The 453,050-nt window shown below is 71.0% G+C and carries 408 protein-coding genes, 5 tRNA genes, 3 rRNA genes, 13 pseudogenes and 2 riboswitches (2 of these 431 cut by a window edge); of the genes and pseudogenes, 236 read left to right on the forward strand and 193 right to left on the reverse strand.

Features of this window, described 5'->3' with window-relative positions; translation table 11 throughout:
- Positions 1-1,987, reverse strand: the 5' portion of a protein-coding gene (gene murJ, locus OHB04_RS21020; RefSeq protein ID WP_326808023.1) for a murein biosynthesis integral membrane protein MurJ. 383 nt of this gene lie to the left of the window's left edge; only the first 1,987 of its 2,370 coding nucleotides appear in the window; its start codon is at positions 1,985-1,987; its stop codon lies beyond the left edge, outside the window.
- A 38-nt stretch (positions 1,988-2,025) separates the two neighbouring features.
- Positions 2,026-4,710 carry a DUF6049 family protein gene (locus OHB04_RS21025; RefSeq protein WP_326808024.1) on the reverse strand — a complete coding sequence of 895 codons (2,685 nt, stop codon included), beginning with the start codon at positions 4,708-4,710 and terminating at the stop codon, positions 2,026-2,028.
- A 194-nt stretch (positions 4,711-4,904) separates the two neighbouring features.
- Between OHB04_RS21025 and OHB04_RS21030 the strand changes: the two genes are divergently transcribed.
- The gene (locus tag OHB04_RS21030; protein ID WP_405804570.1) at positions 4,905-6,401 is read left to right on the forward strand and encodes a CCA tRNA nucleotidyltransferase; all 1,497 of its coding nucleotides are present in this window, start codon (positions 4,905-4,907) and stop codon (positions 6,399-6,401) included.
- Here the strand turns inward: OHB04_RS21030 and OHB04_RS21035 are convergent.
- The 3 genes from OHB04_RS21035 to OHB04_RS21045 form a co-directional block, all read right to left on the reverse strand.
- The gene (locus OHB04_RS21035) at positions 6,370-7,719 is read right to left on the reverse strand and encodes an MFS transporter (protein WP_326689254.1); all 1,350 of its coding nucleotides are present in this window, start codon (positions 7,717-7,719) and stop codon (positions 6,370-6,372) included. The genes OHB04_RS21030 and OHB04_RS21035 overlap by 32 nt on opposite strands.
- Before the next feature lie 86 nt (positions 7,720-7,805).
- Positions 7,806-9,332, reverse strand: coding sequence for a glycosyltransferase family 87 protein (locus OHB04_RS21040; RefSeq protein ID WP_326808025.1), 1,527 nt, complete (start codon positions 9,330-9,332; stop codon positions 7,806-7,808).
- 199 nt (positions 9,333-9,531) lie between these two features.
- On the reverse strand, positions 9,532-12,192 hold the full coding sequence (locus OHB04_RS21045; RefSeq protein ID WP_326808026.1) for a transglycosylase domain-containing protein: 2,661 nt from the start codon (positions 12,190-12,192) through the stop codon (positions 9,532-9,534).
- Positions 12,193-12,578: 386 nt separating this feature from the next.
- Between OHB04_RS21045 and OHB04_RS21050 the strand changes: the two genes are divergently transcribed.
- On the forward strand, positions 12,579-13,223 hold the full coding sequence (locus OHB04_RS21050; RefSeq protein ID WP_326689257.1) for a PadR family transcriptional regulator: 645 nt from the start codon (positions 12,579-12,581) through the stop codon (positions 13,221-13,223).
- Positions 13,224-13,272: 49 nt separating this feature from the next.
- A complete protein-coding gene (locus OHB04_RS21055) occupies positions 13,273-14,370 on the forward strand; it encodes an inositol-3-phosphate synthase (RefSeq protein ID WP_326808027.1) in 1,098 nt (365 codons plus the stop codon).
- 112 nt (positions 14,371-14,482) lie between these two features.
- On the opposite strand, the gene OHB04_RS21060 is transcribed toward OHB04_RS21055, so the two are convergent.
- The 3 genes from OHB04_RS21060 to OHB04_RS21070 form a co-directional block, all read right to left on the reverse strand.
- Entirely contained in the window at positions 14,483-15,514 is a 1,032-nt protein-coding gene (locus OHB04_RS21060; protein ID WP_326689259.1) for an alanine racemase, read from the reverse strand.
- Between the two features lie 57 nt (positions 15,515-15,571).
- Positions 15,572-16,702, reverse strand: a complete 1,131-nt coding sequence (locus OHB04_RS21065) for a lipid II:glycine glycyltransferase FemX (protein WP_326689260.1) — start codon at positions 16,700-16,702, stop codon at positions 15,572-15,574.
- A 113-nt stretch (positions 16,703-16,815) separates the two neighbouring features.
- Positions 16,816-17,115 carry a hypothetical protein gene (locus tag OHB04_RS21070; RefSeq protein WP_326689261.1) on the reverse strand — a complete coding sequence of 100 codons (300 nt, stop codon included), beginning with the start codon at positions 17,113-17,115 and terminating at the stop codon, positions 16,816-16,818.
- A 232-nt stretch (positions 17,116-17,347) separates the two neighbouring features.
- Between OHB04_RS21070 and rpsF the strand changes: the two genes are divergently transcribed.
- From rpsF to rplI, 4 genes are all read left to right on the forward strand, one after another.
- Entirely contained in the window at positions 17,348-17,638 is a 291-nt protein-coding gene (rpsF, locus tag OHB04_RS21075; RefSeq protein ID WP_326689262.1) for a 30S ribosomal protein S6, read from the forward strand.
- A gap of 82 nt (positions 17,639-17,720) precedes the next feature.
- Complete coding sequence (locus OHB04_RS21080) at positions 17,721-18,314, forward strand: single-stranded DNA-binding protein (RefSeq protein ID WP_326689263.1); 594 nt, start codon at positions 17,721-17,723, stop codon at positions 18,312-18,314.
- Positions 18,315-18,401: 87 nt separating this feature from the next.
- The gene (gene rpsR / locus OHB04_RS21085; protein ID WP_003978893.1) at positions 18,402-18,638 is read left to right on the forward strand and encodes a 30S ribosomal protein S18; all 237 of its coding nucleotides are present in this window, start codon (positions 18,402-18,404) and stop codon (positions 18,636-18,638) included.
- 18 nt (positions 18,639-18,656) lie between these two features.
- Positions 18,657-19,103 carry a 50S ribosomal protein L9 gene (gene rplI, locus OHB04_RS21090; RefSeq protein WP_326689264.1) on the forward strand — a complete coding sequence of 149 codons (447 nt, stop codon included), beginning with the start codon at positions 18,657-18,659 and terminating at the stop codon, positions 19,101-19,103.
- Positions 19,104-19,268: 165 nt separating this feature from the next.
- Here the strand turns inward: rplI and OHB04_RS21095 are convergent, their stop codons facing one another.
- Positions 19,269-20,612, reverse strand: a complete 1,344-nt coding sequence (locus OHB04_RS21095; RefSeq protein ID WP_326808028.1) for an MATE family efflux transporter — start codon at positions 20,610-20,612, stop codon at positions 19,269-19,271.
- A 440-nt stretch (positions 20,613-21,052) separates the two neighbouring features.
- Here OHB04_RS21095 and dnaB point away from each other — a divergent pair, with 440 nt between their 5' ends.
- Positions 21,053-22,588, forward strand: coding sequence for a replicative DNA helicase (gene dnaB / locus OHB04_RS21100; protein WP_326689266.1), 1,536 nt, complete (start codon positions 21,053-21,055; stop codon positions 22,586-22,588).
- A gap of 308 nt (positions 22,589-22,896) precedes the next feature.
- Here the strand turns inward: dnaB and OHB04_RS21105 are convergent, their stop codons facing one another.
- Entirely contained in the window at positions 22,897-23,205 is a 309-nt protein-coding gene (locus OHB04_RS21105) for a hypothetical protein (protein WP_326689267.1), read from the reverse strand.
- Between the two features lie 690 nt (positions 23,206-23,895).
- Positions 23,896-24,141, reverse strand: coding sequence for a hypothetical protein (locus tag OHB04_RS21110; RefSeq protein WP_326689268.1), 246 nt, complete (start codon positions 24,139-24,141; stop codon positions 23,896-23,898).
- A gap of 495 nt (positions 24,142-24,636) precedes the next feature.
- Between OHB04_RS21110 and OHB04_RS21115 the strand changes: the two genes are divergently transcribed.
- Both OHB04_RS21115 and OHB04_RS21120 read left to right on the forward strand, forming a co-directional pair.
- On the forward strand, positions 24,637-25,077 hold the full coding sequence (locus OHB04_RS21115) for a VOC family protein (protein WP_326689269.1): 441 nt from the start codon (positions 24,637-24,639) through the stop codon (positions 25,075-25,077).
- Positions 25,078-25,176: 99 nt separating this feature from the next.
- A complete protein-coding gene (locus tag OHB04_RS21120; RefSeq protein WP_326689270.1) occupies positions 25,177-25,623 on the forward strand; it encodes a nitroreductase family deazaflavin-dependent oxidoreductase in 447 nt (148 codons plus the stop codon).
- A gap of 69 nt (positions 25,624-25,692) precedes the next feature.
- Here OHB04_RS21120 and OHB04_RS21125 read toward each other — a convergent pair whose 3' ends face one another.
- A complete protein-coding gene (locus OHB04_RS21125; protein ID WP_326689271.1) occupies positions 25,693-26,262 on the reverse strand; it encodes a PH domain-containing protein in 570 nt (189 codons plus the stop codon).
- 196 nt (positions 26,263-26,458) lie between these two features.
- Positions 26,459-27,529, reverse strand: a complete 1,071-nt coding sequence (locus OHB04_RS21130) for an alkene reductase (RefSeq protein ID WP_326808029.1) — start codon at positions 27,527-27,529, stop codon at positions 26,459-26,461.
- Between the two features lie 139 nt (positions 27,530-27,668).
- Between OHB04_RS21130 and OHB04_RS21135 the strand changes: the two genes are divergently transcribed.
- The gene (locus OHB04_RS21135; RefSeq protein WP_326689273.1) at positions 27,669-28,103 is read left to right on the forward strand and encodes a MerR family transcriptional regulator; all 435 of its coding nucleotides are present in this window, start codon (positions 27,669-27,671) and stop codon (positions 28,101-28,103) included.
- A gap of 9 nt (positions 28,104-28,112) precedes the next feature.
- Entirely contained in the window at positions 28,113-29,345 is a 1,233-nt protein-coding gene (locus OHB04_RS21140; protein ID WP_326808030.1) for an NADAR family protein, read from the forward strand.
- A gap of 9 nt (positions 29,346-29,354) precedes the next feature.
- Here OHB04_RS21140 and OHB04_RS21145 read toward each other — a convergent pair whose 3' ends face one another.
- Entirely contained in the window at positions 29,355-29,954 is a 600-nt protein-coding gene (locus OHB04_RS21145) for a CGNR zinc finger domain-containing protein (protein ID WP_326689275.1), read from the reverse strand.
- Between the two features lie 65 nt (positions 29,955-30,019).
- On the opposite strand from OHB04_RS21145, the gene OHB04_RS21150 reads away from it, so the two are divergent.
- Positions 30,020-30,832, forward strand: a complete 813-nt coding sequence (locus OHB04_RS21150) for an alpha/beta fold hydrolase (protein ID WP_326689276.1) — start codon at positions 30,020-30,022, stop codon at positions 30,830-30,832.
- Between the two features lie 98 nt (positions 30,833-30,930).
- On the opposite strand, the gene OHB04_RS21155 is transcribed toward OHB04_RS21150, so the two are convergent.
- From OHB04_RS21155 to OHB04_RS21165, 3 genes are all read right to left on the reverse strand, one after another.
- Complete coding sequence (locus OHB04_RS21155; RefSeq protein ID WP_326692828.1) at positions 30,931-31,326, reverse strand: GNAT family N-acetyltransferase; 396 nt, start codon at positions 31,324-31,326, stop codon at positions 30,931-30,933.
- 187 nt (positions 31,327-31,513) lie between these two features.
- Entirely contained in the window at positions 31,514-31,999 is a 486-nt protein-coding gene (locus OHB04_RS21160) for a MarR family winged helix-turn-helix transcriptional regulator (protein ID WP_326689277.1), read from the reverse strand.
- Positions 32,000-32,138: 139 nt separating this feature from the next.
- The gene (locus OHB04_RS21165) at positions 32,139-32,813 is read right to left on the reverse strand and encodes a DUF2269 domain-containing protein (protein ID WP_326689278.1); all 675 of its coding nucleotides are present in this window, start codon (positions 32,811-32,813) and stop codon (positions 32,139-32,141) included.
- A gap of 101 nt (positions 32,814-32,914) precedes the next feature.
- Here OHB04_RS21165 and OHB04_RS21170 point away from each other — a divergent pair, with 101 nt between their 5' ends.
- From OHB04_RS21170 to OHB04_RS21180, 3 genes are all read left to right on the forward strand, one after another.
- On the forward strand, positions 32,915-33,625 hold the full coding sequence (locus OHB04_RS21170) for an HAD family hydrolase (RefSeq protein WP_326689279.1): 711 nt from the start codon (positions 32,915-32,917) through the stop codon (positions 33,623-33,625).
- Positions 33,626-33,834: 209 nt separating this feature from the next.
- On the forward strand, positions 33,835-35,190 hold the full coding sequence (locus tag OHB04_RS21175) for a globin domain-containing protein (protein WP_326689280.1): 1,356 nt from the start codon (positions 33,835-33,837) through the stop codon (positions 35,188-35,190).
- 30 nt (positions 35,191-35,220) lie between these two features.
- Positions 35,221-36,393 carry a pyridoxamine 5'-phosphate oxidase family protein gene (locus OHB04_RS21180; RefSeq protein WP_326808031.1) on the forward strand — a complete coding sequence of 391 codons (1,173 nt, stop codon included), beginning with the start codon at positions 35,221-35,223 and terminating at the stop codon, positions 36,391-36,393.
- Between the two features lie 70 nt (positions 36,394-36,463).
- Here OHB04_RS21180 and OHB04_RS21185 read toward each other — a convergent pair whose 3' ends face one another.
- Positions 36,464-36,964, reverse strand: coding sequence for an NUDIX hydrolase (locus OHB04_RS21185; protein ID WP_326689282.1), 501 nt, complete (start codon positions 36,962-36,964; stop codon positions 36,464-36,466).
- Between the two features lie 49 nt (positions 36,965-37,013).
- Positions 37,014-37,910 carry a LysR family transcriptional regulator gene (locus tag OHB04_RS21190; RefSeq protein ID WP_326689283.1) on the reverse strand — a complete coding sequence of 299 codons (897 nt, stop codon included), beginning with the start codon at positions 37,908-37,910 and terminating at the stop codon, positions 37,014-37,016.
- A gap of 290 nt (positions 37,911-38,200) precedes the next feature.
- Between OHB04_RS21190 and OHB04_RS41880 the strand changes: the two genes are divergently transcribed.
- Entirely contained in the window at positions 38,201-39,208 is a 1,008-nt protein-coding gene (locus OHB04_RS41880; protein WP_442814904.1) for a BRO-N domain-containing protein, read from the forward strand.
- A 91-nt stretch (positions 39,209-39,299) separates the two neighbouring features.
- Here OHB04_RS41880 and thiC read toward each other — a convergent pair whose 3' ends face one another.
- Entirely contained in the window at positions 39,300-41,117 is a 1,818-nt protein-coding gene (thiC, locus tag OHB04_RS21205; protein ID WP_326808032.1) for a phosphomethylpyrimidine synthase ThiC, read from the reverse strand.
- 198 nt (positions 41,118-41,315) lie between these two features.
- On the opposite strand from thiC, the gene OHB04_RS21210 reads away from it, so the two are divergent.
- Entirely contained in the window at positions 41,316-42,932 is a 1,617-nt protein-coding gene (locus OHB04_RS21210) for a YibE/F family protein (RefSeq protein WP_326808033.1), read from the forward strand.
- On the opposite strand, the gene OHB04_RS21215 is transcribed toward OHB04_RS21210, so the two are convergent.
- Both OHB04_RS21215 and OHB04_RS21220 read right to left on the reverse strand, forming a co-directional pair.
- A complete protein-coding gene (locus tag OHB04_RS21215) occupies positions 42,895-43,116 on the reverse strand; it encodes a DUF5326 family protein (protein WP_326689286.1) in 222 nt (73 codons plus the stop codon). The genes OHB04_RS21210 and OHB04_RS21215 overlap by 38 nt on opposite strands.
- Positions 43,117-43,322: 206 nt before the next feature.
- Entirely contained in the window at positions 43,323-43,640 is a 318-nt protein-coding gene (locus OHB04_RS21220) for a cupin domain-containing protein (RefSeq protein ID WP_326689287.1), read from the reverse strand.
- 129 nt (positions 43,641-43,769) lie between these two features.
- Between OHB04_RS21220 and OHB04_RS21225 the strand changes: the two genes are divergently transcribed.
- The 4 genes from OHB04_RS21225 to OHB04_RS21240 all read left to right on the forward strand — a co-directional run bounded on the left by OHB04_RS21225 (position 43,770) and on the right by OHB04_RS21240 (position 46,932).
- Positions 43,770-44,144 carry a phage holin family protein gene (locus OHB04_RS21225; RefSeq protein WP_326689288.1) on the forward strand — a complete coding sequence of 125 codons (375 nt, stop codon included), beginning with the start codon at positions 43,770-43,772 and terminating at the stop codon, positions 44,142-44,144.
- Positions 44,145-44,154: 10 nt separating this feature from the next.
- On the forward strand, positions 44,155-44,667 hold the full coding sequence (locus tag OHB04_RS21230; RefSeq protein WP_326689289.1) for a low molecular weight protein-tyrosine-phosphatase: 513 nt from the start codon (positions 44,155-44,157) through the stop codon (positions 44,665-44,667).
- Positions 44,667-45,602 carry a fructosamine kinase family protein gene (locus tag OHB04_RS21235; protein ID WP_326808034.1) on the forward strand — a complete coding sequence of 312 codons (936 nt, stop codon included), beginning with the start codon at positions 44,667-44,669 and terminating at the stop codon, positions 45,600-45,602. The genes OHB04_RS21230 and OHB04_RS21235 overlap by 1 nt, the downstream gene beginning before the upstream one ends.
- A gap of 163 nt (positions 45,603-45,765) precedes the next feature.
- On the forward strand, positions 45,766-46,932 hold the full coding sequence (locus tag OHB04_RS21240) for a cystathionine gamma-lyase (RefSeq protein WP_326689291.1): 1,167 nt from the start codon (positions 45,766-45,768) through the stop codon (positions 46,930-46,932).
- 70 nt (positions 46,933-47,002) lie between these two features.
- Here OHB04_RS21240 and OHB04_RS21245 read toward each other — a convergent pair whose 3' ends face one another.
- From OHB04_RS21245 to OHB04_RS21255, 3 genes are all read right to left on the reverse strand, one after another.
- On the reverse strand, positions 47,003-47,980 hold the full coding sequence (locus tag OHB04_RS21245; RefSeq protein WP_326808035.1) for a hypothetical protein: 978 nt from the start codon (positions 47,978-47,980) through the stop codon (positions 47,003-47,005).
- A gap of 234 nt (positions 47,981-48,214) precedes the next feature.
- Positions 48,215-49,627, reverse strand: a complete 1,413-nt coding sequence (locus OHB04_RS21250) for a metallophosphoesterase (protein ID WP_326809483.1) — start codon at positions 49,625-49,627, stop codon at positions 48,215-48,217.
- Between the two features lie 363 nt (positions 49,628-49,990).
- Positions 49,991-51,142, reverse strand: coding sequence for a LacI family DNA-binding transcriptional regulator (locus tag OHB04_RS21255; RefSeq protein ID WP_326689293.1), 1,152 nt, complete (start codon positions 51,140-51,142; stop codon positions 49,991-49,993).
- 348 nt (positions 51,143-51,490) lie between these two features.
- Between OHB04_RS21255 and hisC the strand changes: the two genes are divergently transcribed.
- From hisC to cydD, 4 genes are all read left to right on the forward strand, one after another.
- Positions 51,491-52,624 carry a histidinol-phosphate transaminase gene (hisC, locus tag OHB04_RS21260; protein ID WP_326808036.1) on the forward strand — a complete coding sequence of 378 codons (1,134 nt, stop codon included), beginning with the start codon at positions 51,491-51,493 and terminating at the stop codon, positions 52,622-52,624.
- 138 nt (positions 52,625-52,762) lie between these two features.
- Positions 52,763-54,289 carry a cytochrome ubiquinol oxidase subunit I gene (locus OHB04_RS21265; RefSeq protein ID WP_326689294.1) on the forward strand — a complete coding sequence of 509 codons (1,527 nt, stop codon included), beginning with the start codon at positions 52,763-52,765 and terminating at the stop codon, positions 54,287-54,289.
- A gap of 17 nt (positions 54,290-54,306) precedes the next feature.
- Positions 54,307-55,314 carry a cytochrome d ubiquinol oxidase subunit II gene (cydB, locus tag OHB04_RS21270; protein WP_326689295.1) on the forward strand — a complete coding sequence of 336 codons (1,008 nt, stop codon included), beginning with the start codon at positions 54,307-54,309 and terminating at the stop codon, positions 55,312-55,314.
- A gap of 19 nt (positions 55,315-55,333) precedes the next feature.
- Positions 55,334-58,966, forward strand: coding sequence for a thiol reductant ABC exporter subunit CydD (cydD, locus tag OHB04_RS21275; protein ID WP_326808037.1), 3,633 nt, complete (start codon positions 55,334-55,336; stop codon positions 58,964-58,966).
- Positions 58,967-59,165: 199 nt separating this feature from the next.
- Here cydD and OHB04_RS21280 read toward each other — a convergent pair whose 3' ends face one another.
- On the reverse strand, positions 59,166-59,981 hold the full coding sequence (locus OHB04_RS21280; protein WP_326808038.1) for a Cof-type HAD-IIB family hydrolase: 816 nt from the start codon (positions 59,979-59,981) through the stop codon (positions 59,166-59,168).
- Between the two features lie 494 nt (positions 59,982-60,475).
- On the opposite strand from OHB04_RS21280, the gene htpX reads away from it, so the two are divergent.
- Together htpX and pspAB are read left to right on the forward strand one after the other, a co-directional pair.
- Complete coding sequence (gene htpX / locus OHB04_RS21285; protein ID WP_326689298.1) at positions 60,476-61,384, forward strand: zinc metalloprotease HtpX; 909 nt, start codon at positions 60,476-60,478, stop codon at positions 61,382-61,384.
- 120 nt (positions 61,385-61,504) lie between these two features.
- Positions 61,505-62,182, forward strand: coding sequence for a PspA-associated protein PspAB (pspAB, locus tag OHB04_RS21290; protein WP_326808039.1), 678 nt, complete (start codon positions 61,505-61,507; stop codon positions 62,180-62,182).
- Positions 62,183-62,251: 69 nt separating this feature from the next.
- Here pspAB and OHB04_RS21295 read toward each other — a convergent pair whose 3' ends face one another.
- Positions 62,252-63,277: an endonuclease/exonuclease/phosphatase family protein gene (locus tag OHB04_RS21295; RefSeq protein WP_326808040.1), complete on the reverse strand. Its 1,026-nt coding sequence runs from the start codon at positions 63,275-63,277 to the stop codon at positions 62,252-62,254.
- Positions 63,278-63,631: 354 nt separating this feature from the next.
- On the opposite strand from OHB04_RS21295, the gene OHB04_RS21300 reads away from it, so the two are divergent.
- Complete coding sequence (locus OHB04_RS21300) at positions 63,632-64,231, forward strand: hypothetical protein (protein WP_326808041.1); 600 nt, start codon at positions 63,632-63,634, stop codon at positions 64,229-64,231.
- Positions 64,232-64,544: 313 nt separating this feature from the next.
- Positions 64,545-65,420, forward strand: a complete 876-nt coding sequence (locus OHB04_RS21305) for an amidohydrolase family protein (RefSeq protein ID WP_326808042.1) — start codon at positions 64,545-64,547, stop codon at positions 65,418-65,420.
- Between the two features lie 63 nt (positions 65,421-65,483).
- Here OHB04_RS21305 and OHB04_RS21310 read toward each other — a convergent pair whose 3' ends face one another.
- From OHB04_RS21310 to OHB04_RS21320, 3 genes are all read right to left on the reverse strand, one after another.
- Entirely contained in the window at positions 65,484-66,833 is a 1,350-nt protein-coding gene (locus OHB04_RS21310; RefSeq protein ID WP_326808043.1) for a threonine synthase, read from the reverse strand.
- A gap of 11 nt (positions 66,834-66,844) precedes the next feature.
- Positions 66,845-67,423, reverse strand: coding sequence for an RNA 2'-phosphotransferase (locus OHB04_RS21315; RefSeq protein WP_326808044.1), 579 nt, complete (start codon positions 67,421-67,423; stop codon positions 66,845-66,847).
- Between the two features lie 232 nt (positions 67,424-67,655).
- A complete protein-coding gene (locus OHB04_RS21320) occupies positions 67,656-68,153 on the reverse strand; it encodes a hypothetical protein (RefSeq protein ID WP_326689306.1) in 498 nt (165 codons plus the stop codon).
- A 318-nt stretch (positions 68,154-68,471) separates the two neighbouring features.
- Between OHB04_RS21320 and OHB04_RS21325 the strand changes: the two genes are divergently transcribed.
- Positions 68,472-69,365: an LLM class flavin-dependent oxidoreductase gene (locus tag OHB04_RS21325; protein ID WP_326689307.1), complete on the forward strand. Its 894-nt coding sequence runs from the start codon at positions 68,472-68,474 to the stop codon at positions 69,363-69,365.
- Between the two features lie 192 nt (positions 69,366-69,557).
- Here the strand turns inward: OHB04_RS21325 and OHB04_RS21330 are convergent, their stop codons facing one another.
- From OHB04_RS21330 to OHB04_RS21350, 5 genes are all read right to left on the reverse strand, one after another.
- Positions 69,558-70,685: a hypothetical protein gene (locus OHB04_RS21330; protein WP_326808045.1), complete on the reverse strand. Its 1,128-nt coding sequence runs from the start codon at positions 70,683-70,685 to the stop codon at positions 69,558-69,560.
- A gap of 307 nt (positions 70,686-70,992) precedes the next feature.
- Positions 70,993-72,021: a MerR family transcriptional regulator gene (locus OHB04_RS21335; RefSeq protein WP_326689309.1), complete on the reverse strand. Its 1,029-nt coding sequence runs from the start codon at positions 72,019-72,021 to the stop codon at positions 70,993-70,995.
- Between the two features lie 17 nt (positions 72,022-72,038).
- Entirely contained in the window at positions 72,039-72,581 is a 543-nt protein-coding gene (locus OHB04_RS21340) for a hypothetical protein (RefSeq protein WP_326808046.1), read from the reverse strand.
- Positions 72,582-72,683: 102 nt separating this feature from the next.
- Positions 72,684-74,492, reverse strand: coding sequence for an SDR family oxidoreductase (locus OHB04_RS21345; protein ID WP_326808047.1), 1,809 nt, complete (start codon positions 74,490-74,492; stop codon positions 72,684-72,686).
- Positions 74,489-75,370 carry a M24 family metallopeptidase gene (locus OHB04_RS21350; protein WP_326809484.1) on the reverse strand — a complete coding sequence of 294 codons (882 nt, stop codon included), beginning with the start codon at positions 75,368-75,370 and terminating at the stop codon, positions 74,489-74,491. The genes OHB04_RS21345 and OHB04_RS21350 overlap by 4 nt, the downstream gene beginning before the upstream one ends.
- Positions 75,371-75,604: 234 nt before the next feature.
- Here OHB04_RS21350 and OHB04_RS21355 point away from each other — a divergent pair, with 234 nt between their 5' ends.
- The 4 genes from OHB04_RS21355 (at position 75,605) to OHB04_RS21370 (ending at position 79,227) form a co-directional block, all read left to right on the forward strand.
- Positions 75,605-76,567, forward strand: a complete 963-nt coding sequence (locus tag OHB04_RS21355) for an ABC transporter ATP-binding protein (RefSeq protein WP_326689312.1) — start codon at positions 75,605-75,607, stop codon at positions 76,565-76,567.
- Positions 76,557-77,471, forward strand: coding sequence for an ABC transporter permease (locus OHB04_RS21360; RefSeq protein WP_326689313.1), 915 nt, complete (start codon positions 76,557-76,559; stop codon positions 77,469-77,471). The genes OHB04_RS21355 and OHB04_RS21360 overlap by 11 nt, the downstream gene beginning before the upstream one ends.
- 94 nt (positions 77,472-77,565) lie before the next feature.
- Positions 77,566-78,483: an ABC transporter ATP-binding protein gene (locus OHB04_RS21365; RefSeq protein ID WP_326808048.1), complete on the forward strand. Its 918-nt coding sequence runs from the start codon at positions 77,566-77,568 to the stop codon at positions 78,481-78,483.
- A gap of 21 nt (positions 78,484-78,504) precedes the next feature.
- Positions 78,505-79,227, forward strand: coding sequence for an ABC transporter permease subunit (locus OHB04_RS21370; protein ID WP_326689315.1), 723 nt, complete (start codon positions 78,505-78,507; stop codon positions 79,225-79,227).
- A 203-nt stretch (positions 79,228-79,430) separates the two neighbouring features.
- Here OHB04_RS21370 and OHB04_RS21375 read toward each other — a convergent pair whose 3' ends face one another.
- The 4 genes from OHB04_RS21375 to OHB04_RS21390 all read right to left on the reverse strand — a co-directional run bounded on the left by OHB04_RS21375 (position 79,431) and on the right by OHB04_RS21390 (position 85,747).
- Positions 79,431-80,768, reverse strand: coding sequence for a CynX/NimT family MFS transporter (locus OHB04_RS21375; RefSeq protein ID WP_326808049.1), 1,338 nt, complete (start codon positions 80,766-80,768; stop codon positions 79,431-79,433).
- A gap of 121 nt (positions 80,769-80,889) precedes the next feature.
- The gene (locus OHB04_RS21380; RefSeq protein WP_326809485.1) at positions 80,890-81,600 is read right to left on the reverse strand and encodes a FadR/GntR family transcriptional regulator; all 711 of its coding nucleotides are present in this window, start codon (positions 81,598-81,600) and stop codon (positions 80,890-80,892) included.
- A 979-nt stretch (positions 81,601-82,579) separates the two neighbouring features.
- Positions 82,580-83,365, reverse strand: a complete 786-nt coding sequence (locus tag OHB04_RS21385; protein WP_326689317.1) for a hypothetical protein — start codon at positions 83,363-83,365, stop codon at positions 82,580-82,582.
- A gap of 393 nt (positions 83,366-83,758) precedes the next feature.
- Entirely contained in the window at positions 83,759-85,747 is a 1,989-nt protein-coding gene (locus tag OHB04_RS21390; protein WP_326808050.1) for a TIGR03086 family metal-binding protein, read from the reverse strand.
- 109 nt (positions 85,748-85,856) lie between these two features.
- On the opposite strand from OHB04_RS21390, the gene OHB04_RS21395 reads away from it, so the two are divergent.
- On the forward strand, positions 85,857-86,858 hold the full coding sequence (locus tag OHB04_RS21395) for a helix-turn-helix transcriptional regulator (protein WP_326808051.1): 1,002 nt from the start codon (positions 85,857-85,859) through the stop codon (positions 86,856-86,858).
- 212 nt (positions 86,859-87,070) lie between these two features.
- Here the strand turns inward: OHB04_RS21395 and OHB04_RS21400 are convergent, their stop codons facing one another.
- From OHB04_RS21400 to OHB04_RS21440, 9 genes are all read right to left on the reverse strand, one after another.
- Entirely contained in the window at positions 87,071-87,895 is an 825-nt protein-coding gene (locus OHB04_RS21400; protein ID WP_326689320.1) for an HAD family hydrolase, read from the reverse strand.
- Positions 87,892-89,169, reverse strand: coding sequence for a serine--tRNA ligase (gene serS / locus OHB04_RS21405; RefSeq protein WP_326689321.1), 1,278 nt, complete (start codon positions 89,167-89,169; stop codon positions 87,892-87,894). The genes OHB04_RS21400 and serS overlap by 4 nt, the downstream gene beginning before the upstream one ends.
- 610 nt (positions 89,170-89,779) lie before the next feature.
- Positions 89,780-90,709 (reverse strand): prephenate dehydratase, encoded by a 930-nt coding sequence (gene pheA, locus OHB04_RS21410; protein WP_326689322.1) that lies wholly within the window; start codon positions 90,707-90,709, stop codon positions 89,780-89,782.
- Positions 90,710-90,752: 43 nt separating this feature from the next.
- A complete protein-coding gene (efeB, locus tag OHB04_RS21415; protein WP_326689323.1) occupies positions 90,753-92,159 on the reverse strand; it encodes an iron uptake transporter deferrochelatase/peroxidase subunit in 1,407 nt (468 codons plus the stop codon).
- 31 nt (positions 92,160-92,190) lie between these two features.
- Positions 92,191-94,434 (reverse strand): copper resistance protein CopC, encoded by a 2,244-nt coding sequence (locus OHB04_RS21420; RefSeq protein WP_442814908.1) that lies wholly within the window; start codon positions 94,432-94,434, stop codon positions 92,191-92,193.
- The gene (locus OHB04_RS21425; RefSeq protein WP_326689325.1) at positions 94,431-94,952 is read right to left on the reverse strand and encodes a copper chaperone PCu(A)C; all 522 of its coding nucleotides are present in this window, start codon (positions 94,950-94,952) and stop codon (positions 94,431-94,433) included. Before OHB04_RS21425 ends, OHB04_RS21420 begins: the two co-directional genes overlap by 4 nt.
- Positions 94,949-95,617, reverse strand: a complete 669-nt coding sequence (locus OHB04_RS21430; protein WP_326689326.1) for an SCO family protein — start codon at positions 95,615-95,617, stop codon at positions 94,949-94,951. The genes OHB04_RS21425 and OHB04_RS21430 overlap by 4 nt, the downstream gene beginning before the upstream one ends.
- Positions 95,618-95,775: 158 nt before the next feature.
- Positions 95,776-96,507: a YcnI family copper-binding membrane protein gene (locus OHB04_RS21435; RefSeq protein WP_326689327.1), complete on the reverse strand. Its 732-nt coding sequence runs from the start codon at positions 96,505-96,507 to the stop codon at positions 95,776-95,778.
- Between the two features lie 227 nt (positions 96,508-96,734).
- Positions 96,735-97,658 (reverse strand): hypothetical protein, encoded by a 924-nt coding sequence (locus OHB04_RS21440; protein WP_326808052.1) that lies wholly within the window; start codon positions 97,656-97,658, stop codon positions 96,735-96,737.
- A 325-nt stretch (positions 97,659-97,983) separates the two neighbouring features.
- Here OHB04_RS21440 and OHB04_RS21445 point away from each other — a divergent pair, with 325 nt between their 5' ends.
- Positions 97,984-98,427, forward strand: a complete 444-nt coding sequence (locus OHB04_RS21445) for an ATP-binding protein (protein ID WP_326689329.1) — start codon at positions 97,984-97,986, stop codon at positions 98,425-98,427.
- A gap of 43 nt (positions 98,428-98,470) precedes the next feature.
- On the opposite strand, the gene OHB04_RS21450 is transcribed toward OHB04_RS21445, so the two are convergent.
- From OHB04_RS21450 to OHB04_RS21460, 3 genes are all read right to left on the reverse strand, one after another.
- On the reverse strand, positions 98,471-99,769 hold the full coding sequence (locus OHB04_RS21450; protein WP_326808053.1) for a PP2C family protein-serine/threonine phosphatase: 1,299 nt from the start codon (positions 99,767-99,769) through the stop codon (positions 98,471-98,473).
- Between the two features lie 100 nt (positions 99,770-99,869).
- Positions 99,870-101,309: an aminopeptidase P family protein gene (locus OHB04_RS21455; protein ID WP_326689331.1), complete on the reverse strand. Its 1,440-nt coding sequence runs from the start codon at positions 101,307-101,309 to the stop codon at positions 99,870-99,872.
- Positions 101,310-101,519: 210 nt separating this feature from the next.
- A complete protein-coding gene (locus tag OHB04_RS21460) occupies positions 101,520-103,085 on the reverse strand; it encodes a PP2C family protein-serine/threonine phosphatase (protein ID WP_442814909.1) in 1,566 nt (521 codons plus the stop codon).
- A gap of 641 nt (positions 103,086-103,726) precedes the next feature.
- Between OHB04_RS21460 and OHB04_RS21465 the strand changes: the two genes are divergently transcribed.
- Together OHB04_RS21465 and OHB04_RS21470 are read left to right on the forward strand one after the other, a co-directional pair.
- Positions 103,727-104,479 (forward strand): bifunctional DNA primase/polymerase, encoded by a 753-nt coding sequence (locus OHB04_RS21465; RefSeq protein WP_326689333.1) that lies wholly within the window; start codon positions 103,727-103,729, stop codon positions 104,477-104,479.
- 280 nt (positions 104,480-104,759) lie between these two features.
- Complete coding sequence (locus OHB04_RS21470; protein ID WP_326689334.1) at positions 104,760-105,485, forward strand: hypothetical protein; 726 nt, start codon at positions 104,760-104,762, stop codon at positions 105,483-105,485.
- Positions 105,486-105,764: 279 nt separating this feature from the next.
- Here the strand turns inward: OHB04_RS21470 and OHB04_RS21475 are convergent, their stop codons facing one another.
- The 3 genes from OHB04_RS21475 to OHB04_RS21485 all read right to left on the reverse strand — a co-directional run bounded on the left by OHB04_RS21475 (position 105,765) and on the right by OHB04_RS21485 (position 108,745).
- On the reverse strand, positions 105,765-106,757 hold the full coding sequence (locus OHB04_RS21475; RefSeq protein WP_326689335.1) for a DUF5926 family protein: 993 nt from the start codon (positions 106,755-106,757) through the stop codon (positions 105,765-105,767).
- Positions 106,758-107,012: 255 nt separating this feature from the next.
- A complete protein-coding gene (locus tag OHB04_RS21480) occupies positions 107,013-107,729 on the reverse strand; it encodes an ATP-binding protein (protein ID WP_405804456.1) in 717 nt (238 codons plus the stop codon).
- Positions 107,730-107,824: 95 nt separating this feature from the next.
- Entirely contained in the window at positions 107,825-108,745 is a 921-nt protein-coding gene (locus tag OHB04_RS21485) for a glycerophosphodiester phosphodiesterase (protein ID WP_326689337.1), read from the reverse strand.
- 696 nt (positions 108,746-109,441) lie between these two features.
- Here OHB04_RS21485 and OHB04_RS21490 point away from each other — a divergent pair.
- The 4 genes and pseudogenes from OHB04_RS21490 to OHB04_RS21505 all read left to right on the forward strand — a co-directional run.
- Positions 109,442-110,956, forward strand: coding sequence for a S1C family serine protease (locus OHB04_RS21490; protein ID WP_442815102.1), 1,515 nt, complete (start codon positions 109,442-109,444; stop codon positions 110,954-110,956).
- Positions 110,957-111,000: 44 nt separating this feature from the next.
- Positions 111,001-111,087, forward strand: a tRNA-Ser gene (locus OHB04_RS21495).
- 326 nt (positions 111,088-111,413) lie between these two features.
- A complete protein-coding gene (locus OHB04_RS21500) occupies positions 111,414-112,472 on the forward strand; it encodes a hypothetical protein (protein WP_326689339.1) in 1,059 nt (352 codons plus the stop codon).
- Between the two features lie 38 nt (positions 112,473-112,510).
- Positions 112,511-112,781 (forward strand): annotated as a pseudogene (locus OHB04_RS21505) (IS701 family transposase); the annotation flags it as partial.
- Positions 112,782-113,303: 522 nt separating this feature from the next.
- On the opposite strand, the gene OHB04_RS21510 reads toward OHB04_RS21505, so the two are convergent.
- The gene (locus OHB04_RS21510; RefSeq protein WP_326689340.1) at positions 113,304-113,852 is read right to left on the reverse strand and encodes a TetR/AcrR family transcriptional regulator; all 549 of its coding nucleotides are present in this window, start codon (positions 113,850-113,852) and stop codon (positions 113,304-113,306) included.
- A 77-nt stretch (positions 113,853-113,929) separates the two neighbouring features.
- On the opposite strand from OHB04_RS21510, the gene OHB04_RS21515 reads away from it, so the two are divergent.
- From OHB04_RS21515 to OHB04_RS21525, 3 genes are all read left to right on the forward strand, one after another.
- Positions 113,930-114,625: an alpha/beta fold hydrolase gene (locus OHB04_RS21515; protein ID WP_326809487.1), complete on the forward strand. Its 696-nt coding sequence runs from the start codon at positions 113,930-113,932 to the stop codon at positions 114,623-114,625.
- A 269-nt stretch (positions 114,626-114,894) separates the two neighbouring features.
- Entirely contained in the window at positions 114,895-115,272 is a 378-nt protein-coding gene (locus tag OHB04_RS21520) for a hypothetical protein (protein WP_326689341.1), read from the forward strand.
- Between the two features lie 445 nt (positions 115,273-115,717).
- On the forward strand, positions 115,718-118,078 hold the full coding sequence (locus tag OHB04_RS21525) for an excinuclease ABC subunit UvrA (RefSeq protein ID WP_442814910.1): 2,361 nt from the start codon (positions 115,718-115,720) through the stop codon (positions 118,076-118,078).
- Positions 118,079-118,217: 139 nt separating this feature from the next.
- Here OHB04_RS21525 and OHB04_RS21530 read toward each other — a convergent pair whose 3' ends face one another.
- A complete protein-coding gene (locus tag OHB04_RS21530; RefSeq protein ID WP_326689343.1) occupies positions 118,218-119,456 on the reverse strand; it encodes an FUSC family protein in 1,239 nt (412 codons plus the stop codon).
- 207 nt (positions 119,457-119,663) lie between these two features.
- Between OHB04_RS21530 and OHB04_RS21535 the strand changes: the two genes are divergently transcribed.
- Complete coding sequence (locus tag OHB04_RS21535) at positions 119,664-120,257, forward strand: TIGR03086 family metal-binding protein (RefSeq protein WP_326808056.1); 594 nt, start codon at positions 119,664-119,666, stop codon at positions 120,255-120,257.
- A gap of 222 nt (positions 120,258-120,479) precedes the next feature.
- On the opposite strand, the gene OHB04_RS21540 is transcribed toward OHB04_RS21535, so the two are convergent.
- The gene (locus OHB04_RS21540; RefSeq protein ID WP_326689345.1) at positions 120,480-121,433 is read right to left on the reverse strand and encodes a bifunctional DNA primase/polymerase; all 954 of its coding nucleotides are present in this window, start codon (positions 121,431-121,433) and stop codon (positions 120,480-120,482) included.
- A gap of 368 nt (positions 121,434-121,801) precedes the next feature.
- Between OHB04_RS21540 and OHB04_RS21545 the strand changes: the two genes are divergently transcribed.
- From OHB04_RS21545 to OHB04_RS21585, 9 genes and pseudogenes are all read left to right on the forward strand, one after another.
- Positions 121,802-122,083, forward strand: coding sequence for a hypothetical protein (locus OHB04_RS21545; protein ID WP_326689346.1), 282 nt, complete (start codon positions 121,802-121,804; stop codon positions 122,081-122,083).
- Positions 122,084-122,378: 295 nt separating this feature from the next.
- Positions 122,379-123,536, forward strand: a complete 1,158-nt coding sequence (locus tag OHB04_RS21550; RefSeq protein WP_326689347.1) for an acyl-CoA dehydrogenase family protein — start codon at positions 122,379-122,381, stop codon at positions 123,534-123,536.
- The gene (locus tag OHB04_RS21555; RefSeq protein WP_326689348.1) at positions 123,533-124,459 is read left to right on the forward strand and encodes a Zn-ribbon domain-containing OB-fold protein; all 927 of its coding nucleotides are present in this window, start codon (positions 123,533-123,535) and stop codon (positions 124,457-124,459) included. Before OHB04_RS21550 ends, OHB04_RS21555 begins: the two co-directional genes overlap by 4 nt.
- Complete coding sequence (locus OHB04_RS21560; protein WP_326808057.1) at positions 124,459-125,721, forward strand: acyl-CoA dehydrogenase family protein; 1,263 nt, start codon at positions 124,459-124,461, stop codon at positions 125,719-125,721. The genes OHB04_RS21555 and OHB04_RS21560 overlap by 1 nt, the downstream gene beginning before the upstream one ends.
- Positions 125,718-126,182 (forward strand): annotated as a pseudogene (locus OHB04_RS21565) (MaoC family dehydratase); the annotation flags it as partial. The gene OHB04_RS21560 and the pseudogene OHB04_RS21565, both read left to right, overlap by 4 nt.
- Positions 126,183-126,316: 134 nt before the next feature.
- Positions 126,317-127,480: a lipid-transfer protein gene (locus OHB04_RS21570; RefSeq protein ID WP_326689351.1), complete on the forward strand. Its 1,164-nt coding sequence runs from the start codon at positions 126,317-126,319 to the stop codon at positions 127,478-127,480.
- Between the two features lie 133 nt (positions 127,481-127,613).
- A complete protein-coding gene (locus OHB04_RS21575) occupies positions 127,614-128,810 on the forward strand; it encodes a DUF1906 domain-containing protein (RefSeq protein WP_326689352.1) in 1,197 nt (398 codons plus the stop codon).
- A gap of 146 nt (positions 128,811-128,956) precedes the next feature.
- A pseudogene (locus tag OHB04_RS21580) lies at positions 128,957-129,526 on the forward strand (SigE family RNA polymerase sigma factor); the annotation flags it as partial.
- A gap of 344 nt (positions 129,527-129,870) precedes the next feature.
- Positions 129,871-131,526 (forward strand): long-chain fatty acid--CoA ligase, encoded by a 1,656-nt coding sequence (locus OHB04_RS21585; protein WP_326689353.1) that lies wholly within the window; start codon positions 129,871-129,873, stop codon positions 131,524-131,526.
- 212 nt (positions 131,527-131,738) lie between these two features.
- Here the strand turns inward: OHB04_RS21585 and OHB04_RS21590 are convergent, their stop codons facing one another.
- Complete coding sequence (locus OHB04_RS21590) at positions 131,739-136,709, reverse strand: hybrid sensor histidine kinase/response regulator (RefSeq protein ID WP_326808059.1); 4,971 nt, start codon at positions 136,707-136,709, stop codon at positions 131,739-131,741.
- 345 nt (positions 136,710-137,054) lie between these two features.
- Complete coding sequence (locus OHB04_RS21595) at positions 137,055-137,546, reverse strand: SSI family serine proteinase inhibitor (protein ID WP_326808060.1); 492 nt, start codon at positions 137,544-137,546, stop codon at positions 137,055-137,057.
- A 417-nt stretch (positions 137,547-137,963) separates the two neighbouring features.
- Here OHB04_RS21595 and OHB04_RS21600 point away from each other — a divergent pair.
- Positions 137,964-138,053: transfer RNA gene (locus OHB04_RS21600), tRNA-Ser, on the forward strand.
- A gap of 223 nt (positions 138,054-138,276) precedes the next feature.
- Positions 138,277-138,349 (forward strand) — tRNA-Arg (locus OHB04_RS21605).
- A gap of 92 nt (positions 138,350-138,441) precedes the next feature.
- Here OHB04_RS21605 and OHB04_RS21610 read toward each other — a convergent pair.
- Complete coding sequence (locus tag OHB04_RS21610; protein ID WP_326808061.1) at positions 138,442-138,957, reverse strand: hypothetical protein; 516 nt, start codon at positions 138,955-138,957, stop codon at positions 138,442-138,444.
- A gap of 174 nt (positions 138,958-139,131) precedes the next feature.
- On the opposite strand from OHB04_RS21610, the pseudogene OHB04_RS21615 reads away from it, so the two are divergent.
- Positions 139,132-139,878: pseudogene (locus tag OHB04_RS21615) on the forward strand (response regulator transcription factor); the annotation flags it as partial.
- 356 nt (positions 139,879-140,234) lie between these two features.
- The gene (locus OHB04_RS21620) at positions 140,235-141,056 is read left to right on the forward strand and encodes a TetR/AcrR family transcriptional regulator (protein WP_326689357.1); all 822 of its coding nucleotides are present in this window, start codon (positions 140,235-140,237) and stop codon (positions 141,054-141,056) included.
- An 85-nt stretch (positions 141,057-141,141) separates the two neighbouring features.
- On the opposite strand, the gene OHB04_RS21625 is transcribed toward OHB04_RS21620, so the two are convergent.
- The 3 genes from OHB04_RS21625 to OHB04_RS21635 all read right to left on the reverse strand — a co-directional run bounded on the left by OHB04_RS21625 (position 141,142) and on the right by OHB04_RS21635 (position 145,334).
- Positions 141,142-142,029 (reverse strand): YceI family protein, encoded by an 888-nt coding sequence (locus tag OHB04_RS21625; RefSeq protein WP_326689358.1) that lies wholly within the window; start codon positions 142,027-142,029, stop codon positions 141,142-141,144.
- Positions 142,030-142,186: 157 nt separating this feature from the next.
- Positions 142,187-144,844: an MFS transporter gene (locus OHB04_RS21630; protein ID WP_405804434.1), complete on the reverse strand. Its 2,658-nt coding sequence runs from the start codon at positions 144,842-144,844 to the stop codon at positions 142,187-142,189.
- A gap of 16 nt (positions 144,845-144,860) precedes the next feature.
- Complete coding sequence (locus OHB04_RS21635; protein WP_326689360.1) at positions 144,861-145,334, reverse strand: MarR family winged helix-turn-helix transcriptional regulator; 474 nt, start codon at positions 145,332-145,334, stop codon at positions 144,861-144,863.
- 196 nt (positions 145,335-145,530) lie between these two features.
- Here OHB04_RS21635 and OHB04_RS21640 point away from each other — a divergent pair, with 196 nt between their 5' ends.
- Positions 145,531-145,749 carry a hypothetical protein gene (locus OHB04_RS21640; protein WP_326689361.1) on the forward strand — a complete coding sequence of 73 codons (219 nt, stop codon included), beginning with the start codon at positions 145,531-145,533 and terminating at the stop codon, positions 145,747-145,749.
- Positions 145,750-146,118: 369 nt separating this feature from the next.
- Here the strand turns inward: OHB04_RS21640 and OHB04_RS21645 are convergent, their stop codons facing one another.
- Complete coding sequence (locus OHB04_RS21645) at positions 146,119-148,263, reverse strand: AfsR/SARP family transcriptional regulator (RefSeq protein ID WP_326808062.1); 2,145 nt, start codon at positions 148,261-148,263, stop codon at positions 146,119-146,121.
- Positions 148,264-148,605: 342 nt separating this feature from the next.
- Between OHB04_RS21645 and OHB04_RS21650 the strand changes: the two genes are divergently transcribed.
- The gene (locus OHB04_RS21650; RefSeq protein ID WP_326689363.1) at positions 148,606-149,484 is read left to right on the forward strand and encodes an alpha/beta fold hydrolase; all 879 of its coding nucleotides are present in this window, start codon (positions 148,606-148,608) and stop codon (positions 149,482-149,484) included.
- An 85-nt stretch (positions 149,485-149,569) separates the two neighbouring features.
- On the opposite strand, the gene OHB04_RS21655 is transcribed toward OHB04_RS21650, so the two are convergent.
- The 6 genes from OHB04_RS21655 to OHB04_RS21680 all read right to left on the reverse strand — a co-directional run bounded on the left by OHB04_RS21655 (position 149,570) and on the right by OHB04_RS21680 (position 155,221).
- On the reverse strand, positions 149,570-150,478 hold the full coding sequence (locus tag OHB04_RS21655; protein WP_326808063.1) for a hypothetical protein: 909 nt from the start codon (positions 150,476-150,478) through the stop codon (positions 149,570-149,572).
- Positions 150,479-150,594: 116 nt separating this feature from the next.
- The gene (locus OHB04_RS21660; RefSeq protein ID WP_326689365.1) at positions 150,595-151,524 is read right to left on the reverse strand and encodes an RNA polymerase sigma factor SigF; all 930 of its coding nucleotides are present in this window, start codon (positions 151,522-151,524) and stop codon (positions 150,595-150,597) included.
- A 198-nt stretch (positions 151,525-151,722) separates the two neighbouring features.
- Complete coding sequence (locus OHB04_RS21665; protein WP_326689366.1) at positions 151,723-152,568, reverse strand: RNA polymerase sigma factor SigF; 846 nt, start codon at positions 152,566-152,568, stop codon at positions 151,723-151,725.
- A 184-nt stretch (positions 152,569-152,752) separates the two neighbouring features.
- Positions 152,753-152,887: a hypothetical protein gene (locus OHB04_RS21670; protein WP_326693142.1), complete on the reverse strand. Its 135-nt coding sequence runs from the start codon at positions 152,885-152,887 to the stop codon at positions 152,753-152,755.
- Positions 152,888-153,234: 347 nt separating this feature from the next.
- Positions 153,235-154,182, reverse strand: coding sequence for an NADP-dependent oxidoreductase (locus OHB04_RS21675; protein ID WP_326689367.1), 948 nt, complete (start codon positions 154,180-154,182; stop codon positions 153,235-153,237).
- Positions 154,183-154,381: 199 nt separating this feature from the next.
- The gene (locus tag OHB04_RS21680; protein WP_326689368.1) at positions 154,382-155,221 is read right to left on the reverse strand and encodes a helix-turn-helix transcriptional regulator; all 840 of its coding nucleotides are present in this window, start codon (positions 155,219-155,221) and stop codon (positions 154,382-154,384) included.
- A gap of 101 nt (positions 155,222-155,322) precedes the next feature.
- Between OHB04_RS21680 and OHB04_RS21685 the strand changes: the two genes are divergently transcribed.
- The 7 genes and pseudogenes from OHB04_RS21685 (at position 155,323) to OHB04_RS21715 (ending at position 161,894) form a co-directional block, all read left to right on the forward strand.
- On the forward strand, positions 155,323-156,018 hold the full coding sequence (locus tag OHB04_RS21685) for an SDR family oxidoreductase (protein ID WP_326808064.1): 696 nt from the start codon (positions 155,323-155,325) through the stop codon (positions 156,016-156,018).
- Positions 156,019-156,234: 216 nt separating this feature from the next.
- A complete protein-coding gene (locus OHB04_RS41885) occupies positions 156,235-156,477 on the forward strand; it encodes a hypothetical protein (protein WP_442814913.1) in 243 nt (80 codons plus the stop codon).
- 247 nt (positions 156,478-156,724) lie between these two features.
- Positions 156,725-157,030, forward strand: a pseudogene (locus OHB04_RS21695) (alcohol dehydrogenase); the annotation flags it as partial.
- A 295-nt stretch (positions 157,031-157,325) separates the two neighbouring features.
- A pseudogene (locus tag OHB04_RS21700) lies at positions 157,326-158,086 on the forward strand (SDR family NAD(P)-dependent oxidoreductase).
- Positions 158,087-159,108: 1,022 nt separating this feature from the next.
- A complete protein-coding gene (locus tag OHB04_RS21705) occupies positions 159,109-159,612 on the forward strand; it encodes a hypothetical protein (RefSeq protein ID WP_326689371.1) in 504 nt (167 codons plus the stop codon).
- Positions 159,613-159,618: 6 nt separating this feature from the next.
- Complete coding sequence (locus tag OHB04_RS21710) at positions 159,619-161,319, forward strand: alpha/beta hydrolase (protein ID WP_326808065.1); 1,701 nt, start codon at positions 159,619-159,621, stop codon at positions 161,317-161,319.
- Between the two features lie 65 nt (positions 161,320-161,384).
- Positions 161,385-161,894 carry a hypothetical protein gene (locus OHB04_RS21715; RefSeq protein ID WP_326808066.1) on the forward strand — a complete coding sequence of 170 codons (510 nt, stop codon included), beginning with the start codon at positions 161,385-161,387 and terminating at the stop codon, positions 161,892-161,894.
- A 214-nt stretch (positions 161,895-162,108) separates the two neighbouring features.
- On the opposite strand, the gene OHB04_RS21720 is transcribed toward OHB04_RS21715, so the two are convergent.
- From OHB04_RS21720 to OHB04_RS21735, 4 genes are all read right to left on the reverse strand, one after another.
- Positions 162,109-162,195 (reverse strand) — tRNA-Ser (locus tag OHB04_RS21720).
- Between the two features lie 10 nt (positions 162,196-162,205).
- On the reverse strand, positions 162,206-162,709 hold the full coding sequence (gene tadA / locus OHB04_RS21725) for a tRNA adenosine(34) deaminase TadA (protein WP_326809489.1): 504 nt from the start codon (positions 162,707-162,709) through the stop codon (positions 162,206-162,208).
- A 245-nt stretch (positions 162,710-162,954) separates the two neighbouring features.
- On the reverse strand, positions 162,955-163,500 hold the full coding sequence (locus tag OHB04_RS21730; protein ID WP_326689374.1) for a tRNA adenosine deaminase-associated protein: 546 nt from the start codon (positions 163,498-163,500) through the stop codon (positions 162,955-162,957).
- Positions 163,501-163,721: 221 nt separating this feature from the next.
- Entirely contained in the window at positions 163,722-163,940 is a 219-nt protein-coding gene (locus tag OHB04_RS21735) for a hypothetical protein (protein ID WP_326689375.1), read from the reverse strand.
- Between the two features lie 102 nt (positions 163,941-164,042).
- Between OHB04_RS21735 and upp the strand changes: the two genes are divergently transcribed.
- Entirely contained in the window at positions 164,043-164,678 is a 636-nt protein-coding gene (upp, locus tag OHB04_RS21740) for a uracil phosphoribosyltransferase (RefSeq protein ID WP_326808067.1), read from the forward strand.
- Positions 164,679-165,057: 379 nt separating this feature from the next.
- Here upp and OHB04_RS21745 read toward each other — a convergent pair whose 3' ends face one another.
- From OHB04_RS21745 to OHB04_RS21755, 3 genes are all read right to left on the reverse strand, one after another.
- Positions 165,058-165,861: a LytR C-terminal domain-containing protein gene (locus tag OHB04_RS21745; protein ID WP_326808068.1), complete on the reverse strand. Its 804-nt coding sequence runs from the start codon at positions 165,859-165,861 to the stop codon at positions 165,058-165,060.
- Positions 165,862-165,951: 90 nt separating this feature from the next.
- Complete coding sequence (locus OHB04_RS21750) at positions 165,952-166,248, reverse strand: type II toxin-antitoxin system VapB family antitoxin (RefSeq protein WP_003999914.1); 297 nt, start codon at positions 166,246-166,248, stop codon at positions 165,952-165,954.
- Positions 166,249-166,612: 364 nt separating this feature from the next.
- Entirely contained in the window at positions 166,613-168,202 is a 1,590-nt protein-coding gene (locus OHB04_RS21755) for a M28 family metallopeptidase (RefSeq protein ID WP_326808069.1), read from the reverse strand.
- Between the two features lie 338 nt (positions 168,203-168,540).
- Between OHB04_RS21755 and OHB04_RS21760 the strand changes: the two genes are divergently transcribed.
- On the forward strand, positions 168,541-169,413 hold the full coding sequence (locus OHB04_RS21760; RefSeq protein ID WP_326689379.1) for a DedA family protein: 873 nt from the start codon (positions 168,541-168,543) through the stop codon (positions 169,411-169,413).
- A 268-nt stretch (positions 169,414-169,681) separates the two neighbouring features.
- On the opposite strand, the gene OHB04_RS21765 is transcribed toward OHB04_RS21760, so the two are convergent.
- From OHB04_RS21765 to OHB04_RS21795, 7 genes are all read right to left on the reverse strand, one after another.
- Positions 169,682-170,368: a DUF4232 domain-containing protein gene (locus tag OHB04_RS21765; protein ID WP_326808070.1), complete on the reverse strand. Its 687-nt coding sequence runs from the start codon at positions 170,366-170,368 to the stop codon at positions 169,682-169,684.
- A gap of 238 nt (positions 170,369-170,606) precedes the next feature.
- Positions 170,607-171,779 carry a cation:proton antiporter gene (locus tag OHB04_RS21770; protein WP_326809490.1) on the reverse strand — a complete coding sequence of 391 codons (1,173 nt, stop codon included), beginning with the start codon at positions 171,777-171,779 and terminating at the stop codon, positions 170,607-170,609.
- Positions 171,780-172,110: 331 nt separating this feature from the next.
- Positions 172,111-173,607 (reverse strand): tripartite tricarboxylate transporter permease, encoded by a 1,497-nt coding sequence (locus tag OHB04_RS21775; RefSeq protein ID WP_326808071.1) that lies wholly within the window; start codon positions 173,605-173,607, stop codon positions 172,111-172,113.
- A 3-nt stretch (positions 173,608-173,610) separates the two neighbouring features.
- The gene (locus OHB04_RS21780) at positions 173,611-174,249 is read right to left on the reverse strand and encodes a tripartite tricarboxylate transporter TctB family protein (RefSeq protein ID WP_326808072.1); all 639 of its coding nucleotides are present in this window, start codon (positions 174,247-174,249) and stop codon (positions 173,611-173,613) included.
- Positions 174,246-175,229, reverse strand: coding sequence for a Bug family tripartite tricarboxylate transporter substrate binding protein (locus tag OHB04_RS21785; protein WP_326808073.1), 984 nt, complete (start codon positions 175,227-175,229; stop codon positions 174,246-174,248). Before OHB04_RS21785 ends, OHB04_RS21780 begins: the two co-directional genes overlap by 4 nt.
- 129 nt (positions 175,230-175,358) lie before the next feature.
- Positions 175,359-175,529 (reverse strand): hypothetical protein, encoded by a 171-nt coding sequence (locus OHB04_RS21790; protein ID WP_326809491.1) that lies wholly within the window; start codon positions 175,527-175,529, stop codon positions 175,359-175,361.
- Positions 175,530-175,577: 48 nt separating this feature from the next.
- Positions 175,578-175,964, reverse strand: a complete 387-nt coding sequence (locus OHB04_RS21795; protein ID WP_326808074.1) for an STAS domain-containing protein — start codon at positions 175,962-175,964, stop codon at positions 175,578-175,580.
- 389 nt (positions 175,965-176,353) lie between these two features.
- On the opposite strand from OHB04_RS21795, the gene OHB04_RS21800 reads away from it, so the two are divergent.
- The 3 genes from OHB04_RS21800 to OHB04_RS21810 all read left to right on the forward strand — a co-directional run bounded on the left by OHB04_RS21800 (position 176,354) and on the right by OHB04_RS21810 (position 179,190).
- Entirely contained in the window at positions 176,354-176,857 is a 504-nt protein-coding gene (locus tag OHB04_RS21800) for a cupin domain-containing protein (RefSeq protein WP_326689385.1), read from the forward strand.
- Entirely contained in the window at positions 176,854-177,612 is a 759-nt protein-coding gene (locus OHB04_RS21805; protein ID WP_326808075.1) for an SDR family NAD(P)-dependent oxidoreductase, read from the forward strand. Before OHB04_RS21800 ends, OHB04_RS21805 begins: the two co-directional genes overlap by 4 nt.
- Positions 177,613-178,851: 1,239 nt before the next feature.
- A complete protein-coding gene (locus OHB04_RS21810) occupies positions 178,852-179,190 on the forward strand; it encodes a helix-turn-helix domain-containing protein (protein WP_326689387.1) in 339 nt (112 codons plus the stop codon).
- Positions 179,191-179,504: 314 nt separating this feature from the next.
- Here OHB04_RS21810 and OHB04_RS21815 read toward each other — a convergent pair whose 3' ends face one another.
- The 4 genes and pseudogenes from OHB04_RS21815 to tgmA all read right to left on the reverse strand — a co-directional run bounded on the left by OHB04_RS21815 (position 179,505) and on the right by tgmA (position 183,354).
- Positions 179,505-180,299 (reverse strand): hypothetical protein, encoded by a 795-nt coding sequence (locus OHB04_RS21815; RefSeq protein WP_326808076.1) that lies wholly within the window; start codon positions 180,297-180,299, stop codon positions 179,505-179,507.
- 34 nt (positions 180,300-180,333) lie between these two features.
- Positions 180,334-182,667, reverse strand: coding sequence for an excinuclease ABC subunit UvrA (locus tag OHB04_RS21820; protein ID WP_326808077.1), 2,334 nt, complete (start codon positions 182,665-182,667; stop codon positions 180,334-180,336).
- Between the two features lie 206 nt (positions 182,668-182,873).
- Positions 182,874-183,092: pseudogene (locus tag OHB04_RS21825) on the reverse strand (methyltransferase domain-containing protein); the annotation flags it as partial.
- Between the two features lie 16 nt (positions 183,093-183,108).
- On the reverse strand, positions 183,109-183,354 hold the full coding sequence (gene tgmA, locus OHB04_RS21830; RefSeq protein WP_326692836.1) for a putative ATP-grasp-modified RiPP: 246 nt from the start codon (positions 183,352-183,354) through the stop codon (positions 183,109-183,111).
- 47 nt (positions 183,355-183,401) lie between these two features.
- Between tgmA and OHB04_RS21835 the strand changes: the two genes are divergently transcribed.
- Positions 183,402-184,856 (forward strand): cryptochrome/photolyase family protein, encoded by a 1,455-nt coding sequence (locus OHB04_RS21835; protein WP_326808078.1) that lies wholly within the window; start codon positions 183,402-183,404, stop codon positions 184,854-184,856.
- Here OHB04_RS21835 and OHB04_RS21840 read toward each other — a convergent pair.
- Complete coding sequence (locus tag OHB04_RS21840) at positions 184,801-185,886, reverse strand: winged helix-turn-helix domain-containing protein (RefSeq protein WP_326689391.1); 1,086 nt, start codon at positions 185,884-185,886, stop codon at positions 184,801-184,803. The genes OHB04_RS21835 and OHB04_RS21840 overlap by 56 nt on opposite strands.
- A gap of 303 nt (positions 185,887-186,189) precedes the next feature.
- Between OHB04_RS21840 and OHB04_RS21845 the strand changes: the two genes are divergently transcribed.
- Complete coding sequence (locus OHB04_RS21845) at positions 186,190-186,786, forward strand: hypothetical protein (protein WP_326808079.1); 597 nt, start codon at positions 186,190-186,192, stop codon at positions 186,784-186,786.
- Positions 186,787-186,852: 66 nt separating this feature from the next.
- On the opposite strand, the gene OHB04_RS21850 is transcribed toward OHB04_RS21845, so the two are convergent.
- Positions 186,853-188,391 carry a hypothetical protein gene (locus OHB04_RS21850; RefSeq protein WP_442814914.1) on the reverse strand — a complete coding sequence of 513 codons (1,539 nt, stop codon included), beginning with the start codon at positions 188,389-188,391 and terminating at the stop codon, positions 186,853-186,855.
- A 113-nt stretch (positions 188,392-188,504) separates the two neighbouring features.
- Between OHB04_RS21850 and OHB04_RS21855 the strand changes: the two genes are divergently transcribed.
- A complete protein-coding gene (locus OHB04_RS21855; RefSeq protein WP_326808080.1) occupies positions 188,505-189,917 on the forward strand; it encodes a molybdopterin-dependent oxidoreductase in 1,413 nt (470 codons plus the stop codon).
- Positions 189,914-190,465: a hypothetical protein gene (locus OHB04_RS21860; protein WP_326808081.1), complete on the forward strand. Its 552-nt coding sequence runs from the start codon at positions 189,914-189,916 to the stop codon at positions 190,463-190,465. Before OHB04_RS21855 ends, OHB04_RS21860 begins: the two co-directional genes overlap by 4 nt.
- Here OHB04_RS21860 and OHB04_RS21865 read toward each other — a convergent pair.
- The 3 genes and pseudogenes from OHB04_RS21865 to OHB04_RS21875 form a co-directional block, all read right to left on the reverse strand.
- A pseudogene (locus tag OHB04_RS21865) lies at positions 190,420-191,103 on the reverse strand (methyltransferase domain-containing protein); the annotation flags it as partial. The gene OHB04_RS21860 and the pseudogene OHB04_RS21865 sit on opposite strands and share 46 nt — an antisense overlap.
- On the reverse strand, positions 191,100-191,759 hold the full coding sequence (locus tag OHB04_RS21870) for a TIGR04282 family arsenosugar biosynthesis glycosyltransferase (RefSeq protein ID WP_326692838.1): 660 nt from the start codon (positions 191,757-191,759) through the stop codon (positions 191,100-191,102). The gene OHB04_RS21870 and the pseudogene OHB04_RS21865, both read right to left, overlap by 4 nt.
- Before the next feature lie 77 nt (positions 191,760-191,836).
- Positions 191,837-192,622 (reverse strand): glycosyltransferase family 2 protein, encoded by a 786-nt coding sequence (locus tag OHB04_RS21875; protein ID WP_326809493.1) that lies wholly within the window; start codon positions 192,620-192,622, stop codon positions 191,837-191,839.
- Between the two features lie 125 nt (positions 192,623-192,747).
- Here OHB04_RS21875 and OHB04_RS21880 point away from each other — a divergent pair, with 125 nt between their 5' ends.
- Both OHB04_RS21880 and OHB04_RS21885 read left to right on the forward strand, forming a co-directional pair.
- A complete protein-coding gene (locus OHB04_RS21880) occupies positions 192,748-193,515 on the forward strand; it encodes a response regulator transcription factor (RefSeq protein WP_326808082.1) in 768 nt (255 codons plus the stop codon).
- A 5-nt stretch (positions 193,516-193,520) separates the two neighbouring features.
- Positions 193,521-194,711: a sensor histidine kinase gene (locus OHB04_RS21885; RefSeq protein ID WP_326808083.1), complete on the forward strand. Its 1,191-nt coding sequence runs from the start codon at positions 193,521-193,523 to the stop codon at positions 194,709-194,711.
- A 68-nt stretch (positions 194,712-194,779) separates the two neighbouring features.
- Here OHB04_RS21885 and OHB04_RS21890 read toward each other — a convergent pair whose 3' ends face one another.
- The 3 genes from OHB04_RS21890 to OHB04_RS21900 form a co-directional block, all read right to left on the reverse strand.
- Entirely contained in the window at positions 194,780-195,895 is a 1,116-nt protein-coding gene (locus OHB04_RS21890; protein WP_326808084.1) for an NAD-dependent epimerase/dehydratase family protein, read from the reverse strand.
- 248 nt (positions 195,896-196,143) lie between these two features.
- Positions 196,144-196,728 carry a TIGR03086 family metal-binding protein gene (locus tag OHB04_RS21895; protein WP_326689399.1) on the reverse strand — a complete coding sequence of 195 codons (585 nt, stop codon included), beginning with the start codon at positions 196,726-196,728 and terminating at the stop codon, positions 196,144-196,146.
- 361 nt (positions 196,729-197,089) lie between these two features.
- Positions 197,090-197,689: a TetR/AcrR family transcriptional regulator gene (locus OHB04_RS21900; protein WP_326689400.1), complete on the reverse strand. Its 600-nt coding sequence runs from the start codon at positions 197,687-197,689 to the stop codon at positions 197,090-197,092.
- A 189-nt stretch (positions 197,690-197,878) separates the two neighbouring features.
- Between OHB04_RS21900 and OHB04_RS21905 the strand changes: the two genes are divergently transcribed.
- Entirely contained in the window at positions 197,879-198,937 is a 1,059-nt protein-coding gene (locus tag OHB04_RS21905) for an aldo/keto reductase (protein ID WP_326689401.1), read from the forward strand.
- Positions 198,938-199,095: 158 nt separating this feature from the next.
- On the opposite strand, the gene OHB04_RS21910 is transcribed toward OHB04_RS21905, so the two are convergent.
- Together OHB04_RS21910 and OHB04_RS21915 are read right to left on the reverse strand one after the other, a co-directional pair.
- Positions 199,096-199,899 carry an alpha/beta fold hydrolase gene (locus tag OHB04_RS21910; protein WP_326808085.1) on the reverse strand — a complete coding sequence of 268 codons (804 nt, stop codon included), beginning with the start codon at positions 199,897-199,899 and terminating at the stop codon, positions 199,096-199,098.
- An 87-nt stretch (positions 199,900-199,986) separates the two neighbouring features.
- Positions 199,987-200,838 carry an SDR family oxidoreductase gene (locus tag OHB04_RS21915; RefSeq protein ID WP_326808086.1) on the reverse strand — a complete coding sequence of 284 codons (852 nt, stop codon included), beginning with the start codon at positions 200,836-200,838 and terminating at the stop codon, positions 199,987-199,989.
- Positions 200,839-201,448: 610 nt separating this feature from the next.
- Here OHB04_RS21915 and OHB04_RS21920 point away from each other — a divergent pair.
- Positions 201,449-202,300: an LLM class flavin-dependent oxidoreductase gene (locus OHB04_RS21920; RefSeq protein ID WP_326689404.1), complete on the forward strand. Its 852-nt coding sequence runs from the start codon at positions 201,449-201,451 to the stop codon at positions 202,298-202,300.
- A gap of 158 nt (positions 202,301-202,458) precedes the next feature.
- Positions 202,459-203,301, forward strand: coding sequence for a DUF1963 domain-containing protein (locus OHB04_RS21925; protein WP_326808087.1), 843 nt, complete (start codon positions 202,459-202,461; stop codon positions 203,299-203,301).
- A 163-nt stretch (positions 203,302-203,464) separates the two neighbouring features.
- Here the strand turns inward: OHB04_RS21925 and OHB04_RS21930 are convergent, their stop codons facing one another.
- On the reverse strand, positions 203,465-204,349 hold the full coding sequence (locus OHB04_RS21930; RefSeq protein ID WP_326808088.1) for an alpha/beta fold hydrolase: 885 nt from the start codon (positions 204,347-204,349) through the stop codon (positions 203,465-203,467).
- A gap of 402 nt (positions 204,350-204,751) precedes the next feature.
- On the opposite strand from OHB04_RS21930, the gene OHB04_RS21935 reads away from it, so the two are divergent.
- The 3 genes from OHB04_RS21935 (at position 204,752) to OHB04_RS21945 (ending at position 207,351) form a co-directional block, all read left to right on the forward strand.
- A complete protein-coding gene (locus tag OHB04_RS21935; RefSeq protein ID WP_326689407.1) occupies positions 204,752-204,877 on the forward strand; it encodes a hypothetical protein in 126 nt (41 codons plus the stop codon).
- A complete protein-coding gene (locus tag OHB04_RS21940) occupies positions 204,874-206,265 on the forward strand; it encodes a DMT family transporter (protein WP_326808089.1) in 1,392 nt (463 codons plus the stop codon). Before OHB04_RS21935 ends, OHB04_RS21940 begins: the two co-directional genes overlap by 4 nt.
- A 303-nt stretch (positions 206,266-206,568) precedes the next feature.
- Entirely contained in the window at positions 206,569-207,351 is a 783-nt protein-coding gene (locus tag OHB04_RS21945) for an isocitrate lyase/PEP mutase family protein (RefSeq protein WP_326689409.1), read from the forward strand.
- A 59-nt stretch (positions 207,352-207,410) separates the two neighbouring features.
- Here the strand turns inward: OHB04_RS21945 and OHB04_RS21950 are convergent, their stop codons facing one another.
- Positions 207,411-208,766, reverse strand: coding sequence for an ROK family transcriptional regulator (locus OHB04_RS21950; protein WP_326808090.1), 1,356 nt, complete (start codon positions 208,764-208,766; stop codon positions 207,411-207,413).
- 108 nt (positions 208,767-208,874) lie between these two features.
- On the opposite strand from OHB04_RS21950, the gene OHB04_RS21955 reads away from it, so the two are divergent.
- Positions 208,875-210,269, forward strand: coding sequence for an MFS transporter (locus tag OHB04_RS21955; protein WP_326808091.1), 1,395 nt, complete (start codon positions 208,875-208,877; stop codon positions 210,267-210,269).
- 84 nt (positions 210,270-210,353) lie between these two features.
- Here the strand turns inward: OHB04_RS21955 and OHB04_RS21960 are convergent, their stop codons facing one another.
- Complete coding sequence (locus OHB04_RS21960; RefSeq protein ID WP_326689412.1) at positions 210,354-210,956, reverse strand: RNA polymerase sigma factor; 603 nt, start codon at positions 210,954-210,956, stop codon at positions 210,354-210,356.
- A gap of 59 nt (positions 210,957-211,015) precedes the next feature.
- Here OHB04_RS21960 and OHB04_RS21965 point away from each other — a divergent pair, with 59 nt between their 5' ends.
- Together OHB04_RS21965 and OHB04_RS21970 are read left to right on the forward strand one after the other, a co-directional pair.
- Positions 211,016-213,217, forward strand: coding sequence for a serine/threonine-protein kinase (locus tag OHB04_RS21965; RefSeq protein ID WP_326808092.1), 2,202 nt, complete (start codon positions 211,016-211,018; stop codon positions 213,215-213,217).
- Positions 213,218-213,412: 195 nt separating this feature from the next.
- On the forward strand, positions 213,413-214,225 hold the full coding sequence (locus tag OHB04_RS21970) for a DUF4232 domain-containing protein (RefSeq protein ID WP_326689414.1): 813 nt from the start codon (positions 213,413-213,415) through the stop codon (positions 214,223-214,225).
- A gap of 93 nt (positions 214,226-214,318) precedes the next feature.
- On the opposite strand, the gene OHB04_RS21975 is transcribed toward OHB04_RS21970, so the two are convergent.
- Positions 214,319-215,548 (reverse strand): cytochrome P450, encoded by a 1,230-nt coding sequence (locus tag OHB04_RS21975; protein WP_326808093.1) that lies wholly within the window; start codon positions 215,546-215,548, stop codon positions 214,319-214,321.
- 98 nt (positions 215,549-215,646) lie between these two features.
- Here OHB04_RS21975 and OHB04_RS21980 point away from each other — a divergent pair, with 98 nt between their 5' ends.
- Positions 215,647-216,258, forward strand: a complete 612-nt coding sequence (locus OHB04_RS21980; RefSeq protein WP_326808094.1) for an NUDIX domain-containing protein — start codon at positions 215,647-215,649, stop codon at positions 216,256-216,258.
- Entirely contained in the window at positions 216,255-218,051 is a 1,797-nt protein-coding gene (locus OHB04_RS21985) for a prenyltransferase/squalene oxidase repeat-containing protein (RefSeq protein ID WP_326808095.1), read from the forward strand. Before OHB04_RS21980 ends, OHB04_RS21985 begins: the two co-directional genes overlap by 4 nt.
- Here the strand turns inward: OHB04_RS21985 and OHB04_RS21990 are convergent.
- Positions 217,936-219,327, reverse strand: coding sequence for a cytochrome P450 (locus tag OHB04_RS21990; RefSeq protein WP_326808096.1), 1,392 nt, complete (start codon positions 219,325-219,327; stop codon positions 217,936-217,938). The genes OHB04_RS21985 and OHB04_RS21990 overlap by 116 nt on opposite strands.
- A 193-nt stretch (positions 219,328-219,520) precedes the next feature.
- On the opposite strand from OHB04_RS21990, the gene OHB04_RS21995 reads away from it, so the two are divergent.
- The 7 genes from OHB04_RS21995 to OHB04_RS22025 all read left to right on the forward strand — a co-directional run bounded on the left by OHB04_RS21995 (position 219,521) and on the right by OHB04_RS22025 (position 229,177).
- Positions 219,521-221,158 carry a cytochrome P450 gene (locus tag OHB04_RS21995; protein WP_326808097.1) on the forward strand — a complete coding sequence of 546 codons (1,638 nt, stop codon included), beginning with the start codon at positions 219,521-219,523 and terminating at the stop codon, positions 221,156-221,158.
- Positions 221,159-221,200: 42 nt separating this feature from the next.
- Positions 221,201-221,521, forward strand: coding sequence for an acyl carrier protein (locus OHB04_RS22000; protein ID WP_326689420.1), 321 nt, complete (start codon positions 221,201-221,203; stop codon positions 221,519-221,521).
- The gene (locus OHB04_RS22005; RefSeq protein WP_326808098.1) at positions 221,518-222,834 is read left to right on the forward strand and encodes a beta-ketoacyl-[acyl-carrier-protein] synthase family protein; all 1,317 of its coding nucleotides are present in this window, start codon (positions 221,518-221,520) and stop codon (positions 222,832-222,834) included. The genes OHB04_RS22000 and OHB04_RS22005 overlap by 4 nt, the downstream gene beginning before the upstream one ends.
- A gap of 98 nt (positions 222,835-222,932) precedes the next feature.
- Positions 222,933-224,513: a wax ester/triacylglycerol synthase domain-containing protein gene (locus OHB04_RS22010; protein ID WP_326808099.1), complete on the forward strand. Its 1,581-nt coding sequence runs from the start codon at positions 222,933-222,935 to the stop codon at positions 224,511-224,513.
- 178 nt (positions 224,514-224,691) lie between these two features.
- Complete coding sequence (locus tag OHB04_RS22015; RefSeq protein WP_326808100.1) at positions 224,692-225,846, forward strand: PP2C family protein-serine/threonine phosphatase; 1,155 nt, start codon at positions 224,692-224,694, stop codon at positions 225,844-225,846.
- A 244-nt stretch (positions 225,847-226,090) separates the two neighbouring features.
- Positions 226,091-226,260, forward strand: a riboswitch (cyclic di-AMP (ydaO/yuaA leader).
- 381 nt (positions 226,261-226,641) lie between these two features.
- Complete coding sequence (locus OHB04_RS22020; protein WP_326692841.1) at positions 226,642-227,781, forward strand: M23 family metallopeptidase; 1,140 nt, start codon at positions 226,642-226,644, stop codon at positions 227,779-227,781.
- 442 nt (positions 227,782-228,223) lie between these two features.
- Entirely contained in the window at positions 228,224-229,177 is a 954-nt protein-coding gene (locus tag OHB04_RS22025) for an aldo/keto reductase (protein ID WP_326689423.1), read from the forward strand.
- 287 nt (positions 229,178-229,464) lie between these two features.
- Here the strand turns inward: OHB04_RS22025 and OHB04_RS22030 are convergent, their stop codons facing one another.
- Positions 229,465-229,917, reverse strand: coding sequence for a PPOX class F420-dependent oxidoreductase (locus OHB04_RS22030; RefSeq protein WP_326689424.1), 453 nt, complete (start codon positions 229,915-229,917; stop codon positions 229,465-229,467).
- A gap of 112 nt (positions 229,918-230,029) precedes the next feature.
- Entirely contained in the window at positions 230,030-231,226 is a 1,197-nt protein-coding gene (locus OHB04_RS22035) for a restriction endonuclease (RefSeq protein ID WP_326689425.1), read from the reverse strand.
- 258 nt (positions 231,227-231,484) lie between these two features.
- Here OHB04_RS22035 and OHB04_RS22040 point away from each other — a divergent pair, with 258 nt between their 5' ends.
- The gene (locus OHB04_RS22040) at positions 231,485-232,678 is read left to right on the forward strand and encodes a DNA cytosine methyltransferase (protein WP_326808101.1); all 1,194 of its coding nucleotides are present in this window, start codon (positions 231,485-231,487) and stop codon (positions 232,676-232,678) included.
- On the opposite strand, the gene OHB04_RS22045 is transcribed toward OHB04_RS22040, so the two are convergent.
- From OHB04_RS22045 to OHB04_RS22070, 6 genes are all read right to left on the reverse strand, one after another.
- A complete protein-coding gene (locus tag OHB04_RS22045) occupies positions 232,610-232,999 on the reverse strand; it encodes a very short patch repair endonuclease (RefSeq protein WP_442814915.1) in 390 nt (129 codons plus the stop codon). The two genes, OHB04_RS22040 and OHB04_RS22045, sit on opposite strands and share 69 nt — an antisense overlap.
- A gap of 89 nt (positions 233,000-233,088) precedes the next feature.
- On the reverse strand, positions 233,089-234,165 hold the full coding sequence (locus OHB04_RS22050) for a NaeI family type II restriction endonuclease (RefSeq protein ID WP_326808102.1): 1,077 nt from the start codon (positions 234,163-234,165) through the stop codon (positions 233,089-233,091).
- A 948-nt stretch (positions 234,166-235,113) separates the two neighbouring features.
- Positions 235,114-236,505: a PrsW family intramembrane metalloprotease gene (locus tag OHB04_RS22055; RefSeq protein WP_326808103.1), complete on the reverse strand. Its 1,392-nt coding sequence runs from the start codon at positions 236,503-236,505 to the stop codon at positions 235,114-235,116.
- 521 nt (positions 236,506-237,026) lie between these two features.
- Positions 237,027-237,806 (reverse strand): tRNA (guanosine(46)-N7)-methyltransferase TrmB, encoded by a 780-nt coding sequence (trmB, locus tag OHB04_RS22060; RefSeq protein ID WP_327393686.1) that lies wholly within the window; start codon positions 237,804-237,806, stop codon positions 237,027-237,029.
- Positions 237,807-238,208: 402 nt separating this feature from the next.
- On the reverse strand, positions 238,209-239,423 hold the full coding sequence (lhgO, locus tag OHB04_RS22065) for an L-2-hydroxyglutarate oxidase (RefSeq protein ID WP_442814916.1): 1,215 nt from the start codon (positions 239,421-239,423) through the stop codon (positions 238,209-238,211).
- Positions 239,424-239,909: 486 nt separating this feature from the next.
- A complete protein-coding gene (locus OHB04_RS22070; RefSeq protein ID WP_326689431.1) occupies positions 239,910-241,415 on the reverse strand; it encodes an MFS transporter in 1,506 nt (501 codons plus the stop codon).
- Positions 241,416-242,455: 1,040 nt separating this feature from the next.
- On the opposite strand from OHB04_RS22070, the gene OHB04_RS22075 reads away from it, so the two are divergent.
- Positions 242,456-245,038, forward strand: coding sequence for an asparagine synthase-related protein (locus OHB04_RS22075; RefSeq protein WP_326808106.1), 2,583 nt, complete (start codon positions 242,456-242,458; stop codon positions 245,036-245,038).
- A gap of 181 nt (positions 245,039-245,219) precedes the next feature.
- Positions 245,220-249,071 carry an AfsR/SARP family transcriptional regulator gene (locus OHB04_RS22080; protein ID WP_326808107.1) on the forward strand — a complete coding sequence of 1,284 codons (3,852 nt, stop codon included), beginning with the start codon at positions 245,220-245,222 and terminating at the stop codon, positions 249,069-249,071.
- 195 nt (positions 249,072-249,266) lie between these two features.
- Here the strand turns inward: OHB04_RS22080 and OHB04_RS22085 are convergent, their stop codons facing one another.
- Positions 249,267-251,306: a sigma-70 family RNA polymerase sigma factor gene (locus tag OHB04_RS22085; protein WP_326808108.1), complete on the reverse strand. Its 2,040-nt coding sequence runs from the start codon at positions 251,304-251,306 to the stop codon at positions 249,267-249,269.
- A 162-nt stretch (positions 251,307-251,468) separates the two neighbouring features.
- Positions 251,469-252,347: a TetR/AcrR family transcriptional regulator gene (locus OHB04_RS22090; RefSeq protein ID WP_442814917.1), complete on the reverse strand. Its 879-nt coding sequence runs from the start codon at positions 252,345-252,347 to the stop codon at positions 251,469-251,471.
- Positions 252,348-252,700: 353 nt separating this feature from the next.
- Between OHB04_RS22090 and OHB04_RS22095 the strand changes: the two genes are divergently transcribed.
- Complete coding sequence (locus tag OHB04_RS22095) at positions 252,701-254,218, forward strand: NAD(P)/FAD-dependent oxidoreductase (RefSeq protein ID WP_326689437.1); 1,518 nt, start codon at positions 252,701-252,703, stop codon at positions 254,216-254,218.
- A 210-nt stretch (positions 254,219-254,428) separates the two neighbouring features.
- The gene (locus tag OHB04_RS22100; RefSeq protein ID WP_326808109.1) at positions 254,429-256,354 is read left to right on the forward strand and encodes an ATP-binding SpoIIE family protein phosphatase; all 1,926 of its coding nucleotides are present in this window, start codon (positions 254,429-254,431) and stop codon (positions 256,352-256,354) included.
- A 72-nt stretch (positions 256,355-256,426) separates the two neighbouring features.
- Here the strand turns inward: OHB04_RS22100 and OHB04_RS22105 are convergent, their stop codons facing one another.
- Complete coding sequence (locus OHB04_RS22105) at positions 256,427-257,755, reverse strand: MFS transporter (RefSeq protein WP_326809494.1); 1,329 nt, start codon at positions 257,753-257,755, stop codon at positions 256,427-256,429.
- 120 nt (positions 257,756-257,875) lie between these two features.
- Here OHB04_RS22105 and OHB04_RS22110 point away from each other — a divergent pair, with 120 nt between their 5' ends.
- The 4 genes from OHB04_RS22110 (at position 257,876) to rrf (ending at position 264,178) form a co-directional block, all read left to right on the forward strand.
- Entirely contained in the window at positions 257,876-258,412 is a 537-nt protein-coding gene (locus tag OHB04_RS22110) for a MarR family winged helix-turn-helix transcriptional regulator (RefSeq protein ID WP_326689439.1), read from the forward strand.
- A gap of 595 nt (positions 258,413-259,007) precedes the next feature.
- Positions 259,008-260,536 (forward strand): 16S ribosomal RNA (locus tag OHB04_RS22115).
- 302 nt (positions 260,537-260,838) lie between these two features.
- Positions 260,839-263,962: ribosomal RNA gene (locus tag OHB04_RS22120) — 23S ribosomal RNA — on the forward strand.
- 99 nt (positions 263,963-264,061) lie between these two features.
- Positions 264,062-264,178, forward strand: a 5S ribosomal RNA gene (gene rrf, locus OHB04_RS22125).
- Together the 16S, 23S and 5S rRNA genes form the textbook arrangement of a ribosomal RNA operon.
- An 815-nt stretch (positions 264,179-264,993) precedes the next feature.
- Here rrf and OHB04_RS22130 read toward each other — a convergent pair.
- The 7 genes from OHB04_RS22130 to OHB04_RS22160 all read right to left on the reverse strand — a co-directional run bounded on the left by OHB04_RS22130 (position 264,994) and on the right by OHB04_RS22160 (position 273,992).
- The gene (locus tag OHB04_RS22130) at positions 264,994-266,481 is read right to left on the reverse strand and encodes a hypothetical protein (protein WP_442815103.1); all 1,488 of its coding nucleotides are present in this window, start codon (positions 266,479-266,481) and stop codon (positions 264,994-264,996) included.
- A gap of 246 nt (positions 266,482-266,727) precedes the next feature.
- Complete coding sequence (locus OHB04_RS22135; protein ID WP_326689441.1) at positions 266,728-268,179, reverse strand: ATP-binding protein; 1,452 nt, start codon at positions 268,177-268,179, stop codon at positions 266,728-266,730.
- 57 nt (positions 268,180-268,236) lie between these two features.
- Positions 268,237-269,802, reverse strand: coding sequence for an SCO6880 family protein (locus OHB04_RS22140; protein ID WP_326689442.1), 1,566 nt, complete (start codon positions 269,800-269,802; stop codon positions 268,237-268,239).
- On the reverse strand, positions 269,799-271,151 hold the full coding sequence (locus tag OHB04_RS22145) for a hypothetical protein (protein ID WP_326808111.1): 1,353 nt from the start codon (positions 271,149-271,151) through the stop codon (positions 269,799-269,801). Before OHB04_RS22145 ends, OHB04_RS22140 begins: the two co-directional genes overlap by 4 nt.
- Positions 271,141-272,022, reverse strand: coding sequence for a hypothetical protein (locus OHB04_RS22150; protein ID WP_326808112.1), 882 nt, complete (start codon positions 272,020-272,022; stop codon positions 271,141-271,143). The genes OHB04_RS22145 and OHB04_RS22150 overlap by 11 nt, the downstream gene beginning before the upstream one ends.
- A 247-nt stretch (positions 272,023-272,269) precedes the next feature.
- On the reverse strand, positions 272,270-273,343 hold the full coding sequence (locus OHB04_RS22155; protein ID WP_326808113.1) for a hypothetical protein: 1,074 nt from the start codon (positions 273,341-273,343) through the stop codon (positions 272,270-272,272).
- A gap of 199 nt (positions 273,344-273,542) precedes the next feature.
- Positions 273,543-273,992: a nuclear transport factor 2 family protein gene (locus tag OHB04_RS22160; RefSeq protein WP_326808114.1), complete on the reverse strand. Its 450-nt coding sequence runs from the start codon at positions 273,990-273,992 to the stop codon at positions 273,543-273,545.
- A 115-nt stretch (positions 273,993-274,107) separates the two neighbouring features.
- On the opposite strand from OHB04_RS22160, the gene OHB04_RS22165 reads away from it, so the two are divergent.
- Entirely contained in the window at positions 274,108-274,407 is a 300-nt protein-coding gene (locus OHB04_RS22165) for a YiaA/YiaB family inner membrane protein (RefSeq protein ID WP_326689447.1), read from the forward strand.
- Between the two features lie 36 nt (positions 274,408-274,443).
- Here OHB04_RS22165 and OHB04_RS22170 read toward each other — a convergent pair whose 3' ends face one another.
- From OHB04_RS22170 to OHB04_RS22195, 6 genes are all read right to left on the reverse strand, one after another.
- Positions 274,444-274,683: a hypothetical protein gene (locus OHB04_RS22170; RefSeq protein ID WP_326689448.1), complete on the reverse strand. Its 240-nt coding sequence runs from the start codon at positions 274,681-274,683 to the stop codon at positions 274,444-274,446.
- Positions 274,684-274,836: 153 nt separating this feature from the next.
- Complete coding sequence (locus OHB04_RS22175; RefSeq protein ID WP_326808115.1) at positions 274,837-275,649, reverse strand: maleylpyruvate isomerase family mycothiol-dependent enzyme; 813 nt, start codon at positions 275,647-275,649, stop codon at positions 274,837-274,839.
- Between the two features lie 128 nt (positions 275,650-275,777).
- Positions 275,778-276,425 (reverse strand): O-methyltransferase, encoded by a 648-nt coding sequence (locus tag OHB04_RS22180; RefSeq protein WP_326689450.1) that lies wholly within the window; start codon positions 276,423-276,425, stop codon positions 275,778-275,780.
- A 160-nt stretch (positions 276,426-276,585) separates the two neighbouring features.
- Complete coding sequence (locus OHB04_RS22185) at positions 276,586-276,894, reverse strand: hypothetical protein (RefSeq protein WP_326689451.1); 309 nt, start codon at positions 276,892-276,894, stop codon at positions 276,586-276,588.
- A gap of 134 nt (positions 276,895-277,028) precedes the next feature.
- Entirely contained in the window at positions 277,029-278,327 is a 1,299-nt protein-coding gene (locus OHB04_RS22190) for a hypothetical protein (protein WP_326689452.1), read from the reverse strand.
- Complete coding sequence (locus OHB04_RS22195) at positions 278,324-279,352, reverse strand: hypothetical protein (RefSeq protein ID WP_326808116.1); 1,029 nt, start codon at positions 279,350-279,352, stop codon at positions 278,324-278,326. The genes OHB04_RS22190 and OHB04_RS22195 overlap by 4 nt, the downstream gene beginning before the upstream one ends.
- A 114-nt stretch (positions 279,353-279,466) precedes the next feature.
- On the opposite strand from OHB04_RS22195, the gene OHB04_RS22200 reads away from it, so the two are divergent.
- Entirely contained in the window at positions 279,467-280,453 is a 987-nt protein-coding gene (locus OHB04_RS22200; RefSeq protein WP_326808117.1) for a C40 family peptidase, read from the forward strand.
- Positions 280,454-280,708: 255 nt separating this feature from the next.
- Positions 280,709-281,410 (forward strand): phosphatase PAP2 family protein, encoded by a 702-nt coding sequence (locus OHB04_RS22205; protein WP_326808118.1) that lies wholly within the window; start codon positions 280,709-280,711, stop codon positions 281,408-281,410.
- 128 nt (positions 281,411-281,538) lie between these two features.
- Here the strand turns inward: OHB04_RS22205 and OHB04_RS22210 are convergent, their stop codons facing one another.
- Positions 281,539-281,724 (reverse strand): hypothetical protein, encoded by a 186-nt coding sequence (locus OHB04_RS22210; RefSeq protein WP_326689456.1) that lies wholly within the window; start codon positions 281,722-281,724, stop codon positions 281,539-281,541.
- A 120-nt stretch (positions 281,725-281,844) separates the two neighbouring features.
- On the opposite strand from OHB04_RS22210, the gene OHB04_RS22215 reads away from it, so the two are divergent.
- Together OHB04_RS22215 and OHB04_RS22220 are read left to right on the forward strand one after the other, a co-directional pair.
- Positions 281,845-282,735, forward strand: a complete 891-nt coding sequence (locus OHB04_RS22215) for a hypothetical protein (protein WP_326689457.1) — start codon at positions 281,845-281,847, stop codon at positions 282,733-282,735.
- Between the two features lie 240 nt (positions 282,736-282,975).
- A complete protein-coding gene (locus OHB04_RS22220) occupies positions 282,976-283,179 on the forward strand; it encodes a hypothetical protein (protein WP_326689458.1) in 204 nt (67 codons plus the stop codon).
- Between the two features lie 39 nt (positions 283,180-283,218).
- Here OHB04_RS22220 and OHB04_RS22225 read toward each other — a convergent pair whose 3' ends face one another.
- Positions 283,219-283,581, reverse strand: a complete 363-nt coding sequence (locus tag OHB04_RS22225; protein WP_326689459.1) for a metal-sensitive transcriptional regulator — start codon at positions 283,579-283,581, stop codon at positions 283,219-283,221.
- A 194-nt stretch (positions 283,582-283,775) separates the two neighbouring features.
- Between OHB04_RS22225 and OHB04_RS22230 the strand changes: the two genes are divergently transcribed.
- The gene (locus OHB04_RS22230; RefSeq protein WP_326689460.1) at positions 283,776-284,396 is read left to right on the forward strand and encodes a DUF47 domain-containing protein; all 621 of its coding nucleotides are present in this window, start codon (positions 283,776-283,778) and stop codon (positions 284,394-284,396) included.
- Positions 284,397-284,402: 6 nt separating this feature from the next.
- Complete coding sequence (locus OHB04_RS22235) at positions 284,403-285,398, forward strand: inorganic phosphate transporter (protein ID WP_326689461.1); 996 nt, start codon at positions 284,403-284,405, stop codon at positions 285,396-285,398.
- Positions 285,399-285,577: 179 nt separating this feature from the next.
- Here the strand turns inward: OHB04_RS22235 and pstB are convergent, their stop codons facing one another.
- From pstB to pstS, 4 genes are all read right to left on the reverse strand, one after another.
- Positions 285,578-286,354 carry a phosphate ABC transporter ATP-binding protein PstB gene (gene pstB, locus OHB04_RS22240; protein WP_326689462.1) on the reverse strand — a complete coding sequence of 259 codons (777 nt, stop codon included), beginning with the start codon at positions 286,352-286,354 and terminating at the stop codon, positions 285,578-285,580.
- A 13-nt stretch (positions 286,355-286,367) separates the two neighbouring features.
- The gene (gene pstA, locus OHB04_RS22245) at positions 286,368-287,447 is read right to left on the reverse strand and encodes a phosphate ABC transporter permease PstA (RefSeq protein WP_326689463.1); all 1,080 of its coding nucleotides are present in this window, start codon (positions 287,445-287,447) and stop codon (positions 286,368-286,370) included.
- The gene (pstC, locus tag OHB04_RS22250; RefSeq protein WP_326689464.1) at positions 287,447-288,400 is read right to left on the reverse strand and encodes a phosphate ABC transporter permease subunit PstC; all 954 of its coding nucleotides are present in this window, start codon (positions 288,398-288,400) and stop codon (positions 287,447-287,449) included. Before pstC ends, pstA begins: the two co-directional genes overlap by 1 nt.
- Before the next feature lie 232 nt (positions 288,401-288,632).
- Positions 288,633-289,757 carry a phosphate ABC transporter substrate-binding protein PstS gene (gene pstS, locus OHB04_RS22255; protein WP_326689465.1) on the reverse strand — a complete coding sequence of 375 codons (1,125 nt, stop codon included), beginning with the start codon at positions 289,755-289,757 and terminating at the stop codon, positions 288,633-288,635.
- Positions 289,758-290,344: 587 nt separating this feature from the next.
- On the opposite strand from pstS, the gene OHB04_RS22260 reads away from it, so the two are divergent.
- Positions 290,345-291,415, forward strand: coding sequence for a C40 family peptidase (locus tag OHB04_RS22260; RefSeq protein WP_405807418.1), 1,071 nt, complete (start codon positions 290,345-290,347; stop codon positions 291,413-291,415).
- Between the two features lie 477 nt (positions 291,416-291,892).
- Positions 291,893-293,299, forward strand: a complete 1,407-nt coding sequence (locus OHB04_RS22265; RefSeq protein ID WP_442815104.1) for a PP2C family protein-serine/threonine phosphatase — start codon at positions 291,893-291,895, stop codon at positions 293,297-293,299.
- A gap of 111 nt (positions 293,300-293,410) precedes the next feature.
- Here the strand turns inward: OHB04_RS22265 and OHB04_RS22270 are convergent, their stop codons facing one another.
- The 3 genes from OHB04_RS22270 to OHB04_RS22280 all read right to left on the reverse strand — a co-directional run bounded on the left by OHB04_RS22270 (position 293,411) and on the right by OHB04_RS22280 (position 295,133).
- Positions 293,411-293,752 (reverse strand): DUF2516 family protein, encoded by a 342-nt coding sequence (locus tag OHB04_RS22270; RefSeq protein ID WP_326689468.1) that lies wholly within the window; start codon positions 293,750-293,752, stop codon positions 293,411-293,413.
- Positions 293,753-293,910: 158 nt separating this feature from the next.
- Complete coding sequence (locus OHB04_RS22275; protein ID WP_326808121.1) at positions 293,911-294,603, reverse strand: hypothetical protein; 693 nt, start codon at positions 294,601-294,603, stop codon at positions 293,911-293,913.
- Between the two features lie 116 nt (positions 294,604-294,719).
- Positions 294,720-295,133: a helix-turn-helix domain-containing protein gene (locus tag OHB04_RS22280; RefSeq protein WP_326689470.1), complete on the reverse strand. Its 414-nt coding sequence runs from the start codon at positions 295,131-295,133 to the stop codon at positions 294,720-294,722.
- Between the two features lie 313 nt (positions 295,134-295,446).
- Here OHB04_RS22280 and OHB04_RS22285 point away from each other — a divergent pair, with 313 nt between their 5' ends.
- From OHB04_RS22285 to OHB04_RS22300, 4 genes and pseudogenes are all read left to right on the forward strand, one after another.
- Positions 295,447-296,142, forward strand: coding sequence for a rhodanese-like domain-containing protein (locus tag OHB04_RS22285; RefSeq protein ID WP_326808122.1), 696 nt, complete (start codon positions 295,447-295,449; stop codon positions 296,140-296,142).
- Positions 296,143-296,181: 39 nt separating this feature from the next.
- A pseudogene (locus tag OHB04_RS22290) lies at positions 296,182-296,745 on the forward strand (rhodanese-like domain-containing protein); the annotation flags it as partial.
- Between the two features lie 68 nt (positions 296,746-296,813).
- Positions 296,814-298,310 (forward strand): hypothetical protein, encoded by a 1,497-nt coding sequence (locus OHB04_RS22295; RefSeq protein ID WP_326689472.1) that lies wholly within the window; start codon positions 296,814-296,816, stop codon positions 298,308-298,310.
- A 33-nt stretch (positions 298,311-298,343) separates the two neighbouring features.
- Positions 298,344-298,790: a DUF6228 family protein gene (locus tag OHB04_RS22300; protein ID WP_326689473.1), complete on the forward strand. Its 447-nt coding sequence runs from the start codon at positions 298,344-298,346 to the stop codon at positions 298,788-298,790.
- 546 nt (positions 298,791-299,336) lie between these two features.
- Here OHB04_RS22300 and OHB04_RS22305 read toward each other — a convergent pair.
- Complete coding sequence (locus tag OHB04_RS22305; RefSeq protein WP_326689474.1) at positions 299,337-299,939, reverse strand: TetR/AcrR family transcriptional regulator; 603 nt, start codon at positions 299,937-299,939, stop codon at positions 299,337-299,339.
- 89 nt (positions 299,940-300,028) lie between these two features.
- Here OHB04_RS22305 and OHB04_RS22310 point away from each other — a divergent pair, with 89 nt between their 5' ends.
- Positions 300,029-300,946 (forward strand): class I SAM-dependent methyltransferase, encoded by a 918-nt coding sequence (locus tag OHB04_RS22310; RefSeq protein WP_442814918.1) that lies wholly within the window; start codon positions 300,029-300,031, stop codon positions 300,944-300,946.
- Positions 300,947-301,056: 110 nt separating this feature from the next.
- Here OHB04_RS22310 and OHB04_RS22315 read toward each other — a convergent pair whose 3' ends face one another.
- Positions 301,057-301,785: a TetR/AcrR family transcriptional regulator gene (locus OHB04_RS22315; protein WP_326689476.1), complete on the reverse strand. Its 729-nt coding sequence runs from the start codon at positions 301,783-301,785 to the stop codon at positions 301,057-301,059.
- 190 nt (positions 301,786-301,975) lie between these two features.
- Here OHB04_RS22315 and abc-f point away from each other — a divergent pair, with 190 nt between their 5' ends.
- The 4 genes from abc-f (at position 301,976) to phsA (ending at position 307,884) form a co-directional block, all read left to right on the forward strand.
- Positions 301,976-303,649 carry a ribosomal protection-like ABC-F family protein gene (abc-f, locus tag OHB04_RS22320; protein WP_326808124.1) on the forward strand — a complete coding sequence of 558 codons (1,674 nt, stop codon included), beginning with the start codon at positions 301,976-301,978 and terminating at the stop codon, positions 303,647-303,649.
- Positions 303,646-304,767 (forward strand): Vgb family protein, encoded by a 1,122-nt coding sequence (locus OHB04_RS22325; protein WP_326808125.1) that lies wholly within the window; start codon positions 303,646-303,648, stop codon positions 304,765-304,767. The genes abc-f and OHB04_RS22325 overlap by 4 nt, the downstream gene beginning before the upstream one ends.
- A gap of 77 nt (positions 304,768-304,844) precedes the next feature.
- A complete protein-coding gene (locus OHB04_RS22330) occupies positions 304,845-305,603 on the forward strand; it encodes a class I SAM-dependent methyltransferase (protein ID WP_326808126.1) in 759 nt (252 codons plus the stop codon).
- Between the two features lie 385 nt (positions 305,604-305,988).
- A complete protein-coding gene (gene phsA / locus OHB04_RS22335; protein WP_326809495.1) occupies positions 305,989-307,884 on the forward strand; it encodes an O-aminophenol oxidase PhsA in 1,896 nt (631 codons plus the stop codon).
- Positions 307,885-307,933: 49 nt separating this feature from the next.
- Here the strand turns inward: phsA and OHB04_RS22340 are convergent, their stop codons facing one another.
- From OHB04_RS22340 to OHB04_RS22355, 4 genes are all read right to left on the reverse strand, one after another.
- The gene (locus OHB04_RS22340) at positions 307,934-308,353 is read right to left on the reverse strand and encodes an ankyrin repeat domain-containing protein (RefSeq protein ID WP_326689480.1); all 420 of its coding nucleotides are present in this window, start codon (positions 308,351-308,353) and stop codon (positions 307,934-307,936) included.
- 169 nt (positions 308,354-308,522) lie between these two features.
- A complete protein-coding gene (locus tag OHB04_RS22345) occupies positions 308,523-309,206 on the reverse strand; it encodes an HAD family hydrolase (protein WP_326689481.1) in 684 nt (227 codons plus the stop codon).
- Positions 309,207-309,253: 47 nt separating this feature from the next.
- On the reverse strand, positions 309,254-310,333 hold the full coding sequence (locus tag OHB04_RS22350) for a phosphotransferase (protein WP_326808127.1): 1,080 nt from the start codon (positions 310,331-310,333) through the stop codon (positions 309,254-309,256).
- Between the two features lie 151 nt (positions 310,334-310,484).
- Positions 310,485-311,357 carry a GntR family transcriptional regulator gene (locus OHB04_RS22355; RefSeq protein ID WP_326689483.1) on the reverse strand — a complete coding sequence of 291 codons (873 nt, stop codon included), beginning with the start codon at positions 311,355-311,357 and terminating at the stop codon, positions 310,485-310,487.
- 257 nt (positions 311,358-311,614) lie between these two features.
- Between OHB04_RS22355 and OHB04_RS22360 the strand changes: the two genes are divergently transcribed.
- A complete protein-coding gene (locus OHB04_RS22360) occupies positions 311,615-311,797 on the forward strand; it encodes a hypothetical protein (protein ID WP_326689484.1) in 183 nt (60 codons plus the stop codon).
- Between the two features lie 208 nt (positions 311,798-312,005).
- Here the strand turns inward: OHB04_RS22360 and OHB04_RS22365 are convergent, their stop codons facing one another.
- From OHB04_RS22365 to OHB04_RS22375, 3 genes are all read right to left on the reverse strand, one after another.
- Positions 312,006-313,268 carry a GNAT family N-acetyltransferase gene (locus tag OHB04_RS22365; RefSeq protein ID WP_326808128.1) on the reverse strand — a complete coding sequence of 421 codons (1,263 nt, stop codon included), beginning with the start codon at positions 313,266-313,268 and terminating at the stop codon, positions 312,006-312,008.
- Between the two features lie 123 nt (positions 313,269-313,391).
- Positions 313,392-314,345, reverse strand: a complete 954-nt coding sequence (locus OHB04_RS22370; protein WP_326689486.1) for an asparaginase — start codon at positions 314,343-314,345, stop codon at positions 313,392-313,394.
- 95 nt (positions 314,346-314,440) lie between these two features.
- Complete coding sequence (locus OHB04_RS22375; RefSeq protein ID WP_326808129.1) at positions 314,441-315,004, reverse strand: RsiG family protein; 564 nt, start codon at positions 315,002-315,004, stop codon at positions 314,441-314,443.
- 150 nt (positions 315,005-315,154) lie between these two features.
- Here OHB04_RS22375 and dtd point away from each other — a divergent pair, with 150 nt between their 5' ends.
- Complete coding sequence (gene dtd / locus OHB04_RS22380; protein ID WP_326689488.1) at positions 315,155-315,580, forward strand: D-aminoacyl-tRNA deacylase; 426 nt, start codon at positions 315,155-315,157, stop codon at positions 315,578-315,580.
- 171 nt (positions 315,581-315,751) lie between these two features.
- Here dtd and ygfZ read toward each other — a convergent pair whose 3' ends face one another.
- From ygfZ to OHB04_RS22435, 11 genes are all read right to left on the reverse strand, one after another.
- On the reverse strand, positions 315,752-316,759 hold the full coding sequence (gene ygfZ / locus OHB04_RS22385) for a CAF17-like 4Fe-4S cluster assembly/insertion protein YgfZ (protein ID WP_326689489.1): 1,008 nt from the start codon (positions 316,757-316,759) through the stop codon (positions 315,752-315,754).
- Between the two features lie 9 nt (positions 316,760-316,768).
- Positions 316,769-317,206 carry a Fur family transcriptional regulator gene (locus OHB04_RS22390; protein ID WP_326689490.1) on the reverse strand — a complete coding sequence of 146 codons (438 nt, stop codon included), beginning with the start codon at positions 317,204-317,206 and terminating at the stop codon, positions 316,769-316,771.
- A gap of 168 nt (positions 317,207-317,374) precedes the next feature.
- Positions 317,375-318,235, reverse strand: coding sequence for an LAETG motif-containing sortase-dependent surface protein (locus OHB04_RS22395; RefSeq protein ID WP_326808130.1), 861 nt, complete (start codon positions 318,233-318,235; stop codon positions 317,375-317,377).
- Positions 318,236-318,662: 427 nt separating this feature from the next.
- Positions 318,663-319,226: an FABP family protein gene (locus OHB04_RS22400; protein ID WP_326689492.1), complete on the reverse strand. Its 564-nt coding sequence runs from the start codon at positions 319,224-319,226 to the stop codon at positions 318,663-318,665.
- Between the two features lie 199 nt (positions 319,227-319,425).
- Positions 319,426-319,794 (reverse strand): DsrE family protein, encoded by a 369-nt coding sequence (locus OHB04_RS22405; protein ID WP_326689493.1) that lies wholly within the window; start codon positions 319,792-319,794, stop codon positions 319,426-319,428.
- Between the two features lie 164 nt (positions 319,795-319,958).
- Positions 319,959-320,246, reverse strand: a complete 288-nt coding sequence (locus tag OHB04_RS22410; protein WP_326689494.1) for a DUF1416 domain-containing protein — start codon at positions 320,244-320,246, stop codon at positions 319,959-319,961.
- Positions 320,247-320,284: 38 nt separating this feature from the next.
- The gene (locus tag OHB04_RS22415) at positions 320,285-321,121 is read right to left on the reverse strand and encodes a sulfurtransferase (RefSeq protein ID WP_326689495.1); all 837 of its coding nucleotides are present in this window, start codon (positions 321,119-321,121) and stop codon (positions 320,285-320,287) included.
- A 515-nt stretch (positions 321,122-321,636) separates the two neighbouring features.
- A complete protein-coding gene (locus OHB04_RS22420) occupies positions 321,637-322,353 on the reverse strand; it encodes an LmeA family phospholipid-binding protein (RefSeq protein ID WP_326689496.1) in 717 nt (238 codons plus the stop codon).
- Between the two features lie 147 nt (positions 322,354-322,500).
- Positions 322,501-323,931, reverse strand: coding sequence for a hypothetical protein (locus OHB04_RS22425; RefSeq protein WP_326808131.1), 1,431 nt, complete (start codon positions 323,929-323,931; stop codon positions 322,501-322,503).
- Positions 323,928-324,194: a MoaD/ThiS family protein gene (locus tag OHB04_RS22430; protein WP_326689498.1), complete on the reverse strand. Its 267-nt coding sequence runs from the start codon at positions 324,192-324,194 to the stop codon at positions 323,928-323,930. Before OHB04_RS22430 ends, OHB04_RS22425 begins: the two co-directional genes overlap by 4 nt.
- Positions 324,195-324,208: 14 nt before the next feature.
- Entirely contained in the window at positions 324,209-325,354 is a 1,146-nt protein-coding gene (locus OHB04_RS22435) for an alpha/beta hydrolase family protein (RefSeq protein ID WP_326689499.1), read from the reverse strand.
- A gap of 282 nt (positions 325,355-325,636) precedes the next feature.
- Between OHB04_RS22435 and OHB04_RS22440 the strand changes: the two genes are divergently transcribed.
- The 9 genes from OHB04_RS22440 to OHB04_RS22480 all read left to right on the forward strand — a co-directional run bounded on the left by OHB04_RS22440 (position 325,637) and on the right by OHB04_RS22480 (position 336,952).
- On the forward strand, positions 325,637-326,431 hold the full coding sequence (locus tag OHB04_RS22440) for a winged helix-turn-helix transcriptional regulator (RefSeq protein WP_326689500.1): 795 nt from the start codon (positions 325,637-325,639) through the stop codon (positions 326,429-326,431).
- A gap of 361 nt (positions 326,432-326,792) precedes the next feature.
- Positions 326,793-327,848, forward strand: coding sequence for a LacI family DNA-binding transcriptional regulator (locus OHB04_RS22445; RefSeq protein ID WP_326689501.1), 1,056 nt, complete (start codon positions 326,793-326,795; stop codon positions 327,846-327,848).
- 144 nt (positions 327,849-327,992) lie between these two features.
- Entirely contained in the window at positions 327,993-329,213 is a 1,221-nt protein-coding gene (locus tag OHB04_RS22450) for a S1C family serine protease (protein WP_326808132.1), read from the forward strand.
- A gap of 157 nt (positions 329,214-329,370) precedes the next feature.
- Positions 329,371-330,108: a response regulator transcription factor gene (locus OHB04_RS22455; RefSeq protein ID WP_326689503.1), complete on the forward strand. Its 738-nt coding sequence runs from the start codon at positions 329,371-329,373 to the stop codon at positions 330,106-330,108.
- A 74-nt stretch (positions 330,109-330,182) separates the two neighbouring features.
- On the forward strand, positions 330,183-331,616 hold the full coding sequence (locus tag OHB04_RS22460) for a HAMP domain-containing sensor histidine kinase (RefSeq protein ID WP_326809496.1): 1,434 nt from the start codon (positions 330,183-330,185) through the stop codon (positions 331,614-331,616).
- A 103-nt stretch (positions 331,617-331,719) separates the two neighbouring features.
- Positions 331,720-332,619 (forward strand): mycothiol synthase, encoded by a 900-nt coding sequence (mshD, locus tag OHB04_RS22465; RefSeq protein WP_326689505.1) that lies wholly within the window; start codon positions 331,720-331,722, stop codon positions 332,617-332,619.
- A 401-nt stretch (positions 332,620-333,020) separates the two neighbouring features.
- Positions 333,021-335,285, forward strand: coding sequence for an RNA degradosome polyphosphate kinase (locus OHB04_RS22470; protein ID WP_326689506.1), 2,265 nt, complete (start codon positions 333,021-333,023; stop codon positions 335,283-335,285).
- Between the two features lie 45 nt (positions 335,286-335,330).
- Positions 335,331-336,542: a CHAD domain-containing protein gene (locus OHB04_RS22475; RefSeq protein ID WP_442814920.1), complete on the forward strand. Its 1,212-nt coding sequence runs from the start codon at positions 335,331-335,333 to the stop codon at positions 336,540-336,542.
- On the forward strand, positions 336,539-336,952 hold the full coding sequence (locus OHB04_RS22480; protein WP_326689507.1) for an NUDIX hydrolase: 414 nt from the start codon (positions 336,539-336,541) through the stop codon (positions 336,950-336,952). The genes OHB04_RS22475 and OHB04_RS22480 overlap by 4 nt, the downstream gene beginning before the upstream one ends.
- Before the next feature lie 36 nt (positions 336,953-336,988).
- Here the strand turns inward: OHB04_RS22480 and OHB04_RS22485 are convergent, their stop codons facing one another.
- Positions 336,989-337,204: a hypothetical protein gene (locus tag OHB04_RS22485; protein WP_326808133.1), complete on the reverse strand. Its 216-nt coding sequence runs from the start codon at positions 337,202-337,204 to the stop codon at positions 336,989-336,991.
- Between the two features lie 43 nt (positions 337,205-337,247).
- Between OHB04_RS22485 and OHB04_RS22490 the strand changes: the two genes are divergently transcribed.
- Positions 337,248-337,460 carry a DUF397 domain-containing protein gene (locus OHB04_RS22490; protein WP_326689508.1) on the forward strand — a complete coding sequence of 71 codons (213 nt, stop codon included), beginning with the start codon at positions 337,248-337,250 and terminating at the stop codon, positions 337,458-337,460.
- A gap of 97 nt (positions 337,461-337,557) precedes the next feature.
- On the opposite strand, the gene OHB04_RS22495 is transcribed toward OHB04_RS22490, so the two are convergent.
- Positions 337,558-338,715: an epoxide hydrolase family protein gene (locus tag OHB04_RS22495; RefSeq protein ID WP_326689509.1), complete on the reverse strand. Its 1,158-nt coding sequence runs from the start codon at positions 338,713-338,715 to the stop codon at positions 337,558-337,560.
- 50 nt (positions 338,716-338,765) lie between these two features.
- Positions 338,766-339,524 (reverse strand): SDR family NAD(P)-dependent oxidoreductase, encoded by a 759-nt coding sequence (locus OHB04_RS22500; protein ID WP_326689510.1) that lies wholly within the window; start codon positions 339,522-339,524, stop codon positions 338,766-338,768.
- A 120-nt stretch (positions 339,525-339,644) separates the two neighbouring features.
- Between OHB04_RS22500 and OHB04_RS22505 the strand changes: the two genes are divergently transcribed.
- Positions 339,645-340,208 carry a TetR/AcrR family transcriptional regulator gene (locus tag OHB04_RS22505; RefSeq protein ID WP_326689511.1) on the forward strand — a complete coding sequence of 188 codons (564 nt, stop codon included), beginning with the start codon at positions 339,645-339,647 and terminating at the stop codon, positions 340,206-340,208.
- 359 nt (positions 340,209-340,567) lie between these two features.
- Here the strand turns inward: OHB04_RS22505 and OHB04_RS22510 are convergent, their stop codons facing one another.
- Positions 340,568-341,389 carry a class I SAM-dependent methyltransferase gene (locus OHB04_RS22510; protein WP_326689512.1) on the reverse strand — a complete coding sequence of 274 codons (822 nt, stop codon included), beginning with the start codon at positions 341,387-341,389 and terminating at the stop codon, positions 340,568-340,570.
- A gap of 151 nt (positions 341,390-341,540) precedes the next feature.
- On the opposite strand from OHB04_RS22510, the gene mshA reads away from it, so the two are divergent.
- Together mshA and OHB04_RS22520 are read left to right on the forward strand one after the other, a co-directional pair.
- The gene (mshA, locus tag OHB04_RS22515; RefSeq protein WP_405804313.1) at positions 341,541-342,932 is read left to right on the forward strand and encodes a D-inositol-3-phosphate glycosyltransferase; all 1,392 of its coding nucleotides are present in this window, start codon (positions 341,541-341,543) and stop codon (positions 342,930-342,932) included.
- Positions 342,925-343,443 carry a YbjN domain-containing protein gene (locus tag OHB04_RS22520; RefSeq protein ID WP_326808134.1) on the forward strand — a complete coding sequence of 173 codons (519 nt, stop codon included), beginning with the start codon at positions 342,925-342,927 and terminating at the stop codon, positions 343,441-343,443. Before mshA ends, OHB04_RS22520 begins: the two co-directional genes overlap by 8 nt.
- 169 nt (positions 343,444-343,612) lie before the next feature.
- Here OHB04_RS22520 and OHB04_RS22525 read toward each other — a convergent pair whose 3' ends face one another.
- Positions 343,613-344,452: an alpha/beta fold hydrolase gene (locus OHB04_RS22525; RefSeq protein ID WP_326808135.1), complete on the reverse strand. Its 840-nt coding sequence runs from the start codon at positions 344,450-344,452 to the stop codon at positions 343,613-343,615.
- Here OHB04_RS22525 and OHB04_RS22530 point away from each other — a divergent pair.
- A pseudogene (locus tag OHB04_RS22530) lies at positions 344,450-345,200 on the forward strand (hypothetical protein); the annotation flags it as partial. The gene OHB04_RS22525 and the pseudogene OHB04_RS22530 overlap by 3 nt on opposite strands.
- On the opposite strand, the gene OHB04_RS22535 reads toward OHB04_RS22530, so the two are convergent.
- Entirely contained in the window at positions 345,160-346,641 is a 1,482-nt protein-coding gene (locus tag OHB04_RS22535; RefSeq protein WP_326808136.1) for an MDR family MFS transporter, read from the reverse strand. The pseudogene OHB04_RS22530 and the gene OHB04_RS22535 sit on opposite strands and share 41 nt — an antisense overlap.
- A 412-nt stretch (positions 346,642-347,053) precedes the next feature.
- Between OHB04_RS22535 and OHB04_RS22540 the strand changes: the two genes are divergently transcribed.
- Complete coding sequence (locus tag OHB04_RS22540) at positions 347,054-347,911, forward strand: 3-hydroxybutyrate dehydrogenase (protein WP_326808137.1); 858 nt, start codon at positions 347,054-347,056, stop codon at positions 347,909-347,911.
- Positions 347,912-347,922: 11 nt separating this feature from the next.
- Entirely contained in the window at positions 347,923-350,034 is a 2,112-nt protein-coding gene (locus OHB04_RS22545) for a helix-turn-helix domain-containing protein (protein ID WP_326808138.1), read from the forward strand.
- Here the strand turns inward: OHB04_RS22545 and OHB04_RS22550 are convergent.
- The gene (locus OHB04_RS22550) at positions 349,996-351,651 is read right to left on the reverse strand and encodes an MFS transporter (protein ID WP_326808139.1); all 1,656 of its coding nucleotides are present in this window, start codon (positions 351,649-351,651) and stop codon (positions 349,996-349,998) included. The genes OHB04_RS22545 and OHB04_RS22550 overlap by 39 nt on opposite strands.
- A gap of 103 nt (positions 351,652-351,754) precedes the next feature.
- Here OHB04_RS22550 and OHB04_RS22555 point away from each other — a divergent pair, with 103 nt between their 5' ends.
- The 4 genes from OHB04_RS22555 (at position 351,755) to OHB04_RS22570 (ending at position 355,381) form a co-directional block, all read left to right on the forward strand.
- Entirely contained in the window at positions 351,755-352,513 is a 759-nt protein-coding gene (locus tag OHB04_RS22555) for a phosphoglyceromutase (protein ID WP_326689519.1), read from the forward strand.
- Between the two features lie 255 nt (positions 352,514-352,768).
- Positions 352,769-353,059: a hypothetical protein gene (locus OHB04_RS22560; RefSeq protein ID WP_326689520.1), complete on the forward strand. Its 291-nt coding sequence runs from the start codon at positions 352,769-352,771 to the stop codon at positions 353,057-353,059.
- 175 nt (positions 353,060-353,234) lie between these two features.
- A complete protein-coding gene (locus OHB04_RS22565) occupies positions 353,235-354,542 on the forward strand; it encodes a sensor histidine kinase (protein WP_326689521.1) in 1,308 nt (435 codons plus the stop codon).
- Positions 354,539-355,381 carry a response regulator transcription factor gene (locus OHB04_RS22570; RefSeq protein WP_326808140.1) on the forward strand — a complete coding sequence of 281 codons (843 nt, stop codon included), beginning with the start codon at positions 354,539-354,541 and terminating at the stop codon, positions 355,379-355,381. The genes OHB04_RS22565 and OHB04_RS22570 overlap by 4 nt, the downstream gene beginning before the upstream one ends.
- Before the next feature lie 604 nt (positions 355,382-355,985).
- Here the strand turns inward: OHB04_RS22570 and phoU are convergent.
- Positions 355,986-356,690 (reverse strand): phosphate signaling complex protein PhoU, encoded by a 705-nt coding sequence (gene phoU / locus OHB04_RS22575; protein ID WP_326689523.1) that lies wholly within the window; start codon positions 356,688-356,690, stop codon positions 355,986-355,988.
- 194 nt (positions 356,691-356,884) lie between these two features.
- Here phoU and OHB04_RS22580 point away from each other — a divergent pair, with 194 nt between their 5' ends.
- Together OHB04_RS22580 and OHB04_RS22585 are read left to right on the forward strand one after the other, a co-directional pair.
- Complete coding sequence (locus OHB04_RS22580) at positions 356,885-358,186, forward strand: sensor histidine kinase (RefSeq protein ID WP_326689524.1); 1,302 nt, start codon at positions 356,885-356,887, stop codon at positions 358,184-358,186.
- Positions 358,183-358,863 (forward strand): response regulator transcription factor, encoded by a 681-nt coding sequence (locus OHB04_RS22585; RefSeq protein ID WP_326689525.1) that lies wholly within the window; start codon positions 358,183-358,185, stop codon positions 358,861-358,863. The genes OHB04_RS22580 and OHB04_RS22585 overlap by 4 nt, the downstream gene beginning before the upstream one ends.
- 124 nt (positions 358,864-358,987) lie before the next feature.
- Here the strand turns inward: OHB04_RS22585 and OHB04_RS22590 are convergent, their stop codons facing one another.
- Positions 358,988-359,713: a DUF461 domain-containing protein gene (locus OHB04_RS22590; protein ID WP_326689526.1), complete on the reverse strand. Its 726-nt coding sequence runs from the start codon at positions 359,711-359,713 to the stop codon at positions 358,988-358,990.
- A 714-nt stretch (positions 359,714-360,427) separates the two neighbouring features.
- Between OHB04_RS22590 and OHB04_RS22595 the strand changes: the two genes are divergently transcribed.
- The 7 genes from OHB04_RS22595 to OHB04_RS22625 all read left to right on the forward strand — a co-directional run bounded on the left by OHB04_RS22595 (position 360,428) and on the right by OHB04_RS22625 (position 367,535).
- Complete coding sequence (locus OHB04_RS22595) at positions 360,428-360,910, forward strand: CarD family transcriptional regulator (RefSeq protein WP_016472332.1); 483 nt, start codon at positions 360,428-360,430, stop codon at positions 360,908-360,910.
- A gap of 286 nt (positions 360,911-361,196) precedes the next feature.
- Entirely contained in the window at positions 361,197-361,991 is a 795-nt protein-coding gene (gene ispD, locus OHB04_RS22600) for a 2-C-methyl-D-erythritol 4-phosphate cytidylyltransferase (RefSeq protein ID WP_326808141.1), read from the forward strand.
- Positions 361,981-362,484 carry a 2-C-methyl-D-erythritol 2,4-cyclodiphosphate synthase gene (ispF, locus tag OHB04_RS22605; protein ID WP_326689528.1) on the forward strand — a complete coding sequence of 168 codons (504 nt, stop codon included), beginning with the start codon at positions 361,981-361,983 and terminating at the stop codon, positions 362,482-362,484. Before ispD ends, ispF begins: the two co-directional genes overlap by 11 nt.
- A 194-nt stretch (positions 362,485-362,678) precedes the next feature.
- Positions 362,679-363,080 carry a PPOX class F420-dependent oxidoreductase gene (locus OHB04_RS22610; protein WP_326689529.1) on the forward strand — a complete coding sequence of 134 codons (402 nt, stop codon included), beginning with the start codon at positions 362,679-362,681 and terminating at the stop codon, positions 363,078-363,080.
- Between the two features lie 87 nt (positions 363,081-363,167).
- Complete coding sequence (gene cysS, locus OHB04_RS22615; protein ID WP_326808142.1) at positions 363,168-364,571, forward strand: cysteine--tRNA ligase; 1,404 nt, start codon at positions 363,168-363,170, stop codon at positions 364,569-364,571.
- A 129-nt stretch (positions 364,572-364,700) separates the two neighbouring features.
- Complete coding sequence (gene rlmB / locus OHB04_RS22620) at positions 364,701-365,615, forward strand: 23S rRNA (guanosine(2251)-2'-O)-methyltransferase RlmB (RefSeq protein ID WP_326689531.1); 915 nt, start codon at positions 364,701-364,703, stop codon at positions 365,613-365,615.
- A 66-nt stretch (positions 365,616-365,681) separates the two neighbouring features.
- Positions 365,682-367,535 (forward strand): DoxX family protein, encoded by a 1,854-nt coding sequence (locus tag OHB04_RS22625; protein ID WP_442814923.1) that lies wholly within the window; start codon positions 365,682-365,684, stop codon positions 367,533-367,535.
- A 160-nt stretch (positions 367,536-367,695) separates the two neighbouring features.
- Here the strand turns inward: OHB04_RS22625 and OHB04_RS22630 are convergent, their stop codons facing one another.
- From OHB04_RS22630 to OHB04_RS22640, 3 genes are all read right to left on the reverse strand, one after another.
- Complete coding sequence (locus tag OHB04_RS22630; protein WP_326808144.1) at positions 367,696-368,409, reverse strand: nucleotidyltransferase family protein; 714 nt, start codon at positions 368,407-368,409, stop codon at positions 367,696-367,698.
- 293 nt (positions 368,410-368,702) lie between these two features.
- Entirely contained in the window at positions 368,703-369,131 is a 429-nt protein-coding gene (locus OHB04_RS22635) for a hypothetical protein (RefSeq protein WP_326689534.1), read from the reverse strand.
- Positions 369,132-369,435: 304 nt separating this feature from the next.
- Positions 369,436-370,569 (reverse strand): ABC transporter ATP-binding protein, encoded by a 1,134-nt coding sequence (locus OHB04_RS22640; RefSeq protein ID WP_326689535.1) that lies wholly within the window; start codon positions 370,567-370,569, stop codon positions 369,436-369,438.
- 168 nt (positions 370,570-370,737) lie between these two features.
- Here OHB04_RS22640 and OHB04_RS22645 point away from each other — a divergent pair.
- Positions 370,738-370,811: transfer RNA gene (locus OHB04_RS22645), tRNA-Thr, on the forward strand.
- Between the two features lie 118 nt (positions 370,812-370,929).
- Here the strand turns inward: OHB04_RS22645 and OHB04_RS22650 are convergent.
- The gene (locus tag OHB04_RS22650) at positions 370,930-372,489 is read right to left on the reverse strand and encodes a site-specific integrase (RefSeq protein ID WP_326808145.1); all 1,560 of its coding nucleotides are present in this window, start codon (positions 372,487-372,489) and stop codon (positions 370,930-370,932) included.
- Positions 372,489-373,433: a hypothetical protein gene (locus tag OHB04_RS22655; protein WP_326808146.1), complete on the reverse strand. Its 945-nt coding sequence runs from the start codon at positions 373,431-373,433 to the stop codon at positions 372,489-372,491. The genes OHB04_RS22650 and OHB04_RS22655 overlap by 1 nt, the downstream gene beginning before the upstream one ends.
- Before the next feature lie 114 nt (positions 373,434-373,547).
- Between OHB04_RS22655 and OHB04_RS41890 the strand changes: the two genes are divergently transcribed.
- From OHB04_RS41890 to OHB04_RS22925, 55 genes are all read left to right on the forward strand, one after another.
- The gene (locus tag OHB04_RS41890; RefSeq protein WP_442814924.1) at positions 373,548-373,805 is read left to right on the forward strand and encodes a helix-turn-helix domain-containing protein; all 258 of its coding nucleotides are present in this window, start codon (positions 373,548-373,550) and stop codon (positions 373,803-373,805) included.
- On the forward strand, positions 373,802-374,125 hold the full coding sequence (locus OHB04_RS22660; RefSeq protein ID WP_326808147.1) for a DNA-binding protein: 324 nt from the start codon (positions 373,802-373,804) through the stop codon (positions 374,123-374,125). Before OHB04_RS41890 ends, OHB04_RS22660 begins: the two co-directional genes overlap by 4 nt.
- 19 nt (positions 374,126-374,144) lie before the next feature.
- Entirely contained in the window at positions 374,145-374,552 is a 408-nt protein-coding gene (locus OHB04_RS22665) for a hypothetical protein (protein WP_326808148.1), read from the forward strand.
- Positions 374,549-375,031: a DUF6907 domain-containing protein gene (locus OHB04_RS22670; protein WP_326808149.1), complete on the forward strand. Its 483-nt coding sequence runs from the start codon at positions 374,549-374,551 to the stop codon at positions 375,029-375,031. Before OHB04_RS22665 ends, OHB04_RS22670 begins: the two co-directional genes overlap by 4 nt.
- Entirely contained in the window at positions 375,028-375,342 is a 315-nt protein-coding gene (locus tag OHB04_RS22675) for a hypothetical protein (protein WP_326808150.1), read from the forward strand. The genes OHB04_RS22670 and OHB04_RS22675 overlap by 4 nt, the downstream gene beginning before the upstream one ends.
- Positions 375,339-375,581 carry a hypothetical protein gene (locus OHB04_RS22680; RefSeq protein ID WP_326808151.1) on the forward strand — a complete coding sequence of 81 codons (243 nt, stop codon included), beginning with the start codon at positions 375,339-375,341 and terminating at the stop codon, positions 375,579-375,581. Before OHB04_RS22675 ends, OHB04_RS22680 begins: the two co-directional genes overlap by 4 nt.
- Positions 375,582-375,659: 78 nt before the next feature.
- Positions 375,660-376,529, forward strand: a complete 870-nt coding sequence (locus OHB04_RS22685) for a bifunctional DNA primase/polymerase (RefSeq protein WP_326808152.1) — start codon at positions 375,660-375,662, stop codon at positions 376,527-376,529.
- On the forward strand, positions 376,526-377,737 hold the full coding sequence (locus tag OHB04_RS22690; RefSeq protein WP_326808153.1) for an AAA family ATPase: 1,212 nt from the start codon (positions 376,526-376,528) through the stop codon (positions 377,735-377,737). The genes OHB04_RS22685 and OHB04_RS22690 overlap by 4 nt, the downstream gene beginning before the upstream one ends.
- A 243-nt stretch (positions 377,738-377,980) precedes the next feature.
- On the forward strand, positions 377,981-378,424 hold the full coding sequence (locus OHB04_RS22695; protein WP_326808154.1) for a hypothetical protein: 444 nt from the start codon (positions 377,981-377,983) through the stop codon (positions 378,422-378,424).
- The gene (locus OHB04_RS22700; protein ID WP_326808155.1) at positions 378,421-378,606 is read left to right on the forward strand and encodes a hypothetical protein; all 186 of its coding nucleotides are present in this window, start codon (positions 378,421-378,423) and stop codon (positions 378,604-378,606) included. The genes OHB04_RS22695 and OHB04_RS22700 overlap by 4 nt, the downstream gene beginning before the upstream one ends.
- Entirely contained in the window at positions 378,603-379,244 is a 642-nt protein-coding gene (locus OHB04_RS22705; RefSeq protein WP_326808156.1) for a hypothetical protein, read from the forward strand. The genes OHB04_RS22700 and OHB04_RS22705 overlap by 4 nt, the downstream gene beginning before the upstream one ends.
- Before the next feature lie 41 nt (positions 379,245-379,285).
- A complete protein-coding gene (locus OHB04_RS22710; protein ID WP_326808157.1) occupies positions 379,286-379,519 on the forward strand; it encodes a hypothetical protein in 234 nt (77 codons plus the stop codon).
- Positions 379,520-379,617: 98 nt separating this feature from the next.
- A complete protein-coding gene (locus tag OHB04_RS22715) occupies positions 379,618-379,866 on the forward strand; it encodes a hypothetical protein (RefSeq protein ID WP_326808158.1) in 249 nt (82 codons plus the stop codon).
- Positions 379,866-380,891 (forward strand): hypothetical protein, encoded by a 1,026-nt coding sequence (locus OHB04_RS22720; protein ID WP_326808159.1) that lies wholly within the window; start codon positions 379,866-379,868, stop codon positions 380,889-380,891. Before OHB04_RS22715 ends, OHB04_RS22720 begins: the two co-directional genes overlap by 1 nt.
- Positions 380,891-381,211 carry a hypothetical protein gene (locus OHB04_RS22725; protein WP_326808160.1) on the forward strand — a complete coding sequence of 107 codons (321 nt, stop codon included), beginning with the start codon at positions 380,891-380,893 and terminating at the stop codon, positions 381,209-381,211. Before OHB04_RS22720 ends, OHB04_RS22725 begins: the two co-directional genes overlap by 1 nt.
- Positions 381,212-381,312: 101 nt before the next feature.
- Positions 381,313-381,471 carry a hypothetical protein gene (locus OHB04_RS22730; protein WP_326808161.1) on the forward strand — a complete coding sequence of 53 codons (159 nt, stop codon included), beginning with the start codon at positions 381,313-381,315 and terminating at the stop codon, positions 381,469-381,471.
- Between the two features lie 46 nt (positions 381,472-381,517).
- Entirely contained in the window at positions 381,518-381,685 is a 168-nt protein-coding gene (locus OHB04_RS22735) for a hypothetical protein (protein WP_326808162.1), read from the forward strand.
- The gene (locus OHB04_RS22740; protein WP_326808163.1) at positions 381,685-381,993 is read left to right on the forward strand and encodes a hypothetical protein; all 309 of its coding nucleotides are present in this window, start codon (positions 381,685-381,687) and stop codon (positions 381,991-381,993) included. The genes OHB04_RS22735 and OHB04_RS22740 overlap by 1 nt, the downstream gene beginning before the upstream one ends.
- Before the next feature lie 90 nt (positions 381,994-382,083).
- Positions 382,084-384,219, forward strand: a complete 2,136-nt coding sequence (locus tag OHB04_RS22745) for an ATP-binding protein (protein ID WP_326808164.1) — start codon at positions 382,084-382,086, stop codon at positions 384,217-384,219.
- A 203-nt stretch (positions 384,220-384,422) separates the two neighbouring features.
- On the forward strand, positions 384,423-384,626 hold the full coding sequence (locus OHB04_RS22750) for a hypothetical protein (RefSeq protein ID WP_326808165.1): 204 nt from the start codon (positions 384,423-384,425) through the stop codon (positions 384,624-384,626).
- Between the two features lie 58 nt (positions 384,627-384,684).
- A complete protein-coding gene (locus OHB04_RS22755) occupies positions 384,685-384,876 on the forward strand; it encodes a hypothetical protein (RefSeq protein WP_326808166.1) in 192 nt (63 codons plus the stop codon).
- A gap of 268 nt (positions 384,877-385,144) precedes the next feature.
- Positions 385,145-385,420, forward strand: a complete 276-nt coding sequence (locus tag OHB04_RS22760; RefSeq protein ID WP_326808167.1) for an HNH endonuclease — start codon at positions 385,145-385,147, stop codon at positions 385,418-385,420.
- Positions 385,421-385,426: 6 nt separating this feature from the next.
- Complete coding sequence (locus OHB04_RS22765; RefSeq protein ID WP_326808168.1) at positions 385,427-385,864, forward strand: hypothetical protein; 438 nt, start codon at positions 385,427-385,429, stop codon at positions 385,862-385,864.
- 229 nt (positions 385,865-386,093) lie between these two features.
- Positions 386,094-386,360 carry a hypothetical protein gene (locus OHB04_RS22770; RefSeq protein WP_326808169.1) on the forward strand — a complete coding sequence of 89 codons (267 nt, stop codon included), beginning with the start codon at positions 386,094-386,096 and terminating at the stop codon, positions 386,358-386,360.
- Positions 386,353-387,822, forward strand: coding sequence for a terminase (locus tag OHB04_RS22775; RefSeq protein ID WP_326808170.1), 1,470 nt, complete (start codon positions 386,353-386,355; stop codon positions 387,820-387,822). The genes OHB04_RS22770 and OHB04_RS22775 overlap by 8 nt, the downstream gene beginning before the upstream one ends.
- 11 nt (positions 387,823-387,833) lie before the next feature.
- A complete protein-coding gene (locus tag OHB04_RS22780) occupies positions 387,834-388,973 on the forward strand; it encodes a phage portal protein (RefSeq protein ID WP_326808171.1) in 1,140 nt (379 codons plus the stop codon).
- A 2-nt stretch (positions 388,974-388,975) separates the two neighbouring features.
- Complete coding sequence (locus tag OHB04_RS22785; RefSeq protein ID WP_326808172.1) at positions 388,976-389,722, forward strand: HK97 family phage prohead protease; 747 nt, start codon at positions 388,976-388,978, stop codon at positions 389,720-389,722.
- Between the two features lie 84 nt (positions 389,723-389,806).
- Complete coding sequence (locus OHB04_RS22790) at positions 389,807-391,033, forward strand: phage major capsid protein (protein WP_326808173.1); 1,227 nt, start codon at positions 389,807-389,809, stop codon at positions 391,031-391,033.
- 57 nt (positions 391,034-391,090) lie between these two features.
- Positions 391,091-391,309, forward strand: a complete 219-nt coding sequence (locus tag OHB04_RS22795) for a hypothetical protein (protein WP_326808174.1) — start codon at positions 391,091-391,093, stop codon at positions 391,307-391,309.
- Between the two features lie 12 nt (positions 391,310-391,321).
- Positions 391,322-391,867 (forward strand): head-tail connector protein, encoded by a 546-nt coding sequence (locus tag OHB04_RS22800; RefSeq protein ID WP_326808175.1) that lies wholly within the window; start codon positions 391,322-391,324, stop codon positions 391,865-391,867.
- Positions 391,867-392,334, forward strand: a complete 468-nt coding sequence (locus tag OHB04_RS22805) for a hypothetical protein (RefSeq protein ID WP_326808176.1) — start codon at positions 391,867-391,869, stop codon at positions 392,332-392,334. Before OHB04_RS22800 ends, OHB04_RS22805 begins: the two co-directional genes overlap by 1 nt.
- 32 nt (positions 392,335-392,366) lie before the next feature.
- Positions 392,367-392,591 (forward strand): hypothetical protein, encoded by a 225-nt coding sequence (locus tag OHB04_RS22810; protein WP_326808177.1) that lies wholly within the window; start codon positions 392,367-392,369, stop codon positions 392,589-392,591.
- A gap of 1 nt (position 392,592) precedes the next feature.
- Positions 392,593-393,579 (forward strand): phage tail tube protein, encoded by a 987-nt coding sequence (locus OHB04_RS22815; protein WP_326808178.1) that lies wholly within the window; start codon positions 392,593-392,595, stop codon positions 393,577-393,579.
- Positions 393,580-393,588: 9 nt separating this feature from the next.
- Positions 393,589-394,095 carry a hypothetical protein gene (locus tag OHB04_RS22820; protein ID WP_326808179.1) on the forward strand — a complete coding sequence of 169 codons (507 nt, stop codon included), beginning with the start codon at positions 393,589-393,591 and terminating at the stop codon, positions 394,093-394,095.
- Positions 394,096-394,107: 12 nt separating this feature from the next.
- On the forward strand, positions 394,108-394,587 hold the full coding sequence (locus tag OHB04_RS22825) for a hypothetical protein (RefSeq protein WP_326808180.1): 480 nt from the start codon (positions 394,108-394,110) through the stop codon (positions 394,585-394,587).
- Between the two features lie 11 nt (positions 394,588-394,598).
- A complete protein-coding gene (locus OHB04_RS22830; RefSeq protein ID WP_326808181.1) occupies positions 394,599-394,724 on the forward strand; it encodes a hypothetical protein in 126 nt (41 codons plus the stop codon).
- A 38-nt stretch (positions 394,725-394,762) separates the two neighbouring features.
- Positions 394,763-397,354 (forward strand): hypothetical protein, encoded by a 2,592-nt coding sequence (locus OHB04_RS22835; protein WP_326808182.1) that lies wholly within the window; start codon positions 394,763-394,765, stop codon positions 397,352-397,354.
- On the forward strand, positions 397,351-399,240 hold the full coding sequence (locus OHB04_RS22840) for a hypothetical protein (RefSeq protein WP_326808183.1): 1,890 nt from the start codon (positions 397,351-397,353) through the stop codon (positions 399,238-399,240). Before OHB04_RS22835 ends, OHB04_RS22840 begins: the two co-directional genes overlap by 4 nt.
- Positions 399,241-399,252: 12 nt before the next feature.
- Entirely contained in the window at positions 399,253-399,714 is a 462-nt protein-coding gene (locus OHB04_RS22845; RefSeq protein WP_326808184.1) for a hypothetical protein, read from the forward strand.
- On the forward strand, positions 399,711-400,229 hold the full coding sequence (locus tag OHB04_RS22850; RefSeq protein ID WP_326808185.1) for a hypothetical protein: 519 nt from the start codon (positions 399,711-399,713) through the stop codon (positions 400,227-400,229). Before OHB04_RS22845 ends, OHB04_RS22850 begins: the two co-directional genes overlap by 4 nt.
- 20 nt (positions 400,230-400,249) lie before the next feature.
- On the forward strand, positions 400,250-400,726 hold the full coding sequence (locus OHB04_RS22855; protein ID WP_326808186.1) for a hypothetical protein: 477 nt from the start codon (positions 400,250-400,252) through the stop codon (positions 400,724-400,726).
- 73 nt (positions 400,727-400,799) lie between these two features.
- The gene (locus tag OHB04_RS22860) at positions 400,800-401,585 is read left to right on the forward strand and encodes a LysM peptidoglycan-binding domain-containing protein (protein ID WP_326808187.1); all 786 of its coding nucleotides are present in this window, start codon (positions 400,800-400,802) and stop codon (positions 401,583-401,585) included.
- Positions 401,586-401,593: 8 nt separating this feature from the next.
- A complete protein-coding gene (locus OHB04_RS22865) occupies positions 401,594-401,839 on the forward strand; it encodes a holin (protein WP_326808188.1) in 246 nt (81 codons plus the stop codon).
- Positions 401,840-401,848: 9 nt separating this feature from the next.
- Positions 401,849-402,118: a hypothetical protein gene (locus OHB04_RS22870; protein WP_326808189.1), complete on the forward strand. Its 270-nt coding sequence runs from the start codon at positions 401,849-401,851 to the stop codon at positions 402,116-402,118.
- Positions 402,115-402,807 carry a collagen-like protein gene (locus tag OHB04_RS22875; RefSeq protein ID WP_326808190.1) on the forward strand — a complete coding sequence of 231 codons (693 nt, stop codon included), beginning with the start codon at positions 402,115-402,117 and terminating at the stop codon, positions 402,805-402,807. The genes OHB04_RS22870 and OHB04_RS22875 overlap by 4 nt, the downstream gene beginning before the upstream one ends.
- Positions 402,808-402,894: 87 nt before the next feature.
- The gene (locus OHB04_RS22880) at positions 402,895-403,965 is read left to right on the forward strand and encodes a hypothetical protein (RefSeq protein WP_326808191.1); all 1,071 of its coding nucleotides are present in this window, start codon (positions 402,895-402,897) and stop codon (positions 403,963-403,965) included.
- Positions 403,966-404,138: 173 nt separating this feature from the next.
- The gene (locus OHB04_RS22885) at positions 404,139-405,326 is read left to right on the forward strand and encodes a helix-turn-helix domain-containing protein (RefSeq protein ID WP_326808192.1); all 1,188 of its coding nucleotides are present in this window, start codon (positions 404,139-404,141) and stop codon (positions 405,324-405,326) included.
- A 148-nt stretch (positions 405,327-405,474) separates the two neighbouring features.
- Positions 405,475-405,732: a hypothetical protein gene (locus OHB04_RS22890; RefSeq protein ID WP_326808193.1), complete on the forward strand. Its 258-nt coding sequence runs from the start codon at positions 405,475-405,477 to the stop codon at positions 405,730-405,732.
- Positions 405,729-405,887 carry a hypothetical protein gene (locus OHB04_RS22895; protein WP_326809615.1) on the forward strand — a complete coding sequence of 53 codons (159 nt, stop codon included), beginning with the start codon at positions 405,729-405,731 and terminating at the stop codon, positions 405,885-405,887. The genes OHB04_RS22890 and OHB04_RS22895 overlap by 4 nt, the downstream gene beginning before the upstream one ends.
- The gene (locus OHB04_RS22900; protein ID WP_326808194.1) at positions 405,877-406,062 is read left to right on the forward strand and encodes a hypothetical protein; all 186 of its coding nucleotides are present in this window, start codon (positions 405,877-405,879) and stop codon (positions 406,060-406,062) included. The genes OHB04_RS22895 and OHB04_RS22900 overlap by 11 nt, the downstream gene beginning before the upstream one ends.
- The gene (locus OHB04_RS22905) at positions 406,059-406,406 is read left to right on the forward strand and encodes a hypothetical protein (protein ID WP_326808195.1); all 348 of its coding nucleotides are present in this window, start codon (positions 406,059-406,061) and stop codon (positions 406,404-406,406) included. Before OHB04_RS22900 ends, OHB04_RS22905 begins: the two co-directional genes overlap by 4 nt.
- 32 nt (positions 406,407-406,438) lie before the next feature.
- Positions 406,439-406,756, forward strand: a complete 318-nt coding sequence (locus OHB04_RS22910) for a hypothetical protein (RefSeq protein ID WP_326808196.1) — start codon at positions 406,439-406,441, stop codon at positions 406,754-406,756.
- Complete coding sequence (locus OHB04_RS22915) at positions 406,749-406,934, forward strand: hypothetical protein (RefSeq protein WP_326808197.1); 186 nt, start codon at positions 406,749-406,751, stop codon at positions 406,932-406,934. The genes OHB04_RS22910 and OHB04_RS22915 overlap by 8 nt, the downstream gene beginning before the upstream one ends.
- A 91-nt stretch (positions 406,935-407,025) precedes the next feature.
- A complete protein-coding gene (locus OHB04_RS22920; RefSeq protein WP_326808198.1) occupies positions 407,026-407,175 on the forward strand; it encodes a hypothetical protein in 150 nt (49 codons plus the stop codon).
- A 95-nt stretch (positions 407,176-407,270) separates the two neighbouring features.
- A complete protein-coding gene (locus tag OHB04_RS22925; RefSeq protein WP_326808199.1) occupies positions 407,271-407,780 on the forward strand; it encodes a glycine-rich domain-containing protein in 510 nt (169 codons plus the stop codon).
- A gap of 710 nt (positions 407,781-408,490) precedes the next feature.
- Here OHB04_RS22925 and OHB04_RS22930 read toward each other — a convergent pair.
- From OHB04_RS22930 to OHB04_RS22945, 5 genes and pseudogenes are all read right to left on the reverse strand, one after another.
- Entirely contained in the window at positions 408,491-408,844 is a 354-nt protein-coding gene (locus tag OHB04_RS22930) for a hypothetical protein (protein ID WP_326689536.1), read from the reverse strand.
- Positions 408,845-409,015: 171 nt separating this feature from the next.
- The gene (locus tag OHB04_RS41895) at positions 409,016-409,159 is read right to left on the reverse strand and encodes a hypothetical protein (RefSeq protein ID WP_405804282.1); all 144 of its coding nucleotides are present in this window, start codon (positions 409,157-409,159) and stop codon (positions 409,016-409,018) included.
- A 14-nt stretch (positions 409,160-409,173) separates the two neighbouring features.
- Positions 409,174-409,317, reverse strand: coding sequence for a hypothetical protein (locus tag OHB04_RS41900; RefSeq protein ID WP_405804280.1), 144 nt, complete (start codon positions 409,315-409,317; stop codon positions 409,174-409,176).
- On the reverse strand, positions 409,314-409,526 hold the full coding sequence (locus OHB04_RS22940; protein WP_326689537.1) for an excisionase family DNA-binding protein: 213 nt from the start codon (positions 409,524-409,526) through the stop codon (positions 409,314-409,316). Before OHB04_RS22940 ends, OHB04_RS41900 begins: the two co-directional genes overlap by 4 nt.
- A pseudogene (locus tag OHB04_RS22945) lies at positions 409,523-409,840 on the reverse strand (replication initiator); the annotation flags it as partial. The gene OHB04_RS22940 and the pseudogene OHB04_RS22945, both read right to left, overlap by 4 nt.
- Before the next feature lie 122 nt (positions 409,841-409,962).
- Between OHB04_RS22945 and OHB04_RS22950 the strand changes: the two are divergent.
- A complete protein-coding gene (locus OHB04_RS22950; protein WP_326689538.1) occupies positions 409,963-410,535 on the forward strand; it encodes a GNAT family N-acetyltransferase in 573 nt (190 codons plus the stop codon).
- 17 nt (positions 410,536-410,552) lie between these two features.
- Here the strand turns inward: OHB04_RS22950 and OHB04_RS22955 are convergent, their stop codons facing one another.
- From OHB04_RS22955 to OHB04_RS22970, 4 genes are all read right to left on the reverse strand, one after another.
- Positions 410,553-410,690, reverse strand: coding sequence for a hypothetical protein (locus tag OHB04_RS22955; protein ID WP_326689539.1), 138 nt, complete (start codon positions 410,688-410,690; stop codon positions 410,553-410,555).
- A gap of 286 nt (positions 410,691-410,976) precedes the next feature.
- The gene (locus OHB04_RS22960) at positions 410,977-411,534 is read right to left on the reverse strand and encodes a hypothetical protein (RefSeq protein WP_326689540.1); all 558 of its coding nucleotides are present in this window, start codon (positions 411,532-411,534) and stop codon (positions 410,977-410,979) included.
- 471 nt (positions 411,535-412,005) lie between these two features.
- Complete coding sequence (locus OHB04_RS22965; RefSeq protein ID WP_326689541.1) at positions 412,006-412,206, reverse strand: integrase; 201 nt, start codon at positions 412,204-412,206, stop codon at positions 412,006-412,008.
- Between the two features lie 489 nt (positions 412,207-412,695).
- Positions 412,696-413,739: an AraC family transcriptional regulator gene (locus OHB04_RS22970; protein WP_326808200.1), complete on the reverse strand. Its 1,044-nt coding sequence runs from the start codon at positions 413,737-413,739 to the stop codon at positions 412,696-412,698.
- Positions 413,740-413,806: 67 nt separating this feature from the next.
- Here OHB04_RS22970 and OHB04_RS22975 point away from each other — a divergent pair, with 67 nt between their 5' ends.
- On the forward strand, positions 413,807-415,048 hold the full coding sequence (locus OHB04_RS22975) for an MFS transporter (RefSeq protein WP_326808201.1): 1,242 nt from the start codon (positions 413,807-413,809) through the stop codon (positions 415,046-415,048).
- Positions 415,049-415,757: 709 nt separating this feature from the next.
- Here the strand turns inward: OHB04_RS22975 and OHB04_RS22980 are convergent.
- Positions 415,758-415,949: a hypothetical protein gene (locus OHB04_RS22980; RefSeq protein ID WP_326808202.1), complete on the reverse strand. Its 192-nt coding sequence runs from the start codon at positions 415,947-415,949 to the stop codon at positions 415,758-415,760.
- Between the two features lie 1,329 nt (positions 415,950-417,278).
- Between OHB04_RS22980 and OHB04_RS22985 the strand changes: the two genes are divergently transcribed.
- A complete protein-coding gene (locus OHB04_RS22985) occupies positions 417,279-417,812 on the forward strand; it encodes a hypothetical protein (protein ID WP_326808203.1) in 534 nt (177 codons plus the stop codon).
- Between the two features lie 266 nt (positions 417,813-418,078).
- Here OHB04_RS22985 and OHB04_RS22990 read toward each other — a convergent pair.
- A pseudogene (locus tag OHB04_RS22990) lies at positions 418,079-419,071 on the reverse strand (TerD family protein); the annotation flags it as partial.
- A 664-nt stretch (positions 419,072-419,735) separates the two neighbouring features.
- Between OHB04_RS22990 and OHB04_RS22995 the strand changes: the two are divergent.
- Complete coding sequence (locus OHB04_RS22995; protein WP_326808204.1) at positions 419,736-420,062, forward strand: hypothetical protein; 327 nt, start codon at positions 419,736-419,738, stop codon at positions 420,060-420,062.
- A gap of 516 nt (positions 420,063-420,578) precedes the next feature.
- Here the strand turns inward: OHB04_RS22995 and mltG are convergent.
- Together mltG and OHB04_RS23005 are read right to left on the reverse strand one after the other, a co-directional pair.
- A complete protein-coding gene (mltG, locus tag OHB04_RS23000) occupies positions 420,579-421,373 on the reverse strand; it encodes an endolytic transglycosylase MltG (RefSeq protein ID WP_326689546.1) in 795 nt (264 codons plus the stop codon).
- Between the two features lie 28 nt (positions 421,374-421,401).
- Positions 421,402-422,496: a zinc-binding dehydrogenase gene (locus tag OHB04_RS23005; RefSeq protein ID WP_326808205.1), complete on the reverse strand. Its 1,095-nt coding sequence runs from the start codon at positions 422,494-422,496 to the stop codon at positions 421,402-421,404.
- 241 nt (positions 422,497-422,737) lie between these two features.
- On the opposite strand from OHB04_RS23005, the gene OHB04_RS23010 reads away from it, so the two are divergent.
- Together OHB04_RS23010 and OHB04_RS23015 are read left to right on the forward strand one after the other, a co-directional pair.
- Positions 422,738-423,409: a pentapeptide repeat-containing protein gene (locus OHB04_RS23010; protein WP_326689548.1), complete on the forward strand. Its 672-nt coding sequence runs from the start codon at positions 422,738-422,740 to the stop codon at positions 423,407-423,409.
- A gap of 120 nt (positions 423,410-423,529) precedes the next feature.
- A pseudogene (locus OHB04_RS23015) lies at positions 423,530-424,825 on the forward strand (glycoside hydrolase family 27 protein); the annotation flags it as partial.
- A 190-nt stretch (positions 424,826-425,015) separates the two neighbouring features.
- Here OHB04_RS23015 and OHB04_RS23020 read toward each other — a convergent pair.
- The 3 genes from OHB04_RS23020 to OHB04_RS23030 all read right to left on the reverse strand — a co-directional run bounded on the left by OHB04_RS23020 (position 425,016) and on the right by OHB04_RS23030 (position 426,735).
- Positions 425,016-425,294 (reverse strand): DUF2630 family protein, encoded by a 279-nt coding sequence (locus OHB04_RS23020; protein WP_326689550.1) that lies wholly within the window; start codon positions 425,292-425,294, stop codon positions 425,016-425,018.
- Positions 425,295-425,535: 241 nt separating this feature from the next.
- On the reverse strand, positions 425,536-426,048 hold the full coding sequence (locus tag OHB04_RS23025) for a hypothetical protein (RefSeq protein ID WP_326689551.1): 513 nt from the start codon (positions 426,046-426,048) through the stop codon (positions 425,536-425,538).
- A gap of 111 nt (positions 426,049-426,159) precedes the next feature.
- Complete coding sequence (locus OHB04_RS23030) at positions 426,160-426,735, reverse strand: TerD family protein (RefSeq protein WP_326689552.1); 576 nt, start codon at positions 426,733-426,735, stop codon at positions 426,160-426,162.
- Between the two features lie 214 nt (positions 426,736-426,949).
- On the opposite strand from OHB04_RS23030, the gene arfB reads away from it, so the two are divergent.
- A complete protein-coding gene (gene arfB, locus OHB04_RS23035; protein ID WP_326689553.1) occupies positions 426,950-427,390 on the forward strand; it encodes an alternative ribosome rescue aminoacyl-tRNA hydrolase ArfB in 441 nt (146 codons plus the stop codon).
- 159 nt (positions 427,391-427,549) lie between these two features.
- Here arfB and OHB04_RS23040 read toward each other — a convergent pair whose 3' ends face one another.
- Positions 427,550-428,089, reverse strand: a complete 540-nt coding sequence (locus OHB04_RS23040) for a flavin reductase family protein (RefSeq protein ID WP_326692847.1) — start codon at positions 428,087-428,089, stop codon at positions 427,550-427,552.
- A 397-nt stretch (positions 428,090-428,486) separates the two neighbouring features.
- Here OHB04_RS23040 and cdgB point away from each other — a divergent pair, with 397 nt between their 5' ends.
- Both cdgB and OHB04_RS23050 read left to right on the forward strand, forming a co-directional pair.
- Positions 428,487-430,235 (forward strand): diguanylate cyclase CdgB, encoded by a 1,749-nt coding sequence (cdgB, locus tag OHB04_RS23045; RefSeq protein ID WP_326689554.1) that lies wholly within the window; start codon positions 428,487-428,489, stop codon positions 430,233-430,235.
- A gap of 93 nt (positions 430,236-430,328) precedes the next feature.
- Complete coding sequence (locus OHB04_RS23050) at positions 430,329-431,363, forward strand: hypothetical protein (protein ID WP_326689555.1); 1,035 nt, start codon at positions 430,329-430,331, stop codon at positions 431,361-431,363.
- A gap of 121 nt (positions 431,364-431,484) precedes the next feature.
- Here OHB04_RS23050 and OHB04_RS23055 read toward each other — a convergent pair whose 3' ends face one another.
- The 3 genes from OHB04_RS23055 to OHB04_RS23065 all read right to left on the reverse strand — a co-directional run bounded on the left by OHB04_RS23055 (position 431,485) and on the right by OHB04_RS23065 (position 434,613).
- Positions 431,485-432,417 carry a 1-phosphofructokinase family hexose kinase gene (locus OHB04_RS23055; protein ID WP_326689556.1) on the reverse strand — a complete coding sequence of 311 codons (933 nt, stop codon included), beginning with the start codon at positions 432,415-432,417 and terminating at the stop codon, positions 431,485-431,487.
- 118 nt (positions 432,418-432,535) lie between these two features.
- On the reverse strand, positions 432,536-433,696 hold the full coding sequence (gene nagA, locus OHB04_RS23060; RefSeq protein WP_326689557.1) for an N-acetylglucosamine-6-phosphate deacetylase: 1,161 nt from the start codon (positions 433,694-433,696) through the stop codon (positions 432,536-432,538).
- Complete coding sequence (locus OHB04_RS23065; protein ID WP_326692848.1) at positions 433,693-434,613, reverse strand: ROK family protein; 921 nt, start codon at positions 434,611-434,613, stop codon at positions 433,693-433,695. The genes nagA and OHB04_RS23065 overlap by 4 nt, the downstream gene beginning before the upstream one ends.
- Before the next feature lie 423 nt (positions 434,614-435,036).
- On the opposite strand from OHB04_RS23065, the gene OHB04_RS23070 reads away from it, so the two are divergent.
- The 3 genes from OHB04_RS23070 (at position 435,037) to otsB (ending at position 437,551) form a co-directional block, all read left to right on the forward strand.
- Positions 435,037-436,299: an extracellular solute-binding protein gene (locus tag OHB04_RS23070; RefSeq protein WP_326808206.1), complete on the forward strand. Its 1,263-nt coding sequence runs from the start codon at positions 435,037-435,039 to the stop codon at positions 436,297-436,299.
- Between the two features lie 92 nt (positions 436,300-436,391).
- Positions 436,392-436,679 (forward strand): DUF3263 domain-containing protein, encoded by a 288-nt coding sequence (locus tag OHB04_RS23075; RefSeq protein ID WP_326689559.1) that lies wholly within the window; start codon positions 436,392-436,394, stop codon positions 436,677-436,679.
- A gap of 32 nt (positions 436,680-436,711) precedes the next feature.
- Positions 436,712-437,551, forward strand: coding sequence for a trehalose-phosphatase (gene otsB / locus OHB04_RS23080; RefSeq protein ID WP_326808207.1), 840 nt, complete (start codon positions 436,712-436,714; stop codon positions 437,549-437,551).
- A 55-nt stretch (positions 437,552-437,606) separates the two neighbouring features.
- On the opposite strand, the gene OHB04_RS23085 is transcribed toward otsB, so the two are convergent.
- On the reverse strand, positions 437,607-439,067 hold the full coding sequence (locus OHB04_RS23085; RefSeq protein WP_326689561.1) for an alpha,alpha-trehalose-phosphate synthase (UDP-forming): 1,461 nt from the start codon (positions 439,065-439,067) through the stop codon (positions 437,607-437,609).
- 109 nt (positions 439,068-439,176) lie between these two features.
- Positions 439,177-440,133 (reverse strand): glucosyl-3-phosphoglycerate synthase, encoded by a 957-nt coding sequence (locus tag OHB04_RS23090; protein WP_326808208.1) that lies wholly within the window; start codon positions 440,131-440,133, stop codon positions 439,177-439,179.
- A 154-nt stretch (positions 440,134-440,287) separates the two neighbouring features.
- Positions 440,288-440,440, forward strand: a riboswitch (SAM riboswitch).
- A 17-nt stretch (positions 440,441-440,457) separates the two neighbouring features.
- Here OHB04_RS23090 and thrC point away from each other — a divergent pair.
- From thrC to OHB04_RS23150, 12 genes are all read left to right on the forward strand, one after another.
- Complete coding sequence (thrC, locus tag OHB04_RS23095) at positions 440,458-441,801, forward strand: threonine synthase (RefSeq protein ID WP_326689563.1); 1,344 nt, start codon at positions 440,458-440,460, stop codon at positions 441,799-441,801.
- A gap of 248 nt (positions 441,802-442,049) precedes the next feature.
- The gene (locus OHB04_RS23100) at positions 442,050-442,325 is read left to right on the forward strand and encodes a MoaD/ThiS family protein (protein ID WP_326689564.1); all 276 of its coding nucleotides are present in this window, start codon (positions 442,050-442,052) and stop codon (positions 442,323-442,325) included.
- A gap of 418 nt (positions 442,326-442,743) precedes the next feature.
- Positions 442,744-442,947, forward strand: a complete 204-nt coding sequence (locus OHB04_RS23105) for a cold-shock protein (protein WP_016472377.1) — start codon at positions 442,744-442,746, stop codon at positions 442,945-442,947.
- Positions 442,948-443,218: 271 nt separating this feature from the next.
- On the forward strand, positions 443,219-443,608 hold the full coding sequence (locus OHB04_RS23110; protein ID WP_326808209.1) for a hypothetical protein: 390 nt from the start codon (positions 443,219-443,221) through the stop codon (positions 443,606-443,608).
- A 382-nt stretch (positions 443,609-443,990) separates the two neighbouring features.
- Positions 443,991-445,619, forward strand: a complete 1,629-nt coding sequence (groL, locus tag OHB04_RS23115; protein WP_326689566.1) for a chaperonin GroEL — start codon at positions 443,991-443,993, stop codon at positions 445,617-445,619.
- Positions 445,620-446,103: 484 nt separating this feature from the next.
- Entirely contained in the window at positions 446,104-446,682 is a 579-nt protein-coding gene (locus OHB04_RS23120) for a transglycosylase SLT domain-containing protein (protein ID WP_326689567.1), read from the forward strand.
- 369 nt (positions 446,683-447,051) lie between these two features.
- Positions 447,052-447,468 carry a hypothetical protein gene (locus tag OHB04_RS23125; protein ID WP_326689568.1) on the forward strand — a complete coding sequence of 139 codons (417 nt, stop codon included), beginning with the start codon at positions 447,052-447,054 and terminating at the stop codon, positions 447,466-447,468.
- Between the two features lie 281 nt (positions 447,469-447,749).
- Positions 447,750-448,385, forward strand: coding sequence for a sensor domain-containing protein (locus OHB04_RS23130; RefSeq protein WP_326689569.1), 636 nt, complete (start codon positions 447,750-447,752; stop codon positions 448,383-448,385).
- A 281-nt stretch (positions 448,386-448,666) separates the two neighbouring features.
- Positions 448,667-449,467, forward strand: a complete 801-nt coding sequence (locus tag OHB04_RS23135) for a VOC family protein (protein WP_326689571.1) — start codon at positions 448,667-448,669, stop codon at positions 449,465-449,467.
- 218 nt (positions 449,468-449,685) lie between these two features.
- Complete coding sequence (locus OHB04_RS23140) at positions 449,686-450,342, forward strand: class I SAM-dependent methyltransferase (RefSeq protein ID WP_326689572.1); 657 nt, start codon at positions 449,686-449,688, stop codon at positions 450,340-450,342.
- Between the two features lie 67 nt (positions 450,343-450,409).
- On the forward strand, positions 450,410-451,009 hold the full coding sequence (locus OHB04_RS23145) for a TetR/AcrR family transcriptional regulator (protein WP_326689573.1): 600 nt from the start codon (positions 450,410-450,412) through the stop codon (positions 451,007-451,009).
- A gap of 245 nt (positions 451,010-451,254) precedes the next feature.
- On the forward strand, positions 451,255-452,526 hold the full coding sequence (locus OHB04_RS23150) for an MFS transporter (RefSeq protein WP_326808210.1): 1,272 nt from the start codon (positions 451,255-451,257) through the stop codon (positions 452,524-452,526).
- Here the strand turns inward: OHB04_RS23150 and OHB04_RS23155 are convergent.
- Positions 452,448-453,050: the 3' portion of a Uma2 family endonuclease gene (locus OHB04_RS23155; RefSeq protein ID WP_326689575.1), read on the reverse strand. 6 nt of this gene lie beyond the right edge of the window; 603 of the gene's 609 nt are visible here — the last part of the coding sequence; its start codon lies beyond the right edge, outside the window; its stop codon occupies positions 452,448-452,450. The two genes, OHB04_RS23150 and OHB04_RS23155, sit on opposite strands and share 79 nt — an antisense overlap.

The raw sequence follows: 453,050 nt of genomic DNA on the forward strand, positions 1-453,050 counted from the left end.
CGGCGTTGACGGCGGCCACGATGACGGTGTTGAAGAACGGGGTGCGGGTGTCCTCGTACGCGTAGAAGGCCCGCAGGACGACGTACTGCACGGAGAACGGGATGAGGCCGAGGCCGAAGGCCATCAGCATGTAGCCCATGGAGCGGGCGGCGTCCACGCCCGCCGAGCCGTAGATCATCGTGCACATGGGGATGCCGAGCGCGACGAAGCCGAAGGCGATCGGGACGATGGCCACGGCGGAGTTGCGCAGGCCCTGGGAGATGTCGTCGCGGACGGCTCCGGTGTCGCCGTCCGCCGCCGCGCGGGAGAGGCGGGGCAGCAGCGCGGCCATCACGGAGACGGTGATGATGGCCTGCGGCATGTTCCAGATCAGCTGCGCGTTGGAGTAGGCGATGTAGCCGGTGCCGGAGTTGCCGTCCTGGGCCGAGGAGTCGCCCGCCCAGGTGGAGAGCTGGGAGACGACCAGCACGCCCGCCTGGTTGGCGAGGACGAACAGGATCGTCCACTTGGCCAGCTTGGCGGCCTTGCCCAGGCCGTGCCCGCGCCAGTCGAAGCGGGGCCGGATACGGAAGCCCGCGGCGCGCAGATACGGGATCATCGCCAGCGCCTGCACCACCAGGCCCAGCAGCGTGCCCACGCCGAGGAGCTTGATGCCCTCGGTGGGGATGCTGGTCACCGACAGTTCCGAGGTCGAGGCCGTGCCGTAGATCCACAGGAACATGCTGATGCTGGCGATGATGACGATGTTGTTGAGGACGGGGGTCCACATCATGGCGCCGAAGCGGCCCCGCGCGTTGAGGATCTGCCCCATCACCACGTGGATCCCCATGAAGAAGATCGAGGGCAGGCAGTAGCGCACGAAGGTGATGGTGACCTCGTTGGCCGCCGGGTTGTCGGCGAGCTTGACCGACATGAGGCGGACGAGGACGGGCGCGCAGAACACGGCGGCGACCGCGAGGAGGCCGAGGATGACGGCGACGAGGGTCAGCAGCCGGTTCGCGTACGCGTCGCCGCCGTCGTCGTCCTCCTTCATGGCCCGCACGAGCTGCGGGACGAACACCGAGTTGAGGCCGCCGCCGACGGTGAGCACGTAGATCATCGTCGGGAGTGTGATGGCGAGCTGGTAGCTGTCGCCGAGCGCGGAGGCACCGAGCGCGGCGACGATCATCGCGGAGCGGATGAAGCCGGTCAGCCGGGAGACCATCGTGCCGGCGGCCATGATGGCGCTGGACTTGAGGAGGCCGCCGCCACCCCCGCCGCCCGCGGCCGGTGCGGCCTCGCCGGACCGGGGGGAGACGGTACCGAGGTTGACCGTCTGTGCTGAGGGCTCCTCGGCGGCTCCCGGCGCCCCGGGCTCGGGGGGATAGGGCTGGGGCGGCGCGGTCTGCGGGGACGCCTGGTACGGCTGCTGCGCCTGCTGGTACTGCCGGTGGTGCGGCGGCTGTTGAGGGGGCGGCCCCTGCTGGGGATGCGGGGGCTGTGCGGGCTGCTGGGGCTGGTGCGGGCCGCCGGGGGGTGGGGGCGGCTGCTGGGAGAACTGAGCAGGGCGCGGGGGCTCGGGGCTCTGCCCCTGGTGGCCCTGGTCGCGGTAGAGATGCGCGAAGGCGTCACCCTGCTGGGGCGGCGCCTGCGGCGGCCTCCCCTGCGGCTGCGGCTGCTGGGGCTGGGGGACCTGCGGGGGCTGGGGGTGCTGCGGGGGGTTCTCGGGGTGCTGCGGGGGGTTCTCGGGGTGCTGCGCGTGGGGGGGACGGGCCCCGTGAGGCTGCTGTCCGTAGGGCTGCCCCGCGGGGTCGTTCCCCTCGTCGCCGCGTGGGCCGCCGGTGAACTGGACGGTCGAGGGGTCCTCGTCGTAGGGCACGCCGTGTGCGGGGCCGCGCTCCTCGTACGGACGCTGCCCGTACGGGTCCTGCGCGTACGGGTCCTCATGAGGCCGGCCTGAGCCGTCACCGGGAGTTCGGCCCCGGTCACCGCCATACGGCGCGTTCATCGTCGCTACCTACCCCTGCCCCTGCTCGCCCGGCTGACTCAACGGTCCACTTTCTCACCCGCGCCCGGGGGGTTGTTGTTTTGGCGGACGGTGTCGGCCCCGTCACCTGCCGCATCGGCGCCCCGGGCCTTGCCGTCCTTGGGGTCTCCGGCGTCTTCGTCCCCGGACCCCTCTTCGTCACCGGACTTGTCCTCGTCGCCGGACTTGTTTCCGGACTCGTCGCCGGACTCGTCTTGGTCACCGGATTCGTCCTCGTCGTCCGGCTCGCCCTTCTCGCCGGAGCCGTCCTCGGTGTCGCCGTCGCCGTCCCCGTCCTCGTCCGGCAGCTCCAGCGGGGCGTCCGGGTCGGGGGGCGGGCCGGTGCGCTTGCGCTGGGTGTACATCCGGATGCCCGCGAGCACCATCAGCAGCACGCCGCCCGCGATGACCAGCAGCACGGTCGAGGTGATCGACGTGACGTGGACCTGGAACTTCATCGGCTTGCCGTAGGGCTTGCCTTCCTTCGTGTACAGCTGCGCGACGACGGAGGCCCGGCCGTTGGTCTTGGCTGCGGCGTCGAACTTGAGGGACTGGCTGTGCTCGCCGTCCACCCTGACCCGCTTCACCTCGCCCACGTCCAGGCCGATACGGCTCGACCTCAGCTCCAGGTCCAGGCCGTCCACGTGCTGGAAGAGGTTGTTCTGCACGGTGACCGGGATGGTGGCCTCACGGCCCGAAAGGGTGATGTCCGACTTCTGGATGAGCCGGACGCCCCGCTTCAGGCTCAGCAGATACCGCTGCACCCCGTTCCGGTACCCGGTGGCGCCCCGGGAGTCGCCGCGCCAGGAGTTGGACACCTCACGGTCTATGGCGTTGCCGAAGGGCGGCACCACGCGGTCGGCGCGGCTGAGGATCACCTTGAAGTCGTCCAGCGTCTCCTTCGTCCTGCGCACCTGCTCGAAGGCCGAGGTCGGCAGCTCCGTCTTGCGCAGGGACGCGGGGTAGGAGGCGGGTGAGGGCATCCGGTTCTGGGCGCCGGGGTCGGGCTCGGCCTCGGCCGCGTCGGAGAGGCTGCCGGCCTGCGTCCAGCGCCCGCTCCCGGTCAGCGCCTGGATACCCTCGGCCATCGCCTGGGCCTGCGAGACGCTCGGCGTGCGCTGCGGGGCCACCACGACGCTGCGCGTGCGGTCGGGCACCTGACTGGAGAGCGCGAGGGACTGCGCCACGAACTGCTGGACGGCGCGGGAGGAGGCGTCGGACCGCGACATGTCGCCGCGGAACGCGGTGGACAGCCGCGCGTCGGCGACCAGCGCGGTGTTGCCGCTCCCGATGGGGCGGGCCGCCGTGGGGCTGTAGGACAGGCCCGAGTCGCGGACGCTGTCGCTGCGCGCGATCACGTTGTGCGCGCCCGCCGAGGTGGCGACATCCACGATGGAGGAGTCGACGGCGCCCTCGTAGGGCCAGGCGAAGTCCGTGCTCGGCTTGATGTGCAGAACGGTCCCGACGGCCCTCCTGCCCAGCGTCGTCGCGGAGCCGAGGGAGCTGAGCGCGCCGCGCACGTCCTTGCCGCGGTGGGCGAGCGAGGCGAGGTCGGGATCGGCGAAGGGGAGCGCGACGACCTCCTCGCCGCGCACGGCCTTCTGGAGGTCGTTGAGCCAGCGGCTCGCGTACTCCTGGCCCTTCCCCGCCTTCGTCTCGTCGGTGCCCGGCTTCTCGACCCGGTAGCGGCGCGTCATCATGTCGACGGTGGCGACCAGGTCGGGGTCGATGACCCAGGTGATCGGCAGGTCGTCGCCCAGCTCGACCATCTGCTGGAGGCGCCCGCCCGGACGCAGCTCCTTGATGAGGGGCTCGTCGTCGCGGAGGACGGGAGTCTGCTGCTCGTCGGACTCGGTGCGCGCCGTCAGGCGGGGCGTCGAGATCAGCGGCCACAGGTAGGTGAGCTGGCTCTTGTGCCGGGCGTCGGACCGCTGCCAGGGCAAGAAGGTGCGGCCGATACCGAGGATCTGGTCGTAGGGGCGGGCCCTGGTGTGGGCCGTGAGGGAGACCCCGAGCTGATACACCCCGTTGGGGCCGAGGTCCAGGTCGCTGACGGGGATCTTGAGCGTGAAGGAGCGGGTGACGCCGGGCGCCATGCCGGAGAGCTTCACCGAGTGCTTGCCCGCGACCTCGTTGCCGTCGGCGCCCGAGAGGTAGCCCTTGCGGCGCGACGCCTGCTCGATGGCGCTGCGGCTGTTGAGCGTGGGGCCGATACGGGGGTTGAGGCGGCCGGCGCTGAGGGTCGAGCGGCTGGTGTTGGTGACGGTTCCGGTGAGGGTGAGGGTGTCGCCCGCCTTGGGCACGGAGGGCGTGACCTCGTTCAGGGAGACCTCGGCGCTGCGGGAGCCGGTGCCGGAGCGCGCTGTGGTCTTGGAGCCCGCTTTGGCCTTTGCGTCCGCCGCGATCGTGGAGCCCGCCGCGATTTTGGAGCTTGCCGCCGCTTTGGAGCTCGCCGTCGCCTTGGAGGCCGCCTCTGCCGCCGTGGCGGGGGCGGCTGCCGCTGACGATGCGGCGATCACGGGAGACGGCGCCAGGATGCCCGCCAGCACCGGGAGAGCGACGAGCACGAGGGTGGCGGCCCGGCGGTTCCAGAGGCGGGACCGCTTTCGGGCCCGGGGTGCGGCGCCCGTCTCACCGGTGCGGTTCGTGCCCCCGGGACCAGGGGGAGCCTGACTCTCAGCCGCCTCGGCCACGCGCTCGTCCATCCCGTCGTTGGTCGTCGTCGATCGGTCGTCGTCGATCGGTGCTGCTCGTCTGGTGCTGCTCGTCCGGTTCCGGATCCCTGATGGTAACGATGCCCGCGGGGTGGAAGTGCCGCGCCTGCCACCACATGATCACTCAGCGGTGCGGACGGGCACGGGGCGCCCCCGGTACGGGCGGCAACGTAACCTTTCCTGCTGTGCCGAACGCCAACAGTGACAGCCAGGACCAGTCCACCGCCCCGACCACCGCCCCGCCGACGGGACAGTCGGCAGCCGAGCAGCTCAGCGAGGTGCAGCGCCGTGCCGTGAGCGAGTTGCTGCGGGTGTCACCGGTCGCGGACGATCTCGCCCGGCGCTTCGAGGACGCGGGGTTCCGCCTCGCTCTCGTCGGCGGCTCGGTACGGGACGCGCTGCTGGGACGACTCGGTAACGATCTCGACTTCACCACCGACGCCCGCCCCGAGGACGTGCTCGCGATCGTGCGTCCGTGGGCCGACGCGGTATGGGAGGTGGGTATCGCCTTCGGCACGGTCGGGGTGAAGAAGTCGGACTTCATCCTCGAAGTGACGACGTATCGGTCGGAGATCTACGACCGCACCTCCCGCAAGCCCGAGGTCACCTACGGCGACACCATCGAGGAGGACCTGGTCCGCCGGGACTTCACGGTGAACGCGATGGCGGTCGCGCTGCCCGAGAAGAGCTTCATCGACCCGCACGGTGGCCTGGAGGACCTCGCGGCGCGCAGGCTGCGTACCCCTGGCACCCCGCAGGACTCCTTCTCCGACGATCCGCTGCGGATGATGCGCGCCGCGCGCTTCGCGGCGCAGCTCGACTTCGAGGTGGCCCCCGAGGTCGTCGCCGCGATGAAGGAGATGGCCGACCGGATCGAGATCGTCTCCGCGGAGCGGGTGCGGGACGAGCTGAACAAGCTGCTGCTGTCCCCGTACCCCCGCAAGGGCCTGCGGCTGATGGTGGAGACCGGGCTCGCGGACAGGGTGCTGCCCGAGCTGCCGGCGCTGCGCCTGGAGCGGGACGAGCACCACCGGCACAAGGATGTCTACGAGCACTCGCTGACCGTGCTGGACCAGGCGATGGATCTGGAGGAGGACGGGCCGGACCTCACGCTGCGGCTGGCGGCGCTGCTGCACGACATCGGCAAGCCGAGGACGCGGCGCTTCGAGAAGGACGGCCGGGTCTCCTTCCACCACCACGAGGTGGTGGGCGCCAAGCTCACCAAGAAGCGTATGACCGCGCTCAAATACTCCAGCGAGATGATCAAGGACGTCTCCCGGCTGGTGGAGCTGCATCTGCGCTTCCACGGCTACGGCACGGGCGAGTGGACGGACTCGGCGGTGCGCCGCTACGTGCGCGACGCGGGCCCGCTGCTGAAGAGGCTGCACAAGCTGACGCGTTCGGACTGCACGACGCGCAACAAGCGCAAGGCCACCGCCCTCTCGCGGGCGTACGACGGGCTGGAGGAGCGCATCGCGCGGCTCCAGGAGCAGGAGGAGCTGGACTCGATCCGGCCGGACCTGGACGGCAACGAGATCATGGGGGAGCTGGGCATCGGCCCGGGGCCCGAGGTCGGGCGCGCGTACAAGCACCTGCTGGAGCTGCGGCTGGAGCACGGGCCGATGGGGCGCGACGCCGCCGTGGCCGCACTCAAGGAGTGGTGGGCGGCCCAGCAGGGCTGATGGTCCCGGCGTCGCCGGAGGCGGAGCCGGTCTTGCCGGAGTCCCCTGTTTCACGTGAAACATGGAAGACGGCGAGCGCGATCGCCGCGTACAGCACCGCCACTCCCACGACCACGGCAGTCGAGCGGCCGTCGGGCGGCAGTATCAGCGCGGTGGTACCGGCGGCGCCCACGTAGGCCACGTTGTAGAGCATGTCGTAGAGCGAGAAGACCCGGCCGCGATAGGCATCGTCGACGGAGATCTGGACGGCGGTGTCGGTGGCGATCTTGGCGGCCTGGGTGACCAGCCCGAGCACAAACGCGGCGATCAGTATCGGCACCGGCGCGAAAGGCAGCCCGAGCGCGGGCTCCAGCAGCGCGGCGCCGCCTGAGCACAGTGCTATCCAGCCGAAGATGCCGACCCGGCGCACCGCCGAGGGGGTAAGGACGGCGGCGCTGAAGAAACCGGCCCCCGAAAGCCCGAGTGCGACGCCGAGCAGCCCCAGCCCGTCCTCGGCGTCTCCCCCGTTCCAGGCGTAGCGGCACAGCATCAGCACCATGACGGTGAGTGCGCCGTAGCAGAAGCGCATCAACGTGGCGGCTGCGAGGGAGTAGGCGGCGAGGCGGCGCTCGCCGAGGTGGCGCAGGCCCGCGCGGAGGCCGCGTACGGTGCTGGCGACGGCGGCCAGGACGCGGAGCTGCCGCTCCTGCGGGCCGGGACCGAGAAGGTCTTTGTCCATCCGGAGCGAGGCGAGCGCGCCCAGCAGGTAGAGCGCCGCACCCGTGAGCAGGACGAGGGTGTCGGCCTGGCGGCCGGTCTGCGGGGCGAGGAAGCGCACGACGAAGGCGACCCCGCCGCCCAGTGTGGCGGCGAGTGTGCCGGCTGTCGGGGAGAGGGAGTTGGCGATGACGAGGCGCTCGCCGTCGACAACCCGGGGCAGCGAGGCGGACAGTCCGGCCAGGACGAAGCGGTTGACGGCGGTCACGGTGAGCGCGGAGAGGTAGACCAGCCATTCCGGTGCCGCGCCCAGGACGAGCGTGGCGGTGAGGGTCGCCAGCCCGGTGCGCAGCACGTTGCCGTAGAGGAGCACCTGCCGCCTGCGCCAGCGGTCCAGCAGGACACCGGCGAACGGCCCGAGGAGCGAATAGGGCAGTAGCAGCACCGCCATCGCCGAGGCGATGGCGGCGGCGGAGGTCTCCTTCTCCGGGGAGAAGACGACATAGGCGGCCAGCGCGACCTGGTAGACCCCGTCGGCGAGTTGGGACAGCAGTCGCACCGCCAGCAGCCGGCGGAAACCGGAAAAACGGAGCAGCGTGCGCAGATCGCGGGCGACGGACATGGAGACAGCCTCACACAGCAGAGTCCGGTGGTTTCACGTGAAACAGAGCAGCCGCCGTCCTGTGGGGTGGGGCGAGGTCATCCGGCTCAGTCCGCCAGTGTGCCCCAACGGACGGATGCCTTCTCGGGGTTGGGAGCGACCGGCTGGTGGCCGAGGGCGCGGCTGAGGGAGTGGCTGAGGGAGCCGAGGTTGAAGACGTCGGGTGCCCGGTCCAGCGGGCCGCCACCGGGGTCGTCGGAGCCGTCGTCCCGGCGCACCGGGTCGTGCTCGGGGAAGAGGGCGTCGCGCACGATCATCCCGCACAGGTAGAGCGTGCCGAGGAGATGGGCCAGGATCACCAGCTGGTAGCCCTCGGGCGGGAGGCCCTGGTGTTTGTCGCCGCTGCTGGTGTAGGCGAGGTACATCCAGATGCCGACGAAGTAGAGCACCTCGCAGGTCTGCCAGATCAGGAAGTCACGCCACTTGGGGCGGGCGAGCGCGGCGAGGGGGATCAGCCAGAGCACGTACTGCGGTGAGTACACCTTGTTGGTCAGCACGAACAGGGCGATGACCAGGAAGGACAGCTGAGCCAGCCGGGGGCGGCGGGGCGCGCACAGGGCGAGCGTGGCGATGCCCGCACAGCCGAGCGCCATCAGGATCATGGCGTAGGTGTTGGCATCTTCGAACGAATGTCCGGTGCGCTGCTGGATGATCAGCCACACCGACCCGAAGTCGACCGGGCGCTCCTGGCTGAAGGTGTAGAACTTCGCCCAGCCCGCCGGGGCCAGCACCATCACCGGGATGTTCACCACCGCCCAGGACAGCGCCGCTCCCCCGGCGGCCCGGCCGAACGGGGCCCAGCGCCCGGCTCGCCAGCACAGCACCAGCAGCGGCCCGAGCAGCAGCGCCGGGTAGAGCTTCGCCGCGGTCGCCAGGCCGATGAGGATCCCGGCCGTCAGCGGGCGCGAGCGGGACCACGACAGCATCGCCGCGGATGTCAACGCCACGGCCAGCAGGTCCCAGTTGATGGTCGCCGTCAGGGCGAGGGCCGGGGCGAGCGCCACCAGCATGCCGTCCCAGGGGCGGTTGCGGTGGGTGCGGATGACGCAGACGATCAGGACGGCCGCGCAGACCATCAGCATTCCCGTGTTGACCATCCAGTAGATCTGCTCGTCCTGCCGGATGTTGTCGCCGCCGACCGTCAGCTTGGCCGCCACCTGCATGAAGGCGCCGGTCAGCACGGGGTATTCGAGGTAGTCCATACCGCCGGAGATCCCCTGCGGAATCCGGTCGAAGTAGGGGATCAGCCCGTCGGCGAAGCCCCGCCCGTTGTAGAGGTGCGGGATGTCGGAGTAGCAGGCGTGGACGTACTGCGAGGTCTGGCCGGAGAACCAGGCGCCCTCGAAGCAGGGCATCTTCTGCACCACGCCGAGCGCGTACATCCCCAGGGCCACCACCACCATCACGCGCAAGGGGGACCACCAGCCGGCGCCTGGCACGGCGCGCCGGCCTGTTGGCCCGCCGGCCACTTCGCTCGCCGCGGCGGCCACCTTGTCCGTGTCCGTGGGGTGTACGACGGGGGGTGTGGCGGGCTGCCGCGGCGTGGGGTTCCGGTCGGTGGGGGCGCTCGTCATGGGGCACATCCTGCCGCACGCCCCTGTCACCCACAGTGGGGGCGGCAGCTTCGGCGTGCTGTCGGTGCGCGGGCGATGTGCGGGTGGTGCGCGGACGGGGGCGAATGGCCCGCACACACGGCACGGCCCCGGCTCAAGGAGTGAGCCGGGGCCGTGCGCCGCCGTATGCGGGGAGTGTGTCCGGGTGGTGGCCCGAAGGCTAATCCCTGCGGTTTGTGGTGGGGCCGCCGAAGAGGCCCCCTTGATCGTCGCCGTTGTCGCCGCCCGGATTGCCGGGAGTACCGCCGTCGGCGTCGCCCGGATCGCCGTCGGCGCCGCCGGGATCGCCCGGGTCGCCGATGCCGCCGTCGTCCTCACATCCTGGCCTCGGCGGCGTGCAGGTGTCCGTGGGCGTGGGCGAATGGGTCGGGCTCTTGGTGGGGGACTTGGTGGGCGACTTGGTCGGGGACGCGGTCGGATCGTCCGAGGGCTCGTCCGGCTGCTCGCTCGGCGTCGGCTTGGGGCTCGCGCCGTCGCCGTAGACGGTCTCGCCGATCGGTCCCGGCTTCGGGAAGCGCATCACCTTGGTGCCCTTGAGCGCGCCCTTCATGTACTCCGTCCAGATATCGGCGGGGAAGGACGCACCGTGGATGGACTCCTCGCCGCCCACGCCGTACATCTTGAGGAACTTCTGCGACTTGGCCTGGTCGTTGACCCGCCACATGCCGATCGACGTGGAGAGCTGCGGGGTGTATCCGGTGAACCAGGCGGACTTGTTGTCGTCCGTGGTACCCGTCTTGCCCGCCACCGGGCGCCCCAGGGCCTTGGCTTTGGAGCCGGTGCCCTTCTGGACCACGGTCTCCAGCATGTTGGTGACGTTGTCGGCGACGGCGCGGTCGAAGGTCAGCTCGCTCTTCGTGTGATGGGTGAAGATCTCCTGGCCCTTCCGCTCGACCTTGCTGACCGAGTACGGCTCCGAGCGCTTGCCGCTCTTGGCGAACGTGCCGTAGGCGCCGGCCATCCGGATGGCACTGGGCGCCGAGGTCCCCAGCGAGAAGGTCGGGGTGGTGCGGGCCAGCCCGTCCTTGCTCAGGCCCGCGTCCAGCGCCGCCTTCTTGACCGTCTCGGTGCCCACGTCCATACCGAGCTGGATGAAGGGGGTGTTCACCGATTCCTGCATCGCGTACCGCAGGTTGACCCTGCCGTAGTCCTTGTTGCCGTCGTTTCTCTGGTGCCACTCCTTTCCGTCCCTGTCGGTCCAGATCTTGCCGTCGTAGTCGCGCAGTTTGACCTTGTTGTTGCCGTTGTAGACGCTCTTCGGCGACACCTTGGTGCGCTGTTCGTCGGTCTGCGTCTTCCCCAGGCGGGGGTCGAGCATCCCGTTCCGCATCGCCGCCGCCATCACGAACGGCTTGAAGGTGGAGCCCACCTGAACACCGGTGTAGTCGGCGTTGTTGGTGAAGTGCTTGGTCGCGTCCTCGCCGCCGTAGGTGGCCACGATCGCGCCGTCACTAGGCCTGACCGAGGCACCGCCGAACTGGACGTACTTGTCGACCTTGCGCTTCTTTTGGTCGAGGTTCGCCTTCTTCACCTTCTCGACCGAGCGCTGTAGCTGGGACGTCTTCTTCTGGTCGAAGGTGGTGTGGATCCGGTAGCCGCCGGTCTCCAGCATGCGCTTGGTGATCTTGCCCTTGCTCTGGGCGACGGCGTTCCTGTTCGCCAGCTCCACCAGGTAGCCGGTCTGGCCCTTCAGCTCCGTCGCCTTCTTCGGCGGCTTGGGCATGGGGAAGCCCTTGGCCTTGATCTTGTCGCGGTCCGACTTGGACAGCTTGCCTATGGCGACCTCGCGATCCAGCGTCCAGGACCAACGGGCCTCCGCCCGCTTGAGGTTCTTGTCCTTGGTCGCCGCCGAGCCGATGCCGCCCGCCGGGTCGTAGAGGTTCGGGCCGTTGAGCGTCGCGGACAGGAAGGCGGCCCGGCTGGGGCTGAGCTTGGAGGAGTCCACGCGGTAGTACGCCTGCGCCGCCGCCTGGATGCCGTACGCGCCGCGCCCGTAGTAGCCGGTGTTGAGATAGCCGGCCAGGATGTCGTCCTTGTCCTCCTTGGCGCCGACCTTTATGGAGATCAGCAGTTCCTTGGCCTTGCGGGTGAGGGTCTGCGACTGGTCCAGGAAGGTGTTCTTCACGTACTGCTGGGTGATCGTCGACCCCGACTGGGTCTCCCCGCCCAGCGCCATCTTGCCGACGGCGCGGATGATGCCCATCGGGTCGACGCCGTTGTCCTGGTAGAAGGTCTCGTTCTCGGCCGCGATCACGGCCCACTTCATGCCCCGCGGGATCTGGTCGATGCCGACGACCTGCCGGTTGTGATCGCCCTGACCGGCCACGACCATCTGCTTGCCGTTGGCCCAGTAGTAGACGTTCTTCTCCTGCTTGGCCGCGGCACTGGCCTCGGGCACCTGCACCATCCACAGCGCGATACCCGCGAGCCCCACCAGCAGTGCGAAGAAGCCGAAGCCGGTGGCGAGGATCAGCTTCCAGGACGGCAGCCAGCGCCGCACCCCGTACTTGTTGGCGCGGGGATAGTCGATGAACCGCTTGCGCTCCGGTCCGCCCCGGCCGCGTCCGCGCGGACCGCCGGCGCGGCGTCCGCCCTCCGCGCCCGCCGGGGCCGAAGCGGAGGCCGCGCGGCGCCTGCCGCCACCCCCGCCCCCGGTGCTCTGCTGGGCCGCTCTTCTGGACTCCGCACGGCCGCCGTGGGAATCGGGGCCGGGGCCGGGACCGGTGCTGCGCGGCGGTGCTGCGCGGCGTCCGGAAGACGGCGGCGGCTGCGCCGCACGTCGGCCGCGCCCCTGCGGCGGCTTTCGACGGTTTCCGCTCATTGGAACAGCTACTCCTCGGGCAGGCGGCCCTTGCGCCTGAAGGTGGCAGTTGACGTCTGGTCCCCCCGAGTGCAAGCGGACCGTTTCACAGGAACCGCACGCACTGCACCCAGGTCGAGGACGCTCACTTGCGCCGCTCGGTTCCCGGTGGTGTCTGCACAGCCGACAGACTACGCAGCTTCAAAACCTTCCTTACCGCCTAATCGCCTCATTCGACGCAAAGCTTCTGCTGTGAATCAGTGATGTGAGTCCCTTCACCGACCCCCCTCTTGTCGCTCCTCAGGGGGCGCTCTATCGTCGGGATGTATCGAGCCGATACATCAGAGCGAGATAAAGGCGTATCGGATGCGTCGGCGCAGTGGCAGCACGAGGAGGTGAGGCGGACGGTGAGCAGACGTTCGGGCATTCTTGAGTTCGCCGTCCTCGGCCTGCTCCGCGAATCACCGATGCACGGGTACGAGCTGCGCAAGCGGCTCAACACCTCGCTCGGCGTCTTCCGCGCCTTCAGCTACGGCTCGCTCTACCCCTGCCTCAAGTCGCTTGTGCACAGCGGCTATCTGGTGGAGGAAACGGCCGGTCAGCCCCAGGCGCAGCCCGCGCTCACACAGGCGGCGCCGCTCGCCGGGCGCCGGGCGAAGATCGTTTACCGGCTGACGGCCGAAGGCAAGGAGCACTTCGAGGAACTGCTGTCCCAAACGGGCCCCGACGCCTGGGAGGACGAGCACTTCGGAGTCCGCTTCGCCTTCTTCGGCCAGACCTCGCGCGACGTCCGTATGCGCGTGCTCGAAGGCCGCCGCAGCCGGCTGGAGGAGAGGCTCGCGAAGATGCGCGCCTCTCTCGCCCGTACGCGCGAGCGCCTCGACGACTACACCCTCGAACTCCAGCGGCACGGCATGGAATCCGTGGAGCGCGAGGTCCGCTGGCTCAACGAACTCATCGAGAGCGAGCGGTCGGGGCGCGGTCAGCGCGACTCCAGTCAGAACGAGTCCTCGGATCCCGCGCCGGGTCCGTCCGATAACACCGACACATGAGGTTTCCGCTCGTGCGGGCCTCAGCGAGAACACACAGGGAGCAACCGGAATGGGTTCGGTTCGCGTAGCCATCGCCGGCGTGGGAAATTGCGCCGCATCGCTGGTCCAGGGCGTCGAGTTCTACAAGGACGCCGACCCGGACAGCAAGGTCCCGGGGCTGATGCATGTCCAGTTCGGCGACTACCACGTGCGCGACATCGAGTTCGTCGCCGCCTTCGACGTCGACGGCAAGAAGGTCGGCCTCGACCTCGCTGACGCCATCGGTGCCAGTGAGAACAACACCATCAAGATCTGCGACGTGCCGCCCGCCGGCGTCCCGGTCCAGCGCGGCCACACCTACGACGGCCTGGGCAAGTACTACCGCGAGACCATCGAGGAGTCCGACGCCACCCCCGTGGACGTCGTCCAGGCCCTCAAGGACTCCCAGGCCGACGTGTTCATCTGCTACCTGCCGGTGGGCTCCCAGACGGCCGTCGAGTTCTACGCGCAGTGCGCGCTGGACGCCGGTGTGGCCTTCGTCAACGCGCTGCCGGTCTTCATCGCGGGCACCAAGGAGTGGGCGGACAAGTTCACCGCCGCCGGGGTGCCGATCGTCGGTGACGACATCAAGTCCCAGGTGGGCGCGACCATCACGCACCGCGTGCTGGCCAAGCTCTTCGAGGACCGCGGCGTGGTCCTGGACCGCACGATGCAGCTGAACGTCGGCGGCAACATGGACTTCAAGAACATGCTGGAGCGCGAGCGGCTGGAGTCGAAGAAGATCTCCAAGACGCAGGCCGTCACCTCCCAGATCCCCGACCGCGACCTGGGCGCCGACAACGTCCACATCGGCCCCTCCGACTACGTCGCGTGGCTCGATGACCGCAAGTGGGCCTACGTCCGCCTGGAGGGGCGCGCGTTCGGCGATGTGCCGCTGAACCTGGAGTACAAGCTGGAGGTGTGGGACTCGCCGAACTCGGCGGGCGTCATCATCGACGCGCTGCGCGCGGCGAAGATCGCGAAGGACCGGGGCGTCGGCGGCCCGATCCTCTCCGCCTCCTCGTACTTCATGAAGTCGCCGCCGGTGCAGTACTTCGACGATGTCGCGCGGCAGAACGTGCAGGCCTTCATCGAGGGCAAGGACAGCATCGACGGCAAGGACAGCTGACCGCTCGGGTCGCCCGCCGGGCGAACGGAAGGGGCCCGGGAGACGCCGACGCGTCTCCCGGGCCCCTCGTTCGCGCTGTGCGGCGCTGTGCCGCCGCTGGGGGCGCGCGCGGCTACCGGTCGACCGTCCGGTCCACCATCGTCGTGGTGTGGCGCAGGATCGCCGTCAGCTCCTCGCCCACGTGCGGCTCCGGAGCGTCGGCCGGGACGAACAGGATCGAGACCTGCATGTGCGGGGGCTCGGCGAACCAGCGCTGCTTGCCCGCCCACACGAACGGCGACAGGTTGCGGTTGACCGTGGCCAGGCCAGCGCGGGCCACGCCCTTGGCGCGGGAGGTCATGCCGTGCAGCGCCTTGGGGGACTCCAGGCCCACGCCGTGCGAGGTGCCGCCCGCGACCACCACGAGCCAGCCGTCGCCGGCCGCCTTGGCCTGCCGGTAGCCGAAGCGCTCGCCCTTGGCGATCCGGGTGACGTCCAAGATCGCGCCCCGGTACTCGGTCGCGTCGTGGTCGCCCAGCCACAGCCGGGTGCCGATCCGGGCCCGGAAGCGGGTCTGCGGGAACTGCTGCTGGAGCACGGCGAATTCGTTCGGCTGAAGGTGGCTGACGAACATCGTCTCCAGCGGCAGGCGGGCGGCCCGCAGCCTGTCCATCCAGCTGATGACCTCCTCGACGGCGTCCGAGCCGTCGGCGCGGTCCAGGGGCAGATGGATCGCGAAGCCCTCCAGGCGCACCTCGTCGATCGCCGCGTGCAGCCGGGGCAGGTCCTCCTCGGTGATGCCGTGCCGCTTCATGGTGCTCATGACCTCGATGACGACCCGGGCCCCGCGCATGAGGCCCACGCCCTCCACCGAGGAGACCGAGCGGATGGCGCGGTCGGGCAGCGGCACCGGCTCCTCGTCCTTGCGGAACGGGGTCAGCACCAGCAGGTCGCCGCCGAACATGTCCTTGGTGCGGGCGGCCTCGTAGGTCGTGCCGACGGCCAGGACGTCGGCGCCGAACTTCGTCGCCTCGTCGGCCAGACGCTCGTGGCCGAAGCCGTAGCCGTTGCCCTTGCAGACCGGAACGATCCCCGGGAATTGCTGAACCACCGACTGCTGGTGCGCCCGCCAGCGATCGCTGTCGACGTAGAGGGAGAGCGCCATGTCCGGTACGGCACCTTTCTGGGTCGGGTGAGGTGGAAGGGGCGGAAAACCCCTCGCTCAGCGCCGCGACATGTAGATGTCGAGCGCCTTGTGCAGCAGCTTATTCAGCGGGAAGTCCCACTCGCCGAGGTACTCCGCCGCCTGCCCGCCGGTGCCCACCTTGAACTGGATCAGGCCGAACAGGTGGTCGGTCTCGTCGAGGGAGTCGCTGATGCCCCGCAGGTCGTACACGCTCGCGCCCCGCGCGTAGGCGTCCTGGAGCATCCGCCACTGCATCGCGTTGGAGGGACGTACCTCGCGCTTGTGGTTGGCGGAGGCGCCGTACGAGTACCAGACGTGCCCGCCGACGACGAGCATGGTGGCGGCCGAGATGCGCTCGCCCTCGTGCTCGGCGAAGTAGAGCCGCATGCGGTTGGGGTCCTCGGCGTTCAGGACCTTCCACATCCGCTGGAAGTAGCCCTTGGGGCGGGGACGGAACTTGTCGCGCTCGGCGGTGATCTCGTACAGCCGCTGCCACTCGTCCAAGTCGTAGTCGTTGGCCAGGTTGCCCTGGACCACCTGGACACCGGCCTTGTCGGCCTTCTTGATGTTGCGGCGCCACAGCTGGTTGAAGCCCTTGTGGACGTCCTCCAGGGAGCGGCCCTCCAGCGGCACCTGGTAGACGTAGCGCGGCTGGACGTCACCGAAGCCGGCGCCGCCGTCCTCGCCCTGCTGCCAGCCCATGCGGCGCAGCCGGTCGGCGACCTCGAAGGCGCGGGGCTCGATGTAGGTGGCCTCGACGTCCCGCAGCCGCTTGACGTCCTGGTCCTGGATGCCCTTCTTGATCGCGGGGGCGTCCCAGCGTCTGATCACCACGGGCGGGCCCATCTTCACCGAGAACGCGCCCTGCTGCTTGAGGTGCGCCAGCATCGGGCGCAGCCACTCGTCCAGGTTGGGCGCGTACCAGTTGATCAGCGGGCCCTCGGGGAGGTACGCCAGGTAGCGCTTGAGCTTGGGCAGCTGGCGGTAGAGCACCAATCCGGTGCCCACCAGCTCGCCGGTGCGGTCGTCGAACCAGCCGAGGTTCTCCGAGCGCCATTCGTTCTTGACGTCCGCCCATGCGGGAACCTGGCAGTGGCTTGCCGAAGGCAGGCTCTGGACATATGCCAGATGTTGCTCTCGGCTGATGGCCCTCAGGGTCAGACTCATGGCGGGACGCTCCTCCGGCGAACTGAGTGATGCTCGCCGGAAGCCTACTGTGCCCCTGGGCGCCCTGTTCGGCTCAGGGCACGGGTCCCGCGGGCCCCGGAGGGCCCGCGGGCTCAGGGCAGCAGGCCGCCGTGCGCCATACCCAGGTAGAACCCGACCGCGGCGGCGCCGAGACCGATGATCGTGACGAACCGCTCACCCGTCGTGGCGGAGATGAACTGGCCCCACAGCCCGGTGAGGATTCCCGCGAGCCCCGCCCAGCAGCTGAGCGGATGCATCCCGGTCCAGAAAGCCGAGACGGCTGCCACGAGGCCCAGCAGCATGGTCACGGCGGCGAAGGAGTTCTCGACGGGATGCGGCTTGCCGTCGGTGTTCAGGAAGGAGAGAGGACGTCGGCCTACTGCCTGTGCCATGAGGCACCTCCTGACAGAGTGCGGCGCGGTATGTCACGCCTTTCACACCCGAGGTGTCCAGATTGCTCCGGGATACCCCTGGATTTCAACCGGAAGGCCCCGGCCGGGTACTCTGGTCGGTCTGCGCTCCGGCTGTGTCTCGAAGTATTCGCACGCGGAGCGCGGAAACGCATCACGACCCTCCTGCCACGGAACGACCGTGGCCGCTGAGTCCAGAGGAGGTGGGTTCCACATGCGTCACTACGAGGTAATGGTGATCCTCGACCCCGATCTGGAGGAGCGCGCTGTCTCCCCCCTGATCGAGTCCTTCCTTTCTGTCGTCCGCGAGGGCGACGGCAAGGTCGAGAAGGTCGACACCTGGGGCCGTCGTCGTCTCTCCTACGAGATCAACAAGAAGCCCGAGGGCATCTACTCGGTCATCGACCTCCAGGCCGAGCCTGCTGTGGTCAAGGAACTCGACCGCCAGATGAACCTGAACGAGTCCGTCCTGCGGACCAAGGTCCTTCGTCCCTCGATGCACTGAGGCCCGTCCTCGAAGCGTCCTGGGAACCGAGTAGCAACCAAGCACCACAGCAGCCAGCAGCACCCCGCCGAGAGGTTCACCCATGGCAGGCGAGACCGTCATCACGGTCGTCGGCAATCTCGTCGACGACCCCGAGCTGCGCTTCACCCCTTCCGGTGCGGCGGTCGCGAAGTTCCGCGTCGCGTCCACTCCGCGCACCTTCGACCGGCAGACCAACGAGTGGAAGGACGGCGAGAGCCTGTTCCTGACCTGCTCGGTCTGGCGGCAGGCGGCGGAGAACGTCGCCGAGTCCCTCACCAAGGGCACGCGCGTCATCGTGCAGGGCCGCCTCAAGCAGCGCTCGTACGAGGACCGCGAGGGCATCAAGCGCACGGTCTACGAGCTGGACGTCGATGAGGTCGGCGCCAGCCTCCGCAACGCCACGGCCAAGGTCACCAAGACAAGCGGTGGCGGCCGGGGCGGTCAGGGCGGCGGCTTCGGCGGCGGCGGTGGCGGCGGCCAGGGTGGCAGCTGGGGCGGTGGCTCCGGCGGCCAGCAGGGCGGCGGCGCACCGGCCGGCGACCCGTGGGCCACAGGCGCTCCGGCCGGAGGCGGCCAGGGCGGCGGTGGCGGCGGCTGGGGCGGCGGCCCCGGCGGCGGTGGTGGCGGCGGCTACTCGGACGAGCCCCCCTTCTGATCCGTATCCCCCCGATCGGGCCGCTCCATGGGCCCGGCCGGGGGTCCGGGGGTCATCCCCCGGGAGTAACCAGCCTGGAGAGAGACAATGGCGAAGCCGCCTGCTCGCAAGCCTAAGAAGAAGGTTTGCGTGTTTTGCAAGGAGAAGATCTCCTACGTCGACTACAAGGACACGAACCTGCTGCGGAAGTTCATTTCCGACCGCGGCAAGATCCGTGCCCGCCGGGTCACCGGCAACTGCACCCAGCACCAGCGTGACGTCGCCACGGCTGTCAAGAACAGCCGTGAGATGGCGCTGCTGCCCTACACCTCCACCGCGCGATAAGGGAAGGGTGACCGAATCATGAAGATCATCCTGACCAACGAGGTCTCCGGCCTCGGTGCCGCAGGCGACGTCGTCGAGGTGAAGGACGGCTACGCCCGCAACTACCTGGTCCCGCGCGGTTTCGCGATCCGCTGGACCAAGGGTGGCGAAAAGGACGTCGAGCAGATCCGCCGCGCTCGCAAGATCCGCGAGATCGCGACGATCGAGCAGGCCAACGAGATCAAGGGCCGGCTTGAGGGCCTCCGCGTCAACCTGACGGTGCGCGCGGGCGATCAGGGCCGGCTCTTCGGCTCCGTGACCCCGGCGGACATCGCCGACGCCGTCAAGGCGTCCGGCGGTCCCGACGTGGACAAGCGCCGTATCGAGCTGGGCTCGCCCATCAAGTCGCTGGGCTCGCACAAGGTGTCGGTGCGGCTGCACCCCGAGGTCGCCGCTTCGGTGGACGTCGAGGTCGCCGCCGGCTGAGCTGCGCTCGGCTTGCCCGACTCACAATTGAGGGCCGTACCCCTTTGGGGTGCGGCCCTCGTGTTGTGTGCTGGGGTCTGTGACCCCGTGGACCTCACTGCATCGCGCCTGGGGTCCGGGGCGCGGAGCCCCCAGAAGAATCGGGAAGGGCCGGGGCCGGGGCTCTCACGTCCGTACCGCACCCGTGACAACCCAGCGTCCCGAGCGCGCGCGCAGCCACAGCGTGACCAGGCGGGTGGACATCATCAGCCCCGCCACCGTCCACCACAGCGTGGTGAGGCCCCCGCCGAGGGCCGGTACCAGCAGGGCGACGGGGGCGAAGACCGCGAGGGTGGCGAGCATGGCGGTGGCCAGGTACGGGCCGTCGCCGGCGCCCATCAGGACGCCGTCGAGCACGAAGACGACGCCCGCTATCGGCTGGGTCACGGCCACCACCAGCAGGACGGGTGTGAGCTGGTCGATCACGGACTGGTCCGAGGTGAACAGGGGCATGAACAGCGGGCGCACGAGGGCGACCAGCACACCCAGCACGACCCCCGAGGCCACCCCCCACCGGACCATCCGGCGGCACACGGCCCGGGCCTCCTTCTCGTCGCCGGCCCCCAGGTGGCGGCCGATGATGGCCTGGCCCGCTATGGCTATGGAGTCCAGCGCGAAGGCCAGCAGCGACCAGAGGGTGAGGGTTATCTGGTGGGCCGCGATGTCCGCGTCGCCGAGCCGGGCGGCGACCGCCGTGGCGATCATGAGGACGGCCCGCAGCGAGAGCGTACGTATCAGCAGCGGCACCCCGGCCCGGCCGCTGGCGCGGATCCCCGCCAGGTCGGGCCGTAGCGAGGCGCCGTGCCGCCGGGCGCCGCGTACGACGACGGTCAGGTAGACGGCGGCCATGGCCCACTGGGCGAGGACGGTGCCCCAGGCGGAGCCGGCGATGCCCAGGCCGAAGCCGTAGACGAGCAGCACGTTGAGCCCGGCGTTCGCGGTGAAGCCGCCGACGGCGACGTAGAGCGGGGTCCTGGTGTCCTGGAGGCCGCGCAGTACGCCCGTCGCGGCGAGGACGACGAGCATGGCGGGGATGCCCAGGGTGCTGATCCGCAGATAGGTCACCCCGTAGGGCGCCGCGGTGGCCGAGGCACCGAAGGCGTCCAGGAGCGCGGGCGCTGTGGGCAGGACGGCGGCGATGACGAGCGCGCCGAGCAGGAGAGCGAGCCAGATGCCGTCCATGCCTTGGCGGAGCGCGGCGGGCAGGTCGTCGGCGCCGAGCCGCCGGGCGACGGCGGAGGTGGTGGCGTAGGCGAGGAAGACGAAGATGTTGACGCAGGTCTGGAGGAGCGGGGCGGCGACGCCGAGCCCCGCGAGCTGCGGGGTGCCGAGGTGGCCGACGATGGCGCTGTCGACCATCACGAAGAGGGGCTCCGCCACGAGTGCGCCGAAGGCCGGCAGAGCGAGCGCGATGATCTCACGGTCGTGTCGGCGCACCTTGGTACGCGAGGTCATGGGGGCGGGGCTCATAGGTTCGATCCAAACATCCACAAGTAATAAGCGCAAGCCCGCTCCGCCTCTTACTTGTCGGTGTACGGGGAAGGGGGGAACACCGTGCGTGACCCTCCTGGGGACAGAGCGCGGAAGTTTTTTCCCCGCACAGCCGGTGGACGACGAAAGGGCAGGTCACACGGGGTATATGTGGGGGCCACCTGAGTAATCCACAGCGCTGTCCCCCGACTCGTGCACAGCTTTCGGCGGCTTCTCCACAGGTTGGCAGCGACTGTCCACATCCCCCTGTGGATTACGTGATTGGCTGAACCATGGGAGCGCCCTACCGTGGACCAGCGCAGGCCTCCCGTTCCCCGTTTCTTCACCGTCGCACCGACGCGCCGTAACCGGAGCCGGGCGAATCAATTGTCAGAGCAGTGCCGTAAGACTGTGCCGTAGGACGGGAGGAGGTGACGGGGGTGACTCAGCAGCCCGAACATGTCGAGGATCCCTGGGTCGCTGACCTCTCCTTCGAGGAGAGCTTTCCCGTCGCACACCAACGGGGCCCCGGGTCCGGGCAGAACGGCCCGAACGGCTCGAACGGGCAGCGGCGCTCCGGCGGTTCCGGGGGCGGCGGCCGGGGCGGGTTCGCGGAGCAGCACGAGCGCGGCTCCGAAGGCCCCGCCGGAGGGTTCGAGCGGGTGCCTCCGCAGGACCTGGAGGCGGAGAAGTCCGTCCTCGGCGGCATGCTGCTGTCCAAGGACGCCATCGCCGACGTCGTCGAGGTCCTCAAGGGCAACGACTTCTACCGCCCCGCGCACGAGACCGTCTACCAGGCGATCCTCGACCTGTACGCCAAGGGCGAGCCCGCCGACCCCATCACCGTCACCGCCGAGCTGACCCGCCGCGGCGAGGTCGCCCGCGTCGGCGGCCCCGGCTACGTCCAGTCGCTGGTCCAGGCCGTCCCCACCGCGGCCAACGCGGAGTACTACGCGGAGATCGTCCACGAGCGCGCCATCCTGCGCCGCCTGGTCGAGGCGGGCACCCGCATCACACAGATGGGTTACGCCGCAGACGGCGACGTCGACGACATCGTCAACAGCGCCCAGTCCGAGATCTACGCCGTCACCGAGCAGCGCACCTCCGAGGACTACCTCCCGCTCGGCGACATCATGGAAGGCGCCCTCGACGAGATCGAGGCCATCGGCTCCCGCAGCGGCCAGATGACCGGCGTCCCCACTGGCTTCACCGACCTCGACTCCCTCACCAACGGCCTCCACCCGGGCCAGATGATCGTCATCGCGGCGCGGCCTGCCATGGGAAAGTCGACACTGGCCTTGGACTTCGCCCGCGCCTGCTCCATCAAGCACGCGATGCCGAGTGTGATCTTCTCGCTGGAGATGGGGCGCAACGAGATCGCGATGAGGCTGCTGTCCGCCGAGGCGCGGGTGGCGCTGCACCACATGCGGTCCGGGTCCATGACGGACGAGGACTGGACGAGGCTGGCCCGGCAGATGCCGGGGGTCACCGAGGCGCCGCTCTACATCGACGACTCGCCGAACCTGTCGATGATGGAGATCCGCGCCAAGTGCCGCCGCCTCAAGCAGCGCAACGACCTCCAGCTGATCGTCATCGACTACCTCCAGCTCATGCAGACCGGCGGCTCCCGGCGGCCCGAGAGCCGGCAGCAGGAGGTCTCGGAGATGTCCCGTAACCTCAAGCTCCTCGCGAAGGAGCTGGAGGTCCCGGTCATCGCGCTCTCCCAGCTCAACCGTGGTCCCGAGCAGCGCACCGACAAGAAGCCCATGGTCTCCGACCTGCGCGAATCCGGTTCGATCGAGCAGGACGCGGACATGGTGATCCTGCTGCACCGCGAGGACGCGTACGAGAAGGAATCACCGCGCGCCGGTGAGGCGGACCTGATCGTGGCCAAGCACCGTAACGGACCGACGGCGACGATCACGGTCGCCTTCCAGGGCCACTACTCGCGCTTCGTGGACATGGCGCAGACGTAGGCGCCGTTGTAGGTTCTCAGATTTCGTGTCGGATTCTCAGGACCTCGAACACGTCGCACAGGAACTCAACGGCCGCCCACGCAAGACGCTCGGCTGGAAGACACCAGCCGAGCGTCTTGCGTGATCTACTCACCACCTGGACCAGGCGGTGTTGCGGCGGCCACCGGAATCCAGGCTTCACCGGGGCCGGAGGGGCCGCCTTCGTGCTGTGCGGGGGCGGTGGAGGAGCCGCCGTTCGACGTTCACGCCGCGGAACGTCCACTGCTTCAGGGCCGAAGAGATCCCGGCCGGTCTGTGCCGAGGAGTTCTCAGCATCCCATCGTGGAGAACCCGTTCTTCGTGGAAGCCTGAGCAGCCGTGCTGTTCGGAGTGGGCGGCCCGCACGGCTGGTCCTCGTCGATGTGGAGTGTCCAGCTACCGTCGCCGTTTTCCACGCAGTGGAACTTCTTGATGAACTCCGCGCCCTTGCCTGTCGATTGGCAGGCCGACCAGCTCCCATACTTGCCGTAGTCGTACCCGGCCTGGGCGGTCGGGGCGGCCTGGGCGGCCTGGGTGGCGACGCCTGAGAAGGCCAGGAGGCTTACGGCGGCGACTGCTGCGCGCTGGAACTTGCGCATGTATTCCCCTCTTCACGTGCATAGGTGCGGTGCGCGTGCACGCCTGGACGGCATGCGGGCCCGGTTGTCACCGAGCGCGGGTGGACCGGCCGGCTCAGCGGTCGGCCGGAGTCGTGTCCGGCCGCGGCGAAGCACCGCGTCGCACTTCAAGATCTTTTTCGGTCACCTGAACCCCACCACACGTTCGGATGACGCTTCAAGGGCTCAAGATCCTCCGTTACGGGACTATCACACGCTGGCCGGAGTCCTCGCTTTGCCCGGCCCCTCCGACTGGCACGGCCCCGACCCCCTACTGAGGAACTGACACGTCCCTGGGACAACAACTCAGCGACACGACCTGAGACCACGAGAAGAACCGCGGCCTCGCACGACATCTCCGGCGGCACCAACGTGCGATCGGGGCCCCGTTGAGGCCCGGCGCGGTGCCGGTGACGTGGGGGAGCGCGGTGTCCAGGCTCTCGACGTGCGTGCCGTGGCCGTCGGCCCACCGTCCGGCCATCGCCGTCACCGCCGGCACCGAGCAACACGAAGGCGGCCCCTCCGGCCCCGCGCAGGGGACAGAGGAGCCGCCTTCGTCCGTCACGTCGACGGAACGTCCGGTGCGGGTGCGGCGTCCGGTTCTCCGATGCGCGCGCGGCCTAGGAGACCGTGGCCTTGGGGGAGAGGGCCGGAGGTGACCCGCCTCGTGACTCAGTCCCGGTAGAAGACCAGCATGGTGCCCGGGCTCTGGGGATCGCGTTCGCAGTGGACGATCGTGACGTGGTGGCCCGCTCCCTCGTCCATCTCCCGTTGGGTCTCCTTGGTGAAGCAGTCCGTCGCGGCGTCGCCCTGCATTTCAGCAAAAGGGAGGTCGGCGGCCTGGGCGGCTCCGGCGGCCAGGCCGGAGAAGGCCAGGATGCTGGCGACGGCGACTGCTGTGCGCTGGAACTTGCGCATGTTTTCTCTCCTCTACGTGCGTACGTGCAATGGTGCGTGCGCGCCTCTGCGGCGCACGGGCCCGCTACTCGCGGCGGGCGGCTGGTCGGGCCGGCCCCGCGGTCGGCCGGAGTCGCGTCCGGCCGTGGCGAAGCGTCGCGCTGCGCTTCGAGTTCCTCTCGGGCACTGAGCAGTCGATCACACGAACGGGGGAACTCCAAGTGCTCGCGGTCCCTGCTACACGGCTACAACAGACCATCCGGAGTCGATTCCCGGCGTGCCGGCGTGCCGGCGTGAGGCCGAAGCGGAACCCTCCCGGCTGCTCCGGGAGTTCAGAGGTCGGTCTCCGCCCACACCGTCTGGCCCGAAGGCGGCCCCTGCTGACGGCCCGTCCCTACGCCTCGCCGTGCCGGCAGGGAATGTGACCGCCATCACAGACGCTGTTGGTCGAGAACATCGCGCCGGCTCCGTCCCAGGGGCAGGAGCGGCCACGACGGGCCGCGTGACACGGGAGACATGATGATTCACCGGATGGATCACGTCGGCGTTGTGGTCGAGGATCTCGCGGCTGCTGTCGCGTTCTTCGTCGAACTCGGCCTGGAGCTGGAGGGCGAGGCAGCGGTCGAGGGGGAATGGGCGGACCAGCTCATCGGGCTGGACGGCGTCCGAGCGGACCTCGCCGTCGTGCGGACCCCGGACGGCCACGGCCGGGTCGAGCTGTCGACGTTCCACACGCCGGTGGCCACCAGCACCGCGCCGAGGGCGCCGATGAACACCCCGGGCATCCCTCGCCTCACGTTCGTCGTCGACGCCGTCGACGACGTCCTCGGCCGTCTGCGCGCCCATGGCGCCGAACTCGTGGGTGAGGTGGCGCAGTACGGGGACATCTGCCGGTACTGCTATGTCCGCGGCCCCGCCGGCGTCGTGATCGGGCTGGTCGAGGAGCTCAAGAACTGAAGCAGATCGCCAGTCAGCACGTTCCGTACCAGATTTCCGTTCCGGACTTCCGTACCAGATTTCCGTTCCAGATTTCCGTTCCAGAAAGGACCGTCCGTCATGGCTGTCGCCGATGACCTCGACCGCGCCACCGACTCGCAGTGGGACTGGGTCGCTGAGCAGACTCGTACGTATCTGGCCTCGGGTGGCACCGAGGGGCACGAGTCGAACGGCGTCCACACGCTCGTGCTCGCCACGACCGGACGCAGGAGCGGCATTCCGCGCCGCACATGCCTGATCTACGGCACCGCGGGCGAGGACTTCGTCGTCGTCGCCTCCAAAGGTGGCGCCGACGAGGATCCGGCGTGGTTCAAGAACCTCCAGGCGGACCCGAGCGTCGGGGTGCAGGTCGGCGGCCGTCGGTTCACCGCTCGCGCCCGGGTCGCGTCCCCGGCCGAACGTGAGCCCCTCTGGCTCCAGATGGCGCGCATCTTCCCGCTGTACGACGAGTACGCACAGAAGACCGACCGCGAAATCCCGATCGTCCTGCTCACCCCGCAGGACTGAGCAGGACAACTGCCCCGGCGGACCGGTATCCCAGGTGCCGCTGAAGAAATGCCACGCAGTTCAGCGTGCTCATTCTCCTGGGCGATGGCGGGCGCGAGTGCGGGTGTACCAGGCGAGGCGCAGTTCGTGATGGAGGCGGGCGAGTTCGCGGGGGGCGTTCGCGGGGGCCTGGTGGAAGACCTTGCCGTAGCGGGTGCGGTCGCCGGGCGGGGGGACTTCTTCGCTGCCGCGGTTCATGAAGCCGTGGAGGAAGGACGGTATCCAGCGGGCGGTGTCGTCGTGGAGGCGGAGGGCTATGCGCCAGCGGCCGGAGCTGGACCCGCCGGTGCGCAGAGCCAGTTCGACCTCGGCGATGTCCTGCCAGGGGACCTGGCGGGTACGGAAGAAGCCGACAACGGTGACACCCGCGGGGCGCAGGACGACGCCCCGCAGCGCGGCTCGTACGCAGAGTACGGCCAGGAGGACGATGAAGGCGTAGTTGGCGTATTCCTCCGGGCCGGGGGCGGGGGGATCGGGCCGGAAGGTGGTGCCCACGATGTCTGTCCAGACCATGATCCCCAGCATCAGCAAGGCGCATCCGCAGGCCACCCACCACACCGCGCTGCGCCACCGGTGCCGCAGCGCCAGCTTGTCCCTCATGCGTGCTCCCCCCGCGCGTATCCGTATCCCTGTTCCCTGCGCGCAAGGACCATCTTGCACCTGGGGCTTACGGACCTTCGAGCGATGAGCGTGGCTGAGGAAACGACCCCCCCTGCGACGGCCGGCGGGCGGTGTCCTACGGGCCGCTGCCCGAGCACTGGGGCCCGCGGCCCCGCCGGCGCCGTACCCGGCCTCCTCAGTGCTGGTAGCCGGGGTAGGTGAGGTAGCCGGTGTCGCCGCCCTGGTACCACGTGGCGAGGTCCTCGGCACTCAGGGGGAGCCCGGCGCGGAAGCGTTCGACCAGGTCGGGGTTGGCGAGGTAGGCGCGGCCGTAGCTGATCAGGTCGGCGCCCTGGGTGAGCCAGCGTTCGCCGTCCGTCCGGTCCGCGCGGTGGTCGCCGCCCGGCACCGACGGGTTGACGATGAAGGCGCCGGGCCACGCCTTGCGCAGGGCGATGAGTGTCTCGTCCTCGACGGTCGCCAGGGCGTGGATGTAGGCGAGGCCCAGCGGGGCCAGGGCCTCGAACAGGGCGGTGTAGAGGCCGGGGACGTCGTCCTCGACCACGTCCCACACGGGGCCGCCAGGGGAGACGCGGAGGCCGACGCGGTCGGCGCCGATGGCAGCGGCGCAGGCCTCGGCCACCTCCACGGCGAAGCGGATGCGGCCGGTGAGGGAGCCGCCGTAGACGTCGGTGCGCCGGTTGACGTTGGAAGAGAGGAACTGCTGTATGAAGTAGCCGTTCGCACCGTGCAGTTCGATGCCGTCGAAGCCCGCGTCGACCGCGCGCCGCGCCGCGTCGGCGAACACCCGCACCTCGTCGGCGACCTCCGCGGTCGTCAGCGCGCGGGGGACGGGCGCGGGCAGCCGCCCCTTGGGCCCGGTGAACAGTTCGGCCTGGAGGGCGACCGCGGACGGGGCGACCGGATGGTGGCCGACGACCTCGGGATGGCCGACCCGCCCGCCGTGCATGAGCTGGGCGAAGATCCGCCCGCCGTTGCTGTGGACCGCCGAGGTCACCGGGCGCCAGGCGGCGACCTGTGCGTCGGTGTGCAGCCCGGGGGTGGAGGGGTTGGACTGGCCCAGCAGACTCGGCTGCACCCCTTCGCTGACGATCAGTCCGGCGGTGGCGCGCTGCGCGTAGTAGGTGGCCATCGAGGGGGTGGGCAGGCCGTCCGACGTGGCCCGGCCGCGGCTCATGGGGGCCATCACAAGACGGTTGGGCAGCCGGAGGCCGCCGAGTGTGAAGCTGTCGAACAGGCTGGTCATGGCTGTTCCTTCGCATGAGGCAGGGGCTGGGGCACGCGTCGGGGGCCACTTCGGCGGCGTGCTCCGGGCGTGCGTTCGCTACGCTAAAACCTCACGTTGACGTAAGAGGCAAGAGCGATCCGGGACCCAGGGAGAAACGGTGCGTATCGGCGAGCTGGCCCGCAGAGCGGGCGTGAGTGTGAGGGCGCTTCGCTACTACGAGGAGCAGCACCTGCTCCTCCCCGAGCGCAGCCCCAGCGGCCAGCGGCTCTACGGGGACGAGGCGGTCGGCCGGGTGCGGATGCTCCAGGAGCTGTACGCGGCGGGGCTGCCGAGCAGGAAGATCCTGGAGCTGCTCCCCTGCTTGGCGACCGGCGAGGTGACGCCGGAGCTGGTGGAGCGGCTCGCCGCGGAGCGGAACCGGATCGACCGGCAGATCCACGATCTGCGCGGCACCCGCGAGCGCCTCGACGCCATCATCGCCACGTCCGCCTCGGCCCTGGACCGGGGCGAGAACCGGTGCGCCTCCAACTGGCGCGCACCGGTGCCGCACCCTGCTGTCGGCGCTGCCGGCACCTCCTGCTTCTCCCGGTAGCGTGCGCGTATGACGTGGCGGGGGGCGGCCTACAGGGTTGTGGACGGGGAGCGGATCGACGGCGCGTGGTGCCATGTGTGGCGGCGGCATCCGTTCACGGGTGACTACGTGTTCGACGACCTGCTGGTCTACGCCGACGGAACGGTCGAGTGTGCCGCCGAGGGAGAGCCGGGCGACCTGGAAGGGCTGCGGCGGATGCTGGAGTCGGGCCGGATCTCCGTGACCGGGCCGAGGGAAGTCACCGGGCCGAGGGAAGTCACCGAACCGAAGGAAGTCACCGGGCCCGGGGAAGCGGGCGATTCCGGCGGCGGGGCGGTGGGCGGCGGCGCCCGGCCGTCCGGGTGGGCCTCCCGGGCACCCCGGCCGCTCACACCGGAGGGGTTCTTCGCCGAAGCCGCCGACAAGGTCGAGGAGTTGAGCGGCCGGCCGACGCTCCGGGAGCGCTGCGCCGAGGCGGTCAGGCGCTTCGGCGCGGACCCCTGCGCGCGCAACAGGGAGCTGTTGCGGGAGGCCTATCTCGCCGTTCCGCCCCACCTGCGTGTCTACGCCCTGGGCGACATGGACCAGCAGGACAGGCCGCTGCGCATCCTGTTCACGGCCGTCGGGGAGCCGGTGGAGGGGGACGGGCCGGTGGTCACGGAGGAGGCGCACCAGCGGGCCGTCGACTACTTCCGGTCCGCCGCCGAGGGCTTCGCGCGGGCGCGGGAGCAGCACAGCGTCCGGCAGGCGGACGATCCGGAGGGCGCGGGCCGCCCCGTCCTCACCTCCCACGAGACCGTCTACCCCCAGGGCTGGCCGGAGCGGCCCGGGCTGTTCGTCCTGCGCAACGAGTATCCGGTGACCCTCACCTGCGGGGACGAGACGTTCGACTCGGTGCTGCACGGCTACTGGTCGCTGGCGGCGGCCGATCCTGCCGAGCGCGCGCGGATACGGCACGCCGCGACCGGCAGGGAGGCCCGCGAGCTGGGCACGCGCACAGCGCTGCGTGCCGACTGGCCCGCCCTCCGCCTCGCCGTCATGACGCGGCTGCTGCGGGCCAAGTTCACCCAGCACCCGGAACTGGCCCGGGTGCTGCTGTCCACCGGCGACGCGAGGATCAGCTACACCGGCTTCGCCGACTCCCGGTTCTGGCTGGACGACCCCGCGGGCAAGGGCCGCAACTGGACGGGCCGCCTGCTGGAGCTGGTCCGCTCGGAGCTGGCCGGCTCGGGTCCGGCGGGCTCGGGTCCGGCCTGTTCGTAGGCGCGGGCGTCAGCTCCCGCGCCGGGCACGGTGGTTGGCCACGTTCTGGCGGTTGCCGCACAGGTCGGGCATGCAGTAACGGCGGCGGCCGGCGCGGCTGGTGTCGATGAAGGTGCCCGCGCAGTCGGGCGCCGCGCACGGGCGGAAGCGGCCCTGGCCCAGGGTGCGGAGGGTGCCCAGGATGCCCGTCGCGGCGAGGGCGGCCAACTGGTCGGCGGGCGTGGTGTCGGGCGCGGTGTCGAGGTACCACTGCCAGCGCTCCTCGCCGTCCCGCCGCAGCACGGGCACGACGGCGACGCGCGCGAGCAGCGCGTTGGCCCCCTCCGACAGGGCCCCCTCCGACGGGGCCCCCTCCGGTAGGGCGTTCTCCGACGGCGCGTGCTGCTCGGCGCCGTCCAGCAGGGCGCGCAGTTCGCCGCGCAGGGCGTGGACCGCCGCGAGGTCGTCCGCCGTCGGCGCCGGGACGTCCATCCCGTGCTCGGCGAAGAAGCGGGCCAGCGCGCCGGTGCCGGGCAGCGCTTCGCCCGCGCTTCTGACCAGGGGCGAGGTGTTCACCAGGTCCGTCGTGGTCCCCGCCCCCCGCGCGTAATCGGAAAAAAGAATCTGCACGCCTTACCTCCTGCTACTGTAATGCGAGTAACCCAACTTTAACCCTTAGCTTGGGAGGGCTCGTCATGCGCATACGGGTATCCGGCGGCGAGGTCGCGGCGGAGGTCCACGGCGAGGGACAGGGGCCGCCCGTCGTGCTGACGCACGGCAGCCCGGCCTCCTCGTTCCTGTGGCGCGAGGTCGCCCCCGTGCTGGCCCGCACGCACACCGTGTACGTCTGGGACCTGCTGGGATACGGCGACTCACGCGCCGACCCCGGCGTCGCCCCCTCGATCGCGCGCCAGGCCCGCACGCTGGCCGAACTCGTCGCGCACTGGGGCATCGAGGACGGTGCGGCACTGGTGGGGCACGACATCGGCGGCGGCGTCGTCGCCCGCGCCCACCTGCTCGAAGGGGTACGGGCCGACCGGCTCGCGCTGGTGGACGCCGCCGTGCTGGGCCCGTGGAACACCCCGTTCACCGAGCATCAGCAGCGGCACGCGGACGTCTACCGCACGATGCCCGCCGATATCTTCGGCGACCTGGTCGCGGCCCGCTTCGGCTCCGCCACCCACCGTCCCATGACCCCGGAGACCGCCCGCGCCTACGCCGCGCCCTGGCAGGGCCAGGAGGGGCAACAGCGCTGGCTGGACCAGGTGGTGGCGGTCAGCTTCGAGGACACCCGCGAGGTGGTGGAGACGCTCGGCACCGTGGCGGTGCCCACCCTGGTGCTGTGGGGCGAGGAGGACCGCTGGCTCGTTCCGCGCACGGCGGACGCGCTGGCGGCGGCCATTCCCGGCGCCCGGCGCGAACTGATCCCCGGCGGCGGTCACTTCCTCCCCGAGGACCGCCCCGCCGAGACCGCCGAGGCCCTCGCCCGCTTCCTGAAGGACACGTGAGCGGGGACGGACGGTGACGGCGGCCGGCCCGCTGTCGTGTCTCCCCCGCGGGCTCCGTGGGTTTCGTGGGGTCCATGGGGTCTCGTGGGTCCCGTGGGTCAGAGCGCCATCTTGAAGCCGAGATGTGAGGCCTCGAAACCGAGCCGCTCGTAGAAGCGGTGGGCGTCCACGCGCGTCGCGTCCGAGGTGAGCTGGACGATCGCGCAGCCCAGGCGGCGGGACTCCTCGATGGCCCACTCGGTGAGCCGGGTGCCCAGGCCCGTGCCGCGCACGTCGCGGTGGACGCGTACGGCCTCGATGAGCGAGCGCGCCGCTCCGCGCCGGGACAGGCCCGGGATCACCGTCAGGTGCAAGGTGGCGACGGCGCGGCCGTCCTGGACGGCGATGACGAGGTGCTGGTTCGGATCCTCGGCGATGCGCGTCATGGCGGCGCGGTAGGGCGCGAGGTCGTCGGGCGACTCACGGTGCGCGCCGAGCGGGTCGTCGGCGAGCATCGCGACAATCTCGGGGATGTCATCGGCGGTCGCGCGACGGACGGAGAAGTCGTCGTGGGCCGGGCCGGGGCCGACCGGAGAAGAAGCGGTGGTCACGCCCCGGAGCGTACGCCCCGTACGCGCCGGGAGGCGCCGGAGCCCCGGAACGTCCTGCGGGCGGGGCCGCTGCCGCCCTCGCGGGCGGGGGTCAGGCGGACGGCGCCGAGGCAGCCGGCCCGGTGCGGGAGCCGGTGGGCTCCAGGGCGCGTACGGCCGTCACCAGCGGGGCCAGCTCGGGGCGCTGCTCGGCCGTGTGCAGGGCCTCGCGCAGCGAGGTGTCGTGGGTGGGGCGCGCGGCGGCCAGGAGGACGTGGCCCTCCTCGGTGACGTTCGTGTAGATGCCGCGGCGGTCGTCGGGGCACAGGTAGCGGGTCAGCAGGCCCCGGTCCTCCAGCCGCGTGACCAGGCGCGTCGTGGCGCTCTGGCTGAGGACGACGGCGTCGGCGAGCTGGTGCATCCGGAAGTGGCCGCCGTCTCCGTCGTGCTGCTCGCTGAGCACGTCCAGCAGCGAGAACTCGCGCACGCTGAGGCCGTGCTCGGACTGGAGGGCGCGCTCGATGTGTGCCTCGATCCGGCCGTGCAGCGCGGAGAGCGCGCACCAGCCGTGCGCGAGACCGGGGTCGGAACGTGACATGGGCGGCTCCTGTCTCCATCGCCTGTCGTCCCCGTCCGGCGCGAGGGGCGGGCGAGAACGCAAGGGGCGAGAACGTGCGTACGTACAGGGTAGGTCATCGCCGCGATTGCCCGCGCTCGCAAATAAAATGCGCCTGCAATTATCTGAGCCTGTGATCGTTGAGCGCATATCTGTGCGCCAACTCCCTGGCCCGCGCGGACGGCTCCCCCGCGGACCCCGCGGACCCCGCGGACCCCGCGGACCCCGCCGACCCCGCAGATCCCGCGGCACCCCGCGACGCGGCCTTCCCCCGCGCGGAGGCGGCGGCAGCGGCGGTCCCCGCCGAGCGCTGACGCTGCCGCCGCCCGCGCCTGGTCAGGCCCCAGGGCTTGAGGACGGAGATCACGGTCATGAAGAGGTAGGCGCTCAGCGAGACGGCCGGCGGGCTGATCATCTGGGCCGGGGTCACCGGGTCCCCGGCGACGACGTCCTCCACCGTCTCGTCGATCGTCGTACGGAACGCGAGCACGCTGGCCGTTCCCGCGGCGAGCGTCAGCCAGAACTTGATCCATACCCAGTGGTGGCGCGCCAGTCCCCAGCGCGTCCCCAGCGAGAGCAGCAGCCCGGTGACCATGGTGGCCAGGGCCAGCGGACCGATCAGCCAGTCGCCGAAGACCTTCATGGAGCGGTAGGCCGCCTCCGAGGCGGCTGCGGAGCCGGAGGCCGCGCCGGTGATGCCGAGCGCGAGCAGGCACACCGAGACGCCCAGCCAGGCGGCCGAGGCGCTGACGTGCAGGACGAGGGTGCCCCTGCGGGCACGTCGGGTCAGCTTCATGCCACGAGAGTGCCGCGCCCCGCCGCGCGGGTCGTCTGACAGCGGGAGTATCCCCGGATACTCGGTGCCGAGTACGGCCGCCCGCTCATACGATCGCCCGTATGGCACCCGCAGACGACCGGCACCAGGCCCCGAGCCAGTCCCGCCCCCGTCCCCGGCTTCACCTCTTCGACCTCGACGGCACGCTGATGTACGGCTCGGCCGCCGCCGTGGAGATCTCCCAACAGCTCGGCGTCGAGCGGGAGATCCGTGCGCTGGAGCGCGCCTTCGCGGCGCGTGAGCTGAGCCCGCCGCAGTACGCCGAGCGCGCCTGCGCGCTGTGGTCCGGGCTGACCGACCAGGTGGTGGCGGCGGCCTTCGCGGGGGCGCCGTGGCTTGCGGGCATCCGCGAGGTCTGGGCGGAGATAAGGGCCAACGGGGACCACTGTGCGGTCATTTCACTCTCGCCGGATTTCTTTGTGCGAGGGCTGCTGGACTGGGGAGCCCACGCCGCGCACGGTTCGCGCTGGCCCGAGGTGCCGTCCGCAATTCCGAACGGAAGTACGAAGTATCCGTCGCGTCCGATGGACCCCACCGGGATTCTGACGCCTGCCGCGAAGGTGAAGGTGGCGCAGAAACTCTGTGCACAATTCGGGGTGTTGCCGCAGGACTGTGTAGCCTACGGCGACTCGTTGTCGGACACCGAGCTGTTCGCCGCCGTGCCCGTCTCCGTGGCCGTCAACGCCGATCACCATGTGCGCACCCTCGCTTCCCATGCGTACACGGGCCGGGATCTGCGAGGGGCCTATCAGTTCGTCTCCGTTACACGCTAATTCACGCTCCGTGGCCAGAATCACGGAAATTCTGTGGAACCACGGACAGGGGTTGTGGAGTGAAGTCCTCACGGTATGGTCGATCCCGCATCGTGCTGTAAGGGCTGCAATGGTGGTTTCCTCGCTCGGTGTTCGGGGGGTCGGAATACCGGAACGTCCGGGACACGGATGTGCACAGACCGTCCGGAGATGTACGAGGCGAGGCGAGCATGACCACCATGTCGGGCAGCGACGGTGCGTCCGCCGGTGGCAGCGGCGAGCGGGGATGGTTCTCCCCGCCGTCCGATGCCGCACCCGCGGAACGCGAGGCGACAGCGGAACGCGACGCGCCAGCACCGCGGCAGGCACCAGCACCGCAGCAGATACCCACGCCGCGGCCGGCACAGGTGCCCCAGCAGGCACCGGGGCCCCAGCAGCCCCTGGCCGCGCGCCCCGCGGACGACGCGGAGCTGATCCGGGCCACGATGACGGAGCTGGAAGGCTCCTCGGACGCGGCCACCGCTTATTTCTACGCTCTGCTGTTCGTGCAGAACCCGCATCTGCGCGACATGTTTCCCGCCGCCATGGACACCCAGCGCGACCGGCTCTTCCGTGCGCTGCTGACCTCCGTGCGGCTCTACGACGACCCCGCGGTGCTCACCGAGTACCTCAAGGGCCTGGGCAGGGGCCATCGCAAGTACGGCACCCACCCCACCCACTACCCCGCCGTCGGCGAGTGTCTGATGGCCGCGCTCAGCCAGTACGCGCCGCGCAGCTGGGGGCCTCGGGCCGAGGCCGCGTGGGTGCGCGCGTACACCGCGATATCCCAGATCATGATCGACGCGGCGGCCGAGGACGAGCGCCGCGCGCCCGCCTGGTGGGAGGCGGAGATCGTCACCCACGAGCAGCGCACCTCCGAGATAGCCGTGCTCACGGTCCGCCCCGACCAGCCGTACCCCTTCCGCGCCGGGCAGCACACGAGCCTGGAGACGCCCTGGTGGCCGCGTGTGTGGCGGCACTACTCCTTCGCCTCGGCACCCCGCTCCGACGGGCTGCTGACCTTCCACATCAAGTCCGTTCCCGCCGGCTGGGTCTCCACCGCGCTGGTTCAGCGGGCCCGCCCCGGCGACGTGCTGCGGCTCGGCCCGCCCGCCGGTTCCATGACCGTCGATCACCGCGCGGACAGCGGGCTGCTGTGCCTGGGCGGCGGCACCGGCATCGCCCCCATCAAGGCCATGGTCGAGGATGTCGCGGGCCAGGGCAGACCCCGCCCGGTCGAGGTCTTCTACGGTGCGCGCACCGACCACGACCTCTACGACCTGGACACCATGCTGCGCCTCCAGGAGCGCTACGACTGGCTGGCCGTACGCCCCGTCGTGGCGGCGGGCCGGACCCCCGCCGAGGCACTGGCGGGACAGCTCCCGGACGCGGTGCGCAGATACGGGCCCTGGCGGTCCTACGACGGCTACCTTTCAGGGCCGCCCGGAATGATCAGAAGCGGAGTCGAGACGCTGGTGGGGCTCGGCATCCCCACCCATCGGATACGGCACGACTCCCTGGACGCACTGGCGACGGCGGAGAACTAGCGCGTGTCGGCTGAGGAAGGAAAGAGCGGCGTGGCGGTGAGTACGGCGAACGGGTACGAAGGGCGCGGAGAAGGGCACGGCCCTGGACGGCCCCGACCCGGCAGCGACGGCGAGCACACCCTCCAGCAGCGGCTCGGCTCGGACGGCCGGGCCGGGCGCTTCTACGACGATCAGGTGCTCGACCACCTCAACGAGCGCATGCGGGAGTTCGCGGGCCAGCAGGAGATGTTCTTCCTGTCGACGGCCGACCGCTCCGGCGAGTGCGACAGCAGCTTCCGCGCCGGGCCACCGGGATTTTTGCGGGTGCTGGACGAGCGGACGCTGGTCTTCCCCGAGTACCGCGGCAACGGCGTGCACGCCAGCTTGGGCAACATCCAGGAGAACCCCCACCTGGGCATCCTGCTCATCGACTTCGTCCGCGCCAGGATCGGCCTGCACATCAACGGCAGGGCCGAGGTCCTCGACGACTCCGAACTGCGCCCCTGGGTTCCCGACCTGCCTGCGGACCCGGTGCCGGGCCGACGGGCCCTGCTGTGGGTGCGGGTCGACGTGGAGGAGGCGTACATCCACTGCGCCAAGCACATACCCCACTTCCAGAAGGCCCCGCGCCGCCCCGCGCGGGAGTGGGGCACCGACGACTACAAGCGCAAGGGCGGGGACTTCTTCGGCGCGGCGAGGGACGCGCGCGAGGCACGAAAGGAACGGGACGCGCGTGCGGCGGCCGGGGCGGAGGGGACGGAAGGGACTTCTGCGACTCCCGCGCTCCCCGAGATCCCCGCGGCTCCCGCGCTCCCCCCGGCTCCTGCGGCCCCGGCTCCTGCCGCGGAATACGCCGGGGCCCGCCGTCCAAGCGGGACGACAGCGACGACGACTGCGGCACCCGCGACGGTGGCGGCAGGAACGTCACCCACGGCCTACGAGATGCAGCCCGCGCCCCGTCCGCAACACGCAGCCACCCCAGCCACCCCAGCCACACCGACCACGCAGCCCACGCCACCTCCCGCTGCTCCCGCTGCTCCCGCCGCCCCCGCAGCGGTCTCCGCCGCGATCTCCGCGCGGGCCGAGAGCGGCCACGAGGTCGAGCGGGTCCCCGATGCCCCCGATGTCGCCGCCTGGCGGCAGGAGGCGGAGCGGGCGCTGGCCGAGGCGCAGCGGCGCGGACGGGAGCGCGAACCCGCCCCGTTCCAGGGCTGGTTCGGCTGAGGCACCCGCGAGGAACCCGTGCGCCGGCGCCGTCAGCCCCAAGTCGCACCCCAAATCTCAGGCCCAGCGCTCAGCCCAGGTCGGGCGCCAGCAGCGCGCGTACTCCCTCGATGTTGGCGGCGAGATAGGCGCGCAGCGCCGGAGGCACGACCTCGACCGAGGTGACGCCCTCCGGGGTGAAGGGGAGGCGGACGATCTCGTACTCCCCGCACGGCTCGTCCACCTCGGGCCCGTGCCGCAGCGTGGGATCCATGGAGACCAGCCGGCACACGAAGAAGTGCTGCACCTTCACGCCGCCGGGCGTCTCCTCGGCGTCGTGGACGGTGTCGACGAAGGCGGGCACGACATCGGTGACCTTCGCCCCCAACTCCTCGTCGACCTCGCGGTGCAGCGCCTCCACCACGGTGCGGTCGACGCCGGGCTCGACCCCGCCGCCGGGGGTGATCCAGTACGGTTCGCGGCCCGGTTTGGTGCGTTTGATGAGGATCAGCTCGCCGGGCCCCTCGTCGTCGGGACCGGCGAGAAGGATGGCGCGGGCGGTGCGTTTGACCACGGGACGTTCGTCGGACATGGGTGAGGTTTGGCCCGCGTCGCACGGGGTCAAACCCGGTACGCCGCCCTCACCAGTGCACGGCGGCGCGCAGCAGCCACTCGTGGGCGCGCGCGATGTGCGGGAGCGCGAGTGTCCCGGCGCGCGCGGACAGGAAGTACGTACGCAGCGGTGGTACGGGCGGGTCGAACAGCGAGACCAGGCGTCCCGCGTCCAGCGCCTCGACGCACAGATAGCGGGGCAGTACGGCCAGCCCCGCGCCCTCCGCCACACACTCCAGCGCGGCCCGCAGATCGGGGGCGACCAGCGCACCGTTGTGCACGGGCTGCGCGTCGAAGACGGTGGCCCAGTAGCGCGAGGTCAGCGGCATGCTCTCGTGCACGTCGATCACGGGCACGCCTTCCAGGGGTCCGGATCCCTTGGCCCGCAGCACGGCCGGACCGCCCAGGCGCGCGGCCCAGCGGGGCGCGGCGACCAGGATGTGCTCCTCGTCGCACAGCGGGGTCGCGGTGAGGAGTTCGCCGCGGGGGCGTGCGGTGCTCAGGGCGAGGTCGTGGTGGCCGGCGGCGAGCCCGTCCAGGCTCTCCTCGGCCGAGCCGAAGGCGGCCCGCAGCGTCATGCCCTGCTCGACGAGCGGCGCGAGCGCGGGCAGCGCGCGCAGCGAGGTGAACTCGGGCGGCCCCACCAGGTGCAGGGTGCGCCCAGCGGTCTCCTCGCCCAGTCGGCTCTCGGTTATTTCCATCAACGCGTCGAGATGCGGCGCCACTTGATGGGCCAGTTCCTCACCGACCGTGGTCGCCGTGACCCCTCGCGCCTGCCGGAGGAAGAGCGGCCGTCCCAACTGCCGCTCCAGCGTTCGTATCTGCCCCGTCACCGCAGGCTGCGAGACCCCGAGCAGCGCGGCGGCACGCGTGAAGGACCCGGCCCGGTGCACCGCGAGGAACGTGCGCAGCAGAGCCAGATCCATAACGCCTCCGAAGCGCGCACCGACGGGGGTACTCCGCTTTTGTCACTGTGCGTGTCGCAACGATAAATATCTCGATAGGTCTATATCGATACTGTGATTGGACACTGACGCAGAGTCAACTAGCCTTGTGTGAGCGCTGCTTCGCGCGTAGCGCCGGGCGGTTCGTGACACGAGGGGGGAGCCACGAACCGCCCTTAATGCTGTCACATTCGCCCATACGAGTTAACGTTCGTTAACGGGCCCGATTATCGCCCGTTCGCCTGCTTGTGTGAGAGTCGGAGGTGACGCTCATGTACGAGCAGTCCGTACCGCCCCCCGACGGGGCGGTACATCGCCAGGACGCCATCGAGATCGGCGACTTCGTGTACGCGGCGACGGGCGCGCGGGTGCGGCGGCTGACGACGCCGGATGGCATCTATTGGTTCCCAGCGGCCGACGTGTGTCGCCAACTTGGCTACACCCATACGGGATCGGCTCTGAGGAACGTCGCGGACACCATGAACTCGGACACCCTTGAGAGTGTGCTCAGGAAGCACACTCTGGGCGTTCCCGCAGGTCGAGAGTGGCGCCGAGACATGAAAGTGGTCAACCTGCAAGGCTTGATCCGACTCGTGAACGGATGCACCAAGCGCGAAGCGGAACCGTTCAAACGCTGGGTGACTGAGGTTGTCATCGCGCTTCAGCGCGAGGGTTCGTACGCGCTCGACAAGGCGGAGATCCAGCCGAAGGAACCGGCGGCTCCCACGGCGTACGCCATGCCTGCGGGGGTGGCCGACGCGATCGTGCGGTTGGAGGAGCACAACCTTCGGCTGGACGAGGAGTGGTTGGCCCGGCAGCGTGAAGACCGGCGCTTCCAGGAGGAATCGCTGGCTCAGCAGCGCGAAGTGCTGGTTCAGCAGGCGGAAGTACTCGCTCAGCAGCGGGAAACCGTCGCGTTGCTGGGGCGGATCGTGGAGAACACCGCGCCTCGGCGGCGAGAGGACCACCCGCCGTCCCACCAGCCCCCGGCCCCCACCGCGGGCGCGGTCTCCCTGCTCTCCCTCTGGGAGCGCAAGCAGTTGGCGATCACCAAGGACGTGTGGCCCGTCGCCGCACTGATGGCGGGGATGCTCACGGTGGACGGCGAGGCCCGGGTCAGCACGGACGATCTCGTCACGCGTACCGGTCTGTCCCAGGACGAGGTGCTGGCCGCCCTGCGGCTGATGCTGCGGCACGGGTGCTTTCGCCAGCGCGGCGTCGACAGCGTCGGGGCTCAGGTCTACGTCCTGCCGGGGCGAAACCCTGGCTCCGAGCTGTAGGTTGCCTAGGTTTCACGGGAAACAACGGCGATGTGCGAACCGTAGCCCTCGGCTAGGGTTCGCACATCGCCGCAGGTCAGACCGCGACAGATCAGCTCACGTCGGCCTGCTCGGCCATCGGCAGGTAGACCCGGTTACCCGCTTCCGCGAACTCCTTCGACTTCTGCAACATCCCCGCCTCGATCTCGTCGGGGGTCGCGCCTTCCTCGCCGCCGAACCGCTCATTGATGCTCTGACTGATCTTCATCGAGCAGAACTTGGGCCCGCACATGGAGCAGAAGTGGGCGGTTTTGGCCGGCTCCGCCGGCAAGGTCGCGTCGTGGTAGGCGCGGGCCGTGTCGGGGTCGAGGGCCAGGTTGAACTGGTCCTCCCAGCGGAACTCGAAGCGTGCGTCGGAGAGGGCGTCGTCCCAGTTCTGGGCGCCGGGGTGGCCCTTGGCCAGGTCCGCGGCGTGGGCGGCGATCTTGTAGGTGATCACGCCGGTCTTGACGTCGTCGCGGTCGGGGAGCCCGAGGTGTTCCTTCGGGGTGACGTAACAGAGCATCGCCGTGCCCCACCAGCCGATCATCGCGGCGCCGATGCCACTGGTGATGTGGTCGTAGGCGGGCGCGATGTCCGTCGTGAGGGGGCCCAGGGTGTAGAAGGGGGCCTCCTCGCAGATCTCCTGCTGGCGGTCGACGTTCTCCTTGATCTTGTGCATCGGGACATGCCCGGGGCCCTCGATCATCGTCTGGACGTCGTGGGCCTTGGCGATACGGTTCAGCTCGCCGAGGGTGTCCAGCTCCGCCATCTGCGCGGCGTCGTTGGCGTCGGCGATCGAGCCGGGGCGCAGCCCGTCGCCGAGCGAGAACGTCACGTCGTAGGCGCGGAGGATGTCGCAGAGCTCGGAGAAGTGTTCGTAGAGGAAGGACTCCTTGTGGTGCGCGAGGCACCACGCCGCCATGATCGAGCCGCCGCGCGAGACGATGCCGGTCTTACGGCGGGCCGTCAAAGGCACGTAGCGCAGGAGCACGCCCGCGTGGACCGTCATGTAGTCGACGCCCTGCTCGCACTGCTCGATGACGGTGTCCTTGTAGACCTCCCAGGACAGCTCCTCCGCCTTGCCGTCGACCTTCTCCAGCGCCTGGTAGAGGGGCACGGTGCCGATGGGGACGGGGGAGTTGCGCAGTACCCATTCGCGGGTGGTGTGGATGTTGCGGCCGGTGGACAGGTCCATCACGGTGTCGGCGCCCCAGCGGGTCGCCCACGTCATCTTCTCCACCTCCTCCTCGATGGAGGAGGTGACGGCGGAGTTGCCGATGTTGGCGTTGACCTTCACCAGGAAGTTCTTGCCGATCATCATCGGCTCGGTCTCCGGGTGGTTGACGTTCGCCGGGAGGACGGCGCGGCCCGCGGCGATCTCGTCGCGGACGAACTCGGGCGCCAGGCTCTCGCGGAGGGCGACGTACTCCATCTCCGGCGTGATCTCGCCCCGCTTCGCGTAGGCGAGCTGGGTGACCGATAGTCCCTCGCGGGCCCGGCGCGGCTGGCGGGGCCGGCCGGGGAAGACCGCGTCGAGGCCCCGTAGATCAGCCGTTCCGCTCCGGAGCAGCCCGCCGCGTGGGCTGGTGTGCTTGAGGCCGTCGTCCTCGGGGCGCAGCTCGCGCCCGGTGTACTCGGCCGTGTCTCCGCGCTGGATGATCCAGTTCTCGCGCAGCGGCGCGAGGCCACGGCGCACGTCCGTCTCGATGGTGGGGTCGGTGTACGGCCCGGAGGTGTCGTAGAGCGTCACGTCCTGGCCGTTGGTGAGGTGCACGCGGCGGACCGGTACCCGGATGTCGGAGCGTGGCCCCTCCAGGTATCCCTTGTGCGATCCGATCGCGTTCTGAGCCGCGTTCTGGGCGCGCGCGTGTGCATCCTGCGTGGTCATGAGACCCACTCCCTACGCCGGCATTACCCGGTAACAGGTTCGGCGGTCGGCGCAGCCGTGTCCGTGGCTTCTCCACGGAGATCAGCGCCCTCTCAGCCCCGTGCTCGGAGCTCCCGCGATGTGCAAAGGCGTCACTACGCTAACGGCACACGGCCCGGACTGAACACCCCACCCGGACGTTGTTGCGATGATCTGGCGGTGACCCACTCCCACGGCCCGTCCCACGGCTCCCCCCACGACCACCCCCGCGACCACCCCCACAGCCCTTCGCACGGTCATGGGCACAGCCACGCCCACAGCCACGGGCCGCCCGCGCCCGTATCGCGCCATCTGCGCAAGGTCGTCGCGGCGGTGCTCATCCCGTTCGCGCTGGCGGTGCTGGTCGCTCTGGTGGTGCTGTGGCCCGGCGGGGCGCCGGGGCACGTGCACGACCACTCCGGGGTCGGCTTCGACCGGCCCACCTTCGCCGCGAAGGTCACGAAGCTGGCGGAGGTGAGCTGTGGGGACGTCAACGTCCGCCAGCCGCCGGCCCAGTCCGGCGGTGCGGGCGGTGCCGGGGGTGCCGGTGGTGCGGGCGGTTCGGAAGGGGCGGGCGGTGACGGCCAGCAGAACGGGGGCGCGAAGAACGTCTGTCACAAGGCGACCGTCGAGGTCACCGAGGGCAAGGACAAGGGCCACACCTTCACCGAGGTCGTCACCCCGGACGCCACCCGCACCTACACCGTCGGTCAGCAGGTCGTGGTCGCGTACGCCGAAAAGGCGCCCCGCGACCTCCAGTACAGCGTCATCGACGCGAACCGCGACGTGCCGATGGTGCTGCTCGCCGTCGTCTTCGCCCTCGTCGTCGTGCTGGTGGGGCGGCTGCGCGGGGTGCTGGCGCTGGTGGGGCTGGTGGTCAGCTTCGCGGTGCTGACGCTGTTCATCCTGCCCGCGATACTCCAGGGCTCGAATCCCCTGGTGGTGGCCGTGGTCGGGGGCAGTGCCATCATGCTGGCGACGCTCTATCTGTGCCACGGGCTGTCCGCGCGGACGTCGGTCGCGGTGCTGGGCACGCTGGTCTCTCTGCTGCTGATCGGGCTGCTGGGCTCGCTGTTCATCGGCTGGGCCCAGCTGACGGGCAACACCGACGACCAGACGGGCCTGGTGCACGGGCTCTACCCGGGCATCGAGATCCGGGGCCTGCTGCTGGCGGGGGTGCTGATCGGTTCGCTCGGGGTGCTCGACGACGTGACGGTCACGCAGACCTCAGCCGTGTGGGAGCTGAAGGAGGCGGACCCGGGAGCGAGCTGGCGGAAGATCTACCGCTCCGCCATGCGGATCGGACGCGACCACATCGCGTCCGTCGTCAACACGCTGGTGCTGGCCTACGCGGGTGCCGCGCTGCCGCTGCTGCTGCTGTTCTCGATCGCGCGCAGCGATGTCTCGATGGTGGCCACGAGCGAGGTGGTGGCCGAGGAGATCGTCCGCACGCTCGTGGGCTCGATCGGCCTGGTGGCCTCGGTGCCGGTGACGACGCTGCTGGCCGCGCTGGTGGTCTCGGCGGACCGGCGGCGTACGGACGGCTCGGGGACGGGCGCTTCGGGGACGGGCGGCCCGGGGACGGTCGCTCCTGGTGGGCCCGCCGTTCCGGTGGGCGGCGCCGTACCCGTGGGTGGCGCCGTACCCGGCCCTCCCGTTTCCGGGCCGCTGGGCAGTGGCCCGTCCGGCGCTGGTCCGGCCGGCGGGCCCGCCGTTCCCGCCCCGGCCTCCGGTGCCGGTGTGCCGGGGCGTGCTCCGGTCACCAGTCGCCGCGGGAGGAGGAGGAAGCCGAAGTGAAGTGCCGCACCAGGTAGATGACGCCGCCGACCAGCGCGGCGAAGATCAGCACCTTGAACAGCAGGCCGATGACGAATCCGATGAGGCTGGTGATCAGGCCGCCGAAGACGGCCAGCGCGATCACCGGGATGACGACCCACTTCACCCACCAGGGCAGGCCGGAGAGAGTGCCTTTCGTGTCCATGTCTGTGCTCCGTTATCCGAGGGTGTTCGAAGGCGTTCGTGCCTTCTGACCTTGATGCTAGGCGGCGCCGCAAGCGCGTGGGGCCGCCGTGGCCCTCGTCCTCCCCTGAACCTGACCCCTAGGTAACCCTGAAGCCGGGCCTCCGGCCCAGCCTTCCGGCAGCTCTCCGGCAGCTCTCCGGCAGGCTTCCCGCTCAGCCCTCCCGCTCAGCCCTCCGGCGGGGAGAAGACCACGAGAACGCGCAGGTCCTCCGAGACATGGTGGAACTTGTGCGGAACCTGGGCGGGCACGTAGACGACGCTGCCGCGCGCGACCTGCGTCGTTTCCTCCCCCACGGTCAGCGAGGCCCGCCCGCTGACGACGACGTACACCTCGTCCTGGGGGTGCGGCTGCTGCCGGTCGGGCTCGCCCGCGTTCAGCGCGTACAGGCCGACGGACATGTTGCGCTCGTGCAAGAAGCGCAGGTAGGCGCCGTCGTTCACGGCGCGCTCGGCCTCCAGCTCCTCCAGTCGGAACTCCTTCACGGACGGCTCACCCCGCGACCTGTTCCCCACACGTCTGTCCGCGTTCCCCCGACTCTCGTCCGCACGATTGCCCGCACCACTACCCGCACCCCTTGTGACGTCGACGCCTGCTTCTGCAACGATTTCAGCATGACGAACTTCCTCATCAAGACGCTGGCCAACGCAGCGGCACTGGCCGTGGCGACCTGGCTCCTGGGCGATATCGCGGTGACCGGCGACGACGGGGGCAAGAAGACGCTGACGCTGGTTGTCGTCGCCCTGATCTTCGGCGTCGTCAACTTCGTGGTCAAGCCGATCGTCAAGCTGTTCTCGCTCCCCCTGCTGGTGCTGACGCTGGGCCTGTTCACGCTGGTGATCAATGCCCTGATGCTGATGCTGACCTCCTGGGTGGCGGACAAACTGGACGTGGGCTTCCATGTGGACGGCTTCGGCACGGCGGTGCTCGGCGGCCTGATCATCTCGGTCGTGTCCTGGGCGCTGAACCTGGCCATGGACCGGGACTGAGAGGGGGAACATGTACCGCGTCTGCTTTGTGTGTACGGGCAACATCTGCCGCTCCCCCATGGCCGAGGCCGTCTTCCGCTCCCACGTGCGGGACGCCGGCCTGGACCACCTGGTGGAGATCCACAGCGCGGGCACCGGCAGCTGGCATCTGGGCGACCCGGCCGACCCCCGCACGAGCGCGGTGCTGGAGGCCGCGGGGTACGGACTCACGCATGAGGCGCGCCGGTTCGAGCCCGCCTGGTTCCAGACGGACGACCTGATCGTCGCGCTGGACGAGGGGCACGCGCGCGATCTGCGCGGCCTGGCACGCCGTCCCGAGGAGGCCGCCAAAGTGCGGCTGCTGCGCTCCTACGACCCGGAGGCCGTCGCCGCCGAGGAGGGCGGGCGCGGTGACCTGAGCGTCCCCGACCCGTACTACAGCGACGAGAGCGGCTTCGAGGAGTGCCTGGACCTGGTGGAGGCGGCCATGCCAGGGCTGCTGTCCGAGGTGGCGGCGGCCGTCGAGGTGCGGGAGGCCGGCTGATGCCCCCGCCCCCGCCGTCCCAGTCCCCGCCCCCGCCCGGCCCGGCGGCGCGGGCGGGGGAGTTGCTCGGGCAGGCCGTCCGCACGGCGCGCCCGGTCGGCGGCGGCTCGATCTGCGACGCCTGCCAGGTGGGCCTGGCCGACGGCACCACCGTCTTCGCCAAGGCCCTCGACAGCGCGCCCGCCGACTTCTTCGCCGCCGAGGCGGCCGGCCTGGCCCGGCTGCGCGCGACGGGGGCCGTCGCCGTGCCCGAGGTGTACGCGATCGAGCGTGACGTCCTCGTCCTGGAGTGGGTGCCGCCCGGCTCCGCCGACCCGGCGCAGGCCGAGCGGCTCGGGCGGGATCTGGCCGCGCTGCACGAGAGCCCGGCGCCGTCCTGGGGCACCCCGGGCGAGCCGTGCTACCTGGGCCCGCTGCCGCTGACCTCGCCGCCCGAACCGGTGACCGAGCCGGCCGCCTGGCCCGCCTTCCACGCCGAGCACCGGCTGCTGCCGCTGCTGCGCGCCGCCGTGGACAGCGCGCGGATCGCGCCCGCCGACGCGCGGGCCGTGGAAGAGCTGTGCGAACGGCTCGGCGAACCGGACGTGTCCGGCCCGCCGCAGCCACCCGCCGTCATCCACGGCGACCTGTGGTCGGGCAACGTGCACTGGGTCGCCGGGGGCACCCCGGGGACGGAGTCCGGGGGAGGCCGCGCCCGGCTGATCGACCCGGCGGCCCAAGGCGGCCACCCGGAGACCGACTTGGCGATGCTGGCCCTGTTCGGCTGCCCCGAACTGCCCCGGCTGCTGGCGGCGTACGAGGAGGTGCGCCCGGTGCCAGGGCGCGCGGCGCGGGTGCCGCTGCACCAGCTCCAGCACCTGCTCGCGCATGCGGTGCTCTTCGGGGGTGGGTACGGTGCGCAGAGTGGGGCTGCGGCCCTTGCGGCTCTCCGTTGATCGGCTTACGTGCGTTGATCCGGCATACGCGCTGGGTAGGGGGTGCCCCTTTCTGTGCTTTGCGGGGTGCGGGTGCTCGGTGGCTGGTCGCGCAGTTCCCCGCGCCCCTTCAGGGCACGCCCCCAGCGGGGCGCCCCCAGCGCCAAGGAGAGGTAGGCAGTACATGAGTGTCCACGACAGGTCGGTCAGCGACGCCGACGGCACCCGCGTCGTGCGCGCGGGCCTGCCGGAGGAGGAGCCGTACGCTCCCCCGCTGCCAGGGCCGGTCTTCGCCGCGCACTACCACCTGCCCGGCGACATCGAGGGCGCGCCGTACGCCTACGGGCGCGACGCCAACCCCACCTGGTCCGCGCTGGAGCGGGCCGTCGCCGCGCTGGAGGCGCCGCAGGACCCGGCGGCCGAGGCGGTCGTCTTCGCCTCCGGCATGGGTGCCATCTCCGCCGTCCTGCTCTCCCAGCTCGGCCCCGGCCAGACGGTGGTGCTGCCCTCGGACGGCTACAACCTGCTGGCCGCGCTGCGCGCCCGGCTGGAGGGCTTCGGCGTCCAGGTGCGTACGGCGCCCACCGACGGCTGGGACGAGCCCGGTCGGCTCGACGTCCTGGCGGGGGCACGGCTGCTGTGGCTTGAGACGCCCTCCAACCCGGGGCTGGACGTGTGCGACATCCGCCGCCTGGCGGACGCGGCGCACGAGCGGGGCGCACTCGTCGCCGTCGACAACACCCTGGCCACCCCGCTGGGCCAGCGCCCCCTCGAACTGGGCGCCGATCTGGCGGTGGCCAGCGGCACCAAGGCGCTGACCGGCCACGGCGATGTGCTGCTGGGCTATGTCGTGTGCCGGGACGCGGAGTTGGCCGCCTCGGTGCGGGCCTGGCGCAAGACGGTCGGCGCGATCCCCGGCCCGATGGAGGCATGGCTCGCCCACCGTTCGCTGGCGACCCTCGACGTGCGTACGCGGCGGCAGGCGGGCAACGCGCTGGCCGTGGCCGAGGCGCTGACGGCGCGCCCCGAGGTGAGCGACGTGCGCCACCCCGGGCTGCCGGGGGATGACGCGCACGCGCTGGCGGTCCGTCAGATGAGCCGGTACGGCTGCGTCGTCTCCTTCACGCTGCCCGACAAGGCGTACGCGGAGCGGTTCTTGTCCGGCCTGCGGCTGGTGGGGGAGGCCACCAGCTTCGGCGGGGTCCGCTCGACGGCGGAGCGCCGGGGGCGCTGGGGCGGTGACGCGGTGCCGGAAGGATTCGTCCGGCTGTCGGTGGGTGTCGAGGACGCCGCGGATCTGGTGGCAGACATCCGCCGCTCCCTGGACGAGGCCCGCACGTCGGCCCAGTGACGGGACGTCCGTTGACGGCTCGACGGCTCGACGGCTGGGGGGCTGAGCCGGGCGGCTCAGGGCGACCGGGTCAGGCGGGTGGGGTGTCGGGGCCGCCGTAGTCCGGGCTGGAGTAGTCCGGGCTGCTGAAGCGGGGGCGGGTCTCGGTCCGGTCGGGGGACTCGGAGGAAGGGCGGCTGGAGAAGCCCGGGTGGGAATACCCCAGCCGGCTCTCTCGCGGCACGAAGGTGGACGGCGCCTGCTCGGGCCCCCTGGGATCGGCCAGCGCCTCCCGCAGGAACGGCACTATCCCCCGCTCCATCAGCGCCTCGCGCCACGCCGTACGGGCCAGCGCCACCTCCTCCGCGAGCCGGCCGGCGCCCGGATCGTTGCCCTTGTCGCCCCCGGGCGCGCGCGCCGCTCCGGCGCCGTTGCGCATCGCGGCCAGCAGCAGGCCGGCCGTCGCGACCAGGATCCCGGCCGCGGCGAGCGCCGCGAACACCCAGCCGGCGCTGCGGATCGGGCCTGCCACGGCGGGCTCGGGGGTCAGCAGATGCAGCGCGTATCCCAGCAGCAGGAAGATGACGGCCGCCGTGCCCGCGAGCACCGGGGCCAGCACCGAGACCATGGCGACCAGCCCCGCGCCCCCCGCCTCCGCCAGGCTGTCGCTGCCCATCGCCCCGGCCAGCCTGTTGCCGACGCTCTCGCCGCCGCCCTCCCTCGCCCCACGGGCCTTGGCGCCCCCCGCCGCCTCCCCGCCCGCCCCGGCGAGCGTGGTCACGGCACCTGAGCCGCCGCCCGAGGAGGGGCGGCCCGAGACGGAGGGCGCGTTTTCGGGGCGGCGCAACTCCTCGCGCAGGCGCACGAACTGGTGGTACTCGGCTTCCGCGCACGCGGCTATCGCGGTGGCGGCGCTGAGCGCCATGGTGCGCAGCTGCTCGGCGTTGAGCCGTTGGCCGATCGCAGCGAGGTCGGCGCGGCGGTGCGCGGTTCGCAGAGCCTCGTCGAGGACCCGCTCGAACTCGGGCCGGTCTTCGCGTAGCAGGTGCGGAGCGGTGTTCATGTGCATCCCCCGATGCTCCGTAGGGCCTGGGTGGGCCGGTCGAGGGCGGGGCAGGTCAGCAGGCGGAGAACTCAGTTTCGGCAAGGCCGATGGTAGAGCGCCGGAGGTGCTCAGTGACAGAGAGTTTCCAGAATTGACCCGCTACAGCGATGCCCCCCAGCCGATCACTTCTGGGGAAACGTCTGCCCGGGAATCCGCGCGCGAATCAAAAGGTGCGCCGAACCGCGCCCCGTGCGCCCCTCACTGCACGAGGGGCAACTGCGCGATAAGGAGCTTTCCGGCCATCGTGACCCCGCCGTCCATGGCGACCGCGAGCCCGTCCGCGTACACGTGCGGACCCGTGATCTGCGGGGCGCTCGCCTCACCCTCGCCGTCCTCGCTGCCCACCTCGCCCAGCAGGTAGGGGATGGGGCTGTGCCCGTGGACGATCCGCTTGCCGCCGAAGGTGTCCAGCAGCTCGCGCACCGCCATGGGGCCCGCGCCCTCGTCCCGGAAGGCGAAGCGCTTGGTGAACTTGCGGAACAGGTCCCACGTCTCCTCCGCGTCGTCGCGCTGGAGGGCCGTGGTGATGGCGTCGTTGACCTCGTCGATCGTGTTGCCGTAGTCCATGTAGCAGGTGGCGTCGGAGTGCACCAGCAGGTGCCCGTCGGCCAGCGCGATGGCGTCCAGCCGGGACATCCACTGGAGGTGGTGGCCGGCCAGCCGCTCCATGTCGGTGCGCTGGCCGCCGTTGAGCAGCCAGGCAGCCTGGAAGGAGGCGGTGCCGGCACCGGAGTTGACGGGGGTGTCACCGAACCGCTTGGCGCCGAGCAGCAGCAGCTCGTGGTTGCCCATCAGCGCCTTGCAGTAGCCGCCGGCCGCAGCGGCCTCGGCCGACAGCTGCATGACCAGCTCGATCACGCCGATGCCGTCGGGGCCCCGGTCGGTGAAGTCCCCCAGGAACCACAGGCGCGCGTTGCCCGCGACCCAGCGGTCCTCGGAGTCGATGATGCCGAACTGCCGCAGTGCCGCGCGCAGTTCGTCGAGATAGCCGTGCACGTCGCCGACGACGTAGAGGGGGCCCTCGCCGTCGTTGCCCCGCGGCGCGGCGACGGGCACGTCGACCATGGTGGGCTCGGGCACGCTCGCCACCCGGGTCGCGGCGCCGACGACCGGCAGGTCGCGCGCCGTCGGTGTGTACTCCTCGGGCATCTCCGCGCGCACGGGCGCGGGCTCTTCGGGCGCCGGACCGCTGAGTGCCGGAGCGCCGGGCGGCGGTCCGCCGGCCGGATGAGGCGCGGCAGCCCGGCGCGGGTCGCTGACGGGCCGCGGGCCGGCCGGAGCCGGGGCGCCGACGGGCCGGGGGTCGCGGGGCGGCGGGCCGCCCGGCACGGAGGTGTCCGGGACCGCCGTACGGGGAGCAACGGCTCCCGGCACGGGGCCACTTGGGACCGGTGCGCCCTGCACGGGCACGCTCCGCGCGGGCATGCCCTGCGCAGGCATGCCCTGCGCAGGCACGCCCTGCCCGGGACCGCTCGGCGGCGCGACGGGCGAGCCCGTGCCGGGAGGCCCGACGGGCGCCCCCGTGCCGGTTCCCTCCCCGTGTGCCGCCGTCCCGCCGTGCCATACGTCGGGTCCCTGACCGGCCCCCTGAGTCATCGACCCCTCCACCATCGCGCCGCCGCCGTGCACCGCCGACCTCCCCCTTCCGTTCGGGGCCTCACGGCCCGCGGAGACGGTCCCAGCCGCTGGTCCTTCGGCCTGGGAGCCACCCAGGTCGGGAGCCGGTCCCGGTGTCGTCCTCCCCCGGCCTTCGACCGGGGGTGCACCCAATCATAGGAACGCTGGTCGCGGCTTGTGACGCACCTGGGGGCCCGCATTTGACGCAGTGTCCGAACGGGGCATGAATTCATCCGGAATTCTCCGGGGACGTACCTCTTGGATTCCGCCCGGATTCCGCCGCGTCGGGCCGTGACCCCTCGCGTCAGCCCCGGCGGCGGCCATCCGCGTCACCCGGCATTTCCGTATCGGTCGCGTTCAGTCAGCGCGGGGCGCACGGGGCGCACTGACCGTTGTGCGAGCGCCCCGGCGATACGAGGAGGTACGCACGATCAGATCGGTGGGCATCACCTGCCGCACGGGCAGCGCCGGGCCGATGCCCTCGATGGCGTCGATCAGCAGCTGGATGACGGTGTTGCCGATCCGCCCCGGCTTGAGCGAGAGCGTGGTGATGGGCGGCTCGGTCGTGGCGTAGACGGTGGACTCGCTACAGCACACCAGCAGCAGGTCCTCCGGCACCCGCAGCCCGTAGCGTCGCGCCGCCCCCAGCAGGTCGGTGCCGTTGGGGTCGAAGAGGCCGTAGACCGCGTCCGGGCGGTCGGGTCTGGCCAGCAGCCGGTCGGCGGCCACCGCGCCCGCGCACGGGTCGTGTGCCGGATAGCTCTCGTAGACCGGGTCCTGGCCCACGCGCTCGCACCACTCCAGGTAGGCGCTGGTCGACAGCCGGGTGTAGGTGTCGGTGCTGGTGCCCGTCAGCAGGCCGATGCGGCGGGCTCCGGATTCGGCGAGGTGGTCCAGGAGGCCGCGCACCGCCTCCTCGTGGTCGTGGTCCACCCACGCGGTGACCGGCACGGAGCCGCTGGGGCGGCCGTCGGAGACGACCGGGATCCCGGAGCGGACCAGTTCGGTGACGACCGGGTCCTGGTCGGAGGGGTCGATGACGACGGTGCCGTCCAGCGCGACGTTGGACCACACGTCGAAGGGGCTGTCCCGGGCCGGGGCCGGCAGGATCACCAGGGCGTAGCCGCGGGCCAGCGCCGCCGAGGTCGCGGCCCGCGCCATCTCGGCGAAGTAGGCGAACTCGGTGAAGGTGAACGGTTCTTCGCCGTACGTCGTGACGGTCAGGCCGATCAGCCCCGACTTGCCCGTGCGCAGCGTGCGGGCCGCGGCGGAGGGGCGGTAGCCCAGCCGCTCGGCGACCTCGCGGACGTGGCTGCGCGTGGCATCCGGAAGCCGGCCCTTTCCGTTGAGGGCGTCGGAGACAGTCGTGATGGAGACACCGGCCGCGGCGGCGACATCCCGGATGCCGGCCCGCGCCCTCGGCCGGCTCCCCCGGGAGTACCTCCCGGCCGGAGGCTGCGGGAGGGACGCCGGTGTCCGGCTCCCCTGATGCTTCTCTGCTGCTGTCATGGCGACCCGATCGTAGGCCTGCGGCAGGTTGGACGCCGGGGCCGCGGAGGGCGCGCGAGCAGGCAGGATCCGGCGTCTTCGACGGGGCGGAACGACCATGGAACGCGCAGTTCACGGTTGGGTCGCGCGGCTCGTGGCGGAGAGCGGGCGCGGTTGTTTCCGCCGGATCGGCGATCCGGTAAGGGGAGCCTTAATCACCTTCACGAGCGATGCGCGCCACCGCGTTCGCCACCAGCGCGCAGGGCGTACGCGGACGGGCCCCGTCCGGGACGTACGCCGGGTGGAGGAATCCTCTTAAGGTGAACAGTATTGACGCGGATACGGGACGACGGTCCAGGAGGAGCAGCGGTGAGTGACAAGAGCGAGCGGGAGCACGAGGAGCGCGGGGACGCGACGGGGGCGCGTGGCCCCCGGCTGCGCGGTGCGCTGGCGGACGTCCCGTCCTACAAGCCCGGCCGCCCGGCCTCGGCCGACGGGCCCGTCTCCTACAAGCTGTCGTCGAACGAGAACCCCTACCCGCCGCTGCCCGGCGTGCTGGAGTCGGTGACGGCCGCCGCCGCCTCCTTCAACCGGTACCCGGACATGGCCTGCTCCGGTCTGCTCGCCGAGCTGGCGGACCGCTTCGAGGTGCCGGTCTCCCACCTGGCCACCGGCACCGGCTCGGTGGGCGTCGCCCAGCAGCTGTTGCAGGCGACGGCGGGTCCGGGGGACGAGGTGATCTACGCCTGGCGCTCCTTCGAGGCGTACCCGATCATCACGCAGATCTCCGGCGCCGCCTCGGTGCGGGTGCCGCTGACCGGCGGCGCCGAGCAGGAGGCGCACGACCTGGACGCGATGGCGGACGCGATCACCGAGCGCACCCGCCTCATCTTCGTCTGCAACCCCAACAACCCCACCGGCGCCGCCATCCCCCGTGCGGACCTGGAGCGCTTCTTGGACCGGGTGCCGGCGGATGTGCTGGTGGTGCTGGACGAGGCGTACCGCGAGTTCGTGCGCGACGAGCGGGTGGTGGACGGCATCGAGCTGTACCGCGACCGCCCCAACGTGTGTGTGCTGCGGACCTTCTCCAAGGCGTACGGGCTGGCCGGGCTGCGGGTCGGCTTCGCGGTGGCGCACGAGCCGGTGGCCGCCGCGCTGCGCAAGACCGCCGTCCCCTTCGGTGTGAGCCAACTCGCACAGGAGGCGGCGATAGCCTCGCTGCGCAGCGAGGACGCGCTGCTGGAGCGGGTGGAGGCGCTCATCGAGGAGCGCACCCGGGTGCTGGGGGAGCTGCGGGGCCAGGGGTGGACGGTGCCCGAGTCGCAGGCGAACTTCGTGTGGCTCCGGCTGGGAGCCCGTACGGCGGACTTCGCGGAGCGGGCCGAGGCGGCCGGGGTGACGGTGCGGCCGTTCGCCGGGGAGGGCGTGCGGGTCACCATTGGAGAGACCGCGGCCAACGACATCTTCTTGCAGGTCACGGCGGCTTTTCGGAAAGAGCTTTAGTCCCTTTTGGGAACGTCTGCCCCTGTCCCGGCCGGGTTTTCGACCCCCGGTGACATGTCCGGTATGGGGGTGTCGTAGGGTCGCTTGTGAATGTGAACGCATTCACGAACGCGGGTGCGACCCGAAGGAGAGAGCAACGTGGACCTTGCGTTGGCGCCGGAGACCCTGGCGCGCTGGCAGTTCGGCATCACGACCGTCTACCACTTCCTCTTCGTCCCTTTGACGATCTCCCTGGCCACCCTGACCGCGGTCCTCCAGACCGCGTGGGTGCGGACGAACAAGGAGAAGTACCTCAAGGCGACCCGCTTTTGGGGAAAGCTCTTCCTGATCAACATCGCCATGGGCGTGGTCACCGGCATCGTGCAGGAGTTCCAGTTCGGCATGAACTGGTCGGACTACTCCCGCTTCGTCGGAGACGTCTTCGGCGCACCGCTCGCCTTCGAGGCGCTGATCGCCTTCTTCATGGAGTCGACCTTCATCGGCCTGTGGATCTTCGGCAGGGACAAGCTGCCCAAGAAGCTGCACCTGGCGACCATCTGGCTGGTGGCGTTCGGCACCGTCGCCTCGGCCTACTTCATCCTGGCCGCCAACTCCTGGATGCAGCACCCGGTCGGGTACCGCATGAACGAGGGCAACGGCCGGGCCGAAATGACGGATTTCTTCGGGATCCTGTTCCAGAACACCGCGCTGGCGCAGTTCTTCCACACCATGACCGCCGCCTTCTTGACCGGTGGCGCCTTCATGGTCGGCATCGCCGCCTACCACCTGCTGCGCAAGAAGCACATCCCGGTGATGCGCAGCTCGCTGCGGCTCGGGCTGGTGACCTTGGTGATCGGCGGACTGCTCACCGTCGTCAGCGGCGACCGGCTCGGCAAGATCATGTACGAGCAGCAGCCGATGAAGATGGCCTCGGCCGAGGCCCTGTGGGAGACCCAGGCCCCCGCCCCGTTCTCCGTCTTCTCCTACGGCGACGTCGACAAGGGACACAACAAGGTCGCCATCGAGATCCCCGGTGTCCTCTCCTTCCTCGCGCACGACAACTTCTACGAGGCCGTCCCCGGCATCAACGACACCAACGCGCACCTGAAGGAGAAGTACAAGGACAGCGTCGGGCTGGATGACTACCGGCCCAACATCCCCGTCGCCTACTGGTCGTTCCGCTGGATGATCGGCTTCGGGATGGCCTCCTTCACGCTCGGCTTCGCCGGCCTCTACCTCACCCGGCGCAGGCTCTGGCTGTCCGAGCGGCTGCGAACCCGTACGGCCGACGAGAACGCGGTGCCCCGGCTGGCGCTCACCAAGGACCGCGAGCTGGGCGGGCGGCTGGGCACCTGGTACTGGCGGCTGTCCGCGCTCACCCTCCTCTTCCCGCTGATCGCCAACTCCTGGGGCTGGATCTTCACCGAGACCGGCCGCCAGCCCTGGGTGGTCTACGGGGTGCTGCCCACGGCCTCGGCCGTCTCCCCCAGCGTCTCCCAGGGCGAGGTGCTCACCTCGCTGATCGTCTTCACCACGCTGTACGCGATCCTCGCCGTCGTCGAGGTCAAGCTGCTGGTGAAGTACGTCAAAGCCGGGCCCCCGGAGCTGACCGAGGCCGACCTCAACCCGCCCACCAAGATCGGTGGAGACACCGATTCCGACCGGCCCATGGCCTTCTCGTACTGAGATCGGGGCGAATCGCTGTGCAACTCCACGACATCTGGTTCGTGATCATCGCCGTCCTGTGGATCGGCTACTTCTTCCTGGAGGGCTTCGACTTCGGGGTCGGCGTGCTGACCAAGCTGCTGGCCCGCGACCGCTCCGAGCGCCGGGTGCTGATCAACACCATCGGCCCGGTCTGGGACGGCAACGAGGTGTGGCTGCTGACCGCCGGCGGGGCCACCTTCGCGGCCTTCCCCGAGTGGTACGCCACCCTCTTCTCCGGCTTCTACCTGCCGATGCTGCTCATCCTCGTCTGCCTGATCGTGCGCGGCCTCGCCTTCGAGTACCGCGCCAAGCGGGAGGGGGAGCGCTGGCAGACCAACTGGGAGCACGCGATCTTCTGGACCTCGCTGATCACCGCGTTCTCGTGGGGCGTGGCGTTCGGCAACATCGTGCGCGGCGTGAAGATCGACCAGCACATGGAGTACGTCGGCACCCTCGCCGACCTGTTCAACCCCTACGCGCTGCTGGGCGGCCTGGTCACCCTGGCGCTGTTCACCTTCCACGGCGCCGTCTTCACCGCGCTCAAGACCCTCGGCGACATCCGCGACAGGGCCCGCAAGCTGGCCACGGTGCTCGGGCTGGTGACCGCCGTGCTCGCGCTGGGCTTCCTGGCGTGGACGCAGGCCGACAGCGGTGACAGCTGGAGCATGGCCGCCCTCGTCGTCGCCGTCGTCGCGCTGGTGGCCGCGCTCGGCACCAACCTCGCGGGGCGCGAGGGCTGGTCGTTCGCCTTCTCGGGGCTGACCATCGTGGCCGCCGTGGCGATGCTCTTCCTCACGCTGTTCCCTGACGTGATGCCTTCGACGCTGAACGAGGAGTGGAGCCTGACGGTCACCAACGCGTCCTCCACGCCCTACACGTTGAAGATCATGACCTGGTGCGCGGCGATCGCCACGCCCGTCGTGCTGCTCTACCAGGGCTGGACGTACTGGGTCTTCCGCAAGCGGATCGGCACCCAGAGCCTCGCGCCGTCCGGCGGCCACTGAGAGCGGGGGAGCCGGCGCCATGAAGCCTGTCGACCCGCGGCTGCTGCGGTACGCGCGCACCACCCGACTGTTCCTGCTCACCGCCGTCACGCTCGGCCTGGCCGGGGCGGCCCTGGTCATCGGGCAGGCGATGCTGATCGCCGACATCGTCGTGGCCGCCTACCGGCACGGGGAGTTCGCGCGCACCGCGCTGCTGCTGCTCGGCGCCGTCTCCGTCGCCAGGGCCCTGGTGTCCTGGCTGACGGAGCTGGCGGCCCACCGGTGCGGCGCCGCGGTCAAGTCCGAGCTGCGTACGGGGCTGCTGGAGCGGGCCACCGCGCTGGGGCCCGGTTTCCTGACCACGCAGCGCACCGGCGAGCTGACGACGCTGGCCACGCGCGGGGTCGACGCGCTCGACGACTACTTCGCGCGCTATCTGCCGCAACTCGGCCTCGCGGCCGTGGTGCCCGTCGCGGTGCTGGCCCGCATCGTCACCGCCGACTGGATCTCGGCCGCGATCATCGTGGTGACGCTGCCGCTGATCCCCCTGTTCATGGCGCTGATCGGCTGGGCGACCCAGTCGAGCACGGACCGCCAGTGGCGGCTGCTGACCCGGCTGTCCGGGCACTTCCTGGACGTGGTCGCCGGGCTGCCCACGCTGAAGGTGTTCGGCCGCGCCAAGGCACAGGCCGACAACATCCGCGCCATCACCGGCGACTACCGCCGCGCCACCCTGCGCACCCTGCGGCTCGCCTTCCTCTCCTCGTTCGCGCTGGAACTGCTGGCGACGATCTCCGTGGCGATCGTCGCCGTCAGCATCGGTACCCGGCTCGTCCACGGCGAACTCGACCTGACGACCGGGCTGATGGTGCTCATCCTGGCCCCCGAGGCGTATCTGCCGCTGCGGCAGGTGGGCACGCACTACCACGCGGCGGCCGAGGGCCTGGCCGCGGCGGAGGAGGTCTTCGCCGTCCTGGAGCGGCCGGTCCCCGAGCGGGGGTCCGCCACCGCGGACATCCGTACCGCCTCCCTCACGCTGGAGGGCGCCGCGGTACGGCACGAGGGGCGTACGGGGTATTCCCTGGCGCCCACCGATCTGGTGCTGCGCCCCGGGGAGACGGTCGCGCTGACGGGCCCCTCCGGCGGCGGCAAGACGACGCTGCTGTCCGTGCTGCTGGGCTTCACCCCGCTCACGGAGGGACAGGTGCGGGTGGGCGGCGTACCGCTGGCCCAGCTGGAGCCCGAGGGCTGGCACGAGCAGATCGCCTGGGTACCTCAGCACCCCTGCCTGTTCGCGGGCACGATCGCGGAGAACGTCCGGCTCGCCCGGCCCGACGCCGACGGCCACGCGGTGGCCCGCGCCCTCGCCGACGCGGGCGCGCCGGACCTCGACCCCGCGCGCGTCCTCGGCGAGGACGGCGGCGGCCTCTCCGCGGGCCAGCGCCAACGCGTCGCCCTGGCCCGCGCGTTCCTCGCCGACCGCCCCTTGCTGCTGCTCGACGAGCCGACCGCCGCACTGGACGGCACCACGGAGGCCACGGTCCTGGAGGCGGTACGCCACCTGGCCGAGACCCGCACGGTGGTGCTGGTGACACACCGCCCGGCGCTGCTGGGGGCGGCGGACCGGGTGGTGGAGCTGGGAGCTGACGCTGCCGCCGTGGGGCGGCGGAACGCCACAGCCTTGGGGCTGTCTGCCGCCAGGGGCGGCAGTGGGGGTCCCCCCGGCCGGAGGCTGGGGGAGGGCCAAGGCGGCCCTCAGACGCCAACCGGCCCGCACCACCCCCAAAGCGAGGGCGCCCCCACAGCGCGGCGCACCCTCACCCGCGTACGGTCCATGGGCCAGGCCGAAGGCATGAGGAAGAAGTTCGCGCTGGCGCTCACCCTAGGAGCGCTCGCGCTCCTGAGCGCGACGGGCCTCATGGCCACCTCGGGCTGGCTGATCTCCCGCGCGGCCCAACAGCCCCCCATCCTGTACCTGATGGTCGCGGTCACCGCGACCCGCGCGTTCGGGATCGGCCGCGCCGTCTTCCGCTACGCCGAGCGCCTCGTCTCGCACGACGCCGCGCTCCGGGTCCTGGCGGACCTGCGCGTGTCCGTGTACCGCCGCCTGGAGCGCCTGGCCCCCGCCGGGCTGCGCGGCACGCGGCGCGGCGACCTGCTCACCCGGCTGGTGGCCGACGTCGACGCGCTCCAGGACTACTTCCTGCGCTGGCTGCTCCCGGCCTCCGTCGCCGCCACGGTCGCCCTCGCGTCGGTGGCGTTCACCGCGTGGCTGCTTCCCGCCGCCGGCGCGGCCCTCGCGCTGGGGCTGGCCGTGGCGGGCGTGGCCGTCCCCGCGCTGACGGCCACGCTCTCGCGCCGCACCGAGCGTCGGCTGGCGCCCGCGCGGGCCGACCTGGCGACCCGTACCGTCGACCTGCTCACCGGCACGGCATCCGGCGAACTCCCCGTCAGCGGCGCCCTGCCCGCGCGGCGTCGCGAGGTCGCCGCAGCCGATACGGCGCTCACGCGTATCGCCGCGCGCTCGGCGGCCCGTACGGCGCTCGCGGCGGGGCTGAGCACGCTGGCCGCCGGTCTCACGGTGACGGCCGCCGCCTGGGCGGGCGCCGCCGCGACGGTGGACGGCGCGCTGAACGGGCTGCTTCTGGCGACCGTCGTACTGACGCCGCTGGCCGTGTTCGAGGCGATGACACCCCTGCCGCAGGCGGTGCAGTTCCGCCAGCGGGTACGGCGCTCGGCCGAGCGCGTGCATGAGGTCCTGGACGCACCCGTGCCCGTACGGGAGCCGGAGCACCCGGCGGAGCTGGGGGAGCGCCCCTTCCCGCTGCGTACGAGGGGCCTGACCGTCCGCTACCCGGACGCTCCGGAGGGGGCGCCCCCGGCGCTCGACGGGTTCGAGCTGGAGCTGACGCCGGGCCGCAGGGTCGCCGTCGTCGGCGCCTCCGGCTCGGGCAAGACGACGCTGGCCCACGCCCTGCTGCGCTTCGTGGAGCCCGAGCCCGAGCAGGGGCGGGGGCCGGGGCGGGACGGTGCGGCGCCGTACACGCTCGGCTCCCCCGCCGTGGACGCGACGGCGGCCGACCCGGACGCCGTACGCCGCGTCGTCGGCCTGTGCGCGCAGGACGCCCACCTGTTCGACAGCTCGCTCCGCGAGAACCTGCGACTGGCCCGGCCCTCCGCCACCGGGGCCGAGCTGCGCGCCGCGCTGGCCGCCGCCCGGCTGGCGGAGTGGGTGGACACGCTGCCCGACGGGCTCGACACGCTCGTCGGCGAACACGGCGCGAAGCTGTCGGGCGGACAGCGCCAGCGGCTCGCGCTCGCCCGTGCGCTGCTGGCCGACTTCCCCGTCCTCGTCCTCGACGAGCCCGCCGAACACCTGGATCTGCCCACGGCCGACGCGCTGACCGCCGACCTGCTGGCGGCGACCGAGGGCCGGACGACGGTACTGATCACCCACCGCCTCCAGGGCCTGGAGGCGGTGGACGAGGTGATCGTGCTGGACGGTGGCCGCACCGTCGAGCGCGGCTCCTACGCCCGGCTGGCGGCGGCGGACGGCCCGTTCGCCGCGATGCTCGCCACCGAGCGGGAGGCGGCGCTCGCCGGTCGGGACCGGGAGCGGGACGGGGCCCGGGAGACACGGCACCCGGCACCGGCCGTGGCCCCCATCGGCTAGTGCCGTGACCGGCAATGTTTGCCCGTCAAGGAGCGTCGTCCGGTGCGTGCGATCGCAAGGCGGCCGGAAGTCCTTGATTGGGGTCTCCCCTGCTCGAACGAAGTTGAGAGCTTGGGGAAGGAGCTACCAGGGCTTTTGGCCAACGCCGCGAGCGGGCGTGCCGGGCGGCGCGACGGGGCAAAGCTTGCCGGGAGGGGCACTAGACGTACGTCTCGATCACGGTGGCGACGCCGTCCTCCTCGTTGGTGGACGTCGTGTGTGTCGTGGAGACCCGCACATCGGGGTGGGCGTTGGCCATGGCGTAGGAGGTGCCGGCCCAGGCGAGCATCTCCAGGTCGTTGGGCATGTCGCCGAAGGCGACGACCTCCTCGGGCGCGATGCCCCGTTCCTCGCAGGCCAGCGCCAGGGTGCTGGCCTTGCTCACCCCGCGCCCCGAGATCTCCAGCAGCGCGGACGGGCTCGACCTGGTGAACTCAGCGTGCGTCCCCGCCGTCTTCCGGCCCAGGGCCAGGAACTCGTCCGCGTCCATCTCCGGGTGGTGCGCCAGCAGCTTCAGCACCGGGTCGGAGCCGAGCCCCGTCCCCTCCGCGAGCAGTTCGTCCGCCAGGGCGTAGGAGGTGCCGGGGTCCTGGGGGAAGGAGGGGTAGTCGGGCTCGTAGTGGATGCCCTCCGCCCGTTCGACGGCGAAGGTCACTCCCGGTGCCGCGCTCCGCAGGGCGTGGACGACGGCGAGGGCGTCCGCCCGCGCCAGCTCCCGCACCCGCACCACGCGCGGTCCCTCGGCGTGGAGGTCGACGACGGCGGCGCCGTTGGCGCAGATGGCGAGCCCGTGGCCGTGCACATGTTCGCTGACGACGCCCATCCAGCGGGCGGGCCGGCCGGTCACGAAGAACACCTCGATCCCGGCGTCCTCGGCGGCGGCGAGCGCGGCGATCGTACGGGGGGAAACCGTCTTGTCGTGCCTCAGCAGCGTGCCGTCCAGATCGGTGGCGATCAGGCGAGGGGGGCTCGTCACGCGGGCACCCCGAGGCGGGGCGGTCACGCGGCCGTGTGCGCGGCCCGGCACGTGACTGTGCGCGTGGCTGGGCGCCTGGCTGTGCGGGCGGTTGTGCGGACGGCTGTGTGCGCTGCCGTCGGGACCGGCGTCCGGGCTCGGGCTCGGGCCCGTGCCTGGGCCTGGGCCTGGGCCTTGGCCTGGGCCTTGGCCTGCGCCTGGGCCTGGGCCTGCGTTTGGACTCGGGTTTGGACTCGGGCTTGGGCTCTTCGGGGCGAGAGGTTCAGACGGATGAGTCACAGGCACCATCTTCGCGCATATGCCTGAACATGCGTGCGAGGTGCTGCACGGATGAGAGCACTCTCCGTACGAGCGGGAGCACGCAGGGCGCACAGCTGGGCGCCGGAGCACGGGGTGAGCGCGGTATCTCAGGGTCTTATCGCGTGATTACCGACATAAGCGGCACAATCGAAGAGGAGGCTCCGTATCCGCATGAGGAAGGGAGCGAGGCGCCCATGGCCGGTCACACGCGCTATGTCCCGGACCGTGGTCTGACCACGCGCATGGTCACCACGATGTTCTTCATCGGGCTGCTCTACGTCGTCCTCGTCGGCGTGCTGGTCGCACTGCTGGGGAAGGCCTGGCCCCTGGTGATCCTGATCGCGGGCGGGCTGTTCATCGCCCAGTTCTGGTTCAGCGACAAGATCGCGGCCTTCAGCATGGGCGCCCGCGAGGTCACCCCCGAGCAGGCGCCCGAGCTGCACGGAGCCGTCGACCGGCTGTGCGCGCTCGCCGACATGCCCAAGCCCCGGGTCGCCATCGCGGAGAGCGACGCACCCAACGCTTTCGCCACGGGCCGTAACCAGAAGAACTCCATGGTGTGCGCCACCACCGGGCTGCTGCGCCGCCTGGAGCCCGACGAGCTGGAGGGCGTGCTCTCGCACGAGCTGTCCCACGTCGCGCACCGGGACGTCGCGGTGATGACGATCGCCTCGTTCCTGGGCGTGCTGGCCGGGATCATGACGCGCGTCGCGCTGTGGGGCGGCGTCGGGCGGGCCGCCGGGCGGAGCAACGACAACGGCGCGGGCCTGCTGCTGCTCCTCGTACCGCTGGTCAGCGCCGTTGTCTACGTCATCAGCTTCCTGCTGACCCGGCTGCTGTCCCGCTACCGCGAGCTGTCGGCTGACCGCGCCGGAGCGCTGCTGACCGGACGCCCGTCCGCGCTGGGCTCCGCGCTCACGAAGATCAGCGGCGACATGGCACGCATCCCGACCAGGGACCTGCGCAAGGCCGAGCCGTACAACGCGTTCTTCTTCGTGCCCGCCTTCTCCGGCGAGAGCGTCGCCGCGCTCTTCTCCTCGCACCCGTCGCTGGAGAAGCGGCTCGACCAGCTCGGCCGCATCTCGGCCCAGCTCGGCCAGTGACACCCGGCTCCGCCCGGCCAGTGACATCCGGCTCCGCCCGGCCAGTGACATCCGGCTCCGCCCGACCCGCGACACCCGACTCCGCTCGATCTCGATGAGGCTCGATGAGAGGGGCCCGAGGTGGGTTTTCTGGACGCGCTACTCGGCCGCAGCAAGCCCAAGCGGCCCGACCTCGACCAGCTGTTCGCGCTGCCGTCCGCCGCGGTCACCCTCCAGGCGGGCGCCGCCTTCGTGCCCACCGGCATGGGCGCGGTCTGCTTCGCCAGCGTCGAGGGCGGCGCCTTCGCCCAGCTCCAGCGGGACGTACGGGCGCTGCTGGACGCGGACACGGAGCGCGGCGGCATCCCCGTCGAGTTCGGCCAGGACTCCTACGGCTATACATGGCTGACCGCGCGCCACGCCCCCGACGAGACGGCCGACCTGGTCAACGACCTGCACGCGGTCAATACCCTGCTCGCCGAGGGCGGGTTCGGACCGCAGCTGCTGTGCTCGACCGTCACGTTCCGGGAGTCGGCGGACGGCACGGAATCGGTGGACGGCACGGAGTCGGCCGACGGCGGGGGGTCGGCGGACGGCGCGGAAGGGGGCACGGGAGCCGTGACCGGCGCCCCGCGCCCCCTCGCGCTGATCTACCTCTACAAACGCGGCACCTTCTACCCCTTCGCCCCGCTGCCCGGCGCGGCCGAGAAGCGGGACAACGGGCTGGAGCTCCAGGTGCGCGCCCTGCTGGCGAACGACCTGCCCCTGGAGAAGGACCTCAGCCGCTGGTTCCCCGTGTGGAGCGCACCCGGGCTGTGATCCCCGGAACGGCTGCCTGCTCGGAACGGCGGCTGCTCGGAACGGCGCTGCTCAGGACAGTGGCCCTGCTCAGAACAGCGGCTTCAGGTCCGCGTGGACCAGCGAGTGGTCCGACTGCCCCTGCGGGTCGTGGACGCCGACGCCCGGCGGGTTGAAGGCACCCCGGCGCAGCAGGATGAAGTCGAGCTTCTTGCGCTGGGGAGGGGTCCCGATCGTGCCCTGGCAGCGGGCGTCGGGCTTGGCCCCGCAGTACGGGTCGGCGTCCGCGAAGTGCTGCCAGACAGGGGCCAGCTCGCTGGACGAGGGGAGCGTGTTGAAGTCCCCCAGCACGACCGCGCGGTTGTGCGGGCGGGCCGCCGCCTCCAGCTCGCGCGCCTGCTGGGCGCGTACCTCGGTTTGCGGGTCGCCTTCTGTCTTCTGCGCGAAGTGCGTGTTGAAGACGCGCACGTCCTTGCCCGCGACGGGCACGGTGACCGCCATGTAGCCGCGCGGCTCCGTACCGCCCCGGGAATAGCGCGTGTTGACCGCGTCCTTCGCCGGCGCCGCCGTCAGCATGGCCTGCCCGTAGGCACCGCCCTTGAAGATGCCGCCGCACTGTCCCCGTTTGCGGTTCACGGTGCCGTACGTGACGTGATAGTCGAGCTTGTGCACCTTCTTGAGGGCCCTGGCGATCCGGTCGACCTTGGTCTTGCAGGCTTCCTGGAAGCCGATGACGCCCGGACGGTACTGGGCGATCTGCCGTGCCTGCTCGTACGCGCTGTGGCGGCCGGGCCCGTGCAGGTTCCAGGTGACGACTCGGTTGGAGAACGTCCCGCTCGGCGCCCGGCCGCCGCCGCCCGCCATGTCGCGCAGCTCGTCCTTGGAGCCTGCCGCTTCCTTCGCGCTCGCCTTGCCGTGCTGGCTCTCCTTCTCGGACGAGGCCGCGGCCTTGCCGCCGTCGCTGCCCCCGTTTCCGCCGCCGGTGACGGCGACGCCCACGCCCATGACGGCGAGGGCCGCCGCCACGGCGGTGGCGGACAGGACGGCACGGCTGCGGCCCTTCTTGCCGGCCTCCCCGCTGTTCGTCGTGCGGTCCTTCTTGCTGCTCGGAGCCATGACGACTCCCCTTCCCCCGTTGATTTCCCCGTTGATTTCCCGGTGGTGCTACGCGGTGCTCGTCCCACTTCGTCCCACTCCGTCGCACTCCGTGGTGCTGACGTGGTCCTCCGTGGTGCTGGACACGACGTTAGGGACCCCAGCGGCATGAACGCGTCAGACGCTGACCCGAGATTCCGGGTGGACCGGCGCGGCAGTGCGGGTCAACCCACGCGGTACGGGGCGCTCTTTCCGCCGGTCGCGGGGGGAGCCCCGCCCCTCGACAGAAGCGGACGATCGCCTTCTGGCAGGATCACCCCCTGATCCATGTCCCGAGGGCCCCACGCCCCGGGTAGCGGGGAAAGCGAGGAAGACATGCGCAGGTGGAGTCGTGCCGTTCCGGCGGTCGTCGGTGCCGTCGTGCTGACGGTCGCATTGACCGGCTGCAACGGTTCGGGCAAGTCGGGCAAGAAGGGCGGCGACAAGTCCGGTTCGTCCTCCAGCTCGGAGGACAAGACCACGTTCAAGCTCGGCGAGGCCAGCCCGACGCAGACGAACGACGGGGCCAAGGCCAAGGGCAAGTGGACGGTCACCCCGACCAAGGTCGAGACCGGCACCGTCGAGGACATGGAGAACTCCGGCCTTGAGAAGGACAAGAAGGACGGCCCGCAGGTCCCCGTCTTCGTCTCGTCCACTCTCAAGCACCAGAGCGGTGACCCGATGGAGATCGGTGACATGAACGACGACTTGATCGTCAAGACGGACAAGGACAAGCGGACCCGCGAGCTGATCGTCCTGATGGGCGACGCCAAGTGGAAGAACTGCCCCACGACGGACACCGAGAAGAAGCTCAAGCCCGGTGACCAGGAGAAGATCTGCGGCGTCTTCCTGGTCCCCGAGGGCCAGAAGCCCGCAGCGGTGGAGCTCAGCCGGGGCTTCAACTCCCCGCCGCTGGAGTGGCCCGTCAAGGGCTGAGCCGGAGCGGTCCGTCAGGCGCGGTCCGTCAAGGGCCGAGCCCGCCTGGCCGTCAAGGGCCGAGCCCGCCCCGGCCTCCGTCCGCGGAACCAGCCGAGCCCCCGAGTCAGCAGCCGTCATACCGGCGACTTGGGGGCTCGTTCCCGTGATGCGGAGGTTGTCGGGAGGGCGGTGGGGCGGCCCGCCCAGGGTGACCGCATGGGCATCGGGGCCGGCCTCGGGTCTGACATCGGTGCTGAAATCGGGCTGACATCGGGGCTGCCATGGGGGTGACATCGGGTCTGACATCGGGGCTGAGGAGAGTGGCGGGGCGGTGGCGGAGCGGGAGCGTGTTGCCGCGTTCCGGGCGCGGCTGGGGCTCGCGTCGCTGATAGACGTGCACACCCATTTCATGCCGCAACGGCTGCTGGCCAAGGTATGGGCGTACTTCGACGCGGCCGGCCCGCTCGTGGGGCGGCACTGGCCGATCGCGTACCGCGAGGATGAGCAGCGGCGGCTGGAGACCCTGCGTGGCTTCGGCGTCCGGGCGTTCACCTCCATGCTGTACCCGCACAAGGCGGGCATGGCGCGCTCCCTCAACGACTGGGCCGCCGACTTCGCGGCCCGCACCCCCGACTGCCTGCACACCGCGACCTTCTACGCCGAGCCGGGCGCCGCCGACGACGTACGGCGGGCCCTGGCGCAGGGGGCGCGGGTCTTCAAGTGCCACGTTCAGGTAGGCCGGTTCGACCCGAGGGACCCGCTGCTGGACAAGGTGTGGGGGCTGCTGGCCGAGGCGGGCACGCCGGTGGTCACGCACTGCGGCTCGGGCCCGGTGCCCACCGCGTTCACCGGGCCGGGGCCGATGGGCGCGGTACTGGCGCGGCACCCGGCGCTGCGGCTGGTCGTCGCGCACCTGGGCATGCCCGAGTACGCCGACTTCCTGACGCTGGCCGAGCGCTACGCGGGAGTGCTGCTCGACACGACGATGGCCTTCACCGACTTCGTCGAGGACAGCGCCCCCTTCCCCCGCGAGGCCCTCCCCCGGCTGGCCGCGCTCGGCGACCGCGTGCTGCTGGGGACCGACTTCCCCAACATCCCGTACGCGTACGCGGACGCCCTGGAGGCGCTGGAGACCCGGACGGGGCTGGGGGAGAAGTGGCTGCGGGCGGTGTGCCACGACAACGCGGCGCGGGTTTTCGGGCTGTGATCCGGGGGGCTCAAGTGGGGGGTGAGGCCGGGGGCATCAGCGGGTGGCGAGGCCGGGGGCCTCTCAGGTGCTGATTCCTTCCTTGCGCAGACGGGCCGCCACCGCGTCCCAGGACGGGTCGACGGGGTCGGGGGTGCGGGTGGCGACCGCGTTGTCCTTGAAGCCGGAGGACGTCGAGACGCAGACGACGGGCCCCTCACCCTGTGGCCCCTCACCCTGTGGCCCTTCGTCCTGTGAGCCTCCGTCCTGTGAGCCTCCGTCCCTTCGGTCCGTCCGCCGGTGCGGGGTCCCGTGGGTGCGGTAGGCGGCCAGCCCCGCCGCCGCCGACAGCTCGGCCCACATGCCGTGGGCGGCCAGTTCGCGCTGTGCCGCGCGCATCCGCTCGTCGTCCACCAGCAGGCCGCGTCCGCCGCTGCCGCGTACGGCGAGCACGCCGCGGTAGCCGCCGACCGCGCAGTCGATGCCGTACGCGTCGGTGTGGCCCACCGCCACCCGGGCGGCGGGCAGGTCACGGGAGAGGGCGGCGGACAGCGGGCCGCCCGCCGCCGGTTCGCAGGCGTGCAGGCGCGGCACCCGGTCGGTGACGCCGAGCCGCCGGAGTTCGTCGAAGCCCTTCCACAGCCCGAACAGCATCTCGCCGTAGCCCACGGGCACGAACACATCTGCGGGGACGCCGACATCGGCGTGGATCTCGTAGGCGAGCGTCTTGTAACCCTCGGGCCCGAACGCGTGACCGGTGTGGGTGGGGGTGAGGTTGCTGACGGGGTGCATTCCGCAGCGCTCGACGATCAGCCGGGTGAGCGGCCACCGCGCCTCGGCCGGTACGGGCAGCACGACCGCGCCGTACGCGCGTACGAACGAGGAGACGGCGGGCGGGGTGTCCGCCGAGGCCAGCACCACGCAGCGCAGTCCGGCGCGGGCCGCGAACGCCGCGGCCGAGGCCGCGTGGTTGCCGGAGGACGCCACCACGGTCCCGGGCGCCCCGATGCGCAGCGCGGCGCTCGCGGTCACGCGGTTGAGACGGTCCTTGTGGCTCCAGGTGGGGTTGCGGGACTCGTCCTTGACGTAGAGGCCGTCGCCGATCTCGACCAGCGGGGTACGGCCCTCGCCCAAGCCGGGCGCGGCGAGGGGCGGGAGGAGGGGGGACCAGCGGTCGATGCCGGTGTAGGGGGTGGCGGGGACTGTGGGAGCTGCGGGGGCTGCAGGGGCTGCGGGGGCTGCGGGGGCTGGGGGGGCTGGGGGTGCGAAGAGGGTGGGGTCGACCGTCTCGTACGCGTAGTCGACCTCGACCGGGTACGCCGTCTCCTCGGTGCTCGTCCGCGGACAGCCGCTGGTCAGCGGGGGCCACAGGGGGTACGTGACGGCGGGGTCGCCGAGGGAGCGCTGACCGGTGGCGGTGGAGAGGGTCGTCATGGAGGAGGACGTTAGCCGGGGAAGGTGAGGTAGCACGGGGGCACCGCCTCCGTGAGCCATACGCCGTTCTCGCTGCGCCAGAAGGTGTGCCCCTCCTCGTGCATGAACCCCGCGGCGACCGTCAGCACGACGGCCCTGCCGCGCCGGGCCCCCACGCGGGCCGCGGTCTCGCGGTCGGGCGACAGATGCACCGCGTGCCGGGTCATGGGCCGCAGCCCCTCGTCGCGGATGGCGGAGAGGAAGCGCGGCGTCGTCCCGTGGAAGAGCACGGGCGGGGGCGGCAGCGCGGGCAGGTCGAGTTCGACGTCGACCGTGTGGCCCTGGTTCGCGCGGATCCGGATGCCGTCGGGAGAGAACGCGTAGCGCTGTTTGTCGTTGTGGGCGACGACTTCTTCCAGCTCGGCGCGGGTGAACGGGAAGTTGTGGGCCGCGGCGGCGGCCAGGAGTTCATCGGTACGGGCCCACCCGTGGGCGTCCAGCACGAGCCCGATGCGGTCGGGGTCGTGGCGCAGGTGACGGGCCAGATACTTGGATATGCGCACATGGCGCTTGGTCGCTGTGCTGCTGTGCTCGTTCGGCTTGCCGTTCATGTGACTTCAGGATGCCCGGGCTGGGCCGGCGGGCGCATGTGAATATGCGTCGCGGCGGTCGCGGCGGTCGCGGCGGTCGCGGGGTCCCGGCGGTCGCGGGGTCCCGGCGTCGCGGGCGTCCTGGGCGGACCAGGCGTCCTGGGCGGACCGGACCACGGCCGGTACACGGGCGGTGCATGACCGCTCCTCGGGCGGTGCATGACCGCTCCACGGCCGGGCCATGATCGCTCGATCAGGTGGGGAGGGTGTTCATCCAGGGGGTGAGGCCGCCGTATGCCATGGGGACGATCTCTTTGTACGTACGGTCGTCGGGCAGCGCCACGATCAGCCGGCAGAACGGCGGGTACCACGTCGTCTTCAGACGCGCCACGCGGTCGAACACCGCCTCCAGAAAGGCCGGGGTCGCCTCGCGCGGCAGGTCGTGGAAGGTGACGCCGTCGACGGTGATGTGCGCGTCCCCCTCCTCGAAGAGCTGCACCGAGATCTTCGGCGTCAGCGGCGTACCGGAGGGGCTGTCGCTCGCTTCGATCTCCAGCAGCGCCTCGTGGGGGAGGGACCCGTCCTCGTCGGTGACGGCGAACGCACCGGCCGCCGTGCGCCGCGAGGACTCGTCGGCACCGATCGCGTGTTCGGTGCGGACCCGCAGCCCGCGCCGCTCGGCGAGCGCCCCGAGCACGGAGACCGCGGACTCGGTGCTGTGGATCTGCGGGTGGTGGTTCATATGGTCCATACCGCTGATCATGCCTGGTGAGGCGCAGTTGCGCTGCTTGGCGGGGGCGGGTGTGGGACGTGGTGCGGGTGCGGGTGCGGGTGCGGGTGCGGTGTGGGGGTGGGCGTGGGGGGCGTGGGGCCGGCTCTGTGGGGTGGGGCCCGGTTTCGCGTGAGGGGTGGGGTCCGGCTCCGGGTGAGGGGGCCGTGCCCCCGCGAGGGCGGGTCCCGGAGCGGCGCGAGGGTGGGGTCCGGCTCCGGGTGGGGGTGGGTCCGTGGGTCCGGTTCCGTGGAAGGCGGGGCGGTCGGTGGGCGGGGGCGGGGCGCATAGGGTCGGGGTATGCGCCTGAGCACTGTGATCCTCCCCGTCCGCCGTTGGTCCGAGGGTGGCCGGGAGGTGTGGCAGCGGGCCGAGGAGCTGGGCTTTCATGCCGCGTACACCTACGACCACCTCTCATGGCGGGTACCGTTCCGCGACGGCCCCTGGTTCGGGGCCCTCCCCACCCTGACGGCAGCCGCGACGGCGACCTCGCGGCTGCGCCTGGGCACGATGGTCACCTCGCCGAACTTCCGGCACCCGGTCCCCCTCGCCAAGGAACTGCTCACGCTCGACGACATCAGCGAGGGGCGGATCACGCTGGGGATCGGCGCCGGCGGGAGCGGCTTCGACGCGACGGCGCTCGGCCAGGAGGCATGGACGCGACGCGAACGCACGGACCGCTTCGCGGAGTTCGTTCCCCTCCTCGACCGGCTGCTGACGCACGACGAGGTGACCCACGAGGGCACGTACTACTCCGCGCACGAGGCCCGTGACATCCCCGGCTGCGTCCAGCGCCCGCGCCTGCCCTTCACCGTCGCGGCCACGGGCCCGCGCGGGCTGCGCCTCGCCGCGCGGTACGGGCAGTCCTGGCTGACGACGGGCGAGCCCGCCGCCAACAACGGCGGGACCCCGGCCGACTCGCTCGCCGCGCTCGCCCGCCAGGTGGAAGGACTGGAAAAGGCGTGCGCCGAGACCGAACGCGACCCCGGCGCACTCGGGCGAACCCTCCTCACCGGCTTCACCCCCGACCGTCCGCTGGAATCCGTCGAGGCGTTCGTCGACTTCGCTGGGCGCGTCGGCGAACTGGGCTTCGACGAGTTGGCGCTGCACTGGCCGATCCCCGGAACGCTCTTCGAGGCGGACGAGCGCGTCTTCGAACGCATCGCCACGGAAGGCGCGGAACGGGTGCGCTAGCCCCGAGCCCGAGGCGCGAGCGCCGAGGCCGGAGCCCGAGCCGCGAGCCCCGAGCCCCGAGCCCCGAGCCCCGAGCCCCGAGCCGCGAGGCGTGTGTGCCGGTTCGGTTCCGGTCCGGGTCCGGGTCCGGGTCCTGGTCCTGGTCCTGGTTCCCGTTCCCGTTCCCGTTCCCGTCCCCGTTCCGGCGCAGCGTCAGCCGTACCGTTCGATGCGGAACTGGGTCTGGTCCGGCGACGTGTTCCTGCTGTGGCCCACCGACCAGGCGCCGCCCGCCGGTCCGGGCACGCTCGCCACGTCCCGCACATACGCGTCCACGCCGTTCGCCCCACCGCGCTCCCCGGCCCACTGGGTGCCGTTCCAGCGCAGGTAGTGCGCCGAACTTGAGTCCCAGAAGTCCCAGCCCCCGATCAGCCCGGGCCCGCGCGCGCTGCCTGTGCTGCTGCCGCTGTCGGTGATGGCGTTGAGGGAGCCGATCTTGAACGGCAGAGTGTCCCCGTTCACGAACGTCCACTCCTTCCCGTCGAAGTGGCTCAGCACCACGCCCGGCGGCTTCCCCGGCGGCCCCCCGACCCCGAAGGCGGCACCGACCGCCCAGATGTCGTCCGCCGCCGTCGGCAGCAGGTCGGAGATGCCGAGGCGGATGCCGACAACGGGCGGCAGCACCGTCCAGCCGCCCTCGGCACGCACGCCGTTGTCCTTGTCCTTGTCCTTTGCCGTGCCCTTGTCCTTGCCCTTGCCGCCGTCGGCCGAGGCCCCGTTGGCCGAGGCCCCTGCCTCGTCCCAACGGGCGAGGTCGTCACCGACGGTGTACACGCCGCCATCCGTACCGCCGCCCAGCCGTACGCGCCACGGCGCCGTGGCCGAGGTGGCGTTGGGGATCGGGGGCGTCCAGGCCCACGTGCCGCCCTTCCGGCGCAGCAGCTTGGGCAGCCCCTCGTGCTGGCCCGCGACCCAGACCGCACCGTCCGGCCCGGTGGCGACCCAGGTCAGCACGGTGGCGGGGTCTTCGCTGCCCGGATATTCCGTCTGGCGCCATGTGGTGCCGTCCCACCGCAACAGCCGGTCCGCGCCGTCCCTGTCCTCCCCCACCGCCCACGCGCAGCGCGCCGAAGTCCCGCTCACCGAGCGCAGCGAACCGTTCAGGCTCAGGTGCTTCACATCTGTCTGCGACCACGCCGCACCGTCCCAGCGCAGCGCCAGGGGACGTCCGCCCGTCCCGCTGGCCGGCAGCCCCTGCTCCCCGACCGCCCAGGCCAGATCCCGCCCGGCTGCCGATACGGCCAACAGCCGCGCCCCCGGGTCGACGGTCGGCCCGGGCATCAGCTGCCAACCGGCCTGCACGGTGGGGACGTCGGGAGCGGCGCCAGCCCCAGCCTCTGCTTCCGCCCCTACTGCCGCCGTGGCTGTGGCTGCGGCTGCGGTTGTGCCGGTGGCCGCGATTGTTGCCGTTGCCGTTGCCGCGACACCGCCGAGAAACGCGCGTCTTCGCATCGTGTGATCCCCCTCTGATTTGTGACGGGACGAGAGGTTCACGTTGGTGTGCGGATCGTTGCGGGGCAAGAGGCGTATGTGAGTGCTTCGGTACTCCTTTCCGACGGAATTTGTCACTTGGGTCAGCCGGGAGACGTCACCCGGAGCCGGGGCCCGTTCCGGAACCGGTGACGGGCCCGGAACGGGCCCCGAGCCCCGACCCCGGCTCCGTCCCCGCCGTCCCCGTCCCCGTCTCCGCCGTCATCGCCATACGGTCCATCGCGCGGGCCCGTATCTCCCGTTCGGCCGCCGCCGCGATGAAGTCGGGTGCCCTCTCCTCTCCCACCAGTCCCCGTACCGCCTCCACCATGCCCGTCGGCAGCCGCACCTGCTCGCCGGCCGGGGCCTCGCCTCGTGGCGGGGGGAGCGCCGCTGCCGAACGCAGGTGGTCCCGCAGATTTCGCGCCGCCAGCTTCTGCATCGCCCGCGCCAGCTCCGCCTCGACGGTCTGCTGTGCCAACGGCCGCAGCCTGCGCACCAGCTCCGCCGCCTCCGAGGCGTCGCCGTCCGTGGGGAGGGAGCCCAGGTAGCGGATGAAGACATGCTCGTTGGTGAAGTCCAGGAAGCGGGCGGCGATGTGCTCGACCTGTCCGCGCAGCTCCCGCAGGTGCTCCGTGATCGCCAGCAGCGGCACCCCCGCCTTGTGCAGCTCCGCCGCGACCGCCAGCTCCTGTGGACTGGGCACCAGGAACTCGTCGTCCCGGCCCGCCAGCGGCACCAGCACCCCCAGCGCCACGGCCTCGGAGACCGCCGTGTCGTCGTGCTCGCCGCCGAACAGCTCGTCCAGCTCCTCGCGCGAGACCCGGCCGGACTCCTCGTCCGTCCACGGCCCGTCCACCTCCGCGACCAGGCCCAGCACCCCGCCCAGCCCCCGGCCCTCGTCCCAGGCCTGGAGCAGCTCCTTGATGGAGGCCAGGGTGTAGCCGCGCTCCAGCAGGTCGGCGATCTGGCGCAGCCGGGCCAGATGCGAGTCGTCGTACACATTGGCCCGGCCCCGCCGCTCCGGCTTGGGGAGCAGACCTCTGTCCTGGTACGCGCGGATGGTGCGGACCGTCGCACCACTGTGGTGCGCCAGATCCTCGATGCGGTACTCCGGCACGGAGTCCGGGCTCTGGGACGGGGACATGGGTCCGCTCTCCTCGCTCACAGTGCCGCGCGGCGGCCTATCGCCCCTGCGGCGCCCCGCGCCTCGGGGGACGTGGCCAGATGGTCCACGGCCCGCCGCGGCGAGCCTTCCTGGGAGGGATGGTACGAGCGTTTGAAATAGCGAGGTATCGCCGAATCCAGCTCGCGCCACGTCGGCAACAGGCCCTTGGCCACCGCCACGTTGTGCTCCTTCAGCGAGCAGCGCAGCCGCCCGGCCGGCTTCGGATCGTGCCGTATCAGATACCGGGCGGCGCTCCACATCCACATCCACATCCACAGCCAGGCCGGCACCGCCGCCGGCGCCGTCACCGTCATGGCGCCCACCCGCCGGGCATGGCGGGGCGGCCCCTCCCCGGCCCGCAGGAGCAGGTGCAGGAGCGGGTGCAGCACATTGATCACGTGGGTGGCGATCGGCTCGTCCGGAATCCAGTGCGGCGGGGTCCGCTCCCAGCCGAAGGAAGCCCTGCGCGGGACGATGTCGTGGTGGAAGTCCTGGTCCTTGCTGAGGGGCTCAGCTTGCTCGGCTTTCTCGTCGCTCATACGACGGCTCCAGGGTCGGCGGGTGTCCGGGACGCTGCGGTGGGCGAGCCCCCGGGGTGCGGGCTCTGCGATGAGTGGCTCTCTGAGGAGGGGCAGCGGCGCTCAGACCGGTGGCCGCAGGCGGGCTATCGCACGCAGGGTGTGCGGGGTGAAGCGGGACATCAGGCGGGCCCCGCGTGCCTCGGGTGTCACCGGCACCACCGCCTGGTTGTGCACCACGGCTCGCAAGATCGCGTCGGCGACCTTCTCCGGGGGATAGTTCCGCATGCCGTACAGGCGGGAGGTGCGGCGCCGGCGCCGCTGCTGCTCCTTCTCGTCGGCACCCGTGAACCGCGCCGTCTCCGTGATGTTGGTGTTCACGAACCCGGGGCACACCGCGGAGACTCCGATGTCCTGCCCCGCCAGCTCGGCGCGCAGACACTCGCTGAGCATGAGCACGGCCGCCTTGGAGGTGCTGTAGGCCGGGAGGACTCTGGAGGGCTGGTAGGCCGCGGCCGACGCGGTGTTGACGATGTGACCGCCCTGCCCACGTTCGGCCATCTGCCTGCCGAAGAGCCGGCAGCCGTGGATGACGCCCCACAGGTTGACGTCCAGCGTGCGTTTCCAGTCCTCCGTGCTGGTCTCCAGGAAGGAGCCGGAGATGCCGATCCCCGCGTTGTTGACGAGCACATCAGGAGTGCCGTACTCGTCGGCGACCTTCTCCGCGAGCTTCTCCATCTGCTGCTCGTCGGAGACATCGACCGTCTCCGCCCAGGCGTGCGGAGCACCGATCAGCCGTGCCATGTCGGCGGTGCGTGCCGCCGAGTCCGCGTCCCGGTCGACGGCGATCACCCGGGCCCCGGCCTCCGCGAAGGAGAAGGCCGTCGCCCGGCCGATGCCGCTGCCCGCGCCGGTGACCAGCACCAGCTGGCCGGAGAACCTGTCGGAGTGCTTGCCCGCAGGAGCCGGCTCCCTGGCCGGGATGCCCGACTCCTGGCTCGTGACGAACTCCCCCACCCACGCGGAGAGCTGGTCGGGGCGGGTGCGCGGCACCCAGTGCTTGGCCGGCAGGGTGCGGCGGGTGAGCTGCGGTGCCCACAGCTCCAGCTCGTCGTAGAGCCGTTCGCTGAGGAAGATGTCGTCGGTCGGGGTGATGAGCTGCACCGGGGTGTGGGCGTAGCAGTCGGTGCGGGGGTGCGAGAGCCTCGCGCGGATGTTGTCGCGGTAGAGCCAGGCGCCGTGGGCGGCGTCCGTGGGCAGGGACGCGGTCGGATACCCGTTGGCCGGCACCTTCTCGGTCAGCTCCAGGACGCGCGGCCAGCGCTTGCCGAGCGGGCCCTTCCACGCCAGCTCGGGCAGCACAGGGGTGTGCAGCGCGTACACGTACCAGGACTTGGCGCTCTGGCCCAGCAACTGGGCCACCCTGCGCGGGGTCGGACGGGAGAACCGCTTCTTGATCCAGTGACCGAAGTGGTCCAGGGAGGGACCGGAGATGGAGGTGAAGGAAGCGATCCGGCCCTCGGTGCGGCTGACCGTGGCGAACTCCCAGCCCTGTACCGAGCCCCAGTCGTGCCCGACCAGATGTACCGGCTCTCCGGGGCTGACGGAAGCGGCGACCGCGAGGAAGTCGTCGGTGAGCTTCTCCAAAGTGAAGCCGCCCCGCAGCGGTTTGGGCGCCGTGGACCTGCCGCAGCCCCGCACGTCGTACAGCACCACATGGAAGCGGTCCTGGAGACGGCGCGCCACCTCGGACCAGACCTCCTTGCTGTCCGGGTAGCCGTGCACCAGCACCACCGTCGGCAGATCGGCATCCCCCAGCTCCGCGACGCACAGCTCCACCCCGCCGGTGCTCACCCAGCGCGTTCGCGCGCCCTCCAGCGGCTCCTGGCCTCGCGGCCCGCTCTCCGGCACGGCTTTCCTGTTCCGCCTCATACGGTGCTTGCCTCCTTCTGCCGAAGCCGCACATGCGGCAGATCGTCATCGAGCCAAAAGGCGCTCTCCTCGGGGTCCTGGGAGTCGGTGACGACCAGGATCTCCTCGAACTTCGCGCCGGTGCCACGGAAGCCCAGGTGCGGCTCGACGGCCCACAGCCCCGGCTGCGGAGGGTGGTCGGAGAAGCGGTGCGGGCTCCACAGCGGAGACCAGCCGTCCCTGTGGCCGTGCAGCGCGTCCTTGGCCAGCCCCTTGAGGGAGTTGGTGCCGAAGCCGAAGAGAGTGGGGGACCAGCGGCGGTCGCTCACGCGGTCGACCTTGTGGGCCATGACTCCGAAGGGGTACGCGCGGTGCCTGTTGGCATATCCCTGCCGGACCATCAGCCGCTCGACGTCCTCGTAGATCTCCCGCAGCGGACGGCGCTCGCGCACCTCGGCCAGTATCAGCTCGCGGTGGTCGCGCAGATCCGACATCAGCCGCTGGTGCACGGGGTTGGGGCCCAGACAGCCGGAATAACCGATGTCCGAGGTGTATCCGTGGTGGATGGGCGCCATGTCCAGGATGAAGGGCATGCCGGGCTCCAGCTTCCGGTTCGTCGGGAAGAACTGGAGCGGGATCCTGAAGCCGGTGAAGGCGGTGCGGTCCCCGAACCAGGCGAAGGGGAGATGGAACCAGTCCCGCACGCCGCGCTCACGCAGCCACTCGCGCTGCATGCGCGCGGCGTCCCGCTCCGTCACCCCCGGCACCAGCCGGGCGGCCACCGACTCCGCGCACGCGTAGCTCAGCTGCTGCACTTCTCTGAAGCCCTGCAAATCAGCCTTGACGCCCCGCAGGCCGGCCCTGGATCCCCGCAGGCCGGCGGAGGTATTACCGATCATTGCTGGGCGCATCGCAACCATCCGTCCCTGAGTCGTACCGGTGCGTGAGCAAGTTGACACTGATGAATGTGACATCGGGCCATGGCGCGGTCAAGGGCCCCCGTCCAGCCTGTGTATAACTTCCGACCCCCTACTCAAGGTCCTGCCCCTACGGGTGTCTCCGACCTGAGAGGTAGGCGGAAACCCCCGCCTTGTCTGACGCGGACGCGTCGAGCCGCCACTAGCGTCGAGGACGTGACTGTGATCGCGACCGAAAGCCTCAGCAAGCGGTACCCGAGGGTGACCGCACTCGACCGGCTGACCGTCGGCATAGAACCGGGCGTTACGGGCCTGGTGGGTGCCAACGGCGCCGGCAAATCCACCCTGATCAAGATCCTTCTCGGGCTGGCACCCGCGACCGAAGGCACGGCCAGCGTCCTCGGCATGGATGTGAGCACCCAGGGCGGCGCGATCCGGGAGCGCGTCGGATACATGCCGGAGCACGACTGCCTGCCGCCGGACGTGTCCGCCACCGAGTTCGTCGTCCACATGGCGCGCATGTCGGGGCTGCCGCCCACGGCGGCCCGCGAGCGCACCGCCGACACCCTGCGGCATGTGGGCCTCTACGAAGAGCGCTACCGCCCCATGGGCGGCTACTCGACGGGCATGAAGCAGCGCGTCAAGCTCGCGCAGGCCCTCGTGCACGACCCCCGGCTCGTTCTCCTGGACGAGCCCACCAACGGCCTCGACCCGGTCGGCCGGGACGAGATGCTCGGCCTGATCCGCCGCGTCCACCGGGACTTCGGCATCTCCGTGCTGGTCACCTCGCACCTCCTCGGCGAGCTCGAGCGCACCAGCGACCATGTCGTCGTCATCGACGGCGGCAAGCTCCTGCGCTCCTCCTCCACGGCCGACTTCACCCAGCACACGGCCGTACTGGCCGTCGAGGTCACCGACACCGACCGGCATCCGGACGGCACCAAGGCCCTGCGCGCCGCCCTCGGCGATGCGGGGCTCTCCCTGCGCGCCCCGGGCCCCGACAGCGCGGTCGCGCCCGGCGCCGGCCACCTGGTCACCGTCGACATCGACGACGAGTCGGTTTACGACACCGTCCGCGACACCGCGGCCGAACTCGGCCTGGGGCTGGTCCGCATGGAACAGCGCAGGCACCAGATCTCCGAGGTCTTCACCGAAGGGAGCGCCGGCGATGTCGCCTGAGCCCACCGCCACGGCGCCCGCCGCACAGCGCGGCCAGGACGTCATCCACAACATCGGGTACCGCGGCTACGAAGGACCCCGGCTGGGCCGCTCGTACGCCAGGCGTTCGCTGTTCACCCAGACGCTGCGCGGCGCCTACGGACTGGGACGGTCCGCCAAGTCCAAGGTCTTGCCCATGCTGCTGTTCGCGGTGGTGTGTCTGCCGGCGGTCATCGTCGTCGCGGTCGCCGCGTTCGCCAAGACCAAGCAACTGGAGGTCGGATACGCGGAGTACGTGCTGATGCTCCAGCCGGTCCTCGGCATCTACCTCGCAGCTGTCGCACCCCAGGCGATCTCCCTCGACCTGCGGTTCAAGACCGCCCCGCTGTACTTCTCGCGGCCCATCAAGAACAGCGACTATGTGACGGCGAAGTACGCGGCGATCTCGGGTGCCCTGTTCATCTTCACCGCGGCACCCGTGCTCATCATGTACATCGGCTCCCTCCTGGTGAAGCTGGACTTCTCCGACCAGACCAAGGGCGCGGCCCAAGGACTCGTCTTCTGTGTGCTGTTCGCACTGCTGCACGCCGGGATCGCCTCCTACATCGCGGCGCTCACCCCACGCAGGGGCTTCGGTATCGCCGCGATCATCGTCGCGATCACCGTCCCGTTCTTCCTGATCACCGCGCTCCAGGGAATCGCGAGCACCTCCGAGAACGACTCCGGCATCGCCTGGCTCGGCCTGGGATCGCCAGGGACGCTCATGGACGGCATCCAGAGCAAGTTCCTCGGCGGGGACTCAGGATTCCCGATGGGGGCGACTCTCAGCGCTGCACAGGGCGTCAGCTACCTCCTCGTCTTCGCGGCGCTGACGGCCGGCGCGTACGCCCTCCTGCTGCGCCGCTACCGGAAGGCCGGACTGTGAGGGCCCGGACCGCGCGGGCCCGGACGGTGATCCTCCGGACCGCGACTCCCGCTCCGCGTCCCACCACGACTCCTCGAAGGAACGGGCTGCGCCCATGAGCACACTCCGCATCGACCGCACCTCCCGCTGGTTCGGGAACGTCGTCGCGGTCAACGACATCACCATGAACATCGGCCCCGGCGTCACCGGCCTCCTCGGCCCCAACGGCGCGGGCAAATCCACGCTCATCCACATGATGGGCGGCTTCCTGGCCCCCTCCAACGGCAGCGTCACCCTGGACAACACCCCGATCTGGCGCAACGAGCAGTCCTACCGGCACATCGGCCTCGTGCCCGAGCGCGAGGGCATGTACGACTTCCTCACGGCCCGCGAGTTCGTCCTCGCCAACGCCGAACTGCACCAGCTCCCCGACCCCCGCGCCGCCGCGGCGGAGGCGCTGGCGACGGTCGAGATGGAGTACGCCCAAGACCGCCGCATCTCCACCTACTCCAAGGGCATGCGCCAGCGCGTGAAGATGGCTTCCGCCCTGGTGCACCAGCCGTCCGTGCTCCTGCTGGACGAGCCGTTCAACGGCATGGACCCCCGCCAGCGCATGCAACTGATGGAGCTGCTGCGCAAGATGGGTGACGAGGGGCGCACGGTGCTCTTCTCCTCGCACATCCTGGAGGAGGTCGAGCAGCTCGCCTCCCACATCGAGGTGATCGTCGCCGGACGGCACGCGGCCAGCGGAGACTTCCGCAAGATCCGCCGTCTGATGACCGACCGGCCGCACCGCTACCTGGTGCGCTCCAGCGACGACCGGCAGCTCGCCGCGGCCCTCATCGCCGACGGCTCCACCGCGGGCATCGAGCTGGACCAGGCCGAGCAGGCGCTGCGCATCCAGGCCATCGACTTCACCCGCTTCACCGAACTGCTCCCGCGCGTCGCGCGCGAGCACGGCATCCGGCTCTACACCGTCTCGCCCTCCGACGAGTCCCTGGAGAGCGTTTTCTCGTACCTCGTCGCGGCCTGAGCGACGGAAGGGAGCCAAGAGATGTACAACCCCACAGTCGCGCGGCTGACGTATCGCGCGCTCCTTGGCCGCCGGCGCGCGCTCCTCCTGTGCGCGCTTCCGGCCCTGCTGATCGTCGTCGCCGCCGTCGTACGCGCCATGAACGGCGCCGATGACGCGGTGGCCGGCCAACTGCTGGGCGGCTTCGCGCTGGCGACGATGGTGCCGCTGATCGGCGTGATCGCCGGAACCGGCGCGATCGGGCCCGAGATCGACGACGGATCCGTGGTCTACCTGCTGTCCAAGCCCGTCAAGCGCACGTCCATCATCGTCACCAAGCTCATCGTGGCGACCGGAGTAACGGCCGTTTTCTCCGCGGTGCCCGTGCTCGTCGCCGGGTTCATCCTGAACGGCAACAGCCAGCAGATCGCGGTCGCCTACGCGCTCGCCGCCGTCGTCGCCTCGATCGCCTACAGCGCGCTGTTCCTGATGCTGGGCACCCTCAGCAGGCACGCGGTCGTCATCGGCCTGGCGTACGCGCTGATCTGGGAGGCCCTTTTCGGCAGCCTCGTATCCGGCGCCAAGACCCTCAGCGTCCAGCAGTGGGCGCTCGCGCTGGCCGAGAAGGTGGCGGGCAGCGGCGCCGATGTGACCTCGGACGTGGCGCTTCCCGCCGCCGTCACCCTGATCGTCATCGTCACCGTCGGCGGCACCCTGTTCGCGGGCCAGAAGCTGCGCACGCTGACCCTGGCGGGGGAGGAGTAGGCCCGACGGGCGCGCCTCCCGCCGGCGGGCGAGGCAGCAGGAGGGACGGAAAGGCGCGGGGGCGGTTCATCGCCCGCCGCGCTTTTCCGCGTTCATCCGGTGCCGATCGGACTCTCGCCTTCATCCGGTGCTCGGGCCGCGACCGGTGCTCAGGCCGCGATCAGTGCTCGGGCCGTGTCCGGTGCTCGGGCCGTGGCCGGTGCTCAGGCCGCGACGTCCCCGATCTTGCGGTCCTTGCCGGCGCCGAGGCCGAGCAGCACCAGCCCGGCGCACACGCACAGCAGCAGGGCGATCGGGACGGTCCATCCTCCGGTCGCCTGGTGCACGGCGCCCAGCACCACGGGCCCCGCGGCGGCCAGCAGATAGCCCCACGTCTGTGCCATACCGGACAGCCGAGCCGCCGTGTGCGCGTCCCCGGAGCGCAGCACCATCAGCGTCAGCGCGATACCGAGCGCCCCGCCCTGGCCCAGCCCGAGCAGCGTCGCCCACACCCAGGCCCCACCCACCGGCGCGACCAGCAGACCGGTGAGGCCCACGGCCATGAACACCGCGACCGCCGCACACAACAGCCGCTGGCCGCGCATCCGCCCGGCGAGGGTCGGCACGAGGAACGAGCCGCCCATCTGCACCAGCGTGCTGAACGCGAAGACCAGACCGGCCGTCGCCCTGCTCATCCCGTGGTCGGTGAGGAGCGTCGGAAGCCAGGCGATGGTCACGTACGCGATCAGCGACTGCGAACCCATGAACAGCGTGATCTGCCAGGCGATCGGGGAGCGCGTCAGCTTCGGCCCGGCCTGCCCCTGCCCCTGCCCTTGCCCCTGGTCGGTCCGGGGCGCCGATACGGCTGCCGCCTGACCGTGGCGGGTGCCCTCGCGGGAGAGCACCACCTGCGGCAGCCAGGCGCAGGCCGCGACAGCGGCCAGCAGCGCCCAGGAGACGAGCGAACCGCGCCATCCGCCCAAAGCGTGCTCCAACGGCACGGCAGCGGCGGCGGAGACGGTCGCGCCCAGGATCATCGCCGTCGAGTACAGCGCCGTCATCCCGGCGGCCTTGTCCGGGAAGTCCCGCTTGATCAGGCCCGGCATCAGCACGTTGAGCAGCGCGATGCCCGAACCGACCACCGCACAGCCCGCGAAGAGCGTCACCATGGGCGGCGCGATCCGCAGCGCGATGCCGCCGGCGAGCAGGACGAGCGCCCCGAGCAGCACCGTTTCGGTCCCCCACCGGCGTGCCAGCTTGGGCGCCAGGGGTGAGATCACGCCCATGAAGATGAGCGGAATGGTGGTGACCAGGCTGCTGATCGTCGAGGTCATCCCGAAGTGGTCGCTGATCTCACCGAGTACGGGCGATACTCCGGCGAGCGCGGCGCGCATGTTCAAAGAGGCGAGCACGATGCCCACCAACAGCAGCACCGGATGCGTACGCAGTCGGCCGCGCGCCGCCGCGACGGGAGGCGACGGAGCGAGATCCTCCTCGGCGTCGAACAGCTCGGCCTCTATGAGCTCTTCCGTACTGAGCCCTTCCTTCGGGGACGGCGACATCGCGGGTGGTGCCTCTTTCAACGTACGAGTGGTCAGGTGGATGGTTCGGAAGGCAGAAGGGGTGTGAGGGGGGAGAAGGGGAGAGGGAGCGGCGCCCCTGACGGGCAGTACGCCCCGGCACTCACTCGGTGCCGAGCAGCGCTTCGACGGCCTGTTTCGGTTTGGCGAGCAGCTCCCTTGCCGCCCGCTCGGCGACCTCCGGGTCGCCGGTCTCGATGGCGTCCACCAGATCGTGGTGGTCGGATTCGTGCATGCGCGGCATCTGCCGGTCGCGCAGCGACGCCACCAGCGCGTCTCGTACCGAGCTGCTGAACCACCCGTAGGTGGCGCTCAGGGCCGCGTTGTGCGCCGCGTCCACGACGGCGACGTGGAACTCGATGTCGTGTTCCGCGTACAGCTCGTACTGCCCGTCGGCGGGCTGGCCCTCGCGGTTCTTGAAGGCCGCCTGGGCGGCGAGGGCCGCGCGCATGCGGGCGATGTCCGCCGGCCGGTGCCGCAGGGCCGCCAGCCGCGCTCCCTCGGCCTCCAGCGCGATGCGCAGCTCCAGGACGTCCCGTACGTCGGCGCGCTGCACCCCGCGCATGATGTCGCCGGGGTCGGCCGTCGCGACGACGAAGGTGCCCTCGCCCTGGCGCGAGCGCAGCATCCCGGCGTGCACGAGCACCCGGACCGCCTCGCGGACGGTGTTGCGCCCGACCTGGAGCTGCTCGGCCAGCGCGTGCTCGGTGGGAATGCGCTCCCCGACCGGCCACTCGCCCGCGGTGAGCTGCGCCCGCAGTTCACCGACCACGGTGTCCACGAGCGACTGCCGCCCAGCGGCCTGCAACGCCATGCCCAACTCCTTCGTGTACGCGTGCTCCGATTCGCCCGGTTGCCCAGTCATCCTACAACTCCACCGGATGAAGCGAGTCTGTGACCAGGGAGATCCGCCTCACAGCTTTCCCGACCGGACGGAGCGAGCCATCGAGAAGCGAAGCACCGAAGAAGCGCTTCATCCGAGGAGCGCGTCACGCGAAGGAGTACTTCGCCCGAAGGAGTACTTCGCCCGGAGGAGCGGCTCGGCAGACCGACGGCAGCGCCCGCGCGAGCCCCTTGGTGTTGCAGGACGTCGAGGTGCCGTTCCTGGGTGGCGTGTACGGCCCCCGGGCGAGCCCGGCGCCACAGACGGCGTGGTCCGCGCGCGTTCGGTGTCCTGGAGCGCGTCGAGGAGCCGCGTCGTGAGGCGGTCAGCGCGGGACGCGCCTCCCGGACGAGATCGGGGCGCACGCCGGGGCGCTGACCGGAACCGTGGTTCGGGCTCTCTCCCAGGAGCTCTTTCCTGGGCGCGCCCTCCGGCGCGCGTAGAGGCCGCGCTGGACCAGCTTGTTCGCCTCGATCTGGTCCCGGGGCACGGCGGAGGCGTACCGGGGGTCCAATGCCGCAGGCCGCCGAGCGCCGGGCCATCTCGCCCAGGACCTGGCGCTCCCGTACGGGGTCGTCGACGGGCCTGGCCGTGCCGAACGTCGCGGCTGCCACAAGCCCCGCCAGCTCCGGCCGCTCGGCCGACAGCCCGCTCGGCCGACAGCCTCGCGACCCGGACGGGCCCGGCATCCGGTGGTGCAGACGAAGCCCTGTCTCCCCACCGGAGCCTCAGTATCGGCCGGTCGGCGCTCCCCAGGGCGGACGTCCCTTCGTACGACTGGAAGCGGAGCAGAGGCCTCCGGCGAGCAGGCGCGAGAAACCCTGCACCCTCCGGCGCGCACCCGCGCACCCGCACCCTCCGGCCGACCGAAGCGGCCGACCGAAGGGTGCGCGAGGCGCGAGGCGCGAGATCAGCTACGGCGAGGACGGGTGACCGGCTTGGCGCCGGTCGCCCGCATCACGCCGCGCAGGTCCCCGCGCATCTCCCGCATCTCCTCGCCCATGTCGGCGAGACGCTGGCTCATCGAGCACACCACCTTCTCGGTGTGCTCGGTCCTGCGTTCGGTCTCCACCAGGCGACTGTCCATTCGCTCGAGCCTCTCGGAGATACGCCCGATCACCGGGCCCAACTCCTGGAGCACGGCGCCCAGCTCGGCCCCGGCCGACTCAAGCCCACTGACGCGCCGGTCGAGAGAGCCGTAGCCGACAGCCAGCGTGCGGACGGTGTCCCTCAGTTCCTCACCCGGGCATCGCGTGGCTCCGCTCCGGGTGTGGGGGTGGGTGGTTCCCTCGACGTCGAGGAGGTAGACGCGGACCCTCCGCGCGATGTCGCTGTCCCGCAGCAGCATCGCCACATTGAGGACGGCGCGGCGGTTGAACAGGGTGAGGCTGCGCCGGAGCTGTGGATAACCCGGTTCTGGGACATTTGAGACTGACAACTTGTCAGTCTCAAATTCTTGCAGGTCAGCGCCTCGAAGAGTGCTGAGACCGTTGCTCTCCAGCTCCTCCCGGTGCCGACTGACCAACTTTTCCACAGTGTTGAGCGCCACCTCGAAGTAGTTAGCCACATCCCGGGTGGTGGCCTGTGTACTACCTGTGGAAAACGCCAACGCCTTCACTTTGTCGAGGACTTCGACCCGGTGCGCCATGCCGGAGCGCGCGCTGCGCGACTCCAGCAGGACGGAATCGGAATACATGCGAGAACCCTCCTGGGTCCGGACGGACATGACTGGGAAACCCCGATCACCTGGGGGCCGTCAGGTGTCCGTATCCAGGAGCCAGGAGCGGAGATCAGCTCATGTCTTCCACATACCCCACGACCGGCAAGGGGCCTTTCTCGGGCCAAGCCTCAACCGGTGACCGCTACTTCACGCTCGCTCGTCGCATCTTCTCCAGTCGCCTCCGCGCGACAAGTACAACGATGCGACGGTCGTACAGTTACGCGATCACGCTGACGTTCCCCATCGGCGCGATCGCGTTCTGCCGCGTACCGGTGTACGCCCCGGGCCTGTTCTGCCGGAGCCACACCCCTGCCGGAGCCACACCCCTGCCGGAGCCACACCCCTGCCCGCCTCCGGGCTTCCGGCGCCTCAATCTCGCTCAGGAGCCCAGTGGTTGAACTGGAGGATGCCCTTCGGGTCGTGTGCGGCCTTCAGGCGCTTCAGCCGGACCGTCGTCTCCTCTCCGAACACGGGTCGTACGGTCTCCTCGTCCTGGGGCCCGTAGAGGAAGTTGAGGCTGCGGCCCGCCATCCGGTCGTGCGCCGGGGACAGCACCCTCTCGTGCAACGCGCGCACCGCCTCCTCGCCCGGTCCTTCCAACGGGGAGAGCACGCCCAGCAGATAGGCCGCCTCCTTGTTGCTCACAGCGTTCGGCACCTCCGGAGTACGGGAGAACGCGCCGCCCAGGTGACGCATGCCCAGCACGCACATCGCCTCGGCGTCCGGTCCCGCCTCCCGCAGCACGGTGCGCAGCACGTCACCCTCCAGCGCGTCGGAGAGCAGCAGGTTGGTGCTGCGGTAGGAGCGCGGAGTATCCGGTTCGCTGAAGACCGTGGCCGACTCCGCGTACGGCATCTCCCGCAGCTCGTCCACCAGCAGGGAGCCGATCGAACGCAGCGGCCCGACCAGTTTTTCGCCTTCCTCCGGTGAGCCGTTGAAGGCGATGTGCACCTGTGCGAGGTAGCGGCCACGCAGCGGCTCGGGCACCCCGGGGAAGTCGGGCATCGGCAGCAGCGTCACCGCCGAGGTCAGCTCCTCGGGTACCGACGCGGTCCACGCCTGCCACGTCCGCAGCACCTCCTCGGCGACCTGGCCGCCGTCGAAGACGAGCCTGCCGCCGAAGATCCGCTCCACGGGTACGAGCCCGATCTCCATGCCCGTCACCACCCCGAAGCCGCCGCCTCCCCCGCGCAGACCCCAGAACAGCTCCGGGTCGCTCTTAGCGGTCACCTGGAGCGCCCACGCGTCACCCGTGACGAGGTCGATCCGCCGCACGTGGTCGGCCGCGTACCCGAACTGCCGTCCCAGCAGCCCGACTCCGCCGCCGAGTGTGTACGAGACCACGCCGACACCGGGCGCCGAGCCGTTGACCGGGGCGAGGCCGTGGCGGGCCGCCTCGGCGACCAGGTCGGCCGCGCGAACCCCTGCCTCGATCCACGCCGTGCGCTCCTCCGCGTCGATCCGGATGCCCGTCATATGGCGCGTGCTGATCAGCACGCCCTTCCTCGCGGCCCGGCTCAGACCGTGCCCGGTCGCCTGTACGGCCAGCGGCAGCCCGTGCCGGTGCGCGTAGTCGACCGCTGCCTGAACGTCCTCGGCGTTCCGTGCCGCGACGAGCACCTCGGGGCGGTGCCAGGCCCCCAGCTGGAAACCGCCGCGCTCCTCGTCGTATCCCTCGTCATCCGGTACGAGCACGCTGCCGCGCACCGCGTCCTTGAGCGCACTCAGACCCTCCCGCGCGCTCCCCCGGACGCCCCCGCCGTCCCATTCCGGATCGCGGCCCAGCCAGGCCGCCAGCCGTGCGTACACATCGGCGTCCTCCGGTACCTCGCGAACCTCCCCGAACGGTGCGTGCTCGCGTCCCTCGGCGGGCAGCGCCTGATGTGCCGCCGCCAGCGCGAACTCACCCAGTTCAGGGTCCAGCGGGTCCTCCCAGCCGATGGCCTCGGCAAGGTCCCAGCTGTGGGCCACCGTTTCCATCACCGAGCCCGCCAGAACGATCCGGCCCGGCATTCGTCCCCAGGGCACGGTCACCAGCGCGTCCAGCTTCTCGTCGTCCGCCCACGCGGCCGTCATCCGGGCGCGCGCCTCGTCATACGTCCGGGACCAGCGGTCGGCCGGAAGGTCCGCCGTCCACACGGGCACGTCCTCGCCCTCCGAGGTGCCCCCCTCGGCCGCGTTCGCGACACGTGTGGCCCCGCTGCTGACGTGGCCGAGCAGCGAGCGCACGTCGTACTCCGCGCAGGGCGTCGGCGCGTCCAGGTCGCCGGGCCGGGTGGCGGCGATCAGCGTGGCCAGTTGTCCGGCCGCACGCTCGTACACCGGCCGGGGGTCGGGGATCACAGGTGTGGCGCTCACGTTCGCTCCTCCGTCTGTCCGGCCCTGCCGTCCGGGACCGGCTTCCGGGAAGAGTCTCCCGCCAAAACTTGACAACTATCGTCAACTAATTTCCGGCACTCTGGAGTACGTGAAATCCGATCGGCTGCTGTCCATCCTGCTCATACTCCAGACGCGCGAGCGGATACCCGCCGCCGAGCTGGCGGCGGAGCTGGAGGTCTCGGCCCGCACCATCTACCGCGACATCGAGGCGCTCTCGGTATCCGGAGTGCCGGTTTACGCCGAGCGGGGGCGGCACGGCGGCATCGCGTTGCTGCCCGGATACCGCACGGATATGACCGGGCTGACGACAGACGAGGCGCGTGCCTTGTTCGTGCTGGCGGCGCAGGGCGCCCACGCGGCGCTCGGCCTGGACAGCGCGCTCGGCTCGGCGCTGCGCAAGGTGATGGCCGCGCTGCCGGCGCCGCACCGGCCCGCCGCGGAGCTGACCAGCCGCCGGATTCTGATCGACCCGGGCCGCTGGCTGACCGGTCCGCGGTCCGAGGTCGACCTTGATGTGCTGCATACCGCTGTCTTCGCCGACCAGCGGCTGCGGATCCGTTACCGCCACGGCGGCAGCCCCGAGCAGCACACCTACACCGTTGACCCCTACGGCCTCGTCAGCAAGGCAGGTGTCTGGTATCTCGTGGCCGACCGGCAGCGCAGGCCCGCGCTCTTCCGCGCGGACCGCATCGGTGCCGCGCAGCTGGTCGAGGCTCCCGTACGCCGTCGCCCAGGGGTGGAGCTGGCCGATGCCTGGGAGGCGCTGCGCCGTCGTGTCGAGGAGCGGCCCAGGGCGGCCGAGGTGACGGTGCGGGTGCACCGCACGAGGTTCGACATGTTCGCCCGCATCGTCGGCCCCATGTTCGCCGACGCACCGGATACCGACGTGGAAGGCGACTGGATCACCGTGCGCGTCGCCTACTCCGTGCTCCCCGCCATCAGTCAGCTGCTCCAGTTCGGCACGTCCGTGGAGGTCCTTGAGCCGCCCGAGGCCCGCCAGGAGATGGCCCGCAGGGCGGCAGGGGTCACCGCGCTGTACGAGACGGGGGAGACCCCCGAGGTCGCCCCGCTCTACGACGGCTGGGACTGAGCCCCGCCCAGCGGGCCCCTCCCCAGCTCCGACCGCGCCCGCAGGGCCGTGCGGATGAAGTGCGTGAAAGCGCCGCGGCCCGTGTCAGCAGCGCGGCCCTCATCAGCACGGCGAACCCGGCGCGGTCGGGCGAGCTGTTCACAGTGGCGACGGGAGTGGCCCGCACGGCCCACCGCACGGCCCACCGGGCCAAGGCAGCGGGACCGGGCTTGCTAGCTCTCTCCGAGGAGGCGCTCCAGGACGAGCGCGATGCCTTCCTCGTCGTTCGAGGACGTCACCTCGTCGGCGACCGACAGCAGTTCCTCGTGGGCGTTCTCCATGGCGACGCCGTGGCCGGCCCAGGCGAACATCGGGATGTCGTTGGGCATGTCGCCGAAGGCGAGCGTCTCGGCGGAGTGCACCTTCAGGCGGCGGGCTGCCAGGGCGAGGCCCTTGGCCTTGCTGAGACCGAGGGGCAGCATCTCCACGATGTCCTCGCCGGACATCGTGACGGCCACCAGGTCTCCGGCGGCCTCCCGTGCGGCCTTCGCCAGCGCGTCGTCGTCGAGCTCCGGATGCTGGAGATAAAGCTTGTTGAGCGGATGGGCCCACAGCGCGGCGCGGTCCTCGAACGGGACGGAGGGCAGCGGCCCTTCCCGCACGCGGTATCCGGGACCGACGACGACCTCGCCGTCCACCCCGTCCCGGGAGGCGGCCAGCGCGAGGGGGCCGACCTCCTTCTCGATCTTGGCGAGGGCCAGTTCGGCCACTCTCCGGTCGAGCGTGACGGAGGTCAGCAGCCGGCCGGAGCCCGCGTCGTAGACCTGAGAGCCCTGGCCGCACACCGCCAGGCCCCGGTACCCGAGGTCCTCAAGGACGTGCTTGGTCCAGGGGACGGCCCGGCCCGTGACCACGACGTGGACGGCACCGCGCGCGCACGCGGCGCTCAGCGCGGCGCGGGTGCGCTCCGAGACGGTGTCGTCGGAGCGCAGCAGCGTGCCGTCGAGATCGGTGGCGATCAGTCGGTAGGGGAAGGCCGGGCCGCTGTCCTGGTTCACTTGGCGGCCGGCTCCAGCGCCTCGCGTCCGCCCAGATAGGGCCGCAGCACCGGCGGCAGCCACACCGAGCCGTCCTCGCGCTGGTGGTTCTCCAGCAGGGCGACGATGGTGCGGGGCACCGCGCACAGCGTCCCGTTGAGCGTCGCCAGCGGCTTCACGTGCTTGCCGTCGCGCATCCGGATGGAGAGCCTGCGGGACTGGAACTGGGTGCAGTCCGAAGTGGAGGTCAGCTCGCGGTACTTGCCCTGGGTGGGGATCCACGCCTCGCAGTCGAACTTGCGCGCGGCCGAGGCCCCCAGGTCACCGGTGGCCACATCGATTACCTGGAAGGGCAGTTCGAGTCCGGTCAGCCACTCCTTCTCCCACTCCAGCAGCCTCCGGTGCTCGGCCTCCGAGTCCTCCGGCGCGACGTAGGAGAACATCTCGACCTTGTCGAACTGGTGGACGCGGAAGATGCCGCGGGTGTCCTTGCCGTACGTACCGGCCTCGCGCCGGAAGCACGGCGAGAAGGCGGCGTAGCGCAGCGGCAGCCGGTCGGCCTCGATGATCTCGTCCATGTGGTATCCCGCCAGCGGCACCTCGGAGGTGCCGACGAGATACAGGTCGTCCTTGTCGAGGCGGTAGACGTCCTGCGCGGCCTGGCCGAGGAAGCCGGTGCCCTCCATGGCCTGCGACTTGACCAGCGCGGGAGTCAGCATCGGCGTGAAGCCCGCCTCGTTCGCCTGCGCGATGGCCGCGTTGACGAGAGCCAGCTCCAGCAGTGCGCCGATTCCGGTGAGGTAGTAGAAGCGCGAGCCCGACACCTTGGCGGCGCGCTCGACGTCGATGGCGCCGAGCTTCTGGCCCAGCTCCAGGTGGTCCTTGGGCTCGAAGCCCTCGGCTCCGAAGTCACGGGGGACGCCGATCGTCTCCAGGACGGTGAAGTCCTCCTCGCCGCCCACCGGGACGTCCGGATGTACGAGATTGCCGAGCTGACGCAGCAGCCGCTGGGTCTCCTCGGCGGCGTCGTCCTGCTCGGCGTCGGCGGCCTTCACAGCGGTGGACAGCTCGCCCGTGCGGCGTAGCAGCTCCGCCTTCTCCTCGCCCTGCGCCTTGGGGATGAGCTTGCCGAGCTGCTTCTGCTCGGAGCGGAGTTCGTCGAAGCGGACGCTGGAGGACCTGCGCCGCTCGTCGGCGGAGAGCACCGCGTCGACGAGGCCGATGTCCTCTCCACGGGCACGCTGCGAGGCGCGCGCACGGTCGGGGTCCTCACGGAGCAGGCGAAGGTCAATCACTCGCCCAGGGTACCGGTGGGCACCCGGGCCTCTCGAATCCATATGGCTTTGCGCATGTTTTGTCCGTATTGAGGTATTTGCCGGGCCATCCGGAAGAGGGGTTCGGGGGAATTCGCCGTATACGGGAAGCGCCGAGGCGGCAGCCTGACTCGGGCTCCCATGGGGGCAGTTGGGGACGGGTTTCCCTCTGACTTATCCACAGCGGTGCGGGTCGTCCGCAGGCTTTTCCACAGGCTTGGATGCACTGCTGTGGAAATTGGAGCGGTGAGTTCCGGTGACTGTTCGGCTGGCGCAGAATTCCCGCGTCAAACCCGAAATACACACTCAAACGAGCGGGATTAGCTCACTCCAACGAGTTGATCAAGGGAATTGCGGTGACGAGGCGGGACCTGAGCGCTGTGGACGGAGATGCGGTCTGCATGCTGCTTTGTCGACAGAGTCCGGTTTGTCTGTCGACTTGTGCACAGGTCGGCACCCAGCCCTGTGGATAACTTTGCCGAGCCTGTGCACACACCGCTCTTCCATGCTCACCCCGCGCCGACCGGCGCTCACCCGCCGTCGACAGGCGCTCACCCCGCGCCGATCCGCGCTCACTCGGGACGCTCTCCGTTCACTCCCGACCGTCGAGGCAGTGGCTCAGCCAGTCGGCAGCAGCCACGAAATCCTCGTCCGCGGTGCCCGAACGCAGCGTGGGCGGCTGCTCGTCGGCGCGCGGATACGAGCCGAGGAAGCGCACCTCGCGGCAGGAGCGCTTCAGCCCCATCAGGACGTCCCCCACCCGCCGGTCCTGCACATGGCCCTCGCAGTCGATCGAGAAGCAGTAGCGGCCGATGCCCTCGCCGGTCGGCCGCGACTCGATCCGCATCATGTTGACCCCGCGCGAGGCGTACTCGTGCAGCACCTCCAGCAGCGCGCCCGGATGGTCCCTGCGCAGCCAGAAGACCACCGAGGTCTTGTCGGCGCCCGTCGGGGCCGAGGGCCGGGCCGGCTGGCCCAGCAGCACGAAGCGCGTCATCGCGTTCTCCGCGTCGTGGATGTCGGTGACCAGTGGCTCCAGGCCGTAGGTCGCCGCGGCGAACTCCCCCGCGAACGCCGCGTCGTAGCGGCCCTCCTGCACCAGCCGGGCGCCGTCCGCGTTGGAGGCCGCCGACTCCCACAGCGCCTCCGGCAGGTGCTCGGCGAGCCACTTGCGCACCTGCGGCTGCGCCACCGGATGCCCGGTCACCGTCTTGACCGACTCCAGGCTCGTGCCCGGCCGCGCCAGCAGCGCGAACGCGATCGGCAGCAGCACCTCGCGGTAGATCATCAGCCGACGGCCGCTCGCCAGCTCGTCCAGGGTCGCCGTGACCCCGCCCTCCACCGAGTTCTCGATCGGCACGAAAGCCGCCTGCGCCTCGCCGTTGCGTACGGGGTCCAAGGCGGCCGGGACCGAGACCATCGGCGTGAGCTGGCGGGTGGCGGCCTCGGGCAGGGTGTGCAGCGCGGCTTCGGTGAAGGTCCCCTCGGGACCGAGGTACGTATAGCGGCTCGCAGGTGACATGCGGCCACGTTAGTCGCGGCCACGGCGCCCCCGTGCGCCGATCTCAGCCTTCGAGCAGCCGCTGACCCACGTACTCGCCCTCACGCGGCCCGCCAGGAACGGCGAACAGCGCGCTGGCCTCATGCCTCAGGAAGCGCGAGAGCGCGTCCCCCCGGTCGAGCTTCCGCTGCACCGGGACGAAGCCGCGCAGCGGATCCGCCTGCCAGGCGAGGAAGAGCAGTCCGGCATCCGGTGCGCCGTCGTCCCGGAAGCCGTCGTGGAAGGAGAAGGGACGGCGCAGCATGGCCGCCCCGCTGTTGGAGTCCGGGGAGGTGACGCGGATGTGCGCGTCGGCGGCGATGAGCGGCGAGCCGTCCTTGCCGCGTTTGTCCAGGTCGGGCTCCGTGTGCTCGGCGCCTCCTGAGAGGGGAGCGCCGTCGGACTTGCGGCGGCCTATGGCCTTCTCCTGGTCGTGGACAGAGTGCTTGTCCCACTCGTCGAGCAGCATCCGGATACGCCGCATCACCACGTAGGAGCCTCCGGCCATCCAGGAGGGCTGACCGGATGCGGGGACGAAGACGCGCTCGGCGAAGTTCTTCTCATCCGGCTCGGGGTTGTTCGTGCCGTCGATCTGCCCCATGAGATTGCGGGTCGTCCTGGGGCGGTCGGTGGCGCCGGGGGAGCGGTTGAAGCCCGTCATCTGCCAGCGTGGCCGCGCTGTGCCCGCCGCCTCACGCTGGAGGGCACGCAGCGCGTGGAACGCGACCAGGGCGTCGTCGGAGCCGATCTGGACCCACAGGTCGCCGTCCGAGCGCTTCTTGTCCAGGGCGTCGGCCGAGAAGTCCGGCAGCGGCGCGAGCTGCGTGGGCAGCCGCTCCTTGAGAGCCGTCCGCGTGAAGAAGGTCCGCCCGAAGCCGAAGGTCACCGTCAGCCGGGAGGGGCCCGCGTCCAGGGCGATGCCCGTGTCGTGCTCCCCGCCCACGGGGGGCTTCCCCCGCATCATCCGGTGGGCCGTTTCCGACCAGCGCCGCAGCAGGGCCGCTGCCTGTTTTCTCCCGGCATCCGGTACGAGGTCGAAAGCGACGAGGTGACCGTGGGCCTGCGCGGGGGTGAGGATGCCCGCCTGGTGGGTGCCGTGGAAGGGCACGGTGGTCGAGCCGAGGCTCGTCAGAGGCGTGGGAGGAGAGTCCTGCACCGCGGAGTGCGCGTAGGCGCCCCCGGCGCCGCCGAGCGCCAGCCCAGTGGCGCCGGCGGCCGAGGCCGTCCCCAGCAGGCGGCGCCGCGAGAACCGTCCTGCCCCGGCGGCAGCACCGTCCGAGGCTCCGGCCTCGCCCGCCCTGGCTTCTCCCGCCCCTGCCGCGTCGCCCCCGGGGCCCGTACCGGCCCCGTCTCCGGTCCCGGTCCCGTTCCCGGTCCCGGACCTGCTTCGCCCGGGGCCGCTGCCCCGCTTGTCGTTGCGCTGTGTGCTCATTGTTCCGGTCGTTCCGTTCGGTCCGGCTCGCTCAGCCGATGGTCGCGGTCGTGGTCTCGGTGACCATGTCGATGTCCGAGGTGCGCACCGTCACCGCGATCTTCCATTTTCCGGCCATGGGAAGCTGCACCCCCTTCGCCCTCCAGTGCCCCTTCTCCCCACGGACCGGCTCCGGCGTGAGGGGGAGCGGCCCGATGTCCTTGGCGGGCAGGGTGAGGGCGACCTTTACCTCGGGAGCCGCCAGGGGCTCGCCGCTGGGGCGGGTGGTGCGCAGTTCAAGGGTGTTGTCGCCACTGGTGCCCGGGTCGATCTCCAACTCGGCGGTGCCCTTGCCGCGCGCGCCCCCGGTGTCGAACGGCACCTTCACATCGACCGGGCCGCCGGGCTGCCGCGCCGTCGCACTGCCCGCCGCGCGCGCCTGCTCCTCCGTACGCCCCGGCTCGGTGCTGGTGAGGACCGTGGTGACGGCCAGCAGGATGACGGCGATGGCGGCCTCTGTCAGCACCGAGCGGCGCAGCCCGCTGCGCCGCGGGTCGGCGTCGCGCTCCTGCCGCCGCCTGGCGGCGTTGGAGGCCGCCCGCTGCCGGGCGAGCTGCGCGGCACGTACCGGGTCGGCGGGAGCACGCTTTCCGGCACCAGCGCCGCCATTTTCGCCTTCATCCGGTGCGCCACCGTTCCGGGAGGCGCCGACGGCGACCCGTTCCGCGCTGCGCCTGCCCGGGACAGCCGTCCGTGATGCGGCCGGAGCCGCCCGCTCGGCAGCCGCCCGTTCCGCGCGCTCCTCCTCGGGGCTCTCCGCCAGCCGTGCCGTCCACCGGCGCGATATCCACCCGACGCCCACCAGCAGCGCGACCAGCGCCACCTTCACGAGCAGCAGCTGGCCGTAGGAGGTACCGGTCAGCGCGCTCCACGAGCCGACCTGCCGCCAGGACTGGTAGAGGCCCGTCGCCGCCAGCACGGTGACGCTCGTGAAGGCGAGCCGCGAGAAGCGCGCCACGGTCTCCCGTCCGGGCGCCGGACCCCAGCGCAGAAGTGCGAACAGCGCGGCGAGACCGCCCAGCCACAGTGCGACCGCCAGCAGGTGGAGCACGTCGACGGGCATGGCGAGCGCGGACTGGATGCCGGTCGAGGCGTGTTCGGCCATGGCCCAGGTCGCGGCCAGTCCGGCGGCGACGACGGTGCCGCCGATGGACAGCCCGTACAGCAGGTCCCGCTGCGTCCGTGCCGCCTCCTTCTCCGCAGCCGCCTCATCAGCGTCGGAGGCGTCGGAGGCATCGGAGGCGTCGCTCAAGTCACCGGAGCTGCCGGAGACTCCGGAGCTGCCGGAAACGCCGGAATCGCCGGCGACACTCGCCCCCTCCGCCGTATCCGCCCTCTCCGCCCTATAGGCCGCATCCGCCCCGTCCTCCCCCTCGGGCCGCTTCGCGTACGCCCCGAACAGCACAGAGACGAACAGCGCGGCGGCGGCGAGCAGCAGCAGCCGGGAGACCAGCGCGGCGCCCGGTTTGGTGGACACCACGTCCTTGAGCCCGCCGAGGTCGAGCACATCGGCCAGCTCTCCCGAACCGGTGTACGGGCCGCGCAGCAGCAGCATCACCAGCGTGGCCGCCGTCAGCGTGACCCATCCGGTGATCGTCAGCCGCTGAACGGCGCGGGCCGAGGCGGCACGGGAGGAGCACAGCAGGACGAAGGCGGCGCCGCCCACCAGCAGGATGAAGCCCGCGTAGGCGGCGTAGCGCGCGGTGCCGTAGAGCGCGCCCACGGACCCGCCGCCCGCGTCAGCGTCCTGCCCCGGCACGGTCGCCGACGTCTTGGACGCTTTGCCGATGGAGAAGGTGAAGGCGCCGGAGACGGGGTGGCTGTCGGCGGAGACGGCCTGCCAGGCGACGGTGTAGGTGCCCTTGACCAGGCCGGGCCTGAGCGCCACCGCACGCTGTACGGCGCCGCCCTTGCCGGTGTCGCGGACCTTGCCGGTGTCGACCCGCTTGCCGCGCGGGTCCAGGACGCGGATGGCCCCGTCCGACATGGCCACGCCCTCGGAGAAGTCGAGCGTGACCTGCCGGGGCGGCGCGCCGCGCACCACCGCGCTCTCCGCCGGACTGCTGCCGGTGAGTACCGCGTGCGCCGACGCGGGCGTGGCTGTCGCCACCACGCCCAGCAGCGCCACGGCGCCCAGCAGCGCGGCCAGCAGGGCGCGGGGTATGACGGAAAGGGCTGTACGCGCACGACAGCCTCGTCCTTGTGCGGTGGTGTACGGCACGCCTGCGAACCTCACTTCTCGGGTGTGTAGTTCGTCGCTTCGACGGGAGCCTTGACCGTGACGGGGCCCGACTTCTCGAAGTGCAGGATGAAGGTGACCTCGTCGCCCTTGACCGGCTTGCGCTTGAGATCCATGAGCATCAGGTGGTTGCCGCCCCTGCCCAGTTCGAGGGCGCCGTCGGCGGGCACCTTCAGCGACTTGACCTGGCGCATCCGCTGTTTGACGGTCTCGTGGATCTCCACCTCCCCGGCGATGTCGCTGGAGACGGAGGTGAGCTTGTCCGGCTTGGCTCCCCCGTTGCGGACCGTCAGGAAGCCGCCGGCCATCTTGTCCGTGGGCGGCTGCGGCACATAGGCGCCGCTGACCTTCAGCTCGGGGCGGCCGTCCCCCTTCTTCGCGTCCGGACCGCCGGCGCCGGAGTCGTCAGTGGACGAGCAGGCGCCCAGGGCGAGCGTCAGCGCGGCTCCCACGGCGACGGCGGCGGCACCGGAGAAGCCGCGGCGGTACGGACGGCGGGGGTGGCGCGGGCTCACGGGTTCTCTCCCTTGATGATCTTGGGGAGGTCCTTCTCCAGGATCTCCGGCGTGGTGTTCCCCTCCGTGTAGAGGACGTGGGCCTTGTCGTCCTTGGGGGAGAAGGCCAGCATCTGGGCGCCGTGGGTGGAGACGACGTCGCCGTTCTTCTTCTTGTACGAGGGCTCAAGGCTGACGCCCACGCTGCGCGCGCCCGCCCGGATGGTGGCGAAGTCCCCGGTCAGCCCGATGAAGGAGGGGTCCTGGCCGCGCAGCCACTTGCCCAGTTCCTTGGGGGTGTCCCGCTTGGGGTCGGAGGTGACGAAGACGACGCGCAGGTCCTTCTGCTCGTCCTTGGGGAGCTTGGACTTGGCCACCGCGATGTTGCTCATCGTCAACGGACAGATGTCCGGGCAGTTGGTGTAGCCGAAGTAGAGGAGCGTCGGGTGGCCCTTCGTCTCCTCGATCATGTCGTAGGACTTGCCGTGGGTGTCGGTCAGCGTCAGGTCGGGCTTTTCGAAGGGCTGGTCGAGGACCGCGCCGCCCTTCTTCTGCTTCTCGACCGTCGCGGGCTTGTCGGCGGCGCTCTTGCCGCCGGACCCGTCCGAGCCGCCGCAGGCGGTGAGGCTGAGGGCGGCTGCCACGGCGAACGCGGCGGCTGTCGTGGCTGTTCTCGTTGTGCGCATAGTGCGTTTCCAAAGTGCTGCGGGCGGTGCGGCCCGGCGCGCACGCCGGAGCACGTCCGCGCCCCGTACGGGCACACGGGAGTGCGCGCCGTACGGGGGCGCCGTGCCGGGCCGCGGTGCGGGGCCGCACCGCCACGGAGGGCAGGGGCTGGGCTGGGTCAGGCGTTGCGGCGGCGCCCGGCCAGGACGCCGAAGGCGACGCCCGCGATCCCGACGACGATGCCGGCCCCGCCGAGCACGCGCGCGGTGGTGTCGGAGCTGTCACCGGAACCGGAGTCGGAATCCGAGGAGGCCGCGGCCTTCTCCGTCGACTTTCCGTCGTCCGACGAGGCGTCGCCGGCGCCGGATTCACCCTTTTCGGCGGCGGTGAGCTTCAGAACCGGAGCGGGGTGCTCGGGCTCGGCCGCACCCTCCTTCGGCTCCTCGATCCACCGTACGACCTCCTTGTCGTCGTAGGTCTGGAGGGCCTTGAAGACGAGCTGGTCGGCGTCCTCGGGCAGTTGGCCCATGGAGACGGGGAACTGCTGGAACCGGCCGGGCTCGACCTTGCCGCCGGTCCAGGTGACCTTGGAGACGGCCTCGGTGATCTTCTCGCCGTGCATCTCGATCGGCTTGTCGAGCTTCTTCTTTTCGACCTTCACGTCCCAGCCGGGCACCGGCTGCGGCATGACGGAGGCCAGCGGGTGGTCGGTGGGGAAGGTGACCTCCAGCTTCACGGTGGAGGCCTTGTCCTGCTCGTTGGGGACCTTGAAGTTGACGACGCTGTAGCCGCCCTTCGCGGCCTCCTCCGGGTCGACGCTCACGTGCGCCGAGGCGGGTCCGGCGACCAGCAGGACGGCACCGGCGGCGAGCGCGGAGACGGTCGCGGCGCGGCGGTAGGTGATCTTCATCGGTGTGCGCTCCTGAGTGACACAGGACGCCCTGGATGGCCCAGGACGTAGTGGCATGACATGACATGGCGTGGCATCGCGGACATCGCGTGCGTGAGGAGCCGGATGCCGGGAGAAAACGCGGCGTGCGTACGCGCGTGCGCAGGACGGCCCCGCACCCGCCGCTGTCATGGCTGTGCCGCCCGCTTCAGGAGCGGGCGTTCAGGAACTGACGTGGGACAGGCGCTTCAGGCCGCGAGGGCGAACGCGTCGTTCCGCGTCGCCGGCGGGCCGCGCCGGTGCACCGAGTGCTGGAGGGCGACGGACCGGGGCGCCAGCTCCTCGCGCGGGGTCCGGAAGCCGACGCGTACGGGAGCCCACGGCAGCAGCCCCGCGTGCAGCGCCCGGACGAAGGCGAAGGCCAGCCGCAGCGCGCGTGCGGCCACCACCTCGTCCGTCACCGCCGCCACGTCCGCCGAGAGCCGCAACAGCCGCCAGAGGGCCGCCTCGCCCCGACGCAGCAGCCATCCGAGCAGCAGCGCCGCGAACAGGTGGGCGAGCAGCATCCGGACGTCGAGCGTGCCGAGCGCGGCCCGCGCGGCGTCGCGCAGGCAGTCGAACGGGGTCTCGGGAAAGGGCAGGGAGGAGGCGGCGGCATCGTGCGCCGCGTGCCCGGACCCACCGTGGGCCGCGCTTCCGTGTACCGCGCTCCCGTGTACCGTGTGGCCGCCCGAAGCGGCTTGGGCGGCATCGGGGGAGAGCCCGGCGCGTGCGACGACGCGATGGGCCTGCGCCTCGGACATGCCCATCGCGCTGTCGTTGCACAGCAGTTTCCCGGCGAGCGCCTTGACCCCGCCGCCGGAGCCGCCCGCCCCGCCCGCGCCGCCCGAGCCCGCCGTCATACCGCCGGCGGATGCCGAGTGCGGTCCGGCGGAGAAGAGGAGGTGGAGGCCGATCTGGCCCAGAGCCAGGAGCCCGGCGATGCCCGGCAGCGAACGCTCGCGCCGCCCCAGCACCAGAGCCACTGCGAACACACAGGCGAAGCCCAGCGCCAGCGAGAAGAAGGGAACCCCGACTCCCGCGGCGAAGATGTGCCCGGCCGCGGACACGGTGACGCAGACCGCGGCGAACACCGCAGCCCGCAGCAGTCTCAGGTCCGCACCGGCAGTCATGGCCGCGCCATCATCTCACCGGTTGTACGACCGGTATACGGCAGGGCCGCCCCGCTCCAGTCCGGCTGGAGGGCCCGTCAGGAGAACCGGCGGAGCATCCGGTGAGGAGGCAGCGTCACACCGGGTCCGCGCGGGGAGTCCGCGCGGGCGGCCCGGGGGCGTGCGTACGCGCCGCGTGCTCCCGCTGTACCCGCACGTGGGTCTTCTCGCACGCGCCTGGCCTCCGCCGCTTCCGCCGTACGGGGGGCATAGCGATGGTGCCGCGTAGTGCTCCTCGCCCCAGGCAATAGGTAATTCCGTGTGTCGAGCCGCGTGGAGGGTGAGCATGAGCAGCCTGTGGTGGTCTCTCCGGCTACGGCGCGAAGCCGCCAGTGTGCCGCTCGCGCGGCGCCTGCTGCTGAGTTCCATGGAGGCGGCGGGCGTCGATCCCGACATCGCCTACGACATGTCCCTCGCCCTGTCGGAGGCGTGTGCGAATGCCGTCGAGCACGGCACCGATACCAGAGGCAGGGCCGGTGCGTATCGAGTATCGGCCTACCTGGAGGGCAATCGCTGCCGCATCGAGGTGGCCGACACCGGGCCGGGCTTCCCCACCGAATCCGAACCGATGACCGGTGCGGGCGAGGCGGAGAGCGGGCGCGGACTGTTCCTGATCGAGTCCCTCGCCGATCACGTCCGTTTCCGCAACCGGCCGGGCAGCCGTGGCGCCGTCGTCAGCTTCGACAAGGTCCTCGCCCGCCCCGAGGGCTCACTCCTGACCGCGTCCTGACCGCCTCCTGACCGCGCCCTGAGCCCGAAGCCCGCGGTCTGGATCACTCCCGGACGAACACGTCGGCCTCCCCCGCCTCCCCGAGCGCCGGCAGCAGTCCCACGTCCCGGTACCGCAGCAGCAGCATGGCCGCGTCGTCGTTCAGCGGCGAGCGCACATGCTCCTGGATGTCCTGCCGTACGGCCTCCAGCGCCCCTTCGGGGTCGGGGTCCTTGAGCAGGTGGGCGCGCTGGTCGAGGGGGTAGAACTGGTTGTCGGCGTCCCGGGCCTCGGTGACGCCGTCGGTGTAGAAGAGCAGCTGGTCGCCGGGCGCGAAGGGCACCTGGTGCGGCTTGGGCGGCTCGATCCCGTGCAGCCCCAGGCCGAGCGGCAGACAGCGCTGCGGCGGCTCGGCGAAGTGCACGCTGCCGTCGTGGCGTACCGCCAGCGGCGCCGGATGGCCGAAGTTGAGGAGCGTGGCGGTCTCCGTACGCCCCCCGCTGCCCCCGGGTGAGCCCTCCAGAAGACGCCCCGCCATCAAGGACCCCTCCTCGCGGGCGACCTCCACATCCGCGCCCACAACCTCCGCGCCCACAACCTCCGCGCCCACAACGCCCGCGCCCACAACCTCCCCGCGTACGCCCCCTTCACGTACGCCCACCGCACCGGCTGCGCGCCCCTCCTCGCGCACCTCTACCAGCACCGCCGTCACGAACTTCTCGCCCAGCAGGTGCCGGGACAGCGCGCGCTCCAGCCGCTCCCCGACCGCCAGCAGATCGGGCTCGTCGTAGGCGGCCTCGCGGAAGGCGCCGAGCACGACCGCCGCCGTCTCCACCGCCTCCAGCCCCTTGCCCTGGACATCACCGACGATGAGCCGTACGCCGTATGGCGAGGTGACGACCTCGTACAGATCCCCGCCGATCCTGGCCTCCGCGACCGCCGAGGTGTACGAGACGGCGACCCGCAGCCGCCCGGCACCCCTGGGCACCGGGCGCAGCAGCACCCGCTGGGCCGCCTCGGCGATGGAGCGGACGTTGGCCAGCTCCGCCTCGCGTTTTTGCCGCATTGCGGTGGCCAGCAGCGCGGCGACGGAGACGCCCGCGACGGAGATCAGCGTCGCGTTGCCGCGCCGCTCGCCGAGTTGGTCGTTGTAGAAGCTGAGCGCGATGGACAGCGCCATCGCGAGCGCGCCGACCAGCGCGGTGCGCCGCTTGCCGCCGGTGAGCCCTGCGAAGGCCGGGCCGAGCGCCATCATCGGCAGCAGCCCGATCCCGGGCCCGCCGGTGAGGTCGACGGCGCCGACGACGCCCATGGCGAGGAAGGGAAACGCGGACAGCAGTCCGGCCCGCAACCGGGAGACCAATGCGTGCTCTCTTCCTCTTGAGCGGCCGGGGCTCGGCGCCCGGCCGAGGCGCGGCGCGACGCGCCCCGTCAGCGTGCCCAGCTCATGCGCGTGCGGCCGGTCACGCCTTCAGCTCGGCCATCCACGTCTCGACGTCGGCGCTCGTGCGCGGCAGCGCCGCCGACAGGTTCCGGTTGCCGTTCGCGGTGACCAGGATGTCGTCCTCGATGCGCACGCCGATGCCTCGGTACTCCTCGGGCACCGTCTCGTCGTCCGCCTGGAAATACAGCCCCGGCTCGACGGTCAGGCACATGCCCGGCTCCAGCGTGCCGTCGGCGTAGGTCTCGCGCCGGGCGACCGCACAGTCGTGCACGTCCATGCCGAGCATGTGACCGGTGCCGTGCAGCGTCCAGCGGCGCTGGAGGCCCAGCTCCAGCACCCGCTCCACGGGACCCTCGACCAGACCCCACTCGACGAGCTTGGTGGCCAGCACGCGCTGCGCGGCGCGGTGGAAGTCGAGGTACTTCCCACCCGGCTTGACGGCGGCGATGCCCGCCTCCTGGGCCTCGTACACCGCGTCGTAGATCTTGCGCTGGAGTTCGGTGAAGCGGCCGTTGACCGGAAGGGTGCGGGTCACATCGGCGGTGTAGAGGGTGTGGGTCTCCACACCGGCGTCGAGCAACAGCAGCTCTCCGGAGCGCACCGGGCCGTCGTTGCGCATCCAGTGCAGCGTGGTGGAGTGCGGTCCGGCGGCGCAGATGGAGCCGTAGCCGATGTCGTTGCCCTCCACCCGCGCGCGCAGGAAGAAGGTGCCCTCGATGTAGCGCTCCGAGGTGGCCTCGGCCTTGTCGAGGGAGCGGACGACGTCCTCGAAGCCGCGCACGGTCGAATCGACCGCCTTCTGCAACTCATCGATTTCAAACTCGTCCTTGACCAGCCGCAGCTCGGAGAGGAAGCCCGTCAGCTCCTCGTCGCGCTCGGCCGTGGTCTTGTCCGCCAGCGCCGCCTCGATCCCGGCGTCGTGTCCGCGCACGACCCGCACCGGGCCGCTCGCCTTGCGCAGCACGTCGGAGGCGGTACGGACGTCGGCGCAGGGCAGGCCGTAGAGCTTCTCGCTCTCGGTGAGGCTGTGCCGCCGCCCGGTCCACAGCTCGCCCTGGCCGTCGAGCCAGAACTCGCCGTTCTCGCGGTTGGAGCGCGGCAGGAGGTAGAGCGTCGCGGAGTGCCCGCCGGGACCGGCCGGCTCCAGGACGAGCACGCCGTCCTCCGTCTGGTTGCCGGTGAGGTACGCGTACTCCACGGACGACCTGAAGGGGTATTCCGTGTCGTTGGAACGGGTCTTGAGGTTCCCCGCGGGAATGACGAGGCGCTCGCCCGGGAAGCGCGCCGAGAGCTTCGCGCGGCGTGCGGCTGCCTCGCCGGCCTGCGCGATCGGCTCCAGCCCTTGCAGCTCGGTGTCCGCCCAGCCCGTCTTCATGTTCTCGGCGAGCTCGTCGGAGACCCCCGCGTACAGGCCGTTCTTCCGCTGCTTGATCGGCTGCTCCTCAGCGGCGTCTGTCACGTGTGCCTCCTCTTTGACGGATAAAACCACCTTCCATCGTATGGGCGGCACGCGGCTGGTCCAGAGCTGTGCGGGTGTGACGTTCAGTTTCACGGCGCGCGGGACGGCGCGCCGTGCGGAACGGGCGAACCGGAGCGTCCCGGGAACGGGCTGGGCGCGATCCAAGAGCGGGTCGCGGCGGCCCAGGAGCAGGCCCGCGTGAGCCCGTTCTCAGAAGCGGGCCGCCAGCAGGACGACGTCCTCGGGGTGATCACTCTGCTCGGCAAGCCGGCCCGGCAGCACCGTGCGCAGCACATGTTCGACGAGCACGTCCGGATCCTGGTGCGCGGCGCGGGGCGCGCTCGCCGCCGCCGACCGCAGCCGGGCGAAGGCCCGGTCCATGGAGTCTCCGGTGCGGTGCAGCAACCCGTCCGTGTAGCACAGCAGGGTCTCGCCCTCGCGCAGGACGACCTCGGCGCTGGGCGCCTCCCAGCAGGCCAGCATGCCCAACGGCGCCGAGACGGCCGTCTCCACCGGCTCGATCCGGTGCGGCCCGACGATCAACGGCGGACAGTGCCCCGCCCCGGCGAGGAGCACCTTGCGGCTGGCGGGCTCCACGTAGGCGAACAGCGCGGTCGCCGAGCACGAGGGTTCCGTCAGCCGCAGCAGCAGTTCGAGATCCGAGAGCACCGCGACGGGATCCTCGCCCTCCATCACCGCGTAGGCCCGCAGCGAGGCCCGCAGCCGCCCCATGGCCGCGACGGCGGCGGGCCCGCCACCGGTGACGCCGCCGACGGAGAGCCCGAGCGCGCGTTCGGGCAGCGGCAGCGCGTCGTACCAGTCGCCGCCCCCGCCCGGACCCGTACGGTGGCGCGCCGCGAGCGTGACGCCGGGCACCCGGGGCAGGGCGCTGGGCAGCAGCTCTTCTTGCAGCGTGGCCATGGCGGCACGGTTACGGGCCAGCTCGCCCAGCCGGGCCGAGTGCTCGGCGGCGTACCGCAGATAGCTGCCGACCAGTTCCCGCTGTCGTGCCGTGGGTTCGCCCGGCTCGTCATAGAGCCAGACGGCGGCCCCCAGCCGGGTCCCGCCGTCGGTGATGAGGGGTACGGCGTAGGTGGCGGCGTAACCGAGCCGCGCGGCCACCTCGCGATGACGGGGGGAGAGTTCCTGGTCGGCGGCGATGTCCGGGCAGGCGATGCCGCACCGGGCGGCCGAAGCGGAGGGCGGTGCCCCGGTGCACCGTGCCCCGGCATCCGGTGCCGCGGTGTCCCCAGGAGCATCCGGTGACGTGGTGTCCTGCGACGCGGCGTCGGCGCGCGGCGGCGCGGACCCTGCCCCATCCGCCCCGCTCTCGCGGTCGAGGACGCGGGCGTAGGCGGCGGACACGCGGGGCACCGTCTCGATCTGGCTCAGGTCCGCGTGTTCGAGGCCGAGGCCGATGGTGCGCTCGGGCAAGGTGTCGGCGCCGCCGAAGGCACCGGAGGCACCAGAGGCACTCGCGCCCCGGGCGCCGGGGACCGCGGGGGCGCCGCGCGGGTCGGTGCCGGGTTCGAGAGCGACCAGCCCGCGGCGTGCGCCGAGCAGGGTGGCGCCCGCGCGCAGCGTTTCGTGGAGCGCGGAGTCGAGCGAATCGGTGCGCGCGAGCCGCGTGGTCAGGTCGTGGAGCGAGGAGAGGTCGCAGATCCGGTCATGGTCGGTGACCTGATCCGGGTCGCGGAACCGCTCGGAATCGGTCGTCCGGTCCGCCGGAGAACCCCCGGCAGGGGAGGGGGCAGTCTGCGAGGGTGGGGAAAGCACCGGTTGGATTCCAGCCACTTTCGGCAGGCGCGGGGAGGTCATGGGCGGCGGCTTACGCTGCATTTGAACGGTTCCAACAGCATCGCAAACCCCCATGTCATGCTGCTCCGCTATCAATGCCACTACATGTACACACACTGTTGACGGGATGTCCAGCACTGGTCTTGCGGTGCCGAGGGTTTCCGTGAGAGGGCTCCGATGCACGGGGGCAAGCAGGGGCGTACGGAGATTGGCGCAAAACCGCTCACGTGACATGCATACTGCTGTCGACTGAGGCCATTCGGCAGCGCGTTGGCACAGCTGCTGCGGGTACGGAACCCTGTGGGGAGACATGGCGTCCTAGGTAGCAGCGGGCCCGCCCCAGCCTCCTCTTGGCGGGATTGCACCAGGCAGCACAGGCGCGGTACGAGCGGATTACGAGCAGTTCTCGGCAAGTAACGAGCAAGTACGAGCAGCACCGGCACAGGTGGCAGTCCACAGCGTGAACGCCATGCGCGCGCCACCCCACGCCACGTTTCACGCTCGGCCCGCGGCATGATGCGCTGTTCGGCACGCAAGGTCACGAACGATCCACGCGGTGTTTATGGGCTAGATCTCGGACGAGACGGTCAGTTGGCGTTTACGGAAAGGAACGAGCGCTCATGCGCGAGATCCTCGGAAGGCGACGCTCCCTCTGGGTCTGGGGGCAGCTCTCGGGCCGAAGGCTCTGGGCGCGGCCCCGACGGCGTTCCCACAGGTCACCGATGCGAAGCATGGCGCTTACCGCTGCCACCGAGTGGCAGTGGCCCGTCGTGCCAGGCGCGGCTCTTGCTCCCTCCCCCACCCGCCGCCAGTCCAAACAGATGCTCGCCGAGGGGGAACAGGCGTCCTGCTCGTGCCTGGACCCGGAGTGCGTGGTGCCGGGGGCACATCCCTTCGACCCGGTGCTGCTGGCGGCCACCACGGACGCGGCGATGGTGCGCTGGTGGTGGACCAACAGACCGGAGGCGCCAGTCATCCTGGCCACCGGTGGCACCGCGCCCTGCGCCCTGAGCCTGCCCGCGGTCGCCGGAGCGCGCGCCCTGGCCAAGTTCGAGCGCACCGGGGTGCGGCTGGGCCCCGTCATCGCCACGCCCACCCGCTTCTCGGTGCTGGTGGAGCCGTACGCGATCGAGGAGCTGGGCGAACTGCTGTACGCGCAGGACCGGGTGCCCAGTTCGCTGCGCTTCCACGGGGACGGCGGATATGTGGCGCTGCCCGCCTCCCGCACCGGGGCCGGAAGGGTCCGCTGGGAGCGGCAGCCGGAGCGCGGGACGAAGGAGCAGCCCTGGCTGCCCCGTATGGAGAATTTGCTCGATGTGCTGATCGAGGAGAGCGCCGCCACCCCCGACTCGGGGAGCAGGCTGGCCTACTGACGCGCGTCGGCCCGCCGGCTCGTCGGCGGTGGGCGTCACGCGCTGTGCAGGGTGTGCCGCTGGCGCGCGAGAGGTGCCGAGATGCGGGGGGCGTACGCCCCCCGCATCTTCACTCGTACGGGTACGAGCTGGCCGCAGTTGTACGGGAAACGGGCGGCCGGACGGCGGTGTGCGCCCCTTCCCCCGATATGTTCACCCCACCGGCATGGCGTCTCCGCCCGCCCGCGCCTCTCTTCGCTCCCTCTCCCCCTCCATTCCTCCAGTCCCAGGTGGGTCCCTCATGCACCAGCCGCAACCGCGCGCGTCCCGGCTCCGCGTGGTCACGCTCGCCAGTACGGTCGCGCTCGCCGTCGCGCTGCCGCTCGCCGCAGCTGTCGCGGGTGAGGACGCACGCCTGGCGTCCGAGGCATCCGAGGCCGCCCGTACCGGGCTCGGCGGCGGTGAGCGCGGTGAGCGCCCGTCAGACCCCCAGCGCGACACGGAGCGAGGCTCCGGGCACGCCGGGGGGACCGAACGCGGCCCCTCGTCGGACGGGCACCCGGAGAACGGCGGGCATACGGAGAACGGGGCCGCCAGGGACGAGGGCAAGTCGCCCTCCGGGCTTGACGTTCCGGAGCCGGCCGGCCGGGCCGACGGCCGGGGCTCCCGGCCTGCCTCCTCCTGCGGTCCGGAAATCGCCTCACCCGAAGGTGTGGAGGCCCAGACCTGCGTCTTGACCGAGGATGAGGACACTTGGGCGAGGACGTACTACAGGAACGCGACCAACGGACAGCTGCCGGCCGTTCTCACTCTGATGCGCCCCGACGGCCGGACCGTCCAGGTGCACTGCACGATGCCCGCGGCCGACGAGCCGGGGATCTGTGAGACGCCACGGCACTCGGGCGGCGGAGCTGACGACACGGCGGAGAAGGGTCCGTATTCCGCGGTCGCGGAGGTCGCCTCGGCGGACGGGGAGCGGCGCCTGCTGCGCTCCGGAAGCAACTCCCCCAAGCAGCCGGGGAGTTAGGCGCGGGCGTCCCGTGACGTCAGGGCCGGTCCGCACCGGACTCGGGCCCGGCCGGAGGCCGCGCTGGGTCCGGACAGAGAAAAACCCGGTCGCTGGCGACGGGGGATGCACCAGCGACCGGGCACCTAGAACGGTAACAAGAGATCGGCCGTTCGCAAATTCGATCGCCCATATCCAGACGCCGATTCACCTGTGAGTATGGGAAGTTGAGCCCCCAGTGTGACGCGAGTCACGGTCACATTTTCTCCGCACATCCGTTTCGGAATCCGCCGACAACCCTTAGCTGAGCGTCACCTGACGGTTGGTGAGCCCGCTGCGCGCCCTGCGCTCCTCCGCCGTCAACGGTGTGGTGGCCGCCAGCGCCTCGGCGAGGCGTTCGGCGAAGGCTGCGGCGGGCTTCTCGCAGTCCTCCGAGGTCATCCCGGACGGAAGGTCCCACACCGGTACGGTCAGGCCGTGCGCACGGAAGGAGCCCACCAGCCGGGACCCCTCGGTGGCGGACGCTCCGGAAATTTCACCCAGCGTGGAGGCGCCCTGTGCGTGCAGTCGGGCGAGCGCGTCCAGCAGCCGCTCCTCCGGGTGGGTCATCACCCAGCGCAGATGGTTCTTTTCCGGCGCCTCACACCAATACGCACCTTCCACCCCGGAGAGCCGGGCTGTCGGGATGGCGGCCGAATTGGCACTCTCCAAGGACGCGGCGACCTCGCCCCCGGGCTGGTCGTCCCCCTCGATCCAGAACTCGAACCCGCTGTGTACCACGGGCTCGAACGGAGCCTCCAGGTCCAGCAGATCCTGCAACCGCGGCCCCTGCGGGTCGGTCCGGCCGGCGTCGACGGGTGTGCCGGGCTCGGCGGTCAGCGCGCGGCCCAGTGTGTCCGCCAGGTCGCGGCTGATGTCGCCGGAGGCGGTGTCGTTCTGGAGGCCGAGCAGGACCTCGCCGCTCTCACGGCGCAGGGCGGGCCACGCCATCGGCAGCACCGTCGCGAGCGTCACGGCGGGAACGCCCTCGGGCAGCCCCTCCTTGAGCGTCAGCCGCGCTGTTCCGGCGGGGACCAGCTCGCGCAGGGCGACCCAGTCGCTCTCGTTGGGCAGCCCTTCGAAGGGGCGGCGCACCAGTTCGGTCGCTGCGTGCGCTGCTTCCCTGCCATGGCACGCCTTGTAGCGGCGGCCCGAACCGCAGGGGCACGGCTGGCGAGCGCCGACGACCGGATAGTTTCCCGCGCTTCCCGCGCTTCTCGCGGGGGTTGACTGGGGGCGGCGCTTCTTAGCCATACGAGCGGTTCTCCAGGTGTGCGGCGGTGTCCGGAAGCGGCGATCCTAGTCCTTGAAAGGGACGCGCCGCCTCTCACGCTCCGCTCGGGATGCGAGGGGGCGCGGGAGACGGCGCGTGCACCGTTCCGTACCTGAGTGCCTTGTTTGTCGCGTGCCTGTGTTGTGTGCTTTTGCCGGGTGTTGTTGTCGGGTGTGCCTTCGTCGGGTGCCCGGACCGGATGCCGTGCCGGAGTGGGCCTGAGCGGGTCGAGCAGGTCAGCCCAGCTCTTCGAGGGATGCCAGGCCGAGATCCAGGCTCGCGGCGACCCTGCCGCTGAAGGAGCCGCTCGGCGGCAGAACCGCCCAGACCGTCACTCCCTCTGTCCCGCTCCCGCCCCTGTGGCCTTCCCGTTCCGTGCTGACGCCCCAGTCACGGGCCAGCGCCGTGATGATGGCGAGCCCTCTGCCGCCGCGTGCGGTGACCGAGGGGGTGGCCGGAAGTGGCCGTGTCGGACCACCGCCGTCCGTGACGGAGATGGTCAGCTCCCCTCGCGCGTCCCTGTGCCAGGCGGCTTCGACGACGCCGGCGCTGTTGGCCGTGTGCGCCGCGTCCGCGGTGTCCGTGGCGCTCGCGCTGTCCGCGCTGTCGCTGTTGCCGTTCGTTACGTTCGCTCTGTTCGTACCGTTCGATCTGGTGAATCCCGCGCTCAATGGGCGTGCGTGTCGGCACGCGTTGCTGAGCAGTTCGGAAAGGATCAGAATCGCATCGTCGATGACCGCGTCCGGCGCGCCGCCGGCGAGGAGTTCCTCGCGCATCCGACGCCTTGCGATCCCCACGGCCGACGGGCCATGGGGCACGGCCATGGTCGACGAAGTAGGCACCTCTTGTGCCACCACCAACGCCACCCCCGAGACCTCCTTTGCCCCACGCCATCGGATGAATGCCCCACGCGAGTGCATAGGAAACCGGCCACTTCCGTTCTCTTGACGCACTCGCGAGTCTGCACTACGCAGCGAATGCGCCGGTGTACTCCCGGTAAGTACTTCACGAATGAGGTGAATTGGGGTGATGTACGGGGCGGGTGAGTTCAGTCCAGCCCCAGTTGGGAGCGGACCTGGTGGGGGCGATTGGTGATGATCGCGTCGACCCCCAGGCGGACGCACAGCTCCACGTCCTCCGGTTCGTCCACCGTCCATACGTGCACCTCGTTGCCCGCGCGGTGGGCGCGGGCAACGTAGCCGGGATGCGACCGCAGGATGCGGATGCTCGGTCCCGCGATGCGTACGCCGTGCGGCAGCCGGCCGTCCCGGTGGCGGGGCAGCAGCAACTGCATCAGGTAGACCGTCGGCAGGTGCGGTGCCGCCGTCCGCACCCGCTGGAGGGAGCGGGCGGAGAAGCTCATGACGCGCACAGGCGTGCTGAGCCGGTGGCGTGCGAGCAGCTCCAGGAGGCGTTCTTCCACGTGGCCCGCCCAGCGCGTGGGGTGTTTGGTCTCGATGGCCAGCTCGACGGGGCGCGGCGCCTCGGCCACGAGCCGCAGCAGCCGGTCGAGCGTGAGAACGGAGGTGTGCTCGGCGGGGTCTGCGGCGCGGGCCGCCGCTCCGTTGCCGTTGACCGTTCCCGTGCCGGTATCCGGTCGTGCGGTGACGTGTGTGCCGGAGGAAGGGCCGGCGTCGGTGTCCGTGTCGGTATCCGGTGACTCGTACGGATCGGCGTGCCTGCCCTTCCAGGAGCCGAAGTCGAGAGCGGCGAGGTCGGCCAGCTCCAGCGTGGAGACGGCGCCGCGTCCGTTGGAGGTCCGGTTGACCCTCCGGTCGTGCACACAGACGAGATGGCCGTCAGCGGTGAGCCGTACGTCGCACTCCAGGCCGTCGGCGCCCTCTTCGATGGCCCGGCGGTAGGCGGCGAGGGTGTGCTCCGGGGCCTCCATCGAGGCTCCGCGGTGGGCGATGACGGACAAGGGGCGGGCGAGACGGCGGCGCGACCCGGCGTCGATCTCATAGCTCACCGGGTTATCGTGCCACCGGGGCGGCGGACACGTTGTGCAGGGCTTTGCGCACGGACTTGTGTGCGACTTCGTACGGGGCTCCGCGTGGGGCCTGGGTGGGCCCGGTGGACTCCGGGTGCGGTGTGCACACCCCTTCGCACGGCGGTTCCGACGTCGAGGGGCGGTGCGACCCGGCCGCGCCTACGCTGGGTCCCGTGATCACGGAGGGCGCAGGAGCGGAACGCGTAAGTGAGAGCTGAGTGGACGTCCTGTCGGTTTGGCCGTTTTAGTCGGATATAAAAACTGCGCAGCGGAGGCTGTGTGTCGGCTTACGCCCGTCTGACACCTGATGGGAAAAGCTGTCTGCGGATACCCGAATATGTGAACACCCCATCCCTGCGATGTCGTGTACCTGATGAGGAGTGAGCTGTGAGCACCGAGAACGAGGGCGCTGCCGTGACGCCTGCGGCGGGGCCGAACCCCACGCCCCCGGCGCCGGCGGACGCCCCGTCGACCGGCGCCCCGACGAGCCGTGAGGGCAGCGACTTCTCGCCGGCCTCACCCGACTCCCCCGCTTCTGCCGCCTCTTCTCCTTCTTCCGGCGCAGCGGCCCCCACCGCCTCGTCCAGCTCCCCCGTCGCCGACCGTACGCAGGATGGCCCAGCCGTCCAGGACGATGTAGTACCCCAGAGGGGCGGCAGGGAGGACACCGTCATCATGCAGCCGCAGCAAGAAGCACCGTCAGGTGGCCGGACGAATGCCTCGGCGGAGGGCGGCCCAGGCTTCACGGAACCGGGAGCCGGGGCCGGTGCGGGGGCCGGCGTGGCCCCTTCGGCCCCTCCAGCCCCGGCGGGGCCGCTGACCGCGATGAACAAGTCGGAGTCGGGCGGCGCGGGCCAAGGTGACAAAGGTCAAGGCGGTGCGGGTCAGGGCGGCGGCTGGGGTTACGGCGATCCGGGTACGCCGACGCCGCCACCGCCACCCCCGTACGGCGCGGGTGGCGGCGGCCAAGGCGGTCCGGTGGGCCCTGGCGGCCCCGGTGGCGTTCCGCCGCACGACCCCTGGGCGATGCCCCCGGCGGGCGGTCCCGGCCCGGACCAGGGCAAGAAGCGCCGGGGCGTCCTGATCGCGGGCGTCGTCGTCGCGGCGCTCGTCGCGGGCGGCGTGGGCGGCGGGCTCGGCTTCTGGGCGGCGGACCGCGGCTCGAACGGCGACACCACCACCATCACCTCGTCCTCGGACCCCAAGACGCTGAACCGCTCACCCAAGTCGGTCGCGGGGATAGCCGCGAAGGCGCTGCCGAGCGTGGTGACGATCCAGTCGTCCGGCGGCGGCGAAGAGGGCACCGGAACCGGCTTCGTCTTCGACAAGGAAGGCCACATCCTCACCAACAACCACGTGGTGGCCAACGGGGCGCGCGGCGGCAAGCTCACGGCGACGTTCTCCGACGGCAAGAAGTACGACGCGCAGGTCGTCGGCGAGGCGCAGGGCTACGACGTCGCCGTCATCAAGCTCAAGGGCGCGGGCGACCGCAAGCTGACCCCGCTCTCGCTGGCCAACTCCAGCGGTGCGGCGGTCGGTGACGCGACGATCGCGATCGGCGCGCCGTTCGGCCTTTCGGGCACGGTCACCACGGGCATCATCAGTGCCAAGAACCGCCCGGTGGCCTCCAGCGACGGCCAGGGCGCCAACCCCTCGTACATGAGCGCGCTCCAGACCGACGCGTCGATCAACCCTGGCAACTCGGGCGGCCCGCTGCTCAACTCGCAGGGCGCCGTGATCGGCATCAACTCCGCGATCCAGCCGGCAGGCGGCGGCGGAGGCGGCGGCATGGGCGGCCAGGGCCAGTCCGGAAGCGTCGGCCTCGGCTTCGCGATCCCCGTCAACCAGGCCAAGCGGGTGGCCGGCCAGCTGATCAAGACGGGCGAGCCCGTCTACCCCGTCATCGGCGCGACGGTGGAGCTGGGCGGCGGCGGCAACGGCGCCACCATCTCCCAGAACGGCGAAGGCGGCAGCGAGGCGGTCCCCTCCGGCAGCCCCGCCGAGAAGGCGGGCCTGAAGTCCGGAGACCGCATCACCAAGCTCAACGACACGGTCATCGACAGCGGCCCCACCCTCATCGGCACCATCTGGACTCACAAGCCGGGCGAAAAGGTCAAATTGACCTACGAGCGCGACGGCCAGGAGCACACCGCCGAGCTGACCCTCGGCTCCCGCAAGGGCGACAAGTAACCACACGCTAGGCTGGTCCCCGCGTCGTCCACCCGACGACGCGGGGAGGTGTGCCCGAGCGGCCGAAGGGAACGGTCTTGAAAACCGTCGTGGCAGCGATGTCACCGTGGGTTCAAATCCCACCGCCTCCGCGCTGAGAGCAGCGAGAACGGCCCCTGACCAGTGAGCTTGGTCGGGGGCCGTTCTCTTGCGCAAGCGCCATAGGTCCCCGGTCTTTCCCGTGGTTTCCCGGTGGAATCGGGCACGAGAGGCCCCAGCGCTTGTCTGCAAATCAGGCGCATCGGTCAACGATCGGATGACCGGCGGCGGCTTCGCTGATCAACTTTGGTCAACGCACAGGAGACCTATGCCTGAGTCGTGGACTGTAACGCGCACCTACCTTCGAGAAGTACCGGTAGCGCCTGCGCAAGACGGCGCCCCGTTCCGACTCAGGAACCTCACACCCCAAGGAACGATCGTGGAAGTTGAGAGCTCTTCCTCCCCCGGGAAGCCACCGCTGTTGCGTCGGCTGGCACCGGCCCTGGCGCTTCTTGTCCTGTCTCCTGTATGTGCCGAATACCTCATCGGCTACGACCAGATCATCGGCCACCCATGGGAGTTGATATCCGGGCTGCTGCTGCTCGCCCCGCTCTACGGAACGGTTGCGGTGATCATCAGGGAGGTCACGCGCCGCACCGGCCGGGGCTGGCCGACCATCCTCCTGCTGAGCATGGCGTTCGGAGTCGTCGAGGCCGGGTTGATCGACCAGAGTCTGTTCAACCCGCACTCCTTCAGTGACGCTTCCTGGGCTGAAGGGCGCCTCCCCACCCTCATACCCGCCCTCGGCATCAGCGTCCACAATGTGCTGGGATTCGTCGGCGGCCACGTGATCTGGAGTTTCGCCGCCCCGATCGTCGTGATCGAGTCCTGCGTTCCCCAACTGGCCGACCGGCCATGGCTGCGCCGCGGTGGCATGACGGCGATGGTCGCGCTGTACGCACTGGCAGTCGTGATCTTCTTTCACGAGCACACCAAGAAGTTCATGGCGAGCCCGGCACAGCTCGGCATCGCGGCCACTGTCGCCCTCACCCTCGCCGTGACCGCGTTCGTCCTGCCGCGCCGCCGTGCGACCGTGCCCGGCCGGGTGCCGCCGCCGTGGCTGGCCGGTGGTGGCGCGGTGGTCCTGTTGGCCACCCATCAACTGGTGCCGCCCAGCTGGTCGGGCACCGCTGTGGACGGGGCAGTACTCGTTCTGGGCGGCGGCCTGCTGTTGTACTGGTCGAGGCGCGAGCGCTGGGGCCGACTCCACGCGCTCATGGTCGGTGGCGCGGCCCTCGTGGTCAACGCGGGGCTTTCCTTCGCGGTCGAGCCCCTGGGCGCACCCACCTCCCACGTGGCCAAGTACGGTGCCAACGTCGTTCTGATGCTCGCCGTCGTCGCTCTGCTGGCCTGGGCCTTCAGGCGAGTTCACCACCACGTTCGGCAAGCGGGACCGACAACCGACGCACTCCGGCACCATGCCGCAACCGCGCCATAGGGGTGCCGTAGTCCGCGCTCCGAGCCGGTACTGCGCAGGTGCTTGCCGTCGGCATGCAGCGGCACTACTCCGGCACTGGGGGCCACCCCGAGAATGGTCCGATCGGTGTGTTCCTCACCTACGCGACCGGGCCCCGTACACACGCTGATCGACCGGGGGCCGTTCGGATGGGCGACGGCGGTCGCCGCCTACGGCTTCAGCAAGGGCTGGCGGTCCGAACTGGAGAAGGACGACGTCTTCCACGCCATGGCCACCAACCGGCACGAGACCGTCGTCTCCTACTACATCGCCTGTTCTCCGGAACTCGACCCTGTTCAGGTCCCGGAGAACAGGTTGACGGTGTATCGGGTGTCCCCCCGGTCCCCCCCAGCTCACGCTTGGCACGGGGCAAGCTGCACCTGCATGACTTCCGGGTACGTACGCGGACCGGTCAACGACCGGTGTCCGGGTCTTCAATCGTTTGAAGCAGCGGCGCGGCATCGCAACCCGATACGACACGACAGCCGAGTCCTGCACGGCAGCCGTCACACTCGCTTCGCTGCCGATGTGGGCGTGACATCTCAATCCCACCGCATCCGCGCATGTGGAGAACGTGCACGTCAGAAGGGGTACCCGGGTTCCCGGGTGCCCCTTCTGCGTGGTCGCGTGTGCCGGCCTGCCCCCACCTGATCCCCGCTTTGATCAGCCTGTGTGGCCAACCTGTGGCCAAGCGAATTGGCTGCGTGGCCAAGCGAATTGGCTGCGTTCGCCACCCACCACCCGTCACCCGCCACCCGCCACCCGGCCTTAAACCCCTACCCCAATCCCGCTGAATCGGTCTCAGGCACGGTCTCAGGCGCTGTCGATCGTGGTGAGAAAGTCATGGAAGGCCTGGTGCGTGCGTGGGGCATCGCCGGTTGCGTCCAGGTCCATGAGGAGGCCACGGATGACGGCGAGCACGACGGTGGCCAGCTCGGGTCGCCCGAGGCTGCGCATGCCGGCCTCCAGGGGCGCGAGCCAGTCGGTGGTCGCGGTTCGCCGAAAGCCGGGCCAGAGGGGCTCTCCTGCGGTGTCGTGCAGCCGACTGAACATACGGAGGTAGGGCTCGCCCTCTGGCCCGGAGATCGCTGACCAGGCGCGGGCCAGGGTCATCGGGTAGGGCTCGTCAGGGCGCAGGCATATCAGGTCGGTGAAGGCCTGAAGCTGGCGCTGCCGGGCCTGTCCGAGGATCTCGCGGAGCAGTCCGTCACGGGTTCCGAAGTGGTAGATCAGCATCCGGCTCGAGGTGCCCGCGGCGGTAGCCAGCGGCTCGAGCCGGTCGGGGAGCCCGTGCTCGAGCGAGTAGTCGGTGCACGCGACGAGAAGCCGCTGCCTGATCTGAGGTTGCCGCTGCCTGCCCATCGCCGTCACTTTTTCACGTAATTACTGGTACGTCTAATATCGCTCCACAGCGAAGGAAAGAAGACGAAGGGGTCATGATGAGGGTCGTTTTCGTGCACGGGGCATGCGTCAAGGACGGATCGTGGTGGTGGCACCGAACTGGTGAGCTGCTGGCCGAGCGGGGTGTCGCCAGCGAGGCGCCGACCCTGCCGAGCTGCGGCGAGACGGGGGAGCCGACAGGCGCGGGAGGCCCCGGGCTGGCCGAGGATGTCGCCGCGGTCCGGCGAGTATTGACCGCGAACGACGAGCCGGCCGTCGTGGTCGCCCACAGCTACGGCGGGATCGTCACCGCGGAGGCGGCTGCGGGCGTCGACGCCGTGCACCACCTGCTGCTCGTGTCGAGCTACCTGCCCGAGGTCGGGCAGAGCCTCTCCTCGTTCGGCGGCGAGGGGCCCGCCCCGTTTCTCGACATCGATCCCGAGGCCGGCACCTTCGCCGTCCGGCCCGACGCTCTGGCCGAGACGTTCCTCCAGGACTGCGATCCGGAGATCCAGCGACAGGCCGCGGACAAGACGGCCCCGCAGAGCCTGGCGGTCCTCGAGCAGCCGGTGAAGGCAGCGGCGTGGCGGCACGTGCCCTCGACGTACCTCGTCTGCGCCCAGGACAGAGGCACCCCCGCCCGGTTGCAACGCGAGTACGCAGGCAGGGCGGGCAGCGTCGTGGAACTCGACGCCGGCCACCACCCGTTCCTCTCCCAGCCAGCCGCTGTACGCGAATTGATCCTCGGGCTGTGACGGCGACCTGCCGTGTGCCGGTGGACCGTTGAGCGCTCCCGCTCCGGGCGTACGCGGCTGGTGGCCTTCGGACTGTGACCCGCGTGGCCGCAGGTCGACTTTCGGGCGCCGGGCCGCCCTCGCTTCGGAACTGGCTGAATGGAGCCGTGAACTTTTCGGCCAGGGGCCGCATCACACCTTGAGACGGGCTGGTGCGGCTCGTGGCCCGTGAGAGAAGGGCAGGATGACGGCCGGCCGGCGAGGAGCAGCGATGAGGGCAGGTGAGAGCAGTGGGTGAGTCATGGAACGAGGATGCGAAGCAGAAGTGGCGGGTCCGTCGCGGCGGCGGGGCCGTGGACAAGGGCGGCCAGCAGCCTGGTGAAGGGCGTCGACCCAGTGTTCGAGCAGCCGATGTGGTGGCCGTCCTCGCACTCGTCGTCAGCGTCGTGCTGGGAGGCGGCACGTGGCGCACATACCTCGCGGAGAGCGCGGCGGGAGAGGACGGGGAGGAAGGCGAATGCCAGGGGCGGGCCCTGGTGAAGCCCAAGGAGGTCATCAAGCCGATGGCGGTGGCGGCCAACACCCCTCTGCACTGTTCCGGAACGCGGCGGCCGGCGGGTGTGCGCAGGCGGGCGACGCCCCTTCGGGAGAGGGCCGCGTGCCAGTGAACCGGCTCTCCCGCGGTGCGGAACTCCCGTACGGCTGTTCACGGCCCATGGGATCTTCTCTTCGGCTGCATGACCTGGCCCGGAACCGTTCGGTCACTGCATGGCCCGGAACCGTTCAGGCTCTCAATAAACCGGTCATGGCCTCTATGAAGGGGATCGCGGTGCGTCGGAAGTGCTCCGAGGTGGCCGTCGGCGCCGGGCCCGTGACCGGGCGGCGGGCGGGTCGCTACGCCCGTGAAACGGACTTCGCTTCCTGAGTCCCCACCAAGAATTCCGCCCCCTCGGGAATATTCAGCCCCCGAGTGTTCCGCCCAGGGGGGAGCGGTGATCGGCTGACCGCCGCCTTCATAAGAGGCGGCGGTCAGTCGTATGTAGCGGCCGTTTCGTCTCGGCCCGGACCAGCGGGAAAACCGGACAGGAGACGTCTGGTTTCTTGAGGAGGGTGGTGGGAGCGAGCGAGGCCGGATGTGAGGAGGAGCAGGTGCCGGGGGAGATTGTGGTCCGCGGTGGGCGGGAGAACAACCTGCGGGGCGTGACGCTGCGGATACCGCTGGGGCGGGTGACAGTGGTGACGGGGGTCTCGGGGTCGGGCAAGTCGTCGCTGGTGTTCGACACGGTGGCCGTGGAGTCGCAGCGGCAGCTGAATGAGGTGTTCCCCTCGTTCGTACGGAACCGGCTGCCGCGCTACGAACGGCCGAAGTTCGAGTTCATGGAGAACCTGACCCCGGCGATCATCGTCGACCAGAAGCCCGTGGGCGGCGGCTCGCGTTCGACGGTGGGGACGATGACCGAGGTCAATCCGGTGCTGCGGGTGCTGTTCTCGCGGTGCGGGGAGCCCAGTGCCGGGCTCTCGAATCGGTACTCGTTCAACGATCCGCAGGGAATGTGCCCGGCCTGCGACGGGCTCGGGCGGACGGTGCGGCTGGATTTGGGCAAGCTGCTGGATGAGTCGAAGTCGTTGAACGAGGGGGCCATCCGGCATCCGGCGTTCGCGGTGGGGACGAACTACTGGAAGCGGTATGCGCAGATCCGACGGTACAGGGGCACGGGAGGACCGGGCCTGGCGCAAGAGCCGACCGTTTTCGACCCGGACAAGCCGCTTCGTGATTACTCGGAGAGCGAGCGTGAATTGCTGCTGTACGGCGGCGGGTTCCGGACGCAGCGGCCACATGGCGGCACCCTCGGGAACGTCGCGCTGAACGACTACGAGGGGGTGGTGCCGCGCTTCACCCGCCGCTTCATCAAGCCCGGCCTGGAGTCGCTGAGCATCCGGGAGCGCAAGAGCGCGGAGGAGGTCGTCACCGAGGTCGGCTGCCCGGAGTGCGGAGGGGCGCGGCTGAACGAGCGCGCGCTGGCGTCCCGTATCGACGGCTACAGCATCGCGGACATGTGTGCGATGGAGATCCGCGAACTGGCCCGTGTGCTCGGGGAGTCGGATGTGGCACTGGACCCGGTGGGCGGCCCGGCGGTCGAGGCGGCGCTGGCGGCGCTGGGGCGTATCGACGCGGTGGGGCTCGGCTACCTGACACTGGAGCGGCCCACCAAGACGCTCTCGGGCGGTGAGGGCCAGCGGCTGAAGACCGTGCGCCACCTGGGCAGCAGCCTCACGGGCATGACGTACATCTTCGACGAGCCCAGCGTCGGACTGCACGCGCGCGACGTGGACCGGCTGAACGGTCTGCTGCTCGCACTTCGCGACAAGGGCAACACCGTGCTGATCGTCGAGCACGACCGAGATGTGATCGGAATCGCCGACCATGTGGTCGACATGGGCCCTGGAGCAGGCACAAACGGTGGTGAGATCGTCTTCGAGGGAACCGTCGAGAAACTGGTGGAGAGCGGAACGGCCACCGCCCGGCACTTCCGGGAGCGCACGGGGCTGAAGCCGGGGGCGCAGCGCAGGCGGCCGACGGGCGTGCTGACCGTGCGGGACGCGTCGTTCCACAATCTCAAGAACGTGAGCGTGGACATCCCGACCGGGGTGTTCACCGCCGTCACCGGCGTCGCGGGGTCCGGCAAGAGCACGCTGGTCGCCGGGGCATTTGTGGCCCGCCATCCGGAGGCCATCGTCCTCGACCAGTCGGCCACCGGGATCTCGTCCCGCTCGACGCCCGCGACGTACACCGACATCTGGGACCTGGTGCGCCGGATGTACGCGCGTCACCACGGGGCGGACGCCGGGCTGTTCAGCTTCAACTCCAAGGGCGCGTGCCCGGATTGCCAGGGGCGCGGGAGCGTCACGATGGACATGGCGTTCCTGGACCCGGTGACCACCGTGTGCGAGACGTGCGAGGGGCGGCGATTCAGCGAGGAGGTTCTCGCGTACCGGATGAACGGCAAAAACGTCGTCGACCTGCTCGCCATGACCGTCGAGGAGGCCCTGGCGCACTTCACCGATCCCGCGATCCTGCGCCGGCTCTCCCCGCTGCGGGAGGTCGGCCTCGGCTACCTCACGCTCGGCAGGCCGCTGTCGCTGCTGTCGGGAGGCGAGCGGCAGCGGATCAAGCTCGCGCACAGGCTGCACGAGACTGGCAGCGTCTACGTGTTCGACGAGCCCACCACGGGGCTGCACATGGCCGACGTGGAGACCCTGCTGGCGCTGCTGGACCGGCTGGTGGACGCGGGCAACACGGTCGTCGTGGTCGAGCACGACCTGGACGTCGTCAAGCATGCCGACCATGTGATCGACATCGGACCGGAGGCCGGGGCGCACGGCGGCGAGGTGGTGTTCGCCGGGACGCCGGAGGAGATGGTGCGCACGTCCCACACGCACACGGCCGACTATCTGCGGCGGTCGCTGCCGTAAACAGCGTGCTGCCCCTGAACAGTGCGCTGCCCGGAACGTTGCGCTGCCCCTGAACAGTGCGCTGCCCGGAACGTTGCGCTGCCCCTGAACAGTGCGCTGCCCGGAACGTTGCGCTGTCCTGGCCGCCGAGGCGGGAAGCTCAGTCCGCCTCGGCCCACTCATCCTTCTCCCGGCCGTTGTCCCGCCGTGGCCGCCAGCCGAGGCTTTTGCGCAGCATCCGGTACCGGTCGCGCTGCTCCCGGGATTGCCGGTCCAGCTCCTCCCACAGCCGCTGGGAGCGCTTCTCCACATCCAGCTCGTCCAGGATGCGGTCGACCTCGGCCAGCAGCGCTCCGTGCAGCTGCCACTGGCGGGGGTGTTCCTGTACGCCGTCGAGGAGCCGGTGGGCGACCGTGTCGCGGCTGGTGCGGCTGGCGTCGAGTTCCCGCACGAGGCGTGATTCAGCCTCATCCGCGTTGGTGCTGACCTGGGTGGTGATCAGCACGGCAAAGCTCTCGATCGCGCGGGCCATGTGGGTGAACAGCTCGTGCAGCCCTTCGGCGATGTGCGGTGCGAAGAGCGGCTCTTCCGTGCGCGCCTTGGCGAGGTCGACCAGCGTCCGGCACACCGTACGCAGGACGACCGCGCAGATCTCCATGGTGTCCAGGCCGGTACGCAGCACCACGCGGGAGAGCATCCCCTCCTTGACACGCGGGTTGAGCCGGAGGCTGTCCTCGGCGCGGCGCAGGTCCGCGTCGACCTGCTCGATGTCCTGGTCGAGCTGCCGGGCCTCGTGCAGCCGCTCGGCGGCCCGCGTCACCGGGATGTGGCCGCGCACCTGTTCGCCGAGGCTCAGCAGCAGGCGCCGCATCCGGCCGGAGAGGTCGATGACGGCCTCGCTTGCGGGCTGCACCCATACGGGTGGCACGAACAGCACGTTGAACGACAGCCCGACCACAGCTCCGACCAGCGTCTCCAGCACCCGGTCCCAGGCCATCGCCGCCACTTGCGACACTCCCAGCACCAGCATGGCGCTGATCGCGGTCTCCGGGACGAACTCCCCGGCCTTGACGAACCGGCCGATGATCAGCGCGGCAAGGATGACGATGCCCAGGCTCCACCAGGTGAGTCCCACCAGGGAGCTGAAGCCGGTCGAGATGAGCACCCCGGCGACCACCGCGTTCACACGGCGCATGCCGGTCTTCAGCGTTGTGTAGAGGGTGACCTGGGTGACCAGCAGAGCGGTCAGCGGCGCGGTGAGCGGCGCCGGCTCACTGCTCAGCTGGAGGGCGACGACATACGCGATCACCGCGGCGACGGTTGACCGGGCCGTCTGGGTGACCACGGGCTCCCGGCGGCGCCGGACGAGATTCAGCAGGGGATCGGTGACATCAGGCACCCTCCGTCCCTCCCCGCTTTCCGGCGCGGATCGGCAGGCTCGCGCGTCGATGGGGCCGCCCGGGTGACGGAGGCACGCCACCGTGCCGTCCTGGGAAAGCGATGAGTTCGGCCGACTCGCGTGGTCCGTTCTGGTGCGCGCGGCCTGCTCTGTACGGAGTCTGAAGGCAGACGGCGAACCGAGAGACGGAAACGGGAGGCGAGCGGCATGACGGAGACAGGGATCGATGTCGGACCTGCGGCGCGGGAGATGGCCGCGCTGGCGGGCGGAGTGCGGGACGCGGCGCTGGACAGTGCCACGCCCTGCGAGCGCTTTACGCTGCGCGACCTGCTGGCACACGTGATCGAGCTGTCGGTCGGCTTTCAGTACGCCGCGCACAAGCTGGGCGAGAACACCGAGCGTGATCCCTCCGAGCACGGGCCCGGAGCCCTGCCCGGCGACTGGCGCGCGCGGCTCCCCCGCGGGCTGGAAGAGCTGACGGAGGCCTGGCACTTCCCGGAGGCGTGGGAGGGCGACACCCGGATCGGCGGGGTTTCGTTGACGGGAGCGGAAGCGGGGCTCGTCCTGCTGAACGAGCTGGTGGTGCACGGCTGGGACATCGCTCGGGCGACCGGGCAGGAGCTGGTGGCCGACGAGGAGAGTCTGCGCACCGTACACACGTTCCTGGCAGGCTTCGCGCAGGAGGAGGGTACGCAGGGGATCTTCGGGCCGATCGTCCATGTGTCCGAGGACGCGCCCCTGCTCGACCAGGTGGTGGCCCTCACCGGCCGTGACCCGGCCTGGCGCCCTGGAGTGGCGTGAGGGCGGCGCCCCTCACGGGGTTGGCTACTGGTGCGTCGCGCGACCGGATGAGGGAGGTATCGCGTCGTACCGGATGGAGCGCATAGTGCCTCGCACCGGATGAAGGGGCGTATCGCGTCGCACCGGATGAAGCGTGTATCGCCTCGCACCGGATGAAGCGCGAAAACGCCCTCCTTGCGCTCTGCTTGCCCGGATGAACGCGTCCTCATAGGGCGTAGGGGCTCAGCTTGTGGGGAAGCGTGCGGCACGGTGGCAGGCGGAGGCGATCGTCGTGCGGGCTTCGCGTTCGGGGAGGCCGGATGCCATGGCCGCGTGGGCGAGCGGCTCGGCCAGCGTGTCGCCTCGCCCTGTCTCATAGGCGCGGCAGGCCGCCCAGAACAGCCGGGCGTTGCGCTGGCCCACCGGAGCCCCGCGGACGAAGTGGATGAGCGCGGCGCCGGGCCCGCCGTCGCCGAGGCGGTCGTAGGACGCCGCGTACTGCTCGCCCACGCGCCGTCCGGGCGGCGGGGGCAACAGCAGGGCCAGCAGTCCGGGCGGTATCGGGGCAGGGGGCTGGCTGAGCGAGCCGGGGGCCAGCCGGTAGGTGCCGCGTACGGTCACCGACCCGGGGCCCACGAGGTAGCCGCCGCTGCCTCTTACGTCGATCCCGGGCGCCAGCCGTCCGACGGAGTTGGGCACGGCGGTATCCCGCGGCCCGCGCAGCCACAGGTGCCGGCCGCCGCTGGGAGTGAGCACGGTCGTGGTGGGCGGGAGGGTGAAGTCGTGAGCGTCGGCGAGGCGTTCCAGTGCGCCGAGCGAGTCCGTGCCGTTCTTCACGTCGAGGTCGAGCCCGACGAGGTGGAGCGGCGGCCGTCCGCACGCGATGCCGTATCCGGTGGCCCAGGGCGCCGCCGCGAAGAGCGCGCGCACGCCTTCGGGGTCGGAGGTGGCGTCGTGGACGCCGTGACCGAGCAGCCCGCACTCCCCGTGACAGGGCTTCTCAGGAGGTTCGGTCAGGCCACCCGAGTACGGCGATGGAGGGTCGTGCGGGGTGGTGGGGGAGCTTGGGGCGGCGCTCGCGGGACCGCGTGCGTGGTGCGGGGAGCGAAGAGCCGGAAGCTTGTTGCGGGAGAGCGGGAGGACGGCGAGTCCCCGGCTGGCGGCGGCCAGCGCGTGCTCAAGAGCGAGGGAGCCCATAAGCCCAGCTTCGTACGGGAGTTTGGGGCCGAGAAGGGCTCCGGCCGTGTGTCTTTCCCGTAGTCGGACATGCACATGAATTTGGCTGAAAGGTGCCGTGATGACTTCTTCCCAGTGGCGCGAGGGCGACGGCAGGTGCGGGCGTCGGAATCCGGGGGGTTGGGGGCGCGAGGGGCGTTTATCGACACATCGTCATGCTTGCGAGCGAATCATTCCGCCAAGAGTGGTTCGCCGGGGATTCGGTGGGCAACTCTGGTCCCGCGACGTCGCAAGCGACATCAGGGCGGCAGGCCAACCGCCCGGCAAACAGCGCACTTCTGGTGCAGCGCCGCAATCGCGGCGCACATACGGTTCCTGGAGGAACGAACATGGCACGCATCCGTACCGCCCGCGTCATCGCAGCTGCTGCCGCCCTTCCGTTCGCCGTCGCCGTCATGTCCGGCGTGGCGCAGGCGGACAACGGCTCCTTCGCGGACGACGGATCGAATTCCAACGCGAGTGTCAGTACCCAGGCGCAGAGTGCGAGGGGCGACGGGAACAACACCAACAACGCGAACAACGCCACCGTCAACGGCAATGGTGCGGTCGTGGACCAGTCGAACGAGACGCACAACGAGACGAACACCGTCGTCTTCACCAACCTTTGGTGACCGCTTGACGGGCTGACCGGCCACTGGCCGGAGCGTTCATGGGGATGGGCTGAGGCCGCGCGTCCGCGAGTAATTCGCGGGCGCGCGGCTGCTTTGTGCGCCGTGGGGACCGGGGACTCGGCGGCTCAGGGGTCAGGGGGAGCAGGGGGCTTGGGGTCCTGGGGCGGGCGGGGGCTTCGGGCGTGCGTGAGGCGCGACGGGTGTGACACGGCGGGTGTGAGGGACGTCGCGAGTGCGTCGGGACCGCGCGGCGGCGACCTTGACAGTCTCACCAGAGCTGACGGACAGTCAGAAAATGCATCTCGCCCTCACCGAGCGGCAGCGAAGCCTGCGGGCCGAACTGCGCGCCTACTTCCGCGAGCTGATACCTCCCGACGAGCGCACCCCGGGCGGAGCCCCCGACCCCGCGCGTCGGCGTGCGCTGCTGCGGCGTATCGGCGCCGACGGCCTGCTCGGCCTCGGGTGGCCCGTGGAGTACGGCGGCCAGGGGCGCGGCGCGGACGAGCAGTTCGTGTTCTTCGACGAGGCGTACCGCGCGGGAGCGCCCGTGTCGATGGTCACCCTCAACACCGTCGGGCCGACGCTCATGAGGTACGGGACGCCGGAGCAGAAGGCGTACTTCCTGCCCCGGATCCTCAGCGGTGACCTCGTCTTCGCCATCGGATACACCGAACCGGAAGCGGGAACCGACCTCGCCTCGCTGCGCACCAGGGCGGTACGGGAAGCGGACGGCAGCTGGCTGATCGACGGCAACAAGGTCTTCACCAGCAACGCCCAGCAGGCCGACTGGATCTGGCTCGCGTGCAGGACCGATCCGCAAGCGGTCAAACACCACGGCATCTCGATCATTCTCGTCCCTACCGATGCTTCCGGGTTCTCTTGGACGCCGATCGAAACCGTGGGCGGACTGACGACCACCACGACGTACTACGACGGCGTACGTGTGCCCTCGGGCAACCTCGTCGGCGAGGAGAACGGCGGCTGGGGCCTGATCACCAACCAGCTCAACCACGAGCGGGTCGCGCTCGCCGCCATCGGGATGCAGGCGGAAGACCACTATCGGGCGGTGCTGGAGCACGCGCGCGAGACGGGCGCCCTCGAACAGCCGTGGGCGCGGGCACGGCTCGCCGAGGCGCACGCGCGCCTTGCCGCCACCCGGCTGCTCAACTGGCGACTCGTCGGCGACGTCGGCGCGGGCACGCTCGCGCCGGGCGACGCGAGCGGGGTGAAGTTCGCCGGCACCGAGAGCACCGTCGCCGTCTACGCGCTGTGCCAGGAGGTGCTCGGTGAGGTGGGCACGGTGCGCGCCGGATCCCCCGGCGTCTTCGGTGACGGCGAGCTGGAGCGGATGAACCGCGCCGCGCAGATCAACACCTTCGGGGGCGGAGTGAGCGAGGTCCAGCGGGAGATCGTCGCGACGATGCGGCTGGGGATGCGGAGGAGAAAGCGGTGAGCGAGGACGTGCTCCACGAGTCCCTCCGAGAGTACGAGGGCCGTCCGGCCGCGGTCTCCGCACGGGGCAAGGACCCGGTCAACGAGCCGATGATCCGGCACTGGTGCGAGGCCCTGGGCCACCCAGTTCCGCCCGACGGCTCGGCGCCCGCGACGATGCTCCAGGTCTGGACGATGGCCGGGCTCAGCGGGCAGGCGAGGCGCGCGGGCCCGTACGACGCGCTGCTGGGCGCGCTGGAGGGCGCGGGCTATACCTCGGTCGTCGCCACCGACTGCGAACAGGAGTACGTGCGGGAGCTGCATCCTGGGGACGAGATCACCTTCGACGCGGTGATCGAGTCGGTCTCCCCGCGCAAGGCGACGAAACTGGGCACCGGATACTTCGTGACGACCCGCATGGACATCCGGGCAGGCGGCGAGAGGGCGGGAACCCACCGCTTCCGCATTCTCAAGTACCGCCCTGCGGAGGGCGGGAGGAACGCCGCCCCGGATGCCGGCTCGGATGCCGGCTCGGGCCGGTCCGCTTCAGGCAGGCGGCCTCGGCCCGTGGTCAATCGGGACAACGCGGGCTTCTGGGAGGGCGTTGCCCGGCACAAGCTGCTGTTCCAGCGGTGCGAAGCGTGCGCCACCCCGCGCCTCCCCTGGCTGCCCGGCTGCCACGCGTGCGGCTCCAGCGAATGGAGGGCTGTCGAGTCGGCGGGGCACGGAACGGTCTACTCCTACGTCGTCATGCACCATCCGGCGTTCCCCGCATTCGACCCGCCGTACGCGGTGGCACTTGTCGAACTCGGCGAAGGGGTACGCCTCGTCAGCAATATCACCGGAGTGCCCTGCGAGAAGGTGCGCATCGGGATGCCGGTCGATCTGGAATTCCTGCGGGTGGACGACGACCTCGAACTGCCCGTCTTCAGAGGGGCGGTCTGATGGACTTCACCCCGACCGAGGCACAGGCGGCGGCGCGCGAGCTGGCCGCCGAGATCTTCGAAGACCTCTCCACACCCGAGCGCCTCCGCGCGCTGGACGGCGACACCGACGCGGAGCTGTGGAAGGGGCTGTGCGCGGCAGGCCTGGTCGCCGCCGTGGAGGAGACCGGGCTGCTCGGCCTGGCGCTCATGCTGGAGGAACAGGGCCGCCGTACGGCGCAGGTGCCGTTCGCCGCGACCTGTGTGTACGGGCTGCTGCCGATCGGGGCGTACGGGACGAGTGAGCAGCGCGCGAGATGGCTGCCCGCGCTGCGTGCCGGTACGGCCGTGGCGACCGGCGCGTTCCCGCCGCCGGGCCGGGGCCCGGCGGTGACGGCGTCCCCGGCCGTGAGGGGGCCGTCCCGGGACGCGGCGGCGGTCACGAGCGCCGGGGCCGGTGAGGACGACCAGGAGGGCGAGGGAGGGGGCGGGGACTGGCGGCTGAGCGGGGTCGTTCCCGTCGTCCCCTGGCTGCGCGAGGCCACCCATGTGCTGGTGCCCGCGCGGTGCGCGACGGATGGTGTGGTGCGCTGCTTCCTGGTGGAGACGGCGCGGACCGGAGTCCGCGTCGTCCCGGTCGAGACCACGGCTCCTTGGAGCGCGGGCCGGCTCGCTCTGGAGGACGTTTCCGGGGAGGTGCTGGGAGAGGGCGCGCCATCGGGACCGCATGTCCCGCACAGTTCGTACGACGAGGCGTACCGGCCGACGCTCGACCGTGCGCGCACGGGATTCGCCGCGCTCCAGGCCGGGGTCTGTGCGGGCTCACTCGCCCGCGCGGTCGAACACACCTGTGAGCGCGAGCAGTTCGGACGCCCCCTCGCCACCCATCAGGGCGTACAGCTGCGGGCCGCCGACGCGCACATGGACACCGAGGCCATCCGCGTCACCGTCTACGAGGCCGCGTGGCGGCACGACCAGGGGCTGCCCGCGCACACCCACTCGCTGACCGCGGCGTGGTGGGCGGCGGACGCGGGCCGCAGAGTCGTGCACGCGGGGCAGCACCTGCACGGCGGTATCGGGGCGGATCTCGACCATCCGGTGCACCGGCATTTCCTGTGGGGCCGGCAGCTCGATGCCTGCCTCGGCTCGCCCGGTGCGCTCCTGGCCGAGTTGGGCGAGGCCCTGGCCGCACCGGAGGAGGAGGTACCGAGCGTGCTGAAGGAGGGGGTACCGAGCGTGCCGCCGGAGGACGCCGGACGATCAGTGGCACCGGAGGATCTGTGACGACGACAGCGCGTACGGGCCCGCCTGGGCCCCGCGAGGGTGACGAACTGCCGCCGCTGGCCATACCGGTGACGCGCACGCTCATCGTCTCCGGAGCCGTCGCCTCGCGCGACTTCCAGGATGTGCACCACGACGCGGAAGCGGCCAGGGACAAGGGCTCGCCCGACATCTTCATGAACATCCTGACCACCAACGGCCTGGTGGGCCGCTATGTGACGGAGTGGGCGGGGCCGCACGCCCGGCTGCGGAAGGTCGCCGTCCGGCTGGGCGTTCCCAACTATCCGGGCGACACCATGACGCTGACCGGCCGCGTCACTTCTGTAACGGCGCCCGGAACCGGCGCACCGGATGCCACGAGGGTGGAGGTCGGGATCGCCGTGACCGGTGAGAACAGCCTGGGCGCTCACGTCACCGGCGCGGTCACCCTCGTCCTCACCCTCCGGACGCCGGGTTCGGCGGAGGAGCCTCAGCCCAAAGCCGGGACACTCCGGCAGGACGAGGGCCGCCTGACAGAGGAGGCCCGCCAGGAAGGCGAGCCCGGCCAGGAAGGCGAGCCCGGCCAAGAAGGCGCGGACCTCCAGGAAGGCGCGGACATATGAGCCTCCGGAGCCCCGACAGGCTCGGCAGCCGTGCGGCGATCGTCGGCATCGGTGCCACCGAGTTCTCCAAGGACTCCGGTCGCAGCGAGCTCAAGCTCGCTGTCGAGGCCGTCCAGGCGGCGCTGGAGGACGCGGGGCTCGCACCGGATGACGTCGACGGCCTGGTCAGCTTCACCATGGACACCAGCCCGGAGATCACCGTCGCGCAGGCGGCGGGCATCGGTGAGCTGTCGTTCTTCTCTCGCGTGCACTACGGAGGCGGCGCAGCCTGCGCCACTGTCCAGCAGGCGGCGCTGGCCGTTGCCTCGGGGATCGCTGAGACAGTCGTGTGCTACCGCGCGTTCAACGAGCGCTCGGGACGGCGCTTCGGCTCGGGTGTGCGGTGGCGCGAGCCTTCCGCCGAAGGTACGGCGCTCGGCTGGTCGCTGCCCTTCGGCCTGCTCACCCCCGCCTCCTGGGTCGCCATGGCGGCGCAGCGCTATCTGCACACCTATGGCCTGAGCCCCGAGGTCTTCGGGCACGTCGCCGTGACGGACCGGAAGTACGCGGCGGTCAATCCGGCCGCCTACTTCTACGGCAAGCCGATCACGCTCGCCGAGCATGCCGCCTCGCGCTGGATCGTCGAGCCGCTGCGGCTGCTCGACTGCTGCCAGGAGACCGACGGGGGCCAGGCGCTGGTGGTCACCTCCGTCGAGCGCGCCCGCGACCTGCCGCACCGGCCCGCTGTGATCGCGGCGGCGGCGCAGGGAGCCGGCCGGCGGCAGGAGCAGATGACGAGCTTCTACCGGGACGACCTGACGGGGCTGCCGGAGATGGGCGTCGTCGCCAGGCAACTGTGGCGCACCAGCGGGCTGGCGCCCTCCGACATCGACGTCGGCATTCTGTACGACCACTTCACCCCCTTCGTGCTCATGCAGCTGGAGGAGTTCGGTTTCTGCGCGCGCGGCGAGGGAGCGGACTTCGTCGCGGAGGAGGTCCTTCCGCTCAACACCCACGGGGGCCAGCTCGGAGAGGCTTACCTGCACGGGATGAACGGCATCGCCGAGGCCGTACGCCAGATCCGCGGCACGTCCGTCAACCAGGTGGACGGTGCGGAGCGCACGCTGGTCACGGCGGGCACCGGGGTACCGACGTCCGGCCTGGTGCTGGCCGGGACGTAAGCCGGGGCCGGCGACAGACCGGCGAAGGACCGGTGACAGGGCACACGGAGCAGACAGGGCAGATGGCTGAATCCGGCGGTCCTGCGGGCGAGCCTGAACGGTTCCATGTGCCGGGACTCGTTTCACTCGCCCCATGGCCAAAAATCAGATCATTCGCCGGGGAACCGTTCTGCTGGCCGCGCTCGCCGCCCTGTTCACCTCCGGGGTCCTCCCCGCCACCGCAACCGAGGCGGCGCCACCGGATACTGCCACGAGCCACCCTCCGGCACCTTCCTCGTCCCACGCCGCTCCCCCGTCACCATCGGCACCCAGGAAGTCGGCTCCCGGCACCGGCTCGGTTCCGGAATCCGGTTCAGCGGTGCCGTCCAAGCCAGGAGTCCCGCGGCAGCCGGAAGCTCCTCCGGGCTCCGCCGCACCCTCCGGGTCCGCTCAGCCGGATGAGCCGTCCCGGTCCGGCGAGCCCTCGCTGCCCGGCGAGTCCTCCGCGCCGCGTGCCCAGCGTGACCCGGCGGCCCCCGACGTGCCGGAGGATCCCTCGGCGCCCGGCGCACCCGGTGTCCCGGGGGGCCAGCCGTCGCTCGTCCGGGGCGACCCGCGCGCCTTCGGCGCGAAGGTCTTCAAGGGCCAGGCCTTCGACACCTGCCAGGCTCCCTCGGCCGCCACCATGCGCGCGTGGAAGCGCGCCTCCCCGTTCGGCGCGGTGGGCGTCTACATCGGCGGGCGCGGCAGGGCGTGCCCGAACCAGAAGCACCTGTCGCCCTCCTGGGTGGGGGGCGTGCACAAGCTGGGCTGGAAGCTGTTGCCGCTCTACGTCGGCTCCCAGTCCCCCTGCGTCCGCGCCGCCCACAAGCGCAAGGTCCGCATGAGCACCCGTGGCCCCTACGCGCGGGGCAAGCGCGAAGGGCTGGACGCGGTGCGTCAGGCCAAGCGGTTCAAGATGGTCCGGCACAGCGCGGTCTACCTCGACATGGAGGCGTACAACTACCGCAACAAGAGTTGTGCCGCCACGACGCTGCGCTTCATCCAGGGCTGGAACAGCGCGGTTCGCGCCCAGGGCTACGTCGCCGGCTTCTACAGCAGCGCCAACTCGGGCGCCGCCCACCTGGAGAAGGCGCGGGCCGCGGGTGCGCGCGGGCTGCCGACGGCCATGTGGTTCGCGCGCTGGAACGTCCCCAAGTCCCTGCACAGCGAGCGCCGGATCAACCGCCGGGCCTGGCAGCCGCACCGCCGGATCCACCAGTTCACGGGCAACGTGAAGCGCACCTACGGCGGGCACTCGGTCCACATCGACCAGAACCTCGTGGACGCCCCCGTAGCCGTCATCGGGTGAGTTCCCGCAGACGCCCCTGATCCCCCTGGTGGATGGTCTCCACCTTCAGGAGGTGTAGCCAGCACTACCCCTACACCCTGAGGCGGACGCGCCATCGGGACCTCCGGTCGATCCCGGGGGCACCCCGCGACTTCTAGCGTTGAGCCATGACCACGCCTGGGACAGTTCGGACCACCCGGACCACCGTTTCGATGACCGCGGGGTCCCCCGCGGTGCTGCCAGGCTCCGGGGGATCACCGCTCACCTTCAGCTCCTACGTCCGCGCGCGCGGCCCCGTGCTGCTGCGCACCGCCCGCTCTCTGACAGCCAATCCCAGCGACGCCGAGGATCTGCTGCAAACAGCGCTGACCAAGACATATCTGGCATGGGAGCGGATCGAGGACCACCGCGCGCTGGACGGCTATGTCCGCCGTGCGCTGGTCAACACCCGCACCTCGCAGTGGCGCCGCCGCAGGGTGGACGAGTTCACCTGCGACGAGCTGCCGGAGCCCGACCCGCTGCCCGCACCCGACCCCGCCGAGCAGCAGGCGGTGCGGGACGCCATGTGGCGCGCCGTGCTCAAGCTGCCCGCCCGCCAGCGCGCCATGGTGGTGCTGCGCTATTACGAAGACCTGAGCGAGATACAGACGGCCGAGGTGCTGGGGGTCTCGGTCGGCACCGTCAAGAGCGCGGTATCCCGCGCTCTGGCGAAGCTCCGCGAGGACGCACAGCTCGCCTCGGACGTGCTCGGCGAGGCACAGAGCGACAGCCCCGACTACGCGGGCCACCGCAGACCTGGTGGTTCCGCGGAGCAGGAGAGCCACCACGGCGGGGGACGCCGGGGACACGGGGGGTACGGGGGATTCGGGGGAGAAGGCGCCCGGGGGCAGGAGCCGGTCGCGGCCTGACTCCGGCGCGCTTCCCGGACGGCCGATCTCCGCACGACCCCGTGACATACCGCGCGGTCGGTGGCAGGCTTCCGCGGAACCGGTGCCTTACCCGCGCGTAGTGCCGCGCGTGACGCACCCGTTCTGTCGACCCGCCGTACCCACCGAATCCGCCGTATCTCGGGAGGCCCCCGGTGCAGAGCACGATGCAGGACGTACCGCTGACCATCTCGCGCATCCTCCGCCATGGGACGACGGTCCACGGCGCCTCCCGGATCACCACCTGGACCGGCGAGGGGGAACCGCACCGCACGACCTTCCACGAGACCGGCGAGCGCGCGGCCCAACTTGCGCACGCTCTCCGCGACGAACTGGGCGTCAGCGCGGACGACCGCGTCGCGACGCTGATGTGGAACAACCACCAGCACGTCGACGCGTACTTCGCCGTCCCCTCCATGGGCGCCGTCCTGCACACCCTCAACCTGCGGCTTCCCCCTGAGCAGCTGGTGTGGATCGTCAACCACGCCGCCGACCGCGTCATCCTGGTAGACGGCACCCTCCTCCCGCTGCTGGCCCCGCTGCTGCCGCGCCTCGACCCGGTCGAACACATCGTCGTCGTCGGCCCCGGAGACCTGTCCGTCCTGGAGGGCTGTACCGCACAGGTGCACGACTACGACCAGCTCCTGGACGGCCGCCCCACCGGCTACGACTGGCCTGATGTGGACGAGCGTTCGGCCGCCGCCATGTGTTACACCTCCGGCACGACGGGTGACCCCAAGGGCGTCGTCTTCTCGCACCGCTCCATCTACCTGCACTCCATGCAGGTCAACATGGCCGAATCCATGGGCCTGACGTCGGGCGACACCTCGCTGCCCGTGGTGCCGATGTTCCACGTCAACGCCTGGGGGCTGCCGCACGCGGTGTTCATGACCGGCGTGAACCTGCTGATGCCCGACCGCTTCCTCCAGCCCGGACCACTCGCGGACATGATCGCCGCTGAGCGGCCCACGCACTCGGCGGCGGTGCCCGTCATCTGGCAGGGCCTGCTGGGCGAACTCGCCGCCCGCCCCCGCGACATCTCCAGCCTGCGCACCGTCACCATCGGCGGCTCCGCCTGTCCGCCCGCCATGATCGCGGCCTTCGACGAACTGCACGGCGTGCGGGTCTGCCACGCCTGGGGCATGACGGAGACCTCACCCCTGGGCACGCTCGCGCACCCGCCGGGCGGCCTCACACCCGAGGAGGAGTGGCCCTACCGGATCTCCCAGGGCCGCTTCCCCGCAGGCGTCGAGGCGCGGCTGGCCACTCCGGGCGGCAGCTTCGCCCCTTGGGACGGCACCTCGGCCGGTGAGCTGGAGGTGCGCGGGCCGTGGATCGCCGGCGCCTACTACGGAGGCGCGGGCCAAGAGCCTCTGCGCCCCGAGGACAAGTTCAGTCCTGACGGCTGGCTGCGCACCGGCGACGTCGGCGTCATCACCCCCGAGGGCTACCTCACGCTCACCGATCGCGCGAAGGACGTCATCAAGTCCGGTGGCGAGTGGATCTCCTCGGTGGAGTTGGAGAACGCACTGATGGGCCACGAGTCCGTCGCGGAGGCAGCCGTCGTCGCGGTCCCGGACGAGAAGTGGGGCGAACGACCGCTCGCCGCCGTCGTCCTGAAGGAGGGCGAGGAGCCGGTCGGCTACGAGGCGCTGCGCACCTTCCTCGGCAAGACCATCGCCCGATGGCAGCTCCCGGAGCGCTGGACGTCGGTCGCGGCCGTACCGAAGACGAGTGTGGGGAAGTTCGACAAGAAGGTACTGCGCGCGCAGTACGCGGCCGGTGAGCTGGAGGTGACGACGCTCGGCTGAGCCGCCGCCGCACCCTGAGTGCCCGCCCCTGGCCGTACTCCTCAGGGAGTACGGCGAGGAGGAGATCCCTCACGCTTGAGGCGGTTCCCCAGGGCGGGGGCCCCTAAGACTGCTGCTGCGGCAGCGGCTGAGGTCCGGTCCGGTGCAGTCGATTGCGATCCCCTGGGATCCCAAGGGATCCCGGCGATCTCGCGGATCCGGCGCGCTCCGGCTCAGTTGGCGCCTATCTTCGTCAGCAGGTCGACGATCCTGGACTGGACCTCGCCGCTGGTGGAGCGCTCCGCCAAGAAGAGCACCGTTTCGCCCGAGGCCAGCCGGGGCAGCTCGCCCGGATCCATGTCGGCGGAGGTGTAGACGACGAACGGGGTGCGGTTCAGCAGCCCGTTGACCCGCAGCCAGTCGATGATGCCCGCACGTCGGCGCCGTACCTGCATCAGGTCCATCACCACGAGGTTCGGCCTGACCTGGGCCGCGACATTCACGGCCTCCGCGTCCGTCGGCGCGTGCGCGACCTGCATGCCGCGCCGCTCCAGCGTCGCCGCGAAGGCTCCCGCGATGGCCTGATGCTCCTCGACCAGCAGCACCCTGGGCGGGTGCTGCTCGCTGTCGCGCGGAGCCAGTGCCTTGAGCAGCACGGCCGGATCGGCGCCGTACGCCGCCTCGCGCGTCGCCTGTCCCAGACCCGCCGTCACCAGCACCGGCACCTCGGCGGCGACCGCCGCGGTGCGCAGCGACTGGAGCGCGGTCCTGGTGATCGGGCCGGTGAGCGGGTCGACGAAGAGCGCGGCGGGATAGGCCGCGATCTGCGCGTCGACCTCCTCGCGCGAGTGCACGAGGACGGGACGGTAGCCGCGATCGGAGAGCGCCTGCTGGGTGGACACGTCCGGCTCCGGCCAGACGAGCAGCCGTCGCGGATTGTCGAGCGGCTCGGGCGGCAGCTCGTCGTCCCTGGCGTACGGGGGCATGCTGAGCCCGCGCCCGTCGGAGACCTCGACCGGGCTGTCGGGCCCGTCCAGCGGCTCCGGCCCCTCGGTGAGCGACGGCCCGACGGAGGCGCCGATCGCGAACTGCTGCGGGCCGGTGCCGTTCCCCGTGCCGTTCTGCGGCTGCGGCTGCGGCTGCTGAGGCTGAGGTTGCGAGTGTGGCTGGGGTCGGGGCTGGGGCTGGGGCATGGGGCCCGGCAGCGGACCGGCACCGGGCGGGTTCTGCCCGGGAACGGCCGGGGGCTGGGCTCCGCCCTGCTGCGCGGGCCGGCCCTGGGGCCGACCCGTTGACTGTGTGCCGGGCTGAGGCCGAGCGGGGGCGCCGGTCTCGGCCTGTGCTTGGCCCTGCTCCTGGCCTCGGCCTTGCCCCTGGGCCTGTCCGCCCTGTCCGCCCTGTCCGCTTTGTTCGTGCGCTGCCTGTCCCTGCCCGCGCGCCGCCTGCCCCGCAGGCCCGGTCTGTTCCTGACCCGGCGCGGCCTCTTCCTGCCGCTCCTGCGGAGTGGCCAGCTTCCGCCGGCGGCCGGAACCGGCGGGCGCGGGGGGAGTGGACGGTGTGGACGGTATGGCCGAAGCGGGCGAGGACGCCGGGGGAGGCTGACCGTGCCACTGGTGCGCGGCCTGTTCGGCCATCCGTTCGGTGAACGGCATCCCCTGGCCCAGCGTCCTGACGAGCGGACCCTGTTCGGAGCCGTACGGGCCGGAGCCGCCCGTGCCGCTCTGGCCGTGCTCCGGCATGGGTGGGCTCTGGGGAAGTTGGGGCAGCTGGTGCTGTGGGTACGACCCGCCCAGGATCGGGCTCGCCGCGACCACCGAGTGCTCCGCACGCCGCCGCTCGGCCTCGGCTTGGGCCTCAGCCTCGGCTTGGGCCCCGTCCTGTTGGGGCTGTTCTTCTACGGAGGCGGCGGCGGAGGCTGAGGCGGGGGAAGTGGGGGAGGAAGCATCCGAGGCGGGGGAGGAAGCGGGGCTGCCCACTCCGTTCAGGCCGTACCCGAACGAGGCGGCGTCCGGCTCTCCCACGCCGGCACCGGAACCAGCCTCGGCACTCGATCCCACGCCCGGCCCCGCGCCCGACCCCATACCTGGCCCCGAGCCCGAGCTGGGCTCTTCCTCGGCGGCGGGCCCCGGCGGCAGCGCGAACGGCGCGTGCTGCGGCCCCTGCTGGGCCTCCGCTTCGGCCTGCGCCCGCGCACGCGCTGCGGCAATGCGCCGCGCCCTGCGCCCGCCACCACTGACCGCCGGCAGCTCCAGCTCGCTGGAGACCGAACTCTGCTCCCCTTCGCTTCCGCCTGCCTCGTACGACACCTGAGCACCGGATGCCTCGTGCGCCGCGAGTGATCCGCCATCAGTCTCGACAGCCTCACCCGGGCCAAGGGCATCGGGCGTCACATCTGTGCGGGCCTCGGCCGGGTCGGCCAACGTCCGCCGGGCGCGCCGCCCCGCGCTCTGTGCCGGTACGGACACATTGCCGCCGCCCGCCGGCGGCAGCGCGAGGGCTCCGGCTCCGCTGCCGGCTCCAGTACCGCGCGTGCTCTCGCCCGCGCCGGAAGCCAGTTCGTGCTGGTCGTGCTGTTCGTACTGTTCCGGCAGCTCGTGCTGCTCCTCCGCAGGGCTCGGCCGTCCGCGCCGGCGCCCCGTGGGCCGGGGGATTTCGACGGCCTCGAAGCCCTCGCCGTACGAGGACTCCTGTGCCGGGACGCGAGGCCCCTGGGCGGAAGCCTGCGCCGAGCCCTCGTCGCCGATACTCGACGGGGCAGCCCCGGACTCGCTCCCCGGCCGGGCTCCCGGCCCCAACTCGGCCCTGCCCTGTCCGGCCCTGCCCTGTCCGGGCCTGCCCTGTCCGGGCCTGCCCTGTCCGGGCCGGCCTTGCGCGGGCCGGCCCGGGTCGAGCGTGTCGTGCACGGGCCTGCCCTGTCCGGGCACCGCAGGCCCGGCCTGCTCCGGCCCAGCCGTGGTCCCGGGCCCGACCCCGGCACCAGTACCGCGGCCACCAGTACCGCCGGCCCCAGCGCCCGAGCCCGGCCCGAGCTCATGGCTCTGCCGGGGATCCGGCACCTGGCCGAGCCCCGGGGGCCCCTGCCGGGGGTCCGGCGCGGGTTCCAGCTGAAGCGCGTTTCCCGAACCCGCGCGGACGCCGCCGCCATCACCGCTTCCGCCCGGCCCGAAGCTTCCGGCACCGCTTCCGCTTGGCGTTCCGCTTCCGCCCGAGGAGCCCTCTGGGCCTCCCGGGCCGCCCGAACCCGCCGCTTCCCACGCACCCCGACCACTACCGGTCCTGGGCCCACTACCGGTCTCGGACCCACCACCGGCCCCGGGACCGGAACCCGGGCCCTCTCCCCGGTCGTGCTCCGGGCCCCACACCTGCCCCGCCGTACCGCGTGCCGGTGCGGCGGGAGCGGGCATCAACGTCGTCTCGCCGGTCTCCGGCCCGCGCACCGTATTGAACCCGGCCCCCGCGAGGGCCCCGCCGCCACCGGCCGTGTCGCCGACAGCACCGCCCTCACTGCCGTCACCGACGCCCCGCGCATGACCGTGGCCCCGGCCTCCCGTGCTGCCGGGCCCCCGGCCCCGGGCGTGGCTGCCGCCGCCTCCCGTGCCGCCCCCGGTGTCCCCGTCAGTGCCGGGGCCGACGTGCTCACCCTCTGCGCGGGCGCGCGCCCGCGCACGGGGCCGCCCCGAACCGGACGCGTTCCCAGGCGCCGCGACGACCGGTACCTCCAGCACATACGCGCTGCCCCCCGCCGCACCCGGTACCTCGTGGGTCTGAAGGACGCCGCCGTGCCGGGTGATGATGCCGCGCACCAGCGGCTCGTGGACGGGGCTGCCGCCGCCGTACGGGCCGCGTACCTCGATGCGCACGACGTCCCCGCGCTGCGCTGCCGCGACCACGATCGTCGGGTCGACACCCGGCGGCGGCGCGGCCGGTGTGCGGCCCGTCGCGTCCACGCCCGCCACGTCGGCGATGAGGTGCGCCAGCGCGACCGCGAGCCGTTCCGGATCCACTTCCGCTTCTATCGGCGGAGCGTGCACGGCGAACTGCGCCCGCCCCGGCCCGATCAGCTCGATGGCGCCCTCGACGCCGGCGGAGACCACCGCGTCCATCGGCACCGACTCGCAGCTGAGCCGTTCTTGTCCGGCATCCAGCCGCTGGTAGCTGAGGACGTTGTCGACGAGCGTCGTCATCCGGGCATAACCGGCGGACAGGTTGTGGAGGATCTGGTTCGCCTCGGGCCACAGCTGTCCGGCCGGGTCGGAGGCGAGCCCCGCCAGTTCGCCGCGCAGCTGCTCCAGCGGCCCGCGCAGCGATTCCTCCAGCAACGCGCGCAGCTGGGACTGGCGCGCGGAGACCTCGTCGTAGGGGCGCCGGTCCGCGAAGGTCAGCACCGCGCCGACCAGTTGTTCGCCGTCCCGCACCGGCGCCGTCGTCATGTCGACCGGCACCGCGCGCCCGTCCTTCGCCCACAGCACCTGCCCCACGCGCATCCGGTGCTTGCGGCCCGAGCGCAGGGTGTCGGCGAGCGGCGTCTCCTCGTACGGGAGGGGACTGCCGTCGGGGCGCGAGTGGTGGACGAGGGGATGGAGCCGCTGCCCGCCCAGATCGCTCGCGCGGTATCCCAGTATCTGAGCAGCCGCCGGATTGACGAGGACGACGTTGCCCTCGGCGTCGACGCCGACCACGCCCTCCGAGGCGGCCCGCAGGATCATCTCGGTCTGCCGCTGCTGGCGCGCCAGTTCGGCCTCGGTGTCGAGGGTGCCGGTGAGGTCGCGTACGACGAGCATCAGCAACTCGTCGCCGGTGTAACCGCCCTGCCCGGTGACGCTGTGGTCGGCGAACGCCGCCTCGATGGCCGAGGCGTAGGGCGTCCGTCCGTCCTCAAGGTTCGCGCTGGTCACCTCGACCGGGAACTCGGTGCCGTCCGTACGCCGCGCGACCATCCGGGTCGGCTTCTGGCGGTCCTGCGCCTGGGCGGCGGCCTCTTCGGGGCGGCGCATCGACCCGGGGATCCGCTTCGAGTCGAACTCGGGAAGCAGATCGAGCAGGCCGCGACCCACGAGAGCCGTGCCGGGCGTCTCGAAGGCTTCCAGCGCGATCGTGTTGGCGTTGACCACCGTGCCGTTGCAGTTCACCAGAAGCAGTGCGTCGGGCAGGGCGTCGAGTATGGCGGCGAGGCGAGCAGCGCCTCGGGATGGCCTGCTGCTCACGGCGACAATTCCTCCCTGCTGACCTCACGGTGCTCGTGACCATCCGCCCGTTTCTTCCTCGTTGGTCCGGTCGGGCCACGACTGCCAGTCTGCCGTTCGCCCCGGGCGTGTCACTAGGGGGGAGTCTACGGGCAGCGGTGGTGCGCGCGGCGGCGGATGTGGGGGAGGCCGGTGGAGGAGCGACACCGATGCCCGCACACGTGACCGAACGGTCCATCACATGCGCTCTTGTACGCCGATGGGTGGCTTACGGGGTCTTGGGGTGCGGTCCTACGCGGCCTTCGCATACGGATATATCGGGCCTTACGAGTTCTTGCCGAGGCCTTACCGAGGTCTTATGAGGTCTTACGAGGTCTTGGGAAGTGCGGGGACCAGGCTGTTCCAGCGCTCGATCTCACAGCCGTTGCTCCGCTTGAAGCGGGCGTCGACCTTCCGCCCGTGCCAGGTGCCGGTGACGCGCGCCGTGGCGGGGCCGCCGTAGACCATCGTGCAGATGGCGTCCGAGGACACCGGTTCGAACGGGTTCTTGCCGCCGGATGTCGCGTGCTCCAGCGCCGCGCACGCGCGGCCGGGCGCTGGGTGGTCACCGCCGGCGGGCCGGCAGCGGACGGTGTACGAGCCGTCGAGCGCGGCGTTGCCGCTGTCGGCGACGGTGAAGGTGAGGTGGTCCTTGGAGCGGACGGCGCCGGGGGAGGTGGCGCTCGCGGTGGTGGCGCTCTCGGAGGCGGCGCTCGCGCTCGCCGGAGTGACGCTCGGGGAGATGGCGCTCGCTGGGCCCGCGAGGCCGAGGAGGGCGACGGCTGTGACGGCCAGGACGGTGACGGTACGGCGCGGCATACGTGCTCCAGGTGTTGCGGGCGGTGCCCGTGGTGGCGCTGGGCTGAGTGTTGACGGGGGGCGAGTCCTTTTGAGTGAGAGGCCGCGTGGAGCCGTCCCCTCGACTCCCTAACGCCCGTCGCGCCGCGCCGTTGCGCACGGGATCGGCCATGTTCGCCCGGCTTCGACCGGATTCGCCCCCCGTCGACGTCCTGCCCCGCCTCGGGGAGGCGTCCCGCGTCGGCGTCCCGCGTCGGCGTCCCGGTCCCGGGCGGGCGCCCCGTCGCCCGCTGAGCCCTCCGCTCCACGTCATCCGGCTAACGCTTTGCCCAGGGGTCCAGGGACCGAGTACTGTAGAGCCGATTGGAGACAGCCCCAGGGGCTGTGCCATCATCAGCACACACCTCACCACCCTTCGGGGAGCGGCTGAGTGTGTCTGGAGGCTTCGCCTAGTCTGGTCTATGGCGCCGCACTGCTAATGCGGTTTGGGGTGATCCCCCATCCCGGGTTCAAATCCCGGAGCCTCCGCTTCTGATCTTCAAGATCACCGAAGCCCCGGCCCTATCGGCTGGGGCTTCTGTCGTTCGTGGCCCGCAGACGCCGACCGAGGATCCGCCGGGCCGCCGTCCAGGCCCCAGAGCCACGTTTGGGCAGGTCAGAGCCCCTATATGAATAGGATTTCGCCTCGCGTCGCAGGTCATGTAATGTTGTTCCCGCAACGCCGCACGGCACGAAAGTCGCCGGAAAGCAAGCGCTCGTAGCTTAACGGATAGAGCATCTGACTACGGATCAGAAGGTTGCAGGTTCGAATCCTGCCGAGCGCGCAGTCCAGAGCCCCCGGGGTCATCCCGGGGGCTCTTGTGTGTGGTCGCATCGCAGCGAAGTGCCGCAGCCGTTCTGATCTGGTGCGGTGGGGTCAGTCTTGTACGCCCAGGTCCTCGCGCATCAGTTGGCGCATGGCGGCGAGCAGGGGGTCGCCGTCGGCGGTGAGGGTGCGCCGGACCGAATCCGCGTCTTCGCCGTCGCGCGCCAGGTTCCGGTCCAGGCGCTTTACGGTGGCATCGACCTTGGCGAGTACCTGGTTGACGGCGCGGGATGCCTCCAGGATCCGCTCCGGGACGATCATCTGGGCTTCCGCGTAACGCTCCCGATAGTCGAGCCGGGCCTCCTCCAGTGCTGTACGTTCCTGGTCGGTGTACACGCCGTCGCGCAGGCGGTGCAGAGCGTCCTTGAGCAGAGTGCTGAAACGGCGAGAGGCTCGGTTCATTGCCGTGTACGCGGCGCGCCGTTCCTCGAAGAGGCGGATCCGTTCGGTCTCTTCCCGGTCCTCGGCCCGCTGTCGCGTGGCCATGCGGTGAGAGATCAGCGGCGCGAAGAGGGTTCCCAGGACGCCGACGATGGCTGTGATCATGGCTGCTATGACTGCGGTCACCGGATGACTCTAAGTTCCTCCGGGCGCGACGCTCGTCTCAGGAAGAGTGCCCGGGCGGGGCTGCCGGGGCCGGTTTTCTGGCGGCCAGGCGGCCAGGCGGCCAGGCGGCTCTTTCTCAGCGTATTCACAGGAGCCCGCAAGGTTTCTCTCACGGGCGCGGTCGATCGTGGCCGGATGAGTCGGACAGCGGTGGGGAGAGCACTACGGGTGCTCGTGGTGAACGATGAGCCTTCACGGACCGAACTGCTTCGTATGGCGCTTCGGTACGAAGGGTGGGCCGTAAGGACCGAGGGCGAGGCGCGGGCCGCTGTGCGGTGCGTGCGGGAGTGGCGGCCGGACGTACTTGTGCTCGATGTGACGCCCGGGTCGGAAGAGGGCGCGGAGGGCGGCGCTCAGGACGTGGCCGTGGCGGCCCGGGTGCGTCGGGAGTTGCCGGACGTGCCGGCGCTGTTCCTCGTCGGGCGGGACGCGGACGCGGGCGTGGGCGAGAAGTGGTTGGCGGGGCTGCGCGCCGGGGGTGACGTCTGTGTGACCGAGCCGTTCGGTGTGGACGAGGTCGTCGCGGGGCTGCGTACGCTGCTGCATCGGAAGGGCCCGCTGCGCGAACGCCCGGAGCGCGCCGGGTCGTTGCTCGTCGTCGGGGACCTGGAGCTGGACGAGGAGAGCCGCGTGGTCTCCCGTGGCGGCGACGGCATCCGGCTGACGGCCAGGGAGTTCGAGCTGCTGCGCTATCTGATGCGCAATCCGCGCAGGGTGCTCAGCAAGGCGCAGATCCTCAGCCGGGTCTGGAACTACGACTTCGGCGGACAGGCCAACGTCGTCGAGCTGTACATCTCCTACCTGCGGCGGAAGGTCGACGCGGGGCGCACGCCGATGATCCACACCAGGCGCGGCGAGGGCTACGTCCTGCGCCCCGCCGAGCCTGTCCAAAGCGACGAGCCCGTCCAAGGCGCTGAGCCCGGCCGGCCCGGCCAACGCGACGGACGGGACGGACGGGACGGACGCGCCGAGCGCGTGGGGCCGGGTGGACCGGCGCGGCGGGCGGGCGTCGCGCGGGCGCGGTGGTGAACGCACCGCGTGGGGCGGGCGGTTGGCGACGGTCACGCGTTCGACCGCATGGCCCTTACGGCGTGAGCGCACAGCCGAGCCGGCGGATACGGATTAGCATCGAGGGGGTAACGGTCCGGATCGCACCGGCCGTTTCCACCCCTTTCCGCCTTTCCGCCTTTCCGCCTTCTCTCCGGCTCCCCGAGCCGGCTCCCGAAGGAGCGCGTGCCATGAGCGACGGCAGCCGCACGAGCCGGATGCGCAGGACCAGTGTGTGGCTGGAGGAGCGGCCGGGCGCGCGCCGCAGAGCGACGGGCGCGGGCCAGGCGGAGGGCCTCGACCGGGCCAAGATCACCGCCGCCGCCGTGCGGCTGCTGGACACCGAGGGGCTGGCCGGGTTCTCCATGCGCCGGCTGGCCGCCGAGCTGGGCGTTACGGCCATGTCCGTGTACTGGTACGTCGACCGCAAGGACGATCTGCTCGAACTCGCCCTGGACGCGGTGGAGGGCGAGCTGGAGGTCCCGGACGCGGAGGCCGAAGGCGCGGACTGGCGCGAACAGTTGCGGCAGTCGGCGTCCGCGCTGCGCGGGCTGCTGAAGCGGCACCCCTGGGCCTCGGGCACGCTCGGCAGCTTCCTGAACGTCGGCCCGAGCGCGACGGCCTTCCGGCTGGGGGTGCGCCGCGTCCTGCTGCGCTCGGGGCTGCCGCAGGCGCAGGCGGACGGGGCGCTCACCTCGCTGTTCTCGTTCGTCTACGGGCACGCGGCCGTCGAGGCGAGCTGGCTCAGCCGGTGCGGCGAGGCGGGCGTCAGCTCCGAGGACTGCTTCCACGCGCTGCGGGACACGCTGGGCCGGCGGCCCGAGTACGCGGAGGGCGGTGAGGGCGTTCGCCCCCTTGAGCAGCGGGATTTCGGCGTCGCGCTCGAATGTGTGATCGCCGGTATCGAGGCCATGGCCCGCGCCGCCACCCCCGCGGACACAGAACGCGGGGCGGCCCCGAAGGACCGCCCCGCGCCCGTGATTCCCGCTCAGTCGACACCCGCCGACGGGTGAGCGCCCCGTCCCGAGCCGCTCTCCCGGGCCGCCCGTTTGAGCCGCTCACCCGAGATGCCCCGCCCGATCCGTTCACCTGAGCCGCTCAGGTGAACGGCAGCGTCTCGCCCTGCACCGCCTGGATGTCCAGGTCCACCCGCAGCGTCGTGCCGACGGCGGCGATGCCCGCGGCCACGACCTGGTTGTAGTTCATCGCGAAGTCCTGGCGCCGCAGTTCGGCCGTGGCGCGGAACGCCGCGCGCAGCCCGCCCCACGGGTCGGGGCCTGTGCCCAGGTACGACAGGTCCAGGTCCACGTCGCGCACGATGCCGTGCATCGACAGCTGCCCGTGGACCGTCCACCGGTCGGTCCCGGCCGTGTCGACGCCGGTGCTGCGGTAGGTGATGTCCGGGTAGGTCTCGATGTTGAGGAAGTCGCCCGAGCGCAGGTGCTGGTCGCGCATCTCGTTGCCCGTGGCGATGCTCTCCGCCTTGATGACGGCCTCCACGGCCGACTTGTCCGGGTCCTGGGCGATCTCGATGCGCCCGGCGAACTCGTTGAAGCGGCCGTGCACGCTGGAGATGCCCAGGTGCTGGGCGGTCGCCGCGATCGTGGAGTGCATCGGGTCGATCGTCCACGCGCCGGGCGGCGGCAGCTCCACGCCGCCTTGCCGCGCCAGCACCAGCGTGCCCAGGTCGGCCCGGCCGGAGGCCGTGACCATGGCCGTGGAGGCGGCCGGCGCGTAGCCGATGGCCGTGGCGATCACGGTGTAGGCGCCGGGGGGCAGCGGCTCGCCGCCGCGTACGACGCCCTCCTCGTCGGCCTCGGCGCGCAGCATCTGCGTGCCCGTCATGTCGGTCACGGTCAGCACGGCGTGCTGTACCGCCCAGCCGTCCCGGGTCCTGACCCGGGCCCGTACGCCGCCTGAGCCGGTGCCCCCGGATCCGGCTCCGGCGCCGCCGTCGGCTGCCGCTCCGCTTGCCCCGCCTGTCATCTCTTTCGTGCTCCTTCTCGCATACGACGGGCCCCGGCGCCACGGCGGCGGGCCGTCCCTTGCCCGCACTCGCGGGCCGTGGATGCCGGGGCCCTTCCCCGGTCCGGACCCGACGGCGCGCGCTCCGCTCGATCCGCGCGCCGTCCGGTCCGGGGGGTCACTCGTCCGGGTGGTGCAACTCGACGTCGTAAGCGTCCACTCCGGGCCCGGTCACACGCAGCGCGCTCGCCATGGGCGGGTAGCCGCTCGCGATGACCGAGTAGTCGCCCGCGTCCAGGTCGGTGAAGGCGTAGGCGCCGTCCTCACCGGTGGTGGACGTGGCGATGACATTGCCTGCCGCGTCGACCAGCGTCACCCGCGCGTCGGGCAGGGGCCTGCGGCCCGCACCCGCGCGCACGGTGCCGGTCACCCGCGCTCCCGAGGCCAGGTCGACGTCGAGCCTGGTCACGCCCTGGCCCTGCACCTCGACCGGGATCGCGGTCGGCCGGTAGCCGGCGGCGTTCACGGCGAGCGTGAAGCTGCCGGTGACCAGCTCGTCGAAGCGGTAGTCGCCCTGCTCGCCGGTGAGACCGGTGGCCAGCACCTCGCCGCGCACATCGGTGACGACGACCATGGCGCCCTGGACGGGCCCGCCGTCGACCAGCCCGCGCACCTGGCCCGCGAGGCCGCTGGTGCCCGAGAGCAGCAGGTCGTGCGCGAGCGGCTCGTCGCCGACCACGATCGTGGATGCCTGCGGCTGGTGGCCGTCGGCCGCCGCGATCAGGACGTAGGAGCCGGCGCCCGGCGCGTCCAGCCCGTAGGAGCCGTCGGCGTGGGCGACGGAGCGGCCCAGCTGACGCCCGCTGAGCGAGATCAGCGTGACGGCGGCCCTGGCGACCCCGAGGCCGTCGGCGTTACGGACCGTCCCGTAGACCCCGTACCCGTTCGCGGGCATCGGCGCCGAGGGCTGTGGCGGTTGTGCGGCTGCCATTGCTGCGTACTCCCTGAACTGCTGGGTCTCTCCCCCCGGCTGAGCGGGCTGGACCACCGGCTGCGGGGCCGTGCGCTCGACGGCCGGGCCGGCCCCGGGGGACAGGGCTGCCACGTCCGCCACGGGTCCTGCTGCCGCCATCGCCGGCTGCTGCTGGGGCTCCTTGTCCTGCTCGATGCCGGAGGTGGTCCGCAGCGGGACCTCCCGGATGAACAGGACGCAGAGCAGGCTGAGCAGTGCGACGGGCGCGGCGTACAGGTAGATGTCGCCGATGCCGTGGCCGTAGGAGCTCTCCACGACGGTGCGTACCGGTCCGGGGAGCTTGTCCAGGTCGGGCAGGGCGCTGCCGCCGCCACCGGTGGCTCCGCCGCCCTTCATGCCGAGCTTGGCGAAGCCGTCCTCCATGTAGTGGGTGATCCGGTTGGAGAGCACGGCGCCGAGCGCCGAGACACCGACCGCACCGCCCAGGGAACGGAAGAAGTTGACGGTGGAGCTGGCGGATCCGAGGTCCTCGGGCTTCACCTGGTTCTGGGTGGCCAGCACCAGGTTCTGCATCATCATGCCGACGCCGAGGCCGAGCAGGACCATGAAGATGGCCATGTGCCAGTACGTCGTGTCGTAGCGCAGGGTGCCCAGCAGGCCCAGGCCCGCGGTCATGAACACGCCGCCGGCGCACAGCCACAGCTTCCACTTGCCGGTGCGGGTGATGACCTGGCCCGAGACGGTGGTGGAGACGAACAGGCCCGCGATCATCGGGATCGTCATGACACCGGCCATCGTCGGCGACTTGCCGCGTGCCAGCTGGAAGTACTGGCTGAGGAAGACCGTCGCGCCGAACATCGCGATGCCCACGAACAGGGAGGCGACGGCGGCCAGCGTGATGGTGCGGTTGCGGAACAGCCGCAGCGGGATGATCGGCTCCTTGGCCTTCGACTCGACGAGCACGAAGATCAGGGCGAGCACGATCGCTCCGCCGACCATCGCGTAGGTCTGCCAGGAGATCCAGTCGTACTTGTCACCGGCGAAGGTGACCCACAGCAGCAGCGTGCAGGCCGCCGCCGCGATGAAGAACGCGCCGAGCCAGTCGACCTTGACGCCCTGCCGCTTGACCACGGGCAGGTGCAGGGTCTTCTGGAGCACGATCAGCGCGATGATCGCGAACGGGACGCCGACGTAGAAGCACCAGCGCCAGCCGAGCCAGCTGGTGTCGGTGATCACGCCGCCGAGCAGCGGGCCGCCGACGGTGGCGATGGCGAACGTCGCGCCGAGGTAGCCGCTGTACCGCCCGCGCTCACGCGGGGAGATCATGGCGGCCATGCAGATCTGGGCCAGGGCGGAGAGTCCGCCCATGCCTATGCCCTGGAACACGCGGAAGATGATCAACGTGCTCGCGCTCTGCGACAGACCGGCTCCCGCCGAGGAGAGCACGAAGACGATCAGCGCGAGCTGCACCAGCAGCTTCTTGCTGAACAGGTCGGCGAGCTTGCCCCAGAGCGGGGTGCTCGCGGTCATCGCCAGCAGCGAGGCCGTCACGACCCAGGTGTAGGAGCTCTGGCTGCCGTTCAGATCCGAGATGATCTTGGGCAGCGCGGTCGAGACGATCGTCGACGACAAGATGGCGACGAACATGCCGAGCAGCAGCCCGGACAGCGCCTCCATGATCTGCCGGTGGGTCATCGGTGCGTCGCCTGCGGTGTCCCCGGATGCCGGTGGGGCGGCTGAGGTCTGGGCGGCGGGGGCCGACTGCGCGTGCTGGCCGTGTGCCGCGTGTCGAGCCCCGCCATTGGCCCCCTGCACGGCGTCGCGGGGCCCCCCGGCCGGCGGCTGGGGTCGGGTTGTTGCCATTCGGCGTCCTTCTTACTCAGTGTGATGCGGTGGTGTGCGTTTCGGGGAGCCCGCCGCGGGCGCGGCAGTCTCCGAAGCTCGTGCGGAGCCGGCTGAGCAGCGTGTTGAGCTGGGCGACGTCGTCGTCGCTCCAGTCGTGCAGGTGGGCCGCGAGCGACTCGACGGTCTGTGTCGACAGCTCGTCCAGGAGCCGTTCGCCCGTCTCGCTGATGCGCAGCAGCCGCGAGCGGCCGTCCTGGGGGTCGGGGTGGCGCTCGATCCAGCCGCGGTCGGCGACGTGCGTGACATGCCTGCTGGTGACCGACATGTCGATGGCCATCAGCTCTGCCAACTGGCTGGTGCGCATTTCCCCGTGCTTGTGCAAAAGCATCAGTACGGCCGCCGAGGCGGGCGGGCACTCCGGGGGGAGTCCGCGTGCCATCTCGCGTTTGACGGCGCCTATGGCGCTGATCTGCCGTGCCAGCTCCTCGTACTGACTGCGTTCGGCCATCTGCACCCCATGAACTTGTTGCTTAAGGCAACCATAAAGTGATTGGTTGCTGTAGGCAAGTTGATTCCGGGCAACCGGTGCAAACAATCAGCAAAGCCTGAGTGCGCATCCCTTCAACGGCCGGTCAAGAAGCCCGGAGAGCCCAGGTGGGGCCTGGGCTGTGCGGGGCCGGACGGGTTCGCTAGGGTCCTGATCCATGGCTCACAACCCCCAGTCGCCGCAGGGTCCCGAGGGACAGCCGGACCCGGCAGGCAACACCCAGATGTTCCGCGCCTTCGTCGACGAGGGCGCCCCGCAGCAGCAGACCCGAGGACCGGCGGTCCAGCCCTCGGCGGGACCACGCGTCGGCGTGATCCTCGCGGTCGTGATCGCGGTCGTCGTACTCGCCGGCGTCGCCTGGCTCGCCTTCGCGTAGGCGTAGGCGGCCCTCCGGCCGCGCTTCCCGGCTTCGGGGCGTGCCCCGAAGGGGCGCGGGGAACCGCGCGACCAGCCCTTACGGGCCCGCGGCCCTTACGGGCCCGCGGCCCTTACGCGCCCGCGGCCCTTACGCGCCCGCGGCCCTTACGCGCCCGTGGCCTGCAAAACACAGGCAGGGGCAGCCCCTGCTCAGCACCAGGAAAGAGGGCAACAGGAGGATCCGCCGGACCGGCCGTGGCCGCGCTCTTCGCGAGCGCGTGGATGGCGGCCGTCTCCTTGTCCCCCGGAGACCGGAATCCGGCTCCGGGGTCTTTCCGCGTGGCGGGGCGGCCCCGCGGCGGGGCGCGGCGACCATGCGGGGACGCGCTTACGGGAGCCCCGTGCCGAGCGCCGCGCCAACCGCGTCGAGCCAACGGTCCACAGGCCCCAGCGTGATCATGCCGCTGCCCGCGCCCGCCAGCTCCCCGGCCGCCGGGAGCAGCCGGGCGTGTACCCGCTCCAGCACGGGCCGGTCGCCCAGCTCCAACGCGACCGCGGCCTCCAGACAGCACAGCGCCTCGTACAGCAGATCCGCGGGCGGCTGCGGCAGGGCGCGCAGCGCGGCCCGTGCCGCCTCCGTATCGCCCTTGCGCAGCAGCGCGAACGGCTCGGCCCAGGGCCGATAGGGGCCCCACTCCTGGCCGGGACCGACGTCCAAGGCCGCCTCTGCCCCCTCTGCCCCCTCTGCCGCCTCTGCCGCCTCCGCCACTTTCGCTGTCTCTGCTCCTTCCGCCACCTTCGCCGCCTCTGCCGCCTCGCGCGCTGAGCGGGTGCCGTCCGCCAGGCTCAGACACAGCAGTGCGAGCGGCAGCAGGCCGTCGCGTACGCCCGGCATCCCGGCCGTGTCCAGCCGCGCGGCGGCGGCCCGGCAGGCCGCCTCGGCACGGGACAGGTGCCCGGACGCGGCCAGCCGCAGCGCCCCGTACCACTGCGTGAAGACGCCCACCAGCGGCAGCTCGTGGTGCGCGGCCAGCCGGTCGGCCGCCGCGGCGTGCGCGTCCGCCGCGGGGAAGTCGCCCAGCGCGGCGCGGGCCTGAAGCCGGATCAGGTGGCCCAGTACCTCGAACGTCACCAGCCCGTGCCGGGCCGCCAGCGCGACCAGCTCCCCGCCGACCTCGTCCCGCCGGGGCGCCATACCGGCGCGGGTGCAGGACTGCATGAACACCCCGTTGAGACAGAACGCCAGCAGCGCGGGATCATCCAGCCCCCGCGCGATCCGCTCGGCCTCGCGCGCGGCCCGGGGACCACGCGGAGAGCGGGTCCCCCGCGACTCCACCGCGACGGTGGCCAGCAGACGGCAGCGCGCGGGGTCGTACGGGGACTCCAGGGGCTCCAGGGACCCCGAGGGCTCCGCCGGGCGGCCTCGTGGGTCGTCGGCGGCGAGGGCGGTGCGGGCGGCGAGCGTGCGTTCGGCTGCCGCGACGATTCGGCGGGCCAGTTCGGGGTCGTCGCTGCGGGGCCAGATCGCGGGGACGTCGAAGGCGCCGATCACCCGGGACGTCAGCTCGGGATCGCCGCTCTCCTCCGCCACCCGGATCGCCGCCATACGGTGCTCGCGGGCGGCCTCCAGTCCGCTGCCGCCGGTCACGGCCAGGTTCCGGATCAGGCCGACCGTCGACTCCAGCCGGGCGCGCGCCCCGGCGGCGACCGTGCGGTCGTAGTCCTCGGCAGCGCGCGCCCACAGCCGGGCGGCCGAGGCCGAGGCGCCCGAGGGGAGGTCGAGGCCGGGATCCTGGGCGAGGACGTCCGCTTCCAGGCGGCGCAGCCGTGGCCCGGGGTCCACCCCGAGCCGGTCAGCCAGCGCCGCGCGGGCCCGGCGCAGTACCGCGAGCGCGTCCCCCTGGCGGCCCGAGCGGTACAGCGCCAGCGCCAGCAGCCGCCAGGCGTCCTCGCGCCAGGGGTGACCGGCCAGCCGCGCCTCCAGGTCGGGCACGGCCTCGGCGGCCCGGCCCAGCGCCAACAGCGCCTCGGCGCGCTGTTCCTCCGCCCACAGCCGCAGCTCGGCCAGCCGGGAGCGCTCGCCGCGTGCCCAGCTCTCCTCCGCGAACTCCGCGTACGCGGGGCCCCGCCACAGCCCCAGCCCTTCCCGCAGCCGCTCCAGCGCCTGGGCGGGCGGCAGCGAAGCGGCGGAGCCGGTGGCCGTCTCGAAGCGCCAGGCGTCCACCGCGTCCGGCTCGGCCCGCAGCGCGTAGCCGGGGCCCTCGGTGACCAGCAGCCGGGCGGGTGTTCGGGGCCTGCGGTCGGGTTCCAGGACGCGGCGCAGCGCGGCCACGAAAGTCTGTACGGCTCCCACAGCGCCCGCCGGAGGCTCGTCCCACAGGTCCTCGACCAGCCGGGCGATGGGGACGACCCGGCGGCGGGCCACCAGCAGCCGCGCCAGTACGGCCCGGTGGCGGGGGCCCTTCAGCGCGAGCACCCCGCTGTCGCCCTCGGCCACCACAGGCCCGAGCACACCGAACGTGACCCGCTCCATCCGCACCTCCCGGCCGCCCGACAGCTCTTCCGGGCCCCGGCCTTCCGGGCCCCGGCCTTCCGAGTCCTGGCCCTCCGAGTCCCGGCCTTCCGGGCCCGGATCCTCCCCCGGTCCCGGCCGTTCCGAGCCCGCCAGGGCCCCGTCACCGTACGCGCTGACCGGTTGCTGATTCGTACGCGGCAGCCTCGTACGTGTCCACCGCCCGGACGGGCCCCACCGGCCGCAGCCGGTCCGCAGCCGGGCCCCACCGGCCGCAGAAGGTTCCCATCCGGTCCGCGGCCGACCCGTGCCCGGTCCGCGGCCGACCCGTGCCCGGTCCGCGATCAACGAGAGCAGCGCACCATGACACCGACCATTCCCGACTTCGACCAGCGGCGCGTCCCCGCCGCCGACGGGGTCGCCCTCAACGTCGCCGTCGGCGGCTCGGGCAGCCCTCTCGTGCTGCTGCACGGCTACCCGCAGACCCATCTGATGTGGCGGCACGTGGCGACCGCGCTCGCGGCCGAGCACACCGTCATCTGCCCCGACCTGCGCGGCTACGGCGCCAGCGACAAGCCGGCCGGGACCGGGCCCGACGTCTACTCCAAGCGCACCATGGCCGCCGACATCGTCGCCGTGGCCCGCGAGCTGGGGCACGAGCGCTTCGCGCTGGCCGGGCACGACCGGGGCGCCCTGGTTGCCTTCCGCGCCGGGCTCGACCACCCCGGCACGGTGACGCACCTGGCCTGCCTGGACGTGCTGCCGACCCTGGAGATGTGGGAGGCGCTGCACGGCACCGGCGCGGCCGTCGGCTTCCATCTCTACTTGATGGCGCAGCCTCCGGGCTTGCCCGAACAGCTGATCGGCGCCGCGCCGGACCTCTTCTTCGGCCACTTCCTCGACCTGTGGAACAACGACCCGGACGCCTTCCCCGCCGACGTCCGCGCCGCCTACCTGGACGCCTGCCGCGCCGCCGTGCCCTCGATCGTGGCCGACTACCGGGCCTCGGCCGGCATCGACGTCGAACACGACCTGGCCGACCGGAAGGCGGGCGGCCGGCTCCGCATGCCGGTCACCGTCCTCCAGCAGGACTGGGGGGCCGCGCTGGGCTACGACGCGGCGGCGCAGTGGCGGCCCTGGGCGCCCGACCTGCACCACGCCACGGTCACCTGCGGCCACTTCATGGCAGAGGAAGCCCCTGAGGAGATCACCACGGCGCTGCGGGACCTCCTGGCCCGCTGACGGGACCTCCTGGTCCGCTGACGGGACCTCCTGGTCCGCTGAGGTCCGGGCAGGGCGGGGCGGGGTGTTGTCCGGAGGCTGGAGGCTATTTCCAGCCGGAGAGCTTCACCTCGCGGGTCTCGATGTGCATGCCGAGCGGCACCCGCCACTCGTCGACGCAGACCGTCCAGGTCTTCGTCCTCTTCTCGCCCGCGCCGATCGGCACCGGCAGCGTCCGCGTGCTCTCGCGGGTGGCCCAGTCGACGCCGAGGCCGCCGATGATGTGGGTGCCGAAGGTGACCTTGCCTTTGGTGACGGCGCTGCCCCCGGTGTTGCGGAAGGTGACGGTCACCTTCTCGCACCACCGGTCATCGGCCTTGGCCCGCTTCGGTGTGCCCGCCTTCAGCACGGCGGGCCCGCCGGAGCCGGAAGAGCCGCCCGTCTGCTCCCCGCCGTCTCCGCCCGAGCCGCCGGGGGTCTCGCTCCCGCTGGGGGAGTCCGGGGATCCGGAGCCGGGCGCTCCGCCGCTGCCTCCGCCCGTGGTGTTCCCGCCGCCCGCCGCCGTTCCGCCGTCCCCGGAACCCGAGCCCGAACCGGACCCGGACCCGGAGCCGGAATCGGATCCGGACCCAGACCCGGAATCCGATCCTCCGCTGCCGTCCCGCCCACCCGTCGTGCCGTGGCCGTCCGCAGCTCCCCCGGCGTCCCCGGCGTTCCGGGAGGCGTCCGTGCCGCCCTTGCCCCGCTTGCCCTTCGCGCCGCCGTCGCCCCGCTCGTCCAGCGGCACCAGGCGGACCTTGTCATCCGGCCGTGCGGGGCCGGACGAGGAGCTGTCGCCGTGCCCGGAGGGGCCGGCCGCGCCGACCGCGACATAGCCGTCGTCCCCGCTCGCGCCGCATCCGGCGGTCAGCAGCGCGCCGAGACAGACCAGAGCCGCCGGGGCGGTCTTTCGGCCGCTCCGGCGGCTCGTGGCGTGTGCCCGCAGCGTCCGCTCGCGCGTCCCATGGCTTCGCATGGCGACAGTGTTGCTGACGCTACGTCAGATGTGAACCCTGTGGCGTCGGTGCTCCTTCGGCTCGTGCGTGTTCCGGTGCGTATCCCCCGCGGCACTCGGACCCCCTGTCTGTGCGCTCAGTCCTCGGCGATCAGCCCTTCGCGCAGCTGCGCGAGCGTGCGGGTCAGCAGCCGGGAGACGTGCATCTGGGAGATGCCGACCTCCTCGCCGATCTGCGACTGCGTCATGTTCGCGAAGAAGCGCAGCATGATGATCTGGCGCTCACGGGGCGGGAGTTTGGCCAGCAGTGGCTTGAGCGACTCGCGGTACTCCACGCCCTCCAGCGCGGTGTCCTCGTAGCCCAGCCGGTCGGCGAGCGAGCCCTCGCCGCCGTCGTCCTCCATGGACGGGGAGTCCAGCGACGAGGCGGTGTAGGCGTTGCCGACGGCCAGGCCGTCGACCACGTCCTCCTCGGAGACGCCCAGGCAGGTGGCGAGTTCGGTGACGGTCGGGGAGCGGTCCAGGGTCTGTGACAGTTCGTCGCTGGCCTTCGTCAGCGCCAGCCGCAGCTCCTGGAGGCGGCGCGGCACCCGCACCGACCAGGAGGTGTCACGGAAGAAGCGCTTGATCTCGCCGACGACGGTCGGCATCGCGAACGTCGGGAATTCCACGCCCCGTTCGCAGTCGAAGCGGTCGATCGCCTTGATCAGGCCGATGGTGCCGACCTGGACGATGTCCTCCATCGGCTCGTTCCTGCTGCGGAAGCGGGCCGCCGCATAGCGCACGAGCGGGAGGTTCAGCTCGATGAGCGTGTCCCTGACGTACGTACGCTCCGCACTCGGCGCCGTCTCCGGAGAGTCGACCGCTGCCCTGTCGAGTGCGGCGAGCCGCAGGAACAGGGAGCGGGAGAGGGTGCGGGTGTCGATCGCGGCGCCGGCGGCCACCACTGCGGCGGGCTCGACGAGATCCTGTGGCGCGGGTGCGCTGCCGGGCTCGGCTGGCCCGGGAGGTGCCCCCGGGGTCGTGTTCTCGGCGAGCACCTTCGAGCTGCCCAGTTCTACGGACATGCCACCCCCTTGAGGTCGCGGACGGGTCGCTGCGGCGCCCTCGGGTGAGGGAAGCACCTCCCCCTGAATACCGGGAGCACCACTGCGGCAAACGCAGCTCTTGCAGAATGTCACAAGTCAGCAACGCGACGTAGCCTCATGTCGATAAAACTGCACAGTTGAGGGCGGAGAGGCCGGGATTGGTGTCGCTCGATCCGGCTATGCGTCGATTCGATTTGCGGCTCTCAGCCGGGCGAAGCTCCGTGAGAGCAGGCGCGAGACGTGCATCTGCGAGACGCCGAGCTCCGCGCTGATCTGCGACTGCGTCAGATTCCGGTAGTAGCGCAGCAGGAGGATCCGCTGCTCGCGCTCGGGCAGCTGTACGAGCAGATGGCGGACGAGGTCGCGGTGTTCGACGCCGTCCAGCTCCGGATCCTCGTAGCCCAGCCGGTCCAGCAGGCCCGGCATCCCGTCCTCGCGCTCCTGTGCGGCCTCCAACGACGTGGCACGGTAGGCCCGTCCGGCCTCGATGCAGGCGAGGACCTCGTCCTCGGAGATCTTCAGCCGCTCGGCGATCTCAGCGGTCGTGGGAGAGCGCCCGTGAAGCGTCGTCAGGTCCTCGGTGGCGCCGCTGACCTGGACCCACATCTCGTGCAGCCGGCGGGGCACGTGGACGGTGCGGACGTTGTCGCGGAAGTAGCGGCGGATCTCGCCGACGATCGTGGGCATCGCGAAGGTGGGGAACTGGACCCCGCGCTCGGCGTCGAACCGGTCGATGGCGTTGATCAGGCCGATGGTGCCGACCTGGACGACGTCCTCCATCGGCTCGTTCCTGCTGCGGAAGCGGGCCGCGACGTACCGGACCAGCGGCAGGTTCGCCTCGATCAGGGCGCAGCGGATCCGCTCGTACTCCGTCGTGCCGCGGTCGAGCCCGGTGAGCTGTTCGAAGAGGGACTGGGTCAGCGCCCGGGTCCGCGCGGCACGCTCCCGCTGGGCCTCGGCGGGGGTCGGCGGCGCATCGGCATCACCGGAGGGAGCCTGGGTGGGGGTACGGGTCCCATCCACTCAGCCACCACCCCTTTACGGTTCACGGTGCAGATCTGTCCTGGTCGGTCATTCATCCGCCAAAAGCGGTCATAGCATCACAAGACATGTGCACCGTGCGCAAGCACCGTATAACTCCGTGTTGCTTGCCAGTTGCAAGAAAAACCCCCCGATCCGGGGGATCGGGGGGTGAGTTTCGGGGGGCTCAGTTGACGAGCGAGGTCATGAACTCGCCGACGCCCTGTGCCGCGCTGGATATGCCTTCGAAACCTATCTGGACCAGGTCGGCGGCTCGCTGGGGTGACGTGATGATCGTGTACAGCACGAAGACAACAAGCATGTAGGACACGACCTTTTTCGCCTGCGCCATCGCGCTGCCCCTCCCCGAGCGTGTTCGGTACCCGAAATCCAGTACACCTGTGCGGCTGTGTGAGTGTAACGGGAAGAGGGCATCGGTGATCGAGTCCACAGGGGTCCCGCGCGGACTGCCCGCGGACTCCGCACGGGACCCAAGAGCCGCTGGGTGGGCGGCGTTTGCCCGATCCGCCCGGGACGTGCCGGGAAGTGACGGAGGGTGCGGAGGGGGGCGGAGAGGGGCGGAGAGGGGCGGTCGGGCAGGGAGCTTTGGCGGGGCCATCTGGCGTACGCGCGTACGAGTCCGGCCGGCCGGGGCGGGAGGCCACCCCGTCAGGGCAGGAAAACGGTCTTTCCGCGCCCCCCGCCCACCCGGTTGCGGGCCACCGCGTCAGGGGCCTGCTCCAGCGGGACCTGGGTCTCGACGGGGACGACCAGGCGCCCGCTGTCCAGCTCCTGCCCCAGCCTGTCGAGCAGGGCCGCCGAGGCCGTGAGCTGGAAGTTGAGGCCCTCCACGCCCTTGGCGGACAGCTCGCCGGGCACCGCGGCGCCCAGCGTGGAGAGCGCGACGCCCCCGTTGCGCACCGGCGCCGCGCCGGCGGCGAAGGCGGCCGGGTCCGCCGCGATCAGGTCCACCAGCGCGTCCACACCCTCGGGGTACTCCTCGCGCACCGCGTCCGCGAGCGCCCGCTCCCTGGCGTCGACGGTGACCGCGGCGCCGAAGGCCGCCATCCGGCGCTCGTCGCGCCCATGGGTGGCCGCGATCACCCGCAGGCCGTGGGCCGAGGCGAGCTGCGTCAAGAACGTGCCCACCCCGCCGGCGGCGCCGACGATCAGCACGCTCTCGTACTCGCGCAGGGCCGCCGTGTCCACGATGCCCAGCGCCGTCATCCCGGCCGTCGGTGCCCCCGCCGCGACGGTGAGCGGCACCGAGGGCGGTGCGAGCGCCACGCTGCCCGCCTCGTCGACCACCACGAACTCGGCGTACGTCCCGCCCCCGACCGGGTCGCTGATCACCTGCCCGTAGACACCGTCACCGGGCGTGAAACGGCGCGACCCGGGGCCGTTGCTCTCCACCACGCCGGCGAAGTCCACGCCCATGACCAGGGGGAAGGCGTACGGCAGCGCGCCCTCCAGCATGCCGTCCGCGATCTTCCAATCGAGCGGGTTGAGCCCGGCGGCGCTGACCCGCACCAGGACCTCGCCCTCACCCGGCTCGGGCCGCGGCACCTCCAGGACCTCCGGCCGCCCCTTCGGCTCCCGCACTCCGACAGCACGCATGCGCCATCTCCCAGCTCCCCCCATGGGACCAGCGGCCCTTCCCAACGTACGACGCCCCCACGGGCCCCGCAGTCCGTGGCTTCCCACGCGCATGGCGGCTCTCCCGGGCCGGGACGGAGGCGGTCCCGGGACGGAGGCGGCAGCCCCCGGGCGGAGGCGGCAGTCCGCGGGCGGAGGCGGCTGCTCCACCAGGGAACTGCTACTCGACCAGGGACTGGGTGCCGAGTACGGCGAGCAGCGCGAGCCGTTCCGCGTCCTGGGTGCCGGGCTCGGCCGTGTAGACCATGACACGCAGGTCGCTGCCCGCCACGCTGAGCACGTCGCAGTCCAGCGTCAGCGGGCCCACCTGCGGATGCTCGACCGTCTTGCGCGAGCCCTCCTGGCGGCCGACGACGCCCGCGTCCCACAGCTCGGCGAACCGCTCACTGTGCGCGCGCAACTGCGCGACCAGGCGCCGCAGGTGCTGATCGGCCGGATACCGGCCCGCGGTCGCGCGCAGGTCGGCGACCAGCGCGGCCTCGAACGCGCGCCGCTCCCGCGGCGTGTGACGGACCCGGCTGCCGGGCCCGACCAAGTTGCGCCACACGCCGTTGCGTTCGTTACCACGCCACCCGGACGGGTCGCCCATCAGCGCCGCGTACAGCGGGTTGGCCACAAGCAGCGTCCAGGCCGCGTCGTAGACCCCGACGGGTGTTCCGGCCAGCCGGTCCAGCAGCCGTTGGACGCTCGGCGTGAGGTACGCGGGCACGGTCTCGGGTCCCGGTGGTGCGAGCCCGGCGAGCTGGAACAGGTGCGCGCGCTCGTCGCCCGACAGCCGCAGCGCCCGGACCAGGGCCTCGACGACCTGTGTCGAGGGGCTGGTCGCCCGGCCCTGTTCGAGGCGTGTCACGTAGTCGACGGAGATCCCGGCCAGCAGGGCCAGCTCCTCGCGGCGCAGCCCGGCCGCGCGCCGCTGCCCCCCGGCGGGCAGCCCGGCGGTTCCGGGTGGGACCCGGTCACGCCAGCGCCGTACCGCCCGTCCGAACTCCGTCGCCGCCATGCCGCCAGTCAACACCGTCCACCGGATACGCGCCTGGTACCCGCAGTCCCAGGAAGACGGGACGCATGGCCGGCCGCCCGCCCGCGCCGCAAGCTGGGGGCATGACGACAACACTGATCACAGGAGCAAACAAGGGCCTGGGCTTCGAGACCGCCCGCCGTCTCGTCGCGGCGGGTCACACCGTCTACGCGGGCAGCCGGGACGCCGAGCGCGGGCGCCGCGCAGCTGAGCAGCTGGGGGCGCGGCCGGTCCTCCTCGACGTCACCGACGACGCCTCCGTCGCGCAGGCGGCGAAGACCATCGAGGCCGACGGCGGCGGACTGGACGTCCTCGTCAACAACGCGGGCATCGGCGAGGAGGTGATCGGCCCGGAGGAGACGACCGCCGACACGCTGCGCCCCCTGTTCGAGACGAACGTCTTCGGCATGGTGCGTGTGACCCACGCGTTCTTGCCCCTGCTGCGGCGCTCCGCGGCCCCCGTCCTGGTCAACGTCAGCAGCGGCCTTGCCTCCATGACGCTGGTCAGCACCCCTGACACCCCCGCCTACGCCTTCCCGGGCGTCGCCTATCCGGCGTCGAAGGCCGCGGTCAACATGGTGACCGTGCAGTACACCAAGGCGTTCCCGGGTATGCGCGTCAACGCGGTGGAACCGGGCTACACCGCCACCGACCTGAACGGCCACCGCGGTACGCAGACCGTCGAGGAGGGCGCCGAGATCATCGTCCGCATGGCCCGGATCGGCCCCGACGGCCCCACGGGCGGCTACTTCGACGCGGCGGGCACCCTTCCCTGGTAAGCGGGGGCCCGGGCCCAACGGCGAGGCCGAGCTGTTGGAGGAGACCGGCCACGTGCGGGAGGAATCAGGCCACGAGACGAGTGCCTTCGAGGCGCTGACCGCTTCGGCGTCAGCCGCCTCGTCCGCAGGGGGTGCCGGAACCCGCAGGGATCCGAACGTCCCGAGAACGGCGGCCAGCAGGATCAGGCCGGCCGCCCCCAGCGTCACGCCGTCCGGGTGGATCAGCGCCTGGCCCCGCAGCGCCTGCCAGAGGAGCAGGGCGAAGACGGCGGCGTACACCCCCGAGGCGAGCAGCGTCAGGCGCCGCCGCACCCGGTCGTCGGCGAGGCGGGCGAAGCGCGGTGCGAGGGCGGTGAGTGCCATGACCAGCAGCGGCAGGAGTGGCAGCGCGTGCATGCCGAAGAAGTGAGAGATCCGCAGATCGCCGCCGGCCGTCGACCAACCGGTCAGCGGCATTGAGGGACCGCCGTCCGGCACGCCCACGCTGTGCGCACCGACCACGTCGCAGTCGCCGCGCCGCTGCTCCGGCGTGGGCTGCGTCATCAGGAATCCGACGGCCGCCCCCACCAGTGCCAGGACGATGCCGGAGCGAATCGCCCAGGCGGACGCACGGTCGGCGACGCGGGCGCGGAGCAGCGGCACGGCGACGACGAGCGTGCCGAGCCACAGGATGACGACCGTGATGGCCATCGCGTTGAACAGGGTCGCCAGGATCGACCTCGATGCCTACCTGTCGCTGCTCGCCACCGACGGCGTCATGACCAATGTCGGCGCGCCCTCCGAACCGGTCTCCCTCAACGTCTTCTCTCTCCTGGGCGGACAGCGCGCCCTCGCCGGCTCCTTGATCGGCGGCATCCGCGAAACGCAGGAGATGCTCGACTTCTGCGACGAGCACCGCCTCGGCTCCGAGATCGAGGTGATCCCCGTCGAGAAGATCAACGAGGCATACGAGCGCGTCCTGTCCTCCGACGTCCGCTACCGGTTCGTGATCGACATCGCGACTCTGAGCTGAACCACCCGGAAGACGCACGGTGACGCCCGCTGCCGCGGGCCGGGTCAGACGGCCGGGCCCGCGCCGCCGGGCTGCCCATCCGGCGGTCCGCACAATTGGCCAACGACCGGAACCTCGCATCACCTACCCACTCCCCACGCCCCCAGCCATCGGCTGCAAGGAGTCCGGAGCCCGACATCACGCGCCGCAACGCGAGGGCTGTACGGGTGACGCCCCTCCAGAAGACGGGGACGGCTCGCCGGGTCGGTGCAAGAGCTTCGCCCAAGATTGCGGCACCACATACAGGAGCATGAACATGAAGATCGACCTCACGGGAAAGAACGCGTTCGTCACCGGGGGTTCCAAGGGGATCGGCAAGGCAATCGTCCACATCCTGGCTGCCTGCGGAGCCAATGTCGGTGTCATGGCGCGTGGTCGCACCGACCTGGATGCGACGGTCGCGGAGGTCAACGCACTCGGCGGCGGCCGTGTCGTCGGCGTGCCCGGCGACGTCGCCGACTACGACAGCATCGCCGCAGCGATCGCCCGGACAGCCGAGACGTTCGGAGATCTGCACCTCGCCGTGAACAACGCGGGGATCTCGGGCACCGAAGGGCTCTTGCACGAGTCCGGTCCGGACAACTGGCGCACCGTCATGGGCGTGAACCTCGACGGGGTCGGGTTCGCGATGATGGCCGAGACCGCTCGGATGATGAAGACGGGCGAGGATCGATCGTGAACATCGCGTCGGTCGAGGCACACACCGTCCTCAGTCGCTTTCCGGTCTACACCGCGACCCAGCACGCACTCATCGGTCTCACGAAAGGCACCGCGGCGAATTACGCCCCTCTCGGGATCCGCGTCAACAGCGTCTCCCCCGGCGCGATCCGCACACCCTTGACGATGGCGCCGGGACAGAAGGACGTGACCGACCGGCTCGAAGTCAAGATTCCCGCGGGCCGCCTGGGCGAGTCGGACGAGGTCGCCAGGACCGTCGCCTTCCTGCTTTCCGACCTGTCCGCCTACACCACCGGCACGGACGTCGTCGTGGATGGCGCCTTCCTGTTGCGTGAGTGAGAGGGCACGGCGTCTGGCACAAGCTCGCGCCCGTCTTCGCGGCGGCTCACTGCCGCCCCCGGGTTCTGGAGACTGGTAACGCAGACCGATGCGGTACGCGAACTCGATGAACGCATTGGACGAACTATTGACGACCTCGACCTCACTGCCTCCGGGAGTGAGAGCCATCAGGCTTTCGACGTCGAAGAGTTCCAGGCCAACGATGTCGTAAACCGAGTCATCTTCATCGGCGGCCCGGAGGATTATTTCCGGGCGCGCTTCTTCCTCGACACCCGAGGGGGGTTTGTGGTGCTGTCGCCGCATGGCCGCATGGCCGCATGGCCGCATGGCCGCATGGCCGCATGGCCGCATGGCCGCATGGCCGCATGGCCGCATGGCCGCCGGGCCGCTGGGCCGCCTCCGCGTCGGACTCCGCCTGGTCGAGAACCTGCACGGCGCGCTTGAGGGCGTCGTCCCCGTCCTTGAGCTGGACCTCTTCGACCTCGTCGGCATAGCTGGTGGGCGACCTGACGTACATCGCTACCGCCGAGCTGCTGTCTTGGCCATCCTGGTCGCAGAAGAGCGGCAGCATGCCGGGGTGCACGACGGTGAACTCACGGGCGTACGGCTTGTGTTGACCCCGGTCCGGTACTGCGCCTATCAGCAACAAGGCTTCGGATGCGGCGAGTTGTGGCCCCTGGCCACACACGGTGCGTTTCCCCTGCGGTCCCTCCCCCGGACCGAAGGGGGCACGCCGCTGCCCGCGACAGCGTCACTGGAGTCGAGGCCGATACCACGCCACAACGCTGTGCCGCGTGTACCCGTTCAACAGGTCTCACCCCCTTCGCACGTCGATGGGGGACATCGCGTGGCCAACTGTCCCCAACCGATACAGAGCGCCTGAGTACACGTACTCAACTTCGCCTAAAACGGCCTGATGGGGCACCGACCTGACAGGTTGCGAACTATAGTTCTCACCGCCCTGTCGGCACTCCGCCCCCGGCGGGCACACTCAACCAGCGAGAAACCACGGGGGGCAGATCGTGGCAGAGCGTTCGGCGATCTCCGATGTGATCGGAGTGCCCGACCCGCATGCCACCGCCGAGCCTGGCTCTTCGGCGATCAACGACTTATCCCCCGACAGTCATGGGCCGGCGCGAATGCAGCTGGCAGGCCAGGCCCCGCCCCAGTCGGATGGGACCGGCTCGGACGGACAGACCATCTCCGACCGGGCCGCCTGGCGCAAGGCCGCGCACGACATCGACCAGCTCAAGCGCCCCATCAGCTGGGCCGGACTGCAAATGACCTTCAACACGCTCAACACGTTCTTCGGCATAGATGGGGACGGGGATTTCGAGTGCGCCAGCATCATCGCCGACACCCTGCACAGCTCTTGGGCTGAGTACGCCAACAAAGTCGCAGACCGCTGCATCCGCCTGGCCGGCAGCATGCACAACGCAGGCACCATGCAGCACAACAACGACGAAGAACGTCACAGCGAATTCGACCGGCTCTCACGCCGCTACCGTGACACTCCCGGGCGGTGAGAGACGGTGAAATGGCAGACGCTTACCAAGCTCGACACCGAAGACCTGGGCCGCGCCGCAGACGTCTACAAGAGCCTCTCCTCCGCAGGAGATCGCGGCAAAGACGGGCTCAACAAAAACGTTGCCCCCGGCATCCGAGGCAAGCTAAAAGGCCGCGCCGCCAATGCTGCCCTGCGTCAAGTGGGCCAGCTGTCGGACAACTTCCACTACATGCAGGTCCAGACCGGACTGATACGCACCAACATAGACCTGCTGCAAGAAATTCTCCGCAAAGCCAAGATCAGGCTCAACCAGGCCCTGCAAGAGGCTGAGCGGGAAGGTTTCACCGTCGAGTCCGACGGCTCCGTCTCCTGCTCCTCCGCCAGCCCGGAAGACGACGACGGAAGCAAATACGACGGCGGCACAGCCCACGGCGCCGACAGCGAGAAAAGAAAAGCCCTGGCCATCGCCCAGGAAATCTCCGAAGCCGTCGGGCAAGCAACCGAGGCCGACAAGACGTTCGCTCGCGTCCTGCGGCGCCTGAAAGCAGACGACGAACTGCACGTCTCGTCCGGAGACTGGAACGACACCGCTGCCGACACCAAAGCCTCCCGGAAAGCCGCCGCCAAAGCCGAGCCCTACCTTCCCCAGCCCCCAGAGGGCAGGAGCTCACAGGAGAACAAACGGTGGTGGGACCTCCTCAGCGACGAGGACAGGGACCACTACCTCGCCCTCTACCCCGCAGAGATCGGCGCGCTCGACGGACTGCCCGCCGACATACGCGACGAAGCCAACCGCGCCGAGATGGCCACGACCAAAGGCCGCTACGAGACCGAACTCAACCAGCTGCTGACGGAAAAACCGCCCGGCTGGAAGGGCCGCAGGGACCACATCAACGACACCCTCAAGGGCATCGAAGCCATTGAGAGCCGCTTCGACCGAACCGGCATCAAAGAGCTCCCCCCTGCATACCTGCTCGGCTTCGACCCCAAGGGCCGCGGAGACGGGCGGATCATTCTGGCCAACGGCAACCCCGACACCGCCGACCACACCGCCATCCACGTGCCCGGAACCACGGCGAAACTCTCCGCCATCGACGGAGACCTGCACCGCGTGGACCGCCTGTGGCGGCACTCGTCCAAATCAGCCGGCCCCGACGCCTCGGTATCGACGATCACGTGGCTGGACTACGACGCCCCCGACATCAACCCCGGCCACAACCCGATGCGTGGCAAGTTCGCCGACGAGGGCGCCGACCCCCTCCGGAGGTTCACCGAGGGCACCCAGGCCGCCCAGGGCGGAGCGGACGCCTCGCACACCACCGTCTCCGGCCACTCCTACGGCTCCGCGGTTGTCGGCGAAGCCGCCAAGGGCCACCTGCTCCCGGCCGACGACATCATGTTCCAGGGCTCTCCCGGCGTCCACGTACGCCGTGCGGAAGACCTCGGCGTCGGCGCCGACCATGTATGGGCCGTTGCCGCCGACAAGACGGTCGATGACACCACGGTGCGTCAGGGAGGACGCGCCTTCCACGGCGGTGGCCCGGACCGGGCAATACCCACCGACCAGCGCTTCGGAGGCAACGTCATGGACTACGGCCCATGGAGAGGACCCACGGGTCATGGCAAGTACTGGGACGAGGAACGCGACGGCGACCCGACGGTCAGCCTATATAACATGGCCCAGGTAGTGGCCGGTGACTACAACAACGTCACGCTCAAACAGTGACCGGCCACCGGAAAGCTGCCGTTGCAGCTCTCCTGACCATGATTCCGTTGAGGGGACGCTCGATCATGGACAAATCTGACCTCAAACGGGTCGCCAAACCGTCGAAGGTGCGCAGGATCCTCGGATACACACCCGAGGTGCGCGAGGTGTCCCAGGCAGAGGACGAGGTCAACCGGATGTCGTCCCGGCTGGTGGACGCCATGGGCATCCCCGGCACCCCAAGTCACATTCCTGCAGCCGCCGGACCGTGTGACGCCATCGACCCGGATTTCACCACTTACTACAGAGTGGACCATCCCTGGGCGCTGTGGCGAGCGGACGCGGACGATTTCGACACCGCCATGGAGAACCTGCGCTCCCGACTGCCCGAAATGGGGTGGCGTATCACCAAGGACGGGCCTATGAACAGCATGGCTCGCAATCCGGAGATCATGGCAGTACACACCACCTCCGGGAATCGTGTGGCGATTAGGGCACTGAAGACACGCTCAGGTGACCTCAAGCCACAGATCGACGTCACCCTCGTCTCGCCCTGCTACCAAGCCCCGGAAGGCACCGACCTTTCCCGCGCCTGACAGGAGCCGCCATGCCACGACAGACGCGATGACGTTCCCCAACGACCCCCCGACCTCGCCACACCCGAGCCCGCCGCCCGCCTCTGACCGACGGCGCCCTCCTGGGTAGGTGACGCGTGGCGAGACGTTCGTCTGCGGCGGGAGCCAACTGAGACGGAGCACGACGTAGGGGCTGGCCCACCTGGGCCAGCCCCTACGTTCTTCCTGCTCAGAGCGGTAGCGGTGGGATTTGAACCCACGGAGGAGTTGCCCCCTCACTCGCTTTCGAGGCGAGCTCCTTCGGCCGCTCGGACACGCTACCGAGAGGAACTCTAGCCCACTTCGGGGGCTGGGCCGAAATCGGTATTGGGGGTGCGGAAGAAGTTGGTGAGGAGGGCGGCGCACTCGGGGGCGAGGACGCCGTTGATGACCTCCGGGCGGTGGTTGAGGCGGCGGTCGCGGAGGGCGTCCCAGAGGGAGCCGGCGGCGCCCGCCTTGGGGTCGGGGGCGCCGTAGACGACGCGGGTGACCCGGGAGAGCACTGCGGCGCCCGCGCACATCGTGCAGGGCTCCAGGGTGACGACCAGGGTGCAGTCTGTCAGCCGCCAGTCTCGGCCGCCCCGGGCGCGGGCCGCGCCGCGCAGCGCGAGCAGCTCGGCGTGGGCGGTCGGATCGCCGTCCGCCTCGCGGGCGTTGTGGCCCCGGCCGAGCACCGCGCCGTCGGGCCCGAGGACGACGGCGCCGACCGGTACGTCCCCCGTCTCCGGCGCCCGTACGGCCTCCGCCAGCGCCAGCCGCATCGGCTCTTGCCAGGGAGCGCGCACGGGGTCGCCCATGGGGTCGGGAGCAGGGTCGGGAGCGGGGGGCGCCCCGGCCTGCTCTTCGGCCTGCTCAACCCTCTGCTCGTCCTTCTGCGCGGCTTTCTGGTCGTCGTTCTCGGGGGGCATGGGGACAGTGTCCCGCCTGGGGCCGGCCTCGGCGGCCGGTCCCGGGCGGGAGAACCTCCCCCGCGACACCGGCCCCCGCGACACCGGCCCCCGCGATACCGGCCCCCGCGAGGGCGGCCCCGGTGGTGGCGGCCTCAGCGGACCGCTTCCAGTACGTCCGTGCAGCCCAGCGCGTCCGCGACCTCGCTGAGGGCGTCCTCGGGGGTGAGGGAGCGGAGTGCCTTGTCCGTCATCCCGAGGTCGGACAGGATCCCGGCGTCGCCGATCGGGCCCGCGGGCGTGCTGTCCGCGTCCCCGGTCGCCGTGACGGCGGCCTCGTCCTCCTCGTCGTCCTCCGGCTCACCGTCCTCCGTGCCGTCAAGGTCCACGAGTTGGTCCAGCGCCGCCGGGTCTTCGGGCTCGCGGCCCAGCAACTCGTCGGAGAGCAGTATCTCGCCGTACGAGCTGCGCATCGCCGCGGCGGCGTCCGAGACGAAGACGCGGGGATCCTCCTCGCCGTCCACGCGGACGACGCCGAACCATTCGCCCTCCTGCTCGATGCAGACCAGCACTGTCTCGTCTTCCGTTGTGGCCTCCCGGGCCAGATCGGCCAGGTCCGCCAGGGTCTCCACATCGTCCAGCTCTGTGTCGCTCGCTTCCCACCCGTCTTCGGTGCGCGCGAGCAGCGCGGCGAAATACACCGTGACTCTCCCACTGATTCAAGATGTGCCCGAGTGCTGACGAGGACCGTGCCCCCGCCCCATCGGAATCGTGGCAGAAACCCGGGCTGTGCGAAGGGTCTTCGACAGTGCGTCGTCACGCTGTTTGCCCGATCCGAACCTGGGAGGGGATCCTTGACGACTCACTGTGACCACTCGCGACGCACAGCTTCTCACCAGCACTCCCATGAGCGCTTTGCCGCTCACCAACGGAACGTTCGCATACGGAGCGCCTGCTGCCGCATACGGGCCGCGCGGGAGCGGCGCGGGTGGACGCGTTCGCGCAGCGCCCTGGCCTCGTTCAGCTCTCGGAGAAAGCGCGCTCTGCGGCGCAGCCGATCGGCCTCGGTGACCTGCCGCCGGGCATCTTGCGCGTGCTCGGCCGACTCCCGGGCCTTCCTGGGCTCTTGTGGCTCTGGCATATGCGTACCTCCGGCGTATCTGTCACCTTCCCCCGTCCGCCCGGCGCACGCCAGTGCTGACCGCCGGGGCTCAGCGCGCCGGGCCTCGGATACTGTCGAAGCATGCGGACCCATGTCGTCGACCACCCGCTGGTGGCGCACAAACTCACCACGCTGCGCGACGAGCGCACCGACTCGCCCACCTTCCGCCGCCTCGCGGACGAGTTGGTGACGCTGCTCGCGTACGAGGCGACCCGGGACGTACGCGTCGACGAGGTCGGGATCACCACGCCCGTGACCGGGACGACCGGCGTACGGCTCTCCTACCCGCGCCCGCTGGTGGTGCCGATCATCCGGGCGGGGCTGGGAATGCTGGAGGGCATGGTCCGGCTGCTGCCGACGGCAGAGGTCGGCTTCCTCGGGATGATCCGTGACGAGGAAACCCTCCAGGCCTCGACGTACGCGAACCGGATGCCCGACGATTTGTCCGGGCGCCAGGTCTACGTGCTCGATCCGATGCTGGCCACCGGCGGAACGCTGGTCGCCGCCATCAGGGAGCTGATCCGGCGCGGCGCCGACGATGTGACCGCGCTGTGCCTGCTTGCGGCCCCCGAGGGCGTCGAGGTCATGGAGCGGGAGCTGGCCGGGACGCCGGTGACGGTGGTGACGGCGTCGGTGGACGAGCGCCTCAACGAACAGGGCTTCATCGTCCCGGGGCTGGGCGACGCCGGGGACCGGATGTACGGGACGGTCAGCTGAGCGGGGCCGTCGGCTGAGCGGGGCGGTCGGCTGAGCGGGAGCGGACCTCTGGCGTCCGGTGGGCCTGGAGGAGTGTTGGCGGCCCGGCGGCCCGGCGGCCCGGTGGCCCGGTGAGCTGGTGGGCCTGGACCTTGGTGGCCGCTGGCCGCTGGCGGTGCCGGATTCCCGGTGGGCCCGGAGCGCTCGCGGTCCGGGGCTCGCGTGGTCGTTCGGGCTTGCCTCGGCTTCGGCCCGCGCGCCGTCCTGGGCGCTCGTGCCGCTTCGGGCTCTGCCAACCCGCGGGCTGCTCTGCCGTTCTTCGGGCCCCCGGCCCTCTTCGGGTTCAGGCCGCTGTTAGGGGTCCGGGGGCGCCCTCCGGCTGAGCGCTCTCCGCCGTGGCTCAGCACTTTCCGCTGGATGAGGGCGACGGCTTCGACTTGTTGAGCTTCGCCAGCGTGGACATGGCCGCCTTCTTCTTCGTCAGCTTCTTGAAGCCGTCCCCGAGGACGAGATCGACGTCCTTGCCGTCGCGCTCTGTGAACTTGGTGCCGGTGCCGTCGACCTGAGTGCTCAGGACCTTCAGCCGGGCCGAGGTGGCCGAGCCGGGTGCGCCGACGAGCATGCCCGCCTTCTTGACCTTCTTGTCGAGGCCGTCAGGCGCGTTGCCCACCTTGCCGATCTTGAAGCCGCGCTTCTTCAGGTCGTCGGCGGTGGACTGGGCGAGGCCGTCGCGCGAGGTGGCGTTGAGGACGTTGACGGTGATGGCGCGCGGCTCGGGGAGCTTGCCCTCGGGCGGTGAGCCGCCGTTCTTGCCGCCCTTGCCCTCGCCCTCGCTCTTCTCGCCCTTGTCGTCCCTGCCGCCCTTGTCGTCCTCGCTCTTCGCCTTCCCCCTGCCCTTGCCCTTTCCGGCGTCGCCGGGTGCGCGGCTCTGCTCGTCCTTGGCCGCGGCGGCGTCGCGTGAGGCGGCGGGGGTCGCGCAGTCGCCGGGCTTGCCCCCGGCTCCGGAGGCGCGGGCCCCGCCTGAGCCGCCGGAGAAGATGTCGATGAGCTGGAGCGTGCCCCACCCGATCATCGCGACGGCCACCATGGAGGCGACAGAGGCGAAAATGATCTTTCCTCGTCCCCGTGACCTGCGCATGCGCGGGTAACGGTCACCCTTGATGCGGTATTTGCCGCCCATGCCGGGGGGAGTGAGCATGCTCATGTGCGCAGCGTAATGCGCACGAACAGCACTGCCTACTAGATGATCAATGGCTCGTCGGAACGCCTACCCGATCGGGTCAACGTGTGCGAATCAGTCCAGCTCCAGAACGCGTGCGTGCAGCACCTGGCGTTGCTGGAGCGCGGCGCGGACTGCGCGGTGCAGGCCGTCCTCCAGATACAGATCGCCCTGCCACTTCACGACGTGGGCGAACAGGTCGCCGTAGAAGGTCGAGTCCTCCGCGAGGAGGGTCTCCAGGTCGAGCTGGCCCTTCGTGGTGACGAGCTGGTCAAGACGCACCGGGCGTGGGGCGACATCCGCCCACTGGCGGGTGCTCTCCCGGCCGTGGTCGGGGTACGGCCGCCCGTTTCCGATTCGCTTGAAGATCACACGGAAAGCCTACCGGGCCACAGGTACCGGGCGCAGCCTTGTGACGATGGTGCAATCCCGACTATTGACGATTAATGGGGGCAGGCTGCGGAGGGATCCCGCGCGGCGGGGACCCGGGGCCCCGGGGCGGAGCGGCGGCTGGAACTGCTGGGTGCGCCGGGGTCGCTGGGGCCGCCGGAAGTGGCCGGGTCGCCGGAAGTGGCCGGGGTCGCCAAAGTTTTCCACAGGGTGTGGATGAAGGAATGAATGAACGAGTGGGTGACTGGTGGCTGGTGACGGGCTGCGGGAGGGCCGGCGCGCCTCCGCGTCGGCCCTCCCGCCTCCGTCCCCGTCCCCGCCCCTGCTCCCTTGGGCGGGACGCGGGTCAGCGGACCAGCCAGGGACCCTTGTACGGGCCCGAAGTGGCCTTCACCGAGGGGGAGTTGGTGCCCGACTTCGGTCGCGAGGCGGCCGGCTTCGGTGCGGCGGTGGGCAGCCCCGTGGTGTCCCACGCGTAGTGGCCCACGGCGTTGGCGATGGCCTTCACGTTGGCGTCGAAGGCCCGGAGGCTGATGTTCTTCAGGCCGTCGCAGGACTGGTGGTAGCAGCTGTCGTAGGCGGCGCCCGCCGTGCCGCCCCACAGCCTCTTCTCCTCGGCCGTCTTGATGCCTTCGGCGCCGGTGAACGTACCCCCCGAGGGGATGCCCGCGTCGATGAAGGGGCCGTAGTCGGAGCGGCCGTCGAAGTCCGTGCCCCGGGTGGCGAGGCCACGGGTCTTCAAGAACGCGGCCAGGTCCTTCTCCAGCTTCGCCGAGCCCTCGGGGCCCGGGCCCGAGCCGGTGCCGTCGGAGTCGTCACCGTCGTAGGCGAAGATCCCGTAGTTGGGGCTCGCGATCATGTCGAAGTTCAGATAGAGCGCGATCTTCTCGCGTTCGGCGGCCGGGAGCTGCTTGACGTACTCCTCGGCGCCGAGGAGGCCCAGCTCCTCGGCGCTCCACAGCGCGAAGCGCACCTTGTTGGCGTGCTTGCCCTTGTGGTCGGCCTTGGCGAGCTGGAGCGCGGTCTCCAGGATCCCGGCCGAGCCCGAACCGTTGTCGTTGATACCCGGGCCCTCGGGGACGGAGTCCAGATGGGCGCCGAGCATCACGACGTTGTCCGGGTCGCCGCCCTTGGTCTCGGCGATGACGTTCGGCGTCGTGCGCTGCTCCTGGAACTCGCGCACCTCCAGGTTGACGGAGACCCCGCCCTTGGCCACCAGCTCGGCGAGGGCCTTGCCGTCCGCCTGGCCGACCCCGCCGGTCGGGATGCGGGCGGATTCCGGGTCGCCGAGGGTGCCGTTCAGCTCGCCCGCCACGTTGTTGTAGATCACCGCGCCGGCCGCGCCCGCGTCGGCGGCGGTGGCCTGCTTCTGGGCGAACGAGCAGGTGCCGCGCTCGATCAGCGCGATCTTGCCCTGGTAATCGCCGCCCGCGTAGTCGGCGGCCTCGCAGCCGCTGGAGCCGTCCGCGTCGACGGGCACAGCGGCGACGGGCGCCTTGAGGCCGCCCTCCGGGGTGCTCTTGGTGTACGTCATCAGGGTGACGGGGACGTCGCGCTGCTCGGGGGTGAGCACGCTCAGCTTCTCCGCCAGGGTCTTGCGGTAGGTGAACTCGAACTTCTCGTAGGAGACCTTGTAGCCGGCCTGCTTCAAGAGCGCGCCGGCGTATTTCGCGGAGCGGTCGTGGCCCTTCGAGCCGGCTGCCCGGTTGCCGTCACTGGCCTCGGCGATCGCGCGCAGGGCGATCAGGTGCTTCAGCGCGCCCTTGCCGCTGGTGCGCTGGACCAGGTGTGCGGCGAGCTTGTCGCCCTCCTTGCCGGGGTGGGAGCCGGCGCCGCCCGCGGTCGCGGAGGAGGCGAGGAGGAGCGGGGCGGCGAGCGCGGTCGCGGCGAGCGCGGCGACGGATCTGGAACGGAGCGTGCGGAGTGGTACGTGCACAGTCGTGATCCTTCCGGTGCGTCGGGCATACGGGTGTACGGCAGGGGTGGCGCTGTCCGCTCTTGTGCGGGTGGTGCTCCGTGTCCGGCTCGCGGAGGGGCGCGTGGGCGGACGGGACGGAAGGGAAAGCTAGCGGGCCGGGGGCTGCCGGGGAACGCCTGTTCTGCGGATTGCCAAGGGCGGGGCATCCTGCTTGTGTGGTTGTGCCCTTATGGGCCTCTCACACGGGAACGGTGGGAGAGAGGGCCGCGTTGGTAGCGTTGTAGCGTCCGATTCAGCCCTTCGGTGCCCGTCGGCGCGTCTCGTACTCCCCCCGCGCCCCTGATCAGGAGCATTCCGTGACCCAACTCGCACTTGGACCCAGCTGGCTGGATCCGGATTTCCTGATCCAGACCTTTGGTCCGATCGGGATTCTGGCGATCGTCTTCGCGGAGTCGGGCCTGCTGATCGGGTTCTTCCTGCCGGGGGACTCGCTGCTGTTCACGACGGGTCTGCTGATCGTTACCGATCAGTATCTGCACCTGCCGCTGTGGCTGATGGTCCTGCTGATCGTGCTCGCCGCGGTCCTGGGCGACCAGGTGGGATATCTGTTCGGCAAGAAGGTGGGGCCCTCGCTCTTCCGGCGGCCCGACTCGAAGCTGTTCAAGCAGGAGAACGTCGAGAAGGCACACGAGTTCTTCGAGAAGCACGGCCCCAAGTCGCTGGTGCTGGCGCGGTTCGTGCCGATCGTCCGGACGTTCACGCCGATCATCGCGGGCGTCAGCGGGATGCGGTACCGCACCTTCGTCATCTTCAACATCGTCGGTGGAACGCTGTGGGGCGCGGGGGTCACGCTGCTGGGCGCCGCGCTCGGGCAGGTCGAGTTCGTCCACAAGAACATCGAAACGATCCTGATCGGGATTGTCCTGCTGTCGATCCTCCCGATCGTGATCGAGTACCTGCGGGCCCGCGGCAAGAAGGGCTCCGCCCCTGGGCCTGACGAGGCTGGTGCGGATTCCCCCGCCGAGGCGGGGGTGGTGCCGACGGACCCGTACGGCCCTGGGGTCTCCGGCCCCGAGGCCCCCGGACCCACGCCCGGTGCCCCGCTGTCGCCCGAGCAATACGGCCGCCGTCCGGGGGCGCCCGGCCCCGGGGCGCTGCCTCCCGAGGCGCCGCAGTCACCCCAGGACCGCCCTGGTGGGGGCGGCCGGGGCCGCCACGCCCGCCGCTGAGACCTTCGGCCGGTTTGCCGCGCCCCCTCGCGGCCACCCCCTGGAGACCATTCCTTCTGGCGCGGGCCGTGACCGAGCGGTGCAGTGAGGCCGCGACGGCGCCCGGCCACGACGCACGGGACCGGCGGTGCGGGGCGACCTGTGGGGGGCCGCCCCGCGCCGCCGGTCTGCGGTGTTCGGCCTTGCATCGTCGCGGCGGCGAAGAAAAGCCGACGGCCGCACCGTGTTGCGCGCGGTGCGGCCGTCGGCGGGCGATGGGGGCGGCGGGTCAGCCCACGCCGACCGGGTTCACGAAGGTGCCGGGGCGGGTGGCGCCGGACTGGTCGAGGAGGGCGCCGCCGTAGGGCCACTTGAGGGTGACGTGGGTGGTCTCGTTGGGCGGGGTGATCATGACCTTGCTCACCTTGAAGGGCTTGGGGCCCTTCATCGTCTTGGGGAGCGGCAGGACGTTCATGGAGACCGCGGCGGTGTCGTCGCCGGGCTTCAGGGTGATGGCGCTGGGCGTGTCCGAGGAGCGGCGCAGGTCCCAGGCCACGCCGGACTTGCTGATCAGGCGGACGCCGGGGAAGCCGCGCAGGGTGCAGGTGCGGTCACCACTGTTGGTGAGCCGGATCGAGGCGATCTGCTGGTAGTCGGCCTCCATGTCCGGGCGGCCACCGTTCGGGCCGCCCCAGCTGTAGTCCAGTTCGCCGGTGTGGCAGCGCTCGCTGGTGGTGGCCGAGGCGGAGGTGCTGTTGATGGAGTCGGTCCGCGAACCCTTCGCAGCGGTCTTCTTCACCTTGGTCCCGGCCGCGTCCTGCTTGCCGGACGCGGAGTCCTTCGCCGCGGAGTGTGCGCCGGCCTTGGAAGAGGACTCCCCGGAGGAGGAGTTGCACGCGGTGGCCCCGGCGCCGACCGCGATGACGGCCAGCACGGCGGCGGTGCAGCGAACGGCGCGGTTGAGCTTGGCGTTCATGGTTCCTCTTTTCCGGCGTCGGGCCTTCGTCCGGCGCTCCCCGTATCCATTGAGTACGAGAGGTGAGATGGCCAGCCTCCGCCGGAAGTTCACGGGACCAGGGGAAAAGACTGTCCGGAACTTGTAACAGCCACCCTTCCCATCACCGCAGCTCACCGGCCGCCCCACCGCTCAGCCCCGCCGCCCGGGCCCCGGACCGGTGCCCAGGGAACCGGGTCGAACCGGCCCGAGGGCCTGATCAATACCCCTGGGCCGCCGGTGCCGGGGCCGGCTCCTTCTGTTCGGGGAGGAGCCTGGCCAGCCAGGCCGAGCGGCCTGCGGCCAAGGGGGCGACCACGGCCAGAATCAGGACGTAGCCCGCGATGAAGGGGGAGAGGCGGGGGTCCAGACCGGCCACCGAGGCCATCGTCGCGAGGATCAGGGCGAACTCGCCCCGCGCGAGCAGCGTCGTGGCGACGTTCGCCGCCGGCTGGGCGCCGAAGCCGTAGATTCTGGCCGCGCTGAGCCCGGCCACCACGTTCATGACGATGGTGATCGCGACAGCGACCAGCACGGGGACCAGCACGGTCGGCAGGTCGCCGGGGTCGATGGAGAGGCCGAAGCCGAAGAAGAAGATCGCGCCGAAGGCGTCCCGCAGCGGGTGGACGAGTTCGCGGATGCGATCTCCGGACGTGGTGTTGCCGAGGATGAGGCCGACCATGAAGGCCCCGATGGCGTCGGCGACGCCGAACTCCTCCGCGATGCCCGCGACCAGCACCGCGGCGCCGAGGAAGGAGATGACCAGCAGCTCGTTGTCCTTGGTGGCGAACAGCTTGCCGATCACCTTCGTACCGAAGCGGGCCGCCAGGGCGAGGACCAGCAGGAAGCCGAACGCCTTGCCGATCTGGACCATGGCCGAGCCCATGCTGTCGGCACCCGCGAGCACCGGCTGGAGCGCGGCGAGGTAGAGGGCGAGGAAGACGTCCTCGACGACGATGATGCCGAGGATGGGCTTGGTCTCGGGGTTGCCGATGCGGCCCAGGTCGACCAGCGTCTTGGTGACGATGGCGGAGGACGAGATGCCGAGGACACCGGCCAGGACCAGGGCCTCCGAGGTGCCCCAGCCGATGGCGAAGCCGAAGGCGAGGCCCGCGCCGACGTTCAGGGCGAGGTAGAGCCCGCCGGCCAGCGCCATCTTCTTGCCGCCGGTCTTGAGGTCGTCCATGTGGAACTCGAGGCCGAGGTAGAAGAGCAGCAGCACGAGGCCGAGCGCGGAGAGCATCTCCAGGTCGTGCGGGTCGTGCAGGAGTACGAAGCCGGGGGTGTTCGGGCCGAGGAGTATGCCGGCCAGGATGAACAGCGGGATGGTCGGCAGCCCGATGCGGTTGCCGAGGCGGGCGAGGACGGCGGCGGCGACGAAGGCGCCGCCCATGGCGAGCAGGGTGTCCGCGTGTCCCATGCTCACGCCCTCCCGCGGGCGGGGACGGAACCGGCGGGGACGGATATGGGCAGTACGAAAGGCGAGCGGTGGCCGGTGCGGCCGGGCGTCGACAAGCGGATGGCTCCTCCTGGGCGTCCGGTCTCTCGGTCAAGAGAACGTCAAAAAAGCGTTAATAGTTAGTTTACCAAATGATTTTGAGGGCTTGCCGGGAGCGCCCGCGCACAAAGCCGCGTCCCGCTCCGACGGGGGGCGGAGCGGGACGCGGGGTCAGGGGGGCGGGGGGTTTTGGGGGTGGGGTCCGGTGGGGGGTGAGTGGCGGCTCTCAGTCCTTCGCGGAGCGCGACCGCAGGGCCATCCGCTTGAGCAGCGGCCACACCAGCACCAGCGCGATGACCGAGTAAACGACAATCGAGAAGGGGGTGTTGACCATTCCGGACACCTGACCGTCGCTGATCTGGAGCGCCCTGCGCAGCTGTTGTTCGGCGCCCGGGCCGAGGATGACGCCGATGATCGCGGGCAGCACCGGCAGCCCGTAGCGGCGCATCATCAGGCCGATGAGCCCGATGATGAGAAGGATCACAAGGTCGATCGCCTCGCCGCCCACCGCGTAGGCGCCGACGGCGGCGAAGAAGAGGATCCCCGCGTACAGGTACGGGCGCGGCACCCGCAGCAGCTTCGACCAGACCGGGGCCAGCGGCAGGTTGAGCAGCAGGAGCATCACCATGCCGACGAACAGCGAGGCGATCAGCCCCCACACCAGCTCCGGCTCCCGCTCGAACAGCAGCGGGCCCGGCTGGATGCCGTACTGCTGGAAGGCCGCCAGCATCACCGCGGCCACCGCCGTGGTGGGCAGGCCCAGGGTCAGCATCGAGACCAGGGTCCCGGCCGCCGAGGCCGAGGCGGCCGACTCGGGGCCCGCCACGCCCTCGATGGCGCCCTTGCCGAACTCCTTCTTGTGGCGCGAGAGGCGCTTTTCGGTGATGTAGGAGAGGAACGTGGGAATCTCGGCGCCGCCCGCGGGGATCGCGCCGAACGGGAAGCCGATCAGCGGGCCACGCAGCCACGGCTTCCAGGTGCGGCGCAGCTCTTCGCGGCCCAGCCAGGGGCGGCCGACCGGAATGGCCTGGCTGCCGCCCCGCCGCAGATGGGCCGCCACCCACAGCGCCTCACCGATCGCGAAGAGCCCGACGGCGACGATCACCACATCGATGCCGTCGGAGAGCTGGAGGCTGCCGAACGTCAGCCGCTGCTGGCCCGTCATCTGATCCAGGCCGACCAGGCCGATCGTCAGGCCGATCAGCAGCGAGGCGAAGCCGCGGATGCGGGAGGAGCCCAGCACCGAGGTGATGGCGATGAAGGCCAGCACCATGATCGCGAAGTAGTCGGGCGCTCCGATGTCCACGGCGAGGTCCGCCACGGTCGGCGCGAGGACGACCAGCAGGACGGTGCCGATCATGCCGCCCGCGAAGTGGCCGATGGCCGCCGCCGCGAGGGCCTGCGAGCCCCGTCCCGCCTTGGCCATCGGGTTGCCCTCGATGGCGGCGATCACCGCAGCGCTCTCACCAGGGGTGTTGAGCAGGATCGAGGTCGTGGAGCCGCCGAACATTCCGCCGTAGTAGATCCCGGCGAACATGATGAAGGCGGCGGTCGGGTCGAGCCCGTAGGTGACCGGCAGCAGCAGTGCGACGGCCATCGCGGGGCCGATGCCGGGCAGCACGCCGATGGCGGTGCCCAGGAGCACGCCGGTGGCGGCCCACAGCAGGTTGAGCGGGGTCAGCGCCGTACCGAAGCCGTCCAGCAGGGAGTTGAGGGAGTCCATGGGTCAGAGCACTCCCATCAGCGGGCCGCCCGGCAGCGGGACGCCGAGCAGCAGGTGGAAGACGGCATAGGTGAACAGCGAGAGCCCGGCCGCGATCAGCGGATCGCGGGTGAAGGCGTGGGTGCGGCTGCCCAGCGCGAAGGCCGAGCCCCAGAAGAGCAGCGCACCCGAAAGGGGGAAGCCGAGCGGCTCGATCAGCGCGGCGAAGACGAGGAAGACGCCCGCGAGGAGGGCGACCGTACGCCAGTCGCCGGGTTCGGACGTGTCAACGTCCTCCCCTGCCTCGGCCTCGCCGCGCCCGCCGCGCAGCACGTCGACGGCGAGCAGCACGGAGACGACCAGCAGGGCGACGCCGACGACGAGCGGGACCGTACGGGGCCCGACGGGCCCGCGTGCCGAGGCCACCGTGTCCATGGTGAGCGCGTCGCCCAGCACCAGGGCGCCGACGCACAACAGGAGGGCGCAGACGCCGAGTTCGGAGCGGCCCTTGAGGCGTTCGGCGAGGGAAGACCCTGGGCCTGGAAGGGAAGGGGGAGGGGTCGCGGAAGTGGAAGTGGTGGCGGAACCGTCGGCGGGAGGGGCCGCGGAATCGTCGGTGGGAGGGGGCGTGGGGTCCGGGCGGCCCGGGTCGGAGGTGCTCACTGGCCCAGCTCCTTCAAGACGGTATCCACGCGCCGGTCCTCGCCGTTCAGGAAGCGGCCGTACTTCTTTCCGGGGAGCCAGGCGTCGTCCCAGCCATTGACGCGCAGCGACTTCTTCCACTCCTTCGAGCGACGCAGCTCGCGCAGGAAGTTGATCAGCTTGTCGCGCTGAGTGCCGGACAGGCCGGGCGGCGCCATCATGCCGCGCCAGTTGGTGAACTCCACGCCCAGGCCCGACTCCTTGAGGGTGGGCGCGTCGAAGCCCTTGACGCGCTGCTTACCCGTGACCGCGAGCAGCCGCAGCTCACCGGACTTGATCTGGTCGCGGTACTCGCCGAGGCCGGAGACGCCGAACTTGACCTTGCCGCCGAGCACGGAGGCGAGGAGTTCGCCGCCGCCGTCGAAGGGCACGTAGTTGACCGACTTCGGCTCGATGCCGGCCTTGCGGGCCATGAGCATCGGCGCGAGGTGATCGGGCCCGCCCGCCGAGGAGCCGCCGCCGACGGGGAGGGCGCGCGGGTTCTTCTTCCAGTCGGCGAGCAGCTGCTCGAAGGTCTTGTACTTCGAGTTCTTCGCGACGACGACGATGTCGGGCTCCTCGACCATCCGTGCGAGCGGAGTGGCGTCGGCGAGCGAGGAGGGGGAGTGGTTGGTGTGGACGGCGCCCACGACGCCCAGGCCCATGGACATCGCGAGCTTGCCGTTGCCACGCTCGTTGACCAGGCGGCTCAGGCCCACGGTGCCGCCGGCGCCGGGGAGGTTGAAGACCTCGATGTTGTGGTTGAGCCCGGCGTCCTCGGCGTTCTTCGCGGCCGTACGGGCGGTGATGTCGTAGCCGCCGCCAGGTGTGTTGGGGACCATCAGGCGCAGGCCGGGGATGTTCGTGCCGGTGCCGGCGCCGCTGCCGGAGGTGATCAGCGGCGGGACGAGCAGCACGACCACCGCGGCGGCCAGCGGGGACAAGAGGATGCGCGTGCGCACGCGTGACACCGCCTTTCGGGGGAGAGGGCCGGGGGGACGGGGGCCGAAGTGGCCACATGTTCCCCCGGCCCCGGGGCGGTGTCTGCCCTCGTGCCGCAAGAAAAGTATTGGTCGTTGTGGTCGTTGTGTTCACGAAGGCGGAGACGGAGACGGGAGGCGAAGACGGGGAGGTCGGTCCTGGTGGACGACGTTCTTGCCGGGGCCGCCGGACAGCCGGTCGTTGCCGGGGCCGCCGGACAGCCGGTCGTTGCCGGGACCGCGGTACAGCCGGTCGTTGCCGTGGGCCGATGCCGATCTGATCGATCCGGGCTGACGAGCGCGTGGCCGTACGCGGGCGCCACGGCGAAATCACCGCTGAGGGCGGTGAGGTGGCGCGGCGAGAGCCGCCGCCATGGTGCCGTAGTTCACCAGGTGGCGCTCCAGACTCAGCTGGCGCAGCAGTCTGCGCACCGGCGTGGGTCCGCAGACCAGGGACAGGGCTCCCCCGCGGGAGAGCGCGGTCGAGCGGGCGTGCAGCAGGGGACGGACGATCGCGCAGTCCAGAAACGTCACCGCGAGCATGTCGAGCACGACCAGGGGCCGGCCCTCGGGGGCGAACACCCAGTCGAGCGCGGATTCCAGCTCGGGGACCGTGGCGATGTCCAGCTCGCCCCTGACGCCGACGAGCCGTACCCCGTCGCTGCTTGCTGGGAAGGAAGGCGAAGGCGGGAAGGAAAAGTGCGGGTTGACAACCATGGGTGGCCCCTTCGACAGCCATCGTCGGCGGGCCGGTTGCAGCAGCCGTGGCGCACGGCCGGAGACCGGGGCCGAAGCGTGAACTGTAGGCAGTCGGCCCAAGTGCAGGGAGGTGAACGGGTGTTCCAGCCCACTCTGGTGTTCCGATCTCACTCCTGTGGGTGACGCCGGGATGCCGTCGCGGGTTGATGGGGCGGGGAGAGAGGCGGAGAGAGGCACAGGGAGGCGGAGGAAGCAGGCGGCCAGGACTTCGCCGCGCGCGCACCGTGCGGCGGGGCACGCGTGCGCACCGTGTGGCGGGGCACGCATGCCGCTGTGTGGCGGGGCACGCGTGCGCACCGTGCGGCGGGGTACGCATGCGCGCTGCGCGGCGAGGGCAGTGCTGGGGGATGCCGCACGATGCGAGTACGACGACCCCACAGGCGCTGGTCGACCACTTCGGACTGGAGCCGCTGCCCCAGGAGGGCGGCCGTTTCCGGCAGTTGTGGGCGGGCCCCGACCGGGGCGACGGGCGGCCCGAGGGCACGTCGATCGTGGTCCTGCTGACCTCGGAGCCCGGCGACCGCAGCCGTCTGCACCGGCTGTCGGCCGACGAGATCTGGCACCACTACCTCGGTGCCCCCCTCACCCTGCTGCTGCTCGCCCCCGACGGCAGCGCGCGCACCCCCGTGCTGGGGCCCGACGTGCTGGGCGCCGGGCACCATGTGCAGCTCACCGTGCCGGCCGGGACGTGGATGGGGGCGCGGGTCGCCGAGGGCGGATCCTGGACGCTGTTCGGCTGCACGATGGCGCCCGGATACACCGAGGACTGCTACGAGCACGGGGACCCGGCCGCGCTCGCCCGCGCCTACCCTCGCGCCGCCCGCGAGATCGAGGAGCTGGGACGCCCATGAGGCTCGTACACACCAGGACCGCGCTGGTCACCGGCGCGTCCGGCGGTATCGGGCGCGGCATCGCGCTCCGGTTCGCCGCAGCGGGTGCCCCCGTCGTGGTTCATTACCGCACCGACGGGGCGGGTGCGGACGAGACCGTGGCGTCCATCGAACGCGAGGGCGGCAGCGCGCACGCCGTGCACGGGGACCTGGCCACGGAGGAGGGCTGCCACGCGGTGGTGCGCGAGGCCGCCGCGTGGCGCGGCGGCCTCGGAGCGCTCGTCAACAACGCGGGGGCGCAGCCCGTCCAGCAGCTCCCCGGGATGACGGAGCGGGAGTGGCGCGCGGTGGTGGACACCAACCTCACCAGCGTCTTCGCCTGCACGCAGGCGGCGGCTTCGCTGCTCGCGGAGGACGGGGGCGGCAGCGTCACCCACATCGCCTCCATCGAGGCGGCGAACCCGGCGCCGGGGCACGCGCACTACTCCGCGTCCAAGGCGGCGATCGTGACCCACGCCCGTGCCGCCGCGCTCGAATACGGCCCGCTCGGGGTGCGGGTGAACGCCGTCTCGCCGGGCCTGGTCGACCGTGAGGGCCTTGAGGAACAGTGGCCCGAGGGCGTACACCGCTGGCGCGAGGCCTCCCCCACCGGCCGCCTGGGCCTCGCGGAAGACGTCGGCAACGCCTGCGTATTCCTGGCTTCCTCCCTGGCCGCCGGGATCAATGGCCACAACTTGGTCGTGGACGGCGGGGTATCGGCGCGCCCGACCTGGTGAGGCCGGGGGGCCGGCCCTGGGGCGGGCCGGGCCCGTCGCCGCCTTGAGCGGGGCGCGGGGCGCTGCGTTGGGCGCTGGGCGTGGGGGTGGGGGCGGCGGCTTGGACGAGCAGCGCGGCGCTTTCGGCGGAATGGACGACCTGCTCTCCGCGAACGGCGACCACCCCGAAGGACCGTGCTCCGTTGGGCGGATGCCCGTCACGACCGTTCGAAATTGATCAACTCATGGCTCCCGCTTGGCGGCACTTTCTCAGCCGACCGTATGCACAGGCTCCGTTTCTGCGCTGGGGTGACGCCCTCGATGAGCCACCGCGGCCCGTTTCGCGAGATCTGCAGAGACACCGGGAACGGGCCGAGGCTGGTACGTCGGCTACCGCAGAAGCTCATGCAGAAGGGTGACGACGGCAACGGCCGCTCCAAGTGCCGCGCCCAGGGCCGGGTGGCTCCAAACCAAACTCCCCCCCTCCATCGCTGGGCGAGGTCGATTACCTCATCGACGAACACGCGGAAATCTATGTTGGCTGGAGTAGACATTAGGTTGTGGTGTGGTTATGGTTTCTCTCGTAGCCGAGATCGACGAGGCCTGGCAGAGACGAACTGCCGGCCAGCAGTAGCCGCAGTTGCAGTTCGCAGGACGGTTCGGTGGTGGAGTTCCGGAGCCAGGGTTGTTGCAGGACGGCGACGGGACTGACGACCGGACCGGGGGGCCCGCAGTGATCAGGGGCCGCCGTGAGCAGTACCGCAGTTCGGTATGTGCAGTTCGCAGTACCCAGCAGTGCAGTGAGCAGCACCTCGGTGAAGGCGTCGGCTGCGGACGCGCGCACCGGGAGGTTCGGCAGTGGGGTTCCAAGCCGGGGCAGACGCAGGACGGGCGACGGGGCTGGCTGCCGAAGAGTGGCGCTACAGCAGGCCACAGAGCAGTTCGCATCACCAGCAGTACGCAGGAGCGCAGTACCCGCAGTAGGTAAGTGATTGATCCCAGAGGGAAGAAACGGAGGAGCCAGGCGCCATCAGGATCGCCCGGGCGGAAGTCTTGAGCCCGGGTACCGCAGGACATCGATAGTGAGGTGGTCTCCGGTCAAGCAACCGCGATCCCCGCACCCCCGACAGCGTCTCGGTCGGGTCTGCGGATACAGAAGGCCGGTGCGGTATCAGGGCCGGCAGATGGTGTAGCAGTTCCTTCGGGGCCCTGGTGCCAGACGGCACCAGGGCCCCTCCACGCGTTCCACAGAGAGGTGCAATGACAGCAGACGACTCCTTCGGCCGTCTCGACGACGACGACTACCCCGCCTACACCATGGGCCGGGCCGCCGAGATGCTCGGCACCACCCACAGCTTCCTCCGAGCCATCGGCGAAGCCCGCCTCATCACCCCGCTCCGCTCCCCCGGCGGCCACCGCCGCTACTCCCGCTACCAACTGCGCATCGCGGCCCGCGCCCGGGAACTCGTCGACCACGGGACCCCCATCGAGGCTGCCTGCCGCATCGTCATCCTCGAAGACCAGCTCGAAGAAGCCCAGCGCATCAACGCCGAACACCGCCGCACCGCCAAAACAGCAAGCCCAACAACCGCGGCCTGAGACGGCTGAGACCTGCAACTTCCCCAGGAGCCTGCGGGCTGCCGCCTACGCATGCTGCCCGGGACGCAAAGCGTTCCGGGCAACTTCGTCTTCCACGGTCCTGGAACTGGAACCGAGAGCACCCCACGCACGGTTCCCACCCGAATGGCAATTCACCGCAGGTGCCAAGAAGCCTGGCCATTGGTTCCAGCCAGCGTGTCCCGCGAGGCTCGAACCGCCAGGTCACCGGACATAGGAGTCGGCCGTCTCTCCCAAGCAGGGGCGGACCCGCACGGGAAGTGCCGTCAGCCGCTCCGGGATCCCGTGGTCTGTTCTCACCGGCTGTCGGGCCGGGCCGAGGAATCCGCCTGCTGCGCGCTGTAGTCGAGGGGGACAGCGGCGATGCGCGCGAGTGCCGCCAGGCCCTCGTGTCCCACGTCGGGTGCGCTCAGCGCCAGCCAGGCGTGGCCGCGCAGGTCGGTGTCCGGGCCGAGGTCGGTCGGGTCGACCGACAGGTACGCGCATGCCGTGGTGGCGCCGACCGTGCCCTCGTTCGGTTCGGCCTCGTCGAACTCCGGGTCGAAGTCCTCGTCGTCGACGGCGAGCTCCTCCCACGGCAGCGGGTCGCCGACCCATTCGGGGCTGGACTCCTGTGCGTACCGGCGCCGGATGCTCCCCTGCTCGGCGACGATCCAGACGTCCGAGCCGCCCGCTATGTCCTCGAGGAACATGTGGGCCTCGCCGCAGTGGGCGCTCAGGCGCTCGACGGCGCCCGTCATCGCGTCCCAGCTGAGACCGATCACCTCGCGCAGATTGCCGAAGATCAGCCGCCAGCCGTCCAGCTCCGGGGTGACGCAGACGGGCAGTGCCCCGGGGCGGGACGGCAGGTCGGCCACGTCCGCGCCTTCCCCGAACGTCACCGGGAACCGGTCGTGGAGATTCAGCGCCGGGAAGAGGCCCTCGTAGCTCTCCCCGGGAACCGCGTACCACCAGTTCGTCGGGAAGCGCCACGAGGGCGTCTCGTAGCGGGACTTCAGCGTGGCCCGGCGGGCCAGCAGTGCGGTGTCCCCCGCGTCCAGCCGGTCGGTGAAGCCGGCCTCCAGGAGGAGGGCGAGTCTGTTCTTGGTCATGCCGGGACGATAGGGGAAGGCGCTGACAGCCGGGTCAGCCCCCGACGGCCGGGGCGTGGGTGCCCTCGGCACCGACGTAGGTGCGCAGGTGGCGGGCTGTGAGGGTGTCCGTGGTGGTGATCAGGTCGGCGGGGGTGCCCGCGAAGACCAGCTCGCCGCCGTCGTGGCCGCCGCCGGGGCCCAGGTCGATGATCCAGTCGGCGTGGGCCATGACCGCCTGGTGGTGCTCGATGACGACCACCGAGTTCCCGTCCTCCACAAGGCGGTCCAGGAGGGCGAGGAGCTGGTCGACGTCGGCCATGTGGAGGCCCGTCGTCGGCTCGTCCAGGACGTAGGTGCTGGCCTTCTCCGCCATGTGGATCGCCAGCTTGAGGCGCTGGCGCTCGCCGCCGGAGAGGGTGTTGAGCGGCTGGCCCAGGCGCAGATAGGCCAGGCCGACGTCCGAGAGGCGGTCGAGGATCGCCTTCGCCTGGCCGGACGGGAAGAACGCGCGGGCCTCGGCCACCGACATGCCCAGCACCTCGCTGATGTTCTTGCCGCGCAGCGTGTACGTCAGCACCTCGGGGGTGAAGCGCTTGCCCTCGCACTGCTCGCAGGTGGAGGCGACGCCGGCCATCATCGCCAGGTCGGTGTAGACCAGGCCGAGCCCGTTGCAGTTCGGACAGGCGCCCGCCGAATTGGCCGAGAACAACGCCGCTTTGACGCCGTTGGCCTTGGCGAACGCGGTGCGTATCGGGCCGAGCAGGCCGGTGTAGGTGGCCGGGTTGCTGCGCCGGGAGCCGCGGATCGGGGACTGGTCCGCGACCAGCACGCCCTCCTGGCCGGAGAGACAGCCGTGGATCAGCGAACTCTTTCCCGAGCCCGCGACGCCGGTGACGACCGTGAGCACGCCCAGCGGGACGTCCACGTCGACGTTCTTGAGGTTGTGCAGGCTCGCCCCTGTGATCGGGACCGAGCCCTTGGGCTCCCTGACCGTCTCCCGCAGCCGCGCGCGGTGGCCCAGGTGGCGGCCGGTGAGGGTGCCGGAGGCGCGCAGGCCCGTTACGTCGCCCTCGTAGCAGATCCGTCCGCCTTCGGTACCGGCGCCGGGGCCGAGGTCCACGACGTGGTCGGCGATGGCGATGACCTCGGGCTTGTGCTCGACGACCAGCACGGTGTTGCCCTTGTCGCGCAGGAGCAGCAGCAGGTCGTTCATCCGCTGGATGTCGTGCGGGTGCAGGCCGATGGTGGGCTCGTCGAAGACGTAGGTGACGTCGGTGAGGCTGGAGCCCAGGTGGCGCACCATCTTGACCCGCTGGGCCTCGCCGCCCGACAGCGTGGAGGAGGTGCGATCCAGGCTGAGGTAGCCCAGCCCGATCTCCACCAGCGAGTCCAGCGTCTGGCGCAGGGCGGTCAGCACGGGCCCCACGGAGGTGTCCTCGATGCCGCGTATGAAGACGGCGAGGTCGCTGACCTGCATGGCGGAGCACTCCGCGATGTTCAACCCGTTGATCTTCGAGGCCAGCACGGCGGGGGCGAGCCGGGTGCCGCCGCAGGCCGTACACGGCTCGAAGACGACGGCGCGGTCCACGAACTCCCGGATGTGGGACTGCATCGACTCGCGGTCCTTGGACAGATACGTCCGCTGGATACGGGTGATCACGCCGTCGTAGGTGAGGTTGCTGGAGCCGACCTTGACCTTCGTCGACGGCATGTGGAGGAGCGCGTCCCACTCCTCCTGGGTGAAGTCGCGCACCTTCTTGTCCGGATCGTAGAAACCGGAGCCCACCATCACCTGCCAGAACCAGGAGTCCACGGCGAACCCCGGTGCCTTGACCGCCCCTTCGCGCACCGACAGGTCGCGGTCCACGATCTGGTCGACGTCGATCCTGGTGGCCTCGCCCAGGCCCTCGCACTCCGGGCACATGCCCTCGGTGCTGTTGAAGCTGAAGGCGGTGGAGGTGCCCAGGTGAGGGGTGCCCAGGCGGCTGAAGATGATCCGCAGCATGGTGTAGGCGTCGGTGGCGGTGCCCACGGTGGAGCGGGAGTTGGCCCCCATCCGCTCCTGGTCGACGACGATCGCCGCGCTCAGATTGCGCAGGCTGTCGGTGTCGGGCCGGCCCTGGCTCGGCATGAACGACTGGATGAAGGCGGTGTACGTCTCGTTGATCAGCCGCTGCGACTCGGCGGCGATGGTGCCGAAGACGAGGGAGGACTTGCCCGAACCGGAGACTCCCGTGAAGACGGTGAGCCGCCGCTTGGGTATGTCGAGCGAGACATCCACCAGGTTGTTCTCCCGCGCGCCCCGGACCTCGATCACGCTGTGGCTGTCGGCCACGCTGTGACTGTCGGTGGGGGTCACGCTGTGGCTGGACGGGTCGGTCGGCATACCGGCTCTCCTCGGCTCGCCCGTGCTCTTCGGCCCGGGTGACGTGCGTTCTGCGGGACCCGGCGGCTCCGGAGTCCCGGCTCGCCACCCTAGATGTGGGGTCTGACAGCGAACTCCGCGCGCGGCGTGCCGGGTTGGGGCCTCGCCCGCCGTTCGACACATGCCCACAACTGAGCGACAGCGACAGCGCCTCGGAGGTTCCCGGTGGCGCAGGTGGCGATCACCCGGTCATACGGGGCACGGCGGGGATGGCCGAGAAGCCCGTCCCCGGTCACGGTCCACGTCTCGGACCCCGCCGCTTCCAACGAGGCGTCGGCACGGGCCGCCACATCGGGGTCGACCTCGATCGTCGTCACGTTGTCCTCACCGAGTCGGTGACACATCAGGGCGGAGGAGTAGCCGGTACCCGTGCCGATCTCAAGCTCTCCTCGGTTACGGACATCAGTCCTGCTGGTTGTCCTGGTCGTGCCCCTGGTCGGGCGCGGAGTCGGAGTTCGTGGTCGTGGAGGTCTCGGTGCCGGAGCTGGTGCCGTGCTCACCCATCTCGACCACATGGCCGGCACGGTCACGGAAGCCGCCGAGCTGCGTGGCGGGGTCGATGGTGACCGTGGCGTGCGGGCGGTGGACGGTGGTCGGGTACGGCGCGAGTCGACCGACACACCACGGGCGGGCCCGCGGGCCCCGAATGCCGGGGTGTGCGTGACGAGGGGCGTGCGGGGCGCGTTACCGCTCGCGTGAGTGTCTCGATCGCGCTGTTCACCGCCGACCTCCGCCTCCGCGACAACCCCGTACTGCGCGCCGCGCTGGCCGGGGCCGACGAGGTGGTGCCGCTGTTCGTGCTGGACCGGGGGGTGGCGGCGGCGGGGTTCGACGTGCCCAACCGCCGGGCCTTCCTCGCGGACTGCCTCGCCGCACTCGACGAGGGGCTGCGGGAGCGGGGCGGCCGGCTCGTGCTGCGGGCCGGGGACGTGGCCGGGGAGACGGCCAGGGCCGCGCGCGAGTGCGGGGCGCATGAGGTGCATGTGGCGGCCGATGTCAGTGGTTACGCCCAGCGCCGCGAGGAGCGGCTGCGCGCCGCGCTGGCGGAGGTGGGATGTGCGCTGCGGGTGCACGACGCGGTGACGTCCGTACTGGCGCCCGGCGCCGAGGTGCCCAGCGGTGGGCGCGACCACTTCGCCGTCTTCACGCCGTACTACCGCCGCTGGCGCGCGGCTGGGTGGCGTACGCCTCTGGGCGCTCCGCGCGCCGTGCGGGTGCCGGAGAAAGCCGGTTCGCTCGAACTGCCGCGCGGGGACCGCGTGGACGGGGTCTCCCCCGGGCTCGCGGCGGGCGGCGAGCGGGTGGGACGGGAGCGGTGGGCCTCGTGGCGGCGCGCGGGGGCGCTGCGGACCTACGGCGGCGCGGGTGGGGGCGGTGCCTCTCGCGGCGGTGGCGGCCAGGACGATCTGGGCGCCGACGCCACCTCGCGCCTCTCCCCGCACCTGCACTTCGGCACCCTCTCCCCCGTCGAACTCGCCCACGAGGCCCTCGGGAAGGCAGGGAAAGCCGGACCGGGCGGCGGGAGCGCCGGGCCCGGCGCCGAGGCTTTCGTACGGCAGCTCGCCTGGCGGGACTTCCACCGTCAGGTGCTCGCCGCGCGCCCCGGGACGGCGCACGTCGACTACCGTCCGCACGGCGACCGCTGGCGCGCCGAGCGCGGAGCCGCCGCCCGGGAGATCGCCGCCTGGCGCGCGGGCCGCACCGGATACCCCGTGATCGACGCGGCGATGCGGCAGCTCCGGTACGAGGGCTGGATGCACAACAGGGCGCGGCTGCTGGCCGCGTCGTTCCTCACCAAGACCCTGTACGTGGACTGGCGCACCGGCGCAGCCCACTTCCTCGCGCTGCTCGTGGACGGTGATGTGGCCAACAACCAGCTCAACTGGCAATGGGCGGCAGGTACCGGCACCGACACCCGCCCCAACCGGGTGCTGAACCCGCTCACCCAGGCTCGCAAGTACGACCCGTACGGCACCTACGTCCGCCGCTGGGTGCCCGAACTGGCCGGGATCGACGGGGCGGCCGTGCACCGGCCCTGGCTGCTGGACGACGCGGAACGCGCCGCCTTGGACTACCCGGCGCCGATCGTGGACCTCAGCGAGGGGCAGGCCCGCTTCCGTGCCGCTCGGGATCGGGACGGGGGTCGGTAGCCGGGTCGGTAGCGGGAGCGACGGCGCCGCGCAGCAGCTCCGAGCCGAGCGGGGTGGGGGAGTGGTGGGCGGTGCGGCCCGAGCGGTGGGTGGCGACCAGCCCGGCCCGCCGCAGCACGGCGGTGTGCTCGCTGGCGGAGGCGGGTGAGAGGCCGACGCGGCGCGCGAGCTGCCCCGTGGACACGCCGCTGACCCCGTCGGCGATGACCTCCAGCACGGCGGCCCGGCTGTGCCCGAGCAGCGCGGCGAGCTCGCCGCGGGGATCTGCGGGATCTGCGGGCCCGCCGTACGGACGGGTGAGCGAGGCGAGCGGGGGGTGCGCCGCCGCCTCGTAGTAGAGCGTGGGTTGCTCGTCCGCCGGGTCGCAGGGCACGTACGAGCAGAAGGCGGCCGGGGCCAGCACCAGTCCGCGCCCGCCCAGGTGGTAGTCCTCGCCGACGACGTCATCGGGGTGTCCCGCCGTCTCCAGCACCGGCGGACGCCAGCGCAGCAAGGGATGCAGCGAGCTGAGCACGCGTTCGATGCCGCCCTCGCGGAACTGCCGTAACCGCAAGGCCTGGCCGACGGCGATCTGCGAGGAAATGGCGTGCCAGTACGGGGCGATGGCCACCTGGTGATAGGCGCGCGCCGCCTCGGCGAACATGTCGAGGGCCTCGCGGTCGCCGTCGGCCAGGGCGCGGGTCCAGGACGGGAGGGCGCGGTGCTCGGCGACGTAGGCGAGGTCCGCGCGAAGGGCCGAACGGGGCGTGGACCGCAGCTGGTCCAGCTCCTCCTCCAGCGTGAGGAGGCCCTCGTGCGGGCGCAGGAATCGCGGGACCGGCTGGGTCGGCGTACGGGCCGCGAGGATCCCGAACAACCGCTGCCGCCCCGGCTTCCAGTCCCGTCGTACGGCACGCCGCCACAGGTCGAGAGCGGGTGCGTCCGAGCTGTCGCGCAGCCGGTACGCGCTGAAGGTGGCCGCGGCCAGCGGGCTGGGGACGGCCGCGAGCCGGGTGCGTGCCAGATCGCTGAGCGTGAAGTGAATCCGCATACGAGCCGGCTCCTCCGCGTGTTTGCTCCCGCGTTCGTGTGGCCGCGGATCGTGCCGGGGCCGACATTTCGGTGAGACCCGAATCGTCTTCCCGGCCTCCGCCCACCCCAGCCACAGTAGGCCGCGAAGCCCCGACACGGCACCGGGGCGGCGGGGATCGGTGCGCGGTGCGCGAGAGCGTGATGAGGGAGGACATCGATGGACGCGACGGCGGGACGGGGCACGCGGGGGGTACGGGGGGTACGGGGGGTGGCTGCGCGGGGGGCGGCGGGCCGGGCGCGCGGAAGGAGGGCACTCACGTGTGTGGCGGCTATGGCCCTGATGGTGGCCGCGGGGGCGGTGACCGCCACGGGCGCGGGCGCGGCCACGGGCGCGACCACGGGCGCGGGCGCGGCCACGGGCGCGGGCGCGGCCACGGGCGACGGCGCGGGCGCGGGCGGGGGTGGGGGCTGGCACGGGCCCGTGGTCAGCCGGCCCGCGCAGCCGGAGCTCGACTACCCGCGCGGGGAAGTGTGCGCGTTTCCCGTGCACGCGACGTTTCCCGTCGTGGACATGGTGAAGAAGACCTGGTTCAACGACGCGGGCGATCCGGTCTTCGCCATCACCAGCGGCCCGTTGGTGATGGACGCGAAGAACCTGGACACCGGGAAGACCGTGCGGCGCGACCTGTCGGGTACGGGCCCGCAGACGTACCCGCGGCCCGGCAGCGACACTCACGTGCTCAGTGGCGGGGACTGGGGCGCGTTGCTGCACAGCGGCGATCGTCCGGTCCACAACAAGTGGCTGATCTCGCGCGGCTTCATGTCCGTCAAGTACACGAAGAAGGACGGCCGTACGACGCGCGAACTGCTCGCGCTGGAGGGCCGGTACGAGGATCTGTGCAAGACCCTCGGCCGTTAGGCCCTGTCGTGGCGTGCTCCGCCGAACGCCTGGCCGTGGCGTCGTCCGCCGGGCGCCGGCCGGGCGTCACCAGCCGGTGAGCAGCAGGTGGTTCACGAGCAGGGCCAGCGCCGTCTGTGCGGACAGCCAGGCGCGGGCGCCCCGGCGGGGGAGGAGCGCGGCGGCGGGCAGCGTCCAGACGGCGAACGGCAGCCAGATCCGCTCCGTCTCCGCCTTGCTCATCCCCGACAGGTCGGCCACGAGGAGCGTCAGCAGCGCGGCGAGGACGAGCACCACGAGCCGGTACGCGCCCGCTCGGCCCGGGGGCACCTTGTGCGCGTCCCCGTTCCGCCGCGGGCCGCCGTTGCCCTGCGGGCTGTCGCTCCTCCGAGGGCCGCCGCTCCGCCGCAGGCCGCCCACCGCGCCGGGCGCCCTCGTCAGCGCGCGCCGCAGCCCCGCGACCGTGGCGGGGCCGACGACGACCGCCGTGCAGGCGAGGTTGGCCCACACCCAGTAGCCGTACGGCCTGATCGCCGCGGCTCCCTGGTAGTAGCGCTCGGTCAGCAGCCGGTAGCCCTCCCACCAGTTGAAGCCCGCCAGGGTGAAGGCGAGGGCGACCAGCGCGGCGCCCGTCAGGGCGTACGGCAGCGGGCGGGCGGTGCGGGCCGCCACCAGGACGGCACCGGCGAGCAGCGCGTAGAGGGTCAGGCCGTACGAGAGGTAGCAGGTGAGGCCGAACAGCAGTCCGGCCGCCAGCGCCGTCGCGCGCGGCGCGCGGCTCTTTCGGGTGGCGGCCAGGGCGAGCAGCGCGAGGGACCAGGCGGCGACGGCGGTGAAGTAACCGTCGGCCGAGACTCCCGCCCACACCGCGGCGGGCGCCGCCACCACGAACGGCGCCGCCGCGCGGGCCCGTTCCTCGTCGGCCAGGGCGCGCACGGTCACCAGCACGGCTACGGCGGCCGAGGCACCCGCGGTCACGCACCAGGCGGCGGCCCAGGCGCCGCCGCCCAGCCCGGCGCGGTCGAGCCCGACGAAGGTGAGGACCGCACCCGGCGGGTGCCCGGCGACGTGCGGCACCCAGTGGTCGGGGGAGCCGAGCAGGATGTGGTCGGTGAAGCCGCGCAGCGCGGCCCCGACGTCGTCGAAACGGCCGATCTCGCGCAGGTATTCGTACCGGGTGGTCAGCCGTCGGGCCGCGCCGCGCTGCCAGCCGTCGATCAGTGCCAGCGACCACGTCCAGGCCATCGCGGTCGCCCAGGTCGTCAGCAGCAGCCGCTGCCAGGGCAGCCGCGCCGCCAGCGACGGCCCCCAGGCGACGACGGCCACGGCGACCAGCACAGCGGCGGCGCTGCCCGGCCCCACATGCGGGGCCCAGTGGGCGTAGAACGGGGGCCAGTTGACCCGCAGCGTGCCGTGCTCGTGCTGCACGGCCGAGCCGACGCCGATGGCGAGGGCCACCAGCAGCGCGGCGAGGGCGACGGCCCCGAGGTCGGGGCCGGTCCCGCGACGGGCGGGGTCGGCGCGGTGGCGGAGGTCTTGGCGGGCTGGGCGGGACGGGAAGGGGGCCTCCGCGCGCGGGGGCGGGGCGGGCTCGGGGGCAGGTTCGGGGGTGGTTCGTGGGGGCACGTTCCGCACGGTAGGCCGTGCGGGGCCCTGTGGGGGCGGCACGTGGAGGACGTCAGCGTTTCGTCATGAGTCGCAGCGTCCTGCCCGGGTGCCTGTCCGCTTACGGTCGCGCCATGGGCGACCGACGTACCCTCTTCCCCCGGAAGACCTTCCCCCGGAAATCCCTCCGCCGGAAATCCCTCCGCCGAGACCGGCTTCCCTCCGACCCGCGCTTCTGGCGCAGCCCGCTGCGCGGCCCCTGGCTGACGGCGGTGCTCGGCACCGTGCTGCTGGCCGGGATCACCCTGCTGTTCGTGACGGGGCTGCTCTCCTACGCCGCGTACAACCCGGAGCTGTCGGCGGTCAACGACAAGACGCCCGACAAGGGCCTGCTCGGCTTCTACCTGTTCGACTGGCCGACCAGCCCGCACTGGCTCTACCGGCTCACCCAGGGGCTGCACGTCACGGTGGGGATCGCGCTGGTGCCGGTGCTGCTGGCCAAGCTGTGGTCGGTCATCCCGAAGCTGTTCGCGCTGCCCCCGGCCCGCTCGGCGGCGCACGCGCTGGAGCGGATCTCGCTGCTCCTGCTGGTGGGCGGTGTGCTGTTCGAGTTCGTGACGGGGCTGCTGAACGTCCAGCTCGACTATGTGTTCCCCGGCTCGTTCTACCCCCTGCACTTCTACGGCGCCTGGGTCTTCGCCGCCGCCTTCGTGGTGCACGTGGTCCTGCGGCTGCCCAAGGCCGTACGAGTACTGCGCGCCGGACGGCCCGCCGAGGCCGCGAGGGCGGGCGCGGGCCCGGAGCCGGATGTGGGGTCGGGCCCGGAGCCGGATGTGGAGCCGGAGCCGGAGCCGGATGTGGGGTCGGGGCTGGTACCGCCGGCGCCCGCGGCGCCGACCCTCTCCCGGCGCGGCGCGCTCGGCGCGGTGGGCGGGGGCTCGCTGCTGCTGCTGGGGCTGACGGCAGGCCAGAACTTCGACGGCGTCGCGCGGCGCACCGCGCTGCTCGCCCCGCACGGCGGGAGCGACCCGGGCCCGGGGCCCTACCGCTTCCAGATCAACAAGACCGCCGCGGCCGTCGGCGTCACCGCGCGCCGGACAGGGGAGGGCTGGCGGCTGACCGTCGAGGGCGCGGACCGCCGGTCACTGCGGCTGACCCGCGCGGCGCTGCTGCGCCTGCCCCAGCACGGCGCGGCGCTGCCGATCGCCTGCGTGGAGGGCTGGTCGACCTCCGACCTGGACTGGAGCGGGGTGCGGCTGCGCGACCTGGCCGAGCTGGTGGGCTTCGGCGCCAACGGGGGAGACGCGCTGGGCGGGGACGGGCTGCCCGGGGTGTTCGTGGAATCGCTCCAGCGGCACGGCTCCTTCCGCGAGGTGGCGCTGAGCCCGGCGCAGGTGCGGGACCCGCGCTCGCTGCTGGCGCTGCGCGTCGGCGGCCGGGACCTCTCCCTGGACCACGGCTACCCGGCGCGCGTCATCGTCCCGGCCGCGCCCGGCGTCCACAACACCAAATGGGTGGCCCGCCTGGCGTTCGGGGCCTCGCGATGAGGGGCGGCGGGGGGCAGCCGCACCGCGATGGGGCGCGGCGGCACCGTCATGCGGAAACCGCCTGGCACCTTGTCCTGCTGTTCGCGTCGTTCGCCGTCACCGCCTACGCGGGCGTACGGCTGCTGGCCGACGACGCACTGGCCGTCGCCGTGTGGCTGGTGGGCGCCGCGCTGCTGCACGATCTGGTGCTGGTGCCGCTGTACTCGCTGGCGGACCGCGCGCTGCGCCCGGCGGGCCGGTATCTGAACCACGTGCGGATCCCCGCGCTGCTGGCCGCGCTCCTGCTGCTGGTCTGGTTCCCGCTGATCGTCGGCCCGCCCGCCCGCTACGCGCGGACGACGGGGCACCCGCCCCCGGACTACGCGGCCCGCTGGCTGTTGGTGACGGCGGCACTGTTCGCGGCGTCGGGGCTGTGGCTGCTGGTGCGCACGTGGCGGGACGGCAGCCGGCGGGCCGATGGACGGCGGGTCCATGGGCGCCGGGTCGGCGGGCGGCGGGGTCAGGGGCGGCGGAGCGCCAGGAACGAGCGTTCTCCGACGGACCACTGAGCCGACGAGGACCACCCGGCGGGCAGCGCGTACCGCAGCAGCGCGCGGGAGCCCAGACGGGCCCAGGGGAACGGCGCCTGGGCGGCGGCCGTCGCGGTCCCGTCGTCGAGGCGGACGGTCAGGTGTTCGTCCAGGTCCTCCGACGGCTGCGTCTCGGCTATGAGCAGTCCGCGTGGCGCGAGCAGCCCGGCGACGCGTGCCAGGAGGGCGGCGGGGTCGCCGCCGATGCCGAGGTTGCCGTCCAGCAGCAGCACGCTGCCCCACCGGCCCTCGCCGGGCAGCGGGTCGAACACCGAACGGCACAGCGCCGCGCCGCCGCCGCGCAGCGTGTGCGCGACCGCCGCCGCGCTCACATCGATGCCCAGCGCGCGCCTGCCCTGCGCGGTCAGCGCCGCCACCAGCCGCCCGGGGCCGCAGCCGGCGTCCAGCACCGCGCCCTCGCAGCGGCGCAGCGCCGACAGGTCGGCCGCGTCCGCGTCCGCGCACCACCGTTCGACATCGAGGGGCAGCAGGCGCCCGTCGTCGCTCCGGAGGCGGAGCGGGCCCTTCCCGGCGCGGAGCGCTTCCGCGTAGGGGTCGGCGCTGAGCGCGTCCGCGTACGGGTCGGCACCCCACGGCGCCCACGTCGTGGTCGTCATCGCACGCCCTCGGGAAGCGGCGCCAGGCGGCCGGGGGGCCGGTCGCCGAGACGGGCGGCCACCTTCGCCGCGAACCTGCCGTGCGGGGCGCGGGCCGCGACGTGCAGCGCGTCGGCGGCCGTGTCCACGTCGCGCAGCGCGGGCAGTTCCCGCACGCGCAGCCCCGCGCCGGTCAGCCGGGCGCGCTGGGCCGCGCCGGTCGTGGGTGTGGACATCGGGACGCCGCGCAGCAGCGCGGGGTCGGGGGCCGCCAGGCCGAGCGCCCAGAAGCCGCCGTCCTCGGCCGGGCCGAACCAGGCGTCGCAGCCGCGCCACCCGCCGGGCCCGAGCGCGGGGGCGAGCAGTGCGGGGGTGAGCTGGGGGGTGTCCATGCCGACCAGCAGCGCGGGCCCCGCGCCGCAGCCGCCGAATGCCGCCGCCAGCCGCTCGTCGAGCCCGCCCGCGCACTGCGGCACCACCTCGAACCCGGCCGGCAGCCAGGGTCCGGGCCGCCCGTCGAGCACGAGGATCCGGCGGCGCGCCGGCAGGGCCAGTACGGCGTCGAGGGTGTCGCGCAGCGCGGCCTCCGCCAACTCCGCCGCCTCCCGCGGTGTGCAGGGCGGGGTGAGCCGGGTCTTGACGCGGCCGGGGACGGGCTCCTTGGCGATGACGAGCAGGGCGGTCGGCCCGGCCGGCCCGGTCGGCCCCTGGCGGCCCGCGTGTTCGGTCGGCCCCTGGCGGCCCGCGTGCCCGGTCACTTCCCGGCCTCCGCCGCGCGCGTGCCGGGGCGGTCGGTGAGCTTCCGCCCACTGCCGGGTGACCCACTGCCGGGTGACCCACTGCCGGTCGACCCGCCGCCGGGTGGCTCGTTGAGGACGGCGCGCATGTCGCGGACCGCGTGCCAGGTGCCCCGCCAGGTGCCGGTGACCTTGGACTTGCCGGTGCGGGGACGGTACGGCACGTCCCGCTCCTCGATGCGCCAGCCCGCGTCGGCGGCGCGGACGACCATCTGGAGCGGGTAGCCGCTGCGGCGGTCGGTGAGGCCGAGGGCGAGCAGCGCCTCGCGGCGGGCGGCGCGCAGCGGGCCCAGGTCGCGCAGCCGCACGCCGGTGCGGGCGCGCAGCATGCGGGAGAGAGCCAGATTCCCGGCGCGCGCGTGCGCGGGCCACGCCCGCGCCGTCTGCGGGCGCCTGCGCCCCAGGACGAGGTCGCTGCCGCCGCCGCGCACCGTCTCCACGAACGGCGCGAGCAAAGCGGGGTCCAGCGAGGCGTCGCAGTCGCAGAAGCAGACGATGTCCGCCTCGGCGGCGAGCAGCCCCGCGTGGCAGGCGGCGCCGAAGCCCCGGCGCGGCTCGTGCACGACGGTCGCGCCCAGTGCGCGCGCGGTTTCGGCCGAGCCGTCTGAGGAGCCGTTGTCCACGACGAGCGCCCGCCAGCCGGGCGGGATCCGTTCCAGTACCCAGGGCAGTGCTCCGGCCTCGTCGAGACACGGCAGGACGACATCCACGGAGACGGAAGAGGGGAGGGGTGTAGGAGCGATCACGCGCTCACCCTACGAAGCAAAAAGCCACATTCCGGACTTCAGGTCCTTACGAAACGCGGACGTCGCGCCCGTCGGCCGCCGCACCCCCGCCGGGTCCGCCCGCGCGGTGCCACGCTGGGTGTATGCAGACACCGCCTTCCGGCCGCGTCCTGGTCGTGGACGACGACCCCACCGTCGCCGAGGTCGTCGCCGGATACCTCGACCGCGCGGGCTACGCCGTCGACCGCGCCGAGACCGGCCCGGACGCGCTGGAGCGCGCCGCGGCCCACCGGCCCGACCTCGTCGTCCTGGACCTGATGCTGCCCGGCATCGATGGCCTGGAGGTGTGCCGCAGGCTGCGCGCCTCGGGCCCGGTGCCGGTCATCATGCTCACCGCGCTCGGCGACGAGGGCGACCGGGTGCTCGGCCTGGAGGTCGGGGCCGATGACTACGTCACCAAGCCCTTCAGCCCTCGCGAACTCGTCCTGCGCGTCGAGTCGGTCCTGCGCCGCAGCCGCCCTCCCCGGCCCGGGGACGGCGGTGGGCCCGGGGACGGCGGTGTGCTGCGCGTCGCCGGGCTCACCGTCGACCCCACGGCCAGGTCCGCCGCCAAGGACGGGGCCGAGCTCGCCCTCACCGTGCGGGAGTTCGACCTGCTGGTGTTCCTGCTGCGGCACCCGGCGCGGGCCTTCGGCCGGGAGGAGCTGATGCACGAGGTGTGGGGCTGGGACTTCGGCGACCTGTCGACCGTCACCGTGCACGTACGACGGCTGCGCGCGAAGGTCGAGGAGGACCCGGCGCGGCCCCGGCTGATCCAGACCGTGTGGGGCGTGGGCTACCGCCTGGACCCGGACCCGGATATCCACTTGGACCACCAGGGGCCCCGGCCCGCCGCCGCAGAGGGGGCCTGAGCGCCGTGCGCGACATGCTGCTCATCGCCCTGTTCGCGTTCCTCGGCGCCGCCGCTGCCGGGCTGCTCGGCGCGCTGGCGCTGCGCGCGCTGCGCCACCGCTCGCTCGTGGTGGCGCTGACGGTCGTCTCCACGGTCGCCGTCACCGCCATGTTCTCGGGGACGCTGGCCGTCGCGTGGGCGATGTTCCTCTCCCGCCACGACCTGTTCGTCGTCACCACCGTCGTCGCCATGGCGGCCGTGGTCTCGCTGGCCACCGCGCTGCTGCTGGGCCGCTGGGTGGCCGCGCGCAGCGACGCGCTGACCCGGGCCACCCGCTCCTTCGGGGACGGCGGCAGCTTCACGGCGCCGGACGGCGGACTGCTGGCCGAGCCCGCCGAGCTGGCCGCGCTCACCCGGGAGCTGGCCGCCACCAGCGAGAAGCTGGCCGCCTCCCGGGATCGCGAACGGGCGCTGGAGACCTCGCGGCGCGAGCTGGTCGCCTGGATCTCGCACGATCTGCGCACCCCGCTGGCCGGGCTGCGCGCCCTGTCCGAGGCGCTGGAGGACGGCATGGTGGCCGACACCGGGCGCAGCCTGCGGCAGATGCGTACGGAGGTGGAGCGGCTCAACTCCATGGTCGGCGACCTGTTCGAACTGTCCCGCATCCACGCGGGCGCGCTCGCGCTGGCCCCGCACCGTGTCTCGGTGCCCGAGCTGGTCGACGAGGCGCTCGCGGGTGCCGACCCGCTGGCCAGACAGAGCGGCGTACGTCTGGTGGGCACCGCCGTCGCTCCCCTGCCCGTCGAGGTCGACCCGCGCGAGATGACCAGGGTGCTGGGCAACCTGTTGATCAACGCCATCCGCCGCACCCCGGCCGACGGCACGGTCGCCGTGGCGGCCCACCGCCGCGATGCAGGGGAGGACGGGTACGACGGGGGCGCCGGGACCGGCGGGCCCGGCGGGGGCACAGTCGTCCTGTCGGTCACCGACGGCTGCGGCGGCATTCCCGAGGAGGACCTGCCGCGCGTGTTCGAGACCGGCTGGCGCGGCACCCACGCCCGCACGCCCCCGGGCGCCGGGCTGGGCCTGGCCATCGTCCGGGGCATCGTCGAGGCGCACCGGGGGACCGCCGCCGTGCGCAACGTCAGCGGCGGGTGCTGCTTCGAACTGACCCTGCCGCTCGCCGCCCCGGCCGCCCCGGTTCCCGCCTCGTAGCGACCCTCAGCGGCCCTCGGCTCTCGGGGCGGGTTGCACGTCGCTCAGGCGCTGCTGTGCGCCGGGGCTCAGGCGTCGCTGTGTGCCGGGGTGCGCATCCGTGCCGTCGCGAAGTCCCGTACGCCCTCCTCGAAGGGGACCCGCGCCCGCCAGCCCAGTTCGCGGGCGACGCGCGCCGAGGACGCCGTGATGTGGCGGACGTCGCCGAGGCGGAACTCCCCCGTGACGACCGGCGCCGGGCCCCCGTACGCGTCGGCCAGCGCCTGGGCCATCTCGCCGACCGTGTGGGGGTGTCCGCTGCCGGTGTTGTAGGCGGCGAACGAGCCGGGGGCGCGGGCCTCCCCGGCGCGCAGCGCCTCGAGTGCGACGAGGTTGGCGTCCGCGATGTCGCGTACGTGCACGAAGTCGCGCCGCTGCCCGCCGTCTTCGAAGACGGCGGGTGCCTCGCCCCTGGCCAGCGCCGAGCGGAAGAAGGAGGCGACGCCCGCGTACGGGGTGTCGCGGGGCATCCCGGGCCCGTAGACGTTGTGGTAGCGCAGCGACAGCGCCCTGCCGCCCGTCGCACGGGCCCAGACAGCGGCCAGGTGCTCTTGCGCGAGCTTTGTCGCCGCGTAGGTGTTGCGCGGGTCGGCGGGCGCGTCCTCACCGACCAGGCCGGGCCGCAGCGGCGCCCCGCACTCGGGGCACGGCGGCTCGAAGTGCCCCTCGCGCAGCGCCTCCACGGCCCGCGGGCCAGGCCGGACGAGGCCGTGCGCGGGGCACTCGTAGCGGCCCTCGCCGTAGACGACCATCGAGCCGGCGAGTACGAGGTCGCGGACCCCGGCCCGCTCCATCGCCGCCAGCAGGACGGCGCTGCCCAGGTCGTTGCAGCCGACGTAGTCCGGCGCCTCGGCGAAGTCCTTGCCCAGGCCGACCATCGCGGCCTGGTGGCACACCGCGTCCACGCCGCGCAGCGCCTCGGCGACGGCCTCCGCGTCGCGCACGTCCCCGACGTGGAGCCGGGCAACCGGCGTGGGGGCAGGGGCCCCGGCGTCAGCCGGGTGCGTGTCGCCCGTGGGCGCGCCGGCCGGGTGCGCGGCGGGCAGCAGCGCGTCGAGCACCACCGCCTCGTGGCCCGCGGCTGCCAGCGTCCGGACGATCTGAGAACCGATGAAACCGGCGCCGCCGGTGACGAGTACGCGCATACGGCCACGCTAGGCGCGCGGCGCCGCCGCGCGGGGGCTCCCGCCGGCCGTGTCACCGGTCCGTAAGAACCTCGGAACCGGGTACCTGGCCGTGCCTCGACGCCGCGCAGGGCCGGTTCCTCCCTGCCCCGCCGGGCGGGGCTTCCTCTGCGGGTCCGCGACACCCTCTACTGACACGCCGGCCCGCGAAGAGGCACGTCCGATTGCCGATGGTTCTGCCGACCCAAGGTCGCGATACGTGCTGCCGACTATGGTCGGCGCCCCACGTAGCCGGCCAGCCGGGTGTAGATGTCGGCGTCGTCGGGCACCGGTACGACCGGGCCGAATGGGCCCTGCTCGCTGCGGGCCTCCGGCGGCGCGAACTCCGAGAATGCCTTGAGCGCCCGCACGGCAAGGTCGGGGTCGAGTTCGGCGAGCCGCCGGGTGGCACAGGCGAGGTCCCAGGAATGAACCGTGAACTCGTGGGTGTAGGCATCGAGAGCAGTCCGGCCGGGCAGCGTGGCCCACGGTAGCTCTACCATTCGGTCGAGCTTCTCGTCATCGGCCCACACCCGCTCGACCTCGCTACGGGCCCGGGCGAATGCGCTTGCCCAGCCGTCATCGGCTATGCCGTCGATCACATCGGGGACGTCGCGCGCATCGCCTCCGGTGCCGACACGGGCGAGCTTGTGCAGCACGGAGACTATGTGCCCGAGCAGTGCGCGAACGTCGTAATCGGCACAGGGAGTGCTGCTGCTCAGCTCATCGGGACTTACCGCCGCGACCTGCTTCCCGGCTTGATCAAGTGCCCTGGCGAAGATCGGACGCGGGTCATGGGCCAGTTCAGTTGTCATGATGGGGAGGCTACAAGGACCCACCGACAGGCCGGACAACTGAAGTGATGGGTCCCTGCCAGTGGTCCGGTACCCGCCGTCGACCGTACGTTCCAACGCGCTCAAGCCAACGCGCTCAAGAGGCAGATGTTCAACCGGCCCACTTCCCGCTCCTCGTCACAGTCACAGCGATGACGGACCGCTCGCCCAGAGCCTGTTCGACCGCGAACCCGCCGTACTCGTAAAGATCCTTATCTCCGCGAGAAACGGACAGCTGGGAAAGCGAGAAGCACCGACGACGCAACGTGGTTGTCCGCGCCCGCGGGGCTGTCCACCGGGCGAGGGTGGTCCCGTGCTCATCCTCGGCGGGGGCCGCGACCCATCACGCCGACCCACCGGGCGCGGCCCGGTACGCGCCCGCCCGCGCCGCCTCGTACGCCGCCTCCGCCGCGCGGGTCGCCGACGGCTCGTCCAGGGTGTCGCCGGTGGTGAGGAGGCGGTAATAGAGGGGGGCCGAGACGGCGCGGATGACCTCTTCCGGGTCCGTGCCGGGCGGGATCTCGCCCCGGGCCAGCGCCTGGTGGACGCACGGCACCCACTCCTCGACCCGGACCGCGTAGAAGCGGTGCAGCGCGTCGGCGGCCTTCTCGTCGCAGGTCGCCGCGGCGATCACCGCCTTGAACAGGGCGCCTTGGCGGGGGTCTGCCAGGGTGCGCCGTACCAGCGCGGCGTTGGCCTTCAAGTCGCCCAGGAGCGTGCCGGTTTCCGTGCGGGGGAGGGACTGTTCGGCCATGTCGGCGAGCAGGTCGGCCAGGAGCGCGGTGACCGTTCCCCAGCGGCGGTAGACGGTCGTCTTGCCGACGCCTGCCAGTCGGGCGACCTCGGCGAGGTCGAGGTGTGCGAAGCCGCGCTCGGCCAGCGCGTCCCCCGCGGCGCGCAGTACGGCCTCCCGCACCCGCGCCGTACGGCCCCCGGGGCGCACGGTGCCAACCCCTGTTCCAGCCGCCCCTGTTCCAGCCGCCCCCGCCCCGGCCGCCCCCGTGGCGGTCCGGTCCTCCCGCTCGCTTCCCATAACGGGTCTCCAGTTCCTTTAAGTCGCGGCTTCTGTTAGCGTCGCCCTCACATCTTAACGGGAATGCAGTCCCGTTAGACCACTTGGGAGGGAACCATCATGGAATACCGTCAGCTGGGCGCCTCAGGGCTGAAGGTGCCGGCGTTGAGCCTCGGCACCGGGACCTTCGGCGGGCGGGGGGCGTTCTTCGGGGCGTGGGGCGACACCGACGCCGTCGAGGCCCGCCGCCTCGTCGACATCGCGCTGGACGCGGGCATCACGATGTTCGACAGCGCCGACGTCTACTCGGGCGGCGCCTCCGAGGAGGTGCTCGGCCAGGCCATCAAGGGCCGCCGGGACCAGGTGATCCTCTCCACCAAGGCCGGGCTGCCCATGGGGGACGGGCCCGGCGACCACGGCACCTCCCGCGCCCGCCTCATCAAGGCCACCGAAGACGCGCTGCGCCGCCTCGGTACCGACCACCTCGACCTCTTCCAGCTCCACGGCTACGACGCCGCCACCCCCGTCGAAGAGGTCCTCGCCACGCTCGACCAGCTCGTCCGCGAGGGGAAGGTCCGCTACACCGGCGTCTCCAACTTCTCCGGCTGGCAGCTGATGAAGTCGCTGTCCACCGCCGAGAAGTACGGCCACCCCCGCTACGTCGCCCATCAGGTCTACTACTCCCTCATCGGCCGCGACTACGAGTGGGAGCTGATGCCGCTCGGGCTCGACCAGGGTGTCGGTGCCGTCGTCTGGAGCCCGTTGGGCTGGGGCCGGCTCACCGGGAAGATCCGGCGCGGCCGGCCGCTGCCCGAGCGCAGCCGCCTGCACGAGACGGCCGCCGCCGGACCGCCCGTCGAGGACGAGCTGCTCCACCGCGTCGTGGACGCGCTGGACGAGATCGCGGAGGAGACCGGCAGGACCGTCCCGCAGGTGGCCCTCAACTGGCTGCTGCGGCGTCCCAGCGTCTCGTCGGTGATCGTCGGGGCCCGCAACGAGGAGCAGTTGCGCCAGAACATCGGCGCCGTCGGCTGGAGCCTCACCCCCGAGCAGGTCGCGAAGCTGGACGCGGCGAGCGCCAAGGACGCGCCATACCCCTACTTCCCCTACCAGCGGCAGGAGGGCTTCGCCCGCCTCAACCCGGCACCGGTAGACCTCACCCCGCCGAGGGCGGCGTAGAGCGGGCCCCCGAAGGCCCCAAAGGGGCGCGGGGAACTGCGCGACAAGCCCATACGCACCCGCACTCTGCAAAACACAGGCAGCGGCACCCCCTGCTCAGCACCAAGAAAGAGCGCAACAGAAGGATCCGCCGGACAAGCCGGCCCGGAGGGCACCGCTCAGCACCAAGAAGGAGGCAGGAACCGGCCGTGCAGGAAGCCGAGGACGAGGGGGGTGGCGAGGTGGGCGAACTCCTCGAAGTACGCGTGCCGGGCGCCGGGGATCAGGCGCAGCTCGGCCTCGGGCACCCGCCCGGCCAGCAGCGGCGCGTTCGCCGTCGGGTTGAACGCGTCGTCCGTGCCGTGCACCACGAGCGTGGGCGCCGTGATGCGGGGCAGCGCCTCCCACGCGTCGTGCTCCGCGCTCGCCCGCAGATGGCGGCGCCGCGCGTACCCCGGCATCGACGGGTCGCCCAGCGTGTGGAAGGGGCCGGGGTGCCGGGCCGAGTACGCGGGGGTGTACATCAGGTCGAGCAGCGCTTGCCGCGCCGCCTCCGGGTCGGGCTGTACGAGTGCCCGCCGCACCTCGGGGCCGCGCTCGATGCCGTGCGGCGCGCCCGGTGAGGTGCAGCCCAGCACGAGCCGGTCGACGCGCTCGGGCCGGTCGGCGGCGAGCCACTGGGCGATCCGGCCGCCCATCGACGTCCCGTAGACGTGGGCCCGCGCGATCCCCGCGTCGTCCAGGACGGCGAGCGCGTCGCGTGCGAAGGCGGGGGTGCTGTAGGTGTCGGTGTCGGGCCGGCCGCTCGCGCCCGTCCCCCGGTGGTCCATGACGACGGTGGTGAACTCCGCGGCGAAGTCCGCCCGCACCGGGTCCCACCAGCGGTGGTTGTTGGACTGCCCGCTCAGCAGCAGCAGCGGGGGCCCTGCGCCATGAACCTCGTAATACAGCGCGGTCCCGTCAGCCGCCGTCGCAAAGGGCATGCCCCCACGCTCTCACGCTGCCGCCGACCCCTTCGCGCCCGGTCCCGGCACCCCGCTGGGCCCCACCCTTGATCCCCGTGCCCTCGGTCACCCTTCCCGTGGCTTCGCCGCCGGCCCGGCGGCGGCGGTCCGCGCGGCGAGGAAGTCGTGGAAGGTGACCGTTCCGACGGCGCGGTCCGGGGCGAGGTTGGCGCCCTGGCGGAGGGCGCGGCCCATGCCGCCGGGGAGACGGAATCCGACGACGCGGTGGCGGCGCCCGTAGGCCGTGAGGGTTGCCTCGGCCAGGTCGCGGGCCGTGTGCACCGCGGGGCCCGCGAGGTCGGGGACGCGGCCCGCCGGGGCGCCTCGTACGAGTTCCGCCAGACGCGCGGCGACCTCGCTGACCTCGATCGGCTGGAAGCGCACGCCGGAGGGGGCGAAGACGAAGGGGAGCCGGCGCTGCGCGTTCGTGATGGTCACGATCAGGTTGTGGAACTGGGTCGCGCGCAGCACCGTCCACGGCAGGCCGGATTGCTCCAGGACCCGTTCGGCCTCCCGCTTTCCCCGGTAGTAGGAGAACGGGATGGTGTCGACGCCGACGATCGAGATGTAGACGAGGTGCGGGCCGCCCGCCTGCCGCGCGGCCTCGACCAGCCGCGAGAGTACGGCCGCCTCCCGGAACGGGTCCGTCGCACAGTGGACGATCGCGCGTACGCCCGCCACGGCCGCGGCCAGCCCGATGCCGTTCTTCAGGTCGCACACGGCCCACTCGTAGGGCCGCTTGTCGCCCTGGGCGCGGGGCCGCCTGCTCATCACCCGTACGGGTACGCCGTCCGCCAGCAGCGCGTCCACCAGGGGACGGCCGAGCGTGCCGGTGCCGCCGGTCACCAGGACGGGGCCTTGGGGGGAGGGAGAGGGCGCGGGGGAGTGGGGGTCGGTGTCGTCCGTGGGCCTGGGCATGGGCTGGTGCCTCCGGGGTCGGGTGGCCGGTGTCCGCCGTCCCCTACGGACGGGACGGCGGCTCCGGATGTGACAGCCGTCCGGGGTGGGGTGCGGCGGGCGTGGACATGGCGGGGGCGGACATGGCGGGGGTGGGCCCGGCAGCCAGTTGGCGGGCCACGTCATCCAGCTTCTCCGGATTCGCGGCTGTGCGCAGCGCGACGATCCGTCCCCCGGCGCCTCGCCCGTCGTCTCGTCCCTCGCGTGACGCCGCTCCCGCCCCCCCGCGTTACCCGTGCGCGGCGTGCGCTGCCGCGCGCTGCGAGGAGTCGGGAGAGGAAGAACTTTCGGTCGGGACAGCCCGTACCCCGTCCGCCCCGCCCCGCCCCGCCCCGCACCGCTCCGGCCGACGCCGTGCGGGGCGTGCGGGCGAGGCGTGCGGGCCGGTCGGTGACTGCGGGCGGGCGAAAAGGCGTTGCTCGCGTTCGGGCGGGCGCGTTACCGTCACCGCACTCTGACGATCACGCTCTCCAGAACGAACGCCGCAGAAAGGGAGCGAGCCCGCGCACAGTCGCGCGGAGCCCACGGAGGGGCGGCACACGATTCGGCATGCCCTCCGGAGGATTCACCCATGAAGATCGGCCTTGGCCTTCCCATCGACGACCCCGCCCTGCTGCTGAGCTGGGCCCGGCGCGTCGACGCCGGCCCGTTCAGCACGCTCGGACTGCTCGACCGGCTCGTTTTCGGCAACCCCGAGCCCCTTGTCACCCTCGCGACCCTCGCCGGGGCCACGTCCCGTGTCCGTGTCCAGACGGAGGTGTTGATCGCGCCCGTTCACAGCACCGCGATGCTCGCGAAGCAGACGGCGACCCTCGACCGCATGTCGGACGGCCGTTTCACGCTGGGTATCGGCGTCGGCGGTCGCGAAGACGACTGCCTGGCCGCGGGCATCGACATGCGTCGCCGGGGCCGCCGCCTCGACGAGCAGATGACCCTGCTGCGCCGGACCTGGGCCGGCGAGCCCTACGGGGACGGCGTCGGGCCCATCGGTCCCGAGCCCGCGACCCCCGGCGGCCCGGAGGTGCTGTTCGGTGGCTTCGTCCCCGCCGCGATCGAGCGGGTCGGCCGGTTCGGCGACGGCTTCCTGGGGGCCGCGCTGCCGCCGCGGCTGATGGACGGTCTGTTCCGCGACGTCGAGGCGGTCTGGGAGAAGCACGACCGGACCGGCCGGCCGCGCCTGGTCGCCCAGATGAACGTCGCCCTCGGCCCGGAGCGCACCGTCGAGCGGGCCTTGCACAACGTCCGCGACTACTACGGCTTCAGCGGTCGTGCCGATCACGTGGTGGACGGTCTTGTCACCACGCCGGAGGGCGTCCGCGAGGCGGTCGGTGCCTTCTTCGACATCGGTGCCGACGAGGTCATGCTCTACTGCTGGTCCTCGGACGTCGACCAGGTCGACCGCATCGCCGACGCCGTGTTCTGACGCCGTGTTCTGACACCGTGCTCTGGCGCCGCGTTGTCGCCGGGCTGACGCCGAGTCGAGGCTGATCCGACCCGACCCGACCCGACCGGCGCCGTGCGGGGAGGGGCCGCCGAGCGCACTGCTCGGCGGCTGTCAGCGGCGGGTGTTTGGATTCCCGCATGGATCACGACGGCATGCCCTCCGCCCTTCGTGAGGTCTGCGCCGAACGTCTCGGCGCGGACCTCGCGGCTCGGTGCCTCACCCTGGCCCGGCCCGGATTCGCGCTGACCGAGGCCCGACCCGGCCAGGCCGCCGGACACAGCCGGTTCGGCGGCCTGGCCCTGCTCGAACCGGGCACCCCGTGGCCGTCCTGCGAGGGGTTCCCGTTGAGCCTGCTCGCCGTACTCGACACGGACGCCTTGCACCCGTGGCTGGGCGGGCTCGTCCCCGTCGGCACGGGGCTGCTCAACTTCTTCGCGCTCGACAGCGATTCCGAGCTGTCCGACCCCGCCGCCCTCGAACTGTCGGTCCAGGCCGGCTACGACGACCCACGCTGCGGACGGGTGATCGCGGCGCGCGCCGACGCCGCGGTGGAGACCGAGCCGCCCGCCCGCGCGAGCGACTTCACGCCCACCCCGTGGACAGCCACGCCCGGGTTCGTCCTTCCCGACACCTGGGATCCGGCCTGGGACACCCTCGATCCGGGGCCCGACGTCGAGGGCATAGGCAGGGCCATGCTCGGGATGCACGTGAGGAACCAGCTCGCCGAGGGGCCGCCGCCACCGGGCCTGCTCGACGCGGAGGGCCACCTCGCCTTCGGACGGCCGCTGTTTCCGACGGGGTCCTCGCCGGTGCTGCCGGACGATGAGGACCCGAACACGTACCACCACCTGTTGCAGTTGGACTCTCAGAACGAGTGGTACATCGGCGGTGACGGCGGCTGCATGCACTGGTCGATCCCCACCGAGGCCCTGCGGGACGGTGACTTCACCCGGGCGATCCCGACCCCGGACATCTTCTGACCGCCGCTGCGCAGCCCGAGGGGCGACCGGCGGGGCCTCTTCGGCACTGGCCCCTCACCCCTCACCCCTCGGCCCCCTCGCCCCTCGCACCTCACCTCGCGCCCCTCGCCCCTCACCCCTGACCCCCGGCCCTCACCCCTGACCCCCCGCGGGGCCGTCCGCCTCAGCGGTCGCCGGTGAAGAACTCCAGGTAAGCCTCGGCCGTCTCGTGCGGGGTCTCTTGGGCGGGATGATGCCCCGCCTCCAGCACGACCTCGCGCACATCGGTGGCGACTTCACGCATCTGCCGGGCCGGGTCGCCGCCCATGGCGTACCTCCCGCCGACCGCGAGGACGGGCACCGACAGCGGGGTGCGGGCGGCGGCGCGGTTGAGCTCGGCGTCCTCGAGCGAGGCGCGGTAGATGGACAGCATCGCCCGCAGGCGGCCGGGCATCGTGTAGGTCCGGACGTATTCGTCGAGGAAGTCGGAGGAGAGCGCGTCGACGTTGTGCGCCTCCTGGGACATCCAGTGGTCGATGAACGGCCGTTCGCGCCCAGTGATCAGCATCTCGGGGATGTCCGGCTGGAAGAAGAAGCCGACGTGGTAGATCCACGTACCGGCGGCCACGCGCTCCGCGCCGAGGTGGGTCACCTCCTCCCAGCCGAAGCCCGCCAGAAATGCCTCCTGGTAGACCAACTGCCGCACCCGGTCCGGGTGTCGGGCCGCGAGCTGGTAGGCGACGGCGGCGCCCCAGTCCTCCCCGACGACACGGTAGGAGGTGAAGCCGAGCCCGCTCATCAGCTCGGCGATGTCGTCCGCGAGCGTCGCCGTGTCGAAGCCGTCGGCGGCCGGTGCGGAATCGCCGATCCCGCGCAGGTCCGGCGTCACCACCGTGTAGTGGGGCGTCAGAAGCGGAACGACGTCCCGCCAGTGGTAGCTGGTCTTCGGCGCGCCGTGGAGCAGTACGACGGGCTCCCCCTGGCCCCCTGTCCGGTAGTGGAGCTTGGTGCCGTTCACGGACAGCCGTGCGGAGGTCAGCGGCTGTCCGAGGTGGTCGTGCACGTACATGTGGATCGTCCTCGCCTGCTCAGGTTGGTCACTTCCAGTTACTCGATCACCGTAGGGAAGTAAGCCCTATGCAGGAAGAACGCACTTTTCAGTGACAGGGGCACCTTGTGGTGACCGCCCCGGTGGCACGCGGGCCCGGGCAGTTCCGCGGACAAGATCCCGCTCGATCAGCGGCGCTCCCGCTGTGCGCCGAAACGACTTCTCATGTAACTGATTCGTAACAGCTCGGGCCGCGCAAAAACTTCCGTACGTCTTTCCGCATCCCAGAGGAGCGACCCACGCGCCAACACCCCGCCCGGCGCGTCGACTTCTCTCGGTGGTCCTCGCCGCGCTCCCGAACCCCCGGCGCGGCACCTGCCTCCCCGGCTCCCCCCTCCCCCGGCACAGAAATCCGCGTACCCGATGAACGAGTTCGAACAGACCGCTGACGGCTTCAGCGCCGCATCCGACAAGAGCGGGATCGCCCCGCACACGCTCTTACCCTCGCGCGCTGCCGGTCACCTGCCGGACGGCGGTACGAAGGCGTGAAATCCAGGATCGATCCCCTGTCCATGGCGGCGATGATGGTCACCGTGGTCTCGTTCTCGGCCACCGCCCCGCTCACCGCCTACGCCTCCGCGTCGCCACTGGCCATGGCCTTCTGGCGCAACTTTCTGGGCTTTGCCACGCTCGGGCCGTTGCTCTTGTTACTGCGCCGTCGCGAGGTGGTGCGTGTCGCGCGCGGCGAGCGCGGCCTGCTGCGCCGGGAGCAGTGGCGGCCCCTGGTCTTCGGCTTCCTCGCGGCCACGGCGCTCGCCTGCCACTTCGCGGCCTTCATGACGAGCACCCGGCTGACCTCGGTCGCGATGTCCACGGCGCTCGTCGCCACCCAGCCCGTCTGGCAGGCCCTCATCGCACGGACGCAGGGCGCCCGGGCCTCGCGCAGGACATGGGCGGGGCTCGCGCTCTCCGTGGTCGGAGCCGTCGCCGCGACCGGCCTCGACTTGAAGGCCGGCGGTACGGCGCTGCTGGGTGACGCGCTCGCCCTCGCCGGGGCCATCGCTCTGGCGGGGTACACCGCCCTGAGCGAAAAGGCGCGCCCAGGGGTGAGTACGCCCCTGTATTCGACGGTCACCTCGCTGATCTGCGGTCTGGAACTCCTCGCCGTCTGCTGGCTGGCGGGCATCCCGCTCACCGGCTTCGACCAGACGACGCACCTGTCGCTGCTCGGACTGCTCATCCTCCCCCAGCTGCTGGGGCTCGGCTCGATGAACTTCGCCCTCGGCAGGACATCGGCGACGACGATGAGCGTGCTCCTCCTGCTGGAGGCTCCGGTGGCCGCGCTCACCGCATGGTGGCTGCTGGGGCAGCACATCGAGATCGCGACCCTTCCCGGGCTCCTGCTGATCATCGTCGGCGTCATGGTGGTGGTGACGAGCGGCGGCGGAGAACGGGCAGCGGCGGAGGAAGCCGGCCAACTGCCGGGAACGCTCCCGTACCCGGCCCACCCCCCGTACGAGCCCTACGGGTACGAGCCCCGACTACAGCCCGCGGGCGCGGTATCCGTCGCGTCCGTCGGACCAGCCGCCTCCGTCGCCTCCACGGCATCCCTCGCCGGAGCGGCGGAACGCAGCGCCCCGGAACGCAGCGCCCCGGAACGCAGCGCCCCGGCACGGATCCTGGAGACCGCCAGGGCGACGCCACCACAACGTCCACCCCTCCGGCACGGTGCCAGACCGGACCCCAGAGTGGACTGGGCGCGGTGCCCCGTGGACGACAGCCCGACGGTCACGTTCTCCCATCCCGGCGTGGGGGCGTTCGACACCATGTACTTGCGCAGGCCGCACGTGGTGAAACAGAACCCGGCCGCAAGCGGCGGCACCGACCGCCCACGGGACCACACGCCCATGAGTGCCCGTGTTCCTGACGCCGACTAGGCGTGTCCGGCGGATCACGCGTGCCCGGCGCGGGGACGAGTCCCGAAGGGGCGCGGGGAACCGCGCGACAAGCCCACAACACACCCGCACCCTGCACAGCACAGGCAGGGGCACCCCCTGCTCAGCACCCTGAGAGAGGGCAACAGAAAGATCCGCCGGACAGGCCGTAGCGCCGTGCGAGGGCTCGGCCGCCGTGCTCGGCACGGGGGTGACGCTTCGGCGGCCGGCGAAGTGTCCGCGTCCTACGGTGCCGTCATGACGGCGCCGCCGTCACCACCTCAACCACCGCGAGGAAGCCATCCGATGAGCGGGCTCACCCCCTTCGCCGCCCTGCACGACGTCCCGCACGCGCCCCTGCTGCTCCCCAACGCCTGGGACTACTCCTCCGCCGCCGTCCTGGCCGCGAACGGGTTCGCGGCCATCGGCACCACCAGCCTCGGCGTCGCCGGGGCCGCGGGGGTTCCGGACGGGGCCGGGGTCACCAAGGAGGCGACCCTCGCGCAGGTCCGGTGCCTGGGGCGCGGGCCGTTTCTGCTGTCCGTGGACGCGGAGGGCGGCTTCAGCGACGACCCGGACGAGGTCGCCGCGCTGGCCCGGGAATTCGCCGAGGCGGGGGCGGTGGGCCTCAACCTGGAGGACGGCCGTCCCGACGGGACCCTCGTTCCCGTCGCCGTGCACGCCGCCAAGGTCCGGGCGGTGAAGGCCGCCGTCCCGGACCTCTTCGTCAACGCCCGCACCGACACCCACTGGCTCGGCACCGGTCAGGACGAGACCCTCTCGCGGCTCCTCGCCTATCAACAGGCGGGCGCCGACGGGGCGTTCGTACCCGGGCTGACGGAGCCCGCCCGCATCGGGGCGCTCGTCGAGGCCCTCGACGTCCCCCTCAACATCCTCTACTCGCCCACCGGCCCCACGCTGCCCGAGCTGGGGTCGCTCGGCGTGCGCCGGGTCAGCCTCGGCTCGCTCCTCTACCGCCAGGCCCTCTCCTCAGCCCTTCGGACGGCCCGGACCATCCGCTCCGGACAGCATGTCCCGGCCGCGGAACTCGCCTACGGGGACGTCCAGCAGCTCGCCCCCACCGTGTGAGGCGCCGCACTTCCGCGGGGCGCTCCAGAGGCGCGCCTCCGAGACGATTCCGCAGCGCCTCACGAGGCGTGCGGACCCGGGAACAGCGCCTGCTGGGCCATCGACTGGGCGGCCAGCAGCGCGCCGTGCACCACTCCCGCGCCGCCGAAGTGGCTGGGCCGTACCTCCGTGGGGAGCGGCGACAGCCGGGCGAGCGCGGACTCGACGCGGGTGGCGAGCGCGGTGCCGCCCGCGTGGCCGAGTTCGCCCCCGAGGACGAGGCAGCCGGGATCGAGGACGGCGACAACCGCCGCTGCCCCCAGCGCGATCCGGGACGCGAACGCGTCCAGGAAGGCCTCGCCGGGCGGCCCCGCCGCCACCGCCGCACGCACCGCCGCCTCGGCTTCGAGCCTCAGCGCGGGGTCGGAACTGTGCGCGGGATCGGCGCCCTGCCCGGGGTCGGCACCCGGTTCAGGAGCGAGGCCCTGTTCGGGGCCGATGCCGTGCTCCTCGCCGATGCCGTGCTCCTCGGCGAGGCGGCGCACGGCGGCGCCGCTGACCAGGGAGTGGAATCCGTCGTCACAATCCGTGGCCGACGGCAGCCCGTTCGTGCCCGGCATCGGCAAAAAGCCGATCTCCCCCGCCCCGCCCGAGGCCCCGTTGCGCAGCTTCCCGTCGAGGACCACCGCCGCGCCGGGGCCCTCGCCCAGCCAGAACAGGATGAACGAGTCCCGGCCGCGGGCCACCCCTTGCCGCTGTTCGGCCAGGGCGGCGAGGTTGCTCTCGTTCTCGATGCGGACGGCCGCGGTGAGGCGCTGCTGGAGCAGGGCGATCACCTCGTGGTGCCAGACCAGGCCCGTACTGGTGCGCAGCCGTGCCGTCGCCGCGTCGATCATCCCGGGCGCTCCGACGGCCACGCTGTGCAACTGCCGTACGCCCGCGTCCTTCATCACCTGATCGAGCAGCTCGGCGGAGCGCCGTACCGCCTCGGCGGACCGGTCCCTCGCGCCGACCTCGGCGCCGTGCTTTCCCGAACCGTGCGTGCCCGAACGGTGCGTCCCCGCCCCGTGCTTCGCCGCCCAGTCCTTCTCCAGCGCGTCGACCGGCAGTGTGCCCTCCGCGAGGGTGGTGCCGAGCAGGTCCGCGACCAGGACGCGCACGCTGTCGGCGCGCATGTCGAGCGCCGCGAGGTGCGCCCGGTCCGCGGCGATCCCGTACAGCCGCGCGTTGGGGCCGCGCCGGTTGGCCCCGGACTCCCCGGCGGGGGTGATCAGCCCGTTCTCGCCGAGCCGTTGGATGAGGTCGGCGACGGTGGGGCGGGCGAGGCCGGTGAGCGTGGTGAGCTGACTGGCCGACAGCGGCCCGTGCTCTTGGAGCAGCTCCAGTGCGAGGCGGTCGTTCAGGGCCCTGGCGGTGCTCGGAGACGCGGGTGGCATGAGCGGAGTCTTTCACAATACCTTTCAGGAAGGGTCCCTGATAGTTTACGCGGCACGCGCGGCGCAGCACTGTCCGAGCCGTGCGAACTCCGAGGAGGGACCGCTGAGATGACGGCTGCCGACGCACCACCGCCGAAGAAGCGCGCCACTTCATCGGGGGAACGCGAAGCTTCACCGGAAGAGCGCGCCGCACCGCCGCTGAAGCGCGCCGCACCGCCGCTGAAGCGCGACGCGCCGCCGCTGAAGCGCGACGCGCCCTCGCCGAAGAAGCAAGGAGCGACGCCGAGTTCGGGAACCCCCGCTTCCCGGCCGCCTTCCCGGCTGCGCGGTGCCCGGTTCGCCATCGCGCTCGTCTTCTGCGTCCACGGCTCGGTGACCGGGAGCTTCGCCACGCGGGTGCCCTGGATCCAGGAGCACGCCGGAGTCTCCGCCGGTCAACTGGGCCTGGCCCTCGCGTTTCCCGCGGTCGGCGGCTCGGTCGCGATGCCGATGGCGGGTGCGATCAGCCACCGCTTCGGCGCCCGGCCCGCGCTGCGGGTGCTGCTCGCGCTGTGGACGCTCGCCCTGGCCCTCCCGGCACTGGCGCCGAACCTGCTCACCCTCTGCCTCGTACTCTTCCTCTTCGGCGCGACGGCCGGGACGTCCGACGTCGTCATGAACGGCCTGGGCGTCGAGACCGAGCGGCGCCTGGGTCGCTCCATCATGTCCGGTCTGCATGGAATGTGGAGTATCGGCGCCCTCGTCGGCTCCGTGGGCGGCACCTTCGCCGCTCACTTCGGCGTCGACGCCCGGCTGCACCACCTGCTGGCGGCCGGTGTGCTGACGGTCCTCGGGGTACTGGTCACCCGGAGTGCCTTGGACGTGCCGACAGAGCCGGCGGCGGATCCGCCGCCGCGCTTCGCGCTGCCGCCCAGGTCTGCCGTGCTGATCGGGGCCGTCGCCTTCTGCGCCGTCTTCGCGGAAGGGGCGAGCCTGGACTGGTCGGCCGTCTATCTGCGCGACGTGCTCGGCACTTCACCGGGACTGGCGGCGGCCACCACGACCGCGTTCGCGCTGACCATGGCGGTGGCCAGGCTCGCGGGGGACGCGGTGGTCGACCGCTTCGGCGCCGTACGCACCGTGCGGGCCGGGGGAATGCTGGCGGTCCTGGGCGGCGTGCTCGTCGTCACCGCGTCGTCCCCGGCCCTGGCCCTGAGCGGCTTCGGGCTGATCGGGCTGGGCATAGCGGTCGTCGTGCCGCTGGCCTTCGCCGCGGCGGCGCGCAGCAGCGCGGCACCGGCGCAGGCCATCGCGGGCGTCGCGACGATCACGTACACCGCCGGTCTCATCGCCCCCTCGTTGGTCGGGGGGATCGCCGATCTCACCTCGCTGGTCGCCTCGTTCGGCCTCGTCACGGCCCTCGCCTGCGGGCTGACGCTGGGTGCGCGGCTGCTGCGTACGGACGCCCGCGAGGTGACGAGCACGCCCTCGCGGCCCGCCGCCCGCGAGGGTGAGCACGCATGAACAGTGCGGGAACGATCGGGAACGAACGGTCAGTAATCAGCCCGGAAGCAGCCGGTAGTGGGTCGCGATTTTGTAAGGGTTCCGTTAAAAACTGGTGGAGAGCCAGGGGCGTATCTGGCGGCGGGCGTGGTGCAGCCGGGACTTGACGGTGCCGAGAGGAATGTCCAGGCGGTCGACGATCTCGGCGTAGTCCATTTGACAGAGGTCGCGGTAGACAAGAGGAGCCACCAGGTGTGGACTCTCACGCTCCAGTCGTTCCAGCGCGTCGAGGAAATCCACCCGCGAGCCGGCGATCACGCTCGTGGTCCGGGGGTCGGGACGTCCGTCAGGAGCGCCGCTCTCGTGCGGCAGCATGGGCTCTTCGACCGCCCGTCGCTTCAGCTCGCGGTACTTCTGGCGTGCGCAGTTGGCGACGATGGTGTGCAGCCAGGTGCTGAAGCGGCTGCGGCCCTCGAAGCGGTGGATGTGCCGCGCGACCTGCAACAACACGTCCTGCCCTGCCTCCTCGGCGTCCTCTCGGTAGAGGAGGAAGCGCCCGCAGCGGCGTACGACTTCCGGGCGGATGGCGCGCAGCAGCAGGTCGAGAGAGGCGGCGTCCCCGGCTGCGGCGCGGGCAGCGAGGGCCTCGTTCTCGGCGGCGGGGCCGGTGGCGGGACCAGCGGAGGGTCCGGTGGAATCCTGTGTCATGGGGGGCTCGGTCACGGCATCTGTGAAGAGGATGGACTCACCCAGGCATCATAAGGGGCATGCCTTCACCTGATCAGATCGGCCGGTACCGAGTGGACCGACGCCTCGGCTCGGGCGCTTTCGCTGTCGTGTGGCTGGCCCACGACGACCGGCTTGAAGCTCCCGTAGCGGTTAAGGTGATGGCCGAAAACTGGGCCTACCGGGTCGACATCCGCGAACGGTTCCTTGCCGAGGCCCGGCTGTTGCGCAAGGCGACAGCCGGGGGAGTCGTGCAGGTCTTCGACGTGGGGGAGATGGACGACGAACGGCCGTACTTCGTCATGGAGTACGCCGATCGCGGCACCGTCGCCGACCGCATGGCCGAGGGACCGCTGCACCTGAACGACGCGCTGCGCCTCACGGCGGAGGCGGCGCGCGGGACGCAGGCGCTGCACGAGGCCGGGGTGGTGCACCGCGACATCAAGCCGTCCAACGTGCTGCTGGCGGGCGGCGGTACGGCCGGACGCGAGCGCGTGCTGGTCGCCGACCTGGGGCTGGCCAAGAACCTCGCGCAGGCGTCCGGGCTGACCGTGGTGGCGGGCTCCAGCGGCTACATGGCGCCCGAACAGGCCGAGCCCTTCGACGGAATCGACGCCCGCGCCGACGTCTACAGCCTCGGCGGTGTGCTCTACCACCTGGTGACCGGCAAGGTGCCGGGGCCGCCGGGGAAGGTGCTGCCGGTGGACCAGGTGCGCCCTGAGATACCGCCCCAGGTGAGCCGCGCCGTGGAGCGGGCGATGGAGCCCGACCGCGAGCGCCGCTGGAAGACCGCCGCGGCGTTCGCGGACGCGCTGGACCGGATCGGGGGCATGGAGACCAAGGCCGCCGAAGCGGCTGCCGCGGGGCAGACCGGGACCGTGGAGCTGATGGTGCAGCGCCGCTTCGCGGCGAAGCGGCGCCGGGTGGCACCGCAGTCTCCGGCCCCCTTGCCGCCCCCGACGTCGGCGTCTCAGGCGCCCCCGGCGTCCCCGGGGTCCCCAGGGCCGTCCTCGTCGTCGGAGGAGCCCTCGGACGCGGTGCCGCCTTCGTACGGTTCGCAGACGCCCGGGTCGCAGCACCCGTCGCCCTCGTCGCAGGGATCGCCGTCGTCGCACTCGTCGCACTCGTTGTCGAAGGAGCCGCAGGACGCGGTGCCGCCGTCGCACGCGTCGCCCGTCCCTGACCCGTCGTCCCGGGAAACGCCTCGCGGAACGTCCCAGGGCTCGCCTCTCCCGGGCCCGCCGTCGAAGGGGTCCCCGGCTACGGATCCGTCGTCACAGGGGGCATCCCCCGTGCCGTCGTCCACCGTCCCGGACGCCCCGTCACCGGCTCCGGAACCGCCGTTTCCGGAGCCGAGGCCCGCATGGTTCCAGCCACCGGCTGAGCCCTCGTCAGGAGCGTCGCCGTACAAGGCATCCGGGGCCTCTTCGCCGGTCCCGGAGCCCGCGTCTCCGGCGCCGGAGCCGACAAAAACCTGGTCCACCGCGGCGTTCCGGAGCTCGTCGCCCGAGCCGCCTCCCCCGGGGCCGCGGCTTCCGGCGTCGGAGCGGGACACGAAGGCGGACGACTCCTCGTCGTCCAAGGCGGCGTCGCCCCGCTCCCGGAAGGGCCGGCGCTGGCTGGTGCTGGGGCTTGCGGTGGTGGTGCTCGCCGCGTCCGGGGTCGGCGCGGTGTGGCTCAAGGAGCAGGGCGAAGCCCCGCCGAACGCGGTCGACGACGTGCGGGTGAAGGACTCGACCGGGCGGATCAGCGTGAAGGTGCCGGGCGCGTGGGCGGAAGAGACGGTCAATTCTGGCTGGAATCCAGCCATGTTGGGGCTGTCGGGCCAGCACGCTCCCGGGCTGACGATCGCGCAGGACGTGAGCCGCTGGCAGGACCTCACGGCCTCGGTCAGCGGCGTCTTCGTCGGTGTCGGCTCCGGGAAGACCGAGAACGTGCCGAACGCGGAGGAGACCAAGGCCACCGTGGCCGACAAGGTGGGGAGAATCAGCCATAGCGGCTGTAGCTACACCGGGAGCCGTGACGTCAAGGAGAAGGCGTGGCGGGGGAAGGTGCGAAGCTGGTCGTCGTGCGACTCTCCGGGCCACTCCCTGGAAGAGATCGGACTCGCCTCCACCCGCAGGGGAGGCCCCTCGGTGTACATGCAGATCCGGTGCGACGAGGACTGCTCCGTGCGAACCGAACAGGTGGTGGAGAGCTTGCGGGTGAGCGCGGCGGGACGCAAGGAGAAGGGCGGTTCCTAGACGCTCCTGCCCTCGCGCGGTGCGGCACTCGCACATGTGAGATAGATCTCACTTCCGCCGAGAACCTTTCTCGCGAAGTCCACCGACCCGTAAACGACCTGTTCGGGGCAGGGGTGCACGCTGAAGGGGTACATCGTGGCTTCTCGGGAGACGTCCTGAAAGCCGCGACACGGAACGACAGGGAGTACGGCAGCGATGACACAGGACGACGGCATAACGGCGACCGGGCGGCAGTCCGGCGCGCGCGGGAGCGTCCGTCCGAGGCTGCGGGTGAGCCGTACGGCCGCCGCTGCCACCGCCGTACTGGCGGCGGGCACGCTGCTGGCCGGGTGTGGTGAGCCGGACCCCAGCTCCATGGGCCCGCACCGGGTCGAGGGACAGGCCGCGCCGGCCGGCGGCGACAGGACGGACAAGGGGCTGCACGACAAGAAGGGGGAGGGCAAGTCGGGCAGTTCTCCCGGCGCCCCCTCCATGGGCCAGAACTCCTCCGGCGCGTCCTCCGCCGGCGGCGGGGGCGACTCCGGCGGAAGCGGCGGCTCCGGCGAGGCGAACGGGGGCCTTGCCGACGGCGGCGCCGACGGCGACTCGGGCTCCGGCTGCCAGTCCGCGGACCTGGGCGCCCGTTTCGGGCCCCAGCACTCGGGTGCCGGCCAGGAGAACTTCTCGCTCGTGCTCACCAACAACTCCGGCAGGACCTGCACGCTGCGCGGCTACCCGGGGCTCGCCTTCGTCAACAGCGCCGGCCAGCAGGTGTCCGTCAACCCGCAGCGCGCCGGCGGCAGTGTCGAGAACGTCTCGCTCGCGCCCGGCGCGAGTGCGTGGGCGCCGCTGTCGTTCGCCAACCCCGCGATGACCGGCGTCAGGACGGTCGCCCCGGACCGAGCCCGGATCACCCCGCCCGACCAGACCCGGGCCATCGAGACCGACTGGACCGGCGGCCCGGTCACCGACTCCGACGAGGGATCCGTCCCGAAGCTCGGCCCGCTCTCCCCCGGCGTGGGCAGCTGACTCAAGGCCCGGCCCGGCCCGGCCCGGAGCGGGTCGGCGTGCGGTCGGCGTGCGTGCCGCGGCCTGCCGTGGTCCGCTGGGGGCCCGCGGCGCTCAGGGGCGGTGCAGGGTCGCCGTCAGCGGGCCCTCCGGACGGAGCGTCACGGCAAAGGCGGGAGCGGGCTGCGGGCCCGTGAACCGGGGAACGTGGTGCGGCAACAGCGCCTCCAGCAGCACCTGCATCTCCCGTAGCGAGAAGTGCTGCCCCAGACACGCGCGCGGCCCGACCCCGAAGGGGTGGTACGTGCCGGGACGTGGCTTGGCCGCGAAACGGCGCGGGTCGAAGGAGGTCGGCGCCGGCCACCACGCCGGGTCGCGCTGCGTGAGATACGGGCACACCAGCACCCGCGTACCCGCCTCGATCGCCTGCCCGCCCAGCTCTGTCGCCACGGCCGCGTGCCGGGGCACCAGCCAGACCGAGGGGTAGAGCCGCAGCGCCTCGCCGATCAGCGCCTGATACCCGGCGGCTCCCTCGCGCAGGGCCCACTCCCGCCACCGGGGGTGGCGGTGCAGCAGGAGGTGGAGCCAGCTCAAGGTGGTGGCCGTCGTCTCGTGCCCGGCGACGATCAGCGTCACCAACTCGTCCCGCAGCAGCTGGTCGGGCAGGTCGACCAGACTGTGCAGAATCCCCGTCTTCGCCGCCGGAGCCGCCTCCCGCGCCGCGGCGACGGCCCGCGACGCGACGGCGTCGATCCGCGCGAGCGCCGCCGCCTGCTCATCGCAGCCGCCGATGTCCGGGTCGCCGCTCCCGCCGCTCCCGCCGCTTCCGTCCATGCTGCCGCTGCCGTCTCGCGGTGTGCTGCCCATCGTGGGGAGGGCGGCCACCACCGTGTCGATCGCGGCCAGTTCGCGGTGCGTGTGCGCGTCCAAGGGGGTGCCGGTCAGGAGGCGCCAGATGGTGTCGAGGGCGAAGAAACGCATGTCCTCGCCGATGTCGGTCGGCTCACCCGTGTCGGCGAGGGCGTCCCAGCGGCGGGCGAGGCGCTGGGCCGCGTCGCTGATGTGCCGCTCGTAGCGGCGGACGGCGGGAGCCGTGAAGTGCGGCTGGAGCGTGCGGCGCTGGCGCTTCCACGCGTCGCCGGTGGCGACGATCAGCCCGTCGCCGAGGAGCGAACGCGCGCGGTGTGCCTGCTTGGTGTAGTACGCGGCGTCCTGGACGAGGACCCGCCGCACCTCCTCCGGCCCGGTCACCAGGACCGCCCGCTGGGAGCCGAGCCGCACTTCGCTGACGGGGCCGCGCTGCCAGGCCGCGTACAGGTGATTGATGAGCGCCGTCATTGACATAACGCAGCGCATCCTATTCGATGCGCTGCGTGCCCAAGCAGGGTGCGGGGATGCGGGGCTGTCCGGGTGAACGGGCCGCCCGGCGAGAGGAGTCACGGGTGCCCGAACAGGTGGACTACGTGGACGCCGACGACCGCCTCGTGCGCAGCGGGCCGCGCGGCGGCGCCGCCCGCGAAGGGCTGCACCATCGCGTGGCCGCCACCGTGCTGACCGCCCCCACAGGTCCCCCGGACCACGTACTGGTCCACCGCCGCCCACCCCACCTGACGGTCCTGCCGGGCCACTACGACGTCCTGGTGGGCGGCTCCGTCCGCGCGGGCGAGTCCTACGGCGCCGCCGCCGCCCGGGAGTTGGCGGAGGAGCTGGGCGTACGCGCGGCCCACGGCGGCCCGCACGAGCTGTGGCGGGAGCGTGTCGAAGGCCCCACCGGCCCCTGCTGGCTGGCAGTCCACCATGCCCGCCTCGCCCCTGACGAGGAGCTGCGCCCGGACCCCCACGCCATCGCCTGGCACGCCTTCGTCCCCCTGTCCGGCCTCGGGCTCCGGGCCGGCCAGCCTCTCGTCGCCGCCGAGGCTCCCTTCGCCCCCTACGCCCCCTTCGCCCCCGTCGGCCTGCACGTCCTGCGGGCGTTGGCGCATCTCCTTCCGGCTCTTCTCCCCCCGGATTCTCAACCGCCGGCCTCCGGCGGCAGTCGCGCGAGGTGTGCATGATCACTGCTGGTGTGTACGCGGCGCCGGTGCCGCTCTCCCCCGTGCCCGCACGGCTGTTGGCCGCGCAGGCACGGCTGGCGGGCCGGGTGAGGGCGAGGGTGGGGGCGGACGGGCTGGTGGCGGCGCCGTGTGAGAGCCGGGTGCTGGAGTCGGCGCTGCTGCTCGGACTCGTCAGGGGGCTCGCTCCCGGCGACCCGGCGTGCGACCGGCTGACGCGCTACCTCAAGCACGCCCTCGACACCGATCCGCCCGATCCGGTACAGAGCGCCGTGGCGCGCGCCGTGCTCGGCGAGGTGGTCGCCGGGCATGCCGACACCGAGCGGATGATGGCCCGCTTCCCGCACTTCACGGCCGGGCGCAAGCGCCTCATGTTCCAGACGCTGCTGGCCCACCTCGGCGCCGCGCCCTGGCCCGCGCTCCCGCTCGTCCGCTACGCCGAGTACGCCGCCTCCGGCCAGCAGTCCTGGCTGGGCCTGGAGATGGCCGCGCTCAAGGTGCTCGCCGCGCACGGCGCGGGCCGCACCGCGGAGCTGGGCCCCGGCGATCTGGACGCGCTCGCGCCCGCGCTGCGTCCGGGGCCGGTGTGGGAGGCCAACCACCTCGCGCGGCTGCTGGGCCTGCTCGCGCTGTGGACCGATCCCGGGCGCCGTACGGAGACTTCGGCCGCCATCAGGCGCGTGACGCGGGAGCTGCGGCCGGACGGCGGGCTGCCGTTCATCACCGGCATGGACCTGTTCGCCACCGTCACCGGCGGGCTCGCGCTGACCGCCGCCGGGTACGGCGCCCACGCCTCGGTACGGCGCATGGCCGACGCCGTGGCGGCGCGGCAGCACGCCGACGGCGGCTTCGGCTTCACCCGGGGGGTGCGGCAGAGCGACGCCGACGACACCTCCTACGCCCTGGAGTTCCTGCGCGCCACCGCGCCGGGCCGTCATGTCCGGGCCGTCGAGGCGGCCGAGGACCACCTCGTCGCGCTCGCCAACGACGACGGCGGCGTGCCCACGTTCGCGCGCGGCGTCGAGTCGGAGACGGCGATGACCGCGGGCGCCGCCAACGCGCTGGCGCCCAGCACCCGTCCGGGCCCTCGCCGCACCGCGGAGGCCGCGGCCCGCTTCCTGGCCCGCGCCGCCGAGGAGGCCTCGGAACGGGAGGGTCCGGGCGGCGCGCTGCACGAGCGCAGCTGGAGCCGCAACGTCACCAACGCGCTCCACCGCACCGTGCTGGCGTGCGAGTCGCTGACCCGTACCGGCCTGGACGTACCTCGCGAGCGGCTCGCGGGGCTGCGGGAGCGGCTGCTGTCCCAGCTGGTGGAGCGGCGGCTGCCCGACGGCGGCTGGGGCCACGAGGACACCGGCCCCAGCGACCCCATCAGCACCGCCTACGCCGCTGTCGCGCTCAGCCGTTCACGCGAGCACGCGCTCGAACTGCGCTCCGCCGTCGACTACCTGGCCGACCGGCAGCGGCCCGACGGCGGCTTCACCTCCGTGCCCGACCAGGCGGGCCCGCGCCCGCTCCTGTACGACGCGCCCGCGCTCGCCGACATCTGCGTCCTGCTGGCCTGGGGCCACGCGCTCACCACGCCGAGCGCCGCGCCTGCCGGGACCAGCGCCGCGCCTGCCGGGACGGGTGCCGCGCCTGCCGGGACGAGCGCCGCCTTCACAGCGCCGAACGGGGGCCTCACAGCGCCGAGTGCCGTCGCTCCACGCGCAGCCGCAGCGCGAGAGGCACCTGCATCGTCCGCAGCCGCGCCCTGGGAGGCTTCGCGTCCGCCGGGGTCAGCGTCCAGCGGGTGAGGACGGCGCTGGTGGCGACGGCCAGCGACGTCAGCGCGAAGTGGTCGCCCAGACACTTGCGCGGGCCCGTGCCGAAGGCCAGGAAGGCGCGGTCCCGTGCCGAGGGACCGCGCTCGGGCCAGCGTTCGGGACAGAAGCGCTCCGGCTCCGCGAAGGTGCCCGGCGCGTGCTGGAGCTGGTGCGGGCTGAAGTAGAACTCCGTACCGGCGGGGAAGCGGTGGCCGCCCAGCCGCACCTCGCGCACGCTGGTGCGCAGCAGCATCCACAGCGGTGGACGGCAGCGCAGCGTCTCCACCGTCGCCCGCCGCAGCAGCGGCATCCGCTCCAGGTCCTCCAGCGTGACCGGCCGCTCGCCCGCCACCGCGTGCAGCTCGTCCCGGATCCGGTGCTGGAGCGGCAGGTCCCGGCTGAGATGGTGCAGTTGCCAGGCCAGCGCGCTGACGCTCGTCTCCGTGCCCGCCATCAGGAGCGAGACGAAGTGGTCGCGCGCCTCCTCGTCGCTGGCGGGCCCGTCCCCGTGAGGGCTGGTCTCCAGCAGCGCGGCCAGCAGCCCGGAGCGCTCGTCGGCCGCGTAGGCGCGCGCCTCGGGCACGGCCGCCACGCACGCCTCGCGCAGCGTGCGCAGCGAGGCCTCGAAGCGGCGCCGCAGCAGGACCCCGGCTTGCGGGGGCAGGACGGTGCGCAGGAACAGGTCCTCGATCAGCCGCGCCGACGCGATCGCCAGCCGGTCCACCTCGACGGTGGACAGCACGGGCAACAGCGTGCGCACGGCGGTGCGATGGGCGTACAGGACGCTGTCTCGTACGACGTCGACCACGCCGCCCGAGGACCAGGCGTCCGCGATACGCGCGGCCTCCAGGTGCATGGCGGGCACGGCCGCCGCGATCCGCGCGCGGCGGAAGACGGGCTGCATCCGGCGCCGCTGGTGCGGGTGCTTGGCGGCCGAGGCGGTGACGAGGGTGTCGCCGAAGATCGCACGCGCGTTCCGGTAGAACTGCCCGCCCTTCTCGAAGTCCCCGGCGCGGGTCACCAGCACCTCGTGCACCAGGTCGGCGTCCGTGAGGAGATAGCTGGGCCGCCCCCACAGCCGCAGCCGGTGGACGCCCTCTCCCGAGCCGGACGCGGCGCACCGCGCCAGCCAGGCGAGCGGATCCCGCAGAAAGGCGGCGGCGTGCCCCAGCACCGGCAGCGCGCCGGGAGCGGGCGGAACACGCGGAACACGGGCGCGGCGCGGGGCCGACGGCGGGAGGGGCGTGGTGGCGCTCTGGGACGACAAGGCTTCTCCTCGGTGACCGGCGGGACCAGCCCGGGGGCGAGCTGCTCCGAACGGACTTCACCGGGGCGCCACCGGCGGCGTCCCCGCCCCGAGTGCCGGGCCACTCCCGCGGGTGAAGCTCTTCACTCGTCCGAAGTGCGGTTCGCTCCTTGGTGTTTGGAGGCGCTCCGGTTTTTGCTGTGATGGCCGGGTTATGCCCCTCGAACCCGCGCCTGCCCCGGGCGGGCTCCCTCTCCTCGGCCACGCGCCCCGGATGCTGCACCGGCGGCTCGCCTTCCTCGAATCCCTGCGCGAGCTGGGTCCCGCCGCCACCATCCGGCTGGGCCACGGCACCGCCACCGTGCTCAGCGACCACCGGCTGGTGCGCGACGTCCTCACCGCGCGCGCCGCCGATTTCGGCCTCAGCCCGCACTTCCGCGTCATGAAACGGATCATCGGTAACGGCCTGCTCGCCACCGACGGTCCCTTTCACCGCCGTCAGCGCCGACTGCTGATGCCGGCGCTGCGGCACGCCCGGCTGCGTGCCTACGCCGAGACGATGTCCGAGCTGACCGAGCGGCGCCTGGAGGCGCTGGAGGAGGAGCGGCAGCCCATCGAGACGGACCGGATGCTGATGGCGCTGGCCACCGAGAACGTCACCCGCTGCCTGTTCTCCTCCGGCATCGACGAGCGGCAGGTGGCGTGCGTCGCCGAGGCCGTGCCCGTCCTCATGGAGTGGGCGGGCAGCCGGGGCATGGACCCCACCGGACTGCTGGCCCGTCTCCCGGACCTCGTCAGCCCCCTCAACCGCCGCTTCCGGCACAGCATGGCCGTGCTGGACACCGTCGTCGGCGGCCTGATCGCCGCCCGCGCCACCGGGCTTGAGGGTGCCGCGACGGACGGGCCCCCGGCGGACGGATCTCCGGCGGACGACTCCCGGGGGGACGAGGGCCCGCACGGCGATCTGCTGGACGCCATGCTGCGCGCCGCCGACTCCCGGACCGGTGCGCGGATGCCCCGCCGCCAAGTGCACGACGAGGCCATGTCGTTCCTGATCGCGAGCACCGAGTCCGTCTCGCGCACGCTCACCTGGGCCCTGCACCTGCTGGCCCGGAGCCCCGAGGCACGGCGTGCGCTGTACGCGGAGGCCGACACCGTGCTCGCGGGCCGCACCGCGCGCTGGGCGGACCTGCCACGTCTGACGTACACGCGCGGGGTGCTGAGCGAGGCGCTGCGCCTGTATCCGCCCGGCTATCTCATCTCCCGTACCGCCGTGCGGGAGACCGTGCTGCGCGCCGAGGGGCTCGGCGAACTGCCGCTGCCGGCGGGCGCGATGGTGATGTTCTCCTACTACGCGCTCCAGCGTGACCCGAAGCTCTTCCCCGACCCCGCGGCCTTCCGGCCCGAGCGGTGGACGGGTGCGGCCGAGGTGACGTCCGATGCGCCGACCGATGCGCCGACCGATCCGCCGACCGACGTGACGGCTGATGTGACGGCTGATGTGACGGCTGATGTGACGGCGGACGTGGCGGCCGAGGTGGCGGAGGGGCGGCCGGACGCGGGGGCCGGGCCCGTACCGCCGGTGGAGGGCCCGGCGCGGGAGGCGTTCTTGCCCTTCGGGCTCGGCCCGCACGGCTGTCTCGGCGAGGGCTTCGCCTGGACGGAGATGACCCTCGTGCTGGCATCGCTGGCGGCGCGCTGGGAGCTGCGCGCGGTGCGCGAGCGGCCCCCGCGCGCCGTCGCCGCGTTCTCGCTGAGCTTCGACGACGCCCGGATGACGGCGGTGCCCCGGGTGCCGGGCCCCCGTAACCCACCCCACAGGCCCCGTAATTCACCACACAGAGCCCCGTAATTCACCCCACAGGGCCCCGTAATTCACCCCACAGGAAGTGACATGACCGTCGAGGAACTCAAGGCCGTGCTGGTGTCCATGGGAGTGGACGAAGCGCTGATCATCCCGGACGCCGTACGGGAGGAGGTGGGCCTCGACTCCCTGGGCATCGCCGAACTGGCCCTCGTCATGCATCAGGAGAAGGGCATCCCCGTCACCGAGGAGGAGCTGCACGGCGCCGTCACCGTCACCGACGTCGTCGCGCTGCTGGACCGCCTCGCGACGCGCGCGGGTGTCCATACGCCGGGCGGAACGGCACGGGACGGTTCCGTACCGGTGCGGGGCACGCACGCGCGTACCGCCGGGACCGGCGGTGCCGCGTGACGGAGTGGGGCGCCGCTGACGTCGCCATCACCGGTCTCGGCATGCTGACCCCCGCGGGCGACGGCGCCGAGGCGACCTGGGCACGGGTGGGCACGGGCACGCCGACCTCGGTGCTCGTTTCCGGCTTCGGCCCGGAGCTGGGCGGTGACGTGCGGCGCGGCGGCGGGCCGGAGGGCGGGTCGGACAGTGGGCCGGACGGCGGGCCCGTCTATCTCGCCTGCCCCGCACCCGAGTTCGACCCCGCGCGGCTGGGCCAGGCCCGCACCCGCAGGCCGGACCGTGCGGTGCAGCTCGCCCTGCTGGCCGCCGAGGAAGCCGTACGCGACGCGGGCTGGTGGCCGCAGGGCGCCCAGAGCGCCGAGCCGCCGGACTGGGGCGGTGCCCGGGTGGCCGTCGTCATGGGCTCGGGCGCGACGGGAGCCCACACCTACGAGGCGCAGCACCGCGTCCTGCTGGCGCGCGGCCCCTCCGCGATGTCGCCGTACGCCATGCCCAGTTCGCTCGGCAACTCCCTGGCCGCGCAGCTCGCCGTCGCGCTGCGCGCCGAGGGCACCAGCTTCACCGTCAACACCGCGTGCGCGGCGGGCGCGACGGCACTGGGAACCGCCATGGACCTGCTGTTGCTCGGCCGCTGCGACATCGCCGTCGCCGGTGGCGCCGACGCGGGGCTCACCCCCTTCCAGGTCGCCGGGTTCGACCGCATCAGGGCACTCTCGCGTCGCTACGACGAACCCGCCACCGCCTCCCGCCCCTTCGACGCCACGCGCGACGGCTTCGTCATCGGGGAGGGCGCGGGGGTGCTCGTCCTGGAGCGGATGGCGGACGCGGCAGCGCGCGGCGCACGGGTGCGCGCGCGGCTCGCGGGCTACGGCGCGGCCGGTGACGCGCACCATCCCGTCAAGCCCCGCCAGGACGGCGCCGGAATCCGCTCCGCCGTGAGCGAGGCCCTCGCCCGCGCGGGAGCGGACGCGAGGGACGTCGACTACGTCAACGCGCACGCCACCGGCACCCCCCTCGGCGACAGCGTCGAGGCGGCGGCCCTCGCCCGGCTGCTGCCGCACGAGCCGCCCGTCTCCTCCACGAAGGGCGTGACCGGCCATCTGCTGGGCGCCGCGGGGGCGGTGGAGGCGGCCCTCACCGTGCTCGCCGTCGAGTGCGGCGGCGTACCGCCGAACGCCAACCTCACCAAGCCCTCGCCCGAGTTCACGCTGAACCTGCCGACGGCGGCTCTCGACCACAAGTCGGGCCTGGCCCTCTCCGTCTCCGCGGGCTTCGGCGGACACAACGCGGCCCTCGCCCTGGCCCCCGCGTGACCGCCCGACGGAGACCGGGGCGGGGACCGGGGCCTGGACCAGGGCCTGAACCCACGAACTGACGGATAGAACGGATAGAACGGATAGAGAAGCACGCCATGACCGAAGCGCTCCCGCCTCCCCGGCCCGCCCCTTCGCTGACCGCGCCCCGGCCGCTGTCCGTACGCGACCGGCTGATCCTCGACCTCGCGCGGCGCGGCCCGGACAGCTCGCTGCACCTGGGCGGGCTGCTGCTGTTCGCGGGCCGCCCGCCCCGTACGGACGAGCTGGCAGCCCAGCTGGCAGCCCGGGTGCTGGCGGCGCCCGAACTCACGTACCGCCTCGTCGAAGGGGGATCCGGGGGGCGGCCCGACGGCAGTCGGCCCGGCCGCGGGCGGTCTGTCGGCAGGCGGCCCGTATGGGTGCCGGACGCCGCCTTCGACGTACGGCGGCACATTCACCGGGTCACCGTGCCCGGCAGCGTCCCGCGCGATCCCGACGCCACCTTGCGCGCCGTGCTCGACCAGCCGCTGGAGCGCGACCGTCCGCTGTGGGGCGTGTGGCTCGTGGAGCGGGAGGGGAGCCGGGGGGAGCGGGACGGCCGAGGTGAGCGGGGCGGTCCGGGTCAGGGTGGTCGAGGGGAGGGCTTCGCGCTCTGTTATCGCGCGCACCACGCCTTCCAGGACGGCCGCGCCGCCGTCGAGACGATGGAGCGCCTCTTCGGCCCGCCGCCCCACCAGCGCACCTCCCCCCTCGGCGCGCAACTCGCCACCGCACCCGCGCGCGGGGACTGGGGCCTGACCGTGCTGAAGGACCTGCTGCCCCCCGTACGGCCCACCGCGAGCTGGCCCGCGCTGACAGCTCTGACCGGCTCGACCGCACCCGGCACGGACGCCGGACGGACTGCGGGAAGGGGTACCGGACGGGTGGCCGTCACCGGATCGTGTGATCTGGCGCCGCTGCACGCCGTCTCGCGCGCCACCCGCGCCGGCATCACCCAGATCTGTCTGGCGGCCGTCACCGCCGCGCTGCGCGCCTGGCACCCGGACGCCTGGGCCGGCGACCCGGCCCTGAGCCTGCGCGCGACGTTCGCCATCAGCCTCCGTACGGCCGACGATCCGCTGCGGCTGCTGGGCAACCACGGCGGGGTGGCCACCGTGCCGCTTCCGTGCGGGGAGCCCTCGCCGATGCGCCAGCTCGCCCTCCTCCAGCGCGAGGTGACCCACGCCCGGCTCAGCGCGGTCGGCCGCCGGCACCGGGTGCTGTTCGACCGGTTGCCGTACTGGTGCGGGCGGATCGGGCTCAGCCGTGGTATCGACCCGCGCTATGTGCCGCTCACCCTCGCGGACGTACGGGCCCGGGCGCGGCTCACCTGGGCGGGGCAACCGCCGGTCGCGTTCTTCCCCGTCCCGGTCTCGGTGCCGGGCCAGCCGCTGTTCATCGCCTGGACGACCTACGGGGGACAACTGCACGCCACCTTCGTCGGGCACTCCGCCGTACCCGGTATCGAGGCGCTGCCCGCGCTGTGGAACGCGGGGCTGGCGGCACTGGCCGCCGGCGCGGAGTCGCTGCCCGCGGCCTCGCCCGCACCGGGGTCGGGGCCGGGCGTGGGGCCGGACGTGGGACCAGGCGTGGGGCCGGATGCGGGGCCGGATGCGGGGCCCGCCCCGGCCGAGGAAGGCGGCCCCGCCTCGCACTGACGTCCGGGTCCCCGCGTGCGAACCACGACACCCGGACCACGACACCCGGACCGCGACGTCCCGACCACGCCATCCGGACGACACCGTCCCGACCGCACCGTCCCGACCGCACCGTCCCGACCAATGCCCCTCCCGACTGGCCGAGTCCCGCCCCCCAGGACAGATTGGGACAGTGCGGGTGAACGAAGCGGATGCAGCAGCCGAGCGGCGCAGGAACAGGCTGCGCCGCTACGCGCGGCTGCTGCCCGCGGTCCTCGTCCTTGTGGGCGTCGTCCTCGAACTGGTCACTCCACGGGACGCGACGTTCTCCGCACCGTTCGTGGCGGCGCCCCTGGCCGCCGCCGCGCTGCTCGGTCTGTGGGGAACGATCACCACCAGTTTCCTCAGCTTGGTCTTCCTCGCTGGTTTCCTCCTGTTCCGCGACTCGACGATCGGGAGCCTGGAGACCCAGACCAGGATCGCCACCGGGGCGACCGTCGCCGTGCTGGCCATCGGCGTCAATCTGCTGCTGCGCCGCAGCAGCGACCGGCTCGCCTCGGCACGCACCATCGCCGAGGCCGTCCAGATCGCCGTCCTGCCCTCCCCGCCCGCCAGCCTCTCCGGGCTCGCCCTCGCGGTCCGCTACCGCGCCGCACAGGCCAACACCCGCGTCGGCGGCGACTTCTACGCGGCCGAGGAGACCCCCCACGGAGTGCGGCTGCTCATCGGCGACGTACGCGGCAAGGGGCTGGGTGCCGTGGAGGCCGTGGTCATCGTCGTGGGCGCCTTCCGGGAGGCGGCCGAGCAGGAGGCGAACCTGGGCGGGGTCGCCGCCCGGCTGGACCGCGCCCTCCAGCGGGAGGGCCGAAGACAGCTGGGCACCGCGCAGTACGAGGGCTTCACCACCGCCGCGCTGGTCGAGATCCCCTGGGACGAACACGGGAACACGGCCGGCTCGCACGTCATACGGATCGTCAACCGGGGCCATCCAGGGCCACTGTTGATCAACCGAGGGAGAGCCACCCTCCTGGAGCCGTCCGTCCCCGCCCTCCCGCTCGGCCTGACCGAGCTGGGCGTGTGGCCCGACCACACCGACGAGTTCCCCTTTCCGCCCGGCTCCCATCTCCTCCTCTACACCGACGGACTGTCGGAGGCGCGGAACGCGAAGGGCGACTTCTACGACCCGGTCAAGCGGCTGGCGCACAGCTTCTTCGCCCATCCCGGGGAGCTGTTGGAGACGGTCCTCGCGGATGTCGAGTCCCACACGGGAGGGGTGTCGGCCGATGACATGGCCCTGCTCGCCGTCGCCCACCAGAAGTCGACACACGTCACGCTACGCAGCGATACGGACTAATTCGGGTGACGGAGCGTCCCAATTGATCCTGTGTTGCCCGAAAAGCGTCGGCCGCTGTGACTACTAATTAACGGGAACAGCTTGGAATCAACGGCTCGCTTCTATTAACGTCCGATAACGCAGCGCGGTTGTCACTGTCGTCACGAGAGACGGCACCGTGCGCCGTCGCCGAATCCCGCAAGCGGGGCACCACGAGGCACAGTTCGCCAGCGCGAGTCACAACTCGACAGCGCGAGCCGCGACTCGACAAGCAGCACCGCAGCGTGGGAACCGGGGAACCACCCCTTCTCGTCCGCACAGGACGCGAAGGATGGGGTGAATCGGACGGCCTTGCGCCCCGGCGCGAGGACGCCCGTAGGAGACCTTCCTGCTCCGAACCCGTCAGCTAACCCGGTAGGCGAGAAGGAAGGAAAGGAGAGCGCCCCCGTGGCGTCCAGGTCACAGAGGCATGCCCCCGAGGTCTCGTACGACCCGTACCTCGACGACGGCCCCCCGTCCGCTCCGTACGACGCGTACGGACCGTATGACGTGCACGGACCGTATGACGCGTACGAGACGGCCGGCGCGTACGAGACGGCCGGCGCGTACGGCACCCCCGGTACGTACGGCACTTCCGGTGCGTACGGCACCTCTGCTACGTACGCAGCCGCCCAGCGGGCAGGTGTGGGTGCGGGTGCCGGGGCCGGTGTCCACGAGCCTTACGGCGTACGGGAGTCGGCGGACCTGCGCCAGACGATCGGTATGCGCGAGACGCTCGGGGCGCGCGAGCCGGTCGGCGTGCGCGAGCCGCTCAGCATGCGCGAGACGGCCGGTGCGCCGGAGGCCTATGGTCCGCATGAGGCCTACGGCCCGCGTGACAAGGCCGGAAACGGGACCGCGACCTGGACCGGAAACGGGCCCGGGGCCGGGACCGGGACCGGCGACGAGGCCTGGGAGGAGTGGAATCCCACCGAGGAGTCCCTCCGTCCGCTGCGCGGCCGGCACCGCGTGGGCAAGCAGCGCTCCGGCGGTGTGGCCCGCAGTGGCGCGGTTCTCGGCGTCGGCATGATCGCCGCCGTCGGCGCGGGCGGCATGGCTACGGCCCAGGACAAGGACCCCGCCGCCATCTCCATGCCGGATGTGTCGTCGGCGACGGGAGCCGTGAAGAACCTCCCCGAGCACCTGCCCGACGCCAAGCAACTCCCCGGCGTCGGCGACCTCATATCCGACGGCGACTCCGACGGCACCGACCCGGTGGCTGCCGCCGCCGCGCACGCGCCCCTCACCCAGGCCGGCCTCTCCGCGGACGAGGCAGCCGAGGGCAAGACCGACGCGGGCGAGGCCCTGCGCGTCCGCATCCTCGCGCAGGCCGAACAGCAGCAGTCCGAAGCCGACGCCACCGCCCGCCAGGAGGCCGCGCAACAGGCCGCCGAGAAGGCAGCCGCGGCAGCCAAGAAGCAGGTGGCGGCCGACAAGAAGGCAGCGGCCGAGCGCAAGCGCGAGGCCGCCGAGGAGAAGAAGCGGAAGGCGGCGGCCGAGCGCCGCGCCAAGCTCGCCCGCGAGTACACAGCGCCCCTCGCCTCCTTCCAGCTCAGCGCCGGCTTCGGCCAGGCGGGCGGCATGTGGCAGAGCGACCACACGGGCCAGGACTTCGCGGCCCCGAACGGCACCCCCGTCAAGGCCATCCACTCCGGCACCATCAAGGAAGCCGGCTGGGCGGGCTCGTACGGCTACCGGATCGTGCTGAAGCTGAACGACGGCACCGAGCTGTGGTTCTGCCACCTCTCGTCGATGACCAAGTCCGCGGGCGACAAGGTCGGCACCGGCGATGTCATCGGCAGAGTCGGCTCCACCGGCAACTCCTCGGGCCCGCACCTGCACGTCGAGGTGCGCCCCGGCGGCGGCGACCCGGTCGCCCCGCTGCCGTGGCTGCGCGACAAGGGCGTGAACGTGTGAGACGGCCGGACGCCGACTCCTGCTGACCCCGACTTCCGCCGACCCCGACTTCTGCTGAGGGCCCGTCCGCCTCCGTCCACGGACCGTGACTTTCCACGGATCGTGAGCGTCCACGGATCGTGACGGTGCCCGCCCACAAACCCACGCCGCCGCCTCGCACCGCCAGCTGAGGCGCCGCACCGCACCTGAGCCGCCCAGCCGGCAGGAGGGGAGGAGGCGGCGGCGCTCGGGCCCCGAAGCGCCGGCGCGGGCGGTGGCGGCGCGGGCGGTGGCGGCGCTGGTGGCGGTGGCGGTGGCGGTTACGAGCCTCGGCACTCCAGACCCCGGCGGTCCCGGTGAACACCCCCCGACACCGGGACCGCCGGCCTCACTCCCGAGGGGCTCCCGCCCCGGGCGGCGGTGCTTCCGGTACGGCGTGCGCCGTCGCGTTACGGTCGCAAGCATGCAGATGAACGCCGACTTGAAGATCGGACAGCTCTCCGTCTCGCCGCTCGCGCTCGGCGGGAACGTCTTCGGCTGGACCGCCGACCGGCCCACTTCCTTCGCCGTCCTCGACACCTACACCGAGGGCGGCGGCAACCTCATCGACACCGCCGACGCCTACACCGCCTGGGTCGAGGGCAATTCGGGCGGCGAATCCGAGACCGTCATCGGCGAGTGGCTCGCCTCCCGCGGCTCCTCCGTACGCGAGAACGTCGTCATCGCCACCAAGGCCGGCCGCCACCCCGACCACATGGGCCTCGCGCCGGCCACTCTCAAGGCCGCCGCGGAGGACTCGCTGCGCCGCCTGGGCACCGACCACATCGACCTCTACTACACCCACTTCGACGACGAGTCCGTCGAGGTCTCCGAGATCGTCACCGCGCTGGACGACCTCGTCAAGGAGGGCAAGGTCCGCGAGATCGCCGCCTCCAACATCTCCCCCGCCCGCCTGCGGGCCTCCCTCGACTTCAGCGACTCCGCGGGGACCGCGCGCTACGTCGCGCTCCAGCCGCACTACAACCTCGTCTCGCGCGACACCTACGAGGGCGAGCTGGAAGAGCTGGCCCGGCGCGAATCCCTGGCCGTCCTGCCGTACTTCGCGCTGGCGGCCGGCTTCCTCACCGGAAAGTACCGCCCCGGCCAGCAGGTGCCGGAGGGCGCCCGCGCGGGCAGGGCCGCGCAGCACCTCGCCACGGACCGGGGCCAGCGCGTCCTGGCGGCCCTCTCCACCGTCGCCTCGGCCCACCAGGTGCCCGAGGCGACCGTCGCCCTGGCCTGGCTCGCCTCCCGCCCCACGGTCACGGCCCCGATCGCCAGCGCCCGCACCACCGAACAGCTGCCGACCCTGATGGCGATGAGCGACCTACGCCTGACGGACGACGAACTCCGCCTGCTGACAGACGCGTCGGCGTAAGCGGTCCGGCGAGGCCCCTCTTCCCCGGGCCGGGGCCCTTCCCAGGCCCCAGGCCCGGGGAAGGCCCCTGGCCCAGGGGGAGGCTCCCCGGCCCAGGGGAGGGCGGCGGCCCAGGGAAGGCCCCCGGCTCAGGGAAGAGAGGCGACCCCAGGGAAGGCCCCGGCTCAGGGAAGGGCGGCGGCCTCATGGAGAAGCAGGGCCGAAGAGGGCCAGAGGCACGGCCGGTCCGGTGCCGGAGGCACGAGATCGGTCCGGCGCCGGAGGCACGAGGCCGGTCGAGGCGCCTCTCACCCCTGCGGCAACTGCCCGTACACATGGTCGACGCTGAGCCGCACGACCAGCCGCCGGTCGGCCACCATCGAGGCGCGGTACTCGTCCCAGTCCGGGTGCTCGCCCCGAATGGCGCGGTAGACCTCGATCAGCTCCTCGACCGTGGCGTCGTGCGGATCCTCAGCGACGGGCGTCAGCTCCGCGACCCCGTCCACCACGGTCCACGTCCACCCGTCCGCGCTCGTCACATGAAAGCTCGCCCGAGGATCCCGAGCCAGATTGCGCGCCTTGGCCCGCCCGTCGGTGATGGAGACCCGCAACACCCGACTGCCGGGATCCCAGGCGTAGTTCACATTGGAGAGCTGAGCCCTCCCACCCCGCCGCAACGTCACCAGCACCCCCCGATCATGCTCCCCGACCACCCGCAGCAACGCTTCCTGAGCAGCCGCCCCCACCTGACCTCCACCCATAACGGACCCTCCAGCTCGCAACGACGGCCCGGGACGAAGCCTCACCCCAAGCCCCTGAGCCCCCAATAGTCCCGGACATCCCGCCCTGAGGGCAGACTCGCGGGACCTGACGTCACCCCGCGGTTGAGGGGAATGTGGCAGTCAGCCACCGCAAGACGAGGGCTGGGGTGGAAAAGCCCCGGCTCCGCAACAGGTCTGCGATGTCTTTGCCGCACATCATGATGACCGGATGCTCGTCCTCTCTGACCTCTTTGTATGCTTGTGTATTGAAGTGTGAGGTGGTGACAAAGACACCGAATTGGCGATGCCGCAGACGTGAGATGAGACGCGCTGTATCGCGTACCCCTACAGACGTGTTGTGTCCGTAGCACTTGGCCTCAAGAGCGAAGTGAACGGCGACTGGATCAGCGTGAGGGCCAAGCATGTAGAGGCCGGTGGCATCCCGTCCCCCGTCCCGGCTCGGACGAGTGACCTCGCAGTCCCCCGTATTGGGAGCCTGCATCTTCCACAGTTCGACAGCACAGGCCTCAAACCCATGCGGATCACCATTGAAGTAGTCAGTGATAGCGGAAATGAGATCTTTTCCCGCCGAATCCGGGGTCTGCTCGGCACGGGTGCGGGTGTGCAGGGTCGTCGGCGCTGTCAGCCGATTGTAGGTGCGGCCCTGCACCCAGGAGAGCCAGCTCTCTGGTACCGACGGTCCGGTACTGCTCTCGCCGAGAATCTCATCGATCCATGCGCGGTGAATCACAGGTTCGTTGAGCACAGTGAAACGTGCACGGTAGTTTTGGAAACGGCTGCTGCCTGAGCTGCGCCAGATGGCTGCCAACTCGTCATCTGCAGGCAGGGACTCGGCTCCTGGGGCGAGGAGCCCGCGGAAGATGACGTCCCTGCCCGACGTTCCTCTCTCGAAGAGGAAGAACGGCGGAATGCTGGCCCGGTCATCCGCGGATCCATGGGCGAGTTCGAAGACGTCCCGGAGCAGGATGTTCCCGCCCCGCTGTGATCTGTGAAGCCCCTGTCCAGGCTGCTTGTTGTCCCCGTAATACGTGAACAGTCCGGTCTGTATGTCGAGAACGTCCGGCCAGTCTGGGTCAGCACCTGTCGTGTAGAGGGCGACGAGCTTGACCGACTGCTTCCGCGGAGAACCCTTGAAGCGGAACCCGCCTTGGTTCCCCACTGGCAGCAGCTTGCAGATTGCGTCGTCCGCGGTGTTCCCGGCACTCCCACCCTTGTACACCGTATCGACGATCAGATCTGAACTAGAAAGACCGGAGAACGGTACGATGTGGCCACTTCGCTGCGACATGTGAGCACTCTAGAGGTGATTACTTAGGGTGCTGTAATTGTCCAGTACCGGTACGCTCCGTGATTGAAGGGTGGGACCCGGGCGCATGAGGGGCCTGAGTCAAGCCATATTGTGTGAGTGTCCCGGGCGCTCATGGGGCGGTGGAGGCGCGCCGGTGGGATGAGGAAGACTGAGGCAAGTGCGTTGTCAGTGGGGTCTGACACGCTGTGGGGCAGAGGTTCAGCAGTGTCCGCCAGGGCGCAGCGAGAAGGAGGGCGGATGGGCCGGGTTGAGCAACGGGGGTTCACCTCAGTTGAGATCTGTGCCGGAGCGGGTGGACAGGCCCTTGGTCTGCATAACGCGGGCTTTCGGCACCATGCCCTAGTAGAGCTGGACGATCACGCTGTCGCCACTCTTCAGAAGAACGTCGGCAGCCACCACGAATGGAAAGGCTGCTCGATCATCAAGGAAGACTTGAACAAGTTTGATCCTTGTGTTCTTGGGCTGGATGAGGGCTCTCTGGATCTTCTTGCTGGCGGAGTCCCTTGTCCGCCATTCTCGTCTGCGGGAAAACAGCTCGGAGAGAATGATGACCGAGATCTGTTTCCCGAAATGCTAAGGCTTGTAAAAAAGCTTCAGCCGAAAGCCGTAATGATCGAGAACGTGCGCGGCCTGCTTCAGCCTGAGCATAAATTTCTTGACTACCGGACGAGGTTTATCAAAGACCTGGAGAGGGCGGGCTACGATTTTTGCGGCTGGGAGGTGATCGAGGCGTGCCATTATGGTGTTCCGCAGCTGCGTCCCCGTGCCATCCTCGTCGCGATGAAGCCGGAATTTTCGGGCTATTTCACCTGGCCAGAACCCCGCAAAGATGACCTCGTTACTGTCGGCACGGCCCTGGCTGCGTCCATGCGTGCACGCTTCGGGCAGACCCCCCAGGGGAAGGCTGCTTTCAAACGTTGGTACGAGCTGGCTGAAAATGACATTGCTCCCACGTTGGTTGGCGGCTCTAAGAAGCACGGGGGGGCGGATCTCGGGCCGACACGCGCAAAACGCGCCTGGCTCAAGCTCGGGGTTGACGCTATGGGCGTGGCGAACGAGCCAGAGGAAATGAAAGATCCTGATCGCGATCTCTACGCCGTCGGAGCCGAGGGGGAGCCGCTCGGGCCTAAGCTAACTGTCACTCAGGCCGCAATTATTCAGGGCTTCCCCGCCCACTGGGAGTTCGCCGGCCGGAAGACGGCAGCCTACCGGCAGGTTGGGAACGCCTTTCCCCCTCCGGTGGCCCAAGCGGTGGGAGAGCGGATCGCCGACGCCCTCAAGGCTGGACTCGAAGTTCTGCCCAAGGGAACTCGCTCAGCAGGGGAAGAAGAGGAAGACTCCCTTTTCCCTCTCCCCGCCGTGTCACTTCCCGCTACGCGCTCGGAGTTCACTGACAGTGTCAGCAATCTTCAGGGCGCAAGCACCAGGTGATTCGTGTTCCCAGAAGCGGAGAACTGTCCACCCCGCTTCCAGCAGTTGACGGTCCGTGTCCCGGTCACGTGACACGTTGCGAGTCACTTTGTCTGACCAGTAACCCGAGTTTGTCTTGGGGGGTACGTAGTGCTCAGGGCACCCGTGCCAGTAACAGCCGTCCACGAACACAGCCACTTGAGTCGGCCGGAACACAAGGTCGGCTGTTCTCCGGAGCTTGGGCAAAGGCCGTGCAGCGACGCGGTATCGGAGGCCCTGGGCATGCACCAGGCTCCGGATGAGCCGCTCTGGTTTAGTGTCCCGGCTCTTGATCGCCTGCATGTTTTTGCGGCGCGACGCGGAAGATGCCCAGGACCCTTCGGGCAGAGGCTGGGCGGAAGAGCTGCTGGTAGGGACTGCTCGGTGGCTCATCAGTCAGCGGAGGCCCTTCGGGGTTCAGGGAGCCTTGGGGCCGTCTCGGCGTGGTCGTGCTCGTCCGCGATAACCCAATCCACGCCGCCAATGCGGATGGTGGGTTTGTTTCCGTGTTCTTGCCGCCTACTTGCCAGCCGCGCGCTGACGAATTCGCCCTCCTGTGGGATCGGGATCTGCAACTGGCGGGCTATATTCTGGTGTACTGAGTAGTCGCCGAGAATTACTATTCCTTCGTCCCGGAGGGAAGTCCGGGCGCCACCGTTGTAGCGTACCCGTTTCATGTAGTCCTTTTGCTGTGCCAGTGTGCGCACCACTGTACGGGTAATCGGACGCTGCTGAACTCGACGGAATAGCTCCCGGACGCGGGCTGCACCAGACTGCCTAAGAGAGTGGGCGCCTGCGTGCAGGATCTGCTGCCGTGTTTCAGGGGAAATATGAAGCAGAAGGTTTTCTTTTAGTGGAGCGTTCTCCCAGAGCCAGTAAACACTGCGGTGCAACTGCTTGGTGAGCTGGAATTTGCCGTCTCGGTTTCCCTTCTTTGTCTTGGTCCCGGAAGTGGTGAGTTTTTCTCGGTTGGCGCGGAATAGCCCAGCGCTCCATCTGCTTGCGTAGTCATCTGCCCAGACGACTAGACAGATTTCATCAAGCGCCTCGGGAGGGATCATCCACCCATAGGGCTTCTGCGAATATTTGCAGTCAACCTCGTATCCGGCAATGCGGTAGTCGAGATCCTGTCCGTCCTCAAACTGAAATTCTCGCTGCAAGTTGATCTCAACTAGCGTTCCTGCGTGGGTCTTCTCCGTCTTGTGGAGATCATTCCAGTCGTATCGTCCCGTGTTCTCGCCGTCGAGGAGCTGGTCGATGGTCTCCCGAAGGATTCGGGCGAACTGGTCTCCTTGAGGGTCCAGCGCGCTGAGGTGATCGCGTACTGCCATGAGCTCGGGGTCATCCGCGACCGATGCTGCCATGTTGGACAGTGCTGTCCAGTCCATCGGCAGGGGGTCCGGGAGAGTCTCATCTCCGGTCATGCCTGTTCCCATCTGGAGTCCGGTGCCGAGCGTGCCCTCATCCACAGGGCGCCGAACACCCGGCAGTGCAATGATGCTAGCCACTCGCGTGCCGGGGCTGCACTGTCGTCCAACATCCATGTGCTGGCCGTTCGTTGAGGAGTGTGTGCACACGGTGACGAGTGCACAAGATGTACTGGACCGCTTCTGTTCGTCTGACGGAACGTGCCGCCTGTACGACCAGTGGCGTACCAGCAGTCATGGGGCACCGTGCAGAGACTGTGTATGAACTCACAGTGGAAGAGGTCCAGTCCGTGTGCCGGAAAAACGAGCATGCTCTGGACGAGGTCAGTCGCCCGGACGGGGAGTCGATACGGCAGATAGCCGACTGGCACCCGGACTTTGCCTTTACCTGAATGTTTCACATCTGTATGGAAAGCGCGGGGCGGCTGCCGGCTTACCAGCAATTCCGGGATTGTATCGAGGTCGGAGAGCTGGGGAAATCAATGCTCGTCCTGCCGGTGCGAAGGATAGTTGACGAGGTGACCGAGACCGGAACTGAAAGGAATATTGCTAGAGCTGCAATGCGCTGGAGGGGCGGGAATTCGTATTACGGCTTCCTGCGGGAGGTATTTTCTATTGTCATGCTCAGAAGTCAAGGGGTCGATGTGCGCGCGCACCCTCGCGCAGACTCTCTGTTCCGCGCGGACGCCTGGGTGGGACGAAGTGCCCTTAGCTTGTGTATCGGCAACAGAAAGTACCTCATGGGAGAAGATGCCGGGCACCAGGGCTCCCCTGAACGGTTGCTGGCAGACGTTTATCCTCCAATACACTTTGAGGAGATTGAACTGCCTGCAGCAACTAGATTCGGGCAGAGTCCACCTGCCCTCCAGCGTTGAGCTTTCCCACATGGCACAGCGTCTTGGGGCATAGCCTTGTCTCTGCGGCCCGAAGTCCTGGATTTAGCAGTTTCCCTGGCTAGGCTCCTATAGCCGGACCATTGGCCGGACTGCCTCAGCGCCCCGGATACCCCGCCCACTGCGGAGGCACAAACGGTCGGCTGAGGGTCAGGGCTGCGCTGGTGGTGGGTGGGGCGGCCAAGGGGCGGGAGGTGCGGAGGCGTTGGAGCAGGTCGTGCTCGCGGGCGGCGAAGTCGGGGGCCGTGGCGCCGTTGTCGGCGCGGGAGCGCAGGAGGGCGAGGGCTGTGGCGTCGTGCTGGTAGGCGGCCAGGGTGCGGGCCGCCTCCGGGCCGTGGCTGCGGCGGGCCATCGCGCGGGCCATCGACCTGGCCCGCATCGAGGAGAGTGACCACGGTTCCGGTTCGCTGAACCAGCCCGCTGCCGCGTAGGCCGGCAGCGTCGTGCGGACGACCTTCAGCTCGTGCTGGCGCGACCAGATCGCCAGCCAGGTGAGCGCGGCGAAGACGGGGATCATGAACAGGGCGTAGACGGCGATGAAGGTGAGGTTCTTAAAGGACGCCGAGCCGTTCCATATCGCGTGCAGCAAGATCGCCGTGAACAGCCCGAGGAACGGCACCACCCAGCGCAGCACGCGCCGGCGTCTCGGCATGGCCGCGACCATGCCGAACGCGATGCCCGAGAACGCGGTGAAGAGCGGGTGCGCGAACGGCGCGAGGATGATCCGGATGAAGAACGTCGCCGCTGTCGCCGACCCCGACAGGCTGTCGGGGTCGAGCAGCGAGTCCTCGCCGTACGCGGTGCCCAGATACAGGATGTTCTCGGTGAAGGCGAAACCGGTGGCCGTGATTCCGGCCGCCGCTATCCCGGAGACGACGCTGTCGAAGTGCCGTCTCCGGAAGAGGAAGAGCAGCAGGATCGCCACGGCCTTGGTCGACTCCTCGACGACCGGCGCGATGACGGTGGCCCCCAGGGTGTCGGCCTGCTTGGGCGAGTCCACCACGACGGAACTCGCCAGCCAGTCGGTCGCGAACCCGTTCGCCAGGATCGCCACGAGCGTCGCCGCGCACGCCCCCCACGCGAACGCGAACAGATGGGTGCGCCACGGCGCAGGCAGCGTCGCGCTGAGCCAGCGGAACGCGGTCAGCAGCAGCGGTACGGGGAAGAGCGCGAGTCCGAAGCCGACCAGGAGGCCCCGCGTACCGGTCTGCTCGCGCACGAGCGCCAGGATCATCAGCCCGCACAGCGCGAGCAGCACGATGAGCGCGGCGCCGCGCAACGTGCGCTGGTTGCGCTGCCACCAGGAGGGGGCAGGGTGCGCGGGGCCCGTGCCGTACGGCCACGTGCCGGGAGCTGCCGGGGCGCTCGGGGTGCCTGGGGTACCCGGGGCGTTGGGGGTGCCTGGTCCGCCGTGGACGCCCTGGCCGCTGTGCGCGGGGTGCGCGGCCATCTCCGGGAAGTACGGGGCGCGGGGTGGCGGAGCGTTCACCGGAGCGGGCGCAGGTGCCCGGCCCGACGGAGCGGGCGGGGGCGTGTACGGAGGGGCGGGCGCCGGGTCGTACGCGCTCTGCCCGGATGCCCCTGGTATCCCCGATGCTCGTTGTGTCCCTGATGCATGTGATGCCTGTGATGTGTCTGACGTCCTTGACATCCCTGACATCCCTGACGTCCCTGGGGCTGGGGGTGTGTTCGCGACGGCACCTCCTGGTGCACCCGCGCCGAAGCCCGCGGTCGCGCCTGCGCTCAAGCCCGTGCCCGTGCCCGGCCCCGCTCCCACACTCGGCGTACGCAGTCCGCCACTGGGCGCGGGGCCGCTCGCCGGCGGGGACGGCAGCCCGTCCGTCATCGGGTTCGGCGGCGCGCTGGGAGCGCCGGTTGCCTCGTCATGCACCCATCGACAGTAACCAGTGCGGGTGACATGTGCTGGCGTCCGGCCCCAACCTCGGCCACCGGGCATCAGCCCTCGGCGGCGCCGGACTCGGCAGCCCCGGATTCAGCGGTGCCGGGCTGTCAGCGCCGCCGGAACAGCAGGTCCCGTACCGCGTGCCCCTTGTCGAGGCCCTGGCCCTCGAAACGGGTCAGCGGTCGGGACGCGGGGCGCGGCGCGTAGCCGCCGTCCGGCTGGGTGTTCTCGTAGTCGGGGTGCGCGGTGAGGACTTCGAGCATCTGCTCGGCGTAGTCCTCCCAGTCCGTCGCGCAGTGCACGAGCGCGCCCGGGCGCAGCGGGCCGGCCGCCAGGTCCAGGAACTCGGGCTGGAGCAGCCGCCGCTTGTGATGCCGGGCCTTGGGCCAAGGGTCGGGGAAGTAGACGCGCAGCCCCGCGAGGGAGTCGGGGGCGAGCATCTCGCGCAGCAGGATGATGGCGTCGCCGTTGCCCACCCGTACGTTGGTGAGGCCCTGCTCGTCGGCGAGGCGCAGCAGGTTGCCCTGCCCGGGGGTGTGGACGTCGACCGCGAGTACGCCGGTGGACGGGTCGGCCGCCGCCATCCGTGCCGTTGCCTCGCCCATCCCGAAGCCGATCTCCAGAACGATCGGCAGGTCCGGGTCCTCGAACAGCTTGCCCAGATCCAGCCGCCGCAGCCCGTCGATGTCGAAGCCCCAACGGGGCCACAGCCGTTGCAGGGCGGCGCGCTGCCCCGCCGTCACACGGCTGCGACGGGGTTGAAAGCTGCGGATACGGCGCTCGTGGTGCGACCCCGCCGGATCGGGCGAGGGCCCGGCCCCCGACGCGAACATACGCCCGCCACCCGCTCCGGACCCGCCGCCCGCTCCGGACCCGGACCCGGACACAGAGGCGGACCCGGACACAGAGCCGGACCCGGACACAGAGCCGGACCCGGACCCGGACCCGGACCCGTCACGGCCATCGGCACCTGTGGAGCCGCCGTCATCCGCGTCGCCGTCAGCGGGCGCGCTCGCACACTCGTCGTCGGCGGCCCCGGCGGAGCCGTCCTGCTCAGGGAAGTTCTCGGACACAATGTGTCGATTTTACGGCGTCCAGCAACCTTCCCCGCCCCACCCCCACCGGGCTGCCCACCCCCACCGGGCTGCCCACCCCAGCCGGGCTTGCCACCCCAGCCGGGCTTGCCACCGCCCCAACCGGGGTCGGCCGGCCCCCGACCGGGGTCGGCCGGCCCCCGACCGGGGTCGGCCGGGCCCCGACCGGGGTCGGCCGGGCCCCCGACGGGGCGTTCAGCCCGTCCCCAGTACGCCCAGTGCCCGTCGCGCGATCTCTCTTCCGATCGGGAGGGAGGCGGTCGCCGCGGGGGAGGGGGCGTTGAGGACGTGGACCGTGTGGGGGCCCTCGGCGAAGAGGAAATCGTCCACGAGCGTGCCGTCCCGCAGCACCGCCTGGGCCCGTACTCCGGCGGGCGCCGGGCGCAGGTCCGCCGCGGTCACCTCCGGCAGCAGGCGTCGTACGGCGGCGGTGAAGGCCGCGCGGGACAGGGAGCGGCGCAGCTCGCCCGCGCCGTAGCGCCAGTGTCTTCGGGCTATCCGCCAGGTGCCGGGGTGGGCGAGCAGCCCGCCCAGCTCGGCGGGGCGTACGACCGGCCAGGCGTAGCCCTCGCGCGCCAGTGCCGGGACGGCGTTCGGCCCCAGGTGCACGCCGCCGTGCACGCCGCGCGTGAGGTGGACGCCCAGGAAGGGGAAGGCGGGGTCGGGGACGGGATAGACCAGGCCGCGCACCAGGTGCTCCCGCTCGGGTACCAGCTCGGCGTACTCCCCGCGGAAGGGGAAGATGCGGGCCTGCGGGGCGTCCCCGGCGAGGCGGGCGAGGCTGTCGCAGTGCAGGCCCGCGCAGTTGACCATGGCCCGCGCCCGCAGGACCGTGCCGTCCGCCGTACGGACGGCCACACCCCGGCCGGCCCGTCGGTCGACGGCGACGACCTCGCCGGGCGCTCCGTACCGCACCTGCGTGCCCGCGTCCTGCGCGAGCCGCGCCAGGGTGCGGGCGACGGCCGTGAAGTCGCACACGCCCGTCGTCCCGACATGGATGGCCGCCAGGCCCCGCACGTGGGGCTCGTGCTCCGCTATCTGTGTGGGCCCCAGCTCGCGTACGGGCAGACCGTGCTGTCTGCCGCGCTGGATGAGGGCGTGCAGCCGGGGCAGCTCCGCGCGCTCGGTGGCGACGATCAGCTTGCCGGTGACGTCGTGCGGAACGCTGTGCTCCGCACAGAACTTGATCATTTCGGCCGACCCCTGGAGCGCGAACCGCGCCTTGAGGGAGCCGGGCGGGTAGTAGATCCCGCTGTGGATCACACCGCTGTTGCGCCCCGTCTGGTGGCGGGCGGGGCCGGGCTCCTTCTCCAGGACGGTGACACGGGTGCCGGGCGCGGCGCGGGTGAGGGCGTAGGCGGTGGACAGACCGACGATGCCGGCGCCGACCACCAGCACATCGCAGTCCACCCCCCGCGCCACCCTCCCGGGCGACACAGTGCCGGAGCCGGGGCCGGGGCCGGACCCCGCACCGGAGCCAGGGCCGAACCCGGAGCCGGAGCCCGCACCGGAGCCAGCTCCCGCACCGGAGCGGGAGCCGGACCCCGCACCGGAGCCAGCCCCCGCACCGGAGCGGGAGCCGGACCCCGCGCCAGAGCCTGAGTCGTCAAAGGCGGCTGAGCCGTGGGACGTCGTGGACACATGACCCATCATGACCCGCGCCTCTGACACTGCGCTGCCGGGCCACCACACCGTGCTGCGGCACCGTCCCGCCAAGGCGGAGGGCCACCACGTCGTGCTGCGGCGCCGTCACGCGAATCCGCGGCGCCGTCACACCAAGCCGCGGGGCCGCCACACCAAGCCCCAGCGCCGTCCCGCCAATCCGCAGCGCCGTCATGCCGAGCCGTGGTGCCCGTCACGCCGATGATCAAGAAAGTCCCCCCGGGTCGTGCCGGCTCACGCCGGGGCGACCAGCAGGGGTCGTGCCCGCTCGCGCAGCTCCGCGACCCGCGGCTCGTCCCCGTACGGCTCCAGGCGGTTCAGCAGATCGCGGACGTACTCCGTCGTACGCGCGGAGGAGATGCGGCCCGCGACCTCCACGGCGCGGGTGCCCGCGGCGCAGGCGGCGTCCAGGTTTCCCGACTCCAGTTCGGCCACGGCGGAGACGACGAGTCGCAGCCCGTGCGAGCGCACGAACTCCTCCTTCGGCTGCGAGAGCGCCTTCTCCGTGAACCTGCGCACCTGACGCGGCGCCTTCAGGTCGCGGTAGCACTCCGCGGCGTCGGCCGCGAGCCGGTCGTAGGAGAAGAAGTCCAGCCAGGAGGGGTCGGGGTCGCCCTCGCGCGCGCGCTCCAGCCAGCCCTCGGCCGCCGACAACGCACCGGCGCACGCCTGGGCGTCGTTCGCCTTCGCGTGCGCCCGCGCTTCCACAAGCTGGAAGAAGCTCATCGTCCGGGCCGTCGCCAGTCCCCTGTTGCGCTCCAGCGCGGCCTGGGAGAGGTCCACGCCCTCCTCGGCGAAGCCCCGGTAGGTCGCCTGGAGCGACATGGAGGCGAGGACGTAGCCGCCCAGCGGGACGTCGGCGGCGGCGCGGGCCAGGCGCAGCGCCTGGATGTAGTAGCGCTGGGCCGCTTCCTGCTGGCCGGTGTCGAAGGCCATCCACCCGGCGAGCCGTGTCAGTTCGGCCGTCGCGCCGAACAGCGAGCGGCCCACCTCGTCGGTGTAGGCACCCAGCAGCAGGGGTGCCGCGTCCACGCGCAGGCACTCGGGCACCATCGAGGAACGCCAGTCCCCGCCGCCGTACTTCGAATCCCAGCGGCGGGCCTCATCGGCGGCCTCGCGCAGCTTGGAGACGTCGGTGTGGCCGACGCGCAGCGGCACCCCGGCGTCCTCCTCCTCACGCGCGCGGCCCTCGGCGACGGCGAGCGACGAGCCCTCACCGGCGGCCGGCGCTCCCCGTGCGAGCCCCGCCTCCTCGGCGTGCTCGACATGGCGGGCGACCGAGCTGTCGGCCGGGGTTATGAGCCAGCGGGAGGCGGGCGTGGCATATGCGCTCACGGAGAACGAGCCCGCCAGGGACTGCCATATGCTGCCGCCGCCCCGCCGCCCGGCCAGATCCAGCCGGTAGAGGTCGGTGGCGGACTTGACGGCCGCGCCCACGTCGCGAGGGAAGGCGAGCCCGACCTCGGGGGTCGGGTCGGCGTCCGCGAGCCCGATCTCGTGCAGCGGGACGGGACGGCCGAGCTTGCTGCCGATGGCGGCGGCGATCAGGTGGGGCGCCGCACCCTGCGGCACCATCCCCTTCGACACCCACCGGGCCACCGACGTCTTGTCGTACCGGAGAGTGAGGCCGCGTTGTGCCCCCAGGTCGTTGACCCGTCGGGCAAGTCCGGCGTTGCTGATTCCCGCTAGGGCGAGGACGGTGCCGAGCTTCTCATTCGGCCCGCGTGACTCCCTGGACATGCGCACCCCTGACACACCGACGACCGCCCCGCGGGGTGCGGGGCCCCCTCCCGTCACTGCGCACTGCGCCGCACGGAAAGCACTGCGAACACAGCGTAGTTCGCCGAATCCCTACCGTTAAGGGGCGTTCTCCCGGATGGCGAGATCTATGTCCGTACTCCTGTACGTGCGCGGGTCACGTGCCAACCGCGCGCCGACCGGTGCGCAGCGGTCGGAATCGTGTGCGAAATCCGGTGGCTCACGTGCTCCGGGTGTGTGGCCGTGCGCCCATTCATGCGCCTGTCCAGCGGGAACGGGGAGCGGTTCCATAAGAGTTGCGTGGGTCGGCCCGCTGCTCAGGATCAGTGGGCTGGGGGACACCGCCGCCTCATTCCCCGCAGGCGGCGGTTCGGCCCGGGAGGCGGTAATCCGCCTCCCGGGCCGACAACTGTCTTGCCGGGTCCAGGGCTTGCGCGGAGGCCTCTCCGTATCCCCGCCGCCCGTAAGGATCTTGTGACCCGCCCCCTCGCCGACGCCGTCGAGGCCGCTTCCGCCCGCGCTCCCGGACGGTGAATCCCTAGGCCGCCGCCGTGCGCGGACGGTGCGCCTGCCCCGCTTCCGCTCCCGTGGCCACTGCCGTTCCGTGAGCCTGGTGTGTGCCGCTCCTGTGAGCTTCCGAGGACCCCGCGCACGCTCCGAGCCCCGCCCGCACGCCACCCGTTCGGCTCTTGCGCCGGAACCCGTCAACGGCCCTTCGCCGATGCTCGACTCTTTTCCATATTTGGCTGAATGACATCGGTCGGGTGTGCGGTGCCGGACGCTGACGCCACCGGTATATGCGCCCCGAAGTCGCCGTCGAACTCCGGCGCCCCGGGGCGCGTTGCCGGCGCTTGAGGAAGTGAGACGGTCAGCGCATTTTGGTGAGCTATGCGCCCCTTACACGCCTCTCGCGCGCCACTCTCATGGCAACATAGCCGCAGCGGCACCGGGTCGAGGCGGCGCACTCACGTCGCCGGGCCCGCCCGGTGGCGGACACGGCGGCGGAGTGAAGGCAGGCGGCGATGCGTTGGTTGGTGGGGTGGAGCGGCGCCGCGGCAGGGTCCAACGGCCGGGGCCGCGCCCCCCGCCCCGGCGCCAACGGCGCCCGCACGGCGCCCGACGGCTACGGCCCGGCCGGCACCTCCGTCCCCAACGGCTATGACGGGTACGGGGGGTACGGAGGCCGCGGCGAGGAAGCCGGGGGCTACGGAACCCATGGGGGGAGTGCCCGCGGCGGTTACGGAACGCGCGGCTCCCACGGCGACCCGGGGCGTACCGGGGCCGGAGCAGCCGGCCCCGGAGGTCACGACAGCCACAGCCACTACACCAGCCCCGGCGGACCCGGTGACCCCACCCGCCCCCACCCCGGCGGGCCCTACGCCGATCCGTACGACTCCTACGGCCCGTACGGCCACGCCGCGCACACCGCCCACGTACCCGACGGCTCCTCCGGTTCCTCCGCTGGCGGATCGCTCCAGCCGGTGGGCGCCCAGGTGTTGTGGAGCGACCCGGACCCGCTCTGGGCGGTGGGGGACTGGCGGCCGGACGAGATCCGCGTCATCGAGGCCGAATCCGGCTACCGGCTCGCCGTGTTCGGCTGCTGCGGCGCCACCGACGAGGAACTGCGCGTCGGCCTCGTCGCCGCACGAGGAGGAGCGTTTCGCCACCTGACGGCCTGGCCCGGCAGCTACACCGCCGTCGCCTGCATCGGCCGCCGCATCACCATCGCCGCCGACCTGGCCGGCGCCCGGCCCGTCTTCCACGCGCGCTGGGCCGGCGGCACCGCCTACGCGACGGCGGCCCTGCCGCTCGCCGACCTCATCGAGGCGCAGCTGGACGTGGGCCACCTCGCCGCGCTGCTCGCCTGCCCCGACTCCCCCGAAGCGCTCGGCGACGGCACGCCCTACCTCGGCGTCCGCCGGGTGCCCCCGGGCCACGCGCTGATCGTCCGGGACGGCGGCAGCCGGGAGATCGCCGGCTACGAGTCGTCCGCCTCGCTCGTCGTCGGCGCCCCGCCCGTCGACCCGGACGCCGCCGTCGCCGGGGTGCGTGACGCGCTCGTGGAGGCGGTGCGCGCCCGGATGACCGCCCCCCGGCACGCGGCCGAACACGACTTCGACGTACGCGATCCGGGACCCGTCCCCGGCATGGGCCCCGCCGACCGCCGGGCCGCGCGCGGCGGACCCGCGCCGGGTATCGGCGCCGACCTGTCCGGAGGGCCCGCCTCCGGAACGCTCGCGCTGCTCGCGGCCGGACTGCCCGGCATGCCGGGCACCGTCTTCGGCACCGGAGCGGCCGGTGCGGGCGAGCGCCTGATGGCCGTCACCTACAACGACCTGACTTTGAGCGGGGGTTCCTCGACGGGCGACCCGGCCGGCTCCAAGGATCCGGCCGGCTCCAGGGACCCGGCCGGGTCCAAGGACGCCGAGCTGGAACGGGCCCGCGCCATCGCCGAGAACCCGCGCCTGCGCCACGTCGTCGTCACCGGCGACGAGGAGACCCTGCCCTACGCCGACCTGGCCAGCAGCCCCCTCACCGACGAGCCGGGGCCCTCACTCGTGACGGCCGAGCGGCACCGGCACCGGCTCGCCGCGGGCAGCTCCGACCATTTCGTCGGACTCGGCGCCCGCGAGGTCCTGGACGCGCACCCCGCCCGCCTGGCCGACCTGCTGCTGGACCGGCGCAGACGCCACCTCGTGCGCCCTGTCGCCGCGCTGGTCCGCTCCGAGGGCCAGGCCGCCGGGCGCTCGCTGCTGGTGCCGGTCACCATCTACCGCGCCGCGCGCAGGCTGGCCCGTACGTCCTACCGCGACGGCGTCGAGGAGACGGCCGCACAGCTGCGCGACGGGACGGTGGCCGCCTCGGCGTTCGCCGCGTACCGCGAGGGAGGGGAGAGCGCCGTCGACGCCTCGGTCGCCGCGCTCACCTGGTGCAGACCGGGCCCCGCGGCGCGCTGGCTCACCGGCGAGGCCCTCGCCGAAGTGTCGCTGCGCCTCGACGCCGCGGCACAGGCCCGCCCCTCCGTCGAACGGCCGGGCGAACGGCGGGCCCGCGCGGCCCTCGCCCGGCGTGCCGCCGACCACCGCGTCTTCGAACAGGCCGTCGAGATCCGCAACCAGCGGCTGCACGCGCCCTTCCTCGACAACCAGGTCGTCAGAGCCTCCCGGGCGCTGCCCGAAGCCCTGCGCGTACGACCCGGAGCGCGCGCCTCCGTCCTGCGCGCCGCCCTCGCGGGCGCCGGTGTCCACGAGCTGCCCGCAGGGTGGGGCGCGCCCTCCCGCACGGCGCACGAGGCATCGCTGCGCGCCGGAATACGGCTCGCGGCCGACCAGTTGATGCAGCTCTTCCAGGCGCCCCTGCTCGCCGACGCGGGACTGGTGGAGGCCCGCGTCGTCCGCCAGGCCATCCAGCGGATCGCCAAGGGTGAGCCGCTGCCCCTGGACGGGCTCGCCGACCTGGTCTCCATGGAGCTGTGGCTCGGCCGGCTGCTGGCCCGGCGCGGCACGTGCTGGACGGGCTCCGCGGCACCCCGCCGGCGGGCAGCGGCAGCGGGCGTCACCCCGGCGCCGCGCTACGAGCGCACCCTCCCGCCCACCTCCGGCTGACCCGCCCCCACCCTTCCGGGCCTTTCCGCCTCCTCCCGTGGCCCGCCCCCTTCCCTTCCCTCCTCTCCCGCGGCACTTACCTCCCCCCGAGGCCTCCCCGAGGCCTCCCCGGCCCTTCCCGCGGGGCCGCGTCCGACGAAAACCCCCGGCTGCCGCAGGCCGGGACGGGGACAATGGGGAGGTGCGGTATCTGATCCTGGGGGCCAGCGAGGCTCACGACGAGGCGGGGCGGCCTCTCCCGCTGGGCGGGCAGCGGCTCCGGGCGCTGCTCGCCGCGCTCGCCCTGCGGGCGGGCAGCAGCGCGCCGGTCTCCCCCGAGACGCTGATCAGCGAGGTGTGGGCGGACACCGAGTCCGACACGATGCCCGACAACGCTCCCGCCGCGCTCCAGGCACTCGTCGGCCGTCTGCGCAAGGTCATCGGCAAGGACGCCATCCTCTCCTTCCCGGGCGGCTACCGGCTGCGCACGGGCCCGGAGGCCGACGAGGTCGATCTGCTGCGCTTCGAAGGGCTGGTCGCCCAGGGCGAGCGCGCCCTTGAGGACGGAGACCCCGGGACGGCCGCCGAAGTGCTGCGCGAGGCCCTCGCCCTGTGGCGCGGCCCCGCGCTCGCCGACCTGCCCGACCGCGCCTCCCCCGCGGCCCGCGCCGAGGCCCTGCGCCAGACGGCCCTCCACCGCCGCTTCACCGCCGACCTCGCCCTGGGCCGCGCGGCGCACATCCTGCCCGAGCTGCGGGAGCTGACGGCCGAGCGCCCGCTGGACGAACCGCTCCAGGCGCTCTTCATCCGAGCCCTGCGCGACAGCGGGCGCTCGGCCGAGGCCCTGACGGTGTACGAGTCCGTACGCAAGGACATAGCCAACCGCCTCGGCGCCGACCCCGGCCCGGAACTGCGCGCACTGCATGTCCAGTTGCTCGCCGCGAACATGGACGGGGCTGCCTTGTGGGGGCTGTCGGGGCCGTCGAACCGGCCCCATACGCGCCCTGGGGCCGGCGGTCCCCCGCGCGACGGTCCCCCGCGCGGCGGCTCCGCACGCGGCGGCTCCGCTCCTGGCGGCTACGCGAGCGAGCCCGTTCGCGACGGGACCGAGAACTCCCCCGTTCGTGACGGGACCGAGAACGCCCCCGTTCGTGGCGGCCCGACGCACGCCCCCGCCGAGGGGGCGGCGAACGGCCCGCCTCGGGACGGGCCCGTCGACGACCGTGCCCACGGCGGCTCCACGGACGATCTCCCACACGACGACTCCGTGAGCGGCCCCGCCCCCGGCAGCTCTGGGAACGGGCACGTTCCCGATGACGCCCTCAGCGGTCCTGCCCGCGAGGGCGTCGCGAATGCGAGCGGTCCTTCGCGAGGCGGCCCCGTGCCCAGCGGTCCCGGAGAAGGGTCACCCCGGCCCACCCGGCCGCCCGGCAACCTGCGGGCGCGCCTTACCAGCTTCGTCGGGCGGGAGTCCGACCTCGCCACCATCGGCGGGGATCTGTCCGGCTCGCGGCTGGTCACCCTCACGGGGCCCGGGGGTTCGGGCAAGACCCGGCTCGCCGAGCAGGTCGCGGCCATGGCGGGCGCGTCAGAGCTCACGCCGTACCCCGACGGCACCTGGATGGTGGAGCTGGCGCCGCTCGACCATCCCGCCGCTCTCCCCGGTGCCGTCCTCAGCGCGCTCGGGCGGCGCGAGACCGCGCTGTCGACGGCCGCGACCGAGGGCACCCGCTCCCACCCCGGCGACACCGACGCCACGGCCCTGCTCGTCGAGCACCTGGAACACCGTCGTCCGCTCCTGGTGCTGGACAACTGCGAGCACCTCATCGACGCCGCAGCGACCCTCGCCGAGACGCTCCTGGCCCACTGTCCCGGCCTCACCGTCGTGGCCACCAGCCGCGAGCCCCTGGGCGTGCCGGGGGAGACGGTCCGCCCGGTCGAGCCGCTGCCACCCGCCTCGGCACACCGGCTGTTCGCCGACCGCGGCGCCGTCGCGCGCTCCGGCTTCCGCACCGGCGAGGACCCCGAGGCGGTCGCCGAGATCTGCCGCAGGCTGGACGGCCTCCCGCTCGCGATCGAGCTGGCCGCCGCCCGGCTGCGCTCCCTGACCCCACGTCAGATCGCAGACCGGCTCGATGACCGCTTCCGGCTGCTGACCAGCGGAAGCCGCACCGTACTGCCCCGTCAGCAGACGTTGCGCGCCGTCGTCGACTGGTCCTGGGACCTGCTGGACGAGCGCGAACGCACGGTCGTACGGCGGCTGTCGGTCTTCGCGGGCGGCTGCACCCTCTCAGCGGCCGAACACGTCTGCGCCGACGGCTCATTGCCCCAGCGCACCCAGCCCGGAGGCGCCCAGCCCGGAGGAACCGCGTCCGGAGGGACCGCGTCCGGAGGCAGCACGTCCAGAGGTACCGCGTCCGGAGACGGAGACGGCGACACCGATTCCGTATCCGCCGACGACGTGCTCGACCTGCTCTCCACCCTCGTCGACAAGTCGATCCTCGTCCCGGATCCGCCGCCCGCCCTGTCCGGCACCGGTATGCGCTACCGCATGCTGGAGACCATCCACGACTACGCCCGCGAGCGCGCCGTCGAACACCCCGCGGACCGCGCGGCGGCGGAGGCCCGGCACACCGAGCAGATCCTCCGCTTCGTCACCGCCGCCGAGCCCCGCATCCGCTCCGCCGAGCAGCTCACCTGGCTGCCCCGCATCGAGGCCGACCTCGACAACGTCCGCGCGGCCCTCCACCGCTGTTTCCAGCGCCGGGACCGGGACACACTGGTGACCCTGGTCCATTCCGTGGGCTGGTTCTGGTGGCTGCGCAACTACCGCGACGAGGGTGCGCACTGGGTCGCGGCCGTCCTGAGCCTCCTGCCGGACGCCGCCGAGGAGCGCGAGGAGGAAGAAGAGACGCTCTTTCGCGAGTTCCAGTTCCTGGAGTACTTCCTGATGTCCGAGCACTACACCCAAGAGCTGCCGGCCGACCCGGAGCGCCAGGCCGTCGCCGCCGAACTGGTCGAGGCGTTCAAGAAGCCCGGACCGGTCACCGCCCGGTTCCCCGGCCTGCTCTGGCCGTTCATCGAATCTCTCCCGGAGGGCAGTAAGGGCGTCGCCGCGCTCATGGACGACTCCGTCGCCAACTGCCGCCGCTACAGCGCGCCGTGGGAGCTGGCCGTGGCGCTGCTCTTCCGCTCACATGTGCGCATCGGCACCCCTGGCGGCCTGCACCGCACGACGGAAGACCTGGTGGAGGTCACCGCGCTCGCCGAGAGCACGGGCGACCGCTGGCTGCTGAGCCAGGTGTGCGGACTGCGCGCCGAGATCGCCATCCAGGAGGGCCGCTACGACGACGCGCGCGCCGAGTGCGAGACCGCGCTGCGCTACGCCCAGCAGCTCGGCGCCCTCACCGAGATCCCCATCCTGCTCACCCGGATCGCCGACATCTGGTTCCGACGCGGCGATACGGCCCAGGCCGACAAGCTCGCCCGGCGCGCCATCGAGGACGCCGACCGACTCGGTGTCAGGGACGCGCAGACCCTGGGGATGTTCCTGCGCGCGGTCGCCGCCGCCGAGGACGGACGGATCGCTCAGGCGCGCGAAATGTATGTCAGGAGCCGCGCTTACGCATCCGTGGGCACCCCGCCCGCGATGTTCGAGATCATGATGCGGACGCTGGACGCCCGCATCACCGCGAGCGAGGGCGACGGCGGACCGCGCGAGGCCATCCGAAAGATCAGAACGGCGCTGCGCATCGGGCTGGAGGTCGAGGTCGCCGAAATCGTCCTCAACACCGGCCTGCTGACCGCCGGATACATCCTGCACCTCGACGGACGGCACGAACTGGCCGTACGGTGCGCCGACGCCGCGCGGGCGCTGCGCGGCGGACTGCCCGCGAGTGTGCCCGAACTACGGATCGACGGCACGATCCGCGCCTATGCCGCCGCCGGACTCCCCGGAGGAGCGCCCCCGGCGCGGGAGACGCCGCTCACGCCCGGCGAGGTGCTCGCACACCTGGAGGCGGTGTGCACGGAACTGGCGGACGACGAACGCTGAACGCTGAACGGGCGGACGAGGAAGGCTGGACCGGGGGACGCGGAACGCTGGACCTGGGGACGAGGGGCACTGGACCGGCCCCGATCGCGGGCCGCCCGCTGAGTTCCCGTTCCGGCGGTGCCCCGGCGGTGCCCCGACAGAGCCCCGCTCCGCTGAGGCCCAACCCCCTTGAGCCGGCGCTCCTGAGACAACGCCCTACCGGCACGCGATCTGCGAATGCGCCCAGTCGGCCAGCGCGATCCGGTCCACAGGAGTGCGCGGCTCGACCACCAGCCGGATCGACTTCATCCCTGCCAGCGGCACCCGCACCGGGACCGGCGCCTGGCCCCTGCGGACGTACCCGGACCGCCACAGCCGCGCCCCGTCGCCGTACACCGAGAAGCGCACTGCGCGTCTGCCGAGCGTCATGTCGTCCACACCGGCGAGCGCCGAGTAGCTGGTGCACGGCCTGTTGAGGTCGATCGTCACGGATGCGGGCGTGTGCACGCTGACGCCGTGGCTGTAGCGCTTGTCGCCGATGCCCATGCCCCAGCGCTGCCACAGCCAGTTGCTCGCCACGGTGCGCACGGTGGGTCCCTCGCGCTTGGCGCCCGGGCTGAGGAGGTCCCACTTCAGCTCGTTGAGCTTGTGCCGGGCGGGTGCGGGAGCCGGTGGTGCGGGCGGCGCGGGTGGGGGAGCCGACGGCTCGGGGCGTGGCTTGCCGGGCAGGTCGGAGGGCGGTCGGTGAGTGGGGGCCGGAGGCTTCGGCCGCGGCTTCGCGCCCGGGACCGGCTTGCTCTTATGGGCTGCCGGCTCGGCCTCGGGCGGTCGCTCGGGCGCGGGCGCCTCCCGCGTCCGCTCAGGCGGCGGTCCGGGCTTGTGCCTGGGCTTGTGCTTGGGGTCCGGCTTCGGCTTCGGCCTCTCGGGCGGCTGTTCGGCCGTGGGCGGCGCGGACGGCCTGGCCCGGGGCTTCTTGCCGGCCTCGGGGCCACCACCGGAGAGCGCGTACGCGAGGACGGCACCGGCCGCCACGGTCACGCCCACGCCGATGCCGATCTTCGCCGGCGCTCCCAGGCCCTCGCACGCCGCACCCCCGGCCGCCGCGCTCCCTGAACCGCCCACCCCTCCTGCGGCACTCGCCCCTCCCGCCGCGCCGGCCCCGGCGCCCCCGGCGCCCCCGGCGGCTGCGGCAGCTCCGGCGCCGCCCGCCGCGGCTGCCGCGCCGCCTCCGCCGACCAGCGCGGCGAACGCCTTGGCACCGCCCGCCGTCGCGAACCAGCCGATGAGGGCCACAGGCACCAGCAGCCTGATGTGCTCGTTGAGGTCCTTGACCTCCAGTGCGGCCTGGCTGCACGCCGGGCACCGCGCCAAGTGCCGCCTCAGCCCCAGCTCGGCCCGCATCCGCAGCCCGCCGCGCGCATAGGCGCCCAGCCGGTCGGCATACCGCGCGCAGTCGCCGCCCGACGTACGGGCCCGGCTCACATGGGCCTGGAGATACGCCTGCTTGAGGTTCTCCCGCGCCCGGTGCGCGGCCGTCGCCGTGGCGCCCTTGGACTTGCCCAGCAGCGGCGCCACCTCCTGCGGCTTGGCACCCTCGATCGCCGTGTGCCACAGCAGCATCTGGTCGTGCTCGGACAGGCTCTTGAACGCCTGGACGACCAGCGTCTGCTCCGCCTCCTGCATCGCCCGCACATCGGCGCCCAGATCGAGCGTGTCCGCGTCCGACGCCGTGGCGGCGCCGGCCGCCGACTGCGCGAACACCGCGAAGTCGTCGACCAGCTGTTCCCGCCGCCGGGTGCGTGCCCAGGCCGCCGCCACATGCCGCACGGAGGTCAGCAGATAGGCCCGCACCGAGGTCTCGGGCCCCTTGCCGCCGCGTACGGCCTGGAGGGTGCGCGCGAAGACCTCGTTCGTCAGGTCCTCCGCCGTGTGCGAGTCCCGGCAGCACGTACGGGCGTAGCGCCGCACCGGCTCCGCGTGCCTGCGATACAGCTCCTCGTACGCGGCGGCGTCGCCCTCGCGCATGCGGGCGATCAGCAGCGCGTCCGAGGCCGCGTCCGAGGTGCGGTCCGCCGAGGGCGGGTCGGAGGTCCGGGGCGGCCCGAAGCGCGGGAGAGGACCCCGCCTGCGCTGTTCGGGTACGCCGCCCCTGGCGTGCCGGGTGCTCTCTCTGCGAGAGGGGCCGCCTTGCCCGGGTACCTGACGCGAAGGAAGTCCGGCCTTCCGCTCCGGCCCCCGCTCCTCGTCAGCACCCATAGCTGCGGCCCCGGTACACACCGTCACTGCGGAACATCGCGTCAGCGTGCCACAGCCCCACCGGACGGGAACCCGACAAGCACATCAACCACTCGACCGGGGCGGTTCGTACAGCAGCACGACCACCCCGGACCCGGTGGCGGACACGACCTCGCCCGGTGCTCAGCGCGAGGGACGGGAGCGCAGCCCTTCCAGCAGGATGTCCAGCAGCCGGGTGGACGCGGCGGCCTGCTGTGCGGCGTCGGGCAGCGAGGGCGCCGCCGTGGCGATCACCAACAGCACGTCCCCGACGGTCACATCCGGCCGCAGCTCACCCGCTTCCCGGGCCCGTTCCACCAGCCGCCCGACCACATCGAGCAGTTCGGCGGCGCCCGGGTCCTCGTCGAGCGCTTCGTAGCCCGCGTCCCGCTCCGGTATCGCGGCGGGTGCCTGCCGCTCCACCAGCCGCAGCCCCGGCTGTCCGTCGTGCTCGGGGACGATCGGAGCGCGCTGCTGAGGCACCCGCACCGAGCTGTCCATCCAGCCTTCCGCACGCAGTATCCGAGGCGGCAGCAGGCGCCCGGCACCCGAGGCGACGGACGTGCGCAAGAAGCGCGAGAGCGCCGACCACGGCTCGTCCTCCTGCCCCAGCGCCGCGCGCGCCTGCTCCGTCAGCCGCGCGGTCTCCTCCTCCGCTATGCGCCTGACCAGCACGTCCTTGCTCGGGAAGCGCCGGTAGACCGTCCCGACGCCGACGCGCGCGCGGCGGGCGACGTCTTCCATCGGCGCGCCGTAGCCGAGCTCGCCGAACACTTCCCTGGCCGCGCGCAGTACGTGTTCCAGGTTGCGCTGTGCGTCCACCCGAAGCGGTGTCGACCGCGGTGAAACCGCCACCACGTCCCCTGCCGGAGCGCCTGCCTCCGTCGGGCCTGTGCCCTGGGGCGCCGCTATCGGATTCCTGTCCCCTCCGAGGCCGGCCGTGCCCGGAACGGCACGGCTTTCCGATACGGCGGAGACCGCCATCGGTGCCAACTGAGAGCTGTGAATACCCTGAATGTGCATCGTGTTCCCCCGGTAATCCCGTGTCTCCCCCCGGAGACCCCCGCGTCTGCGGACGGGATGCGGTGCACTGGTCGTCACATGTCGCACCCCGCTGGGATACGAACATAGTTGAGCCCACGAGATGAGAGAAGGGGGCGGTTCCGCCCCGGCATTCCACCCCTCGGTCCACAGGCCCGTCAGACCCTGTCCCGGCGCCTCATACGCTCCCCTCACGCCCCCGGTGACCTGGGACGATCTGCCTCCGGGGGGCACCGGAAGCACAACCCGTGTCCGGCGCACGGCAGTCACATGATTCACGTGACCTGTGGACAAACCCGGGGCTGAGGGTGCGTCATGGTCAAGTGAGGAAGGCCATGAGGGAACCTGCGCACATCCTCGTCGTCGGCGGCGGCTACGTCGGCATGTACACGGCCCTGCGCCTACAGCGCAGGCTCAAGCACCAGCTGAGAGCCCGGCCCGACGGCGAGGCGGACGTCACGATCACGGTTCTGGACCCGGATCCGTACATGACGTACCAGCCCTTCCTGCCCGAAGCCGCCGCGGGCTCGATCTCGCCGCGCCATGTCGTCGTGCCGCTCCGCCGCGTACTGCCCGCCTGCCGCATCATCGTCGGCGAGGCCCGCAGCATCGACCACAAGCGCCGAGTCGCCCACGTCACCACGCTCGCCACGGCGGACGCGGACGCCGCCCGCGCGGCGGGTGCGGCAGGTTCTGCGGGCAGCTCGGCCGAACAGGGGCCTGCGGGCAGTTCGGCCGAAAGAGGTAAGGACGGCGCCCCGGCTCCCCAGACCCTGGAGCTGCCCTACACCGAACTGGTCCTCGCGCCCGGCTCCGTCTCCCGCGCCCTCCCGGTCCCCGGACTCGCCGAGCACGGCATCGGCTTCAAGACCGTCGAGGAGGCCATCGGCCTGCGCAACCACGTGCTCGAACAGCTCGACATCGCCTCCTCCACCCGCGATCCCGCCGTCCGGGACGCCGCGCTCACCTTCGTGTTCGTCGGCGGCGGATACGCAGGGGTCGAGGCGCTGGCCGAGCTGGAGGACATGGTCCGCTACGCCTGCCGCTACTACCACAACGTCTCGGCGGAGGACCTGCGCTTCCTGCTCGTCGAGGCGAGCGACCGGATCCTGCCGGAGGTCGGCGAGGAGATGGGTGCCTACGCGCTGCGCGAGCTGCGCGCCCGCAACATCGACGTCCGCCTGGAGACCCGCCTCGACTCGTGCGAAAAGCGGGTCGCGGCCCTCAGCGACGGCTCCCGCCACCCGGCCCGCACCCTGGTGTGGACGGCCGGCGTCAAGCCGCACCCGATCCTGGCCGCCGCCGGCCTGCCCCTGACCGGGCGCGGCAGGCTCGTCTGCGAGTCCACGCTCCAGGTGAAGGGCACCCCGCACGCCTGGTCGGCGGGCGACGCGGCGGCCGTCCCCGACCTGACGGCCCTGCCCGACCCCGCCACAGGCCCGGAGGCGGCCACTGACACGGCCCCCGGCGCGGAGCCGCCCACGTGCGCCCCCAACGCCCAGCACGCCGTCCGCCAGGCCCGCCGCCTCGCGGACAACCTCGCCGCCTCCCTCGACGGCCAGCCCCTCACCCCGTACCGCCACGCCCACGCGGGCTCCGTCGCATCCCTCGGTCTGCACAAGGGAGTCGCGCATGTGTACGGACGAAAACTCAAGGGCTACCCTGCCTGGTTCATGCACCGCGCCTACCACCTCAGTCGCGTCCCGACGTTCAACAGAAAGTCACGGGTGCTCGCCGAATGGGTGCTCTCCGGCCTCTTCAAGAGGGAAATCGTCTCCCTCGGCTCCCTGGAACACCCCCGCGCCGAGTTCGAACTGGCGGCGGGCACGGGGCGACGCCCAGGCACGAGTTGAGGGTCCGGCGCGGAACTCCCCGCCGGACAGCGGCGTCTGACGAATGTCGGCACGGTGGGCCACACTGGACGTGTGACGATGGGTGGGCCCACGTCTGCGAAGAGTGACCCCGCATAAGAACCCCGAGCACACACGACCACGCGCAAGCGCACAGCAGAGCGACCTGAGCGACCGAGCGAACGCAGCGAACCACACAAGGAATCGGACGACGTGAACTTCACGCGCTGGAGCGCCCGACTGCCCGGCACACAGCGGCGCACCGCTGCCGCCCAGGCGGCGATAGAGGCGCAGCAGCCCGCGTCCGACACCGCCACGGGCCAGGACGGCACCCAGGAGGCGGCGGACGACGCCTCCGACGCCGACCCCGGCCCCCTCATCGACGTCCAGGCCCCGGTCCCGGACCGCACCGACGAGGCGGCAGGCTCGGTGGTGGCCCAGCCGCAGCCCGGCCACGAGCAGGACACCCCCACAGTCCCCGGCGCACGCCACCGCCCGCGCGCCGAGGGGGCCGACCGTACGAAGACCACCGGGAACGCCGGGAGCACCAAGGCCAGCGGGACCAGCGAGAACAACGAGAGCGCGGAACGCACCGGGCGCGCCGGGGCCGAACCCCACACGCAGCAGCGCGGCATCGACGCACTGTCCGTGTACGAGCTGCTCGGCCAGGTGCCCGCGCTCGCCGCCGTCGTCCACGGCCCCGACCACCGGATCGGCTTCGTCAACGACACCTACGCCGCGGTCTTCGGACCCCGGCCCACCGGAGCGGCGGCCCGCGAGGCCCTGCCCGAGCTGGTCGAGCTGGGCCTGCTGCCGCTCATGGACCAGGTCCTGCGCAGCGGCCGGCCCCGCACGGTCAAGTCCCGCAAGGTGGCGGGCCACCGCCGCCCGGGCCCCCGCGACGGCTACTACACCTTCACCTGCACCCCTCTCACCACATCGGGTGACAGCGGCGTGCTGATCTTCGCCGCCGACGTCACCGACCAGGTCGAGGCCGCCGAGCGCCTGCGCGCCAGCGAGCGCCGCCAGCGCGAGGCCGCCGTCACCCTCCAGCGCAGCCTGCTGCCCCAGGAGTTGGAGCAGCCCGACGACCTGCGCGTCGCCGCCACATACCAGCCCGGCGGCACGGACGCGGCCGTCGGCGGCGACTGGTACGACGTCATCACCCTCGGCGCCGGCCGCACAGCGCTGGTGATCGGCGACGTCATGGGCCGGGGCGTACGGGCAGCGGCCGTCATGGGCCAGCTCCGCACCGCCGTACGCGCCTACGCCCGCCTCGACCTGCCGCCCCACGAGGTCCTCCAGCTCCTGGACGGCCTCGCCGCGGAGATCGACGCCAACCAGATCGCCACCTGCGTCTACGCCGTACACGACCCCAACGAGGGACGACTCAGCTACGCCTCGGCCGGCCACGTCCCCGTCCTCGTACGCGACGCCGAAGGCACCGTCCACCGCGCGGGCGACCACACGGGGCCGCCACTGGGCACCGGAGGCTGGCTGCACACCTCCGGCAGCCTCCCCCTCGGCCCCGGCTCGACCGCCGTCCTCTACACCGACGGTCTCATCGAACGCCGCGACGCCGACATCGACGAGGGCGTCGAAGCGCTGGAGCGCGCGTTCGCCGGAGCATCCGGCTCCCCCGAGATCATCTGCGACCGGCTGCTGCGCGCCCTCGGCATCACCGCCGAGCACGACGACGACGTGGCGCTCCTCGTCCTCCAGCACCCGGCCCGCACGGGCCCGGACGCCGAGCTGTTCCACAACGCGGCGCTCGACCTCCTCGGCGGCACCGAAGCGGCCCCGCGCGCCCGCGCCTTCGCCTCCGGAGTGCTCGCCTCCTGGCGCTTCCCGACCGAGCTGCGCGACCTGGGCGTCCTGGCCGCCAGCGAGCTGGTCGCCAACTCCCTCCAGCACGGCACCCCGCCCATGCGGCTGCGGCTGCGCCGCACCGACCGCCGTCTGATCGTCGAGGTCACCGACGGAGACGAGCACCTCCCACGCCGCCGCCGCGCCGAACCGGCCGACGAAGCGGGCCGCGGCATCTCCATCATCGCCACCATCGCCTCGGCCTGGGGCTCCCGCAGAACCCCGGGCGGCGGCAAGGCGGTCTGGTGCGAATTCGCCCTCCCGGGCAGATAGCCGACGACACACCTGCGCCCCTCCCCGATTCGACCGGGGAGGGGCGCAGGTGTGCGAAGGACCGGAGCCGCTTCAGGCGGCGGTAGCCACCCGGCCGGCTGCGGCGTCCGCACCGGATGCCTCGGACTCCGCCCCGGCACAGGGGCCGCCCCGGGCCACCACCACGGAGGCGGGCCGGTCCTGGCCCACAGAGAGGCGCCGCCCCAGGACGAGCGCCAGCACGGCGATCCCCAACGAGCACAGCACCAGCATTCCGACGTAGACCCACCAGGCCCCGGCGGCGGCCATGAGCCCGCCAATGGCCGGGCCCACCGCCAGCGCCAGCTGTTTGACCAGCGCGAACGCCGAGTTGTACTGCCCGATGAACCGTGCGGGCGCCAGGTCGGCCACCAGCGGTGCCATGGTCGGCGAGAGCATCGTCTCGCCGATCCCGAACAGCGCGTACGTCCCGATCAGCAGCGCGGTCGCCACGGCCTGCGCCCCGTGCACCAGCCCGGAAGCCCCTGCCCCGAGCCATGCGACGGTCCAGATCAGACCGACCACCGCGACGACCCGGCTGCGCCGCCGCCGCTCGACCAGCCGCAGCACCACGAACTGCGCGAGCACGATCATGGCGGTGTTGGCAGCCAGCGCGATCCCCAGCGTCGCGGTCGAGATCCGCGTGACCTCCACCGCGTACGCCGACAGCCCGGACTCGAACTGCCCGTAGCAGGAGAAGAAGACCACGAACCCCAGCACACACAGCAGCACCATCGAACGGTCCCGCAGCAGCACGCCCCAGCCGGAGCCACGCGCGCTCCCGCCCGAGGAGACCGGAGCGCCCGGCTGCTCCGGCCGCGCCACCCGCACCGTGACCAGGACGGTCAGCAGCACGAGGAACATCGTCGCCTCGATGGTGAACAGCAGCGTGAAGCTCGACGGGTCGCTCTCGTCGACCAGCAGCCCACCCAGCAGCCCGCCGACGCCGAGCCCCAGGTTGTTGAGGAAGAACTGAGTGGCGAAGGCCCGCGACCGCGTCCCCGGCGTCGAACACCACACGATCATGGTGGCGAGCGCGGGCTGGAGCACGGCGATGCCGGCGCCCATCAGCGCCGAGGCGGCCAGCACGGTCGGCGCGCTGGTCGACAGCCCGAACCCCAGCGCGCCCAGCGCGGCTGCGACCGCCCCGATGACGACCATCACCAGCGGCCCGCTCCGGTCGATCACCCGCCCCGTGAAGGGCAGCACCAGCAGCGCGGCAGCGGCGAACGCCGCCAGTACCGCGCCCGCCGTCCCATCGCCGAGATCGCGCACCCGCGCGACGTATACGAAGAGGAACGGCACCGTGAAGCCGTTGCCGAACGCTGCCAGCGCGTTACCGAGCTGGATCCGCCGCAGCGCGGCGGCCATCGCCGTGGTCACACTCACCTGCCTGGATCGTGAAGAGGGTCAGAGGGGAAGACTTCGAAGCTAAACTTCGATGCTAAAGAATACACACGGCAAGCGTTTAGGGCCAACGCGTTGCCATGGGATACTCCGCACATGCCGGACCGACAACCGACGCTCGACGAACAGATCGCGATCTACCAGCGCGAGTACCGCGACCTCGACCCCCAGGTCGAGAAGGTCGTCAACGCGCTCAGCCGTCTCGACCGGCGCATGAGCGTCGCCTACGGACGACAGCTGGCCACCCTCGGCCTCAGCAGCCCCGAGTGGGAGGTCCTCAAGGAACTGGTCATGGCCGGCAGTCCCTACCAGCTGTGGCCCGGCACCATCGCCAAGCGCCTGGGCCTGACCCCCGCGGCCATGACCCACCGCATCGACCGCATGCTCACCCAGGGCCTGGTCACCCGGGAGCGGGACATGGACAACCGGGTCCGCGTCATCATCGGCCTCACCGACACCGGCCGGGAGAAGTGGCTGGAGGTCATGCGCATGGCCTCCGTTTTCGAGGAGGACCTCCTCCAGGACCTCTCCACCCAGGAGCGCGGCCAACTCGGCGAACTGCTCACCCGTCTCCTGCGCCGCGTCGAGCACGCCCAGCCGGACGCGGGCGGACGCCTCACGGACCTCGACTGACCCTTAATGGCCTCTACTGGCCCCGAAAAACCGCGAGTTGGAGCCGGAACGGCTTCAGTTGACACCATCCCACGTGATCCGTAAGGTTCACCGAGTTGCCAGGGAGCCTTAACGGTTCTCCGGCGGCTCTCCCGCCACTCCGGCGGAATCCACTACTTCAGTGTGATCTCCCCTCGCAGGGGTCTCTTCGGCATGCCGAATTCTTTTGCGGAAGGCTCGATTTTGAGCCCGGGAGGGAAATCCTCTAAAGTAGCGGTCAGCCGGAAGGCGCCCCGCCGACAGGGGAATCAGAATCGGAAACGACCCGGAAACGGACCGGAAAAGATCTGATAGAGTCGGAAACACCGAAAGGGCAGCGCCCGGAGGAAACCCGGAAGGGAATCCAAAGGAAGCGTCCGTTCCTTGAGAACTCAACAGCGTGCCAAAAGTCAACGCCAGATATGTTGATACCCCGACCTACCGGGTTTCCGGTGGGTTGAGGTTCCTTTGAAGAAACACACAGCGAGGACGCTGTGAACCGGGGGATTATTCCTCTCCTGGTTCCGCTCTCGTGGTGTTGTACCGGTGGTGGATTCGTCTGCTGGCCGAGTAAACATTCACGGAGAGTTTGATCCTGGCTCAGGACGAACGCTGGCGGCGTGCTTAACACATGCAAGTCGAACGATGAAGCCTTTCGGGGTGGATTAGTGGCGAACGGGTGAGTAACACGTGGGCAATCTGCCCTGCACTCTGGGACAAGCCCTGGAAACGGGGTCTAATACCGGATATGACATCCTCCCGCATGGGAAGGGTGTGGAAAGCTCCGGCGGTGCAGGATGAGCCCGCGGCCTATCAGCTTGTTGGTGGGGTGATGGCCTACCAAGGCGACGACGGGTAGCCGGCCTGAGAGGGCGACCGGCCACACTGGGACTGAGACACGGCCCAGACTCCTACGGGAGGCAGCAGTGGGGAATATTGCACAATGGGCGAAAGCCTGATGCAGCGACGCCGCGTGAGGGATGACGGCCTTCGGGTTGTAAACCTCTTTCAGCAGGGAAGAAGCGAGAGTGACGGTACCTGCAGAAGAAGCACCGGCTAACTACGTGCCAGCAGCCGCGGTAATACGTAGGGTGCGAGCGTTGTCCGGAATTATTGGGCGTAAAGAGCTCGTAGGCGGCTTGTCACGTCGGATGTGAAAGCCCGGGGCTTAACCCCGGGTCTGCATTCGATACGGGCAGGCTAGAGTTCGGTAGGGGAGATCGGAATTCCTGGTGTAGCGGTGAAATGCGCAGATATCAGGAGGAACACCGGTGGCGAAGGCGGATCTCTGGGCCGATACTGACGCTGAGGAGCGAAAGCATGGGGAGCGAACAGGATTAGATACCCTGGTAGTCCATGCCGTAAACGTTGGGAACTAGGTGTTGGCGACATTCCACGTCGTCGGTGCCGCAGCTAACGCATTAAGTTCCCCGCCTGGGGAGTACGGCCGCAAGGCTAAAACTCAAAGGAATTGACGGGGGCCCGCACAAGCAGCGGAGCATGTGGCTTAATTCGACGCAACGCGAAGAACCTTACCAAGGCTTGACATATGCCGGAAAACCCTGGAGACAGGGTCCCCCTTTGGGTCGGTGTACAGGTGGTGCATGGCTGTCGTCAGCTCGTGTCGTGAGATGTTGGGTTAAGTCCCGCAACGAGCGCAACCCTCATTCTGTGTTGCCAGCGTGCCTTTCGGGGTGACGGGGACTCACAGGAGACTGCCGGGGTCAACTCGGAGGAAGGTGGGGACGACGTCAAGTCATCATGCCCCTTATGTCTTGGGCTGCACACGTGCTACAATGGCCGGTACAATGAGCTGCGAAGCCGTGAGGTGGAGCGAATCTCAAAAAGCCGGTCTCAGTTCGGATTGGGGTCTGCAACTCGACCCCATGAAGTCGGAGTTGCTAGTAATCGCAGATCAGCATTGCTGCGGTGAATACGTTCCCGGGCCTTGTACACACCGCCCGTCACGTCACGAAAGTCGGTAACACCCGAAGCCGGTGGCCCAACCCCCTTGTGGGGAGGGAATCGTCGAAGGTGGGACTGGCGATTGGGACGAAGTCGTAACAAGGTAGCCGTACCGGAAGGTGCGGCTGGATCACCTCCTTTCTAAGGAGCATCTTGCTGCCGCAAGGCAGTCAGGGGCCACAACGTCAGCGAGTGTCTGACGGTGGTTGCTCATGGGTGGAACGTTGACTATTCGGCACGGTTCAACTGTTTGCGCTGGTACTGCTCTTCGGAGTGTGGAAGGTGTGGGTGGGGGAGTCGTGCCGGGCGCGCTGTTGGGTGTCTGAGGGCATGGCCGCTTGGCTGGGTCTTCGGTGCCGGTCCCGGTGAACTCGCACGTATGTGGCGGGGTGGTGGGTGGCTGGTTGTTGTTTGAGAACTGCACAGTGGACGCGAGCATCTGTGGCCAAGTTTTTAAGGGCGCACGGTGGATGCCTTGGCACCAGGAACCGATGAAGGACGTGGGAGGCCGCGATAGGCCCCGGGGAGCTGTCAACCGAGCTGTGATCCGGGGGTGTCCGAATGGGGAAACCCGGCAGTCGTCATGGGCTGTCACCCGCCGCTGAATGTATAGGCGGTGTGGAGGGAACGCGGGGAAGTGAAACATCTCAGTACCCGTAGGAAGAGAAAACAACCGTGATTCCGGGAGTAGTGGTGAGCGAAACCGGATGAGGCTAAACCGTATGTGTGTGAGACCCGGCAGGGGTTGCGCATGCGGGGTTGTGGGATTTCATTTCAATGGTCTGCCGGCTGTTGGACGAGTCAGAAATTGTTGGTGTAGGCGAAGGGCATGCGAAAGGCCCGGCGTAGAGGGTAAGACCCCCGTAGCTGAAACGTCAGCAACTCGTTTATGGAACACCCAAGTAGCATGGGGCCCGAGAAATCCTGTGTGAATCTGGCGGGACCACCCGTCAAGCCTAAATATTCCCTGGTGACCGATAGCGGATAGTACCGTGAGGGAATGGTGAAAAGTACCGCGGGAGCGGAGTGAAATAGTACCTGAAACCGTGTGCCTACAAGCCGTGGGAGCGTCGCATCAAGTGCTTGCACTTGGTGTCGTGACTGCGTGCCTTTTGAAGAATGAGCCTGCGAGTTTGCGGCATGTTGCGAGGTTAACCCGTGTGGGGGAGCCGTAGCGAAAGCGAGTCCGAATAGGGCGTTGAGTAGCGTGTTCAAGACCCGAAGCGGAGTGATCTAGCCATGGGCAGGGTGAAGCGGCTGTAAGAGGTCGTGGAGGCCCGAACCCACCAGGGTTGAAAACCTGGGGGATGACCTGTGGTTAGGGGTGAAAGGCCAATCAAACTCCGTGATAGCTGGTTCTCCCCGAAATGCATTTAGGTGCAGCGTCGTGTGTTTCTTGCCGGAGGTAGAGCACTGGATAGGCGATGGGCCCTACCGGGTTACTGACCTTAGCCAAACTCCGAATGCCGGTAAGTGAGAGCGCGGCAGTGAGACTGTGGGGGATAAGCTCCATGGTCGAGAGGGAAACAGCCCAGAGCATCGACTAAGGCCCCTAAGCGTGTGCTAAGTGGGAAAGGATGTGGAGTCGCAGAGACAACCAGGAGGTTGGCTTAGAAGCAGCCATCCTTGAAAGAGTGCGTAATAGCTCACTGGTCAAGTGATTCCGCGCCGATAATGTAGCGGGGCTCAAGCACACCGCCGACGTCGTGTCATTGCAGCATGAAGCCTTAACGGGTGTTGTGATGGGTAGGGGAGCGTCGTGTGCCGGGTGAAGCAGCCGTGGAAACGAGTTGTGGACGGTTCACGAGTGAGAATGCAGGCATGAGTAGCGATACATGCGTGAGAAACGTGTGCGCCGATTGACTAAGGGTTCCTGGGTCAAGCTGATCTGCCCAGGGTAAGTCGGGACCTAAGGCGAGGCCGACAGGCGTAGTCGATGGAGAACCGGTTGATATTCCGGTACCCGCTTTGAAGCGTCAAACATTGAATCAGGTGATGCTAAGTCCGTGAAGCCGCCCTGAGCTCTTCGGAGTGTAGGGGAGTGGTGGAGCCGACGGTCCAAGCTTGTAGTAGGTGAGTGATGGGGTGACGCAGTGAGGTAGTCCAGCCCGGGCGGTGGTTGTCCCGGGGTAAGGGTGTAGCCCGTTGTGCAGGTAAATCCGCGCAACTTTTGGGGTGAGACCTGATGCCGAGCCGATTGTGGTGAAGTGGATGATCCTGTGCTGTCGAGAAAAGCCTCTAGCGAGTTTCATGGCGGCCCGTACCCTAAACCGACTCAGGTGGTCTGGTAGAGAATACCGAGGCGTTCGGGTGAACTATGGTTAAGGAACTCGGCAAAATGCCCCCGTAACTTCGGGAGAAGGGGGGCCACGCCTGGTGATGGGATTTACTCCTTGAGCTGGGGGTGGCCGCAGAGACCAGCGAGAAGCGACTGTTTACTAAAAACACAGGTCCGTGCGAAGCCGTAAGGCGAGGTATACGGACTGACGCCTGCCCGGTGCTGGAACGTTAAGGGGACCGGTTAGTCACATTTCGGTGTGGTGAAGCTGAGAACTTAAGCGCCAGTAAACGGCGGTGGTAACTATAACCATCCTAAGGTAGCGAAATTCCTTGTCGGGTAAGTTCCGACCTGCACGAATGGCGTAACGACTTCTTGACTGTCTCAACCATAGGCCCGGTGAAATTGCATTACGAGTAAAGATGCTCGTTTCGCGCAGCAGGACGGAAAGACCCCGGGACCTTTACTATAGCTTGATATTGGTGTTCGGTTCGGCTTGTGTAGGATAGGTGGGAGACTGTGAAGCGGACACGCCAGTGTTCGTGGAGTCGTTGTTGAAATACCACTCTGGTCGTGCTGGATGTCTAACCCGGGTCCGTGATCCGGATCGGGGACAGTGTCTGGTGGGTAGTTTAACTGGGGCGGTTGCCTCCTAAATGGTAACGGAGGCGCCCAAAGGTTCCCTCAGCCTGGTTGGTAATCAGGTGGTGAGTGTAAGTGCACAAGGGAGCTTGACTGTGAGACTGACGGGTCGAGCAGGGACGAAAGTCGGGACTAGTGATCCGGCGGTGGCTTGTGGAAGCGCCGTCGCTCAACGGATAAAAGGTACCCCGGGGATAACAGGCTGATCTTCCCCAAGAGTCCATATCGACGGGATGGTTTGGCACCTCGATGTCGGCTCGTCGCATCCTGGGGCTGGAGTCGGTCCCAAGGGTTGGGCTGTTCGCCCATTAAAGCGGTACGCGAGCTGGGTTTAGAACGTCGTGAGACAGTTCGGTCCCTATCCGCTGCGCGCGTAGGAGTCTTGAGAAGGGCTGTCCCTAGTACGAGAGGACCGGGACGGACGGACCTCTGGTGTGCCAGTTGTTCTGCCAAGGGCATGGCTGGTTGGCTACGTTCGGGAAGGATAACCGCTGAAAGCATCTAAGCGGGAAGCCTGCTTCGAGATGAGGACTCCCACCAACTTGATTGGTTAAGGCTCCCTGGAGATGACGGGGTTGATAGGCCGGATCTGGAAGCCCAGTAATGGGTGGAGGTGACCGGTACTAATAGGCCGAGGGCTTGTCCATAGAGGCTCGCGTCCACTGTGTGGTTTCTGAGACAGCAACCACGGGCACCCGCCCCCACTTTGTGGGGGTTGGTTGTGCCGGTTGTGTGTTTCATTGTGTTTCGGTGGTCATAGCGTGAGGGAAACGCCCGGTCTCATTCCGAACCCGGAAGCTAAGCCTTACAGCGCCGATGGTACTGCATGCGGGAGCGTGTGGGAGAGTAGGACACCGCCGAACTTTCTTTAGGAATAGCCCTGTTGGCTCCGGCCGGCAGGGCTATTTTTTTATGCCCAAAAGCGGTTACTGAATGTCAAACAGGGTGCGACCTAGTGCCGCCGCTTTCGGCGGTAATAGCGCGGGGGCACGGCCTCGTCAGGCCGTGCCCCCGCGGACGTTCCCCGCGTAGCCGGGTCACATGCCTACTACACCTTCCAGCAGGCTTCGATGGCGACGTTGCTCGCTACCGCCAAGCCTTGCAGATGGTTTTGGCAGTCCAGGCGCTCTCCGTATGTGGGAGCCGGTGGATTCGGTGCAGGAATCGAACAAGCGGCCGTTACCTTCGGACCCACGGGGTAACCATTGGCGGCGACGGTCTGCTCGCAGTCCGCCACACCTGCCGTGTGCACCGGGGTGTCAGCAGTGACTCCGCTTCCGCCGGACTGGGACCGCGCCGCAGACTGCTGCACGGGCTTGTCCGTAGACGTCGCCGCGGAACCGGCTGATGCTGAGGTCAGGCCCAGGCCCGTCGCCGAGATGACCACAGCGCTCACCAGTGCCGCTTTGATGCCTCGTCGCATGCATTCCCCTCTGATCGTGTGCATGGGCCACGGGCTGCGCGCTGTCTGGTTGCGCCCCCTTGCGCCACATGCCGTGCTCACGCAGCACCCTAGGTGGCACGCGGCGGCGCCCCCCACCTGACAGATGTCAGGGGGGCGCTGTCGGTTGGGTCAGGAACCGCGTCGGCTGCTGATCGGATCGCCCCTGGTCGAGCGGCGGGTGCCGGCTTCCGTCAGGAGCCGGCGGCACCACGGCGAACGGCTTGGGACACAGGCTCAGGTCGGGGCGTCCAGGCGTAGGACGGTGGTGAGTGGTGGGTCGAGCCGACCGGCGGATGACCGTACGGCCATGCGGCGGCCGTGCTCGACCACGCTCTGGGTGAGCGCGTTGAGGAGCGGAAGTACTTCCGGATCCTCGCCCACTACATACAGCGTGCCCGCTTCATCGATGAAGGATTCCAACGCGAGCCGATCCGCTCGCTCGGCCGAGCACGCGTTGCGCACATGCAGCTGTCCCAGCGGCGCCAGTGCACGCCGGACCAGCGCTACTGCGTCCGCGCGCAGTTGGGGGTGGCCCGCCAGGACGGACTCCAGCTCGCCGCCGGCGCCCGAGGTCGACTTGGGGTGGCTGCGCAGGATCCGTACCGGGTCCGAGGACGGCGAGGCCGCCAGGGCCCAGCGGTGCACCTCGCGGAACGGCTTCTTCTCCAGCGCCGCGGCGTGCAGCCAGCAGCGCAGCATGGTCTCGGCCGCGGTGTGGGTGGTCGCGTCTATGGGGCGGGGGGAGCGCAGGGGGGCGAGGAGTGCGGTGGCGCGCGAGGCGGCGGTGGCGCGGTCGGCGCAGGCGTGGTGCGGGGACCAGCGGAGTCTGTCTGGGGTGTCGCAGGCGTGGGTGGGGTCGAAGAGGTGGACGGGGCCGAGTTTGGCGCGTGCGGTCTTGGTGGCGGCCCACAGCGCGGGGGTCGTCGAGGCGACGAGTACGGCACCGGGGGCCTCCAGGACCTGGGCGACGAGGTCTTGGCCGTCTCCCCCGGCCGGCTCGGACGTCCCTCCGTCCTGCCCGCCGTTCCCGGTCCGCCGGGTGCCGAAGGCGCCTGGAGCGAGCCCGGCCGGTGCGAGCCCGCCTGTCATGCCCGGCCCCGCGCCGGCGCCGGCGTTCGTCCCCGCGCCCGCGCCCGCAGCCGTGCCGTCGCCATGGGCGCCCGTGTTCGGTCCGGGGGCCGCCGGAGGTGCTGTGCCCGGCTGTGTCTCCCCGCTCGTGTGCCAGGCCCCGTCCGGGGTCCCGGGCGGGCGCTGTTCCGGCGCGGGGTGCTGCTCGACGGGGGCGCCCTGTGCGAGGCTCGTTGCCCCGTCAGCCGCAGTCCCGGGTCCGGGCCCGTCAGAGGGCCTGTCACCGCCTCTGGGGGGCTCTTCCGGCTCCTCCCGCCCGTACTCCCTCTCGTACCGCCCGCGCAGCCGTCGTGCCCGTCGTACGGCGCGGGCGCGTGCCACGGTGCCCATGACGAAGACTGTGAGCACCATCAGGACCATCAGCTGGCTGAGGAATATCCCCCAGAACAGGCCGTATCCGGACAGTTGGGCTCGTGGGGTCTTCGGCCAGGCGTCGGCCAGGTTGTGCGGCTCGGTGATCAGTCCGCGGACGGCCTCCGGGGTGTTGCCGAAGGTGACGTGGTCGGGCCAGGCGCCGTGTGCGAACAGGCCCGCGAGACCCGTCGCCGTCCAGGCGAAGAGGGTCAGGCCGAGGAGGAAGGCGAGCACAGCGATCAGCAGGCCGTCGGGGATGCCCCCGCTGCCTGAGCCGCCCCCACGCCGTCTCTCCCGCGAATCACGGGGATCCCGTAGGTCCCGGGGATCGCGAGGGTCCCCCAGGTCACGTGGATCCCTTGGGTCACGTGAGGGGTACGGGCCACGTCGGGGCCGGGGTGCGCGTGGGTACTCGCGGTCGTCGTAGGACATCGGCAGCGTCATTCAACCGGGGCGCATGACACGGGGCAAGATCCCGTCGCCGGCTCAGGCCACCGTCGGATTGGAGGACTTGGCCGAGGACGAGCGCTCGATCGCCAGCGCGCGTGCCTCCGTCTCCGCCTCCAGGTCGGCCTCCAGCGCGGCTTCGAGGGACGCCTCGGCCAGCGCCTCGTCCTCCGTGGTCTGCGCCGAGTTCTCCGTCATGGCGCGGTCGGTGAAGACGAGGGGCCGCTCGGCCTCGGAGACCAGGTGCTTGACGACCTGCACGTTGCCGTTGACGTCCCATACGGCGATGCCGGGGGTGAGCGCGGGGATGATCTCCACGGCCCAGCGCGGGAGGCCGAGCACCTTGCCCGTGGCGCGTGCCTCGTCGGCCTTCTGCGCGTAGATCGTTCTCGTCGACGCCATCTTGAGGATGGCGGCGGCCTCGCGGGCCGCGGCGCCGTCGACCACGTCCGAGAGGTGGTGGACGACGGCGACGAACGAGAGGCCCAGGCGGCGGCCGAACTTCAGCAGCCGCTGGAACAGCTGGGCCACGAAGGGGCTGTTGATGATGTGCCAGGCCTCTTCCACCAGGAAGATCCGCTTGCGCCGGTCGGGGCGGATCCACGTGTGTTCCAGCCAGACGCCGACGATCGCCATGAGGATCGGCATGGCGATGGAGTTGCGGTCGATGTGCGAGAGGTCGAAGACGATCAGCGGCGCGTCCAGGTCGATACCGACCGTCGTCGGGCCGTCGAACATGCCGCGAAGGTCACCGTCGACCAGTCGGTCGAGGACGAGTGCGACGTCCAGGCCCCAGGCGCGTACGTCGTCCAGCGCGACGTTCATCGCCTCGGCCGCCTCCGGCTTGGGGTGGCGGAGCTGCTCGACGATGTCGGTGAGTATTGGCTGGCGGTCGGTCGTGGTCGTGTTGACGTAGGCGTGGGCCACCTTCAGCGCGAAGCCGGAGCGCTCGTCCAGGCCGTGACCCAGCGCCACCTCGATGATGGTGCGCAGCAGTGCCAGCTGGCCCGTCGTCGTGATGGCCGGATCCAGCGGGTTGAGGCGGATGCCCTGGTCGAGCGCGGCGGTGGGGTCGAGCCTGATGGGGGTGATGCCCATCTCCTCGGCGATGAGGTTCCACTCGCCGACGCCGTCCTCGCCCTGGGCGTCCAGTACGACGACCTGCCGGTCCCGGAAGCGCAGCTGGCGCAGGACGTACGTCTTCTCCAGCGACGACTTGCCGTTGCCGGACTCGCCGAGCACCAGCCAGTGCGGGGCCGGCAGTTGCTGGCCGTAGAGCTGGAAGGGGTCGTAGATGTAGCCCTTGCCGCTGTAGACCTCGCGGCCGATGATGACACCGGAGTCGCCGAGGCCCGGCGCCGCGGTGGGCAGGTAGACGGCCTGCGCCTGGCCCGTCGAGGTACGCACGGGCAGGCGGGTCGTCTCGGTCTTGCCGAACAGGAAGCTGGTGAAGGCTTCGGTGACGGCGGACAGCGGATCGAGCGCGGCCATGGCGGCTACCTCCGGCCTGGAGCGGCAGTGCGGGACGTCATGCTGCTGTCGCCCTCCTCATCGGCGGATGCCGGTGGCGAAGGGGAGGGTGTTCACGAAGGCGCGGTGGTGCTCTCTGTCGCACCACTCCAGCTTCAGATAGCTCTTGCCCGCCGAGGCCCGGATGGTGCGCTTGTCGCGGGCCAGCGACTCGGGGGAGCGGGAGGAGACCGTGATGTAGCCGACGAGGTTGACGCCTGCCGCGCCCGAGGCGAGGTCCTCACCGCGCTGGTCGACGCGGCCGTGCGCGGCGATGTCGCGGGGGTCGACGGTGCGGTTCATCTTGGCGGCGCGGCTGGCCTCCGCCTCGTCGTTGGTCTTCTCCGTCAGCATCCGTTCGATCGCCAGCTCCGTCGGCTCCAGGTCCATGGCCACGGCCACCGTACGGATCACATCCGGGGTGTGGACCAGCAGCGGGGCGAGGAAGTTGACGCCGACGGGGGTCATCGGCCACTCCTTCACCCAGGCCGTCGCATGGCACCAGGGGGCGCGGGTGGTGGACTCCCGGGTCTTGGCCTGGAGGTAGGTCGGCTCCATCGCGTCCAGCTCGGCGGGCCAGGCGTTGCGCTTGGTCATGGCCTGGATGTGGTCGATGGGGTGGTCCGGGTCGTACATCGAGTGGATCAGCGAGGAGAGCCTCGCCTGGCCCAGCGGCTGGCGGACCCGGATGTCGGCCTCGGCCAGGCGGGCGCAGATGTCGGTGAGTTCGCGGGCCATCACTATGGCCATGCCCTCGTCCTTGCTCAGCCTGCGGCCGGCGGTGCGGCGGGCCGCCTTGGCGATGGTGGTGCCCTCGGTGGCCAGCTCGCGCCCGTAGTGCATACAGGCCACCAGGTAGGCGCGGTGCTGCTCGCTGGAGGTGGAGACCATCGACTGGAGCTGGTCGTAGGAGGTGCGCAGCCAGTCGGCGGCCCGCTCGTCGCCGCGCTGGGCGACGTCCTTGGCGTGGGCGTCGGGGTCGGCGGGCAGCGTGCGGGCCAGCATCTGGAGGCGGGTGACGTAGCCGTCGCCGTTGGCCACGTGCTTCAGCAGGGTGCCGAAGCGGTCGACCAGCGCCTCCTGGTCCTCGCTGTCGCGCAGCCCGACGCCGGGGCCCTCGATCTCGATGGCGGCGGTCACCGTACGCCGGTCGGCGTGCAGCAGGACCGCGATCTCGTCCGGGCCGAAGGGCGCCGCCAGCCAGTTGATCCTGCCGACGCCGGGCGGCGGGCCGATCTCCACCTCGCGGCCGTCCAGCCGGACCCCGGCCTCGGCTGCCTCGGAGCGGTAGGCGGTCCCCTGGCGCAGCATCCGCTTGTAGGAGCGGTTGATCTCGAACCACTTGTAGAACGTACGGCCCTTGTACGGCACGTAGATCATGGCCAGCGCGAGCACCGGGAAGCCGACGAGGGCCGGGATGCGCAGCGAGAGCACGGGGATGAGCAGGCCGCTCATCATGCCGAGGAAGGCACCGACGATGATCAGGCCGATCTCGCCCGTCTCACGGTTCTTGCCGACGATGGCGTTGGGACGGGCCCTGCCGATCATGTACGTACGGCGCGGGGTGGCGACGCCGGGCCCTGCCGTGTGGGACGGGGTCGTCATCCGCGGTCACCTCCGGAGTTGCGCTGCTGGTTCTGGCTGTTCTGACGGGGCGGGCGCGCCGAGTGCGGGGACGCGGGCGCGGTGGGGGGCGCCGGCTGCTTGCGCACGGACGGCGCCTCGCCTCCGCCGCCTCCACCCCCGCTGCCGCCCCCGCCACCGCGGGAGCTGTGGGCGGCCACGCCGCCGGAGACGCTGGTGCCGGAGGGCTTGGCGGAGGCGGACGCCGTAGCGGGGGCGCCGCCCTGGGAGCCGCGCGCGCTGTGGGTGTTGATGCCCTGGCGTACCAGCGCGGCGGGCGAGGAGACGACGGCGGTCGCGGCGCGGGAGGCCGGATCGCGCACGGAATTGCGGTGGTTGACGATGTCGTCGCCGAAGCCGGGCACGAAGCGGTAGATCATCGCGCTGGCGAAGATGGCCAGCAGGATGATGGCCAGGCCCGAGACGACCGCCGACACGGCGTCCGGCCCGTCACCGCCGGCGAGCGCGCCGGCGAGGCCGAGCACGATCACGATGACGGGCTTGACGAGGATCACGGCGATCATGATGCCTGCCCAGCGGCGGACGTGTCCCCACAGATTCTTGTCGACCAGGCCCGCGTAGACGGCTGTGCCGAGCAGCGCGCCGACGTACAGCAGCGCGGCGCGCACGACGAGTTCGAGGTAGAGCACCCCGGCGGCCAGCACCGACACCAGCGAGACGACGATCAGCATGATCGGGCCGCCGCCGATGTCGTCGCCCTTCTTGAGGGCCTCGGAGAACGTGCCGAAGAACTGGTCCGTCTTGCCGGATGTGCCCGAGGCGATGACCTCGGTGATCGAGTCGGTCGCCGACACGACGGTATAGAGGATGAGCGGGGTGAACGCCGAGGCCAGCACCGTCAGCCACAGGAACCCGATCGCCTCGGTCAGGGCCTCGGTGAACGGCACGCCACGCACCGCCCGCTTGGCCACGGCCAGCAGCCACAGGGTCAGCGTGAGGATCGTCGAGGCGGCGAACACGACGGCGTACTGGCGCAGGAACTCGCCGTTGGTGAAGTCCACCTTGGTCGTGGAATTCACCAGCTTGGCCAGCTTGTCCACGGTCCAGGAGGCCGCCTCGGCGCAGCCCTTGGCCAGGGAGGCGAGGGGGTCGGTGGCGGCGGTGGGGTCGGAGGAGGGGCTTGAGGGGGAGGAGCCGGGGTTGTTGTCGCCCTTTTCGCAGTAGTCGTTCGCAGGGCCGCGTACGAGGTCGCAGGGGTTGTCTTCGTCGTCAGGGGCCGCGACTGCGCGAGTGGCGAGCAGCGCTGCGGTGGACTGAGCACCCGCCAGAAGGGCTCCGATGGTCAGCACGCGGCTTCGATTACCGGGCATACGTGAACCCTCCGAACCTCTCAACTGCGTCGGCCATCTCGTCGGCGGACGAGGCCGCTTGGTCCTTGCCGATCGGCGTGGGGCCTTCCTTCTGCTTGAAGTCCGCCACTTTCCAGTCGCCGTCGAGCCACGAGAGCTCGAAAGTGTTGGTGTACCAACTCTCCGTGACAGGGGTCTTGGAGCCTTCCCCAGCCAGGCCGAAGAGCGAGGAGTACCAGATGGCGACCCTTGCCTTGTTGTCCTTGTAATCGAGCACCTTCGCGCCGACCGGGATGGTCCGCGCGACGAAGGTGCTGCCCTTGGGCGCCGACCCGTCTTTCTTGAGGCCGATGCCCCTGAGGAATTTGGGGTCGGTGTAGACCCTGTCCAGGTCGTCCATGCGGTCGGACGCCACGCGCGGGGCGTAGACGGCCTTTACGATCTTCTGCCGGGTCGAGTCCGCGAACATTCCGTCGCCACTCAACGCGACAGCGTAGTTCGCCGCCGCGCTCTGTGCCCCCTGCTCGGTGTGGGCGAAGCCCGAGGCGGGGGTGTCGGTGCCGGGTTTGACGGGTTTTTGGCCGGTGGGGGCGGTGGGCTGGGCCTGTGCGCCCCCGTTGCGCCCCTCCTCGGCGGATCCGCCGCCGCCCTTGCCGTCCTCCTTGCCGCCGCCCCGGTTGGCGAAGGCGATGGCGGCGATGAGCAGGACGACCACGGCCACGATCGTGATCAGGCTGCGCCCCGGCCGTGTCGGGGGCCTGCCGCCGCTGCCCTCGGATCCGGGCAGGCGGGTGCGGGTGGTGAGGCGGCCGGGGTCCCGGCCGTAGGCCGGATCCGTGCCGCCCGGACCCGCAGGATCGTGTGCGCGCCCGTACTCGCCGCCGTCACTCATGCCGGGATGGCCCCCTCGAACTCAACTCGTCTTCCCAACTGCCGTCCGGGCATTGTCCCCTCACTCGACGTTAGCCGCGCTGCCGCCGTCATGTGCCCAGAGCGAGGAGGCGGACAGAAGCATCCCGGCACTGTGCGGGGTGCGCCTCCGTGCATCTTTCCCGTTCGGCGCTCGCGTATCACCAGGTGACACCCGTCACGTGGCCCTGCCGTACGCGTACCCGGGGTGCGCCGGGCACGAGGGGTGGTCAGGAGTTGGGGCGCGGCGGGGATTCGGTGAACTTGCCACCGCTGGGGCGGCTGGCGGCGTTCGTCATCTCCGAGTCGCGGCCGAGGAGTTGGGCCTTGCCGTTGTCGGGGATGGTGGCGATGCCCTGATAAAGGTAGTCCATCTGGAAGAAGGTCTGCTGTTCCGGGCCGGTGTAGACAGCGGTGATCTTGCTGGGCCGGATGTAGTTGGTGGTGGAGCGCTCAAGGCGGCGGACGGCGCCGTTGAAGACGGTGACGACTCCCTTGTCCGTCTTGAGGGCGTAGATGTCCTTGTATGGTGTTTTGGCGCTCTTGTACACGACGCGGGCACCGCTCAGGTTCTTGTTGCGGTCGGTGTACCAGCTGCGGGTCGTCTTGGCGGCCGAGGTGTTGGCCAGTGTGCTGCGGGCTTCGTCGTTGCCGCCGGTCTCCATCAGGGCGTTGACGGAGGCGGCCAGCCCGGCGGGGGCGAGGGCGCCGGTCTTGCGGGTGGGGGCGGCGGCCTGGACGGTGCCGTCGGAGTTCTTGCTGACCTTGGGGAAGGTGGCGATGTTGACGGCGGCGACCATCTTCCACTTGCCGCCCGCGCTGCCGCGGTCGAAGACCAGCACACGGCGGTCCTTCTTGCCGAAGCCGGGACCCTTGCCGGCGACGTCGGCCATGAACCAGTCGCGGTCGGCGGGTATGTGGAAGTTCCGGTCGGTGTAGGTGAAGGGTCTGCCGTAGGTGCGCTGCTCCTTCTTCTCTAGGGCGGGGTGCTGGCGGAACTGTGCGAGGGACTGCTGGCGCAGGGCTCCGGACTCGATGGTGGCGTTGAGGTCGGCGCTGCGGGTCTTGTTGGCCTTGTTGTTGGTCTTCTGGTAGCGGTCGACCAGTGCGTTTGCCTGGGCGACGCTGACCGGGCCGCGCGTCTTGGTGTTCTTGCCCGTGTGGGAGCCGTCGTCGTTCGATGTGCTGCCGCGCTTGGATTTGCGGCTTCCGTCGTCCTTGTCGCTCCCGCAGCCGGCGGTGCCGAGGAGGGCCAGGGTCACGGCGAGGGCGGTGGAGGCGGATATCGCATGCGAGGTCTTCATCGGGGTCCCCGTGAATGTTGTACCCATGTGACGCATGGGGGCAGTGGCGACACGATATATCCGGCCGCGCACCGGCCCCGTGCCCCACTGCCCCGTGCCCCACCGCCCGTGCCACGTCCCACCGCCCCGTGCCACGCCGTACGGTCGGCGCCGTACGGGCGCGCCCCGTGCCACCCGCACGGTCGCGAGCGGTACGGGCTCAGTCCGTGCCCAGGGTGGCCGCGACCGTGATCCAGGGAGGGGGCCGGCGGCTGGGGGTCTTCCAGTAGATGTCCAGGCGGGTGAGCAGGCCGGTGGCGTCCAGTTCCATGACGTTGGCGAAGTGCATGGTGAGTGGAGCGTCGTGCGGGGTCGGCTGGATGGTTTCGGTGGCCTCGTTGAGGGCGTGCCGGGCGTCGGCGCTGAGGAAGGTGCGACGGGCGGTCAGCTCGTGGTGGTGCATACGGCCGGTCACGCGGGAGACGAACCGCAGGTAGGCGTCGCGACCGCGGCAGGTGTCGGCCTCGTCGGCGCGCATGCCGACGCGGGTGAAGTCCTTGGCGAGGACGGCGGCGACGGACTCCCAGTCGTGGGTGTCGACGCCGTTCCAGAAAGCGGCGATGTTGGCCGCGGCCCGATCGGCGGCGGCAGCGGTGGGATGCTCGTCCATAGCTGACATGGCGTCAGATCAGAAGGGTGTGCCCGTGGGCCGCCACCGCCGCGGGCCGCCGCAATTGAGTACGCGTACCCATGTGCGAGCGGCCCCGGCCCGGCACGCTGGGCGTATGACTGAATCGACGCCTACCATCCAACGGCCCACCACCACAGCGTTCTTCGCGCAGTCGGCCATCGCCTTCGGGCTGGCGCTCTCCGCGTTGCTCATCGGCATCGTCCGGCTGCCGGTCGGGCAGTGGGAGCGCGGTTTTCTGGCACTCGGCCTGGTCTTCGTCGTCTCCTCGGCCTTCACGCTGGCCAAGTGCGTCCGGGACAGGCAGGAGGCGTCGGAGGTGACGAACAGAGTGGACAAGGCGCGCATCGACAAGCTGCTGACCGAGGTCGACCCGTTCGGTCAGGGCAAGGTCTGAGATGCGGCCGGCGAAGCCCCGCGCGCCCGCCCCTGCTCAGATCCAGCGGTAGTCGTCGCCCAGCAGCAGGGTGTGCTCCAGGACGTCCTCGGCGGGGTCGTCGATCTGGCCGGTGTTGACCAGCCCCACGCGCGGCCCGTTGTGGGCATGGCGAGGGCTCTCGTCGGCGTGAGCCGTGACCGGGACCAGCGTGAGTGCGCCGGTTGCTGCGGCGAGGACGGTGGCGCGGGCGGCAGCGCGGACGGCCCAGCGGTTCTGGCTCTTGACGGCGGACATGGTGGCCTCCAGCTCGGATGCGGTGCGGCGTATGCGGCGCCCTGCCTATTGAGCGGGCCGCCGGTACGTCACGGTGATCGCCGGATGATGCGACTCGTACGACCGGAGCCCGGAGCCTCGCCCCCAGGGTCCGGGCCGCCCAGGGTCCTGGGCTCAGCCGAAGCTGGTGGCTTCGAGCCATAGGTCGAGGAGTTCGTGGTCGCCCAGTACCTCTACCCGGGGGCTGTCGGCGGGGAGGCGGCGGTAGAAGACCAGGAGTACGTCGGCGAGGGGGCCACGCAGGGCGACCTCTGCCTTGGCGTGCGTGCGGCTCCAGGAGACGCCCTCGTCCGTCAGCTCGATCAGCCACTCGGCGGGGTCCGGGTCCGCCGTCACATCCGTCGCGTGGAGATGGAGGCGGGCGCCCGCGCGTGGCTCCAGCAGCCGTAGTGAGGTCATCCGGGCGCGGACGGCCGGGGTGGTGAGGATGTCCAGCCACTCGTCCACGCAGTCGGCGGCGATCTCGGGCGCCACCGTGAAGTCGACCCCGGCGGCCAGGCACGCGTCCGCGCGGTGGACGACCGTCTCGTGGGTGGCCCGGCGCGCCCAGAAGGCGGGGTTCTGCTCCGTCGACCAGGACCAGGTGTGCGCGTCGGGGCCGGCGGTCCGCAGCTCGTCGACGGCCAGCCCGGCGCCTTGGGCGAACCACTCCCTCAGCTCCTCGGGCCCCGCCGCCCCGCCGGGGCCCGCGACGCCGGGCACGGCCTCGTCCGGGACGATCTCGGTGGCGCGGGTGCGGACGATCTCGGCGAACCAGCGGTAGGCGCCGCCCAGATGGACGGTCAGGTCGCGCAGCGTCCAGTCGGGGCAGGTCGGCACGCGCCGGTCCAGCCCCGCCGGGCCCGCAGCCGCCAGCGCGTCCTCGAACAGGGCGGCCTGACGGGCGAGTTCCGTGCAGTAGCGATCGTGATCGAATGCGTAGGCCATGAACGGGAGGCTAGTTGCGGCAGACGGGCGGTACCTCTCATTTACCGGCCAAGTCGCCTGTACCGGGGCGGGCGGTGGCAAGCATCCTCCACCCGCCAAACCGGAACGGCCAAAACCGGAACGGCGCCCTACGCGAGCTTGCGCACCAGCGTGACCCCGTCGCGCAGCGGCAGCATCACCGACTCCACGCGGCTGTCCGCCGTGATCGTGTCGTTGATCTGGCGGATGGCGACATCCGCCGCGTCCTGCGCCGCGGGGTCCACGACGCGGCCCGCGCGCAGGACGTTGTCGAGGACGATGAGGCCGCCGGGGCGCAGTCGCGGCACCAGCTCCTCGTAGTACGTCGGGTAGCCCACCTTGTCCGCGTCGATGAACGCGAAGTCGACGGCCGGCTCCTGCGGCAGGGCGCGCAGGGTCTCGGCCGCCGGGGCCACCCGCAAGTCGATGCGGTCGGTGAGCCCCGCCCGCTGCCAATACCGCCGCGCGATGCCCGTCCACTCCTCGGAGACGTCGCACGCGATCAGCCGCCCGTCCTTCGGCAGGCCGCGTGCGATGCAGATCGAGGAGTATCCCGTGAACACCCCGACTTCGACGGCGCTCTTCGCGCCGATGAGCCGGACCAGCATCGTGAGGAACTCGCCCTCGTCCTGCGAGATCTGCATCGTCGTGCCCGGCACGGCCGCGTGGGTCTCCTCCACCAGCTCGCGGAGGATCTCGTCGGCGGGAGTGCAGTGGGCGAGGAGGTAGTCCTCAAGGGCGGGATTGACGATGTCCATGGAACTCCTCATGAGCAGGGCGCACCAAGGCGCGGGGAGGTGCTGGGACGAGGTGTGCCGAGGCGCGATGTGCCAAGGGATGGTGTGCCGAGGCGGGAGGCGGTGTGAGGTGAGGAGTGTGGATGCCTGCTGGGTGGGTGCGGAGATGGCGGCGCGTTCGCTAGACCGCCATGCCGTAGACGATGGTGAAGACCGTGCCGAGCGAGCCGATGATGAAGACGCCGGTCAGCCCGGCGACGATCAGACCCTTGCCCTGCTCCGCGCTGAAGGTGTCCCGCAGCGCCGTGGCCCCGATCCGCTGTTTCGCGGCACCCCAGATGGCGATGCCGAGGCACAGCAGGATGGCCACCGCCATCACGACCTCGATCATCACCCGGGCTTCGTTGCCGAGCGAGCCGAAGGGGCCCCAGTCAGGGGCGATTCCGCCGATGATGGTGGAGATATCGCCTTTGTCAGCGGCCAAGAGCATGGTGAACTCACCGCCCTAGTTCGAAGGTTGTCTCTGACGGATTGTGCCATGGCCCCGTGACAACGGGGGGCTGTCCGCTCCGGCGAAGTGGCTCCCGTCCGCGTGTCCGCGTTGAACGGGGCGCACCAAAGGGCTCAACGTTTCTTCAGTTCCCGAGTGTCCAGGGGCCCGCACCCGAGCCGTTCGGCCTCTGCCGCCGCATAGCGAGGCAGCAGTTCCGCCGCACGGTCGGCGGGTGCGCCGGATGTGTCGCGTGGGGGTTTCCGGTCCTCGACGAGGAAGAGGACGGAGCCGCTCGGGCAGCTCGTCCGGTACGACGCCTCGCCGTCGCGGAAGAGCGCACGCCCGTGCTCCCCGTGCTCCTGTGCGCCCGTCGTGAACTGCCCGCTCTCGAGAAGCCGGACCAGCCGCGGCTCTTCCACGGTCGTCAGACGCAGGTCGTCGTGGCCCGAGCGGGACCCGGAGGAGTCGCTCAACGCGCATACCCGTGCGACGCCGGGTGCGCGGGTGGCGTAGGTGACGTCGTAGCGCTCAAGGCCCCGTACGCGCAGCCCTGGCACGCCGCAGGCGTTCTTCCCCGAGGCGTCGGTGACGCGGGGCGGCTCGGGGAGCCTCTCGGGCACGGAGAGCGTGCCGTCGCAGTCCAGGCCGCGCAGCGCGCCGTTGGCGAGCTTGACCGCAGTGCGCGCGAGCACGGTGCGCAGGCCGGGCCGCAGGGCGAGGCTCATGTCCTGTGACCCGGTGTCGACCTCGACGACGGCGGGGCCCGCGTCCATGAAGCCCGAGGCGCACTGCTCGGGCAGCGCGATCCACGCGTGGTTTCCGGAGACGAGCCCGGTCACGCCCTTGCCGATGGGGGTCATTCCCGCTTCGAGGTGGTTCGTGGGCCAGGCGGCGTCTTCGGCGCTGTGGTAGCTGTCCAGCTGGCGCAGCCGCGCCGTCAGCCGGGTCTTGGGCAGGGGGCCCGAGGGGGTGTCCATGGTGGCGGTGACCTGGCAGGTGCCGTCGACGCTGCGGTCGGTCGAGCTGGGCGGAATGTCCTTGCCGTGCGGTGTCAGGTCCGCGCGCCACAGGCCCTTCACGTCCTGGGAGCGCAGCGTGCCCCAGCACAGGGCCTGTTCGTCGCCGTCCTCGCTCTTCCAGGGCTGCCACGCGGTCAGCGCCGAGGCGACCAGCGCCCCGGCGAGCGCCGCCACGAGCGCGGTCCGCAGCCGCCCCCGCACCAGCCACCCGGCGGCAGCCCGCAGCCGCCGTCGGGGCCCGCGTGCGGCGTTCACCGGAGCGCAGACCGCCTCACCCGCACCGTGAGCGCCGTCCGCACTGTGAGCACCGTCAGCCCCCTCGGCGCTCCCCGTCCTCTCCGCACCGTGAGCACCATCCGCCCCCTCCGTGCCCTCGGCGTCGCCGAGTCCGCTCGTCTCCGCCTCGCTCATCCCCGCTTCCCCTCACACCCGAAGTACGCGGCGGCAGCGCGTTCGTAGCGCGGCAGGGCGCCGGACGGGTCGCCGACGTGCTGCCCCGCGCTCCTGTCGCCCCTCACATACGTCACCATCCGGGCGTCCCCGCAGCGCGAGCGGGACAGGGCCCAGGAGCCGCGCTCGCCGTCCCGTTCCGGCAGCCCCGCGAACAGGGCCACCAGCCGGGGGTCGCGCACGGCGCGCAGCCCCAGCACCGGCTCACCGCTCTTGTGCGCACGGGCGTCGCAGGCCAGCGTGGTGCGCCGGCCCGGGGTCTGCGGCACGCTCAGCGTGTGGTCGGGTGCCGTGGTGAGCGAGTCGGGGCCCAGCCCGGCGACCCCGCACAGCCTGTCCGGGTAGCTCTCGATGCCGTCGAGGCCCGGCGAGGTGTCACGGTCCGTCGTCGTGTTGTACGACGGCAGGGGCGAGCGCAGCCGCAACGGGGTCTGCGGCGCGCATCCGGCGCGCTTCATCCCGCTGTTGGCGGCGGCGACCAGCAGCCGCGCGCTCTGCCAGCCCTCGCTCGTGAACATCGCCTCGCCGTCCCCGCTCTCCATGAGCACCGTCGAGGGGCGTCCCTGGATGTCGCAGGAGCGGGGGAGGACCAGGAGCGCGTAGGCGTCGTCCACGTAGCCGGAGAGCCCGTCGGGCAGCGGGGTGCCCTCCGGGCCGAGCAGCTCGTCGGCCCAACGTCGCTTTTCGGCCGTGTCCTTGGGGAGGGTGCCGTAGCGGACGTCGAGGGACTCCTTCTCCTTCTTCCAGCTCCGGGTGACGGTGCAGGTGCCGTGGGGGCGCTTCCTGCTGGGCGGCGTGTCCTCGGCGGAATACGAGACATCGTCGTCCGACCGGAATTGGTCGTCCTTGCTGCCCCAGGAGCCCCAGCAGTAACGCGCCGAGGTCTCCTTGTCCCCGCCGAAGCCGGCGGAACCGAAGGTCAGCAGGGCCGCCACCAGTGCGAGTCCGGCGCCGATGAGGAGAACACGTGGTCGTATTCGAGCCATAGAGGCGGCACGATACGCGTTTCCTCCGAGCGGCGCGGCTGGAAAGATGTCCCCCGAACGGCCGTCACGCGGTCGTCGTCACTGAACCGGTGTCCGCGGGGGGATGGTTGAGGAGTGCGCCGTAGAAAGCTGTGGCTGCTGGGTGTCGGCGGCGGGCTGGGAGTGCTGTCCCTGTTCGTCGCGCTCCTCGTCGTGGGCACATACGTCGCCGCCTCCAGCATGGCGCAGGGGGCGGCCGGCGGTGCGGTGAACCTGGCCAAGGGCTCGGTGCCGGCCGCCTACGCGGGCCTGGTGCAGAAGTGGGGCAACAAGTGCGCGGCGCTCAACCCCGCGCTGCTCGCCGCTCAGCTCTACCAGGAGAGCGGCTGGCGCCCCGACGCGAAGAGCCCGGCCCAGGCCCAGGGCATAGCGCAGTTCATCCCCGGCACCTGGGCCACCCACGGCATCGACGCGAACGGCGACGGCAAGCGCAACGTGATGGATCCGGAGGACGCGATCCCGTCGGCCGCCAGCTACGACTGCAAATTGGCCAAGTACGTCAAGGACGCGCCCGGCAACGTCACGGACAACATGCTCGCGGCGTACAACGCCGGCGCGTACGCGGTCATCAAGTACGGCGGGGTGCCGCCATACCAGGAGACGAAGAACTACGTCTCCACCATCCGCAAGATGGAGCAGAGCTTCGCCGCCAACAAGAAGTCCCGTCTCGACCCGTCCAAGCAGGCCGCGGGCGCCATCACCTACGCCCAGGAAAAGCTGGGCACCCCCTACCTCTGGGGCGGCAACGGCACTCCGGAGCAGGGCGGCAGGTTCGACTGCTCGGGTCTGACGCTGGCGGCGTACAGGTCGGTGGGCATAGACCTGCCGCGCGTCGCCAACGATCAGTACAACACCGGGCCGCACCCCAAACGCGACGAGCTGATGCCGGGTGACCTGGTCTTCTTCGGCACCGACCTGAACAACTCCCGCTCCATCGACCACGTCGGCATCTACGTCGGCGGCGGCTACATGATCGACGCGCCCTATACCGGTGCCAAGATCAGGTTCGATCCGATCGACACCCCGAAGTACTTCGGCGCCACCCGCCCGACGGACGGGTGACCAGGTGGGGGTGGTGCCGTGGGTAGGGGGGACAGGGGAGGATTCCGTCAACAATCCGTGAGGCATAGGCCCTGAGCTGCGGTAACGGGTCACTCTTGGATAACGTCATGGTGATCGTTCGGTAAGAACGGAACGGTTCACCCGGCGCGGGGCGTTTTCCTCTGCGGAACGGGACTTCCGCACAGCGACCACGGGGGGTCGTCAGCGCAGATCCAGCGATGAGCACACGAAGCCGAAGTGAGGGGCCGCACCGCGATGGCAGCCTGGGACAACCCTGATGTCGAACTGCTCCATGAGATCAACGGCCTGGCCAAGGACGCGCCCACCTGGGCCGACCGGATCATGGAGTACGTCGGCGAGTACGGCATCGCCCTGGGCCTGGTAGTCCTCGCCCTGTGGGCCTGGTGGGGCGTGACGCGCAAGCGCGAGACCCTCGAAGAGGGGCTGACGGGCTTCGCCGGGCTGCTCTGGGCACCCCTGGCGGCGCTGATCGCGCTGGCGGTCAACATCCCGATCCGCGGTTTCGTGGAGCGCCCCCGGCCCTTCCTGGAGCACAAGGGCATCGAGGTCCTGGTCAAGGGCAAGACCGACTTCTCGTTCGTGAGCGACCACGCCACGCTCACCATGGCCATCGCCGTCGGCATCTTCATGGTCCAGCGCAAGCTCGGCCTCGTCGCGATCGTCCTGGCCGTCCTGGAGGGCTTCTGCCGCGTCTACATGGGCGTGCACTACCCCACGGACGTCATCGGCGGGCTGGCGCTGGGCACCGCCGTGGCGCTGCTCCTGGCGCCCCCCGCGATGTGGGCGCTCACCCCCGCCGTCCGGGGCCTGGCCAAGAGCCCCCGGCTGCGGACCCTCATGTGGGCGGGCCCGGCCGAGTCCGCGGGCGGGCCCACGGCCGGCGGTCAGGACGGTGCCCGGGAGCGCCGTCCCGGAGACCGCGACCTGGCCGCCTGAGAGCCGGCTCCCAGCCGAGGCGACCAGCCGCTGGGCCCAGTTCTCGGCCGCCGGCGCCCCGTCCCCGTTACTCCGCGTCCCCCGTTACTCCGCCCCCGCCGGGCCACCCGGCGGGGGCGTCGTGCTGCTCAGGGGGAGGCGGCGGCGGACTCGTGGTCCCGCGCGTCCGCGCGGGCGCGGTCCCGGGCCCTGCGTGCCGGACCGCGCCAGCCGCAGCCGCAGGACGCCCAGCAGAAAGAGCCCCGCTCCTGGACCGAGGTCCGGTGCGGTGCACAGGCGGCGTCCGGCTGGTGTTCGGGGGCTCGCTCTCGCACGTGACCACCGTACGCGGGCCGTGACGGCACCTGACAGGGCCTCGTTGAACCGGCAAATCCGGACGGCGGCAGCGGGACGGGCCGGACCGGGCAGCGACCGGGACGAGGGGTCGGCAGGACATGGCAGTGGTGCGGCACGAACGAGGCGGCGCGGTCACCGTCCGGGTCCTGGCCGCGGCCGGTGCGGTCGGCGTGACGCTCCTCACCGCGACGGGATGCTCGCCGGGCGGCGCTTCCGCCAGCAGCGACGCGAACCCCGGCAGCCCTCCCGGCCCAGCCGCCGTACGGCGGGCCGCCGACACGCTTGCCGCGGCCGGGAGCGCGCGGGTGCGCACCTCCATGGAGATGGCCAGCGGCGGCACCCGGGTCACCGTCGCGGGCGCGGGTGTCTTCGACCTCGCGCGCCGCACCGGCCGGCTGAAGGTCACGCTGCCCAGCGGCGCCCAGGGCGCCAGGCCCGGGGAGCGCAGGCCGGTCACCGAACTCGTCGCACCCGGCGCGCTCTACATGAAGAACCGTGGAGCCGGGGTTCCGGCCGACAAGTGGGTCCGGGTGGACACCACGAGCCTCCCGGACGGAAACCTGGTGACCGGCGGCGCCACCGACCCCGTCAGCGCCGCCGAGCTGCTGCGCGGCGCCCGCCGGACGGTCTACGAGGGCACCGGTGAGCTGGGCGGCGAGCGGGTGTGGCACTTCAGTGGCGTGGTGGACATCGAGCGCGCCGCCGTGGCCGCGCCCCCGCACGCGCAGCGGCAGTTGAGGGCGGCAGAGAAAGGCTTTTCCGGCCACCGGGTGCCGTTTGACGTCTACCTCGACGGGCAGGGACGCCTCCGGAAGGTCCAGCACCGCTTCACCTTCGCCGGGAGTTCCGCCGGATCCACCGGTTCCGCCGAGGAGGGCGAGGGCATCGCCGTCACCTCGACGACCAGCCTGGACCGCTTCGGAACGCGGGTGAGGGTCGTGATGCCGGAGCCTCGCGACATCTACGCGGGCAAGATCGCGGCACCGTAAGGATCCGTGGGGGTCCGCGCGGACCCGTGGGGATCCGTAGGAATCCGAGGAGATCCGCAGAGATCCGAAGGGATCCGTACAGGGAGGCGGCCCGATGCGAAATGGTTCGGAAGTGCCATGCGCGGAGGGTGTGGCACTCCCTACGCTGGGGAGCTGGGCTCTGGCGCATCGGTGCGGCGCATCAGGGCGCTCCGCCGCTCGACATGAGGAGCACAGGAGGTGATACGTGTGCCTGCGTCTATGCCTGACGACAGGGGCGACGGCCGTGGGGGCCGTGGCCAGCGACGATCCCGGCTCCAGGACCACGTGGCCCTCGCCGAGATCGAGCTGTGCGGCGAGCTGATGATCGCCGCGTCCGCCGCCGAGGGGCCGCTGAGCGTGGCGCGCATCGACGAGGTCCTCCGGCGCGCGGCGGGCGAGCTGGACGACGCACCTCGCTGTTGACGACGCGTCCTGCCGTCGGCTCAGCCCGCGCAGGTCCGCTCAGGTCCGCATCAGGCGGGCGATGGCGGCGGTGGCCTCCTCGACCTTGGCGTCCATCCCGGCGCCGCCGTCCAGCGCCGCGTGGGCGACGCAGTGGCGAAGGTGCTCCTCCAAGAGCTGGAGCGCGAAGGACTGGAGGGCCTTGGTGGAGGCCGAGACCTGGGTGAGTATGTCGATGCAGTAGACGTCCTCGTCCACCATCCGCTGGAGGCCGCGGATCTGGCCCTCGATCCGGCGCAGCCGCTTGACGTGGGCGTCCTTGTTCTTGGTGTAACCGTGCTCACCGGTCGCCTGGTGTGCCGAGCAGCCCTCGGAGGTGGCCTCGGCCACGGTGTCCGGCGGGCCTGTCTCTGGAGACGTCATGCGGTCCTCCCGTTGTGGACGAGGGGCGGACGACTGCGTCTCATACCCCAGGTGGGTATAGGATACCGGACTTCGCGGAGCCCGCTTCAGTGTGCGGGCTTCCATGGGTGACACTGGGGGTCACCGGTTCGCCGTGGCCGGATGATGCGCTTAGCATCAAGTCGACCGACCCCGATGCATTCCGAGGACCCCCAGTGCGCTTTCGTCTGACCCCCAGGGAGACGAGCTTCTACGACATGTTCGCGGCCTCCGCGGACAACATCGTGACGGGCTCGAAGCTCCTCATGGAACTGCTCGGGGCGGATTCCTCCGCGCGCGCCGAGATCGCCGAACGGATGCGGGCCGCGGAGCACGCCGGGGACGACGCGACACACGCGATCTTCCACCAGCTCAACTCCTCCTTCATCACGCCGTTCGACCGCGAGGACATCTACAACCTCGCTTCCTCCCTCGACGACATCATGGACTTCATGGAGGAGGCCGTCGATCTCGTCGTCCTCTACCAGATCGAGGAACTGCCCAAGGGGGTCGAGCAGCAGATCGAGGTCCTCTCGCGGGCCGCCGAGCTGACCGCCGAGGCGATGCCGAACCTGCGCACCATGGCGAACCTCACCGAGTACTGGATCGAGGTCAACCGGCTGGAGAACCAGGCCGACCAGATCCACCGCAAGCTGCTCGCGCACCTGTTCAACGGCAAGTACGACGCGATCGAGGTCATGAAGCTCAAACAGGTCGTCGACGTGCTGGAAGAGGCGGCCGACGCTTTCGAGCACGTCGCCAACACCGTCGAGACCATCGCGGTCAAGGAGTCCTGACCCTCCGTGGACACCTTCGCGCTGATCATGACCGTCGGGGTCGCGCTCTTCTTCACTTACACGAACGGCTTCCACGACTCCGCCAACGCCATCGCGACCTCGGTCTCCACGCGCGCGCTGACCCCGCGTGCCGCGCTGGCCATGGCCGCCGTGATGAACCTCGCGGGCGCCTTCCTCGGCAGCGGGGTCGCCAAGACGGTGAGCGAGGGGCTGATCCAGACCCCGCACGGCGCCAGCGGCATGGGCATCCTGTTCGCCGCACTCGTCGGTGCCATCGCCTGGAACCTCGTCACCTGGTACTTCGGCCTGCCCTCCTCGTCCAGCCACGCCCTGTTCGGCGGCATGGTGGGCGCGGCGCTCGCGGGCGGGATCGCCGTCTACTGGTCCGGCGTGATCGAGAAGATCGTGCTGCCGATGTTCATCTCGCCGATCATCGGGCTGCTGCTCGGCTATCTGGTGATGTGCGTCATCCTCTGGCTCTTCCGCAAGTCCAACCCGCACCGCGCCAAGCGGGGCTTCCGCATAGCGCAGACCGTCTCCGCCGCCGGCATGGCGCTCGGGCACGGCCTCCAGGACGCGCAGAAGACGATGGGCGTCGTGGTGATGGCCCTCAGCATCGCCGAGGTCCAGGACCACAACGAGATCCCGGTCTGGGTGAAGATCGCCTGCGCGGCGATGCTGTCGCTGGGTACGTACGCGGGTGGCTGGCGGATCATGCGCACGCTGGGCCGCCGCATCATCGAGCTCGACCCGCCGCAGGGCTTCGCGGCGGAGACGACGGCCGCCTCCGTGATGTACACCGCCTCGTTCATGTTCCACGCGCCGATCTCGACCACGCACGTGATCACTTCGGCGATCATGGGCGTCGGCGCCACCAAGCGGGTCAGCGCGGTGCGCTGGGGAGTCGCGAAGAACATCATCCTGGGCTGGTTCATCACGATGCCGGCCGCGGCGTTGACCGCGGCGGTTGTGTATTGGGCGGTCAAGCTCGTCTTCGGCTGACGCCCTGGTCCTCAAGCTCCCCCAGCCTTCGGCCGGGAGGTGCCCCCGGACGGGCTGACATTCAGCCCGTCCGGCGCTTGAGGACCAGGGGCCCGGGGCAGAGCCCCCGAAGCAGGGGCCCGCGGTGGCACCGCCATGCAGCACCGCGGGCAGTCAGAGGGGTGAAAGCCGCCCGGCTTTCACCCGAATCGGCCGGAGATGTAGTCCTCCGTCGCCTGGATCGACGGGTTGGAGAAGATCCGCTCCGTGTCGTCGATCTCGACGAGCCGGCCGGGGTCTCCGACCTTGGCGAGGTTGAAGAACGCGGTGCGGTCCGAGACCCGCGCCGCCTGCTGCATGTTGTGCGTCACGATCACGATCGTGAAGAGCGACTTCAGCTCACCTATCAGGTCCTCGATCGCGAGTGTCGAGATCGGGTCGAGCGCCGAGCACGGCTCGTCCATGAGCAGCACCTGCGGCTCGACGGCGATGGCCCGCGCTATGCACAGCCGCTGCTGCTGGCCGCCGGACAGGCCCGAGCCGGGCCTGTTGAGGCGGTCCTTGACCTCGTTCCACAGGTTGGCGCCCTTGAGGGACTTCTCGACGATCCCGTCGAGGTCCTTCTTCTTGAAGTCGCCGTTGAGACGCAGGCCGGCCGCGACGTTGTCGTAGATGGACATCGTCGGGAACGGGTTGGGCCGCTGGAAGACCATGCCGATGGTGCGGCGTACGGAGACCGGGTCGACGCCCGAGCCGTACAGGTCCTCGTTGTCGAGCATCACCTTGCCGTCGACCCGGCCGCCGGGAGTGACCTCGTGCATGCGGTTGAGGGTGCGCAGGAAGGTGGACTTGCCGCAGCCGGAGGGGCCGATGAACGCCGTCACCGAGCGGGGCTCCACGGTCATCGAGATGTCGTCGATGGCGCGGAAGCCGCCGTAGTAGGCGGAGAGGCCGCTGACGTCGATGCGCTTGGCCATGGGGATCACTCCCTTAGTGCTTGGGGGCCTTCCAGCGGGCGATGCCGCGGGCGACCAGGTTGAGGATCATGACGAAGGCGATCAGCACGAGGGCGGCTGCCCAGGCGCGGTCGTAGGACGGCTCGTTGCCGAGGGCCCACTGCTCGTAGATGTAATACGGCAGCGAGGACTGCGCGCCTTCGAAGGGGTTGTTGTTGATCTCCGCGGAGCCGAACACCAGCAGCAGGATGGGGGCCGACTCGCCCGCGACGCGTGCGACGGCGAGCATGATGCCGGTGGTGATGCCGCCCACGGCGGTCGGCAGGACGACCTTGAGGATCGTCCTCCACTTCGGCACGCCCAGCGCGAGTGACGCCTCGCGCAGCTCGTTGGGGACGAGCTTGAGCATCTCCTCCGTCGAGCGCACGACGATCGGCATCATCAGGATCGCCAGGGCCATCGCGCCCGCGAAGCCCGAGTATCCGAAGTCGAGGATGATGATCCAGAACGAGAGGATGAACAGGCCGGCGACGATCGAGGGGATGCCGGTCATCACGTCCACGAAGAAGGTGACGGCCTTGGCCAGCTTGCCGGTGCCGTATTCCACCAGGTAGATCGCGGTCAGCAGCCCGATGGGCGCGGCGATCACGGTGGCGATGCCGACCTGTTCCAGGGTGCCGATCAGCGCGTGGTAGATGCCGCCGCCCGGCTCCATGGTGATCACTCCGCTCATGGAGTGACTCAGGAAGTAGCCGTCGAGGACCTTCGAGCCCCGGGCGATGGTCTCCCAGATGAGGGAGGCCAGCGGAATGACGGCGATCAGGAAGCAGACCCAGATGAGGCTGGTCGCCAGCCGGTCCTTGGCCTGCCTGCCGCCCTCGACCGCGCCGGCGAGGGCGGCGGTGAGGCCGATGTAGAGCAGCGCGGCGATCAGGCCCCACTGGACACGGCTGTCCAGCCCGCCCAGCGCGCCGACGGCCACGCCGAGTGCGGCGGAGGCCAGGGCTATCCCGAGCGGGGCCCAGCGCGGCAGCCGGGGCTGGCGCAGTGTGGGGGTCGGCGGGTCCGGGGCGACGGGGGCGTCGGCAGCGTCCTTGGCGAATGTCTGGCTCATCAGGCGTTCGCTCCCGAGTACTCCTTGCGGCGGGCGATGATCAGCCGGGCCGCGCCGTTGACCAGCAGGGTGATGACGAACAGGACGAGGCCGGAGGCGATCAGCGCGTCACGGCCCATGGCCCCGGCCTCCTTGAAGCCCGCGGCGATGTTCTGCGCGAAGGTGCCGCCGCCCGGGTCGAGCAGGCTGGCGCTGATCAGGAAGCTGGGGGACAGGACCGTGGCGACGGCCATCGTCTCGCCCAGCGCGCGGCCCAGGCCCAGCATCGAGGCGCTGATCACGCCGGAGCGGCCGAAGGGCAGCACCGACATGCGGATGACCTCCCAGCGGGTGGCGCCCAGCGCGAGTGCGGCTTCCTCGTGCATCTTCGGCGCCTGCCGGAAGACCTCGCGGGAGACGTTGGTGACGATCGGCAGAATCATGATCGCCAGCAGGATCCCGACGGTGAACAGCGAGCGCGCGGCTCCGCCCTCGTAGGTGAACAGCCCGGTCCAGCCCAGGTAGCTGTCCAGCCACTCGTAGAGGCCGGTCAGCTGGGGGACGAGGAAGAGCGCGCCCCACAGGCCGTACACGATCGAGGGAACGGCGGCCAGCAGGTCGATGACGTAGCCGAGCGGGGTCGCGAGCTTGCGCGGCGCGTAGTGCGAGATGAACAGCGCGATGCCGACCGCGACCGGCACGGCCAGCACCATCGCGATGATGGAGCTGACGACGGTGCCGAAGGCCAGGACGGCGATGCCGAAGACGGGCGGGTCCGCGTTGGCGTCCCACTCAAGGGTGGTGAGGAAGTTGCCCTCGTCGGCGCCGATGGCCAGCGCGGCGCGCCAGGTGAGGAACACCGCGATGGCGGCCATGATCACCAGGAGGGCGATCCCGGAGCCCCGGGAGAGGCCGAGGAATATCTTGTCGCCCTTACGGGTCCCGCCCCTTGCGGGCGGGTTTTCTGTAGCCATGGTTTCTCCGGTCTGACTGGTGCGGGCCGCTTCACGCCTTGCGTTTCGCGGATCCCTTGGCGGTGCACCGGATGCTTGCTCTCCGCGCGTTTCGTGACATTTGGGGCGCGGTTGGGCATGCGAGAGAGCGGTGGCGGTGAGTTGGGCACCGCCGGACCGCTCCGTCTCGCTTCCCGCCGTCGCGGCGGGAATTCAGTTGTTGCGCCGGGAGGCGCCGCGGCGGCGCTTCGGGTCAGCTCAGGCTGTCGACCGTGCTGCGGACCTTGGTGATGATCTCGTCGGGGATCGGCGCGTAGCCCTTGTCGGAGAGGGCCTTTTGGCCGTCCTCGCCGGCGGTGTACTTCAGGAAGGACTTTGTCGCGGCCAGCGACTCCTTCTTGTTGCCCTTGTCGCAGGCGATCTCGTACGTCGCCAGGACGATCGGGTAGGCGCCGTCCGCCTTCGTCTTGTAGTTCAGGTCGAGGGCGAGGTCCTTGCCCTTGCCGACGATCTTGGCCTCCGAGATGGCCTTGGAGGCGTTGTCCGTCGTGGCCTCGACGGGCTCACTGGCGCCGGTGTCGAGCTTGACCGTGTTCAGGTCGTTGCCGGTCGCGTAGGACAGCTCGACGTAGCCGATCGCGCCGTCGTTCTGCTTGACGTTCGTCGCGATGCCGGAGGAGCCGTCGGCGCCCTGGCCGCCCTTGCCGGCCCACTTCTTGGCGGGCTCGTGCTTCCAGGCGGCCGGTGCCGCGGTGTTGAGGTACTTGGTGAAGTTGTCGGTGGTGCCCGACTCGTCGGAGCGGTGGAACGCCTGGATCTTGGTGCCCGGCAGCTTCGCGTCCGGGTTCAGCTTCTTGATCTCCGGGTCGTTCCACTTGGTGATCTTCGAGTCGAAGATCTTGCCCAGTACCTCGGCGTTCAGCACCAGGTCGTCGACGCCGCTGACGTTGTACGTGATGGCCACCGGGCCGCCGACCATCGGCAGGTTGATGCCCTGGCCGCCCTTGCAGACCTTCTTGGTCTGGGCGATCTCCTCCGGCTTGAGTGCCGAGTCCGAGCCCGCGAAGGCGGTCTTGCCCTGGAGGAACTCCTGGATGCCGGCGCCCGAGCCGGTGGGCTTGTAGTTGATCTGAGTGCTGCTGCACGCCGACTGGTAGGTCTGCGACCAGATGTCCATCGCGTTCTTCTGCGCGCTGGAGCCGGAGGCGAGCAGCTTGCCCTCGCCATCACACTTGATCTTGCTGGCGGCCTTGCTGGTGTCGCTGCCGGAACCACCGGAGTTGTCGTCCGAGCCGCAGGCGCTCAGGACCAGGGCGCCACAGGCCGCGAGAGCGCCGACAGCTACGGCGCGGTGCCGGTTGGTGCGCTGAAGCTTCACTTTCGTTCAGTTCCTTCCTGGGCCCGGAGAGGCGGCCGGGCGGCCGTCTGGCTCTCTGGCTATGGGGCGCGATCCCCGTTCGACGGAGCGACGCGCTCTGTGTAAGGCCGAAATTAGGCAGATCAGGTGAATCGGCCAACGGAGCTGAGTGAACGCGGAGTGAACCTCGGCAGTCAGCCCGGTGCCTCGCCCCGCCGGGGGTCTCAGCCTGCCGGGGCCCGCCGCCACTCTTACCCCCTCTCGGGGGCGGCACCCTGTTCCGGGGTGCGCGCCGGGGCCGGGTGCCTGGCGCCTTGGGCCGCCAGTCCGGTTTCCGCCGTCCTTGCCCGGGGTGGTGTGCCGGCGGGGCGCGGTCCCGGGGGTGCTCGCCGTGACGGTTCGCCCACCCGCCCACCCGTTGCCGGGGCGGGCCCTTGGAGCGCTGGGCGGGGGGCGTACTCCTCGGTACGTGGCTCTGTTGGTTTCGGGGACGACATGGCACCATCCGCTGAGTTGGCCTCAGTTGACCATACAAACAGGGGGTGGCCCGGGTGGGACGGCCGCAGACCAGTTCGACCCTCTCATCGGAACGCGACCGCGCACGCAGGGTGCGCGGTGTGCGCGGCGCCCTCGCCGTCGCCTGTGCCACGGCGCTCCTCGCGGGGCCCGCACTCGGCACGGCCTACGCCGAACCCCGACGGCCCGACCCCGGTACCAAGCCGGGTGAGCCGGGCAAGCCCGACCTGGAGCAGATCCGCAAGGACATCGAGCGGCTGCACGACCGCGCCGGGTCCGCGACGGACGCCTACAACGCGGCCGAGGACAAGGTCAAGAAGCAGCAGAAGTCCATCGTCAAGCTCGCCAAGCGCATCGACTCAACCCAGGGCAAGCTCGACAAGTTCAACAACACCGCGGGCGCCATGGCCCGCGCGCAGTACCGCTCGGGCGGCATGCCGGACGAGGCCAAGCTCATACTCGGCAACGACCCGGCGAGCTTCCTGCACGACGTCTCCCTCGTGCGCAAGGGCCAGCGGGCCACTCGCGGTGTCATCGGCAGCCTCACCAAGACCCGCTCCCAGCTGGAGGGTTACGCCGAGGACGCCACCGACGAGTGGAAGAAGCTGGAGAAGAACCGCAAGAAGAAGAAGGCCGCCAAGAAGAAAATCACCGCGCAGCTGAAGAAGGCCAAGTCCATGGAGTCGGGCCTCAAGGAGAAAGAGCGCGATCGGCTGCGGCAGCTGGAGGACGAGGCGGCCAAGGCGCGGCAGGCCAAGTGGCTGAAGACCGGCGCCATCAAGGGGCTGGAGAAGAGCAAGGCCAAGGCGTCCCCCGCGGGTCGGCGTGCCATCGAATGGGCGTCCCGGCAGGTCGGCAAGGACTACGTGTGGGGCGCCGAGGGCCCCGACACCTTCGACTGCTCGGGGCTGACGATGCGGGCCTGGGAGGCGGCGGGCAAGCACATTCCGCGCACTTCGCAGGAGCAGTGGAAGCAACTGCCCAAGGTCCCCGTCGGGAAGATGCGCCCGGGAGACCTGATCATCTACAAGAAGGACGCGAGCCACGTCGGGATGTACGTCGGCGACGGCGCGCTCCTGCACGCGCCGCGCACCGGACGGCAGATCACGGTGGAGGGCGCGGGCACGATGCCGATCCTGGGGGTCGTACGCCCCGACAAGTGAGGCGGGCCACGGCCCGGTCATGGCGTCGGCCACACCGCCTTGGTGGGGCGTGATATCGGCCACGGCCGGGCCACGTGACGTTGGTCATGCACGGGCCGGCCATTCCTGCCCTTTGAGCGGCGAACTCCCGTTTTTCCAGTGGCATATGACCGAGGCGGATTACCTCAAGCCATTCCGTACGTGTGCGCGAGGGCGCTAAGGTCCTGTCCGAAAGCCCGGGATGACGAGCGTACGACCAACGCACGCGTTCCGGGCTGAACCATGATGGCGGGCCGTCTGGTGCGCCACCGCGCCCTCGGGGGAGGGAGAGGTCTCATCATGTCCGTAAGCGCGCCTTCAGCGGCCTCCGCGTCGCAGGCGGCGTCACAGGCCGTGTCCGGCCAGGCCCTGCTCGCCGAGCAGCAGGGCGCGGGCGGCCTGGGTCTGACCCTGCTCGTGATCGAGGACGATCCGGCAGGCGCGCTGAGCGTGCCGCGCATGCTGGACGAGTGCGGCAGGCCCGTGAAAGTGCGCACGGCGCGAAATCTGACCGAGGCCGCACGGCTGCTCACCGACGATGTCCACTGCATCCTGCTGGACCTCTCGCTGCCCTGCGACGACGGCGGCGGCGAGGGTGCCGACCGCGCCGATCGCGCGGAGAGCGGTGACGGCGTCGGCGTACGTGACGGCCGGGTACGGGTCCAGGGCGACGGGACACCCGTGCGGGGCGCGAGGCGTGGGACGGACGCGGCCGATGGAGCGGACGCGGCTCGTGGAGCGGACGCGGCCCGTGGGGGCGAGGCTGTGCCCGGGGGTGGCCCGGCCGCTGAGCCCGCGGAGGCCCGCGAGGGCGACGGGACCCACGAGAGCGGCGGGAGCCGTGAGGGTGACGGGGCCCGTGAGGGGAAGGCGGCCGAGTCCGGCGAGCTGGAGATCCTGCGGCGGGTTCTGCGTATGGCGCCCCGGCACGCGGTGCTGGCGCTCACCGACGGAGCCGACGCCGAGCGCGACGCCGACGCCGTACGGGTCGGCGCGCAGGACTACCTCATCCGCGACGAGCTGGACGGCCGACTGCTGACCCGCGCCATCCGCTACGCCGTCGAGCGCAAGCGCAACGACCTGGCGCAGCGCCAGCTCACCGAGACCCGCCTGCGGGCCCAGGAGAACGCCCGGCTGGAGCGCGGACTGCTGCCCCGGCCGCTGCTGGAGGGCAGTGAGCTGCGCTTCGCCGCGCGCTACCGCCCCGGCCGCTCCCGCGCCCTGCTCGGCGGCGACTTCTACGACACCGTGCGCACCCCCGACGGCACGGTGCACGCCATGATCGGCGATGTGTGCGGCCACGGCCCGGACGAGGCGGCCCTCGGCGTCGAACTCCGCATCGCCTGGCGCGCGCTGACCTTCGCAGGGCTGTGCGGGGACGCGCTGCTCAGCACGCTCCAGAAGGTGCTGGAGCACGAGCGGGCCAGCGAGGAGATCTTCGCGACGCTGTGCACCGTCGACATCGCCTCCGACGGCCGCAGCGCGGGCGTCTGCCTCGCGGGACACCCCTCACCGCTGTTCGCGGGCGCCGGGGGCGCGGCGCCCCGGCTGCTGCCCTACGACGAGAGCGGGCCCGCGCTGGGGCTGCTGCCGAAGGCCCGCTGGCCGCGCCGGCAGGTCACGCTGGGACGCTCCTGGAGCCTGATGATGTACACGGACGGGCTGATCGAGGGCCGCTTGGACGAGGGCGCGGGCGGCAGGGAGCGGCTCGGGCTCCAGGGCATGCTCGACATCGTCTCCCACCGGATGGCGGGGGGCGCCCGCGGCGAGCGGCTGCTGGACGCGACGATGAACGATGTGCGCCGCCTCAACGGCGGTGAGCTGACGGACGACGTGGCGGTCCTGCTGCTGGACCGGGACTGCTGAGGCGTTGAGGTGCTGAGGCGCTGGACCGGGACGGAGCCGCTGAGGACGCCGGCTCCCCCGGCGCCGGAGCGCGGTTCGGGGCCGGTCAGTGGCCTCGGGGCCAGGGTCGGATCAGCGGCCGTTGTGCGGGCCGTACGGGCCGTCGCTGCTGCTGCCGCCCTTGCGGCGACCGCCCCTGCCGCCGCCGGCGACCTGCTTGAGCGCCGGGCGGACGTCGACGATGTAGACGATCGAGGCGATCAGCCCGATGATCTGGAGCAGCACCATCGGCACCACCAGGTTCACCACGACCGCGATGCCCAGGATGATCAGCCAGAACTGCTTGTTCTGCTTGTCGGCCGCGCGATAGGCGTCCTCGCGCCGGATCGCCCCGTCCACGAAGGCGAACACTGCCAGGGCGAGGATGACGAGATTGATCAGTCCCATCACTGTCGTGAAGCCCTGCATCAGCATGGTGTCCACACTCCTGGTCGGTCGCGGTCGCTGTCTCGTCGCTTGCCGGGCGCCGGGCGGGCCGTTGGGTCACCGTACCCCAGTAAGGGAAGAACGGGCCGGGCACGCGAATGGTGCCCGGCCCGTCCGTCTCCCGTCCGCCGACCCGCGCACGCGGGTCAGGACTCGGTCTTGGGGGAGGCCTTGCGCGGCGTGGTGGTCTTGCGGGCGGTGCTGCTCTTCTTGCCGCCGGTCGCGGAGCCGGAACCCGTGCCGGAAGCGGAGTTCGAGGTGGCGCCAGAGCCCGAAGAGGCGGAGGTCTTGGCGCCGGAGGTGGACGCGGAGGTGCCGGTGGCGGACTTGGAACCGGTCTTGGAGCCGGCCTTCGTCCCGGACGACGTCGCACCCTGTGCGGAGGCGCCCGATGCCGTGGCACCCGGCGCGGTGTCGGCCGGGGGCTCGGCGACCTTGACGGGCTCGCGCCGCACGGTCACCTCGGTGACCTCGGCCTCGTCGGTCTCGCTCCGCCAGTTCTTGACCGCCTCGCGACCGCGTACGGCCAGCTCGTCGTAGGTCTCACGGGCCTTGACCGCGTACTCAGCCGCGACGCCGACGCTCTGGAGCGCGAGGTGCTGAGCCTGCTCACGGAGCTTCTTGACGTCCGTGTCGATCCCGCCGAGGGCCTCGCTGACCTTCGCCTGGGTCTCCTTGGCCTGCTGGGTGACCCTCGCCTGGACCTCCTTGGGGTCCGTCCCGCGCACCGCGGCGAGGGCCTGGGGCGCCTCTTCGCGGATCTTGTCGACGACGCCGGCGGCGAAGTAGAGCGGCGTCGGGTCGGTGAGGGTCTTGCGCAGGTCGTTCGTGTTGGGCATGAGGGTGCGCCTCCGTGGCTGGACTCGTTGGCTCGTTAACTCGTGAATTCGCGTCACGAGATGATCTGCGGTGGGTGTCCCGCCGCTACGTCTGCTGTTGTGACGCCTGCCGGCTCCTACGTCTGCTGCTCGTCGGGCCCCGGGCCGCGCGGGCCCGCCTCCGGAGCGGGTGCCTCCCGCCCCTGGCCGTTCTCCTTGCGGAACGAGTCGTAGATCTGGAGCAGCGCCTGCTTCTGCTGCTCGTTGATCGACGGGTCCGCGAGGATCGCGGCGGGCACCTGGAGCAGGTCCTGCCGGTCACGCTCGTCGAGAATCCCGGCCTGCACATAGAGCGACTCCGCCGAGATCCGCAGGGCCTTCGCCAGCTGCTGGAGGATCTCCGCGCTCGGCTTGCGCAGGCCGCGCTCGATCTGGCTCAGATACGGGTTCGAGACTCCGGCGGCGTCGGCGAGCTGCCGCAGGGACAACTTCGCGTTCCGCCGCTGTTCCCGCAGGAACTCCCCGACATTCCCGACATTGAGCGAGGCCATGCACACCAGAGTGCACCCCGGCGCTAACTTTTGCAAGCACCTTGCTTGCAGATGTTGCCTCAGCTCGTTGTGACGGAGGCGGCCACCCGATCCGCTGACGGTGTATCAGGCCACGCCCACCGGCTTGCCAGTTCAGCAAAGATCTTTGCCGCTCATGGAGACGTGCGCGCAGGCTGCGTCCAGAAAGTGCCGGCTCACAAGCACAGCCGGTACCTCTCGGACTCGGTTGTGTTCCCTCATTCGCTGAGAACCTCTCCGGCCCGAGCGGCACGTGGGAAGTCGCAATTGCCTTACAGAACAGAGGAGGCCGCAGATGGAAAATCGCCATGTCGTGATCATTCCGATCGAGATCGACGAGGAGAGGGTGAGCTCGTATCTCGACGCCTGGCAGGGTGCCGCGGAAGTGATGGCCGCTCAACCCGGTTTCATCCGGACGTACATGTTCCGCACGATCGTTCCGGGGAGCAGATTCCGCCTCGTCAATGTGGCGGAATGGGAGTCCACCTCTCACTGGGAAGAGGCGATGAACGTCTGCCCGATGATGGGGCAGCAGATAGCCGTCGCCCATGCCTCGAATTACGAGGCGATCCGGACGGTCCTGCCCGTCACGAAGCAGAGCCTGAGCCCCGGCGACGGTCACACCCCCGCCGACCTGTCTCCCGCCGAGGCGCATCGTCGCGTCGTGGACGGGAAACTCACGCTGGTCGATGTCCGCGAAGAGGATGAATGGGCGGCGCGTCACCCGGCCGGCGCCGTCCACGCCGCGCTCAGCACGTTGCCCGCCTCGCTGTCGGATCTGCCCGACGGCCCACTGGCCTTCGTGTGCCGCACGGGTACCCGCAGCGTGCGAGGCGGCGCGCGGGCGATCCGCGCAGGCCGGTCCTCCGTCCACAGCGTGACGGGCGGCCTTGAGGCATGGGAGGCGGCGGAGCTGCCGGTCATCCTTCCCGACCGCGAGGACGCGGCCGACAACGGCGACCGTGCCAAAGCCGCGGTACGCGAGAACTGACGAAAGCAGAACCGGCGGTCGACCGTCACACACACCCCAGACACGTTCGAGGTGGACGAGCACCTGATGCTGCGTGCGATCGCCGCCCCGGGCCACACCCCGCACCACACCTCCTACGCGCTGGAGGAGGACGGCCGCGCGGTGGCGGTCTTCACCGGCGGCTCGCTGCTGATCGGCACCGTGGGGCGTCCGGATCTGGTGGATCCGCGGCTGACCGAGCACCTGGCCCGCGCGCAGCACACCTCCGCCCACCGGCTGGCAGCGATGCTCGACGACCAGGCGCCCGTGCTGCCCACGCACGACCTCGCCGGTGTACACGAGCGCGGCGAGGACGTGGTGGTGCTGGATGTGGTGGTGCTGGATGTGCGCCGGGATTCCGAGCGCGGAGACGGCTTCATCGAGGGCTCGGTGCACATCCTGCTCCACGAGCTGCACGGCCGGGCCGGCGAGGTGCCGGACGGCACGGTGTGGGTGCACTGCGCCGGCGGGATGCGCGCGGCGATTGCCGCTTCCCTCCTGGACGCGACCGGACGGAAGGTCGTCGCTGTCGATGACAGCTTCGAGGCGGCAGCCGACGCGGGCCTGAGCATCACCCGGCCCTGAACCTCGCGGGAGGCGCGGCGGACAGCAGCCAGGGGCGTGGATCCGCCGTGTCGCTAGGGTGCGTCGGTATGACCGACCGCGTTCTGGAGCTGCTGCGCACACGCCCTGAACTGGCCGAACTGGCCGCGTTCCCGTTCAACTTCGACGTGAACCGGGCGTACCACGTCGAGGAGGTGCACCTCGCCTCCGGTGCCTCGCTGGAGCCGATCGCGGGTGACGACACCGGCGGTACGTATTTCCTGTGCGGGGGACAGGCGGTGCTCCACGCGTCCTCGGACGGGTACGCGTCGCTGCTCGCCAGCAGTGTCACCGAGGCGCTGGAGTTCCTCATCCGGCTGCCGGCGTGGTGCGAGGAGGTGTCCGAGGGACTGGACGAGGAGGGGCTGCGTGCCGCGGTGCGTGCGGGGGACGCCGAGGCGCGCGAAGCGTTCGCCCCCGACCTGGACGCGCAGCGCGCCGCGCTGCTCAGCGGTCTGGGACTGACGGACCGGCCGCTGGCCGAGCTTGTGGCCATGGAGGAGGCCGCCACCAGGCGCACCGATCCGGGCTACGTCCTGCTCAACTCCGCGGAGCTGTGCGCGTACCAGCTGGAGGAGCGCTACCGGCAGCCCCTGCGCGACCTCGTCCTCGCCCCGGGGCGTGAGGCGCTGGAACGGCTGCGCGCCGGCGACCCCGGCGCGCGGGAGGCGGCGGCGGACCCGGTGCTGCGGGCGGGGGTGCTGCGTGCGGCACAGGACGACCGCCGTGACGGCGACCTGCCGCTGCTGCGGTTCCTGCTGGAGTACGAGAACGCCGAGCGGAGCGAGTGGTTCGCGGAGCGGTGGCTGGCCGCGGTGCTGGTGGCGCTGCACGGCCGGGACGAAGACGTTCCGCTCCTGCGGTCAGCCACGTCCGGGCAGGTCACCGACGCCGCCGGAGCCGTGGAGTGGGCCCGTGCCCAGGAGTCGGAGCGGCACGCGCGGAATGTGGCCGCGGAGAGCGAGTTCACCTGGATCGAGCTGGCCCGCAGGCAGGGCCGTACCGAGAACGCCCGCGTCGCGCTCATCCGCCTGCTGGACGACACGGGTCCGCACCCGGACCGGCTGCGCGAGCTGAGCCGCGCGCTGGAACGCCTCGGCGACCACGCCCAGGCAGCCCGCGCCCAGTTCAACCTCCTCTCCCTCCAGGACACCGCAGCGGACCGGGCCGGGGAGGCGTACGTCCTCGCCCGCCTGGAACGCCTCAAGGGCGACCTCGCGGCGGCAGGGCGCGCGCTGGAACGCGCACGTACGGCAGTCGGCGCCGAGGGCACCCCGCCCGATGAGACGGTCTCCGAATGGCACCGCCGCGGCCTCGGCCGTCTGATCACCGAACAGCACCTGGAGCTGACGCTCGCCGCGGTCGAGGCGGGCGACGCGGAGCTCGCCCGCGCGACGATGACGCACTGCCGCCACCTGCTGCGCACGATCAGCAAAGGCTCGGCGAAGGCCCTGAGCGAACTGTCCACCCGGGCGAAGTGGGCGGTGGCCGCTCTCGGACGGCCCGAGGCCCCGGCCGGCCCCGCGCACCTGGAAGAACTCCGGTGACGCCGGGTGTGGCTCTGGCCTAGCGTCCGGAGCATGACCACTCCGGACGACGCCATCGACGAGCAGGTGGACGTGACCGTCGGCTGCCAGGACAACCTGTCCGTCGGCGTGAGGTTCTGTGACCGGTTCAGCTTCGACGAGGACTCGGTGCACTACGCCGTCGAAGTATGGGCCCCTGGGCTGACCGCTCGCGTCGACGAGGTGGTGGCCTGGCTCTGGGACAGCGATCTCGCGCCGTTCCTGGAGAAGCTGGCCGCGGACTACCACGGGTGGGAAGGCGAGCGGAGTTGGCAGACCAACGACCGGGACCTGGCCGTCTCGGCCGTCTTCCGGTCCGGTGGCCACGTCGGTCTGACCTGGACCGTGCGCCCGTGGCCTGATGCCGCCGGAGGCTGGAGTGCCTCGGTGACCACGTGGCTGGAGGCCGGGGAGCGGATGTCGGCCTTCGCCGCCGACATCCGCCACTTCCTCGCGGGGTGAGCCGCCGTGGCCGTCGCCCGTCGCATCACCCGGACGCCGGCCCCCTACGCCCCGGCCTGGGCGACTCGGACGACGGCCCGGAAGACTCCCGGTCAGGGTGCGGGGCCGGCGACAGCCTGCTCGCTACCGCTCGGCGGGGTTGTGCGAAGCCGCCGTCGCGGTATGGCGTGCGAGCCGGCCCAGGATTCGGCCCAGAGATCCGCCGGTGGGATCGCTTCCACTATGTCCGCGTAGGCGTCATCGTCTATGTCCGCGTAGGCGTCATCGTCAGCGCGTTCGCCCTGTTCACGGCCGCCCTCGGGTGACGGTCACGTTGCCGGGTTCCGGGGCCTCGCCGACGTTGATCGCGGGCTCGGGGCTCGGGGCTCGGGCTGCGGGCTGGCGTACGGGGGGGCGCGTGGCCGCTCCAGAGGAGGGGCCGGCTGGCGATGCTGGGACCGGTGAGACCGGTGAGACCGGTGAGACCGGTGAGCACGCGGGTGCGGGTGCGGCGAAGGTTTCCTGGGGCAGCCGGGGTTGGCCTCGGGTGTGCCGCCGAGGGGCCGCTTACCGTGGCGGCGGGCGGCGTACGGCGCCGCCGATGACCGTCATGACGACCTTGTGGACGGCTTCCCGCTCCGGCGGGATGCCGGTCCGGTCCGCGAACAGAAGGTGTCCGGCCCCGATCAGGGTGGGAGCGAGGGCGTTGACGTCGGCGTCGTCCGCGAGGCGGCCCAGCGCTCGCTCGGCCGTCAGGTACGAGGCGATCATGGCCGCGCCCTCCGTCAGGACCGGGACGCCGGTCGGCCTGTCCTCGCGCAGCCGGGCGCGCAGCTCGTCGCGGGAGGTGACGAGCCCGACGACCGCCACCGCCACCGTCTCGAACAGGTCCGTCAGTGTGGCGGTGAGGTTGTCGGCGACGGTGCCGGTCCCGGCGCGGTCGCGCAGGGCGGCGGCCTGGGCCTCGATCCGGCCGATCCGGTCCAGTACGAGCGCGGCGAGGAAGGCGTCGAAATCGGCGAAGTGCCGGTGCAGGACGCCCTTGGCGCAGCCTGCCTCCGTGGTGACCGCCCGGCTGGTCAGCGCGTTCGGCCCGTCCCGGAGCAGGACGCGCTCGGCGGCGTCGAACAGCTGCTCGCGCGCGTCGCGCATGGCTACCCCTGTTGGCATGCGGTCCCTTCTCCTTGGTCCGGCGGCCCGCCCGTTGATGACCGGTGACGCCCGTTGACGAGTGGGCAAGTGCCCACCATAGTGGGCGCATGCCCACTATACCTCCGGCGCGAGGGCGCCGTTTCCCGAGCGAGTCTCATCAACACCGGCAGATGGCCGAGTCGTTCGGCCTCGACGCCGAACGCTACGACCGGACGCGGCCCCGCTACCCCGACGCCCTCGTGAAGCGGATCGCCGCCACCGTCGCTCCGGGCGCTGGCGCTGGCCGCGAGTCCGGCTCCGGCTCCGGTTCTGGTCCCGAGGCCGGCTCCGGCTCCGGCTCCGGTCCCGGGTCCGGCTGCCGGATCCTCGACGTAGGGGCCGGAACGGGCATCGCCGCCCGGCAGCTCCAAGCGGCGGGCTGCACGGTGCTCGGGATCGAGCCCGACGCGCGGATGGCCGCGCTGGCCCGGCGGTTCGGGACGGAGGCCGAGGTCGCGACGTTCGAAGCCTGGGACCCTGCGGAGCGGGAATTCGACGCCGTCGTGGCGGGCCAGTCCTGGCACTGGATAGACCCGGTCGCGGGCGCGGCCAAGGCGGCACGGGTGCTGCGGCCCGGCGGATTGCTGGCGGCTTTCTGGAATGTGTTCCAGCTCCCGTCCGAATTGGCGGAAGCCTTTGCCGAGGTGTGCGGACGGGTGCTGCCCGACTCCCCGTTCGATCTTCAGGACGCGATGAAGCAGCCCCTGAACGGGAACCATGCGCTCTTCGCCAAGGTCGCCGACGGGTTCCGGGAGGCGGGTGGATTCGGCGACCCGGAGCAGTGGCGGTTCGACTGGGAGACGGAGTGCACCCGCGACGCCTGGCTGGACCAGTTGCCCACCCAGGGAGCCTTCACCCAACTCCCGCCGGCCAAGCTGGCGGAGCTGCTGGAGGGGGCCGGGGCCGCCGTGGACGCGCTGGGCGGCAGCTTCACGATGCGCTACGCGACGGTGGCGGTCACCGCGACACGAACTCCCGCCGGCTGACCTTTCCCCCGGCCCCGGCCCCGACCCCGACGCGGACCTCGACGCGGACGCCTCGCTCTCGCCCCTTTCATCCCCGCCCTCGGGCGTGAGGCGGCGGGCGGCGGCCAGGGTCATGAGGGGGCACGGGGGTCGGCTGAGGTGAAGGCGCCCGCCTGGGCGGCAAGCACCGCCGCGCGGGCAGCCTGGGCGGGAAGAGCCGGATCGGGCCCGTTCTTGAGCAGAACGCGCTCGTGGTAGACCGGCGCGGTGGCCGTGACGAGCAGCCCGCGCGCGTCGATCGCTTCGAGGGGGCCGGGCAGCTCCTCGCGGTCCACCGCCCGGCGCACCACCTCGGTGCAGCGCTCGTAGCGGTCCTCCCAGAAGTGGCGCAGGGCTCTCGCCGCCTCGTCGGAGCGGAACGAGGCGGCGATCAGGGCGTACGCGACCGGCGGGTCCTCCTCCATCGCGTCCTGGACCTCCTCGTTCAGCGCGGTCAGATCGCTCTCGAGCGAGCCCGTGTCGGCCGGGCGCCACGCGTCGTCGAGGGCCGCGTCGAGCGCGTCGGCGAGCAGCCCGCCTATGTCCCGCCAGCGGCGGTAGACCGTCGCGCGGTGCACGCCGGAGCGGGCCGCGACCGCGTCGATCGTCAGGCCGTCGTAGCCGAACTCCACCAGCAGCGGGCCCACTGCCTCCAGAACCTGTGAGCGCACGCGCGCTGTGCGCCCGCCCGGACGTCTCGGGCGGTGCTGTTCCCCGGCGCCGTCCGGCCCGGACGGCGGGGCCCCGGCCTTGTCGTCCGGCTCCGGGGCGGGGGTCTTGGCCTCGTGTGGCCCGGCCTCGTCCTCGTCCGCCGCGGTCATTTTCCGAACCCTGTTGCCATCTCGGCTCTCGTCATGCCACCATCTTAACGCGACACACGTCGCGGTAAAAGTCCCCGTGATGATCCAGCGCACGGGAAAGAGAAGGAGTCGCTGATGCTCTTCCGAAGCGTTCACCTGGCCCCGCGGTCCGCCCTGGCCGCCCCATCCTCGATCGCTTCGGAGTGCACCCATGCCCACACAGATCACAGCCCTGGCCGTCTCGAAGTCGTACGAAGGCCGGACCGTTCTCGACGGGGTCAGCTGCGCGCTCTCGGCGGGTGAGCGCGCGGGGATCGTCGGGGAGAACGGCTCGGGGAAGACGACCTTGCTGCGGCTGCTCGCCGGGCGCGAGGACCCCGATCAGGGTGAGACCATCCTGCGCGCCGACGGCGGTGTGGGCTACCTCTCCCAGGAAGAGCCGCTGCCATCGGAGTTGACCGTCCAGCAGGTCATCGACCGGGCACTGGGCGAGTTGCGCGCCATGGAAGAGCGCCTGCGCGCCCTGGAAGCGGCGATGTCCGAGGGGGACGTTTCGGGGCTCACCGAGTACGGCGAGCTGTTGACCGCCTTCGAGGTGCGCGGCGGCTATGACGCCGAGGCTCGGGTCGAGCGTGCGCTGCACGGCCTCGGCCTGGGGCAACTTCCTCGTGGCCGCACCGTGGGCAAGCTCTCCGGCGGCGAGCGCGTGCGGCTGCGCCTGGCCGCTCTCCTCGCCGCGAGCCCCGAAGTCCTGCTGCTGGACGAGCCGACCAACCATCTCGACGACACCGCGCTCCACTGGCTGGAGGAGCACCTGCGCACCCGTCGCGGCACCACGGTGGCGGTCTCGCACGACCGGACCTTTCTGGAGCGTGTCGCGACGACGCTGCTGGAGGTGGACGCCGACCGGGCCCAACTCGTCCGCTACGGCAACGGATACGCGGGCTATCTCAAGGAGAAGGCGGCGGCCCGCGGACGCTGGGCCGAGGCCCACGAGCGGTGGCTGTCCGAGACGGAGCGGCTCCGCGTGGCAGCGGCGACCACCGCGCGCAGGGTCGCCCCGGGGAGAGGGATGAAGGACGGCAACAAGATGGCGTACGACCGTGCGGGGGGCCGCGTCCAGCAGTCACTCGCCGGCCGGGTGCGCAACGTCGAGGAGCGGCTGCGCCGCCTGCTGGACGACCCCGTCCCGCCCCCGCCCGCGCCGCTTCGCTTCACTCCGTCGCTGCACGGGAGCGGCCTGCGCGGCACGGTTGTGGAGGCCGAGGCGGTCGGCGTCCGGGGCAGGCTGGCCCCCACCGACGTGTCGGTCGCGGCAGGAGACCGACTGCTGGTGACGGGGCTGAACGGCGCGGGCAAGAGCACCCTGCTGCGCGTCCTCGCGGGAGAGCTCGCCCCGGACACCGGCAGGGTCTCCCGCAGAGGGCGGGTGGCCTACCTCTCCCAGGACCCCGAGCCTCCCTCGGCCCCGCCGGGCGCGACGCTGCTGGAGGCGTACGCGCAGGGCCGGCCCGGCGTCCCGGAGGACCACACGGACCGGCTGCTGTCCCTCGGGCTGTTCGACCGGGAGCGGCTGGAGGTGCGGGTCGACCGGCTGTCCACGGGCCAGCGGCAGCGGCTGGCCCTGGCGCGGCTGATCGGCGAACCGGCCGATGTGCTGCTGCTGGACGAGCCGACCAACCATCTCTCGCCCGCGCTGATGGAGGAGTTGGAGGCGGCCCTGGACACCTTCGAGGGGGCGCTCGTGGTCGTCAGTCACGACCGCAGACTGCGGCAGCGCTGGCGGGGCGCCCACCTGGCCCTGGGCGGGGCTACGGCCTCGGACGGGTCCGAGCCGTGGGAGACAAGTGACCAGGAGGCATGTGACCAAAGGAGTTCTGTATGAGCCCGGTTCCTGAACGCGGTACGCGCGACGTCGCCGTGGAGACCGTCGCCACCCTGCCCGAGGGGGCCGGTCCCTACGACGTGGTCACCGGCCCGGACGGCGCTTTGTGGGTCACCCTCGTGCACGCGGGCGCCCTTGCCCGACTCACCCCCGAGGGCGACCTCACCACCTACGCCCTCGATGTGCCGGACTGCGGGCCCACGGTGATCACCCCCGGCCCGGACGGCGCGCTGTGGTTCGCCCGGACGCGAGACCACCGGATCGGACGAATCACGGTGGACGGCAAAGCGGAGTCGTTCGCGCTGCCGACCCCCGAGTGCGGCCCCTACGGGATAGCGGCGGGGCCCGACGGTGCCCTGTGGTTCACCGAGACGAACGCCGACCGGATCGGCCGTATCACCACGGCGGGAGAGGTCACCGAGTTCCCCCTGCCCACCACTGGGGCGTTCCCGTCCGGGCTGGTGGCGGGGCCGGACGAGGCGCTGTGGTTCACCCTCAACCAGGCCGACGCGCTGGGCCGGATCGACCTCGACGGCCGGATCACGCTCCACCCGCTGCCCACCAAGGGCGCCGCACCCGTCGGCATCGCCCTCGGCCCCGGCAACGGCCCTCGCTCCGATTCCAGCCCCGGCCCCGGCGGTGAGGGCGGCAACGGCAGCGAAGGCAGCAAGGGCAGCGAAGGCGGCAAGGGCAGCGAAGGCGGCAAGGGCAGCGAAGGCGGCAAGGGCAGCGAAGGCGGCAAGGGCGGCACAGGCGCGGGGACCCTGTGGTTCGTGGAGATCGGTGCCGGACGGTTGGGGCGGCTCACCCCGGGCAGCCGCAGCCGGACAGCCCCCGATGGACAGGCCGCCGCGCCGGAGGGCCGGATCGAGGAGTTCGTCCTCCCCGACGCCGAGTCGAGACCCCATGCCGTGGTCGTGGACCACGACGGCGTGTGCTGGTTCACCGAATGGCAGGCCAACCGCGTGGGCGCCCTTGCTCCGGACGGCAGCCTCACCGAACACGACCTGCCCACACCCGAGTCGGAGCCGCACGGTCTGACCGTAGGACCGGACGGTGCCGTTTATGTCGCGCTGGAGAGAGGCGAGGTGATCCGGATAAGTACGGTTGCGCCCTGACCCAGGCGGAGCCTGGGCCGGTGGGCTCGGTCGGCAATTCGGTTGGTCAGGGTCCGGGGCACTGTGAGGATGCGGTCATGGGACGCTCCTTCGATGATCTTGTGGCTGAGGCCGGTGCGGTAACCGTCCACGGCTGGGACTTCTCCTGGCTGGACGGCCGGGCGACCGAGGCGCGGCCCTCGTGGGGGTACCAACGGCTGATGAGTGGACGCCTGGCCTCCGCCTCGGCCGCGCTGGACCTCCAGACCGGTGGCGGCGAGGTGCTCGCGGAAGCGGAGAGGCTGCCGCCGGTGATGGCCGCCACCGAGTCCTGGCCGCCGAACGTCGCCAAGGCGACGGCGCTGCTGAGGCCGAGCGGAGTGGTCGTCGTCGCGGACACGGACGAGCCGCCGCTGCCGTTCGCCGACGGTGCTTTCGACCTGGTGACCAGCCGTCATCCGGTCCGCGCCTGGTGGGCCGAGATCGCCCGCGTCCTGGAGCCCGGTGGCAGCTACTTCGCCCAGCACGTGGGCCCGGCCTCGGTCTTCGAGCTGGTCGAGTACTTCCTCGGCCCTCAGCCCGAGGGGCGCGAGCGGCGCCGGCCCGAGGACGAGCGCGCGGAGGCGGAGGACGCCGGGCTCCAGGTGGTCGATCTGCGGTCCGAGCGGCTGCGCATGGAGTTCTTCGACATCGGCGCGGTCGTCTACTTCCTGCGCAAGGTCATCTGGATGGTGCCCGGCTTCACCGTCGAGCGCTATCGCGAGCGGCTGCGCGAGTTGCACGAGCTGATCGAGTCCGAGGGCCCGTTCGTCGCCCACTCGGCCCGCTTCCTCATCGAGGCCCGCAAGCCCGAGTAGCCCCGGGGCCCCAGCGCCCCCTCCACCGGATGCGCCCCGCCCGGATGCGCCCCGCCGGACGTGCCCGCCCGGACGTGCCTACCCGGATGCGCCCCGCCCGGGTGGCCGGGTGGCCGGGTGGTCGGATGAACCGCCTCTGCGTCCGATGGTCCAGCGCGGTCTACACCACTCGTGCGAGCGCCGACGTGAATCCGGCCTGCCCCGCGAGGTGACGGCAACCCCATGCGGCGAACCGGCGTCACCCATCTCAGAAGGCCGCTGAGGCCGGCAAGACGGCTGGTGGCCAGACCAGTTCACGTCCAACGGGGGGACGATCTTGTCCGAGATCACTGAATCGATCGAGCACATTTTCAAGGAGAGCGCGGAGGCTCCCGCTGAGGGGCTCGTGGGGGAGTCCGGGGAGACCGAAGAGCGGGCGTTGGCGGGCGCCCCCACGGCCGACGGCCTGACGCCGTACGTCGACGCGCTGCGCGTACCGCCCACGCTGCGCCCCGAGCCGACCACCGACCCGCGCGGCAGGCAGGTCGAGATCGAGCTGACCGAGACCTGGACGCGGCTGCACTCCCAGCTCCCGCCGACCCGCGTGTGGGCGTACAACGGCCACTTTCCCGGGCCCACCTTCGAGGTGCGCCGGGGCCAGCGGATCCGGGTGGCCTGGACGAACCGGCTGACGGGAACGTTCCCCGTCACCCATGTCGCCGTGGGCGCCGGTACGCCGACCGACCCGCTGGTCAACCACCCCGGCAGGGACGGCGTCAAGCCCGACCCCGATGTCGCGGCGCTGCCCGGCTGGTCCGTCACGCACCTGCACGGCGCCGTGACCGGCGGCGGCAACGACGGCTGGGCGGAGAACGCGGTCGCCTACGGCGACACCCAGCTGTCCGAATATCCGAACGACCACCAGGCCACCCAGTGGTGGTATCACGACCACGGCATGAACATCACGCGGTGGAACGTCTACGCCGGGCTGGTCGGCACGTATCTCATCCGCGATGCCGAGGAGGACGCGCTGCGCCTGCCCGGTGGCGCGTACGAGATCCCGCTGGTGCTGGCCGACCGCAATCTGGACGAGGACGAGGACGGGCGGCTCAACGGCCGGCTGCTCCACAAGGTCCGCAATCTGGGCCCCGACCCCGAGTCGGACAAGGACGTCACCCTTCCGGTGAGCGCGCCCTTCTCGACGGTCAACGGCACGATCTGGCCGTATCTGGACGTCGAGCCGCGCTGGTACCGCTTCCGGCTGCTGAACGCGTCCAACGCGCGCGTCTACAACCTCGCGCTGGTGGACGAGACGGGTGCCCCGGTGCCCGACGGCACGGTCAAGCAGATCGGCAGCGACGGCGGGCTGCTGCCCCGCCCGGTCGACATCACCTTCGCCGACGACACCGACCCGGCGCGGCGCAAGCTGCTGTCGGCGGCGCCCGCCGAGCGCTTCGACCTGCTGGTCGACTTCCGTGCGCTGCGCGGCAGGAAGCTGCGGCTGGTCAACGTGGGCAACGCCCGCTTCGGCCAGCCGGATCCGGCGAGGAACATCCCGTATCCGCAGGTCATGGAGTTCCGGGTGGGCGCAAGGCCGGTGGCGGAGCCGTTCGTGCTGCCGGGGACGCTCTCCGGCTCGTTCGAGCGGCTCACTCACGCCATTCCGCACAACCACCGGCTGATCGTGCTCAGCCCGCCCGGCACGGTGGGCGGCGGCGGGCACCCGGAGATCTGGGAGATGGCCGACATCACCAAGGAGGTCGGTGACGGGCCGGTCCCGCAGGCCGAGGGGATCGTGCGGGTGCGGGGGCGCGACGGCGAGCTGAAGACCTACCGTCGCATCGCCCGGACGTTCGACGACACGCTGGGGTTCAAGGTCGCGCACAACGACTACGAGCAGTGGAGCTTCCTCAACCTGGGCGGCCCCACCCACCCCATGCACATCCACCTGGCCGACTTCCAGCTGCTGAGCAGGGACGCCTTCGACGTCTCCGGCTTCGACCCGACCGTGGGCGGTACCCAGGAGGACAAGCCGGTCGTCTTCGACCCGGCCAGGCCCCTGCCCGTCGCGCCGAACGAGGGCGGCTGGAAGGACGTCTTCCAGGTTCCGGCGGGCCAGATGGTCAACGTCCTGGGCCGCTTCGACGGGGCGCACGGGCGGTTCATGTACCACTGCCATCTGCTGGAGCACGAAGACATGGGCATGATGCGGCCGTTCGTCGTCATGCCGCCCGAGGTCCTCAAGTTCGACCACGGCCACTCGGGACACGGGGGCGGCCACGACGGAGACCACGGCGCGTAGCCGCAGCCTCAGCCGCGCGCCGAGCCGCGCGCGGCCCAGCAGCCCTCCGTCAGGCGTCGCCGAAGAGGTCGAGCAGCTCCTGCTTCTCGAACATCCGGGCGGTGTCCACGGCGGAGGGCGTCCCGCCGCGCGGATCGGCGCCTGCCTCGAAGAGGATGCGCACCACGTCGTCCTCGCCCTTGAAGACCGCGCCGGCGAGAGGGGTCTGACCCCGGTCGTTGGCGCGGTCCGGGTCGGCGCCGCGGGCAAGGAGGGCGCGCACCGTCTCCGGGTGGCCGTGGTAGGCGGCCAGCATCAGGAGGGAATCGCCCTTGTCGTTGGTGAGGTTGGCGGGAACGCCCGCGTCCACGTAGGCGCCGACGGTGTCGGTGTCGCCGTGCCGGGCGAGATCGAAGATCTTCTGGGCCAGCTCAAGGACCTCGGGGTCGTGTGCGGGCTCGTCGCTGGCGGGAGTGGGTGCGTCGGTCATACGGCCAGCCTACGCACGCGGCGAGACCCGGTCCCGCAGGTGAGGGCGCCCTCCCCCGGGATCGCCCGCACAAACATCCGCACGGACATCCGCCCACGGATCCGCCCACGGATCCGCCAGATCCGCCCATGGAGCCCACGGATCCGCGCCGCCGCCACCCGCGCCCCGGCTACACATGGGCGCACGGGTCCACAGCCAGCAGTACCTCCCGGAGCGAGGGCACGATGTGCGCGGCCCCCGCCTCGCGCAGCTCCCTCTCCTTGCGCTCGTTGCGCGCGTATCCCACGAACTCGACACCCGCGGCCCGCGCCGCCACCAGGTCGCGCGCCGCGTCCCCGATCATCACGGCGTCCTGGGCCGCCACCCCGGTCGACTCCAGGGCCCGCAGCAGACAGTCCGGATCCGGCTTGATCCGCAGCCCGGCCCCGTCGTAGAACCGCCCGTGCACATGCCCCTCGAACAGCTTCAGCAGGCCCCGGGCTCTGAGATAGCGCTCGACGGACTCCCGCGAGTTGTTGGTCGTCACGGCCAGGCCCCGTCCGGTGGCGTGCAGCGTGCGTATCAGACCGTCCGCGTATCCGGTGGGGTACGCCCCCTCGGCCGCCGTCACCTCTTCCTGGGTGAGGGCCTGCTCGATGCGGCGGGCCGTGCCGTCGGAGACCAGGGCGGGGTTGTCGAAGGCCGCGGCCAGCACGACCTGCGGGTCCTCGTCGAGCGGCAGCGTCCCGCTCGCGTCGTAGGTGGTGCGCAGCCGCTCGGCGATGCCGCCCGGGCGGCTGCTGTGGAAGAGGGTGCATACGGGGCCGTCGAAGTCGAGCAGTACGGACTTCGCGGAGCCGACGAGTGCGTGCATCTGGGTCGTCCTCCCGGTCGGCGGGTCGTGGTCCGGGACAACTATCCTCAGCCGCGGACCGGCCGTACAGCGCCGAACGCCCCGTACGCGTCTTCCACTTCCGCGGGCGTGGGCACCTCACGCAGCCCGAGAGCCTCGGCACCGCGCGTCAGCACCTGGTGCACATCCTTGGCGGAGGCGCGCAGCCGCTCCCTTCTGACCTGCGCGGAGCTGGCGCTGTGGAGCGCGCTGGCGTGCCGGACGATGTCGGTGTAGACGGACTGCGCGCGCTTGTAGGCGAGGTAGCGGGGCAGGTCCTCCTCCGTTCCGGCGGTGGCCCCGGGCAGGGCGCGGCACATGAGGGCCTGCCAGCGCCGGATCACCTCGCGTTGCTGACCGGCGGGGTAGTTCATGAGGTAGAGGTGCGTGGCCAGGTCGTAGAGCGGGTCGCCGAGCATGGCCAGCTCCCAGTCGATGGTCCACAGGCCCCCGGCGTCGTCCACGATGAAGTTGGCGCGGTGCAGGTCGCCGTGGAGCAGGGAGAAGGGCCGGGGCGTGAGCGCGGCGGCGGCAGCGGCCAGTGGCGAGCGTGGTCCCAGGGCCCCGCGCGGCAGCCCGAGCTGGTTGAACAGCCGCCCGTAGCGGGGCAGGTGGCGCCGGTAGGCCCGCTCGCGGGTGAAGCGGATGAGCGAGCGCAAGAACCCCGCGCTGTCACCGTCGACCGGGCGGTCCTCGGCTCTGCACAGCCGTGGGACGGAGAACCCGTCGGGCCGCACGGCGCTCAGGTGCGTGAACATCTCCATGATCTGCCCCAGGTGCCCCGCCGCGACGGGTGTGCCCGCGGGGGCGAGCGCGTCGAGCGGGGTGCCCTCGATGAAGCCGTGCAGCGAGGGGCCTTCGCCCAGGCGGTAGACCGGGGGGATACGGGGGAGCGCGCGCCGGGCCAGCTCGGTGAGCAGCGCGTCCTCGGAGGCGAAGCAGCGGCGGTCGAACCACAGGGCGTCCTCGCGGGGTTCGCCCACCTTGACCCGCCCGGTGCCGGGAAAGTCGGCCGCGGGGCTGACGACGTACCACTCGCGGTGGTAGCCCCGCAGCGGGCCGTGCACGCTGCCGACTTCCGTGGCCTTGTGCAGCGCTGTCGATGTCATGCGAGGGCCTCGGTCGGCTGGGCGGTGCGCGGAGGTGGCACTTTAGCGCTGCCCGGATCATGGCTCCTCGCAGGGCACTCGGTGCTCACCCGAAGGAAGACACGCCGCTGCTTCCTTCCGGGGAGCATCCCCCTTCTCCGGAGAATCCCGGTCATTCCAGGGTGAAGGGGGTGGCGATCGTGTTCCACAGGGAGTCGAAGAAGAGCTGCGACTCCTCGACGAAGGCGGACTCCTGTTCGTCCCGGGCGTCCGGTCCCCGCGTGGAGCGGAATATTTTGGCGGTGAGGCCGAGGACGTCGTAGATCGCCAGCTGCTCGCCCTCGTGGTCGGCCTCCTCGTTGAGGACGACCTGGTAGTAGCCGATGAGGGCCTCGTCGCCGTTGAGCAGGTAGAGCTTGTGGGTCGGGGTGAGCGGGACGGTCTGGACGGTTACGGAGACATCGACGTCGTACATCGTCAGGGAGGCCAGGGTGCTCTGGAGGACGGCCACGTAGGTGGACTGCATCCTGTGCAGCCGCCGCCGGGGCTTGGGGTCGTCGGGGTTCTCGACGAGCCGGGGCAGCGCCAAGTGCGCCTCGAGGCTGGGGATGAGGATGCGCGCGGTGACGGATCTGGGGGAGTGCTGTCCGTCCATGATCTGGCGGACCGGCCAGGCCAGCGCGTTGTTCAGTGTCTCCGTGGTGAGCGAGAACGCGTCAATGGTGACGTCTTCGGCCTGAAATGCCACATGGAGGCGGTCCGTCAGCTCGACGCCCGCGATCCGGGGCGCCTCATTCTGGTGGCGGGGCTCGGCCACGGTCGGTGAGGATCCTCTGCCCACGTTGTCGAGGAGGCCCTCCTGGGTGAGGGCGGCGAGGGCCTCGCGTACGGCGCTGCGGCCGACGCCGAACTCGGTCTCCAGTTGGCGCTGGGTGGGCAGCCGGTCGCCGGGCTCGAACTCGCCGCTCCGGATGCGCTCACGGAGGGTGTCGGCGACCACCTCGCGCGGGCGGCGGCCGGTTGTGGAGGCGCGCTTACTGGTCACGCCGAGACCCTACAACTTCAGGCCAGGAGGTGGGAGTTGTATGCCAAGTGTTTTCGAATGGCTGACAACTGGGAATGTACTGAGTGAGGTTGGTCACCAACTCCAGAATATAGCAGCCAAGTTCGCCAACTGATCGCCGTCTCCACTCCATCGCCGTCTCCACTCCGGAGTCGCGCGACTCCGCCCGTCCAATGGCGCATGGGCGCACCGCATCCGGCACCACCCCGTCCCCCCGTGTCTGAGAAGGAGGGATCTCCATGCCTTTGATCGCGCTCGTCGCCGCCGTCGCCGTCGTCTCGTTCGAGCAGCTCGTTCAGGTGCACTTCGGGGTTCTCGGCCTCGTGGGTTTCCTGCTGCTGAGCGTCGGCCTCAAGGCCAAACACGTTGGTTGCAGCTGCGCGGGAGCACTCGTGCTCGCGACGCTGCTGCTACAGACCTGACCGCCGCAGACCTGACCGCCAAGACCCGTCCGCCGCACACCTGAGCGGGCCCGCCTGCTCCGGCCCGTCCGCCGTCATGCCGCCTCCCCCTCCCATCAACCCACGCCCGGGGGAGGCGGCTTGACGACGGCCTCGGACCTGGACGACGGCGTCCGGACCTCGAAAGGCGCCGGATCCCAAGAAGGCGGATCCCCGAAGCGGACGAGTCTCAGAAGACGTCGGGGCACCACGGCCGCCGGGCCGTGCGGAAGAGCCGCTCGGCCTCCGCCACGGCGCCGGGCCGCTCCTCGGACACCCGGCCCAGCGCGTGCAGCCGCACCGCCGACTCGTCGCCCAGGTACAGCGTGCCCAGCTCGGCCACGTCCAGCGACAGGCCGGGCTCTTGGTGCGTCGCCACGCACCCGGCGCCCTCCGGGCCCGCCTCCAGGCGGAAACGCCCGCCCGCGTAGCCGTCCTTGTCGCGCACCTCCAGCACCAGCGACCCCGCCGTGGCGTAGGTGCGCGCCTCCAGCATGCGCGGTACGTCCAGGGGCCGCAGCCACAGGAAGTCGGCGTGGGTGAGCGTACGGGCCGCCCGGGGGTCGGGCAGCAGCAGCGGCAGGAGATCGTCGGGAGCGCGCGGCCCGGTGCGGACGTGCTGGATCCAGTCCATCGACAGCACGAACCGCCACAGTGCCGTCTCGCCCGCCGGTGTCGTGGCGAACAGGTCGTCCACCGTGACGGTCTGCTCGGGCAGCTTGGCCCTCCACACGTCGTCGGAGGTGTAGGTCACCGCGCCGCCCACCACACCGTCGGCGTCGCGGTAGACCGCGTGGAAGCGGGGGGTGAAGGAGTCCCCGAAGCGGAGGATGCCCGTCTGGAGGTCCCACCAGCGGTCCGTACGGTCGATGGCGCCCTGGCTCTGTGAGCCCGCGCGGAACCTCTCGTGGGCCTCGGGAGCCAGGCGCCGGAAGTCCTCGGCGTCCACGATCTCCACGCTGCCGCCGTCGCCCAGATCGGCGGGGCCCGCGTAGCGCCGGTCCAGACCCGTACGGGAGACGGCGACCTCCCACTCGGTGATCCAGCTCGCGGGTCCGAACCCGTAGCGCCCGTATATGGGGTACTCGGCGGCGATGAGCGAAGCCATCGCGTCGCCGCGCTCCTTGGCGGCCCGCAGCGCGTCGGCCATCATCCCGGACAGCAGCCCGCGCCGGCGGTGCGTGGGCGTGACGGTGACGTTGGTGACGGCGCACGAGGACAGCTCGCCGCCGCCGGGAACGGTCATCCGCTGCGGCGTCGTCCGGAACGTGCCCACGCAGCGCCCGCCGTCGTACGCCCCCTGCGTACGTGCCGGATCGATGCCCCCGGAGCGGGTCGCCACCTCCTCGTCGGTGACCGAGGGGCCACGGTAGAAGCCTGTGGAGACGGCGCGCAGCCACTCGGGAAGCTCATCGGGGCCGGCCAGCGTGCGGATCTCGACGGGATTCGGCATGCGGCACACGGTAGGCACCGCCCACTGCCCACCGCACCCGCATTTCGCCCCGGCCGCGCCAGCCCCGCCCCCCCGGCACGACACCGGCCGCAGGCGGGTCGGAGGGGAGCCGGAGGGACGGGTTCAGAAAGCCGCGCGGATCTCTCCGACCGGCTCGCCGCCGCCCAGCAGCGGCGCCGAGGCAAGCCGCTCCAGGACCGGGGACCGCACGCCCATCTCGTCCTCCAGCACCCGCGCGAGCACCGGCCCCATCGCCCTGGCGGCACCGTCGTCCACCTTGAGAGCGAGTGCGCGCCCGTCCGGCAGCGCCAGTCCCTGCACTGCCTCGGCACCCACCTTGCTGATGGTGCCGGGCAGCTCGCGCATCAGCCAGGTGTCGTGGCGGCGGCTGCCCGCCACGTACTCCGGGTGTGCCCGCATCGCCGCGGCGACCTGGCCCTGGGGCGACTCGGGGGAGGCCAGCGCCAGCGAACGGAAGCCGCGAGCGACCCCGGTCAGCGAGACGGCCATCAGCGGCGCCCCGCAGCCGTCCACCCCGGTGTGCGCCACGGGGTCGCCGGTGGCCTCCTCCAAAGTGGTGCGGATGAGCTGCTGGAGAGGGTGCTCCGCGGCGAGGTAGCTCTCCAGCGGCCAGTCGTTGAGCTTGCAGGCGGCGAGCATCGCGGTGTGCTTGCCCGAGCAGTCCATCACCCTGCGGGCGCGCGTCTGCCCCGAGGCGAGATACGCCTCCGCCTCCTCCGGGTCCAGCGGCAGGCTGGGCGGGCAGCGCAGGTCGGATTCGGTCAGCCCGTGCTCGGTGAGCATCTTGTGGACCAGGTCGAGCTGGAAGGGCTCTCCCGAGTGGCTCGCCGCGGCCAGCGCCAGCCGCTCACCGGACAGCGGGAGCCCCGAGCGCAGGACTCCGGCGGCCTGGAACGGCTTGTTCACGGAGCGCGGGTAGACCGGCGCCTCCGGGTCGCCCAGTGCGAGCGTCACGCTTCCGTCCGCGGCCAGCACCACCAGCGAGCCCCTGTGATGCCCCTCGATGAAGCCGGACCTGACGACTTCGGCGAGCACGGGGGGTATGGCAGCGGGCATGGGTGGGACCTTTCGGGCGGTTCGGGCACGTGTGCGGATGCGTAGCCTTCACCGTAACCGGACACCTCTGCCCGGAAACCGGATGCCCCCGGTGACTACGGCAACAGGTCGTCCACCTGCGCCTCGCCCTCGCGGTAGCGGCGGGCCATCTCCGTGCTGCACCCGTCGGCGGTGCGCTGGAGGGACTGGCGGCGGCGCGAGACCTGCTGCTCGTAGCGCACCAGGCGGCTCATCGCGTCGTGCAGCTCGTCGTCCGTACGGGCTGTGAGGTCGCTCAGTTCGACCTCGGCCAGCATCTCCTCCGCCAGCTGCCGGTACTCCTCGCTGCGCGGTGCGCCGAGCGTCACATGCCGGGCGGAGGAGCGGTGGCTGGAGGGACTGTCGGTGAGGATCTCCGGCAGCAGGTCCAGCAGCGGCGAGCCCGGCGAGGTGCGGCGGGCCACCTCGGCGCGGAGGATGTCGATCCGCCCCTGGAGCAGCCTGCGCACATAGCTGAGGTCCGCCTCGTCCTGCTGCGCCGCGCGCCGCAGGGTGCGCAGCTCGGGCAGCCGCAGGGCGTGGAGATCGGGCTGGCCCTCCTCACACAGCGCCTCCCGAGCCCCCCGTTGCCGTGGCGGCAGGGAGCGTACGGGTGTCCGGCCGGCTCCGGATGTGCTCATGGGCTTGTGTCCCCTCATCCCCATTGCGCGGTAACAGCGGAAAGCACCGCGTGTGCGCATCGTGCCACTCTGTGCCCTCTGTGCGCAGCGCCCCGACACCCATACGGCGGCAGCGCGGCGTGGCGAATGGCGACGCGGCATCATGGCGGGATGCGAGCTGTGGTGCAGAGAGTGGACGGGGCGAGCGTCGTTGTGGACGGCGCGACCGTTGGTCGGATAGTCGGCGAGGGCCTGTGCGTGCTGGTCGGAGTCACGCACGACGACACGGCGGCGAAGGCGGCGCAGCTGGCGCGCAAGCTGTGGTCCGTGCGGATCCTCCAGGGGGAGAAGTCCTGTTCGGACACGGGGGCGCCGCTGCTCGTCATCAGCCAGTTCACTCTCTACGGTGACGCGCGCAAGGGGCGGCGGCCCACCTGGAACGGGGCCGCGCCCGGTGACGTCGCCGAACCCCTGGTCGACGAGGTCGTCGCCCAACTCCGCGCGCTGGGCGCGGAGGTCGCCACCGGTGTGTTCGGAGCGGACATGAAGGTCTCGCTCACGAACGACGGCCCGTTCACCGTCCTGGTGGAGGTGTGAGGACCCCAGCCCCACCCTTTCACCGCTTCTTCTGGGGGCGCGGCCCCCAAGCCCCCGCTCCTCAAGCGCCGGAGGGGCTCAAATTGAGCCCCTCCGGCGCTTGAGGACGAGCTCCCCCAGCCTCCAGCCGGGAGGTGCCCCAAGCGCGATTCCTGGACGAGCGGAAGGCCACTACGGCGCGACAACCACTTCCTGTGCCGCCGCCGTGGCATCCGCGCCGGCGATAAGCGCAGCGTCCAGCGGCACGTTCCGCTTCACCAGGGCCAGGGCGATCGGCCCGAGCTCGTGGTGGCGCGCTGAGGTCGTGATGAAGCCGATCGCGCGTCCCTCGACACCGTCCGCGGCGAGCCGCACCGCGTCGCCGTGGACAGGCACCCGCACCTCGCTGCCGTCCAGGTGCAGGAAGACCAGACGGCGGGGCGGCTTCCCCAGGTTGTGGACGCGGGCGACCGTCTCCTGGCCTCGGTAGCAGCCCTTCTCCAGGTGGACGGCCGAGCCGATCCAGCCGACCTCGTGGGGGATCGTGCGGTGGTCGGTCTCCATGCCGAGGCGCGGCCTGCGCGCCTCGACCCGCAGGGCCTCGTACGCGAGTACGCCGACCGCCGGGGCGTGGTTGTCGGCGAAGTCCCTCAGAGAGCCGCGCGGCAGGAACACGTCCCGCCCGTACGCCGTCTCCCGTACGGCGGTGTCCGCGGGGACCTTGCCGATGGAGCCGGCCGGCAGGTGGACGACGGCGAACTCGTCCGTGCGGTCCGCGATCTCCACGCGGTAGAAGAACCGCATGCTCTCCAGGTAGGAGATGAGCTCCCGCTGCTTGCCGGGTTCGGTGTGCATCCACACCGTCTCCCCGTCGTCCACGAGCTGGAGCGCCTGCTCGACGTGCCCGTTGGCGGAGAGGATCAGCGCCTCGGTGGCCTGGCCGGCCGGCAGCCGCTCCACGTGCTGGGTGAGCAGCAGGTGCAGCCAGGAGAGCCGGTCGGCGCCGGAGACGGTGACCACGCCGCGGTGGGAGAGATCCACGAAGCCGGAGCCGTCGGCGAGCGCGCGCTGTTCCTTGAACAGGTCGCCGTAGTGCGCCGCGACCCCCTCGTCCGGGCCCTCGGCCGCCACCGCGCCCGGGAGGGTCAGCAGGGGGCTGGGGGCGGGGCCTGCGCTGGGACTGGAGCTGCTGGAGGACATACGACCAGCCTACGACGCGTCGTCGGCGGCTTTCGAGACGCAGCTTCCGCAGCGGCCGAAGATCGCGAAGTGCTTCATGTCGGTCTCGAAGCCGAACCGTTCGCGCAGAGCGGCGGTGAACGGCGCGGCCACCGACAGGTCGGCCTCGATCACCTCCGTGCAGTCCCTGCACACCAGGTGCATGTGGTGGTGCCGGTCGGCGAGGTGGTAGGTGGGGGCGCCGTGGCCCAGATGGGCGTGGGAGACCAGGCCCAGCTCTTCGAGCAGCTCAAGGGTGCGGTAGACCGTCGAGATGTTCACGCTGTCGGCCGTGCGGCGCACCTCGGCGAGGATGTCGTCCGGGGTGGAGTGCTCCAGCTTGTCCACGGCCTTCAGGACGAGCTGGCGCTGCGGAGTCAGCCGGTATCCGCGCGCCCTCAGATCGCTCTGCCAGTCGGTGGTAGCCACTGGTCCAGTGTAGGAGAGCGCGGGTCCGGCGGGCTCCCAAGCGGAAGCGGGCTCTCCCGAGGGGGAGCGGCCCACAGCCCGGGGGCGGCCCCGCACAGCCCGGGGCGGCCCTCGCACGCCGAAGGGGTGGGGCCGCCGCCCCACCCCTTCTGACTACTGCTGTGAGCTTCAGTTCTTGGCGGCCTTGCGACGCTGCGCCATGAACACGGCAGCACCGCCGACCACGACGAGGGCGCCGGCCCCGCCGATCAGCATCGGGGTGTTGGAGTTGCCACCGGTCTCGGCCAGGTCACCGCCGCCACCGGAGCCGCCCTTGTCCGAGCCACCGGCGGGCGCCGGGGTGTTGGAGTCGTCGGAGGGCTTGCTGGTGGGCTTCTCGGTCGGCTTGCTGGTCGGCTTCTCGGTCGGCTTGCTGGTGGGCTTCTCGGTCGGCTTCGGGGGCTTCGGCTTGTTGGTCGGGGGCTTGGGCTTGGGGTCCCAGTCCGGGCCGTTGGCCGTGTACTCCACGGTCTTGTCGTTGTTGGTGGTGTTCGGGTCAGTCGTGGCGCCCTTGATGCTGGTGCGCAGCGTCTGCTTCTTGCCCGAGATGAAGCCCGGGATGTAGACCTTCTCCGCCTCGTCACCGTCCGCGGCCAGGTCGAACGAGATCTGGACCTGCTTGTCCTTGATGGACTTGACGGTGAGGTTGTGGTCGACCGGCTTGCCGTCCTCGCCCTGGTCCTTCGCGAAGGTCGGCTTGTGGCCGTCCTTGCGGGTGTCGAAGTGGATGTTCTTGACCCCGGTCACGGTGAGCGTGGCCCTGGTGGCGTCGGGGCCGGTGTTGGCCACGTTGACGGTGAAGCCGTAGTTCTTGTCGGCGTCCATGACTTCGCCGGTGCTCCGGTTGAACGTGACGCCGAACGCGCCGCCGGCGTTGAGGTCGGCGCCACCGGCTGCGAACGCGCTGCCGGCGGTGGCGAACTGAGCGGCTGCGAGGCCGCCGACCAGGGCGGCGGTGGCGACGGCGGAAGTGATGCGTGAACGATTCACAGAGAGAAGCCTTTTCCCCGTTGTGGCATACGAGCGATTCCGGAAACGCGCGGGGAGGCGTCACCGCGCTCGTGCCGGGTGGAATGGATGTGCCCTTCTTATCACTCGGAGGCGCGCATTAATATGCTCTCCCGTGGTGATCGGTCAGGTCCGGAGAGTATTTACACCGGCTTTGACCTGCGAACTTTATACATCGAGAGTCCCATTCGGCGGTTCGGCTTGGGACGTCTATTCCACAGCCGTGACCATCCTGAGATCCACATGACCGACTCGTGACATCAGATCAGGTGCATGTCAGAGCGAAAGCGACGAAGGTGGCCACGTCCCCCATTAACGGGACGTGGCCACCTTCGATGTATGGCGCGCGGTGTGATGCATGCCGCGCGGGTGTCAGGAGAGGCACACAGCCTTAAGAGAAGGCAGAGCTTCAGGAGAAGAAGGCGATGCCGTCGTCAGGAAGGTCGACGACGTCCTTGGCCCACTCGCTGGGGTCGACGACCTTCTTCAGGTGCGCCGACATGTAGGGCCGCATCGGCACCTGCGGAGTGGACTTCTCGCCGACCCACATCAGATCGCCGTTGACGTAGCCGTACAGCCGCTTGCCGCCGCTGTACTCGCCGGCGGACGCGGTACGCGCGATGGCGTCGGTCACCAGGTCGATCTGTGGCTTCTGGTCGGCCAGCTCGCCGTACCAGATCTCGGCGATGCCCTGGTCGCGGATCATGACGATCTCGACCTTGCGGTCCTTGTCGATCCGCCAGTATCCCGTCTCGGTCTCCAGCGGGCGGACCTTCTTGCCCTCCTGGTCCAGCTCCCAGGAGTGGGAGGCGTACTCCAGGAAGTCACGGCCGTCGTGGCTGAAGGAGACCTCCTGGCCGAAGTTGCACTTGTCCTGGCCCTCGAACTCGGCCACGCCCGCGCCTGTCCACCTGCCGAGCAGGAAGGCGAGGGGGACGAGGTCCGGGTGGAGGTCGGACGGAATCTCGATCATGTCAGCGCTGGCCCTCGTAGAGCTTCTTGAAGGTGAGACCGGCGAAGGCCACGGTGCCGACGCAGACCAGGACCATCAGGGCGGTGAAGAATGCCTCAAGCACGGGGGCTCTCCTTGTGCGGTGTACTCGGACGTGGCCGAGTCTAATCGCCGTACGGAAGAGCGGCTTCCCGAGGCCCCGCTCGCTGGACGGGGCCGCTCAGTAGACGAGAGCCTGCGTGTCCTCGGCCATGATCTCGCTGACGAAGACCGGCGCCCCCGCGATGCGGACGCCCTCGATGACGTCCTCGGCCCCGATCTCCCTGCGGGCCGCGCACTGGGTGCACAGCGTGATCCGGCCGTTCGCCCGGACGGCGGCCATGAGGTCCGGGAGCGGGGCGGCGTGCGGCAGCTCGAATTCCGCCGCCTTTCCGGGGAGGGCGAACCACGCGGATTCGCCGGTCAGCCACAGGCTCACTGCCACGCCGCTGGCCGCTGCCACGGAGGCCACGGTGAACGCCTGCGAACACCGCTCCGGCGCGTCAGCGCCCGCGGTGACCTTGATGACGAGCTTGCTGTGGGCTGCCATGGGGGCACCCTAACGCTTTGTGGGCAGGCGTTCCGCAGGGCGGAACGGGTGGGCACAAAGCGGCCACCGGCCCGCACTCGACGTCGTACCGGTGCGGCTGCGCGGTGGGTTGTGCCCGCCCGTTCCGCCCTCGGCGGGAACCGCCGCCCACAACAGAGGCGGCCTTATACGGCGATGCTGACCTCGGCGAGGCCGCCGTCCTGGGCCACGACCTGCTGGTCGGCCGTCCCGCCAGGGACCAGCGCGCGGAGGGTCCATGTCCCCTCCGCCGCGTAGAAGCGGAACTGACCCGTCGCGGAGGTGGGAACCTCCGCCGTGAACTCGCCGGTCGAGTCCAGAAGCCGCACGTAGCCGGTGACGGGCTCGCCGTCACGGGTGACGCTGCCCTGGATCGTCGTCTCGCCGGGCTTGATCGTGGAGGCGTCCGGGCCGCCTGCCTGTGCTCCGCACATGGTGTTCACTCAGTCCTTTCGGTTGGAGCCCGCTGGGCTCAGTTGGAGCCCAGCTCGACGGGCACGCCGACGAGGGAGCCGTACTCGGTCCAGGAGCCGTCGTAGTTCTTGACGTTCTGCTGGCCGAGCAGCTCGTGCAGCACGAACCAGGTGTGAGCGGAGCGCTCACCGATGCGGCAGTAGGCGATGGTGTCCTTGCCGAGGTCGACGCCCTCGCCCTCGTACAGCGCCTTCAGCTCGTCGTCCGACTTGAAGGTGCCGTCGTCGTTGGCCGACTTCGACCACGGGATGTTGCGCGCGCTGGGCACGTGGCCGGGGCGCTGCGACTGCTCCTGCGGCAGGTGGGCCGGGGCGAGCAGCTTGCCGCTGAACTCGTCGGGGGAGCGGACGTCCACCAGGTTCTTGGCGCCGATGGCGTCCACGACCTCCTCGCGGAAGGCGCGGATGGAGGAGTCCTGCGGCTTGGCCTGGTACGTGGTGGCCGCGCGCTCGGGGACCTCGACGACCAGGTCACGGGAGTCCAGCTCCCACTTCTTGCGGCCACCGTCGAGCAGCTTGACGTCCTGGTGGCCGTAGAGCTTGAAGTACCAGTACGCGTAGGAGGCGAACCAGTTGTTGTTGCCGCCGTAGAGGACGACGGTGTCGTCGTTGGCGATGCCCTTGGCGGAGAGCAGCTTCTCGAAGCCCTCCTGGTCCACGAAGTCGCGGCGCACCGGGTCCTGGAGGTCCTGCTTCCAGTCGATGCGGACGGCGTTCTTGATGTGGTTCTTGTCGTAGGCCGAGGTGTCCTCGTCCACCTCGACGATGACGGTCTTGGGGTCGTCGATACGGGCCTCGACCCAGTCGGCATCGACGAGGACGTCGCTGCGGCTCATGCTGTGTCTCCTCATGGGGTGGGTGAATGCGGCGGAGGGCGGAACGGCTGCGCTTCGCGCAGTCCGGCGGATCCGTGTGTACGCGAGAACGCGATGTGCGCGGATACGCGGGCTGGGCGAAGACGCTGCTACGCGGATTCGGCACCGCGCACGGCGCTGTGCGGCGGTAACGCGGCGGTGCGGTGCGCCATCAGGCGCGGGGAGGCGTACGCGGGCTGCTTCGCGGCGGAGTGTGCCGGGCGCGCGGCGTCAGCGGGAGCCGCGACAGAGCATGGCGGCGATGCGGCACAGGTCCACTGCCCGGCGCTTCGTGAGGTCCGCCTGTCGCTTCATGCGCTCGATCGTAAGGACGAGGACGGGGTCGTGTCACCGCCGATCCGCACTCTGAGACGCTTTTGTCCGCGATGTGAGAGAGGGGCTGGCGGAACGGCCTCTTCCAGGCGGCTTTGCGTACGCCGGCTCCTGCTGTACGGACCCGATCGTCTCGTACTGCGGACGCTCACACGCCGGGAAGGTCAGCCTGTCATGCGGACGTGTGTGCCCTTCATGGAGAGGTCGACGCCGGTCTTGGTGGCCTCGACCTTCTCCAGCTTCAGGCCGTCGGGCAGCTTGTCGATGCGGCGGTCGAAGTCGATCTTCTTGCGGATGGCGCTCTCGATGCCGGGGATCTTGGAGCCGGGCACCTTGTCGGCGTGCAGCCGCACCGTGTCGCCGCCGGTCACGCTGACCGTGCTGTAGACGCTGCGCTCGATGGGGCGGTCCAGCAGCGGCATCAGCACGCTGGCGGTGACCTTCACCTGGCCCTTGCCGGACTTGCTCTTGCCGCCGTAGTCGATGCGCACCCCCTCGTCCGCCGCCTTGGACAGGTCGGCGTAGGAGATGTGGACGGTGCCGGTGGCGCGGTCGGCGACGGCTGAGCTGTAGTTGTCGGAGAGCGCCACGTCGCCGGCCTCCATCGTGATCTTGCTCAGCCGTACCTGACGGCCGCCCGCCTTGGCCGTGATGCCGTCGAGGTCGGCCGTGACCTTGTCGAGGTTCTCGGAGGCGACCTGGGTCAGAAAGGGGAAGCCTTCGATCGAGACGGAGGCATTGCCGGAGGAGGGCACATCCAGCCCGCTCTTGAGCTTCTTCGCCACCTCGTCCTCCGCCAGGCTCACCGCGATCCTGTCGGCGGCGACGAAGAGCCCGGCGAGGACCACCAGGATGACAAGCCCTATGCGGAGTGCGCGCATTACCTCGGTTCCCCCATGAGTCGGCTGACCGCGAGCGTAACCCGCTACACGCGCAACCCCTACTCACGGGTTCCCCCCTCCCGCGCGGTGTTCCGTACCCCACAGGCCGGGGGCGTGCGCGCCCGGCCGCGCGGTCCGACCCCGCGCTCACATCAGCGCGCGGCCCAGGAGCCAGAGGGCCGGGGTGGCCAGGGTCAGGGGGAGGGCCACGCCCGCGGTCATGTGGACGAAACGGGAGGGGAAGTCGTAGCTGGCGACCCGCAGCCCGATGAGCGCGCACACCCCGGCCGCCAGGCCCAGCAGCGCGGCGGAGGGGCCCGTTCCGGTTAGCTGGCCCACGGCCACCCCCGCGCCCGCCGCGGCGGCCAGCGCGACGAGCGGCGAGACGTACGCGGGCAGCGGCAGGGCCCGCGCCAGCGCGGCGACGGCCACCGCGCCCGCGCCCACGGTCACCGCATCGGCCTCCGCGGGGATCATCCCGGCGGCCAGCACCGTGAGCCCCGTCGCCGCCAGCCCGGCCGTGAGGGCGTAGAGGCGCTCGTCGGGGCTGGAGTGGTTACGCAGTTGCAGTACCAAGGACAGGACGCACCAGATGCCGATGGCGCCGATCAGCACTGTCGGCGCCCGGCCGCCCTCGGTGAGCAGCAGCCCGACGTCGGCGGCGACGCCCGCGAGGAAGGCCAGCGCGATGCCCTGCCGCGCGGGCCACATCCCGTTGAGGCGGTACCAGCCGGCGGCCGTGACGGCCTGGAGCAGCACCACGGCACCGGTGAGCGCGCCGTGCCCCAGCTGGGCCGTCGCCGCCAGCAGCGCGGCGAGCACGGCGGTGACGGCCGCGGGCTGGAACCCCGGCGCGATGATCGGGGACCCGGTGCGCCGCCGGGGCTCGGGCGCCGCCTCGGGCGTCGGTGTCGGCGTCGGCGCCGGCGCCGGGGGTGTGGCTACGGGCGCGGGCTGGGGCTGGCGCTGGGCCTGCGGTTGGGGCTGAGGTTGCGGCTGTGCGTACGGGTGTGGCTGTGGCTGCTCGTACGCCTGGGGCGGCTGGGCGTACGGCTGCGGCTGAGGCTGCTGCCCGTAAGGCTGGGGCTGGGGTTGGGGCTGGGCGTAAGGCTGGGGCTGGGCGGTGTGCTCGGGAGGGAGCGGACCGGCACCCGGGTGGGCCGGGGGCTCGTAGGCGTACGGCTGCGCCTGGGACTCGTACGGCGGGGGGCCGGTGTCGCGAGTGACCTCGTACGTCGGCTCGAACGACTGCTGCGGGTAGGGAGCTTCGTGCGGCGCCCCGTAGGCCCCGTACGTCTCGTACGCCCCGTACCCGTCCTGATGACCCCCTTGGACTCCTTGGCCTTGGACGCCGTGGGAGCCGGGAGTGCCGGGGGCGCCATAAGCGCCGGGAGCGCCGTATGTCTGCTGGCCGTATGCCTCGGGCCCGTACTGGTCGTCCGTCGCGGTGCCGTCGTACGGCCAGGGCTGCTGCGGGGGCAGGGGCGGGGAGTGGTCGCCGTGACCGCCGTGCGCTCCGTGGCCGTTTCCGCGGCCGTCTCCGTGTTCGTACTCGTACCGTCCCTGGCCGCCCGTCACAGCGCACCTCCGGCGAACGGCGGGAGCACCTCGACCGTGCCGCCCTCGCGGAGGCGGACCGCGTCGTGCTCACGCGTACCGACAGGGTCGCCGTCCACGAGGAACGAGCAGCGCAGCAGCACCCGGGCGAACTCCGGCCGCTGGGTGTGCGTCTCGCGGGCGCGCTGGAGCGCCTCGGCGAGCGTGCCGGCTTCGTATGGCTCCTCCGCCGTACCGGCGGCGGCCTTCGCCGCGGCCCAGTAGCGGATCGTGCCGCTCACCATGGTGGGGATCCCTCTCAGCCGTCCGTGCTCTCGGTGCCCTCTGTACCGCCGACGCCGTGCGGACCGTGCGCGCCGTGCGCGCCGCGTGGGCTGTCGGCGGCGCGGCTCCCATGATGGCGCCTCGCGCCGGGTGTCCGTGCACGGGCGGGTGGGCTGTCGCGGAGCCGCTCACCCACCCAGTCTCCGATCCGGTGGAGCAGCGGCATCGCGGCGGCGTTCTCCGCGTGCCCGAAACCGGGCACGACCCACAGCTCGCACCCCTCGGGGCCCGCCGCCTCGGCGAGGGAGCGGGGGTGGTCGAGGGGAAAGTACGGGTCGCGGTCGCCGTGCACCACGAGCAGCGGCACCGGGGCGATGAGCGGGGCCGCGGCGACCGGCGGGAGCGGCACCGGGTCCCAGTCCTCGGGGTGGATGCGGGTACGGAGCCCGTAGCGCGAGACCAGCCGGCCGAGCGGACGCTGCACCACCCAGTGGAGCCGCCGCATGGGTGCGGTCCCGCGGTAGTACCAGCGAGCGGGCGCGCTCACCGCGACGACGGCGTCGGCACCGGCACCGGCGTCGGCACCGGCGTTCTCCGGTTCCTCGGCGCCGGGAGTGCGCGCACCCGTGCGCCCCCCGTGCGCCACAGCGGTTGACGGCGACTTTGCGTGACCGTCCGCCGCGTGCGGGCCGTACAGCGCGCCGTGCCGCAGGACCACCGAGCCGCCCATCGAGAAGCCCACGGTGGCCACCTTGCGGTGCCCCAGCGACCGGGCCCAGGCGACGGCCGCCGCGAGATCCAGCACCTCCAGGTCGCCCACCGTCGAGCGCCCGCCGGAGCCGCCGTGACCGCGGAAGGAGAACGTGATCACGGCGGCGTGCTCGGTGAACGCGGTGGCCGCGCGGCGCAGCGCGGGACGGTCCAGGTGCCCGGTGAAGCCGTGCGCCAGGACGATCGCGGCCACCTCGCCGCGCCCCGATCCTGTGCCCGATCCGGCGCCCGCGCCGTCCTCGGCGCCGCTCCGGGAGCCCGCGTACGGCTCGTACAGCGCCTCGATACGGACGCCGTCCGCCGCCCGCAACTCCTTGCGCACGGCCCCCGGTTCGACACTCTCCGTGACTGGAAGGGGGGCGTGCGGATGGGAAGCGCGAGCGAGGTCACATGCCGTGCGGTCGGTCATGTGGGTATTCTGCTGGGCAAGGAGGATCCGGGCAGCGTCGCCCCCGGGTCCTTTTGTGCTTTCTGGGGGCCGGTCCGGCGGGACGGGCCCGGTCCTCGGGCAGTGCCGTACGAAGCAGTGCCGACACTTCCCCCGGGCACCGGGCCCGGGTGGCATCCCGAAGTGGGATGCCAGGAGGGAACTCGACGTCATGGGCAAGCGAAACGTGCAGAACCGAGACCGTTCGAAAGCACACCATCCGACTCCGCCGCACGTTCTCTCGACGAAGGGGGCCGGCCGCGCATGAGTTCGCTGCTTCTTCTCACCAACGCGCTCCAGCCGTCCACCGAGGTGCTCCCCGCGCTGGGCCTGCTGCTGCACAACGTGCGGGTCGCGCCCGCCGAGGGCCCCGCGCTCGTGGACGCGCCGTCCTCCGACGTGATCCTCGTCGACGGGCGCCGCGACCTGCCGCAGGTGCGGTCCCTGTGCCAGCTCCTGCGCTCCACCGGGCCCGGCTGTCCGCTGATGCTGATCGTGACGGAGGGCGGGCTGGCCGCCGTCACCGCCGAGTGGGGCGTGGACGACGTCCTCCTCGACTCGGCGGGCCCCGCCGAGGTGGAGGCCCGGCTGCGCCTCGCCACCGGCCGGCAGCAGATCGCCGCCGACGACAGCCCCATGGAGATCCGCAACGGGGACCTGTCGGTCGACGAGGCGACCTACAGCGCGAAACTGAAGGGGCGGGTGCTCGACCTGACCTTCAAGGAGTTCGAGCTGCTGAAGTTCCTGGCGCAGCACCCTGGGCGCGTGTTCACCCGCGCCCAGCTGCTCCAGGAGGTGTGGGGGTACGACTACTTCGGCGGTACCCGCACCGTGGACGTCCACGTGAGGCGGCTCCGCGCGAAGCTCGGCCCCGAGCATGAGGCCCTGATCGGGACCGTGCGCAATGTGGGCTACCGCTTTGTCTCTCCCGAGAAGGCCGACGCCCGGAAGGCCGAGGCTCGCGCCTCGGCGGATGAGCGGTCCGTCGCCGACGCGGCGACCCGCGTGGCCCGCGAAGCGGCCACGGAGGCTCCCACCTCAAGCCCCGACTCCCCGTAGGAGCAGCCTCTTTCGGCCTTTTCGCTGCCGCGCGTTTTGCTGCGGCGGCGCGTGACCACGACGTACGTGTCCGGCGGTGCCGAACCGGCCGTGGGGCCGGGTGGGTTCGGCGCCGCCCGGTGCGTGCGTGTCGGCTGGCGCGCCGTTGCGGCGGGAAAAAGGGCGGGTGCGTCGGCCCCTCTTTCTTCACGCGGCGGTGGGTGACCACCATGTTCGTACGCGGCGCCGCCCGGGTAGGCGCGTTCGGGCCGGGCGCTGTTGGGGCGGAGGAAGAGCCGTGGCGGGGCGTGGGATGGAGGGCGGCACCCCGCGAGGGAATCGGGCGGCGCCCCGCGAGGGGGACACGCGTAGACTTCCGCGCGTGGCCAAGGTGACGCGCGACGACGTGGCGAGGTTGGCGGGGACCTCGACCGCCGTTGTCAGCTATGTGATCAACAACGGTCCCCGGCCGGTCGCACCGGCCACAAGGGAACGGGTGCTCGCCGCGATCAAGGAGCTGGGGTATCGCCCCGACCGGGTCGCCCAGGCGATGGCCTCGCGGCGGACGGACCTCATAGGCCTGATCGTTCCCGACGCCCGCCAGCCGTTCTTCGGGGAGATGGCGCACGCCATCGAACAGGCCGCGGCGGAGCGCGGACAGATGGTGCTGGTCGGCAACTCCGACTATCTCGACGAGCGCGAGGTCCACTATCTGCGGGCCTTCTTGGGGATGCGGGTCTCGGGCCTCATCCTCATCAGCGCGGGCCCCAGCGAACACGCGGCGGCGGAGATCGACGCGTGGGAGGCCCGCGTCGTGCTGATGCACCGCCGGCCCGAGGCCATCGACGACGTCGCCGTCGTGCTGGACGACACGGGCGGGGCGCAACTGGCCACCCGCCACCTGCTGGAGCACGGGCACGAGTACGTCGCGTGCCTGGGCGGCGTCGAGTCGACGCCCGAGCACGGCGACCCGGTCACCGACCACATCGAGGGCTGGAGCCGGGCCATGCGGGAGGCGGGCAGGTCGACGGAGGGCCGCCTGTTCCAGTCCCCGTACAACCGCTACGACACCTACCGCGTCGCGCTGGACCTGCTGGCGGGCCCCGACAGGCCGACCGCGCTGTTCTGCGCCACCGACGACCAGGCCATCGGCGTGCTGCGGGCCGCGCGCGAGCTGGATCTCGACGTACCGGGTGAGCTGGCGGTGGTCGGCTTCGACGACGTGAAGGAGGCGGGCCTGACGGACCCGCCGCTGACGACGGTCGGCTCGGACCGCGAGGCGATGGCCAAGGCCGCCGTGGACCTGGTGCTGGACGATTCACTGCGCGTCTCCGGCACCCGCAACGGGGGCGTGCCCGGGGGCAAGGGCCGGGTGCGGCAGTTCCCTTCGGGCCTGGTCATCAGGCGCTCGTGCGGCTGCCACCCGTCGGAGCTGTAGCGCGGTCTTCGGCCGCGCCGCAGTGCGGTCTTCCGCGGCGCCGCCGTAGCGCTGTCGTCCGGGTCGATGTAAACGGAAGATAATTTCGGGCTTTCTCAGCGCCTCCTCAGCGCCCTCTCATTTTGGGGGGCCACTCTCGGTGTCATGGACAACACGAGGGACAACACGAGGGGCACCGGCATACCCGGCCACGGCGTCCCGGCGCCCAACCACGGCACTCCGGCGCCCGGCCACGAAACTCCGGCGTTCGGCCCTGACACTCCGGCGTTCGGCAACGCCGCGACCGGCAATCCGGCGTCCGGCAACCCGGTGTCCGACACCGCCACGTTCCCCACCGCTGCCTCCGGCGCCCCGGGTGCCCCCGTGCCGCCGCCCCCGGTCGTCCCGCCGTACGCGACGTTCCCCGGGGAGGGGCCGGGGACGGGGCCCGAGGGGCGGCCCGCGGCGCACGGCGGCAAGCGGCGGCGCATGCGCAGGCCCGCCGCGCTCATCACGGCCGTCGCCGTGGGTGCGGCCGTCATCGGGGGCGGCACCGCCTTCGGCATGGAGACGCTGCTCGGCGGTGACGAGGGCGCCGGCGCCTCCGTACCGGCGGCCCAGAACAGCAGCATGGCCGCGAAGGGGTCGGCGGCCCGGGTGGCGCAGGATGTGAGCCCGAGCGTGGTGGAGATCAGCGCCTCCAGCGGCTCCGGCGAGTCGACCGGCTCGGGCATCGTGCTCACCAGGGCCGGCGAGATCGTCACCAACAACCACGTCGTGGCCGGGGCCGAGACCGTGCAGGTCTCCTTCAGCAACGGCAAGAAGGTGACGGGGAAGGTCGTGGGCAACGACCCGGACAAGGACCTCGCGCTGGTCAAGGTCAGCGACACCGCCAACGTCAAGCCGGCCACGCTGGGCGACTCCGACTCCGTGGGCGTCGGGGACAACGTCGTCGCCATCGGCTCGCCCGAGGGACTGTCGGGGACGGTCACCAGCGGCATCGTCTCGGCCAAGGACCGGGAGGTGAAGGTGCAGAAGGAGGACGGCGACTCCGACGGGCAGTCCCAGGACGGAGGCAGCGGCGGCTCCGGCAACTGGCCGTTCGAGTTCGGCGGCGGCGAGTACAACGGCGGGGTGGACGGCGAGACCACCACCTACAAGGCCATCCAGACCGACGCCTCCCTCAACCCGGGCAACTCCGGCGGCGCCCTGGTCAACATGTCCGGGCAGGTCATCGGCATCAACTCCGCGATGCTGCCCGCGGGTTCGGGGTCGGGGAGCGGGCAGCAGGCGCAGTCCAGCTCCGGCAGCGTGGGCCTCGGCTTCGCGATCCCCGTCAACGACCTGAAGAAGGACCTGGACAAGCTGCGGGACGGGAATGCGTGAGACGGCACCCCGGCAGGCCCTCCCGGGAGCGTCTTCGGCCCCGCCCCCGCGACCACTCCCGGGAGCGCCGGCCGCACCCCGGCCGGCGCTCCCGGACGCATCACCCGCCATCCCGGGTGCACTGCCCTGGGGCGAGGAGAGTGCCAAGCTTGAGCCCATGCCCGCCGAGTCCATGCTTTCCCCCGAGTCCCAGAAGATCCTGATCGTCGACGACGAGCCCGCCGTCCGCGACGCGCTGCGCCGCAGCCTCAGCTTCGAGGGGTACGCCACCGAGCAGGCGGCGGACGGTGCCGAGGCGCTGGAGAAGGCCGAGGAGCACCAGCCGGACTTGATCGTGCTGGACGTCCTGATGCCCCGGATGGACGGTCTCACCGCCGCCCGGCGGCTGCGCGCGGCCGGACAGCGCGTTCCGGTGCTGATGCTCACGGCACGCGACACCGTCGGCGACCGGGTCACGGGGCTGGACGCGGGAGCCGACGACTACCTCGTCAAGCCGTTCGAGCTGGACGAACTCCTCGCCCGCGTCCGGGCCCTGCTGCGGCGCAGCTCCTACGCCCGTGCCCAGGCGCTGGCCGAGGCCGAGGAGGGCCCCGAGACGCTGTCCTTCGCCGATCTGCGGATGGACCTGCGCACCCGCGAGGTGACCCGGGGCGCGCGGCAGGTGGAGCTGACGCGCACCGAGTACACGCTGCTGGAGATGTTCCTCGCCCACCCCCGGCAGGTGCTCACCCGGGAACAGATCCTCAAGGCCGTGTGGGGCTTCGACTTCGAGCCCTCGTCCAACTCCCTGGATGTGTACGTGATGTATCTGCGGCGCAAGACCGAGGCCGGCGGCGAGGGACGGCTCGTGCACACGGTGCGCGGCGTGGGCTATGTGCTGAGGGACGACGCGTGACCCTTCGCGCATCCATGTCCGGCTTTCGCCCGTTCCTGTACCGCTTCCGGCGCAAAGGCGCGCGGGCCGTCTCCATGCCGCTGCGCGGCCGGCTGGCGATGCTGGCCGCCGCCACGGTGGCGCTGGCGGTGGCCGCCTGCGCGCTGGCCTGCTGGTTCCTCGTCCGCGCCCAGCTGCTCGGCTCGCTGGACGACTCGCTGCGCGACAACTCCGTGCCGCCCAGCACGGTCGTCGACCGGGTGCAGTCCGGGCAGTGCTCGCGGCCCGACCAGCCCTCGCCCAACCCCTTCGGCGCCACCGTGCAGGTCGTGGACGCCTCCGGCACCAGCTGCGTGATCGTCGGCAACAAGCTCGACGTCAAGGACGCGGACGTCGCCGTCGCCAAGCGGGACCGCGGCGAGGTCATCCACGAGGCGCACTCCTCCAACGGCACCGGATACCGGGTGCGCACCACGCCCGTGGGGGGTACCGGGCTGGCGGTGTCGCTGGCCAGGCCGATGACGGAGATCGACGAGTCGCTGCGCAACCTCGCGCTCATCCTCACCCTGGTCGGCGGCGCGGGCGTGCTGGGTGCCGCCGGGGCCGGGGTGGCGCTGGCCCGCGCCGGGCTGCGCCCCGTCGACCGGCTGACGGAGGCCGTCGAGCACATCGCGCGCACCGAGGATCTGGCCGTACGCATCCCCGCGGAGGGGGACGACGAGATCGCCCGGCTCTCGCGCTCGTTCAACGCCATGACCGAGGCGCTGGCCTCCTCGCGGGAGCTTCAGCAGCAGCTCATCGCGGACGCCGGGCACGAGCTGCGCACCCCGCTGACCTCGCTGCGCACCAACGTCGATCTGCTGGTGCGCAGCGAGGAGACCGGCCGGCCGCTGCCCGAGCAGGACCGCAGGGAGCTGATGGCCTCCGTCAAGACGCAGATGACCGAACTCGGGGAGCTGATCGGCGACATCCAGGAGCTGTCCCGCCCCCAGGCCGGGCCGGCCGAGCAGGAGCGGGCCCAGATCGTGGGGCTGCACGACTCGGTGGAGCGCGCCGTGGAGCGGGTGCGCCCGCGCGGGCCGAGGGTGACGCTGACGACGGAGCTGTCGCCCTGGTATGTGCGCGCCGACCCGGCGGCGCTGGAGCGCTCGGTGGTCAACCTGCTGGACAACGCGGTCAAGTTCAGCCCCACGGGCGGCACGGTGCGAGTCACGCTGCGCGAGGGGCGGCTGAGCGTGCGCGACGAGGGGCCCGGCGTGCCCGCCGAGGAACTCCCGTACGTCTTCGACCGCTTCTGGCGCTCCCCGTCCGCGCGGAGCATGCCCGGCTCCGGGCTCGGTCTGTCGATCGTGGCCCGTACGGTGCGCCAGGCGGGCGGCACGGTCGAGCTGCGGCTGCCCCGGGACGGGGGCCCCGGTACCGAGGCCGCATTGCACCTGCCGGGCGCGCCCACCGCGCCGCCCGACCTGTCCGGACCGGAGGCGCCGCCCGGCCCCTCCGGTCCGGACGTGGAGCCCACGAAGGGCTGAGAGCCGGGGACGACCCGGGAGCCCGGGGGCCGAGAGCTGGGCCCGCCGGGGTGGTGGTCCCCGGCAGCGTCGTCCGCGCCGGTCCGGTCGTAGGGTCGTCCCCATGAGTGACGTGGATGTTGTGGACGAGGTGCCCGCGGAGGTCGTACGCGAGGTCCTCGCGCTGATCGAGACCGCAGCCCGCGAGGACGGCCAGCCCGCCGTCTCCGAACAGGGCAGGCTCCAACTGCGCGGCGGCCCCCGGGAGGGCGTGCGCCACCTCCTGCTGCACGCCGGTGACGGCACCCTCGCCGGTTACGCGCAGCTTGAGGACACCGACCCCGTCGAGGCGCCCGTCGGGGAACTGGTCGTCACGCCCGTCTACCGGGGCAACGGCTACGGCAGGCGGCTCGGCCAGGTCCTGCTCGACGTGTCGGGCAAGCGGCTGCGTGTGTGGGCGCACGGCGGGCACCCCGCGGCCCGGCACCTGACCCGGTCCCTGGGGCTGACCCTCTTCCGCGAGCTGCGCCAGCTGCGGCGCCCGCTGATGGAGCTGGACCTGCCCGAGCCCGTCGTCCCCGAAGGCGCGAGGGTGCGTACCTTCCGCCCCGGCGAGGACGACGCGGCCTGGCTCGCCCTCAACTCCGAGGCGTTCGCGCACCACCCCGAGCAGGGCGGACTCACCCAGCGCGACCTGGACGACCGCAAGGCCGAGCCCTGGTTCGACCCCTCCGGCTTCTTCCTCGCCGAGCGGGACGGCGAGCTGGTGGGCTTCCACTGGACGAAGGTGCACGAGGAGGAGGAGCTGGGCGAGGTCTACGTCGTCGGCGTCAGCCCGCGCGAGCAGGGCGGCGGCCTGGGCAAGGCCCTCACCGCCATCGGCCTGCGCTACCTGTCCTTCGAGCGGGGCCTGCCGACGGCGATGCTGTACGTGGACGCCGACAACGCCGCCGCGGTGCGGGTCTACGAGGGCCTCGGCTTCCGCACCCACGAGGTCGACCTGATGTACCGCTCGGAGACCTGAGCCCTTCGTTCCCGCCGCGATGGTGCGCCCCGCTTCTTCCCCGCCGCGATGGTGCGCCGCCCTCTTTCCGCCGCAAGGCTGCTCAGCCAGTACGTGCCTGCTCGGCGGTGCCGAACCCACCCCGGGCCTGCGGCCGGCCCCGCACCGCCGGATACGTACGTCCTGGTCACGCGCCGTCGTGGCGGAAGAGGGCGGCGGAAAGAGGGCGGCGGAAAGAGGGGTGCGCGGCGAAGGGCCCGGCGACAGCCGGGCGAGGCAGCAACCTGGGGCACCCCGGGATGCCACATGCGCGTAACCGTCGATTCAAACTAGCTTGCGACCCTCGCGTAATGGCCCGCCCCCTCGCCACAGAGCGCTTCGACCCCGCGCCCCATGTCACCGGTGCGCGGAACAATGGCGGCATGAGCCAGCACGCTCCGCGCACCCCCGCCTCGCAGGTACCTCAGCCCTCGGTCGGCTCGATCGCGGCCCACCGCACCAGCGGCGGCGTCCCCGGAGCCGGCTCCCAGCTGGGTCTGGAGCCGGACATCGACTCCGACGTCGACCTCTACGAGGAGGGCCAGGGCCCCGGGGACACCGCCGGCGACCTGCCCTCCGACCGATTTCTGGACCGCGAGCGCAGCTGGCTCGCCTTCAACGAACGCGTTCTCGAACTCGCCGAGGACCCGGAGACCCCGCTGCTCGAAAGGGCCAACTTTCTGGCGATCTTCGCCAGCAACCTGGATGAGTTCTTCATGGTGCGGGTCGCCGGCCTCAAGCGCCGGATCGCCACCGGCGTCGCCACCCGCAGCGCCTCCGGGCACCAGCCGCGCGAGGTCCTGGACCTGATCTGGAACCGCTCGCGCGAACTCATGGCCCGGCACGCGGCCTGCTACCAGCAGGACGTCGCGCCCGCGCTGGCCGACGAGGGCCTGCACCTGCTGCGGTGGAAAGAGCTGACCGAGAAGGAACAGGCCCGCCTGTTCACGCTCTTCCGCCAGCAGATCTACCCGGTGCTCACCCCGCTGGCCGTCGACCCCGCACACCCGTTCCCGTACATCTCCGGGCTGTCCCTCAACCTCGCGGTGGTCCTCCGCAACCCCGTCAGCGCGCACAACTACTTCGCGCGGGTGAAGGTCCCCCCGCTGCTGCCGCGCTTCCTGGAGGCGTCGCCGCACCGCTACGTCCCGCTGGAGGACGTCATCGCGGCGCACCTGGAGGAGCTGTTCCCCGGCATGGAGGTGCTCGCGCACCACATGTTCCGGGTCACGCGCAACGAGGACCTGGAGGTGGAGGAGGACGACGCCGAAAACCTCCTCCAGGCCCTGGAGAAGGAGCTGATGCGGCGCCGCTTCGGGCCGCCGGTGCGCCTGGAGGTCGAGGAGTCGATCGACCCGTACGTGCTGGACCTGCTGGTGCGCGAGCTGAAGGTGAGCGAGGCGGAGGTGTATCCGCTGCCGGGCCCGCTGGATCTTACGGGCCTGTCGGGGATCGCCTCGGCGATGGACCGGCCGGAGCTGAAGTACCCCAACTTCGTCGCGGGGACCCACCGCGACCTGGCCGAGGTCGAATCCGCCTCGCCCCCCGACATCTTCGCCGCGCTGCGCGAGCGCGACGTTTTGCTGCACCATCCGTACGACTCGTTCTCCACCTCCGTACAGGCCTTCCTGGAACAGGCCGCCGCCGACCCGGACGTCCTGGCCATCAAGCAGACGCTGTACCGCACGTCCGGAGACTCGCCGATCGTCGACGCGCTCATAGACGCGGCGGAATCCGGCAAGCAGGTGCTGGTGCTGGTCGAGATCAAGGCACGCTTCGACGAGCAGGCCAACATCAAGTGGGCCCGGAAGCTGGAGGAGTCCGGCTGCCACGTCGTCTACGGGCTGGTGGGCCTCAAGACCCACTGCAAGCTCTCGCTCGTGGTGCGCCAGGAGGGCGAGACGCTCAGCCGTTACGCGCACGTCGGCACCGGCAACTACCACCCCAAGACGGCACGCCTGTACGAGGACCTGGGCCTGCTGACGGCCGACCAGCAGGTGGGCGCCGACCTGTCCGACCTGTTCAACCGGCTGTCCGGATACTCGCGGCGGGAGACCTACCGCCGCCTGCTGGTCGCACCCCGCTCCCTGCGGGACGGGCTGGTCTCGCGCATCCACAAGGAGATCACCCACCACAGGGCGGGACGCCCCGCCCATGTGCGTATCAAGGTCAACTCGATAGTGGACGAGGCCATTTGCGACGCGCTCTACCGCGCGTCGATGGCGGGTGTGCCCGTGGATGTGTGGGTACGCGGCATCTGCGCGCTCAGACCCGGCGTACCCGGCCTGAGCGACAACATCAGAGTGCGCAGCGTGCTGGGCCGCTTCCTGGAGCACTCGCGGGTCTTCTGCTTCGGCAACGGCGGCGAGTCCGAGGTGTGGCTGGGCAGCGCGGACATGATGCACCGCAACCTCGACCGCAGGATCGAGGCGCTGGTACGGGTCACCGACCCGGCCCACCGCGCCTCGCTCAACCGGATGCTGGAGACCGGCATGTCCGAGACCACCGCCTCCTGGCACCTGGGCCCGGACGGCGACTGGACGCGGCACGCGTATGCCGTCGAGGGGGAGGCGGCGGGACAGCGCCTGCCCAACGTCCAGGAAATGCTGATCGAGGGGCGGCGGCGCAGGCGTGGACCGGCGACATGAGACGCGCGCCCGCGGTGCGGGAAGCGCTGCGGGGAAGGGGCTGTGATGGTGGGGCGGAGCCGGGACCCGGTCCTCGGGGCCGGGCACGGGACGGAGCTCACGGCGACGATGCGGGCGGCTGATTCGGCCTCCGACGTGCTCGGGGGATATCTGCGGGCGCGCGCGGCCGACCTTCTGCGCGGGCTGCGCGCCCACGCCGAGAGCGCGGGCAGCGCGGAAGGGGCGGCGCGTGCGGCCGAAGCGGTGGACACGCTGCGCGCGGCGGCCCGCCGGCTGAACGGCGCCCTGCACACCTACCGTCCCCTCCTGGACCCGTCCTGGGCCGACCAGCTCCGCACCGAACTGAGCTGGCTCTCCGGCACCCTGGCCCGGGAGTACGCCTACGCGGCACGGCTGGAGCGGCTGCTGGGCGCCCTGCACCGGCTGGCGAGCGGCGCCCGCGAGCCCGCCGAGGGAGCGGGACCGGTGGCGGGACCCGTGGCGGGGCCGGTCGCGGGGAGCGTCGCCCCGGCGGCCGGGGACAAGCGGGCCGGGGACGCTCGGGCGCCGGGGGGACGGCCTTCGGCGCGTGGCGGTGCCGCGTCCGGTGAGCGGGGGGCACTGCCGGTGGGGGCCGCTCGCGCCGGGGCGCTGCTGGACCGTCAGCTGACGCTGTCCCGTACGCGCGCGCACTCCGCCGCGCTCCAGGCGCTCGGCTCGGCCCGCTTCCACGCCGTCGCCGACGCGGTGGCGGTGCTCGCCTCCGAGGTCCCCTTCCGCGACGGCGCCAAGGCGGCGGGCGACCAGCCGGCCGACGCCGTGCTGCCGCAGCTGGCCGAACACGCCCGCAAGCACCTGGCCGAGGCCGTCGGAGCTTTGCCCCTCTCCCGCGCGGGAGCGCCCTACAACGCGGACGCGCTTGCCCGTTCCCTGGCCACCGAAGCGCGGCAGGACGCGGCCTGGCACCAGGTGCGGGTCCTGCTGCGGCTGCACCGTTACGCGCAGGAGGTGCTGGGGCAGCCCGCCGACGCCGACCCGCGCCTGGTGCCCGCCGGCGCGGCGCTGGAGCGGCACCGGGACGCGGCCGAGGCGGCGGCAGCGGCGGCGTCCGCCGCCGCGACCCCGCGCATCGCGCCCGCCACCGCGTACGCGCTCGGCGTCCTCCACGCCGACCAGCGGCACGAGGTGGAGGGGGCCCGCTTCGTCTTCGGCCGCCTGTGGGGGCAATCCCCGCTGCCCCCACCGCCGTCGCCGCGCGGGGAGACGAGGAAATCGTGATCAGAGCGGCGGGCTGTGTTTTGTGGCGCCGTGCGCCGGCCGACGGCGGGCTCGAACTGGCGCTCGTACACCGGCCGAAGTGGGAGGACTGGTCCCACCCCAAGGGCAAGCTCAAGCCGGGCGAGAGCGCGCGGGAGGCCGCGTTGCGCGAGGTGCTGGAGGAGACCGGCATGAGCTGCGCGCTGGGCCCGCCGCTGCCCACCGCCCGCTACGAGGTCCGGGCGGGCCGCAAGGAGGTCAGCTACTGGGCAGCCGAGGCGGCCGACGGCACCTTCGCCCCCAACGACGAGGTCGACGCCCTCCTCTGGCTCCCCCCGGCTCCGGCCCGCACCCGCCTCAGCCACGACCGGGACCGCGCCCTGGTCACCAGCTTGCTGGACGCGCTCAGCCTGCCCCGCCCTCAGAGATAGAGCTGGACCGCGCAAGTGGCGCAGTGCGTACGGTCGTTACGCGCCTCCGTCACCGGGTGCGGGCAGCCCGGAGAGGCAGCGGGGGGCAGCCGGTACGTCCACGAGCCGTACCGCCTCCGGCGCGGCGATGTACTCCAGACCGCCGCCCTGGGGCCGGATGAACACCGCCACCGCCTGCCGGGAGGACGTAACTGGTGGCGGAGGGCTCGCGCGGCCTACGATCTCGCGTTGAGCGAGGCGCTGTCGCACCATGAATCACTCTCCCTGATCAGGGAAGTTGCAGAGGGACACGCACATGAACGTTGAGCACCTCATCCCCGACGCGTCGGCCCTCAGGGCGTGGCGGAAGTCGGGTTACAGCGGGGGCGGCAACGGCGAGTGCCTGGAGGTCTGCGACGGCCACGCCTCCGGCGTTCCGGTGCGGGACTCGAAGGACCCGCACGGGCCCGCACTCGTTTTCGGCGCCGCCGCGTGGAACGCGTTCGTGGGGTATGCCAGGGCTCGATAGCGTGCCCCTCCCCGGCAAACTTTGCCCCGTCGGGCCGCCGAACACGCACTCCCCCAAGCTCTCCGAGCAGGGGGTGCCGCCCCGACGGCCACGGCTCTCACGCCGGTGCGTTTGCGAATGCTGCGCGGATCTCCGCGCAGAAGGCGTCGGGCACTTCGAGCATCGGGAAGTGGCCCCCGTGTTCGGCCACGCTCCAGTAGCGCAGGTCGCGGTAGCGTTCCTCGACCCATGAGCGGGGAAGCTTCTGAAGGTCGCGTGGGAAGACCGTGACGGCCGCCGGCACCGTCACGGGTGTGTTCGTGTCGGGCATGCCGAGGCCGCGGAAGCTCTCCCAGTAGAGGCGGGCCGCGGACGCACCGGTACGCGTGAACCAGTACAGCGAGATGTCGTCGAGGATGCGGTCCCGGGACACCGACTCCTCGGGGCTGGTCTCCGAGTCGGAGAACCTGAAGAACTTCTCCGCGATCCAGGCGAGCTGGGCGGTCGGCGAGTCGACGAGCGCGTACCCGATCGTCTGCGGCTGTGCGGACTGCTGGAGCGCGTGGGCGCGCCCTGACCGCCCGAACTCGGCGTACTCCTCCAGCCAGCGCTGCTCGGTCGGCGTGAGAGTGCCGTTGTCGAATCCGTCGGGACGCGGCGCCCATGGCACCGTGGTGTGCATCATGGAAACCCGCTCGGGGTGGCGCACGGCGATCGTGATCGTGACCATGGCGCCCCAGTCGCCGCCCTGGACGAGGAACCGGTCGTAGCCGAGCCGGGCCATCAGCGTGACCCAGGCGTCGGCGATGCGCTCGATGCCCCAGCCCGCCTCGGACGGTTTCTGGGAGTGACCGAATCCGGGCAGGGACGGGATGACGAGGTGGAAGGCGGGCTCGCCGCCGGCCGGCCCGGTGAGCGCGTCAATCACGTCGAGGGTCTCGATGACCGATCCCGGCCACCCGTGCGTGATCAGCAGCGGACGGGCGTCCGGTCGCGAGGACCGGATGTGCAGGAAGTGAATGCCGAGGCCGTCGACGACTGTGTGCGACTGTCCGCGCGAGGCCAATTCACCTTCCACGCGCCGCCAGTCGTACTCGTCGCGCCAGTAGCGGAGGAGTTCGCTGAGGTAGTCGAGGGGGATGCCTTGCGCCCAGCCGGGTGCAGTCTCCCGTTCAGGAAGCCGGGCTCGGCTGAGGCGCTCTCTCAGGTCGTTGATCTCGTGTTCCGGCACGACGGGCCGGAACAGGGTGATCTCCGCGTTCTGGCGGTCGCTCATGGGAGATTCCTTTCCACGGTCGAGTTGATGTGGTCGCGCGGTGGTCACGCTCAGCCGGTGACCGGGCGAATCGGAAGCAGGGTGCCGGACAGGTGCGTGGACTCGTCGCCGCACAGGAAGCGGACGAAGGGGACGATGTCCTGGGGCCGGCCGACCCGTCCGCCTGGGTACGCTGACGCGACGCGCTCGACGTAGCCTTCGTCGACCGTGCCGCGCATGCCCGGGGTGTCGGTCAGCCCGGGAGCGAGGGCCACGGTCCTGATCCCCTGGTCGGCGAGTTCGCGGTGAGCGACGTTCGCGAGCAGGTTGAGCCCGGCTTTCGACGCCCCGTACGGCGCGAGCCCTGGGCCCGCCTGGACGCCGATCATGCTGCTCACGTAGATGATCCGTCCGCCTCCGCCGCGGATCATGACCGGTGCGAATGCCTTCGTGACGATGAATCCCGCGACGAGATTCGTGTCGAGTACGCGGCGCACATCGCGGAGGTCGGCGTTCAGCAGTCCCAGCTTCTCCCTGGGGAGCATCAGCCCCGCATTGCTGACCAGGGCATCGATCCGCCCCCATCTGCGGTCGATGGCGCTGACCGCTTCGGCGACGGCCGCCTCGTCCGTGACGTCGCACTTGAGAGCCAGCGGTTCCTCCGCGCTCGGCACGCTCTGCTCGATCTCGCGGGCGACCGCCTCGACGCCCGCGAGACCGCGTCCGAGGAGGGCGATGCGCGCGCCTTCCGCCGCGAGCCCCAGGGCGAGCGCGCGGCCAAGCCCCCGGCCGGCGCCCGTGACGGCGACGACCTTCCGGTCGATATTCATGCAAGTCTCCAACCATCCGTTTGGTTGCTAGGCACCTTAGAAGCCTGAGTGGCCGGACTGCAAGGGCAGCCAGAGTCACGCGATGACCAACCGGTTAGTTGACAGTGCTACGATCGCCGTATGGCACGTGACGCGCAGGAGACCCGTCGACGACTACTGGATGCCGCGAGGGCCGAGTTCGCCGAGCACGGCCTTGAGGGTGCTCGGGTGAACCGCATCGCCGAGGCCGCGGGGGTGAACAAGGAGCGGATCTACGGCCACTTCGGCAACAAGGAGCAGCTCTTCGAGGCGGTACTCTCGGCCGCGCTGACCGAGGCGGCGGAACTCAAGCCGGCCGCCGGGCTGACCGATCCGGCCGGCTATGCGGCTGCGACATTCGACTTCCATCGGTCGAACCCGGATTTGATCCGGCTGTTGATGTGGGAGTCGTTGCAGCGACAGCGGATTTCGCCGGAGGCCGCGGCGCGGCGCGCGCGTTTCTATACCGAGGACGCGCAGCGGCTCGCCCCTCCGGGTACCGACGACGAGACCGCCCGGTTTGTCCTGTACAGCATCCTGGCGCTGGCGACGTGGGCCCAGGCGCTTCCCATCGCCAGCTCGATGCTGTTCGGGGGTGCCCTCGACCCGCAGGAACTGCGCGAGCGGGTCGCGAACGCCGTCGCCGCGCTCGTCGAATCCCGCTAGTGCCGTGACCGGCAATGTTTGCCCGTCAAGGAGCGGGCATGCCGGGCGGCGCGACGGGGCAAAGCCTGCCGGGAGGGGCACTGGTTCAGCGGGCCGCCCGGACCGCCGCTCAATCGCGGCTGTCATGGCCCACGGCTGTCATGGCCCAGACCCCCACCGACGCGGGAAACGTCCCACCGGCGCCGCGTTCGTCCGGGTCGGGCCGCCTCGGTTCGGGCTGACCGGGTCCGGGCCGCCTCCCTCGCGGCCGTCCGTCCGGCGGCGAATCCGGTAAGCCGGGACGGCGCGACGTGTACCAGGGCGGCGGGCAGCAGCTCCTCAGCAATTGCCAGGGCGCGGGCCCGGCCCAGGGCGGACCCTCACCCTGGCCCCCCGCGCGGCGCGAGCGCCGCCCAGCGCACGGTGACCTCGCCCTGGCGCCAGCGGCGGGGGCCGTCGGTCAGGGGCCAGGACGTCGACAGGGCGCGTACGGCGCGTACCCAGCGCTGCCGGGCGCTGAGTGCGCCGTAGGGCGCCGCCGTCGCCCAGGCGCGATCGAAGTCGTGGAGGAAGGCGTGCACCGGCTCGCCCGGCACGTTGCGGTGGATGAGCGCCTTGGGGAGACGTTCGGCCAGGTCGGAGGGGGTGGCCAAGGTGGCGAGGCGGGCGGCGAAGGTCACCGTTCTGGGGCCCTCGGGGCCGAGCGCGACCCATACGTGGCGGCGGCCGATCTCGTCACAGGTGCCCTCGATCAGCAGCCCATCCGGTGCGAGCCGCGCGCACAGGCGCGCCCAGGCGGGGGCGACCTCGCCCTCCGCGTACTGGCGCAGCACGTTCGCCGCGCGGATCAGCGTCACTCCCCGGGGCGCCTCCCCGGGGGGCAGCGGGATCTCGAAGCCGCCCTGGACGAAGGCCAGTCCCTCGCGCTCGTAGGCCCGTGCCGCCGCGACCCGCTCGGGGTCGATCTCGACCCCGTGCACCCGCACGTCCGGCCGTACGGTCCGCAGCCGCTCCAGCAGCTCGACCGCCGTCCACGGGGCCGCCCCGTAGCCCAGGTCGACGGCGGACGGCGGGGTGGGGGAGCGGCGCAGCGCCGGCCCGTGCGCGGCGGCGAGCCAGCGGTCCATCCGCCGCAGCCGGTTCGGGTGCGTCGTCCCGCGCGTGATCGTCCCCTCGGGCCGGGACGGGGCGCGGGAAGGCATGTCACGAGGGTACGGGGGCACCCGGCGGGGCCCGACGGCGTGCGGGCATTATCACAATTGGGCAAAGTGGGAAGAGGAGGCAAGCTTCCGCTGTTACGGCGCGAGGGCCGCATCGAGCCCTGCTTCACGTCCCGGAGGAGGCATCGGCACCGTGAGCCATTACGTGTCCCGGCTCGGTCAGTGGCGCGGACGCTCGGCACAGGGTTCGGCGGGCTCGGCGCAGCGGGCGTCGCCGCAGCCCAGACAGCCTCTGCTGCGGCTGCCGGGGCCGCGCCGCCCGCGCAGGGTGGCCATGCTCAGTGTGCACACCTCGCCCCTCCACCAGCCCGGCACGGGCGACGCGGGCGGCATGAACGTCTACATCGTCGAGCTGGCGCGGCAGCTCGCGGACCAGGGCATAGAGGTCGAGATCTTCACCCGGGCCACCACGGGCGCGCTCGAACCCACGGTCGAGCTGGCCCCCGGCGTGCTGGTGCGGCACATCGACGCGGGGCCCTACGAGGGCCTCTCCAAGGAAGAGCTGCCCGCACAGTTGTGCGCGTTCACGCACGGGGTGATGCAGGTGTGGGCCGGTCACCGGCCCGGCTACTACGACCTGGTGCACTCGCACTACTGGCTCTCCGGGCACGTCGGCTGGCTGGCCTCCGAGCGCTGGGGCGTGCCCCTGGTGCACGCCATGCACACCATGGCCAAGGTCAAGAACGCGGCCCTGGCCGAGGGCGACGCCCCCGAGCCGGCGGCCCGGGTCATCGGCGAGACCCAGATCGTGCGCGCGGCCGACCGGCTCATCGCCAACACGGCCGAGGAAGCGGGCGAGCTCGCGCACCACTACGACGCGCCTGCGGGCCGTACCGCGATCGTGCACCCCGGCGTCAACCTCGACCGCTTCTGTCCGGCCGACGGCCGGGCTGCGGCCCGTGAGCGGCTCGGGCTGCCGCAGGACGCGCTGATCCCGCTGTTCGCCGGGCGCATCCAGCCCCTCAAGGCGCCGGACATCCTGCTGCGCGCCGCCGCGCTCCTGGTGGACGAGGACCCCTCGCTGCGGCGGCGCCTCGTCGTCCCCGTCGTGGGCGGGCCCAGCGGGAGCGGGCTGGCCAAGCCGGAGGGCCTCCAGAAGCTCGCCGCGAAGCTGGGCATCGCCGACCTGGTGCTCTTCCGCCCTCCGGTCGGCCAGGAGCAGCTCGCCGACTGGTACCGGGCCGCGTCCGTGCTGGTGATGCCGTCCTACAGCGAGTCCTTCGGGCTGGTCGCGGCCGAGGCACAGGCGTGCGGCACCCCCGTGGTGGCCGCCTCCGTGGGCGGGCTGCCCGTGGTCGTACGGGACGGGGCCAGCGGCTACCTCGTCGCCGGGCACGAACCGGCCGAGTACGCCCGCGCCCTGCGCAGGTTCGCCGCCGACGAGGAGCTGGCCACGCGGCTGGGCGGCGTGGCGGCCCGGCACGCGCGGGACTTCGGCTGGGGCGTGACCGCCGAGGCGACCGCCGACGTCTACACCGACGCGCTGCTGGAGCGGCGCCGTCGCCTACGATCGCCGCATGGGTGAGCCGCGCATACGTGACCGGGCCGGGGCCGCGAAGGCGGTGATCGAGCAGGCGCTCAAGGACGCCGGGCTGGAGTGGGAGAGCCCGTCGGACGGCACCTTCGTCGTCACTCTTCCGGGTACGCGCAAGCTGTCGACGACCTGCTCGCTGACGGTCGGGGCGCACTCCTTGTCGGTCAACGCCTTCGTCGTCCGCAACCCCGAGGAGAACCACGCCGCCGTCCACCGCTGGCTGCTGGAGCGCAACACCCGGATGTACGGCGTGAGTTACGCCGTCGACCGGCTCGGCGACATCTACCTGGCCGGACGGCTGCCGCTGGGCGCCGTCACCGGGGAAGAGGTCGACCGGATTCTCGGCAGTGTCCTGGAGAACGCGGACGGCGCTTTCAACACCCTGCTGGAGATGGGCTTCGCCACCGCGATCCGCCGCGAGTACGCGTGGCGCACCTCGCGGGGGGAGCCGACACGCAATCTGGACGCGTTCACGCACCTGACCAAGCGGGACGATGGCTGAGCGCGGTTCGGCAGCGCCCCGAAGGGGCGGGGCTGCGTCATATGCGGCTCCGCCGCGATGGGGGTCCCCCCTGTCCGAGCGAAGCCGAGAACTTGGGGGAGTGACCAGCCACGACGAAGTCGCAGCCGAACGACAGAGCGCCCCGGCACTTCCCGCGGAGCGCTTAGCTCTACGCGGTGAAGGAGCCGACGAGGGCGCGGGCGATCCGGCCGGGCGCGTTCTCCGTGGGGATGTGTCCCGCGTCCGGGATACGTATGAGCGTGGTGCGCGGGATCTCCGAGGTGAAGCGCTCGGCGTATTCCACCGTCTCGAAGGGGTCGTCCTCGCCCCAGATGAGCAACTTGGGCGTCGTGGACCGCCGCAGCGCGGGCACGAGCTCAAGGGTGTAGCGGCTGTCGGCCGCGCCCGCCATGGCCATCCAGGAGCGGCGGACCCGTGAATCCGTCCACGGGTCCAGATAGTCCGCGATCCGCTGCTCGGTGGCGGCACCGCCCAGCGCCGCCGTCACCGCCTGCCTGCGGGCGGCGAGAACGTCGTCGGCTGTGGCCCCCGCCACGCCTCCCGGACCCCGGAACCGGGCCACGTGGGGCGCCGGCCAGGAGTCGTAGGTGACCGAGTTGACCAAGGCCAGCCGGGACACCTCCAGGCGATCGTGGACGAGGAGATGCTGGGCGACGGCGCCGCCGATGTCATGGCCCGCCACGGCGACCGGCCCGGAGATCTTCAGCGCGGACGCGAACCGCGCCACCCAGTCCGCGAGGGCCGGGACCGTGGCCGTTTCCAGGGTGAGCTCGCCTCCCGAGCGCCCCAGTCCGGGCAGATCGACCGCGAGAGGCCGCAGCCCCGCCTCGGCGAGGCGGCCCAGCACCGGGAGCCAGACCCGGCTCCAGTACGTCCCGTGCAGCAGCAACACGGCCGGACCGTCCTGCTCCACGGTCAGGTAGCTGGCCGTTTCGCCGTCGACCTGGACCGTGGTCCTCGACACTCCCGTTTCGGTGGTTTCACTCATGGGACCACTGTGCACATGGCGGGCGACATCCCCGGGGCCCGCGCCTACTCCTGGTCGGACAAGGAGAAGCTCGTCAGCCACGTGCCCTACGAGTGGCCCATGCGCGTCCGCGAGGTCGACGTCCCAGCCCGGAGGGTGTGCCTGGAGCGGCCCCTTCCGCTGGATGTACGCCCCGAGTGGCAGCCGGAACTGAGCTCGCCGGTACGTCCGGTGACCGGTTCGGCGGTCACCGGGCTGACCGTTGAGTTCGAGGAGACCGAACAGTCCCCGCACCTGCTCGACAAGGGCTGCAACGGGGTCGTCCTCCAGTGCGCCTACGACTGCCGCGTCGAAGACGTACGGGTCGTCAACGCGGACAACGGCTTCGGCTTCGTCGCTGTCTCGGCCTGCACGCTGCGGCGCACCCGCGGGCACGTTCGACACCCACCGCGGCATGCCGTTCGCCAACGTCCGCACCCAGATCACCGTCCACAACGACGGCCGGCACGGCGGCGACGCCTCCGCCGGACCGCTGTACGGGGCGCGCTTCGCGCACTGGAACATCACGGTCACCAACGAGCGCGCCGGCTGCGTCCGGCTGGACGAGATCGCTCCCTACAGCGCGACGGTGGGCATCAGCGAGGTCCGCGACTTCGACCAGACCGACGTGCCCGACTTCGACGGCGAACTCCACGCGCGCGCGGAGTCCTGCGGCGACCCGGACGGGGTCACGCCACGGAATCTGTACGAGGCACAGCGCTCTTTGTGAGGGCCGCCTCCGGCGCGGCGCCGTCGTCGGCGGCGACGGGTGCCGTCCCGCTCGTGGCGACAGGCGCCGCCCCGGCTGTTCCACCTGTTCCGCCTGCTCCGCCCGTGGCGGCCGGTTGCGCCTCGTCCGCCTCGTCTGCCCCGTTCGCCCCGTCCGCCCCGCCCGGCAGGTGCCGCAGCAGCAGCCCGTAGCCGACGGCGGCGACGGTGCCGATGACCGCGCTGGCCGCCCACAAGGTGGCCGAGCCGAAATGGTCGATCACGAAGCCGCCGGCGAGCGGGGCGCCGAGCGCGGCGACGGACCACGACATCGCGTACATGCCCTGGTAGCGGCCCCGGCCGTGTGTCGGCGAGAGGCGGACGACGAGCCCCATCTGCGTCGGCGAGTTGATCATCTCGCCGAGGGTCCACACGACGACCGCGAGCGCGTAGAAGGCGGCGGAGCCCGCGAACGCGTTGAGGCCGAAGCCGTAGCCGGTCAGCAGCGCCGAGACGATCAGCAGGCGCGCCGGGTCGCGGTGCTGGATGAACCGGGTCAGCGGGATCTGGAGGAAGACGATCAGCACGCCGTTGACCGCGATGACCGTACCGAAGTCGGAGCTGCTCAGGCCCTGTTCGCCCATGGAGATCGGCAGCGCGACGAAGCCCTGCTGGATGAGGACGGCCAGCAGCAGGTTGAGCCCGACGACGGCCATGAACCGCCGGTCGCGCAGCACCGTACCCATGGACACCCGCGGCTCGGCCCTGGGCGCCCGCCCCATGTGCCCCGCCGGCTCCCGCTTCTCCTCCGGGTGCTGCCCCGCCGGCTCCCGCCGCTTCTCCGGGTGCTGTTCCTCCGGGCGGGACTCGGGCAGCTTGACGAACACGACCACGGCGGTGGCCAGCACCATCGCGGCCTCGCCGAAGAACAGCAGGTGGTAGCTGTACTGCGCGATGAGGCCCGCGGTGGTGGAGGAGACGGCGAAGCCGAGGTTGATGGCCCAGTAGTTGAGCGCGAAGGCCCGCACCCGGTCCTCGGGCCGCACGATGTCGGCCATCATGGCCTGAATGGCGGGCCGTGAGGCGTTCGTGGCCATACCCACCGCCCCGGCCACGGCGGCGATCGCCACCGGGTGCGTCACCAGGCTGAGCGAGGCCACGGAGACGGCCGTCGACAGCTGCGCGATCAGCATCGTCGGCCGCCGCCCCAGCCGGTCGGTCAGCACGCCCGCGACGAGCGACGAGATCACGCCCCCGAGTCCGTAGAGCGCGCCGACGAGCCCGGCGTACGAGGCGGAATAGCCGCGGTCGACGGTGAGATAGAGCGCGAGGAACGTCGCGACGAACGCCCCCAGCCGGTTGACGAGCGTGCTCGTCCACAGCCACCAGAACTGCCGCGGCAGCCCACCCACACTCTCGGCGGCGGCCCGTCTGAGCCCACCCCACGACGCCTTGCCGGCCATACCCGCGCCCCCCTGAACCGTAAGCGGCCACCCGCCAGGCGCAACTTACCCACGCGCTCGGGGGCCGGGCCACTCAATTGACGCCGCCCGTCAATCGGAGCCCCCGGAACGAGGGGCGCGGGCGCTCCCACGAGAAGGGCCAGGGGCGGGGGCGCTCCCACGAGACCGGGTGGGGGCGGGCAGGGGCAATCCAAGAACACCGGCACCCGACACCGCACCGGCACCCGACACCGCACCCGCACCGGCGCTCAACACCGCACCGGCACTCAACACCGCACCGGCACTCAAACACCGCACCGGCACTCAAACACCGCCCCCGCCCCCGACATCGCACCGGCACACACCCCCGCCCCCCGCACCATGTGCGGCCCACACATCCACTCCCCGCCGCCCACCACCTACGTTGAGCGCCATGACGCCCCCCGCCCCCGCCTCTGGCCCCAGCTCCGCTTCCTCCCCCTCCATCAGCCTGGACCTCACCGACCGCACGGCCCTGGTCACGGGCGCTGCCAGCGGCATCGGCAGGGCGTGCGCGCTCAGACTGGCGGCGGCGGGGGCGAAGGTCCGGGCGGCGGACCGCGACCCGGAGGGACTGAAGACCCTCGCCGAAGAAGCGGCTGCCGACGACGCTGCCGGCAACGCTTCCGGCAACAAGAGCGGCGCAGCCATAGAGCCGCACTCCCTGGACCTGACCACCCCCGACGGCCTGGCCCAAGCCGAACGCACCGCGGCCGGCACCGACATCCTCGTCAACGCCGCAGGCATCCAACTCGTACGCGCCGTCCACGAGTTCCCGCCCGAGGCGTTCCGCTCGATGCTCACCCTCATGCTGGAGGCCCCCTTCCGCACCACCCGGGGCGCGCTCCCGGGCATGTACGAGCGGGGCTGGGGCCGCGTCGTCCACATCTCCTCCGTGCACGGCCTCCGGGCCTCCCCGTACAAGTCGGCCTACGTCGCGGCCAAGCACGGACTGGAGGGCCTGTCCAAGACGACGGCCCTGGAGGCGGCCCCGCACGGGGTGACCTCCAACTGCGTCAGCCCGGCCTACGTGCGCACTCCCCTGGTCGAGCGGCAGATCGCCGACCAGGCCCGTTCCCACGGCATCCCGCCCGAGCGCGTCGTCTCGGAGATCCTGCTCGCGGACTCGGCCCTCAAGCGCCTGCTGGAGCCGGACGAGGTGGCCGAGGCGGTCGCCTACCTGTGCACTCCGGAGGCGGCCTTCCTCACTGGTGCCTCCCTGCCCCTCGACGGCGGCTGGACCGCTCACTGACCCTGTTGCCCATGTCCCGCACTCCCGCCTCCACGACGGCCGCCGCCTGCCTCGGCTACCTCGAACTGCTCACCAAGGGCGCGCCCGCCCAGGCGTACGAGCATCCGGTGCCTCATGACGACGCCGACGCCGATGACCTGAGCCCGGACGGCCCGGACCCGGACGGCCCGGACCCGGACGGCCCGAACTCGCACGACCCGGGGGCCGAGGCCGAGGCTGAGGCCGAGGCCGCAGGCGTCGAGCGTGGCAGACGTCTGGCACTCCGCATACGGGCCGAACTCGAAGGCAGACGGCGCCGCGAGGCGGAGCTGACGGCGCTGTTCGAGACCGTCCACGACCTGGCCGGACTGCGGGACCTGGACGACGTGCTCCAGGCGATCGTCCAGCGCGCCCGCCGCCTGCTGGGCACCGAGGTCGCCTACATGACGCTCACCGACACCGAGCGCGGCGACACCTACATGCGGGTGACCGTGGGTTCCGTCTCGGCCCGCTTCCAGCAGCTGCGGCTCGGCATGGGGGAGGGGCTGGGCGGCCTCGTCGCGCAGACGGCCCGCCCCTACGTCACCGAGGACTATCCGCGCGACGCCCGCTTCCAGCACACCGACTCCATCGACACGGGAGTCGGCGAGGAGGGGCTGGTCGCCATCCTCGGGGTGCCGCTGCTGCTCGGCGGCCGGGACGTGATCGGCGTGCTGTACGCGGCCGACCGGCGCGAGCGGGTCTTCGAACGGGAGCAGATCGCGCTGCTGCGCTCGTTCGCCGCGCACGCCGCCGTCGCCATCGACAACGCCCGGCTGCTCACCGAGACGACGCAGGCGCTCGCCGGGCTGCGCGAGGCCCACGCGACCAGTCGGCGCGCCTCGGAGGTGCACGACCGGCTGACCGAGCTGGTGCTGCGCGGCGGCGGCGTGGACGACGTGACCCGGGCGCTGGCCGAAGTGCTGGGCGGGCGCGTGGAGTTCACCGATACTCCGGACGCCGCTCTCGCGCCCGCCGTCGAACGGTCCCGGCGCGAGGGGCACGCGGTCCGGGAGGGCGGCGTCGAGGGCGGCACCTGGGTGGCGGCCGTCTCCGCCGGCGGCGAACTGCTGGGAGCACTGCTGCTGCGCGGGCACGCGGCGCTCGCACCGGTCGACCAGCGGACCTTGGAGCGCGCCGCGATGGTCACCTCGCTCCTTCAGCTCGCCCGGCGCTCGGCGGGTGAAGCCGAACAGCGCGTACGGGGCGAACTGCTGAACGACCTGCTGGATGCCGCCCCGCGCGACCCCCGCCTGCTGCGCGAGCGCGCGGCGCGGGTGAACGCCGACCTGGACGCCCCCCACACGGTGCTGACCGCCCGCCTCGACGCCCCTTTGGAGAGCACCAGCCCCGGCGGAAGAGCGGCACCGGATGCCGCACGGTTTCCGGTCGCACCGGATGCCGCACGGTTTCCGGTCGCACCGGATGCCGCAACCGGCGCCGACCGGCAGCGCCTGTGGGCCGCCGCCTCCCATCTGGCGGCCACCCGGCACGGCCTGGCCGCCGGCCGTGACGGCGGCACCGTCCTCCTGCTGCCCGTAACGGGGCATCCGGACGCCGCGTCGCGACCCTCCGGAGCGACGGTGACCGAGGAGATCTCCCGAACGGCGCGGCAGGTCGCCGCCGAGCTGGGACGGGCCGTCGGCGGCCCCGTCACCGTGGGGGCCTCGGCCCCGGTACCGCCGCCCGCCGCGCACCCCGGCGCGGTGGCCGCCGCCTACCCACAGGCCCGCCGCTGTCTGGACGCGCTCGTCCTGCTGGGCAGGCAGGGCGAGGGCGCGGCGGCCGAAGACCTGGGCTTCCTCGGCCTGTTGCTGACCGACACCCGCGACGTGGCGGGCTTCGTTCGCCGCACCCTGGGACCCGCGCTGGACTACGACGCGCGCCGCGGCACCGAGCTGGTCGCCACCATGGACGCCTACTTCAGCTGCGCCATGAGTCCTGTACGGGCCAAGGACGTGCTGCACGTCCACGTCAACACCGTCGCCCAGCGGCTGGACCGGGTGGCCCGGCTGCTGGGCGAGGACTGGCAGGCACCGCACCGCGCGCTGGAGATCCAGCTCGCGCTACGGCTCCACCGACTCTCGGGCGCGCTCGGCACCTGACCCGCTCCCGGCCCCGGCGGATGCCGGGACACCAGCTCGCTCCCCACCGTCTCCGTGCTCCTCTCCGACGGTCGTCAGGTCGCGGTGCCGCGTCTCGGTGGCACAGGCCAGGGCGACGACCGTCAGCAGCGCGGCGCCGATCACGTAGAGGGAGATCGTCGTCGAGCTGTCGTACTCCGCGAGCAGCGCCGTCGCGATCATCGGGGCCGGCGCCCCGGCCGCGACCGAGGAGAACTGCGCGCCGATCGAGGCGCCCGAGTAGCGCATCCGCGTCGCGAACAGCTCCGAGAAGAAGGCGGCCTGCGGCGCGTACATCGCCCCGTGCAGCACCAGCCCGACGGTGACGGCCAGCGCCATCAGGCCGAACCGCCCGGTGTCCAGCAGTGCGAAGAACGGGAAGATCCACGCGCCGACACCCACCGCGCCCAGCAGGTAGACGGGCCGTCGCCCCACCCGGTCCGAGAGCGCGCCCCACAGCGGGATGGCGGTGAAGTGCACGGCGGAGGCGATCAGTACGGCGTTGAGCCCGGTCTGCTGGGAGAGGCCCAGGTGTTCGGTGGTGTAGACGAGGATGAAGGCCGTCAGCACGTAGAAGCTGATGTTCTCGGCCATCCGGGCGCCCATGGCGACCAGCACGTCCCGCCAGTGGTGCCGGAGCACCGCGACAAGCGGGCGCTCCTCGGCGGGAGCATCCGGTCCGACGGCATGCGCCCCGGCATCCGGTCCGACAGCGTCCGCCCCGGCATCCGGTCCGCCGGAAGCAGCTCCGGCGGAAGCAGCTCCACCGGAAGCAGCTCCGGCGGAAGCAGTTTCGATGGAAGCAGCTCCGGCGGAAGCAGTTTCGATGGAAGCCTTCCGCTCGGCCTCCCGCGCCGCCGCGCGGGCCTGCGCCTCCTTGAAGACGGGCGACTCGTCGACCGCGAGCCGTATCCACAGCCCCAGGCCCACCAGCGCGCCCGACAGCAGGAACGGCACCCGCCAGCCCCAGCTCTCGAACGCCGCGTCCGAGAGCAGCGCGGTCAGCGCTGCCAGCACACCCGTCGCCAGGAGCTGCCCGGCGGGCGCCCCCGTCTGCGGCCAGGACGCCCAGAAGCCGCGCCGCCGCGCGTCGCCGTGCTCGGACACCAGCAGCACGGCACCGCCCCACTCGCCGCCCAGCGCGAAGCCCTGCACCAGGCGCAGCGTCGTCAGCAGCACGGGCGCCAGGGCCCCGACCGTCGCATGCGTAGGCAGCAGCCCGATCGCGAAAGTAGCGCCTCCCATCATCAGCAGGCTGATGACCAGGAGTTTCTTACGGCCGATCCGGTCGCCGTAGTGGCCGAACACCAGCGCGCCCACCGGCCGCGCCGCGAAGCCCACGGCATAGGTGAGGAACGACAGCAGCGTGCCCACCAGCGGCTCGGAGCCGGGGAAGAACAGCTTGTTGAAGACCAGCGCGGCGGCCGAGCCGTAGAGGAAGAAGTCGTACCACTCGATGGTGGTCCCGACGAGGCTCGCGGCGACGATCCGCCGCAGCGAGCGAGGCTCGGTCGCCGCCGGCGGCTTCAGGGACGAGGAGGACGGCGGAGACGAAGAGGACGAGGGGGACGGGGAAGCGGAATCGGATGGGGAGGCCATGCCGCCGCACGCTAGGCAGGAATCCCCCGCTCACCCATGTGCGCGGGGGCCACAGCCGATGGCCCCGATATCCGCCGGAACCACACGCAGTAGGCTCGGGCGCATGGCCGACGCACCGTACAAGCTGATCCTCCTCCGCCACGGCGAGAGCGAGTGGAACGCGAAGAACCTGTTCACCGGCTGGGTGGACGTCAACCTCACCGAGAAGGGCGAGAAGGAGGCGGTCCGCGGCGGCGAGCTGCTCAAGGACGCCGGCCTGCTCCCTGACGTACTGCACACCTCCGTGCAAAAGCGCGCCATCCGCACGGCCCAGCTCGCGCTGGAGTCCGCCGACCGCCTCTGGATCCCGGTCCGCCGCTCCTGGCGCCTCAACGAGCGTCACTACGGTGCCCTTCAGGGCAAGGACAAGGCGCAGATCCGCGACGAGTTCGGCGAGGAGCAGTTCATGCTCTGGCGCCGCTCCTACGACACCCCGCCGCCCGTGCTGGAGGACGGCTCGGAGTTCTCGCAGAGCGACGACCCCCGCTACGCGGGCATCCCGAGCGAGCTGCGCCCCCGCACCGAGTGCCTCAAGGACGTCGTCGAGCGGATGCTGCCGTACTGGTTCGACGGCATCATCCCCGACCTCCTCGCCGGCCGCACGGTCCTGGTGGCCGCCCACGGCAACTCCCTGCGCGGCCTGGTCAAGCACCTGGACGGCATCTCCGACGAGGAGATCTCCGGCCTCAACATCCCCACCGGCATCCCCCTCGCCTACGACCTGGACGCCGACTTCCACCCGGTGAAAAAGGGCGGCACCTACCTCGACCCCGACGCCGCCAAGGCCGCGATCGAGGCAGTGAAGAACCAGGGCAAGAAGTAACGCAGACGCACGAATACGCCCCCTACCTGCGGCTTTTCCCGCGAGTAGGGGGCGTCATTCTGCCCGTGGGCCCTCTCGGGCCCGCAGCCGCTTGATCGGGTGCCTCCGCACCCCCGCACCCCCGCACCCCGCACCCCCGCGCCCCCGCCACCGGATGCCCGCACCACCGGATGCCCGGTCACCTGACGCGACCACCGGATGCCTTGACGACGGAACTCCGTGGCCGCCCGCCAGGAGCGACGCCATCATCGGTGCATGACCGAAGCACGGCTGCCCACCGGCTGGACCCTCCAGGCGATACGTGATGTCTCCGGTGACCGGGGGGCCGTCCCTCTCGACGCGGCCGGCCGTACTGTCATGTGGCTGACCTGCCCGGGGGAGGTCGACGAGCGGCTGGACCCCGAGATCGTGCTGGGCTTCCACAGCCTGTGCATCGTGAAGCCCGTCGACGACGAGGACTGGTACATGGGCAGCCTGAACGCCGACGGCGGCGTCGACTGCTGGAACGCCTACGACAGCCTCTTCGAGGCCCTCCGCGGTCTGTAGGTCCAGGACGAACGGCCGATGGTTCCAGGCCGAATGGCCGAATAGCCGACGGCCCGAGGAGGAACGGCGGATGTCCGGCATCCGCCAACCGGCGAGTGAATCCTGGCCACTTGGACGGCTTTCCCTGGCCGTCCGGCCGACGCGCCCCGCACGGCGGTCCGCATACGCTCGCGTCATGACTTCCACCCACCACTCCCCGCACACCCAGCGGCGCCTGCTGCCGGGGGAGCTGACCGCGTTCGGGCCGCATCCGCGAACGCGTCGCAGCGTCCGCGACTGGGCGGTGGACGTCACGGTGTTCTGCTGGGCCCTGTTGTGGTGGGCGGCGCTGTACGACGGGGTCGCCGACAAGACCTATCTGCCCGACTGGCTGCTTCAGATGGACGCCCCGCTGGGAGCGGTGGGCTGTCTGTCGCTGTGGCTCCGCCGCCGCTGGCCGCTGGGGGTCGCGATGGCCGTGCTGCCCGCCGCCGTGCTGACGGACACGGTGGGCGGTGCGCTGATGGTCATCGTCTTCAACCTCGCGCTGCGCGTCCCTCCCCGTACGGCGATGGCGGTGCTGCTGCTCCACCTCGGCGCCACCCTGCCCTTCGTCTTCTTCGTCGCCACCCTCACGAAGGACCGTTGGTTCATCACCACGCTTGTCCTGGCCCTCTACCTCATCTCCTTCGCCTGGGGCAGCGTCGCCCGTGCCCGGCGGCAGCTCGTACTCAAGCTCCGCGAGGACGCGATACGCGCCCGCGCCGACCACGAGCGGCGGCTGGCTGACGTCCGCCGTGCCGAGCGCCGCGCCATCGCCCGCGAGATGCACGACGTGCTCGCGCACCGCGTCTCGCTGCTGTCCGTGCACGCGGGCGCCCTCGCCTACCGCACCAAGCAGTCGGCGGCAGGCGAGGGTTCGGCCCTGGACGACGCGGAGATCGCCGAGAGCGCCACCGTCATCAGGGACAACGCGCACCAGGCGCTGGAGGAGCTGCGCGAGGTGCTGCACGTGCTGCGTGAGGACGAGGACGAGCAGGCAGCCGCAGCACCACCCGAGGCGGTCGACGCCACGGGCGGTGTCAGACCCCAGCCGGGCCTCGCCCGCATCGGTGCGCTGGTGGACGAGGCGCGCGCGGCGGGCCAGACCGTCCAGCTCGACCTGGGGCTGGACGGCGGCCCTCCGGACGCGGAGGACGCTCACCCGCTGCGCCCCCAGCTTCAGCGCACCGTCTACCGCGCGGTCCAGGAAGGGCTCACCAACGCCCGTAAGCACGCCCCCGGCGCGCGAGTGCACGTCGATCTCACGGGCACTCCGGGCGAGGGGCTGACCGTACGGGTCAGCAACCCGCTGCCGACCGATGTGGCCGCCTCCGGGATTCCGGGCGCCGGCGCCGGGCTGACGGGGTTGCGGGAGCGCCTGGAGATCGAGGGCGGCACCCTCCAGCACGGCACGACCGAGGGCACGTTCACGCTGCATGCCCGGCTACCGTGGCCGATATGACGCCGCCTGTCCCGCCGCCCCAGGACCCGTCACCGCCCTGGGACCAGCGATCACAGCAGCGGCAGCGGGGGCTGCCCGTCCGCGTCCTGCTGGCCGACGACGACCCGCTGGTGCGCGCGGGCCTGAAGATGATGCTGCGGGGCGCCCGCGGTGTGGAGGTCGTGGGGGAGGCGGCGGACGGCGCGGAAGTCCCGGCGGCGGTAAGGGAGTTCACACCGGACGTCATCTTGATGGACATCCGGATGCCCACCACGGACGGCATCACGGCCACCCGGGCGCTGGCCGCCTCCCCACCGCCTGGGATCCCGATGCCGCAGGTGATCGTGCTGACCACGTTCGACTCGGACACGGAGGTCCTGGAGGCCATACGGGCAGGAGCCGCCGGGTATCTGCTCAAGCACACCGACCCCGAGGAGATCGTCGCCGCCGTGCTGCGTGCCGCACGCGGTGAGCCCGTGCTGTCCCCCTCGGTCGCGCGCACCCTGATGGACCACGCGGCGGACGCAGCTGCGGCGCGATCGCGCGGGGAGAGGGCCAGAAGCCGGGCCGAGGTGGCGCGGGCCCGCATGGAGGTGCTCTCCGAGCGGGAACGGGTGGTCGCGGGCGCCGTAGCCGAGGGGCTCGCCAACTCCGAGATCGCCGAGCGCCTCTACCTGTCCGTGGGCAGCGTCAAGGCGCATGTCTCCAGCGCGCTGTCCAAGCTGGGCCTGGACAACCGCATCCGCCTGGCCCTCCTGGCCCACGACGCCGGACACGACACAGGCCCCGACCCCGACCCCGACTCCGACCTCGACTCCGCCCCTCGTTCCCGTCCTACTGGCCCCCCTGGCCCCACCTGATTCGTCGACCCCGCAGACCCCGCAGACCCCGCAGACCCCGCAGACCCCACGGCCGCTCCGGACACGGCGAAGGGCCCTGACCCGTCGAACCGGTCAGGGCCCGTGCCGCACCCGTGGGGGCTCCCCCCGGCACTCATCGGACCGGCAGCCGGCCATCAGCCATCAGCCATCAGCGACCATGAGCCGTCAGCCACCAGCCGTCAGCCACCAGCCGACCGCTCAGCCGCAGCCGCCGCCGCACTGGCAGGGACCGCCCGACTGGCAGCCACACCCGCAGCCGGGGCCGCAGCTACAGCCGCCCAGAAGGGGCAGCTCATGTGCCCCGCGCGAGTCGGCCGTCGGCTGGTAGTCGGTCCTGGGCGGCTTCGGGGACTCAGCCATCTTTCCCTCCTCGGCAAGGACAGGCATGACGTCCCCATTGCACGCCGCACCGGCCCAGGCGCATCAAGGGCGCGCGGGTGCACACACAGCGTGAAGGCAAGGGGAGTGACCTGCGGGCATATGGCCCATGCATGCCCCATCGACCGGAGCCGCCGGGTCCACGTACCCGCCCCGGCGGCCCCACTCACCTGCTCCGCTCACTTCCCCCGTTCACCTGGCCCGCTCACCTGCCTTCGACCGGCGCCGTCCCGTCGCTCTCGGCCACGCCCGCCGCCGGGTCGATCTCGTCGGCGTAGTCGCCCGTCACCAGATAGACGACCCGTCGCGCCACCGACACCGCGTGGTCCGCGAACCGCTCGTAGTAGCGGCCCAGCAGCGTCACATCCACGGCTGTCTCGATGCCGTGCTTCCAGCGGTCGTCCATCAGGTGCTGGAAGAGCGTGCGGTGCAGCAGGTCCATCGCGTCGTCGTCCTGCTCGAGCTGGAGCGCCAGATCGACGTCCTTGGTGATGATGACCTCGGCGGCCTTGGCCATCAGCCGCTGGGCGAGCTGCCCCATCTCCAGCAGCGTCGCCTGGAGGTCCTGCGGCACCGGGGATTCCGGGAAGCGCAGCCTCGTGACCTTCGCCACGTGCTGCGCCAGGTCGCCCGAGCGCTCCAGATCGGCGCTCATCCTCAGCGAGGTGACGACGATCCGCAGATCGGTGGCGACGGGCTGCTGCCGGGCCAGCAGCTGTATGGCCCGGGTCTCCAGGTCGCGCTGGAGGTCGTCGACCTTCTCGTCGGCGGCGATGACGCTCTCGGCGAGCTTCAGGTCCGCGTCCAGCATCGCCGTGGTGGCGCGCCCGATCGCGGAGCCGACGAGCCGGGTCATCTCGACCAGGCTGTCCCCGATCGAGTCCAGCTCCTCGTGGTACGCGTCCCGCATGGCTGTCCTTCCGTTGCACGGATCTTCAGTGGGGGCTTCAGGCCCCTACGCTCCCACGGTGCGCCCGAAATGCGACCGGATCAGTCCGCGACGGTGAATCACAGGCCCCCTCCGGGTAAACACTGGGCGACAGCTCTTGCGGACGGCGGCCCCAGGGCTGGGGTGCTGTCAGAGCGGGCGCATAACCTGGATGTATGGACGTGAATGCGGCAGTGGCCGCGGCAGCAGCGATCGCCGGGGTGTGCACCGGCGTCATCGCCGTGCTGGCGTTCCGCTGGAGCGAGCGCGAGCAGGCCCGCCCCACCCGCACCTCGCTGCACACCGAAGCGGGGCTGCCACCTGGCGTCGACACGGTCTTGTCCGTCCTGCGCTCCTCCGCCGTCGTGCTGGACGAGAGCGACGCGGTGGTCAAGGCCAGCTCCGCCGCCTATGCCCTCGGGCTGGTGCGCGGCGGCAAGCTGGCCGTCGACCCCATGCTTCAGATGGCCAGAGATACCCGCCGTGACGGAGAGATACGCCAGGTCGAGCTGGACCTGCCCCGGCGCGGCACCGGAAGGGGTGATGCCCTCGCGGTTTCCGCACGGGTTGCCCCACTCGGCTCCCGTCTGGTGCTCCTGCTGGTGGAGGACCTGACGGAAGCCCGCAGGATCGAGGCCGTGCGCCGCGACTTCGTCGCCAACGTGAGCCACGAGCTGAAGACCCCGGTCGGCGCGCTCTCGCTGCTGTCGGAGGCGGTGATGGACGCGGCCGAGGAGCCCGACGCGGTGCAGCGCTTCGCCGGCCGGATGCAGAACGAGGCGACGCGGCTGACCAGCCTCGTCCAGGAGCTGATCGACCTGTCCCGGGTGCAGAACGACGACCCGCTGGAGGACTCGGAGTCGGTCCGCGTGGACGAGCTGGTGACCGAGGCCGTGGAGCGCAGCAGGCAGAGCGCCGAGGGCAAGCAGATCACGATGGGCACGGGCGGCACCGAGGGCCTCCACGTGTGGGGCAACAGGGGCCAGCTCGCCGCGGCGCTCGGCAATCTCGTCGAGAACGCCGTCAATTACTCCCCGGCCCGTACGCGGGTCAAGGTCGCGGGGCGCCGAATAGCGGCGTCCGGCGGCGATCTGATCGAGATCGCCGTCACCGACCAGGGCATCGGCCTCTCCGAGCGGGACCGCGAGCGGATCTTCGAGCGGTTCTACCGCGTCGATCCGGCCAGGTCCCGGGCCACCGGAGGGACGGGCCTCGGCCTTTCCATCGTCAAACACGTGGCCGCCTCCCATGGCGGGGAGGTCACCGTATGGAGTGCCGAAGGCCAGGGCTCCACCTTCACGCTGCGGCTCCCTGAAGCGGGCAGCGCACGCGAGAAGGCTGCGATCGACAGGGCCGACCGGCTGGGCCGGAACCGCCTGTCAGGCGCACTCAAGGAACCGGCCGCCTTCGACGAAGAAGAGCGGCCCTATGTCGACCAGGCTGATGAACAACTTTCCGCCCCGGAGGTCCTCCCGTGACCCGAGTGCTCGTCGTCGAGGACGAGGAATCGTTCAGCGACGCACTGTCCTACATGCTCCGCAAGGAAGGCTTCGAGGTCGCCGTGGCGGCCACCGGACCCGACGGGCTCGATGAGTTCGAGAGGAACGGCGCCGACCTGGTGCTGCTGGACCTGATGCTGCCGGGCTTGCCCGGCACCGAAGTCTGCCGCCAGCTGCGCGGCAGGTCGAACGTCCCAGTGATCATGGTGACCGCCAAGGACAGCGAGATCGACAAGGTCGTCGGCCTGGAAATAGGAGCCGACGACTATGTGACCAAGCCCTTCTCCTCGCGCGAGCTGGTCGCCCGCGTCCGCGCCGTGCTGCGCCGCCGCGGCGAGCCGGAGGAGGTTGTTCCGGCCGCGCTGGAGGCGGGCCCGGTGCGCATGGATGTGGACCGGCACGTGGTGACGGTCGGCGGCGGCAAGGTCGACCTGCCGCTCAAGGAGTTCGACCTGCTGGAGATGCTGCTGCGCAACGCCGGCCGGGTGCTGACCCGGATGCAGCTGATCGACCGCGTCTGGGGCGCCGACTATGTGGGCGACACCAAGACCCTCGACGTCCACGTCAAGCGCCTGCGCGCCAAGATCGAACCCGACCCGGGAGCGCCCCGCTATCTGGTGACGGTGCGTGGCCTCGGCTACAAGTTCGAGCCGTAAACCGGCCCGGCCGAAATGACGGGAGGCCGCGCCCCGGGTGGGGGTGCGGCCTCCCGTCGTACGCGGCTGCGGATGTGCCCGGTCGTGTCCGGGCAGCGCCCGGCCGGCAGTGCCCGGTGCGCGATCAGTGCCCGGTGCGCGCGCCCTGCTGGGAGGAGCCCGACGTGGCCTTCGGGCTGCCCGTCGCGTCGTCCTGGCGGTTGGCGCCCTGCCCTGCCTCGTCCTGGCCGTCGGCCTTGTCCTCGGCGCCATCGCCCTGCTGATCACGGCCCTTCTCACCCTTGGAGGAAGAGGGCGAGGGCGAGCCGGAGGGGTTGTCGCTCGCGCCGGGGCTCTGGCTCGGCTCGGCGGTCGGACCCACGCTCGCGTAGTCGTGCTTGGCCGGGACCACCAGCGCGCGCAGCTTCACGGAGCCGGTGCTGCTGAGGTCGAAGGTGAGCGGCTGCGCGTTGCCGTCCGCGACGCCCGTCGACTCGACGTCCTCGAAGAGCGCGGCGGCGTTCTTCTTGCCGCCCAGCGCCAGCGAGCCGTGCGCCGGGATCTCCAGCTTGCGCTCACCCTTGGCGGGGCTCAGCTTGGCGCGCTGGCCCTTGATGGCGACGCCCTTGAGGGTCTGCGCCTTCTTGCCGTTGTTGAAGATCCGCACCGCGACGGTGGCTTGGCCCGAACCCTGGGCGTCCGTGACGATGTTGGCGTTCTGGACCTTGATGGTGCCGACCCGCGTCGCCGCGTTGTCGGGCTTGATCTCCAGCGTCTGCGCGTCGTTCCCCGCACCGCAGGCGGTCAGCGTGGCGACGGAGAGCGCGAGGGCGGTGGCGGCGAGGGTGCCGCGTCGAAGGCTGCTGCTCACGGCGGCGGCAACTCCTATTGCGAGCTATGGCGGCGGCACGATCGCGAGCGCGTGCCGGTCGCGGACGAATGGGCTTTTCGCGTGCGCGCTCAGGTTACCGACAGCCTGTGGAGGGCCCGCACCCGACCCTCCGGCTCCACAACCCCGCCAGGCACGCTCGTACGAGCCGTTCGTACAGCGCGGCAAGGGGCCGGTTTCATACGTACGAGCGGCGCGCGCCGGCAGCGTGTGCGGACAGCGTGCGCGGGCAGTGCGTACGGGCATATGCGCGCGGGGCGAGTGCGCCACAACGGGGGAGGAGATCCGTCGCCGTCCCCCCGCCATACGGCGAGATCCGGTGGACATACGGCGGACATCCGTACGGGCGATTCCACGGAATACGAGTGGATGATGAAGAATTGATCAACAGGCCCTTACACCGCCTTTGATCAATTCTTGGGAAAGGCGGAAGAGGCGACGAAGTCGCCACTCCCTACAGGGGGACAAAACGGGCATGGAGGTCGTGTCGCGGAGGGCTTCGTACCGGATCGCGGGCGCGTTTCGTGGAGTGCGCAGAACCGCTCCGACCTGCGAATACCCACTTGCATTGACCGCTCGCAGCACGATACAGGGTCGGTTGTCAAGCCCCGAGATGCGCCCTGACCTGCGAAAACGCCATTCAGAAGAAGGCGTTCCCGTGTTACCCTGGATAGCCACGGAAGGGGTACCTGACACATGACGTTCAAGGTTGGCGACACCGTGGTCTATCCCCATCACGGGGCCGCGCTGATCGAGGCTATCGAAACTCGCCAGATCAAAGGCGTGGACAAGACCTACTTGGTTCTGAAGGTTGCGCAGGGCGACTTGACGGTTCGTGTGCCAGCGGACAATGCGGAGTTCGTGGGCGTGCGCGACGTGGTCGGTTCGGATGGGCTGGACAGGGTCTTCGAGGTGCTCCGCGCGCCGTACGCCGAGGAGCCGACCAACTGGTCCCGCCGTTACAAGGCGAATCTTGAGAAACTCGCGTCCGGAGATGTGATCAAGGTGGCGGAGGTCGTGCGCGACCTGTGGCGCCGTGAGCGCGAACGCGGTCTTTCCGCAGGTGAGAAGCGGATGCTGGCCAAGGCCCGCCAAATCCTGGTCAGCGAGCTGGCCTTGGCGGAGAACACGAACGAGGACAAGGCCGAGGCTCTGCTCGACGAGGTCCTCGCCTCCTGACAGCAGACAGCGCCGCCTGAAACACAATGCCGCGGTGCCCGGATGACATAGGTCGTCGCCGGGCGCTGCGGCATGTCTGTTCTTTTATCTCTGTCGCCGTGAGGCGCAGCCCCGGCATCCCCGCCGGGAGGCTGTGGCGTGCCGGGCCCGGGCAGCTTGCTCGACCGGTGTTCACGGAAGGGCCCGGTCGGAGCGGTCGCGCCCGGCACTCCCCCAACCTACGGTCGGGGGCACCCCCAGGCCATACCCATCTCGGTTGAGGACACAAACCCTGAACGCGCTACCGATGTCAATCGATTCCACCGACTTTGCCACTTCCGGGGGTACGGCGGCCCCTGACCGCCCCACCAGCCGCACCGCCGTGGTCATCCCAGCGGCCGGACGGGGCGTACGGCTCGGCCCGGGAGCGCCCAAGGCGCTGCGTGAGCTGGGCGGCGCGCCCATGCTGGTGCACGCCGTACGGGCGACGGCGCGGGCTCGCTCCGTCACCCTCGTCGTCGTGGTCGCCCCCTCCGACGGCGTCCGGGGCGTGCGCACCCTCCTGGACGAGGCGCTCCTGGAGGAGCGGGGCCTGCCCGACATCGTCGTCGTCCCCGGTGGCGAGACCCGCCAGGACTCGGTGCGCCTCGGCCTGGAGGCGCTGCCCGACACGATCGAGACGGTGCTCGTGCACGACGCCGCCCGGCCCCTGGTTCCGGCCGACACCGTGGAAGCCGTCGCCGCCGCCGTCCGCGGAGGCGCGCCCGCGGTGGTGCCGGCGCTGCCGGTGACCGACACGGTCAAGGAGGTCGAGCCGCGCGTCGACGACGGCCCCGAGCCCGTCACCGGCACCCCCGACCGCTCCCGGCTGCGCGCCGTCCAGACCCCCCAGGGCTTCACCCGTAAGGTCCTCGCCGAGGCACACGCCCGGATCGCGGCGGAGGGGGAGGGCGCCACCGACGACGCGGGCATGGTCGAGCGGCTCGGCGTGGACGTCGTCGTCGTCCCCGGCCACGAGGAGGCCTTCAAGGTGACCCGCCCCCTCGACCTCGTACTGGCCGAGGCCGTGCTCGCCCGCAGGAGGGCCCGCGATGAGTACTGAGCGACCCGCCCAGCGCGTCGTACTGCCCCGTGTGGGGACCGGCACCGATGTGCACGCCTTCGAAGAGGGCCGCGAGCTGTGGTGCGGCGGGCTGCTGTGGCCCGGCGAGCGCTACGGGCTCGCCGGGCACTCCGACGGCGATGTCGCCGCGCATGCCGCCTGCGACGCGCTCTTCTCGGCCGCCGGGCTCGGCGACCTCGGCGCCCACTTCGGCACGGACCGCCCTGAGTGGTCCGGCGCCTCCGGCGTCGCCCTCCTGACGGAGGCGGCTCGCATCGTGCGGGAGGCGGGCTACGGGATCGGCAACGTCGCGATCCAGGTCATCGGCGTCCGTCCCAAGGTCGGCCGGCGCCGTGCCGAGGCGGAGGAGGCCTTGTCGGCCGCCATCGACGCGCCCGTCTCCCTGTCGGGCACCACCACGGACGGTCTCGGCCTCACAGGCCGGGCGGAGGGCCTCGCGGCCCACGCCACGGCCCTGGTCTACCCGGCCTGACCGCACGGGGCCCCGCCCCTGCCACCCGCCCCTTTCCGCCGCGCGGCGGAAAGAAAGGGAAAGGGATCGGCTGGGCACCGTCGTGGCGGAAAGACGCGCCGTCGCGGCGGGGAGGTGCCGGGTGGGTTGTTGGGTACGGTCCGGAAGGTGAGGCCCAGTGGGTATCCGTTCGCGACGAGGGAAGGACCGTCCCGGTGACACAGCTCTCCGAGAACCTCAAGAAGATCCTCGACGGCAAGGTTTTCGTCGCCGTCGCCACCATCCAGCCCGACGGCAGCCCGCAGGTGTCGCCGGTGTGGGTGAAGCGGGACGGCGACGAGCTGCTCATCTCCACCACTGTCGACCGCCGTAAGGCGCTCAACCTGCGGCGCGACCCGCGCGTGACGGTCCTGGTGCACCCGCCGGAGGAGCCGTACACCTACGCCGAGCTGCGCGGCACCGCCACGTTGACGACCGAGGGCGCGCAGGAGCTGATCGACGAGCTGTCGTACAAATACGTGGGCAAGAGCTACGCGGAGTTCAATCCGCAGTCCGACCAGGACGCCGAACGCGTCGTCGTCCGCATCGGTGTCCGCAAGCAGGTCGGCCGGATCTGACATCGGCCCCGGGCCGATCCGGGGGCGGGCCCGTGCTGTTCACCGGAGGCGGCACGGGCACTGCCGCGGCCTACTACCCTTGACCCCGTGACTCTTCGCCTGTACGACACCAGCGCCCGGCAGATCCGCGACTTCAGCCCCCTCGTGCCCGGCTGTGTCTCGATCTACCTGTGTGGTGCCACGGTGCAGGCAGCCCCTCATATCGGACATATCCGTTCGGGTCTGAACTTCGACATCATGCGCCGCTGGTTCACCTACCGCGGCTACGAAGTGACGTTCATCCGGAACGTGACGGACATCGACGACAAGATCATCGTCAAGTCCGCCGAGCAGGGCCGCCCCTGGTGGGCGATCGGCTACGAGAACGAGCGCGCGTTCAACTCCGCGTACGACGCGCTCGGCTGCCTGCCCCCCACCTATGAGCCGCGCGCGACCGGCCACATCCCCGAGATGGTCGAGATGATGCGCGTCCTGATCGACCGCGGTCACGCCTACGCCGCCGACGGCAACGTCTACTTCGACGTGCGCTCCTTCCCCGGGTACCTCTCCTTGTCCAACCAGGAGCTGGACAACCTCCTCCAGCCCGAGGGCGAGGGCGAGACCGGCAAGCGCGACCCGCGGGACTTCGCGATGTGGAAGGCCGCCAAGCCCGGCGAGCCCGCGTGGGAGACGCCGTTCGGCCCCGGCCGCCCCGGCTGGCACCTGGAGTGCTCGGCGATGGCGCACAAATACCTCGGCACCGCGTTCGACATCCACGGCGGCGGCGTCGACCTCGTCTTCCCGCACCACGAGAACGAGATCGCGCAGTCACGCGCGTACGGCGACGAGTTCGCGCGCTACTGGGCCCACAACGCCTGGGTCACCATGAGCGGCGAGAAGATGGCCAAGTCGCTGGGCAACTCCGTGCTGGCCGGCGAGATGCTCAAGCACTGGCGTCCGATCGTGCTGCGCTACTACCTGGGCGGCCCGCACTACCGCTCCACCGTCGAGTACAGCGAGGAGTCGCTGCGCGAGGCCGACTCCGCCTTCGGCCGCATCGAGGGCTTCCTCCAGCGCGCCACCGAACTGGCGGGCGAGACCGCGCCGGCCGGCCGTGTACCGGACGCGTTCGCCGAGGCCATGGACGACGACTTCTCCGTGCCGCAGGCGCTCGCCGTGGTCCACACGACGGTGCGGCAGGGCAACGCGGCGCTCGGCGAGGGCGACAAGGCCGCCGTCACCACGGCGCTGGCCGAGGTCCGCGCGATGCTCGGCGTCCTCGGGCTCGACCCCCTCGACGCCTCCTGGGCCGACGGCGCGGCCGGGGGAGCCGGGGCCGACCTCCACTCCGTGGTCGACTCGCTGGTCGGGCTCGTACTGGAGCAGCGCCAGGCGGCGCGGGGGCGCAAGGACTACGCGACGGCGGACGCGATCCGCGACGAGCTCAAGCGTGCGGGGCTCGCCATCGAGGACACCCCCGCGGGCCCCCGCTGGGAGCTGAGCCCGGAGTAGTGCCCCGGCCCTTGTCCCTCGCCCCTGTCCCCTCCGCCGGTCGGAGGGCTGGGGGAGGGGCGGGGGCCAGGTACCGTTGGTGGGCGTACGTCCGAACACTCATACCGCAGGAAACAGGTAGGTGCCCTGATGCCCGGGAAGAAGAAGGGCCCCCAGATCGGCAGTGGCGGAAACCGCCGGCGCGGCCTGGAGGGCAAGGGCCCCACCCCGCCCGCGGAAATGCGCAAGGGCCACGTCAAGCAGCGCGTGGCGCAGGCCAAGGCGCGCCGCGCCCAGGGCCGCACCCAGCAGCGCGGCAAGGGCACCTCTGAGCTGGTCGTGGGCCGCAACTCCGTGGTGGAGGCCCTGCGCGAGGGCGTCCCCGCGAACGCCTTCTACGTCCAGCAGTTCATCGACAACGACGAGCGCGTGCGCGAGGCGGTCCGCTACGCGGGCGAGCGTGGCGGTATCCGGCTGGTCGAGGCTCCCAAGCCCGAGCTGGACCGGATGACCAACGGCCTCAACCACCAGGGCGTCGTCCTCCAGGTCCCGCCGTACGAGTACGCGCACCCCGAGGAGCTGGCGGCTGCGGCGTTCGACAAGGGCGAGGACCCGCTGATCGTCGCGCTGGACGGCGTGACCGACCCGCGCAACCTCGGTGCCGTCGTCCGCTCCGCCTCCGCGTTCGGCGGCCACGGCGTGGTCGTGCCGGAGCGGCGGGCCGCCGGCATGTCGGCGGGTGCCTGGAAGACCTCGGCGGGCACGGCGGCGCGCACGCCCGTCGCGCGCGCCACCAACCTCACCCGTGCGCTGGAGGGCTACCAGAAGGCGGGCCTCACCGTGGTCGGACTCGCCGCCGACGGTGAGGTCGAACTCCAGGACGTCGCCGCGCTCGACGGGCCCCTCGTCGTGGTCATCGGCAGCGAGGGCAAGGGCCTCTCGCGCCTCGTGGGGGAGACCTGCGACCTGCGTGTACGTATCCCGATGCCGGGCGGGGCCGAGTCCCTGAACGCCGGCGTGGCGGCGGGCATCGTGCTCTACGAGGCGTCCAGGCGCCGCAGTTGATCTTGACGGGTCTCGGACAGATCGGCGTGGTCAAGGCAGTGTCCTAAGCGTCCGTCACTCGGTTAGATGAGTGTGGACACCAGAACACCCCGCGCACCCGGCGCTCCGGGCCGAAGCTCTGGGGAGAGCCCAGGGGGAAGCCCGCGTGGTTTCTTCGACGACGAGCCGGTGCTGAGCACGGTCAAGGTCCCGTCCGACCCCGCTGAGGTGGTCGTCAATCACGCGAGTTTCCGCGTACGGCTCGGGTCGGCGTCCGCCGCCGCACCGCCCCTCGCCGTACCGCCCGTCGTGGCGCGCACCGCTGCGGTGCGTACAGCCGCGGCACCCGCACGCGGCCCGGCGTTCGAGGACACCGAGCCCCTCCGGCCCCTTCCCGTCGGGGCGGCCCCGGTCGCCCGCGTACCCGGCGCCCAGGGAGCCCGTCCGGCAGGGCGCCGGGCCCCGGTGGTCTGGAGCGGGCACGCCAACCCGGAGGACACCGGCGCGACGAAGCTGCTCCAGGCCGTCCGTACGGCCGGGATCGCGGGGGAGGCCGACGCGGCCTCGACACAGACGCTGCCCCGGATCAAGGAGCCGTCGGCCCCCGGGCGCGCGGGCGAGGGCGGCGGGCGCTCCGGCCCCGGCACCGGCCCGGCCAGCGTGGTGGGCCCGCCCCGCGGACCCCAGCCGTCGGAGGCCGAGCCCCTGCTGAAGGGCGTACGCCCGGCGCGCGGCGCCTTCGACGCGCCGGACACCGGCGAGCTGGAGATGGTCGGCTACGCGGGGAACGGCGCCGACGAGAGCGGCACGGCCGGTCCCGGCACCGACGGGCACCGCCGCGAAACGGTCCGGCACGCGTACTACCCCGGGCGCCGGATGAACCTCGGCGTCGTCCTGCTCCCGCTGCGGGTCTTCCTCGGCTTCATCACCGTGTACGCGGGCATGGGCAAGCTGTGCGACCCCGTCTACTTCGACGGCGGGCAGCGCGGCTCCATGGTCACCTGGCTCCGCTCGCTCGACCCGTGGGCCATCGCCTCCCCGCTGCGGGACTTCGCGCTGGCGCACCCGGTCGGAGCCGGGCTCACGGTGGCCTTCCTCCAAGTCATCGTCGGCGTCCTGACGATGTTCGGACTCTGGCAGCGGATCGCCGCCTCCCTCGGCACGCTCCTGTCGGCCGCCTTGCTGATGACGGTCAGCTGGAGCAGCGTTCCGGCCTACGACGCGCCGGACATCATCTACCTCGCCGCCTGGAGCCCGCTGATCATCGCGGGGGCGCCCGTCTACTCCGTCGACGGGCGGCTGGCCGGAGAGGCCTGGCGCCGGCTCGGCCCGCGCGTGGAGATCTGGGACCTGCGCCGCCGGGTGCTCCGCCGGGGCATGGTCGTCGCTACGGTCATCGTCGGCCTCGCGCTGCTCATCGGCTCCCTGCTGGGCAGCGCGGTGCGCTCCTCGCAGACGGCCACCGTCCGCGAGCGCGAGGAGACCCCCACCAACCGGCTGCCGGGCTCCCCGATGCCGCAGGTGCCCGGCGAGCGTTCCAGCTCGGGCCAGGCGACCCAGGGCCCGGGCCACGCCTCCGGCGAGCGCGGCGACGCGAAGACCCGCCGCAAGGACCGCCGCCCTTCGGCGTCGGAGACCCGGCCGGGCGAGCAGCGCGCCACCAGCGGCCCGGAGACGACACCCAGCGCGGGCCAGACCCAGGGCCAGAACCAGCCGGGCGGGACGACCCCGGCCCAGCAGCAGTCCGCGCCCCCGCAGCAGCCGCGGACCCCGCAGCAGCCGCGTGCCACGGTGGGCGGCAGCGCGGGCCCGCAGAACGGCTCCGCCAGGTCCTCGTCCTCCGCGACCGGCGGCGGCCCCTCCTCCGGCGGTTCCTCGTCGGGTGGCGGGGGCGGCGGTGGCGGCGGTGGCGGCGGGGCCCTGGGGGGCCTGCTGGGCTGAGCGGCACGGGTGCGACGGAGGGCCGTCGGCCTCCTCCTGCGGGAGGGGAGCCGACGGCCCTCCGTCGTTGTATGCCTCTTGGCCGTGTATGGCTCCGGGCCGTTGTAGGCCTCCGGGCCGGGTGGCCGGACAGGCTCAGGACCGCACGGTCGGGCAGGGATCAGCCGTGACCGGCCAGTTCCTTCGCGGCCTCGGTGAGGTCCTTGGCGGTGTCGATGGCGCGCCAGTAGGAGCCCTGCGGGAGGGGGAAGCCGGCGAGGCGGCGTTCGCGGGCGAGGCGGGGGAAGGTCGTCCGCTCGTGGTCGCCGCGCTCGGGCAGCAGCCCGGTGAAACCGGTGGAGAAGACGTAGACGCCCGCGTTGATCAGGTACGGCGAGGGCGGTGCCTCGATGAAGTCGAGGACGTGGCCGAACTCGTCGGTCTCCACGGCGCCCCACGGGATGCGCGGGCGGGCCAGCGCGAGGGTGGCGGTGGCGTCCCGTTCGGTGTGGAAGTCGGCCATGTCGCGCAGTGAGAAACGCGTCCAGATGTCGCCGTTGGTCGCGTACCAGGGCTCGTCGGGCCGCGGCAGCGAGCGGGCCGCGAACTTGAGGCCGCCGCCACGGCCCAGTGGCTCGCGCTCGATCACCGTCGTGACGTGGCAGGGCAGTTCGGACTGGTCGAGCCACTCCTGAAGCACCTCGGCGAGGTGCCCCGAGGAGACGACGACGTCCGTGACGCCCTCCGCCGCGAGCCAGGCCAGCTGATGACCGATGATCGGGACGCCCGTCCCGGGGATCTCCACCATCGGCTTGGGGCGGTCGTCGGTGTACGGCCTCAGCCGTGATCCCTGTCCACCGGCAAGGATCACGGCCTGGGTCGGGTGCTGGGTCATGTGCCGCAGCTTATGCGCCCCTTGCGGGGCTGCGCTGCGGGTACGTTCGCGCTCCCGGCGCGTTTCCGGTGTTCCCGCGCGGGTGTTCCGCGCTGGCGTTTCGGCGTCGGCGTTCCGCGCTGGCGTTCGGCGTCGGCGTTCGGCGTCGGCGTTCCGGCGTCCCGCGCGGGCGTCCCGCGCGGGTGTTCCCTGTCGGCGTTCCGGCGTTCCGCGCTGGCGTTTCGGCGTTCCGTACCCGGTGGCGTGTGGGGGCCGTACGCAGGCCGGTTTCCGAGGCTCAGCTCAGCCGCGCGTCAGCTCAGCTGCGCGACCCCGTGGGCGAAGGAGGTGTCGCACACGGGGCGCGAGAAGCGCTGCGCGCGCTGTGCGCCGTACTTGTGCACCGCAGCCTTGCCGAGGGCCCGTGCGAGGAAGACGCAGTGGCGGGCGAGCGAGGGCTTGCGGGCGATCTCGCGCTGGAGGCTGGTGAGGGCGACGCCCGGGTCCTCCTCCTGGAGTTCGGCGACGAGGCGGTCGCGGAGCACCTCTTGCGGGGCGCGGGGACTCGCCTGCGTCGAGGCCCTCGCCGATGACGCCTTCTCCGCGGAGGCGGTGAGGACTTGGGAGTCGGCGGGCGTGGTGGCCCAGGGGACGCTGGTGACGGCGAGGGTCCCGGACAGGACGAGCACGACCGGGAGTACGAGGGCGAGGGATCGGCCGATTCGGCGGGCTGCGTGGTTCACGACCGTGATGGTAGCGAGCGGTAGTGATTTGGCGACATTTTGTCACCACATCGAGCGACGGCGATTTTGCGCTGTTCGAGCATGGACGGAGAAATTGCGAGCGGAGGTGGGGGTGGAGGTGGGGGCAGGGCCCGGGTTCACGGCATGGCAAAGGCCGTGACGGGGTTTCCCGTCACGGCCTTTGCCATGCCTGCTTGCCGCGTCCGCTTGCCGCGTCCGCTCGCTGTAACTGCTCTTGCTGTGACTGGGAGGTGGCGCGGCGGACTCGTCGGGACTCAGTCGCTCCGGTCCTCCGTCGGGACGCTCAGTCGCTGAGGCGCTCGCCGGAGGAGGTCGAGAAGACGTGGGTCTCGCCGCCGCGCGGGACCACGTGGACCGTGGAGCCCTTCTCCGGGACATTGCGGCCGGAGACGCGGACCACCAGGTCGCGCACCTCGCCGCCGAGGTCGGCCGTGCCGTAGACGTAGCCGTCGGCGCCCAGCTCCTCGACGACGTTCACGGTGACGGCGACGCCCGCGTGCGCGTCCTTGGAGAGCTTCTTGTCGCCCGTGCCGGCGCTTTCCCCGTCCACCAGGTCGAAGTGCTCGGGGCGGACGCCGACGGTGACCGTCTTGTCACCCCTGTCGGAGGCCGCGCTCAGGGCCTCGCGCTCGACCGGCACCACGCTGTTGCCGAACTTGACGCCGCCGTCGGTGATCGGGACCTCGACCAGGTTCATGGCCGGGGAGCCGATGAAGCCGGCGACGAAGAGGTTGGCGGGGCGGTCGTACATGTGGCGCGGGGTGTCGATCTGCTGGAGCAGCCCGTCCTTGAGGACGGCGACCCGGTCGCCCATCGTCATGGCCTCGACCTGGTCGTGGGTGACGTAGACGGTGGTGATCCCCAGGCGGCGCTGGAGGCCTGCGATCTGGGTACGGGTCTGGACGCGGAGCTTGGCGTCGAGGTTGGACAGCGGCTCGTCCATGAGGAAGACCTGCGGCTCCCGGACGATGGCCCGGCCCATCGCGACCCGCTGCCGCTGACCGCCCGAGAGCGCCTTGGGCTTGCGGCCCAGGTAGTCGGTGAGGTCCAGGATCTTGGCGGCGTCCTCGACCTTCGAGCGGATCTCCGCCTTCGGCACACCCGCGATCTTGAGCGCGAAGCCCATGTTGTCGGCCACGGTCATGTGCGGGTACAGCGCGTAGTTCTGGAAGACCATCGCGATGTCCCGGTCCTTCGGAGGAAGGTGGGTCACATCGCGGTCACCGATGCGTATGTTGCCCTCGTTGACGTCCTCCAGGCCGGCGAGCATGCGCAGCGAGGTGGACTTTCCGCATCCGGAGGGGCCGACGAGGACGAGGAACTCGCCGTCCTCGATGTCGATGTTCAGCTTGTCGACGGCGGGCGTCTCGGCGCCGGGGTACACCCGGGTCGCCTGGTCATACGTGACCGTGGCCATGTTCTTTTCTCCTTCACCGGCAGGTACGTGCCGGACGATCCGTTGTAAAGGGAGGTGTAGTCCACTGCGTGAACCTGCGGTGACGCTAACCTCCCCACCCCCCGTTTGTCAGTAGTCCGGCCCAACCGGAACGATGTCCCCAGGTACACTGCACGAGCGCCAGCACTCGCCGCCTTAGCTCAGCTGGTTAGAGCATCTGTCTTGTAAACAGAAGGTCGTCGGTTCGAATCCGACAGGCGGCTCCGCCACCACCCACCGGGTGACCAGCACGAAGAAGCCCCAGCCGAGATCAATCCGGCTGGGGCTTCGCTGCGTTCAGAGGGCCGTGCGTGAGCGATGCGTGAGCGGACGTGCAAACGATCACTCCTCGCGGTCCTCCTTCTTGCCATCGGCTGGCGCCTCGTCCGGGGCCTTACGCGCCCGGGGCACCACGGCCGCCGCACGGTTCGCGATGTCCCTGTCCACCTCCGGCAGCAGCGAGGTGTAGGTGTCGGACGCCAGCTTGATCGTGGAGTGCCGCAACGTCTCCTTGATGGCGTGCAGATCCCCGCCGCCCGCGTGAATGAGGGTCGCCGCCACGTGTCGCAGATCCCGCAGGTTGATCGGAGGCAGGCCGGCCTCCTCGGACAGCGCGATGAAGATGTCCGTTACCTCGTCGGGGTGCAGCCATTCACCGGTCTCCGTGGTGAAGACCTTTCCCGTCTCCACCCACTTGTCCCCGGCCTTCTTCTCCGCGGCCTGGCGGGCGCGGTGTGCGCGCAGCACCTCCACGGTGACATCGTCGAGGGCTATGACGGCCGCCGACCCGTCCGTCTTCAGGTCCGTCTCCACCGGCGTCCACCCGTCCAGCACGATCTCCGTGGACACGGTCATGAGGCCCTTGTCCAGGTCCATGTCCGTCCACGCCTGGCCGACGCCCTCACCGCGGCGCAGCCCCCGGAAGGCGATCAGGTGGTAGTAGGCGTACAGGCGATGCCCCTCGGCCTGATCGAGGAAGCGGCCGATCTGCGGCGGCGTCCACACCATGACGGGGGAGGGCTTGAGCCCCGTCTCGCGCCAGCGCGCGATGTGCTCGTCCGTCCACAGCACCGGCTTCGGGCGGCTGCCCCCGGAGAGTTCCACGTACTGCGCGGCGTTGAACGTCAGCCCCGTCTCGGTCTGCCGGGCGATCGCCGCGTTCAGCGCGGCGCGCAGACAGGCCCGTATCCGCTGCTGCGTAGCGGCACCGGCGGGCTTGCGGTACGGGGGCATGGCCGCGAGCTTGCGCCGCTCCTCGATCAGGCGCTCCCGCTCCCGCCCCGGCGGCCGGGACCGTCGGCCCCACCGGGCACGGGCCTCCTGCTCGCGCCGCGCCTGGTTCTCCGCGACGATCGTTTCGTTCCGCTCGTTGATCGCGGCGAAGAAGTCGTCGAGGTGGCCGACGTTCAGCCGGTCCAGGCGCAGGTGCCCGAGGCCCGGCTTCAGGTGGACGCGGACGATGGATTCGTAGCCGGTGATGGTCTTCTTCTTCGTCCGCTTGCTGGCCAGCCACGTGTCCAGCCACTCGCCCACCGTCAGCCGGGAGGACAGTGACACCCCGAGGTTCAGGCGCCGGCGGGTCTCCGCGACCTCCGGCAGCGGGGCCCGCGGGTCTTTGCTGATCTCTTCGAGCAGGTCACCCAGGGAGATTTGCGCTTCGCTGTCGTTGTGGTCGGGCAGGTCGAGGAGCGCACGGACCCGGTCGAGCGCGGCCGTGGCGTCCTTCGCCGTCTCGTACCCGGACCGTGAGAACGACCGGCGCGTACCGTCCCCCCGCGCGGGCAACTCCTGCCGCACCGCGTACACCCCGTGCCGACGGCTGGACAGCTTCGGGCAACCACTGCCCAGCGCCTTGCCATCCTCGCCGCGGCAGTAGCACCGCCGGTACGTCGAACCCTTCACTACTTCTCCGGGTGATCGTTGCGCCCTGGAAGCTGCCCTCCAAGGCTTTCGAGTTCCGCCCTGTACTCATCAAGTTGCGCCTGCATCCGCTTCTTTTCCAGAGGATCTGTCTCGATTTCGATCGAGTGCTGGAGGTAGCTGTCATGCAGCCACCACTCCAGCTCAAGGCGCCTCGCGGCGTGGGGCTCCTCCGGTACCTCGTGCAGATTTGCCGGTGGAAGCTTCTTCTTCTTGCGGGCTGACCCGACCCAGCGGGCAGCCGTGGAGTGTGGGACACGGAAGTGGTTTGCCACTTCCCTAGTAGGTGGCACCCCCTCATTTTCAGCCATGCGGTAAGTGTTTGCCACTTCCTGGAGGAATTCATCCGTGATGCGGTGACGCTTCTTCCGGGGCGCTGGGTACGTAGCTGGGTACTCCCGTGCCTCCGCGTATGCCTCTGAGGCATGCGTCTCAAGTTTGTCGAGCCACTCCATCGCTGCCTTCGGCTGGTAGTCGTATGGCGTCCTGGTCTTTGGTGACGGGTACGACCAGCCTTTCGCCGCCGGGTCGCTATCCGGTCGGCGCCCGTCCTCCATGAACTGGAACAGGTACTGCGCCATGCAGGCCATGCCCAGTCGCTTCCACTTGCTGGGCGGAACCACCTTCCGCACTCTCTCGAAGACCTCGGGCAGGTCATAGAAGACCGAGGTTGCGTGGGCCTGCTCGACCACGCCCTCGTAGACCTGAAAGTCCAAGAACAGCACGGTCGGCCCAGGATCAACCCAGCTGTCGCCGTGACGGTTCTCGTGCCAGGCGTCTTCGGTCCCGATCACCAGATGGAAGAACTCCGGCAACAGGACGGGCTCTACTCGGATCAACTTTGGGAGCTCCGGGATCTGGTCCTTGGCGAACCAGGGGTAGGCGGCGAACCGCCAGCCGGGTGGGGGGGTCAGGAGGTCGTCCATGTCTTTCATCTTGCCCGCTTCGGCAAGGGTCCGGCAAGAGTGCGGACGGTAATCGGCTAGTCACTTCCACCCCTCGACTTCCCAAGTGGCAAAGTAATGGCTAGGGTGCTGAGTATGGCACAAGGATCCCTTCTGCTCCTCGTAGACGTGCGCGCCGCCCTGAACAGCGGGGAAGCGCGGCGCCTTCGGGAAGCCGCGAATCTCTCCATCGGGGAGGTTGCAAAGGCGTGTGATGTCGATCAGTCCACCGTTTGGCGGTGGGAACGCGGTACTCGAACCCCTCGGGGCGAGCCTGCTGTGGCTTACGCGCGCTTCATCCAGTCCCTGCGTAGGCGCTCAGGCGCCGCTGCTGAGTCTCGGGAACCGGCGTGACTGCCCCCGCTCTCCCCATCGCCGAGATCCTCAGCTTCCCGGCCGTGGTGCCCCTGTGGCCCCACGTCGGAAGGTCGCTGGGCCTCTCTGCGTCCACCGTCTATCAGCTGGCAGCCGAGGACCGTCTGCCCTTCGAGGTCGTCACGCTCGGCCGCCGCAAGGTGTGCCGTGCCGTCGACATCCACCGCTTCCTCCATCTCATCCCCGACGAGAAAGGGGCCGCCGCCGAGGTCGAGTCGGCGACGTCCGCAGAGGAAAACGACGACGCCCCGGGGGTCGAGCCCGGGGCGCCTGTCAAGCGAAACCACTCCACCAGCTAGGTCAGAGATCGGAAACGCCATGACCACCGTAGCAACACCTTCCGAGGCGACAATGACGTCGCCGTCCCAGACCGAACAGCGCCCTACCGCTGACCTTCCGATCGCCTACAGCCTCGTCGGCACCGCTGCCCCCTGCTCGGCCCACGACTGGTGCGGCGAGACCGGTCCCCACGCCGCTCACCTCAGCACCCCCCTCGCTCTGCCCTCGCCCAAGCCTCACCCGTACTTCGGGGAGTGCGCCGCAGACGCTTACATCGCAGACGTGGACGGCGACGGCGACCTGTCCCTCGCGCTCGACGTCGGCGGCGTCATCGACGTGACCCCCGACGAGATGCGCGCCTGGACCGCCAAGGCCCGCGCCTGGCTCAACCAGCTTGACGCCCTCGCCACCCAGTTCGAGACCGTCACCACCGGGACGCAGGCATGACCGCCCTCGCGGCGCCCGCCGCCCCCGCCCGACTCACCCCCGTCGGTGCCCGCACGTGGACGATGACCCTCACAGACGGCAGCACCGCCACTGGCCCCGCCTACTCCTGGTGCGAGGAATGCCGCACCAGCAGCCACGACGAGACCGACCTCACCCCCCGCCAGCTCGGCGTGCGACTCGCCGACCTGACCCACAACGCCGTGTTCCCCGGCTTCAAGGTCACCGTCTTCGAGGACTGCCACGGCACGTACACGACCGAGCTGCTGTGCGGCCGAATTCACAGCACCCCCCACCCCGAGGACGACCGGGGCCAAGCGCCGCTCGTCGATCTCCAGGTCACCGAGACCACATGGATCGAGAACCTCGGCCCCGCCGAGCTGGCCGACGTCGCCGCCAAGCTCCGCGCCCAGGCCGACCGCCTCGACCAGGCCCACGCCCGGCTCGTCGCCGCCCGCACCGAGTGGGAGGCGCAGCTGTGACCCGTACCCCGCAGGAGACGTTCCTCTCCGACCAGAGCCACGCCGCCGCACGCGACCTCGCCACCGCCGGAACCCCGGTCATCGTTCTCGACCCCGCGACCGGCGGACAGTGCACCTGGTGCGAGTGCGACGTCACCATCGGCCACGTCGAGGGACGGTGCGCCACCCCGTGCCAGGGCACGGCCGACCTCGTCATGTGCATCTACCGCGCAGGCGGCCACGTCCGAACCGACATCGCGCTGTGCTCCGCCTGCCACCCCGACGCCATGACGTTCGTGAAGGCCGTCTTCCAGGCAGGAGGCTTCCGGTGACGGCCCGTCGTCCGGGCGAGTGGCCCGTCACCCCGCTGGACATCCGCGAGCCCGAGCCGCAGCACGAGCGTGCCACGGCCGAGCCCGCACGGGTGGCCATCGTCCTCGGCTCCGTCCGCGCACACCTGGAGACCGAGCCGACCGACAACTGCGTGCGCGCCGCCGCCCGACGCTGGGCCGCTGCCATCACCGCCGAGGCCGAGGCCGTCATCACGGCCAGACAGCAGGCCCCCGGCTGACGGGACCGCAGGGGTCCTCACCCGTGAGGACCCCTGCTCTTCGCCATCTCCGTCACGCCCAGCGAGAAGAGCACAATCGTGGTCACCGGAATCACCATCCCCCGCGAACTCCCCGCCGCCGCCCAGGCATACGCCGCCGCCGGCATCAAGGTCTTCCGCGTCCGACGCGGCAAGGCCCCCTACGCCAACTGCCCCCGCTGCGACCAGCAATCCAGCATCTACATCGACCACCGGCCCGAAGACTGCCGGTGCGGGGTGCCCACCTGTCACGGCTTCTGGGCCGCCACCACGGACCCCGACCTCGTGCGCCGCTGGTGGACGGATGAGCCGGACGCCAACATCGGCGCGCCCTGCGCCCTCAACGGCTGGGCCGTCCTCGACATCGACCCCCGCCACAACGGGGATCTCACCTTGCGCGGGCTCGAACAGTGCGTCGGTGTCCTGCCCGGCAGCGTCATGCAGATCACCGGCGGCGACGGACTCCACATCCTCTACGCCTCCCCCCGGACCACCCTGCCCGGACAGTGCGGGCCCGGCATCGACATCAAGCACAACGGCTACATCCTGCTCGCCCCCTCCCTGCACTCCTCCGGTCACCGCTACCACTGGTCCGGCGACGGCCGATTCCACCCGCCGACCACCCCTTGGCCCGCCGCACTGGCACCCCGCCCCCGCCCCGTACCGGCGCCCGTCACCGAGCTGCGCGGCGCGGGCGCCACCCGCTTCATGCCCGCCCTGGTGAAGGTCGTCCTGGAGGCGCAAGAGGGCGAGCGCAACGCCCGCCTGTACTGGGCCGCATGCCGCGCCCACGAGCACGTGCGCGCCGGACAGATCGACGAGGGCACCGCCATGAACTGCCTGCTGGACGCCGCCGAGCAGATCGGTCTGCGGCTCGTAGAGGCCCGCCAGACCCTGGCCTCTGCGCGTAACGCACGGGCGGCAGCATGACCACCGTCGCGGAGATCGCACAGCAGATCGTCACCAAGAACGGCGTGACAGATGCGGACACGCCGAACCCGGAAGAGTCACCCGCCCGTCGACTCGTCCTCGTTCCCGCTTCGAAGATCCGCATCAGGCCCGTCCGCTGGCTGTGGGACACCACCCCGCCCGACGCGCCACCAACGTCACACGGGCGTATCCCGCTGAACTCACTGTCCCTCGCAGCGGGTGGCCCCGGCCTGGGGAAGTCGCAGTTCGGCATCTGGCTGTCCGCAAAAATCACCACCGGGCAACTGCCGGGCCAGCTCTACGGCAAGCCGCACAGCGTGATCTACGCGGCGTCCGAGGACTCGTGGTCGTACACCATCGCCCCGCGCCTGCTGGCTGCGGGCGCGGACATGGAACGAGTCTTCCGCGTCGATGTGAAGGACGACGAGAAGATGCACGCCCGGCTGTCCCTGCCCGTCGACATCTCCCTGCTGGGCAAGGCCGCCGAGATGTACAGCGTGGCCCTCGTCGTCGCCGACCCGCTCCTGTCGCTGCTGGACAGCGGCATCAACGACTACCGGGCCACCGAGGTCCGCTCGGCACTGGAGCCCCTCGTAGCCGCAGCCGACCGGCACGGCTTCACCGTGCTCGGACTCGCCCACTTCACCAAAGCAGGGACCGCCGACCCCCTCAGCCGGGTCTCCGGATCCGGCGCCTTCGGCCAGCTCATCCGCGCACTGATCGCCTTCGCGAAGCGCGAGAACGACGACGGAGACGAGGAGTTCGTCATGTCCCTGGAGAAGAACAACCTCGGCAGGGTCGGACTGCCCGGCCACCTGTACGCCATCCAGCCCGTGACCGTGGAGACGGAGGAAGGGCCCGCCCACATCAGCCGCTTCGCTCTCGGCCCCGAGACATCGGCGTCGGTCCGTGACGTCATGCGAGACGAGGGCACCGTGAGCGCGGTGGACAGGGCCGAGCGCACCGAAGCCGCCGACTGGCTGGAGGACTACCTGACGTCCGCCGACACGGCTGGAGAAGCAGAGCCAAGGGACGTGCAGAACGCGGCCAACAAGGCGGGCATCACCCCGAACGCGCTGCGCGACGCGAAGAAGAAGCTCGGCGTGAAGAGCTACAAGCCCAAGGGCGTCACGAACGCCGCCTGGGTGTGGCGTCTGCCCGGCTACGCGCCTGATGTCCCGGTTGGTGACACCCCCGAAGTGGCCTAGCCCCCGTACACACTCCCCATCTTCCCCATCTTCCCTCTGACCTGCTCTTTTGCCACCCTCACCTTCCCCTCACCTTCCCCCCACCTTCGACCTTGATCCTCACCTTCGAAGAGAGATTCGAAGGTGAGGGGGTGAGGGGAAGGAGGGGGGAAGGTGAGGGCGAGGAACAGCAGGTCAAGCGGAAGATGTCGAAGGTGGGGGCCGCGCCAGTGCATACGCGCGAGAGACCTTGAGGAGATCCACATGCCTAACACCCCGTCGATCATCGCCCGCCCCACCGCCACGGGCTGGGAAGGCCGCTACGTCCACAACAACGGCCACCCCGAGACCCGCCTCCCCCTGCTCCACGCCCTCCACGACGGGCCGTTCGCCACCAGCCACGAGCGCATGACCCGCTTCCTGATCGACGACCACCCCGCCGGCTGGTCCCAGCTCGGCCACGACCCCACCACCGACACCGGCTGGATCAACCCCTGCCCGCCCATCGGCGACAACGGGTTCCGCTGCTACTGCCACGGCCAGCGCCGCGAAGAACCGTGTCTGATCACGGACATCGACGCAGAGCCCGACCTGTACGACTTCGTGTACGTCCTCCACCCGCACGGCATCCAGCTCTACGAGTCCAGCAGCACCACCTGGTGGACCGGCCCCGTCCGCGCCTGGAACATCCGGGAGCGTGCCGCGTGAACGCCTACGAGGTACTGCTCCTCGCCGACGGCGCCGCCTTCGGGGCCCTCCTCGCGTTCTTCGGGCAGAGCAGCGTCACGATGCGCGCGGCGCAGCACGCGGCGGAAGCCAGCGCCCGCAAGCTGGCCCGGCTCGAAGCCACCCGCGACTGGCGGGCCGCACTGCCCGGGGGGCAGCCGTGACCGAGTGCGGACTGTGCGAGCGCGAGGTGCCCGACGGCTACCTGTGCGAGAGCTGTGAGCGTGCCCTGCTCGACCAGTTGGTGGCGCTGCCGGGCCTGTACGACGCCCTCGGCGGGATGCTCGCGCCCGGAGGCCGGGCACCCGGCCTCACCCCGCCCGCCGGGCGCCCCGGCTCGTCCATGCCCGTCCGGGAGGACGCGCTGGACATACGCGGCCCTGGCGGCGCCGTCGCCCTGCTGGAGTCCTGGCGCAGCGCGCTGCACGACGACGCCGGATGGTCGCCCGTGCATCCGTGGGGCGACTACCGGGCCCGGCTCGCCCGCGCCTGCCGGGCCCTGCGCCTCAACATGCCGTGGATCGTGGCCAACTGGCCCGCGGCCGGGGCCATGGCCGAGGAGATCCGGGACCTGGTCCACGGCATCGAGTCCGTACTTGAGCCCCCGGACCGGGCCGAGCGCGGCACCCGGCTGGGCAACTGTCCCGCGGTGGATGACTCGGGGGTGCTGTGCGGCGCGGTGCTGCGCTGGTACCCGGGGAAGATGCTCGCGTGCGGCTGGTGCGGTACGCGGTATCCGGTGGCGACGTGGGCAGGGCTGCGGGAATGGATCGACCACGACGAGGCGGCCGAGGCATCGTGACCCTTGCGTCCACAACCCCGGGTTGCGTATGGTCGTCGGTGATGGACACCACCCCGTGGCGCGAACGAGTGCGAGCGGAGGAGGAGCTGCTGGAACAGCTCAGCCTCCAGACCGTGCACGCCGCACGACGCCGGGCCCAAGCCCTACAAGACGGCGTCGCCGAACTCGGCAGCGCGGCAGCGGTCGCCGCAGATCTGGGAGACCGCAGCCACCAGGCCGTCACCAAGGCCATCCGCAAGAACCGGGCCGCCGAGGCGGACCGGACAACCGAATAGACGAGGGGCCGAGCAGCAGCTTCCCGGTGCTGGAACACCAGGAGCGCGCGCACCGCCCGACCCCTCTACCGCACATCCTGACTACACCAGGAGACGGCATGACTGATCATGTCGCGGGCTCTCAGCAGCCCGCAAGTTCCCCGACCGAGGCGCCCCGCTGGGCCCCGCCCCTCGACGTCGCCCTGACCGGCGCCCGCGAAACCCTCGCCGACCTCGCCCGCCTCTGGCCGAACATCGGCACCGCGTCCGCACCCCTCCTCGCCGAGCACATCGGCGCCCTCGACGTATCGCTGCGCATGCTCGCCGACGCCGTCACCGTCGAGGTGTACGGGCGGGATGCCTCGTGATGGCCCGCCGTATCCGTGCCGATCGGGCGGCCTGGCGTTTCGCCCTCGCCGTCGTCTCGGGCGCTGCGCTGGCGGTCACCGGCTGGTCCCTGTACGCCGTCGCCCGCCACTACGACAGCCCTCACCCCGTCGCCGGGCTCGCCGTCGCCGTGTTCGACGGCGCCGCCTACGCCTGTCTCCATCTCGCGTCGCAGGCATCTGCGGCCGGCCGTTCCGCGTTCGGCGCCCGCCTCGCCGCGCTGGGTATCGCCGCCCTGTCGGTCTACCTCAACCGCTTCCACGCCGAGCTGATCGACGGCGGCCGACCCGCCACCGTCTTCTTCTCCACGCCTACGCTCGCGCTCCTGGTCGTGTCCGAGCTGGCCTGGGCCGGACCTCGGGCGAAGGCCCGCGCCGAGCTGGGCCGCACGCCCTACGCGCTGCCGGTGTTCGGCGGCTGGGGATGGCTGCTCGCCCCACGACGGGCCTGGGACATGGTCCGCACCCGGGCCGCCGACCACATCGAGCGCGCCGAGCCCGCACCCCGTAAGGACCGCGACGTGTCCGCTACGTCCGCGCTGCGCGACCACTTCGCGACCATGGACCCGGCCGAGGCCATCCGTATCGGGCACGGGTCACAGCCCGAGCTGGCCCCCGGTGAGTTGGCCGCGCTGCTGGGCACCTACGGCGTGCACGTGGACGCCGTGCAGGTCGCTCTCGTCCTCGGTGGGACCCCGCCGCGCATCACCGTCGAGCGGGAGCCGGACACTGTCCGGACAGGCCCGGACAGCGACGCGGAAACGGACGCGCGTATCGCCCTGGCCAGGGCGGACATGCTGTCCGGACAACGGCCGCAGACCATGACCGAGGCCGTGCGCCACCTCGTCGAGCGGGGCATCACCGAGCGCGACATCGTCGTGCCCGTCACCTGCTCCGTCCTCGGTCCGGACACGAATCCGGACAGTGTCCGCCGCACCCTGGAGCGCGAGAAGGAACGCGCCGACGCCGAGCCGGAGCCCCGCCGGGGAGAGGGCGGGTACATCTGATGGCCACCCCCGCCCGCCGCCCCGAGCAGCAGACCGTGCAGCAGATCGGTATCGACGCCGACGGCCGCCCGATCTACTCCTGGCCGCGCCAGCCCGACCCTGTACCGCAGCGCCCGCTCGCCGCCTACCCGGCCGGGACGCTCGCCGCGGTCGGCTGCGCGGCCCTGGCCTCTCTCGTTGTGGTCGCGTTCGTCCTCGTCGCGGTCCTGATCGGCCTGTCCATCGCGCTGGTGGTCCTCGCCATCGCCGTCGTGGCCCTGACGATCTGCGTCCTGGTGCTCCGCTCGATGTGGCGCGAGCACCAGCAGACCAAGGGCTGACGACCCTTCCGCGCCAACCGGCAGGTGTCGGATTCCCGACACCTCCGGCGGGCGTGGTGGGGCCGGCCAGTCCGGTCGGCCACCGACCCCAAGGAGCGCTCATGCCCGGAGAGTTCGAGGCCGAGAAGCTGCACGACGTCATCGACGCCCTCAAGGCCGGTGACCACGATGGCGCCGCGAAGGCCATGGATCACCTGCTGCTGGAGTCCGACGACCCCGACGCGGTCGCCGCCCTCATCCAGCGCGAGACCGACAACTGAGCCGCCCTGACTCAGCAAGCTGCACGACCAACCCGAAGGAGCACCCATGTCGAAGTTCCACGCCGACACGGTCGCCAAGGCCAAGGCCGCCGTCGAGTCCGGTGACTTAAAGGCCGCGGGTCGGATCCTCGCCCACGGCGTCGTCGAGTCCGACGGAAGCGCTACCGAGGCCCTGAAGGACCTGGTCGACGCGGCCAAGAAGGACAGCGAGTGATGGCCGGCCACAGCTACACCCCGTCGGAGAAGGCGAAGCGCGCCCGGCTCGTCATCAAGGGCGTGAAGAACGCCTACGGCGACACCAGCAAGGTCGAGCGGGAGATCGACACCATCGACCGCAGGGCCGCCGACCGCTGGGAGCGTGAACAGCAGGCCCTGGAGCGGCAGATCGACGACGCCCGCAACCAGGTCGCCATGGCCAAGGCCCGGCTCAAGGCTGCGACCAGCGGCGACCGCGGCACCGCCCGGCAGCAGCTCAAGGACGCCGAGCGTGCCCTGACCCGCGCGGAGCGCGCTGCCAGGTAGCTACACCCCGCGACGGCCGTCTACGGCTGCCAGGCTGCTCGGCCGTCGCGGGCCCCTGCCACCCTCGTAAGAGCACAGGAGATCACCAGCATGACCCACACCAGGGTGAACGGGACACCCCGCCCCGCGGCGCCCAGCCTCCCGGTATCACCGCCCGAGTCCGTCAGCGATAGGGCCGCGCCAGTCCACACCACCAGCGGTGGCCAGCGGGTTCGTCTGCGCCGTACCCGCGCCGCAGGACGGGCGTTGCGTACCCTCGCCACCGACGAGCGCACCGGTACCGTGCTGCGCGCCGCTGTCCGCCACTCCATGTACGTCGCCGGCGGAACCCGCATCATCACCCGCCGCACCTGGGACGGGCGCACCGTCTCCCGGTACGAGCGGATGATGCGCGCCGCCGAAGCCGCGGGGAACACCGAGCTGGCACAGGAGTGGGAAGAGCGCGCGCACCGCTTCCGCGACGGGCGTCACAAGCGGCGCATGGAACTGCTGACCGCCGCGCCCGGCATCGCCAAGTCCGCAACCGTCGCCGTCCTGGCCACCCAGGGTGGCCTGGTGCTGCTCGGCGGCGCCCTCGCTGTCGCCAACGAGGACATCCGCGACGTGCTCGCCCCGACCATGGCGGTGATCGAACTCGTCCGCTGGCTCGTCCTGATCGGCAGCGTCGTATGGGGGCCGCTGCTCATGGCCCTGCCGTGGATGGTCCTGGCCGCCCTGTGGGGTGTCGGCCGCAAGCAGCAGGCCGCCCCGAACTGGGCCCTGCCCGCCCGTCAGCAGAGCGGCGGCGCGCCCATCACCCCGTCCATCGTCGTTACCGCCCTGCGCGACCTGGGCGTGCCCGCCCTGCGCAAGGCCATCATCGCGATGGGCGACGCCGGCGCCGCCATGCTCTCCCCGATCTCGATCGCCGGGTGCGGCGTCGAGGTCGACGTCTCCCTGCCCTCCGGCTCGTCCACCGAAGAGGTCATGAACCGGCGCCGGAAGCTCGCCGAGAACCTCGGGCGGCACGAGCACGAGGTGCACGTCAGTGTCGCCCCCGCGGCCCGCACTGTGCGCCTGTGGATCGCAGATTCCGGCGCCCTCGACGAGCCCGTGCCCGCCTCCCCGCTGGTCACCGACACCGAGCTGACCGCGAACTACAAGACCGGTCGCGCCCCCTGGGGCCCGAACCTGCGCGGTGACCTGGCGGGCCTGAGCCTGTACCAGAAGCACGTGCTCATCACGGGCCTGTCCAACCAGGGCAAGACCGCCAGCTTGCGGGCGCTGGCGCTGTGGCTCGCGCTCGACCCCACGGTGGAGTTCCGTATCGGGGACCTGAAGGGCATCGGGGACTGGGGCATGTTCGCCGGTCTGGCCACCGTGCTCATCGAGGGCCCCACCGACGGTCACGTGGCCGACGTGACCGAGATGGTCGAGGACGCGTTCGACGAGATGCAGCGGCGCATCCAGGCCCCGCCGGGCACCACCTTCCATCCCATCGTCGTCATCGTGGATGAAGCCCAGGTTGCCTATGGGTGCGGCGCCAAGGACGATCGCAAGCGGCCCTACGGCGGCGCCACGGGTACCTCCCGCTACTTCCAGGCGGTCAAGGGCATCCACGACCAGGGGCGGGCCGTCAACGTCACCATCTGGGAAGGCACCCAGGACCCCACCAACGAGAACCTGCCCAAGCGCTCCCGCGAGGGCAACCACATCCGCGCCTCGCTCGTGCTGGGCACCAAGTCACAGGCAGAGATGGCGCTCGGGGACAACGCCGTCGAGGCCGGTGCCGCACCGCACAAGCTGCGCCAGGGCCTGGACAAGGGACAGGTCGTCGTCGCCGGCGCCGGGCTCCAGCTCGCCCCAGGGCAGGTCGCGATGAACGTGCGCACCCACTTCATCGACGACGACGACGCCAAGGCCGTCGCCGACCGGGCCAAGGCCCGCCGCAGCGACGTCCACACCAAAGCCAGGGTCGAAGCCGCCGAACGGCCCGACCACCTGGCCGACATCGCTCTCGTCCTCGGCGACGCGGACCGCATGCGCACCGAGGAGGTGCGCCAGCGCCTCGCCGAGCACAACCCCGGCGAGTACCGCGAGTGGACCGCCTCCGACCTGCGCGCCGTCCTGGACGCAGTCCAAGCACCGCCGTACAAGTCCGACGGACGCATGGTCGTCTCCCGGCACAGCGTCCAAGAAGCCCTCGATGCACGCGAAAGCGAACAAGCGAACCCGGAAAACGAGTAAGGGAGGCGCCAGGGAGGCAGGGAGTTCTCCCTCACAGCCTCCCTTCACCCTCCCTCGGGGTGTGATCAGCGCGTATGTCGATCACAGGGAGGCAGGGAGGCGGGCCCCGACCGGTGCGCTTCTCGTTTCCAGCAGTGCCCGCACACCCATACGACGCTTCCCTCCCTACCGATCAACCAATCACTGAGAGGACACTCACCCCCATGACTGAGCCGTTCGAGATGGACGACGGGTTGGACATCACCGAGCCGTTCTACGACGACGAGCCCGACGCTTACCGGGACACGCTGCTGGGCGTGCGCGTGCCCGGATGGGACGAGAAGCCATCGGACATCATGCGACGCGAGATGGACCGCCGAGAGGCCGCCGGCCTCCCGGCGGTGCCCGAGATGCACTGGGAGGACTGAGCAGCGCGCCCGTTGGTCCCTCCGGCCGCCCGGAGGACCAACGGCGCATCATGGAGCCATGCAGCCCGCCCCTGTCCTCGTGGATATCTACACCGCCGCCCAGCTCACCGGCATCAAGCCCGGCACCCTCCGCGTGCGGCTCCACCGCGGCGCCCTCACCCGCCACGGTCACGACCGCCAGGGCCGCGACCTCATCGACTTCAACGAGCTGTGCGAAGCGCCCAACGAGCGGCCCCAGCAGGCCGCTTGACCGACGCCGTGACCTGCTGTAACACTCCTGGCAGATCGCCATGCCCGAAACCGGGCGATACAGACGCTGAAGGCCCCGCCACCGTGCGGGGCCTTCGTCATGCTCGGGCAGCTCCAGCGCCCTCACGCTGTCGAGCGCTCGACGGCCGCCGCCCTGCTTGGTAGGGCCAGGGCGGCGGCCACCCCAACGCCGTGCAGGGCGGGACGATCCAGAGAGCAATGGGGTGCTGCTTGGCCCCGCCCTGCGCGGACCAACCCGGAGGACCGTCATGCCCGGCAACCCGAGGAACGGACGGCCGTACCGCCGCCTCGTCGACGCGCAGCGCCGCCTCGGCCTGCCCTGCTGGATCTGCGGCCACAACATCGGCTACCAGCTCGACGCCCGACACCCGCTCAGCTTCACCCTCGACCACCTCGTACCCCTCAGCCGCGGCGGCTCGCTGCTCGACCCCGCCAATGCCCGCAGCGCACACCGACGGTGCAACAGCGCACGCGGCAACCGCACCACCGCGCAGCCACCCGCACGTGCTTCCCGAAGGTGGTGACGCATCGTGCTGTTCGTTGTCACCGGCCCTCCGGCCGCAGGCAAGAGCAGTTGGATCGAGGCGCACGCCAAGGCCGAGGACATCGTCATCGACCTGGACCGCATCACCTTCGCCCTCACCGGGCCCGGCGCACCCGCCTGGTCCCAGCACCCGCTGCACCTGCGCGTCGCACACCGCGCCCGCTACGCAGCCATCGACGAGGCATGCCAGCACCTCGGCAAGCTCGACGTCTACCTGATCCACAGCATGCCCACCGCCAAGCACCGAGCGAGGTACAAGCGACTCGACGCACGCATCATCACCGTCGACCCGGGGCGCGACATCGTCATGCAACGCATCAAGGCCATGCGCTCACCCGCCATGGAACGGGTCGCCTCCCGCTGGTACAACCAGCGCCGCGCCCAGCCTCGCGCGGCCATGCCCCAGTCCTCCCGCACCTGGTGACGGGCATCGGCACACACCGTCACCCGCCTGCCCCTCGACGCCGAGGCGATCACGATCAACGAACCGGCCACGCCAGTTTTTGAGGACAGGACCGGGCGACCCAAACGCCCTTGTCGCCCGATTTTTTACACGGGGCCTGTACTCGCTGATGCGCCGGTACGGCGTTCTCGTGTCTTAGTGGCCCTGCACTCTCCGTGATCTGACTCGCTGTGACGACTTGGGGGTGATCATGGCGACGAACGTTGAGGCGACCCGCGCCGAGATCGATCACCTTCGGGTCGGCGACTCCGCCCCTGGCCTGGCACAACTGGCGCTGACGCTGGCCGCATTGATGGATGAGAAGGGCGGGGCGACAGCGAAGGCGAACGCGGGCCGCGAGCTACGCGCCGTGATCGAGAGCCTGCGGAAGCTGGCGCCGGTGGAGGAGCAGGACGACGGGGTCGATCAGCTCTCGCAGAAGCGGGAGGCGCGTCGTGTCCGTGCTCGCCGTGCCTGAGCCGGAAGGTGCGCAGACTCCGCGCCTGTTCACGGCGCCGCAATCCTTCTTGTCCTCGGCCGGGCAGGAGGCCGTCGAGCTGGCGGCGATGGCCGGGCTGGAGCTGTTCCCGTGGCAGCAGCACGTCTTGGACGTCGGTATGCGGGAGCGGCCTGACGGGAACTGGTCGGCGTTCGAGGTCGCGGTGAACGTGCCGAGGCAGAACGGCAAGGGCGGCATCATCGAGGCCCGTGAGTTGGCCGGCCTGTTTCTGCTGGGCGAGCGGTTGATCATTCACAGTGCGCACGAGTTCAAGACGTCGCGGGTCGCGTTCCAGCGTGTGCAGTCTCTCATCCTTGGGTGCCCTGACCTGCGCAAACGCGTGAAGCGTGTTCTCAACAACACCACGGAGACGTCGATCACGCTGGTGACGGGGCAGGCGCTCCAGTTCATCGCCCGCTCAGGCGGCTCAGGCCGAGGCTGGACTGGTGACTGCAACATCCTCGACGAGGCGATGATCCTCGGCGACGACGCGATGGGCGCGCTGATGCCGACCATGTCGGCGGTGGAGAACCCGCAGATCTGGTACCTCGGGTCGGCGGGGATCGGCTCTCCGTCGGTGCAACTGGCCCGGTTGCGGCAACGCTGTCAGGGGGCTGTGGAGTCCGGGGAGCCGGACCCGTCGATGGCGTACTTCGAGTGGTCGGTCGACCCGCACGCGGACGAGTGTGCCCCCGACTGCACGGACCACGATGACGCCGATGACCCGGCGGCCTGGGCAAGGGCGAACCCGTCGCTGGGCTACCTGATCACGCCGGAGTTCGTGCGCAACGAGCGTGCGTCGTTGGGCAACGGCGGCATCTTCGAGCGTGAGCGCCTCGGTGTGGGCGACTACCCCTCGGATACGGCGGACACCTGGCAGGTCATCGGAGAGGACGCGTGGCGGCCCCTTGGGGCTGCTGAGAGCGAGCCGAGCGAGCCTGTGTGCTTCGCCATCGACGCGACCCCCGAGCGCAGTCACGCGGCTATTTGCGTGGCCGGGGAGTGGCGGGGTGGTACGCACGTCGAGGTGGTCGAGCACCGGCCCGGCCTGGGCTGGGTGGTGGAGCGGGCGGCTGAGCTGCACGAGCGGCACCGCCCGCGCTGCTGGGTGGTGGACGCCGGTGGTCCGGCAGGCTCGCTGATAGCGGAGCTTGCCGAGCGCCTCGGGGTGGAGATCGTGCAGCCGAAGGTGCGTGAGATCGCGGCAGCGTGCGGCCAGTTCTATGACGCGGTGGCCGAGCAGACCATCAGCCACCTCGACCAGGCGCCGCTCGCCGCCGCGCTGGCGGGTGCGCAGAAGCGACCGCTGGGTGACGCGTGGGCGTGGGCCCGGCGCCTGGTGTCCGTGGACATCTCCCCGCTGGTGGGCGTGACGCTCGCGAAGTGGGGCCTGGGCGCCGAGGTCGAAGAGGCCGGCGACATTCTCGACAGCGTGTGGTGAGGGGTGACCTGGTGAAGTGGTGGCCGTTTCGCCGCAAGGAACAGCGTTCGATCACGTATCAGGATGTGTGGGGCTCGGGCGGCGACACGGTTGTGCTGACGGGCGGCGGGCAGGAGCGGGCGCTGCGGCTGGCCCCGGTGTACGCGGCGACGCGGCTGCTGTCGGACTCGGTCGCCTCGATGCCGCTGAAGTCCTACCAGAACACGGCCGGGCAGCTGCGCCCGATCACGTCCCCGCAGGTCTTCCTGCGCCCCTCTGCGACGGGCACGCGGTATGACTGGCTGCACCGGTGCATGACGTCGCTGACGCTGCGCGGCAACGCCTACGGGCTGGTCGTGGGCTGGGACGCGGCGGGCTGGCCGGATCAGGTCGAGTGGCTGCACCCGGACGACGTCCACATCGAGGACAACCTCGCGCCCGTGCCGGTCTGGTACTTCAAGGGCCGGCGCCTGGAGCCGGGGCAGCTCTTCCACATCCCGGCCTACACGCTGCCGGGGCAGATCCTGGGGCTGTCGCCGATCGCGTACTTCGCGACGACGACGGACACGGGCCTGCTGGCCCAGCAGTTCGGGCGGGACTGGTTCGCCAACGGCTCGACTCCGGCGGCCGTCCTGGAGACGGACAAGGCCGTCGAGCGGGACGCGGCGTCTGTGCTCAAGGCCCGGTTCAAGGAGGCCGCGAGCGGGCGCGACGTGGCGGTGCTGGGGCTGGGCGTGAAGTACCGGCCGATCTCCGTACCAGCGAATGAGTCGCAGTTCCTGGAGACCATCAAGGCGTCGGCGAACCAGATCGCCGCGGTCTACGGAGTACCGCCGGAGAAGATCGGCGGCGAGACCGGCGGATCGCTGACCTACGCCACGGTCGAGCAGAACAGCATCGACCTGCTCACCTGGACGCTGCGCCCGTGGCTGGCCCGCCTGGAGGAGGCCCTGAGCTTGCTGCGGCCCCCGGTCGAGGAGGTGCGGTTCAATGCCGACGCGATGCTGCGCACCGACACCCTCACCCGCTACCAGACCCACCGCATCGCCCGCATCATCGGCCTGAACAACATCGACGAGCTGCGGCAGATGGAAGACCTGGAGCCCCTGCCCAATGGGGCGGGCACCGACTACGCGCCGCTACTCAAGGCGCCCCGCGACGAAAGCGAGTAGACGTGAACGGTGAGAGTGAGCGCCGGTTCACCCGCGGCCTCGTGGAGGTCCGGGCGGCCGGCGAGAGTGTGCGGACGATCGGCGGGTACGCGGCGAAGTTCAACACCCTGTCCCGGAACCTGGGCGGCTTCGTAGAGCGCATCGACCCGGGGTTCTTCGCCAAGTCCGAAGGGGACGGCTGGCCGGAGGCGATGGCCCGCTACAACCACGACGACAACATGCTGCTGGGCACCACCGGGGCGGGCACGCTGCGGCTGGCCACGGACGGCACCGGCCTGGACTACAGCGTGGATGTACCGGCCGCGCGGGGGGACGTGTACGAGCTGGTCCAGCGCGGCGACGTCCAGCGCTCCAGCTTCGCGTTCTACACCTTTGAGGACGACTGGGCGATGACCGAGCAGGGGTTCCCGGTACGCACGCTGCTGTCCGGGCAGCTGGTGGACGTGGCCCCGGTCAACACCCCCGCCTACCTGGACACCTCCAGCGGGTTGCGGTCGCTGGCCGAGCGCGCCGGCGCGGAACTGGCCGAGGTCCGCTCGGCCGCCGAGGCCGGGCACTTGGAGAAGTTCGTCGAGCAGCCGAAGAACCCCGTCGTCGTCGACGTGCACATGGACGCGAGCGTCGTGGGCCGCGAGGTCCAGCGCACGCTCATGGCCCTTAAGACTTCGCCGCGCGGGCAGGGCGACACCCACCCGCGGCTGGCGATCCGGCAGCGGCGCGCCGCGTTGATGCAGCGCCGCACCTTCTGAGGCAGGGCGACACCCACCTCACCCACCCATCCCTGACACCCCGGCGCCGCCGTGGGTGTCGTCGTCATGCCCAGGAGGACACGCATGTCCAGCCACATCAAGGCGCTCCAGGAGCGGCGCGCCAACATCTGGGAGCAGGCCAAGGCCCTGCTCGACGCAGCCGAGGCACGCGGTGAGGATCTGACCGCCGAGGAAGAGGCGACCTATCAGACCCTGAACACGGACCTCGACAACATCGACGCCCGCGCCAAGCAACTCGTCGAGGCCGAGGCGCGCAACAAGGACGCCCTCGCCGCGTTCGAGACACTGCTCGCCAAGCCGGAGACCGTCACCCGCACCGCCCCCGAGGCGACCGGGCGCGACAGCGAGGTCCGGCGCTGGGCGCGAGGGGAGGCGCGCGACTTCACCCTGGAGAAGCCGCAGAACGTCAACTTCCGCGACCTGGTCAAGGGCACCGCCACAGCGGGCGGCAACACCGTGCCGACCACGTTCTACGGGCAGCTGATGGCGCACCTGATCGAGGTGTCCGGCGTGATGATGGCCGGCCCTACGGTGCTGAACACCACCTCGGGCGAGACCATCGACGTGCCCGTCACGACCGCGCATTCCTCGGCGGCGCTGACGGCCGAGGGCGTTGCGCTGACGGAGTCGGACCCGGCGTTCGCCAAGCGCTCCCTGAGCGCCTACAAGTACGGGGTCCTGCTCCAGGCGTCGAGTGAGCTGCTGACTGACACCGGGGTGGACCTGGAGGGCTACCTATCCATGCAGGCCGGGCGGGCGCTGGGCAACGCGTTCGGCGCGCACGCCATCACCGGGTCCGGCACCAACCAGCCCACGGGCATCGTCACCTCCGCCTCGACCGGCAAGACCGGCGGCACCGGAGTGACGGGCGCGTTCACCGCAGACGACCTGATCGACCTGTTCTACAGCGTGATCGCCCCGTACCGGAACAGCACCTCGTGCGGGTGGCTGATGCGGGACGCGTCGCTGGGCGCCGCGCGCAAGCTGAAGGACTCCCAGGGCCAGTACCTGTGGCAGCCCTCCATCCAGCTCGGCGTGCCGGACATGCTGCTGGGCAAGCCGGTGTACACCGACCCGTACATGGCGGCCATCGCTACGAGCGCGAAGTCCGTGGCGTTCGGCGACTTCTCGCAGTACTTCGTGCGCATGGCGGGCGGGGTGCGCTTCGAGCGCTCGGACGACTACGCGTTCAACACCGACCTGACCACCTACCGGGCGATCATCCGCGCGGACGGTCTGACCGTCGACCAGACCGGCGCGATCAAGGTGTTCGCCGGCGGCGCAAGCTGACCCGAGGGCGGGGGCCATCCGTGGCCCCCGCCTCCCTGCTGACGAGAGGAGGAACCCATGCGCGTGCGTATGCGCGCCGAGCTGTCCGGCACCCGCGACGGGCTGCCCTGGCCACAGAAGGGGCAGACCGTGGAGCTACCGGACGAGGAGGCCGCGCACCTTGTGGCCGCCGGTCTCGCCGAGAGCGAGAGCGGCCCCGAGGTCGAAGAGGCCACCGCCCCGGCGCCGGAGACGTCGACCCCGGCGCGCCGCAGCTCCCGGGTCAAGAGCAAGTAGAGGCGGTATGCCGTGGCGTTGCTGACGCTGGCCGAGGCCAAGGCCCAGCTCGACATCGAGACGAGCACGCACGATGACGAGTTGCAGGCGTATGTCGATGCGCTCACCTCGGTCATCGAGCACTACACGGGGCCCGTCGAGGAGCGGCAGGTGACCGAGACCATCGAGGGCCGCGGGGGCACCATGTGCCTGTCCCAGGTCCCGGCCATCGCGCTCCTGTCTATCACCCCAGCGCTGACTGACGGCGACCCCGTCGACCTGGCGGCGGTGGTGCTGGACTCGGCGGTGGGCGTGGTGCGGCACCGGAGCGGCAGCTTCGCCGGGACGGTGTGGGTGGTCACCTACACCGCCGGGCGCGGCACCGTGCCAGCCACCGTCAACCTGGCCGCGCGGATCCTGCTGCAACACCTGTGGCGTACCCAGAACGGTGCGGCCCGGGGCGTCGGCACCGCGGACGACTTCAGCGTGACCGAGCCGATCCCGGGCTTCGGGTACGCGGTGCCCAACCGTGTGCTCCAGCTCCTCGAGCCGTTCAAGCTGCCGCCGGGGGTGGCGTGATGGCCACATCCCGCGCGGGTGCGGCGATCGACGCGCTGTTGTCCATCACGCGGGCAGCGCCCGCCCTGGCCGACGTGGCGGTGGTCGATGGGCCGCCCGTGACGAACGTGTCGAACCGGCGGCGCCTGTACGTCGGTTGGTCGCCCGGAGCCGATCAGGCCGTCGACATCGTGCAGGACTTCGCGACGGCGGGCGCCCGCAGGCGTGACGAGGATTTCTCGATCGCCTGCTACGTCGAGGTGCGCGGCGGGGAGAAGGACATGGCCCTGCGGCGCGCCGAGGTGTTCGCGCTGCTGGCGGCCGTCGAGGACGTGCTGCGTGCCACCGATGCGGCGCCCGAGGCACCGACCCTGGGCGGCGTCGTGCTGTGGGCGCACCTGACCGCCGGGGCCCTGATGCAGGAGCAGAGCAGCGACGGCGCCCTGGCAGGAATCCCCTTCACCGTCTCGTGCCGCGCCCGCCTGTGAACCACCCCTTCGACCTGTACGAGGAGAGAGTCATGGCGCGTGTGCGCTTCATCGGCCCGGAGCCGGTGACCGTCCCCGAGCTGGGCGGGCGCGAGCTGTCGCCCGACGAGATCACCGAGGTACCCGACGCCCGGTACGAGGGCTACGTGTGCCAGCCCGGAACGTGGGAGCCGGTGGAGGAGCCGCGCGAGCCAGAGCCCGCCGCGGCGCCGGCCGCTGTCAAGAAGACCGCGGCCAAGCCGCGCAGGGAGGATTGAGATGGCGATCGGATCGGGGCTCGGCGCCCAGCTCGGCGTCGCACCGGAGACCACCTACGGCACGTATGTGGCGCCGGCCAAGTTCATCGAGTTCACCAAGGAGTCGCTCGTCCTGAAGAAGACCACCGCACAGTCGGCGGGGATCGCGGCGGGCAGGCTGCTGCCGTTGTCCTCGCGGCGGGTGGTCACCCAGCGGGAGGCGTCCGGCTCGTTGGAGCTGGAGGTCACCAACAAGGGTATGGGCGCCCTGTTCCAGGCGCTGATGGGTACGACCGTGACGCCGGTGCAGCAGGGCGCGGGCCCGGCCTACCTCCAGACGCACGCCCTGGCGGACGTGGCGGGCAAGTCCCTCACGATCCAGAAGGGCGTACCGCTCACTTCGGGCACGGTGACCAGGAAGAACTTCCTGGGCTGCAAGGTCATCAGCGCTGAGTTCTCGTGCGAGGTGGGCGGCATGCTCACCGCGTCCTTCGACATCGACGCGAAGGACTGCGAGGAGACCTCGGTCCTGGCGACCGCCAGTTACGCGGCGATGTCCCCGTTCCACTTCGGGCAGATGGCGCTGAAGACCGGTGCGTTCGGAGCCGAGGCGGCCCGGGACGGTGTCCGCAAGGTGAGCGTGAAGATCGAGCGTCCCCAGGCTGTGGACCGCTTCTACGCCGGGCAGTCCGGGCTGAAGAAGGAACCCATCAGCAACGACCAGGTGAAGATCACCGGGTCCATCGAGATGGACTACGTCGACACCGTCCTCGACGACCTGCACACCAGCGACGGTGCGACGTCCCTGGTGTGGGAGTTCATCGGCCCCAACATCGCCACGACCTACGACGAGACGTTCCGGGTGGCGCTGCCCGCGATCCGCTTCGACGAGGCCCCGCCGTCCGTCGAAGGCTTCGACGTGGTCAAGCCGACACTCCAGTTCACCGGGCTCTACGACGGCACCAACCAGCCGCAGCTCGTGTACATCAGCACCGACGCCACGCTGTGAGGTGAGGTCGTGCGCGATGTACGGATGCTGGGCACCGGCCAGCTGCTGGAGATGCAGCGCCGCCTGCGCGCGGCCGGCAACGAGTCGCTGCGCGCCAGCATGCAGCGGCGGGTGCGCAGGGCCGCCGAGCCCCTGAAGTCCGACCTTCAGTCCGCGATCCGGCACGTGCCGATCTCCTCGCCGGGCCGCAGCACCCGCCGTGGCGGGCCGTCGCCGACCACGCGCCCGCTGCGGGCCACGCTTGCCGAGGCCCTCCGTATCTCGGTGCGCACCAGCGCGGGGAGCGCGGGGGCCCGGGTGTGGGTGGACAAGGTTTTGCTGCCGCCCGATCTGCGCAACATGCCCGACACGATCAACTCGGGCCGTATCCGGCATCCGGTCTACGGCAATCGGCGGCGGTGGGTGACGCAGACGGCGCCGCCGCTGTGGTGGGACCGCGCTGTCCGTAACCACACTCCCCGCATGATCCGCGAGGTTGCCCGTGTCCTGGACGACGTGCGCCGCCGCCTTACCTGAGAGGAAGCACCAGTGATCATCGAGTATGCGCCGGAGGGCGGCGAGGTAGAGCACTTCGACGCGGGGCGGCTGCGCACCTCCGAGGTGCAGATCATCGAGCGGACCGCCGACCAGTCCTGGGCCGAGGTGCACCTGGGCCTGCGCAGCGGTGACGTGACCGCGATGCGCACGGTGGCCTTCGTCATCAAGAAGCGCAGTGAGCCCGCTCTGCGCCTGGGGGGCTTCGACCCGTTCACCGACGAGCTGCGCGTGTGTCTGGATGCGCAGGAGGTACGGGATGCCGCGGTCGCGGTGGCCGCCGAGTACAGCGACGATCCCGAGCAGCTGGCCGAAGCATGGGAGGAACTGCGCGACGTCGCCCTCGACAAGGACGCGTGCGAGGTGGCCATCAAGGACGCCGAGGCCCCAAAAGACCCGGCGCCCGCCACGACACTCGTGGCCGGGGTGCTGCCGCCGGAGCCGACCCCGGCCGCGTCACCGACCGCCGCCTGACCTACCTGCCGTTGTTCGCCTGCTATCTGCACATCCCCCCGTCCGAGGTCGACGCCATGGCGATCTCGGACTTCGAGTTCCTGACGGGCTGGATCGATGAGCACGAGGCCCGGCTGAGGGCTGAGACAACCGAATAGCCGGGCCGCCGCCCGCCTTGCTGAAGGGGGCGGTTCGGATGGCCGAACGGCTGACGTTCGTTCTGACCGGCCGGGATGACCTCTCCCGCACCCTGAACGGCGCCGGAGACTCGGCCGCACGGCTGCACCGCCGCATCGACAGCTCGATGCGGGCCAGCACGGCGACGGTCACCGGGTTCACGCGCAACGCCGACGGGAGCCTGCGCACCCTGTCGGCCCGGCTGGACGGCGCCGGGGACAGCGCCACCCGTATGGGCGGCGGACTGCCGGGCCTCTCAGGGCGGCTGGGGGATGTGGCCTCGTCCGGTACGGACGCGGCGGCGTCGATGGGCAGCAAGGGCGGCGGCCTGGGCGGCGCGATGGGCGGCGTCGCCGCGGTCGCCGGGCTGTCCCTGCTGCCCGCGTTGGGCGCGCTGGTGCCGATGCTGGCCGGCGGCGGCCTGGCTGCGGGCACCCTCAAGCTCGGCTTGTCGGGGATCCCGGAGGCGTTGGAGGCGTCGGGCAAGGGCAGCAAGGAGTACCACGCGGCGCTGAAGAAGTTGCCCGCCCCGGCGCGGGACTTCGCCAAGTCCCTGGTGGGGCTGAAGGGGGAGTTCAAGGGCGTCGGCGGTGAGATCCAGAAGGCGATGCTGCCCGGCTTCACCAAGGCCGTGAAGGGCGCCGGGCCGCTGGTGAAAATCCTCGGCAAGAACATGGTCGACCTGGGCAAGACGTTCGGGGACATCGGCGCCAAGGCGGGCAAGGTCTTCAAGTCCTCCGGATTCCAGAAGGACTTGCAGGCGAACCTCGACCTGGGCAAGCGCTTCGTCGGCGACATGGCGTCCGGCATCGGGCGGCTGGGCCGCTCCCTGCTGTCCTTCGGTGCCGCCTCCGGGCCGACGCTGCGGTCCCTGTCCTCGGGGCTGCGCGACATGCTGGGCAAAGGGCTGCCGGGCATGTTCGACGGCTTGAAGCGCGGTATCGGCGGGACGTCGAAATTCTTGGATGGCCTGTTCGGCGCCGTGAACAAGGTCCTGCCCGCCTTCGGCCGCCTGGCCGGGGAGACCGCCAAGGCGTTCGGCCCGCTGCTGGGTGAGCTGATGACCTCCGCCGGTGACCGGATCGCCGCCGTCATGGACATCATCGGCGGCGCGCTGCGCGGCTTGGGCCCGGTCTTCAAGGACCTGACCTACGGCATGAAGATCGTGAACACCGTCTCGCGGCTGATCGGCGGCGCGGTGAAGGACACCGCCGTCGCGATCATGGAAGCGTTCGCCCCGGCGGGCAAGTCGATCAGTAAGACGGCCGGGCCGCTGCGGCGCCTGTACGGCGTGGTGCAGCGCAACAAGATCGGCTTCATGGAGTTCGGGCGGGTGGCGGGCAACGCCTTCATCAGCTTCGTCTCGGTCCTCGCGCAGTCCGTCGCGCCTGTGATCGGGATCTTCAAGTTCATCGCCGAGACCGTGCTGGGCCTGTTCGGCGGCATCCTGCACGGAGCGGCCAAGGCGTTCGGCTGGGTGCCGGGGCTCGGCAAGAAGCTGAGAGCTGCGGACAAGTCGTTCGCGGGTTTCAAGGACTCCGTTGTCGGCGGCCTGGACAAGGCCCAGCGCAAGGCCAAGGAGTTCTCCGACTCGGTCGTGCCACGGCTGAAGGCCGGGCAGCTCAAGCTGTCCATCAAGTCCTGGGAGTCGCAGCTCAAAGAGGCCAAGCGGCAGCTGAAGGACCCGAACCTGACCAAGGACAAGCGCGTCGCCCTGAAGGCGAAGATCGACGACCTTGAAAAGAAGATCAAGTCAGCGCGGACGCAGCTGAACAAGACACCCAGCGAACACGTCGCCTATCTCCGGGCGAAGATCGACAACTGGCAGAGCCAGCTGACCAAGGCCAAGGCCAAGCTCAAGACGGTCCCCGCCTCCAAACGCTCGGCCCTGAAGGCAGAGATCAAAGACATCGAGAACAAGGTGAAGTCCGCCAAGAAGACCATCGGCGGTCTCACCGGCGGCCCGCCCCGCGCACTCAGGGCCAAGAACATCGTCGGCTCGGCCGTGCGCAGCGCAAAGTCCGCGATCAACGGGGTCAAGGGCGGGGCGCCCCGCCCCCTGCGGGCGAGCAACCTCGTCAACGGCGCGGTGCGCGCGGCCCGGAACGCGATCGGGTCCGTGCACGGCCGGACCGTGTACATCAACGCCGTCATGCGCAAGATCGGCTCATGGAGCCCGTTCCGCGACGGCGGCCCGGTCATGGCCCACTTCGCAGGCGGCGGCCCGGTGCGCGGCTTCCCCGGCGGCGGCCCGGTGCGCGGGCCCGGCTCGGGCACCTCGGACTCGATTCTGGCGAGGGTCTCCAATGGCGAGTTCGTCATCCGCGCCAAGGCCGTCGCCCGCTACGGCATGGCCCTGTTCCACGCGCTCAACCAAGAGCGCATCGGCCTCGGCAGCCCCCAGGCGGGCGCTGCGGCTGCGAGCCTCCCGCAGCCCACGCGCCCGGCGGCCGGCCGTCCGGCAGTGGTGGCCACGCAGTCGTCCGTGATGCACGTGCAGGTCGACGTGCAAGGCGCCTTCGACCCGCTCGCCACTGCCCGCGAGATCCAGAAGCAGCTGCTCATGCTCAAGCGCACGCACGGCCTGAACGTGAACCTGGGGGTGTCGTGACGGAACTGCTGGTCGAGATGGGGTGGGGCGGGCTGGTACAGGAGCCCGACACCATCACCTGGAGCGACATCACCGACTACGTCGACGTGGTGCAGGGGGTGAGCATCACCCGCGGCGCCTCGGACGAGCTGGCCGAGACCCAGCCCGGTACCGCCACCCTCATCCTCGACAACCTCGACGGCCGGTTCACCCCGGGCAACCCGGCCAGTCCGTACTGGCCGCACGTGCGGCGCAACGCCCCCATCCGCATCTCCGTCGTGACCGGCGCGGTGACGTATCCACGCTTCTACGGTCTGGTCAACGAGTTCCCCGCCGCCTGGTCCGGACTGATGTCCACCGTCAGCATCTCGTGCACGGACCTGTTCAAGCGCCTCAACCGGCTGCCCGCACTGCGCAGCGTGCTCGCCGAGGAGATCCTCATCCAGGCCGCCGAGGCGGACAGCGCCACCGTGAAGCTGGCCGCCTACTACCCGCTGGGCGAGGAGTCCGGCGCGACGTCGGCCGGCGACCTGTCCGGCATCGGGGGCGGGCCGCTGGTCATGACTCAGGCTCTGTCGGGCGGCAGCGCCGACTTCGGCGGGGAGGGGCCGCCCGCCCTCGGCGCCGGAGCGGTGAGCTTCGAGCCCGAGACCGACCGGGAGGGGAAGTACCTGCTCGGCGATCTGGGTGCGCAGTTCGAGCTCGACGATGTATCCAGCTGGCAGACGATCGAGGGCTGGTTCAAGACCGCCACCCCCGAGCGGGCCATCCTCGGCCTGCACTCCGCGAACCTCGACCACCAACTCGTGTTCGCCATCGACGCGGACGGCGCGCTGTGCATCGAGCACACCGACATCGGTGGGACTCGCACGGTCACCGTCAGCATCAGCGCCCGCGTCGACGACGACGCCTGGCATCACTTCCTGTTCGACGCCGAGGCGGGCGGCCTGTGGCTCGACGGCGTCGCCCTGTTCGTGAACCCCACCCTGATCACCCTGATGTCCGCGCTGCGCATCCTGCACGTAGGGGCGTTCCGCGGCATCCGCCTGTTCTCCGGGCAGATCGCCCACGTGTGCCTGTGGCACTCCCTGCTGGGGACGCCGTCCACGCTGGCAGCGGCGCACTGGGAGGCCGGCACCACCGCGTTCGCCGGTGAGCCCGCGGACGAGCGCATCGTGCGCCTGGCCCGCTACGTCGGACTGCACCAGGTGGACATCGTCGGGGACGTCCACGACTCCATCGCCGGACAGGGAGCGGCCGGCACCACGGTGACCGCCCGCATGCGGGAAGTCGAAACCACCGAGGCGGCCAAGCTGTTCGCCGAGCGGGACAGCTACGGCATCGCCTACCACTCGCGCGATGTGCGCTACAACCCAGACCCGGCCGACGACGCCTTCACCATCGAATACGCCGACCTGGAAACCCCCGACTTCCTGCTGGCCGACGACGATCAAAAACTGGTCAACACCGTCACGGCCTCCCGGCCGGGCGGCGCGACCCAGCGCGTGACCGATCCCGTCTCGGTCGAGCGGGACGGCCCATACGAACAGCAGCTCGACGTGCTGAAGATGGACGACGCCGGCGCGCTGGCCGCCGCGCAGTGGATGGTCTCCCGCTACGCCGACCCCGCGCCCGAGCTACGAGAGGTGCCGGTAGAGGCGTACACCCTGCCGATCTACGCCGATGTCCTCGGCGCGGACATCGGCTCCGTCCTCACCGTGACGGACCTGCCCGCCCAGGCGCCCGAGCCGTCCATGCGGGTCATCGTCGAGGGCTACAGCGAGGTCATCAAACAGGGCTCCCACCAGGTTCGTTTCCTCACCTCGGCGGCCATCACCGACTCGGTCTGGATCCTGGATGACCCCACCTACTCCGTGCTGGATGTCAGCACCCGCCTGGCCTACTGAAGGAGAGAGCCCGTGAACGTGGTCCGCGCGGAGACCTACTACATCCCCCCGCGCCAGCTGCCCCCGGACGCCTGGGCCAATGTGCCGGGCGCCGAGCTGGTGTTCCGCTGGATCGAGTACCGGCTGCACCGCCGCGTGCCGCTGCCGGATAGCACCCTCACCGACGTGCCCCCGGTCTACGCGCGGGTCAATCAGAACCGGTGGCTGGCCGACTGCGTGTGCAACTCGGCGGCGGTCATCTCCCCGGCCGATCCGCGCTGGGCCTGCACCGAGTGCGGCTACGGCTGGGTCGACATGATCGTGCCCGCCCCCGAGGAAGTGACGGCGATCGAGCAGCAGCTGCTGACGATCCCGCAGCCGCACCTGCGCGACTGGTGGAACCCGGCCGACCCCAACCCCTTCAACCCGTCCCGGCCGCCGGACCCCCCGCCGTCGGTACCCGAGATCCCGCCCGGAACGGAGGTGGCTCCGTGACGACCACACCGCGCACCTGGTCGGTGGGCGAGATCGTGACCGCGGCCTACATGAACGCCGAGATCCGCGACCAGTTCGCCAGCTTCCTCGGCGCCTGGACCTCATGGACCCCGGCCTGGTACGCCGAGGGCGGGGCCAACCCCACCATCGGCAACGGCGAGTTGTCCGGCCGATACCTGAAGGTCGGCCGCACCGTCGACTGGACGCTGCAACTGCGCTGGGGCTCGACCACCGCGGCCGGCGGGGGCGGCGGCTCGGAGAACTGGATGTTCGGCCTGCCCGCCTCCCCAGCCACCGGCTTCACCTACCGCATCGTCAACGCCGACGCATACGACTCCAGCAGCGGCCTGCACTCCATCGGCCACGCCGTCTACAGCACCAGCAACGGCGGTGTGGTCAAGACGTTCGTGTCCGCCCGTGCAGACGTGAACGGCATCTGGGACTCGACTCTTCCGTTCACCTACGCCAACGGCGACTTCCTGTACGTCTGGGGACGCTACGAAGCCGCCTCCTGACCCAGACGAAAGGCGGCACCGTGCCCATACCCGCGTGCTCCCTGATCACCAAGGAACACCAGACCATCGACCCCGGCGGCTACCACCTTGTGCACTTCCCCTTCGGTGCCGGCGAGTCCTACGACGCCGAGGGCATGCACCAGATGGTGCAGCCCGACGGCTACCAGATCACCGACTGGCGAGCGGACCCCCGCGCCGGGCTGATCTGGCCCACCGTCGCAGGCTGGGGCGCCCTCACGGCCATGATCCAGTGGGAGGCCGGGGACTACACCGAACTGCGGGACCAGGTCGTTCGCGACCCCCTCGGCTTCACCGACGACCCCGTCAACACCACCGCCACCGACCACCGGCCGCCGTCGCTGGGCATGCAGTGCTTCACCAAGCACCACGAGATGTTCGTGAGCCCCGAGGTGCCGCTGGCCATCCGCGTTGGCCACAACGACAACCGCCCGCGGGCACTAGTCCTGGCTGAGTTCAAGCTGGCCATTCACACCTGACCGTGCCCGTCAGCAGCTGCTCGCCCCGCGCCCGATGGCCGGGGCGTTTCTCATGCCCAGGAAGGGGCCCACCATGGCCAAGGGGCCACAGAAGTACCCCGACGCCTCCACCGCCTACTGGTACGGCCGCACGTACCCGGGCTCCGCGATGGAGTCGAACGTCGGCGTCATCCACACCACCGAGGGCATGACCGTGCCCGGCTACTCCGGAGGTCGGGACGCCCCGAACTTCACCGCGCTGCCCGACATCAAGAACAAGCGGCTGCGCTGGTACCAGCACTTCGACGTCGACCGCTCCTCCCGCGCCCTCGTCAACCTGGGCGGCGGCGTCGAGACCAACACCCTCAACGCTCTCCAGGTCGAGCTGGTCGGAACCTGCGACGAGCGGCACGCCAAGACGTGGGGCGGCAAGAAGGCCGGCACCGACTACCTGTTCTGGCCGGACGCCCCGGACTGGGCACTCGCCGAGATGGGCAAGTTCGTGCGCTGGTGCCACGACCACCACGGCATCAAGATGCAGTCGACCGTGACGTGGAAGCCCTACAAAAAGGGCCAGGCCGGAGGCAGCTACGGCGCCAACGGCGTCCGCCTGAGCGGCAAGCAGTGGCAGGGGTATTACGGCTGGCTCGGCCACCAGCACGTACCCGAGAACTCCCACGGCGACCCCGGCGACATCGACATGGCCCGCGTCCTGGCCCACGCCAGGGGCACCACCGCGAGCACGTACACGGTGAAGGCCGGCGACACCCTCTCATCCATCGCCCGCCAGCACGACACCACCTGGCAGCAGCTCGCCCAGCTCAACGGCCTCAAGGCCCCGTACACCATCCACCCGGGCGACAAGCTCAAGACGAAGTGAGGACCCCTGTGACAACCGCTGCATTCTGGAAGGCCACCTTCGAGCGGATGTTGCGCACCTTCGCGCAGGCCGTGCTCGCGCTCCTCGGCGGCGACGGGCTCGGCCTGCTCGACGTCGGCTGGGGCGCCGCGCTTTCCGTCGGCGGCCTGGCCGCCGTCCTCGCCCTGCTGACCGCCGTCGCCACCTCGGGCGGCACGGAGGGGCCCGGCATCACCGAGACCGTCGCACCGCGCGACGGCACCCCCACCGCGTAGGGAGAGCCTGTGGACGCCACCGCACTCGGCGCGCTGCTCGTCGGCGTCGGCGGGCTGGCAAGCGCCGTGGTGGCGTTCATGGGAAAGCGCGGAGAGAACGCAATCGCGGGCTACAGCTCGTTGACCGGAGACCTACGCCAAGAGCGGCAAGCGCTCAAAGAGGAGCGCGACGCCCTCCGCCTCCAACTCGCCGAGCTGCACGCCCAACGCGCCGCCGACCAAGCGGAACTGGCCCATCTGCGCGGAATCATCACCACACTCGGAGGGGATTCGTCGTGACCCGCACCCAGCGCATGTTCGTCCGCCGCTGGCGGTCACTGCTGCTGGCGTGCATCCTCGTCGCCCTCTCCGGGGCGACGGTCGTTATCTGGGCCCGTATCTCCCACGAGGCCGACCGAGCCGAGCAGCTGGCCGCCGAGGCGGACCGGCGGGGCAACGCCGTCACCACCCTCGCCGGAGACGTCCGCGTGCTGCGCGCACAGATCAAAGCCAAGGGCGGCACGCCGAAAGCACCCGACCCCGGCCGCGCCGTCCCGGGCCTGCCCAAGCGGGCCGAGGTACCCGTACCGATCCCCGGCCCAAAGGGACCGAGCGGCCAGCCGGGCAAGCCGGGCCGCTCAGGCAGCGAGGGCAACAGCGGACGCGCGGGAGACGACGGCCGCCCCGGAAGCCCAGGCACGGACGGGAAGGCCGGCACCCAAGGCGAGCACGGCGCCCAGGGCGAGGCCGGTAAGGACGGTGCAGACGGAAAAAACGGCGCAGACGGCGCCCAAGGACCGCCCGGCGAGCGCGGCCCCCAAGGCGAACGCGGCCCCCAGGGACCAGCCTGCCCCGACGGCTACAGCCTCCAGACCCCGACATGGGACCCGGATGCCCTGGTGTGCAGGAAAGACAACGCCCCGGCCCCCGAACCCGAGCCGAACACCCAGCCGCAGAACGCGGCCCTAGCCGAACGCAAACGCTGGTGACCGAGCGCCCGCCCACACCCCCTGACGAACTGGACCTGTCGCCCTGGCGTCAGTAGCCACTGCCCCAACGAGCCGGGAGCGTGAGCCATGCCCATAGATCTGCCGACGTTCACCCTGTCCGGTGAGTACCCCCGGCTATCCCCGTCCGGTACGGCACGGACGGGGCGGCTGGTGTTCACACCAGTGCCCGAAGTGCTGGCCGCAGACGAGGGGATACTGCTGGGCAGCGAGGTTGCGACGCTCGACGACGATGGCGCGTTTTCCATCCAACTGGCCGCGGCTGAAGCTGCGGGCCCGTTCCTGTGGCAGGTGGACCAGCAGATCGTAGGCGTGCGCCAGCGGCCATTCCTCATGGAACCCGGGGTGGAAGGCAGCGCGCTGTCTCTGTCCTCAGTCGTCGTGGCCCCGCCACCGCCCGCGGGGTATGTGGTGGTGCCGGGGCCGCGCGGTCCGGCGGGCGAAGCGGGCCAGGACGGGGACCCCGGCGAGACGGGGCCGACCGGTGAGCAGGGTCCCCCCGGCGAGCGCGGAGAGACCGGGCTGCCGGGCGCCACTGGTCCGAAGGGCGACCCGGGCGCGACGGGCTCGCAGGGCGCGACGGGTGCCACCGGTGCGACGGGCACCCCCGGCGCCGCAGGACGGGACGCCGCATGGCCGCCACAGCGGCAGAACTACGCGGCCTGGAGCATCAACCCCGACGCCTGCTCCACCGCGCTCACGCTCCCCACCAACCGCCTCTTCCTCGCCGGGCTCCAGCTCGACAGCACGCTGAACGCGACCGCGCTCGACTGGTTCGTCTCCGTCGCCGCCACCGGCGCCACAGGCGGCCAGTGCTGGACCGGCTTGTACTCGCAGGCGGGGGTGCTGCTGGCCTCTGCCGCAGCCGCAACGCCCATGGTGACCGTAGGAGTCCAGAGCATGCCGCTTTCGCTCTCCCTGCCGAGCGGCATGTACTGGGCTGCGCTCCTATTCAACGGCACTACCGGCCCGCAGATCCCCCGCGGCGCGCAGGCTACCGGAGGCCCGGCCCTCACCAACATCGGACTGGGCGCCATCGCATACAGGGCGGCGTTTCAGGACGGGCACACCGTGCTTCCCAGCCCGCTGGTCCCTGCCAACCATCAGCCGTATGTGCCGCTGTTCGTCGCCATCAAGTGATGTCCCACGTTGACCGAGCCCCCGCTGTCCTCCGGGACGGCGGGGGCTCTTCGTCACGTCCGAGCACGTCAACGGCCCCCACTCGTAGCCGAGATGGAGGCCGTGTCCGTCGCCGCCGGGCCCATGGAGGCGTACCGTGCTGAGTGTTGAGGTCATCACGGATGGAGTCCAGTATGCCCGAGGAGACTGACAACCACATCGGCGCGCGTGTACGAGAGGTCCGCAAGCGGCGTGGAATGAGCCAGCGAGACCTCGCCGATACTGCCGGCCTTTCCCTGTCCCTCATCCGGAAGTTGGAGCAGGGGGATAAGCAGGGGGTTCGGCTGGAGACAGCCCACATGCTCGCACGCGCGCTGGACGTACCAACCACACGACTCGTCTCCGGGGAGTCGCCCGCGTGGAGCCCCCCGCTGCTGCACGACACGTGGCGGGGGGTCGTCCATGCGTTGGAGGCGCCGCCTGCCCAGTTGTCGGAGGAACCGACGGAGTCTGGTGTTAGCGGGGCCCTCGCTGGCGGCCGATCACTGTTCGCTGCGGAGCAGTACGCGGACCTTGGCCGGATGCTTCCGGCCCTCATCCGCGACGTACACGCGCTCAACGACGGCACGTCGGCCAGGCGCCTGCACTATCAGGTTCTGTCGCTGTGCGTTTCCTTCCTCGGCCAAGTACGGCAGTACGCGGCGGCGGCGGACGCCGCGCAGCGCGCAGTCGAAGCGGCGACCGACGAGCTGGACGGGGGCGCGGCAGTGGTCGCGCAGTGCCAGCAGATGCTACGGGGCGGGCGTCTTGCAGACGTCGCAGAACTCGCCTCCCGCTGGGCTGATGACGTCGAGCCGCGCATCTCACGCGCCACGCCGGAGCAGCTGACGGTGTGGGGCGGGCTGCAACTGCGCGTCGGCGCGGCGGCGGTGCGGGACAACCGGCCGGGCGAGGCCGCCGACGCGATCCGATTGGCGCAGATCGCTGCTGTCCGTCTCGGCCGTGAACGCCTCGGAGGCCCGGATCATCTCAGGCACTTCGGTCCGGTGACCGTGACACATCAGCGCGCGGAGCACGCTGCGATCCAGCGCCGCCCAGAGCATGTGTTGCGACTCCACGATGCGGTCCGCGTGTGGCGTCCGGCACGGGGCGGCGGGAAGTCCGGGCGGTTCCGCCATCTGCTGGACGTGGCAGATGCGCACCTGCGGATGCACGACGACGCAGAATGCATGCACATCCTGTACAGGATTCACGACGACGCCCCGCAGTGGCTCGTCGCCCAGCGCTATGCCCAGGACATCCTGGAGCGGGTCCTCGTGCAGCGACGGACGCTGACGCCGGAGATGCGAGACCTGGCAGACGCGGTCGGCGTGCCGCTGTAACTCACGTGGCACTTCCTCCAGTTGGGGTTGCGAAGTGCCATAGAACCTAGCCCTCGACGCTTCTACCGTCAGTAGTCATTCGATCACTGACGAGGCGTCGGGGGCTTCGTGCGCCCGGCTGCCTCCACTGCCGACCGAGGACACGGCGATGACGCAGACGACGGAGAGCACGAAGGAAACGCCCGCACGGGGCGCGTACCTCGCGGGCGAGTCGACGGCCAGTACCACCCCGCCCCGCGCTGCGTGGGTGGGCCTCGTGCAGATGCCGCTCGACGGCGGCCAGGTCCGCATGGTGACGCCTCGCGGCGCCGAGTGGACCGCACGCACCGCCCACCTCCGTCCGGCCACGGACGACGAGCGCGCCGCCTATGACGCGGCCGTACCCCGGACGGGGGTGCGGGCGTGAGCGCCATGACGCTCCGCATCTCCCGCGACACCGGCCGTACCTGGGACGAGCGCACCGTGCGCACGACGAAGCCGCCGCCACTGGGGTGGAGCATGCGCTACCCGCCGTGCCGCTGCCCCCGCTGCCGCGAGGCGGGTGAGCGCAATGGCACGTAACCCCGCCGTTGCCCGCATCGTCCGCGCAGCGCGGTCCGAGGCCGGCCGCTGTCCTCGCTGCCGCCAGGTGCCCGCCGTGCACGCCCGGGAGGTGCAGCAGGGCAAGCACCTGCCGCTCGTCATCGTCACCGGCCGCTGCGCCTGCACCACGCCCGGCGAGAGGGGCCGGCCATGACCGTGGACCACTACGACCCCCATCGCGCCCTGCTGCGCGTCCTGGCCCGCGCGCTGACGCACGGAGGCACCCGGGCCGCTCACCAGTCGGAGTTCCTGCGCGCCGCGTGGAAGACCACCCCCGCCCAGGCCCGCGCCCGCGTGCTGGCCGACCTCGCTGCGAGGTGCCGCCCGGCGGCGAAGCTGACCGACCGGTCCGCGCGGCGCCTGCGACAACAGGCCCGCGAACACGCAGGGGACGAACCCTACGAGGTGGACCCCGACGGCATGCCCGCCCAACTGGAGGACCAGTTGCAAGCTGCCTTGGAACTGGTGGCTGCCCGGCGTCCGCCGGTGGAGCTGTGACGCGGGCCCGGGGTCGGGGCGGCCCGCTCCTCATGGTCGACCTGACAGCGTGTCTGGGCATCTGGTTGGGGGAGCCCACGCGGCGGACTTGGTATGCGGCCTGTCGTCGCGCGGCCCGGCGTCTGAGCACGCGTGTACCGGCCGTCCCCCGCCGGGCTCTGGCCGCCCCGGACTACGCCCACCTCCCGGCGTCCGAGCAGGCGTGGGCGCTGGAGACGCCTCTGGACGGGGACGCCTTCGCCCTGGTGCGCCCCTACGTCCTCCCCGCCGTCGAGCGCAAACGCCGCCCAGCGCTGGAGCCGCTGCCGTCCGTCTCGCGCCGACATCGACAAGGAGCAGCCCATGCCTGAAGCGAGCATCAGGGCCGTCCCCGACGGCGAAGCGACACCGCGCGCTGGACGGCCGCCCTGCCCCTTGTGCGCCGACTACCAGCAGATGATCCGCTCCGCCAAGAACCGCCAGGAGCCCGAACTCGCAAAGATCCACGAACGTGTGCTGGCTCTCCACCAGAAGGCCAAGCACGCGTGAGCCGCCGACACCAAGAGGCCCTGTACCTGCTCGCCTTCACCGCCCTGGTGCTGGCACTCACCTACGGCATAGCCGGAAGGAGGTGAACGACATGGGCAACGAGAAGAACACGATCAAGGCAGCCAAGAGCCAGACCCACGAGGCCAAGAACGTAGAGGTCCGCCAAGGCCACCTGGCCGACCGATACGTGCGCACCCACACCCCGGAGTCCGACGACCCCGACGACGAGAGCGACAACTAGCCCCGCCCCGGACGGTCGCGCGCGCAGGCGTCCATTCCGAACGCGCGCCACCGGCCCGGGGCGGCAGCCCCACCCATCCGAGACAGGAGAGGCACATGTCAGTACAGCACGACACCACGGCGCCGGCCGAGACCGGAGCGCGGCACCTCATCGGTGAGCGCGAGTTCGAGGCCGTCACCGCGGCGGTCCGCACGAACAACCCCGGCATGAGCGACGACGTGGCCGCCCGGATCGTGGCCGAGGCGCTCGCATTCGTCGACGCGTGCGCCAAGCCGCACAGCCGGGGCCTCCGTCCCAGCCGGACCGTAGACGAGGGATGGCACGCCCTCATCCTCCACACCCGCGTGTACGCCGAACTCTGCGGGCGCCTGGGCCGCTTCGTGCACCACGTCCCCGAGCCGCCCAACCCCGGACGCTACGACGCGGGCGAGCTGGAACGTACTCAACTCGCCATTGCCACAGCCGGGTACCGTCCGGACCCCTTGCTGTGGCTGCCCCCGACCGACACGACAATCCCCGTGGCCGCGTCGTGTCAGCACAGCGACGGTCCGGAAGGCACATGTACCGGGGATCCTGACGGAGACGGGTCCGGCGGCCCCAACTAGGCCGGTACGCTCCGTGCATCAGCCGCTACCCGCAGAGGGGGACCGATGGCCGACGACAACACCCCAGACGAATCGGTCACGTCCGGGTACGAAGACGTGGCCGCGCACTGCCACCAGCACCCGGACCAGGCGGGGCACCGTCCCCGGCCAGGGGCGCCCGAAGTGTTCAGAAGGGGTAGCGCCTTCCTCGTTCCCGCTAAAGACGGGGGTCGGCGAATCGTTTGCTGCACCTGTCTCCGCGGCTCGTAATGTGCGGGCGTACTGACTGATCACCCCGCCACACCCGCGCATGGCGACGTGTGCGGGCATCCGGCGCTGTCGGATCCTCTGGTCAAGGATCCGGCGGCGCTGCTGTGTGCTGCTGGGGTTCTGGCGGAGCTGACCCGCCTAGGGGATACTGGTAAGTGCGCTGGTCACGTCCGGTCTGGAGAGTCGGGATTGCGTGAGCGCTGCGTGAGCGGAGGTCCCGGAGTGGGCCAGATTAGCCGGAGTCGGTGAGAGTAGGAGTGGGTGAGACACCCCCTCTGAACTGGCCGTTCCGGAGTAGCTGGAGTGAGCCAGAGTACGCCGGAATAAATCCTGCCGACTTGTAAACAGAAGGTCGTCGGTTCGAATCCGACAGGCGGCTCCGCAGGTCAGAGGCCCGTCCCGGGGTTCCGGGACGGGCCTCTGTGGTGCCGTACAGCAGCGGAGTACAGCAACGACGATGATCACTGCGGGCTGGGGCTCTCACGGTGGTGACGGTCAGGGGCGTCCGGCTGGGAGCGATCGGTGGCGCTGTAGGTCCGCCGCTCGGCAGCCCCGGTGCTGATGTCGCCGTACAGCACTTCGGACAGAGCTTTCTTGGTGATCACCTTTGAGAGGTAGCCGGAGCCGAAGGCTATGTTCATCACCACGTACCAGAACTTCTCCGCACTCGTTCTTTCGACCAAGCCGTACTCGCTGAGCGCCTTCTTGACGGGAACCTTCGAGAAGTACGACGCGCCGAAGGCCAGGCATCCGAGCACGTACCAAAAAGCCTCCGCGCTTGTCGTACGGCCCTGACCGAGGACCTGCTGTGACATAGCTTCCACCTCCGTAGAGCTATCGCAGGGCCCGGCTTGCAACTGTCGGGTCCGTATCTCCCATTCTGCGCCGTAATGGGGTAATGGCAATGGCAACTGACAGAGCCCCGTCCGCGCTGAGGACGGAGCTCTGCTGAACCGAGGTGATGGGCCGTACGCCAAGCCGGGCTGCTACTCGGCGGTGCGGCTCCCAGGGCCCTGGCCGAAGCCGTGGGAGAGCCGTTGCAGTGCCTCGCGGATCTCCTCGTCGCTCGCCTCCGAGTACACATCGAAGGTCATCGTGAATTTGGAGTGCCGCAAGATCCGCTGTGCCACCTTGGGGTGCACCTTCATGGCGACGAGGAGTGAACCGGTGGTGTGCCGGGTGTTCCGGAGCGGATGGCCCGGACGCCGGCTTGGCGGATGCGGACGGCGAAGCCGCCGTTGCGGTAGGGGTAGATGGAGCCTTCGCCGTTGCCGCGCTTGCCGTTCATGCGGACCACCTCATGGGTTCGTCCGTCTCGGCGGCGCAGCGCTCGATGAAGTCGTCCACCCAGGCCGGGAGAATGCGGCGGTTGCGGCCGATCTTGACGGAGCGGATCTCGCCGGTCAGGACGAGCATCTTGGTCTTGGAGAGGCCGAATCCGAGCATGGCGGCGACCTCGGTGGTGGTGTGCCACTTGGGTGTGATGGCCGTCGTCATTCGGCGTTGTCTCCTTCCGTGGTGGGGCTGGTTGGGGTGGTGGCGAGGGATGCGGATAGCCATTGCTCGGTGGGGGTGAGGCCCGCTCCCGTGTAGGTCCAGTGGGCGAGGACGAGGGTGGTTTCCTGCTCGCTGTCCACCGGCTGTGGGTCTTCGCCGCGTTGGATGGCGGCTTGCAGGCGTTGCCATTGGGCGCGGGCGGTGCGGAGGGCGCCGAGGGTGGTGGAGTAGCGGCGGGTTTTGGTGGAGAAGTGGCCCCGGAAGCCGAGCATGTGTGCCCAGGCGCGCAGGCGGAGGTGTGCGAGTGACGGGCGGGGGGCGGCCGAGGTCGAGCCGATGCGACCTGTCGGCGACTAGACGAGTAGTTCCGATGTGGTGGTGCAGTGTCATCGGGGGTTGAGTGGTGTCACCAAGTACGTTGTGACATCGTGCCGCCATGACCATCGCGGTTCGCCCGGCTTCGGCCTTCGAGGAAGTCCGTACCCTGGTCGGTCCAAAGTCACCTGGGGCCAACGTCTGCTGGTGCCTGAGCTACCGGATCCCGTCCAAGCTCAACAACGAGCTTCGCGGGCCAGCCCGCGGTGCGTACGTCGCCGAGCTGTGCCGTACGGATCCCCCTCCGGGGGTGCTCGCCTACGACGGAGACGAGCCGGTCGGCTGGGCCGCCGTAGCGCCGCGCTCGGACACATCCTTCGCGCGCAGCCGCAAGATTCCGCACGTTGACGACCTGCCAGTCTGGTCACTGTGGTGCATCCGCGTACGCCCTGGTCATCGCAAGAGGGGGATCTCGCACGCCCTGATTGCCGGTGCGGTCGAGTTCGCCCGTGCCCACGGCGCACCGGCGATCGAGGCGTACCCGCTCGACAGCAGTGGCGCCAAGGTCGACGTGACGATGGCGTACGCCGGGCTCCGGGAGAACTTCGAGCGCGCCGGGTTCACCCACGCCGCCGACACCACCTCGGTGCTGGCCGGTCATCCCCGAGTCCTGATGCGACTCGACCTGCGCTGATAGAGCAGCCCGGCGCCTCAACGGCCGCAGGACGGCTGGCCGCCGAGTTCCATCCGGCCGAAGACCTTGATCAGCTTCTGACCCCCAGGCTCGCCCGTCGCGTAAAGCGTGCCGTCATCGCACGCGTCGAAGGCCGCCCTGCCTACCTCGAACACGGCGAGCTACCACCGGCCCAGCCCGATATTCGGCACGGAGCACCCTGTCACATGACTTAAGACGGTGTCCTACATGGCGAGTTTGAGAAACCACTTGTTGCAGTACATGGCTACGGCGAGGCTGAGGGAGGCCGGGTGGTTGCGGCGGCCCAGTCGTTCGCTCTACTCGATGCCCTTGCGGGTGAGCCGCAGGCCAATCAGTCAGAGCATCGTCAACAAGGGCCGACGAGGCCACCAACCGGGGCCACGGGTGAGAAAACCCCGCCACCCGGCAGCTCAGGCCTTCTCATACGCAATCCCACAGGAAGCGGCCCTCCTTGCCGTCCGGCGAGACGAAAATCCAACAGGCCCCCCACCCGCTTTGGCCCCAGGCTTGATAGCACGGAACAAGGTCTTCCGTCACAATGCCTTCTTCTGTCAGTCCGTCGAGCGGGAGCCAATCCTCCAGTTCCGACGTGAGCTGGATCACCAGTTTCCAACCGACCCCCGGGTAGCGCTCCTCATGGATCCAATTCGGTTCCACCCCTGGGCCACCGAGGAATACGCACGTTTTGGCTTCGGCCAAACGTAGCCGATGGTCGACGCATGCTGCGGGCCCTTTGGCCTGCGCCCGCACGGACACGAAGTCTGGTACTCGCCCTCCCGGTTGGATTATCACTGCATTTTCGCCCCCCTCTGCGTACGCGGTCTCGCCGGAAAAATCCTCACCGCGCACGAAAAGGTAAGCGAGGCGGCCACCATCCAGCGTGAACTGACCCAGGAATTGCATAGGTTCACCGGTGGCACGCGATAGCGGCCATTGCGGTTCCTCCAACCAGACAGGCTGTCCGCCGACCTTGGTCACCGGCTCCCGTATAGGCCCCTCGGAGGAGACGACCTCAAGACAGGCGCCAGGCTGGTACATGGAAACTCCTCGCAAAGGACGTTGGGTGAGTACGAGCTTGCCCTGGCACACGGGTCCTGTCAGCACCTCACCGCGATCACTGTGCGGGAAGCGGTCATGGCTCTCACCAGCGGCCTGCACGAAGCTGACTGGCAAGAACGGCCGCAACGGCGTTCCGTTCGAAGCCCTGCTTCTGACGGCAGTCATGACGGCCACGACGGCACACACAGGCAGTCAGCCTCCGCCCTCGGCGCACGGTTCGCGAGCTTGCGGCGAGCACCGATGGGCCCGTGCCCGAATCTTGTGAACAGAAGGTCGTCGGTTCGAATCCGACAGGCGGCTCCGCAGGTCAGAGGCCCCGTACCGGGATGGGTACGGGGCCTCTGGCGTTGGCGTTGACATCAGTTCTGACATCAACGGCTGCGGGGAAGATCAGATGCGGGCGGGAACGCCGCTCGCTCCGTCATCGTCGTCGCCCTCGTTGATGTCACGCAGGGCGTCGCCCACGCGGTCGAAGGCGGATCGCTGGGAGTCGAGCCGCACGAAGGTGTAGATGTCCATGGTCACGCGGATCGAGCTGTGCCCGAGCACCTGCGTGATCGTCCGGGCGTTGGCGCCCTGCTCATGCAGCAACGAGGACCATCGATCTGTGTTGTCGCTAGGGGGATCAGCGCCTCGATGTGCTTCACCAGGATCCCGTGCAGCGCGCACAGCTCTTCGTACCGGGGTAACGCCGACCGCTGCGCCACAGCCGTACTGATCGTTGTTCTGATCTCCGTTACATCCACCGGTCGGCCATCTTCCCCGGGCTTGGGTGGTGTGAACGGGTAGCCCGTAGAGGTCGAGAAAGGGGCTGCCTCGGAGGAAGTTCCGGGTCAGCCCTCAGAGTCCGGGTGGTGCTTGTTACTTGACCCGGTGCGGCCCCGTCCTCGGAGCGGGTCAGCAGCTCACCGAGCTGCCACTGATGCGGGCCACTGGCGCTCCCGGCAGAACCGCACGCGCCGAAGACCACCCGGCCTACCTCGAACACGGCGAGCTACCAGCGACGTCGTAACCTCGCAGGATTGCGTTCGATACCAGCAAGTTTTTCAGCCGCCGTGAATCCCACTTTCTCGACCGCCGCTAACTCGCGTCCCTCTCTGCGTCAGTCCCCTCATCAATAGCCTTTGAACGTGGGGTTTCTCTGCTGGCGCCGGGCGGCTGGCCGGTGACGCGTTTGAAGGCACGACTGAATGCGGCCTGAGAGGTGTAGCCGAGGCGTTGCGCCACGGACTGGATCGTCAATGTGTCCTGGGCCAGCCACTGGCCGGCGATGAGCATTCGCAGCTCCGTGGCGTAACGGAGGGGCGGCATGCCGATCGTAGTCTGGAATCGGTCTGCGAAGACGGACCGGGAGACATTGCATTCCGCTGCCAGCTCTGCCACGGTCCAGTGATGCCCGGGGTGCCTGTGCAGGGCCAGGATGGCGCAAGCCAGGCGGGGGTCGCGCAACGCGGCCACCAGGCCAGAAGAATTGTCGCATCCGCATTCGATCCAGCCCCGCACGATCATGGCCGCCGCCACTTCGGCCAGACGAGCAAGGATGCCGGCGAAGCCCACGCGTGCGGAGCAGACTTCGCGCCTCATGGACGTGAGGATCGGCACGAGCCCGGGATAACGCTTCCCCCCGGCATCGACCAGCATGACATCGGGCATTAGCTGGCTGAGGCCCTGCATTCCGCCGAGGTCGAACTCCATGAAGCCGTTGAAGAGGATCGCGCTGGGAGTCGGGTCAGCGCTCGGGCAGGCATTCACATCACAAACCGCGTTGCTGAGCGGGACCGCATTGAAACTGTCTATGCCCTGGACCGGTGTGTCCGGACCGGAGAGCAGCTGATGGGACTCGCCGTGGGGCATGAATACGGCGTTGCCGGCCGAAAGCTCGTGGACAGTTCCGTCCTCGGTGCGCAGGACGGCGGAGCCGACGGCGAGGAAGTGGAAATAGGCACGTCCGGGCTTGGCCTCGAAATTGAGGCCGAACCGCGGGCCGACGTGGACGCGACGGTACCGAACACCGCGTAGCCGCATGCTGGTCAGCAGTTCGCTGATGAGGTCAGACGACAGGGCGAACTGCCCTGCAGCCCTTCCGTTCGGAGTCTCGGTCAAATATTGCAGACTTTCTGTCATAGCTCATCCTGAAGTTCGCGTGCAGGCTTGACTTGACCCTTTCACGCGATTCAGGAGAAGCAAACAGTTGAGTAGTGATGTGTGCGACACCGTGCCCGAGGCCAACCCTGGCGAAGCGGCCGATGTGGAACTGGTACCGCCCCAACCGGTCTCATCGTCTTGGGCGGCGGTGTTCTCGCTGGCGATGGGTGTGTTCGGGTTGCTGACGGCGGAGTACCTGCCGGCCAGCTTGTTGACTCCGATGGCAGCAGATCTAGGCGTGTCGGAAGCTTTGGCGGGGCAGGCGGTGACTGTCACGGCGGTGGCAGCGATGATTTCCGGGTTGTTGACGGCGAGCCTGACCCGGAGGATCGACCGAAGGGTCGTGTTGCTCGGCTTCACCGTCCTGTTGATCATCTCCAATCTGCTGGTGGCCGTGGCCGCCAACGTCGTGGTGCTGTTGCTGATGCGAATCCTGCTGGGCGTCGCACTCGGTGGCTTCTGGAGCATGGCGGCGGCAGTGGCGATGCGGCTGGTGCCCGCGGCTTTGGTTCCGCGTGCAGTATCGATCATCTTCAGTGGCATTGCGATAGCGACCATCGTGGCGGTGCCGCTTGGCAGCTACCTCGGCGAGCTGTCCGGTTGGCGCAGCACCTTCCTGGTGGCGGCTGTACTCGGAGTGGCGACGTTGGTGTTCCAACTGTTCGCGCTGCCCCGGATGGCGCCCCATGGCACGGCACGGCTGGGCACGTTGTGGGAGGTGCTGCGACGCCCGGGCTTCGGGATGGGCATTGTAGGGATGCTGCTGGTTCACATTGGGCACTACGCGCTGTTTACCTATATCCGGCCTGCTCTGGAAAACGTGGTGAAAGTCGACGTCGATGAATTGACGCTGCTGTTGTTCGTCTTCGGAGTGGCGAACTTCGTGGGCACGCTGGTGGCCGGATGGCTTTTGGAGATCAGCCTGCGCCTGACGTTGGCACTGACACCGGTGCTGATGGGTGTTGCAGCACTGGGCCTGGCGCTACTTCCCGCCGGGCAAGCTGGGTACGTAGCTCTGGTGGTCCTCTGGGGCCTGGCCTTTGGTGGCGTATCGGTGGCATGGTCGAACTGGGCGACTCGTATGGTGCCTGACCAGGCAGAAAGCGCGGGCGGGCTCGTGGTGGTAGGCGTGCAGTCTGCTATCGCCGGCGGAGCTGCGGCAGGCGGTGTGATGTTCGGCATTGGCGGCGTCATCACCGTATTCACTGTCTCTGGCGTCGTGTTGCTCGCCTCCGCGTTGCTGATCGTATTGCGGGTGAAAGCGCCCCGACGCCTCGTAAGGAACTGATTTATCGGTGCAGTTCTGAGAGATACGGCCGACTCGCAAGGACCGCGGGAGGACGTGACGGTGCTGCCGTCATACGCCGCCGATTCTGGGCGAGAACGGCTCACCGTATCGATCTCAGCCCATTGGGGTCTGTTGCAAAGATTTGATCTCGACCGTTGATGATCACGTTCTGTGGGACGCGGAAACCCGACGACCGGCCTGTGGGCGCACTTCTGTTGCTGGACCCTGGTAGATGCCGCCGATGGCGTCGAGTGTGGGTTGCTTCGTTTCTGGCCGGCCGACTGGCACACCTCACGGGTGACAACGCCGTGTACGCGTGACAAACGCCGTGTACGCGTGACGATTGCCCGCCATCCCGTGGTGCTGGAAGGTCCTCGCCCGCATCGTCGGAGATGGTCAGTCCGCGTGCCACAGGTGGGCCGGAAAGGGCGGGGATTCACGCGAGGTTCGGGGCCTGACGGGTGCGCAGTCAATGACCGGACCCGTGCACAGCTCTCGTAATTCAGTCAGTACCCGCTCCTCCCTCGTTCCTGACGCGGGTGTGGTCGTGTGCGTGTGTCGCGGACAGCCGACAGCACGAACAAACGGAGGGGCGGTTTCGTCCCCTCCGTTTGTTCATTCCTATGGCAATTCTTGAAACCCGGAAACGGGATGGGCTGATCCGCTGAAGGGCGTGTTCTGCGAGGTGGCGTCCTTCGAGGAGGAGCCGTCAAGCTGCTGTGGCCAGGTGTATGACCTGCCCCGCAGGGATCATCCAGGGATCCGGTCCACTGCCACCGTGGCCGAGCTCCCTGCCCTCGTCCTTCTTCTTGAGGAAAGTCAGGAGTTGGGTAGTAGCCGCGACAAGGGCGCCGAGGCCGCCAAAAAAAGTACCGAGGGCTTGAAGAAGTTCGAGGAACATCGCACTCGCCTCCCCGCGCACGGGCCGGGCGCATACTCTACGGATTCACGAGGACAGGAAAATTGTCCTCGGGGCGGAGAAGGTGAAGGATCCGGCCCTTCCGGCAACTTCCCGCCACTTACGGCTCGCGCCACCCCGTATGGGGCTCTCGGTGGTCCAGCTATTCATGTGAATCAGCACGGCTTCCCTCCTCTCCTTCTCCGTAGAATATATGAGAGCGTCTCACTTTAATGGCACCGCGCCCGTCCGGTAAAGAACCAGTTCGATCCAGCGGCACGATCCGGCCACACTCCGTGGGCCGTGCCGGATGCGTGGCGAGGAGATGTGGTCAGCACCGGTCATGCCGAGGCCGGTGCTACGCACACGCAAGCTGCCGCATGCAGATCATCCGTCTCACGGAGGCTCAGTGGCCCCATGCTTCCCGAGCGCAGGGCTTCGACCGTCGCGCAGTGGCGGGGCAGTTGTCGGGGGAGCAAGGCAGTTTCAAAGGGACCGGCACGTCGGGTCAAGGAGCCCGAAGCGCAGGCTGCTGCCCTGGCTGTACCGGACCAACTCTGATTGCCACGTGAGGCCTTGTCATGCCCGGGGCCGGTCCGAGCGCGGGCGAGTGTGTACGGCCGGCACTTCGAGGAGTCTCCGTACCCGAGTCCGCCGGCGGGTCAGGTGCTTTACGTGGGCATCGCATCGCCGCCCATGACGTCCCGGAGCGGTACGCAGAACTTTCGCATGCGCGTGCGCTATTGCTTCTCGACCTGGCGGGAGTACCGGACGCCCCGACGGTGCAGTTGGGAGCGGACGGGCAGCGCGAGGCTCGGGCCGGGGGCGACCCGGGGGTGGTCGCGTGTCCGCACCCCGCCCTGCCCCGCCCTGCCCCACCGCGCCCGGGCGGGCAGATATCAGGGCCATACACAGGGTGCAACCCACACCAGGGACAGCTGACAGCTGCCTGCGGGGTTGCGTCACCGTGCCGCAGTGCGAACCCGGCTGCCTAGGCCCGCACATGAGTACGGGAGCTCAGGACGCCAGCATGGGCAGCCGGGCAGATTGGGCGGCATGACCACCTCGCCGCCCGACGACCTGCCGCCTTACGCAGCCCCCGGCACCCCTCCTCCGCCGTCCAGCCCGCCCGGCTACGGACCACCGCCGAGTGTCATGTCCGGTCATGGAGCCCCGCAGGGCCCTGGGGACCGCGCACCGTCCGAGCCGGCCGGATTCCCGGCATCGGCATCGGCTCCGGCTCCGGCTCCGGTTCTGGATCCGGTTCTGGATCAGGCTCCGGCTCCGGCTCCGCGGCGGCGTGGACTGATCGCCGCGGTAGTTGGCGCGATCGTGTTCGTACTGGTCGCGACGAGCGGCGCGGTCTGGTGGCTGAACCGGGGCGAGGAGGGGCCGTACGCCGGACGCCCCCGGGTGACGGATCACGAGGCGGGCCTGTCTTACGCGATACCGGAGGGCTGGAAGACGGCGAAGGGCGATCTGATCGACGCCTTCACCTCCTCGATCAGCGTCCGGGACAAGGCCGCCGACGCGGGCGGCATGGTCGCCGCGGGCCGCGCGGGAGCGGTGCCCCGGTCCGCTCTCCAGCGCCAGACCGAGGCCGCCGCACGGTCCAACGCCGAGTTCTTCTCCCCCGACGGCAAGACGCATCTCCTGGAGTCCCGATCGACCACCGTGGACGGCCGTTCGGCGTACACGGTCGCGCTCAAGACGAAGAGCGAGGACGGCAGCATCGGTCATCTGCGGCTGACCCTCATCAAAGTGAGCGGAACGCGCAGCGCGTTCGTTCTCGGCGTCGCCGACAAATGGGGAGCACGGGGCAGCCGGACAGTCGACGACGTGGTGCGGAGCACGACGCTGGAATGACTTCGGAGCGGCGTTGGAATGCCGCCGTCTTCTGCATAAGGCGCACCCGCACCTTGGCGACAGCCCTCGCGACGTCCCTTGAGACCTCGACGACCTTGAGACCTCGACGACCTTGAGACCTCGACGACCTTGATGGCGTCGACGAGGACGAGTTGGCGGGGGTCGGCAGATCGACCAGGGCTACGTCGACTGTGGGTTTCACGAATTCGTCGCGTGAGCCGCAGTGGGGAACCGTCGCTATGACGTGCGGCTGCCGATGGTCAGCCTCATCGTGTGCCGGCGTGTTCCTTCGATAGCGCTCGTTGGAGTGCCGGTCGGTCCAGGTGGACCACCACTGTGGTGTAGAAGCGGTGGACGGCCTCGTCGACGCTGCGGATGAAGCCGGATTCGGTGTTCCCGCGGCTGCTGCCCATGCCTTTGAACAGGGACAGACGGAAGCCGGTGATCTGGGCGTCCGCGTTCTTCGGGAGCATGTCCGCCGGCTCCGGTCGGAGCCGTTCCAGTGTGCCCCGTGGGCCTCCCATCTCTCCTTCGACCAGTGTTTCGATGTGGAGGTCGGCCGGTGCCTCGGCCAGGCGACGGATAAGTCGTTTTGCCCAAGTCAGGGGGTGGCCGTTTTCGGGTGCTGGGATCTCGATGGAGCTGCGAAGCTTGCTGGTGCGCAGGTCGGCACTGATCGCCAGAATGCCTGGCGCACCCTCGAGCCGGATCTCCGCGTAAAGCCTCCCGTCGAGACAGAGCTGATCGGCCAGGTGACTGCGGCGTGCTTTCGGATCGGCACCACGCTTGGCGCGTTGGACCGGAAGAACCTTCTGTCCGAGTTCGCCACCAAGGCTGAGGCAGATCTGACGGATGAGTCGTTCCCAGCTCTCGACCACATCCAGGGCGTGCGGATCTCCCTTGCACAGGGTTTCGTCGTTGATTCCATTGCGTACGGGGACCCAGCCCGATCCCATGTTCTGGAAGCCATGGCAGCCCGAGTTCTCGTGTTGCAGGTAGTGGAGCAGTTCCTGGAGCAACCAGGCATGCACCTTGTCTCCGACTCCCTCGTGCCGGATCAGCGACTGTGCCTGGTAGGTGACTTCAGCCCACGACAGGTGCCAGAGAGCCACCTTGTGTTTCCGTCGTCCGTCGATCTTGACGTCAACGAGCGGGCTGCCTTCCAGCGCGACCTCGTTGGACAGCGTGATCACGGCCTCGTAGCCGCGGCGTGCGGCGATGTCCATGTATGCCTGCACCTGATCGGGCTTGAGGGCAATGGCCCCTGCGCCAGCCTCCCGTAGGCCCAATCCTTGGAGACCTTGTGGAAAGTCCTCCTGGTTCTGCGTCTTCGCCTCGCGGTGCGAGACCTCGTGGTGCGAGACCTCGCGGTCTGCGCGCTGTAGCTGATGGTCGAAGTGCGGCTCTTCGGCGTCGCAGTCGACGGACTCCCATGTGAGGCACAGATCTCCCCGCGTCGGAGGCCGCGTGAGCACCAGCCGGGTGTCGTGAGCGGCTCCGGCGGGCCGGACGGTTCACCCGCTCCGCGAAGGTCCGCGTCGCTCGCGCAGCGCCGATTCGCCGGTGGTCCCGCCGACGGCCTGTCACTCCGTACCGCAACTCCGATGTACCGTGCGCGTCACCGGACGGACGCGCACGGCCCGCGCACCGGACACGTTGCGATGATCGGTGGCATGCCGGTCAAACTTCCCGATGACCCCAAGCAGTCGACGCTCTACGCGGATTGGGCCCGCTCGGAGGCCCCGGACATGGTCGAGCAGGCCGACGAGCTGATCGAACGCGCGGAACTGGCCGGAGTGGTACAACGACCCCGAAAATTTCCTCGCCGACCTGGAGTGGCGGGCCTCGGATCTGCCGGCGGAACATCTTCCGTGGTTCTGGGACAACGTCGGGCACCTCCTGCTGCCCGGCTGGACAGCGGGGATGGCATACGGGGGCGCGCGCCGGGCGGAGCGGGACCACGGGCCCCCGGCCGACATCGATTACTGCGTACAGAACGCGCTCTGCTTCACCCGCCACAACGGGTTGAGGGGCGGGGCGATGGAGCGGCATCTCCAACGGCTGCGGGAACAGCTCGACGCAGCGGAAGCACACGCCGAGTTCGCCAGGTTTCTCCGGCAGTGGGCGGCCCACAACTCCCTGCCTCCGGCCGAGGACCTGCACGTGCTGATCCGGACCGCGGCGGCGGCGGCCGGGCGACGGACGTCCGCCGGTTGCGACGCCTCCGCTTGCCGGGCCATGGTCGTATGACGCGGCAGTACTCTCGGCGGGACAGTGTCTCGCCGGGGGAGTCAAGACATGGATACACGTGCGCCGCGTGCTCCAAAAGGCCGACCGGTTGTGGGTGTCGCGCTGGCCGCCGCTGCCCTCGTCACCATGTGGTGGGGGCTCGTCGGGGTCGGTACCGAGAATTTCGGGAGCGACTGTCTCTTCTATTTCGGTGAGACCGGGCCACAAGCCGATCACTGTCGGCAGGTGAACGACCGGGCGGAGGTATGGCTTCCCCGGCTGGTGGCCCTCGCGTGGACCAGCGCGGTTCTGTGTCTCCTCCTGCCCCGCCGGTTTCCTCCGGGGCGGCGCACAGCCGTTGGCTCAGCCGTCGCCTGCCTGGTCGTCGCCGTGGTGCTCGGGGCCCATGCCTTGTCCGTCTCCGGTCCGTGAGCCCTGCCGGAAACCCGGAAGCTGAGCCCTACCGGAAACCCGGAACCCGCTGGCGCATCGACGTCGCTCAGCGCTCCTCGTCGGCGCGGTCCGCGCGGTCCGCGCTCAGGCTCCGTTCCGCTGCTCCATGTTCTTCCTCTGTTCCGCGTTGAACTCCTCCACCCACTTCTGGTGCTGCTTGTAGTCCGCCGTGAAGCGGGTGTCGCCGGTTTTTACGGTGACGAAGAAGAGCCAGTCGCCCTTTGCGGGGTTCTTCGTGGCTTTGAGGGCTTCGGGGCCAGGGTTGTTGATGGGGGTCGGGGGGAGTCCCTTGTGGCGGTAGGTGTTGTAGGGAGAGCGGATGCGGGTGTCGGCGCGGGTGGTGTTGAGGGTGGAGCGGCCCAGGGCGTAGTTGATGCTGGAGTCCATCTGGAGAGGCATGTCGATTTTGAGGCGGTTTTCTATGACGCGGGCGACCTTGGCCATGTCCTGGGGATTGCCGGCCTCGGCCTGGACGATGCTGGCGATGACGAGGGTCTTGTAGTCGGTGGGGCCCGCCGCGCGGAGGCGGTTGTGCGCGGTCTTGGACATGCGGGTGACCAGCGCCTCGGGGGTCGTGCTGTCCTTCACGTGATACGTGGACGGGTAGAGATAGCCCTCCGGGTTTTCCTTCGCGGCGGCGGGGAGCTTGAGTTTGCCCTTGCGTGCGGCGCGCGCGGCGGCCTTCTTCGTCGTCCCGTCGGGGACGGAAAGCGCCTGGTCGGCCGCCTCGTACACCTGCGTCGCGCGCCACCCCTGGTGGACGACCAGGGTCTCGGTCCTGTTCCGCTGCCACTCCATGAAGAGCAGCACCCCCGCTGCCACGGACACCGCGCACAGCAGGGTGGCACCGGCAAGCCATCGCTTCCGCTTCGTGGTCATGGAGGAACGCTAGGCCAGCGAGCCCCTGTCAGGGGACCAGGGTTACCTTTCCGGAAGTTGCCCGCGTCTCCAGCGCGTGGTGGGCCTGCGCGGTTTCCGCGAGAGGGAACGTGTGAATGAGCGGTGTCAGTACGCCCTTGGCCGCCAGGCCGAGGGACTCGTCCTCCAGTTCGCGCTTGTGCGCCTGCATGAACGGGGCATCCAGCGGGCGGCGGGTGATGCCCAGCGCCGCCAGTTCTGCCTCGGTCGGCAGTTCCTCTTCGGCCGCTCGCTCGTCTTCGGCCGCTCGCTCGTCGTGGGCCGCTCGCTCGTCCCGTGACGGCTTCTCCCACGCTCGCCCGTCCCGTGACGGCTTGTCCCGCGCCGGCTCGTCGTCCGTCAGCAGGGAGGACGAGCCGCCGTACGCGTAGTGCGTGCTGCCGCGCGCGAGCAGCCCCAGCGCCGTACGGGCGAGCCGGCCGCCGGGGCCGTCGAACAGGTGACGTACGGGACGTTCGCCGTACGCCGCGCGGACGCGGTCGGCCCAGTCGGGGCGCGTGTAGTCCACGGCGAGGTCCGCACCCAGCCCCTCGGCCGTCGCCACCTTGGCCGGGCCGCCCGCCGCTCCGATGACGCGGGCGCCGCGGTGCTTGGCGTACTGCGTGAGGAGCGCGCCCATTCCGCCCGCCGCGCTCAGCACGAGCACGACGTCACCCGGCTCGATGTGCGCCCTGCGCAGTACGCCCATGACGGTGCGGCCGGTTCCGATCATGGCGACGGCGGCCGGGAAGGAGAGGTGGTCGGGGAGGGGCTGGAGGGCGGCGGCGTCGGCTACCGCCAGCTCGGCGTAGCCGCCCGGTACCGGGCCGAGGTGGACGGCCACGCGGCGGCCGAGCCAGCTTCCGTCGGTGCCCTCGCCGAGCGCCTCGACGGTGCCGGCGACCTCGCGTCCGGGGATCGTGGGCAGTTCGGGCAGGGGCAACGGGCCGAGCGCGCGGCCCGCGCGCAAAGTCGCGTCCAGGAGGTGCACGCCTGCCGCCGCGACGGCGATACGGACCTGGCCGGGGCTCGGCTGGGGATCGGGGGCTGTCTCGTACGTGAGATTCCCGGCGGGGCCGAAGCTGTGCAGACGGACAGCGTGCATGGGTGCTCCTTCTTCGGACTCTTCCGGCCCGTCGGGCTCCTCCGGCCCGGGGGGCTCTTCCAGCCCTGCCGGCTGCGGGCGTCTCTTCCGGCCCGTCGGGCTGTGAGCGGTTCCTCTGGGCCTGGTGCCGCAACCCTGCAACTTCAAGTGAGGTTCAAGTCAAGGGAAGGGGGAGAAGCGGGCGCGAGGACTGATCGACTGACGGCCCGTCAGCGTCAGTGGCGGCGGGCAGTATGACGGCATGGCGAAGTCATCAGTGCGCGAGGCGCGGCTCCCGGAGATCAGCCTGCCGGAGCTGCGGCCCTACGAGGGGCGGGGGCTGGAGCCCGACGGCGATTACGACGGGGTGCGCTTCGACGGGCTCGACCTGAGCGGCACCGACGGCGCCGGGGCCACTCTGCTGGACTCGGGGATGTACCGCTGCGCGCTGGACGAGGCCGCGCTCGGACGGCTTCGGGTGCTCGACTCGGTGCTGGAGGGGGTGTGGGGTGTCGGCACGGATTTGTCCGGTGCCGAGCTGAGAGACGTGGAGCTGCTGGACGCCCGGCTGGGGGGCATCCAGCTGCACGGGGCGCGGCTGAACCGGGTGCTGGTGCGCGGCGGGAAGATCGACTTCCTGAATCTGCGTCAGGCCAGGCTTACGGACGTGACCTTCGAGGGGTGCGTGTTGAACGAGCCGGATTTCGGGGGCGCCGCGCTGGAGCGGGTGGCCTTCCGGGACTGCGTGCTGCGCCGGGCCGAGCTGAACCAGGTGCGCCTCAAGGACGTGGATCTGCGCGGAGCGACGGAGCTGGACATCGTGACGGGGGTGGACCGGCTGGCGGGCGCGGTCATCAGTCCGGCGCAACTGATGGAGCTGGCCCCGGCGTTCGCCGCGCAGATCGGGGTGCGGGTGGAGGCGGGGCACACGTAAATCAACAACTCCCAGCGCCCGCGTCCCGGGGCTTCAACAGAGCCGAACACCGTCGTACGGTGAGGATCCAAAACTGTCGCGTACATGGCGATAGGTCGGTTGAGCGAGGAGGAGAACGGAATGCGCCCCACCGTGTTACGCCGTGCCACCCGCAACAGACTGGTCACCACCCTGGGAGCCGCCCTGCTCTGCGGCGCCGGCCTCGCGGCCCCCACGACCCCCGCCTCGGCCACGACCCCCGCCTCGGCCACGACGCCGGCCCCGGCTGCGGCCCCCGCCTCAGCCGCGACGTCGGCCCCGGCTGCCGCTCCGGCTCCGGCCCCCGGGGGCGGCCTCGCCCTCACCCCGCCGATGGGGTTCAACAACTGGAACGCCACGCACTGCGGGCCGGAGTTCGACGCGGAGATGATCAAGGGTGTCGCCGACACCTTCGTGGACAAGGGCCTCAAGGACGCCGGCTACGAGTACGTCAACCTCGACGACTGCTGGGCGGAGCCCGAGCGCGATGCCGACGGCAAGCTCGTCCCGCACAAGGAGCGCTTCCCCGACGGCATCAAGGCCGTCGCCGACTATGTGCACTCCAAGGGCCTGAAGATCGGTATCTACACCAGCGCGGGCACCCATACGTGCAACACCGAGCCGGGTATGCCCGGCGCGCTCGGCCACGAGGAGAGCGACGCCCGGCAGTTCGCCGACTGGGGCGTCGACTACCTCAAGTACGACAACTGCAACAACCAGGGTGTACCCGCCCAGGAGCGCTACACGAAGATGCGGGACGCGCTGGAGAAGACCGGCCGCGACATCGTCTACAGCATCTGCGAGTGGGGCGAGAACAAGCCCTGGGAATGGGCGGCCGGTGTCGGACACCTGTGGCGCACCACCGGCGACATATCCGATAACTGGAACAGCATGCTCGGCATCCTGAAGAAGAACCTGCCCCTGGCGCCCTACGCGGGCCCCGGGCACTGGAACGACCCGGACATGCTGGAGGTCGGCAACGGCGGCATGACCGACACGGAGTACCGCACCCACTTCTCGCTGTGGTCCGTGATGGCCGCGCCCCTGCTCATCGGCTCCGACCTTCGCGAGGCCGACTCCGCGACGCTGGAGATCCTGGGCAACAAGGAGGTCATAGCCGTCGACCAGGACCTGCTCGGCAAACAGGGCGAGGTGGTGTCCGAGGACGGCGGGCGCTGGGTCGTCAGCAAGGAGATGGCGGACGGCAGCCGCGCCGTGGCGCTCTTCAACGAGACGGGGCAGGAGCAGACGGTCACCACCACGACCGGCGACATCGGCCTGCCGGAGGCCGGTTCGTACGACGTGCGCGACCTGTGGAAGCACGAGGACGGCAGCTCGGCGGGCGACATATCGGCGGCCGTTCCCGCGCACGGCACGGTGCTGCTCCGGGTCTCCGCGCAGAGCTGATCTTCCGCGCGCGGGTGCGGAGGGCCGGCCGTCCTCGCGGAGGGCCGGCCGTCCGCGCCGGGAGCCGGCAAGGGGCGGCGCCCTTCGCACCAGGAGAGGGCTGTCCAAAGGAGGCTGTCCGCCTTGCGCCCGCACGCACCGGAAGACGCCCCGTGACGGGTAAACATCGCCGGTCACCGCACTAGGACAGGTAGCCCTCCACCTCCGAGGAGGGCCGCACCGAGGCGTCGCCCGGGTTGCCGCCGGAATCGTGTTTGGCGCGGCGCTGGCGCAGCAGGTCCCAGCACTGGTCCAGCTCGTACTCCACGCCGCGCAGGGCCGCGTGCTCCTCGGCGGTGGTCAGCTGCCCCTGAGCGAGCTGCTCGCGCAGCCGGTGCTCGTCCTCGACCAGTTGCTTGACCCGGCTGAGGATCTGCTGCTCGGCCTGCTTCTCGCGGCGCTCTTCGTAGGGCTGGCCCATGGGCTCCCACCTTCTTTCCGCTCGCCCTTCCACCCTAGGAAGAGGGGGCCGCGTCCGCGATTCGAAGCCCCGAGCCCTCACCTCACGCCCTCATCTCACGCACTCACCCCACGCAAGCGCCTCTCACCCCACGCAAGCGTCACTCACCGCGTGTCACCCGCCACGCTGAGCCCCGCGGTCCGCGCCGCGCCGGCTCGGTCACGGAGCATGACGCTCTTCAGACGCTTGGGAAACGGGCCGACTAGACGCGTGGGAAGCGGGCGGCCAGGTCCCAGACCGCGGGGTTGGTGTCCAGGCCCTCGTGCATGTCGGTGAGGTCGGCGAGCAGGTCGTGGAGGAAGTCGCGGGCCTCGCGGCGCAGCTCCTTGTGGGAGAAGGAGAGCGGGGTGGCGTCGCCTCCTGCCGGCTCCCTGGCCGTCCAGTCGGCGGTGATCTCCACCCAGCCGAAGCGGCGGGTGAAGCGCAGGCGCTCGGTGGACTCGGTGAAGTCCAGCTCGGCGCGGTGGGGACCGGCGGAGCGGGCGCCGAGGGGGTCGCGGTCCAGCTCCTCGGCGATGCCGCACAGCGCCCAGGCGAAGTCGAGGACCGGCACCCATCCCCAGGCTGTGGACAGCTCGCGGTCGGCGGCGGTGTCGGCGAGATAGACGTCGCCGCAGAACAGGTCATGGCGCAGCGCCCGTACGTCCGCCGTGCGGTAGTCCGTCTGCGGGGGGTCGGGAAAGCGGCGGGAGAGCGCGTAGCCGATATCGAGCACGGGCTGATGGTGTCACGCGCGGGTGGCGCTCCCCGCGTCGAGGAGCGCCACCCGTCACCGTGCGTGGTGTTACCCGTGGGCGCGCGGCTGGTGGCCGTGCGGCACGGGGTCTCAGACGTTGACGCCGAAGTCCTGGGCGATGCCCACCAGGCCGGAGGCGTAGCCCTGGCCGACGGCACGGAACTTCCACTCGGCACCGTTGCGGTACAGCTCGCCGAAGACCATGGCGGTCTCGGTGGCGGCGTCCTCGCTCAGGTCGTAGCGGGCGATCTCGACATCGCCGGCCTGGTTGATGATGCGGATGAAGGCGTTCCGCACCTGGCCGAAGTTCTGGCTGCGGTTCTCGGCGTCGTAGATGGAGACCGGGAAGACGATCTTGTCGATCTCGGCGGGCAGACCGGCCAGGTTGACCTTGATCTGCTCGTCGTCGCCCTCGCCCTCACCCGTGACGTTGTCGCCCGTGTGCACGATCGACTGGTCCGGGGTGGCCTTGTTGTTGAAGAAGATGAAGTGCTGGTCGGAGTAGACCTTGCCCTCTGCCGTGACCGCGATGGCGCTGGCGTCGAGGTCGAAGTCCGTACCGGTGGTGGTGCGCACGTCCCAGCCGAGGCCGACCGTGACGGCGGTCAGGCCCGGTGCCTCCTTGGTGAGCGAGACGTTGCCGCCCTTGGACAGGCTTACAGCCATGGGGTGTGCCCTTCTGTCGTGATCTGTGGATCTGTCGGAGATCTCCCGGGAGACCTGGTGCGAGGCCCTCGGCCGCGCACAGGGTCCACGACCTCACACCCTCCACAACGCAGCCGGGGGACGGACGGGTTCCAGCTTTCTTTGCCTTCTTTACGCTCACGGAGCGGACGCATCCAGGTAAAAGCGGATGACGGGGGCGCGACAAAGCCCGACCATGGAATGCATGTCCGGTCCCTATCTCATCCGTGGCTCGGTCTCCCTGCCGGAGGCCGAGCTGGCGTGGCGTTTCTCACGTTCGTCGGGACCCGGCGGACAGCATGTGAACACCAGCGACAGTCAGGCCGAGCTGCGCTTCGACCTCGCGGCGACCCAGTCGCTCCCCGAGGTGTGGAAGCGCCGGGCCCTGGAGCGCCTGGCGGGCCGTCTGGTGGACGGCGCCGTGCTGGTCGTACGGGCCAGCGAGCACCGCTCCCAGTGGCGCAACCGGGAGACGGCCGCCGTACGCATGGCCTCGCTGCTCGCGGAGGCGACGGCTCCGCCCCCGCCGCCGCGCCGCAAGAAGAAGGTGCCCCGCGGCATCAATGAGCGCAGGCTGCGGCAGAAGAAGCAGCGCGGCGATATCAAGCGGGGCCGCACCGGCCGCGGCTGGGACTGAGCCCTCCGGCCAAGTGCACCCGCGCCCCAAAGGGGCGCGGGGCCGTGACATGTGCGGCTCCGCCGCGTGGGCGCGACCAACCACGACGCACCCGCACCCGCACCCGCCCCCGCCGCGCGCCCACAACGGCACTTCCCGCGGAGCCTTCCCGCGGAGCGTTCAGCGCAGCGACCTGTAGCGCCCCTGGAAGTACGTCAGCGGGCCGCCCTCTCCCTGTGTGAGGCGGGTCGCCAGGACGCGGCCTATGACCAGGGTGTGATCCCCCGCCGTCATCCGCTGCTCGGTGCGGCATTCGACGGCGGCGAGCGCGTCGTCCACCAAAGGGGCGCCCGTGGCCGCGCCGCGGGTGTGGGGGAGTTCCTTGAAGAGGAGCCGGTCGCTGAGCCGCGCCTTCATTGCGAAGCGACCGGCGGTCTTGTGCTGGGCGTCCGTCAGCAAGGACACCGCCCAGAGGTCCTGGCGTGCCAGCAGCTCCTCCATCCGGGATTCGGTGCGCAGGCTGACCAGCACCAACGGAGGCTCCAGGGAAACGGACATGAAGGCGGTGGCCGTCATGCCGACGTCCTCGCCGCGCGCCGAATCCTCGGAATCGTGCGCCGTGACGAGTACCACCCCGGCCGCCAGCCGCGCCATGGCTGCGCGGAACTCCTCGTCGCTCACCCCCTCAGCATGGGGCATCTGCTGGGACGCGTGGGTCATCTGCTGCTGCACTGCGTGGGACACGTGCCCACGCTAACGATTTCCTCCCGGGCGCCGCATCGGACTCCGGGACCAGGCGGGGCCTAGGACCCGGGGCCCGTCGAAGCCCTCCGGAGGCCCTCCGTGCGGGGCCGGGGAAGGAGGACCGCCCCGGAACCGCTCCCATCCCCGGTATGGCGGGGCGGCGGCGAGGCGCACACGCCGCAGTCAACCAGTCGCACACTGTTGTGACTTGAGTCACAGAGGGCATTAATTGTTGACCCTGTGTACCGGGTGAACAGCTCGCTGTGATTCAGTGGCGGTGGCAGTCGCAGTATGGAAATGACAAGGCCGAAGGCCGGGGAGAAAGTCCCGCGAACGCTGGAGTTGAGGTACGAGGCTCAGCAGGGGGAGGGCGATGGAAACCGAGTCGGAGCCCTATGTCCGCCTCGCCAGTCTGCGTCAGCTGCACCAGGTCGTGGCGCAGCTCAACACCGCCCGCAGCCTTGCCGACACCCTTCAGACCGTGGCCGACGGCGTGGTCGAAGGACTCGGCTTCGAGATCGCCGCGGTGAACCTGGTGCGTGCCGACGGTGACCTCGTCGTCGCCGCGCTGGCCGGCAGCCCCGCCGCCGAGGCCATGATGGCGGGCCGCGTCGGCCCCCGCGCCTCCTGGGAGCGGCGGCTGGCGATGGGCGAGCAGTGGGGCGCTCTCCGCTTCATCCCGTACACCGAGGGCTGGGTCCTGGACGACGACGATGTGCCGCAGTGGCACACGCCCAGCACCATCAGGGACCGCCCCGACGCCTGGCACCCCATGGACCGGCTCTTCGCGCCCCTGTACGCCTCCGACGGCGAGCTGCTCGGCGTGCTGTCCGTCGACAAGCCGCGCAACGGCCGCCGGCCCGGCGCGTGGGGCTGCGAAGCGCTCCAGATGTACGCCTCGCAGGCCGCCATCGCGATCAGCAACGCCCGGCTGCGCTCGAACATGCAGCGGGCGCTGGTCCGCCTGGAGCGCGAGCAGCAGGCGCTGCGGTCCAGCGAGGAGAGCTTCCGGCAGGCGTTCGAGTACGCGCCCAGCGGCATGGCCGTGGCCGAGATGGGCGGCGACCAGCACGGGCGGCTGCTGCGGATAAACGACGCGCTGTGCCGGCTGCTGGGCCGCCCCGCCGCCGCCATGCGCCGCTACTCCTTCTCCGACCTGGTCCACCCCGAGGACATCGGCACGCTGCTGCGCACCTCGGCCGAGGGCGGCCGGGCCGAGCTGCGGCTGGCCCGGCGCGACAGCTCCTACGTCTGGGTCTCGCTGCGCAACTCGGTGGTGGCCGACACCGCCGACGGACCCCGCTATCTGCTCACCCACGTCGAGGACATAGAGGAGCGCAAGCGGCACGAGCTCCAGCTCGCACACCGCGCCAGCCATGACTCGCTGACCGGGCTGCCCAACAGCGCCGAGCTGCGGGCCCGTCTCAACAGCAGGCTGTGCGCGCTGCCGGGCCGCGCCGCCGGGGCCGAGGCCGGGCCGGGCGGTGACCTGTCCCGGCTGGACGCGGGCGGCTTCGGGTACGAGCAGGACGGCTTCCCCGACCTGGACGGGCTGGGCCCGCCTGGTGCCGGACCCGGGGGGATGGAGCCGTTCACCGGCCTCCACGGCGTCTCCGGCGCTGCGGCCGGGCGGCACGGCGCCGGCATGCCCGGTGTCTCGGGCGGCCTGGGCGGTCGGGACCACCATGTGCACGCGGTGCCGCCCGAGGGCGACGGGCCCGGTGAGAAGGGGCTGGCCGTCCTCTTCTGCGACCTGGACGGCTTCAAGTCCATCAACGACCGCTACGGCCACAACTGCGGCGACGCCGTCCTCATCGAGGTGGCGCGCAGGCTCTCGGCCGGGGTGCGGGACAACGACACGGTGGCCCGGCTGGGCGGCGACGAGTTCGTGGTGCTCGCCGACGGGCTCGGCCCCGCTGAGGCCCAGGACCTCGCGGTGCGGCTGCGGAACGCGATCATCCCCCCGATCAGGGTTGACGGCAGGGCAGTGCGGGTAGGCGCGAGCTTCGGAATCGGCTGGGCAGGCTGCGGAATGACGGCCGAAGAGGTCCTGCAATCCGCTGACCAGCGCATGTACATCGAGAAGCGGTCCCGGTCGAAGAGCCAGCGCCGGGCGGGTTAGCACTTTCCGTGGAGATCGGCTACGACCGCCACTAGAGATTCGCCCAAGAGAGGTAGGCTCGCCCGGATACCTGACGCAGTAGGGAGTGAGGGGATGACCGCCGAGAACAATGGCACGGGCGCCACACCGGGGGGTGGCGACGCCTCCCAGCCGGACACAGGGGCAGACGACGACCCGTTCGCCTACCTCTACCGGCAAGAGGGCGGCACCCAGCAGGCCTCTCCCGGTCAGCAGCCCGGCGTCCCCCGCCGTTCGTACAACCAGGTCCGCGCGGTCGGCGAGCGGCAGTACGGCTACGGATACCCCCAGCAACAGCAGCAGCGCGGCGGCTACGGCTACCCGCAGCAGCGATCCGGTGCCGGCGGTTACGGCTATCCGCAGCAGGCCCCGCCCCCGCCGCCCCAGCAGCCCAGCCCGCACTACGCCGCGCCCGAGACGATGGCCGGCGGGCGCGCCGCCTCGCGCCAGCAGGCCGGTGCCGGCGGCTACGGCTCCGGCTCCGGACGGCGCAGCCGCACCGGGCTGATGGTCGGAGCCATAGCCGTCGTCGCGGCCGTGGTCATCGGTATCGGCGCCGCGATCGTCTTCAACGACGGCAACCGCGCCCAGGGCAACGAGAGCGACGACGCCGGCACCTCCGAGCAGGCGGGCGGCGAGCCCGAAAAGGGTGAGAAGAACGACAACAAGAAGGACAAGCCCGCGCCCTCCGGGCTGCCCAAGGAGGACGCGGCCAGCCTCACACTCGCCGGTGGCACCCAGGCCGCCAAGGACATCCCGGGTGCCAAGGGCCGGGGCGGCACCTATGTCGCCGGTCTGAACAACCAGGGCGCCTCGGCGACGTGGGACATGAAGAACGTTCCGTCCCCCGGGCAGTACCGCCTTTACGTCCGCTTCGGGGTGCCCGGCAAGGACGCGGACGCCACGCTCACCGTCAACGGCAAGGCGGAGGGCCGTCCCCTCCAGATGAAGAACTTCTCGGGGACCAAGGAAGGCGACTGGGCCAAGGGCTGGCAGACCACCTGGTCGATCGTCCAGCTCAAGAAGGGCCAGAACTCGGTGAAGATCTCGTGCGAGTCCGGCAACCAGTGCGACGCCAATCTCGACCAGGTCTGGCTGAAGCGGAACTGACGCGGCACCCGCGCCGCCCACGGCGCGGGCTCGCCCACGTCGCGGGGAGCCGCGGCGCTGAGCCGGACGGCGCTGAGCCGGGCAGTGCTGAGGCGGCCGGTCAGGACGCGGTGCCGGACGGTCAGGGGATGTCGACCTGCTGGACCCTGACCGACGGCAGCAGCCGCGCGTAGGTCTCCTCGTCGAACTCGCCCGCCACCGGGGACCGTACGGTCGCCGCCGAGAGCGCCACCGCGCGGGCCAGCCGGTCCGGCCAGGGCAGCCCCTCCGCCAGGCCGGACAGCAGCCCGGCCACCGCCGAGTCACCCGCACCGGTGGGGTTGCCCGTCAGCCGCTCGGGTACGCCCGCGCTCCAGGTGCCGTCCTGGGTCACCATCAGCATTCCGTCGGCGCCGAGTGAGGCGGCCACCGCACGGGCGCCGCGCCGCTGGGCCGCACGGGCCGCGCGCAGCGGCTCGGAGGTGCCGGTGATGCCGGCCAGCTCGTGCGCGTTGGGCTTGACCAGTTCGGGCCGGGCCGCCAGCCCCCGGCGCAGCGGCTCGCCGCTGGTGTCCAGGAGCACCGGGGTGCGGGTGGTGCGGGCCTCCCGTACGAGTTCCGCGTAGGCGCCCACGGGTACGCCCGGCGGGAGGCTGCCGCACAGCGCCACCGCCTCGGTACCGGAGCGCAGCAGCAGGCGGTAGGCGTCGAGGAAGCTGTCCCACTCCTGGGGACCGACGTGCGGGCCCGGCTCGTTGAGCTGGGTGGTGTCGCCCGTGGACTCGTCCACCACGCCCACGGTGCGCCGGGTGCGCCCCGAGACCTCCACCAGCGCGTCGGTCACCCCTGTCCGGTCAGCCGCGAGCAGGGTCCGCAGCTCGCGCCCGGTGTCCCCGCCCGCGAAGCCGGTGACGGTCGTCTCGAAGCCGAGCGCGGCCAGCACCCGGGCCACGTTCAGGCCCTTGCCGCCGGGGCGCTCGGTCACCTCCCGCACGCGGTGCGACGCGTGCGGGGTGAGCCGGGGCACGCGGTAGGTGAGGTCGAGCGCGGCATTGAGCGTGACAGTCAGGATCATTGGCGCACACCACCCTCATCAACACACGGAACCAGCGTCACCGGCCCCCGCTCCGGGCGGCGGGCGCGCGAGTGATCATGCCATTGGATTCGCCGACGGGCGAGCCCCCAGGGGCAGTTCAGAGCGCTCCGGGGGACACCACCCACTCGCCGCGGCGCATGACTCCGGCCAGGGCGAATTCCTCGTCGAGCACCACCAGATCGGCGTATTTGCCCGGCTCCAGCGAGCCCACTTCGCCGTCCACGCCCAGCAGCCGCGCGGGGTTCGCGGACAGGGCCGCGACCACGTCGGTGACCGGCAGCCGGTCCACGGTCACCGCGCGCCGGAAGGCGTGGTCCAAGGTCAGCGTCGAGCCGGCGATGGAGCCGCCCTCGACCAGCCGCGCCACCCCGTCGCGCACCTCGACCTCCAGCCGGCCCAGCGGATAGCGGCCGTCACCCATGCCGGCGGCGCCCATGGCGTCGGTGATGAAGGCGACCCGGGCCGCGCCCGCCGCCCGGAACGCCAGCTCCAGGGCGGCCGGGTGCAGATGGGTGCCGTCGTTGATCAGCTCGACGGTGACCCGGTCGTCCTCCAGCAGCGCGGCGACCGGGCCCGGCTCCCGGTGGCCCAGCGGCGGCATAGCGTTGAACAGGTGGGTGGCCACGGTCGCGCCCGCGTCCACGGCCTCCAGCGTGCCCTCGTAGGTGCCGTCGGTGTGCCCCACGGCGGCGATGACACCGCCGTCCGCGAGCAGCCGCACCGAGTCCAGGCCGCCGGGGCGCTCCGGTGCGAGGGTCACCATCCGCGCCTGGCCGCGCGCGGCCTCCACGAGCTTGCGCACGTCGGCCGGATCGGGGTCGCGCAGCAGCGACTCCTCGTGCGCGCCGCGCCGCTCGCAGGCGATGAACGGGCCCTCGTAGTGGATGCCGGCGAGGTCGCCCTGTTCGGCCAGTTCGCTCAGCGATCCGGCCTGCCGGCACAGGTCGTCCAGGTCCCCGGTGACGGTGGAGGCGGCCATGGTGGTGGTGCCGTGCCTGCGGTGGGTGCCGATGACGGTCAGCGAGTCCTCGTGGGTGCCGGCCGAGAAGGAGGCGCCCCCGCCGCCGTGCACGTGCATGTCGACGAAGCCGGGGACGATCCAGTGGCCCGTCAGGTCGAGCGTCTCGCCGGGAGCCGCCCCCTCACCGGGGGCGTCCGCGGCGACCAGGCGGCGGCCCTCGACCGTGAGTCCGCCGTCCTCCCGCACTCCGCCGGGGAGCACCACCCGGGCCCCGGTCAGCACCGTTCGCTTGCTCATCGGCTCGCAACCTCCGCGGAGAGAAGATCCCAGGCGAGAAGTCCCGCGCCCAGGCAGCCGGCGGCGTCCCCGAGTGCCGCGGGCACGATTGCCGGGAGTGGCTGGAATGTGACCTTCTGGCGTACCGCCTCCCGGAGCGGAACGAAGAGGGTGTCGCCCGCCTCGGCGAGGCCGCCGCCGATGATCAGTGTGCGCGGGTCGAGCAGCGTGAGTCCCGTGACCAGGCCGGTGGCCAGCGCGTCGATGGCGTCGTCCCACACTTCCTGGGCACGCGGGTCGCCCGACTCGACGGCCTTGGCCGCGTCGGCGGCCGTGGCCCTGGGGTCCCCGCACGCCTCGGCCCAGGCCAGCCCGACGGCGGAGGCGGAGGCCAGCCGCTCCAGACAGCCACGCTGCCCGCAGCCGCACGGCGGCCCGTCGGGGCGTACGACGATGTGGCCGATCTCCCCGGCGCTGCCGTGCGCGCCGGGCTCGACCGTCGTGCCGATGCCGATGGCCCCCGCGATGCCGGTGCCCAGCGGGACGAACAGATAGCGGTCCACGCCCGCGCCCGCGCCGAGGCGCCCCTCGGCCAGGCCGCCGGTGCGCACGTCGTGGCCCAGGGCGACCGGCAGCGGCGGCAGTTCCGTGGGCCGCCCCTGCCCGAGCCGTTCGCTCAGCAGCGTGCGCATGGGGACGTCGCGCCAGCCGAGGTTGGCGGAGAAGACGGCGATGCCCCGCTCCTCGTCGATGACGCCGGGCACGGCGACCCCCGCCGCCGCCGGCTCGGTGCCCCACTGCTCCAGGCCGGTGGCCCGCAGTTCGGCGGCGAAGTCGAGGATTCCCTCGACCACGGCCTCGGGCCCGCGTTCGCGCTCGGTGGTGCGGCGCACCTCGTGCAGCAGCTCGTTGTCGGCGCCGACGAGCGCGGCTTTCATGCCGGTGCCGCCGACATCGAGGGCGATGACGTACTGCGGGGCCTTGCCGCTCGCGGGCTCAACACGGGTATCCACGCCGCACAGTCTCCCGCGATTGCATCGGAAAGGTCTAGTCCACTCCAGGGATCTTCTTTCCGGATACGCCCTTCGGCCGTGCCCGGAGCGCCGACCGGCAAGCGGGGAAAGGGATTTTGTCCGTATCCGGGCTGGAACTCGCCGAGAATCCGGACCGGAACTCGCCAAGCAGAACTGAACGGAAACCAACCGGATTCCGTACCGGTATCCAACCCGGTGTAGACCCCGTGGCACACGCGGAGGGAGACTCGCGGCTCGGACACGGGCAGGAGAGGCCGTGCCAGGGGGGAGGCACTCAGCACGTTCTGAGGGGTAGTGGAGAACATGGAAAGACGGCGTTTCCTTGGTATGACTGCTTCCGGAGTGGCCGGGGCAGCCGGTCTGACCTCGCTGTCAGGGTGCGGAACCGGGTCCGGTTCCGGAGATGTCACGCTCAAGCTCGTGGCCGCCGACTACGGCGACCCGGGCGGCAACAACAGCTCCGAGACCTACTGGAAGTCGCTCGCCGACGCCTTCACCAAGGAGAACCCCGACATCAAGGTCGATGTCACCGTCTACAGCTGGAACGTGATCGGCAAGAAGCTCAACGAGATGGTCAAATCCGGCAACGTACCGGACATAGCCCAGCTCGACTCGTACGCCAACTGGGCTGCCGAGGGAAGGCTCTACAAGGTCAGCGAGCTGCTCCCCATCCCCGCGCAGGCCGAGTTCCTCGTCGCCCTCGCCGAGGCGGGCGAGGTGCACCGCGTCCAGTACGGACTGCCCTTCGTGGCCAGCACCCGGCTGCTCTTCTACAACAAGAACCTCTTCTCCCAGGCCGGACTCGACCCCGACTCGGCCCCCGAGAGCTGGGACGACATCAAGTCCGCCGCGAAGGCGCTGAAGAAGGCGGGCGTGAAGATCCCCTACGGGCTGCCGCTGGGCTCCGAGGAGGCCCAGGCCGAGACCTTCATGTGGATGATCAGCAACGGCGGCTCCTACGTCGACAGCGTCGGCAACTACACCATCAACTCCCCGGAGAACGTCGAGGCGTTCACCTGGCTGCGCGACAACCTCGTCGACCCCGGCCTCACCAACTCCCAGCCCGAGCGGACCAACCGGCAGGAGCTCTTCGACGCCTTCGGCCGCGGTGAGGTCGGCATGCTCAACGGCCACCCCACGCTGATGCCCCAGGCCGACCGGCACAGCGTGCAGTACGGCACCGGCAAGCTCCCCGGCAAGGACGGCCCCGCCGAAGGCAACCTCGGCGTCGCCGACTGGACGATGGCCTTCAAGGAGAACGGCCACCGCGACGAGTGCGGGAAGCTCCTCGCCTTCATCTACCGGGAGAAGAACCACTACGCCTTCGCCGACCGCTACGACCTGATGCCGGTCACCACCGCCACGACCAAGCACATGCGCCGCGACCGCAAGCACAAGGAGCTGTGGCGCTTCCTGGACCAGCTCAGCGGCGCCGAGTTCTACCCCGTCGGCAAGGTCTCCTGGGCCACGATCAACACCGAGCTGAAGACCACCGTCGGACAGGCCGCGGCCAAGGGCGGCGACCCGAAGGCGGTGCTCAGCGCGCTCCAGCGCGATGCCGAGGCCGCCGACAAGAAGGCCGAGTCCTGAGCCCCTCGGCGCGGAGCCTCGCGCCCGGCCGGAGCCCTGCGTCCGCTCGAAGCCCTGAGCGCTCTGTCGGACCGCGCCGGTAGCGTGGAGGGATGAGCGACACGGACGGCGGCAGCGGGGGCGAGGAGCGTGTGGCACCCCCTGAACGGGGTGCGGGCCTGACGGACCAGGACCGCGCCGTGCTCGCCTTCGCCGCCCGCGGCTGGCCCTCGCCCGGCGCCAAGGAACGGGCCATACGCGAGCGGCTCGGCATGTCCCCGGTGCGTTATTACCAGTTGTTGAACTGGCTGCTGGACGACCAGGCGGCGCTCGCGTACGACCCCGTCACCGTCAACCGGCTGCGGCGCGCCCGGCAGCACAGCCGCGACCGCACCCGTTAGCGGGGCGGCCCCGGCTCGCTAAGGTGCGCGGCATGCCGCTGCCTGAAACTGTCACCGAGGCGGGGCGCGCCGGGCTGGCCGCCCTCCTCGCCGACCCCGCCCGCGCCGTGCTCGCCTTCGACTTCGACGGGACGCTCGCGCCCATCGTCCCCGACCCGCGCGACGCCCGCGCCCACCCCGGCGCGCTGCCCGCGCTCGCCCGGCTCGCGCCAAGGCTGCGGGCCATCGCCGTCGTCACCGGCCGCCCGGCCGCCGACGCCGTACGCTACGGCGGCTTCGAAGGCGTGAGCGGACTGGAGGGACTCACCGTGCTGGGAGCGTACGGCGCCGAGCGCTGGGACGCGGCGGACGGCGCCGTACGCGCGCCCGAGCCGCCGCCCGGGGTCGCCGCCGCACGGGCCGAACTCCCCGCGCTGCTGGAGCGGCTGGGCGCGCCCGAGGGCACCTGGACGGAGGACAAGGGCCGCGCTGTCGCCGTCCACACGCGGCGCACGGCATCCCCCGAGGCGGCGTTCGCGCTGCTGCGCGAGCCGCTGTACGCGCTCGCGGAGCGGCACGGGCTCGTGGTCGAGCCCGGCCGCCTCGTGCTGGAGCTTCGGCCGCCCGGCGCCGACAAGGGCGCCGCGCTCAGGAGCTTCGTCCTGGAGCGGGAGGCCGGGGCTGTGGCCTACGCCGGTGATGACCTCGGGGATGTCGCCGCGTACGACGCGGTGGACGTGCTGCGGGGAGAGGGAGTGCCGGGCCTGCTGCTCTACTCCGCACCGGACGGCGCCGCCGAGCGGGTGCCGGAGCTGACGTCCCGGGCGGATGTGTCGTTGCCGGGTCCGGCGGGGCTGGTGGCCTTCCTGGAGGGACTGGCCGAGCGGCTGTAGCCCGGGCCGGCTCGGGGCTGTCCGCCAGGTTGTCCCTCCGCCGGAGAGGCGGGGATCAGCCGGCCGGGCGGAGCTCCGTCAGCTGGTCCAGGAGCCAGCGGGTGGGCGGGTGGGCGGTGGCCGTGGCGGACAGGCGCTTGGTGCGCTCCTGGCGGTCGGCGGGGTCCATCGTGAGGGCCGTCCGCAGCGCCGCGGCGGTGGACGTGATGTCGAAGGGGTTCACACAGAGCGCGTCCTCGCCCATCTCCTCGTACGCCCCGGCCTCCCGCGAGAGCACCAGGGCGCAGCCCTCCTCGGACACGACGGGGATCTCCTTGGCCACCAGGTTCATCCCGTCCCTGATGGGGTTGACCAGCGCCACGTCGGCCAGCCGGTAGGCGGCCAGGGAGCGCGCGAAGTCGTCCTTGACGTGGAGGACGACCGGCGTCCAGCCGGGGGTGCCGAACTCGGCGTTGACGCCGTCGGCGACCCGGGAGACCTCGGCCGTGTAGTCGCGGTAGACCGCCAGGTCCTGCCGCGAGGGGTAGGCGAAGGCCAGGTGCACCACGTGCTCGCGCCACTCGGGGTGGTCCAGGAGCAGGCGGCGGTACGCGTACAGGCCGCGCACGATGTTCTTGGACAGCTCGGTGCGGTCCACACGGACGACGGTGCGGCGCGGGCTCCCGTCCGGCGCCGTGCCGATCTGCTCGCGCAGCTGCGCCATCCGCGCGGTGACGTCCTCGCGGTAGGCACGCTCGCGCAGGAAGTCCGCGTCCGCGCCCAGTGGGTGGACGCCGATCCGCGTGGTGCGGCCCTCGTAAGTGATCCCGTCGTCGGTGACCGTGGCGCCCAGCACCCGCTCGCAGCACTCGGTGAACAGCCGCGCCCAGCGCCGGGTGAGGAAGGCCGCGCGGTCGGCGCCGAGCATGCCGCGCAGCACCCGCGCGGCCACCTCGTCGGGCAGCAGCCGGTAGTAGTCGGCCGGTGCCCAGGGGGTGTGCGAGAAGTGGCCGATCCGCAGGTCGGGGCGCCGCTCGCGCAGCAGCCCGGGGACGAGCGTGAGGTGGTAGTCCTGCACCAGGACGGTCGCGCCCTGGGCGGCCTCTTCGGCGAGCGCGTCGGCGAAGGCCGCGTTGTACTCCTCGTACGCCGTCCACTGCCGGGCGAAGTCCTCGTCGAAGGCGGGCTCCAACGGGGTCTGGTACAGCATGTGGTGGGTGAACCACAGCACGGAGTTGGCGACGCCCTGGTACGCGGCCTCGAAGGTGGCGGCGGGGATGTCGAGCATCCGTACGGTCTGACCGCCGGTGTCCGAGGGGTCGAGCCGGCCCGCGAAGCGGCGTACCGCCTCGCGGTCACCGTCGCCGAGGGCCGCGCACACCCATACGGCGTCGGTCTCGGGCCCGATGGCGGAGAGGCCGGAGACGAGACCGCCGCCGCCCCGCTTGGCGGTGAGCGTGCCGTCCTCGTCCGCCGAGAAGGAGACGGGACCGCGGTTGGACGCGACGAGTACCTGCGACGTTGTGTCAGCGACCATGCGCGGAGCTTAGCCGCCGCCGGAACCGCTCAAACGTGCGTGAGGCCGAACGAGCCTCCGGCCGTCCGGGAAGAGCCTCCGGCCGCCGGCGCGGCCGGAGCCGGCCTCATCAGGCCGCCCAGCCCGGCCGGTACTCGGGCACCGTGCGCATCGGGGGCCGCTCCTCGGTACGCAGGAGGTGGTCGCGCGGTACGAAGGTGCCGGCCTGGTCGCGCTCGAACTGGGTCAGGGGGAGGCCGCCGGGCCCGGGCTCCGGCCAGCACAGCCGCCGCTGCGCCGTCGCGTAGATCGCCGTCGCCATCCGGCCCAGCGCCGGCCCGTCCTGGTGCCGGTGGCGGCGTACGCCGACGTCGACCTGCGCCAGCGCGTCCAGCCCCACCAGGTCCAGCGCGTCGATGAGCAGCGCCAGCTCCACCCCGTAGCCGACGGGGAACGGCAGCCGCTCCAGCAGGCCGCGGCGGACCGCGTACTCGCCGCCCAGCGGCTGGACCATGCCCGCCAGCAGCGGCCAGTGCAGGTTCAGCAGCGGCCGGGCCACCAGCTCGGTCACCCGGCCGCCGCCCGCGGGGCTGTCGCGCAGCGGACGGTCGTACATGGCCTTGACGAACTGGAGCTGCGGATCGGTCAGCAGCGGGCCGACGATGCCGGAGACGAAGTCGGCCGAGAACTCGCTCAGGTCGGCGTCCACGAAGCAGACGATGTCGCCGTGGGTGGCCAGCAGCGAGCGCCACAGCACCTCGCCCTTGCCGGGCAGCGCGGGCAGCCGGGGGAGCACCTCGTCGCGGTGGACGACCTTGGCGCCGGCCGCCCCCGCGACCTCGGCCGTGCGGTCCGTCGAGCCGGAGTCCATGACGACCAGCTCGTCCACCAGCGGAACCGCGCTGGAGGCCAGCTCGCGGCGGATGACCGAGACGATCTCGCCCACGGTGGCCTCCTCGTCCAGTGCGGGCAATACCACGCTGACGGTCGTGCCCTTGCGGCGCTTGGCCGCCAGCAGCAGGTCAAGCGGCCGGTCGGCCGCGCTCCAGGACCGGCTGCGCAGCCATTGCCCCACTTCATCGAGCACGTGCGCGCCCTCCTGTGATCCATCTCGCGGTGCGGACGTCTGTCTCGAGCCGTACCGCCGTCGGTTACAGTCTTGAACAACGTGCACGACCCCCGCATGCCGGGGTCCGCGCGACAAACGCCCGGGTGGCCTGTGCCGGCCGGTGCCATAGAGCAGCTCATCCAGAGGGGCAGAGGGAACGGCCCGTTGAAGCCCCGGCAACCATCCCGCGGTCCGCGCGTGCGCGGACACTCACAGGCGAGACCGCCTACGTGGGGAAGGTGCCAATTCCGGCCCGTGACGAAATCCGCCACGGGGAAGATGAGGAGAAAGGGCCTCGCCTCCATGGCTGTGCAGACAGTTTCAAGCACCACTTCCGGCGCCTCCGCCACTCCCGCCTCCGGCGACTCCGGTGTTTCCGGCGCCTCCGCCGACGGACCCTCGCTCGGCGCCGCCGTCGCCCTCTCCTGTCGGGAGTGCGGCACCCGCACTCCGCTCGGCCCGAGCTTCGTGTGCCTGGAGTGTTTCGGCCCCCTCGAGGTGGCCTACGAGCTGCCCACCGGCGACCCCGAGGCCCTGCGCGCGCGCATCGAGGCCGGGCCCGCCTCGATGTGGCGCTACGCCCCGCTGCTGCCGGTGCCCGCCGACGTCGCCGAGAAGCCGAACCTGAACCCCGGCTTCACCCAGCTGGTGAAGGCCGACCGGCTCGCCGCCGAGCTGGGCGTCACCGGCGGCCTGTACGTCAAGGACGACTCCGGCAACCCCACGCACTCCTTCAAGGACCGCCCGGTCGCCATCGCCCTGGAGGCGGCCCGCGCGTTCGGCTTCACCACCTTGTCCTGCTCCTCCACGGGCAACCTCGCGGGCGCTGTCGGCGCCGCGGCCTCGCGCGCCGGGCTGCGCTCGTGCGTGTTCATCCCCGACGGGCTGGAGCAGAGCAAGGTCGTGATGGCCGCCATCTACGGCGGTGACCTCGTCGCCATCGACGGCACCTACGACGATGTGAACCGCTTCTGCTCCGAGCTGATCGGCGACCCGCTCGGCGAGGGCTGGGGCTTCACCAACGTCAACCTGCGCCCCTTCTACGCCGAGGGCTCCAAGTCCCTCGCGTACGAGATCTGCGAGCAGCTCGGCTGGAAGCTGCCCGACCAGCTCGTCATCCCCGTCGCCTCCGGCTGCCAGCTGGTGAAGATCGACAAGGGGCTGCGGGAGCTGATCGAGCTGGGGCTCGTCGAGGACAAGCCGGTTCGGATCTTCGCCGCACAGGCGGAGGGGTGCTCGCCGGTGTCCCGCGCCTTCAAGGACGGGACGAACGCGGTTCGGCCCGTGCGGCGGCCCGACACGATCGCGAAGTCCCTCGCCATCGGTGACCCGGCCGACGGGCCGTACGTCATCGACATCTGCCGCCGGAGCGGCGGGGCTGTCGAGGACGTGAACGACTCGCAGATCGTCGATGCGATGAAGTTGCTGGCGCGGACGGAGGGGGTCTTCGCGGAGACCGCGGGGGGCGTCACGCTGGGCGTGACGCGCAAGCTTCTTGAGAGTGGGGCGCTTGATCCCTCGCTCAGCACTGTGGTGCTGAACACTGGGGATGGCTTGAAGACGCTTGATGCCGTTGCGCCTACGGCTGGGCCCTCCGCTGTTATCGCGCCGTCTCTTGACGCGTTCCGTGACGCCGGACTGGCCTGAACCTGTTTCTGGGGCTTCGCCCCTTTCCCCCTTGTCCTCGCCGGACGGCCGTTGGGGAGGCTCTGCCCCCCAACGGCCCCCCGCTAGAGGGGCTCCGCCCCCTAGGACCCCCCGGGCAACAAGCCTGTCCGGCTCTTGAGGATGAGCTCGCTGGCGCGATTGCCTGAACTGGGGGTATGTGGGGCGCCCTCTCTGCCAGAAGCGGGAAGGGCAGGGGCTAGGTCCTCTCTACCTTAAGGAAGATCAACATGAGCGTGAATGTCCGAATCCCGACCATCCTGCGGACCTACACCGGCGGCCAGGCGGAAGTCTCTGCCGAAGGCGGAACCCTCTCTGAGGTGCTGGCGGATCTGGAGAAGAACCACACCGGGATCAGTGCCCGGGTACTGGACGACGCGGGCAAGCTGCGCCGGTTCGTGAATGTCTACGTCAATGACGACGACGTCCGCTTTGAGCAGGGGCTGGAGACTCCGACTCCCGACGGCGCGGGCGTTTCGATCATTCCCGCGGTGGCGGGTGGTTGATCTTCCGGCCTGGCCGCACACAAACGGAATCGCCCCTCTCGGATAGTCATCCGGAAGGGGCGATTCCGTGTTTCGGGAGGCGGTAGAGTTGCGGAAGTCCCTCCTTCGGCCCTCAGTGGTCTTTGCCGAACGCATATGAGAACGCGGCAAGTTGTTGCCGAAAACGGCGTGTCAATTGTCGTGTTGACCCTCTATGCCCGGCCCGACTTGCCCTGCTCTACCCGCAGTTGAGCGGTTATTTCCGATCGGACGTGCCCAGAATTCTCGTCCGATTGACCTGTTGCACAGGGCGTCCGTGCAGATACATTCAGCGGCGGTCGACGCGTTCCGGCGCACACCCTCGGTTACTGGGGGTGAGGTCTGACCCGGGTTCGCGAAGTGCGGATCCGCGCAAGGGCCAGTAATAGGGGAGTTAGGAATGGCTCAGGGCACCGTCAAGTGGTTCAACGCGGAGAAGGGGTACGGCTTCATCGCGGTCGACGGTGGTGCGGACGTGTTCGTCCACTACAGCGCGATCCAGATGGACGGTTACCGCACCCTGGATGAAGGGCAGCGGGTCGAGTTCGAGATCTCGCAGGGTCAGAAGGGGCCGCAGGCGGACATGGTCCGCGTGACCGGCTGAGCGCCGGACTGCGCAGAACTTAGGGAAGGGGTCGCACCTCAAGGGTGCGGCCCCTTTCTGTGTGCCTCGGACTGGCGTTTCGTTATCAAGTGGACTGTTTTGAGCGGGTATTGACGTGTTCATGCTCCACGTGTGATGTTGGCGGCTGCTCGTCACCCCGCGTACCACGGGGCACGGAAGGCAAACCGCGTCACAAGAGCGGGGTGGTGAGCGAACGGGGGCGGTGCTCGACCATGCCGTCTTCCGTCGGAACCACGGCTGGAGGAGCGTTATGACTTCCATGAACCGCCGGACCGCGCGCGTGCTGGGTGCGGGGCTGGGACTGTCGGCACTGCTGGTGGCGGGGGTGCCGGGGGTGGCCTCGGCCGCCTCGCCCGCGTCGTCGGCGCAGGGTGCGCAGGGCTCGCAGGTGTCCGCGAAGGATGTGTCTGCGAAGAAAGAGTGCGGGTTCCAAGGTGGGGACACCTGGATCAACTGCAACAACCACAACTACCGGATCCGCGTGACGTACTACAACAACACCTCCCCCGGGAACCCGGGCGGGGAGAAGCTGCTGTGCGTCAAGCCGGGCGAGACCAACCTCTACTCGGCACTGCCGATGGTCGGAGTCTTCACCAGCGCCATGAAGCTGAACGACGACAAGTGCTCGCCCGCGGTCTGATCCCTGCGTGGCACGTGCGCGGCCCCGTCCCCGGACACGGGGGGCGGGGCCGCGCCGCATGCGCCCCTGCTGGGACTCCTCCGGAGCCGCTTGCGCCCGCCCTCCCCCAGCTACCGCTGGGAGGTGCCCCCACCGCCCACCACCCCTCATCGAGACTCCTCCGGAGCCGCTTGCACTCTTGGGGGGCGAGTGCTAATTATTGGCTTAGCACTCTCCGAGTGAGAGTGACAAAAGAAGGACCGGGTCGGTGAGGTCCGCAGGCCGGGTGGGGAAGTGAACCGCCGGGTCGTGGGCCGTCCGTCGCGGGCGCCAGCGCGGTCCGGAGAAATCCAACCCTCCCCTTGCTGCTCGGCATGGGGGAATCCAGGGAGGACCCCTTCACATGGCCAAGATCATCGCCTTTGACGAGGAGGCGCGGCGCGGTCTTGAGCGTGGCATGAACCAGCTTGCCGACGCCGTCAAGGTCACGCTCGGCCCCAAGGGCCGCAACGTCGTTCTGGAGAAGAAGTGGGGCGCACCCACGATCACCAACGACGGTGTCTCCATCGCCAAGGAGATCGAGCTTGAGGACTCCTACGAAAAGATCGGCGCAGAGCTGGTCAAGGAGGTCGCCAAGAAGACGGACGACGTAGCCGGTGACGGCACGACGACCGCGACCGTCCTGGCTCAGGCGCTGGTCAAGGAGGGCCTGCGCAACGTTGCCGCCGGCGCCAACCCGATGGCCCTCAAGCGCGGTATCGAGAAGGCCACCGAGGCCGTCTCCGGTGCCCTGCTGGAGCAGGCCAAGGACGTGGAGACCAAGGAGCAGATCGCTTCGACCGCCTCCATCTCCGCCGCTGACTCCCAGATCGGCGAGCTGATCGCCGAGGCCATGGACAAGGTCGGCAAGGAAGGCGTCATCACCGTCGAGGAGTCGCAGACCTTCGGGCTGGAGCTTGAGCTCACCGAGGGCATGCGCTTCGACAAGGGCTACATCTCCGCCTACTTCGCCACCGACATGGAGCGGATGGAGGCGGAGCTGGAGGACCCGTACATCCTCATCGTCAACTCCAAGATCAGCAACGTGAAGGACCTCCTTCCGCTGCTGGAGAAGGTCATGCAGTCGGGCAAGCCGCTGCTGATCATCGCGGAGGACGTCGAGGGCGAGGCCCTCTCCACGCTGGTCGTCAACAAGATCCGTGGCACCTTCAAGTCCGTCGCCGTCAAGGCTCCGGGCTTCGGTGACCGCCGCAAGGCGATGCTGAACGACATCGCCATCCTCACCGGCGGTCAGGTCATCGCCGAGGAGGTCGGCCTCAAGCTGGAGAACGCCGGTCTCGACCTGCTGGGCCGTGCCCGCAAGGTCCAGATCACCAAGGACGAGACCACCATCGTCGACGGTGCCGGTGACAGCGAGCAGGTCGCGGGCCGGGTCAACCAGATCCGCGCCGAGATCGAGAACAGCGACTCGGACTACGACCGCGAGAAGCTCCAGGAGCGCCTGGCGAAGCTGGCCGGCGGCGTGGCCGTCATCAAGGCCGGTGCCGCCACCGAGGTCGAGCTCAAGGAGCGCAAGCACCGCATCGAGGACGCCGTTCGCAACGCGAAGGCGGCCGTCGAGGAGGGCATCGTCGCCGGCGGTGGCGTCGCCCTGCTCCAGGCTTCCTCGGTCTTCGAGAAGCTTGAGCTGGAGGGCGACGAGGCCACCGGTGCCGCCGCCGTCAAGCTGGCCCTGGAGGCCCCGCTCAAGCAGATCGCGGTCAACGCCGGCCTTGAGGGCGGCGTCATCGTGGAGAAGGTGCGCAACCTGACCGCGGGCCACGGCCTGAACGCGGCCTCGGGCGAGTACGTCGACATGATCGCCGAGGGCATCCTCGACCCGGCCAAGGTGACGCGCTCCGCGCTTCAGAACGCCGCCTCCATCGCGGCGCTCTTCCTCACCACCGAGGCCGTCATCGCCGACAAGCCGGAGAAGGCCGGTGCCGGCGCCGACGCGGCTGCCGCCGGTGGCATGGGCGGCATGGACTTCTGAGTCCGCGCGCATCGGCCACCGGGCTCCGTCCGGCGGCCATGGCTCAGCCTCGTCCCACCTGAGGGCGGGCACCCTGCTTCCAGGGGTGCCCGCCCTCGGGCGTTTCCGGGTCCGGGTGAGGCCGTCCGGGGGAGGGCTCTGAAGCCCCTGAAATCCGCTGACAGGGCGCGCATGCATGGTGGCGGCGGGTTCATCTGGAGTCCGGCGCGAAGCCCCCTCCTGTGACGCCACCCATAGGAGCCACGTCACTCACGAAGCCGCTTCGTATGTCCGTTTTGCCCCTCGTGGTGCGGGGGGAGTGCCGTATGGGCTCAGCTGTCAAATCAGACGAAAAAGGATAGTACGTCACATATTTGTGCATCCGATCCGGGATCTCCCAAGGTGGGTCTCAGTCGCACACGGCGTCGGGAAACGCACCCCGGTCCGCCACCGCCTCCCCCGGCACCGCGACTGCAACGTCCCCTCCGAAAGGCTTTCCGTTCATATGCGCACCAGCACCATTGGCACCACTCGCAACGCCAAGCTCGCCCGCTTCTCCACCGCAGGCCTCACCGTCCTCGGTACGGCCGCACTCGCCACCACCGCGTTCTCCGGCGCCGCGCACGCCCAGGCTCCCGCCGGGCCGGCCGAGAAGCCCGTCAGCGCCCACTCCGCCAGCTCCGCACAGCACGTCGGTGCCCAGGCCGCGGCGCTGAAGAAGGCCGCCAAGGCTGACGCGCACACCAGCAAGGCCAAGGGGTCCTCGGACAACCTGGACGGCTGGATCCGCGAGGCGCGCTCCATCATGCAGAAGCACGGCATTCCCGGCTCCTACGACGGGATCAAGCGCAACATCATCCGTGAGTCGGCCGGCGACCCGAACGCCATGAACGGCTGGGACGTCAACGCCAAGAAGGGCACCCCGTCCAAGGGTCTGCTCCAGGTGATCCAGCCGACCTTCGACCAGTACCACGTCAAGGGCACCGCCGATAAGCTGACCGACCCGGTCGCCAACATCGTCGCCGCCTGCAACTACGCGGCCGACCGCTACGGCTCCATGGACAAGGTCGACTCCGCCTACTGAGCCGTCCCGCGCCCGGCTCACGCCTCCCGGGCCGGTTCCGTCCCGGCCCGCCCCTGATAATCCGCAGCCCTGTCGCCGCCCCCACCGCGGCCCGACGGGGCTGCACCTGTTTGTGGTGGGCGGGGAGAGGTACAGAAGGGCTCCGGGTGGACGCGAAGAGGCTCCGGAAAGACCCGAAGGGGTTCCGAAGAGACCCGAAAGGGGTTCCGGGAGGGGGCGATGACGACTGAACGTGCCCGAGGGTTGTCCGTCCGAAGTGGGACTTTCGGGCTGGAGAATCCAGGACTTCCCGCCGATGGCCTGGATGTCCGCTTCTCCTTTACTTGTGGGTGTACGTGGCCACTCCTCACGAGAACAGGACGCACGCCCATGAATCCCACCTTCCGTCTCCGTGCCGCCGTCGCCGGTGTCGTGACCGCAGGACTGCTGAGCGCGGGCGCCGCGACCGCCGTCGCCGCGCCCTCGGCCGGGCACTCCCCGAAGCCGGCGCCGCAGTCCGCACAGCAGCCGGTGGCCAAGACGAACACCGTCACCGCCGACCACACCAAGGTGAAGCCCTGGGAGCAGTTCCGGCTGCACGGCAAGGTCACCGGGATCAAGTCCGGGACGACCGTCTACCTCCAGCAGAAGCAGGGCACCAAGTGGCAGACCCTGCCGGGCACTTCCGTGGTCAACCGCTCCGGCGACTACTCGATCCGCGTCAAGCTCGGGATGAAGGGCAAGCAGCAGGTGCGCACTCTCGTATCCGGCACCCCGTCCAACGCGGTCACGGTGACTGTGGGCTGACGGCGGCCCGTTGACGGGAGGGACGGCCCTGAACCGGCCCCGATTCGGCCCCGAATCGGCCCCGAAACGGCCCTGAAGGGGACGGCCCCTCCCGTTCGTGCGCCCGTGCCCGGCGCCCTGTCCGGCCTCTGCCCCACGTCTGCGTCCACACCCTGCCCCGGGGTTCCGCCAGCCTCCACGCGACGTCTCCATGACGCCCCCGGCAACGGTGTATCTAGCGCCACCCCGAGAAGCGCCTCAGACGGCTGGGGCCCGCCCCGCGCTTCCACGAGATTAGAAACATGACGATGACGCATGGGTACCCGGCTCCGACCGTCTCCGCGACCGCCCGCTCCACGGGGCGCTTCGCCCGCGAGATGGGGTACCTCCTCTCCGGGCTGCCGCTGGGTATCGCCGGGTTCGTGGTGATGGTGGTGGGCTTCGCCGTGGGAGTCTCCACCCTCGTGATCATGGTGGGCCTGCCCGTGCTCATCGGGACGCTCTCCGTCGCCCGCTACCTCGCCAGGGTCGAGTCCCAGCAGATCGAGAGGGTCACCGGTCGCCTGCTGCCGCCGCTGCGCGAGCGCGAGGCCCGTGGCGGCTGGGCCGCGCTGCTCGACGCGCAGTCCTGGCGCGACCTCCTCCACGCCGTGGTGGCCTTCCCCGTCCGGATCGTCACCTTCTGCATCGCGCTGAGCTGGACCGTCGGCGGCGTCGGCGGGCTGTTCTACGGCCTGTGGTCCTGGTTCCTGCCGCGCGACGCCGGCAACGACGGAGTGCTGGACCTGGCCCTGGGAATTTCCGGGCGGGGCCCCGACATCGCCTTCAACACCATCGCCGGCCTCATCCTGCTGGCGACCCTGATCCCCGTCGTACGCGGCCTCACCGCGATGCAGACCGGGCTGGGCCGGGTCCTGCTGAGGGACGGGCGGCTGTGAGCCACGCAGCGTGAAGCGCGCCGACGCGAGGGCGGGGCGGGGGAGACTCCGCCCCGCCCTCGCGTCGGCATGGGTCGGCATGGGTCGCCATGGGGCGGGTCGAGGCGAGTCGGTGCAGGTCAGCGCCGGGGCGAGGTCGTTCGAGCGGCGGGTGGGCGCCGGTGCTGCCATGCTGGGCTGACGCCTCCCGGGCGGCCCGTACGCCCGTCGCGTACGCCGCTCACGTCACTCACGTCTCTCAACGTCTCGCACACGACTCGTATGCACGCCGGAGGAGACCCATGCTGACCACCGATTTCGTTCCTGGCACCCCGGACTGGCTCGATCTGGGAGCGCCGGACGTCGATGCCGCCGTCACCTTCTACTCCAACGTCTTCGGCTGGACCTTCCAGTCCGCGGGCCCGGAAGCCGGTGGATACGGCTTCTTCCTGCTCGACGGCAAGACCGTGGCCGCAGTGGGTCCGCTCATGGCCGAAGGCGCCAGCCCCTCCTGGACGGCGTACTTCCACACCAACGACGCCGACGCCACCCGCGCGGACGTCGAGCGGGCGGGCGGTGCCGTGCGGCTGGCCCCCATGGACGTGTTCACCGCCGGGCGGATGGCTCAGTTCACGGACCCGGCCGGTGCGGACTTCGCCGTATGGCAGCCGGGCGACGTGACCGGTCTGGAGACCGTCATGGAGTCGGACGCGCTGTGCTGGACGGAGCTTTACACCACCGACGCGGCGGCGGCGAAGGAGTTCTACCGCTCGGTCTTCTCCTGGCAGTACGAGGACATGCCGATGGACGCGGGCATCTCCTACACCGTCGTCTCCTCGCCGGGCGGCGGCGCCGAGGGCGACAGCGGGCAGGGCGGCATCATGCAGCTCCCCCAGGAGAACCTGGACGCGGGGTCGGGCTCGGAGTGGCACCCCTACTTCGGGGTCACCGACTGCGACGCCACCTTCGAGGAGGCCACCCGGGGAGGGGCACGGTCGCTGATGCCCCCGACCGACGTCCCTGGCGTGGGCCGGCTCGCCATGCTGCTCGACCCTGCGGGGGCTCCCTTCGCCCTCATCAAGGGCGACCCCGAGATGACCTGAGCCCGCCCCCGGGCCTGCGGACGCTGCCACCGCCGCCCCACCCCCACGGCGGTGCCCGGCATCCCTTCCCCGCCGCAACGGTGGCTTGGCCGGCCGGCAACGGCATGCCACCGCCGGTCCGGCGGTGGCATGCCGTTTTGCCGGGGTGGCAACAAAGCTTGGGGGAGAGCGGTGGGCGGGCGCAGCATTCCGCACAGGAATCGATGGGGAGGCCCGCCATGGCAGAGACGGCACAGGAAGACGCGTCCGAGCGCGAGTTCTGGGACGAGCGCTACCGCGAGCGCGAACAGATCTGGAGCGGCGAGCCCAACACGCAGCTCGTGAAGGAGGTGGCGGACCTCGCCACCGGCACCGCGCTCGACCTGGGGTGCGGCGAGGGCGGCGACGCCATCTGGCTCGCCGGCCGAGGCTGGCAGGTGAAGGCCGTCGACATCTCCGACGTGGCCCTCACGCGCGCGGCGCGGCATGCCGCCGACGCGGGCGTGCGTGAGCGGATCGTATGGGAGCGGCACGACCTGGGTGCCTCGTTCCCGCAGGGCACCTACGACCTGGTGTCTGCCCAATTCCTGTACTCGCCGGGTGACATGCCGCGTGAGCGGATCCTGCGGGACGCGGCGGCGGCCGTCGCGCCGGGCGGGGTGCTGCTGATCGTCGGCCACGCGGGCCGGCCCTCCTGGGAAGAGGGTGCGGACCACCCTGACGTGCACTTCCCGACGCCCGAGGAGGTGCTGGCGGGGCTGCGGCTGGCGGACGGCGAGTGGGAGGTGTTGCGCGCCGACGAGCACGAGCGCTTCCAGGACGACCCTGACGGCAGGCCGATGACGCGCACGGACAACGCGGTGCTGGTCCGCCGGAGCGGGGCGGCGGCGAGCTGAGACCGATGCCCCGGGACCCGTCCCTCGGTATTGGATAGCTCAGTACATAACTGTTAGGGTGACGCGCATGGCCAGGCCGCGCATGTTCGACGAGGAGCGGGCTCTGGACGCGGCGATGCGCGCCTTCTGGGTGAACGGCTATGAGGCCACCTCCACCCAGGATCTGTGCGAGGCGACCGGTCTGGGGCGCAGCAGCATCTACAACACTTTCACCAGCAAACACGACCTGTTCCAGCGGGCGTTGGCGCGCTACGTCGACACCATGACCGGCATTCAGCTCGACATTCTGGGAGAGGTGGAACGGCCGCCGCTGGAGCGGATCGAGGAGCTGTTCGCGAAGGTGATCGACCAGGAGTACGAGTACTGCCGGGACGGCCGGGGCATCGGCTGTCTCACCGTCAACACCACGGTGGAGCTGGCCGCCAGGGACCCGGAGGTCGAACGGGTGCTGGCGCGGGACCTGGAGGTGCGGCTCGTGGCGCTGCGGGCGGTCATCGAGGAGGGCCGGCGCACCGGTGACATCACGGGCGACCGCGACCCGGACGCGCTGGCGCGCTTCGTGAACGCCGTCATCGGCGGCATGCGGGTCTCGGGCCAGGGCGGCGCCGGGCGCGCCGCGTTGGAGGCCATCGCCGCCACGGCCCTCGACGCGCTGCGGAGCCGCTGACCAGCACCAAGCGCCAAGCACCAGCATCAGCACCGCACCACTGCCGCTATGAGTACCGGTGCCGGTGCCGGTGCCGGTGCCGGTGCCGACGTCGGCGCCAATGCCGGCACCAGTGCCAGCGTCGGCTGGTCACCGCCTGGGGGATGCCGCACGGGCTCCGGGTCCGTGCGGCTCTCTTACGGCCAAATTTTGTACTGATCTTTCCAATATCGCTGTCCCGTCATTCCGATGCGAGGAGTCACCTCATGCCGCTCACCGTCTACCTCATGGCCGCGGGGATCTTCTCCATGGTCACGAGCGAGTTCCTGGTCGCGGGGCTCATGCCGCAGATCGCCGACGGACTGGACGTCACCATTCCGCAGGTCGGCTACCTCGTCACCGCGTTCGCCGCGGCCATGGCCGTCGGCGGTCCGTTCCTGGCCTCGGGAGTCTTGAGAATGCGCCCCAAGCAGGCGCTGCTGCTGCTGTTCGTGATCTTCCTCGCCGGCAACGTCCTCGCCGCCACCGCGCCCGACTACACCATGATGTTCGTCGCGCGGCTGATCACCGGGACCGCCTCCGCCGCCTTCCTCGGCACCGCCATCTCCCTCAGCGTGCGGCTGGTGGAGCCCGGACTGCGCGGCCGGGCCGTGTCCGTGGCGCTCAACGGACTGATGCTCGGCACGCTGCTCGGGCTGCCGATGTCCACGTTCGTCGGTGAACGGTACGGCTGGCGCGCCGCCTTCTGGGCCGTCAGCGCCCTGACCGTGCTCGCCGCCGTGCTGACCCTCGCGCGGGTGCCCCGGCTGGAGCGGCAGGAGGGCGCCGGCAGCATCCGCCAGGAGCTGGGCGTCTTCCGCAGCCGCAGGCTGTGGCTCGTCCTCAGCACGAGCACTCTGATCATCGGCGCGACCTTCTCGGCGTTCAGCTACTTCAACCCGATCTTCACCGAGGTCACCGGCTTCTCCACGGGCACCGTCCCGCTGCTGCTCATCGCCTACGGAGCGATGAACCTCCTCGGCAACATCGTCGTCGGGCGCCTCGCCGACCGCCACACCCTCGCCGTCCTGGTGACCGGGCTGGCGGCCAACGGCGTCTTCCTCGCCGCCTTCGCCCTGTTCGCCGAAACCTCCGTCGGCGCCGTGGTGTTCATGCTCGGCATCGGGCTGGCCGGCATCACCATGAATCCCGCGATGGCGGCCCGGGTACAGCGGGCGGGCAACACCGGACCGCTGGTCAACACCGTGCACTCGTCCTTCATCACGCTCGGCATCATCATCGGCTCAGCGCTCGGCGGCGCCGCCATCCCCCACTTCGGCCTCCTGGCCCCCGTATGGATCGGCGTCGCCATGGCCGCCCTGGGCCTGGTGAGCCTGCTGCCGGAACTGGCGGGCCGCCGGTCGCGGGGGCAGGGGCGGGGGCTGCGGGGGCAGGCGCCGAGCGATGAGTCCGCCGTGGCTCAGGGCCTCGGCAAGCCGATACGCGTCAGGTCGATGTCGAGAGAGAAGGGCACCGAGACCTTGAGCCGGTCGTGGTAGATGCCCATTGGAGCGTACGTGCGGGTGGCGGGTTCCAACTCGAAGACGTAGACGACAGCGCGCCCCTCGTCGCTCTCCACACGCCAGAAGTGAGGGATGCCCGCGGCAGCGTACTTGCGGGGTTTTGCGTCACGGTCACGGGCCACCGAGTCGGGAGAGACGACCTCCACGGCGAGAACGACATCTTCTGGGTGGTAGGTCGTCTGACCCGCGTCAACGACAGCGCTCGCTCTCACCACCATGACGTCCGGCTCCGGACGGTTGTGGCGCCCCAAAGTGACGGTCATCTCACGGATCGCCCGAAGCTCTGGTGGTACCTGCTGCATGAGATGCATCCACAGCAGGCCGATCGCGTACATGTGGAAATTGGCTTGCGGACTCACGAAGACGAGGCTCCCGTCGATCAGCTCCGTGTGGGGCGGAAGGTTGGGGAGCCGGTCCAGGTCGTCAGAGGTGTACCCGCCCACGGGGGGCCGGGGCCACTGGTGGGCGGGTTCGTCACGCGGGCCGTACTCAGGCTCGCC

This window comes from Streptomyces sp. NBC_01775 (genome assembly GCF_035917675.1).
In the GTDB taxonomy this organism is placed as follows: Bacteria; Actinomycetota; Actinomycetes; order Streptomycetales; family Streptomycetaceae; genus Streptomyces.

What these genes read in the sequence shown, in the direction of transcription:
- OHB04_RS21025 (WP_326808024.1), bottom strand. Translation starts at nt 4,710, where the DNA reads ATGGACGAGCGCGTGGCCGAGGCGGCTGAGAGTCAGGCTCCCCCTGGT.
- OHB04_RS21035 (WP_326689254.1), bottom strand. Translation starts at nt 7,719, where the DNA reads ATGTCCGTCGCCCGCGATCTGCGCACGCTGCTCCGTTTTTCCGGTTTC.
- OHB04_RS21040 (WP_326808025.1), bottom strand. Translation starts at nt 9,332, where the DNA reads ATGACGAGCGCCCCCACCGACCGGAACCCCACGCCGCGGCAGCCCGCC.
- OHB04_RS21045 (WP_326808026.1), bottom strand. Translation starts at nt 12,192, where the DNA reads ATGAGCGGAAACCGTCGAAAGCCGCCGCAGGGGCGCGGCCGACGTGCG.
- OHB04_RS21055 (WP_326808027.1), top strand. Translation starts at nt 13,273, where the DNA reads ATGGGTTCGGTTCGCGTAGCCATCGCCGGCGTGGGAAATTGCGCCGCA.
- OHB04_RS21060 (WP_326689259.1), bottom strand. Translation starts at nt 15,514, where the DNA reads ATGGCGCTCTCCCTCTACGTCGACAGCGATCGCTGGCGGGCGCACCAG.
- OHB04_RS21065 (WP_326689260.1), bottom strand. Translation starts at nt 16,702, where the DNA reads ATGAGTCTGACCCTGAGGGCCATCAGCCGAGAGCAACATCTGGCATAT.
- OHB04_RS21070 (WP_326689261.1), bottom strand. Translation starts at nt 17,115, where the DNA reads ATGGCACAGGCAGTAGGCCGACGTCCTCTCTCCTTCCTGAACACCGAC.
- rpsF (WP_326689262.1), top strand. Translation starts at nt 17,348, where the DNA reads ATGCGTCACTACGAGGTAATGGTGATCCTCGACCCCGATCTGGAGGAG.
- OHB04_RS21080 (WP_326689263.1), top strand. Translation starts at nt 17,721, where the DNA reads ATGGCAGGCGAGACCGTCATCACGGTCGTCGGCAATCTCGTCGACGAC.
- rpsR (WP_003978893.1), top strand. Translation starts at nt 18,402, where the DNA reads ATGGCGAAGCCGCCTGCTCGCAAGCCTAAGAAGAAGGTTTGCGTGTTT.
- rplI (WP_326689264.1), top strand. Translation starts at nt 18,657, where the DNA reads ATGAAGATCATCCTGACCAACGAGGTCTCCGGCCTCGGTGCCGCAGGC.
- OHB04_RS21095 (WP_326808028.1), bottom strand. Translation starts at nt 20,612, where the DNA reads ATGAGCCCCGCCCCCATGACCTCGCGTACCAAGGTGCGCCGACACGAC.
- OHB04_RS21105 (WP_326689267.1), bottom strand. Translation starts at nt 23,205, where the DNA reads ATGCGCAAGTTCCAGCGCGCAGCAGTCGCCGCCGTAAGCCTCCTGGCC.
- OHB04_RS21110 (WP_326689268.1), bottom strand. Translation starts at nt 24,141, where the DNA reads ATGCGCAAGTTCCAGCGCACAGCAGTCGCCGTCGCCAGCATCCTGGCC.
- OHB04_RS21115 (WP_326689269.1), top strand. Translation starts at nt 24,637, where the DNA reads ATGATGATTCACCGGATGGATCACGTCGGCGTTGTGGTCGAGGATCTC.
- OHB04_RS21120 (WP_326689270.1), top strand. Translation starts at nt 25,177, where the DNA reads ATGGCTGTCGCCGATGACCTCGACCGCGCCACCGACTCGCAGTGGGAC.
- OHB04_RS21125 (WP_326689271.1), bottom strand. Translation starts at nt 26,262, where the DNA reads ATGAGGGACAAGCTGGCGCTGCGGCACCGGTGGCGCAGCGCGGTGTGG.
- OHB04_RS21130 (WP_326808029.1), bottom strand. Translation starts at nt 27,529, where the DNA reads ATGACCAGCCTGTTCGACAGCTTCACACTCGGCGGCCTCCGGCTGCCC.
- OHB04_RS21140 (WP_326808030.1), top strand. Translation starts at nt 28,113, where the DNA reads ATGACGTGGCGGGGGGCGGCCTACAGGGTTGTGGACGGGGAGCGGATC.
- OHB04_RS21150 (WP_326689276.1), top strand. Translation starts at nt 30,020, where the DNA reads ATGCGCATACGGGTATCCGGCGGCGAGGTCGCGGCGGAGGTCCACGGC.
- OHB04_RS21155 (WP_326692828.1), bottom strand. Translation starts at nt 31,326, where the DNA reads ATGCTCGCCGACGACCCGCTCGGCGCGCACCGTGAGTCGCCCGACGAC.
- OHB04_RS21160 (WP_326689277.1), bottom strand. Translation starts at nt 31,999, where the DNA reads ATGTCACGTTCCGACCCCGGTCTCGCGCACGGCTGGTGCGCGCTCTCC.
- OHB04_RS21165 (WP_326689278.1), bottom strand. Translation starts at nt 32,813, where the DNA reads ATGAAGCTGACCCGACGTGCCCGCAGGGGCACCCTCGTCCTGCACGTC.
- OHB04_RS21170 (WP_326689279.1), top strand. Translation starts at nt 32,915, where the DNA reads ATGGCACCCGCAGACGACCGGCACCAGGCCCCGAGCCAGTCCCGCCCC.
- OHB04_RS21175 (WP_326689280.1), top strand. Translation starts at nt 33,835, where the DNA reads ATGACCACCATGTCGGGCAGCGACGGTGCGTCCGCCGGTGGCAGCGGC.
- OHB04_RS21185 (WP_326689282.1), bottom strand. Translation starts at nt 36,964, where the DNA reads ATGTCCGACGAACGTCCCGTGGTCAAACGCACCGCCCGCGCCATCCTT.
- OHB04_RS21190 (WP_326689283.1), bottom strand. Translation starts at nt 37,910, where the DNA reads ATGGATCTGGCTCTGCTGCGCACGTTCCTCGCGGTGCACCGGGCCGGG.
- OHB04_RS41880 (WP_442814904.1), top strand. Translation starts at nt 38,201, where the DNA reads ATGTACGAGCAGTCCGTACCGCCCCCCGACGGGGCGGTACATCGCCAG.
- thiC (WP_326808032.1), bottom strand. Translation starts at nt 41,117, where the DNA reads ATGACCACGCAGGATGCACACGCGCGCGCCCAGAACGCGGCTCAGAAC.
- OHB04_RS21215 (WP_326689286.1), bottom strand. Translation starts at nt 43,116, where the DNA reads ATGGACACGAAAGGCACTCTCTCCGGCCTGCCCTGGTGGGTGAAGTGG.
- OHB04_RS21225 (WP_326689288.1), top strand. Translation starts at nt 43,770, where the DNA reads ATGACGAACTTCCTCATCAAGACGCTGGCCAACGCAGCGGCACTGGCC.
- OHB04_RS21230 (WP_326689289.1), top strand. Translation starts at nt 44,155, where the DNA reads ATGTACCGCGTCTGCTTTGTGTGTACGGGCAACATCTGCCGCTCCCCC.
- OHB04_RS21235 (WP_326808034.1), top strand. Translation starts at nt 44,667, where the DNA reads ATGCCCCCGCCCCCGCCGTCCCAGTCCCCGCCCCCGCCCGGCCCGGCG.
- OHB04_RS21240 (WP_326689291.1), top strand. Translation starts at nt 45,766, where the DNA reads ATGAGTGTCCACGACAGGTCGGTCAGCGACGCCGACGGCACCCGCGTC.
- OHB04_RS21245 (WP_326808035.1), bottom strand. Translation starts at nt 47,980, where the DNA reads ATGCACATGAACACCGCTCCGCACCTGCTACGCGAAGACCGGCCCGAG.
- OHB04_RS21250 (WP_326809483.1), bottom strand. Translation starts at nt 49,627, where the DNA reads ATGGTGGAGGGGTCGATGACTCAGGGGGCCGGTCAGGGACCCGACGTA.
- OHB04_RS21255 (WP_326689293.1), bottom strand. Translation starts at nt 51,142, where the DNA reads ATGACAGCAGCAGAGAAGCATCAGGGGAGCCGGACACCGGCGTCCCTC.
- cydD (WP_326808037.1), top strand. Translation starts at nt 55,334, where the DNA reads ATGAAGCCTGTCGACCCGCGGCTGCTGCGGTACGCGCGCACCACCCGA.
- htpX (WP_326689298.1), top strand. Translation starts at nt 60,476, where the DNA reads ATGGCCGGTCACACGCGCTATGTCCCGGACCGTGGTCTGACCACGCGC.
- OHB04_RS21295 (WP_326808040.1), bottom strand. Translation starts at nt 63,277, where the DNA reads ATGGCTCCGAGCAGCAAGAAGGACCGCACGACGAACAGCGGGGAGGCC.
- OHB04_RS21300 (WP_326808041.1), top strand. Translation starts at nt 63,632, where the DNA reads ATGCGCAGGTGGAGTCGTGCCGTTCCGGCGGTCGTCGGTGCCGTCGTG.
- OHB04_RS21310 (WP_326808043.1), bottom strand. Translation starts at nt 66,833, where the DNA reads ATGACGACCCTCTCCACCGCCACCGGTCAGCGCTCCCTCGGCGACCCC.
- OHB04_RS21315 (WP_326808044.1), bottom strand. Translation starts at nt 67,423, where the DNA reads ATGAACGGCAAGCCGAACGAGCACAGCAGCACAGCGACCAAGCGCCAT.
- OHB04_RS21320 (WP_326689306.1), bottom strand. Translation starts at nt 68,153, where the DNA reads ATGGACCATATGAACCACCACCCGCAGATCCACAGCACCGAGTCCGCG.
- OHB04_RS21325 (WP_326689307.1), top strand. Translation starts at nt 68,472, where the DNA reads ATGCGCCTGAGCACTGTGATCCTCCCCGTCCGCCGTTGGTCCGAGGGT.
- OHB04_RS21330 (WP_326808045.1), bottom strand. Translation starts at nt 70,685, where the DNA reads ATGCCCGGGCCGACCGTCGACCCGGGGGCGCGGCTGTTGGCCGTATCG.
- OHB04_RS21335 (WP_326689309.1), bottom strand. Translation starts at nt 72,021, where the DNA reads ATGTCCCCGTCCCAGAGCCCGGACTCCGTGCCGGAGTACCGCATCGAG.
- OHB04_RS21340 (WP_326808046.1), bottom strand. Translation starts at nt 72,581, where the DNA reads ATGAGCGACGAGAAAGCCGAGCAAGCTGAGCCCCTCAGCAAGGACCAG.
- OHB04_RS21345 (WP_326808047.1), bottom strand. Translation starts at nt 74,492, where the DNA reads ATGAGGCGGAACAGGAAAGCCGTGCCGGAGAGCGGGCCGCGAGGCCAG.
- OHB04_RS21350 (WP_326809484.1), bottom strand. Translation starts at nt 75,370, where the DNA reads ATGATCGGTAATACCTCCGCCGGCCTGCGGGGATCCAGGGCCGGCCTG.
- OHB04_RS21360 (WP_326689313.1), top strand. Translation starts at nt 76,557, where the DNA reads ATGTCGCCTGAGCCCACCGCCACGGCGCCCGCCGCACAGCGCGGCCAG.
- OHB04_RS21365 (WP_326808048.1), top strand. Translation starts at nt 77,566, where the DNA reads ATGAGCACACTCCGCATCGACCGCACCTCCCGCTGGTTCGGGAACGTC.
- OHB04_RS21370 (WP_326689315.1), top strand. Translation starts at nt 78,505, where the DNA reads ATGTACAACCCCACAGTCGCGCGGCTGACGTATCGCGCGCTCCTTGGC.
- OHB04_RS21375 (WP_326808049.1), bottom strand. Translation starts at nt 80,768, where the DNA reads ATGTCGCCGTCCCCGAAGGAAGGGCTCAGTACGGAAGAGCTCATAGAG.
- OHB04_RS21380 (WP_326809485.1), bottom strand. Translation starts at nt 81,600, where the DNA reads ATGGCGTTGCAGGCCGCTGGGCGGCAGTCGCTCGTGGACACCGTGGTC.
- OHB04_RS21385 (WP_326689317.1), bottom strand. Translation starts at nt 83,365, where the DNA reads ATGTATTCCGATTCCGTCCTGCTGGAGTCGCGCAGCGCGCGCTCCGGC.
- pheA (WP_326689322.1), bottom strand. Translation starts at nt 90,709, where the DNA reads ATGTCACCTGCGAGCCGCTATACGTACCTCGGTCCCGAGGGGACCTTC.
- efeB (WP_326689323.1), bottom strand. Translation starts at nt 92,159, where the DNA reads ATGAGCACACAGCGCAACGACAAGCGGGGCAGCGGCCCCGGGCGAAGC.
- OHB04_RS21430 (WP_326689326.1), bottom strand. Translation starts at nt 95,617, where the DNA reads ATGCGCACAACGAGAACAGCCACGACAGCCGCCGCGTTCGCCGTGGCA.
- OHB04_RS21435 (WP_326689327.1), bottom strand. Translation starts at nt 96,507, where the DNA reads ATGAAGATCACCTACCGCCGCGCCGCGACCGTCTCCGCGCTCGCCGCC.
- OHB04_RS21440 (WP_326808052.1), bottom strand. Translation starts at nt 97,658, where the DNA reads ATGACTGCCGGTGCGGACCTGAGACTGCTGCGGGCTGCGGTGTTCGCC.
- OHB04_RS21445 (WP_326689329.1), top strand. Translation starts at nt 97,984, where the DNA reads ATGAGCAGCCTGTGGTGGTCTCTCCGGCTACGGCGCGAAGCCGCCAGT.
- OHB04_RS21465 (WP_326689333.1), top strand. Translation starts at nt 103,727, where the DNA reads ATGCGCGAGATCCTCGGAAGGCGACGCTCCCTCTGGGTCTGGGGGCAG.
- OHB04_RS21470 (WP_326689334.1), top strand. Translation starts at nt 104,760, where the DNA reads ATGCACCAGCCGCAACCGCGCGCGTCCCGGCTCCGCGTGGTCACGCTC.
- OHB04_RS21475 (WP_326689335.1), bottom strand. Translation starts at nt 106,757, where the DNA reads ATGGCTAAGAAGCGCCGCCCCCAGTCAACCCCCGCGAGAAGCGCGGGA.
- OHB04_RS21490 (WP_442815102.1), top strand. Translation starts at nt 109,442, where the DNA reads ATGCAGCCGCAGCAAGAAGCACCGTCAGGTGGCCGGACGAATGCCTCG.
- OHB04_RS21510 (WP_326689340.1), bottom strand. Translation starts at nt 113,852, where the DNA reads ATGGGCAGGCAGCGGCAACCTCAGATCAGGCAGCGGCTTCTCGTCGCG.
- OHB04_RS21515 (WP_326809487.1), top strand. Translation starts at nt 113,930, where the DNA reads ATGAGGGTCGTTTTCGTGCACGGGGCATGCGTCAAGGACGGATCGTGG.
- OHB04_RS21535 (WP_326808056.1), top strand. Translation starts at nt 119,664, where the DNA reads ATGACGGAGACAGGGATCGATGTCGGACCTGCGGCGCGGGAGATGGCC.
- OHB04_RS21540 (WP_326689345.1), bottom strand. Translation starts at nt 121,433, where the DNA reads ATGGGCTCCCTCGCTCTTGAGCACGCGCTGGCCGCCGCCAGCCGGGGA.
- OHB04_RS21545 (WP_326689346.1), top strand. Translation starts at nt 121,802, where the DNA reads ATGGCACGCATCCGTACCGCCCGCGTCATCGCAGCTGCTGCCGCCCTT.
- OHB04_RS21550 (WP_326689347.1), top strand. Translation starts at nt 122,379, where the DNA reads ATGCATCTCGCCCTCACCGAGCGGCAGCGAAGCCTGCGGGCCGAACTG.
- OHB04_RS21560 (WP_326808057.1), top strand. Translation starts at nt 124,459, where the DNA reads ATGGACTTCACCCCGACCGAGGCACAGGCGGCGGCGCGCGAGCTGGCC.
- OHB04_RS21570 (WP_326689351.1), top strand. Translation starts at nt 126,317, where the DNA reads ATGAGCCTCCGGAGCCCCGACAGGCTCGGCAGCCGTGCGGCGATCGTC.
- OHB04_RS21575 (WP_326689352.1), top strand. Translation starts at nt 127,614, where the DNA reads ATGGCCAAAAATCAGATCATTCGCCGGGGAACCGTTCTGCTGGCCGCG.
- OHB04_RS21595 (WP_326808060.1), bottom strand. Translation starts at nt 137,546, where the DNA reads ATGCCGCGCCGTACCGTCACCGTCCTGGCCGTCACAGCCGTCGCCCTC.
- OHB04_RS21620 (WP_326689357.1), top strand. Translation starts at nt 140,235, where the DNA reads ATGAGCGACGGCAGCCGCACGAGCCGGATGCGCAGGACCAGTGTGTGG.
- OHB04_RS21625 (WP_326689358.1), bottom strand. Translation starts at nt 142,029, where the DNA reads ATGACAGGCGGGGCAAGCGGAGCGGCAGCCGACGGCGGCGCCGGAGCC.
- OHB04_RS21630 (WP_405804434.1), bottom strand. Translation starts at nt 144,844, where the DNA reads ATGGCAACAACCCGACCCCAGCCGCCGGCCGGGGGGCCCCGCGACGCC.
- OHB04_RS21635 (WP_326689360.1), bottom strand. Translation starts at nt 145,334, where the DNA reads ATGGCCGAACGCAGTCAGTACGAGGAGCTGGCACGGCAGATCAGCGCC.
- OHB04_RS21640 (WP_326689361.1), top strand. Translation starts at nt 145,531, where the DNA reads ATGGCTCACAACCCCCAGTCGCCGCAGGGTCCCGAGGGACAGCCGGAC.
- OHB04_RS21645 (WP_326808062.1), bottom strand. Translation starts at nt 148,263, where the DNA reads ATGGAGCGGGTCACGTTCGGTGTGCTCGGGCCTGTGGTGGCCGAGGGC.
- OHB04_RS21650 (WP_326689363.1), top strand. Translation starts at nt 148,606, where the DNA reads ATGACACCGACCATTCCCGACTTCGACCAGCGGCGCGTCCCCGCCGCC.
- OHB04_RS21655 (WP_326808063.1), bottom strand. Translation starts at nt 150,478, where the DNA reads ATGCGAAGCCATGGGACGCGCGAGCGGACGCTGCGGGCACACGCCACG.
- OHB04_RS21660 (WP_326689365.1), bottom strand. Translation starts at nt 151,524, where the DNA reads ATGTCCGTAGAACTGGGCAGCTCGAAGGTGCTCGCCGAGAACACGACC.
- OHB04_RS21670 (WP_326693142.1), bottom strand. Translation starts at nt 152,887, where the DNA reads ATGCTTGTTGTCTTCGTGCTGTACACGATCATCACGTCACCCCAGCGA.
- OHB04_RS21675 (WP_326689367.1), bottom strand. Translation starts at nt 154,182, where the DNA reads ATGCGTGCTGTCGGAGTGCGGGAGCCGAAGGGGCGGCCGGAGGTCCTG.
- OHB04_RS21680 (WP_326689368.1), bottom strand. Translation starts at nt 155,221, where the DNA reads ATGGCGGCGACGGAGTTCGGACGGGCGGTACGGCGCTGGCGTGACCGG.
- OHB04_RS21685 (WP_326808064.1), top strand. Translation starts at nt 155,323, where the DNA reads ATGACGACAACACTGATCACAGGAGCAAACAAGGGCCTGGGCTTCGAG.
- OHB04_RS21715 (WP_326808066.1), top strand. Translation starts at nt 161,385, where the DNA reads ATGGACAAATCTGACCTCAAACGGGTCGCCAAACCGTCGAAGGTGCGC.
- tadA (WP_326809489.1), bottom strand. Translation starts at nt 162,709, where the DNA reads ATGGGCGACCCCGTGCGCGCTCCCTGGCAAGAGCCGATGCGGCTGGCG.
- OHB04_RS21735 (WP_326689375.1), bottom strand. Translation starts at nt 163,940, where the DNA reads ATGCCAGAGCCACAAGAGCCCAGGAAGGCCCGGGAGTCGGCCGAGCAC.
- upp (WP_326808067.1), top strand. Translation starts at nt 164,043, where the DNA reads ATGCGGACCCATGTCGTCGACCACCCGCTGGTGGCGCACAAACTCACC.
- OHB04_RS21745 (WP_326808068.1), bottom strand. Translation starts at nt 165,861, where the DNA reads ATGAGCATGCTCACTCCCCCCGGCATGGGCGGCAAATACCGCATCAAG.
- OHB04_RS21765 (WP_326808070.1), bottom strand. Translation starts at nt 170,368, where the DNA reads ATGAACGCCAAGCTCAACCGCGCCGTTCGCTGCACCGCCGCCGTGCTG.
- OHB04_RS21770 (WP_326809490.1), bottom strand. Translation starts at nt 171,779, where the DNA reads ATGGGCGGCGCCTTCGTCGCCGCCGCCGTCCTCGCCCGCCTCGGCAAC.
- OHB04_RS21775 (WP_326808071.1), bottom strand. Translation starts at nt 173,607, where the DNA reads ATGGACTCCCTCAACTCCCTGCTGGACGGCTTCGGTACGGCGCTGACC.
- OHB04_RS21795 (WP_326808074.1), bottom strand. Translation starts at nt 175,964, where the DNA reads ATGGTTGTCAACCCGCACTTTTCCTTCCCGCCTTCGCCTTCCTTCCCA.
- OHB04_RS21800 (WP_326689385.1), top strand. Translation starts at nt 176,354, where the DNA reads ATGCCGCACGATGCGAGTACGACGACCCCACAGGCGCTGGTCGACCAC.
- OHB04_RS21805 (WP_326808075.1), top strand. Translation starts at nt 176,854, where the DNA reads ATGAGGCTCGTACACACCAGGACCGCGCTGGTCACCGGCGCGTCCGGC.
- OHB04_RS21810 (WP_326689387.1), top strand. Translation starts at nt 178,852, where the DNA reads ATGACAGCAGACGACTCCTTCGGCCGTCTCGACGACGACGACTACCCC.
- OHB04_RS21815 (WP_326808076.1), bottom strand. Translation starts at nt 180,299, where the DNA reads ATGACCAAGAACAGACTCGCCCTCCTCCTGGAGGCCGGCTTCACCGAC.
- OHB04_RS21820 (WP_326808077.1), bottom strand. Translation starts at nt 182,667, where the DNA reads ATGCCGACCGACCCGTCCAGCCACAGCGTGACCCCCACCGACAGTCAC.
- OHB04_RS21840 (WP_326689391.1), bottom strand. Translation starts at nt 185,886, where the DNA reads ATGCGGATTCACTTCACGCTCAGCGATCTGGCACGCACCCGGCTCGCG.
- OHB04_RS21855 (WP_326808080.1), top strand. Translation starts at nt 188,505, where the DNA reads ATGGGCGACCGACGTACCCTCTTCCCCCGGAAGACCTTCCCCCGGAAA.
- OHB04_RS21860 (WP_326808081.1), top strand. Translation starts at nt 189,914, where the DNA reads ATGAGGGGCGGCGGGGGGCAGCCGCACCGCGATGGGGCGCGGCGGCAC.
- OHB04_RS21880 (WP_326808082.1), top strand. Translation starts at nt 192,748, where the DNA reads ATGCAGACACCGCCTTCCGGCCGCGTCCTGGTCGTGGACGACGACCCC.
- OHB04_RS21890 (WP_326808084.1), bottom strand. Translation starts at nt 195,895, where the DNA reads ATGCGCGTACTCGTCACCGGCGGCGCCGGTTTCATCGGTTCTCAGATC.
- OHB04_RS21895 (WP_326689399.1), bottom strand. Translation starts at nt 196,728, where the DNA reads ATGACAACTGAACTGGCCCATGACCCGCGTCCGATCTTCGCCAGGGCA.
- OHB04_RS21905 (WP_326689401.1), top strand. Translation starts at nt 197,879, where the DNA reads ATGGAATACCGTCAGCTGGGCGCCTCAGGGCTGAAGGTGCCGGCGTTG.
- OHB04_RS21910 (WP_326808085.1), bottom strand. Translation starts at nt 199,899, where the DNA reads ATGCCCTTTGCGACGGCGGCTGACGGGACCGCGCTGTATTACGAGGTT.
- OHB04_RS21915 (WP_326808086.1), bottom strand. Translation starts at nt 200,838, where the DNA reads ATGCCCAGGCCCACGGACGACACCGACCCCCACTCCCCCGCGCCCTCT.
- OHB04_RS21920 (WP_326689404.1), top strand. Translation starts at nt 201,449, where the DNA reads ATGAAGATCGGCCTTGGCCTTCCCATCGACGACCCCGCCCTGCTGCTG.
- OHB04_RS21925 (WP_326808087.1), top strand. Translation starts at nt 202,459, where the DNA reads ATGGATCACGACGGCATGCCCTCCGCCCTTCGTGAGGTCTGCGCCGAA.
- OHB04_RS21930 (WP_326808088.1), bottom strand. Translation starts at nt 204,349, where the DNA reads ATGTACGTGCACGACCACCTCGGACAGCCGCTGACCTCCGCACGGCTG.
- OHB04_RS21935 (WP_326689407.1), top strand. Translation starts at nt 204,752, where the DNA reads ATGAACGAGTTCGAACAGACCGCTGACGGCTTCAGCGCCGCATCCGAC.
- OHB04_RS21945 (WP_326689409.1), top strand. Translation starts at nt 206,569, where the DNA reads ATGAGCGGGCTCACCCCCTTCGCCGCCCTGCACGACGTCCCGCACGCG.
- OHB04_RS21950 (WP_326808090.1), bottom strand. Translation starts at nt 208,766, where the DNA reads ATGCCACCCGCGTCTCCGAGCACCGCCAGGGCCCTGAACGACCGCCTC.
- OHB04_RS21955 (WP_326808091.1), top strand. Translation starts at nt 208,875, where the DNA reads ATGACGGCTGCCGACGCACCACCGCCGAAGAAGCGCGCCACTTCATCG.
- OHB04_RS21960 (WP_326689412.1), bottom strand. Translation starts at nt 210,956, where the DNA reads ATGACACAGGATTCCACCGGACCCTCCGCTGGTCCCGCCACCGGCCCC.
- OHB04_RS21965 (WP_326808092.1), top strand. Translation starts at nt 211,016, where the DNA reads ATGCCTTCACCTGATCAGATCGGCCGGTACCGAGTGGACCGACGCCTC.
- OHB04_RS21970 (WP_326689414.1), top strand. Translation starts at nt 213,413, where the DNA reads ATGACACAGGACGACGGCATAACGGCGACCGGGCGGCAGTCCGGCGCG.
- OHB04_RS21975 (WP_326808093.1), bottom strand. Translation starts at nt 215,548, where the DNA reads ATGTCAATGACGGCGCTCATCAATCACCTGTACGCGGCCTGGCAGCGC.
- OHB04_RS21985 (WP_326808095.1), top strand. Translation starts at nt 216,255, where the DNA reads ATGATCACTGCTGGTGTGTACGCGGCGCCGGTGCCGCTCTCCCCCGTG.
- OHB04_RS21995 (WP_326808097.1), top strand. Translation starts at nt 219,521, where the DNA reads ATGCCCCTCGAACCCGCGCCTGCCCCGGGCGGGCTCCCTCTCCTCGGC.
- OHB04_RS22000 (WP_326689420.1), top strand. Translation starts at nt 221,201, where the DNA reads ATGACCGTCGAGGAACTCAAGGCCGTGCTGGTGTCCATGGGAGTGGAC.
- OHB04_RS22010 (WP_326808099.1), top strand. Translation starts at nt 222,933, where the DNA reads ATGACCGAAGCGCTCCCGCCTCCCCGGCCCGCCCCTTCGCTGACCGCG.
- OHB04_RS22020 (WP_326692841.1), top strand. Translation starts at nt 226,642, where the DNA reads ATGCGCGAGACGGCCGGTGCGCCGGAGGCCTATGGTCCGCATGAGGCC.
- OHB04_RS22025 (WP_326689423.1), top strand. Translation starts at nt 228,224, where the DNA reads ATGCAGATGAACGCCGACTTGAAGATCGGACAGCTCTCCGTCTCGCCG.
- OHB04_RS22030 (WP_326689424.1), bottom strand. Translation starts at nt 229,917, where the DNA reads ATGGGTGGAGGTCAGGTGGGGGCGGCTGCTCAGGAAGCGTTGCTGCGG.
- OHB04_RS22035 (WP_326689425.1), bottom strand. Translation starts at nt 231,226, where the DNA reads ATGTCGCAGCGAAGTGGCCACATCGTACCGTTCTCCGGTCTTTCTAGT.
- OHB04_RS22040 (WP_326808101.1), top strand. Translation starts at nt 231,485, where the DNA reads ATGGGCCGGGTTGAGCAACGGGGGTTCACCTCAGTTGAGATCTGTGCC.
- OHB04_RS22045 (WP_442814915.1), bottom strand. Translation starts at nt 232,999, where the DNA reads ATGCAGGCGATCAAGAGCCGGGACACTAAACCAGAGCGGCTCATCCGG.
- OHB04_RS22070 (WP_326689431.1), bottom strand. Translation starts at nt 241,415, where the DNA reads ATGTCCAGGGAGTCACGCGGGCCGAATGAGAAGCTCGGCACCGTCCTC.
- OHB04_RS22075 (WP_326808106.1), top strand. Translation starts at nt 242,456, where the DNA reads ATGCGTTGGTTGGTGGGGTGGAGCGGCGCCGCGGCAGGGTCCAACGGC.
- OHB04_RS22085 (WP_326808108.1), bottom strand. Translation starts at nt 251,306, where the DNA reads ATGGGTGCTGACGAGGAGCGGGGGCCGGAGCGGAAGGCCGGACTTCCT.
- OHB04_RS22090 (WP_442814917.1), bottom strand. Translation starts at nt 252,347, where the DNA reads ATGCACATTCAGGGTATTCACAGCTCTCAGTTGGCACCGATGGCGGTC.
- OHB04_RS22095 (WP_326689437.1), top strand. Translation starts at nt 252,701, where the DNA reads ATGAGGGAACCTGCGCACATCCTCGTCGTCGGCGGCGGCTACGTCGGC.
- OHB04_RS22110 (WP_326689439.1), top strand. Translation starts at nt 257,876, where the DNA reads ATGCCGGACCGACAACCGACGCTCGACGAACAGATCGCGATCTACCAG.
- OHB04_RS22135 (WP_326689441.1), bottom strand. Translation starts at nt 268,179, where the DNA reads ATGGCCGCGCTCGATCCGCTGTCCGCCGTCACCGAAGCCTTCACCAGC.
- OHB04_RS22140 (WP_326689442.1), bottom strand. Translation starts at nt 269,802, where the DNA reads ATGACGACCCCGTCCCACACGGCAGGGCCCGGCGTCGCCACCCCGCGC.
- OHB04_RS22145 (WP_326808111.1), bottom strand. Translation starts at nt 271,151, where the DNA reads ATGCCCGGTAATCGAAGCCGCGTGCTGACCATCGGAGCCCTTCTGGCG.
- OHB04_RS22150 (WP_326808112.1), bottom strand. Translation starts at nt 272,022, where the DNA reads ATGAGTGACGGCGGCGAGTACGGGCGCGCACACGATCCTGCGGGTCCG.
- OHB04_RS22155 (WP_326808113.1), bottom strand. Translation starts at nt 273,343, where the DNA reads ATGAAGACCTCGCATGCGATATCCGCCTCCACCGCCCTCGCCGTGACC.
- OHB04_RS22160 (WP_326808114.1), bottom strand. Translation starts at nt 273,992, where the DNA reads ATGGACGAGCATCCCACCGCTGCCGCCGCCGATCGGGCCGCGGCCAAC.
- OHB04_RS22165 (WP_326689447.1), top strand. Translation starts at nt 274,108, where the DNA reads ATGACTGAATCGACGCCTACCATCCAACGGCCCACCACCACAGCGTTC.
- OHB04_RS22170 (WP_326689448.1), bottom strand. Translation starts at nt 274,683, where the DNA reads ATGTCCGCCGTCAAGAGCCAGAACCGCTGGGCCGTCCGCGCTGCCGCC.
- OHB04_RS22175 (WP_326808115.1), bottom strand. Translation starts at nt 275,649, where the DNA reads ATGGCCTACGCATTCGATCACGATCGCTACTGCACGGAACTCGCCCGT.
- OHB04_RS22180 (WP_326689450.1), bottom strand. Translation starts at nt 276,425, where the DNA reads ATGGACATCGTCAATCCCGCCCTTGAGGACTACCTCCTCGCCCACTGC.
- OHB04_RS22185 (WP_326689451.1), bottom strand. Translation starts at nt 276,894, where the DNA reads ATGCTCTTGGCCGCTGACAAAGGCGATATCTCCACCATCATCGGCGGA.
- OHB04_RS22190 (WP_326689452.1), bottom strand. Translation starts at nt 278,327, where the DNA reads ATGAGCGAGGCGGAGACGAGCGGACTCGGCGACGCCGAGGGCACGGAG.
- OHB04_RS22195 (WP_326808116.1), bottom strand. Translation starts at nt 279,352, where the DNA reads ATGGCTCGAATACGACCACGTGTTCTCCTCATCGGCGCCGGACTCGCA.
- OHB04_RS22205 (WP_326808118.1), top strand. Translation starts at nt 280,709, where the DNA reads ATGGCAGCCTGGGACAACCCTGATGTCGAACTGCTCCATGAGATCAAC.
- OHB04_RS22215 (WP_326689457.1), top strand. Translation starts at nt 281,845, where the DNA reads ATGGCAGTGGTGCGGCACGAACGAGGCGGCGCGGTCACCGTCCGGGTC.
- OHB04_RS22220 (WP_326689458.1), top strand. Translation starts at nt 282,976, where the DNA reads ATGCCTGACGACAGGGGCGACGGCCGTGGGGGCCGTGGCCAGCGACGA.
- OHB04_RS22225 (WP_326689459.1), bottom strand. Translation starts at nt 283,581, where the DNA reads ATGACGTCTCCAGAGACAGGCCCGCCGGACACCGTGGCCGAGGCCACC.
- pstB (WP_326689462.1), bottom strand. Translation starts at nt 286,354, where the DNA reads ATGGCCAAGCGCATCGACGTCAGCGGCCTCTCCGCCTACTACGGCGGC.
- pstA (WP_326689463.1), bottom strand. Translation starts at nt 287,447, where the DNA reads ATGAGCCAGACATTCGCCAAGGACGCTGCCGACGCCCCCGTCGCCCCG.
- pstC (WP_326689464.1), bottom strand. Translation starts at nt 288,400, where the DNA reads ATGGCTACAGAAAACCCGCCCGCAAGGGGCGGGACCCGTAAGGGCGAC.
- OHB04_RS22265 (WP_442815104.1), top strand. Translation starts at nt 291,893, where the DNA reads ATGCTGGACGAGTGCGGCAGGCCCGTGAAAGTGCGCACGGCGCGAAAT.
- OHB04_RS22270 (WP_326689468.1), bottom strand. Translation starts at nt 293,752, where the DNA reads ATGCTGATGCAGGGCTTCACGACAGTGATGGGACTGATCAATCTCGTC.
- OHB04_RS22275 (WP_326808121.1), bottom strand. Translation starts at nt 294,603, where the DNA reads ATGCCCAACACGAACGACCTGCGCAAGACCCTCACCGACCCGACGCCG.
- OHB04_RS22280 (WP_326689470.1), bottom strand. Translation starts at nt 295,133, where the DNA reads ATGGCCTCGCTCAATGTCGGGAATGTCGGGGAGTTCCTGCGGGAACAG.
- OHB04_RS22285 (WP_326808122.1), top strand. Translation starts at nt 295,447, where the DNA reads ATGGAAAATCGCCATGTCGTGATCATTCCGATCGAGATCGACGAGGAG.
- OHB04_RS22295 (WP_326689472.1), top strand. Translation starts at nt 296,814, where the DNA reads ATGACCGACCGCGTTCTGGAGCTGCTGCGCACACGCCCTGAACTGGCC.
- OHB04_RS22300 (WP_326689473.1), top strand. Translation starts at nt 298,344, where the DNA reads ATGACCACTCCGGACGACGCCATCGACGAGCAGGTGGACGTGACCGTC.
- OHB04_RS22305 (WP_326689474.1), bottom strand. Translation starts at nt 299,939, where the DNA reads ATGCCAACAGGGGTAGCCATGCGCGACGCGCGCGAGCAGCTGTTCGAC.
- OHB04_RS22310 (WP_442814918.1), top strand. Translation starts at nt 300,029, where the DNA reads ATGCCCACTATACCTCCGGCGCGAGGGCGCCGTTTCCCGAGCGAGTCT.
- OHB04_RS22315 (WP_326689476.1), bottom strand. Translation starts at nt 301,785, where the DNA reads ATGACCGCGGCGGACGAGGACGAGGCCGGGCCACACGAGGCCAAGACC.
- abc-f (WP_326808124.1), top strand. Translation starts at nt 301,976, where the DNA reads ATGCCCACACAGATCACAGCCCTGGCCGTCTCGAAGTCGTACGAAGGC.
- OHB04_RS22325 (WP_326808125.1), top strand. Translation starts at nt 303,646, where the DNA reads ATGAGCCCGGTTCCTGAACGCGGTACGCGCGACGTCGCCGTGGAGACC.
- OHB04_RS22330 (WP_326808126.1), top strand. Translation starts at nt 304,845, where the DNA reads ATGGGACGCTCCTTCGATGATCTTGTGGCTGAGGCCGGTGCGGTAACC.
- OHB04_RS22340 (WP_326689480.1), bottom strand. Translation starts at nt 308,353, where the DNA reads ATGACCGACGCACCCACTCCCGCCAGCGACGAGCCCGCACACGACCCC.
- OHB04_RS22345 (WP_326689481.1), bottom strand. Translation starts at nt 309,206, where the DNA reads ATGCACGCACTCGTCGGCTCCGCGAAGTCCGTACTGCTCGACTTCGAC.
- OHB04_RS22350 (WP_326808127.1), bottom strand. Translation starts at nt 310,333, where the DNA reads ATGACATCGACAGCGCTGCACAAGGCCACGGAAGTCGGCAGCGTGCAC.
- OHB04_RS22360 (WP_326689484.1), top strand. Translation starts at nt 311,615, where the DNA reads ATGCCTTTGATCGCGCTCGTCGCCGCCGTCGCCGTCGTCTCGTTCGAG.
- OHB04_RS22365 (WP_326808128.1), bottom strand. Translation starts at nt 313,268, where the DNA reads ATGCCGAATCCCGTCGAGATCCGCACGCTGGCCGGCCCCGATGAGCTT.
- OHB04_RS22370 (WP_326689486.1), bottom strand. Translation starts at nt 314,345, where the DNA reads ATGCCCGCTGCCATACCCCCCGTGCTCGCCGAAGTCGTCAGGTCCGGC.
- OHB04_RS22375 (WP_326808129.1), bottom strand. Translation starts at nt 315,004, where the DNA reads ATGAGCACATCCGGAGCCGGCCGGACACCCGTACGCTCCCTGCCGCCA.
- dtd (WP_326689488.1), top strand. Translation starts at nt 315,155, where the DNA reads ATGCGAGCTGTGGTGCAGAGAGTGGACGGGGCGAGCGTCGTTGTGGAC.
- ygfZ (WP_326689489.1), bottom strand. Translation starts at nt 316,759, where the DNA reads ATGTCCTCCAGCAGCTCCAGTCCCAGCGCAGGCCCCGCCCCCAGCCCC.
- OHB04_RS22400 (WP_326689492.1), bottom strand. Translation starts at nt 319,226, where the DNA reads ATGATCGAGATTCCGTCCGACCTCCACCCGGACCTCGTCCCCCTCGCC.
- OHB04_RS22405 (WP_326689493.1), bottom strand. Translation starts at nt 319,794, where the DNA reads ATGGCAGCCCACAGCAAGCTCGTCATCAAGGTCACCGCGGGCGCTGAC.
- OHB04_RS22410 (WP_326689494.1), bottom strand. Translation starts at nt 320,246, where the DNA reads ATGTGCGGAGCACAGGCAGGCGGCCCGGACGCCTCCACGATCAAGCCC.
- OHB04_RS22415 (WP_326689495.1), bottom strand. Translation starts at nt 321,121, where the DNA reads ATGAGCCGCAGCGACGTCCTCGTCGATGCCGACTGGGTCGAGGCCCGT.
- OHB04_RS22420 (WP_326689496.1), bottom strand. Translation starts at nt 322,353, where the DNA reads ATGCGCGCACTCCGCATAGGGCTTGTCATCCTGGTGGTCCTCGCCGGG.
- OHB04_RS22430 (WP_326689498.1), bottom strand. Translation starts at nt 324,194, where the DNA reads ATGGTGAGCGGCACGATCCGCTACTGGGCCGCGGCGAAGGCCGCCGCC.
- OHB04_RS22435 (WP_326689499.1), bottom strand. Translation starts at nt 325,354, where the DNA reads ATGACCGACCGCACGGCATGTGACCTCGCTCGCGCTTCCCATCCGCAC.
- OHB04_RS22440 (WP_326689500.1), top strand. Translation starts at nt 325,637, where the DNA reads ATGAGTTCGCTGCTTCTTCTCACCAACGCGCTCCAGCCGTCCACCGAG.
- OHB04_RS22450 (WP_326808132.1), top strand. Translation starts at nt 327,993, where the DNA reads ATGGACAACACGAGGGACAACACGAGGGGCACCGGCATACCCGGCCAC.
- OHB04_RS22455 (WP_326689503.1), top strand. Translation starts at nt 329,371, where the DNA reads ATGCCCGCCGAGTCCATGCTTTCCCCCGAGTCCCAGAAGATCCTGATC.
- OHB04_RS22460 (WP_326809496.1), top strand. Translation starts at nt 330,183, where the DNA reads ATGCCGCTGCGCGGCCGGCTGGCGATGCTGGCCGCCGCCACGGTGGCG.
- mshD (WP_326689505.1), top strand. Translation starts at nt 331,720, where the DNA reads ATGAGTGACGTGGATGTTGTGGACGAGGTGCCCGCGGAGGTCGTACGC.
- OHB04_RS22470 (WP_326689506.1), top strand. Translation starts at nt 333,021, where the DNA reads ATGAGCCAGCACGCTCCGCGCACCCCCGCCTCGCAGGTACCTCAGCCC.
- OHB04_RS22475 (WP_442814920.1), top strand. Translation starts at nt 335,331, where the DNA reads ATGGTGGGGCGGAGCCGGGACCCGGTCCTCGGGGCCGGGCACGGGACG.
- OHB04_RS22485 (WP_326808133.1), bottom strand. Translation starts at nt 337,204, where the DNA reads ATGGTGCGACAGCGCCTCGCTCAACGCGAGATCGTAGGCCGCGCGAGC.
- OHB04_RS22490 (WP_326689508.1), top strand. Translation starts at nt 337,248, where the DNA reads ATGAACGTTGAGCACCTCATCCCCGACGCGTCGGCCCTCAGGGCGTGG.
- OHB04_RS22495 (WP_326689509.1), bottom strand. Translation starts at nt 338,715, where the DNA reads ATGAGCGACCGCCAGAACGCGGAGATCACCCTGTTCCGGCCCGTCGTG.
- OHB04_RS22500 (WP_326689510.1), bottom strand. Translation starts at nt 339,524, where the DNA reads ATGAATATCGACCGGAAGGTCGTCGCCGTCACGGGCGCCGGCCGGGGG.
- OHB04_RS22505 (WP_326689511.1), top strand. Translation starts at nt 339,645, where the DNA reads ATGGCACGTGACGCGCAGGAGACCCGTCGACGACTACTGGATGCCGCG.
- OHB04_RS22510 (WP_326689512.1), bottom strand. Translation starts at nt 341,389, where the DNA reads ATGCCTTCCCGCGCCCCGTCCCGGCCCGAGGGGACGATCACGCGCGGG.
- OHB04_RS22520 (WP_326808134.1), top strand. Translation starts at nt 342,925, where the DNA reads ATGGGTGAGCCGCGCATACGTGACCGGGCCGGGGCCGCGAAGGCGGTG.
- OHB04_RS22525 (WP_326808135.1), bottom strand. Translation starts at nt 344,452, where the DNA reads ATGAGTGAAACCACCGAAACGGGAGTGTCGAGGACCACGGTCCAGGTC.
- OHB04_RS22535 (WP_326808136.1), bottom strand. Translation starts at nt 346,641, where the DNA reads ATGGCCGGCAAGGCGTCGTGGGGTGGGCTCAGACGGGCCGCCGCCGAG.
- OHB04_RS22540 (WP_326808137.1), top strand. Translation starts at nt 347,054, where the DNA reads ATGACGCCCCCCGCCCCCGCCTCTGGCCCCAGCTCCGCTTCCTCCCCC.
- OHB04_RS22545 (WP_326808138.1), top strand. Translation starts at nt 347,923, where the DNA reads ATGTCCCGCACTCCCGCCTCCACGACGGCCGCCGCCTGCCTCGGCTAC.
- OHB04_RS22550 (WP_326808139.1), bottom strand. Translation starts at nt 351,651, where the DNA reads ATGGCCTCCCCATCCGATTCCGCTTCCCCGTCCCCCTCGTCCTCTTCG.
- OHB04_RS22555 (WP_326689519.1), top strand. Translation starts at nt 351,755, where the DNA reads ATGGCCGACGCACCGTACAAGCTGATCCTCCTCCGCCACGGCGAGAGC.
- OHB04_RS22560 (WP_326689520.1), top strand. Translation starts at nt 352,769, where the DNA reads ATGACCGAAGCACGGCTGCCCACCGGCTGGACCCTCCAGGCGATACGT.
- OHB04_RS22565 (WP_326689521.1), top strand. Translation starts at nt 353,235, where the DNA reads ATGACTTCCACCCACCACTCCCCGCACACCCAGCGGCGCCTGCTGCCG.
- OHB04_RS22570 (WP_326808140.1), top strand. Translation starts at nt 354,539, where the DNA reads ATGACGCCGCCTGTCCCGCCGCCCCAGGACCCGTCACCGCCCTGGGAC.
- phoU (WP_326689523.1), bottom strand. Translation starts at nt 356,690, where the DNA reads ATGCGGGACGCGTACCACGAGGAGCTGGACTCGATCGGGGACAGCCTG.
- OHB04_RS22580 (WP_326689524.1), top strand. Translation starts at nt 356,885, where the DNA reads ATGGACGTGAATGCGGCAGTGGCCGCGGCAGCAGCGATCGCCGGGGTG.
- OHB04_RS22595 (WP_016472332.1), top strand. Translation starts at nt 360,428, where the DNA reads ATGACGTTCAAGGTTGGCGACACCGTGGTCTATCCCCATCACGGGGCC.
- ispD (WP_326808141.1), top strand. Translation starts at nt 361,197, where the DNA reads ATGTCAATCGATTCCACCGACTTTGCCACTTCCGGGGGTACGGCGGCC.
- ispF (WP_326689528.1), top strand. Translation starts at nt 361,981, where the DNA reads ATGAGTACTGAGCGACCCGCCCAGCGCGTCGTACTGCCCCGTGTGGGG.
- rlmB (WP_326689531.1), top strand. Translation starts at nt 364,701, where the DNA reads ATGCCCGGGAAGAAGAAGGGCCCCCAGATCGGCAGTGGCGGAAACCGC.
- OHB04_RS22625 (WP_442814923.1), top strand. Translation starts at nt 365,682, where the DNA reads ATGAGTGTGGACACCAGAACACCCCGCGCACCCGGCGCTCCGGGCCGA.
- OHB04_RS22630 (WP_326808144.1), bottom strand. Translation starts at nt 368,409, where the DNA reads ATGACCCAGCACCCGACCCAGGCCGTGATCCTTGCCGGTGGACAGGGA.
- OHB04_RS22640 (WP_326689535.1), bottom strand. Translation starts at nt 370,569, where the DNA reads ATGGCCACGGTCACGTATGACCAGGCGACCCGGGTGTACCCCGGCGCC.
- OHB04_RS22655 (WP_326808146.1), bottom strand. Translation starts at nt 373,433, where the DNA reads ATGGACGACCTCCTGACCCCCCCACCCGGCTGGCGGTTCGCCGCCTAC.
- OHB04_RS41890 (WP_442814924.1), top strand. Translation starts at nt 373,548, where the DNA reads ATGGCACAAGGATCCCTTCTGCTCCTCGTAGACGTGCGCGCCGCCCTG.
- OHB04_RS22665 (WP_326808148.1), top strand. Translation starts at nt 374,145, where the DNA reads ATGACCACCGTAGCAACACCTTCCGAGGCGACAATGACGTCGCCGTCC.
- OHB04_RS22670 (WP_326808149.1), top strand. Translation starts at nt 374,549, where the DNA reads ATGACCGCCCTCGCGGCGCCCGCCGCCCCCGCCCGACTCACCCCCGTC.
- OHB04_RS22690 (WP_326808153.1), top strand. Translation starts at nt 376,526, where the DNA reads ATGACCACCGTCGCGGAGATCGCACAGCAGATCGTCACCAAGAACGGC.
- OHB04_RS22695 (WP_326808154.1), top strand. Translation starts at nt 377,981, where the DNA reads ATGCCTAACACCCCGTCGATCATCGCCCGCCCCACCGCCACGGGCTGG.
- OHB04_RS22710 (WP_326808157.1), top strand. Translation starts at nt 379,286, where the DNA reads ATGGACACCACCCCGTGGCGCGAACGAGTGCGAGCGGAGGAGGAGCTG.
- OHB04_RS22715 (WP_326808158.1), top strand. Translation starts at nt 379,618, where the DNA reads ATGACTGATCATGTCGCGGGCTCTCAGCAGCCCGCAAGTTCCCCGACC.
- OHB04_RS22720 (WP_326808159.1), top strand. Translation starts at nt 379,866, where the DNA reads ATGGCCCGCCGTATCCGTGCCGATCGGGCGGCCTGGCGTTTCGCCCTC.
- OHB04_RS22725 (WP_326808160.1), top strand. Translation starts at nt 380,891, where the DNA reads ATGGCCACCCCCGCCCGCCGCCCCGAGCAGCAGACCGTGCAGCAGATC.
- OHB04_RS22730 (WP_326808161.1), top strand. Translation starts at nt 381,313, where the DNA reads ATGCCCGGAGAGTTCGAGGCCGAGAAGCTGCACGACGTCATCGACGCC.
- OHB04_RS22735 (WP_326808162.1), top strand. Translation starts at nt 381,518, where the DNA reads ATGTCGAAGTTCCACGCCGACACGGTCGCCAAGGCCAAGGCCGCCGTC.
- OHB04_RS22740 (WP_326808163.1), top strand. Translation starts at nt 381,685, where the DNA reads ATGGCCGGCCACAGCTACACCCCGTCGGAGAAGGCGAAGCGCGCCCGG.
- OHB04_RS22745 (WP_326808164.1), top strand. Translation starts at nt 382,084, where the DNA reads ATGACCCACACCAGGGTGAACGGGACACCCCGCCCCGCGGCGCCCAGC.
- OHB04_RS22750 (WP_326808165.1), top strand. Translation starts at nt 384,423, where the DNA reads ATGACTGAGCCGTTCGAGATGGACGACGGGTTGGACATCACCGAGCCG.
- OHB04_RS22755 (WP_326808166.1), top strand. Translation starts at nt 384,685, where the DNA reads ATGCAGCCCGCCCCTGTCCTCGTGGATATCTACACCGCCGCCCAGCTC.
- OHB04_RS22760 (WP_326808167.1), top strand. Translation starts at nt 385,145, where the DNA reads ATGCCCGGCAACCCGAGGAACGGACGGCCGTACCGCCGCCTCGTCGAC.
- OHB04_RS22770 (WP_326808169.1), top strand. Translation starts at nt 386,094, where the DNA reads ATGGCGACGAACGTTGAGGCGACCCGCGCCGAGATCGATCACCTTCGG.
- OHB04_RS22790 (WP_326808173.1), top strand. Translation starts at nt 389,807, where the DNA reads ATGTCCAGCCACATCAAGGCGCTCCAGGAGCGGCGCGCCAACATCTGG.
- OHB04_RS22795 (WP_326808174.1), top strand. Translation starts at nt 391,091, where the DNA reads ATGCGCGTGCGTATGCGCGCCGAGCTGTCCGGCACCCGCGACGGGCTG.
- OHB04_RS22805 (WP_326808176.1), top strand. Translation starts at nt 391,867, where the DNA reads ATGGCCACATCCCGCGCGGGTGCGGCGATCGACGCGCTGTTGTCCATC.
- OHB04_RS22810 (WP_326808177.1), top strand. Translation starts at nt 392,367, where the DNA reads ATGGCGCGTGTGCGCTTCATCGGCCCGGAGCCGGTGACCGTCCCCGAG.
- OHB04_RS22815 (WP_326808178.1), top strand. Translation starts at nt 392,593, where the DNA reads ATGGCGATCGGATCGGGGCTCGGCGCCCAGCTCGGCGTCGCACCGGAG.
- OHB04_RS22835 (WP_326808182.1), top strand. Translation starts at nt 394,763, where the DNA reads ATGGCCGAACGGCTGACGTTCGTTCTGACCGGCCGGGATGACCTCTCC.
- OHB04_RS22860 (WP_326808187.1), top strand. Translation starts at nt 400,800, where the DNA reads ATGGCCAAGGGGCCACAGAAGTACCCCGACGCCTCCACCGCCTACTGG.
- OHB04_RS22880 (WP_326808191.1), top strand. Translation starts at nt 402,895, where the DNA reads ATGCCCATAGATCTGCCGACGTTCACCCTGTCCGGTGAGTACCCCCGG.
- OHB04_RS22885 (WP_326808192.1), top strand. Translation starts at nt 404,139, where the DNA reads ATGCCCGAGGAGACTGACAACCACATCGGCGCGCGTGTACGAGAGGTC.
- OHB04_RS22890 (WP_326808193.1), top strand. Translation starts at nt 405,475, where the DNA reads ATGACGCAGACGACGGAGAGCACGAAGGAAACGCCCGCACGGGGCGCG.
- OHB04_RS22900 (WP_326808194.1), top strand. Translation starts at nt 405,877, where the DNA reads ATGGCACGTAACCCCGCCGTTGCCCGCATCGTCCGCGCAGCGCGGTCC.
- OHB04_RS22905 (WP_326808195.1), top strand. Translation starts at nt 406,059, where the DNA reads ATGACCGTGGACCACTACGACCCCCATCGCGCCCTGCTGCGCGTCCTG.
- OHB04_RS22910 (WP_326808196.1), top strand. Translation starts at nt 406,439, where the DNA reads ATGGTCGACCTGACAGCGTGTCTGGGCATCTGGTTGGGGGAGCCCACG.
- OHB04_RS22915 (WP_326808197.1), top strand. Translation starts at nt 406,749, where the DNA reads ATGCCTGAAGCGAGCATCAGGGCCGTCCCCGACGGCGAAGCGACACCG.
- OHB04_RS22920 (WP_326808198.1), top strand. Translation starts at nt 407,026, where the DNA reads ATGGGCAACGAGAAGAACACGATCAAGGCAGCCAAGAGCCAGACCCAC.
- OHB04_RS22925 (WP_326808199.1), top strand. Translation starts at nt 407,271, where the DNA reads ATGTCAGTACAGCACGACACCACGGCGCCGGCCGAGACCGGAGCGCGG.
- OHB04_RS22930 (WP_326689536.1), bottom strand. Translation starts at nt 408,844, where the DNA reads ATGTCACAGCAGGTCCTCGGTCAGGGCCGTACGACAAGCGCGGAGGCT.
- OHB04_RS41900 (WP_405804280.1), bottom strand. Translation starts at nt 409,317, where the DNA reads ATGAACGGCAAGCGCGGCAACGGCGAAGGCTCCATCTACCCCTACCGC.
- OHB04_RS22940 (WP_326689537.1), bottom strand. Translation starts at nt 409,526, where the DNA reads ATGACGACGGCCATCACACCCAAGTGGCACACCACCACCGAGGTCGCC.
- OHB04_RS22950 (WP_326689538.1), top strand. Translation starts at nt 409,963, where the DNA reads ATGACCATCGCGGTTCGCCCGGCTTCGGCCTTCGAGGAAGTCCGTACC.
- OHB04_RS22970 (WP_326808200.1), bottom strand. Translation starts at nt 413,739, where the DNA reads ATGACAGAAAGTCTGCAATATTTGACCGAGACTCCGAACGGAAGGGCT.
- OHB04_RS22980 (WP_326808202.1), bottom strand. Translation starts at nt 415,949, where the DNA reads ATGTTCCTCGAACTTCTTCAAGCCCTCGGTACTTTTTTTGGCGGCCTC.
- OHB04_RS22995 (WP_326808204.1), top strand. Translation starts at nt 419,736, where the DNA reads ATGGCATACGGGGGCGCGCGCCGGGCGGAGCGGGACCACGGGCCCCCG.
- mltG (WP_326689546.1), bottom strand. Translation starts at nt 421,373, where the DNA reads ATGACCACGAAGCGGAAGCGATGGCTTGCCGGTGCCACCCTGCTGTGC.
- OHB04_RS23005 (WP_326808205.1), bottom strand. Translation starts at nt 422,496, where the DNA reads ATGCACGCTGTCCGTCTGCACAGCTTCGGCCCCGCCGGGAATCTCACG.
- OHB04_RS23010 (WP_326689548.1), top strand. Translation starts at nt 422,738, where the DNA reads ATGGCGAAGTCATCAGTGCGCGAGGCGCGGCTCCCGGAGATCAGCCTG.
- OHB04_RS23020 (WP_326689550.1), bottom strand. Translation starts at nt 425,294, where the DNA reads ATGGGCCAGCCCTACGAAGAGCGCCGCGAGAAGCAGGCCGAGCAGCAG.
- OHB04_RS23030 (WP_326689552.1), bottom strand. Translation starts at nt 426,735, where the DNA reads ATGGCTGTAAGCCTGTCCAAGGGCGGCAACGTCTCGCTCACCAAGGAG.
- arfB (WP_326689553.1), top strand. Translation starts at nt 426,950, where the DNA reads ATGGAATGCATGTCCGGTCCCTATCTCATCCGTGGCTCGGTCTCCCTG.
- OHB04_RS23040 (WP_326692847.1), bottom strand. Translation starts at nt 428,089, where the DNA reads ATGACCCACGCGTCCCAGCAGATGCCCCATGCTGAGGGGGTGAGCGAC.
- cdgB (WP_326689554.1), top strand. Translation starts at nt 428,487, where the DNA reads ATGGAAACCGAGTCGGAGCCCTATGTCCGCCTCGCCAGTCTGCGTCAG.
- OHB04_RS23050 (WP_326689555.1), top strand. Translation starts at nt 430,329, where the DNA reads ATGACCGCCGAGAACAATGGCACGGGCGCCACACCGGGGGGTGGCGAC.
- OHB04_RS23055 (WP_326689556.1), bottom strand. Translation starts at nt 432,417, where the DNA reads ATGATCCTGACTGTCACGCTCAATGCCGCGCTCGACCTCACCTACCGC.
- nagA (WP_326689557.1), bottom strand. Translation starts at nt 433,696, where the DNA reads ATGAGCAAGCGAACGGTGCTGACCGGGGCCCGGGTGGTGCTCCCCGGC.
- OHB04_RS23065 (WP_326692848.1), bottom strand. Translation starts at nt 434,613, where the DNA reads ATGAAAGCCGCGCTCGTCGGCGCCGACAACGAGCTGCTGCACGAGGTG.
- OHB04_RS23070 (WP_326808206.1), top strand. Translation starts at nt 435,037, where the DNA reads ATGACTGCTTCCGGAGTGGCCGGGGCAGCCGGTCTGACCTCGCTGTCA.
- OHB04_RS23075 (WP_326689559.1), top strand. Translation starts at nt 436,392, where the DNA reads ATGAGCGACACGGACGGCGGCAGCGGGGGCGAGGAGCGTGTGGCACCC.
- otsB (WP_326808207.1), top strand. Translation starts at nt 436,712, where the DNA reads ATGCCGCTGCCTGAAACTGTCACCGAGGCGGGGCGCGCCGGGCTGGCC.
- OHB04_RS23085 (WP_326689561.1), bottom strand. Translation starts at nt 439,067, where the DNA reads ATGGTCGCTGACACAACGTCGCAGGTACTCGTCGCGTCCAACCGCGGT.
- thrC (WP_326689563.1), top strand. Translation starts at nt 440,458, where the DNA reads ATGGCTGTGCAGACAGTTTCAAGCACCACTTCCGGCGCCTCCGCCACT.
- OHB04_RS23100 (WP_326689564.1), top strand. Translation starts at nt 442,050, where the DNA reads ATGAGCGTGAATGTCCGAATCCCGACCATCCTGCGGACCTACACCGGC.
- OHB04_RS23105 (WP_016472377.1), top strand. Translation starts at nt 442,744, where the DNA reads ATGGCTCAGGGCACCGTCAAGTGGTTCAACGCGGAGAAGGGGTACGGC.
- OHB04_RS23110 (WP_326808209.1), top strand. Translation starts at nt 443,219, where the DNA reads ATGACTTCCATGAACCGCCGGACCGCGCGCGTGCTGGGTGCGGGGCTG.
- groL (WP_326689566.1), top strand. Translation starts at nt 443,991, where the DNA reads ATGGCCAAGATCATCGCCTTTGACGAGGAGGCGCGGCGCGGTCTTGAG.
- OHB04_RS23120 (WP_326689567.1), top strand. Translation starts at nt 446,104, where the DNA reads ATGCGCACCAGCACCATTGGCACCACTCGCAACGCCAAGCTCGCCCGC.
- OHB04_RS23125 (WP_326689568.1), top strand. Translation starts at nt 447,052, where the DNA reads ATGAATCCCACCTTCCGTCTCCGTGCCGCCGTCGCCGGTGTCGTGACC.
- OHB04_RS23130 (WP_326689569.1), top strand. Translation starts at nt 447,750, where the DNA reads ATGACGATGACGCATGGGTACCCGGCTCCGACCGTCTCCGCGACCGCC.
- OHB04_RS23135 (WP_326689571.1), top strand. Translation starts at nt 448,667, where the DNA reads ATGCTGACCACCGATTTCGTTCCTGGCACCCCGGACTGGCTCGATCTG.
- OHB04_RS23140 (WP_326689572.1), top strand. Translation starts at nt 449,686, where the DNA reads ATGGCAGAGACGGCACAGGAAGACGCGTCCGAGCGCGAGTTCTGGGAC.
- OHB04_RS23145 (WP_326689573.1), top strand. Translation starts at nt 450,410, where the DNA reads ATGGCCAGGCCGCGCATGTTCGACGAGGAGCGGGCTCTGGACGCGGCG.
- OHB04_RS23150 (WP_326808210.1), top strand. Translation starts at nt 451,255, where the DNA reads ATGCCGCTCACCGTCTACCTCATGGCCGCGGGGATCTTCTCCATGGTC.